General features: G+C 67.0%; 423 protein-coding genes, 8 tRNA genes, 1 other RNA gene, 4 pseudogenes and 2 riboswitches (2 of these 438 cut by a window edge). Of the genes and pseudogenes, 215 read left to right on the top strand and 221 right to left on the bottom strand.

The genetic code is table 11. The annotated features are described in order from the left end of the window. The 3 genes from KR541_RS04785 to KR541_RS04775 all read right to left on the bottom strand — a co-directional run. A protein-coding gene (locus tag KR541_RS04785) for a DUF4148 domain-containing protein (RefSeq protein ID WP_050011549.1) crosses the window boundary here: on the bottom strand, positions 1-144 show its 5' portion. It extends 210 nt beyond the left edge of the window; 144 of the gene's 354 nt are visible here — the first part of the coding sequence; the start codon lies at positions 142-144; its stop codon lies beyond the left edge, outside the window. Positions 145-497: 353 nt separating this feature from the next. Next, on the bottom strand, positions 498-767 hold the full coding sequence (locus KR541_RS04780) for a hypothetical protein (RefSeq protein ID WP_216089393.1): 270 nt from the start codon (positions 765-767) through the stop codon (positions 498-500). 101 nt (positions 768-868) lie between these two features. After that, a complete protein-coding gene (locus tag KR541_RS04775) occupies positions 869-1,975 on the bottom strand; it encodes a substrate-binding domain-containing protein (RefSeq protein ID WP_124629891.1) in 1,107 nt (368 codons plus the stop codon). A gap of 131 nt (positions 1,976-2,106) precedes the next feature. On the opposite strand from KR541_RS04775, the gene KR541_RS04770 reads away from it, so the two are divergent. Genes KR541_RS04770 through KR541_RS04755 form a run of 4 tightly spaced genes read left to right on the top strand, consistent with a single transcriptional unit; the run spans position 2,107 to position 7,409 of the window. Further along, a complete protein-coding gene (locus KR541_RS04770; RefSeq protein WP_050011552.1) occupies positions 2,107-2,607 on the top strand; it encodes an NAD(P)H-dependent oxidoreductase subunit E in 501 nt (166 codons plus the stop codon). After that, on the top strand, positions 2,604-4,181 hold the full coding sequence (locus tag KR541_RS04765) for a formate dehydrogenase beta subunit (RefSeq protein WP_050011553.1): 1,578 nt from the start codon (positions 2,604-2,606) through the stop codon (positions 4,179-4,181). Before KR541_RS04770 ends, KR541_RS04765 begins: the two co-directional genes overlap by 4 nt. A gap of 17 nt (positions 4,182-4,198) precedes the next feature. Further along, positions 4,199-7,150, top strand: coding sequence for a formate dehydrogenase subunit alpha (fdhF, locus tag KR541_RS04760; RefSeq protein WP_050011554.1), 2,952 nt, complete (start codon positions 4,199-4,201; stop codon positions 7,148-7,150). 7 nt (positions 7,151-7,157) lie between these two features. Next, the gene (locus tag KR541_RS04755) at positions 7,158-7,409 is read left to right on the top strand and encodes a formate dehydrogenase subunit delta (protein ID WP_050011555.1); all 252 of its coding nucleotides are present in this window, start codon (positions 7,158-7,160) and stop codon (positions 7,407-7,409) included. A gap of 8 nt (positions 7,410-7,417) precedes the next feature. On the opposite strand, the gene KR541_RS04750 is transcribed toward KR541_RS04755, so the two are convergent. After that, positions 7,418-9,061: an FAD-dependent monooxygenase gene (locus tag KR541_RS04750; RefSeq protein WP_050011556.1), complete on the bottom strand. Its 1,644-nt coding sequence runs from the start codon at positions 9,059-9,061 to the stop codon at positions 7,418-7,420. Positions 9,062-9,191: 130 nt separating this feature from the next. Between KR541_RS04750 and KR541_RS04745 the strand changes: the two genes are divergently transcribed. Continuing rightward, the gene (locus tag KR541_RS04745) at positions 9,192-11,027 is read left to right on the top strand and encodes a tetratricopeptide repeat protein (RefSeq protein ID WP_425542603.1); all 1,836 of its coding nucleotides are present in this window, start codon (positions 9,192-9,194) and stop codon (positions 11,025-11,027) included. An 81-nt stretch (positions 11,028-11,108) separates the two neighbouring features. Here KR541_RS04745 and tcuC read toward each other — a convergent pair whose 3' ends face one another. Then, on the bottom strand, positions 11,109-12,404 hold the full coding sequence (tcuC, locus tag KR541_RS04740) for an MFS transporter (RefSeq protein ID WP_050011558.1): 1,296 nt from the start codon (positions 12,402-12,404) through the stop codon (positions 11,109-11,111). A 353-nt stretch (positions 12,405-12,757) separates the two neighbouring features. On the opposite strand from tcuC, the gene KR541_RS04735 reads away from it, so the two are divergent. Beyond that, the gene (locus KR541_RS04735) at positions 12,758-13,726 is read left to right on the top strand and encodes a hypothetical protein (protein WP_216089391.1); all 969 of its coding nucleotides are present in this window, start codon (positions 12,758-12,760) and stop codon (positions 13,724-13,726) included. A gap of 78 nt (positions 13,727-13,804) precedes the next feature. Here KR541_RS04735 and KR541_RS04730 read toward each other — a convergent pair whose 3' ends face one another. Then, on the bottom strand, positions 13,805-14,509 hold the full coding sequence (locus KR541_RS04730) for a DUF2968 domain-containing protein (protein ID WP_050011560.1): 705 nt from the start codon (positions 14,507-14,509) through the stop codon (positions 13,805-13,807). A gap of 115 nt (positions 14,510-14,624) precedes the next feature. Next, positions 14,625-15,815, bottom strand: coding sequence for a gamma-glutamyl-gamma-aminobutyrate hydrolase family protein (locus KR541_RS04725; RefSeq protein WP_050011561.1), 1,191 nt, complete (start codon positions 15,813-15,815; stop codon positions 14,625-14,627). A 280-nt stretch (positions 15,816-16,095) separates the two neighbouring features. Here KR541_RS04725 and KR541_RS04720 point away from each other — a divergent pair, with 280 nt between their 5' ends. The 8 genes from KR541_RS04720 to KR541_RS04685 all read left to right on the top strand — a co-directional run bounded on the left by KR541_RS04720 (position 16,096) and on the right by KR541_RS04685 (position 24,124). Beyond that, positions 16,096-16,776, top strand: a complete 681-nt coding sequence (locus tag KR541_RS04720) for a GntR family transcriptional regulator (protein ID WP_050011563.1) — start codon at positions 16,096-16,098, stop codon at positions 16,774-16,776. Positions 16,777-16,782: 6 nt separating this feature from the next. Beyond that, complete coding sequence (locus KR541_RS04715; RefSeq protein ID WP_050011564.1) at positions 16,783-18,159, top strand: amidase; 1,377 nt, start codon at positions 16,783-16,785, stop codon at positions 18,157-18,159. Between the two features lie 158 nt (positions 18,160-18,317). After that, complete coding sequence (locus tag KR541_RS04710) at positions 18,318-18,830, top strand: disulfide bond formation protein B (protein ID WP_050011565.1); 513 nt, start codon at positions 18,318-18,320, stop codon at positions 18,828-18,830. A gap of 620 nt (positions 18,831-19,450) precedes the next feature. Then, a complete protein-coding gene (gene xdhC / locus KR541_RS04705; protein ID WP_050011566.1) occupies positions 19,451-20,455 on the top strand; it encodes a xanthine dehydrogenase accessory protein XdhC in 1,005 nt (334 codons plus the stop codon). Positions 20,456-20,473: 18 nt separating this feature from the next. Beyond that, entirely contained in the window at positions 20,474-21,499 is a 1,026-nt protein-coding gene (locus KR541_RS04700; protein ID WP_089488252.1) for an adenosine deaminase, read from the top strand. A 27-nt stretch (positions 21,500-21,526) separates the two neighbouring features. After that, positions 21,527-21,868: a hypothetical protein gene (locus KR541_RS04695; RefSeq protein ID WP_239468930.1), complete on the top strand. Its 342-nt coding sequence runs from the start codon at positions 21,527-21,529 to the stop codon at positions 21,866-21,868. Positions 21,869-21,884: 16 nt separating this feature from the next. Then, entirely contained in the window at positions 21,885-23,204 is a 1,320-nt protein-coding gene (gene guaD, locus KR541_RS04690) for a guanine deaminase (RefSeq protein WP_050011569.1), read from the top strand. A 131-nt stretch (positions 23,205-23,335) separates the two neighbouring features. Beyond that, positions 23,336-23,457: riboswitch (yybP-ykoY riboswitch) on the top strand. 94 nt (positions 23,458-23,551) lie between these two features. Further along, positions 23,552-24,124, top strand: a complete 573-nt coding sequence (locus tag KR541_RS04685; RefSeq protein ID WP_089488251.1) for a TMEM165/GDT1 family protein — start codon at positions 23,552-23,554, stop codon at positions 24,122-24,124. Positions 24,125-24,178: 54 nt separating this feature from the next. On the opposite strand, the gene KR541_RS04680 is transcribed toward KR541_RS04685, so the two are convergent. Further along, complete coding sequence (locus KR541_RS04680) at positions 24,179-24,889, bottom strand: DUF4136 domain-containing protein (protein ID WP_050011572.1); 711 nt, start codon at positions 24,887-24,889, stop codon at positions 24,179-24,181. A 188-nt stretch (positions 24,890-25,077) separates the two neighbouring features. Here KR541_RS04680 and pepN point away from each other — a divergent pair, with 188 nt between their 5' ends. The 4 genes from pepN to KR541_RS04660 all read left to right on the top strand — a co-directional run bounded on the left by pepN (position 25,078) and on the right by KR541_RS04660 (position 30,559). After that, on the top strand, positions 25,078-27,771 hold the full coding sequence (gene pepN / locus KR541_RS04675; protein WP_050011573.1) for an aminopeptidase N: 2,694 nt from the start codon (positions 25,078-25,080) through the stop codon (positions 27,769-27,771). 279 nt (positions 27,772-28,050) lie between these two features. Then, positions 28,051-29,064: a class 1 fructose-bisphosphatase gene (locus KR541_RS04670; RefSeq protein WP_050011574.1), complete on the top strand. Its 1,014-nt coding sequence runs from the start codon at positions 28,051-28,053 to the stop codon at positions 29,062-29,064. Positions 29,065-29,271: 207 nt separating this feature from the next. Beyond that, positions 29,272-29,347, top strand: a tRNA-Thr gene (locus KR541_RS04665). 957 nt (positions 29,348-30,304) lie between these two features. After that, on the top strand, positions 30,305-30,559 hold the full coding sequence (locus KR541_RS04660; protein WP_006476609.1) for a GlsB/YeaQ/YmgE family stress response membrane protein: 255 nt from the start codon (positions 30,305-30,307) through the stop codon (positions 30,557-30,559). A 79-nt stretch (positions 30,560-30,638) separates the two neighbouring features. On the opposite strand, the pseudogene KR541_RS36645 reads toward KR541_RS04660, so the two are convergent. From KR541_RS36645 to KR541_RS04650, 3 genes and pseudogenes are all read right to left on the bottom strand, one after another. Further along, positions 30,639-30,737: pseudogene (locus KR541_RS36645) on the bottom strand (TlpA family protein disulfide reductase); the annotation flags it as partial. Positions 30,738-30,821: 84 nt separating this feature from the next. Next, positions 30,822-33,203 (bottom strand): TonB-dependent receptor, encoded by a 2,382-nt coding sequence (locus KR541_RS04655; RefSeq protein ID WP_216089390.1) that lies wholly within the window; start codon positions 33,201-33,203, stop codon positions 30,822-30,824. A gap of 131 nt (positions 33,204-33,334) precedes the next feature. Beyond that, positions 33,335-33,724, bottom strand: a complete 390-nt coding sequence (locus KR541_RS04650; RefSeq protein WP_050011576.1) for a DUF2946 domain-containing protein — start codon at positions 33,722-33,724, stop codon at positions 33,335-33,337. 197 nt (positions 33,725-33,921) lie between these two features. Between KR541_RS04650 and KR541_RS04645 the strand changes: the two genes are divergently transcribed. Together KR541_RS04645 and KR541_RS04640 are read left to right on the top strand one after the other, a co-directional pair. Then, complete coding sequence (locus KR541_RS04645; protein WP_009690993.1) at positions 33,922-34,068, top strand: hypothetical protein; 147 nt, start codon at positions 33,922-33,924, stop codon at positions 34,066-34,068. A gap of 223 nt (positions 34,069-34,291) precedes the next feature. Next, positions 34,292-34,882, top strand: coding sequence for a chorismate mutase (locus KR541_RS04640; RefSeq protein WP_050011577.1), 591 nt, complete (start codon positions 34,292-34,294; stop codon positions 34,880-34,882). Positions 34,883-34,911: 29 nt separating this feature from the next. On the opposite strand, the gene KR541_RS04635 is transcribed toward KR541_RS04640, so the two are convergent. The 3 genes from KR541_RS04635 to KR541_RS04625 form a co-directional block, all read right to left on the bottom strand. Continuing rightward, complete coding sequence (locus KR541_RS04635) at positions 34,912-36,039, bottom strand: exonuclease domain-containing protein (RefSeq protein ID WP_050011578.1); 1,128 nt, start codon at positions 36,037-36,039, stop codon at positions 34,912-34,914. A 141-nt stretch (positions 36,040-36,180) separates the two neighbouring features. Further along, positions 36,181-36,384, bottom strand: a complete 204-nt coding sequence (locus tag KR541_RS04630; protein ID WP_027783827.1) for a cold-shock protein — start codon at positions 36,382-36,384, stop codon at positions 36,181-36,183. A gap of 230 nt (positions 36,385-36,614) precedes the next feature. Next, complete coding sequence (locus KR541_RS04625; protein ID WP_160300489.1) at positions 36,615-36,779, bottom strand: hypothetical protein; 165 nt, start codon at positions 36,777-36,779, stop codon at positions 36,615-36,617. Between KR541_RS04625 and KR541_RS04620 the strand changes: the two genes are divergently transcribed. Then, positions 36,778-37,050, top strand: coding sequence for a hypothetical protein (locus KR541_RS04620; RefSeq protein ID WP_050011579.1), 273 nt, complete (start codon positions 36,778-36,780; stop codon positions 37,048-37,050). The genes KR541_RS04625 and KR541_RS04620 overlap by 2 nt on opposite strands. Positions 37,051-37,585: 535 nt before the next feature. Then, positions 37,586-38,731, top strand: coding sequence for a porin (locus KR541_RS04615; RefSeq protein WP_050011580.1), 1,146 nt, complete (start codon positions 37,586-37,588; stop codon positions 38,729-38,731). 83 nt (positions 38,732-38,814) lie between these two features. Here the strand turns inward: KR541_RS04615 and greB are convergent, their stop codons facing one another. Continuing rightward, a complete protein-coding gene (gene greB, locus KR541_RS04610; protein ID WP_006476618.1) occupies positions 38,815-39,378 on the bottom strand; it encodes a transcription elongation factor GreB in 564 nt (187 codons plus the stop codon). A gap of 129 nt (positions 39,379-39,507) precedes the next feature. Between greB and KR541_RS04605 the strand changes: the two genes are divergently transcribed. The 3 genes from KR541_RS04605 (at position 39,508) to KR541_RS04595 (ending at position 39,865) form a co-directional block, all read left to right on the top strand. Continuing rightward, a tRNA-Arg gene (locus KR541_RS04605) sits at positions 39,508-39,584 on the top strand. A gap of 66 nt (positions 39,585-39,650) precedes the next feature. After that, positions 39,651-39,727, top strand: a tRNA-Arg gene (locus KR541_RS04600). A 61-nt stretch (positions 39,728-39,788) separates the two neighbouring features. Next, positions 39,789-39,865: transfer RNA gene (locus tag KR541_RS04595), tRNA-Arg, on the top strand. 197 nt (positions 39,866-40,062) lie between these two features. Here the strand turns inward: KR541_RS04595 and KR541_RS04590 are convergent. The 4 genes from KR541_RS04590 to KR541_RS04575 form a co-directional block, all read right to left on the bottom strand. Further along, on the bottom strand, positions 40,063-42,429 hold the full coding sequence (locus KR541_RS04590; protein WP_050011581.1) for a RelA/SpoT family protein: 2,367 nt from the start codon (positions 42,427-42,429) through the stop codon (positions 40,063-40,065). A 63-nt stretch (positions 42,430-42,492) separates the two neighbouring features. Further along, positions 42,493-42,696: a DNA-directed RNA polymerase subunit omega gene (gene rpoZ, locus KR541_RS04585; protein ID WP_006025620.1), complete on the bottom strand. Its 204-nt coding sequence runs from the start codon at positions 42,694-42,696 to the stop codon at positions 42,493-42,495. A 58-nt stretch (positions 42,697-42,754) separates the two neighbouring features. Next, complete coding sequence (gene gmk / locus KR541_RS04580) at positions 42,755-43,438, bottom strand: guanylate kinase (RefSeq protein ID WP_050011582.1); 684 nt, start codon at positions 43,436-43,438, stop codon at positions 42,755-42,757. A gap of 108 nt (positions 43,439-43,546) precedes the next feature. After that, on the bottom strand, positions 43,547-44,470 hold the full coding sequence (locus KR541_RS04575) for a YicC/YloC family endoribonuclease (protein ID WP_050011583.1): 924 nt from the start codon (positions 44,468-44,470) through the stop codon (positions 43,547-43,549). 172 nt (positions 44,471-44,642) lie between these two features. Here KR541_RS04575 and rph point away from each other — a divergent pair, with 172 nt between their 5' ends. The 9 genes from rph to KR541_RS04530 all read left to right on the top strand — a co-directional run bounded on the left by rph (position 44,643) and on the right by KR541_RS04530 (position 51,107). Then, the gene (rph, locus tag KR541_RS04570; protein WP_050011584.1) at positions 44,643-45,383 is read left to right on the top strand and encodes a ribonuclease PH; all 741 of its coding nucleotides are present in this window, start codon (positions 44,643-44,645) and stop codon (positions 45,381-45,383) included. Then, complete coding sequence (rdgB, locus tag KR541_RS04565; protein ID WP_050011585.1) at positions 45,376-46,002, top strand: RdgB/HAM1 family non-canonical purine NTP pyrophosphatase; 627 nt, start codon at positions 45,376-45,378, stop codon at positions 46,000-46,002. Before rph ends, rdgB begins: the two co-directional genes overlap by 8 nt. Further along, positions 45,999-47,213, top strand: coding sequence for a radical SAM family heme chaperone HemW (gene hemW, locus KR541_RS04560; RefSeq protein WP_050011586.1), 1,215 nt, complete (start codon positions 45,999-46,001; stop codon positions 47,211-47,213). Before rdgB ends, hemW begins: the two co-directional genes overlap by 4 nt. Positions 47,214-47,257: 44 nt before the next feature. Then, positions 47,258-47,345 (top strand) — tRNA-Ser (locus tag KR541_RS04555). A gap of 141 nt (positions 47,346-47,486) precedes the next feature. After that, entirely contained in the window at positions 47,487-47,882 is a 396-nt protein-coding gene (locus KR541_RS04550; RefSeq protein ID WP_050011587.1) for a hypothetical protein, read from the top strand. 234 nt (positions 47,883-48,116) lie between these two features. Further along, on the top strand, positions 48,117-48,410 hold the full coding sequence (locus tag KR541_RS04545; protein WP_050011588.1) for a hypothetical protein: 294 nt from the start codon (positions 48,117-48,119) through the stop codon (positions 48,408-48,410). 305 nt (positions 48,411-48,715) lie between these two features. Further along, entirely contained in the window at positions 48,716-49,207 is a 492-nt protein-coding gene (locus tag KR541_RS04540; RefSeq protein WP_050011589.1) for an energy transducer TonB family protein, read from the top strand. A 305-nt stretch (positions 49,208-49,512) separates the two neighbouring features. Next, positions 49,513-50,823: an MFS transporter gene (locus KR541_RS04535; protein WP_216089389.1), complete on the top strand. Its 1,311-nt coding sequence runs from the start codon at positions 49,513-49,515 to the stop codon at positions 50,821-50,823. A gap of 104 nt (positions 50,824-50,927) precedes the next feature. Further along, the gene (locus KR541_RS04530; RefSeq protein ID WP_006486620.1) at positions 50,928-51,107 is read left to right on the top strand and encodes a hypothetical protein; all 180 of its coding nucleotides are present in this window, start codon (positions 50,928-50,930) and stop codon (positions 51,105-51,107) included. Positions 51,108-51,126: 19 nt separating this feature from the next. Here KR541_RS04530 and waaC (KR541_RS04525) read toward each other — a convergent pair whose 3' ends face one another. Then, on the bottom strand, positions 51,127-52,125 hold the full coding sequence (gene waaC, locus KR541_RS04525) for a lipopolysaccharide heptosyltransferase I (RefSeq protein WP_050011591.1): 999 nt from the start codon (positions 52,123-52,125) through the stop codon (positions 51,127-51,129). A gap of 192 nt (positions 52,126-52,317) precedes the next feature. Between waaC (KR541_RS04525) and KR541_RS04520 the strand changes: the two genes are divergently transcribed. Next, positions 52,318-53,865 carry a chloride channel protein gene (locus KR541_RS04520; protein ID WP_216089388.1) on the top strand — a complete coding sequence of 516 codons (1,548 nt, stop codon included), beginning with the start codon at positions 52,318-52,320 and terminating at the stop codon, positions 53,863-53,865. A 114-nt stretch (positions 53,866-53,979) separates the two neighbouring features. On the opposite strand, the gene KR541_RS04515 is transcribed toward KR541_RS04520, so the two are convergent. The 5 genes from KR541_RS04515 to KR541_RS04495 form a co-directional block, all read right to left on the bottom strand. After that, positions 53,980-54,381, bottom strand: coding sequence for a YXWGXW repeat-containing protein (locus tag KR541_RS04515; RefSeq protein ID WP_124556061.1), 402 nt, complete (start codon positions 54,379-54,381; stop codon positions 53,980-53,982). Positions 54,382-54,542: 161 nt separating this feature from the next. Further along, positions 54,543-54,797 (bottom strand): cell division topological specificity factor MinE, encoded by a 255-nt coding sequence (gene minE / locus KR541_RS04510; RefSeq protein WP_006476634.1) that lies wholly within the window; start codon positions 54,795-54,797, stop codon positions 54,543-54,545. A 12-nt stretch (positions 54,798-54,809) separates the two neighbouring features. Next, positions 54,810-55,625 (bottom strand): septum site-determining protein MinD, encoded by an 816-nt coding sequence (minD, locus tag KR541_RS04505; protein WP_006476635.1) that lies wholly within the window; start codon positions 55,623-55,625, stop codon positions 54,810-54,812. 59 nt (positions 55,626-55,684) lie between these two features. Beyond that, positions 55,685-56,470, bottom strand: coding sequence for a septum site-determining protein MinC (minC, locus tag KR541_RS04500; protein WP_046545139.1), 786 nt, complete (start codon positions 56,468-56,470; stop codon positions 55,685-55,687). 170 nt (positions 56,471-56,640) lie between these two features. Next, positions 56,641-57,264: a GNAT family N-acetyltransferase gene (locus KR541_RS04495; RefSeq protein WP_235356145.1), complete on the bottom strand. Its 624-nt coding sequence runs from the start codon at positions 57,262-57,264 to the stop codon at positions 56,641-56,643. A gap of 386 nt (positions 57,265-57,650) precedes the next feature. Here KR541_RS04495 and KR541_RS04490 point away from each other — a divergent pair, with 386 nt between their 5' ends. Continuing rightward, positions 57,651-58,811, top strand: a complete 1,161-nt coding sequence (locus KR541_RS04490; RefSeq protein ID WP_050011595.1) for an alkane 1-monooxygenase — start codon at positions 57,651-57,653, stop codon at positions 58,809-58,811. Positions 58,812-59,186: 375 nt separating this feature from the next. Here the strand turns inward: KR541_RS04490 and KR541_RS04485 are convergent. Together KR541_RS04485 and serS are read right to left on the bottom strand one after the other, a co-directional pair. After that, positions 59,187-59,277, bottom strand: a tRNA-Ser gene (locus KR541_RS04485). Between the two features lie 115 nt (positions 59,278-59,392). Continuing rightward, on the bottom strand, positions 59,393-60,694 hold the full coding sequence (gene serS, locus KR541_RS04480) for a serine--tRNA ligase (protein ID WP_050011596.1): 1,302 nt from the start codon (positions 60,692-60,694) through the stop codon (positions 59,393-59,395). A 247-nt stretch (positions 60,695-60,941) separates the two neighbouring features. Here serS and KR541_RS04475 point away from each other — a divergent pair, with 247 nt between their 5' ends. Next, positions 60,942-61,211 carry a DUF2164 domain-containing protein gene (locus tag KR541_RS04475; RefSeq protein ID WP_050011597.1) on the top strand — a complete coding sequence of 90 codons (270 nt, stop codon included), beginning with the start codon at positions 60,942-60,944 and terminating at the stop codon, positions 61,209-61,211. Positions 61,212-61,254: 43 nt separating this feature from the next. On the opposite strand, the gene KR541_RS04470 is transcribed toward KR541_RS04475, so the two are convergent. The 3 genes from KR541_RS04470 to KR541_RS04460 all read right to left on the bottom strand — a co-directional run bounded on the left by KR541_RS04470 (position 61,255) and on the right by KR541_RS04460 (position 65,798). Further along, a complete protein-coding gene (locus KR541_RS04470; RefSeq protein ID WP_011544833.1) occupies positions 61,255-62,565 on the bottom strand; it encodes a replication-associated recombination protein A in 1,311 nt (436 codons plus the stop codon). 187 nt (positions 62,566-62,752) lie between these two features. Further along, complete coding sequence (lolA, locus tag KR541_RS04465; RefSeq protein ID WP_050011598.1) at positions 62,753-63,442, bottom strand: outer membrane lipoprotein chaperone LolA; 690 nt, start codon at positions 63,440-63,442, stop codon at positions 62,753-62,755. Positions 63,443-63,488: 46 nt separating this feature from the next. Next, positions 63,489-65,798, bottom strand: a complete 2,310-nt coding sequence (locus KR541_RS04460) for a DNA translocase FtsK (RefSeq protein WP_050011599.1) — start codon at positions 65,796-65,798, stop codon at positions 63,489-63,491. 384 nt (positions 65,799-66,182) lie between these two features. Between KR541_RS04460 and trxB the strand changes: the two genes are divergently transcribed. The 3 genes from trxB to KR541_RS04445 all read left to right on the top strand — a co-directional run bounded on the left by trxB (position 66,183) and on the right by KR541_RS04445 (position 68,670). Next, positions 66,183-67,145, top strand: a complete 963-nt coding sequence (trxB, locus tag KR541_RS04455) for a thioredoxin-disulfide reductase (protein WP_050011600.1) — start codon at positions 66,183-66,185, stop codon at positions 67,143-67,145. A gap of 135 nt (positions 67,146-67,280) precedes the next feature. Beyond that, entirely contained in the window at positions 67,281-68,060 is a 780-nt protein-coding gene (locus KR541_RS04450; protein WP_050011601.1) for a Smr/MutS family protein, read from the top strand. After that, a complete protein-coding gene (locus KR541_RS04445; protein WP_089488245.1) occupies positions 68,047-68,670 on the top strand; it encodes a trimeric intracellular cation channel family protein in 624 nt (207 codons plus the stop codon). The genes KR541_RS04450 and KR541_RS04445 overlap by 14 nt, the downstream gene beginning before the upstream one ends. 103 nt (positions 68,671-68,773) lie before the next feature. On the opposite strand, the gene KR541_RS04440 is transcribed toward KR541_RS04445, so the two are convergent. The 4 genes from KR541_RS04440 to KR541_RS04425 form a co-directional block, all read right to left on the bottom strand. Then, the gene (locus KR541_RS04440; protein ID WP_050011602.1) at positions 68,774-69,892 is read right to left on the bottom strand and encodes an ABC transporter ATP-binding protein; all 1,119 of its coding nucleotides are present in this window, start codon (positions 69,890-69,892) and stop codon (positions 68,774-68,776) included. Between the two features lie 112 nt (positions 69,893-70,004). Then, entirely contained in the window at positions 70,005-70,862 is an 858-nt protein-coding gene (locus tag KR541_RS04435; RefSeq protein ID WP_011544828.1) for a carbohydrate ABC transporter permease, read from the bottom strand. After that, positions 70,852-71,790, bottom strand: coding sequence for a carbohydrate ABC transporter permease (locus KR541_RS04430; RefSeq protein WP_011544827.1), 939 nt, complete (start codon positions 71,788-71,790; stop codon positions 70,852-70,854). The genes KR541_RS04435 and KR541_RS04430 overlap by 11 nt, the downstream gene beginning before the upstream one ends. Before the next feature lie 138 nt (positions 71,791-71,928). Beyond that, positions 71,929-73,176 carry an ABC transporter substrate-binding protein gene (locus KR541_RS04425; protein ID WP_124629861.1) on the bottom strand — a complete coding sequence of 416 codons (1,248 nt, stop codon included), beginning with the start codon at positions 73,174-73,176 and terminating at the stop codon, positions 71,929-71,931. A 431-nt stretch (positions 73,177-73,607) separates the two neighbouring features. Here KR541_RS04425 and zwf point away from each other — a divergent pair, with 431 nt between their 5' ends. The 7 genes from zwf to KR541_RS04390 all read left to right on the top strand — a co-directional run bounded on the left by zwf (position 73,608) and on the right by KR541_RS04390 (position 79,652). Then, positions 73,608-75,077 (top strand): glucose-6-phosphate dehydrogenase, encoded by a 1,470-nt coding sequence (zwf, locus tag KR541_RS04420; RefSeq protein WP_089488243.1) that lies wholly within the window; start codon positions 73,608-73,610, stop codon positions 75,075-75,077. 88 nt (positions 75,078-75,165) lie between these two features. Then, a complete protein-coding gene (gene pgl / locus KR541_RS04415) occupies positions 75,166-75,846 on the top strand; it encodes a 6-phosphogluconolactonase (RefSeq protein ID WP_050011604.1) in 681 nt (226 codons plus the stop codon). Then, the gene (locus tag KR541_RS04410; protein ID WP_089488242.1) at positions 75,824-77,752 is read left to right on the top strand and encodes a bifunctional transcriptional regulator/glucokinase; all 1,929 of its coding nucleotides are present in this window, start codon (positions 75,824-75,826) and stop codon (positions 77,750-77,752) included. Before pgl ends, KR541_RS04410 begins: the two co-directional genes overlap by 23 nt. A gap of 334 nt (positions 77,753-78,086) precedes the next feature. Then, positions 78,087-78,314, top strand: coding sequence for a hypothetical protein (locus KR541_RS04405; protein ID WP_124629860.1), 228 nt, complete (start codon positions 78,087-78,089; stop codon positions 78,312-78,314). Positions 78,315-78,329: 15 nt separating this feature from the next. After that, the gene (locus KR541_RS04400; RefSeq protein WP_060313020.1) at positions 78,330-78,761 is read left to right on the top strand and encodes an STM2901 family protein; all 432 of its coding nucleotides are present in this window, start codon (positions 78,330-78,332) and stop codon (positions 78,759-78,761) included. Beyond that, positions 78,761-79,117, top strand: a complete 357-nt coding sequence (locus KR541_RS04395; RefSeq protein ID WP_089488241.1) for a DUF1493 family protein — start codon at positions 78,761-78,763, stop codon at positions 79,115-79,117. Before KR541_RS04400 ends, KR541_RS04395 begins: the two co-directional genes overlap by 1 nt. 103 nt (positions 79,118-79,220) lie before the next feature. Beyond that, positions 79,221-79,652 (top strand): type VI secretion system amidase immunity protein Tai4, encoded by a 432-nt coding sequence (locus tag KR541_RS04390; protein WP_089488240.1) that lies wholly within the window; start codon positions 79,221-79,223, stop codon positions 79,650-79,652. 58 nt (positions 79,653-79,710) lie between these two features. Here the strand turns inward: KR541_RS04390 and KR541_RS04385 are convergent, their stop codons facing one another. Continuing rightward, positions 79,711-80,928, bottom strand: a complete 1,218-nt coding sequence (locus KR541_RS04385; protein ID WP_089488239.1) for a Bcr/CflA family multidrug efflux MFS transporter — start codon at positions 80,926-80,928, stop codon at positions 79,711-79,713. Between the two features lie 247 nt (positions 80,929-81,175). Between KR541_RS04385 and KR541_RS04380 the strand changes: the two genes are divergently transcribed. From KR541_RS04380 to KR541_RS04340, 9 genes are all read left to right on the top strand, one after another. Further along, positions 81,176-81,628: a hypothetical protein gene (locus KR541_RS04380; RefSeq protein ID WP_012328082.1), complete on the top strand. Its 453-nt coding sequence runs from the start codon at positions 81,176-81,178 to the stop codon at positions 81,626-81,628. Positions 81,629-81,809: 181 nt separating this feature from the next. Continuing rightward, positions 81,810-83,093, top strand: coding sequence for a glutamate-1-semialdehyde 2,1-aminomutase (gene hemL / locus KR541_RS04375; protein ID WP_050011610.1), 1,284 nt, complete (start codon positions 81,810-81,812; stop codon positions 83,091-83,093). Positions 83,094-83,108: 15 nt separating this feature from the next. After that, on the top strand, positions 83,109-84,230 hold the full coding sequence (gene ribD / locus KR541_RS04370; protein ID WP_050011611.1) for a bifunctional diaminohydroxyphosphoribosylaminopyrimidine deaminase/5-amino-6-(5-phosphoribosylamino)uracil reductase RibD: 1,122 nt from the start codon (positions 83,109-83,111) through the stop codon (positions 84,228-84,230). Between the two features lie 14 nt (positions 84,231-84,244). Continuing rightward, the gene (locus tag KR541_RS04365) at positions 84,245-84,874 is read left to right on the top strand and encodes a riboflavin synthase (RefSeq protein WP_050011612.1); all 630 of its coding nucleotides are present in this window, start codon (positions 84,245-84,247) and stop codon (positions 84,872-84,874) included. A gap of 315 nt (positions 84,875-85,189) precedes the next feature. Beyond that, a complete protein-coding gene (locus KR541_RS04360; protein ID WP_050011613.1) occupies positions 85,190-85,708 on the top strand; it encodes a DUF1993 domain-containing protein in 519 nt (172 codons plus the stop codon). A gap of 157 nt (positions 85,709-85,865) precedes the next feature. After that, positions 85,866-87,008, top strand: coding sequence for a bifunctional 3,4-dihydroxy-2-butanone-4-phosphate synthase/GTP cyclohydrolase II (gene ribBA, locus KR541_RS04355; RefSeq protein WP_050011614.1), 1,143 nt, complete (start codon positions 85,866-85,868; stop codon positions 87,006-87,008). A 53-nt stretch (positions 87,009-87,061) separates the two neighbouring features. Next, positions 87,062-87,577 (top strand): 6,7-dimethyl-8-ribityllumazine synthase, encoded by a 516-nt coding sequence (gene ribH / locus KR541_RS04350; protein ID WP_006476661.1) that lies wholly within the window; start codon positions 87,062-87,064, stop codon positions 87,575-87,577. Further along, entirely contained in the window at positions 87,574-88,011 is a 438-nt protein-coding gene (nusB, locus tag KR541_RS04345) for a transcription antitermination factor NusB (RefSeq protein WP_050011615.1), read from the top strand. The genes ribH and nusB overlap by 4 nt, the downstream gene beginning before the upstream one ends. 69 nt (positions 88,012-88,080) lie before the next feature. Continuing rightward, a complete protein-coding gene (locus tag KR541_RS04340) occupies positions 88,081-89,277 on the top strand; it encodes a pyridoxal phosphate-dependent aminotransferase (protein WP_216089387.1) in 1,197 nt (398 codons plus the stop codon). A 117-nt stretch (positions 89,278-89,394) separates the two neighbouring features. Here KR541_RS04340 and KR541_RS04335 read toward each other — a convergent pair whose 3' ends face one another. Further along, the gene (locus KR541_RS04335; protein ID WP_089488237.1) at positions 89,395-90,528 is read right to left on the bottom strand and encodes a lytic transglycosylase domain-containing protein; all 1,134 of its coding nucleotides are present in this window, start codon (positions 90,526-90,528) and stop codon (positions 89,395-89,397) included. Positions 90,529-91,125: 597 nt separating this feature from the next. On the opposite strand from KR541_RS04335, the gene KR541_RS04330 reads away from it, so the two are divergent. Next, positions 91,126-92,682 carry a UbiD family decarboxylase gene (locus KR541_RS04330; RefSeq protein ID WP_209939045.1) on the top strand — a complete coding sequence of 519 codons (1,557 nt, stop codon included), beginning with the start codon at positions 91,126-91,128 and terminating at the stop codon, positions 92,680-92,682. A gap of 58 nt (positions 92,683-92,740) precedes the next feature. Next, positions 92,741-93,409 carry a LysE family translocator gene (locus tag KR541_RS04325; RefSeq protein WP_089488235.1) on the top strand — a complete coding sequence of 223 codons (669 nt, stop codon included), beginning with the start codon at positions 92,741-92,743 and terminating at the stop codon, positions 93,407-93,409. Positions 93,410-93,530: 121 nt separating this feature from the next. On the opposite strand, the gene KR541_RS04320 is transcribed toward KR541_RS04325, so the two are convergent. Beyond that, the gene (locus KR541_RS04320) at positions 93,531-93,839 is read right to left on the bottom strand and encodes a hypothetical protein (RefSeq protein WP_050011620.1); all 309 of its coding nucleotides are present in this window, start codon (positions 93,837-93,839) and stop codon (positions 93,531-93,533) included. A gap of 512 nt (positions 93,840-94,351) precedes the next feature. Here KR541_RS04320 and KR541_RS04315 point away from each other — a divergent pair. Continuing rightward, positions 94,352-95,293, top strand: coding sequence for a Rossmann-like and DUF2520 domain-containing protein (locus KR541_RS04315; RefSeq protein ID WP_050011621.1), 942 nt, complete (start codon positions 94,352-94,354; stop codon positions 95,291-95,293). A 75-nt stretch (positions 95,294-95,368) separates the two neighbouring features. Then, positions 95,369-95,932 (top strand): YggT family protein, encoded by a 564-nt coding sequence (locus tag KR541_RS04310; protein WP_006488584.1) that lies wholly within the window; start codon positions 95,369-95,371, stop codon positions 95,930-95,932. A 13-nt stretch (positions 95,933-95,945) separates the two neighbouring features. Here the strand turns inward: KR541_RS04310 and KR541_RS04305 are convergent, their stop codons facing one another. Both KR541_RS04305 and crcB read right to left on the bottom strand, forming a co-directional pair. Continuing rightward, positions 95,946-96,296, bottom strand: a complete 351-nt coding sequence (locus KR541_RS04305; RefSeq protein ID WP_050011622.1) for a DUF190 domain-containing protein — start codon at positions 96,294-96,296, stop codon at positions 95,946-95,948. A gap of 23 nt (positions 96,297-96,319) precedes the next feature. After that, a complete protein-coding gene (crcB, locus tag KR541_RS04300; protein ID WP_050011623.1) occupies positions 96,320-96,706 on the bottom strand; it encodes a fluoride efflux transporter CrcB in 387 nt (128 codons plus the stop codon). Between the two features lie 416 nt (positions 96,707-97,122). Here crcB and KR541_RS04295 point away from each other — a divergent pair, with 416 nt between their 5' ends. Further along, the gene (locus KR541_RS04295; protein WP_050011624.1) at positions 97,123-98,334 is read left to right on the top strand and encodes a S53 family peptidase; all 1,212 of its coding nucleotides are present in this window, start codon (positions 97,123-97,125) and stop codon (positions 98,332-98,334) included. A 37-nt stretch (positions 98,335-98,371) separates the two neighbouring features. Here KR541_RS04295 and KR541_RS04290 read toward each other — a convergent pair whose 3' ends face one another. From KR541_RS04290 to KR541_RS04280, 3 genes are all read right to left on the bottom strand, one after another. Then, positions 98,372-99,241: an SIR2 family NAD-dependent protein deacylase gene (locus KR541_RS04290; RefSeq protein ID WP_216089386.1), complete on the bottom strand. Its 870-nt coding sequence runs from the start codon at positions 99,239-99,241 to the stop codon at positions 98,372-98,374. A gap of 183 nt (positions 99,242-99,424) precedes the next feature. Further along, on the bottom strand, positions 99,425-99,805 hold the full coding sequence (locus KR541_RS04285) for a DUF4406 domain-containing protein (RefSeq protein WP_089488231.1): 381 nt from the start codon (positions 99,803-99,805) through the stop codon (positions 99,425-99,427). Continuing rightward, positions 99,802-100,401 (bottom strand): NUDIX domain-containing protein, encoded by a 600-nt coding sequence (locus KR541_RS04280; RefSeq protein ID WP_089488230.1) that lies wholly within the window; start codon positions 100,399-100,401, stop codon positions 99,802-99,804. Before KR541_RS04280 ends, KR541_RS04285 begins: the two co-directional genes overlap by 4 nt. 81 nt (positions 100,402-100,482) lie before the next feature. On the opposite strand from KR541_RS04280, the gene KR541_RS04275 reads away from it, so the two are divergent. The 3 genes from KR541_RS04275 to KR541_RS04265 all read left to right on the top strand — a co-directional run bounded on the left by KR541_RS04275 (position 100,483) and on the right by KR541_RS04265 (position 102,528). Further along, positions 100,483-101,238, top strand: a complete 756-nt coding sequence (locus KR541_RS04275; protein ID WP_050011628.1) for a DeoR/GlpR family DNA-binding transcription regulator — start codon at positions 100,483-100,485, stop codon at positions 101,236-101,238. 139 nt (positions 101,239-101,377) lie between these two features. Then, positions 101,378-101,989, top strand: coding sequence for a chromate transporter (locus KR541_RS04270; protein WP_050011629.1), 612 nt, complete (start codon positions 101,378-101,380; stop codon positions 101,987-101,989). Continuing rightward, complete coding sequence (locus KR541_RS04265) at positions 101,986-102,528, top strand: chromate transporter (RefSeq protein WP_050011630.1); 543 nt, start codon at positions 101,986-101,988, stop codon at positions 102,526-102,528. Before KR541_RS04270 ends, KR541_RS04265 begins: the two co-directional genes overlap by 4 nt. A gap of 36 nt (positions 102,529-102,564) precedes the next feature. On the opposite strand, the gene KR541_RS04260 is transcribed toward KR541_RS04265, so the two are convergent. From KR541_RS04260 to KR541_RS04240, 5 genes are all read right to left on the bottom strand, one after another. Beyond that, positions 102,565-103,746 carry an enolase C-terminal domain-like protein gene (locus tag KR541_RS04260; protein WP_050011631.1) on the bottom strand — a complete coding sequence of 394 codons (1,182 nt, stop codon included), beginning with the start codon at positions 103,744-103,746 and terminating at the stop codon, positions 102,565-102,567. Positions 103,747-104,085: 339 nt separating this feature from the next. Beyond that, positions 104,086-104,430, bottom strand: a complete 345-nt coding sequence (locus KR541_RS04255; RefSeq protein ID WP_006496617.1) for a cupin domain-containing protein — start codon at positions 104,428-104,430, stop codon at positions 104,086-104,088. A 337-nt stretch (positions 104,431-104,767) separates the two neighbouring features. Continuing rightward, a complete protein-coding gene (locus tag KR541_RS04250; protein WP_050011632.1) occupies positions 104,768-105,844 on the bottom strand; it encodes an Imm71 family immunity protein in 1,077 nt (358 codons plus the stop codon). Further along, complete coding sequence (locus KR541_RS04245) at positions 105,841-107,313, bottom strand: hypothetical protein (protein WP_050011633.1); 1,473 nt, start codon at positions 107,311-107,313, stop codon at positions 105,841-105,843. Before KR541_RS04245 ends, KR541_RS04250 begins: the two co-directional genes overlap by 4 nt. Further along, positions 107,310-110,081, bottom strand: a complete 2,772-nt coding sequence (locus KR541_RS04240; RefSeq protein WP_050011634.1) for a type VI secretion system Vgr family protein — start codon at positions 110,079-110,081, stop codon at positions 107,310-107,312. The genes KR541_RS04245 and KR541_RS04240 overlap by 4 nt, the downstream gene beginning before the upstream one ends. A 398-nt stretch (positions 110,082-110,479) precedes the next feature. On the opposite strand from KR541_RS04240, the gene KR541_RS04235 reads away from it, so the two are divergent. Then, positions 110,480-110,554: transfer RNA gene (locus KR541_RS04235), tRNA-Gly, on the top strand. 131 nt (positions 110,555-110,685) lie between these two features. Continuing rightward, complete coding sequence (gene trmB, locus KR541_RS04230) at positions 110,686-111,462, top strand: tRNA (guanosine(46)-N7)-methyltransferase TrmB (protein ID WP_089488227.1); 777 nt, start codon at positions 110,686-110,688, stop codon at positions 111,460-111,462. A gap of 93 nt (positions 111,463-111,555) precedes the next feature. Here the strand turns inward: trmB and KR541_RS04225 are convergent, their stop codons facing one another. The 3 genes from KR541_RS04225 to KR541_RS04215 all read right to left on the bottom strand — a co-directional run bounded on the left by KR541_RS04225 (position 111,556) and on the right by KR541_RS04215 (position 113,361). Beyond that, complete coding sequence (locus KR541_RS04225) at positions 111,556-112,386, bottom strand: undecaprenyl-diphosphate phosphatase (protein ID WP_124556089.1); 831 nt, start codon at positions 112,384-112,386, stop codon at positions 111,556-111,558. A gap of 79 nt (positions 112,387-112,465) precedes the next feature. Further along, positions 112,466-113,047, bottom strand: a complete 582-nt coding sequence (locus tag KR541_RS04220) for a DUF1439 domain-containing protein (protein WP_089488226.1) — start codon at positions 113,045-113,047, stop codon at positions 112,466-112,468. Beyond that, a complete protein-coding gene (locus KR541_RS04215; RefSeq protein ID WP_050011805.1) occupies positions 113,044-113,361 on the bottom strand; it encodes a YkgJ family cysteine cluster protein in 318 nt (105 codons plus the stop codon). Before KR541_RS04215 ends, KR541_RS04220 begins: the two co-directional genes overlap by 4 nt. A 180-nt stretch (positions 113,362-113,541) precedes the next feature. Here KR541_RS04215 and hemN point away from each other — a divergent pair, with 180 nt between their 5' ends. From hemN to ureG, 16 genes are all read left to right on the top strand, one after another. Continuing rightward, positions 113,542-114,933: an oxygen-independent coproporphyrinogen III oxidase gene (gene hemN, locus KR541_RS04210; protein ID WP_216089385.1), complete on the top strand. Its 1,392-nt coding sequence runs from the start codon at positions 113,542-113,544 to the stop codon at positions 114,931-114,933. Positions 114,934-115,016: 83 nt separating this feature from the next. Continuing rightward, positions 115,017-115,274 carry a hypothetical protein gene (locus KR541_RS04205; protein ID WP_059557189.1) on the top strand — a complete coding sequence of 86 codons (258 nt, stop codon included), beginning with the start codon at positions 115,017-115,019 and terminating at the stop codon, positions 115,272-115,274. Between the two features lie 104 nt (positions 115,275-115,378). Further along, the gene (locus KR541_RS04200) at positions 115,379-116,035 is read left to right on the top strand and encodes a protein-L-isoaspartate O-methyltransferase family protein (RefSeq protein ID WP_050011639.1); all 657 of its coding nucleotides are present in this window, start codon (positions 115,379-115,381) and stop codon (positions 116,033-116,035) included. Between the two features lie 14 nt (positions 116,036-116,049). Continuing rightward, positions 116,050-116,373, top strand: coding sequence for a rhodanese-like domain-containing protein (locus tag KR541_RS04195; RefSeq protein WP_006476692.1), 324 nt, complete (start codon positions 116,050-116,052; stop codon positions 116,371-116,373). Between the two features lie 357 nt (positions 116,374-116,730). After that, positions 116,731-118,038, top strand: a complete 1,308-nt coding sequence (gene urtA / locus KR541_RS04190; protein ID WP_089488223.1) for an urea ABC transporter substrate-binding protein — start codon at positions 116,731-116,733, stop codon at positions 118,036-118,038. Positions 118,039-118,186: 148 nt separating this feature from the next. Continuing rightward, on the top strand, positions 118,187-119,806 hold the full coding sequence (gene urtB / locus KR541_RS04185) for an urea ABC transporter permease subunit UrtB (protein WP_050011641.1): 1,620 nt from the start codon (positions 118,187-118,189) through the stop codon (positions 119,804-119,806). Between the two features lies 1 nt (position 119,807). Continuing rightward, a complete protein-coding gene (urtC, locus tag KR541_RS04180; RefSeq protein ID WP_050011642.1) occupies positions 119,808-120,995 on the top strand; it encodes an urea ABC transporter permease subunit UrtC in 1,188 nt (395 codons plus the stop codon). Then, positions 120,992-121,849 (top strand): urea ABC transporter ATP-binding protein UrtD, encoded by an 858-nt coding sequence (urtD, locus tag KR541_RS04175; RefSeq protein WP_089488221.1) that lies wholly within the window; start codon positions 120,992-120,994, stop codon positions 121,847-121,849. The genes urtC and urtD overlap by 4 nt, the downstream gene beginning before the upstream one ends. 4 nt (positions 121,850-121,853) lie before the next feature. Beyond that, positions 121,854-122,546, top strand: coding sequence for an urea ABC transporter ATP-binding subunit UrtE (urtE, locus tag KR541_RS04170; protein WP_050011644.1), 693 nt, complete (start codon positions 121,854-121,856; stop codon positions 122,544-122,546). Positions 122,547-122,699: 153 nt separating this feature from the next. Beyond that, positions 122,700-123,575 (top strand): urease accessory protein UreD, encoded by an 876-nt coding sequence (locus KR541_RS04165; protein ID WP_204383711.1) that lies wholly within the window; start codon positions 122,700-122,702, stop codon positions 123,573-123,575. A 235-nt stretch (positions 123,576-123,810) separates the two neighbouring features. Then, positions 123,811-124,113, top strand: a complete 303-nt coding sequence (ureA, locus tag KR541_RS04160) for an urease subunit gamma (protein ID WP_006406310.1) — start codon at positions 123,811-123,813, stop codon at positions 124,111-124,113. Between the two features lie 8 nt (positions 124,114-124,121). Continuing rightward, positions 124,122-124,427 carry an urease subunit beta gene (locus KR541_RS04155; protein ID WP_050011646.1) on the top strand — a complete coding sequence of 102 codons (306 nt, stop codon included), beginning with the start codon at positions 124,122-124,124 and terminating at the stop codon, positions 124,425-124,427. Positions 124,428-124,454: 27 nt separating this feature from the next. Next, a complete protein-coding gene (ureC, locus tag KR541_RS04150) occupies positions 124,455-126,161 on the top strand; it encodes an urease subunit alpha (protein ID WP_050011647.1) in 1,707 nt (568 codons plus the stop codon). A gap of 18 nt (positions 126,162-126,179) precedes the next feature. Further along, positions 126,180-126,788: an urease accessory protein UreE gene (gene ureE / locus KR541_RS04145; protein ID WP_216089384.1), complete on the top strand. Its 609-nt coding sequence runs from the start codon at positions 126,180-126,182 to the stop codon at positions 126,786-126,788. Continuing rightward, positions 126,775-127,455 (top strand): urease accessory protein UreF, encoded by a 681-nt coding sequence (locus KR541_RS04140; protein WP_089488219.1) that lies wholly within the window; start codon positions 126,775-126,777, stop codon positions 127,453-127,455. The genes ureE and KR541_RS04140 overlap by 14 nt, the downstream gene beginning before the upstream one ends. Positions 127,456-127,471: 16 nt before the next feature. Continuing rightward, the gene (gene ureG, locus KR541_RS04135) at positions 127,472-128,119 is read left to right on the top strand and encodes an urease accessory protein UreG (protein WP_050011650.1); all 648 of its coding nucleotides are present in this window, start codon (positions 127,472-127,474) and stop codon (positions 128,117-128,119) included. A 63-nt stretch (positions 128,120-128,182) separates the two neighbouring features. Here ureG and waaA read toward each other — a convergent pair whose 3' ends face one another. The 4 genes from waaA to KR541_RS04115 all read right to left on the bottom strand — a co-directional run bounded on the left by waaA (position 128,183) and on the right by KR541_RS04115 (position 133,055). After that, positions 128,183-129,544 carry a lipid IV(A) 3-deoxy-D-manno-octulosonic acid transferase gene (waaA, locus tag KR541_RS04130; RefSeq protein ID WP_216089383.1) on the bottom strand — a complete coding sequence of 454 codons (1,362 nt, stop codon included), beginning with the start codon at positions 129,542-129,544 and terminating at the stop codon, positions 128,183-128,185. A gap of 37 nt (positions 129,545-129,581) precedes the next feature. After that, positions 129,582-130,466 carry a Kdo hydroxylase KdoO gene (gene kdoO / locus KR541_RS04125; protein WP_006485119.1) on the bottom strand — a complete coding sequence of 295 codons (885 nt, stop codon included), beginning with the start codon at positions 130,464-130,466 and terminating at the stop codon, positions 129,582-129,584. Between the two features lie 23 nt (positions 130,467-130,489). After that, positions 130,490-131,485: a lipopolysaccharide heptosyltransferase I gene (waaC, locus tag KR541_RS04120; RefSeq protein ID WP_050011652.1), complete on the bottom strand. Its 996-nt coding sequence runs from the start codon at positions 131,483-131,485 to the stop codon at positions 130,490-130,492. Positions 131,486-131,660: 175 nt separating this feature from the next. Next, positions 131,661-133,055: a phosphomannomutase/phosphoglucomutase gene (locus KR541_RS04115; RefSeq protein WP_050011653.1), complete on the bottom strand. Its 1,395-nt coding sequence runs from the start codon at positions 133,053-133,055 to the stop codon at positions 131,661-131,663. A gap of 246 nt (positions 133,056-133,301) precedes the next feature. Here KR541_RS04115 and KR541_RS04110 point away from each other — a divergent pair, with 246 nt between their 5' ends. The 5 genes from KR541_RS04110 to KR541_RS04090 are packed head-to-tail and all read left to right on the top strand — an operon-like array spanning position 133,302 to position 138,738. Next, positions 133,302-134,558 carry a lipopolysaccharide biosynthesis protein gene (locus tag KR541_RS04110; RefSeq protein ID WP_124638649.1) on the top strand — a complete coding sequence of 419 codons (1,257 nt, stop codon included), beginning with the start codon at positions 133,302-133,304 and terminating at the stop codon, positions 134,556-134,558. After that, complete coding sequence (locus tag KR541_RS04105) at positions 134,555-135,379, top strand: glycosyltransferase (protein ID WP_089488215.1); 825 nt, start codon at positions 134,555-134,557, stop codon at positions 135,377-135,379. The genes KR541_RS04110 and KR541_RS04105 overlap by 4 nt, the downstream gene beginning before the upstream one ends. A 51-nt stretch (positions 135,380-135,430) precedes the next feature. Further along, the gene (locus KR541_RS04100) at positions 135,431-136,567 is read left to right on the top strand and encodes a glycosyltransferase family 4 protein (protein ID WP_124638648.1); all 1,137 of its coding nucleotides are present in this window, start codon (positions 135,431-135,433) and stop codon (positions 136,565-136,567) included. Between the two features lie 14 nt (positions 136,568-136,581). Next, positions 136,582-137,604: a UDP-glucose 4-epimerase GalE gene (gene galE / locus KR541_RS04095; protein ID WP_124638647.1), complete on the top strand. Its 1,023-nt coding sequence runs from the start codon at positions 136,582-136,584 to the stop codon at positions 137,602-137,604. Between the two features lie 27 nt (positions 137,605-137,631). Then, positions 137,632-138,738, top strand: a complete 1,107-nt coding sequence (locus tag KR541_RS04090; protein ID WP_124593951.1) for an MraY family glycosyltransferase — start codon at positions 137,632-137,634, stop codon at positions 138,736-138,738. Positions 138,739-138,747: 9 nt separating this feature from the next. On the opposite strand, the gene KR541_RS04085 is transcribed toward KR541_RS04090, so the two are convergent. After that, the gene (locus KR541_RS04085) at positions 138,748-138,915 is read right to left on the bottom strand and encodes a hypothetical protein (protein ID WP_216089382.1); all 168 of its coding nucleotides are present in this window, start codon (positions 138,913-138,915) and stop codon (positions 138,748-138,750) included. 198 nt (positions 138,916-139,113) lie between these two features. After that, a complete protein-coding gene (locus tag KR541_RS04080; protein ID WP_204383702.1) occupies positions 139,114-141,348 on the bottom strand; it encodes a S8 family serine peptidase in 2,235 nt (744 codons plus the stop codon). Positions 141,349-141,751: 403 nt separating this feature from the next. Here KR541_RS04080 and KR541_RS37005 point away from each other — a divergent pair. Then, a pseudogene (locus tag KR541_RS37005) lies at positions 141,752-141,959 on the top strand (MraY family glycosyltransferase); the annotation flags it as partial. A gap of 291 nt (positions 141,960-142,250) precedes the next feature. Here KR541_RS37005 and KR541_RS04070 read toward each other — a convergent pair. From KR541_RS04070 to KR541_RS04050, 5 genes are all read right to left on the bottom strand, one after another. Next, a complete protein-coding gene (locus tag KR541_RS04070) occupies positions 142,251-144,614 on the bottom strand; it encodes a protease pro-enzyme activation domain-containing protein (RefSeq protein ID WP_216089381.1) in 2,364 nt (787 codons plus the stop codon). Between the two features lie 490 nt (positions 144,615-145,104). Next, on the bottom strand, positions 145,105-146,991 hold the full coding sequence (locus tag KR541_RS04065; RefSeq protein ID WP_216089380.1) for a polysaccharide biosynthesis protein: 1,887 nt from the start codon (positions 146,989-146,991) through the stop codon (positions 145,105-145,107). A gap of 12 nt (positions 146,992-147,003) precedes the next feature. Beyond that, the gene (locus KR541_RS04060; protein ID WP_216089379.1) at positions 147,004-148,023 is read right to left on the bottom strand and encodes an MraY family glycosyltransferase; all 1,020 of its coding nucleotides are present in this window, start codon (positions 148,021-148,023) and stop codon (positions 147,004-147,006) included. Between the two features lie 7 nt (positions 148,024-148,030). Continuing rightward, positions 148,031-148,996, bottom strand: a complete 966-nt coding sequence (locus tag KR541_RS04055) for a UDP-glucose 4-epimerase family protein (RefSeq protein ID WP_216089378.1) — start codon at positions 148,994-148,996, stop codon at positions 148,031-148,033. Next, positions 148,993-149,820, bottom strand: coding sequence for a glycosyltransferase family 2 protein (locus KR541_RS04050; protein WP_216089377.1), 828 nt, complete (start codon positions 149,818-149,820; stop codon positions 148,993-148,995). The genes KR541_RS04055 and KR541_RS04050 overlap by 4 nt, the downstream gene beginning before the upstream one ends. Before the next feature lie 275 nt (positions 149,821-150,095). Between KR541_RS04050 and KR541_RS04045 the strand changes: the two genes are divergently transcribed. Beyond that, positions 150,096-150,911 (top strand): sulfotransferase family protein, encoded by an 816-nt coding sequence (locus tag KR541_RS04045; RefSeq protein WP_216089376.1) that lies wholly within the window; start codon positions 150,096-150,098, stop codon positions 150,909-150,911. Positions 150,912-151,008: 97 nt separating this feature from the next. Here KR541_RS04045 and KR541_RS04040 read toward each other — a convergent pair whose 3' ends face one another. The 5 genes from KR541_RS04040 to KR541_RS04020 all read right to left on the bottom strand — a co-directional run bounded on the left by KR541_RS04040 (position 151,009) and on the right by KR541_RS04020 (position 158,781). Continuing rightward, positions 151,009-151,992 (bottom strand): glycosyltransferase family 2 protein, encoded by a 984-nt coding sequence (locus KR541_RS04040; RefSeq protein ID WP_216089375.1) that lies wholly within the window; start codon positions 151,990-151,992, stop codon positions 151,009-151,011. 48 nt (positions 151,993-152,040) lie between these two features. Then, entirely contained in the window at positions 152,041-152,619 is a 579-nt protein-coding gene (locus KR541_RS04035) for an acyltransferase (RefSeq protein WP_216089374.1), read from the bottom strand. Positions 152,620-152,633: 14 nt separating this feature from the next. Then, the gene (locus tag KR541_RS04030) at positions 152,634-153,872 is read right to left on the bottom strand and encodes a glycosyltransferase family 4 protein (protein ID WP_216089373.1); all 1,239 of its coding nucleotides are present in this window, start codon (positions 153,870-153,872) and stop codon (positions 152,634-152,636) included. Between the two features lie 26 nt (positions 153,873-153,898). Beyond that, positions 153,899-157,294, bottom strand: coding sequence for a methyltransferase domain-containing protein (locus KR541_RS04025; RefSeq protein ID WP_216089372.1), 3,396 nt, complete (start codon positions 157,292-157,294; stop codon positions 153,899-153,901). 116 nt (positions 157,295-157,410) lie between these two features. Then, complete coding sequence (locus tag KR541_RS04020) at positions 157,411-158,781, bottom strand: ABC transporter ATP-binding protein (RefSeq protein WP_216089371.1); 1,371 nt, start codon at positions 158,779-158,781, stop codon at positions 157,411-157,413. Between the two features lie 498 nt (positions 158,782-159,279). On the opposite strand from KR541_RS04020, the gene KR541_RS04015 reads away from it, so the two are divergent. From KR541_RS04015 to KR541_RS04005, 3 genes are all read left to right on the top strand, one after another. Next, the gene (locus KR541_RS04015) at positions 159,280-160,104 is read left to right on the top strand and encodes an ABC transporter permease (RefSeq protein WP_216089370.1); all 825 of its coding nucleotides are present in this window, start codon (positions 159,280-159,282) and stop codon (positions 160,102-160,104) included. Beyond that, on the top strand, positions 160,094-161,494 hold the full coding sequence (locus KR541_RS04010; RefSeq protein ID WP_216089369.1) for an ABC transporter ATP-binding protein: 1,401 nt from the start codon (positions 160,094-160,096) through the stop codon (positions 161,492-161,494). Before KR541_RS04015 ends, KR541_RS04010 begins: the two co-directional genes overlap by 11 nt. Before the next feature lie 322 nt (positions 161,495-161,816). After that, positions 161,817-163,715 (top strand): glycosyltransferase family 2 protein, encoded by a 1,899-nt coding sequence (locus KR541_RS04005; protein ID WP_252996659.1) that lies wholly within the window; start codon positions 161,817-161,819, stop codon positions 163,713-163,715. 175 nt (positions 163,716-163,890) lie between these two features. Here KR541_RS04005 and KR541_RS04000 read toward each other — a convergent pair whose 3' ends face one another. The 7 genes from KR541_RS04000 to rfbB all read right to left on the bottom strand — a co-directional run bounded on the left by KR541_RS04000 (position 163,891) and on the right by rfbB (position 170,959). After that, the gene (locus KR541_RS04000) at positions 163,891-164,706 is read right to left on the bottom strand and encodes a class I SAM-dependent methyltransferase (protein ID WP_216089367.1); all 816 of its coding nucleotides are present in this window, start codon (positions 164,704-164,706) and stop codon (positions 163,891-163,893) included. Between the two features lie 239 nt (positions 164,707-164,945). Further along, positions 164,946-165,860: a glycosyltransferase family 2 protein gene (locus KR541_RS03995; RefSeq protein ID WP_216089366.1), complete on the bottom strand. Its 915-nt coding sequence runs from the start codon at positions 165,858-165,860 to the stop codon at positions 164,946-164,948. 153 nt (positions 165,861-166,013) lie between these two features. Next, a complete protein-coding gene (locus tag KR541_RS03990; RefSeq protein ID WP_216089628.1) occupies positions 166,014-167,432 on the bottom strand; it encodes a mannose-1-phosphate guanylyltransferase/mannose-6-phosphate isomerase in 1,419 nt (472 codons plus the stop codon). Between the two features lie 117 nt (positions 167,433-167,549). Continuing rightward, positions 167,550-168,464 carry a dTDP-4-dehydrorhamnose reductase gene (gene rfbD, locus KR541_RS03985; protein WP_216089365.1) on the bottom strand — a complete coding sequence of 305 codons (915 nt, stop codon included), beginning with the start codon at positions 168,462-168,464 and terminating at the stop codon, positions 167,550-167,552. After that, positions 168,457-169,008, bottom strand: coding sequence for a dTDP-4-dehydrorhamnose 3,5-epimerase (rfbC, locus tag KR541_RS03980; RefSeq protein ID WP_216089364.1), 552 nt, complete (start codon positions 169,006-169,008; stop codon positions 168,457-168,459). Before rfbC ends, rfbD begins: the two co-directional genes overlap by 8 nt. Continuing rightward, on the bottom strand, positions 168,993-169,886 hold the full coding sequence (gene rfbA, locus KR541_RS03975; RefSeq protein ID WP_216089363.1) for a glucose-1-phosphate thymidylyltransferase RfbA: 894 nt from the start codon (positions 169,884-169,886) through the stop codon (positions 168,993-168,995). Before rfbA ends, rfbC begins: the two co-directional genes overlap by 16 nt. A gap of 11 nt (positions 169,887-169,897) precedes the next feature. Continuing rightward, a complete protein-coding gene (gene rfbB, locus KR541_RS03970) occupies positions 169,898-170,959 on the bottom strand; it encodes a dTDP-glucose 4,6-dehydratase (RefSeq protein ID WP_216089362.1) in 1,062 nt (353 codons plus the stop codon). A gap of 341 nt (positions 170,960-171,300) precedes the next feature. On the opposite strand from rfbB, the gene KR541_RS03965 reads away from it, so the two are divergent. Next, complete coding sequence (locus KR541_RS03965; RefSeq protein ID WP_216089361.1) at positions 171,301-172,140, top strand: symmetrical bis(5'-nucleosyl)-tetraphosphatase; 840 nt, start codon at positions 171,301-171,303, stop codon at positions 172,138-172,140. Between the two features lie 31 nt (positions 172,141-172,171). Here KR541_RS03965 and KR541_RS03960 read toward each other — a convergent pair whose 3' ends face one another. From KR541_RS03960 to KR541_RS03925, 8 genes are all read right to left on the bottom strand, one after another. Then, on the bottom strand, positions 172,172-173,029 hold the full coding sequence (locus KR541_RS03960) for a lysophospholipid acyltransferase family protein (RefSeq protein WP_050011685.1): 858 nt from the start codon (positions 173,027-173,029) through the stop codon (positions 172,172-172,174). A gap of 19 nt (positions 173,030-173,048) precedes the next feature. Beyond that, positions 173,049-174,326 carry a dihydroorotase gene (locus KR541_RS03955; RefSeq protein WP_050011686.1) on the bottom strand — a complete coding sequence of 426 codons (1,278 nt, stop codon included), beginning with the start codon at positions 174,324-174,326 and terminating at the stop codon, positions 173,049-173,051. Between the two features lie 61 nt (positions 174,327-174,387). Continuing rightward, positions 174,388-175,419 carry an aspartate carbamoyltransferase catalytic subunit gene (locus KR541_RS03950; RefSeq protein ID WP_006476735.1) on the bottom strand — a complete coding sequence of 344 codons (1,032 nt, stop codon included), beginning with the start codon at positions 175,417-175,419 and terminating at the stop codon, positions 174,388-174,390. Positions 175,420-175,492: 73 nt separating this feature from the next. Beyond that, positions 175,493-176,005: a bifunctional pyr operon transcriptional regulator/uracil phosphoribosyltransferase PyrR gene (gene pyrR / locus KR541_RS03945; protein ID WP_050011687.1), complete on the bottom strand. Its 513-nt coding sequence runs from the start codon at positions 176,003-176,005 to the stop codon at positions 175,493-175,495. Next, a complete protein-coding gene (gene ruvX / locus KR541_RS03940; RefSeq protein ID WP_006476737.1) occupies positions 175,992-176,441 on the bottom strand; it encodes a Holliday junction resolvase RuvX in 450 nt (149 codons plus the stop codon). Before ruvX ends, pyrR begins: the two co-directional genes overlap by 14 nt. Continuing rightward, positions 176,438-177,016, bottom strand: a complete 579-nt coding sequence (locus KR541_RS03935; protein ID WP_034206570.1) for a YqgE/AlgH family protein — start codon at positions 177,014-177,016, stop codon at positions 176,438-176,440. The genes ruvX and KR541_RS03935 overlap by 4 nt, the downstream gene beginning before the upstream one ends. A 182-nt stretch (positions 177,017-177,198) precedes the next feature. Further along, entirely contained in the window at positions 177,199-178,503 is a 1,305-nt protein-coding gene (locus KR541_RS03930; protein ID WP_216089360.1) for a hypothetical protein, read from the bottom strand. A gap of 104 nt (positions 178,504-178,607) precedes the next feature. Beyond that, positions 178,608-178,778 carry a rubredoxin gene (locus KR541_RS03925; RefSeq protein WP_004186709.1) on the bottom strand — a complete coding sequence of 57 codons (171 nt, stop codon included), beginning with the start codon at positions 178,776-178,778 and terminating at the stop codon, positions 178,608-178,610. Between the two features lie 255 nt (positions 178,779-179,033). Between KR541_RS03925 and KR541_RS03920 the strand changes: the two genes are divergently transcribed. Next, positions 179,034-179,900, top strand: a complete 867-nt coding sequence (locus KR541_RS03920; protein WP_050011689.1) for a hydroxymethylpyrimidine/phosphomethylpyrimidine kinase — start codon at positions 179,034-179,036, stop codon at positions 179,898-179,900. A gap of 19 nt (positions 179,901-179,919) precedes the next feature. Here the strand turns inward: KR541_RS03920 and KR541_RS03915 are convergent, their stop codons facing one another. Beyond that, positions 179,920-180,243: a hypothetical protein gene (locus KR541_RS03915; RefSeq protein WP_124593926.1), complete on the bottom strand. Its 324-nt coding sequence runs from the start codon at positions 180,241-180,243 to the stop codon at positions 179,920-179,922. A gap of 34 nt (positions 180,244-180,277) precedes the next feature. Here KR541_RS03915 and KR541_RS03910 point away from each other — a divergent pair, with 34 nt between their 5' ends. The 4 genes and pseudogenes from KR541_RS03910 (at position 180,278) to KR541_RS03900 (ending at position 181,842) form a co-directional block, all read left to right on the top strand. Next, positions 180,278-180,760 carry an Hcp family type VI secretion system effector gene (locus KR541_RS03910; RefSeq protein WP_216089359.1) on the top strand — a complete coding sequence of 161 codons (483 nt, stop codon included), beginning with the start codon at positions 180,278-180,280 and terminating at the stop codon, positions 180,758-180,760. A gap of 95 nt (positions 180,761-180,855) precedes the next feature. Then, positions 180,856-180,972, top strand: a pseudogene (locus KR541_RS36635) (peptidoglycan recognition protein family protein); the annotation flags it as partial. A 71-nt stretch (positions 180,973-181,043) separates the two neighbouring features. After that, a complete protein-coding gene (locus tag KR541_RS36630; protein WP_239468926.1) occupies positions 181,044-181,388 on the top strand; it encodes a peptidoglycan recognition protein family protein in 345 nt (114 codons plus the stop codon). A 1-nt stretch (position 181,389) separates the two neighbouring features. Beyond that, positions 181,390-181,842: a hypothetical protein gene (locus KR541_RS03900; protein ID WP_124630623.1), complete on the top strand. Its 453-nt coding sequence runs from the start codon at positions 181,390-181,392 to the stop codon at positions 181,840-181,842. Between the two features lie 110 nt (positions 181,843-181,952). Here KR541_RS03900 and groL read toward each other — a convergent pair whose 3' ends face one another. The 10 genes from groL to KR541_RS03850 form a co-directional block, all read right to left on the bottom strand. Then, positions 181,953-183,593, bottom strand: a complete 1,641-nt coding sequence (groL, locus tag KR541_RS03895; RefSeq protein ID WP_006476740.1) for a chaperonin GroEL — start codon at positions 183,591-183,593, stop codon at positions 181,953-181,955. A 46-nt stretch (positions 183,594-183,639) separates the two neighbouring features. Next, the gene (groES, locus tag KR541_RS03890) at positions 183,640-183,933 is read right to left on the bottom strand and encodes a co-chaperone GroES (RefSeq protein ID WP_004186661.1); all 294 of its coding nucleotides are present in this window, start codon (positions 183,931-183,933) and stop codon (positions 183,640-183,642) included. A gap of 392 nt (positions 183,934-184,325) precedes the next feature. Beyond that, positions 184,326-184,838, bottom strand: coding sequence for an SRPBCC family protein (locus KR541_RS03885; protein WP_050011692.1), 513 nt, complete (start codon positions 184,836-184,838; stop codon positions 184,326-184,328). Between the two features lie 44 nt (positions 184,839-184,882). After that, a complete protein-coding gene (locus tag KR541_RS03880) occupies positions 184,883-185,515 on the bottom strand; it encodes a LolA family protein (protein WP_050011693.1) in 633 nt (210 codons plus the stop codon). Then, positions 185,512-185,931 (bottom strand): cupredoxin domain-containing protein, encoded by a 420-nt coding sequence (locus tag KR541_RS03875; protein WP_124654045.1) that lies wholly within the window; start codon positions 185,929-185,931, stop codon positions 185,512-185,514. Before KR541_RS03875 ends, KR541_RS03880 begins: the two co-directional genes overlap by 4 nt. A gap of 26 nt (positions 185,932-185,957) precedes the next feature. Then, positions 185,958-186,740, bottom strand: a complete 783-nt coding sequence (locus KR541_RS03870) for an anti-sigma factor family protein (RefSeq protein ID WP_124654047.1) — start codon at positions 186,738-186,740, stop codon at positions 185,958-185,960. Beyond that, positions 186,737-187,252: a sigma-70 family RNA polymerase sigma factor gene (locus KR541_RS03865; RefSeq protein WP_216089358.1), complete on the bottom strand. Its 516-nt coding sequence runs from the start codon at positions 187,250-187,252 to the stop codon at positions 186,737-186,739. The genes KR541_RS03870 and KR541_RS03865 overlap by 4 nt, the downstream gene beginning before the upstream one ends. Before the next feature lie 33 nt (positions 187,253-187,285). Beyond that, positions 187,286-187,645, bottom strand: a complete 360-nt coding sequence (locus KR541_RS03860) for a COG4315 family predicted lipoprotein (protein WP_124630621.1) — start codon at positions 187,643-187,645, stop codon at positions 187,286-187,288. A gap of 333 nt (positions 187,646-187,978) precedes the next feature. Next, positions 187,979-189,223, bottom strand: coding sequence for an NAD(P)/FAD-dependent oxidoreductase (locus KR541_RS03855; RefSeq protein WP_124555699.1), 1,245 nt, complete (start codon positions 189,221-189,223; stop codon positions 187,979-187,981). A gap of 67 nt (positions 189,224-189,290) precedes the next feature. Then, positions 189,291-190,070 (bottom strand): ABC transporter substrate-binding protein, encoded by a 780-nt coding sequence (locus KR541_RS03850; protein ID WP_124630620.1) that lies wholly within the window; start codon positions 190,068-190,070, stop codon positions 189,291-189,293. Between the two features lie 379 nt (positions 190,071-190,449). Here KR541_RS03850 and KR541_RS03845 point away from each other — a divergent pair, with 379 nt between their 5' ends. From KR541_RS03845 to KR541_RS03825, 5 genes are all read left to right on the top strand, one after another. After that, on the top strand, positions 190,450-191,412 hold the full coding sequence (locus KR541_RS03845; protein WP_050011698.1) for an ornithine cyclodeaminase family protein: 963 nt from the start codon (positions 190,450-190,452) through the stop codon (positions 191,410-191,412). After that, complete coding sequence (locus KR541_RS03840; protein ID WP_216089357.1) at positions 191,409-192,200, top strand: helix-turn-helix transcriptional regulator; 792 nt, start codon at positions 191,409-191,411, stop codon at positions 192,198-192,200. The genes KR541_RS03845 and KR541_RS03840 overlap by 4 nt, the downstream gene beginning before the upstream one ends. A gap of 178 nt (positions 192,201-192,378) precedes the next feature. Then, positions 192,379-193,110: a DsbA family oxidoreductase gene (locus tag KR541_RS03835; protein WP_050011700.1), complete on the top strand. Its 732-nt coding sequence runs from the start codon at positions 192,379-192,381 to the stop codon at positions 193,108-193,110. Positions 193,111-193,244: 134 nt separating this feature from the next. Further along, complete coding sequence (locus KR541_RS03830; RefSeq protein WP_089488200.1) at positions 193,245-194,684, top strand: DHA2 family efflux MFS transporter permease subunit; 1,440 nt, start codon at positions 193,245-193,247, stop codon at positions 194,682-194,684. Positions 194,685-194,993: 309 nt separating this feature from the next. Beyond that, positions 194,994-195,782, top strand: coding sequence for a sulfite exporter TauE/SafE family protein (locus KR541_RS03825; protein WP_050011702.1), 789 nt, complete (start codon positions 194,994-194,996; stop codon positions 195,780-195,782). A gap of 277 nt (positions 195,783-196,059) precedes the next feature. Here the strand turns inward: KR541_RS03825 and KR541_RS03820 are convergent, their stop codons facing one another. From KR541_RS03820 to KR541_RS03810, 3 genes are all read right to left on the bottom strand, one after another. Further along, positions 196,060-197,895: a S10 family peptidase gene (locus KR541_RS03820; RefSeq protein ID WP_050011703.1), complete on the bottom strand. Its 1,836-nt coding sequence runs from the start codon at positions 197,893-197,895 to the stop codon at positions 196,060-196,062. Between the two features lie 611 nt (positions 197,896-198,506). After that, positions 198,507-200,597, bottom strand: a complete 2,091-nt coding sequence (locus KR541_RS03815; protein WP_050011704.1) for a D-(-)-3-hydroxybutyrate oligomer hydrolase — start codon at positions 200,595-200,597, stop codon at positions 198,507-198,509. A gap of 138 nt (positions 200,598-200,735) precedes the next feature. Beyond that, on the bottom strand, positions 200,736-201,101 hold the full coding sequence (locus KR541_RS03810) for a BON domain-containing protein (protein ID WP_050011705.1): 366 nt from the start codon (positions 201,099-201,101) through the stop codon (positions 200,736-200,738). 432 nt (positions 201,102-201,533) lie between these two features. Between KR541_RS03810 and KR541_RS03805 the strand changes: the two genes are divergently transcribed. The 3 genes from KR541_RS03805 to KR541_RS03795 all read left to right on the top strand — a co-directional run bounded on the left by KR541_RS03805 (position 201,534) and on the right by KR541_RS03795 (position 204,738). Further along, complete coding sequence (locus tag KR541_RS03805) at positions 201,534-202,976, top strand: TAXI family TRAP transporter solute-binding subunit (RefSeq protein ID WP_124555691.1); 1,443 nt, start codon at positions 201,534-201,536, stop codon at positions 202,974-202,976. Positions 202,977-203,070: 94 nt separating this feature from the next. Then, positions 203,071-203,709, top strand: coding sequence for a 2-hydroxychromene-2-carboxylate isomerase (locus tag KR541_RS03800; protein WP_050011707.1), 639 nt, complete (start codon positions 203,071-203,073; stop codon positions 203,707-203,709). Positions 203,710-203,790: 81 nt separating this feature from the next. Next, complete coding sequence (locus KR541_RS03795; RefSeq protein ID WP_050011708.1) at positions 203,791-204,738, top strand: LysR family transcriptional regulator; 948 nt, start codon at positions 203,791-203,793, stop codon at positions 204,736-204,738. Positions 204,739-204,783: 45 nt separating this feature from the next. Here the strand turns inward: KR541_RS03795 and KR541_RS03790 are convergent, their stop codons facing one another. From KR541_RS03790 to xdhA, 4 genes are all read right to left on the bottom strand, one after another. After that, positions 204,784-205,185 carry a nuclear transport factor 2 family protein gene (locus KR541_RS03790; RefSeq protein ID WP_050011709.1) on the bottom strand — a complete coding sequence of 134 codons (402 nt, stop codon included), beginning with the start codon at positions 205,183-205,185 and terminating at the stop codon, positions 204,784-204,786. A 113-nt stretch (positions 205,186-205,298) separates the two neighbouring features. Beyond that, the gene (gene xdhC / locus KR541_RS03785) at positions 205,299-205,967 is read right to left on the bottom strand and encodes a xanthine dehydrogenase accessory protein XdhC (protein WP_176015552.1); all 669 of its coding nucleotides are present in this window, start codon (positions 205,965-205,967) and stop codon (positions 205,299-205,301) included. A gap of 69 nt (positions 205,968-206,036) precedes the next feature. Further along, the gene (gene xdhB / locus KR541_RS03780; RefSeq protein WP_050011711.1) at positions 206,037-208,400 is read right to left on the bottom strand and encodes a xanthine dehydrogenase molybdopterin binding subunit; all 2,364 of its coding nucleotides are present in this window, start codon (positions 208,398-208,400) and stop codon (positions 206,037-206,039) included. An 18-nt stretch (positions 208,401-208,418) separates the two neighbouring features. After that, complete coding sequence (xdhA, locus tag KR541_RS03775) at positions 208,419-210,005, bottom strand: xanthine dehydrogenase small subunit (protein ID WP_216089356.1); 1,587 nt, start codon at positions 210,003-210,005, stop codon at positions 208,419-208,421. A 333-nt stretch (positions 210,006-210,338) separates the two neighbouring features. Between xdhA and KR541_RS03770 the strand changes: the two genes are divergently transcribed. Beyond that, positions 210,339-211,553, top strand: coding sequence for an MFS transporter (locus KR541_RS03770; RefSeq protein ID WP_216089355.1), 1,215 nt, complete (start codon positions 210,339-210,341; stop codon positions 211,551-211,553). Positions 211,554-211,595: 42 nt separating this feature from the next. Here KR541_RS03770 and KR541_RS03765 read toward each other — a convergent pair whose 3' ends face one another. From KR541_RS03765 to KR541_RS03755, 3 genes are all read right to left on the bottom strand, one after another. Next, a complete protein-coding gene (locus tag KR541_RS03765) occupies positions 211,596-212,147 on the bottom strand; it encodes an RES family NAD+ phosphorylase (protein WP_252996644.1) in 552 nt (183 codons plus the stop codon). A gap of 51 nt (positions 212,148-212,198) precedes the next feature. Continuing rightward, positions 212,199-212,852, bottom strand: coding sequence for a hypothetical protein (locus tag KR541_RS03760; protein ID WP_235356148.1), 654 nt, complete (start codon positions 212,850-212,852; stop codon positions 212,199-212,201). 122 nt (positions 212,853-212,974) lie between these two features. Then, entirely contained in the window at positions 212,975-213,865 is an 891-nt protein-coding gene (locus tag KR541_RS03755) for a DMT family transporter (protein WP_050011715.1), read from the bottom strand. A 134-nt stretch (positions 213,866-213,999) separates the two neighbouring features. On the opposite strand from KR541_RS03755, the gene KR541_RS03750 reads away from it, so the two are divergent. After that, on the top strand, positions 214,000-214,935 hold the full coding sequence (locus KR541_RS03750) for a helix-turn-helix domain-containing protein (RefSeq protein ID WP_050011716.1): 936 nt from the start codon (positions 214,000-214,002) through the stop codon (positions 214,933-214,935). 36 nt (positions 214,936-214,971) lie between these two features. Here the strand turns inward: KR541_RS03750 and KR541_RS03745 are convergent, their stop codons facing one another. Next, entirely contained in the window at positions 214,972-216,183 is a 1,212-nt protein-coding gene (locus tag KR541_RS03745; protein ID WP_050011717.1) for a pyridoxal-phosphate-dependent aminotransferase family protein, read from the bottom strand. 747 nt (positions 216,184-216,930) lie between these two features. On the opposite strand from KR541_RS03745, the gene KR541_RS03740 reads away from it, so the two are divergent. The 5 genes from KR541_RS03740 to KR541_RS03720 all read left to right on the top strand — a co-directional run bounded on the left by KR541_RS03740 (position 216,931) and on the right by KR541_RS03720 (position 222,499). After that, positions 216,931-217,914: a LysR family transcriptional regulator gene (locus tag KR541_RS03740; RefSeq protein ID WP_050011718.1), complete on the top strand. Its 984-nt coding sequence runs from the start codon at positions 216,931-216,933 to the stop codon at positions 217,912-217,914. Between the two features lie 30 nt (positions 217,915-217,944). Beyond that, positions 217,945-218,943 carry a 2-hydroxyacid dehydrogenase gene (locus KR541_RS03735; protein ID WP_050011719.1) on the top strand — a complete coding sequence of 333 codons (999 nt, stop codon included), beginning with the start codon at positions 217,945-217,947 and terminating at the stop codon, positions 218,941-218,943. A gap of 172 nt (positions 218,944-219,115) precedes the next feature. Then, entirely contained in the window at positions 219,116-219,853 is a 738-nt protein-coding gene (gene bluB / locus KR541_RS03730) for a 5,6-dimethylbenzimidazole synthase (protein WP_124555684.1), read from the top strand. A gap of 222 nt (positions 219,854-220,075) precedes the next feature. Beyond that, on the top strand, positions 220,076-221,245 hold the full coding sequence (locus tag KR541_RS03725) for an MFS transporter (protein ID WP_050011721.1): 1,170 nt from the start codon (positions 220,076-220,078) through the stop codon (positions 221,243-221,245). Between the two features lie 93 nt (positions 221,246-221,338). Continuing rightward, entirely contained in the window at positions 221,339-222,499 is a 1,161-nt protein-coding gene (locus KR541_RS03720) for an MFS transporter (protein WP_050011722.1), read from the top strand. A 167-nt stretch (positions 222,500-222,666) separates the two neighbouring features. Here the strand turns inward: KR541_RS03720 and fahA are convergent, their stop codons facing one another. From fahA to KR541_RS03695, 5 genes are read right to left on the bottom strand one after another with little or no spacing between them, the layout of a single operon-like run. Further along, positions 222,667-223,971, bottom strand: a complete 1,305-nt coding sequence (fahA, locus tag KR541_RS03715; RefSeq protein ID WP_050011723.1) for a fumarylacetoacetase — start codon at positions 223,969-223,971, stop codon at positions 222,667-222,669. Then, the gene (gene hmgA, locus KR541_RS03710) at positions 223,968-225,302 is read right to left on the bottom strand and encodes a homogentisate 1,2-dioxygenase (protein WP_050011724.1); all 1,335 of its coding nucleotides are present in this window, start codon (positions 225,300-225,302) and stop codon (positions 223,968-223,970) included. Before hmgA ends, fahA begins: the two co-directional genes overlap by 4 nt. 16 nt (positions 225,303-225,318) lie before the next feature. Continuing rightward, complete coding sequence (locus KR541_RS03705; RefSeq protein ID WP_050011725.1) at positions 225,319-226,677, bottom strand: MFS transporter; 1,359 nt, start codon at positions 226,675-226,677, stop codon at positions 225,319-225,321. Further along, positions 226,674-226,904, bottom strand: a complete 231-nt coding sequence (locus tag KR541_RS03700) for a DUF2783 domain-containing protein (protein WP_050011726.1) — start codon at positions 226,902-226,904, stop codon at positions 226,674-226,676. Before KR541_RS03700 ends, KR541_RS03705 begins: the two co-directional genes overlap by 4 nt. Before the next feature lie 28 nt (positions 226,905-226,932). Continuing rightward, complete coding sequence (locus KR541_RS03695; protein ID WP_050011727.1) at positions 226,933-228,594, bottom strand: FAD-dependent oxidoreductase; 1,662 nt, start codon at positions 228,592-228,594, stop codon at positions 226,933-226,935. Positions 228,595-228,946: 352 nt separating this feature from the next. On the opposite strand from KR541_RS03695, the gene KR541_RS03690 reads away from it, so the two are divergent. After that, a complete protein-coding gene (locus KR541_RS03690; protein ID WP_050011728.1) occupies positions 228,947-229,750 on the top strand; it encodes an EAL domain-containing protein in 804 nt (267 codons plus the stop codon). Positions 229,751-229,925: 175 nt separating this feature from the next. On the opposite strand, the gene KR541_RS03685 is transcribed toward KR541_RS03690, so the two are convergent. Continuing rightward, on the bottom strand, positions 229,926-230,336 hold the full coding sequence (locus KR541_RS03685; RefSeq protein ID WP_050011729.1) for a GFA family protein: 411 nt from the start codon (positions 230,334-230,336) through the stop codon (positions 229,926-229,928). A 145-nt stretch (positions 230,337-230,481) separates the two neighbouring features. After that, complete coding sequence (locus KR541_RS03680) at positions 230,482-231,273, bottom strand: IclR family transcriptional regulator (RefSeq protein ID WP_050011730.1); 792 nt, start codon at positions 231,271-231,273, stop codon at positions 230,482-230,484. A gap of 176 nt (positions 231,274-231,449) precedes the next feature. Here KR541_RS03680 and KR541_RS03675 point away from each other — a divergent pair, with 176 nt between their 5' ends. Next, positions 231,450-232,637: an acyl-CoA dehydrogenase gene (locus tag KR541_RS03675; protein WP_050011731.1), complete on the top strand. Its 1,188-nt coding sequence runs from the start codon at positions 231,450-231,452 to the stop codon at positions 232,635-232,637. A 122-nt stretch (positions 232,638-232,759) separates the two neighbouring features. Here KR541_RS03675 and KR541_RS03670 read toward each other — a convergent pair whose 3' ends face one another. Next, complete coding sequence (locus KR541_RS03670) at positions 232,760-233,398, bottom strand: peroxiredoxin (protein WP_006476788.1); 639 nt, start codon at positions 233,396-233,398, stop codon at positions 232,760-232,762. A gap of 317 nt (positions 233,399-233,715) precedes the next feature. On the opposite strand from KR541_RS03670, the gene KR541_RS03665 reads away from it, so the two are divergent. The 3 genes from KR541_RS03665 (at position 233,716) to KR541_RS03655 (ending at position 235,015) form a co-directional block, all read left to right on the top strand. Further along, positions 233,716-234,018 carry an ElaB/YgaM/YqjD family protein gene (locus tag KR541_RS03665; protein ID WP_006494044.1) on the top strand — a complete coding sequence of 101 codons (303 nt, stop codon included), beginning with the start codon at positions 233,716-233,718 and terminating at the stop codon, positions 234,016-234,018. 120 nt (positions 234,019-234,138) lie between these two features. Continuing rightward, complete coding sequence (locus KR541_RS03660; RefSeq protein WP_050011732.1) at positions 234,139-234,528, top strand: phage holin family protein; 390 nt, start codon at positions 234,139-234,141, stop codon at positions 234,526-234,528. Between the two features lie 43 nt (positions 234,529-234,571). Further along, on the top strand, positions 234,572-235,015 hold the full coding sequence (locus KR541_RS03655) for a DUF3318 domain-containing protein (RefSeq protein WP_050011733.1): 444 nt from the start codon (positions 234,572-234,574) through the stop codon (positions 235,013-235,015). Positions 235,016-235,067: 52 nt separating this feature from the next. On the opposite strand, the gene KR541_RS03650 is transcribed toward KR541_RS03655, so the two are convergent. The 7 genes from KR541_RS03650 to glyA all read right to left on the bottom strand — a co-directional run bounded on the left by KR541_RS03650 (position 235,068) and on the right by glyA (position 239,862). Then, positions 235,068-235,514: a type IV pilin protein gene (locus KR541_RS03650; RefSeq protein WP_050011734.1), complete on the bottom strand. Its 447-nt coding sequence runs from the start codon at positions 235,512-235,514 to the stop codon at positions 235,068-235,070. After that, positions 235,511-235,975, bottom strand: coding sequence for a pilus assembly protein (locus tag KR541_RS03645; RefSeq protein ID WP_050011810.1), 465 nt, complete (start codon positions 235,973-235,975; stop codon positions 235,511-235,513). The genes KR541_RS03650 and KR541_RS03645 overlap by 4 nt, the downstream gene beginning before the upstream one ends. Positions 235,976-236,181: 206 nt before the next feature. Continuing rightward, complete coding sequence (locus KR541_RS03640; protein WP_050011735.1) at positions 236,182-237,015, bottom strand: type IV pilus assembly protein; 834 nt, start codon at positions 237,013-237,015, stop codon at positions 236,182-236,184. Beyond that, positions 237,005-237,394, bottom strand: coding sequence for a type IV pilus modification PilV family protein (locus KR541_RS03635; RefSeq protein WP_249746027.1), 390 nt, complete (start codon positions 237,392-237,394; stop codon positions 237,005-237,007). Before KR541_RS03635 ends, KR541_RS03640 begins: the two co-directional genes overlap by 11 nt. A 17-nt stretch (positions 237,395-237,411) precedes the next feature. Next, positions 237,412-237,975, bottom strand: a complete 564-nt coding sequence (locus tag KR541_RS03630; protein WP_050011737.1) for a GspH/FimT family pseudopilin — start codon at positions 237,973-237,975, stop codon at positions 237,412-237,414. Positions 237,976-238,128: 153 nt separating this feature from the next. After that, positions 238,129-238,608: a transcriptional regulator NrdR gene (gene nrdR, locus KR541_RS03625; RefSeq protein ID WP_050011738.1), complete on the bottom strand. Its 480-nt coding sequence runs from the start codon at positions 238,606-238,608 to the stop codon at positions 238,129-238,131. 6 nt (positions 238,609-238,614) lie between these two features. Further along, positions 238,615-239,862, bottom strand: a complete 1,248-nt coding sequence (glyA, locus tag KR541_RS03620; protein ID WP_050011739.1) for a serine hydroxymethyltransferase — start codon at positions 239,860-239,862, stop codon at positions 238,615-238,617. A gap of 137 nt (positions 239,863-239,999) precedes the next feature. Continuing rightward, positions 240,000-240,100: riboswitch (ZMP/ZTP riboswitch) on the bottom strand. Between the two features lie 180 nt (positions 240,101-240,280). Here glyA and KR541_RS03615 point away from each other — a divergent pair. The 9 genes from KR541_RS03615 (at position 240,281) to KR541_RS03575 (ending at position 246,844) form a co-directional block, all read left to right on the top strand. Then, complete coding sequence (locus KR541_RS03615; protein ID WP_050011740.1) at positions 240,281-241,027, top strand: SDR family NAD(P)-dependent oxidoreductase; 747 nt, start codon at positions 240,281-240,283, stop codon at positions 241,025-241,027. A gap of 108 nt (positions 241,028-241,135) precedes the next feature. Beyond that, the gene (gene ybgC / locus KR541_RS03610; RefSeq protein ID WP_050011741.1) at positions 241,136-241,621 is read left to right on the top strand and encodes a tol-pal system-associated acyl-CoA thioesterase; all 486 of its coding nucleotides are present in this window, start codon (positions 241,136-241,138) and stop codon (positions 241,619-241,621) included. A 144-nt stretch (positions 241,622-241,765) separates the two neighbouring features. Next, complete coding sequence (gene tolQ, locus KR541_RS03605) at positions 241,766-242,443, top strand: protein TolQ (protein ID WP_006476795.1); 678 nt, start codon at positions 241,766-241,768, stop codon at positions 242,441-242,443. 10 nt (positions 242,444-242,453) lie between these two features. Then, the gene (tolR, locus tag KR541_RS03600; RefSeq protein WP_050011742.1) at positions 242,454-242,903 is read left to right on the top strand and encodes a protein TolR; all 450 of its coding nucleotides are present in this window, start codon (positions 242,454-242,456) and stop codon (positions 242,901-242,903) included. Further along, entirely contained in the window at positions 242,900-243,955 is a 1,056-nt protein-coding gene (tolA, locus tag KR541_RS03595) for a cell envelope integrity protein TolA (protein WP_050011743.1), read from the top strand. The genes tolR and tolA overlap by 4 nt, the downstream gene beginning before the upstream one ends. A 109-nt stretch (positions 243,956-244,064) precedes the next feature. After that, positions 244,065-245,360, top strand: coding sequence for a Tol-Pal system beta propeller repeat protein TolB (gene tolB / locus KR541_RS03590; protein ID WP_050011744.1), 1,296 nt, complete (start codon positions 244,065-244,067; stop codon positions 245,358-245,360). Between the two features lie 17 nt (positions 245,361-245,377). Continuing rightward, entirely contained in the window at positions 245,378-245,890 is a 513-nt protein-coding gene (gene pal, locus KR541_RS03585) for a peptidoglycan-associated lipoprotein Pal (protein WP_050011745.1), read from the top strand. 19 nt (positions 245,891-245,909) lie between these two features. Then, positions 245,910-246,659 (top strand): tol-pal system protein YbgF, encoded by a 750-nt coding sequence (gene ybgF, locus KR541_RS03580; RefSeq protein WP_006484965.1) that lies wholly within the window; start codon positions 245,910-245,912, stop codon positions 246,657-246,659. A gap of 108 nt (positions 246,660-246,767) precedes the next feature. Beyond that, positions 246,768-246,844, top strand: a tRNA-Lys gene (locus KR541_RS03575). A gap of 128 nt (positions 246,845-246,972) precedes the next feature. Here KR541_RS03575 and KR541_RS03570 read toward each other — a convergent pair. From KR541_RS03570 to yiaA, 7 genes are all read right to left on the bottom strand, one after another. Continuing rightward, positions 246,973-247,920, bottom strand: a complete 948-nt coding sequence (locus KR541_RS03570) for a fatty acid desaturase family protein (RefSeq protein ID WP_050011746.1) — start codon at positions 247,918-247,920, stop codon at positions 246,973-246,975. Further along, positions 247,917-248,522 (bottom strand): phosphatase PAP2 family protein, encoded by a 606-nt coding sequence (locus tag KR541_RS03565; RefSeq protein ID WP_245171856.1) that lies wholly within the window; start codon positions 248,520-248,522, stop codon positions 247,917-247,919. Before KR541_RS03565 ends, KR541_RS03570 begins: the two co-directional genes overlap by 4 nt. 8 nt (positions 248,523-248,530) lie before the next feature. After that, a complete protein-coding gene (locus KR541_RS03560) occupies positions 248,531-249,688 on the bottom strand; it encodes a glycosyltransferase family protein (RefSeq protein WP_050011748.1) in 1,158 nt (385 codons plus the stop codon). Next, complete coding sequence (locus tag KR541_RS03555) at positions 249,685-250,434, bottom strand: hypothetical protein (protein WP_050011749.1); 750 nt, start codon at positions 250,432-250,434, stop codon at positions 249,685-249,687. Before KR541_RS03555 ends, KR541_RS03560 begins: the two co-directional genes overlap by 4 nt. After that, entirely contained in the window at positions 250,431-251,438 is a 1,008-nt protein-coding gene (locus KR541_RS03550) for a hypothetical protein (RefSeq protein WP_176015557.1), read from the bottom strand. The genes KR541_RS03555 and KR541_RS03550 overlap by 4 nt, the downstream gene beginning before the upstream one ends. Before the next feature lie 61 nt (positions 251,439-251,499). Further along, a complete protein-coding gene (locus tag KR541_RS03545; protein WP_089488622.1) occupies positions 251,500-252,564 on the bottom strand; it encodes a glycosyltransferase family 2 protein in 1,065 nt (354 codons plus the stop codon). A gap of 138 nt (positions 252,565-252,702) precedes the next feature. Beyond that, positions 252,703-253,146 carry an inner membrane protein YiaA gene (gene yiaA / locus KR541_RS03540; RefSeq protein ID WP_050011812.1) on the bottom strand — a complete coding sequence of 148 codons (444 nt, stop codon included), beginning with the start codon at positions 253,144-253,146 and terminating at the stop codon, positions 252,703-252,705. Between the two features lie 271 nt (positions 253,147-253,417). Here yiaA and KR541_RS03535 point away from each other — a divergent pair, with 271 nt between their 5' ends. From KR541_RS03535 to KR541_RS03515, 5 genes and pseudogenes are all read left to right on the top strand, one after another. Then, positions 253,418-253,747, top strand: coding sequence for a carboxymuconolactone decarboxylase family protein (locus KR541_RS03535; RefSeq protein ID WP_027788276.1), 330 nt, complete (start codon positions 253,418-253,420; stop codon positions 253,745-253,747). A gap of 200 nt (positions 253,748-253,947) precedes the next feature. After that, the gene (locus KR541_RS03530; protein ID WP_050011751.1) at positions 253,948-254,781 is read left to right on the top strand and encodes a class II glutamine amidotransferase; all 834 of its coding nucleotides are present in this window, start codon (positions 253,948-253,950) and stop codon (positions 254,779-254,781) included. 572 nt (positions 254,782-255,353) lie between these two features. Then, complete coding sequence (gene cysC, locus KR541_RS03525) at positions 255,354-255,917, top strand: adenylyl-sulfate kinase (RefSeq protein ID WP_050011752.1); 564 nt, start codon at positions 255,354-255,356, stop codon at positions 255,915-255,917. An 85-nt stretch (positions 255,918-256,002) separates the two neighbouring features. Continuing rightward, positions 256,003-256,164, top strand: a pseudogene (locus tag KR541_RS03520) (mannose-1-phosphate guanylyltransferase/mannose-6-phosphate isomerase); the annotation flags it as partial. Positions 256,165-256,352: 188 nt separating this feature from the next. Continuing rightward, a complete protein-coding gene (locus tag KR541_RS03515) occupies positions 256,353-257,165 on the top strand; it encodes a mechanosensitive ion channel family protein (RefSeq protein ID WP_050011753.1) in 813 nt (270 codons plus the stop codon). An 89-nt stretch (positions 257,166-257,254) separates the two neighbouring features. Here the strand turns inward: KR541_RS03515 and KR541_RS03510 are convergent, their stop codons facing one another. Next, entirely contained in the window at positions 257,255-257,938 is a 684-nt protein-coding gene (locus KR541_RS03510) for a DedA family protein (protein WP_050011754.1), read from the bottom strand. 183 nt (positions 257,939-258,121) lie between these two features. Between KR541_RS03510 and mutL the strand changes: the two genes are divergently transcribed. Continuing rightward, positions 258,122-260,140, top strand: coding sequence for a DNA mismatch repair endonuclease MutL (gene mutL, locus KR541_RS03505; RefSeq protein WP_050011755.1), 2,019 nt, complete (start codon positions 258,122-258,124; stop codon positions 260,138-260,140). Further along, a complete protein-coding gene (miaA, locus tag KR541_RS03500) occupies positions 260,137-261,111 on the top strand; it encodes a tRNA (adenosine(37)-N6)-dimethylallyltransferase MiaA (protein ID WP_050011756.1) in 975 nt (324 codons plus the stop codon). The genes mutL and miaA overlap by 4 nt, the downstream gene beginning before the upstream one ends. 4 nt (positions 261,112-261,115) lie before the next feature. Here the strand turns inward: miaA and tetR are convergent, their stop codons facing one another. Then, positions 261,116-261,748, bottom strand: a complete 633-nt coding sequence (gene tetR, locus KR541_RS03495; RefSeq protein ID WP_050011757.1) for a tetracycline resistance transcriptional repressor TetR — start codon at positions 261,746-261,748, stop codon at positions 261,116-261,118. Positions 261,749-261,810: 62 nt separating this feature from the next. Between tetR and tet the strand changes: the two genes are divergently transcribed. Next, positions 261,811-263,004 (top strand): Tet(A)/Tet(B)/Tet(C) family tetracycline efflux MFS transporter, encoded by a 1,194-nt coding sequence (tet, locus tag KR541_RS03490; protein WP_089488185.1) that lies wholly within the window; start codon positions 261,811-261,813, stop codon positions 263,002-263,004. A 95-nt stretch (positions 263,005-263,099) separates the two neighbouring features. On the opposite strand, the gene purM is transcribed toward tet, so the two are convergent. Then, positions 263,100-264,155 carry a phosphoribosylformylglycinamidine cyclo-ligase gene (purM, locus tag KR541_RS03485; protein ID WP_050011759.1) on the bottom strand — a complete coding sequence of 352 codons (1,056 nt, stop codon included), beginning with the start codon at positions 264,153-264,155 and terminating at the stop codon, positions 263,100-263,102. Positions 264,156-264,408: 253 nt separating this feature from the next. On the opposite strand from purM, the gene hda reads away from it, so the two are divergent. The 7 genes from hda (at position 264,409) to KR541_RS37000 (ending at position 269,968) form a co-directional block, all read left to right on the top strand. Further along, complete coding sequence (hda, locus tag KR541_RS03480) at positions 264,409-265,143, top strand: DnaA regulatory inactivator Hda (protein ID WP_034200992.1); 735 nt, start codon at positions 264,409-264,411, stop codon at positions 265,141-265,143. Positions 265,144-265,154: 11 nt separating this feature from the next. After that, on the top strand, positions 265,155-265,832 hold the full coding sequence (locus tag KR541_RS03475; RefSeq protein ID WP_050011760.1) for a histidinol-phosphatase: 678 nt from the start codon (positions 265,155-265,157) through the stop codon (positions 265,830-265,832). 5 nt (positions 265,833-265,837) lie between these two features. Further along, a complete protein-coding gene (pcnB, locus tag KR541_RS03470) occupies positions 265,838-267,388 on the top strand; it encodes a polynucleotide adenylyltransferase PcnB (protein WP_050011761.1) in 1,551 nt (516 codons plus the stop codon). A gap of 35 nt (positions 267,389-267,423) precedes the next feature. After that, positions 267,424-267,966 carry a 2-amino-4-hydroxy-6-hydroxymethyldihydropteridine diphosphokinase gene (folK, locus tag KR541_RS03465; protein WP_034187173.1) on the top strand — a complete coding sequence of 181 codons (543 nt, stop codon included), beginning with the start codon at positions 267,424-267,426 and terminating at the stop codon, positions 267,964-267,966. Further along, positions 267,963-268,649, top strand: coding sequence for a deoxynucleoside kinase (locus KR541_RS03460; protein WP_050011762.1), 687 nt, complete (start codon positions 267,963-267,965; stop codon positions 268,647-268,649). The genes folK and KR541_RS03460 overlap by 4 nt, the downstream gene beginning before the upstream one ends. A 43-nt stretch (positions 268,650-268,692) precedes the next feature. Further along, positions 268,693-269,508, top strand: a complete 816-nt coding sequence (panB, locus tag KR541_RS03455) for a 3-methyl-2-oxobutanoate hydroxymethyltransferase (protein WP_089488184.1) — start codon at positions 268,693-268,695, stop codon at positions 269,506-269,508. A gap of 298 nt (positions 269,509-269,806) precedes the next feature. Further along, a complete protein-coding gene (locus KR541_RS37000) occupies positions 269,807-269,968 on the top strand; it encodes a BPSL0067 family protein (protein ID WP_216089627.1) in 162 nt (53 codons plus the stop codon). Here the strand turns inward: KR541_RS37000 and KR541_RS03445 are convergent. From KR541_RS03445 to grpE, 5 genes are all read right to left on the bottom strand, one after another. Continuing rightward, on the bottom strand, positions 269,947-271,872 hold the full coding sequence (locus KR541_RS03445) for a chorismate-binding protein (RefSeq protein ID WP_216089354.1): 1,926 nt from the start codon (positions 271,870-271,872) through the stop codon (positions 269,947-269,949). The two genes, KR541_RS37000 and KR541_RS03445, sit on opposite strands and share 22 nt — an antisense overlap. Before the next feature lie 4 nt (positions 271,873-271,876). Beyond that, positions 271,877-273,013 (bottom strand): molecular chaperone DnaJ, encoded by a 1,137-nt coding sequence (gene dnaJ / locus KR541_RS03440; RefSeq protein WP_050011765.1) that lies wholly within the window; start codon positions 273,011-273,013, stop codon positions 271,877-271,879. A gap of 253 nt (positions 273,014-273,266) precedes the next feature. Then, positions 273,267-275,219 (bottom strand): molecular chaperone DnaK, encoded by a 1,953-nt coding sequence (gene dnaK / locus KR541_RS03435; protein WP_089488182.1) that lies wholly within the window; start codon positions 275,217-275,219, stop codon positions 273,267-273,269. 161 nt (positions 275,220-275,380) lie between these two features. Then, a complete protein-coding gene (locus KR541_RS03430) occupies positions 275,381-275,788 on the bottom strand; it encodes a thioredoxin family protein (protein ID WP_216089353.1) in 408 nt (135 codons plus the stop codon). Positions 275,789-275,798: 10 nt separating this feature from the next. Continuing rightward, positions 275,799-276,344 (bottom strand): nucleotide exchange factor GrpE, encoded by a 546-nt coding sequence (gene grpE / locus KR541_RS03425; RefSeq protein ID WP_050011768.1) that lies wholly within the window; start codon positions 276,342-276,344, stop codon positions 275,799-275,801. A gap of 353 nt (positions 276,345-276,697) precedes the next feature. On the opposite strand from grpE, the gene KR541_RS03420 reads away from it, so the two are divergent. Next, complete coding sequence (locus KR541_RS03420) at positions 276,698-276,859, top strand: hypothetical protein (RefSeq protein WP_162838112.1); 162 nt, start codon at positions 276,698-276,700, stop codon at positions 276,857-276,859. Here the strand turns inward: KR541_RS03420 and KR541_RS03415 are convergent. From KR541_RS03415 to hrcA, 3 genes are all read right to left on the bottom strand, one after another. Further along, entirely contained in the window at positions 276,831-277,238 is a 408-nt protein-coding gene (locus tag KR541_RS03415) for an RNA-binding S4 domain-containing protein (protein ID WP_043189537.1), read from the bottom strand. The genes KR541_RS03420 and KR541_RS03415 overlap by 29 nt on opposite strands. A gap of 135 nt (positions 277,239-277,373) precedes the next feature. Continuing rightward, complete coding sequence (gene hemH, locus KR541_RS03410; protein ID WP_050011769.1) at positions 277,374-278,438, bottom strand: ferrochelatase; 1,065 nt, start codon at positions 278,436-278,438, stop codon at positions 277,374-277,376. A 141-nt stretch (positions 278,439-278,579) separates the two neighbouring features. Continuing rightward, the gene (gene hrcA, locus KR541_RS03405) at positions 278,580-279,602 is read right to left on the bottom strand and encodes a heat-inducible transcriptional repressor HrcA (RefSeq protein ID WP_011544637.1); all 1,023 of its coding nucleotides are present in this window, start codon (positions 279,600-279,602) and stop codon (positions 278,580-278,582) included. A gap of 131 nt (positions 279,603-279,733) precedes the next feature. On the opposite strand from hrcA, the gene KR541_RS03400 reads away from it, so the two are divergent. Both KR541_RS03400 and recN read left to right on the top strand, forming a co-directional pair. Beyond that, on the top strand, positions 279,734-280,636 hold the full coding sequence (locus KR541_RS03400; RefSeq protein WP_050011770.1) for an NAD kinase: 903 nt from the start codon (positions 279,734-279,736) through the stop codon (positions 280,634-280,636). 19 nt (positions 280,637-280,655) lie between these two features. Further along, positions 280,656-282,305: a DNA repair protein RecN gene (gene recN, locus KR541_RS03395; RefSeq protein WP_124637988.1), complete on the top strand. Its 1,650-nt coding sequence runs from the start codon at positions 280,656-280,658 to the stop codon at positions 282,303-282,305. Between the two features lie 157 nt (positions 282,306-282,462). On the opposite strand, the gene KR541_RS03390 is transcribed toward recN, so the two are convergent. Together KR541_RS03390 and glnE are read right to left on the bottom strand one after the other, a co-directional pair. Continuing rightward, a complete protein-coding gene (locus KR541_RS03390; protein ID WP_252996642.1) occupies positions 282,463-284,706 on the bottom strand; it encodes a PKD domain-containing protein in 2,244 nt (747 codons plus the stop codon). Between the two features lie 180 nt (positions 284,707-284,886). Then, positions 284,887-287,676 carry a bifunctional [glutamate--ammonia ligase]-adenylyl-L-tyrosine phosphorylase/[glutamate--ammonia-ligase] adenylyltransferase gene (gene glnE, locus KR541_RS03385; RefSeq protein ID WP_216089351.1) on the bottom strand — a complete coding sequence of 930 codons (2,790 nt, stop codon included), beginning with the start codon at positions 287,674-287,676 and terminating at the stop codon, positions 284,887-284,889. A gap of 230 nt (positions 287,677-287,906) precedes the next feature. Here glnE and KR541_RS03380 point away from each other — a divergent pair, with 230 nt between their 5' ends. From KR541_RS03380 to KR541_RS03360, 5 genes are all read left to right on the top strand, one after another. Continuing rightward, the gene (locus KR541_RS03380; RefSeq protein ID WP_216089350.1) at positions 287,907-292,106 is read left to right on the top strand and encodes a YhdP family phospholipid transporter; all 4,200 of its coding nucleotides are present in this window, start codon (positions 287,907-287,909) and stop codon (positions 292,104-292,106) included. A 60-nt stretch (positions 292,107-292,166) separates the two neighbouring features. After that, a complete protein-coding gene (locus KR541_RS03375) occupies positions 292,167-292,994 on the top strand; it encodes a carbon-nitrogen hydrolase family protein (protein WP_050011775.1) in 828 nt (275 codons plus the stop codon). Between the two features lie 83 nt (positions 292,995-293,077). Then, the gene (gene tldD, locus KR541_RS03370; protein ID WP_050011776.1) at positions 293,078-294,544 is read left to right on the top strand and encodes a metalloprotease TldD; all 1,467 of its coding nucleotides are present in this window, start codon (positions 293,078-293,080) and stop codon (positions 294,542-294,544) included. A gap of 398 nt (positions 294,545-294,942) precedes the next feature. Continuing rightward, positions 294,943-296,016, top strand: a complete 1,074-nt coding sequence (gene aroG, locus KR541_RS03365) for a 3-deoxy-7-phosphoheptulonate synthase AroG (RefSeq protein ID WP_050011777.1) — start codon at positions 294,943-294,945, stop codon at positions 296,014-296,016. Positions 296,017-296,139: 123 nt separating this feature from the next. Beyond that, positions 296,140-296,409 (top strand): type II toxin-antitoxin system Phd/YefM family antitoxin, encoded by a 270-nt coding sequence (locus tag KR541_RS03360; protein WP_050011778.1) that lies wholly within the window; start codon positions 296,140-296,142, stop codon positions 296,407-296,409. Positions 296,410-296,550: 141 nt separating this feature from the next. Here KR541_RS03360 and hmpA read toward each other — a convergent pair whose 3' ends face one another. Together hmpA and KR541_RS03350 are read right to left on the bottom strand one after the other, a co-directional pair. Then, on the bottom strand, positions 296,551-297,759 hold the full coding sequence (gene hmpA / locus KR541_RS03355; RefSeq protein ID WP_089488178.1) for an NO-inducible flavohemoprotein: 1,209 nt from the start codon (positions 297,757-297,759) through the stop codon (positions 296,551-296,553). 95 nt (positions 297,760-297,854) lie between these two features. Further along, positions 297,855-298,406 (bottom strand): cob(I)yrinic acid a,c-diamide adenosyltransferase, encoded by a 552-nt coding sequence (locus KR541_RS03350; protein WP_050011780.1) that lies wholly within the window; start codon positions 298,404-298,406, stop codon positions 297,855-297,857. A gap of 136 nt (positions 298,407-298,542) precedes the next feature. Between KR541_RS03350 and KR541_RS03345 the strand changes: the two genes are divergently transcribed. From KR541_RS03345 to proC, 6 genes are all read left to right on the top strand, one after another. Next, positions 298,543-299,952, top strand: coding sequence for an FAD-binding oxidoreductase (locus tag KR541_RS03345; RefSeq protein WP_050011781.1), 1,410 nt, complete (start codon positions 298,543-298,545; stop codon positions 299,950-299,952). Between the two features lie 38 nt (positions 299,953-299,990). Then, positions 299,991-301,484 (top strand): FAD-linked oxidase C-terminal domain-containing protein, encoded by a 1,494-nt coding sequence (locus tag KR541_RS03340; protein ID WP_050011782.1) that lies wholly within the window; start codon positions 299,991-299,993, stop codon positions 301,482-301,484. Positions 301,485-301,668: 184 nt separating this feature from the next. Continuing rightward, positions 301,669-302,757, top strand: a complete 1,089-nt coding sequence (glcE, locus tag KR541_RS03335) for a glycolate oxidase subunit GlcE (RefSeq protein WP_050011783.1) — start codon at positions 301,669-301,671, stop codon at positions 302,755-302,757. Positions 302,758-302,764: 7 nt separating this feature from the next. Next, a complete protein-coding gene (gene glcF / locus KR541_RS03330; protein ID WP_050011784.1) occupies positions 302,765-303,991 on the top strand; it encodes a glycolate oxidase subunit GlcF in 1,227 nt (408 codons plus the stop codon). 119 nt (positions 303,992-304,110) lie between these two features. Then, entirely contained in the window at positions 304,111-304,809 is a 699-nt protein-coding gene (locus KR541_RS03325) for a YggS family pyridoxal phosphate-dependent enzyme (protein WP_089488620.1), read from the top strand. Between the two features lie 53 nt (positions 304,810-304,862). Further along, complete coding sequence (proC, locus tag KR541_RS03320; RefSeq protein ID WP_050011785.1) at positions 304,863-305,675, top strand: pyrroline-5-carboxylate reductase; 813 nt, start codon at positions 304,863-304,865, stop codon at positions 305,673-305,675. A 101-nt stretch (positions 305,676-305,776) separates the two neighbouring features. Here the strand turns inward: proC and ubiA are convergent, their stop codons facing one another. The 7 genes from ubiA to recG all read right to left on the bottom strand — a co-directional run bounded on the left by ubiA (position 305,777) and on the right by recG (position 313,933). After that, on the bottom strand, positions 305,777-306,640 hold the full coding sequence (ubiA, locus tag KR541_RS03315; RefSeq protein WP_050011786.1) for a 4-hydroxybenzoate octaprenyltransferase: 864 nt from the start codon (positions 306,638-306,640) through the stop codon (positions 305,777-305,779). A 207-nt stretch (positions 306,641-306,847) separates the two neighbouring features. Continuing rightward, entirely contained in the window at positions 306,848-307,336 is a 489-nt protein-coding gene (dpsA, locus tag KR541_RS03310) for a non-specific DNA-binding protein DpsA (RefSeq protein WP_050011787.1), read from the bottom strand. Between the two features lie 119 nt (positions 307,337-307,455). Then, positions 307,456-307,602, bottom strand: a complete 147-nt coding sequence (locus tag KR541_RS03305) for a hypothetical protein (protein WP_162838113.1) — start codon at positions 307,600-307,602, stop codon at positions 307,456-307,458. A 110-nt stretch (positions 307,603-307,712) separates the two neighbouring features. Continuing rightward, positions 307,713-309,899, bottom strand: coding sequence for a catalase/peroxidase HPI (gene katG, locus KR541_RS03300; RefSeq protein ID WP_050011788.1), 2,187 nt, complete (start codon positions 309,897-309,899; stop codon positions 307,713-307,715). Between the two features lie 100 nt (positions 309,900-309,999). Beyond that, positions 310,000-310,128, bottom strand: coding sequence for a hypothetical protein (locus KR541_RS36905; protein ID WP_256975448.1), 129 nt, complete (start codon positions 310,126-310,128; stop codon positions 310,000-310,002). 393 nt (positions 310,129-310,521) lie between these two features. Further along, positions 310,522-311,481, bottom strand: coding sequence for a LysR substrate-binding domain-containing protein (locus KR541_RS03295; RefSeq protein ID WP_216089349.1), 960 nt, complete (start codon positions 311,479-311,481; stop codon positions 310,522-310,524). A 139-nt stretch (positions 311,482-311,620) separates the two neighbouring features. Next, positions 311,621-313,933, bottom strand: a complete 2,313-nt coding sequence (gene recG, locus KR541_RS03290) for an ATP-dependent DNA helicase RecG (protein WP_050011789.1) — start codon at positions 313,931-313,933, stop codon at positions 311,621-311,623. 167 nt (positions 313,934-314,100) lie between these two features. Here recG and queA point away from each other — a divergent pair, with 167 nt between their 5' ends. The 6 genes from queA (at position 314,101) to KR541_RS03260 (ending at position 322,013) form a co-directional block, all read left to right on the top strand. Continuing rightward, positions 314,101-315,168 (top strand): tRNA preQ1(34) S-adenosylmethionine ribosyltransferase-isomerase QueA, encoded by a 1,068-nt coding sequence (gene queA / locus KR541_RS03285; protein WP_089488177.1) that lies wholly within the window; start codon positions 314,101-314,103, stop codon positions 315,166-315,168. Positions 315,169-315,395: 227 nt separating this feature from the next. Continuing rightward, entirely contained in the window at positions 315,396-316,583 is a 1,188-nt protein-coding gene (tgt, locus tag KR541_RS03280) for a tRNA guanosine(34) transglycosylase Tgt (protein ID WP_124630595.1), read from the top strand. A 245-nt stretch (positions 316,584-316,828) separates the two neighbouring features. Next, entirely contained in the window at positions 316,829-317,152 is a 324-nt protein-coding gene (gene yajC / locus KR541_RS03275; RefSeq protein ID WP_006476868.1) for a preprotein translocase subunit YajC, read from the top strand. Positions 317,153-317,258: 106 nt separating this feature from the next. Further along, positions 317,259-319,280, top strand: coding sequence for a protein translocase subunit SecD (gene secD / locus KR541_RS03270; protein ID WP_124630594.1), 2,022 nt, complete (start codon positions 317,259-317,261; stop codon positions 319,278-319,280). Between the two features lie 18 nt (positions 319,281-319,298). Next, a complete protein-coding gene (gene secF / locus KR541_RS03265) occupies positions 319,299-320,249 on the top strand; it encodes a protein translocase subunit SecF (protein ID WP_050011793.1) in 951 nt (316 codons plus the stop codon). 219 nt (positions 320,250-320,468) lie between these two features. Beyond that, positions 320,469-322,013 (top strand): S41 family peptidase, encoded by a 1,545-nt coding sequence (locus KR541_RS03260; RefSeq protein WP_235356144.1) that lies wholly within the window; start codon positions 320,469-320,471, stop codon positions 322,011-322,013. An 18-nt stretch (positions 322,014-322,031) separates the two neighbouring features. Here the strand turns inward: KR541_RS03260 and KR541_RS03255 are convergent, their stop codons facing one another. The 4 genes from KR541_RS03255 to KR541_RS03240 all read right to left on the bottom strand — a co-directional run bounded on the left by KR541_RS03255 (position 322,032) and on the right by KR541_RS03240 (position 325,288). Then, positions 322,032-323,309: an MFS transporter gene (locus tag KR541_RS03255; protein WP_050011794.1), complete on the bottom strand. Its 1,278-nt coding sequence runs from the start codon at positions 323,307-323,309 to the stop codon at positions 322,032-322,034. A gap of 202 nt (positions 323,310-323,511) precedes the next feature. After that, positions 323,512-324,093: a YceI family protein gene (locus KR541_RS03250; protein ID WP_006476873.1), complete on the bottom strand. Its 582-nt coding sequence runs from the start codon at positions 324,091-324,093 to the stop codon at positions 323,512-323,514. Positions 324,094-324,158: 65 nt separating this feature from the next. Then, positions 324,159-324,719, bottom strand: a complete 561-nt coding sequence (locus KR541_RS03245; RefSeq protein ID WP_050011795.1) for a YceI family protein — start codon at positions 324,717-324,719, stop codon at positions 324,159-324,161. A gap of 8 nt (positions 324,720-324,727) precedes the next feature. Beyond that, positions 324,728-325,288 carry a cytochrome b gene (locus tag KR541_RS03240; RefSeq protein WP_050011796.1) on the bottom strand — a complete coding sequence of 187 codons (561 nt, stop codon included), beginning with the start codon at positions 325,286-325,288 and terminating at the stop codon, positions 324,728-324,730. Positions 325,289-325,547: 259 nt separating this feature from the next. Between KR541_RS03240 and KR541_RS03235 the strand changes: the two genes are divergently transcribed. The 8 genes from KR541_RS03235 to KR541_RS03200 all read left to right on the top strand — a co-directional run bounded on the left by KR541_RS03235 (position 325,548) and on the right by KR541_RS03200 (position 334,676). Further along, entirely contained in the window at positions 325,548-326,213 is a 666-nt protein-coding gene (locus tag KR541_RS03235) for a paraquat-inducible protein A (RefSeq protein ID WP_050011797.1), read from the top strand. Then, positions 326,210-326,845: a paraquat-inducible protein A gene (locus KR541_RS03230; RefSeq protein ID WP_050011798.1), complete on the top strand. Its 636-nt coding sequence runs from the start codon at positions 326,210-326,212 to the stop codon at positions 326,843-326,845. The genes KR541_RS03235 and KR541_RS03230 overlap by 4 nt, the downstream gene beginning before the upstream one ends. After that, complete coding sequence (locus KR541_RS03225) at positions 326,838-328,457, top strand: PqiB family protein (RefSeq protein WP_050011799.1); 1,620 nt, start codon at positions 326,838-326,840, stop codon at positions 328,455-328,457. The genes KR541_RS03230 and KR541_RS03225 overlap by 8 nt, the downstream gene beginning before the upstream one ends. After that, positions 328,454-329,167, top strand: a complete 714-nt coding sequence (locus KR541_RS03220) for a PqiC family protein (protein WP_050011800.1) — start codon at positions 328,454-328,456, stop codon at positions 329,165-329,167. Before KR541_RS03225 ends, KR541_RS03220 begins: the two co-directional genes overlap by 4 nt. Before the next feature lie 483 nt (positions 329,168-329,650). Then, a complete protein-coding gene (locus tag KR541_RS03215) occupies positions 329,651-331,780 on the top strand; it encodes a site-specific recombinase (protein ID WP_089488174.1) in 2,130 nt (709 codons plus the stop codon). Between the two features lie 163 nt (positions 331,781-331,943). After that, positions 331,944-333,245, top strand: coding sequence for a THUMP domain-containing class I SAM-dependent RNA methyltransferase (locus tag KR541_RS03210; protein ID WP_050013791.1), 1,302 nt, complete (start codon positions 331,944-331,946; stop codon positions 333,243-333,245). A gap of 266 nt (positions 333,246-333,511) precedes the next feature. After that, positions 333,512-333,916 carry a VOC family protein gene (locus tag KR541_RS03205; RefSeq protein WP_006476880.1) on the top strand — a complete coding sequence of 135 codons (405 nt, stop codon included), beginning with the start codon at positions 333,512-333,514 and terminating at the stop codon, positions 333,914-333,916. 73 nt (positions 333,917-333,989) lie between these two features. Further along, a complete protein-coding gene (locus tag KR541_RS03200; RefSeq protein WP_006497518.1) occupies positions 333,990-334,676 on the top strand; it encodes a helix-turn-helix transcriptional regulator in 687 nt (228 codons plus the stop codon). Positions 334,677-334,750: 74 nt separating this feature from the next. Here KR541_RS03200 and KR541_RS03195 read toward each other — a convergent pair whose 3' ends face one another. After that, positions 334,751-335,674: a carbon-nitrogen hydrolase family protein gene (locus KR541_RS03195; protein ID WP_050013792.1), complete on the bottom strand. Its 924-nt coding sequence runs from the start codon at positions 335,672-335,674 to the stop codon at positions 334,751-334,753. 80 nt (positions 335,675-335,754) lie between these two features. Between KR541_RS03195 and KR541_RS03190 the strand changes: the two genes are divergently transcribed. Continuing rightward, positions 335,755-336,675, top strand: a complete 921-nt coding sequence (locus KR541_RS03190; protein WP_050013793.1) for a LysR family transcriptional regulator — start codon at positions 335,755-335,757, stop codon at positions 336,673-336,675. Positions 336,676-336,762: 87 nt separating this feature from the next. Here KR541_RS03190 and KR541_RS03185 read toward each other — a convergent pair whose 3' ends face one another. The 3 genes from KR541_RS03185 to KR541_RS03175 are packed head-to-tail and all read right to left on the bottom strand — an operon-like array spanning position 336,763 to position 339,691. Further along, the gene (locus tag KR541_RS03185; RefSeq protein WP_050013794.1) at positions 336,763-338,217 is read right to left on the bottom strand and encodes an NAD(P)(+) transhydrogenase (Re/Si-specific) subunit beta; all 1,455 of its coding nucleotides are present in this window, start codon (positions 338,215-338,217) and stop codon (positions 336,763-336,765) included. Beyond that, positions 338,214-338,540, bottom strand: a complete 327-nt coding sequence (locus KR541_RS03180) for an NAD(P) transhydrogenase subunit alpha part 2 (RefSeq protein WP_006476884.1) — start codon at positions 338,538-338,540, stop codon at positions 338,214-338,216. Before KR541_RS03180 ends, KR541_RS03185 begins: the two co-directional genes overlap by 4 nt. 11 nt (positions 338,541-338,551) lie before the next feature. Next, positions 338,552-339,691 (bottom strand): Re/Si-specific NAD(P)(+) transhydrogenase subunit alpha, encoded by a 1,140-nt coding sequence (locus tag KR541_RS03175; RefSeq protein ID WP_124555638.1) that lies wholly within the window; start codon positions 339,689-339,691, stop codon positions 338,552-338,554. A gap of 306 nt (positions 339,692-339,997) precedes the next feature. Between KR541_RS03175 and KR541_RS03170 the strand changes: the two genes are divergently transcribed. From KR541_RS03170 to KR541_RS03160, 3 genes are all read left to right on the top strand, one after another. Beyond that, positions 339,998-340,507 carry an NUDIX hydrolase gene (locus KR541_RS03170; protein WP_050013796.1) on the top strand — a complete coding sequence of 170 codons (510 nt, stop codon included), beginning with the start codon at positions 339,998-340,000 and terminating at the stop codon, positions 340,505-340,507. After that, positions 340,504-341,664, top strand: a complete 1,161-nt coding sequence (mnmA, locus tag KR541_RS03165; protein WP_124630590.1) for a tRNA 2-thiouridine(34) synthase MnmA — start codon at positions 340,504-340,506, stop codon at positions 341,662-341,664. The genes KR541_RS03170 and mnmA overlap by 4 nt, the downstream gene beginning before the upstream one ends. A gap of 119 nt (positions 341,665-341,783) precedes the next feature. Next, a complete protein-coding gene (locus KR541_RS03160) occupies positions 341,784-343,403 on the top strand; it encodes an FMN-binding glutamate synthase family protein (protein WP_050013798.1) in 1,620 nt (539 codons plus the stop codon). 110 nt (positions 343,404-343,513) lie between these two features. Here KR541_RS03160 and KR541_RS03155 read toward each other — a convergent pair whose 3' ends face one another. Beyond that, positions 343,514-344,125 carry a glutathione S-transferase family protein gene (locus tag KR541_RS03155; protein ID WP_050013917.1) on the bottom strand — a complete coding sequence of 204 codons (612 nt, stop codon included), beginning with the start codon at positions 344,123-344,125 and terminating at the stop codon, positions 343,514-343,516. 187 nt (positions 344,126-344,312) lie between these two features. Here KR541_RS03155 and KR541_RS03150 point away from each other — a divergent pair, with 187 nt between their 5' ends. The 10 genes from KR541_RS03150 to KR541_RS03105 all read left to right on the top strand — a co-directional run bounded on the left by KR541_RS03150 (position 344,313) and on the right by KR541_RS03105 (position 354,877). Further along, entirely contained in the window at positions 344,313-345,698 is a 1,386-nt protein-coding gene (locus KR541_RS03150; RefSeq protein ID WP_089488171.1) for an aminopeptidase P N-terminal domain-containing protein, read from the top strand. 37 nt (positions 345,699-345,735) lie between these two features. Further along, positions 345,736-346,923 carry a UbiH/UbiF/VisC/COQ6 family ubiquinone biosynthesis hydroxylase gene (locus tag KR541_RS03145; protein ID WP_124555635.1) on the top strand — a complete coding sequence of 396 codons (1,188 nt, stop codon included), beginning with the start codon at positions 345,736-345,738 and terminating at the stop codon, positions 346,921-346,923. A 137-nt stretch (positions 346,924-347,060) separates the two neighbouring features. Then, positions 347,061-348,128, top strand: coding sequence for a tRNA dihydrouridine synthase DusB (gene dusB, locus KR541_RS03140; protein ID WP_069616741.1), 1,068 nt, complete (start codon positions 347,061-347,063; stop codon positions 348,126-348,128). Next, entirely contained in the window at positions 348,125-348,358 is a 234-nt protein-coding gene (locus KR541_RS03135) for a Fis family transcriptional regulator (protein WP_017333386.1), read from the top strand. The genes dusB and KR541_RS03135 overlap by 4 nt, the downstream gene beginning before the upstream one ends. Before the next feature lie 44 nt (positions 348,359-348,402). Next, positions 348,403-349,968 carry a bifunctional phosphoribosylaminoimidazolecarboxamide formyltransferase/IMP cyclohydrolase gene (gene purH, locus KR541_RS03130; protein WP_050013802.1) on the top strand — a complete coding sequence of 522 codons (1,566 nt, stop codon included), beginning with the start codon at positions 348,403-348,405 and terminating at the stop codon, positions 349,966-349,968. A gap of 154 nt (positions 349,969-350,122) precedes the next feature. Continuing rightward, positions 350,123-350,665, top strand: coding sequence for a crossover junction endodeoxyribonuclease RuvC (gene ruvC / locus KR541_RS03125; RefSeq protein WP_069616742.1), 543 nt, complete (start codon positions 350,123-350,125; stop codon positions 350,663-350,665). A gap of 192 nt (positions 350,666-350,857) precedes the next feature. Next, complete coding sequence (gene ruvA, locus KR541_RS03120; RefSeq protein WP_031402135.1) at positions 350,858-351,439, top strand: Holliday junction branch migration protein RuvA; 582 nt, start codon at positions 350,858-350,860, stop codon at positions 351,437-351,439. 108 nt (positions 351,440-351,547) lie between these two features. Next, positions 351,548-352,618, top strand: coding sequence for a Holliday junction branch migration DNA helicase RuvB (ruvB, locus tag KR541_RS03115; RefSeq protein WP_124594283.1), 1,071 nt, complete (start codon positions 351,548-351,550; stop codon positions 352,616-352,618). A 24-nt stretch (positions 352,619-352,642) separates the two neighbouring features. Further along, on the top strand, positions 352,643-353,593 hold the full coding sequence (locus KR541_RS03110) for an oxygenase MpaB family protein (RefSeq protein ID WP_216089348.1): 951 nt from the start codon (positions 352,643-352,645) through the stop codon (positions 353,591-353,593). Between the two features lie 156 nt (positions 353,594-353,749). Continuing rightward, positions 353,750-354,877, top strand: coding sequence for a ParB/Srx family N-terminal domain-containing protein (locus KR541_RS03105; protein ID WP_216089347.1), 1,128 nt, complete (start codon positions 353,750-353,752; stop codon positions 354,875-354,877). Between the two features lie 73 nt (positions 354,878-354,950). Here KR541_RS03105 and KR541_RS03100 read toward each other — a convergent pair whose 3' ends face one another. The 3 genes from KR541_RS03100 to tyrS are packed head-to-tail and all read right to left on the bottom strand — an operon-like array spanning position 354,951 to position 357,336. Next, positions 354,951-355,616 carry a histidine phosphatase family protein gene (locus tag KR541_RS03100; RefSeq protein ID WP_050013806.1) on the bottom strand — a complete coding sequence of 222 codons (666 nt, stop codon included), beginning with the start codon at positions 355,614-355,616 and terminating at the stop codon, positions 354,951-354,953. Positions 355,617-355,639: 23 nt separating this feature from the next. Then, on the bottom strand, positions 355,640-356,098 hold the full coding sequence (gene dtd, locus KR541_RS03095) for a D-aminoacyl-tRNA deacylase (RefSeq protein ID WP_006483442.1): 459 nt from the start codon (positions 356,096-356,098) through the stop codon (positions 355,640-355,642). After that, positions 356,095-357,336: a tyrosine--tRNA ligase gene (tyrS, locus tag KR541_RS03090; protein ID WP_216089346.1), complete on the bottom strand. Its 1,242-nt coding sequence runs from the start codon at positions 357,334-357,336 to the stop codon at positions 356,095-356,097. Before tyrS ends, dtd begins: the two co-directional genes overlap by 4 nt. 142 nt (positions 357,337-357,478) lie before the next feature. On the opposite strand from tyrS, the gene KR541_RS03085 reads away from it, so the two are divergent. After that, positions 357,479-358,627: an anhydro-N-acetylmuramic acid kinase gene (locus KR541_RS03085; protein ID WP_050013808.1), complete on the top strand. Its 1,149-nt coding sequence runs from the start codon at positions 357,479-357,481 to the stop codon at positions 358,625-358,627. A 108-nt stretch (positions 358,628-358,735) separates the two neighbouring features. Here KR541_RS03085 and erpA read toward each other — a convergent pair whose 3' ends face one another. From erpA to rplM, 3 genes are all read right to left on the bottom strand, one after another. Continuing rightward, positions 358,736-359,107 carry an iron-sulfur cluster insertion protein ErpA gene (gene erpA, locus KR541_RS03080; RefSeq protein ID WP_006759918.1) on the bottom strand — a complete coding sequence of 124 codons (372 nt, stop codon included), beginning with the start codon at positions 359,105-359,107 and terminating at the stop codon, positions 358,736-358,738. 216 nt (positions 359,108-359,323) lie between these two features. Beyond that, positions 359,324-359,716: a 30S ribosomal protein S9 gene (gene rpsI, locus KR541_RS03075; protein WP_006476904.1), complete on the bottom strand. Its 393-nt coding sequence runs from the start codon at positions 359,714-359,716 to the stop codon at positions 359,324-359,326. Between the two features lie 10 nt (positions 359,717-359,726). After that, positions 359,727-360,155 carry a 50S ribosomal protein L13 gene (rplM, locus tag KR541_RS03070; RefSeq protein WP_009687896.1) on the bottom strand — a complete coding sequence of 143 codons (429 nt, stop codon included), beginning with the start codon at positions 360,153-360,155 and terminating at the stop codon, positions 359,727-359,729. A 311-nt stretch (positions 360,156-360,466) separates the two neighbouring features. On the opposite strand from rplM, the gene KR541_RS03065 reads away from it, so the two are divergent. Then, on the top strand, positions 360,467-360,763 hold the full coding sequence (locus KR541_RS03065) for a DUF1090 family protein (protein WP_050013809.1): 297 nt from the start codon (positions 360,467-360,469) through the stop codon (positions 360,761-360,763). A 410-nt stretch (positions 360,764-361,173) separates the two neighbouring features. Then, entirely contained in the window at positions 361,174-361,638 is a 465-nt protein-coding gene (locus KR541_RS03060; protein WP_074801272.1) for an OsmC family protein, read from the top strand. Positions 361,639-361,705: 67 nt separating this feature from the next. Here the strand turns inward: KR541_RS03060 and rnpB are convergent. Then, positions 361,706-362,117: RNase P RNA component class A (rnpB, locus tag KR541_RS03055), an RNA gene on the bottom strand. Positions 362,118-362,224: 107 nt separating this feature from the next. After that, positions 362,225-363,289, bottom strand: coding sequence for a dihydroorotase (pyrC, locus tag KR541_RS03050; protein WP_050013810.1), 1,065 nt, complete (start codon positions 363,287-363,289; stop codon positions 362,225-362,227). A 204-nt stretch (positions 363,290-363,493) separates the two neighbouring features. Here pyrC and KR541_RS03045 point away from each other — a divergent pair, with 204 nt between their 5' ends. Together KR541_RS03045 and KR541_RS03040 are read left to right on the top strand one after the other, a co-directional pair. Further along, positions 363,494-364,408, top strand: a complete 915-nt coding sequence (locus KR541_RS03045) for a class II glutamine amidotransferase (RefSeq protein WP_176015573.1) — start codon at positions 363,494-363,496, stop codon at positions 364,406-364,408. A 606-nt stretch (positions 364,409-365,014) separates the two neighbouring features. After that, the gene (locus tag KR541_RS03040; protein WP_216089345.1) at positions 365,015-370,282 is read left to right on the top strand and encodes an autotransporter outer membrane beta-barrel domain-containing protein; all 5,268 of its coding nucleotides are present in this window, start codon (positions 365,015-365,017) and stop codon (positions 370,280-370,282) included. Positions 370,283-370,364: 82 nt separating this feature from the next. Here KR541_RS03040 and KR541_RS03035 read toward each other — a convergent pair whose 3' ends face one another. The 6 genes from KR541_RS03035 to KR541_RS03010 all read right to left on the bottom strand — a co-directional run bounded on the left by KR541_RS03035 (position 370,365) and on the right by KR541_RS03010 (position 376,258). Further along, positions 370,365-371,090 (bottom strand): amino acid ABC transporter ATP-binding protein, encoded by a 726-nt coding sequence (locus KR541_RS03035; RefSeq protein WP_124594277.1) that lies wholly within the window; start codon positions 371,088-371,090, stop codon positions 370,365-370,367. Then, the gene (gltK, locus tag KR541_RS03030; RefSeq protein ID WP_050013813.1) at positions 371,087-371,764 is read right to left on the bottom strand and encodes a glutamate/aspartate ABC transporter permease GltK; all 678 of its coding nucleotides are present in this window, start codon (positions 371,762-371,764) and stop codon (positions 371,087-371,089) included. The genes KR541_RS03035 and gltK overlap by 4 nt, the downstream gene beginning before the upstream one ends. Beyond that, positions 371,764-372,504, bottom strand: coding sequence for an amino acid ABC transporter permease (locus KR541_RS03025; protein ID WP_069616754.1), 741 nt, complete (start codon positions 372,502-372,504; stop codon positions 371,764-371,766). Before KR541_RS03025 ends, gltK begins: the two co-directional genes overlap by 1 nt. A gap of 84 nt (positions 372,505-372,588) precedes the next feature. Continuing rightward, positions 372,589-373,482: a glutamate/aspartate ABC transporter substrate-binding protein gene (locus KR541_RS03020; protein WP_050013815.1), complete on the bottom strand. Its 894-nt coding sequence runs from the start codon at positions 373,480-373,482 to the stop codon at positions 372,589-372,591. Between the two features lie 247 nt (positions 373,483-373,729). Next, complete coding sequence (locus tag KR541_RS03015; protein ID WP_050013816.1) at positions 373,730-375,016, bottom strand: Glu/Leu/Phe/Val family dehydrogenase; 1,287 nt, start codon at positions 375,014-375,016, stop codon at positions 373,730-373,732. 276 nt (positions 375,017-375,292) lie between these two features. Further along, positions 375,293-376,258 (bottom strand): LysR substrate-binding domain-containing protein, encoded by a 966-nt coding sequence (locus KR541_RS03010; RefSeq protein WP_050013817.1) that lies wholly within the window; start codon positions 376,256-376,258, stop codon positions 375,293-375,295. 255 nt (positions 376,259-376,513) lie between these two features. On the opposite strand from KR541_RS03010, the gene purB reads away from it, so the two are divergent. Further along, entirely contained in the window at positions 376,514-377,902 is a 1,389-nt protein-coding gene (gene purB, locus KR541_RS03005) for an adenylosuccinate lyase (protein ID WP_050013818.1), read from the top strand. A gap of 77 nt (positions 377,903-377,979) precedes the next feature. On the opposite strand, the gene KR541_RS03000 is transcribed toward purB, so the two are convergent. Continuing rightward, positions 377,980-379,401 carry an NAD(P)/FAD-dependent oxidoreductase gene (locus KR541_RS03000; protein ID WP_050013819.1) on the bottom strand — a complete coding sequence of 474 codons (1,422 nt, stop codon included), beginning with the start codon at positions 379,399-379,401 and terminating at the stop codon, positions 377,980-377,982. A gap of 283 nt (positions 379,402-379,684) precedes the next feature. On the opposite strand from KR541_RS03000, the gene KR541_RS02995 reads away from it, so the two are divergent. Next, on the top strand, positions 379,685-380,332 hold the full coding sequence (locus KR541_RS02995) for a TetR/AcrR family transcriptional regulator (protein ID WP_050013820.1): 648 nt from the start codon (positions 379,685-379,687) through the stop codon (positions 380,330-380,332). 71 nt (positions 380,333-380,403) lie between these two features. Here the strand turns inward: KR541_RS02995 and KR541_RS02990 are convergent, their stop codons facing one another. The 4 genes from KR541_RS02990 to edd form a co-directional block, all read right to left on the bottom strand. Then, positions 380,404-380,907 (bottom strand): gluconokinase, encoded by a 504-nt coding sequence (locus KR541_RS02990; RefSeq protein ID WP_216089343.1) that lies wholly within the window; start codon positions 380,905-380,907, stop codon positions 380,404-380,406. Positions 380,908-380,920: 13 nt separating this feature from the next. Beyond that, positions 380,921-382,282: a GntP family permease gene (locus KR541_RS02985; protein WP_050013822.1), complete on the bottom strand. Its 1,362-nt coding sequence runs from the start codon at positions 382,280-382,282 to the stop codon at positions 380,921-380,923. Between the two features lie 217 nt (positions 382,283-382,499). Then, complete coding sequence (gene eda / locus KR541_RS02980) at positions 382,500-383,126, bottom strand: bifunctional 4-hydroxy-2-oxoglutarate aldolase/2-dehydro-3-deoxy-phosphogluconate aldolase (protein WP_006483410.1); 627 nt, start codon at positions 383,124-383,126, stop codon at positions 382,500-382,502. Positions 383,127-383,145: 19 nt separating this feature from the next. Continuing rightward, positions 383,146-385,002, bottom strand: coding sequence for a phosphogluconate dehydratase (edd, locus tag KR541_RS02975; RefSeq protein ID WP_050013823.1), 1,857 nt, complete (start codon positions 385,000-385,002; stop codon positions 383,146-383,148). A gap of 294 nt (positions 385,003-385,296) precedes the next feature. Between edd and KR541_RS02970 the strand changes: the two genes are divergently transcribed. Next, on the top strand, positions 385,297-386,145 hold the full coding sequence (locus KR541_RS02970; RefSeq protein WP_050013824.1) for a MurR/RpiR family transcriptional regulator: 849 nt from the start codon (positions 385,297-385,299) through the stop codon (positions 386,143-386,145). Positions 386,146-386,238: 93 nt separating this feature from the next. Here the strand turns inward: KR541_RS02970 and KR541_RS02965 are convergent, their stop codons facing one another. The 9 genes from KR541_RS02965 to KR541_RS02925 all read right to left on the bottom strand — a co-directional run bounded on the left by KR541_RS02965 (position 386,239) and on the right by KR541_RS02925 (position 395,521). Continuing rightward, entirely contained in the window at positions 386,239-386,661 is a 423-nt protein-coding gene (locus KR541_RS02965) for a CopD family protein (protein ID WP_089488167.1), read from the bottom strand. A gap of 23 nt (positions 386,662-386,684) precedes the next feature. Next, positions 386,685-387,956, bottom strand: a complete 1,272-nt coding sequence (locus KR541_RS02960; RefSeq protein ID WP_050013826.1) for a glutamate-5-semialdehyde dehydrogenase — start codon at positions 387,954-387,956, stop codon at positions 386,685-386,687. Positions 387,957-388,139: 183 nt separating this feature from the next. Further along, positions 388,140-389,234: a DNA polymerase III subunit delta gene (holA, locus tag KR541_RS02955; RefSeq protein WP_050013827.1), complete on the bottom strand. Its 1,095-nt coding sequence runs from the start codon at positions 389,232-389,234 to the stop codon at positions 388,140-388,142. A gap of 18 nt (positions 389,235-389,252) precedes the next feature. Beyond that, positions 389,253-389,804, bottom strand: a complete 552-nt coding sequence (locus KR541_RS02950; RefSeq protein WP_050013828.1) for an LPS-assembly lipoprotein LptE — start codon at positions 389,802-389,804, stop codon at positions 389,253-389,255. A 38-nt stretch (positions 389,805-389,842) separates the two neighbouring features. Beyond that, entirely contained in the window at positions 389,843-392,437 is a 2,595-nt protein-coding gene (gene leuS / locus KR541_RS02945; protein WP_050013829.1) for a leucine--tRNA ligase, read from the bottom strand. Between the two features lie 254 nt (positions 392,438-392,691). After that, positions 392,692-393,150, bottom strand: a complete 459-nt coding sequence (locus KR541_RS02940; protein ID WP_050013830.1) for an ExbD/TolR family protein — start codon at positions 393,148-393,150, stop codon at positions 392,692-392,694. A gap of 24 nt (positions 393,151-393,174) precedes the next feature. Continuing rightward, positions 393,175-393,843 (bottom strand): MotA/TolQ/ExbB proton channel family protein, encoded by a 669-nt coding sequence (locus KR541_RS02935; protein WP_050013831.1) that lies wholly within the window; start codon positions 393,841-393,843, stop codon positions 393,175-393,177. A 17-nt stretch (positions 393,844-393,860) separates the two neighbouring features. Further along, entirely contained in the window at positions 393,861-394,658 is a 798-nt protein-coding gene (gene dapB, locus KR541_RS02930; RefSeq protein ID WP_050013832.1) for a 4-hydroxy-tetrahydrodipicolinate reductase, read from the bottom strand. A 65-nt stretch (positions 394,659-394,723) separates the two neighbouring features. After that, entirely contained in the window at positions 394,724-395,521 is a 798-nt protein-coding gene (locus KR541_RS02925) for an outer membrane protein assembly factor BamE (protein ID WP_050013833.1), read from the bottom strand. A 141-nt stretch (positions 395,522-395,662) separates the two neighbouring features. On the opposite strand from KR541_RS02925, the gene fur reads away from it, so the two are divergent. Then, positions 395,663-396,091: a ferric iron uptake transcriptional regulator gene (gene fur / locus KR541_RS02920; RefSeq protein ID WP_006400349.1), complete on the top strand. Its 429-nt coding sequence runs from the start codon at positions 395,663-395,665 to the stop codon at positions 396,089-396,091. A 91-nt stretch (positions 396,092-396,182) separates the two neighbouring features. Here fur and KR541_RS02915 read toward each other — a convergent pair whose 3' ends face one another. The 3 genes from KR541_RS02915 to KR541_RS02905 form a co-directional block, all read right to left on the bottom strand. Then, a complete protein-coding gene (locus KR541_RS02915) occupies positions 396,183-396,716 on the bottom strand; it encodes an ureidoglycolate lyase (protein ID WP_050013834.1) in 534 nt (177 codons plus the stop codon). Between the two features lie 14 nt (positions 396,717-396,730). Beyond that, the gene (alc, locus tag KR541_RS02910) at positions 396,731-397,738 is read right to left on the bottom strand and encodes an allantoicase (RefSeq protein WP_050013835.1); all 1,008 of its coding nucleotides are present in this window, start codon (positions 397,736-397,738) and stop codon (positions 396,731-396,733) included. A gap of 104 nt (positions 397,739-397,842) precedes the next feature. Beyond that, the gene (locus tag KR541_RS02905) at positions 397,843-399,162 is read right to left on the bottom strand and encodes a C4-dicarboxylate transporter DctA (protein ID WP_124556645.1); all 1,320 of its coding nucleotides are present in this window, start codon (positions 399,160-399,162) and stop codon (positions 397,843-397,845) included. Between the two features lie 211 nt (positions 399,163-399,373). Here KR541_RS02905 and KR541_RS02900 point away from each other — a divergent pair, with 211 nt between their 5' ends. Further along, on the top strand, positions 399,374-400,096 hold the full coding sequence (locus tag KR541_RS02900; protein ID WP_176015575.1) for a FadR/GntR family transcriptional regulator: 723 nt from the start codon (positions 399,374-399,376) through the stop codon (positions 400,094-400,096). Positions 400,097-400,253: 157 nt separating this feature from the next. Here KR541_RS02900 and KR541_RS02895 read toward each other — a convergent pair whose 3' ends face one another. Both KR541_RS02895 and KR541_RS02890 read right to left on the bottom strand, forming a co-directional pair. Then, positions 400,254-401,312, bottom strand: a complete 1,059-nt coding sequence (locus KR541_RS02895; RefSeq protein WP_050013837.1) for an L-idonate 5-dehydrogenase — start codon at positions 401,310-401,312, stop codon at positions 400,254-400,256. A gap of 13 nt (positions 401,313-401,325) precedes the next feature. Continuing rightward, positions 401,326-402,099 (bottom strand): SDR family NAD(P)-dependent oxidoreductase, encoded by a 774-nt coding sequence (locus tag KR541_RS02890; RefSeq protein ID WP_050013838.1) that lies wholly within the window; start codon positions 402,097-402,099, stop codon positions 401,326-401,328. Positions 402,100-402,250: 151 nt separating this feature from the next. On the opposite strand from KR541_RS02890, the gene KR541_RS02885 reads away from it, so the two are divergent. Then, positions 402,251-403,141 (top strand): LysR family transcriptional regulator, encoded by an 891-nt coding sequence (locus KR541_RS02885; RefSeq protein ID WP_050013839.1) that lies wholly within the window; start codon positions 402,251-402,253, stop codon positions 403,139-403,141. A 77-nt stretch (positions 403,142-403,218) separates the two neighbouring features. On the opposite strand, the gene gap is transcribed toward KR541_RS02885, so the two are convergent. Continuing rightward, positions 403,219-404,229 (bottom strand): type I glyceraldehyde-3-phosphate dehydrogenase, encoded by a 1,011-nt coding sequence (gap, locus tag KR541_RS02880; RefSeq protein ID WP_006476940.1) that lies wholly within the window; start codon positions 404,227-404,229, stop codon positions 403,219-403,221. Between the two features lie 86 nt (positions 404,230-404,315). Beyond that, positions 404,316-406,388: a transketolase gene (tkt, locus tag KR541_RS02875; RefSeq protein WP_216089342.1), complete on the bottom strand. Its 2,073-nt coding sequence runs from the start codon at positions 406,386-406,388 to the stop codon at positions 404,316-404,318. Positions 406,389-406,603: 215 nt separating this feature from the next. On the opposite strand from tkt, the gene speE reads away from it, so the two are divergent. The 3 genes from speE to KR541_RS02860 all read left to right on the top strand — a co-directional run bounded on the left by speE (position 406,604) and on the right by KR541_RS02860 (position 408,750). Further along, a complete protein-coding gene (gene speE, locus KR541_RS02870; RefSeq protein ID WP_216089341.1) occupies positions 406,604-407,461 on the top strand; it encodes a polyamine aminopropyltransferase in 858 nt (285 codons plus the stop codon). 87 nt (positions 407,462-407,548) lie between these two features. Further along, positions 407,549-407,965 carry a VOC family protein gene (locus KR541_RS02865; RefSeq protein ID WP_089488163.1) on the top strand — a complete coding sequence of 139 codons (417 nt, stop codon included), beginning with the start codon at positions 407,549-407,551 and terminating at the stop codon, positions 407,963-407,965. A 17-nt stretch (positions 407,966-407,982) separates the two neighbouring features. Further along, positions 407,983-408,750: a 16S rRNA (uracil(1498)-N(3))-methyltransferase gene (locus KR541_RS02860; protein ID WP_216089340.1), complete on the top strand. Its 768-nt coding sequence runs from the start codon at positions 407,983-407,985 to the stop codon at positions 408,748-408,750. A gap of 107 nt (positions 408,751-408,857) precedes the next feature. Here the strand turns inward: KR541_RS02860 and KR541_RS02855 are convergent, their stop codons facing one another. From KR541_RS02855 to KR541_RS02845, 3 genes are all read right to left on the bottom strand, one after another. After that, the gene (locus tag KR541_RS02855; RefSeq protein WP_006476945.1) at positions 408,858-409,421 is read right to left on the bottom strand and encodes a barstar family protein; all 564 of its coding nucleotides are present in this window, start codon (positions 409,419-409,421) and stop codon (positions 408,858-408,860) included. A 16-nt stretch (positions 409,422-409,437) separates the two neighbouring features. Next, the gene (locus KR541_RS02850; protein WP_050013843.1) at positions 409,438-409,869 is read right to left on the bottom strand and encodes a guanyl-specific ribonuclease; all 432 of its coding nucleotides are present in this window, start codon (positions 409,867-409,869) and stop codon (positions 409,438-409,440) included. Positions 409,870-410,246: 377 nt separating this feature from the next. Continuing rightward, on the bottom strand, positions 410,247-412,589 hold the full coding sequence (locus tag KR541_RS02845; RefSeq protein ID WP_353968254.1) for an NADP-dependent malic enzyme: 2,343 nt from the start codon (positions 412,587-412,589) through the stop codon (positions 410,247-410,249). Positions 412,590-412,723: 134 nt separating this feature from the next. On the opposite strand from KR541_RS02845, the gene thiL reads away from it, so the two are divergent. The 3 genes from thiL to KR541_RS02830 are packed head-to-tail and all read left to right on the top strand — an operon-like array spanning position 412,724 to position 414,789. Continuing rightward, on the top strand, positions 412,724-413,722 hold the full coding sequence (thiL, locus tag KR541_RS02840; protein ID WP_050013845.1) for a thiamine-phosphate kinase: 999 nt from the start codon (positions 412,724-412,726) through the stop codon (positions 413,720-413,722). After that, the gene (locus KR541_RS02835) at positions 413,712-414,257 is read left to right on the top strand and encodes a phosphatidylglycerophosphatase A family protein (protein WP_050013846.1); all 546 of its coding nucleotides are present in this window, start codon (positions 413,712-413,714) and stop codon (positions 414,255-414,257) included. The genes thiL and KR541_RS02835 overlap by 11 nt, the downstream gene beginning before the upstream one ends. Positions 414,258-414,288: 31 nt before the next feature. Further along, entirely contained in the window at positions 414,289-414,789 is a 501-nt protein-coding gene (locus KR541_RS02830) for a CinA family protein (RefSeq protein WP_050013847.1), read from the top strand. 37 nt (positions 414,790-414,826) lie between these two features. Here the strand turns inward: KR541_RS02830 and KR541_RS02825 are convergent, their stop codons facing one another. From KR541_RS02825 to mpl, 18 genes are all read right to left on the bottom strand, one after another. Beyond that, the gene (locus KR541_RS02825; protein WP_050013848.1) at positions 414,827-415,885 is read right to left on the bottom strand and encodes a hypothetical protein; all 1,059 of its coding nucleotides are present in this window, start codon (positions 415,883-415,885) and stop codon (positions 414,827-414,829) included. Positions 415,886-416,084: 199 nt separating this feature from the next. Next, positions 416,085-416,912: an orotidine-5'-phosphate decarboxylase gene (gene pyrF, locus KR541_RS02820; RefSeq protein WP_050013849.1), complete on the bottom strand. Its 828-nt coding sequence runs from the start codon at positions 416,910-416,912 to the stop codon at positions 416,085-416,087. A 39-nt stretch (positions 416,913-416,951) separates the two neighbouring features. After that, complete coding sequence (locus KR541_RS02815) at positions 416,952-418,013, bottom strand: aldose 1-epimerase (protein ID WP_050013850.1); 1,062 nt, start codon at positions 418,011-418,013, stop codon at positions 416,952-416,954. A gap of 49 nt (positions 418,014-418,062) precedes the next feature. Beyond that, positions 418,063-418,872 (bottom strand): SDR family NAD(P)-dependent oxidoreductase, encoded by an 810-nt coding sequence (locus KR541_RS02810; RefSeq protein WP_050013851.1) that lies wholly within the window; start codon positions 418,870-418,872, stop codon positions 418,063-418,065. A gap of 28 nt (positions 418,873-418,900) precedes the next feature. Next, positions 418,901-419,914 (bottom strand): L-arabinose ABC transporter permease AraH, encoded by a 1,014-nt coding sequence (gene araH / locus KR541_RS02805; RefSeq protein WP_213345920.1) that lies wholly within the window; start codon positions 419,912-419,914, stop codon positions 418,901-418,903. Between the two features lie 88 nt (positions 419,915-420,002). Then, a complete protein-coding gene (araG, locus tag KR541_RS02800) occupies positions 420,003-421,514 on the bottom strand; it encodes an L-arabinose ABC transporter ATP-binding protein AraG (RefSeq protein WP_124556636.1) in 1,512 nt (503 codons plus the stop codon). A gap of 67 nt (positions 421,515-421,581) precedes the next feature. Beyond that, positions 421,582-422,577: an arabinose ABC transporter substrate-binding protein gene (locus KR541_RS02795; RefSeq protein WP_050013854.1), complete on the bottom strand. Its 996-nt coding sequence runs from the start codon at positions 422,575-422,577 to the stop codon at positions 421,582-421,584. 111 nt (positions 422,578-422,688) lie between these two features. Continuing rightward, a complete protein-coding gene (locus KR541_RS02790) occupies positions 422,689-423,468 on the bottom strand; it encodes an SDR family oxidoreductase (protein ID WP_050013855.1) in 780 nt (259 codons plus the stop codon). Further along, positions 423,468-424,145, bottom strand: coding sequence for a 2-dehydro-3-deoxy-6-phosphogalactonate aldolase (locus KR541_RS02785; RefSeq protein WP_176015611.1), 678 nt, complete (start codon positions 424,143-424,145; stop codon positions 423,468-423,470). Before KR541_RS02785 ends, KR541_RS02790 begins: the two co-directional genes overlap by 1 nt. 22 nt (positions 424,146-424,167) lie before the next feature. Then, a complete protein-coding gene (locus KR541_RS02780; RefSeq protein ID WP_050013857.1) occupies positions 424,168-425,193 on the bottom strand; it encodes a 2-dehydro-3-deoxygalactonokinase in 1,026 nt (341 codons plus the stop codon). Beyond that, a complete protein-coding gene (locus KR541_RS02775; protein WP_050013858.1) occupies positions 425,190-426,089 on the bottom strand; it encodes an IclR family transcriptional regulator in 900 nt (299 codons plus the stop codon). Before KR541_RS02775 ends, KR541_RS02780 begins: the two co-directional genes overlap by 4 nt. Positions 426,090-426,439: 350 nt before the next feature. Next, on the bottom strand, positions 426,440-426,841 hold the full coding sequence (locus KR541_RS02770; RefSeq protein WP_050013859.1) for an EF-hand domain-containing protein: 402 nt from the start codon (positions 426,839-426,841) through the stop codon (positions 426,440-426,442). Between the two features lie 80 nt (positions 426,842-426,921). Continuing rightward, entirely contained in the window at positions 426,922-428,532 is a 1,611-nt protein-coding gene (locus KR541_RS02765) for a S10 family peptidase (protein ID WP_176015577.1), read from the bottom strand. Between the two features lie 423 nt (positions 428,533-428,955). Beyond that, positions 428,956-429,693 carry a monofunctional biosynthetic peptidoglycan transglycosylase gene (mtgA, locus tag KR541_RS02760; RefSeq protein ID WP_050013861.1) on the bottom strand — a complete coding sequence of 246 codons (738 nt, stop codon included), beginning with the start codon at positions 429,691-429,693 and terminating at the stop codon, positions 428,956-428,958. A 14-nt stretch (positions 429,694-429,707) separates the two neighbouring features. Continuing rightward, positions 429,708-430,574, bottom strand: coding sequence for a shikimate dehydrogenase (aroE, locus tag KR541_RS02755; protein ID WP_050013862.1), 867 nt, complete (start codon positions 430,572-430,574; stop codon positions 429,708-429,710). Continuing rightward, positions 430,571-432,661, bottom strand: a complete 2,091-nt coding sequence (locus KR541_RS02750; protein WP_050013863.1) for an RNB domain-containing ribonuclease — start codon at positions 432,659-432,661, stop codon at positions 430,571-430,573. The genes aroE and KR541_RS02750 overlap by 4 nt, the downstream gene beginning before the upstream one ends. A gap of 80 nt (positions 432,662-432,741) precedes the next feature. Continuing rightward, a complete protein-coding gene (locus tag KR541_RS02745; protein ID WP_050013864.1) occupies positions 432,742-433,311 on the bottom strand; it encodes a YqiA/YcfP family alpha/beta fold hydrolase in 570 nt (189 codons plus the stop codon). After that, a complete protein-coding gene (gene mpl / locus KR541_RS02740; RefSeq protein ID WP_050013865.1) occupies positions 433,308-434,693 on the bottom strand; it encodes a UDP-N-acetylmuramate:L-alanyl-gamma-D-glutamyl-meso-diaminopimelate ligase in 1,386 nt (461 codons plus the stop codon). Before mpl ends, KR541_RS02745 begins: the two co-directional genes overlap by 4 nt. A 246-nt stretch (positions 434,694-434,939) precedes the next feature. Here mpl and KR541_RS02735 point away from each other — a divergent pair, with 246 nt between their 5' ends. The 10 genes from KR541_RS02735 (at position 434,940) to KR541_RS02690 (ending at position 443,300) form a co-directional block, all read left to right on the top strand. Beyond that, positions 434,940-435,584, top strand: coding sequence for a hypothetical protein (locus KR541_RS02735; RefSeq protein WP_050013866.1), 645 nt, complete (start codon positions 434,940-434,942; stop codon positions 435,582-435,584). A gap of 7 nt (positions 435,585-435,591) precedes the next feature. Further along, positions 435,592-436,146: a TlpA family protein disulfide reductase gene (locus tag KR541_RS02730; RefSeq protein WP_050013867.1), complete on the top strand. Its 555-nt coding sequence runs from the start codon at positions 435,592-435,594 to the stop codon at positions 436,144-436,146. Between the two features lie 194 nt (positions 436,147-436,340). After that, on the top strand, positions 436,341-436,793 hold the full coding sequence (gene aroQ / locus KR541_RS02725; protein WP_027783493.1) for a type II 3-dehydroquinate dehydratase: 453 nt from the start codon (positions 436,341-436,343) through the stop codon (positions 436,791-436,793). Positions 436,794-436,859: 66 nt separating this feature from the next. Further along, complete coding sequence (accB, locus tag KR541_RS02720; RefSeq protein ID WP_050013868.1) at positions 436,860-437,330, top strand: acetyl-CoA carboxylase biotin carboxyl carrier protein; 471 nt, start codon at positions 436,860-436,862, stop codon at positions 437,328-437,330. 87 nt (positions 437,331-437,417) lie between these two features. Next, positions 437,418-438,785, top strand: a complete 1,368-nt coding sequence (gene accC / locus KR541_RS02715) for an acetyl-CoA carboxylase biotin carboxylase subunit (protein WP_050013869.1) — start codon at positions 437,418-437,420, stop codon at positions 438,783-438,785. A gap of 2 nt (positions 438,786-438,787) precedes the next feature. Continuing rightward, the gene (gene prmA, locus KR541_RS02710) at positions 438,788-439,690 is read left to right on the top strand and encodes a 50S ribosomal protein L11 methyltransferase (protein WP_006496752.1); all 903 of its coding nucleotides are present in this window, start codon (positions 438,788-438,790) and stop codon (positions 439,688-439,690) included. Between the two features lie 45 nt (positions 439,691-439,735). Continuing rightward, positions 439,736-441,208: a zinc-ribbon and DUF3426 domain-containing protein gene (locus KR541_RS02705; protein WP_216089339.1), complete on the top strand. Its 1,473-nt coding sequence runs from the start codon at positions 439,736-439,738 to the stop codon at positions 441,206-441,208. Positions 441,209-441,279: 71 nt separating this feature from the next. After that, complete coding sequence (gene tpx, locus KR541_RS02700) at positions 441,280-441,783, top strand: thiol peroxidase (RefSeq protein WP_216089338.1); 504 nt, start codon at positions 441,280-441,282, stop codon at positions 441,781-441,783. Between the two features lie 85 nt (positions 441,784-441,868). Next, positions 441,869-442,807 carry a carbohydrate kinase family protein gene (locus KR541_RS02695; RefSeq protein WP_050013873.1) on the top strand — a complete coding sequence of 313 codons (939 nt, stop codon included), beginning with the start codon at positions 441,869-441,871 and terminating at the stop codon, positions 442,805-442,807. Between the two features lie 19 nt (positions 442,808-442,826). Next, positions 442,827-443,300, top strand: coding sequence for an outer membrane lipoprotein (locus tag KR541_RS02690; protein ID WP_006476977.1), 474 nt, complete (start codon positions 442,827-442,829; stop codon positions 443,298-443,300). Between the two features lie 241 nt (positions 443,301-443,541). On the opposite strand, the gene KR541_RS02685 is transcribed toward KR541_RS02690, so the two are convergent. From KR541_RS02685 to KR541_RS02655, 7 genes are all read right to left on the bottom strand, one after another. Next, on the bottom strand, positions 443,542-444,192 hold the full coding sequence (locus KR541_RS02685; RefSeq protein WP_089488157.1) for a histone H1-like DNA-binding protein: 651 nt from the start codon (positions 444,190-444,192) through the stop codon (positions 443,542-443,544). Between the two features lie 28 nt (positions 444,193-444,220). Beyond that, the gene (locus tag KR541_RS02680; protein ID WP_080334256.1) at positions 444,221-444,547 is read right to left on the bottom strand and encodes a hypothetical protein; all 327 of its coding nucleotides are present in this window, start codon (positions 444,545-444,547) and stop codon (positions 444,221-444,223) included. A gap of 82 nt (positions 444,548-444,629) precedes the next feature. Then, positions 444,630-445,841, bottom strand: coding sequence for a ribonucleotide-diphosphate reductase subunit beta (locus KR541_RS02675; protein WP_014898151.1), 1,212 nt, complete (start codon positions 445,839-445,841; stop codon positions 444,630-444,632). Between the two features lie 365 nt (positions 445,842-446,206). Then, entirely contained in the window at positions 446,207-449,206 is a 3,000-nt protein-coding gene (locus tag KR541_RS02670; protein WP_089488155.1) for a ribonucleoside-diphosphate reductase subunit alpha, read from the bottom strand. Between the two features lie 452 nt (positions 449,207-449,658). Continuing rightward, complete coding sequence (ampD, locus tag KR541_RS02665) at positions 449,659-450,249, bottom strand: 1,6-anhydro-N-acetylmuramyl-L-alanine amidase AmpD (RefSeq protein WP_050013877.1); 591 nt, start codon at positions 450,247-450,249, stop codon at positions 449,659-449,661. Continuing rightward, on the bottom strand, positions 450,246-450,572 hold the full coding sequence (locus KR541_RS02660; protein WP_204383652.1) for a PP0621 family protein: 327 nt from the start codon (positions 450,570-450,572) through the stop codon (positions 450,246-450,248). Before KR541_RS02660 ends, ampD begins: the two co-directional genes overlap by 4 nt. A 13-nt stretch (positions 450,573-450,585) precedes the next feature. Then, complete coding sequence (locus KR541_RS02655) at positions 450,586-451,479, bottom strand: cytochrome C assembly family protein (protein ID WP_050013879.1); 894 nt, start codon at positions 451,477-451,479, stop codon at positions 450,586-450,588. Between the two features lie 89 nt (positions 451,480-451,568). Here KR541_RS02655 and ffh point away from each other — a divergent pair, with 89 nt between their 5' ends. Further along, positions 451,569-452,936, top strand: a complete 1,368-nt coding sequence (gene ffh / locus KR541_RS02650) for a signal recognition particle protein (protein ID WP_089488154.1) — start codon at positions 451,569-451,571, stop codon at positions 452,934-452,936. A 94-nt stretch (positions 452,937-453,030) separates the two neighbouring features. Continuing rightward, positions 453,031-453,582 (top strand): hypoxanthine-guanine phosphoribosyltransferase, encoded by a 552-nt coding sequence (locus tag KR541_RS02645; protein ID WP_023477519.1) that lies wholly within the window; start codon positions 453,031-453,033, stop codon positions 453,580-453,582. A gap of 89 nt (positions 453,583-453,671) precedes the next feature. Here the strand turns inward: KR541_RS02645 and KR541_RS02640 are convergent, their stop codons facing one another. Both KR541_RS02640 and KR541_RS02635 read right to left on the bottom strand, forming a co-directional pair. Next, entirely contained in the window at positions 453,672-454,280 is a 609-nt protein-coding gene (locus KR541_RS02640) for a MarC family protein (protein WP_050013881.1), read from the bottom strand. 21 nt (positions 454,281-454,301) lie between these two features. Further along, entirely contained in the window at positions 454,302-456,038 is a 1,737-nt protein-coding gene (locus tag KR541_RS02635) for a proline--tRNA ligase (RefSeq protein WP_050013882.1), read from the bottom strand. Positions 456,039-456,256: 218 nt separating this feature from the next. On the opposite strand from KR541_RS02635, the gene KR541_RS02630 reads away from it, so the two are divergent. Then, the gene (locus KR541_RS02630) at positions 456,257-456,901 is read left to right on the top strand and encodes an RNA pyrophosphohydrolase (protein WP_050013883.1); all 645 of its coding nucleotides are present in this window, start codon (positions 456,257-456,259) and stop codon (positions 456,899-456,901) included. A 13-nt stretch (positions 456,902-456,914) separates the two neighbouring features. Continuing rightward, positions 456,915-457,162, top strand: the start of a protein-coding gene (locus KR541_RS02625; RefSeq protein ID WP_050013884.1) for a CNP1-like family protein. 361 nt of this gene lie beyond the right edge of the window; 248 of the gene's 609 nt are visible here — the first part of the coding sequence; it begins with the start codon at positions 456,915-456,917; its stop codon lies off the right edge, out of view.

Here is a 457,162-nt window from a genome sequence, read left to right as displayed (position 1 = left end):
GGCGGTGTTGTAACCGGCCTGCTGGAGTTGAACCAGTTCGGCACGGACCTGCGCACGGGTGATCGTCGAACCCGACTGGGCGAACGACACGACCGGAGCAACGAGAGCAGCGGCAACGACAACGGCTTGAACGAGCGACTTCATGATGACCTACCTCCAGATTTGTCTGATTCGGCGGTGAACACCTTGATCAGCGCCGACAAACCGAAGTTTATGTAGGTGGATGCTTAAGAATAAGGCAGGTTTGAGGAAGACATCCTTCCTGATTTACGGGTTAACCCTTAATCACTGTCGGCGCGGCCCATGCGGGCGAACGGCCGCTTCGTCCATCCCGCATTACATGAACGCTCGCCAGAAAGCATGAGCCCCGCGAAGCGACGGGCTTCGCGGGGCTCGAATCAAGCGAGATCGGGGTGGAACGTACGCAGCTCCGTCAGTGGATCACGCTGCGGCGCAGAAGAGGCGCCCCGCTCGGGCAACGACACGCTGCCTGCCCGTTACCGGGTATCCATCGGGCACTTCAGGTTGCAGCCGTTCGGGTCGCCCAGGTCACCCTTGCGGCGCAATGCCGACTTCTTGCCGCTCTGATATTTCTCCGACGGCGCCGACGCCGCGAACGGCATCTGCGGGTGTTCGTTCAGGCGGAACTGTTCGCTCAGGATGCCGCCGGGCACACCCGGGGAATTCTGCGCGAACGCAAACGGCGAAGCGACGACCAGCAGCCCCGCGGTCAACGCTGCCGCGGCAAGGGGAACGAAAAATTTCATGTCGGGATGACGCCTGAACGGCGTGCTTGTTGGAACGTTGATCGAGCGGCAAGCGTAGCGCAAATCCCCCGCTGCTGCAGCGCGATTCGATCGCCGCCGCGTTACCGGGAATTGCCGTCCGGCGCGCGCGCGCCGTCGCCGCCGGCCAGCCCGGTCGCGATGTGTTCCAGCGCGCCGCACGCGGCCGGATCGTAGCCGTCGAGATGCGCGACGCGCTCGACGAAGCGTGCGTCGCGCAGCAGCGCCAGCACATCGGCCAGCGGCCGCACATCGAGCCGCGCGCGTTCGCAGGCGAAGTAATAATCCTCGTCGACGACCGGGATGAAGTCGAGCCCGAAATGACGGGCGGCCGGCTCGACGCCGAAACCGAGATCGGCCATGCCGCTCGCGACGAACGCCGCGATCGCCGAATGCGTGAGTTCGGCCGACGCATAGCCGTCGATGCGCTCCGGATCGATGCCGATCGCGCGCAACGCGAGATCGAGCAGCATGCGCGTGCCAGACCCCGGCTGCCGGTTGACGAAGCGGATGTCGTTGCGTGCCAGATCCGCGAGTCCGCGGACCTGCTTCGGGTTGCCGCGGGGAACGAACAATCCCTGCTGGCGGCGCGTCAGGTGAATCAGCACGTGGCGCGTGTCGTCGAGCCACGGCCGGTAGATTTGCGCGCACTGCGCGCGAAACGCGCCGCGCGGCAAATGGAAACCGGCGAGGTCGCATTCGCCGCGCGCGAGCGCCTGCACGGCCTCGACGCTCTCGCGGTACTTGATGTCGACGGCCGCCTGCGCATCGACGAGCGCGGAGACGAGCGTCGCCACCGCGTACCCGTGCGACGCATGAATGCGCACGGCCCCGTCGCGCTGCGCGAGCCGGCGGTTCAGTTCGCTGGCCACCTCGGCCGCCAGCGTGCGCAGGTTCCCGTCGAGGCGGCTGCGCGCGAGGCGCTGCGCATCGACGACCGCCTGCCCGAGCGCCGACAGCGTCGACCCCTTGCCGCGCGCGGTCTCGATCAGCGCGCCGCCGACGCACAACTCCAGCGCGCGCAGCATGCCCCACGCGTGCCGGTACGACAGCCCCTTGGCTTGCGCAGCCTGAGCGATGCTGCCCGTCCCGGCCACGAGTTCCAGCAGCGGCGCGACGTCGGACAGGCTGGCCGACCGGCCTTCGGTGTCGCGCACGGTCAGATACGCGTCGCATTCGATTCGAATCAATTATGCACTCCGATTTCCTATTGCGACCGCGAAATCTTCCGCTTATCGTTGGTGAAAATCAATCAGAACGAAGTCACGCTGCGCACTATATGAATTCCGAGCGCATATGAGACTTTGGAGGAGCATAACCGATGTCCCCGAATTCCCCTGCGCCCGACGCGCTCGTCGAGCGCCATGCGCGCGCCGGCCGGTCGCTCGTCGCGATCCTGCACGCGATCCAGGACGACGCGGGCTACGTGCCTTCGGGCTGCGTCGCACCGCTCGCCAAAGCGCTGAACCTGTCGCGCGCGGAAGTGCACGGCGTCCTGACCTACTACCACCATTTCCGCACCGCGCCGCCCGCGCGCGTGACGATCCAGATGTGCCGCGCCGAAGCGTGCCGCAGCATGGGCTGCGAAACGCTCGCTGCCCACGCGGAAGCCCGCACGGGCTGCCGGTTCGACGCCCCGCACGGCGACGGGGCCGCGGGCCACACGCCGGACGACGTCGCGCTCGAATCGGTCTACTGCCTCGGACTGTGCGCGCAATCGCCGTCGATGACGGTCAACGGCGTGCTCCACGCCAAGGTCACGCCGGAGAAGTTCGACGCGCTGCTGGCCGACGCGGTCGCCCACACGCCGGAGGCCGCATGACGACCCGCATCTATGTTCCGCGCGATTCGTCCGCGCTCGCGCTCGGTGCCGACGCACTGGCCGCCGCGATCGCGGCCGAAGCCGAACGGCGCGGCGTCGCGATCGAACTAGTCCGCAACGGCTCGCGCGGGCTGCTGTGGCTCGAGCCGCTCGTCGAGGTCGGGACGGCCGCGGGCCGCGTCGGCTATGCGAACCTGTCGGCCGCCGACGTGCCGACCCTGTTCGACGCCGACTGGCTCGATGGCGGCGCGCATCCGAGCGGTGTCGGCCTCGTCGACGCGCTGCCGTATCTCGCCCGCCAGCAACGACTCACGTTTGCGCGGATCGGCCTGACCGATCCGCTGTCGATCGACGACTACCTGAAACACGAAGGCCTCGCCGGCCTGAAGAACGCACTGGCGCTCGACGGCGACGCCGCATGCGAAACGCTGATCGAGTCGGGGCTGCGCGGCCGCGGCGGCGCGGCGTTCCCGGCCGGCATCAAGTGGCGTACCGTGCGGCAAGCCCGCGCCGCGCAAAAATACATCGTCTGCAACGCGGACGAAGGCGACTCGGGCACGTTCTCCGACCGCCTGCTGATGGAATGCGATCCGTACTGCCTGATCGAAGGGATGATCATCGCGGGCGTCGCCACCGGCGCGACGGTCGGCTACATCTACGTGCGCAGCGAATACCCGCACGCGATCGCGACGCTCGAAGCCGCGATCGTCCGCGCACGCGAAGCCGGCTGGCTCGGCGAGCACGTGCTGGGCTCCGCGCATGCGTTCGAGCTGCACGTCGCGAAAGGCGCGGGCTCGTACGTGTGCGGCGAGGAAACGGCGCTGCTCGAATCGCTCGAGGGCAAGCGCGGCGTCGTGCGCGCGAAGCCGCCGCTGCCCGCGCTCGCGGGCCTGTTCGGCCAGCCGACCGTGATCAACAACGTGATCACGCTCGCGACGGCGCCCGTGATCTTCGCGCGCGGCGCCGCGTTCTATCGCGACTACGGGATGGGCCGCTCGCGCGGCACGCTGCCGTTCCAGCTGGCGGGCAACATCCGTCACGGCGGCCTCGTCGAGCTCGCGTTCGGCGTCACGCTGCGCGAGCTGCTGTTCGACTTCGGCGGCGGCACGGCCAGCGGCCGGCCGGCCCGCGCCGCGCAGGTCGGCGGCCCGCTCGGCACCTACCTGCCCGATCACCAGTGGGACGTGCCGCTCGACTACGAGGCGTACACGGCGATCGGCGCGGTGGTCGGCCACGGCGGCATCGTGCTGCACGACGACACGTCGAATCTCGCCGAGCTGGCCGAATACGCGATGAAGTTCTGCGCGATCGAATCGTGCGGCAAGTGCACGCCGTGCCGGATCGGTTCGACGCGCGGCGTCGAGACGATCGCGCGGATCCGCGACGGCGACACGTCGGAGCGGCAAATCACGCTGTTGCGCGACCTGTGCGACACGATGCTCGCCGGTTCGCTGTGCGCGATGGGCGGCATGACGCCGTACCCGGTGCTGTCCGCGCTCGACCATTTCCCCGAAGATTTCGGGCTCGCTGCCGGCAAGGATGCCGCGTCGGGCCCGGTCAAGGCTGCGGCCTGACCCAGAAGGAGCCCTGCATGTCCCTCGACACGAACAACGTCCGCCAAGGCGGCTGCGGCTCGGGCCAATGCGCGTGCAAGAGCGCCGCCCAGGCGCACGCACGCGATCCGCACGACGAGACCGACTACGGCACGCCGCAACGGTACGCCGATACCGACGTCACGCTCGAAATCGACGGCCAGCCGGTCACGGTGCCGGCCGGCACATCGGTGATGCGCGCGGCGATCGAAGCCGGCGTCAACGTCCCGAAGCTGTGCGCGACCGATTCGCTCGAGCCGTTCGGCTCGTGCCGGCTGTGCCTCGTCGAGATCGAAGGCCGGCGCGGCTATCCGGCGTCGTGCACGACGCCGGCCGAAGCCGGCATGAAGGTGCGCACGCAGTCGGACCGGCTGCAGTCCCTGCGCCGCAACGTGATGGAGCTGTACATCTCCGATCACCCGCTCGACTGCCTCACCTGCCCGGCCAACGGCGACTGCGAGCTGCAGGACATGGCCGGCGTGGTCGGGCTGCGCGAAGTGCGCTACGGCTTCGATGGCGCCAATCACCTGAAGGACACGAAGGACGAATCGAATCCGTACTTCACGTACGATCCGTCGAAGTGCATCGTCTGCAACCGCTGCGTACGCGCGTGCGAGGAAACGCAGGGCACGTTCGCGCTGACGATCGCCGCGCGCGGCTTCGAATCGCGCGTCGCCGCCGGCGAAAGCGAATCGTTCATGGCGTCGGAATGCGTGTCGTGCGGCGCGTGCGTCGCCGCCTGCCCGACGGCCACGCTGCAGGAAAAATCCGTCGTGCAGCTCGGGCAGGCCGAGCACTCGGTCGTCACGACCTGCGCGTATTGCGGCGTCGGCTGCTCGTTCAAGGCCGAGATGAAGGGCACGCAGGTCGTGCGCATGACGCCGCACAAGAACGGTCTCGCGAACGAAGGCCACGCGTGCGTGAAGGGACGCTTCGCGTGGGGCTATGCGACGCACAAGGACCGCATCACGAAGCCGATGATCCGCGAGAAGATCACCGACCCGTGGCGCGAAGTGAGCTGGGACGAAGCCCTCACCTACGCGGCGACGCAATTCCGCAAGCTGCAGCAGAAGTACGGCCGCGATTCGATCGGCGGGATCACGTCGTCGCGCTGCACGAACGAGGAAACCTATCTCGTGCAGAAGCTCGTGCGTGCGGCGTTCGGCAACAACAACGTCGATACCTGCGCCCGCGTGTGCCACTCGCCGACCGGCTATGGCCTCAAGACGACGCTCGGAGAATCGGCCGGCACGCAGACGTTCGCATCGGTCGGCCAGGCCGACGTGATCGTCGTGATGGGCGCGAACCCGACCGACGGCCATCCGGTGTTCGGCTCGCGGCTGAAGCGGCGCGTGCGCGAAGGCGCGAAGCTGATCGTGATCGACCCGCGCCGCATCGACGTCGTCGACGGCCCGCACGTGAAGGCCACGCATCATCTGCAGCTGCGCCCCGGCACCAACGTCGCGATCGTCAACGCACTGGCGCACGTGATCGTCACCGAAGGGCTGGTGGCCGACGCCTTCGTCGCCGAGCGCTGCGACACGCGCGCGTTCGAGCAATGGCGCGACTTCGTCGCGCAGGCGGACAATTCGCCCGAGGCGACCGCGGACGTGACGGGCGTGCCGGCCGAGCTGGTGCGCGAGGCCGCACGCCTGTACGCGACGGGCGGCAACGCCGCGATCTATTACGGCCTGGGCGTGACCGAACACGCGCAGGGATCGACGACGGTGATGGGCATCGCGAACCTCGCGATGGCGACCGGCAACGTCGGCCGCGAAGGCGTCGGCGTCAATCCGCTGCGCGGCCAGAACAACGTGCAGGGTTCGTGCGACATGGGCTCGTTCCCGCACGAACTGCCCGGCTACCGGCACATCAGCGACGAGGTCGTGCGCACGCAGTTCGAACAGGCGTGGTCGGCCACGCTGCAGCCGGAGCCGGGGCTGCGCATCCCGAACATGTTCGACGCGGCACTCGACGGCAGCTTCAAGGGGCTTTACTGCCAGGGCGAGGACATCGTCCAGTCGGACCCGAACACGCAGCACGTCGCGGCCGCGCTGTCGGCGATGGAATGCATCGTCGTGCAGGACATCTTCCTGAACGAAACCGCGAAATACGCGCACGTGCTGCTGCCGGGCTCGACGTTCCTCGAAAAGGACGGCACGTTCACGAACGCGGAGCGCCGGATCTCGCGCGTGCGCAAGGTGATGCCGCCGCTCGCGGGCTACGCGGACTGGGAAGTCACGCTGCTGCTGTCGCAGGCGCTCGGCTACGACATGCACTACACGCATCCGTCGGAAATCATGGACGAGATCGCGCGGCTCACGCCGACCTTCTCGGGCGTGTCGTACGAGAAGCTCGACGCGCTCGGCAGCATCCAGTGGCCGTGCAACGAACACGCGCCGGAAGGCACGCCGACCATGCACATCGACACGTTCGTGCGCGGCAAGGGGCGGTTCGTGATCACCAAGTTCATTCCGACGCCGGAGAAGGTCACACAGCGCTATCCGCTGATCCTGACGACGGGCCGCATCCTGTCGCAATACAACGTCGGCGCGCAGACGCGCCGGACCGAAAACGTCCGGTGGCACGAAGAGGATCGCCTCGAGATCCATCCGCACGACGCGGAGGACCGCGGGATCCGCACCGGCGACTGGGTCGGCATCGAATCGCGCGCGGGGCAGACGGTGCTGCGCGCGCTGGTGTCCGAGCGCATGCAGCCGGGCGTCGTGTACACGACGTTCCACTTCCCCGAATCGGGGGCGAACGTGATCACGACGGACAGCTCCGACTGGGCGACGAACTGCCCGGAATACAAGGTGACGGCCGTGCAGGTGCTGCCGGTGGCGCAACCGTCCGACTGGCAACAAGCGTATGCGCGCTTCAACTCGGAGCAGCTCGATTTGCTCGAGCGCCGCGCCGCCGAGCCGGCCGCCGCGACGACGGGCAAGTGAGGCAACCATGGACCACGACCACCTGATCGACATGGCCAACCAGATCGGCGCGTTCTTCGAATCGATGCCCGATCGCGACGAAGCGCTGGCCGGCATCGCCGAGCATATCCGGCGCTTCTGGGAGCCGCGGATGCGTCGCGCGTTGCTCGCCGCGCTCGACGATCCGTCGAGTGAAGCCGGACAGCGCGCGGCGCCGATCGTGCGCGATGCGATCGCCGCGCATCGCGCGTCGCTCGTCCCTGCCGCGGCGCCCGCCTGAGCGCGCGGCTACGCGGATACCGACATGCCCGCGAACCAGCTTTCGCAGTGGCGCAGCAGCGCGTTCGCGTCGGTCGCCGTGCGCCCGCGCGCGGCGACATAGCCGTCCGGCCGCAGCAGATAGAACGACGGCCGCGAGCGGCCGTATTCCTGCGCGAGCCCCGCGGCGCCGTCGCCTTCGGCATCGGCGACGCGCCACACGCGCACCGCTTCCGGCATGATCCGTTCGAGCCCCTGCACGAGCGCCTGCGCATCGGCCGGGATCGGCGGCACCTCGCCGGTGTCGGTATTCGCCGGCTCTTCCAGCAGCAACAGCGTGAAACTCGCCGGATCGTGAAGATCGTATAGCCGCGCCGTGCCGGGCGCGCGACCGAGCGGCCCGTCGAGCACGTGCACGAGCGCGTCGGGTGCGCGCTCGCCCGCGCGCGGACCGCCGTCGAGCACGCGCTCGAGCGTGAGCGGACTCTTCCGGTACTGCACGCCGAGCTCGCTGACCGTGCGCCTGAGCGCGTCGCGCATCGGCCCGAACGATGCCAGCAGCGGCACGACGTGATCGCGCAGCAGCTTCATCGCGCCGCGCTCGGCTTCGACCACCTGCGTGACGAAACCGGTCTGCCGCAACACGTCGCGCTCGATCGGATGGCGCTCCGCGTGATACGTGTCGAGCAACCGCTCGGGCGCACCGGCGCGCAGCACGCGCGCGAGCTTCCAGCCGAGGTTGAACGCCTCCTGGATGCCGGTGTTCATGCCCTGCGCGCCGGCCGGGCTGTGAACGTGCGCGGCGTCGCCCGCGAAAAACACGCGGCCGTGACGCAGCCGGTCGACCATCCGGCTGTGGAGATGGAAATACGACGACCACGCGAGATCGCTTGGCGAGATCGATGCGCCGACGCGCGCGCGGATGATCGTGTCGCATTCGTCGAGCGACGGCGTCGAGTCGGGCGACGCGCCGCTGCCGGGCGGCCGGTCCGCGACGAGCCGGTAACGGCCGCCGCCCATCGGAAACAGGCCCGCGATGCCCGCGGGCGTCGTGAACAGGTGGATCTCCTCGTCGGACCAGTCGGGTATCGCCGCGAAATCGGCCAGCAGGAAAGTCTGTTCGAACGCATGTCCGGTAAAGCCCAGGCCGAGCAGGTGCCTGACCGTGCTGTGCGCGCCGTCGGCGGCGATCAGGTACGACGGCGCGAACGACTCGTCGCGGCCGTCGGCGCGGCGCAGCGTCACGTCGAGCGACGTAGCGCCCGTGTCGCACGCGGTCAGCGCCGTACCGCGTTCGACGGTCACCCCCATTCCGGCCAGGTGCTCGGCGAGCAGCCGCTCGGTGACGCTCTGGTCGAGAAACATCAGATACGGATAGCGCGTTTGCAGCGGATCGAAATCGAGTCGCGCGATCACGCGGCCGTCGGCATGCAGCTCGGCCGCATGCGCGCGATGGCCGAGCGCGAGAAACGGTTCGACCGCGCGATGCTGCTCCAGCAGTTCGAGCGTGCGCGCCTGGATGCCGATCGCACGCGAAAACGGCGCCGGTGCGGCGAGACGATCGATGATGCGCACCGGCACGCGAGTCCGCGCGAGGCTCATCGCCGCGGCAAGGCCGGTCGGCCCCGCGCCGACGATCAGCACGGGCGGGATATCGGATAGTGTGTCAGCCATGGAGACCTCGATGACACGCGACCCTGCCAGTCTACGCCGCTCCGCGTGACGGGGCCATATGCCGACCGGCCGATGCGCGGCCTCGCCGCGCGGTGTGGGAAAATACGCGCTTTCCGCCCCTTTTCGCGTCATGGATTCCGCATTCGACCGGGCGTACGCCGCACATCGCGCGGGCCGCCTCGCCGAGGCCGAGCACGGCTATCGCCACGCACTCGCCTCCAACCCTGCCAACGCCGACGCGCTGCACCTGTTCGGCGTGCTGCGGCACCAGCAGGGCCAGCATGCCGAGGCAGCCGACCTCGTCGGCCGCGCCGTCGCGCTGCGTCCGGACGATGCCGCGCTGCAGCTCAATCTCGGCAACGCGCTGAAAGCGCTGGGCCGGCTCGACGAAGCGATCGACCGCTTCCGCAACGCGCTGACGCTCGCGCCCGAATTCCCGCTCGCGCACTACAACCTCGGCAACGCGTATGCGGCGCTGCAGCGTCACGACGATGCGATCGACGCGTTCGGCCGTGCGCTGCGGCTCACGCCCGACGACGCATCGATCCACAACAATCTCGGCAACGCGCTGAACGCGCTCGGCCGCCACGACGACGCGCTCGCCGCGTTCGGTCGCGCGCTCGAGCTGCGGCCCGGCCATGCGGGCGCGCACAACAACCTCGCGATGGCGCTGAGCGCGATGGGTCGCGCCGACGATGCGATCGCGCACTTCCAGGCTGCGATCGCCGCGCAGCCGCGGTTCGTCGCCGCGCATTTCAATCTCGGCAACACGTTCGATGCGGTCGGCCGGCATGCCGAGGCGGCCGCGGCGTTCGAAGCCGCGCTCGCACTGCACCCGCCGTTTCCGCTCGCGCTGTTCGGGCTCGCGAACGCACTCTGCGCGCAGGCGCGCCACCGCGACGCGCTGCCCTACTACGAGCGCGCCGTCGGGCTCGATCCGTCGTTCGGGCTCGCGTGGCTGAATCTCGGCAACGCACATCACGCGCTCGGCGCGCACGAGATGGCGCTGCGCGCATTCGACCAGGCGCTGCGCGTCGCGCCCGATCTCAAGCTCGCGCGGCTGCATCGCGCGGTCACGCTGCTGACGCTGCGCGACTTCACGCGCGGCCTGCCCGCGTACGAAGCGCGTCACGAGACGCCCGGCGCGACGCCGCTCGGCGCGCTGCCGCGCTGGCAAGGCGAGCCGATTACGTCGCGCACGCTGCTGATCCGCGCGGAACAGGGGTTCGGCGACACGCTGCAGTTCGTCCGCTTCGTGCCGCAGGTGCGCGCACGCTGCGCGCGCGTCGTGCTCGAAGTCCAGCCGGAACTCGTCGCGCTGCTGACGCCGGCCGCCGCGCGCTGGCGCGTGACGCTCGTCCCGCAAGGCGCCGCGAAGCCGCCGGCCGCGGACGTCGCCTGCACGCTGATGAGCCTGCCGTTCCTGCTCGGGCTTCAGCCGGAAGACATCGTCGGCTCGCGCTACCTCGATGCACCCGACGGCGCCCGGCGGCGCTTTCGCGGCTCGCTCGGCGGGCAGTCGAAGCGCAAGTTCGGCCTCGCGTGGTCGGGGCGCCGACAGGCGCAGGAAAACCGCTCGATGCCGTTCGATGCGCTCGCGCCGCTGCTCGCGCTGCCGGACATCGACTGGATCGTGCTGCAGCCCGCGCTCGACGACGACGAACGCGCGCGCGTCGATGCGCATCCGCGCGTGCATCGTCTCGACGGCCGGCTGAACGACTTTGCCGATACGGCCGCGCTGGTCGAGCGCCTCGACGGCGTCGTCACGATCGACACGGCGGTCGCGCACCTCGCGGGCGCGCTCGGCAAGCCACTGTGGGTCATGCTGCCGTTCGCTCCCGACTGGCGCTGGTTCACCGGCGACGACTGCCCGTGGTATGCGCGCGCCAGCATCGCGCGCCAGCCTGCGCCGGGCGCGTGGCCCGACGTGGCGGCCACGGTGGCCGACATGCTGCGCGAAGCATGACCGCAAACGAACAAGGGAGCGCATTGCGCTCCCTTGTTCAAGGTGATCCGCGGCCGACGTCGCGCACTATGCCGGCCGCCGTCAGGCCGACTTGTACTGGTTGCGCGCGTCGGACGTGCGGTACAGCACGAGCGTCGCGATCAAGCCGCAGATCGCGGCCACACTCAGCCACAGCCCCGGCGCCGCCTTGTTGCCGGTCTGGTGGATCAGCAGCGTCGAGATCGCCGGCGTGAAGCCGCCGATCGTCGTGGCCAGGCTGTACGCGAGCGAGAAACCGGCCGTCCGCACGTCGGCCGGCATCACTTCGGTGAGCGCGACGACCATCGCCCCGTTGTACGACGCGTACAGGAACGACAGCCACAGCTCGACCGCGAGCAGCCGCAGGAACGACGGATCGCCGACGAGCCAGCGCACGGCCGGGTAAGCCGACAGCAGCGTCAGCACGGTGAACGCGATCAGCACCGGGCGGCGGCCGATACGGTCGGACAGCGCACCGGACAGCGGCAGCCACACGAGATTCGAGATCCCGACGCAGACGGTCACGACGAGTGCATCGAGCGACGACAGATGCAGCACTTCCTTGCCGAACGTCGGCGTGTACGCGGTAATCATGTAGAACGACACCGTCGTCATGATCACCATCCCCATGCCTGCCACCACGACACCCCAGTTGTCGAGCATCGAGCGCATGATCTCGCCCATCGTCGGGCGGTGGCGCTTCGCGAGGAATTCGTCGGTCTCCTTCAGCGAACGGCGGATCAGGAACAGGAACGGCACGATCAGGCAGCCGATCAGGAACGGAATGCGCCAGCCCCACGCGGTCATTTCCTCGACCGGCAGCGCGCGGTTCAGCACGACGCCGACGAACGCGGCGAACACGACGGCCACCTGCTGGCTGCCCGACTGCCACGACGTATAGAACCCCTTGTGGCCCTTCGTCGCGATCTCCGACAGGTAGACCGACACGCCGCCGAGTTCGACGCCCGCCGAGAAGCCCTGCAACAACCGGCCGAGCAGCACGAGCACCGGCGCGAGCACGCCGATCGTCGCATAGCCCGGTATCGCGGCCACCGCGAGCGTGCCGATCGCCATCAGCCCGAGCGTCAGGATCAGCCCCTTGCGGCGGCCGTGATGGTCGATATACGCGCCGAGCACGATCGCGCCGACCGGTCGCATCAGGAAGCCCGCGCCGAATACCGACAGCGACAGCATCAGCGACGCGAACGCGTTGCCGCTCGGAAAGTACGTTTTCGCGATGGCCGACGCGTAATACCCGTAGACCATGAAGTCGTACATTTCCAGGAAGTTGCCGCTGACGACCCGGAAGACGGTGCGGACTTTCGATTCCTGCGCGATGGCAGGCGACGCTGTGGACATGGTTTCTCGCTCAGCTCGGATGGCGCGAATACCGCGCCGCATGGATCCGGCGACGCGCGCCGCGCCGGGTCGGGCCGACGCGCACGGGCATCGCTGCCCGCCGGCGGCACGGCGCGTAACGGCGCGCCGCCGGCATGATCCGCGAATCATGCCACGGCAACCCGACATTTGCCTTGTAGCGCCCCTGTCACCGACGTCGCGATGTCCGCCTCGTACAAGTCGCCCCGAAGCGGACACAAGAATCAGATCGATCTGATCGACCGACCTTCGCCGGCTGACCACAATGTCACGATTTGCGACGACATTTTCACGCCGCGCCGGCACGGATGCCCGTGTCGCACGACGCCCCTGCCATGATCCCATCGCCCCTCGTCCCGGTCGAAGGCGCGCTCGCCCGCCCTCGCGCCACCCCGCTCGACCACGTCCCGCCGTTCGGCCGCGAATGGCGATTTCGCGGCGCACCCGGCACAGGGCCCGGCAGGAACTGCCTCGCGACGCTGACGACGTCCTGCATCGATGTCGACCGACCGCACCGCGAGTGCCGATGGCAGCCGCTATCCGTGGCGGCGTCGCTGCCGGCTTCGGCCGGGCTGCCTGTCCCGTCGGCAGTTGTCCCGGGCCGGCGCTTGCGCCATTCCGCGCGCCACGCTCGCGACCGGCGCGCGATGTACGTCGTCTGCTGGAGCATCGGCGCGCTCGGCATCATCGGCTGGCTGATCGGCACGTACGACCGGCCCGCGGGTTCCGGTCCCGCGTACGCGATCCAGGCGGCCGGCAGTACGCCCGATCACGCCGCGACATCGACCGGCACGATACGTATCGCGGCGGCGCAACCGGATACGTCGACGCATGCGATGCCGCAGCACAAGGTGGCGACGCCTGTCGCGAACACGGTCGAATCGCCGCCAGCCAAGCATCGCGTCGCGCTTCGACCCGCAACGCTTCGCCCGCAAGCGACGGCCGACGTGCGGCATGCCGCCCCTGCTTCGCCACGTCGGGCAACCGGCCAGCGCACGGCAAACGCCCCGACCCGCACGCCGGTCGTGCCGCGGCTCGCCGCACATCAGCCGCTCCAGCGTGCGCCGCTCCTGCGCGCAGCGACCCACACCGGCACACGCGACCGGCTCGCTCCGCCGCCGCAAATCGCAGGCACGCGCGATACGCGCGATTCGCTCGACGCTCCGGCCGCGCTAATCGCCATGGCGAACGCGCTGCGCGCCGCGCAGCCGGCCCGGCCGGCGCACCCGCCGGCCGGCGTCGACTGGACGTCGCACCTGTCGCACCGCCGCGTGACCGACGTGCCGGACGCGTTCGCGCATTGACGCCCGCGCAATAAAAAACCCGGCGAAGATCGCTTCGCCGGGTTTTCGCTCGTCTCGTTTCGTCCGCTCGACGACACGTTACTTGTGCACGGGCAGCCCCGTCTCGGTCTGCTTCTCGAGTTGCCGCACCTGCTCCTGCAGATCGCGCAACTGCAACTGCGCCGCCCGCTTCTCGACCTGCAGCGCCTGCGCCTGCTCCTGCGCCGATTTCTGCCGCTGCGCGACTTCGGCCTGCTGGCTGCGCGCGACGCTCAGATCGGCCTGCAACTGCTGCGCACGATTCGCCTGCAGCGCGATCACGCGTTCGAGAAATGCCTTCTGCGCCTGCAGCTCGGTCCGGCGGATCTCGATCTCGGCGAGCTGCGCCGTCTGCTGGACGAAATTCGCGTACACCATCTCCGCGCGCGTCTTTTCCTGCGAACGAATCACGCGCCACAGGTTCTTGTCCTGGAACAGCGCGACGTAATACGTCATCTCGCGCGGATCGAACATCAGGCTCGCACCGTAGCTGCCGTTGTACGTCGTGCGCATCTCGACGATCCGGCCGTCGTGCAGCATCTGCGTCAGCTCGGCGACGTTGCCTTGCACGGCGGCGTCCGTCGCGGCCGACGCCGCCGGCGCCGGCGCCGGCGCCGCGCTGCCGCTCAGGCTCGTGACCGCCGGACGCGTACCGGCGACGGGTGCGGTCGCGTCGGTAGACCAGGCCGTGCCCGCTTGCGCGCAGGCAGCCAGCGCAACGATCCACGTTGCGCATCGTGCAGGGGAGAAATTTCGGAAAGCCAACGTCAGACTCCGGCGAACGAATCGGGACTCGCGATTATCGTGCAAAACGAAACGGCCGCATCTCGAATTAATCGGGATGCGGCCGGCCTTCGTTCAGCACGGAAAATACGGCGTGCTACAGACGCGTTTCGCGCGCCGCGCGCAGAAACGCGTCGAGCAGCGGCGTGCAGTCGAGCAGTTCGGAACCGCCCGCGCGATGGAACTCCGGATGCCACTGCACGCCGACGACGAACGGCGAACGGCGATGGCGAATGCCTTCGATGATCCCGTCGCCGGCCGACACGGCCTCGATGTTCAGATCGCGGCCGAGATCGCGGATCGCCTGGTGGTGAATCGAGTTGACGATCGCTTCGCTGCGCCCCGGGAACATGCTCGCGAGCGTCGACGAATCGGGAAAGCGGATCGCGTGACGATGCTGGTCGTAATGCTCGCTCACGTGCGCGTGCGCGGTCGGCACGTCGGTCGCGATGTCCTGGTACAGCGAGCCGCCGAACGCGACGTTGATCAGCTGGCAGCCGCGACATACGCCGAGCACGGGTTTGCCGGACTCGACGAATTCGTGCAGCAGTTCGAGCTCGTACATGTCGCGCACGCGATCGCCCGGCCATTCGGGACGCGCATCCGACGCCGCATAGGTTTGCGGCGACACGTCGGCGCCGCCTTGCAGCAGCAGGCCGTCGAGATGCTTCGCGTAATCGCGCAGGCGGATGTTGCTCGGATGGATCATGCCTTGATGGCCGACGGTCGGAATCATGAACACGAGCACGTCGCGCGACATCACCCAGTGGGCGATCGATTCCTCGAGATACTGCAGCGTCTTGCCGCGCAGCCCCTTCGCGCCCGGCTCCGGATGGAAGATCCGCGCCGACACGCCGATGCGCAGCGTGCGCTGCGTGATGCGCTGGCCGGCGCGGTCGAACAGCCGCCGCGCACGCGCCGCGACGATCCGGCCGAACACCGACCACGGCGTGTCGCTCTGCTTCAGATAGGCGGGCGGCGCATTCTGCGCGCTCGCGGGCGGCGGCCGCGGCGTGTCGAAATCGGGCGGCGCGCCGAATCCGGGCGGCGGTGCGCCTGGCTTCAGCGGCGCGGGCGCGGCCGCGCCATCGCCGACGGCGCCTGCCGCACCGGGCGCACCGGGTTCGGATGCAGCCGTGACGGGCGACGCGCCGTCATCGGCGACATGCTCCGCGGCGGCCTGCGTGGCCGGCGCATCGGGCGTTTTCGCCGGATCGGGACGGGGGGAATCGGAAGAAGCGGAAGAGGTGCCGGGCAGACCGGCCGGGGAAGGCGTGTTTTCGCTCATGACGATAGTCTGATGCGTCGCTCGCGCGTAGGGATAGACGAGGATTCATTATGCTTCAGTGCACGATCGCGCGGCAAACCTGCAACATCCTGTCGATATTGTTGCAAGTCGGCGGCCACGCACGCCGCAGAACGACGCCGCTCGCGCGTCGGCACCGATTGCCCGGCCTCGCTGGCGCTGGACACTACTGATATATCACAATAATATCCAGCGATCGTCCACGCTTTCCGAGCCTCCGCGCCATGATCGCGCCCCTCCCGGCCGCCGCGCCGCCACCGGCATGAGTACCGTGACCGACCTCACCCGCGACCGGGCCGCCGCGTCGCCAGCCAGCCTCGCCGACCGCGCGTACGCGCTGATCCAGCGCGACATCATCACGATGCGCCTGAAGCCGGGCGCCGCGCTGAACGAAGCCGACCTCGTCGCACGCACGGGCATCGGCCGCACGCCGGTGCATCAGGCCGTGCATCGGCTCGTGCTCGAAGGGCTGCTGTCCGTGATGCCGCGCAAGGGCCTGATGGTGCAGCCGCTGTCGCTCGACGACATCGTCGCGGTGATCGACGTGCGGCGCGTCAACGAAGCGCACTGCGCCGAACTCGCCGCGCGCCATGCGACCCCCGACGATCTCGCGCGCCTGGCCACGCTGCTCGACGACGGGCAGGCCTGCGTCGACATGCACGACGTCGAGGGCATGATGGAGCTCGACCGCGCGTTTCATCAGACGATCGCCGCAGCCGCGCGCAATGCGGTCCTCGCCGACATCCTGCGCGCGCTGCACGAGCGCTCGCTGCGCTTCTGGTTCGTCACGCTGTCCGAACCGCACCATCTCGCCGACGTCCAGCACGAGCACCGCGCGCTGTTCGACCGGCTGTCCGCGCGCGACGCCGCCGGTGCGCGCGCGGCCGTCGAAAGCCATATCGATTCGTTCCGCTCCACGCTTCTTCAACATCTTCGCCCCTGAGCCGCCATGACCACTTTCACGCCCTTCCCCCCGCTCGCCCAGCTCGCCGCCGACCTCGCCGCCGGCCGGACCACGAGCCGCGTGCTCGTCGACACCGCGCTCGACCGGATCGCCGATCCGTCGGGCCAGGGCGCCGTCGTCTTCACCGAAGTCGATGCCGACAACGCCCGCGCGGCCGCCGACGCGCACGACCGGCTGCGCGCCGCGGGCACGGTGCTGTCGCCGCTCGCGGGCATTCCGGTGTCGGTCAAGGACCTGTTCGACGTCGCGGGCCAGGTCACGCGCGCGGGTTCGCGGGTGCTCGACGGCGCGCCGGCCGCGCACACCGATGCGGTCGCCGTCGCGCGGCTCAAGCGCGCGGGCGCGGTGCTGGTCGGCCGCACCAACATGAGCGAGTTCGCGTTTTCCGGGCTCGGGCTGAATCCACACTTCGGCCACCCGCGCTCGCCGTATCACCGCGACGTGCCGGGCGATGCGCGGATTTCGGGCGGCTCGTCGTCGGGGGCGGCCGCGTCGGTCGCCGACGGGATGGCCGCCGTCGCGCTCGGCACCGACACCGGCGGCTCGATCCGTATTCCGGCCGCACTATGCGGGCTGACGGGCTTCAAGCCCACCGCGAGCCGGATCCCGACGCAAGGCGGCGTGCCGCTGTCGACGACGCTCGACTCGTTCGGCCCGATCGGCCTGACGGTCGCGTGCTGCGCGCTGGTCGACCGGATGCTCGCGGGGCTCGAGCCACACGTACCGGCCGCGCGGCCGCTCGAAGGCGTGCGGCTCGGCGTGCTGACGAACTACGTGACGGACGGCGTCGATGCCGACGTCGCGGCCGCGCTCGACACCGCGCTCAAGCATCTCGAAGCGGCCGGAGCGATCGTCACCGACGTGCGCTTCCCCGCGCTCGACCGGCTGCCGGAGATCAACCGTTTCGGCTTCTCGCCGATCGAGGCGTACGCGTGGCACCGTCCGCTGCTCGCGAAGCATCGCGACCAGTACGACCCGCGCGTGCTGACGCGGATCCTGAAGGGCGAACCCGCGAGCGCGGCCGACTATCTCGACCTGCTGGCCGCGCGCGCCGCGATGCTCGACGAAGCCGCGCACACGGTCTGGTCGCGCTTCGATGCGCTCGTCGCGCCGACGGTGCCGGTCGTGCCGCCGCGCATCGCCGAACTCGAAACCGACGACGACGCGTTCACGCGCACCAACGCGCTGATCCTGCGCAACCCGAGCGCGTTCAACTTCCTCGACGCGTGCGGGCTGTCGCTGCCGTGCCATCCGCGCGACGCGGCGCCGGTCGGTCTGATGCTCGCGGCGGCGCCGCATCGCGACGACGCGCTGCTTGCGATCGGTCAATCGGTCGAGGCCGTACTGAACACGATCCGCTGACCGCGCCGGCCGATCGCAAGCCGATGGCAAGCCGATCGCCGGCGGCCCGCGCGCGGTGCGGCAGGTTGCCGCACGCGCGCTGTCAGTTTCGTGCCAGATCATTCGCGCTAAAATCGCGCGATTGTTTTCCGGACCGACCGACGAGGAATCCCGCCGACATGAACGACTACACGCTTGCCCTCCGCCGCGAACGCCGCCTGCTGATGCTGCTCGGATGGGTGTGCATCGCCCTGCTGGCCGGCGCGCTGTACCTGCAGTACGTGAAGAACGAAGACCCGTGCCCGCTGTGCATCATCCAGCGCTACTTCTTCTGCGCGATCGGGATCTTCGCGTTCCTGGCTGCCGGGATCCGCAACTGGCGCGGCGTCTGGGTGCTCGAACTGCTGATCGCGATCGCCGCGGCCGGCGGTGTCGGCACGGCCGCGCGGCACCTGTCGATCCAGATGAATCCGGGCTTCAGCTGCGGCTTCGACACGCTGCAGCCGATCGTCGACAGCCTGCCGCCCGCGCAGTGGTTCCCCGGCATGTTCAAGGTCGCCGGCCTGTGCGAGACCGTCTACCCGCCGATCCTGGGCATCCTGCTGCCCGGCTGGGCGCTGATCGGCTTCGCCGCGATCCTGATTGCGGTCGTCGCGAGCCTCTGGCGCCATCGCCGCAAGCTCGCGGGTTGACCCACCGGCCGCGGTGCCGGCCCATCGCATGCGCGGCCCGACCGAATGGGCCGCGCGCCGCCGGCGAGTCGTCACCCGGCTGCGGCCTGCGCCGGCCTTGCCCGGTCGCCGCGTATAAACACCTATCCCGCCGCCGCCCGGCGTTCCGGGCTGGCGCGCGTCGCGCGATCGCCGCGCCCCCGCCCCGCCCCACATGCGTTTCGGCCCGATGTACATGCATCGGTCCCCCGATTCCGCGCGGCGGGCCTATGATCGACATGATCGCCGCCTGATAGCCCGGATCACCGCCCGGCCATGTTCCCGCCGCGTGGCGGTGCTATCTTCGGGGCTGGATGGCGATCTACGTGCGCGAGGCCAGGCGGTCTCACCGCTGCCTGCGTAACGCGCGCCCGATCCGCAATGTCGACTGGATTCATCATGACAACGCAAACCATCCGCATCCGTCACCCTCATGGCGTCCGCGCGTCCGGCGGCGCCGGTCGCGCACGCCGTCGGTCCGCGGCCGCCGCACGGCATCGGCCGTGCAGCCGGCCAGCCCCGCTCCTGTCCGCCCTCGTTGCCGCCGCGCCCGCCAGAGCGCGCCGCGCGTCGTGCCGCGTCGTCCCGAACGGAGCGTGCTGATGGAAGCCTGGCTCGGCGATCTGCAGCAACTGCTCGCGCACGGCGAAGCGGCCGTGCTCGTGACGGTCGCGCATACCGACGGCTCCGCGCCGCGCGAGGCCGGCACCAAGATGCTCGTCACGCGCGACACGGCCCGCCATACGATCGGCGGCGGTCATCTGGAATGGAAGGCGATCGAGATCGCGCGGCACCTGCTGAAGGACGGCGCGCACGTGCCGCACGCGCGCCGGCTCGAGCGGCTCGCGCTCGGCCCGAGCCTCGGCCAGTGCTGCGGCGGCGCCGTGGTGCTCGCGTTCGAGCGGCTCGACGTCGGCGACCTCGGCTGGATCATGTCGCTCGCGAAGCGCGTCGCGGCCGGCGCCGCGACCGTGCGTAGCGTATCATTCGGCCCCTCGCCCGGCGCGCCGCTGTTGAGCGAGCCCGAATCGGAAGCCGCGCGCGCCGACTGCCTGCTGTGGGAAACCGGCGGCGTATCGCTGATGACCGAAACGATCGCGCCGTATGCGTTCCCCGTCATGCTGTTCGGCGCGGGGCACATCGGCACCGCGCTCGTGAAGGTGCTGGCGACGCTGCCATGCCACGTGCGCTGGATCGACCGGCCCGACGCGGCGTTCCCGCCGGCCGACGCGCTCGCCGGCATCGGCAATCTCGCGATCGACGCGGCCGCTTCCCCGGCGGACGCGGTCGACGCGGCGCCGCCGCAGTCCTACTTCGTCGTGATGACGCATGACCACGCACTCGATTTCGTGCTGGCCGAGCGCATCCTGCGACGCGGCGACTATGCGTACTTCGGGATGACCGGCTCGCATACGAAACGCACGCAGTTCGATCATCGCCTCGCCGCGATCGGCATCGACCCGGCCCAGGTCGCGCGGATGCGCTGCCCGATCGGCGTCGAAGGCATCATCGACAAGGCGCCCGAAGTGATCGCGATCTCGGTGGCCGCGCAGTTGCTGCAGGCCGTCGAGGCGAATGCGTCCGCACAGGCTTCCCCTACCTACTGACCGACCAAAAACGACGCCATGACCCCGACATTCAAGAACAAGATCGCCCGCGCGCCGAAAGCGGAGCTGCACATTCATATCGAAGGCTCGCTCGAGCCCGAACTGATTTTCGCGCTCGCGCAGCGCAACGGCGTGAAGCTCGCGTACGACTCGATCGACGCGCTGCGCGCCGCGTACGCGTTCACCGATCTGCAATCGTTCCTCGACATCTACTACGCCGGCGCGAGCGTGCTGCTCACCGAGCAGGATTTCTACGACATGACGGCCGCGTACTGCGAGCGCGCGCTCGCCGACAACGTCGTCCACACCGAACTGTTCTTCGACCCGCAGACGCACACCGAGCGCGGCGTGCCGATCGAGACGGTCGTCGCGGGCATCGAGCGCGCGCTCGCCGATGCCGAGCCCCGCGGGCTGTCGAGCAAATTGATCCTGTGCTTCCTGCGCCATCTGTCCGAAGAGGACGCGCTCGCGACGTTCGAATCCGCGTTGCCGCTGTTCGAGCGCTATCGCCACCGGCTGATCGGCGTGGGCCTCGATTCGTCCGAGCTCGGCCATCCGCCGACGAAGTTCGCCCGGGTGTTCGAGAAGGCACGCGCGCTCGGGCTGAAGCTCGTCGCGCACGCGGGCGAGGAAGGCCCGCCCGCCTACATCTACGAAGCGCTCGACGTGCTGAAGGTCGACCGGATCGACCACGGCGTGCGCAGCATCGAGGATGCGGCGCTCGTCGAGCGGCTCGCGAAAACGCGCACGGCGCTCACCGTGTGCCCGCTGTCGAACCTGAAGCTGTGCGTGTTCGACGACATGGCGAAGCACACGCTGAAGGCGCTGCTCGACCGCGGCGTGGCGGTGACGATCAACTCCGACGATCCGGCCTATTTCGGCGGCTACGTCAACGAAAACTACTTCGCGACGGCCGAAGGGCTGCAACTCACGGATGCCGAAGTCCATGCGGTGATCCGCAACGGCTTCGAGGCGTCGTTCATCGAACCGGCGCAGCGCGACGCACTGTACGCGCGCCTCGACGCGTACTGGCAGGCCGCGTGACGGCCCGCATCGAGGCACGCTAGACAGATGAAACACGGCAACGGCATCCGCTTCGCGATTCCCTGTTCGGCCTTGCGCCGGGCCGGTGGCGTGCGTGCAAGCCGGGCGACGGCGCGGTGCATCGCCGCCCGGCCGCACCGGCCGTCGCGGCTTGCCGTGCCGGTCGCCGTCGTACCGGATGCGGGCGTAACGGATGTGCGCGCAACGGCCGCGAGGTGCGCCCGCAACCACTCGCGGGCGGCTTCGGCCGCCACGTTCGCCCGCGCCATCGCGTGCGGCCGTGCCGCACATCACGGGCGGCCGCCGCTCGCGAAGCACCGTGCCGCCCCGTGCGGCGCCGATCGTTTTCTTCTGTTCGCCTTACCTTGATGCAGGACCCTTCGTCATGACGCAAACCGCTTTCCGTTCCCAACTGCTGACCTTCAACGGCGACCCCGCGCAATCGAGCCAGGCCGCGAACTACGAGACCGACGGACTCCTGATCGTCGACGACGGCAAGGTCGTCACGGCCGGCCCGTATGCGTCGCTCGCCGCGACGCTCGCGCGCGATGCAGTGGTCCACGATCTGCGCGACAAGCTGATCGTGCCCGGCTTCATCGACACGCACATCCACTATCCGCAGACGGACATGATCGCGTCGCCGGCGCCCGGCCTGCTGCCGTGGCTGGACAAGTACACGTTCCCGACCGAGCGCCAGTTCGGCGACCCCGAGCATGCGCGCGAAGTCGCCGACTTCTTCGTCGACGAACTGCTCGCGTGCGGCACGACGAGCGCGCTCGTCTACTGCACGGTGCACAAGCAATCGGCCGATGCGCTGTTCGCGGCGAGCGACGCGCGCGACCTGCGGATGATCGCGGGCAAGGTGCTGATGGACCGCAACTGCCCCGAATTCCTGCGCGACACCGCGCAGTCGGGCTATGACGACAGCGCCGAGCTGATCGGCCGCTGGCACGGCAACGGCCGCCAGATGTACGCGCTCACGCCGCGCTTCGCGCCGACGTCGACCGAGGCGCAGCTCGAGGCATGCGGCGAACTCGCGCGCCGCCATCCGGACGTGTTCGTGCAAAGCCACGTCGCGGAAAACGTCGACGAGGTGAAATGGGTGGCGGAGCTGTTCCCGGGCCACCGCAGCTATCTCGACATCTACGACCGCTACGGGCTGCTGCGGCCGCGCGCGGTGTACGGCCACTGCATTCATCTCGACGACGAGGATCGCCGCCGGATGGCCGAGACGCGCACCGTCGTCGCGCACTGCCCGACGTCGAACTTCTTCCTCGGCAGCGGGCTGTTCGATTTCGACAAGGCCGGCGAATACGACGTGCCGGTCACGCTCGCGACCGACGTCGGCGGCGGCACGTCGTTCTCGATGCTGCAGACGATGAATGAGGCGCACAAGGTCGCGCGGCTGTCGGGCCATCACCTGACCGCCACGCGGATGTTCTGGCTCGCGACGGCCGGCGCCGCGCAGGCGCTCGACCTCGCCGACACGGTCGGCACGCTCAAGCCGCGCACCGAGGCCGACTTCGTCGTGCTCGATCCGCGGGCGACGCCGCTGCTCGCGCGCCGCACGCAGCGCGCGGATTCGCTCGAGGAACTGCTGTTCGCGTTCGCGCTGCTCGGCGACGACCGCGCGGTGTACCGTACCTATGCGGCCGGCGCACTCGTGCACCAACGCGGCGCCGCGCGCCCCCCGGCCGCCGCGTAACGCGCCGCGAGGCCCCGTTCCGGCATGCGCGGCAGCTTCGCCGTCGCGCATGCGCCGGACATCGAAGCCGCTCCAGCGCGCCGCACGGCGGCCCCGGCCGCTTTCCCGCGCGCGATGCACCGTGCTAGAATTCGCCGCTCATTGGGGAGTAGCCGCTCCGCTCGATGTCCCGCGCTCCCGGCGCGCATCGTGACGAAGGCGTCCGTCAACAGACTTGGCCGTTCGGCCATGGCGGACGCAGCCACGTTGGCCTGGCGAGACCGATGGTTCATTGCGCGCCGCATCAGGGCCCGGCGCGCGGTGGATCGTCGCTCGCACGCACAACAACGGCCCGTGGAACCCCATTCGTGTCTCAAGCCTTCCTGATCTCCACCGGCGCCGTCGCCCTCGCTGAAATCGGCGACAAGACCCAACTGCTTTCCCTCGTTCTGGCCGCGCGCTATCGCAAGCCGGTGCCGATCATTCTCGGCGTGCTCGTCGCGACGCTCGTCAACCACGGTTTTGCCGGCGCGCTCGGCGAATGGCTGGGCGTGCTCGTCACGCCGTCGATCATGCGCTGGGCGCTCGCGTTCTCGTTCATCGCGATGGGGCTGTGGATTCTCGTGCCGGACAAGCTCGACGAGAACGAAGCCAATACGACGCGCTCGCGGCTCGGCGTGTTCGGCACGACGCTCGTCGCGTTCTTCCTCGCGGAGATGGGCGACAAGACGCAAATCGCGACCGTCGCGCTGGCCGCCCGCTTCCAGGATTACATCGGCGTCGTGGCCGGCACGACGTTCGGGATGATGCTCGCGAACGTGCCGGCGATCTTGCTCGGCGACCGCTTCGCACACCGTCTGCCGACGAAGCTCGTGCACGGGATCGCGGCCGTGCTGTTCGTCGTGCTCGGCGCGCTGGCGCTGCTGGGTGTCGGAGTCTGACGGAAAGGAAACTGACGGCGCGGCCGGGCGGCCGCGCCAGGGTGGAATGCCGCGTTACTTCGCGACGGCAGCGCCCGACGCGGGCGCCGCCGGCACCGCGCGCTCGTTGGCGGCCGGCGCCGCCGGCCCGCCGCGCTTGTCGACCGGCAGCCGGACCGTGCGGACCGCCCCGTTCGACAACGGGAAATCGGCGAGCGCGCTGCGCGCGAGGAACGGCATCGCGTACAGCAGCGTACCGTTGTCGCCGGTCGTGCGCGCGGACACGTTGTAGACCTCCTTGCCCGTCGCGCGCTCGGTGATGCGGATGCCGAGCATGTAGTCGAACACCTGGTACGTCTGCGCGACATAGCCGGCCGGCATCGGCCCCCAGGGACCCCACGGGCCCCAGGGACTCCACGGCCCGCCTCGCCAGTACGGCCCCGGCCCCATGAACCACGGATCATAGTAGACCGGTTGCGGCACCGTCACGAGATCGCTGCCGACCGAATAGGTCAGCCCGACCAGATAGCGGGCCTGCGACTGCGGCACCTGCCGGAACGCATACGCGGACAGCTCGTTCGCGACGATCGGCTCGTAGGTCGACTGCTCGATGCTGTTCTTCTGCGCGTCCGTGCGCGTGAACGCATAGGTGCGGGTCGCGTCGCTGCCGCTCCAGTCGGAGAAGGCCGTGACCCGGGTGGTCACGTAGCTGGTGCAGCCCGTCAGCAGCGCGACGCACAGCGCCGCCGCCCAGCCCGCACCGCGAAAAATCCATTCGCGTTTCATGTTGATCCTCGTCGATCCGTCACCCGTTCGTCGCACCGCGCGAAGCACAACGGGATGCCGATAATACGCGGACTCCCGGAAGCGGTAAAAAGTTCGCCCGGCACACCGCCGCAAGCCTTTGTACAATGGCCCGGTTCGCCTGGCCCGCGCGACGGGCCCGTCCCCCACTCCACCCGATCTCGACGACCATGTCCGACAACGCCTCCTCCACCGTGATCCGCCGCGCCGACTACACGCCGCCGGCCTTCCTCATCGACTCCGTCGCACTCGAATTCGATCTCGCGCCGGCCCGCACGATCGTCAGGAACACGATGCGCGTGCGCCGCAATCCGGATGCCGCGCCCACCCCGCACCTGGAGCTGATGGGCGAGGCGCTCGACTTCCTCGGCGCGCGGCTGGATGGCGCGCCGCACGGCGCGGTGCGCGCGCACGAACACGGCCTGACGGTCGAGAACGTGCCCGACGCGTTCGAGCTGACGCTCGAAAGCGCGTGCGCGCCCGACCAGAATACGACGCTGTCGGGCCTCTACGTGTCGAGCGGCAACTTCTTCACGCAGTGCGAGGCCGAGGGCTTTCGCCGCATCACCTACTTCCTCGACCGCCCCGACGTAATGGCGTCGTACACGGTCACGCTGCGCGCCGACAAGGCCGCGTACCCGGTGCTGCTGTCGAACGGCAACCTCGTCGATTCGGGCGACCTGCCCGACGGCCGCCACTTCGCGAAGTGGGAAGACCCGTTCCGCAAGCCGAGCTACCTGTTCGCGCTGGTCGCGGGCAAGCTCGTCGCGATCGAGGAAACGATCACGACCGGCTCCGGCAAGGAAAAGCTGCTGCAGGTATGGGTCGAACCGGCCGATCTCGACAAGACGCGTCACGCGATGGATTCGCTGATCCATTCGATCCGCTGGGACGAAAAACGCTTCGGCCTCGAGCTCGATCTCGACCGCTTCATGATCGTCGCGGTCGGCGACTTCAATATGGGCGCGATGGAGAACAAGGGACTCAACATCTTCAACACGAAGTACGTGCTGGCGAACCCCGAGACCGCGACCGACACCGATTTCGCGAACATCGAGTCGGTGGTCGGCCACGAGTACTTCCACAACTGGACCGGCAACCGCGTGACCTGCCGCGACTGGTTCCAGCTGAGCCTGAAGGAAGGGCTGACGGTATTCCGCGACCAGGAATTCTCGGCCGACATGGCCGCAGGCAACGACGTCGAATCGGCGGCCCGCGCGGTCAAGCGCATCGAGGACGTGCGCGTGCTGCGCCAGTTGCAGTTCGCCGAGGACGCCGGCCCGATGGCGCACCCGGTACGCCCGGAAAGCTACGTCGAGATCAACAACTTCTACACGATGACCGTCTACGAGAAAGGCTCGGAAGTCGTGCGGATGTACCAGACGCTGTTCGGCCGCGACGGCTTCCGCAAGGGGATGGACCTCTACTTCAAGCGCCACGACGGCCACGCGGTGACCTGCGACGACTTCCGTCACGCGATGGCCGACGCTAACGGGCGCGACCTCGCGCAGTTCGAGCGCTGGTACAGCCAGGCCGGTACGCCGCGCGTGTCGGTGCGCACCGCGTACGACGCAGCCGCGCGCCGCTATACGGTCACCCTCGCGCAAGGCTACGGCGACGCGTCGCCGGCCGCGCGCGAAACGCAGCAAGGGCCGCTGCTGATCCCGTTCGCGATCGGCCTGATCGGCCGCGACGGCCGCGACCTGCCGCTGCGTCTGGACGGCGAAGCCGCCGCATCGGGCACGACGCGCGTGCTCGTGTTCACCGACACCGAGCAGACCTTCACGTTCGTCGACGTGCCGGAAGCGCCGCTGCCGTCGCTGCTGCGCAACTTCTCGTCGCCGGTGATCGTCGAGTACGACTACAGCGACGACGATCTCGCGTTCCTGCTCGCGCACGACAGCGATCCGTTCAACCGCTGGGAAGCCGGCCAGCGCCTCGCGACGCGCGCGCTGCTGACGCTCGCCGCCCGTGCCGCCGCCGACGCGCCGCTCGCGCTCGGCGAGAACTTCGTCGCCGCGTTCCGCCGCGTGCTGACCGACGAAAACCTGTCGCCGGCGTTCCGCGAACTCGCGCTGACGCTGCCGTCGGAAACCTACCTCGCCGATCAGATGGCCGAGGCCGACCCGGCCGCCGTGCATCGCGCGCGCCAGTTCGTGCGCCGCCAGCTCGCGACCGCGCTGCGCGCCGAGTGGCTCGCCGCGTACGAGCAGCACCAGACGCCCGGCGCCTACGAGCCGACGCCGGAAGCGTCGGGCCGCCGCGCGCTGAAGAACCTCGCGCTCGCGTATCTCGCCGAACTCGACGATCCGGCCGATGCCGTACGCATCGCCACGGCCCAGTACGACGCGGCGAACAACATGACCGATCGCGCGGCGGCGCTCGGCGCGCTGCTGTCCGCGGCCGCCGCAGGCGCGAACGGGCCGGCCGAGCATGCGCTCGACGACTTCTACCGTCGCTTCGAGAAGGAAGCGCTCGTGATCGACAAGTGGTTCGCGATGCAGGCTGCGCAACGCGGTACGCCCGCGCAGCCGACGCTCGCGAAGGTGCGCAAGCTGCTCGCGCACCCCGCGTTCAACCTGAAGAACCCGAACCGCGCGCGCTCGCTGATCTTCAGCTTCTGCGCGGCGAACCCCGCGCAATTCCACGCGGCAGACGGTTCGGGCTACGCGTTCTGGGCCGAACAGGTGCTCGCGCTCGACACGATCAACCCGCAGGTCGCGGCGCGCCTCGCGCGCTCACTCGAACTGTGGCGCCGCTTCACGCCGGCGCTGCGCGACCGGATGCGCGAAGCGCTCGAACAGGTCGCCGCCGGCGCGAAATCGCGCGACGTGCGCGAGATCGTCGAGAAGGCGCTCGCGTAAGTCGCGCGATTGTCCCGTCGCGTCCGCGCGATCGAGCCGGCGCCGCCTCACGCGGCGCCGGCTTTTTTATTGCACGCGCGCGGCCGAAACCGCGCGCACGGGGTCGGACCGCTCGGCCTGTCTCCGCGGTGATGCATGCCCCGCCCCGTCATCGCCGCCCGATACCGGGCCGATTCGGCGCCCCGCCCATGTAACCGGACGAAAAAAGCCGGCGGCAGCGGAGGCGCGACGGGTAAAATTGCGGCCATTCAAGGATTCTTTGGCCTTTCGGAGTCTGTCATGTCCATTGCCCGCCGCACCACGCTGTCGAAGTTCCTGATCGAACAGCAACGTGAGACCAACAACCTCCCCGCCGACCTGCGCCTGTTGATCGAAGTCGTCGCTCGCGCGTGCAAGGCGATCAGCTACAACGTGTCGAAGGGCGCGCTCGGCGAAGCGCTCGGCACCGCCGGCAGCGAGAACGTCCAGGGCGAAGTGCAGAAGAAGCTCGACATCCTGTCGAACGAAATCCTGCTCGACGCGAACGAATGGGGCGGCAACCTCGCCGCGATGGCGTCGGAAGAAATGGAGACGTTCTTCCCGATCCCGGCGAACTACCCGCGCGGCGAATACCTGCTCGTATTCGATCCGCTCGACGGCTCGTCGAACATCGACGTGAACGTGTCGATCGGCACGATCTTCTCGGTGCTGCGCTGCCCGGACGGCAAGCAGGCGACCGAGGAATCGTTCCTGCAGCCCGGCACCGAGCAGGTCGCGGCCGGCTATGCGGTGTACGGCCCGCAGACGGTGTTCGTGCTGACGACCGGCAACGGCGTGAACTGCTTCACGCTCGACCGCGAAGTCGGCTCGTGGGTGCTCACGCAGAGCAACATGCAGATCCCGGCCGACACGCGCGAATACGCGATCAACGCATCGAACGCACGCCACTGGTACGACCCGGTCAAGCGCTACGTCGATGAGCTGAACGCCGGCAAGGACGGCCCGCGCGGCGACAACTTCAACATGCGCTGGATCGCGTCGATGGTCGCCGACGTGCACCGGATCCTGAACCGCGGCGGCATCTTCATGTACCCGGCCGACAAGCGCACGCCCGATCGTCCGGGCAAGCTGCGCCTGATGTACGAAGCGAACCCGATGTCGTTCATCGTCGAACAGGCAGGCGGCGCCGCGACGACCGGCACGCAGCGGATCATGGAAGTGCAGCCGACCGGCCTGCACCAGCGCGTGCCCGTGTTCCTCGGTTCGAAGAACGAAGTCGAGCGCGTGACCGGCTATCACGACGAAGCAAAATAATTGCACTGCAGCACTGGACGGAGGTGCGAGACCTCAGTACAATCGCGCCTTCGCGATGTGGCCCCGACGGGTCGCGTCGCGGTGAAGTGAAAGCGGAAAGTCCGCCGGATCGAGGGTTTCGCGAAGCAGCCGCAGCAAGCTGAAAAAAATTTCGCAAAACCTATTGCCAAGATCGCGGATTTCACCATATAATTTCATTTCTCTGCTGCCGGTGTAGCTCAGTTGGTAGAGCAGCGCATTCGTAATGCGAAGGTCGTAGGTTCGACTCCTATCTCCGGCACCAAGACATAAAGGTCTGACAAGCATCGCTTGTCAGACCTTTTCTCTTTTCCGGCGTCGAAATCCTGAAGTCGTTCGCCGGCGCGCACGACCGATCACGCCGTGTACGATCTTCGCGTACGGATTCGGCAATCGCCCGCGCAAGCTGTCCGGCGCCAATCATCGCGGCGGCGGTTATCTGCGCAACATCCGCTCGACATTTCCACGCACTCAACGGCCGCCGGCCGATCGTATCGACCATCCCTTGCCGTGCGTAGCCGCACGGCCTGCGGCGGCCATGACGACGACGACCGACTTGCCCGACCTCGACAGCCCACGCAACGGCACCGCCTTTGTCGTGCGTCCCGACCGGCACGTGCCCAGCCGCCGGCACGACGCGCGCGCCGACGACATGGATGCCACGCTCGATCTCCCGCTCCATCCACACGCATCGTCCGAAGCCAATCCATCAGGAGCATCGTCCGAAGCCAATCCATCAGGATACCGAATGAGGGTGGACGTCGGATACGTCACGCGCTACCCCAATCGGTGCCATACGATGCCCCGCATCAGCGACGCGATGCGCCGCGCTTCCCGCCGGTTCGTACGGCTGTCGATCGACGCGATTCGCGATGCCGTGACCATCTGGACGCCTGATCGCCGATGCAGTAGACGGCCTGCCCCGAGGCCACGTTGCCAGCGACAACGCTTGAGCGATGACGTGCCCGGCGGACGACTTCAGCGATAGCCAATCCTTACAGACTCATTTCGCCATGCGTCCAGCGCGCACGGAACATGCGCTGAGCAGACGAATCCCCTGGAAAATCTGCTTAAGGGTGCATAACATTACTTAACGATCCTGACCCGTCTATCGCGTTACATTGCGTGGGCGGCGCGACGGCCGCATGTCGCTACCCACCAGCTTGCGGCGTGCAACGGCCGGTGCCCGGTCATTTCGACTCAACCCAAGGAGAGGACCACCATGACTCATGGCTTGATTATGTGGCTCATCATCGGCGCGATCGCCGGCTGGCTCGCCGGCTTGCTCGTGAAGGGCGGCGGCTTCGGGCTGATCGTCGACATCATCGTCGGGATCGTCGGCGCGGTGATCGGCGGCTGGCTTGCCGGGCTGCTCGGCATCAGCATCGGCAGCGGCTTCATCGGCTCGGTGATCGTCGCGGTCATCGGCGCGGTGATCCTGTTGTTCGTGATCCGGCTGTTCAGACGCGCGGCCTGACGTTTCTCTCCACGCGCCTTCGGGCGCGTTTTAGCATCGGGCCGGCGCGCGGCCCGTTCGCCGCGCGCGGCCGACCCCGTCAACCCTTCGCGTGCCGCAACCCGCCGTCGAGCACGTCGGCCGTCAGCAATCCACTGCGCGCTTCACGCACTCCATCTCGCCCGATCCGCACGGCCCGTGCCGTTCGGCACGCCGGACGCCTCGTGCCCGCCGGCCGCCGACGGCGCCGCAAGCCACCGCGCGTAGCCTGCCGCGTGCGATTTCACAGCGACCATTTCAGTTCTCCATAGAAAGTACGCCCCGGATACGGGTGGAACACGTAATAGCGGCGGTCCGTCAGGTTGTCGATGCCGGCCGACGCGGTCCAGTGACGATCGAAGCGGTAGCGCGCCTTCAGATCGACGACCGTGAACGAACTCGTGCCGCCGTAGACGTCCGGATTCACGTCGCTGTTGTCGAGCGTGTTGAACTGGCGGCCCGAGTAGCGCACGCCGACGCTCGCGAGCCAGTGCTCGTCGAAGCGATATGACGCGAGCAGGTTCGCGCGCATGCGCGCAATGCGCGGGAAACGCGAACCGACATAGGCCGGATTCGCGGCGTCGGCGAGGATCTGCGCGTTGCTCGCCGATACGTTCGCGTCGACGTTGAGCCCGCGCAGCCCGACGTTTTCGCCGCTGAACGCCAGTTCGACGCCGCGCACCCGCACGCGATCGACGTTCGAGATGTTGGTGACGGTGGTCGCGCCCGACACCGTCGTCTGGCTGTAGATCGAATCGCGCAGGTCGCTCTGGAACACGCTCGCGCGCATGACACCGACGCCCACGTCGCGTTCGGCCGTGAAGTCCCAGTCGATCGCCTTTTCCGGGCGCAGGTTCGCGTTGTTGTTGACGATCGCGTTGTTCGAGATCGTGCCCTGGAACAGTTCGCCGACCGTCGGGAACCGCGTGCCGGTCGCGAACGACAGCCGGAAGCGCCAGACCTGCGTCGCATCCCACTGCAGCGCGACTTTCGGCGACAGCGCATTCGCGCCGCGGTCCGCGTAGCCGAGCGTGCCGTTCGCATTGCCGAGCGCGCCGCCGTACGCGTCCCAGCGCTCGTAGCGCAGCCCGAGCGTCGCAAGCCAGCCCGGCGCGAAGCGCCACGCATCCTGCCCGAACAGCGCCTGCGTGCGCGTGTCGCCGCGATAGACGCTCGCGAGCGAAGTGGTCGGCCCGGCCAGCCAGTCGGTCGTGTTGTACGTGACGTTGCGCAGGAAGTAGTTGTCGTAGTGATAGCCGAACGTGAACGTATGGCCCTTCACTGCCGGCGCCTCGGCCTTCAGGTCGAGCGTGCGCCAGCCGGTGCCGTCGCCCTGGAACAGCGTGCCCGCCCCGCCCTGCACGGTCGAGGCCGCGCGCAGCACGTCGCGCGACACGTCGTACGCGGACACCCCGCCCGACAGCCGCCAGCCGGATTCGAGCCGGCCGTTCAGTCCGAGCGCATACAGCCAGTTCTCCTGGTCGCCGCGCTGCGGCGCGAATGCGCTCGGCGCGACCGTCATGTTCTGGCCGCCGATCGACACGTTGCCGCCGTAGACCGGAGCGCCGGCCGCCGGATTGCCCGTCGCATCGCGCAGGAAGGTCTCGCCGTGCTGCCGGTAATGGTTCTCCCAATGCCCGAGCGTCAGCGTCGCATCGACACGATCCGTGAACGCATAGCCGATCCGGACCGTCTCGTTGAGCTGCTCGGTCCGCTCGATCGTCTGTGCGCCGACGATCGTCCGCGGCTTGCCGTTGGGTCCGATGTCGGTCGCTGCGCCCGTCACGGGAACGGCGGCGCCCAGTTTCGGGTTGTAGGCCGAATTGGGGCTCGCGTACTGCATCGGCTGGCCGTCGTTCTCCAGCCGGTCGAGCGACAGCGCGAGCCAGAACCGGCCGACGCGGTTCGCGATCCGCGCGGTCTGGTGATTGCCGCCGAAGCTGTCCGCGAACCCGTAGCCGTCGCGGTAGCGCTGCGTGAAGAACTGCGTCGACAGCGACGCCTCGAGCTGTTCGGGGCGCCGCGTGGTGAGCAGCACGGTCGAGCCGATCGAATTGCCCGGATACAGTGCGGAAAAGGGGCCATAGAGCACGTCGACGCGCGCGATGTCGTCGGGCGGAATCAGCGACCAGCGCGGCGGGTACGCATAACTCGACCCGAGCAGGTTCGACAGCAGCACGCCGTCGGCATAGACGAGCCCGCGCGCGCTCTGTAGTTCGTTGAAGTCGCGGCCCGCGAATACGCTGTTGCGGTCGCCGATGTAGCGCTTGCGGACCATCAGGTTCGGCGCGTACTTCAGCGCGTCCTCCGTGGTGACGTTGGTGTGCGCATCGATCTGCTCGCGCGTGATCGACGCGACGACGGCCGGCGTATCCGGGTCGACCGGTTGCCGCTGCGCAGTCACGCTGACGGCGGTCAACGTATCGCCGACCGCCACGGCCGCTGCAGCGACACCGACGGCCGCCGGCGCCGCGGCGGCGGCGGGACGATCGATGCCACCGCCATGGGCCGCGTCGGCGCGGGCATCGTCGGTCGAAGCCGCGTGGGCGGCCGGCCATGCGAAAGCGGCCGCGCATGCGAGCGCGAGCCGGCCGCGCGACGACCGCGCGGCAAGGGTAGACGACATGAGTGGTTTCCTGAAAACGTGATCGGACGCCGCCGGGTACGGGGCGCGAGCCGCGCACGCACGCACGGCGCGACGCGCGGGCCGAGGCCGCAGGCGGCTCACGCGCCACCGGGGCGCGCGAAGGACATCAATCAGACCGGAACGTTTTCAGGCGGGGCGCGCGGCTGCGCAAGACGGATGCCCCTGCGGGGCACATCGGGAACGATCGGGGCGACCATCCGATACGCGAACGTGCGTACGAAGCCCGGCATCGCAGGCAGGCTCGTGCCCAGCGCGACGTTCGCGGCGAAGCCGGGACAGTACACGCAATGCGGGACGCCGGCGTGGTCGAACGACGACCTGTCGCGGTCGTCGCCCGCTTGCGCGAGCACGACCCGACGCGCGCCCGCTGCACTGCACAACTCGAGCGTGAGCGCGCCGGAACCGCTCGACGCAACACGCGCGTAGCCGACGACGGGCGACAGTACGTTCAGTACCAGCGCCAGCCATACGAGGCCGATCCATCGCGTCGTTCGTCTCATCGCGGTCCAGGAAAAAGTGCGCGCAAGTATAGCAAGCGGCCCGATTGTCGCCGTCGCGCGGCGCGCGATAGCGGGCATCACACTTCGCGCCGGAGCGCATGTGCCGTTAATACAACAGAGACAAAATCTAACGATTCGCCGCTGGCACAAATCCGAGCGCGAGGTTGATAATCATTGAACCTGCTGGAGAAACGATCATGGACGAAAGACCGACTCGCATGCCACCGCCCGAGCAAGTGATGAGCCCGGATCCGGAACCCGTCGGCGTGGAATTCCTCGCCGAATTGCCCGAGCACGTTCGGGCATTCTTCGACGAGCAGCACAAGCTGTACTCGCCGAAGTGAACGCCGGTCCGGTTCTGTAACCGCCACGTGTCGACCCTCGCTATCGTGCGGTTCATCCTAGCGCTTCGCGCGCAATTCGCTTCGCACCCGGGCTGCAACAGCCTGACGGTGCCGGGTCAGCTCGCCTGCTGATTCTCCTGTCGCGACGCTACGCCGCGCGACTGTCTTCGTCTATCCTTCTGGTTTTCCACGTCCGGCCCGCCCGGCTCTCCTGATCGTTCCGATGAAGCAAGCCATTCGTGCCAGCGTCGCTGTCGCCGCACTCGGCGTCGCCCTCCTTTCGTCGCCTGCCGTCCGCGCAGACGGCGACGACACCGCCCTCACCAACGTCGTTGCGCTCGCGTCGCAGCGCCTCGCGCTCGCCGAACCGGTCGCGCGATGGAAATGGGCGAATCACAAGGCCATCGAAGACCAGCCGCGCGAAGCGGCCCTGCTCACTGCCGTCGAAAAGCGCGCGACCGAGGCCGGCGTCGATCCCGCCTTCGCCCGCACATTCTTCGAGGATCAGATCACCGCAAGCAAGGACGTGCAGAACGCACTGTTCGCGACCTGGCGCGCGACGCGGCCGCCGGAAGGCACGCCGCCCGATCTCGCGACCAGCACGCGGCCGGCACTCGATCGGCTGACGCAGAAAATGCTCGCCGGTCTCGCACAGGTCGCCCCGCTGCGCGACGCGCCCGATTGCCAGGCGCGGCTCGCGCGCAGCATCGCGAACTGGAAGACGCTCACGCGCTACGATTCCACGCAGACGCGGGCACTCGATACCGCGCTGTCGCATGTCTGCTCCGCCGGCGGGGCCAGCGCGATCGGCTGACGCGGCGGGCACGGATCGCCCGGCGGCGCTCAGTCCGCGGCGGTCAGCGCCGCGAGCGGAATCACCTGCAGGCCGCGCGCGAGATGCGTCTGCAGCAGGCGATGGGTGAAGGGTTCGAACACGCCGCCCGCCGCGTCGGCCGCGAGCCGCGCAGCCGCATCGAGCGAGTCCGCCGAACCGAGATAGCACCAGCCATCGATCACATGAAACAGGCGGCGCTCGCCGTCCGCCTCGAAGGCGACCGCGCCTTCGAACGGCCAGGGCGCACTGCCCGCGCGGACGGCGTCGGCCGTGGGGCGCCGATTGTACGACGGGCGCAACCGGGCGATCCATTGCGCTTCGGCCAACATCGCCCCCAGCTCGTTGCCGGTCTCGCGCCATTCGACGCGCCGCACCTGCTGCGCGAGCCGCATTTCCTTCGACGAGCGGCGCTCGCCGGTCAGCAGCGCGCGCAGCCGCTGCCGCACGCGCACGCTACGACCCACATACAGCGCTTCGTCACGCTCCCCGAACAGCGCATACGCGCCGCACCCTGCCGGCGCGGTATCCAGCCAGGCCTCGGTCAGATCGCCGCCCAGACGGAAGTGGCGCGTCGTGCGCGCGATCTGGTCGCGCAGCCGCTCGAGCGGCACGATGTCGTGCAACTGGCGCCAGAACTGCCAGATCAGGTCGGCATCGGCCAGCGCCCGGTGACGCGCGGCCGGAACGAGCCCATGCCGTTCGATCAACGCATCGAGCCCGTGCCGCGATTCGCGCGGAAACAACGCGCGCGACAGCCGCACCGTACAGAGCACGTCGGGATTGAACGCCAGGCCGGCGCGCTCGAATTCGGCGCGCAGGAAGCCGCGGTCGAAGCTCGCGTTGTGCGCGACGAACAGCTTCCCGTCGAGCCGCTCGAACAGCGCCGGCGCGAGCGATGCGAACGTCGGCGCATCGCGCACCATCGCGTCCGAGATGCCCGTCAGTTGCTGGATGAACGGCGGAATCGCCTGCCCCGGATTGACGAGGCTCGTCCACGTCGACACGCCGAGCGGTCCGATTTCGACCACGCCGATTTCGGTAATGCGGTGGTCGGCGGACGAGCCGCCGGTGGTTTCAAGGTCGACGAAGACGAGCGGCTGCTCGCTGGCGGGATCGGACGGAACGGAATCGGACATGAAAAGACAGGGAAACGATGCTTCCGTGAGTATGCACCGGCATGCGTACTCGGGCCAGCCCGGACCGGCTCGCTCCGTCCCCCCGAAAACAAAAAGCCCCCGCGATGCGGGGGCCGGACGTGATCGGCAATGCGTGGCGCGTCAGACCGCCTGGATATTCGCTGCCTGCTTGCCTTTCGGTCCGACTTTGACCTCGAACGAAACACGCTGGTTTTCTTTCAACGTCTTGAAGCCGTCCATCCGGATTTCGGAAAAGTGCGCAAACAAATCTTCACCGCCATTGTCCGACGTAATAAATCCAAAACCTTTAGCATCGTTAAACCATTTCACGATACCGGTATCCATGTCTTCTTTCCCCACTCGATAAGATCAAAAAAGCTATTTTTATAGCCGTTTCCCGAAATCCCGAAACATTGCGCCAGCACCCACACCAGCACGCCGCCCGAGGACGGAGTGCTCACTTTATAAATTGGACAATCCGGGTGCGTCAAGAAAATTTTTAGCCACTGCTTTCTTGAAAAGACGCGAATACCACTGGAATCGGTACACCGTCACCAATGATTAATTGATTCGCATCAAAAACCTGTCAACATTACCGGGATCGGATCGCTAATAATCGCCGGAAGCGAAATTTCTACCGGGGACAAATCGACCCGGTAAAATCCTCGGGTTTTTTCGGGTTGCAGAAATCGGGCGACGTTGCGATCCTGAATCAACGCTGAAAGGAAGGAGAGGGTCATGTGGCTGGACGGAATCAAGCGCTTCGCGAGCCGGCTCGGACGCGTACGTCGCAAGTCCCGCGCCCTGGCCGAGTCCGCGCGCGAAGCGCCGTGCGATACCGAGTTCGATATGACGTGGCACGGCGATCACTGGCAGAACCTGCTCGCATCGCCTCTGGATGCCCGTCACTACGTGATGGAAGACTGGACCAACACGCCGCCGCCGATCGAAGCAGAGGATGCCGCGCCTGCGGGCAAGCGCCAGCGCAAGCGCCGCTCGTACACGTCGTAGCGCGCTGAGCGGCCGGGCAAAAAAAAGCGCGACTGGGAAGTCGCGCCGACAAAGGTTTGGAGATCTTTTCCGTCAACGAAAAAGTCTGCTTCGGAAAGCAGAGATCGCAGTATAGCGAGAGAACCACCTTTCATTATCCATGCTCCACACAAACCTCTATTGCCGATGTGTCAATAATCGGGCTATAGCCGCTCCCGCCGGCCGCTGACCGTCCGTCGCAAACGCGCAACGCCCTCTAGCAGTCCTGATCGTTATTTCCATTTGCTGCGCCGCAGCGAACCCTTGCGTGGCAATCGGTTGCGCGACTTTCCCGATTTTTGCGGATTTCAAAACACACTGTTTCTTAAAGCGTGAACCGCCCTCGCTCCGCACACTTCGTACACTTCGTACACTTCGTACACTTCGTACACTTCGTACACTGCAAATGGATTTCTGATACGCGCACCGCCGTTCTGCGGCGCCGGCGACAGCATCAAACAAAGCACGGCCGTCCGCCCCAAGTTCGATCGACATCATCGTGTTTGGAGACAGATCCATGAACAAGACCCTGATCGTCGCCGCGTTGTCGGGTGTATTCGTTACCGCCGCCCATGCACAAAGCAGCGTGACGCTGTACGGCCTGATCGACGCAGGCATCACTTACACGAACAATCAGGGCGGCCACAGCGCCTGGCAGGAAACGAGCGGTTCGATCAACGGCAGCCGCTGGGGCTTGCGCGGCACCGAAGATCTCGGCGACGGCCTGAAAGCCATCTTCACGCTGGAAAACGGTTTCGGCATCAACAACGGCGCGCTGAAGCAGAACGGTCGCGAATTCGGCCGGCAAGCGTTCGTCGGGCTTGCGCACAACACCTACGGTTCGCTGACGCTGGGCCGGCAGTACGACAGCGTCGTCGACTATCTCGGGCCGCTGTCGCTGACCGGTACCCAGTATGGCGGCACCCAGTTTGCCCACCCGTTCGACAACGACAACCTCAACAACTCGTTCCGGATCAACAACTCGGTCAAGTATCAGAGCGCGAACTACGGCGGCCTCAAGTTCGGTGCGTTGTACGGATTCTCCAACTCGTCGGCGTTCGCGAACAACCGCGCGTACAGCGGCGGCGTGTCGTACAGCTACCTCGGCTTCAACCTTGCCGCGGCCTACTTGCAGTTGAACAGCGACGTGAACGCGCTCGCGCAGGCCGCGTCCGATCCGGGCGCGGTCACCGGCGACTGGACCTTCGCGTCGCGCGTGCAGCGCACCTGGGGCGCCGGCCTCAATTACGGGTTCGGCCCCGCCACGGTCGGCTTCGTGTTCACCCAGACGCGCCTGACCGGCCTTCGCGCGATCAGCGCCGGCCAATCGGGCGTGGCGGGCGGCATCACGGGCCTCGGCGATACCGGGCGCTTCAGCAACTATGAGGTCAACGGCCGCTACGCGCTGACGCCGGCCCTGTCGTTCGCCGGCTCCTACACGTACACCCAGGGCCGCCTGTCCGGCGACAAGCCGACCTGGCACCAGTTCAACCTGCAAGCCGACTACGCGCTGTCGAAGCGCACCGACGTGTACCTGCAGGGCGAGTTCCAGAAGGTCAACACCGACGGACTGGACCTCGGCGCCAACATCAACGGCTTGGGCGCCGCGTCGTCGACCAACAAGCAGATCGCGGTCACGGCCGGCCTGCGTCACCGCTTCTGAGCGACCGGCCCGTTCGCCATACGCCGAAAGACGAAGCGCCCCATCGGGGCGCTTTTTCCTGGTCGCGGCGCGCGGGCCGCCAGTCAGGCGTCGCCCCGCGCCGGATACCGGACGTCGAGTATGTCGATCGGCTGCGGGCCGGCCGGCGTCATCAGCGTGACGGTGTCGCCGATCTTCGCCTTGATCAGCGCACGCGCGACCGGCGAGATCCAGCTGACGCAGCCGCGGTCGAGATCGACCTCGTCGATCCCGACGATCGTCACCGTGTGATCCTCGCCGTCCGGCGTCTCGTAATCGACCGTCGCGCCGAAGAACACCTGGTCGACGTTCTCCTGCCGGCTCGCGTCGACGACTTCCGCAAGGTCGAGCCGCTTCGTCAGGAAGCGGATGCGGCGATCGATCTCGCGAAGCCGCCGCTTGCCGTAGATATAGTCGCCGTTTTCCGACCGGTCGCCGTTCGAGGCCGCCCACGACACGAGCCGCACGACCTCGGGACGTTCGACGTCGATCAGGTTCAGCAACTCGTCCCTCAGCCGCTTGTGGCCAGCCGGCGTGATGTAGTTCTTCGCGCCCGCCGGAATCGCGGGTTGAGCCTGGTCGAGATCGTCGTCGTCACCGTCCGACTCTTTGACAAACGCCTTGTTCATGATGCAGATTCAACGTGGATGACTGATCCCTCAAGGGTACACGATGGGCGGCCGGCCAAGGCCATGGCACCAAATTCGCGAATAAGGCTTCCCTTTTTATACGACTCTGCTATACTTCCGCTTCTGCGTGCGGCTGTAGCTCAGTTGGATAGAGTACTTGGCTACGAACCAAGGGGTCGTGGGTTCGAATCCTGCCAGCCGCGCCACTTTTTCGAGGGCCTTCCGAACCGAAGGCCCTTTCAGTTCGAAGCAGTAGAAGTTTGTTGTTGCGTGCGGCTGTAGCTCAGTTGGATAGAGTACTTGGCTACGAACCAAGGGGTCGTGGGTTCGAATCCTGCCAGCCGCGCCACTTTTTTGGGGGCCTTCCCATCGCAGAAGGTTCCGACAGTTGAAGCAGTACCGTTTTGCGTGCGGCTGTAGCTCAGTTGGATAGAGTACTTGGCTACGAACCAAGGGGTCGTGGGTTCGAATCCTGCCAGCCGCGCCACCTTAAAAGGGCTTTCCTCCGGGAAAGCCCTTTTTCTTTTTGCGCCCGCCTCCCTCGTTCGCACCCTCACCCCGCACGCGCTCGGCAAAGCGCCGGCATCATCGCACGCGCTTTCGACAGCCCCAATGAAAACGGCGGCCATAAGCCGCCGTCCGTCGATCATCGAATCCGCCCGCGCCCACCGCCGCGCGTCAACGTCAGTAATCCTGCCGCTCGCGCTCGATACGCATGCCGCCGTCATGGCGTGCATGCGCGCCGTCGTCGGTCGAACGCTCGCGCATGATCCGCATCACGTCCGGATTGGTTCTCACGCGCCGCATCACGTTCGCGAGATGCACGCGGTCGCTGACCTGGATCACGAAGCGCAGCACCGTCGACTCGTGCGTCAGATCCTCGTCCATCGCGATATGAACGATGTTCGCGTCGGCCGACGTGATGTCCGCCGCGACGCGCGCGAAGATGCCCTTCGTGTTCTTCACGAGCGCCTTCACCGCGACATCGAACAGGCGGCCCGGCTGCGGCGCCCATTCGACGTCGATCCAGCGGCCCGGATCGCGGCGATGGATGCGCTGCGCGACACGGCAATCCGTCGTATGAATCGCCATGCCCAGACCGATGCCGATGTAACCCATGATCGCATCGCCCGGGATCGGGCGGCAGCATGCTGACAACTGCACGGACATCCCTTCGGTGCCGGTAATCACGACCGGCGGCGCATGATGCGCGGGATGCCGCTCGGACTTCGGCAGATCGTCGTCCGCGTCGCGGCCGCTCATCAACACTTCGATGCGCTTGGCCATCACCGCGGCGACGCGACGACCGAGGCCGATATCCGCGAAAATTTCCTGACGACTCTTGTTGCCCGTCCACTGCACGAGCTTCTCCCACACCTCCGGCTCGACGTCGGCCAGCGCGAGACCGTAGCCCTTCAGGCTCTGGTCGACGAGCCGCTCGCCCAGTTGCACGGACTCGTTCAGGCGCATCGTCTTCAGGTAGTGGCGGATCGCCGAGCGCGCCTTGCCGGTACGCACGAAGCCGAGCCACGCGGGGTTCGGCTTCGAATACGGCGCGGTGATCACCTCGACGATGTCGCCGCTTTTCAGCTCGGTGCGCAGCGGCAGCAGCTCGTTGTTGATCTTCACGGCCACGCACTGGTTGCCGAGATCGCTGTGGATCGAATACGCGAAATCGAGCGCCGTCGCGCCGCGCGGCAGCGCCATGATCTTCGACTTCGGCGTGAACACGTAGACCGCATCCGGGAACAGGTCGATTTTCACGTGCTCGAGGAATTCGCTCGAATCGCCCGCTTCGCTCTGGATGTCGAGCAGCGACTTCAGCCACTGGTGCGCGCGCTTCTGCACGTCGCTGAGATCGGCGCTGCCGTTCTTGTACAGCCAGTGCGCGGCGACCCCTGCCTCGGCGATCTCGTGCATCTTGCGCGTGCGTACCTGGAACTCGATCGGCGCGCCGAACGGGCCGACGAGCGTCGTGTGCAGCGACTGATAGCCGTTGATCTTCGGGATCGCGATGTAATCCTTGAACTTGCCGGGTACGGGCTTGTACAGTGCGTGCAGCGCGCCGATGCACGTGTAGCAGTCGAGCGGGCCGTCGACGACGACCCGAAAGCCGTACACGTCGAGCACCTGCGAGAACGACAGTTGCTTGTCGCGCATCTTGCGGTAGACGCTGTAGATGGTCTTCTCGCGGCCGGTGATCTCGGCGTCGATCTTCGCGTCGGCCATCGCGCGCTGCGCGGCCTCGAGGATCTTGCTGATCACTTCGCGGCGGTTGCCGCGCGCGGCCTTCACGGCCTTCTCGAGCGTCGCGTAGCGATGCGGGTTGAAGTTCGCGAAGCTCATGTCCTGCAGCTCGCGATACGTGTTGTTCAACCCGAGCCGGTGCGCGATCGGCGCGTAGATGTCGAGCGTTTCGCGCGCGACGCGGCGGCGCTTTTCCATCGGCACCGCGCCGAGCGTGCGCATGTTGTGCAGGCGGTCGGCGAGCTTGACGAGAATCACGCGCACGTCGCGCGCCATCGCGAGCAGCATCTTGCGGAAGTTTTCCGCCTGCGCTTCCTCGCGGCTGCGGAATTCCATCTTGTCGAGCTTCGACAGGCCGTCGACCAGTTCGGCGACCTTCGGGCCGAACCGCTCGGCCAGCTCGTTCTTGGTCACGCCCTGGTCTTCCATCACGTCGTGCAGCAACGCGGCCATCACGGCCTGTGCGTCGAGCTTCCAGCCGGCGCAGATTTCCGCAACGGCGACGGGATGGGTGATGTAGGGTTCGCCGCTCTGGCGATATTGACCGAGGTGGGCTTCGTCGCTGAAGTGGAACGCCGCCTTGACCTCTTTGATTTCGTCCGGAGCGAGATACTCGGCAAGCGCGGCCGTCAGTTTCGCGATCGAAACGACGCCGTGCTTGCGCGGTTGCTCCGGCGTGGCGGTCGGCCCGAACAGATGCCGGAAGGACTGTTCGAGGACCGCGTCGATGTACTGGCGCGCAGGCGACTGGGCCGTGGCTTCGGTGGTCGAATCCGCGGAGGCGGACGATGGGGTGGTGCTCATATTCGCCTCCAGGTCGAGTCGTTGCGCGCGTGGACTACATGGCTGGAACGGGCCGGATGCGCGTTACACCGGCACCTTCTTCAGCATCTCGACGCCGACCTGGCCGGCGGCGATTTCGCGCAGCGCGACGACGGTCGGCTTGTCGCGGCTTTCGATCTTCGGCGTATGGCCTTGCGCGAGCTGCCGCGCGCGATAGGTGGCGGCGAGCGCCAGTTCGAAGCGATTCGGGATTTGCTTCAGGCAGTCTTCGACGGTAATGCGAGCCATGTTGGTAATTCCTTCTGAATATAGTCCTTATTCTACCTTATGTCCCTCGTGCCCCGCGTCATTCCGCGTGGGGCAGATGGATGCCGAGCTCGATGAACAGCTCCGCGTGTCGCGCGTACTGCGAAGCAAAACGCAGGCGCGTCGCCGCGACGATGCATTCGAGTTCCGCGAGCGCGCGTTCGAAATTCTCGTTGATCACCACGTATTCCGCTTCCGACGCGTGTGCGATCTCGCTGCCGGCGGCCAGCAGGCGTCGCGTGATCACGTTCGGCTCGTCCTGGCCGCGCTTCTTCAGGCGTTCCTCGAGCGCGTCGAGCGACGGCGGCAGGATGAAGATGCCGACCGCGTTGCGGAACTGCTTCTTCACCTGCAACGCACCCTGCCAGTCGATTTCGAGCAGCACGTCGTGGCCGTTCTTCATCTGCTCTTCGATCCAGACGCGCGACGTGCCGTAGTAGTTGCCGTGCACTTCCGCGCTCTCGAGAAATTCGTGCGCCGCGTGACGCGCGCGGAAATCGTCGACGGTCGTGAAGTGGTAGTGCTGGCCGTCCTGCTCGCCCGGGCGCGGCTTGCGCGTCGTGTACGAGATCGACAGGCAGATGTCGCTGTCCTTCGACAGCAGCGCATTCACGAGCGTCGACTTGCCGGCGCCCGACGGCGCGACGACCATGAACAGGTTACCGGGATAGACGCCGCCGTGCAGCGAATGCGACGCGTGGCCGTCGCGGGTGGATTCGGTCATGACAGCCTCCGCCGGGCCTGGCCACATCCGCATGAATCGGCTTTCGAAGGATGGGGGGGCTGCGCCCCCCCAAGCGAACGTAGTGAGCGTGGGGGTCGTTTCATCTCTTTACTCCAGGTTTTGCACTTGCTCGCGCATCTGCTCGATCAGCAGCTTCAGCGCCATCGACGCGTCGGCCAATTCCTTCGCCGCCGCCTTCGAGCCGAGCGTGTTCGCTTCGCGATTCAGTTCCTGCATCATGAAATCGAGACGCTTGCCGACGCGGCCGCCCTTCTCGATCACGTGACGCGTTTCGTTCAGGTGCGCGGTGAGCCGCGACAGTTCTTCCGCGATGTCGATCCGGATCCCGTACATCGTCACTTCCTGACGGATGCGCTCCGCGGCTTCCTCGCGCGTGACGACCGTCGAGCCGCCTTCGGGCGCCGCGAGGCCGAGCGCTTCCTGCAGCCGCTCGACGATCTTCTGCTGGTGCTTCGCGATCAGCTCCGGTACGAGCGGCGTGATGCGCGCGACGATCGCCTCCATCTCGGTGACGTTCGACAGCAGCATCGTCGCCAGTTGCGCGCCTTCGCGCGAACGCACGACGACGAGCTCGCCGATCGCTTCCTTGCCGCAGGCGAGCACGGCGTCGCGGATCGCGTCGGCCGACACGCCGGCCTCGGCGAGCACGCCGGGCCAGCGCAGGATTTCACCCGCGCGCAGACGGCCGACGCCCGGGAACGAATCGAGCACCGCGCGTTCGAGATCGGCAAGCTGGCCGAGCGCCGACTGGTTCAGCGCGCCCGCGCCGATGCTTTGCTCGCCGCGCTGCAGGTTGATGCGCACGTCGACCTTGCCGCGCGACAGTTTGTTCATCAGCATTTCGCGCAGCGCGGGTTCGCACGCGCGCACGTCGTCCGGCATCCGGAAATTGAGATCGAGGAAGCGCGAGTTCACGGTGCGCAGTTCGACCGACACGCTGGTGCCGCCGTTGCCGGCGGCCGTCGTGAGTTCGCGCGTCGCGCTCGCGTAGCCCGTCATGCTGTAGATCATGGTTCGTCTCGCCGTCTGGTGCCCTCGCGGGCGGGAATACATCGAGGCGCCCGGCGCATCGGAAAGCGCGGGGCGGGAAGCGCGCATTATCCCATTTTTGCGGACCACCCCGCCGGGGACGCCCGCCGTTCGGCGCTAGAATCGGGGTTTCCTCTCCTTCCGCGATTTCCCCATGACGTCTTCCGTTTCCCGCCCGAGCGGCCGCCGCGCCGACGAACTGCGCAAGGTCGCCCTCACGCGCCACTACACGAAACACGCCGAAGGCTCCGTGCTGGTCGAATTCGGCGACACCAAGGTGCTGTGCACCGCCAGCGTCGCCGAGCGCGTGCCCGAGTTCCTGCGCGAGCGCGGGCAAGGCTGGCTGACCGCCGAATACGGGATGCTGCCGCGCGCGACCCACACGCGCAGCGACCGTGAAGCGGCGCGCGGCAAGCAGACGGGCCGCACGCAGGAAATTCAGCGCCTGATCGGCCGCGCGCTGCGCGCGGTGTTCGATCTCGAGGCGCTCGGCCCGCGCACGATCCACATCGACTGCGACGTGATCCAGGCCGACGGCGGCACGCGCACGGCCAGCATCACCGGCGCGTTCGTCGCCGCGCACGACGCCGTGTCGAAGCTGATCGCGGCCGGCAAGCTCACGCGCTCGCCGATCACCGACCACGTCGCCGCGATCTCGGTCGGCGTGTACGAAGGCGCCCCCGTGCTCGACCTCGACTACGCGGAAGATTCGCGCTGCGACACCGACATGAACGTCGTGATGACCGGCGCGGGCGGCTTCGTCGAAGTCCAGGGCACGGCCGAAGGCGTGCCGTTCTCGCGCGCCGAGATGAACGCGCTGCTCGACCTCGCGCAGGGCGGGATCGCCGAGCTCGTGCGGTTGCAGAAAGAGGTCCTGGGTGCGAGCCATGCCTGACGACCGCACCGTCGCGCCGCTGTCGCGCATCGTTCTCGCGTCGAACAACGCGGGCAAGCTGCGCGAATTCACCGCGCTGTTCTCGACGGTCGGCATCGAGATCGTCCCGCAGGGCGACCTCGCGGTGCCGGAGGCGGAAGAGCCGTTCGGTACGTTCATCGAGAACGCGCTGACCAAGGCGCGCCATGCGTCGCGGCTCACCGGACTGCCGGCGATCGCCGACGATTCCGGCCTGTGCGTGCGCGTGTTGCGCGGCGCGCCGGGCGTCTATTCGGCGCGCTATGCGCAGCGCGCGGGCCGCGACAAGGGCGACGCGGCGAACAACGGGTATCTCGTCGAGCAGCTGCGCGGCGTCGCCGACCGGCGTGCGTACTACTGCTGCGTGCTCGCGCTCGTTCGCCATGCGGACGATCCGGAACCGCTATTCGCCGAAGGGCGCTGGGCCGGCGAGATCGTCGATACGCCGCGCGGCGAACACGGATTCGGCTACGACCCGTATTTCTACCTGCCGTCGCTCGGCGCGACGGCCGCCGAACTCGAGCCTGCAGTGAAGAACACGCACAGCCATCGCGCGCTGGCGCTGAAGGCGTTGCTCGCGCGGCTCGCGGAGGAAGCATGAGCCAGGCTTCGGACACCGGTGCGCGCGTCGTCGCGACCTTCACGTCGCCCGGCCAGGTGCGCCTCACGTCGCTGCCGCCGCTCGCGCTGTACGTGCATTTCCCGTGGTGCGTGCGCAAGTGCCCGTACTGCGATTTCAACTCGCATGAATGGAAAGGCGAACGGTTTCCGGAAGCCGACTATCTCGACGCGTTGCGCGCCGACCTCGAGCAGGCGCTGCCGCTCGTGTGGGGTCGGCAGGTGCATACCGTGTTCATCGGCGGCGGCACGCCGAGCCTGCTGTCGGCGGCCGGCCTCGACCGGATGCTGTCCGACGTGCGCGCGCTGCTGCCGCTCGACGCCGATGCCGAGATCACGCTCGAGGCGAACCCGGGGACCTTCGAAGCCGCGAAGTTCGCGCAGTTCCGCGCAAGCGGCGTGAACCGCCTGTCGGTCGGCATCCAGAGCTTCAACGAAGCGCACCTGAAGGCGCTCGGCCGGATTCACGACACCGCGCAGGCCCGCGCGGCCGTCGAGATCGCCGCGAAGAACTTCGACAACTTCAACCTCGACCTGATGTTCGCGCTGCCGAACCAGACGCTCGACGAATGCCGCACCGACATCGAGACCGCGCTGTCGTTCGCGCCGCCGCACCTGTCGCTGTATCACCTGACGCTCGAGCCGAATACGCTGTTCGCGAAGTTTCCGCCGGTCGTCCCCGACGACGACGCGTCGGCCGACATGCAGGAATGGATCCACGCGCGCACGGCCGACGCCGGCTACGGGCGCTACGAAGTATCCGCGTACGCGAAGCCGAATCATCAGTGCAAGCACAACCTGAACTACTGGCGCTTCGGCGACTATCTCGGGATCGGCGCGGGCGCGCACACGAAGCTGTCGTTCCCGAACCGGGTCCTGCGGCAAGCGCGCTACAAGCATCCGGCAACCTTCATCGAACAGGCGAAGGCCGGCACGGCCGTGCAGGAAGAGCGTGAAGTCGGCGCGCGCGACCTGCCGTTCGAATTCATGCTGAATACGCTGCGGCTCGTCGAGGGCTTTCCCGTGCACAGCTTCGTCGAACGGACGGGCCTGCCGATGAGCACGATCGAGCCGGCGTTGAAGGAAGCGGAACGGCGTGGGCTGATCACGCGCGATTTCACGCAAATCGCGCCGACGCCGCTCGGCCAGCGTTTTCTCAACGACCTGCAGGAATTGTTCCTGCGCGACGACTGAACGGATGAACGCGGCGGCATTTCGGTTACAATGCCGCCTCGTGTGGAAGCGTGGCCGAGCGGTTTAAGGCACTGGTCTTGAAAACCAGCGACGGGAAACTGTCCGTGAGTTCGAATCTCACCGCTTCCGCCAGGAAGTTCGCCGAACCCCGTCCATTCGCAGAATGACGGGGTTTTTGTTTGTCCGCACGCGTGCGCCCCGCACGTTCCGACGCATCGCGCCGGATGCCGTTACAATCCCGCGCTCCGATTCGCGAAACGGGAAATCCACGTCATGAAGCCCTTCCTCGTCTCGTCGCTCGTCGCCGTGCTGGCCGCCGTCAGCGCGCATGCGGCGGCCGACACCGCCTCCGGCAGCGACGCACAGGCGTCGTGCGCGATCGCGTACGTGACCGGCGTCGGCGGTTCGCCGCGCGGCCTGAGCGAGTATCTCGCGAGCCCGTCGCCATACAACTACCTGAAGGACAACGAGCTTCAGTGCAAGGTGGGCGACGACGGACGCACGTCGAACTGCACCGGCGTGACCTACCTGCGCAACGAACAGGTCAGCGTGTACGACGATTCCGACCCGGCGACGCTGACCGTCGTCGCGCGTGTGGAGCTCGATCATGGCCAGAAGTATCCGGTGATCGTCGTCGTGCAGCGCAAGGACGCGCGCTGCAAGCAATGATGCGAAAAATACGATGATCCCCGTTTCCGTCGCCCGCTGATGGAATCGGCGCCGGATCGTCGACGCGTCGAAGCGACAGGGTGCGAGCGTCCCGGACGCCTGCCGCCGCACACCGCCTGACGCCTCCCGGGCCGCCCCGTCATCGCCTAGAATTCGTTCAACACGGCGACACGAACGCCGCCGCGTATTCGATGCCGCACGCGCCACCCCTGCGCACGGCACACGGAGATCGCCATGACCGACCTGTCGACCGCGACGGACCACGTCGATTACGAAGGCTTCGAGATCCATGTCGTGCCGGCCGCGATGCCCGGCAGCGACACGCGCTATACCTACACCGGCTACGTGTGCCATCCGGGCGTGAATCCCGCGCTGCCCGGCCACGCGGTGCCGTTCCACGCGGATGGCGAAGAAAGCTTCGCGAGCGTCGACGAGGCGACCCACGAAGCCGTGCACATCGGCAAGAGCATCATCGACGGCACGCACCCCGACCTGTCGGTCCTGTCGCTCGTGACGCACGGCTTCTGACGCGGCCGGAACGCATCGCCGACGATTCCCCGGAAGGCTGCCGAGGTGGCCGCATCGGCTGACCGCGCCGCGCGGCCGGACGATTGCAGCGTGCCGCGACTTTCAACCTTCCAGCACGCGTCCGCTGCGGACGCCGCCACATGTCGCGTCACATCGCGGTGCACGACGCGCGTGGCTCGACGGGGCGTCCGGCCGGCATCATCTGCGAGCGCAACGACCGGTCCCGCGCGCTATGCGTTTCCCCCCATATCGCCTCGCGTCGGTACGCCTATCATTTTTTTATCGTCCCTCCCGGCCATCACGTCATGCGCCCCCTTCCCCGTCCGTGCGTCGCCCGGCTGCGTGTTGCCGCGCTGGCCGTCGTCGCCCTGCTCGCCGCGTGCACGATCACGCCGCCTTCGTCGTTACGCTCGGTCGTGACGATTCCGTCGGTCATACGCAGCGGCAATCTCGACCAGTATCGCGTCGAGGTCGCGCACCGCGTCGCCGAACGCAATCCGTCCGGCATGCTGCACGGCACACCGCAGGCCATGCTGCGTTCGCTCGTCGTCGTGGCCTTCACCGTCGATGGCAACGGCCGCGTGATCAACGCATCCGTCTATCGCAGCAACGGCGACAGCGAGGCGGAAGCGCTCGCGCTCGCGTCGCTGCGCCGCTCGGCGCCGCTGCCGGCGCCGCCGTCGCGGCTGCTCGACGGCAACGGTCGGCTCGAACTGATGGAAGGCTGGCTCTTCAACGACGACGGCCACTTCCAGCTGCAAAGCACCGCGTCCGCGCAGGCGCAATCGATCGACTGACGCGCCGCCGCGGCCCGATTGCCGGGGGGCGGCAGCGCTGGCTATAATTTTCCGCACTCGCGCGGCCATCACGCCGCGCGCGCGTTCGCGCGCCCCACCCGGCAAGCGAGCCGACCACGCCGGCACCGGGCGGCGGCGACGTATCCGTCTCCATCGTCGACCGGCGGGTGACGTCCGCGCCACGGCGCGCGTCCACGCCGCCACCGCGTCATCCGCATCAATCATTTGCCCGGCGCGCCCGGCAGGCAGTCGCCTGCCCCAGCGCACGCCCAGCCGGCTGCCCCAACGACAAAACGGAGACATCCATGTCCGCATCCCCCGCAACCGTTGCACACGCAACCGGTTCGGCCGGCGCCGTCAGCCACCGGCGCATCGTGTTCGCGAGCTTCATCGGCACCGCGATCGAGTTCTACGATTTCTACGTGTACGCGACGGCCGCCGCGCTCGTCATCGGCCCCGTATTCTTCCCGCACGGCTCCGCGACGGCGCAAGCGCTGTCCGCGTTCGTCACGTTCGGGATCGCGTTCATCGCGCGTCCGATCGGCTCGTTCCTGTTCGGCCACTTCGGCGACCGCATCGGCCGCAAGTCGACACTCGTCGCATCGCTGCTCGTGATGGGCGTGTCCACTACCGCGATCGGCTTCGTGCCCGGCTACGACGCGATCGGCGCGCTCGCGCCGGTGCTGCTGTGCGTGCTGCGCTTCGGCCAGGGAATCGGCCTCGGCGGCGAATGGGGCGGCGCTGCGCTGCTCGCGACCGAGCACGCGCCGCAAGGCAAGCGCGGCTGGTTCGGGATGTTCCCGCAACTGGGGCCGTCGGTCGGCTTCCTGATGTCGAACGGGCTGTTCTTCGCGCTCGCGCTGTCGCTGTCCGACGCGCAGTTCCGCAGCTGGGGCTGGCGCATCCCGTTCCTCGTCAGCGCGGTGCTCGTCGCGCTCGGCCTGTACGTGCGGCTCAAGATCACCGAAACGCCCGCGTTCCAGGCAGCGCTCGACCGCAACGAGCGCGTGCGCGTGCCGGTCGCGACGCTCGTCACGCAGCACTGGCAGCCGACGCTGCTCGGCGCGCTCGCGATGGTCGTCTGCTACACGCTGTTCTACATCTCGACGGTGTTCTCGCTGTCGTACGGCGTGTCGGCGCTGCATATTCCGCGCCAGAGCTTCCTCGGCCTGCTGTGTTTCGCGGTGGTCTTCATGGGCGTCGCGACGCCGCTGTCCGCATGGGCGTCGGACCGCTTCGGCCGCAAGCCGGTGCTGGTCGTTGGCGCGATCGCCGCGCTGCTGTCGGGGTTCGCGATGGAACCGCTGCTCGGCAGCGGCTCGATGCCGCTCGTCGCGCTGTTCCTGACGATCGAGCTGTTCCTGATGGGCGTGACGTTCGCACCGATGGGCGCGCTGCTGCCCGAATTGTTCCCGACCAACGTCCGCTACACGGGCGCGGGCGTCGCGTACAACCTCGGCGGAATCCTCGGCGCGTCGATCGCGCCGTATATCGCGCAACTGCTGGTTGCGCGCGGCGGGCTGTCGTGGGTCGGCGGCTATGTGTCGGTGGCGGCGGCGATCAGCCTGATCGGCGTGCTGCTGATGCGCGAGACGCGCGACGCGTCGCTCGTCTGACCCTTCGGGGCGACCCGGGTTGTACGACGGCGGGCGCTGCCTATACTCGATCCTGGGCGCGTCGTTGCGCGCCCGGAGATCCCGCCCCGACAGGAGCCGCCGCCATGAATATCCGCCTTGCCAATGCCGATCTCGTGCTGATCCTTGCGCTCGCGCTCGGTGGCGCGCTGCTGCTCGCGCTGCGGTTTCGGCCGAAAACCTGGCGCGGCCTCGTGTTCGAGGCGCTGCTGGCGAATCTGGCGGCCATCGCCGCCGTCGTCACGGTCGAAGCGCTGCTCGCCTGACCGCGGCCGCCGCGCCGCGTCAGGCGGACAGCCGCGCGCGCACCGTGCCGTAGGCGGGGCAGACCGTATCGATCGCCTCCAGCGCCTCGTCGACGGTCGGCATCGCGCCCGGCTCGCCAATCGACAGCGCATTCGGCACGCCGCCGATCCCGCAATGGTGGCGCGACGTCGCGACGAAAATCATCACGGTGGGCCGCTGCAGTGCGTGCGCCATGTGCACGAACCCGGTATCGACGCCCACCACGAGCGCGGCCCGACCCAGCGCCGCGCCGAGCTCACGCACCGTCATCGCCGGTAACACGATCGCGCCCGGCGCCCGCGCGGCGATATCCCGTGCATCGTCGTGCTCGGCCGCCGATCCCCACGGCACCAGCACGCGCAAGCCGCGCGCCATCATCTGCGTCGCAAGGGCGGCCCAGTGTCCGGGCGGCCACTTCTTGTCGGGATTGGACGTCGCATGGAACAGCAGCATGAACGGCCCGCCGTCGGTCACGGCGGCGGGCAGGCTCGCATCCTGCGGCGCGACGATGCCGTGCGTGGCAGGCCCTTCCGGCACGTAGCCCAGCGCTTCGCCGGCACTCACCCGCATCCCGTGCCATGCGTCGCAGTCCGGCCGCGGACCGAAACGGTGCGAATACGCGAAGCGCGCGCCCGTTTCGCCGAGATCCTGCGTCTGGTAGCCGAAGCGACGCGCGCCACGCGCCAGCGACGAAATGATCGCGCTCTTGTACACGCCGTGCAGATCGATGATCGCGTCGTAGCGGTGCGCACGCAGCGCGCCGATCGATGCCGAGATCGCCTTCAGGTCGCCTGCGTTGCGCATTTTTTTGAAGCGGCGCAGCGGCGCGCACAGAACGGCGCTCACGCCCGGATGCCAGCGTACGACCTCCGCGCACGATTCGTCGACGGCCCAGTCGACCGTCACGCCGGGGAACGCGCGATGCAGGTCGGCGACGACAGGCAGCGTCTGGACGACGTCGCCGAGCGACGTCACTTTCACGATAAGGATTCGTTTCACGATTTGCGGGAATTCTCGACTGGCCATCTTGGCATGCTAACGACGGTTGCTATGTCCAGACATTACGCGAACATTACATTTGCAACAAATTGCATCTCTTTTGTGAATTTTTGTCGTCCTGCGCGGCGCGTCGTCGTCCCCGCTGGCATCGGTTCCTTTTTATAATCCTCTCTTTGCCCTCCGGCCGAGCCCATGCCGCGCCCCGCCCTTCCCGCGCTGTTTCCCGCCCTTACCCGCCGCTCGCTGCGAATCTGGCGCCAGTATGGTGTTTTCTGGCTCGGCGCGATCGTCGTCGGCCTCGCGGCCGTCCTGTATGCCCGATTGATCGACTGGGGCTACGAGACTTTCCGCGCGATGCGCGATCACGCCGTCTGGCTGCCGCTGCTGCTGACGCCGGCGATCGCCGCGTTGTCGGCATGGATCACGCGCCGCTTTTTCCGCGGCGCCGAGGGCAGCGGCATCCCGCAGGTGATCGCGACGCTGCATGCGCGCCCGAGCGCATTCGGCGCCCGGCTGCTGACGCTGCGCATCCTGTTCGGCAAGGTGCTGATCTCGTTCCTCGGCATCCTCGGCGGCTTCACGATCGGCCGCGAAGGGCCGACCGTGCAAGTCGGTGCGGCGCTGATGTTCAACCTGCGGCGCTTCTACCCGCGCTCGAACGCGCAGATCGAACGCCAGCTCGTGCTGGCCGGCGCGGCGGCCGGGCTGTCGGCCGCATTCAATACGCCGCTCGCGGGCATCGTGTTCGCGATCGAGGAACTGACCCGCAGCTTCTCCGCGCGCGCCAGCGGCGTACTGATTACCGCGATCATCCTCGCCGGCGTCGTCGCGCTCGGGCTGAACGGCAACTACACGTATTTCGGCACGATCAACGCCGGGCTCCATTTCCCGAAGCTGCTGGCGGTCGCGGTGCTGGTCACCGCGATCGTGACGGGCATCGCGGGCGGCCTGTTCTGCTGGTTGCTGCTGAACACGGGGCGCTGGCTGCCCGCGCGACTGCTGGGCCTGTATCGCGAGCGGCCGGTCGCGTTCGCCGCGCTGTGCGGCTTCACGATCGCCGTCGTCGGGCTCGTGTCCGGCGGCACGACGTTCGGCAGCGGCTATGCGGAGGCGCGCGGCCTGCTCGATGGCAGTCAGCAGCTGTCGGTGTTCTATCCGCTCCTGAAGATGGTGTCGATGGTCGCGTCGTACCTGCCGGGCATCCCGGGCGGGATCTTCGCGCCGTCGCTGTCGATCGGCGCCGGCTTCGGCAACGTGCTGCATGCCGTGTTCAGCAACATGAGCCTGCCGATGCTGATCGCGCTCGCAATGGTCGGCTACCTGGCCGCCGTCACGCAGTCGCCGATCACGTCGTTCGTGATCGTGATGGAAATGATCAACGGTCATGCGCTCGTGATTTCGCTGATGGCGACTGCACTGGTATCGAGCCGGGTATCGCGCTTTTTTGCGCCGCCGCTGTACGAAACGCTCGCGCAGCGCTATCTCGCGCCGCCCGCCGCGCCGGCCGCGGCAACCACTGCGGCCGCGGCCGGCAACATGACCGACGTGACCGAACCGCGGGATGCAACCGCGGCCCCCGCCGATCCGCTCGACACGCTGCGCGACGAAGGCGGCGACGAGCCGGCCGCTGCGGCGCCGGGCGACAGCGCCGCGGACACGGCGGCGCCGCACGATGCCGGGCCGGCTGTAACCGATGCAAACGGCCCGACGCAACAGCACGGCCCGCGCGACGCTCAGTAGATCACGACGGGCGCCGGCCGGTAGTAGACCGGCCGCGCCGGCACGACGATGCACCCGGCCAGCGTGATCGCGACGAGCGCGATGGCGATTGCGGTTCTTTTCATCGCGCCTGCCTCAAGCCCAGTGGCCGCGCGTCCAGAACCAGTTCGGACCGCGCTGGTCCCAATGCCCGGGCACCCATTGCATGCCGACGCGCTCGGCCTCCCAGTGGCCGCCGATCCACACGTAGCGGCCATGGTCCCAGTGCCAGTGCCCGCGGTCCCACACGTAGCCGACGCGCGTGGCCGGTACGACCTCGTAGCGCACGGGCGGCGGCGCATTCGGCGCGACGACGACGATTTCCTCAGTGCGCACGGCGACCGGCTCCGCGATGACCATGCGCCCCTGCGGCGCGATCACGGGCGTGCCGACGAGAATCTCGTCCGCGTGCACGGCGAACGGTGCGACGACGGCTGACAGGCCCGCGGCGAACAGCGCGAGCGAAACGATACGACGTGAAACGGTAGAGACAGCCATCACAACCTCCTGGTTGAACAACACACGTGAGCGTATTCGTTCAATGCGGGAGGGGCGATGACGGCCGACAGGCGTCGTGTTACGGCGTGCCCGAAAGTGCAACAGGGCGTAAGACGCGCACGGCGGCGGGCGCCGCCGTGCGGAAGGACACACGCTGAGCGTCAGGCTTGCGGGATCTCGATCTTCACTTCGAGGACTTCGAGGTCGTCCTGGCGCTCGAGGCTCACGCGGATGTCATCGTCCGAAATATGGACGTACTTCGAGATGACCGCGACGAGCTCTTTCTGCAGCGCCGGCAGGTAATCGGCCGGCGGCCGGCCGCCGACCCGCTCGTGCGCGATGATGAGCTGCAGGCGCTCCTTCGCGACCGATGCGGACTTCTTCTTCTCGCCGAGGAGAAACGAAAGGATGGACATGGGCGGCCTCCGTTACTTGCTGCCGAAGAGGCGCTGCAGCAGGCCCGGCTTCTGGTAATCGGTGAAGCGCAGCGGCTTGTCCTCGCCGAGAAAGCGGGCGACGACGTCCTTGTACGCTTCCGCGACGTCGGTGCCGTCGATATGCACGGCCGGCAGACCCTGGTTCGACGCATGCAGCACGGCTTCCGATTCGGGCACCACTCCGATCAGCTTGATGCGCAGGATCTCGCTGATGTCCTCGAGCGACAGCATCTCGCCTTCGCTCACGCGCTTCGGGCTGTAACGCGTGATCAGCAGGTGTTCCTTGATCGGCTCCTTGCCTTCGGTCGCGCGCTTCGTCTTCGACGACAGAATGCCGAGAATGCGGTCCGAGTCGCGCACCGACGACACTTCCGGGTTCGTGACGATCAGCGCTTCATCCGCGAAGTACATCGCGTGCAGCGCACCGGCCTCGATACCGGCCGGCGAATCGCAGACGATGTATTCGAAGTCCATCGCGACGAGGTCGTTCAGCACCTTCTCGACGCCGTCGCGCGTCAGCGCATCCTTGTCGCGCGTCTGCGACGCCGGCAGGATGAACAGGTTCTCGCACTTCTTGTCCTTGATCAGCGCCTGGTTCAGGTTCGCTTCGCCCTGGATCACGTTCACGAGGTCATACACGACGCGACGCTCGCAGCCCATGATGAGATCGAGGTTGCGCAGGCCGACGTCGAAGTCGATCACGGCCGTCTTGTGGCCGCGCAGCGCGAGACCCGACGCGAAGCTCGCGCTCGTCGTCGTCTTGCCCACGCCGCCCTTGCCCGAGGTCACCACGATGATTTTTGCCATTTACCCAATACCCTGTGTTCGTCAATGAGAGCCGATCGATCCGGAGCGCACCGCGTGAATCACGTCAGGCGCAGCGGTTCGATCATCAGTTTTTCCTCTTCGAGCCGGATCTGTACCGATTTGCCCAGTACGTCGGCGGGCAGCGGGTTCTCGGTCGTTCGATAGATACCCGCGATCGAAATCAGTTCCGGTTCGAGACACGTGCAGAAAATGCGCGCGTCGTGATTGCCGTGCACGCCCGCGAGCGCGCGGCCGCGCAACGGCGCGTAGATGTGGATATTGCCTTCCGCGATGATTTCCGCGCCGTGACTGACCGGCGCGAGCACCACGAGGTCTCCTTTCGCGTAAATCTGCTGCCCCGAACGCAACGGCCGGTCGATCACCAGCGTCTGGCCGCCGGCCTGCACGAGTGTCGGCGCGGGTTCCGACGGCTGTTCGGGCGCCGCTGCGGCTGCCGCAGCGGCGGCGGGCTCGACGGCTGGCACGGCCGCCGGTTCCGCTTCGTCGGCCGGTTTCGCGGCCGGCGCGCGGCGATCGCGCGCCTCCAGCAACGGCAGGCCGGCTTCCCCCGCCCAGCCCTGCGTTGCCAGTGCGACGACGCCCACCGGACGCATCCGCACGTCGTTCAGCATCTGGCGGATGTCCGCGAGCGCGACGCGCTCGCCGTCAGCCAGGCGGCGGACGTCGATCGCGACGACATCGTCGGCGAAAAACTCGGGAGTCGCTTCGAAGCGCTTGACCAGTTCGGTACGCAACGCGTCGAGATCGGTCGTCTTCACGGTGAACAGCAACGTATCGACCGATCCGCTGCGCAGCTCGAAGAATGGCGATTTTTTAAGCGACATGGACACTCTGCAAAAATTTTTTGCGTATTTTACAGGCGTCCACGCGAGCGGCCATTATTTTTGGGACTCGGGATTGCGGCGGCCCGGGCGGACGCGCAATCGGCAGGCGGGCAGGCCAGCGGGCGATCGGGCTTTCGTCGCGCCGCGCGGCGGGCTATTTCGAGGTCGGGTCAGTGCTTCACCTGCGACACGAACAGCGATTTCATCGCGCCGGGCATCCGCGCGATCGGCGCATGTTCACCGGTGTTGCCGAAACCGGCACGCTCGTAGAAGCGGATCGCGTTGCGGTTCGCATCGGCGATCCACGCGTAGACGTCGGTGGCGCCGCGCTCGGCGAGCCATGCGGTGGCCGTCTCCAGCAGCAGCACGCCGCCGCGCAGATGACGCACCGCATGCGCGACCCACAGTTCGCTGACGAACGCGCGCCGATCGGGCGTGTTGTCGAAATACGCGCCGATCATGCCCGCCGGGTGGCCTTCGGTGTACAGCAGGAAAGTCGTCGACTCGTCGGACACGGCGCGCTGCGCGGCGATCGCCGACGCCGCGTCCGTTTCGACGGTCAGCAATTCGGCCTCCGGCGCTTCGCCGGGCGCATAGGGCTCACGCAGCGATGCGGCGCGGAGTTCGCGATACACGCCGCCCTGATCGGCAGCGATACGACGAACGGTCAAGATCGAACTCATGCAGGCACAGCCCCCTTCGGACAGCAAGCTAGTAGCTTCAACCGAAAGCGGGGCATGAGTCAAATCGTAATTTTCAAATGGCAGCGCGGATCGAAAGGCGGCAGATGTCATCAGCACGACTCGCGGCGCCCGGTGTGCAGGTGCAGCATCGGGGCATCGACGCGCGCGACGACGGGACGGTGGGCGCGATCGCGTGATCCGGCGCTTTGCGTCGTTCTCCTTGCGATGCGCGGCCGACCGGTTTGGCACTGCGTTGGAACGTGTCGCCGTGGTCGTAATGCTACGTAATATAAGCCAACGAAAAGCGCGCGGCGCCCCTGCTTCGGCACGTCGTTTGGAGCGCCACGCCTAGCGCGGGGGTTTGGCAAGTGCGCGCACCAGTCGTATAACAGGCAGAACCGGGCAACGATCCGGCGCTGCCGCGCGCGTCGCGGACCACGAGGATTCGAACAATCTTGCATGCGGTCGCCTGCGGGCCGGCCGACTGGAGGGAGACAATGACAATGACCGACGGATCGGCCTCGGGCTGGTCGGATGGCAAGCGTTACCTGTGGCTGCTCGGCGCGCTGACGATCACGCTGCCGATCCTCGCCGCGCAGCTCGCGCTGGCGACGGGCCTTCACGTGTTCTGGTGGTTCGGCCCGCTGTTCGCGTTCGGCGTGATCCCGATCCTCGACACGCTGATCGGCGACGATCGCGACAATCCGCCCGAAGCGGTCGTGCCGCACCTCGAACGCGAGCGCTATTACCGATACATCGTCTATCTCGCGACGTTCGTCGAATACGTTGCGTTCTTCATGTGCGTGTGGATCGTCGGCACGCACGCGCTCGCGTGGTACGACTACGTCGGCTTCGCGCTGTCGCTCGGCGCCGCAACGGGCATCTCGATCAACACCGCGCACGAGCTCGGGCACAAGACCGACCGCTTCGAACGCTGGCTCGCGAAGATCACGCTCGCGCCGGTCGCGTACGGCCACTTCTACGTCGAGCACAATCGCGGCCATCACGTGCGCGTCGCGACGGCCGAGGATCCGGCGAGCGCGCGCTACGGCGAGTCGTTCTGGGCGTTCCTGCCGCGTACGGTGACCGGCAGCATCCGCTCGGCGTGGCGGCTCGAACAGGCTCGCCTCGAACGGCTCGGGCATTCGCCGTGGACCTGGCGCAACGAAGTACTGCATGCATGGGCGATGACCGCCGTCGTGTGGGGCATCGCGATCGCGATGGCCGGCAAGGTCGTGATCCCGTTCCTCGTGATCCAGGCCGTCTACGGCGCGTCGCTGCTCGAAGTGGTGAACTACGTCGAGCACTACGGGCTCGGCCGCCGCAAGCTGCCGAACGGGCGCTACGAACGCTGCACGCCGCAGCATTCGTGGAACAGCAATCACGTCGTCACGAATCTGTTCCTGTACCAGTTGCAGCGGCACGCCGACCATCACGCGAATCCGACGCGCTCGTACCAGGCGCTGCGCCACTTCGACGATGCGCCGCAATTGCCGGCCGGCTACGCGACGATGATCCTGTTCGCGTACGTGCCGCCGCTCTGGTATCGCGTGATGAACCCGCGGGTCGTCGCGCACTATCGCGGCGACATGGCGCAATCGAATATCAAGCCGGCGATCCGCGACAGGGTGCTGGCGCAGTATCCGGCGGCGGGCTGATGGGTCGGCAGCACTGTGTAGAAGCCGGCGAGCGCTGCTTGAGACGGTCGGCGCGCCGGCATCCGGTTTCGCAGGCGCACGGTGCGGCAGCGACGCCGTCACCCGATTTCCGGCAACGCGAACATGGCCCGGTGACGACGGCAATCGGCCATGCACAACCTTCAGGACTTCCGACAGTCAGTGCGGCACGGGGCGGCCGTATTCGTCATGCAGCGAGCCCGCATTGAAGAGGCGGCACGATCGCGCCGCTATCGTCCGGCACGACGCGATGCGCCCGTAGCCGCCTGTCGTCACCGCATCCGCAATCGACGCACTGCACCGACGACCCAAAACGAAAAACCCCTTGATCCTTTCGGATCAAGGGGCTTCGTATTTTGGCGGAGAGGGTGGGATTCGAACCCACGGTACGGGGAAACCGTACGCCTGATTTCGAGTCAGGTACATTCGACCACTCTGCCACCTCTCCTTCCTTACTGCATTTCGCGGCTGGTCGTTTCCGCGAGAAAAAGATTATAAGACGATCGATTCGCGGCTGACAAGCCCTTTCTGCAAATTTTTTGCGAGGGCGCGAAAGACCGGCGTTACGACGCCTGCACCGGCGCGTCGATCCGCTCCATGCCGCCCATGTACGGACGCAGCACTTCCGGCACCGTGACCGAGCCGTCCGCGTTCTGGTAGTTCTCCAGCACCGCGACGAGCGTGCGGCCGACCGCCAGGCCCGAACCGTTCAGCGTATGCACGAGCTCCGGCTTGCCCTGCGCGTTGCGGAACCGCGCCTGCATCCGGCGCGCCTGGAACGCCTCGGTGTTCGAGCAGCTCGAGATCTCGCGATAGGTGTTCTGCGCGGGCAGCCATACCTCGAGGTCGAACGTCTTCGCGGCCGAGAAGCCCATGTCACCCGTGCACAGCGTGATCACGCGGTACGGCAGGCCGAGCTTCTGCAGGATCGCTTCCGCGTGGCCGACCATCTCGTCGAGCGCCGCGTACGACGTTTCCGGCGCGACGACCTGCACCATCTCGACCTTGTCGAACTGGTGCTGACGGATCATCCCGCGCGTGTCGCGGCCGTACGAACCGGCTTCCGAGCGGAAGCACGGCGAATGCGCGGTGAGCTTGATCGGCAGCGCCGACGCGTCGACGATCGACTCGCGCACGGTGTTCGTCAGCGAAATCTCGGACGTGGAGATCAGGTATTGCGTGACCGTGTTTTCCGCACCGCCCTTCTCGACGCGGAACATGTCGTCCGCGAATTTCGGCAACTGGCCCGTGCCGTACAGGATCTCCGGGTTCACGATGTACGGCGTGTATGTTTCGGTATAGCCGTGCTGCTGCGTGTGCGTGTCGATCATGAACTGCGCGAGCGCGCGGTGCAGGCGCGCGATCGGGCCGCGCAGCATCGTGAAGCGCGCCCCGGCGAGCTTCGCGCCCGTCTCGAAATCGAGGCCGAGCGGGGTGCCGACGTCGACGTGATCCTTCACCGCGAAGTCGAACTGCCGCGGCGTGCCCCAGCGGCGCGCCTCGACGTTGTCGGCTTCGTCCTTGCCGACCGGCACGCTGTCGTGCGCGACGTTCGGCATGCCCAGCATCAGGTCGGACAGGCGCGCCTGGATCTCGCCGAGCTTGGCTTCCGACGCCTTCATGTCGTCGCCGATCCCGCTGACCTCGGCCATCACGGCCGACGTGTCCTCGCCCTTGCCCTTCATCGCGCCGATCTGCTTCGACAGGCTGTTGCGGCGCGCCTGGAGCTCTTCGGTGTGGGTCTGGATCGCGCGGCGTTCCGCTTCGAGTGCGGAGAACGCGGCGACGTCGAGGGTGTAGCCGCGATCGGCGAGGCGCTTGGCGACGCCGTCGAGGTCTTTGCGCAGCAACTGGATGTCGAGCATGGGAGGACTTGGAAAATCGTTGTGTAAGACGGGAATTCTAACGCACCGCGCGGCCGCCACGGCGTCGGCCGGATGGACAATGCCGCAAATGGGCAGCCATGGCAGTATCGCATTCGCGGCCCGCCGCCTCGGCGGCCGGCGAATTGCCGCGCGCGTGGCCATGACGGATCGCACCACGCCCGCGCCGGCCGGCGGCAACCGAATCGGGCGGAGCGCCGGCTCCGCGTCACAGCTCCCAAGGAATCCGATGACCATCGAACTCGACAAGGATGTCCGCGACCGCGCGATCGCGTCGCTGCAACGTTATTTCACAGAAAACATGGACGAGCCGATCGGCAACATCCAGGCCGGCGCGCTGCTGCATTTCTTCATTCAGGAAGTCGCACCGGCGATCTACAACCTCGCGATCGCCGACGCGCAGGAACGCCTGCATGCGCGGGTCGCCGAACTCGACATCGAATGCCACGAAGAGCCGTTCGAATACTGGAAGAAACAGCAGCCGGCCCGCAAGCGCTGACGCCTGCGCGGCGGCGCGGATCGAACCGGCGCGCGCGGCGCCGTCAATCCTTCTTGCCGGCCTCGCGATCAAGCTCGCGCAGCCAGGCGAGCTTCTCGGCGATCTTCGACTCGAGCCCGCGCGGCACCGGCTGATACCAGCGCGGCTCGCGCATCCCGTCCGGCAGGTACGTCTCGCCGGCCGCGTACGCGTTCGGCTCGTCGTGCGCGTAACGATAAGCGTGGCCGTAGCCGAGCTCCTTCATCAGCCTGGTCGGCGCGTTGCGCAGGTGCACGGGCACCTCGCGCGACTTGTCCTGCTTCACGAACGCCATCGCCTGGTTGAACGCGTTGTAGCCGGCGTTGCTCTTCGCCGCGCACGCGAGATAGATCACCGCCTGCCCGAGCGCGAGTTCGCCTTCCGGCGAGCCGAGCCGCTCGTAGGTTTCGGCCGCGTCGTTCGCCACCTGCAACGCGCGCGGGTCGGCCAGGCCGATGTCTTCCCACGCCATCCGCACGATGCGCCGCGCGAGATACTTCGGATCCGCGCCGCCGTCGATCATCCGGCAGAACCAGTACAGCGCGCCGTCCGGGCTCGACCCGCGCACCGACTTGTGCAGCGCCGAAATCTGGTCGTAGAAATTGTCGCCGCCCTTGTCGAAGCGCCGCGCGTTCAGCGTCATCGCGTTGCTGACGAAATCGGCATCGATCGTCGCGACCCCGGCCGACGTCGCCGCCGTCTGCGCCTGTTCGAGCAGGTTCAGGAAGCGGCGCGCGTCGCCGTCCGCGTAGCCGACCAGCGTATCGATCGCCTTGTCGTCGAACGCGAGGCCGTCGAGCGCGATTTCCTGCGCACGCTTCAGCAACTGGCGCATCTCGTCATCGTTCAGCGACTTCAGCACGTACACCTGCGCCCGCGACAGCAATGCCGAATTGACCTCGAAACTCGGGTTTTCGGTCGTCGCGCCGATGAAGGTCACGAGGCCCGATTCGACGAACGGCAGCAGCGCATCCTGCTGCCCCTTGTTGAAACGGTGGATCTCGTCGACGAACAGGATCGTGTGGCGGCCGGTACGGTTCAGCGTGTCCTTCGCCTGCTCCATCGACTCGCGGATGTCCTTCACGCCGCCGAGCACGGCGGACAGCGCGATGAACTCGCAGTCGAACGCGAGCGCGGTGAGCCGCGCGAGCGTCGTCTTGCCAACGCCGGGCGGCCCCCACAGGATCATCGAATGCGGCTTGCCCGATTCGAACGCGAGCCGCAGCGGCTTGCCTTCGCCCAGCAAATGCGTCTGGCCGATCACCTCGGCGAGCGTCTTCGGCCTCAGCGCCTCGGCGAGCGGGCGGCGCGGCTCGACTTGAAACAGGTCGGACATGAACCCTCGCTCCACATCAAACGGTCGCGGCCGAACCGGCCGCCGGACCTGACATTATGACAGCCGCGCGAGCGCGCCGCCGGGCCTGGTACCCGCGTCCGTTACACGCGTCCGTTACACGCGTCCCCAAACAACACGGGCCTGCCGTCGCCGGCAGGCCCGTGTCGGGAAAACGGCGCAGCGAAGGTCAGCCGTTGATCACGTCCGCGCCCTTCGGCACGACGAACTTGAACGTATCGCCCTTCAGCGACGGGTTCGTCTGGATGTTCGTGAAGGTCAGCAGCGTCACGTTGCCGAACACGTCGTGCAGCTCCATCGCAGCAAGCGTGCCGTTGCGGAAACCGATGCCGATCCGCTGGAACTGCGTGTCCTGCGCCTTCGGCAGCATCTCGAGCCATTCGATGCCGCCCTTCTCGCCGGCATCGCGCAGCGTGTAGTTCTTGTCGAGATCGTTGCTGCCGAACAGGATCGCCGCGGGGCTCGCGCCCAGCGCGCCGTTCAGCTTGCGCTCGGTAACCTGGTTCAGGTCGCGGTCGTACACGTAGAGCTTGTCGCCGTCGGCTTGCAGCACCTGCTGGTACGGCTTCTGGTACGTCCAGATGAACTTGCCCGGCCGCGCGAACACGAACGTGCCGCTCGAATTGTCGGTGGGCTTCGGTGCGGCCTGCACGGCGCTCGCGCCCTTGGCCGGCGCCTTGACGATCTGCTGCGTGAAATCGCCCTTCGCCGAACGCACCTGGGACACGAAGGCCTTCAGTTGCTCGGTGCCACCCGCGAACGCGTGCGTCGCCGCGAGCATCAGCGATGCGCCGGCGAGCGCCGCGCCGAGCCAGCGCCGCGTCGAACGAAGGGACATTGCGAACGAATGTTGCTGCATATTGCGGTTTTCTCCGTGGGTGGCCGGCGCTGCGGGCGCCGCGGACTCATTCCGCGTCGCGCGCCGGCACAAGAATTTCGCGGTTGCCGCTCGACGACATCGCCGACACGAGCCCCGACTGCTCCATCTGCTCGAGCAGCCGCGCCGCGCGGTTGTAGCCGATTCGCAGATGGCGCTGCACGAGCGAGATCGACGCGCGGCGGTTCTTGATGACGATCTCGACCGCCTGGTCGTACAGCGGATCAGACTCGCCGCCGCCTTCGCCGGTTCCCGCGCCGGCCGAGCCCTCGTCGCCGTCGGCGGTGCCGCCTTCGAGCAGACCCTCGACGTAGTTCGGCTCGCCCTGCTCCTTGAGCTTCTCGACGACGCGGTGCACTTCGTCGTCGGCAACGAACGCGCCGTGCACGCGCACGGGCAGCCCCGAGCCGGGCGGCAGGTACAGCATGTCGCCCATCCCGAGCAGCGATTCGGCGCCCATCTGGTCGAGAATCGTGCGCGAGTCGATCTTCGACGAGACCTGGAACGCGATCCGCGTCGGCACGTTCGCCTTGATCAGGCCGGTGATCACGTCGACGGACGGCCGCTGCGTCGCGAGGATCAGGTGGATGCCGGCCGCCCGCGCCTTCTGCGCGATCCGCGCGATCAGTTCCTCGACCTTCTTGCCGACGACCATCATCAGGTCGGCCAGCTCGTCGATCACGACGACGATGTTCGGCAGGCGGCCGAGCGGCTCGGGATCTTCCGGCGTCAGGCTGAACGGGTTCGGGATCTTCTCCTCGCGCTTCGCCGCCTCGTCGATCTTGTTGTTGTAGCCGGCGAGGTTGCGCACGCCGAGCTTGCTCATCAGCTTGTAGCGGCGCTCCATCTCCGCGACCGTCCAGTTCAGCGCATGGCCGGCCTGGCGCATGTCGGTGACGACCGGGCACAGCAGGTGCGGAATGCCTTCGTAGACGCTCATTTCGAGCATCTTCGGATCGATCAGGATCAGGCGCACCTGGTCGGCGGTGGCCTTGTACAGCAGCGACAGGATCATCGCGTTGATCCCGACCGACTTGCCCGAACCGGTCGTACCGGCCACCAGCAGGTGCGGCATCTTCGCGAGATCCGCGCACACCGGCTTGCCGCCGATGTCCTTGCCGAGGCTCAGCGTCAGCGCCGACGACGCGGCCGCATACACCTCGGAGCCGATGATCTCGGACAGGTGCACCGTCTGCCGGCGCTGGTTCGGCAGTTCGAGCGCCATGTAGTTCTTGCCGGGAATCGTCTCGACCACGCGGATCGACACGAGCGACAGCGAACGCGCGAGATCCTTCGCGAGGTTGACGATCTGGCTGCCCTTCACGCCGGTGGCCGGCTCGATCTCGTAGCGCGTGACGACCGGGCCCGGATACGCGGCGACGACGCTCGCCTCGACGCCGAAGTCCTTGAGCTTCTTCTCGATCAGGCGCGACGTGAATTCGAGCGTATCGGCGGAAATCGCTTCCTGCGTCTTCGGCGCCGGGTCGAGCAGCGACACCGGCGGCAGCGTCGAATCGCCCGGCAGGTCGGTAAAGAGCGGCACCTGGCGCTCGCGCTCGACGCGCTCGGACTTCGCCGGCGTGACGACCGGCGGCACGATCGTCACCGGCTCGTGATCCTCGATGCGCACGCGCTCCTCTTCGACCTTGCCTTCGCGGCGCACCGCCGCGGCCTCGCCGAGCTTGCGGTCGCGCTCGGCCTCGCGGCGCAGCTTCGCGACGTTGACGGCGGACAGGATCGCGCCGCCGACGCGCTCGGCGACCGACAGCCACGAGAAGCGGAAATACAGCGACAGGCCGATCGCGAGCGCGATCAGCAGCAGCAGCGTGCCGCCCGTGAAGCCGAACGCATGCGACATCGCGCCCGCGACGGCCTCGCCGACGACGCCGCCCGGCGCGCGCGGCAACTGCACCTTCAGCGACCACATGCGCAGCGCCTCGATGCCGTCGCACGCGAGCACGACCAGCACGAACGCGAAGATCTCGGTGAGCCAGCCGATCGGCCGCTCCGGTTCGTCGGGAATCGCGTCGTGGCGCGTGATGCGGCGGTAGTTGACGGCGATGCGCCGCCCGAGCGGCACGATCAGCCAGTAGGCCGACAGGCCGAACAGCAGCAGGATGATGTCGGCCGTCCATGCGCCGACGCGGCCGGCCCAGTTCGAGATGTGATCGACCTGGGCGGCGTGCGTCCAGCTCGGATCGCGCCGGCTGTAGCTCAGCAGGGCCATCACCAGAAAGGCGCAGAGCGCGACCTGGAGAATCCAGCGGATCTCCGTGAGGAGCTTCGACATCCGGTGCGGCAACGCCTGTGCCTGGGCGGAATAAGGAGCTTTTGCCATGAATCCGTATAAAGAGGACGAGCCGTGCGCCCGCCTGTCGTTCGATCGCGCTTATTGTAAACGCTGCACTGGGCCGCCAAGTGTAAATGACGGTTACATAACGGGGACGGCATGCCGAACCGGCGCGGCCGGCCGTCACCGGGCCGGATGCCCGCCCTTGCGACAACGCGCCGCCGCATGGCAGGCTGCCGCCCGGCCCGTTGCCCCGGTACGGACGGCACGCCGCGAAACGCTATCGCCACGATTGAAACTCTCGTTCGGCAGCGCAGCAACGGGGCCTTTATAATGCGCGTCTGATACCCATCTATGACGGCATCCCGGTCAACCCGGACCGTCCGGCGAGCCTTATCCCGCCCGCCGCAGCCGCCTTTTACGGATTCGCACATGTCCACGCCCAAACACGCCAAAGTCCTGATTCTCGGTTCCGGCCCCGCCGGCTACACGGCTGCCGTCTACGCGGCACGCGCCAACCTGTCCCCGGTGCTGATCACCGGCATCGCGCAGGGCGGCCAGCTGATGACCACGACCGATGTCGAAAACTGGCCGGCGGACGCGAAGGGCGTGCAAGGCCCGGAACTGATGGCGCGCTTCCAGGAGCACGCGGAGCGCTTCAACACCGAAATCGTCTTCGACCACATCCACACCGCGAAGCTGCACGAAAAGCCGATCCGGCTGATCGGCGACTCGGGCGAATACACGTGCGATTCGCTGATCATCGCGACCGGCGCGTCCGCGCAGTATCTCGGCCTGGCCTCCGAGGAAGCGTTCATGGGCAAGGGCGTGTCGGCCTGCGCGACCTGCGACGGCTTCTTCTATCGCAACCAGGAAGTCGCGGTGATCGGCGGCGGCAACACGGCCGTCGAGGAAGCGCTCTACCTGACCGGCATCGCGAAGAAAGTCACGGTGATCCACCGCCGCGACAAGTTCCGCGCGGAGCCGATCCTGATCGACCGCCTGCTGGAGAAGCAAAAGGAAGGCGTCGTCGACATCAAGTGGGATCACGTGCTCGACGAAGTGACGGGCGAGGAATCGGGCGTCACGGGCCTGCGTATCAAGAACGTGAAGACCGGCGCGACGGAAGACCTGCACGTGCAGGGCGTGTTCGTCGCGATCGGCCACAAGCCGAACACCGACCTGTTCCAGGGCCAGCTGGAGATGAAGGACGGCTACATCCTGACGAAGAGCGGCCTGCAAGGCAACGCGACGTCGACGAGCGTGCCGGGCGTGTTCGCCGCGGGCGACGTGCAGGACAACGTGTACCGCCAGGCGATCACCAGTGCGGGCACGGGCTGCATGGCCGCGCTCGACGCGCAGCGCTACCTCGAAAGCCTGCACGACAAGAAGTAAGCCGGGAGCCTTGCCGCGGCGGGCGCTACAATGGCGTCCGCTGCCGCGAAGCGGGCTCGACCGGAAAGCCGCTGCCGCCGCGCAGCGGCTTTTTTCTGCCCGCGCGCCCGAACGCGCCTGCCCCGTTACCGAATCATGGCGAAGAACCAGCCCCATCCGAGCGATCCCGCGAAGCGGAAGATCGCTGCCCGTCCCGTGACCGCGGCGCCCGCCGCGCCGCCGCCCGCGCCCGATGCGGCCGCGTTGCGCGGCCAGGGCCTCGCGGGCCTCGGCGCATTGCGCAAGTCGCTGCAAGGCGAAGCCGATCGGCGCGAGCGCGCGCGCATCGAAACCGTGCAGGCCGAGCGCAAGGCGGAAGCCGACGCGAACCTGTTCCGCAACGAAATCGGCACGATCCGGCCGCTGAACGCGCCGCCGCGCGCGTCGTCGGGCCGCATGCCGCCCGACCCGGTGCCGAAACAGACGCAGCGCGACGAGGAAGCCGTGCTGAATGCGACGCTGTCCGACGAATTCGATCCCGAGACGCTGCTCGACAGCGACGACTCGCTGTATTACCACCGCCCCGGCATCAGCCGCGACGTCGTGCGCAAGCTGAGAAGCGGCGCATGGATCGTGCAGGCGCAGATCGATCTGCACGGGATGCGGCGCGACGAAGCGCGCGATGCGCTCGCCGAATTCATCCGCGAAGCCGGCAAGAAAGGGCTGCGCTGCCTGCGCGTGATCCACGGCAAGGGGCTCGGCTCGATCGGCAAGGAGCCGGTGCTGAAAGGCAAGGTGCGCGCGTGGCTCGTGCAGAAGGAAGAAGTGATCGCATTCTGCGAGGCGCGCGGCCACGACGGCGGCGCGGGCGCGGTGCTGGTGCTGCTGCAGCCGCACGCGGCGCCGGCCGACCGGGGGCCGCGTGCCGCATCCTAGGCTGACGCTCGCGATCGCGATACTGGAGGCGATCGCTACGCTGGCTTTCGCGATTTCGGGGTTCATCGAGGCGCGCAAGAACCGCCTCGACTCGGTCGGCACGTTCGTCGTCGCGCTCGCGACCGCCTTCGGCGGCGGCACGCTGCGCGACATCCTGCTCGAGCGCCGGCCGTTCTACTGGGTCGTGCACGACGACTACGTGATCGCGATCTTCGTGCTCGCGCTGTTCGCGCCGTTCGTGCTGCGCATGCTGTCGCGGCTGTCGGCCGAACGGCTGCTGCTGATCGCCGACGCGATCGGGCTCGGCATCTTCAGCATCTCGGGCACGTCGATCGCGCTCGACGCCGAGATGCCGCGCTTCATCGCGGTGATGATGGGCGTGATCACCGGCGTGGTCGGCGGGATCGTCCGCGACGTGCTGTGCAACGATATCCCGCTGATCCTGCGCGATTCGCGGCCGTACGCGACCTGCGCGTTCGTCGGCTGCTGGTTCTACCTGCTGCTCGTGTGGCTGCAGGTCGACTCGGTGTACAGCGTGCTGCTCGCGACCGGCTTCATCCTCGTCGCGCGGCTCGCGACGTTCAAGTTCGACGTGCGGTTGCCGCATTGACCTGACCGACGCATCCGCGGACGAATCATCCGCATCGCGGAAACGAAAAAGGGGCCGTTCATCGAAACGGCCCCTTTGCCTTTCGTTCAGCGCAAGCGTCGCGTCACGCGATCCGCTCTTCCGACGCCGGATCGAACAGCACGGCCTTCGACACGTCGAACAGCAGCGACTGCGTCTGCCCCGGCTGCGGGTTCGCGGCCGGATGCACGCGGCTCACGATCCGCTTGCCGTTCACCTGCGCGAACACGTGCGTGTCCGGGCCGGTCGGCTCCGTCACGTCGACGCGCACGTCGATCGGCTGCAGCTTCGACGTCTCGCCGTGATGTGCGTTGCGCGCGTCGGTGATGCGCTCCGGACGCAGGCCGAGGATCACCTCGCGGCCGACGTGCGACTTCAGTTTCGCCGCGTCGAACGGCAGGATCAGCGCGCTGCGCGCGAGGCCCGTGTCGATCTCGAGCGCGATCCCGCTGCCCTGCTCGACCAGCTTGCCGTTGATGAAGTTCATCGGCGGCGCGCCGATGAACCCCGCAACGAACAGGTTCGACGGCGAATCGTAGATCTCCTGCGGCGCACCGAACTGCTGGACCACGCCGTCCTTCATCACCGCGATCCGGTCGCCGAGCGTCATCGCCTCGATCTGGTCGTGCGTCACGTAGACGATCGTCGTGCCGAGACGCTGGTGCAGCAGCTTGATTTCCGCGCGCATCTCGATGCGCAGCTTCGCGTCGAGGTTCGACAGCGGTTCGTCGAACAGGAACAGCGACGGATCGCGCGCGAGCGCGCGGCCCATCGCGACGCGCTGGCGCTGGCCGCCCGACAGTTGGCCCGGCTTGCGGTCGAGCAGGTGCTGGATCTGCAGCATCGCCGACACGCGGTCGACGATCTGCTGCTGCTCGTTCTTCGGCACCTTGCGGATGTTCAGGCCGAACGAGATGTTCTCGCGCACCGTCATCGACGGATACAGCGCGTACGACTGGAACACCATCGCGATGTCGCGATCCTTCGGCGACAGGTCGTTGACGACCTTGCCGTCGATGCAGATCTCGCCGCTCGTGACGGTCTCGAGCCCGGCGATCATGTTGAGCAGCGTCGATTTCCCGCAGCCCGAGCCGCCGACCAGGATCAGGAACTGTCCGTCCTCGATCTCGATGTCGACACCCTTCAGGACCGGCACCCCGTTCGGGTAGGTCTTGTACACGTCACGGATGGAAAGGCTTGCCATGCTGTGAATCCTCTGTCTCGTCTCGCGCGGCGCACTCGGGCGCCGCGTCGGGTTCGTTTCGATGCGCCGCGCGTGGTGCGCGGCCGGTTCGTCGTATCGGATAACGCCGCGCCTACCCCTTCACCGCGCCCGCCGTCAGCCCGCGCACGAAGTAGCGGCCGGCGACGATGTAGACGAGCAGCGTCGGCAGCGCGGCGATGATCGCGCCGGCCATGTCGACGTTGTATTCCTTCACGCCCGTCGACGTGTTGACGAGGTTGTTCAGCGCGACCGTGATCGGCATCGAATCGACGCCGGAGAACACGATCCCGAACAGGAAGTCGTTCCAGATCTGCGTGAATTGCCAGATCAGGCACACCATGAAGATCGGCAGCGACACCGGCAGCAGGATCTTCGTGAAGATCGTGAAGAAGCCGGCGCCGTCGATGCGGGCAGCCTTCACGAGTTCGGCCGGCACGCTCACGTAGAAGTTGCGGAAGAACATCGTCGTGAACGCGATCCCGTACACGACGTGCACGAACACGAGGCCCGGAATCGTGTTCGCGAGGCCGAGCATCCCCTGCAGGCGCGCCATCGGCAGCAGGATCACCTGGAACGGGATGAAGCAGCCGACCAGCATCATCGTGAACAGCGCGTCGGCGCCGCGAAAGCGCCAGTGCGTGAGCACGTAGCCGTTGAACGCGCCGATCAGCGAAGAGATCAGCACGGCAGGAATCACCATCTGCAGCGAGTTCAGGAAGAATGGCTTCATGCCGTCGCAGCGCACGCCGGTACAGGCGCCGCTCCATGCCTTCACCCACGGGTCGACGGTCCACGTGGTGGGCGGCGTCAGCAGGTTGCCGGTGCGCAGCTGGTCGAGGTCCTTGAACGACGTCGACAGCATCACGTAGATCGGGAACAGGAAATACAGCGCGAACAGGATCAGTGCCGCATAGATCACTGCCCGGCTGATCGTCATCTTAGGCTGCATTGCGGGTGCTCCTCGATTCCATATACATCAGCGGCACCAGCACCGCGACGACGGTCGCGAGCATCATCACCGAGGACGCCGCGCCGAGCCCGAGCTGGCCGCGGTTGAACGAAAACGTGTACATGAACATGGCCGGCAGCGACGACGACGTGCCCGGGCCGCCCGCCGTCAGCGCGACGACGAGGTCGAAGGTCTTGATCGTGATGTGGCAGAGGATCAGCAGCACCGAGAAGAACACCGGGCGCATGCTCGGGATCACGATCTTGCGGTAGATGGTCGGCAGCGTCGCGCCGTCGACCTGCGCGGCCTTGAAGATCTCGCCGTCGACGCCGCGCAGCCCCGCGAGGAACAGCGCCATCACGAAGCCGGTCGACTGCCACACGGCCGCGATCACCACGCAGAAGATCGCCTTGTCCGGATCGTCGAGCCAGCCGAACGAGAAGCTGGTCCAGCCCCAGTCGTGCATCACCTTCTCGAGGCCGAGGCCCGGGTTCAGGATCCACTGCCATGCGGTGCCGGTCACGATGAACGACAGCGCCATCGGGTACAGGAAGATCGCGCGCAGCGCGCCTTCGTTGCGGATCCGCTGGTCGAGCAGGATCGCGAGGAACAGGCCGAGCCCGACGCAGATCGCGATGAACGGGATCCCGAACCAGCCGAGGTTCGCGGCGGAGGTCCACCACACGTCGTTCTGGAACAGGTCCGTGTAACGGCCGAAGCCGTCGAATTCGTAGTTGGGCAACAGCCGCGAGCGGGTCAGCGACAGATAGCCGGTAATCAGGATGAAGCCGTAGATGAACACCACGGCGATCGCGACGCTCGGCGCGAGCACGAGCTTCGGGATCCAGCGATCGGCGAAGGCCGACATCGGCGACGTACGCCGTGCGGCGGCAGCGCCGGATCCGTTTCCGCTAAGAGGGGCAGCCACTTGATTCGACTCCTGGAACGAGGGCGACGCAGGCCGGGCCGGCGCCGGGTACGGCACGGGCCCGCGGGCGAGCCCGTTTGCTGCACATGCAAAAACGCCCGGCCGATGAAGCGTGTCCGGCCGGGCGCCTGGCGCGCGTTACTTGACCTTCGCGGCCTTCGCGAGCGCGGCGACCGCGCTCTTCGAATCCTGCTGCGAGTTCATGAACTTCGTCACGACGTCCGTGATCGCGCCGGCGGTCGCGTCGCTTTGCGCCATGCCGTGCGCGAGCGACGGCACGAAGCCGCCCGACTTGATCGCGGTCTGCTCGTCGGCATACGACTTCTTCGCGCAATCGTCGAACTTGTCCATCTTCACGCCGAGACGCACGGGCACCGAGCCCTTCAGCAGGCTGAACTGCTCCTGGAAGTCCGGCGTCATGATCGTCTTCGCGAGCGCGAGCTGGCCCGGCGTCGCGTTCTTCTCGCCCTTCTGCTGGAAGAACACGAACGAGTCGACGTTGAACGTGTACGAATTCGCGGTGCCCGGCACCGGCGCGCAGACGTAGTCCTTGCCCGCCTTCTTGCCGGCGTTCTCGAACTCGCCCTTCGCCCAGTCGCCCATGAACTGCATGCCGGCCTTGCCGTTGATGACCATCGCGGTCGCCAGGTTCCAGTCGCGGCCGTTACGGCCGTTGTCGAAGTAGCCCTGGATCTTGCGCACCGTGTCGAACACCGACAGCATCTGCGGCGACGTCAGCGTCGCCTGGTCGAGGTCGACCAGCGCCTTCTTGTAGAACGCCGGGCCCTGCGACAGCACGACGTCTTCCCACAGCGTCAGGTCCTGCCACGGCTGGCCGCCCATCGCGACCGGCTGGATGCCTGCGGCCTTCAGCTTGTCGGCCACCGCGAAGAATTCAGGCCAGGTGGTCGGCACCTTCGCGCCGACCTTGTCGAGCGCGGCCTTGTTGATGTACAGCCAGTTGACGCGGTGCACCGAGAACGGCGCGGCGACGGTATGGCCCTTGTACTTGATGATCTTGTCGATTTCCGGCGGCAGGTTCTGTTTCCAGTCGCCGGCGGCCGAATCGATGTTGACGAGCACGCCCTGGTCGGCCCAGTCCTGGATCAGCGGGCCCTTGATCTGCGCGGCCGACGGAGAATCGCCGCTGATCACCTTGGTCTTCAGCGCGGTCATCGCCGCGGCGCCGGCGCCGCCCGCGACCGCGAAGTCCTTCCACACGTAGCCCTGCTTCTGCAGGTCGTCCTTCAGCACGCCGACGGCCTTCGACTCGCCGCCCGAGGTCCACCAGTGCAGCACGGTTACGTTCTCGGCTGCCTGCGCCGCCACGGCGCCAGCCATCAGGCCTGCGGCGCAGAGCGCGCCCATGATCGAGCGAACTTTCATTACTTATCTCCTCCAGACTGAATCAACTCGTGAGGTTCCCTGACCGGGAACCGGCTTCTTGATAACGACGGGGAAATCGAGCCGCGGGACGCATGCAGCGTACGGGGCCGATGACCGGCCGGGCTCTTACAGAAAGCGTGAATCGAGATTCAACGGCGTGTCTCCTCTTTGTGTTTCTGGCCCGCCGCGATGATGCGACGCGAGCCCGGGGCCGACGGCGCGCCAACGGTGCGCGCCGCCAATGTCCGATAACATTCGGCACAAGGCGCTCCCGAAGGCGAAGCTCGCGCAGTTCATCGACCGCACTTCTTTTTTTCTTCACCCAGGTGCTACCCCTTGCGGCGGATTGTAGTTAAACTACAATTCAGTGTCAAAAATATTTTTATCGCACTACGGATCGCTTCCGGGCACCCCCAACACGGCGGAGACACATGCATACCGATTCCAGCTTTACCTTCGTACTTTTCGGCGGCACCGGCGATTTGTCGATGCGCAAGATCCTGCCCGCGCTGTTCGAAGCGCATCGCGCGAACATGCTGGCGACGGGCGGCCGGATCGTCGCCGTGGCGCGACACGAATCGGATCGGGCGGCCTATCTCGAATGGGTCGACACGCACGTGAAGCCGCATGCGGCGAAAGCGGCCGGCGATGCATTCGACGACGCGGCATGGCAGTCGTTTCTCGACCGCATCGAGTACGTGAACCTCGATCTCGGCCGCGCGGAGGACTACGTCGTGCTGCGCGACGCGGTCGCCTCGCTGCCCGGCATCCGCGTGTTCTATCTCGCGACGGGCCCGTCGCTGTTCGTGCCGATCTGCAAGGCGCTCGCGGCGGTCGGCCTGAACGAAGGCGCGCGCATCGTGCTCGAGAAGCCGCTCGGCTACGACCTGAAATCGTCGAACGCGATCAACGACGCGGTCGGCGAGATCTTCGCGGAAGGCCAGATCTACCGGATCGACCACTACCTCGGCAAGGAGCCGGTACAGAACCTGCTCGCGCTGCGCTTCGGCAATGCGCTGTTCGAGCCGCTGTGGCGCCGCGAATGGGTCGAGAGCATCCAGATCACGATCGCGGAAGAGCTCGGCGTCGAGGCGCGTGGCGATTTCTACGACAATACGGGCGCGCTGCGCGACATGGTGCAGAACCACCTGCTGCAGCTGCTGTCGATCGTCGCGATGGAGCCGCCGCACTCGATGGATTCCGACTCGGTGCGCGACGAAAAGCTGCGCGTGCTGCGCGCGCTGAAGCCGGTCGACCCGCGCGACATCGGCAAGGTTGCCGTGCGCGGCCAGTATCATGCGGGCGTGATCAAGGGCGCGCAGGTGCCGGCCTATGCGACCGAGCCGGGCGTGAAGCCCGACAGCCAGACCGAAACCTTCGTCGCGCTGAAGGTCGAGATCGAGAACTGGCGCTGGGCCGGCGTGCCGTTCTTCCTGCGCACCGGCAAGCGTCTGGCCGACCGCGTCGCGGAGATCGTCGTCAACTTCCGCCCGGTACCGCATTCGGCGCTGGGGCCGACCGCGCTGCGCCCCGGTTCGAATCGTCTCGTGATCCGGCTGCAGCCGAACGAGACGATCCGCCTGTACTGCCTCGCGAAGCAGCCGGGCGAAGGGATGAACCTCGCGAGCGTGCACCTCGACCTCGCGTTCGACCAGTTCTTCAAGGAAGGGCAGATGGAGGCGTACCAGCGCCTGCTGCTCGACGTGATCAACGGCCGGCTCGCGCTGTTCGTGCGTCGCGACGAACAGGAAGCCGCATGGCAATGGGTCGAGCCGATCCTGAACGAATGGACGCGCACGCTGAAGCCGCCGAAGCCGTATGCGGCGGGCACGTGGGGGCCGGCCGCGTCGAGCGCGATGCTCGCGCAGCACGACACCTGCTGGCTCGAAGAAGAAAACTGAACCAAACCGTTGCCGCGTACGCCACCGTATGCGGCAACGTGCATCACGATTCGTACGATTTGAACAGACAAAGCAGTCCGGAGGAGATGTGATCGAGATCCACGCTTTCGACACCCAGGAAGCGCAAAGCGAAGCGCTCGCGCGCGCCGTCGGCGAAGCGCTGCGCGCGGCGCTCGCCCGCCCCGCGCGCCCGACGCTCGCGGTGTCCGGCGGCACCAGCCCGCGCCCGTTCCTGCATACGCTGTCGCACGCGACGCTCGACTGGGCCAGCGTCGACGTCACGCTGGTCGACGACCGCTGGGTGCCGGACGACGACGCGGCCAGCAACGCGCAACTCGTGCGCGACACGCTGCTGCAACACGCGGCGGCCCCTGCCCGCTTCCTGCCGCTCGTCGACACGCGCACCACGCTCGACGCGCACGTCGCCGCGCTCAACGCGAACGCCGACTACCGCGTGCCGACCGTCGCCGTGCTCGGCATGGGCGAGGACGGCCACACCGCGTCGATCTTCGCCGACGCGCCCGAATGGGACCACGCGATCACGACGCCCGAGCGGTTCGTCGCCGTGCATCCGGGCGCCGCGCCCCATGCGCGCGTGAGCTATTCGCTCGATGCGCTGAAGCGTGTCGACCGGCTGTTCCTGCTGATCGCGGGCGAGCGCAAACGCGACGTGCTCGACGCCGCGGCCGCGTCGCTGCAGAAGAACGCGATTTCCCAACTGGCCAACGACAAGGGGACCCAGCTCGATGTCTACTGGTGCGCAAAGTAAGGCGGTCGTCGCGGGTCAGCATGCCGACGGCCCGCGCCTGCTCGCGGACGTCGGCGGCACCAACGCGCGCTTCGCGCTGGAAACCGGCCCGGGCGAGATCACGCAGATTCGCGTCTATCCCGGCGCCGACTATCCGACGATCACCGACGCGATCCGCAAGTATCTGAAGGACGTGAAGATCAGCCGCGTGAACCACGCGGCGATCGCGATCGCGAACCCGGTCGACGGCGACCAGGTCACGATGACCAATCACGACTGGAGCTTCTCGATCGAGGCGACGCGCCGCGCGCTCGGCTTCGACACGCTGCTCGTCGTCAACGACTTCACCGCGCTCGCGATGGCGCTGCCGGGCCTGACCGATGCGCAGCGCGTGCAGGTCGGCGGCGGCGCGCGCCGCCAGAACAGCGTGATCGGGCTGCTCGGGCCCGGTACCGGGCTCGGCGTGTCGGGCCTGATTCCGGCCGACGACCGCTGGATCGCGCTCGGCAGCGAAGGCGGTCACGCCTCGTTCGCGCCGCAGGACGAGCGCGAGGATCTCGTGCTGCAATACGCGCGCAAGAAGTTTCCGCACGTGTCGTTCGAGCGCGTGTGCGCGGGCCCCGGCATGGAGATCATCTATCGTGCGCTCGCCGCGCGCGACAAGAAGCGGGTGGCCGCATCCGTCGACACGGTCGAGATCGTCGAGCGCGCACATGCGGGCGACGCACTCGCGCTCGAGACGGTCGAATGCTTCTGCGGGATTCTCGGCGCGTTCGCGGGCAGCGTCGCGCTGACGCTCGGCGCGCTCGGCGGCGTGTACATCGGCGGCGGCGTCGCGCTGAAGCTGGGCGAGCTGTTCACGCGCTCGTCGTTCCGCGCGCGCTTCGAGGCGAAGGGCCGCTTCACGCACTACCTCGAGAACATCCCGACCTACCTGATCACCGCCGAATACCCGGCGTTCCTCGGCGTATCGGCGATCCTCGCGGAACAGTTGTCGAACCGTTCGGGCGGTGCGTCGTCGGCCGTGTTCGAGCGGATCCGCCAGATGCGCGACGCGCTGACGCCGGCCGAGCGCCGCGTCGCCGATCTCGCGCTGAACCATCCGCGCTCGATCATCAACGATCCGATCGTCGACATCGCGCGCAAGGCCGACGTGAGCCAGCCGACCGTGATCCGCTTCTGCCGCTCGCTCGGCTGCCAGGGGCTGTCGGATTTCAAGCTGAAGCTCGCGACCGGCCTCACCGGCACGATTCCGATGAGCCACAGCCAGGTGCATCTCGGCGATACGGCCACCGACTTCGGCGCGAAGGTGCTCGACAACACGGTGTCCGCGATCCTGCAACTGCGCGAGCACCTGAATTTCGAGCACGTCGAGAACGCGATCGACATCCTGAACGGCGCGCGGCGCATCGAGTTCTACGGGCTCGGCAACTCGAACATCGTCGCGCAGGACGCGCACTACAAGTTCTTCCGCTTCGGAATCCCGACGATCGCGTACGGCGACCTGTACATGCAGGCCGCGTCGGCCGCGCTGCTCGGCAAGGGCGACGTGATCGTCGCGGTGTCGAAGTCGGGGCGCGCGCCCGAACTGCTGCGCGTGCTCGACGTCGCGATGCAGGCCGGCGCGAAGGTGATCGCGATCACGTCGAGCAACACGCCGCTCGCGAAGCGCGCGACCGTCGCGCTCGAGACCGATCACATCGAGATGCGTGAATCGCAGTTGTCGATGATCTCGCGGGTCCTGCATCTGCTGATGATCGACATCCTCGCGGTGGGCGTCGCGATCCGCCGCGCATCGACCAACGGCGAGCTGCCGGAGGCCGTCGCGCAGGCGCGGGCACGCGCCAGCGACGACGAAACGGCCGACGTGCTCGATTGGCTCAGCCATGGGGCTTCGCCGGCGGCGAAGGACGTCGCGCGGGATTGACGCAGCGGTAAAAAAAACGCCTCGGTGAACGACACCCCGAATGCTGGATTCAGGCCCGGCGTTCGGGGTGTTTTGCATGATCGGCATCGGCGCGAACAACAGCGGCTCGGCAGGTATCGACGACGCCTTCTACCTATGGCTGCGCGTGACGTCATACGTTCGTACACGCTCCTATTTTCGAACAAGTCCAATTGTCAGGAGTTGCCCAGGCTCGGTAACTTCCTTCACGCCGCGTGATGCAGCCATCCCGGTCCGACGCGAGAAATGACACGTTTCTCACAGAACCCCGATTGGCATCGACAGCATCACGTTCATCCAGTTTGCGGAGAGGGATATGCCTAGACCACGTTTTTCAGCCGCATGGGCAGCAGCAATGCGCATTTACGCGCCGATAAATTCCGCGGAGAAAGTTGCCTTGACGATTGGTGGCAACGTGGCCACCAATATCCAGCGATGTGACAAAGCAGAAGTGATCAAATTCCCGCCTTCGCTGGGAGGCAGCACCCTGGACAATAGGCACGGGATCGTTCTCTTCGAGGTTTCAGCCTCGTCGATAGCCTGAGAGAGGAATACTATAATGAACAATACCTATGCCTTTGGTACACATCGAGATCTCACGCCAATGGAACTGTTTTTCCTTATCTTTATCGATGAGACATGCAAGGAACTTGGTGTTGACGATGTAGCAGCAGTGGTTGCCATTGTGGCCGGTCAAAATTGGATGCCAACACGAGCAAAGCCCTTTGGTACCACGCCGGGGACTTCTGTTGCGTCGATATTGAGTCGCAAGTATCTGGACTACGATTTGAAGAAGAAAATCCTCCCAACGTTGACCAATGCCAGCGTCAAGCGCTTGAAGTTCATTCTGGTAAGAAACATTGGGGTTTTCGTTGGGCGCGCAGTTCCTGTCGTTGGGTGGGTCATTGCTGCCAAGGATGTCACGATGATCAGCATTCGTTCCGTGTCGCGCTATAACGCGCTTGTTAAGCCTGAGGACAAGGTGTTCTGATGAGCCAGTTTACGTGGGACGAGTTTGAGGATTTCGTGAGAAAGGAGGCCGGTGTCAGCCCCAAAAAAATTCTCACAAAAGATCATGCCGTCGAGGGTGATTTGGATATCACTGGCGACGATGCGGTCGAGTTTATGGAGCGCTTCTTCGATAAATTTCCAGTGCAAGTTGGAGATTTTGAGTTCAATCGCTACTTCTCAGGAGAGGGCTTTAGCTTGATTGAAGTGGCGCGGATGGCTTTCTCCAGAAAACGCCGAGAAAAATATGACAAAGTACCACTGACTCTAGGCATGCTCTATCAGGCTATTTTGGATGGAGAGTGGAGCAATCAGCGCTTGGAATGCCTACCGCGCTGATTGCTCCTAGCCACATAGACCGGTTCATCTTTTAGGCGATGTGTTGGATCTGTGCATACCTCTGGAGTCTGCCATCAGACAAAATCCACTGCTCCGGTGTGTGATGTTCTGGGCCCTGATGTTCGCGGCACAACCCAGCCACGCCACGGATACGTCGTCGTCGCCACAAGCCGGCGCCCGAACCTACGCGCAGAACTACAAGGACATGGTGCTCGCCGAATGCGTCGCGACCGCTTATCGGAATGAACCGTCCGCTGCGATGGACGCGGGAAGCAGCGCCAGTGCACTAATGGATTGGACCGACTTCGATCTGGAACGGAACCCCGACACGGGCAAATCGCTGGTCAATCGTTTTCTTGCACGCGACTATCGCAATCCGGTCGTCGAGTCCGAAATCAAGGGCGTGAGGTTTGATTTTTTGAAATGCCTGGATCTGTATCACAGCCAGGAACTCGAGACCGAAGTCAGGCGATTCGTGATCAACCCGAAGCGCAGCTATCGACTCGACAATCGCTCGTCAGGCCGTTCAAAGTGATGCAGAGGGGAAGTTCAAACCCGTCGACCGCCCTCCTCCGCCAGTTTCGCCGCGCTGCTCAAGCCCCGGCCCGCACAGGCCGTCCATGCCAGCGCAGCACCAGATAGCGCCCGACGAAGCACAGCACGCCGGTGACGCCGATCGTCACGCCCATCGCGAACGGCGTGCCGTCCGCGAGTGCGCCGATCGCGACGCTCGCGAGTGCGCCAAGCGCGAGCTGCATCGCGCCGAACACGGCCGCCGACGCGCCCGCGTTGTGCGGATAGCGGTGCATCAGATCGGTCGTGCAGTTCGCGGACAGGATCCCGACCACGCCGACGACGAAGAACAGGCACACGACGATCGACCACAGCCCGCCCAACCCCGTCAGCGCGACGAACGCGACCGCGAGCGACGCGATGCAGCTCACGAGCGATGCGGCCGAAATGATGCGCAGCGAGCCGATGCGGCCGACGAGCCGCGTGTTCGCGAAGTTGCCGATCATGATCCCGACGACGTTCAGGCCGAATAGCAGCCCGTAGTGCTGCGGCGACACGTGGAAATACTCGATGTACACGAACGGCGTCGCGGTGATGTACGAGAACATCGACGCGAACGCCATCCCGCCACACAGCATGTGCCCCCATGCGACGGGGTCGGACAGGATGCGCCCGTACGACGCGAACGACGCGAGCACGGCCGCGCTCTTGCGCCGCTCCTTCGGCCAGGTTTCGGGCACGCGCAAGTACGCGGTCGTCGCGCATAGCGCGCCGAACACGGCCAGCACGACGAACACGCCGCGCCAGCCGGAGAAACGCAGGATCTGGCCGCCGATCAGCGGCGCGAGCAGCGGCCCGACCGCGGTGACGATCGCGACCATCGACAGCACCTTCGCCGCGTCGCTCGGCTCGTGCGCGTCGCGCGCGATCGCCCGCGCGAGCACCGACGCGGCGCCGGCGCCGAGCGCCTGCAGGAAACGCACGACGATCAGCATGTCGATCGAGCCCGACACGAAGCAGCCGATGCTCGCGAGCGTGAACAGCGCGATTCCGCCGAGCAGCACGGGGCGGCGGCCCCACGTGTCGGACAGCGGGCCGTACAGCAGCATGCCGATCGAGAAGCCGGCCATGAAGCTCGTCAGCGTGCGTTGCGCGGCGCCGGGGCTCACGGAGAAGCCGGCGGCAATCGACGGCAGGCTTGGCAGGTACATGTCGGTGGCGATCGGCCCGCAGGCCGCGAGCGCACCGAGCAACAGGATCAGCCGGGCATCGGGCCGGCGCCGGACGACGTGAGACATGGGTATCCGGAATGGGAGCCCGCGCGCATCGGGGCGCGCGTGGCGGTGAAGACGGGAGGCCGCGCCGCAAGCGGCGCGCTCAGGACCATGATTGTACGCGCAACTTTTTTGCCTGCCCCGGGGCTGCATGCGGCGGCGGCCAGGAACACGCCCGCGCTCGTCGCCCGCCGAACGAGCGCGCGGGTGGATTCGATTAAGCTTGCTGCTTGCCTCTCTTGTCTGACCCATTCGACGTACGACCGAACCGATGACCGCTTTCCTGCTGATCTGGAGCCCCAAGAAATGGCCATGGCCCGAGCTGCCCGACGTCGCCGCGCGCGTGAAGGCCGGCGAGGCCGTGCATGACGTGTGGGGCTGCGGCTTCGCGCGCGGCATCCTGCCGGGCGACCGCGTGTTCCTGCACCGCGTCGCGAAGGAACCGAAAGGTGTGTTCGGCTCCGGCTACGTGACGCGCGCGCCGTACGAGGTGCCCGATCCGTCGACCAAGCGCGGCTACCGGCTGTGCATCGACTTCGTGTACGACTGGCTCGTCGACGCGCATCAGGACGTCGTGATTCCGCGTGACGCGCTGCGCGTGCATCCGTACTCGGTACAGACGTGGGACGCGCAGAGTTCCGGCACGTCGATCAAGCCGATGGTCGAAGGTCCGCTCGAAAAGCGCTGGGCCGAACTGACCGGCAAGCGCAAGCCGCCGCGATAGGCGGAAACCGGCTCGAATCGGGGCCGCCTTCCCGCTTAGGCGCCCCCCTTCGCGCGCCGAAAGGCCGCAGACCGCCCGGCGGGCCTGCCGCGCGTGTCTCCGGTACAATCAGACGATCGTTCCGCCCAGGCGCCGCGGCCCGTGCACAGGCCCCCGCGCCCTTCTCTCGCAGGTTTCGCTCATGTCCAACAATCAGATCCTCTTCGAACGCGCCCAGAAGACCATTCCCGGCGGCGTCAACTCGCCGGTGCGCGCGTTCCGTTCGGTCGGCGGCACGCCGCGTTTCGTCGCGCGCGCGCAAGGCCCGTATTTCTGGGATGCCGACGGCAAGCAGTACATCGACTACATCGGCTCGTGGGGCCCGATGATCGTCGGCCACGTCCATCCCGAAGTGCTGTCGGCCGTGCAAAACGTGCTCGCCGACGGCTTCTCGTTCGGCGCGCCGACCGAAGCCGAGATCGAGATCGCCGAGGAAATCTGCAAGCTCGTGCCGTCGATCGAACAGGTGCGGATGGTGTCGAGCGGCACCGAGGCCACGATGAGCGCGCTGCGTCTCGCGCGCGGCTTCACGGGCCGCAGCCGCATCGTGAAGTTCGAGGGCTGCTACCACGGCCACGCGGACAGCCTGCTGGTCAAAGCCGGCTCGGGCCTGCTGACGTTCGGCAACCCGACGTCGGCCGGCGTGCCCGCCGACATCGCGAAGCACACGACCGTCCTCGAATACAACAACGTCGCCGCGCTGGAAGAAGCATTCGGCGCGTTCGGCGACGAAATCGCCGCGGTGATCGTCGAGCCGGTCGCCGGCAACATGAACCTCGTACGCGGCACGCCCGAATTCCTGAACACGCTGCGCGCGCTGTGCACGAAGCACGGCGCCGTGCTGATCTTCGACGAGGTGATGTGCGGGTTCCGCGTCGCGCTCGGCGGCGCGCAGGCGCACTACGGCATCGCGGCCGACCTCACCTGCCTCGGCAAGGTGATCGGCGGCGGGATGCCGGCCGCCGCGTTCGGCGGCCGCCGCGACATCATGGCCCACCTCGCGCCGCTCGGCGGCGTCTACCAGGCCGGCACGCTGTCGGGCAACCCGATCGCGGTCGCCGCGGGCCTGAAGACGCTGCAGCTGATCCAGGCGCCCGGCTTCTACGACGCGCTCACCGCGCAGACGAAGCGGCTCGCCGACGGCCTCGCGGCCGAAGCGCGCGCGGCCGGCGTGCCGTTCGCGGCCGACTCGATCGGCGCGATGTTCGGCCTGTACTTCGCCGAGCGTGTGCCGACCAGCTTCGCGGAAGTCACGAAGAGCGACACCGAGCGCTTCAACCGCTTCTTCCACCTGATGCTCGACGAGGGCGTGTACTTCGCGCCGTCCGCGTACGAAGCGGGCTTCGTGTCGAGCACGCACGACGACGCGGTGATCGACGCGACGCTCGCGGCCGCGCGCCGCGCGTTCGCGGCACTCGCCGCCTGACCCGGGGGCGCGCGCATGTTCTCGGATACCGATTTCGCCCACATGCAGCGCGCGCTTGCGCTCGCCGCGCGCGGCATGTACACGACCGCGCCGAATCCGCGCGTCGGCTGCGTGATCGTCAAGGACGGCGACGTGATCGGCGAAGGCTTCACGCAGCCGGCCGGCCAGGACCACGCGGAAGTGCAGGCGCTGAAGGACGCGCGCGCGCGCGGCTACGACGTCGCGGGCTCGACCGTCTACGTGACGCTCGAACCGTGCAGCCATTTCGGCCGCACGCCGCCGTGCGCGAACGCGCTGATCGACGCGCGCGTCGCGAAGGTGGTCGCGGCGATGGAAGACCCGAATCCGCAGGTGTCGGGCCGCGGCCTCGGGATGCTGCGCGACGCGGGCATCGACGTGCGCTGCGGGCTGCTCGCGCATGAAGCGGGCGAACTGAACATCGGCTTCGTGTCGCGGATGACGCGCGGCCGGCCGTGGGTGCGGATGAAGACCGCCGCGTCGCTCGACGGCCGCACCGCGCTGCCGTCCGGCGAAAGCCAGTGGATCACCGGCGAGGCCGCGCGCCTCGACGGCCACGCATGGCGCGCACGCGCGTGCGCGATCCTCACCGGCATCGGCACAGTGCGCGAGGACAATCCGCTGCTGACCGTGCGCGGCATCGACACGCCGCGCCAGCCGCAACGCATCCTCGTGGACAGCCGCCTCGACCTGCCGCTCGACGCGCGGCTGCTGGAAGGCGCGCCGCTGCTGATCTTCTGCGGCCGGCTCGACGCCGCCGGCGAAGTCCGCGCGAACGTGCTGAAGTCGCGCGGCGCGGAAATCGTGCCGCTCGCGAATGCGCACGGCAAGGTCGACCTGCCCGCGATGCTGGCGGCGCTCGGCGCGCGCGGCGTCAACGAGTTGCACGTCGAGGCCGGCCACAAGCTGAACGGTTCGCTGCTGCGCGAGCACTGCGTCGACGAATTGCTGGTATATCTGGCGCCGAGCCTGCTGGGCGCCGACGCGGCCGGCATGTTCGATCTCGCCGCGCCGGCCAGCCTCGATGCGCGCACGCGGCTGTCGTTCCACGGTATCGAACGGATCGGCGACGACCTGCGGATCCTCGCGCGCGTCGCGCCGCCCGACGCCTCTCACTGAACGGAATCGTCACGATGTTTACCGGAATTGTCGCGGCCGTCGGCCGCATCGAAACGATCGCCCCGCTCGGCACGTCGGCCGATGCCGGCGTGCGCCTGACCGTGCAGGCCGGCGGGCTCGACCTGGCCGATGTCGCGCTCGGCGACAGCATCGCGATCCAGGGCGCGTGCATGACGGTGATCGAAAAGACCGACGCCACCTTCGACGTCGACGTGTCGCGCGAAAGCCTGAACCGGACGGTCGGCCTCGCGCAGCCCGGCGAAGTGAACCTCGAGAAGGCGCTGCGCGCGCACGATCGCCTCGGCGGGCATATCGTGTCGGGCCATGTGGACGGCCTCGGTACCGTCACGCGCTTCGCGCCGGTCGGCGAGTCGCATGAACTGCGGATCGTCGCGCCACGCGAACTCGGCCGCTATCTCGCGTACAAGGGCTCGATCACGGTGAACGGCGTGAGCCTGACCGTCAATACGGTCGACGACCGCGCGGACGGGTGCGAATTCTCGATCAATCTCATTCCGCATACGGTCGAGGTCACGACGCTGCGTCACGTGAAGGTTGGCGACAAGGTCAATCTTGAAGTCGACATGATCGCGCGGTATGTGGAGCGGATGCTGTCGGCGTCGCAGGGCGTGCATCAGGACTGATCGGGCAACGCCGTCCCATATATGAAATGACGGCTGACGGTTCGGCCTCGTTGCCTAGGCGTCGCCGCAGCCCCGTCGCTCCGCCGAGCGTTGCTCCCGCCCTGCTTCGTGCCGGGCCACCCCGTCGGCGGTCCGAAGCGACAGCATCGTGATCGCGTTCGCTCGATGCCCGTCCGGCCGGCCGACACCTGGCCGAACAGCCAACGACGCGCACGGGTCATGCCGCCGCGCTAAGATGCGTCGACAGCGGTTTCCATGCCGCCACGTACGACGCGCCGCGTCGCGGCCGCCACTCTTCCCATTGGAGTCGTCCCCATGTCCATCTCGATGTACCAGGCTTCGCTGCCCGTCCTGATCCGCGGCCTCACCAACCTGCAGCACATCCTCGGCAAGGCGCAGGCCCATGCGGCCGAAAAGCAGATCGATCCATCGGTATTCATCGGCGCACGCCTCTACCCGGACATGCTCCCGCTCGTCCGCCAGGTCTACATCGCGACCGACACGGCCAAGGGCTGCGCCGCGCGGCTCGCCGGCGCCGAGATCCCGAGCTACCCGGATGTCGAGCAGACCTTCGACGAACTGCATGCGCGCATCCAGAAGACGATCGACTACCTGAAGAGCTTCGACGCCGCGCAGATCGACGGCAGCGAGGCGCGCCAGATCGTGCTGAAGATGCGCGTCGGCCCGATCGAGTTCACCGGCCAGTCGTATTTGCTGAACTTCGTGCTGCCCAATTTCTTCTTCCACGTGACGACCGCGTACGACATCCTGCGCCACAGCGGCGTCGAACTCGGCAAGCTCGACTACCTCGGCGGGCGCAACGAGCACGCGTGACGTGCGGCCGGGCCATGCCCGGCCCGCAACCGTCCGCACCCGCGCGCAGGCCGTCCGCGGCGCTTTCCGGAGTGCTCGCCGGCCCCGCGCGGCCCGCGCCAGCCGAAACGCCGTCCGGCTGGCGTAAAATACGCACTTTCCTCTTTCTCGCCCCCTTATGACGCTCGCCTCCACGCTCGACATCATCGCCGAGCTGAAAGCCGGCCGGATGGTGATCCTGGTCGACGAAGAAGACCGCGAAAACGAGGGCGACCTCGTGATCGCCGCCGAATTCGTCACGCCGGAAGCGATCAACTTCATGGCCAAGTACGGCCGCGGCCTGATTTGTCTGACGTTGACGCAGGAACGCTGCAAGCAGCTTCACCTGCCGCTGATGACCTATCGCAACGGCACGCAGTACGGCACCGCGTTCACGGTCAGCATCGAAGCGGCCGAAGGCGTGACGACCGGCATCTCGGCCGCCGACCGTGCGCACACGATCGCCACGGCGGTCGCGCACGACGTGCGCCCCGAACACATCGTGCAGCCGGGCCACGTGTTCCCGATCATGGCGCAGCCGGGCGGCGTGCTCGTGCGCGCCGGCCATACCGAGGCCGGCTGCGACTTCACCGCGCTCGCCGGGCTGACGCCGGCCGCGGTCATCTGCGAGGTCATCAAGGACGACGGCACGATGGCGCGCCTGCCGGACCTGCTCGAGTTCGCGAAGGAACACGACCTGAAGATCGGCACGATCGCCGATCTGATCCAGTATCGCAGCCGCACCGAATCGATCATCGAGCGGATCGCCGAGCGCACGATGCAGACCGCGCACGGCACGTTCCGCGCGGTGCTGTACCGCGACCAGCCGAGCGGCTCGCCGCACATCGCGCTGGTGCGCGGCACGCCGTCGCCCGACGTCGATACGCCGGCGCGCGTGCACGAGCCGCTGTCGGTGCTCGACCTGCTCGAGACGGGCGTGTCGACCCACTCGTGGACGCTCGACGCGGCGATGCGCGAGATCGCGGCACGCGACCTCGGCGTGATCGTGCTGCTCAACTGCGGCGATACGAAGGAACACCTGATCGACGTCTTCAAGGCGTTCGACGAGGAAGAAAAGGCCGCTGCGCTCAAGCGCCGGCCGGTCGATTTCAAGACGTTCGGCATCGGCGCGCAGATCCTGCGCGATGTCGGCGTCGGCAAGATGCAGGTGCTGTCGAATCCGCGCAAGCTGGGCAGCATGTCCGGCTACGGCCTCGAAGTCACGGGCTTCATTCCGATGCCCGGCGGCGAAGCCACGTCCTGCCCGGCGTCCCACGCGTAACCCGCCACGGCGCTTTCGCCCTATAACCGTTCATCCACACCACGGACCAGATCATGGAAATCGGACAATACCAACCGAATCTCGAAGGCGACGGCCTGCGTATCGGCATCGTGCAATCGCGCTTCAACGAACCCGTGTGCAACGGCCTCGCCGACGCGTGCGTCGAGGAACTGGAACGCCTCGGCGTCACCGGTGAAGACGTGCTGCTCGTGTCGGTGCCCGGCGCGCTGGAAATCCCGCTCGCGCTGCAGAAGCTCGCCGAAAGCGGCCAGTTCGACGCACTGATCGCGCTCGGCGCGGTGATCCGCGGCGAGACCTACCATTTCGAACTCGTGTCGAACGAGAGCGGCGCGGGCATCACCCGCATCGGCCTCGACTTCAACCTGCCGATCGCGAACGCGGTCCTGACGACCGAAAACGACGAGCAGGCCGTCGCGCGCATGACCGAAAAGGGTCGTGACGCCGCGCGCGTCGCCGTCGAGATGGCGAACCTGACGATGGCGCTCGACCAGCTCGGCGACGACGAGGACGAAGAAGAAGACGAAGACGACGAAGAGGAGCGCGCATGAAGAAGAGCGCCCGCCGACAATCGCGCGAGCTGGCGACGCAGGGCCTGTATCAGTGGCTGCTGTCGAACGCGCCCTCCGGCGAGATCGACGCGCAACTGCGCGGCGCGCTCGGTTACGACAAGGCTGACAAGGAACTGCTCGAAGCGATCCTGCACGGCGTGATCCGCGAGCATGCGACGCTCGTCGAAGCGCTGACGCCGTCGCTGGACCGTCCGATCGATCAGCTGTCGCCGGTCGAACGCGCGGTGCTGCTGATCGCGACGTTCGAACTCACGCACCATGTCGAAACGCCGTACCGCGTGATCATCAACGAAGCCGTCGAACTCGCGAAGACGTTCGGCGGCTCCGACGGCTACAAGTACGTGAACGGCGTGCTCGACAAGCTGGCCGCGAAGCTGCGCCCCGCCGAAACGCAGGCGCGTCGCAACGGCTGATACCGTTTGCTTGTCCACGGGCGCGCAAGCGCCCGTTTTTCATTCTTTTCCCCTCCGCCCTGCCCGCCGATGAATACCACCGCCGATTCGCTCGTCACGCTCGCCGCACGTGTCGACGCGATCCAGCCCTTCTACGTGATGGAACTGATGAAGGAGGCACAGCGGCTCGAGTCCTTGGGGCGCGATGTTATCCACATGGGCATCGGCGAGCCGGATTTCACCGCGCCGGAGCCGGTCGTCGAGGCCGCCGCGGCCGCGCTGCGCCGTGGCGTTACGCAGTACACGAGCGCGCTCGGCATCGCGCCGCTGCGCGAGGCGATCGCCGCGCACTACGCGCGCGCGTACGGCCTCGCGATCGCCCCCGAGCGGATCGTCGTCACGGCCGGCGCATCGGCCGCGCTGCTGCTCGCGTGCCTCGCGCTGGTCGGCCGCGACGACGAAGTGCTGATGCCCGACCCGTCGTACCCGTGCAACCGGCACTTCGTCGCGGCGGCCGAAGGTCGCCCGGTGCTCGTGCCGAGCGGCCCGGACGCGCGCTTCCAGCTCACCGAAAACGACGTCCGCACGCACTGGAACGACCGCACGCGCGGCGTGCTGCTGGCGTCGCCGTCGAACCCGACCGGCACGTCGCTCGAACCGGACGAACTGAAGCGGATCGTCGAAGCGGTGCGCGCACGCGGCGGCTTCACGATCGTCGACGAAATCTACCAGGGGCTCAGCTATGACGCCGCGCCCGTGTCGGCGCTGTCGTTCGGCGACGACGTGATCACCGTGAACAGCTTCTCGAAGTATTTCAGCATGACGGGCTGGCGGCTCGGCTGGCTCGTCGTACCGCCCGCGCTCGTCGGCACGTTCGAGAAGCTGTCGCAGAACCTGTTCATCTGCCCGTCCGCGCTCGCGCAACATGCGGCACTTGCTTGTTTCGAACCCGCGACGCTCGACATCTACGAAACACGCCGGCACGAATTCAAGCGCCGCCGCGATTTCATCGCACCGGCGCTCGAGCGGCTCGGCTTCACGGTGCCGGTGATGCCGGACGGTGCGTTCTACGTGTATGCGCATTGCGGCGGCGTCGCCCACCCGGCGGCCGGCGACAGCGCCGCGCTCACGCAGGCGATGCTGCACGACGCGGGCGTGGTGCTGGTGCCGGGCATGGACTTCGGTGTCCATGCGCCGCGCGACTATATCCGCCTGTCCTATGCGACCGCCTACTCGCGGCTCGAAGAGGCCGTCGACCGGCTCGCGACGCTGTTCGGCCAGCGCTGATCTGACGCCACGGCAGGCGCACCGGCCGCTTCAGGCACCGCCCAATAGAAAAAGGCACCCGAATCGGGTGCCTTTTTCATGTCCTGCCGGCCGGAGCCGCACGGAGCGCGTGACGTGTTACGCGCCGAGCTCCGAACGATCGCCGTGCGACTGCTTCGCGGTATCGACGCTCGCATCGTCCTGCGACGCCGCTTCCTTCGGCGCCGCCTTGACCGACGTCGTCCCGTCGAGCGTCGCATGCACGCGCTTCGCGCCGCCTGCCGCGGCCGTCACGGCTGCGGTGACGATCGGCTTCGCGGGTTGCGCGGGCGCCTGCGGCGCGTTGATCGGCACGCTGCGGCCACGCGCGACGTCGCGCAGGCGGCCGCGTTCGGCCATCACCTTCGAGCCGTAGCCGTTGTCGTCGGGGTTCGTCGAGCCGTTGTACAGGCGCAGGCCGCTCGCGAGCGAGCCGCCGCGCGCGATGCAGTCCTTCAGCACCAGGGCGCCGACCTGCAGGTTCGCGAGCGGTTGCAGCGCGGTGTCGGTGCCGCCGAAATACTCGAACTTGTCGGAGTGAACCTTCGACATCACCTGCATCAGCCCCTTCGCGCCGACGCCGCTCTCGGCGTACGGGTTGAAGCCCGATTCGATCGCCATCACGGACAGCAGCAGCAGCGGATCGAGGCCGACGTCGCGACCGGTCTGGAACGCGGCCTTGACGAGCTGGCCGAGCGGCTCCTGCGCGACGCGGTAACGGCGCGACAGATAGGTCGCGACGAGCGCCTGTTCGCGGTTCGACGCGAGCGCGCGATCGTCGCGGGCATCGGCCGCCACGCGCTGAATCGGAATCAGCTTGGCCAGTGCGACCGGCGACGGGCCGTTGCGGGCCGGGTCGGACGCATCGCTCTGGGCGCCTTGAGCGCCCTGAGCGGCGGTTTCCGGCGCGACATCGAGGCCGACCGCAAGCGCATCCGTTTCGGGCGTGTCTTCCTGCTGCGGCTGCGCGCCAGCGGGCGCGAAGTTCGGCAGCGGATGGCCGGACAGCAGACGGGCCGGACCGGCCTGCACGGCCGCGGACACGACCGGCATCAGCTTCGCGGCGAGCGTGCCGCGGACGGTTGGCAGTAGCCACAGTGCAAGCGCAACCGCGACAGCGAAACAGCCGACAACGCTGAATAGATGGTGACTGACACGCGTCCCGCGACGCAGCAAGTTGCGCACGATTTGCGCATGCTGCTCAGTGGGACGCCACGATAACCAAGCGTTCATTCAGATCATCTCCCATGAACATGACTCGTGCGGCTCGCTCAGCTCGATGGCGAGACAGAAAACGCGCCGCGGAATCACGACGCCGCACGCCTTGGTTGGGACGCGCAAGCATCGGGGAAACGGTATAAGTACCGTTCGAGGCCACGGTGTAAGAAGGCCGGCGCCTTCGCACACTGGGCGAGGCGGGCATACGCGGTGGCACCCACGCAAAAAACCAGCGTCTGGTGGCGCTGGCTGGGACTACGACATAAGCCGTCGAAGACGCCGTGCAGGATTCGGCGGACGGTGACGCGCTGCGTCAAAGATCGGTGATTGGCGGCTCGAAGCCTTTTACCCTGCAGCCAATGTGAGCGGATTCTAGCAGGGTTTTATAGATCGTCAACACTATAAAAACTCAAAGCTATAACAAAAAGTAATTTAAAACCCCTCTTCAGAACGCAATCCCCGTGCCGTAGGGGGTTTGCGCGCGGTCGACTTTTTCTCCGCCGGGGCGGTCGCGCGGCTGCCCGGGGTAAAATCGTCGGTCGATTCGGGGTCGTAGCCAGCCGCTGCCCCGCCCATCGCTGCCCGTCCCTGCGGGTGGCTCGGACCTTCTTCATGAAATACAAAGACTTACGCGATTTCATTCAGCGCCTCGAGGCGCTCGGCGAGCTGCGGCGCGTCACGCAGCCCGTGTCGCCCGTGCTCGAAATGACCGAGCTGTGCGACCGCGTGCTGCGCGCCGGCGGCCCCGCGCTGCTGTTCAACGCGCCGCCCGGCCATGCGTTCCCGGTGCTCGGCAACCTGTTCGGCACGCCGCGCCGTGTCGCGCTCGGGATGGGCGTCGATGCGGGCGACGATGCCGCGCTCGGCTCGCTGCGCGACCTCGGGCGCCTGCTGTCCGCGCTGAAGGAACCCGATCCGCCGAAGAGCCTGAAGGACGCCGGCAAGCTGCTGTCGCTCGCGAAGGCGGTGTGGGACATGGCGCCGAAGTCGGTGTCGTCGCCGCCGTGCCAGGAGATCGTCTGGGAAGGCGGCGACGTCGATCTGAACAAGCTGCCGATCCAGACCTGCTGGCCCGGCGATGCGGGGCCGCTCGTCACGTGGGGCCTGACGGTCACGCGCGGGCCGAACAAGTCCCGCCAGAACCTCGGCATCTACCGTCAGCAGTTGATCGGCCGCAACAAGCTGATCATGCGCTGGCTCGCGCATCGCGGCGGCGCGCTCGACTTCCGCGAATTCGCGCTGCAGAACCCGGGCAAGCCGTATCCGGTCGCGGTCGTGCTCGGCGCCGATCCGGCCACGACGCTCGGCGCGGTGACGCCGGTGCCCGATTCGCTGTCCGAATATCAGTTCGCCGGCCTGCTGCGCGGCAGCCGCACGGAGCTCGCGAAGTGCCTGACGCCCGGCGTCGACACGCTGCAGGTGCCCGCGCGCGCGGAGATCGTGCTCGAAGGCTTCATTCATCCGCAGGAAGGCGCACCCGGCCCCGCTCCGGCCGGCGCGCCGCCGCGCCCGGCCGGCCATGCGGCGGCCGCATACGAGCACGCGCTCGAAGGGCCGTACGGCGACCATACCGGCTATTACAACGAGCAGGAGTGGTTTCCGGTGTTCACCGTCGAGCGCATCACGATGCGCCGCGACGCGATCTACCATTCGACCTACACGGGCAAGCCGCCCGACGAGCCCGCGGTGCTCGGCGTCGCGCTGAACGAGGTGTTCGTGCCGCTGCTGCAGAAGCAGTTCACGGAAATCACCGACTTCTACCTGCCGCCCGAAGGCTGCAGCTACCGGATGGCCATCGTCCAGATGAAGAAGAGCTACGCGGGCCATGCGAAGCGCGTGATGTTCGGCGTGTGGAGCTTCCTGCGGCAGTTCATGTATACGAAGTTCATCGTGGTCGTCGACGAGGACGTGAACATCCGCGACTGGAAGGAAGTGATCTGGGCGATCACGACGCGCGTCGACCCCGTGCGCGACACGGTGATGGTCGACAGCACGCCGATCGACTATCTCGACTTCGCGTCGCCGGTGGCCGGACTCGGCTCGAAGATGGGGCTCGACGCGACCAACAAGTGGCCGGGCGAAACGAGCCGCGAATGGGGTCGCCCGATCGAGATGGACGCGGCCGTGAAGGCGCGCGTCGACCGGCTATGGCAGGAGATCGGCCTCTGACGCCACGCGGCCGGCGCGCGCCGGCCCGCGCATCGCACTTGCCGCACGCACCCAGAAGATGAGCTTTCCGCCCGCCTCCATGCTGTCCGACGGATTCTTTCTGTCGCTGTCGTTGTGTCTCGACATCGGCCTCGTGAACGTCGCGATGCTGTCGCTCACGCTGTCGCACGGCTTCCGGCCGGGCTTCTGGCTCGGCATCGGGTCGTGCGTCGGCGATCTCGTCTACGCGGCGCTCGCGCTCGCGGGGATGGCCGTGCTGCTGCAGTTCGAACCGGTGCGCTGGATCGTGTGGATCGGCGGCGGCGCGGTGCTGCTGTTCCTCACGTGGAAGATGGCGCGCGAAGCGTTGACGCCCGCGAAGTCGGCCGACGACGACGCGGACGATGCACCTCCGCCGCGAGCGAGCGCACGACGCAGCTTTCTGCGCGGGATGCTGCTCGCGATGTCGTCGCCCAGCGCGATCCTGTGGTTCGCGGCGGTCGGCGGCGCGCTGATCGCGAAAGCCGGTGCGACCACGCCGGCCACCGCGTCGGTGTTCCTGTCGGGCTTTTTCCTCGGCGGCCTCGCGTGGACGCTGTTCATGTGCACGCTCGCGAGCCAGGGCCGCAAGCGCGCGGGCGCCGGGCTGATGCGTGCGTGCCACGTCGCATCGGCGCTGCTGTTCGCGTACTTCTCGTACAGCGTGATCGTCGGCGGCTACCGCGACCTGATCGTACACGCGGCGTAATCGCGGTCGCGCTGCCGCGCCGGCCACCGCGCCACATGTGAGCCCCAATGAAAAACGGCGCAGCGCCCCTCGCGGGACGTTGCGCCGTTTTGCCGCGCGCGGTCAGGCCGCGCGGGACGAATCAGCGACGCCAGTAGCCATGATGGCCCCAGCCGCCGTAACCATGGCGCCAGTACGGGCGACCGTAGTAGCCACCACCGTAGCCGCCGACGACCACCGCGGGCGGCGGCGCGTAGTAGGCCGGCGCCGGCGCGTAGTACACGGGCGGAGGCGGCGGCGCGTAGTACACGGGCGGCGGCGGTGCGTAGACGGGGTAAGCGGGTGCGACCGGGATGCCGATGCCGACCCCGATCGACACGTGAGCCTGCGCGGCGCTCGCGGCACCCAGGCCCAGCGCGGCGGCGGCGATGAACGGAATGAGCTTTTTCACTTCGATTCTCCTGCTGGAGCGGTATTTTAGGCGCTCCTGTCGGCAACGGCGGGCATGCACGTCGCATGGAAGCAATGTAGCGAAAACCCGCCCCGCGCGTATCGTCCATTTGTTGCAAATTGCAATTGCACGCGGCCGCAGCGGCCGTCCGGCGCGGCGCCCGACATGGGCCGCGTTCCTTGCCGGTCGCGCGATTCCGTCCGAGGGATCGGGTCGCGGCACGCCGACCGGTCAGTCTTACCGGATCCGGCGGGCGCAGCGGGCACGCGTACGTAATGAACGATTACAAATTCGAGACAACATGCCGACATTCCAGGCCGGATGCGGCGGCGCGGTGTTTAGGGGTCGGATTCCGCGCCCCTGATTCGCCGCGGTGGCGGACGCCGCCGCGCATCGGCCTCACTGCCTACCGGTAATTCATACACGCGGCAGCCCCGCAGCCGGCCTTCCGCGAAATGGCCGTCATTCCTGCGATACTGGCGGTTGCTTCGTTTTTGCTGACATCCGCCGCCATGCCGCTTCCCGACACACCCCGCCTCGGCTTCATCGGCGCCGGCCGCCTCGCGCGGTGTGTCGCGCAGCGTTTCGCGCAGGCCGGCTTCCCCGTCGTCGCGATCGCGAGCCGCACGCCCGCGTCGGCCGCCGGCCTCGCCGCGCGCATCGCCGGTTGCCGCGCGGTCGATAACCCGCAGCAGGTGGTCGACGCCGCCGAGCTGATCTTCCTGACCACCCCCGACGATCATCTCGCGTCGAGCGCCGCGGCGCTGCGCTTCGACGCATCGCGCGCGGCCGGCCAGGCGGTCGTCCATTGCAGCGGCGCATCGCCGGTCGCGCTGCTCGATCCGGCGAAGCAGCAAGGCGCGGCCACCGGCGGCTTCCATCCGCTCTATCTGTTCGGCGGCACCGACGCCGACCTCGCACGCATCGACGGCTGCTCGGTCACGATCGAAGCGGACGGTGCGCTGCACGCGACGCTGCTGCGACTTGCCGCCGCACTCGGCTGTCATCCGCTGTCGATTCCGGCCGGCGGCCGGATGCTGTATCACGCGGCCGCCCACTACGCGGCGAGCTTCGCGCTGTGTGGGCTGTCGGAAGCGGTCGAGCTGTGGCGCGGCCTCGGTTTCGACGAGGACGCCGCGCTGCGCGCGCTGTTGCCGATGCTCGCCGGCACGATCGAGACCGCGCGCGACAAGGGGCTCGCGAATGCGCTGGCCGGGCCGGTATCGCGCGGCGACACGGCCATCGTCGAGCGCCAGCTCGCGCTGCTCGAAGCGCGCGGCGGCGATCACGCGGCGCTGTATGCGCTGCTGACGCGCCGCGCGGTCGCGCTCGCGGCGAAGCGCGCGCCGCCGCCGGCATCGCTGCCGGCGCTGGCCGAAGCCGTCGAAACCTCGCTGGCGCGGATGGCCGCCCACCCCGCCGCGCCCCCCTCCCCGTCGCGCGACGAGGCGTGATAAGGTGTCGGCCGATGCGCCGCCAACCGGCGTTGGCGGCCGCACGCTACTGACTGTATAAAAAGGATGCCAACGATGTTCGGCGAGATCGCCCGTTTTCTGCTCAATACCGTCTTCACGCTATTCGGCGCCGCGCTGATTCTGCGCGTCTGGATGCAGGCCGTCCGCGTGCCGCCGTACAACCCCGTCACGCAAGCCGTGCTGCAGGCGACCAACTGGCTCGTGCTGCCGCTGCGCCGCGTGATCGCGGGCGTACGCGGCATCGACTGGGCCAGCGTCGTCGCCGCACTGCTCACCGCGCTCGTCTATGTCGTGCTGATGGTCGTGATGGCCGGCTTCGATCCGGCCGCCGTGATCGCGACGCTCGTCGTGGTCGCGCTGCTCACCGTCGTGAAGTGGGCGCTCAACCTCGTGATCTGGATGACGATCCTGATGGCGCTGCTGTCGTGGCTCAACCCGCGCTCGCCGGCAATGCCGATCCTCTACCAGCTCACCGCGCCGTTCCTGAACCCGCTGCGCCGCGTGATTCCGAACCTCGGCGGCATCGACCTGTCGCCGATCCTGCTGTTCGTGATCGTGCAGGTGCTGCTGATGATCGTCACGCGCGCCGCCGTGTCGCTGACGATGTTCGGCATCTGATCCGGCGCGACACCTACGCTGCCGGCCCCTGCGCCGGCGGTGCGCCGAGCGTGTCGATCACGCCGAACTGCGCGGGCATCATCGCGTAGCACACGCGCACTTTCTCGTGCGACAGCCGCTCGAGCAGCCGCTGCGCTTCGTCCTCGGTGACGACGAATTCGACCTCGATCGCGAGCGAACCCTGCAGTTCGAAGAAGCGATCCTCGTGCAGCACGCGATGCTGGCCGAAACCGGCCATCGCGCGAAACGCGGAACCGCCCGCGACGCCCATCCGGTTCGCCTCTTCCAGCAGCCATTCCCACAGCGGCTTCCAGTGCAGCCGGTGCTGCTCGTGCACGTAGAAGCGCAAAAAGACCCTGTCCATCGCTCCCTCCGATGGCGGCCCGCTCAGGCCGCCGCGAGCCACGCGCGCGCGGTCCACATGCCGAGCGCCGTCAGCGCGAACGATCCAGTCAAGTGTAGGACAGCCACCGCCAACGCCCATCCGAATTCGCCGTCGAGCGCGTGCGTCATCACTTCGACCGAATAGGTCGAGAACGTCGTGAGGCCGCCGAGAAAGCCCGTGATCACGAATAGCCGCCATTCGGGCGGCAACCCGACGCGAACGGTGAATACGACGGCGGCCATGCCGATCACGTAGCCGCCGAGCAGGTTCGACACGAGCGTGCCGAGCGGCACCGCGGGAAAGACCGCGTTGAGCGCGAGACTCAGGAACCAGCGCAGCAACGCGCCGAGGCCGGCGCCGACGAAGATCGCGACGATCGAATAGAACAAGGGCACCTCTCACGGACGACGCCACGCGGCGCACGCGGCTACGCTGAACTGTATGCGGAATCGCGCCGCGCCGGCAATGCCGACGGGCCGTGCAGGCAGACGGCGGAGCGTGTCGCGTTCGCATGACGCGTTTCACGATTTCCCTGCGCGCGCCGTCGTGGATATTTACCGGACAATTACATCCGACATTACAAACCGATTTTTAATTTGCCGATTATTTATCAGCTGTTTAAAAACCGATAAAGCAGTTCGATCGTGCGCACAGGTTAACCCTGCACAACGCTTGTCCCATCGAGGTTCCACGTACTTTCCCTTATCAGACATTCCCGTATCCAGTCGATATTCGATGTCGTTATCGTCGTCGATTTCGTAGAATTGTTTCGCCACCCTACTCCATCGACATGGAGACTCGAAAAATGAACAATATCCGCCTGTCATCCATGTTGATCCCGGCGCTGTGCGCGTCGCTGCTCGCGTCGGGCGTCGCGCTCGCCGACGGCAACGGGCCGCCGTCCTACGTCGAAGGCAACCGCGCACCGAAAGGATTCGCGCGCCCGCCGTTCCACACGAAGCCACGCGCAAGCACCGCCACGATCGCCGGCCTCACGCCGGCGCTCGCGCGGCATGCCTACGGGTTCGACGCGATCGCGAACCAGGGCGACGGGATGGTCGTCGCGATCGTCGACGCGTACGACGACCCGAAGATCGAAGCCGATCTCGGCGTGTTCAGCACTGCGTTCTCGCTGCCGGCCTGCACGTCGTCGAACGGCTGTTTCACCAAGGTGTATGCCCACGGTGCGCGGCCCAAGCCCAATGCAGGCTGGTCGCTCGAGATCTCGCTCGACGTCGAATGGGTGCATGCGATCGCGCCGAAGGCGAAGATCGTGCTCGTCGAGGCGGCATCGGCCAGCTTCAGCGACCTGATGGCCGCGGTCGACGTCGCGGTCAAGCGCGGCGCGTCGGTCGTGTCGATGAGTTTCGGCGGCAACGAATTCAGCAGCGAGACCGGCTTCGACAGCCACTTCAACGTACCGGGCGTGACGTTCGTCGCGTCGTCCGGCGACAGCGGCACCGGCACCGAATACCCGGCCGCGTCGCCTTACGTGGTGTCCGTCGGCGGCACGACGCTGTCGTCCGATACGGCCGGCAATTACATCGGCGAGACGGCGTGGAGCGGCAGCGGCGGCGGTGTGAGCAGCGTCGAGGCCGAGCCGGCCGGCCAGACCGCGTGGCCGATTCCGGTGGCCGGCAAGCGCGGCGTGCCGGATGTCAGTTACGACGCGAATCCGTCCAGCGGTTTCGCGGTGTACGACTCGGTCACCTATCAGGGGCAGGCCGGCTGGTTCCAGGTCGGCGGCACGAGCGCGGGCGCGCCGCAATGGGCGGCGCTCGTCGCGATCGCGAATTCGCTGCGCACGGCGGCCGGCAAGACATCGTTGAGCGGCGCCTACGACACGCTCTATGCGGTCGGCAAAACCGCGTACGGCAGCGACTTCCACGATGTGACGACCGGATCCAACGGCAATTGCGGCAGCGTCTGCAACGCGGCGGGCGGCTACGACTACGTGACGGGCCTCGGTTCGCCGATCGCGCCGGCGCTCGTGCAGGCGCTCGTCGCGCGGCCGTAATCGCGCGGCCCCGGTCGGTCGCCTCGTGGCGCGCGGTTCAGCCGCCGCGCCACGCGCGGTCGAGCGCGTTCAGCGTCGCCAGCGCACCGCCCTTCAGCCCGATCACGTCCGCCCGGCGCGCATGCGCGTCGCGCGCGTTGATGCGGATCACGTCGGCGCCGAGCCGTTCGCTCAGCAAGCGCACGGTCGGAATCGTGGTGCCCGCGCCGATCTCCACCACGGCGACGCGCCCGGCCTGCGCAATCCACTCTTCGAGCACGCGTTCCTGCGCGTCGTAGCGCGCACCGAGCCAGCCGGTGTCGCCGAACATCAGGATGTTGGGCCGCGCGAGACCGCCGCAGTGCGGGCAGCGCGGCATGTCGCCCACGAGGCGGCACGTCGCTTCGTCGACCTCCGGCACGAACGGCGCCGCGTCCCACGTGGCGTCTGTGCACGGGCGCAGGCACTGCATCGCATGAATCGAGCCGTGGATCTCGACGATGCGCGCCGGATCGAAACCGGCCTTCCGGAACTGGCCGTCGACGTTGCTCGTCAGCACGAAGCCGCCGTTCGGCATCACGTCGATCCAGCGGCGCAGGATCGCGAAGCCCGCATGCGGCGCCGTCGCGCGGTAGAGCGCGAGACGGTGCCCGTAGAAGCCCCACGCGAGCGCCGCACGCGCACGAAACGCGTGCGGCGACGCGATCTCGTGGAATTCGAAACGCTCGTAGCGCAGCGCCGGATACGCGCGCCAGAAACCGTCCGTGCCGCGAAAATCGGGCAGTCCGGAATCGACGCCGATGCCCGCGCCGGCCGTGACGAGCAATGCATCGGCACGCGCGAGTGCGGCGACGGCGGACGCGACGAGCTCGGCAGGAAGCGGCGCGGCGGCGGAGTCGGCGAGATCTGCGGGACCGGAAAGCGGCATGATGGGAAAGCGGTGGCGTCGAACGTTGCGCGAGTGGCGTGGCGATCATACGCCGGTTCGGGCGTCGCGCCGCATCGGCGACGCAACTGTGTAGCGCGGCGCACGTGCGGCGACCGGCAATGCAATGGCCCGCCGTCCGCAAGCGCCGCACCGGCGATACCGCGACGCGGCGCCCATGCTTGCTCAGTGAGCCGATTCGTCGTGTGCAACCGGGATCTCGTCGACCGCGAAATAGACCGGCTTGCCGAGTTGCCGCGCGAGCGCGACGTCCGCATCCGCCCCGCGCGACGCGCCATCGATGCGCAGTACCGCATCGCAGCGTCGCAGCAGCCGGTGCGCGGCCGGATACAGGAACGTTTCGCCGATCGCGTCGCCCAGTTGCGTCGACCCGGCCGCGGCCGCGAGCGGCAACGACACCCATTCGCCGATCATCGGCACGTGCCCGCGGCGATACACGGCGAGCGCCGCCGCTTCCAGCCGGTGCAGGTTCGCGGCGATGCGCGCGGGGTCGCCGTCCGTGCCGCTGCGATACGGGCCGGCGATCAGCACGAGCCGCGGCGTCATGCGGCGCGTGCGCCGGCGGTTTCCCGCAGCGCGACGTACTGCAGCAGCATGATCGTCTTCGCGTCGACGATCTCGCCGCGCTCGACCGCGTCCAGCGCCGCCCGCAGCGGCATCTCGACGACCTCCAGATCCTCGCCCTCTTCCGCGACGCCGCCGCCCGCGCCGGTGCGCAGCGACGCATCGTATTCGCCGACGAAGAAATGCAGCTTCTCCGTCACGGAACCCGGGCTCATGAACGCCTCGAACACCTTGCGCACGCCGCGCACGCGATAGCCGGTCTCCTCCTCGGCCTCTGCGCGGATGCGCGCCTCGGGCGTTTCGTCGTCGAGCAGGCCGGCGGCCGCTTCGAGCAGCATGCCGTCGTGTCCGCTCACGAACGCCGGCATCCGGAACTGGCGCGTCAGCAGCACGTCGCCCGTTTCGGCATGACGCAGCAGGATTGTCGCGCCGTTGCCGCGGTCGTAGGTCTCGCGGCTCAGGCGCTGCCACGTGCCGTCACGGCGCAGGAAATCGAACGTCACCTTGCGCAGCACATACCAGTCGTCGGACAGCACCGTCGTATCGACGATGCGCACCCGCTCCCGCGTTGCAGCCATTGCAGCCTCCGGTTCGACAAAGGACGGCGCCCATGGTAACGTGCACATTCGTGCAATTTCAAGAATTTTCGTGCAAACACGATGCTGACGACGCAACGCAAGAAGGCGATCCTCGACGCGCTCGCGCGCGACGGCCAGGTGCTGGCCGCCGAGCTGAGCGTGCAATTCGGCGTGTCCGAAGACACGGTGCGCCGCGACCTGCGCGAGCTCGCGGCCGAGGGGCTGTTGCAGCGCGTGCATGGCGGCGCGCTGCCGGCGTCGCCGGCCGTCGCGCCGTTCGCGCAGCGCGAGACGCTCGAAACCACGGAGAAGCGGCGCATCGCACGGCGGGCCGCGCAGATGATCGCGCCCGGGCAGGTGGCGATCGTCGATGGCGGCACGACCTCGGCGCTCCTCGTCAGCCAGTTGCCGGCCGACCTGCGCGCGACGATCGTCACGCACAGCCCGAGCGTCGCGGTGGCGCTCGCCGCGCATCCGTCGATCGACGTGATCCTGATCGGCGGGCGGCTCTACAAGCATTCGATCGTCGCGGTCGGTGCGGCAGCGATGGAAGGCATCGCGCGCATTCATGCGGACCTGTATTTCATGGGCGTCACGGGCGTGCATCCGGTCGCCGGCCTGAGCACCGGCGATTTCGAGGAAGCGGCGATCAAGCGCGCGCTGGCCGAACGCGCGGCCGAGACGGTCGTGCTCGCGTCGCAGTCGAAATTGCGCGCGGCATCGCAGTTCGTGATCGGCGACATCACGCTGGCGCAGACGATCGTCGTCGAAAAGGAAACCGACGCCGCGCTGACGAAGCCGATCGAGGCCGCGGGTGTGACGGTGGTGCGCGCGTAGCGCGCGGGGCGTTGGTATTCGCGCTTGCCGGCTCGGTTGCGAAGTGTCGTCGCGCAGGCACCCGAGTCGATGTCAGCGTGCTGACAGGCGCCGCTTGCTAACATGGGCGATCGCCCGATCGCCACGTGCCAACCGCCCGATGCCCTCGCCCTCCTCCACGACGCCCTCGGCACCGCCCGCCGGCGACGCACCGCCGCCGGGCATCCTCGCGCTGTTCATCGCGTTCGCGCAGATCGGCCTGACTAGCTTCGGCGGCGGGCTCAGCGGGCGGATGATGCGCGATTTCGTCCACGAGCGACGCTGGCTCGACGAAGAGGCGTTCCTCAACGGTCTCGCGCTGTCGCAGGCGTTACCGGGCGTCAACGTGAAGAACCTCGCGATCTGGATCGGCTACCGGCTCGCCGGATGGCGCGGCGCGGTGGCCGGCTTCATCGGCATCATCGCGCCGCCGGCCGTGCTGATCGTGCTGTTCGGCGTCGCATTCTCGACGCTCGCGCGCTTTCCGCTCACGCACGTCGCGCTCGCCGGCGCGGCGGCCGCGGCGATCGGGCTGTCGATCTCGATGGCGATTACCGCGGTGCGCCGGCTGCCGCGCCGCGTGCTGCCGTTCGCGGTGATGACGCTCACGTTCGTGTCGGTTGCGGTGCTGCACTGGCCGCTCGTGTGGACCGTGCTGATCGGCGGCACGCTGAGCGTCGCGCTCGAATACCGCCGTGCGGTCGCCGCGCCGGCCGGGAGCGACGCGCGATGAATGCGTCCGCACGTTACGCAGCACTGTTCGGCGTGTTCGCGCCGCTGTCGATTGCGACGATCGGCGGCGGGCAGGCGGTCATCGCGGATATCCAGCGGCAGGTCGTCGACGTGCATCACTGGATGAGCGCAACACAATTCGTGAACGACTTCGCGATCGCACGGATGGCGCCTGGCCCCGGCTCGCTGCTGGCGACGCTGATCGGCTGGCAGGTGGCCGGTTTCTGGGGCGCGGTGATCGCGACGCTCGCGCTGTTCGGCCCGACCGCGTTCCTGATCTACGGCGTCGCGCACCTGTGGCGACGGCACCGGGGCGCGCGCTGGCAGATCGCGCTCGAAGCCGGCCTGCGCCCGGTCGCGGCCGGCATGATCCTCGCATCGGTGTGGGTGCTGGTGCAGGCGCTCGACGGCGGCTGGGCCGCCCGCGCGATCGCGGTGGCGTCGACGCTGTGCGTGATCTACACGCGCGTTCATGCGCTACTGCTGATCGCGATCGGCGCGCTGCTGCTCGTCGGCTTGCGTGCGCTCGGGGGGACGTAGCACGGCGCCACCGCCTTCGCGTCGCTACCTGAGCGCCTAGACGCCGCGAAACACCGGCACCGATTCCGATATCGCGCGGAACGCGTCGTGCGCGTGGGCATGCAGCTCGAATCCGATGCCCGGCGCCTGCGGTACGCGTGCGTGTCCCGCGTCAACGTTTTCGCCATCGGCCAGTCCGCTGAACGGATGGAATGCGAACGGGCTGACTTCCGCCCCGCCGAGCCCGAGCGCCGCGACGACGTGCAGCGAGAACAGATGACCGGCGTGCGGCCAGAACGCGTCGCGCCGCCAGCCGCGCGACACGAAGTGATCGACGATCTGCAGATAGCCCGACAGCCCGTAGCTGTGCACGGGATCGAACACCAGCACGTCGCGGTCGGCACGCAGGCCGCCGTAACGGTCGAGCAGCTTCGCTTCCGCGAGCGAGAACAGCGCTTCGCCTGCCGCGATCGGCGATGCGTATCGCGTGGCGACGTCTGCCTGGAGCGGCAGGTCGAGCGGATCGCAGATGTCCTCGAACCACCAGAGATCGAACGGCGCAAGCATGTTCGCCGCCTCGTAGGCCGTCGTCGCGTCGTACGTGTTCATCGCGTCGACTGCGAGATGCGAAGGGCTGGCGAGCTGTGCGGCCGCGGCGTCGATGCGGCGCCGGTCCTGCTCGAAATCCGCGCCGCCGATCTTGATCTTCGCGTGCGTGTAGCCGAGATCGACGATCCGGCGCATCTCGTCCGACAGGCGCGTGAGATCGTCATGCGGATAGCGGTAGCCGCCGCCTGCGTACACGCGCACGCGCGGCGGCGCCGTGCGTCCGAGGCGGTCGGCGAGAAAGCGGTGCAGCGGCAGGTCTGCGATCTTCGCGGCGGCGTCCCAGATCGCCATGTCCAGCGTGCCGACCGCGACGCAGCGTTCGCCGTGCCCGCCCGGCTTCTCGCCGGCCATCATCGCGCGCCATGCGGGGAACGGGTCGAGGTTCGTGCCGGCTTCGTCGGCGAGTGAGTCGGCGGCAGCCAGCAGGCGCGGCGCGAACCGTTCGCGGATCAGGCCGCCCTGCGCGAAGCGGCCGATCGACGCGTAGCCGTAGCCCGTCACCGGGCGGCCGTCGCGCACGACGTCGGTCACGACCGCGACGACGCTCGTCGTCAGGCCGCCGGACGGAATCGCCGGATCGGCATAGCGGGATACGGGAATCGCGCGTTCGTGGATCGCGGTGATGCGCATGGTCGGGGCTCCGGAGGGGCGTCCGGCGCAGGCGGAAGGTTCATGCGCGGCAGCGGAAGCGGTGGGCGGATCGCTGCATCTTAGGGGTTTGCGTGACGATGTGCAGGACCGGTGGCGAGCGTCATCGTGTCGTCGCCGGACAACCGTGCGTTCAATTCGTCATGGATTGCGGCTGGATAACGAAGCGCGCCAAGCCTGTGGCTGCCCTCAGCGCGCTGTTTCCGAACCCGGGACGACTTTTATTGAACCGGAATCCTCGCTCGCCCCTCCCGGCTTCGTGAACCGCGAAGAGGTGGGGCGATGACGGTATGCAGGGGTTGGATAGAATCGACCGCCCGCTCAGGCGAAGACGAAGTACTTGCGCACGGTCTCCACCACTTCCCACGTCCCTTTCATGCCGGGTTCGATCACGAACACGTCGCCGGCTTTCAGATGCTGCGGCTCCTCACCTTCCGGCGTGATGATGCAGTAACCATCGAGGAAGTGGCAGTACTCCCATTTTTCGTAATTCACCTCGAACTTGCCCGGCGTGCAGATCCACGTGCCCATGATCTTGCTGCCGTCCTTCGAGACGTACGCGTTGAGGTTCACGGTGTGCGGATCGCCGCCAATGCGCTTCCACTTGGTCGCATCAAGGACAGGCGTCGGGCAGGTTTTGCGCAGAACGGTGATGAAATCGGACATGTCGGCTCCAGGCTAACGATCGTATGAGAGACCTGTCACGTTAGTTCGAAAGCTTTAGCTGGGCTTGTATGCTTCCGACGCCGACGCGTCTATTTTCGACATTGACTGGCGTGCCGCCGCACGTTGCAATCGACGTGCTCGCATAGTGTCATTCGTTCACGGCCGAGATGCTGGGCTCGTGCCCGCTACCGTACGAGCGGCAGCACGCCATACCGGTAACCGCACAAACCATCTGCCCTGTTGCGTGGCGCCTTGGCACTCCAGTTGAAGTTGCTTCTGCCAACGACGCACACCGATTCGCCGACGCCGAGCGACAGGCCCTTGTCCCAACCGCGACTCAATTGTCCGGCTGAGGATCTGAGTAATGCCAAATGACCATTCCCCATGCTGTGCGTTGAGGCCCTGGCATAGGCGTTCCGGCCTCGACATAAACCAAATCTTTGACGGCAGGGCTTTGCCAATAGCCGGCGCGCGGACAAGGCTCCCCGGGCAGAACACGTAGCCTGGGTTGCGCGACAGGCTTGGGGAAGTAGGTTTCCTCCTCTGTCGGAATGCTGCCGTCCCGATAACGCTTGTCTTCCCACAACAGCCGCCAGCGCACCACATGTTCGTCGTTGGTGCCTTCCAACAGGTACTTGTGGGCGATACTGCCCTTGAGGAAGTAACTCGGACATCCAACCTTGCCAGCCGGAAACCAGGGCTCCCAAATACCCTCGACAGGAATCTCCTGATCGCTGCAAACCTCGCCGCTTGCGGATTCGTTCTTGGGCGGACAGGGGGGAAGCGAGGCGGGATAGGTGCGACCGGGTGGCCAATATCGCCAAGCCGGAAGGGGTGCATCTTCGAACATGGATTCATAGGTCCAGTGCTCAAAAACGCGGGTCCCGCCGTCCGCACGTGTGCCGTATGCAAGCATCCCGGTAAAACCGAATCCGACCGTGCACTTGAGCGCGTAGCAAATCAATCTCTCGATCCACACTCCCTCCGCGAACCCAGTGGCATACACCGGGTCCGAAAAGTTGGTGTCCTTTAGTCCCAGTGAATGAAAAAACGGATCGTATTTACGACCGATTTCAAGCGCACTCCGTCCAAACAACAGGTCACCACCTTGCTGACTTCCTATAATCAGCGCGTCGTATGCTGCCCGTTTATCAAGACCTCGGCGCAATGCATCGATGCCCAGATCCATTTGCACCAGTGCCCCCAGGAAATCATGTATGTAGGCTTCCTCAAGCTCCACCTGATTGGGGCTCGGTGTATCCAGTTGTTGTGCGTACGCGCCGAGAAAGTCCCGATATAGTCCAACGGCGTATTCCAGGAACGTGAAGCTCGTCCATTTCTTGAGCAGATAAAACGCCTTTGCTCGCGCATCCTGTTCCTGCTCGGGGGTCATGGTCAAAATATTCAACATCATGGAGCCTGTTCGTCCGTCGATTGTTTGCCCGCATCGGCTACCGCTCTCCGCGCGTAACCTTCCTGTCTGATCTTGGCCGATCGCTCGCGCTCGGCCAGCATGAGCGCGCGCGCGGTTGCTTGATCGGGTAGCTTAACGTCGGTCCAATGCGTCCGAAGCGCGTTGAGTTGCCCGTTCGCAAGCTGCGCTTCTATCCATTTTTTCACGGGTGCATTGGAAGAGTGCTCAAAATCCACGAAGAATTGAAGGTCGCCCCCAACCAGCAAACGCATGGTGGCAACCTCTTTTTCGTTGTCCCATTGTTCAGCAATCCGCCCCTTCCATAGGCGCATCCCGTCCCATCCAGCTGGCACTTCGATGCCGAGCTTCTCCATCGCCTCGCGCGTCGGCACCTGCATCTTCACATAGCTGCCATTCATGCTCCAAGCGTGCTTGATCGCGCTTCGTATACGCCACCAAAGCCCGTTGGGAGCTAGGCTATCGGTCCAAAATTTGCCTGGAATTGTCCATGGCTTGTTCAGGTAACGAGTGTCGACCACACGAATCATCATCTGACCCGGTGCCTCAGTAATCGCTTCAAGCGGCACCTTGGCGCTGAACGTACCTATAGCCTCCCCTTCTTCCCAGTTGCGAAGGTCGGGCCACCCTTCTTTATGCACGTATTGCTTGACGGTCATCGGCTTGTGCCCGAGGCTTTTCGTGTCCTCGGCCAGATGAGCCAAGCGTGCCTCCTCGGTCATCGTCCGAGTCGTGCCGCCTCCCACCTTCACATCCGCCCAGGTGCCCTCGACCAGATGGCCCCGCACGCGCTCCAGCAAGCGCATCAGGTCCTTGAAGGCAAGCGCGATTTTCGTGTCTCCCAGCTTGCGCAGTTCCTCCAGCATCGGCAGCAGCTTCCGGATATAACTCGCCACCCGCGCCGGGATAACCGACCCGAGCCGGTTCAGAATAAAATTCAGCGCCTTGCCGATGCGATCCAGCAGCATGCCGAACGCGTTGCGAACGACAAACTGATACTTGCTGAAGTCCAGTTGCCTGAACCACTCCACTGCATTGCCAAACCCTGCCTTGCGGATCAGGGCCAGGATTTCCTGGCATAGCTTGACCAGATCTTCGGATTTGCTGACCGCTCGCATCAACAACTTGCCTATGCCCTTGAGCAAACCTCCGACCACCGGAACGACCGCGACAAGGCAAAGCACGAGCGCCACCCACTCCCACCCGTCGTCGCGAACCTTCGGGTCGTCGCACATGCGAAGCGCGATGGCGATCGCGTCGCGCGCCGCCGTAATTTCTCCGGCGACAGGGAACATGCTGATGACCGCATCGACGATGATGGCGCCCGTATTGCGCTTTTGCGAGAACTCCCCCGCGACCGCGCCGACGACGGTGTCGCCGACTGCAGTGGCGCCGCTCCACAGATAGTCGCCGACCTCGGATGCCGCCTGGCTGACCCAACTGCTGCTCATGCCCGACCTCCTTGCATCCGGTCCAGGGTGGCTTGCATGTCGAACTCGTCCCAATGAGCCTTGTAGCTGGGGTTTTTCTCGGTCGCCTTGATTTCGTAGGGTCGGCTGTCCTCACCCAACTCGATGCGCCCCGGTCCTTGCGGAGCACCCGTCAGATCAGCCATGCCGTTGTTGTCGACGACGCCGGAGAAGGTGGCTCCGCTGTCGTAGTGGATGGTGAACTTGGCGCCCTGCACGGGCGTGTCGTCGTGGTAATGGTATTGCAGCGCTGCAGCACCGCGGGACGTTGGCGCAGGCGACAGCGGATAGTCGATCCGCGTCGGCCCGCTGAATGCATGCTGCGCCCCCTTCACATCGATCTTCCCAGGCGCGTGAATCTCGATGTTGCCGCCCTTGAGCCGGATATAGGCGCCCCCCGAGGTAAGTAGAATCTCCTGCTGCGCCGCCACCTCGATATTCTCCGTAGCCGACAGGACCTTGACGGCTTTCTGGGCCGTCACTTCGATAGTGTCCGAATGCGCCTGAACCTCGACCTTTCCCTTGGCCGCGATCAGTTTCATCCCGGCGTTTTGCACAAACAGGCTGATCTTCTCCGCCACACTCGCCACCAACGACTTCCCGCTGGCGATGAACGTGCTCTGGCCGCTCACCAGATTCGTTTGCTGATCGCTCGACACATGCACGGATGCCTGCGTCGACAGCGCGATACCGGAAGGACTCGCCACCAGCATGACGGGTGTCTTGAACGCGTTCACACTCCCGGCACCGCCTCCCGCCGTCCGCCCTCCCGACTGCGAGCCTTGCACGCTGCTTTGCGTCGCATCGGTAAACGTCTTCAGCGCGTCATGCCCCTCTCCCAGGCTTTCCGCCTGATGCATCGTGCTTACCTGCGACATTGCCTCGATCATGCTCTCGGCATTGACGAGCTGCTGTTGCGCTTCGCGAACGTCGAGCGACTGACTGTTCGCCGACTTCGGATACGTCGAAACATACAGCCCCTGCGAAGCACGCACGGCGCCGTATGCATCCGTCCGCAGATCGAAGCCCGATCCGACATAAGCACCGCGCGTATTGCCGCTTTGTTCGATGAGATAGCCCAGATGCAGCAAACTATTTGCGCTGCTGCTCATTAACTGCACGCGGTTCTGGCCGGTCGCGTCGTCCATCACTATCTGGTTATAGCCGCTGCCGCCATACTCTTTCGAGCGATGGCCCGACAGGATCCCGTTGCTATGCCATTGCGGACTGACCGCACCGTTGTAGACGCGATGCAGCACGATCGGCCGATCACAATCGCCGCCGACATAGCCGACGATGACTTCCTCGCCGACTCGCGGAATATGCACGCCGCCGTAGCCGCCACCGGTATCCGATTGCGCTACTCTGACCCAACACGAAGCACCGGCATCTCCCGGGTTCTGCCGATCCCAGACGAACATCACTTTCACACGGTTCAATTCGTCGGTATGGACTTCTTCTCCCGGTGGCCCCACGACGATCGCTGTCTCGAGATGCATGTCGGGCTTCAAATGTTCGAACGGACTGCGATACGGAACCGTGGTGCGTTGGACTTCGACTTCGATCAAATAGAAGCCGGCCGAACCGTCATCGTGGTGGACGGACTCGCCCGCGTACCCCGTCTTCGCACGCTCCAGGTCGGCTTGCATGCTATGGGGAAAGCTGGTTTCCTGATTCGACAGCGGCAGGTTGTTCTCGATGTAGCGTCGAACCTTGATCGCAGCAAACTCGCGTTGCTCGGTCGAATCGCGATCGTGGTCCGGATGGCCCGTCAATCTGAAGCGCTGGCCGGCGTCGATGCCTCGCACGCCCCCCATCCCGACGAATCGCTTGGCGCGCGACTCCCATTCTTCCAGACGAATTCTCGAGAGCTGCTCACCTCGGTCATGACGTCCATAGGTGTAGGCGCCCGTGTATTCGTAGACTTCGGCCCGTTCCGGCAAATTTCCCTGACCGGCCTTCGTCGGCAACGTCGTACCGCTCGGGCTGTCGGCGGACGACGGCGCCTTGTAGTCAAACGTGCGGGTCGTATGGACGGTGCTTTGCAAAGTCCGCGAAGCCGCCCACTGCGTGAATGCATCCGTGTCGCTGCCGGTGCCCGATCTATTAAATCTGATCGGGTTGGGCGACACCTCGTCCAATGCATAAATATCATCGGTCACGACCAGCGTATGCGACTTGCCGTCCTCACCTTGGCGCCAAAAACCGTACAGGCCCTCCTCTTCCATCAGCCGATGGACGAAATTCCAGTCGGTTTCGCTCTGACGGCAGTACGAACGCGAAGGCAGAGGCTTCGACAACGCAAACTGATACTGTCCACGCGCCTGCGGATGCGTATCGAATACGTCGGCGATGATGCGGTCGGCGCTATTGTCCTGCCAGTACCGCATATCGCGCCGAAATTTGAGGAAGTACATCCATGACGCGACGACCAGTTGATAGCTGGAAAGGCTACCGTCGTCGCCCAGCCTGCGGGCCGTGTGGATATAACCGTTGACTGGTAGATAAGACCGGTTCGCCTGCTGAATCCAAAGCGTCATCGGTTGAGCGATCAACGCCTTGAGTTCGATGTCGCCTGCCGTGGATACCATGTCGAGCGTGACGCTGAAGTCGCGACCGAGCTCGGAACAGGTCACGACCCGGCGCGGTATGAGCGCGTTGTCCGGCAACGACGGGATGTCCGTCTTGAGCAAGCGGTCTTGCTGGATCAGGCCACCACGAATTGCCTGAGCGAATTCAGTCATGTTCATGCGTTATCCATCTTCTTATTTGTTGCAAGCCTAAGGATGGCTTGCGCTCTCACGAGGACGGCTCCCCGGTTTTGTCGGCGGAATTGTAGCGGAGCCGGCAAATCATGAGAACGCAGCCCGCTGAGGCCAGCAATTTATCGAACCCGGCGTTCAAGCACGAATCGCTTGAAGAGGCGTATTCGACTCATCCGTTGGGCCGTTGAGATTCGGCCCGATGCGACAGCGCGCCGAAGGAATGTGCGTTCCGCCTGATTGTGGATCGCGTGAATAGCGAGGCGCTCACCCGACACGGCCGGCGACGCCACCGCTCCAGCATCGAGCCATGCCAGTTTCGCTACGACCGCCCCGAACCACCCGCTTGCCATCCCCACCCAACCCCCTGTAGAATCGCCAGTTCTGCGGGCGTCGTATAATGGCCATTACCTCAGCTTCCCAAGCTGATGACGTGGGTTCGATTCCCATCGCCCGCTCCACTTTCCGGCTGCACGACAGCCTGCGCATGAGCCGCCTCGTCGAAGGCGGCTTTTTTGTACCATGCGCCGAATCGCCCGGCAGCATTGCTGCGCAACGGGCCCTCGCCCGAACCGAGCCATTCTCTGTACCGATGATGCACGACGATCCGAACGAAGCCGGCCTTCCGCCGCACGACGACGCCATTCCCGACGAAGCCGACCAGGCCACGGAAGGCGCCGACGAAGTCAACCCGCTGCACCGCCGCCGCATCCGCAGCTTCGTGACGCGCGCCGGCCGCGTGTCGACCGGCCAGCGCCGCGCGCTCGACGAATTCGGCCCGCGCTTCGTCGTCCCGTATGCGCCGGAACTGCCCGACTGGAACGCGATCTTCGGCCGCAGTGCACCGCGCATCCTCGAGATCGGTTTCGGGATGGGCGCGTCGACCGCGGAAATCGCCGCGCACCGCCCGGGCGATGACTTCCTCGGCGTCGAGGTGCACGAGCCGGGCGTCGGCGCGCTGCTGAAGCTGATCGGCGAGCAGGATCTATCGAACATCCGCATCATCCAGCACGACGCGGTCGAGGTGCTCGAGCACATGATCGCGCCGGAAAGCCTCGACGGCGTCCACATCTTCTTTCCCGATCCGTGGCACAAGGCGCGTCACCACAAGCGCCGGCTGATCCAGCCGCCGCTCGTCGCGCATCTCGCGTCGCGCCTGAAGCCCGGTGCGTACATTCACTGCGCGACCGACTGGCAGAACTACGCGGAGCAGATGCTGGAAGTGCTCGGCGCGGAACCGACGCTCGAAAACACGGCCGCCGATTACGCGCCGCGCCCCGACTACCGCCCGGTGACGAAGTTCGAACGGCGCGGGCTGCGGCTCGGCCACGGCGTGTGGGACCTGGTGTTCCGCAAGCGCGCAAGCTGAGCGTCCCACCCTGCGCAGCATAAAAAATCCCGACCGGCGTCTCGCGCCGGTCGGGATTTTTTCATCGAGCGGCGCATCGACCGCTCGCCAGCCTCACGCCCAGTTCAGCCAGCCGCTGTAACCCACCAGCAACACGAACAGTCCGAACGCGATCCGGTACCACGCGAACACCGTGAAATCGTGCGTCGCGACGTAGCGCAACAGCCAGCGCACGCACACGAACGCGCTGACGAACGCCGACACGAGCCCGAGCACGAACAGGCCGAGCGAATCGACGGTAAACGCCTGCCAGTCCTTCACGGTTTCGTAGAGCGTCGCGCCGAAGATGATCGGAATCGCGAGGAAGAACGAGAATTCGGTGGCCACGCGTCGGTCGAGACCGAACAGCATCCCGCCGATGATCGTCGAGCCCGAGCGCGACATGCCGGGCACCAGCGCGAAGCACTGCGCGAGTCCGACCTTGAGCGCGTCGAGCGGCGTCAGCGCGTCGACCGACATCACGCGCGGCGGCTCGCCGCGTTCGCGCTGCCGCGCCTCGGCCCACAGGATGATCGCGCCGCCCACGACGAGCGCGAACGCGACGGGCACCGGCGAGAACAGCACGGCCTTGATCTTCTTCTCGAACAGGAGGCCGAGCGCGATCGCGGGAATCGTCGCGATCACGACGTTCAGCGTGAAGCGCTGCGCATCGGGCCGGCTCGGCAGCCCGGACACGACGGACACGATCCGCTGCCGGTATTCCCAGCAGACCGCGAGGATCGCGCCGAACTGGATCACGACGTCGAACGTCTTCGCGTGCGAATCGTTGAAATTCAGGAAGCTGCCCGCGACGATCAGGTGACCGGTGCTCGACACCGGCAGGAATTCCGTCAGCCCCTCGACGACGCCGAGGATCAATGCCTTGCAGATCAGGATCCAGTCCATCCGTGGCCCAACTCCGAAATGGTCGAAAGAAAAGGCCACTCTTGCGCGCGCGGCCCACCCGGCCGTGCGCGCCCCGTCGTCACTTTTCGACGATCGCCACGCGTATGCCGTTTGTAAGGATCGTAATTGTACCGGGTTCGTAGTTCACTCCGGCAAATTGCAGTTGTTCCGGCTTGAACGTGTAGATCGGATAGTTGGTCAGCAGCTGCGTCGCGAGCAGGCCGGCGGCCGCGCCCACCTGCTGCGCGTACATCTGCGCGTCGCCGTCGAGCGCGAGGCTGTCGACGGCCGGCGCCTTCAGCACGACCGAGCGGCTCGGCGCGTCGTACGCGAGCTGGCCCGACACGGTGAACTTGCCGCTGACGGGCCCGCGCAGGAACGGGCTCACGAAGTTCGCGTCGAGCTGCACGGCGACGCGGTTCTGGTCCGGCAGCAGGTTGACGGCCGGATTCGCGAGCGACACGTCGACGACCTGGGCGACCGTCTTCTGGTAAGGAAACTTCCGCGCAACGGCCTTCTGCACGTCGCCGCGCGAGAACGTGTAGTGATCGGGGATGAACGGGAACGTCGACGCGCACGCGGCAAGCGATACGCACACGCCGACGGCGCCAATGGCGGCAGCGAGAAAACGGCGCCGGCCGGGCGCGCGAGGGACGGTCATGCTGATTTCTCTCCTGGATGCGCCGGCCGCGTCGCGGCCTCGAGGCGCGTGAGCCACGCGAGCGCGTCGTCGCGCGACGCGCCGCACATGTCGGCGGACGGCTGCAGCCCGGCACAGCACGCGGGGCGCTCGGGCCGGCCGAAGATCATGCAGCGCAGGTCGTCGCCGAGCTGCACGCAGCGCACGCCCGCCGGCTTGCCGTCGGGCATGCCCGGAATCGGGCTGGAAATCGACGGCGCGATGCAGCACGCGCCGCAGCCCTCGCGGCACGCATGCGGCGGCGGGACGTCGGCGGGCGCCGCGCGGACAGGCATTTCGACGGACACTCGGCTCTCTCGACGAACAACGAACAACCCAAAACGATGCGGCAACCGGACGCGGCGTCCGGCAGCCCCACCCCGCATTGTGCCATCGCCGGCTGCGACGTTATTACACAATGCAGCCCGACCGCGTGTTCCTATACTCGAAACCATCTAAAAAAGCGCGAGACCGCCATGCGTTCTGGATCTGCCGACCCGGTGTTCCGTCCCGATTTGCTCACGAAATACGGCGTGAACGGGCCGCGCTATACGTCGTACCCGACCGCGCTGCAGTTCCGCGAGGATTTCGATCCGGCCGACTACGTCCGCGCGGCCGGCGACCCCGGCGCCTCGTCGAGCGACCTGTCGCTGTACTTCCACATCCCGTTCTGCAACACCGCGTGCTTCTACTGCGGCTGCAACAAGATCGCGACCAACAACCGCCGCCGTGCGCGCCCGTATCTCGACCAGCTCAAGCGCGAAATGGCGCTGCAGGCCGCGCTGTTCGATCCGTCGCGCCTCGTCACGCAACTGCACTGGGGCGGCGGCACGCCGACCTTCCTGTCCGACGACGAAACGGCCGAGCTGATGGCGGCCACACGCGAGCATTTCGCGCTCGCGCCGGACGCCGACGCCGAGTTCTCGATCGAGATCGATCCGCGCACGGTCACGCCGGCGACGCTCGTCCATCTGCGCACGATCGGCTTCAATCGGCTGAGCCTCGGCGTGCAGGATTTCGACCCGGTCGTGCAGCAGGCGATCAACCGCATCCAGCCGCGCGCGATGACGGCCGACCTGCTCGCCGCCGCACGCGCGACAGGCTTCCATTCGGTGAGCGTCGACCTGATCTACGGGCTGCCGCACCAGACGGTCGCCGTGTTCGCACGCACACTGGAGACGATCATCGAGCTCGCGCCCGATCGCCTGTCGGTGTTCGGTTACGCGCACATGCCGCACCTGTTCAAGATGCAGCGGCAGATCGACGATGCGACGCTGCCGCCGCCGGAAGCGCGCGTCGCGCTGCTCGGCCTCGCGATCGACATGCTGACGTCGGCCGGCTACGTGTACATCGGGATGGACCACTTCGCGCGGCCGTCCGACGAACTCGTGCGTGCGCAGCGCAACGGCACGCTGCAGCGCAATTTCCAGGGCTACAGCACGCGCGCGGATACCGACCTGATCGGCTTCGGCGTGTCGTCGATCGGCAAGGTCGGCGACGTCTACGCGCAGAACGCGAAGGACCTGCCCGCGTACGGCGCCGCACTCGACGCGGGCCGGCTGCCGATCGCGCGCGGCGTCCGCCTCACGCCGGACGACCGGCTGCGCCGCGACGTGATCACGCAACTGATGTGCAACCTCGAACTGCCGTTCTCGCACGTCGAGGCCGCGCACGGCATCCGCTTCGCCGATCATTTCGCGCGCGAGCTCGACGCGCTGCGCCCGTTCGAGCGCGACGGGCTGCTGACGATCGCGCACGACCGGTTGACGATCCATCCGGCGGGCCGGATGGTCGTGCGCAACATCGCGATGGCGTTCGACGCGTACCTCGGCCAGACGTCGCGGCAGCGCTACTCGCGCACGGTTTAGGGCGGTTCACGCGGGCGCCGGCCGCACGCGGGCGACCGGTTTGATACAGTGTGAGGCTCACATCCGCTTCGCCAGCCCCCAAGATGCGCACCACCAAAGCGACCCACGCGGTCGAACGCCTGAAGACCCGCTCCGGCAACCCGCAATTCGCGGCCGTCGCGATGGCGGGCGGCCTGTTCTATCTCGTCGACCGCTCGAGCGGCACCGCCGAGAAGCGCTGCGAGCCGCTGCCGCTCGACGAATTCGTCAAGTTCGTCGACGAATTTGGCCCCAAAAAACCGCGCAAGGCGAGCAAGCTCGACCTCGCGTTCGAGGCGCAGATCAAGAAGAGCAAAGGGTAAAGGTCTGTTGCAGGCCGCCTGAAGGCTTCGCGGCCGTGCCGTTTGGTACAATCACGAAGTTTCTCTATCCCCGCTGATGGCCGACCTGGCTGCGTGACCACACCATGAATATCGAAAACGCGCGTTTCAACATGATCGAACAGCAGATCCGTCCGTGGGACGTGCTGGATCTGGATGTCCTGGGCCTGCTGTCGATCGTCAAGCGTGAAAACTACGTGCCGGCCCAATACCGCGATCTCGCGTTCGCCGATCTCGAACTGCCGCTGCCGGGCGGCGCGAGCAAGATGCTGTTCCCGCGCGTCGAAGCGCGCGTGCTGCAGGAGCTGGCGGTCAAGAAGCACGAGAACGTGCTCGTGATCGGCGCGGGCTCGGGCTACCTGGCCGCGCTGTTCGCGCATCGCGCGCAGCACGTGACGGCCGTCGAGATCGATCCGGCGATCGCGAAGTTCGCGGAAGACAACCTGCGCAACGACGGCGTGACCAACGCCGAAGTCGTGCTCGGCGACGGCTCGCGCGGCTGGGCGGCCAAGGCGCCGTACGACGTGATCTGCGTCGCGGGCGGCCTGCCGGTCGTGCCGCAGGACATGCTCGAACAGCTGAAGGTCGGCGGCCGCCTGGCGGCGTTCGTCGGCGGCCGTCCGGTGATGAAGGCGCAGATCATCACGCGCATCGACGACAAGCAGTACCGCGTCGCCGACGTGTTCGAAACGTACATCGACCACCTCGTCAACGCGATCGAGCCGTCGCGCTTCAAGTTCTGAGCGGCGGAGCCTCCATGCAGATCCTGACGCCCGCGATGCTCGCGGAATGGCTCGGCGACACGGCGCGCCCCGCGCCGGTCGTGCTCGACGTGCGCGAGCCGTGGGAAATCGCGACCGCGCAGATCGCCGGCAGCGTGGCGATTCCGATGCAGCAGATTCCCGCGCGCAGCGAAGAGCTCGACGACGAAGCGGAAATCGTCTGCGTGTGCCATCACGGGATGCGCAGCGCGCAGGTCGCGATGTTCCTCGAATCGCGCGGCTTCACGAAGCTGTACAACCTGCAAGGCGGGATCGACGCGTGGTCGCGCGACGTCGATCCGTCCGTGCCGCGCTACTGATCGATCCTTCCCGCGGCGCATGATGCGCCGCCGCGCCGCCCGGCACCCCGCCGCCGGCCGCACCGATCCGCCGAACGGGCGCGCACTGCGCGCCCGTTTCTCTTTTCCTCCCCCGGTTTCCCTGCGTTTCGACGCCGCCGCACCGTCGTGCACCATTTGTGCCCGTGCGTCTGCACCGCAACGGACCGCGCATGCTGCACGGCGCGTCATCCGCACCGCGCCGATGCCCGCTGGTGCCCGCCCGTGCCCCGCGCAGGCACGCCGGGCGTGCATCCGCGCGACTGGCACATGCCTTGCGTTACACGATGGCCGGCGCCGCCACGGCGCACGCGCATCCAACACGACAAGGGGATCCCGATGAAACGTCGCAGTCTGTTGAAGTTCGGTTCGATGGCCGGCGCGCTCGCGCTGGCGGGCAAGAGCCCGTTCGTGCACGCGGCCGATGCGGGCACCGGCCCGATCAAGGTCGGCATCCTGCATTCGCTGTCGGGCACGATGGCGATCTCGGAGACGTCGCTGAAGGACACCGCGCTGATGACGATCGCCGACATCAACAAGAGCGGCGGCGTGATGGGTCGCAAGCTCGAACCGGTGGTGGTCGACCCGGCGTCGAACTGGCCGCTGTTCGCCGAGAAGGCGCGCCAGCTGCTCACGCAGGACAAGGTCGCCTGCGTGTTCGGCTGCTGGACGTCGGTGTCGCGCAAGTCCGTGCTGCCGGTGTTCGAGGAGCTGAACGGGCTGCTCTACTACCCGGTGCAGTATGAAGGCGAGGAAATGTCGCGCAACGTGTTCTACACGGGCGCCGCGCCGAACCAGCAGGCGATTCCGGCCGTCGAGTACCTGATGGGTGCGGAAGGCGGCGGCGCGAAGCGCTTCTTCCTGCTCGGCACCGACTACGTGTATCCGCGCACGACCAACAAGATCCTGCGCGCGTTCCTGAAATCGAAGGGCGTGAAGGACGCCGACATTCAGGAGGTCTACACGCCGTTCGGCCACAGCGATTACCAGACCATCGTCGCGAACATCAAGACCTTCGCGCAGGGCGGCAAGACGACCGTGATCTCGACGATCAATGGCGATTCCAACGTGCCGTTCTACAAGGAACTCGGCAACCAGGGCATCAAGGCGACCGACGTGCCGGTCGTCGCGTTCTCGGTCGGCGAGGAAGAGCTGCGCGGGATCGATACGAAGCCGCTCGTCGGCCACCTCGCCGCGTGGAACTACTTCATGTCGGTGAAGAACCCGACCAACACGAAGTTCAAGGACCAGTTCGCCGCATGGGTGAAGGCGAACAACCTACCGGGCGGCGCGAAGCGCGTGACCAACGATCCGATGGAAGCGACCTACGTCGGCATCCACATGTGGAAGCAGGCCGTCGAGAAGGCGAAGAGCACCGACGTCGACAAGGTGCGCGTCGCGATGATCGGCCAGACGGTGGCCGCGCCGTCGGGCTTCACGCTCGCGATGGACGGCAACCATCACCTGCACAAGCCGGTGATGATCGGCGAGATCCGCGGCGACGGACAGTTCAACGTCGTGTGGAAAACGAAGACGGCCGTGCGCGCGCAGCCGTGGAGCCCGTTCATCGCGGGCAACCAGGGCAAGCCGGACGTCGTCAGCTCGATCCCGGCGTTCCTGCGCCGGCAGCGCGCGGCGCTGGCGTGATGCCGTGCGGCGCGTCGCGCTTCGTGTGCGACGTGCCGCACGCTTGCCCGCCCGCTGCCGATGCGCCGGCCGCGCTTGCCGTGACGAATCGCCCGCGCCGACGCAGCGTCGCACCGCTCCGCTCCCCCACGCCCGACAGGATTTCCCGATGCCTACACGCTTTCGCCGAGCCGCCCGCGCGATCGCGGCATGCGCCGCCCTCGCGGGCCTGCTGCCGCACGCCGCGTTCGCGCTGACGGCGGCCGACACCGCCGCGCTCGCCGGCGACGACTTCGACGCGAAGACGGCCGCGATCGAACGGCTCGCCGCCGACACCGATCCGCGCGCCGTTGCGGTGCTCAACGCGCTGTCGAGCGGCGATGCGCTCGCGACCGGCGACGGCCACCTGCTGATCCAGTCCGGCGACACCGCATACGACGCGCTCACGCAGGCCGCGACGCCGGCCGGCGATGCGCAGCCGGTGATGCTGAACAACCTGCTCCGCACGAAGATCGCCGGCGCGCTGTCGGGCCTCGCGCTCGCGTCGCCCGACGTGGCCACGCGCCGCGACGCGATCGACGCGCTGCTGAAATCGCCCGACCCGGCGCTCAAGCCGATGATCGATCGCGCGCGTGCAAAGGAAACCGATCCGGCGTTGAAGCGCCGTCTCGATGCCCTGTGGGCGATCGCCGCGCTGCACGATGCCGATCCGGCGAAACGCCTCGAAGCCGCGCAGGTGGTGGCCGCGCGCAGCGATCTCGACATGATCGAACAACTGCGCCCGCTCGTCGCGAAGAACGCCGACGGCAGCTTCGCCGAACCCGACGCGCGCGTGCGCGACGCCGCGCAACAAGGGCTCGATACGTTGCACGCGCTGCAGCGCCGCGGCGAGATCGTCGGCACGGTGTTCGCCGGCCTGTCGCTCGGCAGCGTGCTGCTGCTCGCCGCGCTCGGCCTCGCGATCACGTACGGGCTGATCGGCGTGATCAACATGGCGCACGGCGAATTCCTGATGATCGGTGCGTACGCAACCTATGTCGTGCAGACGCTGATCCAGCGCTACGCGCCCGGCGCATTCGACTGGTATCCGCTCGTCGCCGTGCCGGTGTCGTTCGCGGTGGCCGCGCTCGTCGGCATCGTGCTCGAGCGGCTCGTGCTGCGGCACCTGTACGGTCGCCCGCTCGAAACGCTGCTCGCGACCTTCGGCGTGAGCCTGATCCTGATCCAGGCCACCCGCATGCTGTTCGGCGCGCAGAACGTGCAGGTCGTGAACCCGTCGTGGATGAGCGGCGGCGTGACGGTGATGCAGAACCTGATCCTGCCGTACAACCGGCTCGCGATCCTCGCGTTCGCGCTCGCGGTGGTGTTCGTCGCGTGGGCCGTGCTGACGAAGACGCGGCTCGGCCTGTTCGTGCGCGCGGTCACGCAGAACCGCCGGATGGCCGCGTGCGTCGGCGTGAAGACCGCCCGCGTCGACGCGTATGCGTTCGCATTCGGCGCGGGCATCGCGGGCCTCGGCGGCTGCGCGCTGTCGCAGATCGGCAACGTGGGCCCCGATCTCGGCCAGAACTACATCATCGATTCGTTCATGGCCGTCGTGCTCGGCGGCGTCGGGCAGATCGCCGGCACCGTGCTCGGCGGTTTCGGGCTTGGCCTCGCGAGCAAGGCGATCGAACCGTTCTGGGGCGCCGTGCTCGCGAAGATCGCGGTGCTCGTGATGATCGTGCTGTTCATCCAGAAACGCCCGCAGGGCATGTTCGCGCCGAAGGGCCGCAGCGCGGAGGCTTGACGTGACTTCATACACCGATTCGATTTCGAACCCGGTCGCCGACACGTCGAAGCCCGCTGCCGGCGCGCGCGCGGCGGACGGCTTCGCGCTCGGCCTGCCGCCCCGCCCCGCGCTGCTCTCGCGTCGCGCGTGGCTCGCGCTCGTCGCGCTATGCGTGGCGATCGGCGTCGGCGTGCCGCTCGCCGCGCTCGTCGCGCCGGAAGCCAGCGCGTTCCATCTGTCCGCGTACACGATGACGCTCGCCGGCAAGCTGATGTGCTACGCGATCGCCGCGCTCGCGCTCGATCTCGTGTGGGGCTACTGCGGGATCCTGAGCCTGGGCCACGGCTTGTTCTTCGCGCTCGGCGGCTATGCGATCGGCATGTACCTGATGCGCGAGATCGGCCGCGAAGGCAAGTACGGCAGCGACCTGCCCGACTTCATGGTGTTCCTCGACTGGCACCAGTTGCCGTGGTACTGGAGCGGCACGCAGCATCTCGCGTGGGCGCTCGCGCTCGTCGTGCTCGTGCCGGCCGTGCTCGCGTGGGTATTCGGCTTCTTCACGTTCCGCTCGCGCGTGAAGGGCGTGTACCTGTCGATCATCACGCAGGCCATGACGTTCGCCGCGATGCTGCTGTTCTATCGCAACGAGACGGGCTTCGGCGGCAACAACGGCTTCACCGATTTCAAGCGCATCGCCGGCTTCTCGATCACGTCGCCGGGCACGCGCACGGTGCTGTTGCTGCTGACCTTCGCGACGCTCGTGCTCGCGTTCGTCGCCGCGCGCGCGATCGTCACGAGCAAGCTCGGACGCGTGGTGACCGCGGTGCGCGACGGCGAGACGCGGCTGATGTTCCTCGGCTACAGCCCGCTCGCGTACAAGCTGTTCGTGTGGACCGTGTCGGCCGTGCTGTGCGGCATCGCCGGCGCGCTGTACGTGCCGCAGGTCGGCATCATCAATCCCGGCGAGATGTCGCCCGGCAACTCGATCGAGATGGCGATCTGGGTCGCGGTGGGCGGGCGCGGCACGCTGATCGGGCCGATCGTCGGCGCGTTCGCGGTGAACGGCGCGAAAAGTTTCTTCACCGCGTACTTCGCCGAATACTGGCTGTTCTTCCTCGGCCTGATCTTCGTGCTCGTGCCGCTCTTGCTGCCGCGCGGGATCATGGGCCTCGTCGAAACCGTGCTCGCGAAGGGGAAACGCGCATGAACGGAACGGCTCTCTATCAGTTCACGCCGCCGCCCGAGGACGAGCTGCTCGCCGTCAGCGGCAGCGCGTCGATGGGGCGCGTCGTGCCGGCCGGCATCGACACGTCGCACGGCACGATCCTCTATCTCGAGGATATCGAAGTAAGCTTCGACGGCTTTCGCGCGCTGAAGAAATTGTCGCTCGCGATCGACGTGGGCGAGCTGCGCTGCGTGATCGGCCCGAACGGCGCGGGCAAGACGACGATGATGGACGTCATCACCGGCAAGACGCGGCCCGATGCGGGCAAGGTGTTTCTCGGCCAGACGATCGATCTCGCGCGGATGAACGAACCCGAGATCGCGCGGGCGGGCATCGGCCGCAAGTTCCAGAAGCCGACCGTGTTCGAACAGCATCCGGTGTGGGAAAACCTCGAACTCGCGATGCAGACCGACAAGGGGTGGCTCGCGTCGCTGCGCGCGCGGCTCGACCGTACCGCGCAGGCGAAGATCGAGGAGACGCTCGCGCTGATCGGCCTCGAAAGCCAAGCGTATCGCGCGGCCGGCGAGCTGTCGCACGGGCAGAAGCAGCGGCTCGAAATCGGCATGCTGCTGATGCAGCGTCCCGCGCTGCTGCTGCTCGACGAGCCGGCGGCCGGGATGACCGACCACGAGACGATGGAACTCGCCGAGCTGCTGAACACGCTGCGCGGCACCTGCTCGATGATGGTCGTCGAGCACGACATGGAGTTCGTCGCGGCGCTCGCGGGCGACACGGGGCGCGTGACGGTGATGGCCGAAGGCGCGGTGCTCGCGCACGGCACGCTCGACCAGGTCAAGCGCGACGACGCGGTGATCGAGTCTTACCTCGGACGATGATGCGATGCTGAAAATCGAAGCGCTGAACCAGTACTACGGCGGCAGCCATATCCTGCGCAACGTGAACCTCGCGGCCGACGACGGCAAGCTCACCGTGCTGCTCGGCCGCAACGGCGTCGGCAAGAGCACGCTGCTGCGCTGCCTGATGGGGGTCGTCGCCGCGAAAAGCGGCAGCGTGTCGTGGCGCGGCACCGCGCTCGGCGCACTGCCGCCGTATGCGCGCGTCGCGGCCGGGCTCGCGTACGTGCCGCAGGGCCGCGACATCTTTCCGCGGCTCACCGTCGAGGAGAACCTGCTCGTGGGTGCGGCGAGCCGCAAGGCGCCGTCGAAAGTGCCCGATCGCATCTACGACCTGTTCCCGGTGCTGAAGGACATGCGTGCGCGGCGCGGCGGCGACCTGTCGGGCGGTCAGCAGCAACAGCTCGCGATCGGCCGCGCGCTGATGAGCGAGCCGCAGCTGCTGATCCTCGACGAGCCGACCGAAGGCATCCAGCCGTCGATCATCCAGGACATCGGGCGCACGCTGCGCCAGCTCGTCGACGAATCGAAGATGACCGTGCTGCTGGTCGAACAGTATTACGATTTCGCGCGATCGATCGCGGATCGATATTGGGTGATGAGTCGCGGGGAGGTCATCGCGGGGGGTGACGCGCGGGACATGGAGACGAACGGCGTGCGCGAGTTGATCGCGGTGTGACGGTAGGCACGGCGGTAGGCACGGCGGGGAACACGTACGGCCGACTCGCGAGACGCCCGCACGCGGCACTTCCTGCGAACGCGGCATCTGCATTATTGTTCCGGTAGCATCCACGTTCTTCGCACCCGCTTCCTCGTTTCCCGTTCGCCGCCGATGTCCGCCCCCGATTCGCACGCCCCGCTGTCCCGCCCCGCCGTCGCCAAGTCGTGGCGCGGCCGCCTCGAACTCGGCTTCGAGCGGCACAGTGCGCGCACGACGCTCGCGCACCGGCTGCACGACGGCCCGTTGCGCGTGCAGCGGCCGCTGTACCCGGAAGGCGACGCGGTCTGCCACGCGGTGATCGTGCACCCACCGGGCGGCGTCGCGGGCGGCGACCGGCTCGACATCGACATCGCGCTCGGCGACGGCACGCATGCGGTGCTCACGACGCCCGGCGCGACCAAGTGGTACAAGTCGAACGGGCTCGACGCGACGCAGCGCATCGGCATCACGGTCGGCGCGCACGCGAAGCTCGACTGGCTGCCGCAGAACAACCTGTTCTTCGACGCGGCCCACGCCGCGCTCGACTTCACGGTGACGCTCGGCGCGGGCGCGAGCGCGATCGGCTGGGACGCGACGCAGCTCGGCCGGCAGGCGGCCGGCGAAACGTGGTCGGCGGGCCGCATCGCGTCGGGTTCGGCACTCGTCGATGCCGACGGCCGGCCGCTGTGGACCGAGCGCGCGCTGCTCGATGCGCACGACCCGCTGCGCGGCGCGCTGCAGGGTCTTGCCGGCTTTCCCGCATACGGCACGCTGTGGGCCGCCGGCGCCGCGTGCGACGCCGCGCTCGCCGAATCGCTCGCCGCGCGGATGCCGTTCGATGCGACGCTGCGCGCGGGCGCGACCTGCGTGACACCCGGCGTCGTGCTGGTCCGCGCGCTGTCGACGTCGATGGAAGCGCTGCAACGCCACTTCACCGACTGCTGGCTGCACCTGCGGCCGATCGTGCACGGCGTCGACGCACGGCCGCTGCGCCTCTGGCAAACCTGAGCGCGGTCGCGCCACGCACCGTTTCGGCGCAACGCCACCCCACACCGCGCACCCTGTACATGCATCGCGCACCATGAATGCGCACGACAGCACGCCGGATGCACATGGCACGGCCCTTGCTGCTTACATAAGCGATACACGACGCACGCCAAACAGCGCGGTGCTACGATGATCCGCCTCCTGCCCGGTTGCGTGCGCACCGATAAAAATTACGTTTTCCTGAACGCCTGCCTTCATGAAACTGACTCCCCGCGAAAAGGACAAGCTGCTGATCTTCACGGCGGCGTTGCTTGCCGAACGCCGCCGCGCGCGCGGCCTGAAGCTCAACTATCCGGAGGCGGTGGCCTTCATCACCGCGGCGCTGATGGAAGCCGCGCGCGACGGCAAGACCGTGGCCGAGGTAATGCATTACGGCACGACGCTGCTCACGCGCGACGACGTGATGGACGGCGTGCCGGAAATGATTCCCGACATCCAGGTCGAAGCGACCTTCCCCGACGGCACGAAGCTCGTGACCGTCCACCACCCGATTCCGTGAGGCCCCGCATGATCCCCGGCGAAATCCTCACCGACGACGGCGAACACGAATTGAACGCGGGCCGCGCGACGCTGTCGCTCGTCGTCGCGAACACCGGCGATCGCCCGGTGCAGGTCGGCTCGCACTACCACTTCTTCGAAGTCAACGACGCGCTGTCGTTCGATCGCGTGGCCGCGCGCGGCTTTCGCCTGAACATTGCGGCCGGCACCGCCGTGCGCTTCGAGCCGGGCCAGACGCGCACCGTCGAGCTGGTCGCACTCGCGGGCGATCGCGCCGTCTACGGTTTTCAGGGCAAGGTGATGGGGCCGCTGTAAGCCGCCCCGCTCTTCAGGAACAGCAACATGACACTACGCTTGAGCCGCCGCGCGTACGCGGAAATGTTCGGGCCGACGACGGGCGACCGCGTGCGGCTCGCGGATACCGAACTGCTGATCGAGATCGAACGCGACTTCACCACGTACGGCGAGGAAGTGAAATTCGGCGGCGGGAAAGTGATCCGCGACGGGATGGGCCAGTCGCAGCGCGTGGCCGCCGACGTGCCCGATACCGTCATCACGAACGCGGTGATCCTCGATCACTGGGGCATCGTGAAGGCCGACATCGCGATCAAGCACGGCCGCATCGCCGCGATCGGCAAGGCCGGCAACCCCGACATCCAGCCGGGCGTGACGATCGCGATCGGCGCCGCGACCGAAGTGATCGCCGGCGAAGGGCTGATCGTGACGGCGGGCGGCATCGACACGCACATCCACTTCATCAGCCCGCAGCAGATCGACGAGGCGCTGGCCTCGGGTGTCACGACGATGCTCGGCGGCGGCACGGGGCCAGCCACCGGCACCAACGCGACGACCTGCACGCCGGGCCCGTGGCACATGGAGCGGATGCTGCAGGCGGCCGACGGCTGGCCGATCAACCTCGGCTTCCTCGGCAAGGGCAATGCGAGCCTGCCGCAGCCGCTCGTCGAGCAGATCGCGGCCGGCGCGATCGGCCTGAAGCTGCACGAGGACTGGGGCACGACGCCCGCCGCGATCGACAACTGCCTGTCGGTGGCCGACGACACCGACACGCAGGTCGCGATCCACACCGACACGCTGAACGAGGCCGGCTTCGTCGAATCGACGGTCGCCGCGTTCAAGGGCCGTACGATCCACACGTACCACACCGAAGGCGCGGGCGGCGGCCATGCGCCCGACATCCTGAAGGTGTGCGGCGAGATGAACGTGCTGCCGTCGTCGACCAATCCGACGCGCCCGTACACGATCAACACGCTCGACGAGCATCTCGACATGCTGATGGTGTGCCATCACCTCGATCCGTCAATCGCCGAGGATCTCGCGTTCGCCGAATCGCGCATTCGCCGCGAGACGATCGCGGCCGAGGACATCCTGCACGATCTCGGCGCGCTGTCGATGCTGTCGTCCGATTCGCAGGCGATGGGCCGCGTCGGCGAAGTGATCATCCGCACGTGGCAGACCGCGCACAAGATGAAGGTGCAGCGCGGCGCACTGCCGGAGGACGGCGCGCGCAACGACAACTTCCGCGCGAAACGCTACGTCGCGAAGTACACGATCAACCCGGCGCTCACGCACGGCATCGCGCATGAAGTCGGCTCGATCGAGCCCGGCAAGTGGGCCGACCTCGTGCTGTGGGAGCCCGCGTTCTTCGGGATCAAGCCGTCGATGATCCTGAAGGGCGGGATGATCGCGCTCGCGCAGATGGGCGACCCGAACGCGTCGATCCCGACGCCGCAGCCGGTCCACTACCGCGAGATGTTCGCGACGCGCGGCGGCGCGCTCGCGCGCACGTCGCTGACCTTCGTGTCGCAGATGGCGGCCGATGCGGGCATCGCGGAGCGCTACGGCCTCGCGAAGCGGATCGTGCCGGTGCGCAACTGCCGCAACGTGACGAAGGCCGACATGATCCACAACGCATGGCGTCCGTCGATCAGCGTCGACCCGGAAACCTACGACGTGATCGCCGACGGCCAGTTGCTCACCTGCGAACCGGCAACGGTGCTGCCGATGGCGCAGCGCTATTTCCTGTTCTGATCCGGAATCCTCAGTGTCATGCGCACCCTCGACAAACGCATTGCCCCGAACGTGAAACTCGCCGCGTCGCTCGTCGCGCGCGCGCCGACGCTCACGCTCGCCTATGACGCCCGCTGCAAGAGCCGCCTCGCGGCGACGCTCGACACCGGCGAGGACGTCGCGGTCCTGCTGCCGCGCGGCACCGTGCTGCGCGACGGCGACGTGCTCGTCGCCGACGACGGCGCGCTCGTGCGTATCGCCGCGGCATCCGAAACGGTGCTGCTCGTGCGCGCCGCCGATCCGCTCACGCTGATGCGCGCCGCCTACCATCTCGGCAACCGCCATACGCCGGTCGAGATCGGCGACGGCTACCTGAAGCTCGAAGCCGATCCGGTGCTCGCGGACATGCTGCGCCGGCTCGGCACGCAGGTCGAAGAGGCGCGCGCGCCGTTCCAGCCGGAAGCCGGCGCGTACGGCGGCGGCCACAAGCACGGGCACGACGCGACGTTCGCCGAGGACTACGCGCTGGCGCAGCAGGTGTTCGGCGAACACCACGGGCATTCGCACGATCACGATCACGATCACGATCACGGCCATCAGCATGGTCCCGGCTGCACGCACGGCCACCACGGTCATGACCACCACTGAACTCGTCGCGCTGCTGCACCTCGCGTCGCCCGCACTACCGATCGGCGCGTACAGCTATTCGCAGGGCCTTGAAGCCGCGCTCGACGCGAACCTGATCCGCGACGCCGATTCCGCGCGCGACTGGATCGCGAGCGGCCTGACCGACGTGCTCGCGCACGGCGAATTGCCGTTCCTCGCGCACCAGCTCGCCCGCTGGCAGGCGCACGACACGCACGCGCTCGCCGCCGACAACGCGTGGTTCGTCGCGAGCCGCGAATCGGCCGAACTGCGCCGCGAAACCGAACAGATGGGCTGGTCGCTCGCGCAGTTGTGCGCGTCTCTCGAATGGGGCGACGCCGCACGCCGCGCGACGCTCGCGTCGCTGTCGCCGATCGCACTGCCGACCGCGTTCGCGTACGCGGCCGCCGCACACGACGCCAGTGCCGACGCGACGCTCGCCGCGTATGCATTCGGCTGGGTCGAGAACCAGACGTCCGCCGCGCTGAAAGCCGTGCCGCTCGGGCAGCTCGCCGGACAACGCATCATCGTCGCGCTGCGCGGCGCGATCGACGCCGCCGTGCGCCGCGCGCTCGCGACGCCGCCCGACGCCGTCAACACGTTCGCGCCGCAGCTCGGCATCCTGTCCGCGCGGCACGAAACCCAGTATTCGCGGTTGTTCCGCTCCTGAACCTCTTCGCCCGACCATGAACGCACCTGCTCCCTCCTCCGCCCGCCGCACGAAGAAACTGCCGCCGCTGCGCGTCGGCATCGGCGGCCCCGTCGGCTCCGGCAAGACCACGCTGCTCGAAATGCTGTGCAAGGCGATGCGCGACAAGTACGACCTCGTCGCGATCACGAACGACATCTATACGAAGGAAGACCAGCGGCTGCTGACGGTCGCGGGCGCGCTGCCCGAGGAACGCATCATGGGCGTCGAGACGGGCGGCTGCCCGCACACGGCGATCCGCGAGGATGCGTCGATCAACCTCGAAGCCGTCGACCGGATGCTGTCGCGCTTCCCAGATGCCGACATCGTGTTCATCGAGTCCGGCGGCGACAATCTCGCGGCGACCTTCAGCCCCGAGCTGTCGGACCTGACGATCTACGTGATCGACGTGGCCGGCGGCGAGAAGATTCCGCGCAAGGGCGGCCCCGGCATCACGAAGTCCGACCTGCTCGTGATCAACAAGACCGACCTCGCGCCGCTGGTCGGCGCGAATCTCGACGTGATGGCGTCCGACACGCGGAAGATGCGCGGCGAGCGGCCTTACGTGATGACGAACCTGAAGGCGCTCGACGGCGTCGCGGACGTGATCGCGTTCATCGAGAAGAAGGGTTTGCTGACGGTGTGAGCGGCATGGCGGCGGCTCACGTCGCCGCCATGCGTGCGCGGGCGGCCTTGCGCCGCCCTTCGTCTATTCGTCTTCGGAAGAGGCGTCCTGCCCACCCGGCAGCGCACGCGCACCGGCTTCGCCGGCCGGCAGCAACGCGGCGAGCACGTCGACCGTGCGCTCGGTCGCGCCACGGTGACGCGACGCGAATGCCGCGCCGGCCGCGCCCATCGCGATGCGCCGCGCCTTGTCGGCGAACAGCGCATCGAGCACGTGCGCGAGATCGAGCGGATCCGCGACCTGCATCGCCGCACCGGCCGCGACCGCATCGGCGGTCGCCTGCGTGAAGTTGAACACGTGGGGCCCGATCAGCACCGGCACGCCGACCGCACACGCCTCGATCAGGTTCTGCCCGCCGAGCGGCAACAGGCTGCCGCCGATGAACGCGATGTCGGCCGCCGCGTAGTACGCGCCGAGCTCGCCCATCGAATCGCCGAGCAGCACCGTCACGTCGCCGGCCAACGGTTCGGCGGCCGGCCGGCCGGCCGCGAGCGCGGCCGCATCGGCCGCCCAGGCGGAGCGCCGCACGCACTTGAGCCCGCTGCGCGCAACGAGCGCCTCGACTTCGGCGAAACGCTGCGGATGACGCGGCACGAGCACCAGCAACGCGCCGGGCGTGCGCATTTCCGCGAACGCCTGCAGCACCAGCGCTTCCTCGTTCTCGCGCGTGCTGGCCGCGACCCATACCGGCCGCGCGCCGATCGCGTCGCGCCACGCATGGCCGCGTGCCGCAAGCTCCGGCGGCGTCGTCATGTCGAATTTCAGGTTGCCGAGCACGGTCACGTTGCGGGCGCCGAGCGACGTCAGCCGCTCCGCATCGGCCGGGCTCTGCGCGAGCACGCGCGAGAAGCCGCCGAACACGTCGCGCGTCGCCGTGCCGAACTTCGCCGCGCGCCGGAACGAACGCGCGGACATCCGCGCATTGGTCAGCACGAGCGGCACGTCCGCGCGGCGGCACTCGTCGATCAGCGTCGGCCACACCTCGGTTTCCATCACGAGGCCGAGCGTCGGCCGCCATGCGCGCAGGAAGCGCCGCACCGCGCCCGGCATGTCGTACGGCAGATAACAGCGCAGCACGCGATCGCCGAAGATCTGTTCGCCCGTCGCCCGGCCGCTCGGCGTCATGTGCGTGAGCAGGATGCGCGCATCGGGGCGCGCGTGCATCAGCGCATCGATCAGCGGCTGCGCGGCGCGCGTCTCGCCGACCGACACCGCATGCACCCAGATCAGCGGCGCGCGATCGTCCGGCGAGCGGCCCGCGGCATGACCGAAGCGCTCGCCGATGTGCTCGCGATAGCCGCGCTCCTTGCGCGAACGCACGTAGAGCCGGATGACCGCGGCCGGCGCGACGAGCCACCACAGCGCGCGATAGATCGCCCTCAGCATGCGGCCGCCCTCGAGTGACGTCGAAGCAGGTGCGCGCTCAAACCAGCGCCCTGCCCGTCAGGCGTTCGAGAATGCCGAGCGGCGCGCACTCGCGGCGCACCATCGCATCGACCGGCAGGAAGAAGGTCTGCTCGAGCATGAACTGGCCGGACATCACAGCGTGCGAAGTCTGATCGGAGAAACATATCCACACGCTGCCCGGCGGAAACGGCATCGTTTGCTGTGGACACGTCTTCTGGTAATCGAGGTCGGCCTTCATCCCGTCGTGCAGGTTCAGCATCAGGTGGTCGTATGCGCTGCGCGGCGACTTCGTCACGTGCAGCAGGTTCAGCAACCACGCCGAGCCCGGGAACTGCGGCCGGATCTTCGGCAGGAAGCGCTTCGCGACGTCCTCGAACGGCTCGCCGACGCGCCACACGCGCGGCGCGCCGGCCGGGTTCACGTTCGTGAACACGCGCAGGATCCGCTCGCCGTAGTTCGGCCGCGACGGGAATGCGTCGACGTGCAGGCGGCTGTCGTCCTTGCGCCACGACGTCTGGCGCGTCTCGACCTGCATCAGCCGCAGGCTCGTCGGCGCGACGCGCAGCTTGCCGCGATATTCGGGAAAGAGGCCGTCGACGAGCGTGCCGGCCTGCTGCTGGAAGCGCGCGACGAGCGCGCGCACGGCCGACTGCGTGACGCTGTCGCCGAGCACGCCGGCGAGCGCGCCGCCGTTCGGCGCGAGGCTGATGTTCTTGCGTTTCGGATCGGCGAGCGCCGGATCAAGCAGCGCTTCCTCGCCGCCTTCGATCGCGAAGCGCAGGTGCGGGAAATACAGCACCTTGCCTTCCTCGACCGCGGCGAGCAACTGCTCGCGCGGCGCCGACAGGTTGTGTCCGCTCCAGTCGGCGGACGGGACTTCGATGATCTGGGATTCGCTCATGATCGGTTCGCGTGTGGACAGCGTTACAGGAGACCGAAGCCCGCGAGCGTCGACTTCACCTGCGCGATCGACGGGGGCTGCCCCGCCGTGCCGAGATTGACGACGTTCGGCGACCAGTAGCCGCCGGTCCGCCAGGCCGTCGCGAAATTGTACAGTTCGACCGTCGGACGCTTCAGCGCGGCCGCGATGTGAACCAGACCTGTATCAACCCCGACCGTCGCGGCCGCACCGTCGATCAGCCCGACCACGGCCGGCAGCGACAGCTTCGGCGGCACGATCGCCGCCGCGCCGAATTCCTTCGCGAGCCGCTCGCTGGTCGCGCGTTCCGCGTCGTTGCCCCACGGCAGCACGAGCGACGCGCCGCGCCGCACGAGCGCCTGGCCGAGCTCGATCCATGCGGCGTCCGGCCACTGCTTGTCGGCGCGCGACGTCGCGTGGACGAACACGACGTACGGCACCGGCAGGTTCAGGCCGAGCGCGGCCACCGCGAGCGCCGCCGCCCGCGTGTCGAGGCCGAACTCGACCGGATCGGCCGGGGTCGGCGCCGGGTCGTCCAGCGCGGCCGCGACGAGCTGACGCGAGCGCTCGACCACGTGCGTGCGCGGCGCGATCGGCACGCGCTTGCGGTAGAAGAAGCGCACCGGCCATTCGTAGCCGGCGCCGTCGGTCCGGTTGCCGAGCCCGACGAGCGGGCCGCGCGCCCAGCTCGCGACCCACGCCGTCTTGATGAGGCCCTGGCAGTCGATCACGAGGTCGTACTGCTCGGCGGCGAGGCGCCGGCGAAACGCGCGGATCTCGCGCCACGTCGCGCCCGAGAACGGCTTCTTGCGCCAGCGGCGCAGCGAGAACGGCAGCACGTTGCGCACGCCGTCGACGAGCCGCACGAGGTCGACGAAGCTTTCCTCGACGAGCCAGTCGATCTGCGCATCGGGGTGGCGGCGCCGGATATCGGCGATCACCGGCATGTTGTGCACGACGTCGCCCAGCGACGACACGCGCACGATCAGGATCTTTTGCACGCTGAAAAAACGCCGGCTGACAGCCGGCGACAGACATAAAGGGGGGATTTTATCCCGGCCGAAGGGCCGGACAGACAAAAAGCGGCCGCGCGCCTGGGGCGCGCGCCGCTTTTCGGGACCAGCACGGCCGAGGAACGGGCCGTCGCATGAGAGGCGGCCCGCCGGCCGCCAACGCTCAGAACGGCAGTTTGACGTCCGGCTTCGCGGCCGTCAGCACGCGGCGGAAGTCCTCCTGGATACGCTTGAGCCCTTCCTGCGTCTCGGCTTCGAAGCGCATCACGACGACCGGCGTCGTGTTCGACGAACGCGCGAGACCGAAGCCGTCCGGGTACTCGACGCGCAAGCCGTCGATCGTCACGACTTCGTCGGCGCCGTCGAACTTCGCCTCTTTCTGCAACTGATCGATCAGGCGGAAATTCTCGCCTTCGTCGAGCCAGAGCTGCAGTTCGGGCGTGCTCATCGCGTCCGGCAGGCTGTTGAGCAACGCGCTCGGATCGGCCGTCTTCGCGAGAATCTCGAGCAGGCGCGCGCCGGTGTACAGGCCGTCGTCGAAGCCGTACCAGCGATCCTTGAAGAACACGTGGCCGCTCATTTCGCCGGCGAGCGGCGCACCCGTCTCGCGCAGCTTCGCCTTCACGAGCGAGTGCCCCGTCTTCCACATCAGCGGCTCGCCGCCCTTCGACTTCACCCACTGCGCGAGGTGGCGCGTGCACTTCACGTCGTAGATGATCTGGGCGCCCGGGTTGCGCGACAGCACTTCTTCCGCGAACAGCATCAGCTGGCGGTCCGGATAGATGATCTGGCCGTCCTTCGTGACGACGCCCAGGCGGTCGCCGTCGCCGTCGAACGCGAAGCCGAGCTCCGCATCGGTGTCCTTCAGCGCCTGGATCACGTCCTGCAGGTTTTCCGGGTGGGCGGGATCGGGGTGGTGGTTCGGGAACGTGCCGTCGATGTCGGTGAAGCGCTCGACGAGCTCGCAGCCGAGCGCCTTGAACAGGCGCGTCGCGAGCGGGCCGGCGACGCCGTTGCCGGCGTCGACCACAAGCTTCAGCGGCCGCGCGAGCTTCACGTCGCCGACGATGCGCGCGATGTATTGATCGGCGACGTCGATTTCCTCATAGGTGCCGCTGCCCGTCTCGAACCGCTCGTCGACGATGCGGCGATACAGCGCCTGGATCTGCTCGCCGTAGATCGCGGCGCCGCGCAGCACCATCTTGAAGCCGTTGTAGTCGGGCGGGTTGTGGCTGCCCGTGACGACGATGCACGAATCGACGCGGCGCTCGCCGCCCTTCAGCGCGAGCGGCACGTTCGCCGCGAAATAGCCGACCGGCGTCGGCACCATGCCGACGTCGACGACGTCGACACCGGCCGCCCGCAGGCCGTCGGCCAGTGCGCCGACGAGTTCCGGCCCGGACAGGCGGCCGTCGCGCGCGACGACGACCGCATCGCCGCCCTGCGCACGCACCTCGCTGCCGAATGCGCGGCCGATCCCGCGCGCCGTGTCGACGTCGAGTGTCTTGCCGACCACGCCACGGATGTCATATGCCTTGAAGATGGATTGGGAGATCATCGATTCTCTTCTCTCTCAGTTGCGTGCATGGAAAATTGTCTGGCTTGGCTGGCCGCCTCTCGCCGGTGCCGCGCATGATACAGGCGGCCCCGCAAAACAAGGAACGGAACGGCTGGAGCGGTCGCGATCCCACTTATAATCGCGGGTTTTGATGACGCGCATACCGCCTATTTTAATGCCTAGCCGTCCCGCCGCCGCCCACCCGCCGCTTTCGGCCGCCCCCCGCGCGCGCCGTCGCTGCCGCGCATGCTGAAGCGCTTCGGCAACCCGGACGTCGCGAAAGCCGTCGCGAACCTCGTCTGGCTGGGCCTCGAACGGCTCACGCAGATCGGCGTCGCGATCGCGATCAGCGGCCTGCTGGCCCGTTATTTCGGGCCAGATGTGTTCGGCAAATGGCAGTACGCGAATACGCTTCTCCTGGTACTGGCGCCGCTCACCTGGGTGTGCGGCGCGGAAATCCTCGTCCCGACCATCGTCCAGCGCCCGCCCGCCCAGCTCGGCGCGGTGCTCGGCAGCGCGTTCGTGCTGCGCATCGCCGTGTCGGTCGCCGCGCTCGCCGCGACCTGGATCGCGATCGCCGCGGGCGCCTTCGACCCGCTGGTCGGCGCGATGCTCGCGGGCCTCGCGGTCACGATGGTGTTTCGCGAGCCGTTCGTCGGCGTGATCAACGCGTGGCTGCAGAGCATGACCTACAGCAAGCCGCAGCTCGTCGCCAGCATGGTCACGGCGCTCGCCAAGGCGCTGCTCGTGTGGCTGCTGGTGCGCGCGGCCGCCGGCCCCGCCCGCTTCGCGTGGCTGTGGGCGCTGGAAGCCGCCGCGATCGGCCTCGCGCTGCTGCTGTACTACCGCCATCGTAACGGCGGCGCGCTCGGCTGGACGTTCGACACATCGCTGTTCCGGCACTTTGCAACGGCCGGCACCGTGTTCTGGCTCGGCCTCATCTGCATGTACCTGTTCCTGAAACTCGACCGCCTGATGCTCGAGCGCCACGTGTCGTTCGCCGATCTCGGCCGCTATTCGGCCGCGCAGCAGCTCAACGAGAACTGGATCACGCTCGCGCTGATGCTCGCGCAGACCATCGCGCCCGCGTTCGTGTACCGCGTGCAGGACGTCGCGCGGCTGCGCCGCAACATCGTCCGGCTGATCGCGATGACGGCCGGCCTGATGACGGCTGGCGCGCTCGTGCTCGACACGGCCGCCCCGCTGATCGTCGGCAAGGTGTTCGGCCGCGGCTACGAGGCGTCGGTCGACATCTTCCGCTGGGCCGTCTGGCTGTCCGTGCCGGCCGGCATCGAGGCGATAGGCAATCTTATCGTTCTCAAATATCAAGCAAAATTCGTGTTGCTGTCGAAATGGCTGCTCGCGCTGGCGATCGCCGTGCTCGTCAACCTGTTCGCGATCCCGCGGCTCGGCCTGTACGGCGCGCTCGTCGGGCTGGCGGCCGGCTACCTGGCTGCTGCCGCCGTCAACTTTTATTACATCCGTTTCAAGCTGCGAACATGACGTCCCCTGATTGCCCGCCCCCGCTCGACGACGTGGCCGTGCTGATGCCGGCCTACAACGGGCACGACGACGTCGCCCGGACCCTCGCGTCGTTTCGCGAGGACGCACCCGTGCACGTGCTGATCGTCGACGACGGCAGCACGCCGCCGATCGTCGCACCCGACCTGCCAGGCCTGTCGATCGACGTGCTGCGCATGCCGCGCAACGGCGGCATCGAACGCGCGCTGGCGGCCGGCATCGACGCGCTCGCCGCGCGCGGCTTCCGCTATGCGGCCCGCATCGATGCGGGCGATCTCGCCACGCCGCAGCGCCTGGCGAAAGAACGCGCGTATCTCGACGCCCACCCGCGCGTGGCCTGCGTCGGCATGTGGACGCAGGTCGTGTCGCGCGCCGGCGAGCCGCGCTTCATGCTGACGCCGCCCGCCGACCCGCGCACGCTGCGCCGCACGCGCTTCCTGCGCTCGCCGCTCGTGCATCCGTCGGTCATGTTGCGCATCGACGCCGTGCGCGAAGTGGGCAACTATCGGGCGAAGTACCGCGCGGCCGAGGATCTCGATCTTTTTTTACGGTTAATGCAACGCTACGATTGCGCGAACCTGCCGGAACTCGGCCTGTATTACGAGCTTAACGAGGGCGGGATCAGTGCGACCAAACGCCGGCGCCAGCTGGTGTCGACGCTCACGCTGCTGCTGCGCCACTTCAACGTGCTGAACCCGTACGACTGGGCCGGCCTCGCCAAGAACCTGCTGCATTTCGTGACGCCGTACCGTACGCTGCAGCGCATCAAGCAGACGCTGTTCGCCGCGCGGCCGTCCGCCTGACGCGCATCCGGCCCGTCCGGCAATTACGACGCTTTATTTTTTCTTTTTTTCATGTCCACCACGTCCCCGCTGCGCATCGCGCTCGTCTGCAACACGGCCTGGGCGATCCATACGTATCGCCACGGGCTGATCCGTGCGCTCGTCGCGCGCGGCGCCGAGGTCGTCGTGATCGCGCCGCACGACCGCACGGTGCCGCTGCTCGAGCAGATGGGCTGCCGTTACGTCGCGCTTGCCGTCGCGTCGAAAGGCACGAGCCCGCGCGAGGATCTCGGCACGCTCGCCGCGCTCGCGCGCCACTACCGCGCGCTGCGGCCCGATCTCGTGTTCCACTACACGATCAAGCCGAACATCTACGGCTCGGTGGCCGCGTGGCTCGCGCGCGTGCCGTCGATCGCGGTGACGACGGGCCTCGGCTACGTGTTCATCCAGAAGAGCCGCGCGGCGAGCGTCGCGAAGCGCCTGTACCGGTTCGCGTTCCGCTTCCCGCGCGAGGTGTGGTTCCTCAATCGCGACGATCTCGCGACCTTCACCGACGAGCGCTTGCTCGCGCATCCCGAGCGCGCGCGGCTGCTGCACGGCGAAGGCGTCGATCTCGAACAGTTCTCGCCCGTGCCGCTGCCGGGCGGCGACGCGCCCGTCTTCATCCTGATCGGCCGGCTGCTGTGGGACAAGGGCGTACGCGAATACGTGGAAGCCGCGCGTCTCGTGCGCGAACGCTTTCCGAACGCGCGCTTCCAGCTGCTCGGGCCGCTCGGCGTCGACAATCCGAGCGCGATCGGTCGCGCGGACGTCGACGCATGGGTCGACGAAGGCATCGTCGAGTATCTCGGCGAAGCGCACGACGTGCGCCCGCACATCGCGGCGGCCGATTGCGTCGTGCTGCCATCGTACCGAGAGGGCGTGCCGCGCACGTTGATGGAAGCATCGGCGATGGGCCGCCCGATCGTCGCGACCGACGTGCCGGGTTGCCGCGACGTCGTCGCCGACGGCGAAACGGGCTTCCTGTGCCGCGCGCGGGACAGCGCGAGCCTCGCGGAGCAAATGAATCGCATGATCGCGCTCGGGCCGCAAGGCCGGGCGGCGATGGGCGCAAGCGGCCGGCACAAGGTCGCGGCGGAATTCGACGAACAGCAGGTCGTCGAACGCTACCGGGAGACCATCCATTCGTTGACGGGATTCACACTCTGAAGGAGCGCATCAGCATGACCGCTAAAGGCACCATCCTCGTTACCGGCGGCGCGGGCTATATCGGCTCGCACACGGCCGTCGAGCTGCTCGACAACGGCTACGACGTCGTGATCGTCGACAACCTCGTGAACAGCAAGGCCGAATCCGTGCGCCGCATCGAGCGGATCACGGGCAAGACGCCCGCGTTCCACCAGGTCGACGTGTGCGACGAAGCCGCGCTCGCGAAGGTATTCGACGCGCACCCGATCACCGGCACGATTCACTTCGCGGCGCTCAAGGCCGTCGGCGAATCGGTCGCGAAGCCGCTCGAGTACTACCAGAACAACATCGGCGGCCTGCTCGCCGTGCTCAAGGTCATGCGCGAGCGCAACGTCAGGCAGTTCGTGTTCAGCTCGTCCGCGACCGTGTACGGCGTGCCCGAGCGCTCGCCGATCGACGAATCGTTCCCGCTGTCCGCGACGAACCCGTACGGACAGTCGAAGCTGATCGCCGAGCAGATCCTGCGCGATCTCGAAGTCTCGGACCCGTCGTGGCGCATCGCGACGCTGCGCTACTTCAACCCGGTCGGCGCGCACGCGAGCGGGCTGATCGGCGAGGATCCGGCCGGCATCCCGAACAACCTGATGCCGTACGTCGCGCAGGTCGCGGTCGGCAAGCTGGACAAGCTCCGTGTATTCGGTTCGGATTACCCGACGCCGGACGGCACCGGCGTGCGCGACTACATCCACGTCGTCGATCTCGCGAAGGGGCACATCGCCGCGCTCGACGCACTGGCCAAGCGCGACGCGAGCTTCGTCGTGAACCTCGGCACCGGGCAAGGCTACAGCGTGCTGGAAGTGGTGCGCGCGTTCGAGAAGGCGTCGGGCCGTCCGGTGCCGTACGAACTCGTCGCGCGCCGCCCGGGCGACATCGCCGAGTGCTATGCGAACCCGCAGGCCGCTGCCGACATCATCGGCTGGCGCGCGACGCTCGGCATCGAGGAAATGTGTGCCGACCACTGGCGATGGCAGGAGGGGAACCCACGCGGTTTTGTATAATCCGCTGTCCATTTTTCGAGCGATCCCATGCTCAGCTTCGCGTCCGGCTTCATCGTCTCCTTGCTCGTCACGCTGTTCATCGTGCGCTACGCGCACCTTCACGAGAAATTCTCGATCGACAGCGACCTGGCCGGCGTGCAGAAATTCCACGTGCGGCCCGTGCCGCGCGTCGGGGGCATCGGGATCCTCGCCGGGGTCGTCGTGGCCGCGCTGCTCGTGTCGCGGCGCTATCCGACGATCGCCGGCAGCATTCTCGGGATCGTCGCCTGCGGGATGCCGGCGTTCCTGTCAGGCCTCGTCGAAGACCTGACCAAGCGCGTGTCGCCGCGCGCACGGCTGCTCTGCACGATGGGCGCGGCCGCGCTGGCGTTCTGGCTGCTGGGCATCGCGGTCAAGCGCATCAGCGTGCCGCCGCTCGATTTCCTGCTCGGCTACGTGGCCATCTCGGCGTTCATCACCGTGCTCGCGGTCGCGGCGCTCGCGAACGCGATCAACATCATCGACGGGTTCAACGGGCTCGCCTCGATGGTCAGCTTCATGATGTTCGCGTCGCTCGCGTATGTCGCGTTCCATGTGAACGACCCGGTCGTGATGTCCGCGTCGATCATCATGATGGGCGCGGTGCTCGGCTTCTTCCTGTGGAATTTCCCGGCGGGGCTGATCTTTCTTGGCGACGGCGGCGCGTATTTCATCGGCTTCATGCTTGCCGAGCTTGCGATCATGCTCGTGATGCGCAATCGCGAGGTGTCGGCGTGGTATCCGGTGCTGCTGTTCATGTATCCGATCTTCGAGACGTGCTTCTCGATCTACCGGAAGAAGTTCATCCGCGGGATGTCGCCGGGGATTCCGGACGGCGTGCATCTGCATATGCTCGTGTACAAGCGGCTGATGCGGTGGGCCGTCGGGACGAAGCACGCGCATGATCTGACGCGGCGGAATTCGCTCACGTCACCTTATCTGTGGTTGCTGTGCCTCGTCGCGGTGATACCGGCGACGCTGTTCTGGCGGCATACCGTGCATCTGTTCGTGTTTGTTGTGGTGTTCGCGCTGACGTATGTGTGGCTTTATCTCAGCATCGTCAGGTTCAGGGCGCCGCGGTGGATGGTGGTGAGGAAGCAACGGGACAGTCACTGAGCGACGCCGTCATGCCGGCGCGTCCAGCGGACGCGTGTCTTCGAGCGGAACGATCTGAAGTACGCCTATCGCACCGCTCAACCGTTCGGTCGAACCCATCGGTTTGCGTACCTCGCTGGCACGAACCAATGCGGGATTCACCCGAATCTCCGGATGATGATTCGCCAGTGCGGCCATCGTCTCCAGAACCGGCTGTTCGCCGGCTCATTGCCAACCTTCCGTTCCTATTGGGACAATTGCCCCCCCCAAACACCAACACGCGTTTGTGTCCAGGATTGCTAGAGCGGATCACAAGTGGCGTCACCTGTGCAAATGGCTACGTGCCCACGCGGACACGTAGCGTCAGGGTGCAGCGATCGCTAGGCAAGGACGCCGCTAACGGCTCGCATACGGGGAAATTGTCGATGAGTTGCACTGTCCAATATCATAGCAACGCGCAGGGCGAGGCAATGGTTGCGCGGCGGGCCCAGGTGACATGCTTCCGGTCATGCGACTCCATACTGGCGTATTGGAGTACATCACCAAATTGCCATCGGCCTGCAACGCAAGATATGCATTGGGATTTCCAGCCGTGTGTGTGGCCCAGAGCGCTACGCCGCTGCTGTTGTAGATCACCAGATTGCCATCCGGTTGCAGGATTGCGCGAACGGCCCCTCTTCCATATGTGCCTGAATTCCAAACAGCGTTTGCGCGATTCTTGTACAAGACAAGGTTGCCGTCCGCTTGGAAGACCAAGCAGAATGCGCCGACGGCATAGCATTGGCCCACGGTCAGTTGAGTTCCCGGACCAAAAATGACCGCGTTCTCGCCTGTGGCAGATGCAAGGTCCGAGGTCTGGCTATGCCAAATCGGTCGAGGCCAGTAGGCGACAACATTCCCATCATCTTGTACAGCAAGAAAAGTGCCGGGGTTGTTCGTCTGGGTGGACCAGACAGCTTTGTTCGCTGCGGTGTACAGCGCAAGATTTCCATCGGCTTGCATTACGGCGCGAGTGGCTCCCGTTCCTTGCGTCCCAGTCGCCCAAAGCGCCTGCCCCCCCGTCGATGGGTAGAGCACGAGATTGCCATCACCCTGCATAACCAAGCAGACCTTGCCAGATGGCGAGCATGCTGATTGGTTAATACTCAAAACCCCACTCTGAGACGCGCCTGCATCCCTTGCGACCAATACCGCCATTCTTGCGTCAAGAATTCCTGGGCCCTGGGGGTTATGAGGTTGCACAGCGAACGGTCTGGCTGTGCTTCTGAATATGTTCTTGACTTCGTTGACCGTGAGGCGCCTGGGAGCCGCTACCGACTGCATCAGTGCCACCACGCCTGCCACGTGAGGGGTTGCCATGGAGGTCCCATCCATCGTCGCGTAGCTATCGGTTGCGGAAGCATCTCTTCCACTTTTCCACGTTGAATAGACGTTCTGTCCGGGTGCAGAAATGTCGATCCGATTGCCCCAGTTAGAGAACGATGCAACAGCGCCATCTGATTTGTGCGCTGCAACAGTGATCACATCGTTGCAGTTTGCCGGCGTTTGGCTCATCGCGTCTGCTCCGGCATTCCCTGCGGCAACAACTGCAATGGTGCCGCGGCTGAGCGCGCTATCGATAGCATCCTGCATGGTACGGGAGCAAACGCCCACGCCCCCAAGACTCAAATTCAAGACTTGAGCGGGAAGCTGATTGGCTGGTGCGCCAGGAACGACGCCACCAGAAGCCCAAATAACACCGGTAGCGGTATCTGAAAGATATCCGTAGCCGCATGTAGGCAAAACTTTCACCGGTACAATTTTGGCGCCCCACGCTGTTCCGGCCACACCCGCCCCGTTATTCGTCGAGGCAGCCAGTGTTCCTGCGACATGGGTACCATGCCAATTTGGCTGGCAGCTTTCCGTCGTGACTCCGCGATCCCGCCCATCACCGCTGAAGCGCCCCCGGCTGATTTCGGTACCGGCCAGGATATTGCCATCAAGGTCTCCATGAAAGGCAATGCCAGTATCGAGCTCAGCTATTGTGATGCCAGCACCGTTGGCGATATCCCAGGCTTCTTCCGCATTGATTCCTCCTGCTGATCTTTGCGAGCCCCAGTAACCAAATTGCCTGGAGTACCCAGGGTCGTTGGGGGCCATTTGCGGGAAGATTCGTACATCCGGCTCGATATATTCCACCTCCGGGTCAGTATGAATCTGCTGCATATATGACTTTGCCTGCTCACGAGTCAGCTTGCGATCGGTGACGATCACATCAGCACCCGTTGCCAGGCGGAGGGAGTGGCGTGCATGCATTCGCATCGAACGCGTGCGTTCGTTCACGCGTGCATCGACGCTGGCTGCATCGCGACGCAGTCGCGAGCCTTCCTTGTATTTGACGATGAAGCGGTCAGTCTCGGCAGTTTCCGGCAGCGCCTGGAGATTGAATTGGTCGTATTGCCCTCCACTATTGACTGGCTGTTTGTTTGCAACGATAGCCGCCTGTCGTTCTGCCACTGCCGACGTGGTTTCATCATCCGAGCCACCGCAAGCGGCCAATGTCATCGACAGTAACAGGACAGCGGTCGCACCTGCTCTTGATCGCAATTTTTGTCGTTGATTTTCTATTACTGTAAAGATTCGACGTCTCAATTTCTTCCCTCGCTTTATTTATAAAACCAGACCAAGGATCGACTTGCTGCTGCCCGCACGATTTGATGGTTCGAACAGGCCGGGAACTGTATCCTCCGCCCGCGTCTCAAGGCAGGGTGGGACATCACAGAACACCGGTTCGGCAAGCGAAATGTCGAGTTGGTGACGCGACGACAAGCTGAATGAGCGCATGGAAGATGTTGCTATAACGGATCGAATATTCAAAGCACGAAAGCGCACAATTCTCCACGCTAAGCAGTGGTCCGTTAAATTAATAAAAATAATCGAGATTAAATCTCGAAATTTTTACAGCATGAATTCGAGAAATGGCCATAGATTAAGGTATGTCCATATCGAGAGAGTGAGCCCACTTCGTTATTCAGCAATTTCTTTTTTCTCGATCTTGACCAAGCACATGTCACCGCGCGGCGCTGCTTGCTGTGCACGACGGGCGCGGCTGCGCTGGCATTCTGGCTGCTGGGCATCGCGATCAAGCGCATCGGCGTGTCGCCGCTCGACTTCCCGCCCGGCTGCGTCGCCATTTCCATGTTCATCACGGTGCTCGCCATCGCGGTGCTCGCGAACGGACCAACCTCATCGACGGCTTCGATTGGTCCGAAAATTCCAGAGCCGGTCAATCCCACGCGGCGGATTTCGATCCCCCTCCCTCACCTTGTCTTTGGCTGTCGTGCCTCGACACGGTGATTCCAGCGACGCGGTTCTGGTGGTATACCGTGCATCTGCTCGTTTTTGTGGTGCTGTTCGCGCTGGCGTGTGTGGCGTTATCTCAGCATCGTCAGGTTCAGAGTGCCGCGGTGGATGATGGCGAGGAATGAGAGGCGGGAATCTTGAAGGTGGCGGCGGCCAGCGTGATGGTGCCGGCCTCCACCGACCGAAGAATGTTAGCTTCCTGCGGTATTGGTGCTCCAGTGCGGTACCTGCGCATAGATCACGACGTTACCATCGTCTTGAACGTAAGTCGCTGCCCCCGGATGTCCGCCCGTGCCGGAATTCCACAGCGCAACGCCAGCCGGACTGTAGACGACTAGATTGCCGTCGGTTTGCATCGTCGCATATGCCCCGGGATGATTGAACGTCCCTGAATTCCATTGCGGAACCCCCTGGCGAAGCAGCACCAGATTGCCATCACCCTGCATGACCAGCACATTCGCGCCATTGCCCGAAGTGAAATTCTGGCCGCTCACGAGGGTGGTGCCGCCATTCCAGACAGCAGGGCCGCTAGGGGAGTTTGGATAGCCCGTCGTAGCGGTCGCGGTGTAAAACAAAGGCACATGTGCCTCGTAGATCACCATGTTGCCGTCATCTTGTACGGCGAGATGTTGATCATAAGGCGTGCCGGTGGTCGACGAAAACCACAGCGCCTTGCCACCCGCCCCATAGACAACGAAGTTCCCGTCAAGCTGGAAAGCGGCATAAGCCCCCGGATTTCCCGACGTTCCGGAATTCCATATCGCAGCACCGTTACCCACGTTGTAAAGCACGAGGTTACCGTCATATTGCATGACGAGTTTATGGCTTCTGGAGGCCGAATACACGACTTGGCCCGGGCTCAGCGTCGCTCCTTCGTTGAGATTGCCGCCATAGATCGGCGTCGTTGGAACGCAGATCGCGGAATGCAATACGCTGACGTTCGGCGTGCCCCAACCGGTCACGAAATCCCATCCCGGACCCGCGCTGTATGCACCGTTCGAACCGCTGGAGATATCGCGGAAAATGGCGGGGGTCGTCGCTTGAAAGCCATACAAGGCGGGCGGTGCGAATCCTGGATTCGCCGAGCAACTGCCGGAGAGGATGCGTGCCCACGTCGCAGCAAACAAGGGCGCGGCCAGACTCGTCCCGCCCCATTGCTGGATTTGGCCTCCTACAATGATCAGCGCACCACTATTGGGATCCGCATCAAACGCAATGTCCGGCGTGCCGCGATTAGCCCGCCCGTTGAGCTGAGGTACGCTCGATTGCCACGACGGAATGGGTTCCACGACGCTGATGCCGCCACCACCCGAGTTCCACGCCGTCTCGCCGGCATAGCTTCCGTCCGCATTCGTGTACAGAGTCGTGCCGCCCAAAGCGGCGACATACGGCGAACTGGCGGGATATTCCACCGAGGTTCCCGAGCAACCGTACGCAACGCTGCCTGAATCGCCCGTGCTCACCGAGAATGTCTGCCCTTGCGCTACGGCGAGTTTGAGCATCTGGTCGATCGATGTAGTGGGTGCGAAACTCTCGCAGCCGCCAATCGACATGTTGATGACCCGAGCAGTATTGTCCGACACCGCCCGATTGATGGCGCTGGCCATGTCGCTCCATGCGAAGGATGATGCAACATAGAAATTGAGTTGCCGCACGCCACCGGACATACCGACAATGCTTTGGCTATCGAGCGACCATTCCGAGTTCGCGCTCGTATCTGGACTTGGCGTTCCTGCATTGATTACCGAAACGGCTACAGCGGGCAATCGGTTGTTATTTGTGAACGTAGTCAGATCAGCAAGAGGTTGCGATAGATTTCCTTCCGCGATGATGCCCACGGTGATGTTGCCGGCCGCCGGAGTGTTGCCCACGGAGTAGATGGCGGGAAAAGCCGTGGGATTATGCCCCGCCGTTACTGCCGCGGTTGTCGGCGAGTCGCTCGCATGAGGACCGCTTGCCGGGACAGAAGCCCGGATACCGTGTGTGCGCAAGCGGGTGGCCGTATCCAAACCTAAAACGGACCGAACGATGCCGCTGATGGCATCGGGCACCGTCTCGGCGGTAGTGTTGATATGCGTTTGACTTCCATCCGCCATTGCGACCGATACCAGTGTCGTCCGGAACGCGCCGGCGACCACATTGGCTGGCGCATCGGCTTCGACAAGCATGTTGTTGCCGGCCACCTTGATGTTCGTGAAACCACTATTTTGCAAATAGGCTTTCACGGTGGAGACCTGCCCGGTAGTAGGCGCGTATCTTGCAGCAACTTGCGCCGAGCTAAGGACCGCCCCGAAGCTGGCGTTACCCGGCGTCCTTGCTCTCCGCAAAAAATCATCGAGCTCGGCTTCGTTGTTCAGCTTCAGAACCAACGCGACATGGATGGACGCCGTAGCGCTCAAAGGCGCCGAGCTCACAATATTTCCGGAGGCCCGCAGTGTCGATAACTTGTAAGCCTGCGCGGTAGCCGCCGCTGAATTATCGCCATCCCCGCAACCACCTAGTGCTAACGCCGCAAGCACCCCGATCAACGATCGGGCAATGTGTCCGGTTTTCATTGAATTGGTCTCGATTTATTGATTATTTCTTGGTTTCTTACGATTTCCATTCAATCACAACAGCGCATCGACAATAGCGACTTTTCTTTGACGCCGATGTTCGCCGCATGAAGAAAGGAAGCAAGAGCGAACAAATACAAATGCAGTCGATCGAGTTCAGCCCCGTGGCTAAACATACGCACGAGCAAGCTGACAGTCAATCAAATCGACGAAATCTCTCTAACTTTTAAGAAACGTTAAATATCGAGATGTAGCGATGACAATACTTCTACACCGATCTCATTAACACAATGGAATCACGAAAAACCAACGATTATCCAATATTACAACAACATTAATGCGTCATTAAACTGTATGCCAAGCTGCAACACACGCCAACATACGTTACCCGACATCATTTGCCTGCCACTACCCGCCAACAAAAAAGCCGTTCAGCAATTTACTGAACGGCACTGATTCACGAGCGATCCGGTCTATTGGCGCAAGCGTATCAAGCCGATCCGCCTGACACCACGCGCCTCGGCACGCTTTGCAACACAGGCGCCACGGCGGTCTGATACTCGGGCACCCAGCGCCGCAGATCGCGCCGCACTTCGTCGTCAGACAGTACGCGATGCTGCATCAGCCACGGCAACAACTCGTCGAGTAAATGGTCCGGCACCTCACGCGCCCGGGCGATCCGCAGTTTCGGGTGCGGTGTGCGCGTCGTCGCTTCGTCGTCCGCGAGCAGCTCTTCGTAGAGCTTCTCGCCGGGCCGCAGCCCGGTGAACTCGATGCGGATCTGTTCTTCAGAGAACCCGTACAGGCGGATCAAATCACGCGCGAGATCGACGATCTTGACCGGCTCGCCCATGTCGAGAATGAAGATCTCGCCGCCATGCCCCATGCTCGACGCCTGCAGCACGAGCTGCGACGCTTCCGGGATCGTCATGAAGAAACGCGTGATCTCCGGGTGCGTGACCGTCACCGGGCCGCCTTTCGCGATCTGTTGCTGGAATTTCGGAATCACGCTGCCCGCACTGCCGAGCACGTTGCCGAAGCGCACCGTCTCGAACTGCGTGCGACCGCTCGTCTGCTGCAACGCCTGGCATGCCATTTCCGCAAGACGCTTGCTCGCACCCATCACGTTGGTCGGATTGACCGCCTTGTCGGTCGAGATCAGCACGAAGTGGCGCACGTCGTGGCGGATCGCCGCGCGCGCCACGCGATACGTGCCAAGCACGTTGTTGCGCAGCGCCTGCCATGCGTTGTGCTCCTCCATCAGCGGCACGTGCTTGTATGCGGCCGCATGGAACACGATGTGCGGCGCATGGCGCGACATCACCTGATCGAGCAGCAGCGAATCCTTCGCATCGCCGATGATCGGCAGAACCGACACATCGGGGAAGCGCTCGCGCAGTTCTTCGGTCAACCGGTACATTGCGTATTCTGACAGATCGAACGCAACGAGTTGCGCCGGCGCGAAGCGCAGGATCTGCCGACACAGCTCGGAGCCGATCGAGCCCCCCGCACCCGTCACCATCACGACGCGGCCGCGCAGCAGCGCCTCGACGTGCGGCGTGTCGATCGTCACGGCATCGCGCCCGAGCAGATCCTCAAGATCGATGTTCCGTACCTGCGACAGGAACCCCTGCCCCGGCATCAGTGCGGTCAGCGACGGCAGCACCATCGCCTTCACGCCGGCGCGCACGCACAGCGTCGCGACGCGACGCTGCGTTTCGACCGACGCCGACGGAATCGCGATGATCGCGTATTCGACCTTCATCGAATCGGTCCAGTGCTTCAGGTCGTTGAACGAGCCCAGCACCTTGTAGCCGTAGATTTCGCGGCCCTGCTTCGTGACGTCGTCGTCGAGCAGGCCGACCAGGCGCCATTCGCCGGAACGCGACAGTTCGCGTGCAAGGCTCGCGCCGGCCGTGCCCGCGCCGAGCACCAGTACCGGCTTGCCCTTGCCGACAAGGCCGCCGTACAGGTAGTACTCCTTCGTCGCGCGATAGAGCGCGCGCGCACCGCCCATCGCCAGAAACAGCATCAGCGGCGACACGAGCAGCACCGAGCGCGGAATGATCGGCTGCGGCTGGAACATCACGGCGCCGATCATTACGATCACGCCGCCGCCGACGACTGCCTTCGCAATGCGCATCAGATCGGGCAAGCTCGCAAACACCCAAAGCCCGCGATAGAGGCCGAAGCCGTGGAACATTAGCGCGTAGACGGGCAGCACCCATGTCAGCGCCATCAGAGCTCCGCCCATGAAATCGGACGGAACGCTGCCGTTGAATCGGACGAGATACGCGAACAACCATGCGGCCACAACCGCCGTCAGGTCGAACAGGAAAGCACTCAGGGACAGCCAAGATGCTCTGGATCGCAACATCGGCGGGAAACCTCAAGAATTGTTTTCGGCGGCCGCTCGAAACCGGCGCCAGCGCATGTCGATTAACCATCCGAACCATGCCAGAACGCCATACCAAGCAACGAACGCCAGCCATTGCTGTAGTTCGGGGCGGCCCTGTGCCCACACGGCCAGAATTATGCCTGCGAGCATGATGAGGTACCAATAAAGAGCGGTCCGGCCGTGGCTGATGCCCGACCGGACCATTCTTTGATAATAATGCTCGCGGTGCGCATGCCAAAACTTTTCTCCCCGCAATAGGCGTCTCAAAAGTGTTACAGATGCGTCAGCAATAAAGGGCGCGAACACCATTGCAGGAAACCAGATCGGCCAGACATCGGTAAACCAACCCCAGTAGCCCAGTGCACCGGCCAAGAATCCGAGCGGAATCGAACCGGCGTCGCCGAGGAACAGTCTCGCCGGGTGGAAATTGAGCAGAAGAAAGCCGAGCACGGCGCCGGAGACCGCCGCGCCGGCCACGACGAGATCGGAAGCCGGAGCATGCACTGCACCAAGCCCCGCGATCGCGTACCCGCCGAAACCGAACAGTGCCATGCCGCCCGCGAGGCCGTCGGCACCGTCCATGAAGTTGTACAGGTTCGTCAGCCATACCATTGCAACGCCTACGCCGGCGAGCAGCCACCACGGCACATCCGCCGGAAATACGACGATGAGTGCGACGACCGCCGCCAAGTGTGCAGAGAAACGGACACGGGCCGGCAGCCCGCGCCGATCATCGATTTGCGATATCGCAGCCAGCCCGGCAGTGGCGATCGCGATCAGCCACAGGCGCGGCGCCAGCGTAAGCAGCGCTACGACGCAGACCGGCACGATGCCCCACCCGCCGACGCGCGGTGTCGGCAGCGTATGGAGCGAACGATCGTTCGGAATGTCCGTCGCAAGCCGCCAAGCTAACCCGGTGGCAAGCAGTACGCGGAGGATCGCCGTTGAGGCGAATGCGGCGGCCAGGGCCACTGCGGCCATGGCGACCCAGGTGGGATTTGCGAGAAGCATGTGACTTTTATTTTCGTGTATCGCGCGAACGATACCATGTGGCGGTCGCTTCGAGGCCTTGGCGAGTCGTATAGGGCGGATGCCAGCCCAGCACGCGCCGGATCCGCGCAGTGTCGAGCTCCAGGCTACCAGTCAGTCGATCGACGGCCGCGCTGCGGCCGGTCAGCTTGCCCGCCACGCGCAAGAGGGCCGGCGGAACCCTCAGCAGCCGCGCCGGCTTGCCGAGCGCATCGCCGACGAGGCGCAGCAGGCCCGCCACCGTCGGCGCGTCGTCATCGGCGACATGAAAGCATTCACCGGCCGCGCGCGGGTCGACTGCGCAACGCAGCAGAGCGTCGGCGAGATTGTCGACGTAGATGATGCTGCGGCGCGCTGAAACTGCGCCGAGCGGCAACGGCATCCCGCGCGCGACCGCGTCCATCATCCGTAGGAAGTTGGCGCGGACGGCCGGGCCATAGACGAGCGGTGGGCGAACGACGACGACATCGAGCCCCGCCGACGCGCCGAACCGCGCGAGTTGCTGCTCCGCTCGCAGCTTCGAGCGGCCGTATGCATCCTGCGGCGCGGGTTCGAATGCTTCCGACAGCGGTACCCCACCGTCGAACTCCCCGACCGCCTTGATGCTGCTCGCGAACACGATGCGGCGCACACCATGATGGCGCGCGGCCTCGGCAAGACGCAGCGTGCCGTCCACGTTGGTAGCGTCGAACGCGGCGTCGGGATCGGGTGACTCGTCACGCATCACGTGTACGCGCGCGGCGAGATGGATGACGCAATCGGCAGCAAGGTCGGCTGGCCAGCCTGCGTCGAGGCCGCCGAAATCGGCGGTGTCGCATACCCATTCACGCACACCCCCGATGCAACCACCCGGACGCCGCACCAGCGCGGTAATCGTATGACCGGCCTCCAGTGCCAGGCGACAGACTGCGCGGCCGACGAAGCCGTTCGCGCCCGTAACGACGAGGTGGGTCACCAGAGCCTCCAGCCGAAACGGTTGTAGAACTTGAAGGCCGATACCGCGAACATGCGGATGTGCGCAAGGCCCTTGCGAGACGCGCCACCACCGTGATGGACCACGCGCACCGATGGGACATACGCGACGCGGGCGACGTCATGCGTGCGCAGGCTCAAGTCATAGTCCTCGAAGTACAGGAAATAGCGCGGATCGAAGCCGCCGAGTTTCTTCAGAACCTCAGTGCGGAACAGCATGAAGCAGCCGCTAACGATGGGGGGATCCTCGACGATATCGTGATCGTTGATCACATCACGCATCTCGTAGCGCGCGAGACGCTTCACGAACCGCGCCTTCCAGCTCGCCGGAAAAAAACCTCTGACCAGCAGATCGAATATTGCCGGAGGGCGTCTGCATAGATACTGGATGCCACCTTTCTCATCGGAAATATTCGGCGTCAACAGCCCGACGTCTGGACGACTACACATAAAGCTCAACGCTTGCACGAGCGAGTCCTCGTCAAGATCGATATCCGGATTCAGAATCAGGTGATGCTCGCTGTTTGCCGTCGCGATCGACAGGTTATGTCCGACGCCGTAACCGACGTTCCCGTGGCCACTCAACGACGAACACTCGAACCCCGCCACATTCAACTTGGCCATGTCCTCCCAGATATCGGCCGTGCCGCCGTTGTCCACCACGCAGATTGCGGCGTGAAAGTTCGGATCGCGTCGACGCATCGCACACACTGCGTCGCGCAAGCTATGGAGTGTCTTGAAAAAGCGCTCGACGTCTGGCCGATAGACGACGATCGATACGGTTAGCGGGGCTCTCGAAGTACTCATCTCAAGTCAAATATTATCGAAGTGAACATGACGCCCAGTGTTCGCATCGTAAGGCAAACATTGCGGGGGGGCCATTTACCATGTCACCGTCGATGTGGGCATATAATCTGGCCGACATCGTGGCACGACATGCGACATTGGCAAGAACGTTCTGACATCCACGATGTCGCCCGGGTCGGCTCATACCCAATTGGCGGTGGATGGATCATGCGGGTCCGCGCCACTCATTCGGTGTTGCAGCCAAGCCGCCATCCATTGCATCTCATACTCACAGCATGTTCATTCTTTTCGGCTCACCTCGATCGGGAACGACTCTGTTCAAGGAATCGCTCAATCTGCATAGCGAGATCTTCATCCCGAACCAAACCACGCTCATCAGTCCGATCGCGCACGTCATCGGTTGCATCAGCGACTGGTCCGTGGCACGTCCTCTAATCAGCAAGATCGTCAAGTCGACGGACGACTTCTCCGAGGTTCTCGAGCCCTATATTTCCCCTGCGGAGATCGATGACGCACTGCTTGAAGCCGAACCGACCCTGGCAGGCGTGCTCACAGCAATCTATGGCCGCATTGCGTCCAATGCGGGGAAACGGCTGGGTGGAGACAAAACCCCCGACGATCTTCTTTCGATCCGGAAGCTGGAACAGGTTGGACTCCTGGACTCTGACATCAGGTTTCTCCATATCGTCCGCGACGTGCGGGGCACGATGCTATCCCTCAAAAACGTCACGTGGGCTCCGTCAGGCATCGAGGAATATTTCCCTCGCTTGTGGAATTACACCAATCTGCACCTGCACCATGCGATGCGCGAGCGCGCGAATTACCTGCTCGTCCGCTACGAGGACCTTGTCTCGAACCCGCAGGATGTCTTGGCGCGCTCCACCGCATTTCTCGGCCTACCGTTCGAAGAGTCCATGCTGGACAACTCGAAGCGCGCGCCGGTACTGCGCCATGATCAGAGTCACCTCAACCTGTCGCGGCCGTTCCTGAACGACCGTGCAACGGCATGGCAGACGAGCCTGCCACCGGACATCATCGCCCACTGTTGCACTACCGCGGCAGAAGGGCTGAAAGCGTTCGGATACATCTGAGTACGCAAGCAGTCCGCGCCAACTCTGGCATGAGAACGGACGAGCACCCATGCGTGCGCAATTTCGATCGTCCTGCTCTCTTTGGCGTCGCGATAGTTCAGCCTGTCACAGCCGCGCGAAATGCATCGGCATTTCGTGCGTCGACAGCATATTCGTAGAATGCCGACCGAGTCGGAAATGCCGGTAGGACGGTCTGCAGAAAACACAGCATTTCCGTCATCCCCTTGTTCTGCAGGAAGCGCCTGAATGCATCAAGATCGCTCCCGTCCAATCGCGCGGAGAACATTCTCGGCCCCGACATCGCAAGTGCCTGCGCAATGACAGCCGCGATCTCGACCCGAACCTTGCTCAAGTCTTCCTTGATCGTGTTCCTTTCGTGCACGCGATACACGATATGCTTCATGTCCCGGTCGATATACACACTGTCGTAGGCGAACGCGTACATCAAGAAATCGAGATCATGGCAGTAGCGAAGCGGCTGGAATCCGCCTGCGGCTTGCCAAAGCGCTCGACTGAATACCATGTTCGACGTAGTCGCGACAAAATTCTCGTTCAACAATGCCAGTTGCGGCAATTCGGTATCGCTCAGAAATCCGTATGCACGCGCCAGCCAGTCGATCGCGACGCCGGTGTGCTGTTCGACGCCGTTGTCGTCCATAATGCCGGCACGCCCCGCGATCAACCCCAGGCCGGGACGCTCCTGAATCAGTTCGCGGCAACGCGCGAGCTTCCCCAACGCAAACACGTCATCCGAATTGAGCACTGCGACATAGTCGCCGCGAGCGAGACCAATCGCACGATTGATCGTATTATGAGCTCCCGCATTCTCCTGTCGATAGGCACTCGCATACGGAACATTGGCAAGAAGCCGCGACGCAACGTCAAATCCGTCGTCGGACGAACCATCATCGATCAATATGATTTCATCGGCAGGAGAGGACTGCGACAACACACTCTGCAACGTACCTTCGATATACCGTGCATGGTTATATAAAGGGATAACCACGGAAATGGTGGCGTTTGCCCGTGAAACGGACGCAGGCGCAGACGCAGACGACTTGCGGAATTTAAAGATTGACATATTCAAGACCGGGCAATGATTTCATCCAGAAAATACTCAAACACGAGTTCATTGGATGTCGGTATCAAAGAACGGGAAGTAGCGCGACCGATACCGCAGATCCCGCGTCCGCTCCTTGATGAACCGCGCCGGATTTCCGGCAACGATCGTGTATGGTTCGACATCACGTGTCACAACCGCCCCTGCTCCCACCACTGCGCCTTCACCGATACGAACGCCGGGGCTAATGATTGCGCGAGCACCGATCCAAACGTGATCCTCAATGACAACCGGCTTGCACAAGCATACGAAATCCGGATTCTGCGGATCGTGCGTCAACGTCTGGATCAACGTATAGTGCGAAATATTTACGTTGTTCCCGATCGTCAACGGAACGCGGCCATCCAGATAGGTATATCGGTTTACGACGGTATTATCCCCAATCGAGATGTGATATCCCGTAACAAAGCACCCCATCGCAATACTTGAATCGCGACCGATCTTCACCTGGCAAAATCGTCCAAGGAACCAATGCCTTATTCGATAAGGCATGTAATTCATGAACAGGTGATTGCCCAGGTAGAAGCAAACCGCTGGTTTGAAGCGCCACCTGACGAAGCGGTAAAACGACTTGAGTAAGCTGACCATATCCGCCTCTTCCGTTATCGGTTGTGCGCCCTGACCACATCTTCGATGATCGCTTCGTAGCGCGTCACGATATCGGCAAAGTTGTAGTTCGCGTAGATCTTGTCACGCCCCCGCGCCCCTCTTTCGCGCCACTGTGCAGCGTTCGATGCCATTTGGTCCATCGCATCCGCGAGGACAGACGCAATCTTGTATTCCCTCGGTGCGTAGGCAAGCTCGTCGAGCAACTTCGAGTTCAGATTCGGCGTATCGCCATATTCGTTCGGGATCAGGATCCCGATATCGTCACCATCGATGACTTCAGCGGATGCACCTGTGTCGGTGAGAATCATCGGCTTGCGATAGAACATGGCCTCGTTCATCGCGATGCTCCAACCCTCGATGAACGACGGAAGAAGGAACGCGTCCGTAACGCGATGTACGTCTTCGACATCCGGGAAATATCCCGGCATTAGGATATGTTGCTCCAGACCATGCTCGACCAGATAGTGGCGAAGCGCATCGACGTGAGGCGGATAGATCACGTTGCCAACGCAGAGAATCTTGACGTCGTGTCTGCGCGCCAGCAAATGACGCATCGCGTCCGCCATCACGTAGTGTCCCTTGTGCAGATTGTACGAAGCGACATTCGCGAACACGTAGTCGGAATCTGACAAGCCAAGCTGGGCGCGCGTCAGCTTCGGAGGCTGCTTTTCCCTCGCCTCGTGTTCGGACAGGATAAGACCGTTCGGCACCGTCACGACCTTGCTGTCGGACACGCCAAGATTCGTCACAGCAAAGCGGGTCGCGTTCTTGGAGACCGAAACGTAGCGATCGACATAGCGATCATTGTCGGCGAACGCTCGTGACTGTTCGTCCGAAAAGAACGCATAGACATTGTGGATGAACGTGATATTCGGAATCCCGAGGCGATGAAACAGCGGATAACCGGTATTCGAGAAGTGAGACATCGAAATATCGACGCTCAACTCAGTCAGCAGTTTTTCGTAAGCCGCGAGCGTGTTCGCTGCGGGCAATCCGACCACCCGCAGGCCGGCATTGCGTGCGACGGTACCAAGGTGTCCGACTTTGCCCGGGGTAACGATGGTGACATCGAAACGGGCCCGATCGAACGCGATCGCGGAATCGAGCACGACCTTCTCGAGACCGCCCTTGTCGAACGACGCCAATTCGATTACAACACCGAGCTTCCCGTCGGTACGGGGACGACTTTGCGGCGGTGCTTTACGAAACAACGAGAACAGAGAACGCAGCATGGCGAGGATCAATATGAGTGGAACGGTCAGTGAATATCGAATGCACCAGGGCGCAAATCTCTCTCGCCATCGAGCACGTTAATCGATGCGAGCAGAGCAGACATCCTGGCTGCAACGGTCTCCACCGAGTATTCTGCAACCGCAGCCGCGAACCCTGCATCGGCGACGCGCTGCCACAATTGAGGATCTTCGAGCAGTTTGACGATCGCCGCGGCGATGTCTTCGGCACTGTCACCTTCCAGCACCTGTTCGCCTGCAACGAGACCCATCCCTTCGCTCGCAATCTTGCTCAGCACGCTCGGCACGCCATGCAACAGACTTGAAACCACCTTGCCCTTGATACCGGCACCGAATCTAAGGGGCGCAACTGATACGCGAGCCACGTCGAGCACGTCGCCCAGATTCTCCACGAATCCGATAACCTTCACACCCGTCGCTGGATTGTCGAGCGAGCGTACGTAATCGGTCACGCCACTACCGACGATACGCAACTCCGCGCTAGGCTGGCTCCGCCTCACGATCGGCCAAATCTCCTCGACCAGGAATTGCACTGCATCGATATTCGGTCGATGCGCGAATCCGCCAACAAAGACCACGCCGGACCGTTCATCGAACGTACGTCCCGAGCGGGTCGGCATCCGCGGGATCGGAATGCGATGGACGTTTGCTTGCGGGGCCAGCTCTTTCAATACATCGTATTCGAGACGACTCACCACGATGGTCGCATCGGCTTCGCGCACGGTCTGAATTTCCGTGCGCCGCAGCATCAATGCCTCTTCCAGTGCTTCGGGAGAGCGGTCGTGGATCGCTGCGCGCTCTTCACGGAGGTAATGGAGATCCACCGTGCCAAACACCAGCTTGACATGCGGCGCGCCCCGACGAAGTGGTTCGACCAGATGACGAGCAACGATGATGCGTTGTGCGACGACTACGCGCGCGTCCGCAACCTCTTCCATGAACAACTGGTTCAGCGATGCGAGATCGCTCGCACACTGAACGCGCACGCCCCAACGCCGCAGCGCGTCCACATAGGCGACAGGAGGCGACTGTTCGAATGCAGCAATGAAGCTCACGTCATAGCCGAACTCGCGGAAAATCCGCATGTACCAGTAGACGTCAACCGATCCAGAATCCTGATCGGGCTTTGGCACGAATGCGTCGACGATCACGACCTTCGGTCGCTGCGGAGATGCAAGCACATCGCCAAATGGGCGTTCGACACGGAAGAGCGTGTCGTGATGCTGCCGCAGGCGCCAACGCTGATACGCATCATCCCAATTGTCATCATTCTTCGGCCGGCTCGCTTGCGCCGCATCCGAGATGACGAAACGGGCGAACGGCTGCAAGTAGGTTTTCTCTCCTCGTGCAAACAGGTCAAGCGCCAATGCAACGAAACCGGTTGTGAGGACCGGCATCTCTTCCTCAAAACGCGATGCACGCCGCCAGGCAACGTTTCGAATAGCGATGAATCCGGGGCTCGCCGCCTTGATCTCAGTCACATTCTGGATATCGACGTTATCGCTGTTGACGCCCGCATGCGCGGCAAGGAGATGCGCACCAGCATCGATTACGCCGCCAGCGGCGTGCACCGTTCCGTTCCTTTCCAAGATGATCGCTGAGACCGCCGACGCGTCAGCGAAGCGTTCGAACGCTTCATCGATCGCCGCCAGCCATCCCGGACGCGCCAGCAATACGTCCGACATCAGGACGACGAATTCACTCGCGGACAAATCACCGACATGCTTGACCAGCTCGGATATCGACTGGGCCGCATGACGATCGTCGATGATACGGACACCGCTCTCCGTCACCAGCTTCGCATCGATCTCGCCAACCACGAATATCTGGTACGCGACGGATGTCGTATGGTGGCTCAGGGCCGCAAGGCATTCGCGGATCGCCGCGCCGCCTTGCGATTGCAGCACGACGATCGTCGCTCGCGGCGCCGACGCCTGCTCGAATGGGCGAAGCGGCAACGACGACAACCCATCGACCTCGGCGATCGATGTGGGCAGCCCCGCCGTTACTGCGGGACGCGAAGCCGGCGTCGCGCTAGCACCCTGCTGATTTGCGCGGATACGGCGGGCGGCATAACGAAGCGGTTTCGTCACGCGCCAGGAAGTGGAATTCGTGATCTGCTTCAACTGCCGCCGAAGGCTCTCGTTCTCGGTCAACAATGCAACCATCGACGGATCGTTCTCGCGCCTGCCGTCGCTGTCCTGAGCCTGTGTGCCGAGCACGCCCTCCGCATGCTTCAACTGGTCGGTCAACTCGTCGACCCGAGCAGCAAGAACAGTCGACGTGTTGTTCTGCACGTCGAGAGATTCAAGGACCTTGCGCGAGGTCGTCATCGCTTCGTCGCGACGCTCGGCCGTCTCGGTAAGCGCAGAAACCGTCCGAGTCAACCGATCGACTTCGGCTTTCAGGCTGCCGATATCAGCATTGTTCGCGATGATGACGTCGTTCAAGCGCACGGTCTCGACCGTCAACTTGCCGATCTCTTCATCACGCCGGAGAACTTCGTCGGTCAGCCGCACTACCTCGGCCGTCAGACGGCCGATTTCATCGCCACGCGCCATGGTCTCCGTCGTCAGGCGGACAATTTCAGCCGCTTGGGCACCGATATGCGCGTTGCGCGCCTGGTCGTAACGTGTGAACGACACACCACCATCAAGTAGATTGTCGTCCATTTCCGGTATCGGACCGTCGGACGCAATCGCAATGAAGTACACGGGATCGAGAACGTCCGCCGTCTCGCGATACTCGCCCACGTCGCGTTCGGACCAGCAGTTGATGCGACGCTCACCGCTGCGCCCCTCCTTCTGGAGCAGCGATCCGGCAAGCGGCTTCTGTTCATAAAGGACGAAATTCTGAAACCCGCTCTTGAGCCACTGGACGAATTCCTCGCGATCGAGTTCGCGCACATGGTATTCATTGGGGGGCGATCCGGGCGGCGAATAGATCGGACGGTTCGGCGTCGAAATGATCATGATGCCGCCCGGCTTCAGTACCCGACGCGCCTCGCGCATGAACGCCTCATGCTCGCGAAAATGCTCGAGCGTCTCGTAGGAGTTGAGGATGTCGACCGATGCGTCGGCAAGAGGAATCTGCGTGGCGCTACCCCATTCGAACCGGAGGTTCGGTACGTCACCATAGCGGCCCTTCGCATTTTCGACTGCTTGCGGGTCGACATCGACACCGATCACCGAGCGCGCCGCCTGCGCGAGCAAGGCAGAGCCATAGCCCTCCCCCGAGGCGATATCGAGCACGTCCTTGCCTGCGCAGATCGCCGTCGAGAAAAGATACCGATGGTAGTGCTCGTACTGAATCGGCCCCGCAACGCCCGGAAGATATCGTTCACCCGTGAACGAGTGATCATCTTCCGACGCTTTGAATCGAAAAATTCGCTCTTGCTTGGTCATTTGAGAATCCTGCTCTGCAAACTTGCAAAAATCTTGTAAGTAATCTCGCCGAACACGTGACGACAACTTCATGCCGGGAGATTTTGCTCATGCCTGTGGATCAAATCCGTTCCGCGCTACATCTCTTCGGACAGTCCGGCATGCACCATCGGAACGCCCACGAGCGCGTGTCTCACGCGGGATGCGTGCACGCGAAGCGGTAACGCGTCGTGGATCCAGTGATGCTGAACGTGATCGTATTGCGTGCCCTCCGCAATCGCGACGTTGATCGAGAAAGCACCCACCGGCAGTACCGGCATGATGAAGGTGAACTCCGCGCATAGCGCGTCGCCCGCGTCGCATGATACGGGGCGCTCGGCGAAGGTTGCGAACGTGTTGTCTCCCGTCAGTTCCTGACCTCGCTCGTTCTTCAGGTAGAAACCGACGATGGGGGAAAGCAGCGGCTCGTCGATTTCAATTGTCACGCGCAGCGTAATCGTTTCGCCACCGACGATCCATTCGAGCCTGCGCCCCTGATCGTCGAAGAATGCAACGTCGACGATTCGCGCGCCCCCTTCGCCAAAAGCCTGCGACTGATGATTGAACGCCAGCACCTGGATGTCGTTGCGAAACGAGGAGGCGTTGAAGCGTTGACGACGGAAATCAACTGCGCTGTCGTGACGCTCGATCTCCATTGGCACCGCCATGGATGCTGCTCCGGTCGTGCTGTAGCGCGCCTCCAGATACGCCGCACAGACATCCGCCGGTTTTCCCTGCGCAACAATCCGCCCGCTGTCGATCCAGATGACGCGCGAGCAAAGCTTTCTGATTGTCGACGTATCGTGACTGACGAACAGGATGGTCCCGTGCTGCTTGAATTCGTGCAGGAAACGAAAGCACTTCTGATTGAAAAATGCGTCGCCAACCGCCAGCGCCTCGTCGATCACCAGGATGTCCGCATCGACATGCGCGATGACCGCGAACGCAAGACGGACGAACATGCCGCTCGAGTAGGTCTTGACGGGCTGATCGATAAACTCGCCAATGTCCGCGAAATCGACGATCGACTCGTAGCGATCGTCGATCTGCTGACGGGATAGCCCGTATAGTTGCGCATTCAGATAGATGTTTTCGCGACCGGTGTACTCGACGTCGAAGCCGGAGCCGAGTTCGAGCAACGCGGCAACCTTGCCGCGCACAGCGATATCCCCGCTGGTTGGGGCCAGCGTGCCACAGACGATCTGAAGCAAGGTGCTCTTGCCCGATCCGTTCCGTCCCACGATGCCGACGGTTTCTCCGGCCGCGACGGAGAAACTCACGTCATGAAGGGCCCAAAATACGTTCGACTGTGTTTCAGCTTGCCGGTGCTTCACTTGTCGCGTCGCCGGGCCTTGCGCAAGTCGCGCAATAGCACCCAGCACTCCTCTCTTCAACCGGTCGCCGGGTCGCTCGTAGGACTCAAAACCCTTGCTGATGCCGTGAGATTCGATCGCGATATTGTCAGACATATGAATTCATTCTTCGCATCCCCTCCGGACACGATGCCAACCTATGGATTGCGATCGATGGATCGATCCAGTGATGTGCCATCTGTCGCGGATGGTAAACGACGAATCGTACCACGACGCACCATTTCATAATATGGAAAACAGGTCTCAAAAGCCCCGGCGAGGCGTGCCCCGGGCCCAAAATTCCATTCGGATTCGGCTTGCGACCAGCAATGCCAACGATCGATGCCGATCCGCAGCCCCGCACACGCCTCCGGGATTGCTTGCGACATTTACACTTCGACACACGTCGCAACGGACGCGCCGTTGGTCCGCAGATGAACCACTATGCGATAATTCGCATGCACCATAATGGCCTCAGGGCCAAGCAAAGCACTGGATTGCAGGTGCTGTACCGGCCTGACGTCCGCCTGCAGTCATCGAATCGCGGCTGCACGGAACCGCTTTCCCGCCGGCTCCCTGTGTCGTACCACACCCGCTGACCTTGTCGTCGAACTTATGCAAAGCTTTAGTCTTTCGCCGCGATCTCTCGCCGCTTCACTGGTGAAAAATCGCCGCCTGATGCTCGATCTCGCGCGCCGCGACGCCGTGGGACGTTACAAGGGGTCCTTTCTAGGCATCTTCTGGTCGCTGCTCACTCCCCTCATGATGCTGAGCGTCTATACATTCGTCTTCAGCGAAGTGTTCAAGTCACGCTGGAACGACGCGTCGCACGCAGCATCAAAGGGCGAATTCGCCGTGGTGCTGTTCGCCGGAATGATCGTGTTCAACCTGTTTTCCGAATGCGTAAACAGGGCACCGGGGCAAATTCTCTCCCACTCCAACTTCGTCAAGAAGATCGTCTTTCCGCTTGAGATCCTGCCTTGCGTGACGTTGTTATCGGCGCTGTTTCACCTTAGCGTGAGCGTCTGCATCCTGCTGGTGGCCGAATGGGCCGTCGTCGGTAGCGTGCCGTTGACTGCGGTTTTGTTCCCCATCGTACTCGCACCGCTCTGCGTATTCATCATGGGCGTGAGCTGGATCCTGTCCGCCACCGGCGTCTATCTCCGCGACATCGGACAAACCGTGGGGATCGTCATCACCGCGATGATGTTCCTCTCGCCCGTGTTCTTTCCAGTGTCTTCGCTCCCGGAACAGTTCCGCGGCTTCGTCTATCTGAATCCGATGACCTATCCCATCGAACAGGGCCGTGACGTTCTCATCTGGGGACATATGATCGACTGGAATAGATGGTCCATCTATTCGATCATGGCCATCGCCGTTGCGTGGATCGGCTTCGCATGGTTCCAGAAGACGCGCCGGGGTTTTGCCGATGTCATCTGATGTTGTCATCCGCGCTGCGTCGCTCGCGAAAGGATTCGAGTCCTATCGTAAACCGTCCGACCGTCTGAAACGTAGCGTACTCAGCTTGCTGGGTGGACTTGCGCCGATCCCGACCTTGCGCGAATCGCTGCGCCAACGTGCACAGGGGTGCGCGCGGATGTTCTGGGCACTCAAAGATGTTGACTTCGAGATTACGCGCGGAGAAACGGTTGGCATCATTGGCCGAAACGGGTCCGGCAAGAGTACATTACTGCAAATCATCTGCGGCACACTTGCCCCTACGAACGGCGCGGTGGAAACCCGGGGGCGCATTGCAGCGCTGCTCGAACTGGGTTCCGGGTTCGATGCCGAATACTCCGGCCGGGAAAATATCTATATCAACGGCCAATTGCACGGCCTGACGCGCGAACAAATCGATTCTCGCGTCGACGAGATCATTGCATTCGCCGATATCGGTCATTTCATCGATCAACCCGTCAAGACTTACTCGAGCGGCATGTTCGTCCGGCTCGCGTTCGCGGTCATCGCACACGTCGATGCCGACATCCTGGTCATCGACGAGGCGCTAGCTGTGGGCGACGCATTCTTTACGCAAAAATGCATGCGCTTCCTGCGGCGCTTTCAACAGACCGGGACGGTTTTGTTCGTCAGCCATGATTCATCCGCCATCCGCAGCCTGTGCGACCGGGTCATCTGGCTGGATCGAGGTGTGATGCGGGAGTCGGGAAGTGCGAAAACCGTCTGCATGAACTACTTCGAGGCGTTTTATCGGAAACCCGGCGATGACGGCGTGTCTCGTGCTGAATCCGACACCAAGAAATTCGACGTGACTGCCTTCGGCAATGAGCCGCGCGCAGATCAGCGAAGCGAATTCCCGCGCACCACGATCGAGACGCTGCCGGCGCTGCCGAGCATCGATCTGGATCCGCATGATCTTCCAGCGCAACGTGACTCGATACTGATTGAATCCACGACCCTCACCAACACGAAAGGCACTCCCGTTACTTGGATCACGGGCGGCGAACGCGTTTCGCTTCGGATTCGCTTCCGTCGGACCGAATCCGGCGCGCCGTACATTGCATTCTTCGTCAAGGACCGACTCGGGCAGCCGCTATTTGGTGACGACAGCGTATTCGCGCTCCGAGAAGCCGGTTCGTCGTCTCCGGACGGAAACCACGTCGTTGCAGAGTTTCGCTTCGACATGCCGATTCTTCCGCCGGGAGACTATGCGTTCACCGTGCTGGCAGCGGCACCTTCCGACAACCGCATTCGCGTACTCGACTGCGTTCACGACGCCATCATCGTGAAATCGGAATCTGCTCGTGTCGCTTCCGGGCTCGTCGGCGTTCCTATGAATCGCATCGAACTCTTTGTTCGCGAAACCGCGTAACACGCATCAGTCTGTTTAAGAACTCGATCAACCCACACCGACTGGGCCCTGATTTACTACCTATATGACTTCCGGCCAACACCGCGCCTCACACGATTCGACACAGCACGATGCCCCGCCCCGTGACGACGTCGAGGGCAGCGCATTGGCGCGGCGCGTTATCGAACTGGAGCGTGAGCTCGCGGGCTTGCGCAAGGAAAATGTCCTGCGCGCGAATGCGGAAGCCGATCGAATCCGGCTCGAGGATGAACTGCGAAACATCCACGCGTCGCTCTCATGGCGTCTGACGTCGCCACTTCGACAAGTGACGTCTGCAATCCGAATGGCCAGCGTCGTTGCGGCAACGATCCGACGCCAAGCGGTCGTCCGCGGTAGCCTGCCGAGTGCGCTCGGGCACTACGCGGCCATGCTTAAGCGGGAAGGTCTCCAGGGAATCCTTGCTCGGTCCAGGCGCCTCCGTGATGGCGGAGGATTCGCCGACGCCCCCCCGCCCGACGAGGTCTATCACGATTGGATCAACAAATTCGATCGATTTGGCGACGCGGAACGTGCGGCCGCCGAAAGCGCGCTGCAGTCGTTCGAACGTCGGCCGCTGATTTCAATCGTCGTCCCGACGTACAACAGCAATCCGTTGCACCTCGAGGCAATGATCCATTCCGTGCAGGAGCAGATCTACCCATTCTGGGAACTCTGTATCGCCGACGATGCATCGTCGGACAGGACTACGCGGGAAATCCTGACACGCTATCAGTCTCAGGATTCCCGAATCCGGCTGGTATTCCGTCCCGAAAATGGCCATATCTCCGAAGCCAGCAATAGCGCCCTTGCGATGGCTACCGGTGAATTCGTCGCTCTGTTGGATCACGACGACATCCTCCCTCCTCACGCACTGTTTATCGTTGCGCGATACATCAATCGCTACCCTCGCGCGCGCATGCTTTACAGCGACGAGGACAAACTGAACGAGCATGGGCAGCGGACGGCCCCATACTTCAAATGCGATTGGAATCCTGCGTTGTTCCGTACGCAGAATCTGTTCTCGCACCTTGGCGTCATCGAAACCGCGCTGGTAAGGCAAGCGGGTGGCTTTCGGCTCGGGTTCGAAGGAAGCCAGGACTACGATCTCGCGCTTCGGTGCGTCGAAATTGCCGGGGACGACAGCGTCGTTCACATACCTCATGTGCTCTATCACTGGCGCATCACGGCCAGCAGCACAGCAGGCACGAGTCAGGCCAAGCCCTATGCGTCAACGGCGGCGCAGCGCGCCATTGAAGATCATCTCGTGCGCTCCGGCATCGCTGCAACCGTGGAACAGCCTTTCGGCGAGTTGCCGGTTTTCCGAGTGAGGTATACAGTACCTTCCCCTGCCCCCAAGGTGTCCATCATCATCCCGACGAGAGACGGCATCGCGTTGCTCCGACAATGCATCGAGAGCATCGTCAGGCGTACGGTATACCCGAACTACGAAATCATCGTCGTCGACAATGGCAGTACCGACGAGGCGACCCTCGCCTATTTCGAGGAGATATTGCTTCGCCCAAACGTCAGGATCATCCGGGACGACTCGCCGTTCAATTTTTCCGCGCTGAACAATACCGCCGTAGCAGCAGCGACCGGCAGTTTCGTATGCCTGCTGAACAACGATACCGAAGTCATCTCGCCTGACTGGCTCGATGAAATGATCGGCATCGCATTGCAACCAGGCATCGGCGCCGTCGGTGCTGCCCTGTGGTATCCGGACAATTCACTTCAGCATGGTGGTGTGCTGCTGGGACTGGGCGGTATCGCCGGCCATATGCACCACATGCTCAAGCGAGGCAATTTCGGCTACTTCAACCGTGCAGTATCCGTGCAAGACATGTCTGCAGTCACGGCAGCATGCCTGCTTGTCAGCAAACGGATATATGACGAAGTACGCGGCCTGGACGAATCATTTGCCGTCGCCTTCAATGACGTGGACTTCTGCTTGCGGGTGCGAGACGCAGGTTATCGAAACGTCTGGACGCCGTTCGCCGAGTTGTACCACTACGAATCGGCAACACGCGGTTCCGACATGGCGGCAGACAAATACGAGCGCTTCGTGGGTGAGGTGCGTCGAATGGAAGAGCGATGGGGTACCGCACTGAACCGCGACCCGGCATACAACCCGAATCTCTCCCTCGCCGTGGACGTATTGCCGTTCACGCTGGCCAATCCTCCGCGCATCGGAACGCTTGAGTAAGTCGAAGTCTGCTTACGTGAAGCGCATGCGACATGATGGAGCAGGCCGGCGCTGCCCCCTTCCCGCTCCGGATACAAAAAGCAACGGCTACCTCGGGAACGACAACATCGACAATGTTGTCGCCGAACACCGTCGATTCAGCCGTTTTAAATTCGATGTTCGATTTTGGTCAGTTTCATATCCATCGACTGACCAACCTTGTCCATGCAGATGCTGGTAGGGATGATACCCCGTGCCGCTGCGACAAGAAGACCCAGTTGTTATAGATTGCGTATGCGCGCTCCATACCAAGATCGCCATGGGCCGCCAACATCTCCGACTTGCCGATGATGCTGCAGTACCGTGCGACAATATCCTGCCCGTAGTCGGTAAAAGCCAATATTCCTTCCGCCCTGGTCGGATCGAGATGAAACTCGGGCTCCTGCAAATGAATAATTACCCCATTCTCGATTATGGCCCGAGGTTCACTTTTAGCAAGATGCCATTTAACTGGTATAGTCGAAACATGATACCCACCAGGCTTCAAAATGCGTCTAATCTCGGCAAATGCCATTTCAGGGGAGGGGACGTGTTCCAGGACATCCTCAGTGATGACGAGATCAAATGAGCCGTCGTCGAACGATGTCGCCTGGATATCCTCGCACAGCACTCCATTACGACACTCTCCCGAAGCAGCACCGTCGATGTATTCACTGGCAACGAGACGCTCTCCAAGGGGTGCCAGAGATTCGGCGACAGCACCTGAGGTACTTGCTATATAGATCGTTCCGCGGAATTTTCTCGCAAATTTCCTCAGCGACGCACGAGAATCACCACTTAACCACAAATCAAGAATCGACTTCGCAAGATGCCGATTTCTTGCGGATGATCCACAGTGTTCGCAGAGGAATGAATTACGCTTGCAGGGAAAATTGACCGGCTCGTACGATTTGAAAATGGCTTGCGATCCGCAGACGTGGCAATATCCGCGGACAATTTGCGTCGGCTCCATACTCATCTCTCTCAGGTAGACGGTTTGGGTAGACTTCTATCGTCATAGCCGTGGCAAATTTGATGTATCACTGACTGAAGGCCGGGTGCCACGATCTTACAATATATTACATATGATTATAATCATGAAAGGAAGTGGGGTTAATACCTATCTCCAGCCCCTACCTGATCCATCAATTTGTAATTATCTCGCCTCTAACTGCCCCGCTTTCAAACCAACCTGGCGCCCCTCCTAAATTTTCATCGAACGCTATCGGAATAAGGTCCGAGTCGCCCGCGCAAACCATCTCGGATTCCGCGCCATACCATCGCGAGATGCTCGCCACGTCGCTCCGGAAAAAAACAATAGATCAGGACCCGAAATGGCAACTTCACGAGTTCTGTCGATTTCCATTTCAATGGCATCGATGCACGCTTCATCAATGCGATTACATTTCTAAACTGATAATAGTGGCGGATAGGCCCGTGCATAGGATAACGACGTCCCAATACTTGAACAGGCTCGCCTCCGAGTTCGTGACTCATCCGCAACCACGGAATCCCCCAGACCTGATAGCCGCGCTGCTTGGCGCGAATGCACCATTCGAGATCGACGAAATCGATGAATAGCGACTCATCCATTGCGCCAACGTCCTTCCAGCATTCAAGGTTGATGCAGGATCCGGACGAAATAAGGAAGTCAACGTCGATGGGTACGTCGCCGACCGGTGGTATACGTTGAAGCCTCCCCCATCCAAACCGGACAAAGGGTGCCACACCGCGCAGACGGCGATCCTCGTAAGCCGGACCGACCAGCGCAACGCGGCTCCCCGACTCGCGGGCCCGGACGATCAGTTGCGGCAGATCTGTGAGCAAGGACTGGGGCGGCTCACTGTCCTGATCAAACAGCAACGCGACATCACAGCCTGTCTGAATCAGCGCACCGACACCCTGATTGAACGCCATCGCAATTCCGGCGTTCCACCCGTTGGAAATGTATTCAATCGAGTCGGTCAGCCCGAGTGCGCGGCGATCAAGCACTTCCGGCGTATTGTCGACCACCACGCAGTGCATCGACTCGGCCAACCGGTTGGCGCGCGCAACACACGCCGCGTCCGGATGAAAAAAAACGATAACCGCTCCGGTGTTCGGCGATCGATTTTGTGTATTGCTCATAAGATTGCTACGTCTACGGGACTAGCATCGTGCGAAATGGTCATGTTCGCCATCCTGCGATTCCAATGCACTTTGACACGACCATTTCGCAATCGGTGACACCGGACCGCTTCGGCAACGCGAAAATTCGCCATGCCCTGGCCAGCCATCGCGTCATGTTCGCCCGTAGTTATCCTCGAAGCGGACGATATCGTCTTCGCCCAAATATTCGCCACTCTGAACTTCGATCATGACCAAGTCGACCACCCCGGGATTCTCCAGCCGGTGCTTGTGGCCAGCTGGGATGTAAGTGGACTCGTTGGTCGACACGAAAAACGCGTCATCACCATTGACGACCTTCGCCATTCCGGACACGACGATCCAGTGCTCGCTACGATGATGATGCATTTGAAGGCTGAGGCTTGCGCCAGACTTCACGACAATGCGCTTGATCTTGAATCGAGGCCCCTCTTCAAGCACTGTGTACGTTCCCCATGGGCGATGCACCGTTCGATGTACCTTGTACGCCTCGTGACCAGTCGCTTTGAGTTCCGCATAGATCTGCTTTACGTCCTGCGCGCGACTGCGCGTTGCAATCAGCAACGCGTCGGGTGTATCGATCACGATCAGATTCTCAACGCCGACCGCACCAATCAAACGCTCGGAACTCTGCAGATAACTGTTCCTGACATCGACGAGCAGGGCTTCGCCTTCTACGCGATTGCCGTGCTCGTCCGGAGTCGCAAGATCACCCAGTGCCGTCCATGATCCGACGTCACTCCAGCCGATAGAACACGGCACCACCGACCCCTGCCGGCACTTCTCCATCACTGCATAATCCACGGAAACATCAGGAACAGCACCGAAACTATTCGGCTCGAGACGAATCTGCACCCCGCCGCCGGCACTCGACGACGACGGTGACGCATCGATACATGCTTTCACGGCATCAAGGATGTCGGGGCAATGCTCAGCAAGCTCTCGCAGCATCGTTCCCGCCGTAAAACAAAACATCCCGGAATTCCACAGAAACCGCCCGGACTCGAGATACTGCTGCGCATGGGCCAGATCGGGCTTCTCGACGAAACGCACGATGTCAGTTCCATCCGCCTCGATATATCCATATGCGGTTTCCGGGCTGTCGGGCTGTATCCCGAACGTGACGAGCCGGCCGCCCTTGGCCAGCACCGACGCCTTCTCGACTGCGTCCGCAAACGCGGTTGTGTCGTTGATCAGGTGATCCGCCGCGAGCACGAGCATCACGACCTGTTCACCCTGTGCCGCGGCAGCATAAACGGTTGCCGCGGCGATCGCGGCAGCCGTGTTTCGGCCAACAGGTTCGAGAACGAACGAGGTCGCCAATCCGGTCGCATTGACTTCCCGATACTCATCCTCGGTCTTGAAGAAAAGGTCGCGATTGGTGACTGTGAGCACTTCATCGACGCCTGGCAGCCCAGCCGCCCGCAAGAAGGCCTTTTGCAACAGGCTTTCGCCGTCGGCAAGCCGAATGAACGGTTTGGGATGCGATTCACGAGACACGGGCCAAAGTCTTGACCCGGCACCACCGCAAAGAATAATCGGCAACAAGCTCACATGTTCCTCGTATTGCATTGACGATCAACGCGCTTCGGTCGACGTACGATGCCGCGGACATCAGCCGCATCCGCCCCGCACTACACGCGCATGCGACCACTCACATTGCAGAAACGATCACGTCTTCTGCATACCAGCCAGGCAAAGCCCGAGAGATTCACGCCAGTGCGGCAGGGCCACACCAAAAACCTGCCCCAGCTTAGCGTTGGACAGCCTCGAATTCGATGGCCGCTTCGCCGGCGTCGGATAGTCGGCAGCGGGAATCGGCAATACGATCGGCCGCTTCGGAAGATTCGCCAACTCGAAAATCGCAGATGCGAATCCATACCACGACGTGTCGCCGCCAGCTGTCAGATGGTAAGTTCCGGAACGTGCGTCCCACCATTCGGCCGCATCCAAGGCACCGCGCGTCTGGGCAATCACATGCGACGTCGCCGTCGCGATGGCGTGACTCCAGGTCGGCGCGCCCATTTGATCCGCAACGACTTTCAATTCGGAGCGTTCTGCGCCCAAACGAAGCATCGTCAGCAAAAAATTATGTCCACGCGCACCATATACCCAACTGGTGCGCAAAATGAGATGCCGGCATCCAGACGAGGTGATCGCCGCTTCGCCTTCAAGCTTGGTCACACCGTAGACATTTTGCGGATCCGGGAGATCGATCTCGCAATACTCACCCGGCTTCACTCCGTCGAACACATAATCGGTCGAGTAGTGAATGAGTGCCGCGCCGCTACGCGCCGCCTCTTCGGCCAGTACGCGCGGCACGTCGGCATTCAGGCGACGCGCTGCGTCGATGTCCATTTCGGCCTTGTCGACGGCCGTATAGGCGGCCGGATTCACGATGATCGACGGCTTCAGCTCACGTACAACGCCGCGCACCCGATCGAGATCGGACAGATCGAGCATCGAGCGGTCGCATGCCACCACGCGGCCAAGGCCTTGCAGCGAGCGCAGCAGTTCGAACCCGACTTGGCCATTCACACCCGTCACGAGGATCGTCGGTTCAGGAGTCACACCCACCTCACGCATAAACTTCAGCTTCGCTCAAACGCTTGCCGGCCGCATCCTTCGCCGCCAGGAGCGGCTCGAAATCGATCGGCCACTCGATCCCGATCTCTGGGTCGTTCCACACGATGCTGCGCTCGTGCTCGGGGAACCAGTAGTCGGTCGTCTTGTAGAGGAACTGCGCGGCCTCCGACAGCACGACGAACCCGTGCGCAAAACCAGGCGGCACCCACAGTTGCCGGTGGTTGTCGTTCGACAGCACTACACCCACCCACTTGCCGAAGTTCGGCGAATCCTTGCGAATGTCGACGGCGACATCGAACACTTCGCCTTCGACTACGCGCACGAGCTTACCCTGCGCATGCTGGATCTGATAATGCAACCCGCGCAGCACGCCCTTCGACGACCGCGAATGGTTGTCCTGCACGAATTCGACGCTGGGTGCGACGTGCTCGGCGAATTCCTTCCCGTTGAAGCTCTCGTAGAAAAACCCGCGTGCGTCGCCGAACACCTTCGGCTCGATGATCTTGACTTCGGGCAGCGCCGTCGCCGTTACTTGGATGGCCATGCGACTTGATCCGTAAGAATGTTCTTCAGGTACTGACCGTATGCGTTCTTCGCGAGCGGCTGTGCCAGCTTCAGCACTTGCTCCGCGTCGATCCAGTTGCGGCGATAGGCGATCTCTTCCGGACATGCGACCACGAGACCCTGCCGCTTCTGCAGCGTCGCGATGAAGCTGGCCGCCTCGATCAGCGAATCGTGCGTGCCAGTATCGAGCCACGCATAGCCACGCCCCATGATCTCGACGTTGAGCGCGCCATCCTTCAGGTACCGCGAATTGACGTCGGTGATTTCCAGCTCGCCTCGCGGCGACGGCTTGATGTCGGCCGCGATGTCGCACACACGGTTATCGTAGAAGTACAGGCCCGTCACCGCGTAATTCGAACGCGGCTTCGCGGGCTTCTCCTCGATCGACAGCGCACGGAACGACTTGTCGAATTCGACGACGCCGTAACGTTCCGGATCATGCACGTGATACGCGAACACCGTCGCGCCCGTCTCCTGCGCATGCGCGCGCTCGAGCTGCTTCGCGAGGTCGTGCCCGTAGAAGATGTTGTCGCCGAGAATCAGCGCCGACGGATCGTTGCCGACGAATTCCTTGCCGATGATGAATGCTTGCGCGAGCCCGTCAGGCGATGGCTGCACCGCGTACTGGATGTTCATCCCCCACTGGCTGCCGTCGCCGAGCATCGACTCGAAGCGCGGTGTGTCCTGCGGCGTCGAGATGATCAGCACATCGCGAATGCCCGCGATCATCAGCGTCGACAGCGGGTAGTAGATCATCGGCTTGTCGTACACCGGCAGAAGCTGCTTCGATACGACGTGCGTGATGGGATACAGCCGGGTGCCGGAACCGCCGGCGAGAATGATGCCTTTACGTGCCATCGCTTCTCTCCTCAGGTGCGTTTCGCGTAGTTCGTTTCGACCCACTTGCGGTACTCGCCCGACGCGACTTCGTCGGCCCACACCTGGTTGCCGAGATACCAGTCGACGGTCTTCGCGAGGCCGGTCTCGAACGTTTCCGCTGGCTTCCAGCCAAGCTCGCGTTCGAGCTTGCGCGCATCGATCGCGTAGCGGCGATCGTGGCCGGGCCGGTCGGTGACATAGGTGATCTGGTCACGGTACGAACCTGCTGCCTTCGGGCGCGCCTTATCGAGCAGGTCGCACAGCGTATGCACGACTTCGAGATTCTTCTTCTCGTTCCAGCCGCCGACGTTGTACGTCTCGCCCGGCACGCCGCGCGCGAGCACTTCGCGGATCGCGCTGCAGTGGTCGCCGACATACAGCCAGTCGCGCACGTTCTGACCGTCGCCATACACCGGCAGCGGCTTGCCCGCGAGCGCATTCGCGATCATGAGCGGAATCAGCTTTTCGGGGAACTGGTACGGGCCGTAGTTGTTCGAACAGTTCGTCGTGAGTACCGGCAGACCGTACGTATGGTGATACGCGCGCACCAGATGGTCGGAGCCCGCCTTCGTCGCGGAATACGGGCTGTTCGGCGCGTAAGGCGTCGTCTCGGAGAATTGCGGGTCGGTGGCCGACAGTGAACCGAACACCTCGTCGGTCGACACGTGCAGGAAGCGGAACGCGGCCTTGTCGGCGTCGTTCAGGCCGTTCCAGTACTGGCGGGCGGCTTCCAGCAGCGTGAACGTGCCGACGACGTTAGTCTGTACGAAATCGGCCGGGCCGTGGATCGAGCGGTCGACGTGGCTTTCGGCGGCGAAGTGCAGCACCGCGCGCGGCTTGTGCTCGGCGAACAGCGCGTCGAGCGCGGTACGATCGCAGATGTCGACGCGGGCGAACACATGCTTCGGATTGCCGTCCAGCGATTGCAGCGTGCGGAGGTTGCCGGCATAGGTGAGCTTGTCGACATTGAGCACCGCTTCGTCGGAATCGCGCAGCCAGTCGAGTACGAAGTTGGCACCGATAAACCCTGCGCCGCCCGTAACCAGAATCATGACACTCCCTCTGTAGTAATGCGCGGCGAGCACCTTCAGGCGGTCGCCGCGTCAAAATTCGAAGCACTTGGCGATGGTCGCCACATCAAACCGGGAATTTTAACCGGTCAACATGGTCGCCAAAGTCATGAAATGCTAATTTTGTTCGGGAAAAGGACAATTATAGGGAGCCGCCCGCCGCAAAAGCCATGCCGCTAACAACTTGATACAGCGCTCCGCACCCTTGGCGGGAACAAAATTTCTTGCCAAATTCATGCCATTTCCAGAAATTCATTTTTTATGACGCCGGATAATACAAATTATTTTTCTTATTTATTGGAAAACCGCAGGACTCGCCCTACATGACCTCCCCCCCCATCGCCATCGGCGACATCCAAGGCTGCCATTCCGCTTTCCAGTCGCTGCTCGACAAGCTCGCGCCCCCCGCCGACACGCCCCTCTGGATCGCCGGCGACGTCGTCAACCGCGGCCCGGGCTCCCTCGCCGCGCTGCGCGCGGTCGTCGATCTCGGCCCACGCGCGACCGTCGTGCTCGGCAATCACGACCTTCACCTGCTCGCGGTTTCCGCCGGCCTGCGCACCGAACGCCCCGGCGACACGATCGGCGAGATCCTCGACGCCCCCGACGCCGAAGCCCTGCTCGACTGGGTGCGCCACCGCCCGTTCGTGCATGTCGAAGACGGAAAGCTGCTTGTCCACGCGGGCGTGCTACCGCAATGGGACGCCACGCTCGCGCTCGAACTCGCGGACGAGCTGCAGCTCGCACTCCGCGCCCCCGACTGGCGCGACACGCTGCAAGGCCTGTACGGCAACGAACCCAACCAATGGAACCCGAACCTGAAAAAGCGCGACCGGATGCGTGTCGCGTTCAACGCGTTCACGCGCCTGCGCTTCTGCACGCCCGACGGCGCGATGGAGTTCAAGGCGAACGGCGGCCCCGACAGTGCGCCGCCCGGCTACCTGCCGTGGTTCGACGTGCCGGGGCGCCGCACCGCGGACGTGACGGTCGTGTTCGGACACTGGGCCGCGCTCGGCCTGATGCTGCGCGACAACGTCGTCGCGCTCGATTCGGGATGCGTATGGGGAAACCAGTTGTCGGCCGTACGGCTGACGGCCGATCCGGCACAGCGCACGGTCACGCAGGTGCAGTGCGAAGCGTGCCGCTCGCCGGGCGGCGAGTGACGGCAGGCTGATTCACGCGCCCGCCGGTGCATCAGCCCTCGCGCCCCGGCACGGGTGCGTCGGCTGCAGCATCGCCCGCCGCGTCTGCGCCGAGTTCAGTCGCCGGATACGCATGCTTCTGCAACTCGGCGAGCGACTCGGCCGTCGGCTTGCCGACCTTCTCCTGCAGCGTCGCCAGCGCGGCGGCGATCGCGTCGCGCGCCGCCGCGGACGTCGCCCGCCGGTCGCCGCCCGGCGCGATCGGCTCGCACACGTACAGATGCGCGACGAGCGGCCCGCCGCGCAGCACCATGTCGAGCGACTTGCCGAGCGACAACTCGCCCGTATAGGCCGGCGCGACCGACTGCCGCCCGTGCGCGTCCTCGTACATCAGGCAGATCGGCTGCACCGCGCAGCCGGCCGATACCGCGGCCTGGAACAGGTTCGCATGAAATGGCAGCAGATCCTGGCCGTCGGACGTCGTCCCTTCCGGAAACACGCACATCACACCGCCGGTGCGCAGGCGCTCGGCCATCTCGTGCATGATCCGCATCGCCTCGGTGCGCTTCTCGCGCTGCAGGAACACGGTGTCGAGCTTCTCGGCGAGCCAGCCGACGACCGGCCACTGCCGCACCTCCGCCTTCGACACGAACGGCGTCGGCCGCCACGCGTTGACCGCATAGATGTCGAGCCACGACACGTGATTGCCCACGACGAGCGCGCTCGCGTCGAGCCGCGCGCCGTCGTTGTGGACGACGAGGCGCATCCCGCAGATGCGCAGCATCTTGACCGACCAGCGGCGTATCAGCTCCGCGCGGCGCGCGGGCGTGACGTGCGAAAAACGCAGCGCGACGATCGCCATGCCGCGCAGCAGATGAAAGACGAGACGCAGCTTGCGAAGAGCGGTCATGGCGAGGATCCGGCGTGGTTCAGTGGCGCTCGAACGCGACCTGCCCGGCCACGAGCGTCGCGCGCACGGTGGCCGGCAGTTCGTAGCCGAGGAACGGCGAGTTGTGGCCCTGGCTCTTCAGCGCTCGCGGCTCGACGCGCCAGTGCGCGCGCGGATCGAACACGCACAGGTCGGCCGCACCGCCTTCGGCGAGGCGCCCCGCCGGCAGTTGCAGCACGTCGGCCGGCGCGGACGTGATGCGGCGCAGCGCCTGCGCGAGCGGCGTGCGCGTCTCGTCCGCCCACTTCAGCGTCAGCGACAGCAGCAGCTCGAGCCCCGTCGCGCCCGGCGTCGCTTCGCCGAACGGCAGCAGCTTCTCGTCGTCGTCGACCGGCGTGTGGTCGGAGCAAATCGCGTCGATCGTGCCGTCGGCGAGCGCCACGCGGATCGCTTCGCGGTCGCGCTCGCTGCGCAGCGGCGGATCGAGCCGGAACTGCGAATCGAAGTAGCCGATGTCGACGTCGATCAGGTGGACGTGGTTCACGCCGACGTCGCAGGTCACGGGCAGCCCCTCGGCCTTCGCTTCACGTACGAGCGCAAGCCCGGCCGCCGACGACAGCCGCGCGAGGTGCACGCGCGCGCCCGTCACGCGCATCAGTTCGAAAATCGTGTGCAGCGCGATCGTCTCGGCCGCGACCGGCACGCCGGACAGCCCGAGCCGCGACGCGAGCGCGCCGCTCGCGGCCACGCCGCCGCGGCCGATGAACGCGTCGAGCGGACGCAGCCACGTCGTGTAGCCGTAAGTGCTTGCGTACTGCAGCGCGCGCAGCAGCACCTGCGTGTCGCGCACCGGCACGTTCGCATGCGTGAAGCCGACGCAGCCGGATTCGGTCAGCGCGACCATCTCGGTGATCACTTCACCCTTGAGGCCGACCGTCAGCGCGCCGAGCGGATGCACGTTCGCCTGGTGCAGGTTGCGCGCGCGGAACTTGAGCATCTCGACGAGGCCCGGCTCGTCGAGCACGGGATCGGTGTCCGGCGGGCACACGAGGGTCGTGACGCCGCCCGCGACGGCCGCGGCCATCTCGGACGCGAGCGTCGCCTTGTGCTCGTAGCCGGGCTCGCGCAGCCGCGCGCACAGGTCGACGAGGCCGGGCGCGACGATCAGGCCCGATGCGTCGATCGTCTTGTCCGCGTTGAAACCGGCCGGCGCGCTGCCCAGCGCGGCGATCTTGCCGTCCGCGACGAATACGTCGGCCTGCCGTTCGGTGCCGGCGACCGGGTCGATCAGCGTGCCGCCTTGGATATGAATCTTCATGCGCTGTCTGTGAATACGTTGATTGCGTTGAATGCCTGAATGAGGACGCGCGAAAGCGGGCTCAGTCGCTGTTGCCGGCGACGATGCCCATCACCGCCATGCGCACGGCGATGCCGAACGTGACCTGGTTGAGGATCACCGATTGCGGACCGTCGGCGACCTGCGAATCGATCTCGACGCCGCGGTTCATCGGGCCCGGGTGCATCACGATCGCGTCGGGCGCGGCGAGCGCGAGGCGCTCGGGCGTCAGGCCCCACGTCTTGAAGTACTCCTGCGCGGACGGCAGCAGCGCGCCGCTCATCCGTTCGTTCTGCAGGCGCAGCATGATGATCACGTCGACGCCCTTCAGCCCCTCGTCGAGGTTGTGGAACACCTTCACGCCCATCTGCTCGAGGCCGCCCGGCAGCAGCGTACGCGGGCCGATCGCGCGCACTTCCGGCACGCCAAGCGTGGTGAGCGCGTGGATGTCGGAGCGCGCGACGCGCGAATGCAGGATGTCGCCGACGATCGCCACGCGCAGCTTCGTGAAGTCGCGCTTGTAGTGACGGATCGTGTACATGTCGAGCAGGCCCTGCGTCGGATGCGCATGGCGGCCGTCGCCGGCGTTGATCACGTGCACGTGCGGCGCACAGTGCTCGGCGATCAGGTACGGCGCGCCGCTCGATGCGTGACGCACGACGAACAGGTCGGCATGCATCGCCGACAGGTTGTTGATCGTGTCGAGCAGCGATTCGCCCTTGCTCGTCGACGACGCATTGATGTTCAGGTTCAGCACGTCGGCCGACAGGCGCGTCGCGGCGATCTCGAAGGTCGTGCGCGTGCGCGTCGAATTCTCGAAGAACAGGTTGAACACGGACTTGCCGCGCAGCAGCGGCACCTTCTTCACTTCACGGTCCGTCACGCTGACGAACTGCTCGGCCGTATCGAGGATGTGATTGACGATCGAGCGCGGCAGGCCCTCGATCGACAGCAGGTGCTTCAGCTCGCCGTTTTTCGTGAGCTGCGGGTTGCCCTTCAGGAAACCGTAGCGGAACCGGTCGGGGCTCGCGGCCGCCGCGGGATTGCCGGTGCGGCCAGTGGTGTCGGTGGTCATGGTGTGCGTGATTCCAACTATGCAAACGGGCCGCAGTGCAAACCGGCGGCCCGGGATACGGTTCGCGTGTCGTTCAGGCGCCGTGCGATTCGACGCGCAGCGTGAAGCCCGCATCGTCGCGCGCGAGCACGAGCGTCGCGTCGGCCGGCACGTCGAGCGTGCCGCCCGCGAAGCGTGCGGCGACCGGCAGCTCGCGGCCGCCGCGATCGGCGAGCACCGCGAGCTCGACCGCGGCCGGACGGCCGTAGTCGAACAACTCGTTGAGCGCCGCGCGCACGGTGCGCCCGGTGTACAGCACGTCGTCGACGAGCACGATGCGCGCGCCGTCGATCTCGAACGGCAGCGACGTCGGGCTGGCCTGGCTGTGCAGCCCCTTCTTCGCGTAGTCGTCGCGGTGCAGCGCGACGTTGACGACGCCGAACGCCTGAGCGCCGAGATCGCGCGCGAGGCGCTCGGCGAGCCACGCGCCGCCGCTGTAAATGCCGGCGAGCCGCGGGCCGCCCGGTTCGGCGAACGCCGTGCCGTAGGCTGCGCGGATCTGGTCGAGCAGGACGCGGTAAAGCGCCTCGGCGTCAATGGTGCTCATGGTCGGACAATTGATCGAGATACTGTTGAAGGATGACGCGCGCGGCTTCGGCATCGAGCATGTCGGTGCGGGCGCGGCCGCGCACGTTGCGCTCGCGCAGCCCGGCCTCGGCCTCGACCGACGAATAGCGCTCGTCGACCCACGTGACGGGCAGCCCGAAGCGGCCGTTCAGCTGGTTGCCGAAACGCTTCGCCTGCTGCGTCATGTCGTGCGGCGTGCCGTCCGGATGCATCGGCAGCCCCACGACGAGCGCGTCCGGCCGCCATTCGGCCAGCAAGTCGCCGACCGCCTTGAAGCGGTGCTCGCGGTTCAGGTTCTGGATCACGACGAGCGCGCGGGCCGAGCGCGTCAGCGCGTTGCCGATCGCGACGCCGATCCGTTTTTCGCCGTAGTCGAACGCCAGGAGCGTCGCATCGCGCGCGCTCGCGCCACTCATGCGTGCCCTGCTTCGCCGGACAGCATCGACGAGCTGACGCCGAGCAGGCCCAGTGCGGCTTCGAAGCGCTCTTCGGCCGGCGTGTCGAACACGATGCGCGGATCGGCGGCGACCGTCAGCCAGCCGTTGCGGGAAATTTCTTCCTCGAGCTGGCCGGCGCCCCAGCCTGCATGGCCGAGCGTCAGCAGGAAGCGTTTCGGGCCGGTGCCCGTCGCGACCGCCTCGAGCACGTCCTTCGACGTCGTCATCTCGAGCCCGCCGTCGACGGACATCGACGAGTTGTAGCTCGCGCCCTCGACCGGCTCGTGCAGCACGAAGCCGCGCTCGGTCTGGACGGGGCCGCCGAAGTACACGGGAATGTGCAGCAGCGGCTCGATGTCGAGCTTCAGGTCGATGCGGTTGAACAGCGATTCGAGGTCGATGTCGGTAGGACGATTGATGACGAGGCCGAGCGCACCGCGCTCGCTGTGATCGCAAAGATAGATCACCGTTCCCGAGAACGTCGGATCGGCCATGTTCGGCATGGCGATCAGGAACTGGTTGGTGAGATTGATGCGATCGGAAGGCTTTGACATGGTTTGAATTTTAGCAAAGACGCCGCGACCTGACCGGGCCGCGATCAACAAGCAACGCCGCGCCGCGCTGGCAACGGCGCACGCGGATCACACGGCACTCTAACACGCGCGCGGGCGCTGTCGGCAGCGTGTTGCAGGCCCGTGCGACAAGGGCTGCCGTCGCGTGTCCGTCCCCTTGTTCGTCAGGTCCGGCCGAGGGCCGTGCCGAGCGCTTCGGACGCCGCCGTGAGATCCGGCGGCGCGACGCCGGCCGCGATCTTCAGGAGCGCCGCACGCAGCATGTCGGACGCGTGGCGGTGCGCATCGAGGCCGCCGTCGGCGAGCGGCACGCCGTGGGCTGCACGGCGCCACGCGAGGCCCAGCGTGTCGGCCAGCAGCGCCGCGTGGCCGAGCCCGAGCGCGCACGCGGCCGTGCCGACCCGGTAGGCGGCGGCGGACGCGTGCCATGCGGCGCCGGCGTCGGCGGTGGCCGGGTTGGCCGCCAGGTCGGCCATCGACGCATCGGCGGTCTGCAGGAAATCCTCATAGGCATGCGCGTTGACGGTCACGACGCCGAGCGCACGGGTGGGCGCGGCGGCGGCGACCGCATCGTGCTCGGCCCGCGCCGCATCGGCCTCCCACAATGCTTCGGAGGCGGGCGTGCCGGCGACGTGCCAGTCGACCGTCAATCCGTAGTCGTGCAGCACGTCGACGAGCGCGACGTCCTCGGCGGCGGCGCCGAACAGCGCGAAATCGCGCCACAGCAGCGCCACCGTCTCGCGCACCAGCTCGGGCGGCGCGCTGCGCCGGCCCTGCGCGTGTTCGCCGAGCAGCAGGTTGATCCGCGCGAGAAAGCGCTTCAGCTCGGGTGCGCCGCTTGCGCGCAGCGTCCGCACGCACGCGGCCGCGAGCCGCCAGAAATCGTACGGCCCGTCGTCGGTGAGCGCGGCCAGCATCGCGTCGACTTCGTCGAGCGCCGCGCCCGGCACGCCGTGCTCGGCACGCAGCACGTCGAGCAGCGCCTGCTCGTAGCGGGCGCGAATCCGGGGCGCGAAGGCATCGGGTAGCGCACGCAGCGTGGCAGGCGGCACCGCCCGGCCGACCAGCGCGAGCGCATCGAGCGGCGTGTTCGCGCGCAGGTCGGCGGCGCTTTGCGCACGTAACGCACGGAAATGCTCGAAGAGAACCGGCGAGCACGCGAGCTCGCGCAGGTTGTGGCGGCCGACGGCCGCACGAAAATCGTGCAGCGCCGCGCGCCAGCCGGCCGAAGTCGGCTCGGTGGCGACGAGCGGCACGGCGGCCGACAGTTGCCCGGCAAAACGCGCGGCCGGCAGCCAGCCGGCTTCCGCGAGCACGGCCGCGGCCGCCGCCAGCGGCGCCGCGGCGTCGTCGCGCCGCTCGAATGCGTCGGCGGCCGCCGCCAGCCACGCGTCGGCCGCGCGTACGGCGCCGCCGCGCGGGTTGGGCAATGCGTCAGGGTGGGGAACGTTCGCCGGATCGGACGTCATGGACACGCGCGCCTGTCATCGTCAAGTCGCTCGCGCGAACCGCGGCGCGCAAGCGCCGGGCCGGTGCGAGGCCTGAGCGGGGTGTCCGTGGGCCAGCGGTCCGATCAGATCTGGACCATCTCGAAGTCTTCCTTGCGGGCGCCGCATTCGGGACACGTCCAGTTGATCGGGACGTCTTCCCAGCGCGTGCCCGGGGCAATGCCCTCTTCCGGCAGCCCGGCTTCTTCGTCGTAAATCCAGCCACAAATCAGGCACATCCAGCTCTTGTATTCCATCTTAAGCCGCGTCGGGGAAAAGTCGGTAAATTCGGGAGCCATGATGGTACCGTGTCGGGGCCGGACTGCCTAGCAATCGCGCTGGAGGACGGCAACTACGTTGCGCTGCGCTAAAAAATCCGTCGTACCGGCCGGATTCCACCGCATAATGGTTGAAAAGTGCGGCCTGCCGGGCAACACAGGGCCAAACAAGCCCATTCGCCTCGCCGTCCGCATCTCCGTCGCTTGTCCGTTTTTCTCTTGCCCCATTTTTACATGTCCAGCAACGCCCCTCCGATCGTCCTCACCTTCGGCCTGTCCGATCCCACCGGCGGCTCCGGCCTCCAAGCCGATCTGATGACCCTGGCGAGCATGGGCTGTCACGGCGTGTCCGTCCTGACCGGCTATACCGTGCGCGACTCGGCCGCCTGCGATGAAGTCACGGGCCTCGATCCCGACGTCGTCGCCGCGCAGGCGCGCATGCTGCTCGAGGACATGCCGGTTGCCGCGTTCAAGATCGGCGCGGCGACGCGTGCGGAAGTCGTGAGCGCGATCGCCGAAGTCGTCGCCGACTACGACGGCGTGCCGCTCGTGCTCGCACCGGACTTCACGCTCGACGACGAACACGTCCTCGCCGCCGACGACCTGCGCGAGTCGATCGCCGACCTGCTGGCACCGCAAACCACGTTATTGGTGGCCGACCACGCGACACTGATCGCGCTCGCGCAGCCGGACGGCGATGCCGAGGCGCCGAATCTCGACGCGGCCGTGTCGCACCTGCTGTCGCAGGGCTGCGAATACATCCTGTCGTCGGAAACGGGCTCGCACCGGCTCGTCAATACGCTGTACGGCGAGGAAGGCCAGCTTCGCGAAGACATGTGGGATCGCTCGCCGCACCGGCTGATGGGCATCACCGATACGCTCGGCGCGGCCATCGCGGCGCTGCTCGCGAACGGCCAGGAGCCGCCGGAAGCCGTGCGCGAGGCGCAGGAATACCTGTACCAGGCCGTGCGCGACGCGTTCCGGCCCGGCATGGGCGCGTACCTGCCCGACCGGTTCTTCTGGGCGCGCAGCAACGACGAGTCGGACACGCCGCCGGCCGTGAAGGCCGACCTGGTGCCGAGGACATCGCATCGGCATTGAGTCGTCGGGGCGGCGGGGTTCACGCAATCAAACGCCGGCCGCCCTTCTCGTCGTCTCGGCAGCACACCTCCCGCATCGGCAAATCGACGCCGATGCATGCAAAACCATCGCCATCGGCTGCCGGCTCGGCGCGACACCCTCCGAATCTTCGTTTTCCCGACCAGCGCGTCGGCCCGCGCAATCGCAGCCGCTCAATCATCGCGGCCGAATCCGCGTTCGCGCCCGTCCTACTCTGGCGACTTTCGACCAACGATAAATTGGCGTCGTACTTTTCAACGTCCAATTGCGCCGAAAATCGAACCGGTCCAATAGATTGACCACCAAGCTCAATGCTACGGTCCATTTCACTCAATGTGACCGATACAAAGGAGCATGCGATGGCGCAAGACATTTTCCTGAAACTGGCCGGCATCAAAGGCGAATCTCGAGATGCGTCGCATCCTGACGAGATCGAGGTATTGGCGTGGGACTGGTCCGCCGATCAGCCATCGTCCACACGCTCAGGGGCCGGCAGCATTGAAGCCGAATGCACGGCCAACGATCTGACCATCGAGCATTATGTCGATCGCGCATCACCGATCCTCATGCTGCATTGCCTAAAAGGGAATCATATCGAGAACGCCGTTCTTGTCGCGCGCAAGGCCGGCTGCATGCCACTCGAGTACCTGAAGATCACGCTGGATGATGTCGTCATCACACGGATCAATTCAGTCGCCAATTTCAACATGGCGCGGCCCCGGGAGGAAGTCCAACTCTCATTCGCCCATATCCGGCAGGAGTATGTCGTTCAGAACGCGCAAGGCGGGAGCGGCGGAACGGTCGCGGCAGGATACGACGTCAAAACCGGCAAAGCGACTTGAGAATTGGAGGAGTCGTGCTTTTCATTTCAAAGCAGGGCCACGTCGACGCGGAACGCGTGATCGTCAAAATATACTCGTCCATCGAACGAGGGTCGATGGAGCACCTGAACGGAATCGTCGTCCATCAAACCGGGGGCGCCACCGTCTCCAGTACATTCAATAGCTATAGCAATACCGCGCACGTCCCGAACGGCGCCCATTTCCTGATCGACAAAGATGGCATGATCTATCAGACCGCCTCCCTGCACAGGATGACCAATCACATCGGTAAATTACAGTCACGTTGTATCACCACACTAACTGCTCGACCGCAGACCTCCGAGCGGCACGGCGCGCGTACCAAGCCGGTCCAACGGCATTCCATCGCCATGAATCCCGGAAGGCATTTCCGGACCGCTACCCGTCCAACTCGGACGCAATAGGAATCGAACTTGTCGGCATGTACTACCCCGACGAGAAAACCGCGGAACCCATCTATGAAAGCGTCACAACCGAACAGAATGCATCGCTCAAATGGCTGGTTCGCGAATTGTCTGAAACGCTGAACGTCGAGATGCGAGAGGTGTATCGGCACCCGGAAGTCGGACGCAAGAACGCCACCGAAGCAAGCACTGCACGGTGGGAATGACATGATGGTTCTAGCCAGATGTGTCGCCGCGGTTGCGTTGTGCGTCCCGATCACCGTCTGTCAGGCCAGAGGGGTGAAGGCCGTGACGGTCGAGCACTCCGGCCAGACTTCGACCCCGGACGATCCGCGTACAACGGATGCATGCAGAAACTTCACACCGACCGTCGACCAGCTGAAGCGCTTCTTTTCCAGAGCAGCGCCGATTGACGGCAGGTTCGTGGCACACGATTACTACTCGCCCTGCCATTCGAGCGGCACCGTATCGTTCCCGGACGGCAGTTCGGGAAGGTGGCGTGTTTACTCCAGCGGCACCGCGTCACTGACATGGGCATCGAACGGCAACACGGTCTATCTCTACAACGGTCGCCATAACGGCTGGCACGACCCGTTCGCATGCAGCTACGGCCTTCACGATGAAGACGACGACGCTTCGTGCTATCTGCCGGGCTTCTGATTCCAATCGCGCCGACACGCACATATAAAAAAAGACCCGCATCGCTGCGGGTCTTTTCTTTTGGCTGGAACGCGCATCGCTGCGCGCTCCGGACAATCGACCGAAGTCGATTACATGTCCATGCCCATGCCGCCCATGCCGCCCGGCATGCCGCCCGGCATCGGTGCATCTTCCTTCGGCAGTTCTGCGACAGCTGCGTCCGTCGTCAGCAGCAGGCCTGCAACCGAAGCTGCGTTCTGCAGTGCGGTGCGCGTGACCTTGGTCGGGTCGACGACGCCGGCTTCAACCATGTCGACGTACTCGCCCGTTGCTGCGTTGTAGCCGTAGTTGCCCTTGCCTGCAGCAACCGCCGCCACGACGACGCTGGCTTCTTCGCCGCCGTTCGTGACGATCTGGCGCAGCGGCTCTTCCATTGCGCGCAGCACGATCTTGATGCCGGCGTTCTGGTCGGCGTTCGCGCCGGTCAGGCCTGCGATCGCGGTGCGTGCGCGGATCAGCGCAACGCCGCCACCTGCAACGATGCCTTCTTCCACAGCTGCGCGCGTCGCGTGCAGTGCGTCTTCGACACGTGCCTTCTTTTCCTTCATTTCGACTTCGGTCGCAGCACCGACCTTGATCACCGCAACGCCGCCTGCCAGCTTGGCCACGCGCTCTTGCAGCTTTTCACGGTCGTAGTCCGACGTCGCTTCTTCGATTTGCGCGCGCACTTGCTTCACGCGTGCTTCGATGTTCACGGCTTCGCCTGCGCCGTCGATGATCGTCGTGTTTTCCTTGCCCACTTCGATGCGCTTCGCCTGGCCCAGTTCTGCCAGCGTTGCCTTCTCGAGCGTCAGGCCGGTTTCTTCCGCGACGACTTGACCGCCGGTCAGGATCGCGATGTCTTCCAGCATTGCCTTGCGACGATCGCCGAAGCCCGGCGCCTTGACCGCAACGGTCTTCAGGATGCCGCGGATGTTGTTGACGACCAGCGTGGCCAGTGCCTCGCCTTCGACGTCTTCAGCGATGATCAGCAGCGGACGGCCAGCCTTCGCGACTTGCTCGAGCACCGGCAGCAGATCACGGATGTTCGACACCTTCTTGTCGTGCAGCAGCACGAACGGGTTGTCGAGGACGGCGACTTGCTTGTCCGGGTTGTTGATGAAGTACGGCGACAGGTAGCCGCGGTCGAATTGCATGCCTTCGACGACGTCGAGCTCGTCGGCCAGCGACTTGCCGTCTTCGACGGTGATCACGCCTTCCTTGCCGACCTTGTCCATCGCTTCAGCGATGCGATCGCCGATCGACGAGTCGCTGTTCGCCGAGATCGAGCCGACCTGTGCGATTTCCTTGTTGGTCGTGCACGGCTTGCTGATCTTCTTCAGCTCTTCGACAGCCGCTGCGACTGCCTTGTCGATGCCGCGCTTCAGGTCCATCGGGTTCATGCCCGATGCGACGTACTTCATGCCTTCGCGAACGATCGATTGCGCGAGGACGGTTGCCGTCGTCGTGCCGTCGCCTGCGTTGTCGCTGGTCTTGGAAGCGACTTCCTTGACCATTTGCGCGCCCATGTTCTGGAGCTTGTCCTTCAGCTCGATTTCCTTCGCGACCGACACACCGTCCTTGGTGACCGTCGGGCCGCCGAAGCTGCGCTCGAGCACGACGTTGCGGCCCTTCGGACCCAGCGTGACCTTGACTGCGTTGGCGAGAATGTTCACGCCTTCGACCATCTTCGAACGGGCGGAATCGCCGAATACGACGTCTTTAGCTGCCATCTTCTAACTCCTTGAATTCTTGGGAATATGTACCGTCGGAGGACGCTTACTTGGCGTTGACCACGGCCATGATGTCTTCTTCGCGCATGACCAGCAGTTCCTGGCCGTCGACCTTCACGGTCTGACCTGCGTACTTGCCGAACAGGACACGATCGCCGACCTTCACGTCGAGCGCGATCGGGGCGCCCTTGTCGTCGCGCTTGCCCGGGCCGATGGCCAGGACTTCGCCCTGATCCGGCTTTTCAGCAGCGGCGTCGGGGATCACGATGCCCGAGGCGGTCTTGGTTTCCTGATCCAGGCGCTTGACGATCACGCGATCGTGCAAAGGACGAAGGTTCATATTCACTCCTCTCTTGACTGAGATTGAAGAACGCTTAGGGAAACTGCCCGGCGTGGCGCCCGGCAGAGAATTGTTAGCACTCTCGTGCAGCGAGTGCTAATTATATGGACGGGTTTTGACAAATTCAAGAAGGGAAACCGGAGGAATTTTCGGGGCGGCGACGCGGCGGGAAAAACCCACGAAAACAACAAAAACCCCTTTTAAAACAATGCCATATCGAATGCAACCGACCCGACAGGCGGGCCCATGCGGCCCGCTGATCCCATCCAGCCCCGTTTGGACACCGGGTAAGCCCGGAGTTCCCGGGACCGGTGACATCGCATCGAAAAAACCGCGCGACGCCGATTTCGTCTGCCGCGCCGTGCTCGCTCGCCGGCGTCGCCGGGCCGATTTCACGCGTCGGCGCAGTCCGCGCCGGACAACGGCCGGAAGGTCCGGCCGTCCGTCTCGACGGTCGCGCCCAGCCGCCGCGCGAGCCCCTTCGCGCCTTCGCGCATCACGACGTCGTGGTTCCACCGGAACAGCGGCCGCGCGAGCGGCTCCAGCCAGTTCATCCAGCCGCGCGTGCGGATGTGCCAGTCGTAGCGCACGACGGTGCGCGCGCCGTCGGCGGCGAACGACCAGCAGCCGTCGCCCTCGATCGCACCGCTCGCATGGCCTTCGAGCGCATGCGGCCGCTCGACGCGCCGCACGCGCATGTCGAAGGTCAGCCGGTACGGCAGCGCTCCCTTCCACGTATACCGGTGCAACGCGCCGACGCCGCGCGCGTCGCCAGGCTCGAGCTCGACGGTGCGCACGGCGCCCTTCCACCAGTCGGGCCAGCGATCGACCTGGTAGATCGCGTCCCAGACCGCCGCGAGCGGCGCATCCACCCGCCAGGTCGTCGAAAACCGGTACTCCGCCATGCAGCCTCCGGCATGCGCGTTCAGGAACGCGGATCGGCGCGCCGTCAGGGCGCGAAGAAACGCTCGGGAAACGCGACGTCGATCTCCACGTCGTCGAGCGTCACGGTTTCGAGCGGCACGTCGTCGTCGCCCGCATAGCTGACGACCTTCAGCGGAAAACCGTCCGCGGCGTCGAGCCACAACCGGTAGCGATGCACGCCGTCGATCGCGTGCGCGGGTGCGCCCGTGACCAGCACGCGCTGCGCGGTCCGGCCGCCGACGGCCTCCTTGCCTTCGGTCACCGTCGCACCGCCCTGCTGCAGCGCATGTACGTTGCGCAGCAGTTCGCCGACGTCCGAGCGGTCGACCCGGTGGCCGGTGCGGTCGCGCACGAGCGGATTGGACGGCGACAGCGTCAGCGCGGGCGGCGCATGCGTGCCGAACGGGCGCAGCCTGACCTTGCCGTCGCCGGGATCGTACGCGAGCACCGCGCCGCGATGCGGCGACACGAAATCCATCCGGACGAAGCCCGGTTTCAGGTACGCGTAGCGGATTTCGGTGCGCTCGCCGTCGCGCGCCGACGAGCGGATCGTCGCGCGGTACGAGCGGACGTGGTCGAAATGCGCCTGCGCGACGGTCACGGGATCGGCTGTCATGCTCGCTCCTATCAGGCTCGCGGCCAGCAACGCGGCGATCACGGCGCCGCCTCGACTTCGAGCACGCCTTCCATCCCGCGCTCGCGATGGCTACTGAAAAACAGCAGCCGGTGCGTGCAATAGTAGGCGAATCGCCCCGGCTGCACCGGCGTGAAACGAAACGTCTTCGGCGTCGTGCCGAGCTCGGTGCGTACCTCGATGCCGGCCTGCGGCGCGTCGATCTCGAAGCTGTGCGGCACCACGCCGGGCTCGGCCGACACGGTGAGTTCGACCGGCGCGTGCGCACGGACGATCACGTGATTCGGCCGGAAGAAATAGCTGCCGCCGACGATCGTCACGCGCTGCACGCCGTCCGCGTCGATCGGCACGCGCAGGGGCGTGTCGGCATCCGCGTGCGCAAGCACCGTGCCCGCGGCGAACACCGCCAGTACGAGCCCCTTCATCGTCGCCATCTTCATCGCCTGCTCCCTGCGGGCGCCGCGCGTCAGCCCTTCCACGCGTCGGTCGGCCCGCCCAGCGCACCGCATGCGTCGATCGCGAGCTCGCGCAGACGCCGTTCGTCGCCACGGCCGGACAGCGCATAACCCATGCCGCGATCCGACCAGAAATACGTGTAGCGGCCGTTCGCCGACAGCGCGCGCGGCGCGAGACGCCGCGCATCGTATGCGGTCATGTACAGCGTCACGCGCGCACCGTCCGCGCGCTGGTACATGAGCTGCGCGGCCGGCCCCGCGTCGCCGGGCAGCAACCGGCCGCCCAGCAGCGCGTAACCGTATTCGTCGAGCGACGGCGCGCGCACCGGCCGGCCGACGCGCGCCGACAACCACGCGGCGAGACGCTCGGGATCGTTCGCGCCGACTTCCACCGGATGCTCGCGGTCGGCCGCGTACACCGCGTAGGCGACATCGGCGCGCGCGGCGAACGCCGGTTCGCGGCCGAATGCCGCCCAGCCCGCATGCAGCGCGACACCGATCAGCAGCCCGGCCGCCAGCCCCGCGAACGCATGCGCGACCGCGCGCCAGCGCGGCGCGCGGCGCTGCACGAACAACGCGGGCGCCGCGCCCGGCAACGGGAACAGCGCCTTCAGCGCATCGCGCTGCGCGCGGTAATGCGCGAATCGTTCGGCTTCGTGCGGATCGGCCTGCAGGCGCGCGAGCACCTCGCGCCGCTCGTGCCCGGACAGTTCGCCGTCCAGCAGCGCGGACAGCAGTTGCGCCGACGCATCGTCTCCCTGCTCGTTCGAAGGCTTGCGCGGATCGTCCATCATGGCTTCCCGATCACCCGTAACGTGGCCGTGCCGTGCGTCGACGGCGCGTCCGACAGCAACGCGCGCATGTGCGCGCGCGCCCGCGCGAGCCGCGACATCACCGTGCCCACCGGCACGCCGAGCACCTGCGCGGCATCGCGATAGCTCAACTCCTCCAGCGCGACCAGCAGCAGCACCTCGCGCTGTTCGACCGGCAGCCGGTACAGCGCACGCTGCACGTCGCGCAACTCCAGCCCGCCGACCTCGCCGACCGGCGCGGCCATCGTCTGCCACGGCGCCGTCGCGTCGTCGACCGCGATCTCGTGCCGCGCGCGCAACTGGTCGATGAAGCGGTGCCGCAGCAGCGTCAGTAACCATGCGCGCAGGTTGCCGCCGTCGCGCGGCGGCCGGTTCAGCGCACGCTCGAGCGTGTCCTGCACGAGATCGTCGGCCCATGCGCGCTCGCCCGTCAGCGCACGCGCATAGCGCGTGAGATGCGGAAGCCATACCAGCAGGTCCGATTCATAGCTCATCGGGGCGCCTCGCGCGTCGCCGCGCGGTCACGGTCACGGCCGCGCGACGTGCCACATGCCGCCGATTCCATCGCCGCCCGCGTCGCCGGCCTTGCGGTCCATCTTCCAGCGATACAGCGGGCGGCCGCGGTATGCCCATTGCTTTTTGCCGTCGTCGCGGGCGACGAGGCTCAGCGCACCCGACGCCCTGTCGTACGCGTCGGCGAGCGCGGGCGGCCAGTTCGCTGCGCATGTGCCGTCGCACATGCTCTTGCCCGGCGCATCGCGATCGAACACGTACAGCGTCATGTGCGCTTCGTCGACCAGTTTCCCGTCGCCGACCTGGGGCGGTTCCGCGGCCGCCGGCCGCACGATCGCCACCGTCAGCGCGGCAGCGAAGAGCATCCGTTTCATTCCCGTTCTCCTTGGCGTCGTGTCGCGACACGGTGCCGCCGAACGGGACGATCGGCTGCGTCGCGATCATTATCCCGCCGGCCGGCTGTGCCGGAACTCGGTATGTAAACGGACGGCGGCGGCCGGTTATTCCATGCGGCGGCGCGACGAGTGGTGGCGATCATTCATGCGACGAAAGCACGCGGGAAGCCTGAATGTCCTTCTTGTCGATTGGCAGATCATTTTCGACGGCGCGGATTTCGACCACCCGGGCAGCAGAACGAAAAACCGTGAAATACGCGCATTGCCATCGGCGCGTGCCGGCGACCGACGCCGCAACTGCGCGCGGCCGGTTCAACTGAAGCGTGCGGGCCGATACGGATGCGGATCGATATAGGTCGGCGCGCCCGTCATCATTTCGGCGAGCAGGCGGCCGGTCGCGGGCCCAAGCGTGAGCCCGTGATGGCAGTGGCCGAACGCGAACCACAAATGGCGATGGCGCGGCGCGGGCCCGATCACCGGACGCATGTCGGGCGTGCACGGCCGCATCCCGAGCCACGGTTCCGGATCGAGCCGCTCGCCGATGCCGAACGCGTCGCGCGCCAGCGGTTCGGCACGCGCGAGTTGCACGCCGGTCGGCGGCGCATCACGCGGCGCGATCTCGACGCCCGTCGTCAGCCGCAGGCGGCCGCCTTCCATCGGCGCGACGACGAAACCGGCCTCGGTATCGCACACGGGCACGTTCAGCGGCGTGCGCGTCGGCCGGTAATGCATGTGATAGCCGCGCTTCGCGCGCAGCGGAATCCGGTAGCCGAGCGGCGCGAACACCTGATCGGACCACGGCCCGAGCGCGACCACGGCCGAGCGCGCCGAGATCGGCCCGTGTTCGGATCGGACCTGCCAGCCGTCATCGACCTGCACGAGCGTCGTCGCGTCGCCGTGCACGAACGTGCCGCCGTCGCGCTCGAACAGCCGCGCATAGGCCTTGGTCAGCCCGCCCGGGCTCGACACGGTCTTCGGATCCTGCCAGTGGAAGGCGCCGCAGAAGGCGTCGCCGATACCGGGCTCTCGCGCGCGCAGCGCATGCGCGTCGAGCACGGTCATCCGCAACCCGTGCGCGGCGGCGACCTGCTGCTGCGCGCGCGCTTCCGCGTCGAACAGCCCCGGTGAACGGAACGCCTCGATCCATCCGCCGTCGTGCACGAGCGGCTGCGCGTCGGTGCGTGCGAGCAGCGCATCGTGCTCGACGACGCTCGCCGCGACGAGCGGCAGCAGGTCGCGCGCGGCGGCCGCGAGCCGCTGCGGCGACGATTCGCGCCAGAAGCGCGCGAGCCAGCCCGCATACGCAGGTAGCGCGCGGTAATCCCAATAGAGATCGACCGAACGGTTGCGCGCGTAGCGCAGCAGCGTGCCGAGCCGGCGCGGAAACGCATACGGCACGACCGACGAGCGCTCGATCAGCCCCGCATTGCCGTGGCTGGTTTCCTCGCCGGGCGCGCGCCGGTCGACGAGCGCGACGCGCAGCCCGCGATCCTGCAGATGCAGCGCCGACGACACGCCGACGATGCCGGCCCCCAGAACGATGACGTCGAAATCCATGGTCCCCCGCACTGCGTCGAGATGGGATGCGCCGTGCGCCGGCCCGGCGGGCGGCACGCGGCGGCGCTTACTTCGCGATGATGTCGCGTTTGAAGTACTTCTGCGACAGCGCGCTCAGCGTGCCGTCCTTCTTCAGCGCATCGAGCGCACCGACGATCTTCGCCTGCAGCGCCTTGTCGTTCTTGCGCATCCCGAAGCCGGTGCCTTCGCCGAGCGTCGCCGGATCCTTCAGCGGCTCGCCGACGATCCGGTAGTCGCGGCCGGCCGGCTTGTCGAGGAAGCCGTCCTGCGCGGTCTGCGCTTCCTGCACGGCCGCGTCGAGACGCCCCGCGACGAGATCGGCGTAGATCTGGTCCTGATCCGGGTACGACACGACGTCCACGCCCGCATTGGCCCAGTGCGCCTTCAGGAAATCCTCCTGCGACGAGCCCTGCAGCACGCCGACGTGCTTGCCGCGCAGGCTCGCGACGTCGGGCTTCAGCGGCGAGCCGTGCTTCGCGACCATCACGATCGGCACCACGTAGATCGCCGGCGTGAAGTCGATGCTTTGCTTGCGCTTCGCGGTGATGTTCATCGCCGAGTTGATCGCGTCGAACTTGCGCGCCTGCAGCGCCGGGATCAGCCCGTCGAACGCGTTCTCGACCCACACGCACTTCATGTTCAGCTTCGCGCATACCGCATTGCCGACGTCGACGTCGAAACCCTGCAGCTGACCAGCCGGCGTCTTGCTCTCGAACGGCGGATAGGCGGCTTCGATCCCGAAGCGCAACGTGGTCTGTTCCGCATGGGCCGTGACGGCCGCGCACGCGACCGCCGCAGCGGCGCAGAGGGAAAGTTTCCAGTTCATGACGGTCCTTCTGTTCTGGAGTGAGGCGATGAAGATCGGTCGCACGACGCCTCGGTCGGACGCCGGGTCGGGATTCGGCGCAGGCCGCCGCCGCATGGCGACGTGTCGGGCTCTGCATGCGAAATATAGACTCAAAGTCTACTATAGACTATAGGGGATACGAGGAGATCGTCGTGTTGCTCGACGCCGAAATTTCGTCGCCCGAGCCAAAACATCGTTGATTCCGTGGCATTTTTCATGATCCCAGCACCGCCACGACGTCTCGAAAAGAAAAATTATCCCGATTTCGTTTGTCTATATTAGACTTTTAGTCCACAACGAACCCCGCCGGACACCGTCTTTCGAGACTTTCTGTCCAGCCCGCACCGGAGATGTCCCGATGACGCAACCCCGCCCCAGCCTGCCGCTGACCGTCGACGAAGCCGCGGTGCGCGCGGCGCTGCCGTCGCTCGACGTGCTCGGCACGCTGCGCCGCATGTTCGCGTCGCTCGCCGCGGCGCGCGCGGTGCAGCCGCCGCAGACGCTCACGCCGTTTCCCGACCAGGCCGGCGACTTCATCACGTATCTCGGCGCGCTCGCCGACCAGCAGGTATTCGGCGCGAAGCTGTCGCCGTATGTCGTGACAGACGGCAAACCCATCGTCACCGCATGGACCGCATTGATGTCGATGCAAACCGGCCAGCCGCTGATGTGGTGCGACGCCGGGCTGCTGACCGTCGAACGCACGGCCGGCACGACGGCGCTCGCGGTCGACTGCCTCGCGCCGCGCAACGCGCGTCATCTGGCGATCGTCGGCGCGGGCGCGGTCGGCCTCGCGCACCTGCGGCACACGGCGGCGCTGCGCGACTGGGACACGATCCGCGTGTACTCGCCCGCGCTGGCCGGCGATACGGCACTGCAGGCGAGCCTCGCCGCGCTCGACCCGCGCGCACGCGCGGCGGCAAGCGTCGAGGCGTGCGTACGCGACGCGGACGTGGTGATGCTGTGCACGTCGTCGGGCACGCCCGTGCTCGGCGACGGGATGCTCACGCGCGCCGCGCTCGTCACGTCGATCAGCACGAACGTCGCGCGCGCACACGAAATCCCGCCCGCGTGGCTGCCGGACATGGACGTCTACTGCGACTACCGGCACACGACGCCCGCGAGCGCCGGCGAGATGCAGATCGCGGCGGCCGAGCACGGCTGGGATGCCGGCCGGATCGCCGGCGACCTGCCCGCGCTCGTCGCCGGCACCTGCGCGGCGCCGTCGCGCACGCGTCACGCATTCTTCCGCTCGATCGGCCTCGGGCTCGAGGACATCGCGATCGCGCACGCGCTGTACACGCATCTGACGCGCGGATGAGCGCCCCGCGCGCGCGGGGCCGATACAATGGCGCAACCGCCGCGGCGGCCGCGCGCGGGCGCACGGGCATGCCGGCCGACGGTGCGCCGGCCCGCCGGCCCGACACGCTGCCCGGCTCCCGCCCACCCGAGATCGCGATACCGATGCGCAAGAAGAAATCTCCCGTCAAAGACCTGCTGCTCACCCGCTATGCGCCGATCGCCGACGGTATCGCCGCGCTGTTCTTCCCGTACGCGGAAGTCGTGATCCACGACCTGCACGACCAGACGGTGCTGTATCTGGCGAACAACCTGTCGAAGCGCGAGGTCGGCGACGATTCCGCGCTCGAGGAAATCGATCATTCGGCGCGCGAGCGCGTGATCGGCCCGTACGAGAAGCTGAACTGGGACGGCCGGCGGATGCGCTGCGTGAGCAACGTGCTGTTCGACGACGAAGGCCGCCCGGCCGGGATGATGTGCATCAACTTCAACATCGCGGTGTTCGACGAGATGCGCGCGACGCTCGACCTGTTCATCAAGGGCGCGGGCGTCGTCGCGCAGCCCGACGAGCTGTTCCGCGACGACTGGCAGGAGCGCATCAATACGTTCCTGCACGGCTGGCTGCGCGAGCGGCAGGTCGGGCTGAACGGGCTCACGCGCGAGCACCGGCGCGAACTCGTCGAGGCGCTGTACGCGGAAGGCGCGTTTCGCGGCAAGAGCGCGGCGAACTACGTCGCGAACGTGCTCGGGATGGGGCGCGCGACGGTCTACAAGCATCTGAAGCATCTGAAGGAAACGGGCGACGCCTGAGCGCGCAGCGGCGGCCGCAATGACGATCGGACCCGGCCATCGGCATCGGACGACCGTTTCCGCGTCGAAGCTTCGCGATACGCGGGCGCGGCTGCATGCCGCACGGGCCTACGGACCACGGAGCCCGGGAGCATAAAGTGATATAGTCACAGTTACATTTTTGACCGCTCCAACCGCCATGACGACCGCTCCCGCCCCGACCGCCCGCCCGACCCTGACCGTCGAAATCTGGTCCGACCTGATCTGCCCATGGTGCTGGATCGGCAAGCGCCGTTTCGACGAGGCGCTGGCCGCGTTCGCGCACGCCGACCGCGTCGACGTCGCGCTGCGCGCGTACCGGCTGATGCCGGGCCACCCCGTCGAGCCGGTCGAGGCGATGCTCGCAGGCAAATACCGGATGGCGCCCGCACAGGTCGACCAGATGCTGCGCCAGGTAACCGAGGCGGCCGCGAGCGTCGGGCTGCGCTACGACCTGCCCGGCACGCTCGTCGGCGACACGCTCGACGGCCACCGGCTCGTGAAGCTCGCGCACGCGTCGGGCCGCGCGCATGCGCTGACCGAGCGCCTGTATCGCGCGTATTTCTGCGAGCACGGCTCGCTGTTCGATCATGCCGCGCTGACCGAATTCGCGGTCGAAGCCGGGCTCGAGCGCTCGGCCGTCGAAGCGGTGCTGCACAGCGACGCGTACCGCGACGAAGTCGAGGCCGACATCGCGCGCGCCGCGCAGATCGGCGGGCGCGGCGTGCCGCTGTTCGTGTTCGGCGGCCGCTACGCCGTATCGGGCGCGCAGCCGGCCGACGCGTTCGCGCAAGCGCTCGACCACGCGTGGCGCGACGGCGTCGTCGAACTCGACGGCGACGACGCGGCCGCCTGCGGCCCGGACGGCTGCGAACTGCCGGCGCGCGCGTAACGCAACATCCCGCTTCACGCGCGCCGGGCCACACCCGCCGCTACGCGACGCTCCTGCCACAAACCGACAGGAAACCCGCGCCGGTGGCATCTACAATGCATCCTTCCATATAACGAATAGAAGGCTGCGAGCCCATGACCCACGGGATTCACGGCGAGAAGCGCTGGTACGCGCTGATCGTGCTCTGCCTCGGCGTGCTGATGATCGTGCTCGACAGCACGATCGTGAACGTTGCGCTGCCGTCGATCAGCACCGATCTCCACTTCACCGAAACGGCCCTCGTGTGGGTCGTCAATGCCTACCTCCTGACATTCGGCGGCTGCCTGCTGCTCGGCGGCCGGCTCGGCGACCTGTACGGCCAGCGGCGCATGTTTCTCGCGGGCCTCGTCGTGTTCACGCTCGCGTCGCTCGCCTGCGGGCTCGCGCAATCGCAGGCGATGCTGATCGCCGCGCGCGCGGTGCAGGGGCTCGGCGGCGCGGTCGTGTCGGCCGTCTCGCTGTCGCTGATCATGAACCTGTTCACCGAGCCCGGCGAACGCGCTCGCGCGATGGGCGTCTACGGCTTCGTGTGCGCGGGCGGCGGCAGCATCGGCGTGCTGCTCGGCGGGCTGCTGACGAGCTCGCTGTCGTGGCACTGGATCTTCCTCGTCAACCTGCCGATCGGCGTCGCGGTCTACGCGATGTGCGCCGCGCTGCTGCCGCGCACGCGTACGGCGGCCGGCACCGCGCGGCTCGACGTGGCGGGCGCGATCACGGTGACGGCATCGCTGATGCTGGCCGTCTACGGAATCGTCGGCGGCAACGAGGCCGGCTGGCTGTCGACGCAGACCGTCGCGTTGATCGGCGCGGCCGTCGTGCTGCTCGCGCTGTTCATCGCGATCGAGTCGCGCGCCGCGCACCCGCTGATGCCGCTTACGCTGTTCGCCGCGCGCAACGTCGCGCTCGCAAACGCGATCGCCGTGCTGTGGGCGGCCGCGATGTTCGCGTGGTTCTTCCTGTCCGCGCTGTACATGCAGCGCGTGCTCGGCTACGGGCCGCTGCAGGTCGGCCTCGCGTTCCTGCCGGCGAACCTGATCATGGCGGCGTTCTCGCTCGGGCTGTCGGCGCGGATCGTGATGCGCTTCGGGATCCGCGGCCCGATCGCCGCCGGCCTGCTGATCGCGGCGTGCGGCCTTGCGCTGTTCTCGCGCGCGCCGGTCGACGGCGGTTTCGTGTGGCATGTGCTGCCCGGCATGACGCTGCTGGGCATTGGTGCAGGCGTCGCGTTCAATCCGGTGCTGCTCGCCGCGATGAACGACGTCGATCCGGCCGATTCCGGGCTCGCGTCGGGGATCGTCAACACCGCGTTCATGATGGGCGGCGCGCTCGGGCTCGCGGTCCTCGCGAGTCTCGCCGGCGCACGCACCGATGCGCTCGCGGCAGCGCAAGCGGCGCCGCTCGACGCACTGAACGGCGGCTACCACGCGGCCTTCGCGTTCGGCGCGGCGTTTGCGGCCGTGGCCGCGCTGACCGGTTTCGCGCTGCGCATCCGGCCGCCACGCGCGGTCGAAGGTGCCGGGCCCGCGATGCACTGACCGTCGATGGGCGGCCCGGAACCGGCATCGAGTCGGGGCGCGCACTGTCGCGCCCTTTTTATGCGCGCCCGGATACACGGCGCCGGCCCCGGTTCGTCATCGCTTTCAGACCGGTCGTCATCGTCGGTCGCGCCCCATTCAAACGCCCGTTTTACGTCCCGCCGGCCGCCTGCGGTGCAGACCTTCCCGGCCGATTTTTAACGCAGTCGTACATTGACGCGCCACTTTTGCGACAATGGCGGACTTTGACGCGCGCGCAGCGCCGCGGCCGCGCGCCGCCGCCGAACGCCACCTAACCGCCTGCCTCCGATGTCGCTTCCCCATATCGATCTGCTGTACTCGCTGTCCGGCCTGTTCGTCGGCATTCTCGTCGGCCTGACGGGCGTCGGCGGCGGTTCGTTGATGACGCCGATCCTCGTGCTGCTGTTCGGCGTCCACCCGGCGACGGCCGTGGGCACGGACCTGCTGTACGCGGCCGCGACCAAGGCCACCGGCACGCTCGTCCACGGCCTGAAGGGCTCGGTCGACTGGCGCATCACGGGCCGGCTCGCGGTGGGCAGCGTACCGGCCGCGGCGCTCACGCTGTGGTGGCTGCACACGCACGGGATGAACACGCCGGGTACCGCGCGGATGATCCAGCTCGTGCTCGGGGTCGCGCTGCTGCTCACGTCGCTCGCGCTGATCTTCCGCCCGCAGCTCACGGCATTCGCCGCGCGCAACCCGCTCGCGCCGAGCCCCGCGCGCACGCTGTGGTCGACCGTGCTGACGGGCGCCGTGCTGGGCGTGCTCGTGTCGATGACGTCGGTCGGCGCCGGCGCGATCGGCGTGACCGTGCTCCTGCTGCTGTATCCGCTGCTGGCGACGACCCGCATCGTCGGTTCCGACATCGCGCATGCGGTGCCGCTCACGCTGGTCGCGGGCATGGGCCACTGGCTGCTCGGCTCCGTCGACTGGTCGATGCTGCTGTCGCTGCTGCTCGGTTCGCTGCCCGGCATCGTGATCGGCAGCCTGCTGTCGGCGCGCGCGCCCGAGCGGCTGCTGCGCAACCTGCTCGCGTCGACCCTGGTGGCGGTGGGCGTGCGGCTCGTGCTGGCGTAAGCAACGCCTCGCGTCTGGTGACAAACGCCACCGTCGGCGCATGCCGATCCTCAATAGAGGGCTTTTCATCCCTGTTTTGAGGATTAAGGAAGCCATCACCTTCGACTTCCGGGGCGATACCCCCTCCGACACAAAAAGATGCCCCCGGAGTCCACGACTCTCGGGGGCATCTTGTGGAACGACAGCCACACCATCAACGTACACGACCCGCCACATCGGGACGCACGCGCGCGTGCACTTTTCCGCCGCGGCGGGCGGCGCCCGCCGCCCGCAACACTTACTGCCCCTGCTGCTGCAGTTTCTGCTGCTTCATCTGCTGCGTGCGCGCCTGCAGCTTCAGCACGCGTTGCAGCGCAGTACGGTTCGCGAGGATGCCGTCGTAGAAGTTGGCGAGATCACCCTTCAGCGCGGTCCGCGACGCGTCGTTCAGATAGATCATGTGGCCCGACGGGTAGTTCTTGATCGTCAGGTTCTGCGCCTTGAGCGTCGGATCGAGCGGCATCTGCGCGAGCGTCAGCTCCGTCTGGTGGAACGGCGTGACGGCGTCGAAATAGCCGTTCGCCGACAGCACCTTCAGGTCCGGGTTCACGCTCATCGTCGACGCCAGGTCGCCGGCCGTGTACAGCGTGTTGCCGCCACCCTTGTTCGCGCCGGTCGGGTCCGTGTGGCTGAAGTCCCAGTTGTTGAAGACCTGGTCGTTCAGGTCCACGAACGACGACGTCGACGTGTACTTGAGATCGGTGTTGATGTAGCTGTTCCACAGCACCGTGTACGCGCCGCCGACGTTCGTGATCGACGGATCGTTGCTGCCCGAGTTCGGCAGGATGTACGGCGCGATGCCCTTGCCCGTGAAGTTCGCGCGACCGTCGTACTGGCCGATCTGCGTGCCCGGCACGAGCGTCAGGAAGAACGTGTACGGCGGGTTGTCGTCCGACGACGGCACGTTGCCGAGCGCGGCCGGGTTGCCGAAGGTCTGGATCAGCGACGTCGGGTCCGTGCCGATGTACGCGCCCATCTGCTGAGCGGTCTGCAGCTTCAGGTTCAGCCGCACGTTCACGAAGCCGCCGTCCTGCGGATTCGGCTTCTGCGCAAGCGGCGCGAGCGTGTTGTCCGCGTAGTGGCGGGCCTGCACCATGTACGCGTCGAGATCGGTCGGCGTCGGGTTGAGCGTCGTCTTCTTCCAGTAGAACGCATCGGCCGCGAGCGTCGGGAACGTGCCCGGCGCGGACAGCGCGTTCGCATAGTCGAGGATCGACGACTGCAGCGTGATCCCGTTCAGATCGATGCCGTCCTCGTGCAGCACCCACGACACGACCGCGCTGCGCGCGGTGCCGTACGACTCGCCGTACAGGAACTTCGGCGAATTCCAGCGCGAGTACTTGGTCAGGTAGCGCTGGATGAAGCGGTCGATCGAGCGCGCATCCTGGTCGGTGCCCCAGAAGTCCTTGTTCTTCGCCGGCGCGATCGCCGTCGAGTAGCCGGTGCCGACCGGGTTGATGAACACGAGGTCGGTGCGGTCGAGCAGGCTGTCCGGATTGTCGAGCAGCTTGTACGGCGCGGGCGGCGTGAAGTTCGGGAACGACGACTGCAGGCGCTTCGGCCCGTACGAGCCGAGCAGCAGGTAGACCGACGACGAGCCCGGGCCGCCGTTGTAGAAGAACGTGACCGGGCGCGGCTTCGACGGGTCGGGATTGTCCTGCGTGTACGCGACGTAGAACATCTTCGCGTTCGGCGCCGACGTGACCGGATCGATCGTCGTCAGGTGGCCGGTGGTGGCCGTGTACTGGATCGTCTTGCCGCCGATCGCGACCTGGCGGTGCACGACCGCCGCGCCTTCCGTCGAATCCGTGACCGCATCGTTCGGCCCGGTGCCGTACACGTCGGTGTCGACGTACGGCTGGTCGGCCGCGGTGGCGGCCGTTGCGTCGGTGGTGGCCGACGTGCCGCCGCTGGACGTCGCGGCCGCGGTGGCGGCCGACGCAGCCGGGCTCGGCCCATCGTCGCCGCCGCACCCCGTGACGAGCAGCGCCGCGGCCGCCGCGGCGGCGAGCGGTACGCTCAAGGTCGTTCCGAATAGCGCGAAACCGTCTTTCAAGGACTTGCGTGTCGTCATTATTGCCTCTCGAACAGAACGATAAATACCGCCGGTCGCAAGGGATCATTTGCGCCGGCGCTCCGCACCGGGAATGCATTCGTTATGCGACGCACTCCGAGTTTTTTACCGGATCGGCGAATACCGATCGGCACGATTTACCCCACCTTTTTTTGCAACCGCACAATGGCATAAACTCCATTGGCAACGATAATTCGATGATTCACCGCAATACGGATTCATTCCGCGGATTCGCACGCATAACGAAAGCGACGGACAAAAGGACGCCTCGCAAAGCCCGCTCAGCAAAGCGTCTTCACTTCGACCAGACAAACGATCCCCATCGGCGAGATACCGATTAATCGCGAAACCGCGACCAATCGCGACTCGATCCGATTGAATAAAATCGAAAGGAACGATTAACTAAATGGAAAGGAATATGCTCGCAATCCGATTTATTAAATTAAGTGAAAATACCGGCGCATAATAGGTTCCGGATTTATCGCCGTAAAGTAAGAATTTGTTACAGCGCTCGCCATTCCGATAAAAGGCAGTCCGGGACCGATTCCAGAAACGCCCATAAAAAAAGCCGGACGGCTGTCCGGCTTGCTGGAGGCGCGTGACGGGCGCCGTCAGAGCGGCACGTCGATCGTGCCGACGCCGACGGAAATCGCGTTCGCGCCCGGCGCGGCCGAGATCGGCGGCAGGTTCGCGCTCGTCAGCGCGGGCGCGGCGCCCGGCGTGCCGCCGCGCGGCACCGTGCGGATCACCTGCGACGGCGGCAGCGGCGCGCCGTTCTTCAGGCGCTTCCACATCAGGTTCAGCGCCTGCACGTTGTAGTAGTGAACCGGCACGAAGCGCGTGTCGAAGCCCGGCACCGACAGGAACGCGTCGAAGTGCTGGCCGTTCGTCACTTCGTAGAACACCAGCTGGCTGCGCCCGGCTTCGCTGATGCCGTTCTGCGCGACGTACGCGCGCGACGCGTGGTTCACGGGCACGAGCGCGTCGCTGCGGCCTTGCACGATGATCGCCGGCTTGCCGTGCAGGTTCGCGTTCACGCGCACCGCGTCGACGTTCGCGGGCATCCCGAGCATCCCGTTCGTCCACAGCTGGCGCAGGCACAGCGCGCCCGCGAAGCTCGCATCGGGCGTCGCGAGCCGGTGGTCGACGCCCGCGCCGTTGTTGAACACGAGATTGATGCCGGCCGTCGGCGGCACGCCGTTGCCGATGCCGAACACGGCCGGCATCGGCGACGCGGCGGGCGCCGCGACCGCGCCCGTCGCCGCGTTCGTCGTCGCGAAGCTGAAGTTGCACAGGTTGTCGGTGACGCGCGAGCGCGTGTACGCGTTCGCATAGGTGACCGCGATCGCGGGAATCGCCTGCGAATCCCACATCGCCGCCTGCAACAGGTCGGAATCGGCCAGATAGCCGGCCGCATGGAGCTGCGCGAGCGCGTCGGCCGCCTGGCTCTGCGTGTCGGCGCCCGCCACCAGCCCGGCCGCGGCGAGCGTTGCGCAGCGCTGCGTGCGGATCGACTGCGTGGTCGCGGACGGCAGCGCGCTCAGGTACGGCGCGCCGGCGAGCGACGCCGACGCGGCCGCGCACGGTTCCAGCAGGTTCGCGAGCGTCGCGTAATCGGCCAGCGGCCGGCCGAACGACGGCGCCGGCTGGCCGCCCGTCCGGACGACCGCATTCGGCGCCATCCGCACGTTGATTTGCGGCTCGCCGACCACGACCGCGGTAATCCAGCCGCGGCTGTCCTGCTCGGCCGCCGCGAGCGACGCGCCGCCGCCGTTGCTGACCGACGCGGCGATCGTCGTGATGTCGCCCGCGCGATAGCGCACGGCGTGATGCGTGCCGTCGATCAGCGGGCCGAACTGCTCGTTGAGCGCCCAGTATGCGAATTCGACCGCCTGCAGCGTCACGCGCCCCCAGTCCTGTTCCGGATTCTGTTGCGAATGCGCGTGCTTGAACGCATAGCGGTTCGGGAAGCGGCCGTTGAACGCGGCGAGATCGCCGCTCGTCACGTTCGCGGTGAACAGGCTCGCGGTGCCGGCCAGCACCGCGTCGGCGAGCGTGCCGTCGATCAGCGTGACGGCGTCGGAACCGAGTTCGTGCGCGCCGTTGCCGCCGCCCTTGTCGTTGTAGGCGACCGCGCAGCCGCGCTTGAGCGCCCATTCGCCGGCCGCGGAAATCGCGCCGTACACGCCGCGCGAGCCGGACGACGTCGCGGTGACGATGCAGGGCTGCGCGGGATTGAAGCTGGCAGGCACCTGCACGAGCAGCGTCACGTTCTTGGCGCCGCTGCCGTCGTCGGCATACGCGAGATATTCGGTGCCGGGGATCTTGCCTTCACCGAGCGTGTCGTTGCCGTCGAGGTCGACGTTCGGCCCCCAGAAGCGGCCGTAGCCGCCGTTCGCGCTCATGTCGACGAGCGCGCGGTAGTTCGACCAGATCGCGAGGCGGCGCAATTCGGCGCTCGTCGGCCGCGACGGGTTAGCGAAGCCCGGCGCGGTCGCCGCCGCGAGGCCCGTCTTGCCGAGGCCGGCCGTCAGCAGGTCGTCGCTCGCGCCGTCGTAGGCCGTCGTGCGCACGCTGCCGGACACGAAGCCGGGCAACCGGTTGCGCTCGGCCGACTCGTCGCCGTTGCAGGCGCCGAGCATCGCGACCGCGGCCAGCGCCGCCCCCCACACCACCCGCTTGCCCCACCCGAACTTCGTCATCGCCGCCCCCTCGATATCGTTATCGGTCCGTCGCCGCGCCGCGCGCGGCTGTCGGCCCCCTGAAGCGCAAACGGGCCCCGGCATGCCGGGGCCCGCCTGAAACGGGCGCGCGCGGCGCTCGCGCGCCGCCGCCCGGCGTTACTGCTGCTGAACCGTCAGCTTGTTCGTGACCGACGTCACACCGCTCACGCCCTTCGCCGCCTCTTCCGCCTTGTCGATCTGAGCCTGGTCGGGCACCGTGCCCTCCAGCGTGATCGCGCCGCCCTTCGAGCGCACGACGAGGTTCGCCACGTCGATGCCGCCTGCCTTCGTAATGGCCTTGCGCACCGCATAGCCGAGCTTGCGGTTCGCCTTCTTCGCGGTTTTCGCGGCGGCTTTCGGCGCGCTCGTCGCGGCCGCCGGCGCTTCCGTTGCCGCTGCGTCGCTCGACTGCGCATATACGCTGCCCGACAGACAGGCCGCCACGGCGGCGACGCCCAACGCTCTCAACACGATCGACTTCATGCTATCTCCTTATCACTCCGGAACGGCCGTGCACAGTACGGCCGGATACCCCCAAAAACAGCCGGCCCGCGCGCGAACGGGCGGGACAGCCGGTGTTTTCCACGGCGATACGAGAGAGGCGTCACGGGCCGGCGGCCGGCGCACGCAAAAGCGGGCCGGTCGGGCCGGGCAGCCGCCGGCCGGACGCGCCCGGCCTCATGACGTGCCGGGTCGCGCGCGAATCGGGCGCGGCTGCGTCGCACAATGTAATCCAGCGCCCGCCGAAGCGCAAAGCTTTTGACGCCGGGATGCCCGCCGCCGTCGCGGCGCCGCGGTGCAATACCGCCCCGACTCGCGCAGGCGCAGGGAAACCGGGTACCATCGCCGCGAGAATCCGCATCGTCCCGCGACGACCGTCACCGATGCGTCACGCCAGCGTCATCCGCCGATCCCATGAAGCCTGCCCGTCCCCGCCCGCCGCGCCGCATCCTCGCCCGCTTCGTCGCCGTGTCGTGGCGCGACCTCGCGCTGTCGATCGGCCCGACCGTGCTGCTCGCCGGCGCGGCCGTCTGGCTCGCGGTCAAGCTGATCCAGCCGGCGCCGCCGTCCACGCTCGTGATCTCGGCCGGGCCGCCCGGCAGCACGTACTGGAACGCCGCGCAGAAATACAAGACGATCCTCGCGAAAAACGGCGTCACGCTCGACGTTCAATCGTCCGAAGGTTCCGCGCAGAACCTCGCGCGGCTGTCGAACCCGAACGCGCCGGTCGACGTCGGCTTCGTGCAGAGCGGCATCGGCCCGAAGGAGCGCGACGAGCATCTGGTGTCGCTCGGCAGCATCGGCTACGTGCCGCTCGCGATCATGTACCGCGGCCCGGTCGTCGCGCGCCTGTCCGATTTCAAGGGCAAGCGGCTCGCGCTCGGCGCCGAAGGCAGCGGCGCGCGCGAACTGAGCCTCGCGCTGCTGAAGATGAACGGCATCGTGCCGGGCGGCCCGACCGAGTTGCTGCCGACCGCCGGCGAGGACGCCGCGACCGCGCTGCTCGACGGCAAGATCGACGCCGCGTTCCTGTCCGGCGACTCGACGCAGATCCCGGTGATGGCAAAGCTGTTCCGCGCGCCCGGCGTGCACGTATATTCGTTCACGCAGGCCGAGGCGTACGCGCGGCGCTTTCCGTATCTGACCGCGATCACGCTGCCGATGGGCGTCTACGATCTCGGCCGCAACCTGCCGCCGGCCGACATCCACACGGTCGCGCCGACGATCGAACTCGTCGCGCGCGACTCGCTGCACCCGGCGCTGTCCGACCTGCTGATCGAGGCCGCGCGCGAAGTGCACGGCCACGCGACGATCCTGCAGCACGCGGGCGAATTCCCGTCGTCCGTCACGCGCGGCTTTCCGCTGTCCGACGACGCCGCCCGCTACTACAAGTCGGGCAAGAGCTTCCTGTACCGGCGGCTGCCGTTCTGGGTCGCGAGCCTCGTCGACCGGCTGCTGGTCGTGGTCGTGCCGCTGATCGTCGTGCTGATCCCCGGGCTGCGGCTCGTGCCGTCGCTGTACGGCTGGCGCGTGCGCTCGCGCATCTACCGCTGGTACGGCGCGCTGATCGCGCTCGAGCGCCGCGCGCTCGGCGAACATACGGCCGAGGAGCGCGTGCAGTTGCTCGACGAGCTCGACGACATCGAGGAAGCCGTGAACCGGATGAAGATGCCGCTCGCGTACGCCGGGCAGTTCTACGTGCTGCGCGAGCACATCGGCTTCGTGCGCGAACGGCTCACCGCGCACGACCAGGATGCGCCGGCGGGCCCGCCCGGCGCCGGCAATTCGCCGGCGCGCGCGGAAACCGGCCCGCCGCCGGCCGGCGATGGCCCCCGGGCGACTCCCGGTTCCGCGTGAGCGAACGATCCGCGATCATTGCTGCATGCGCGCGCTGCCGCGTAACATGGAGGCCGCCGCCAGGCGCCGCACGCCCCCCCTTCTGGAGAACGACATGACAACCGGCCTCGATACCGCCCAACCCGCCTGGTTCTTCGACTTCGTGTCGCCGTTCTCGTATCTGCTGCTCGAGCAGCACGACAAATGGCCGGACGTGCCGTTCAACCCCGTCGCCGTATCGCTGCCCGACCTGCAGCGCCACTGGGGCCAGCGCCCGAGCGCCGACGTGCCGGCCAAGCGCGTGTTCACGTACCGTCACGCGCTGTTTCGCGCGGAACAGCTCGGCATCCGCTTCAAGATGCCGCCCGCGCATCCATTCGATTCCGACAAGGTGCTGCGCCTCGCGATCGCGCTGCGCGCCGATATCGTGACGGTGCTGGAAATGTTCCGCTTCGTCTGGCGAGAAGGCAACGATCCATCGACGCCGGACGGCTTCGCGGCGCTGTGCGAACGCGTCGGCGTGAGCCACGGCGACGAGCTGATCGAATTCGAGGAAACCGCCGCGCAGCTGGCCCGCAACACGGCCGATGCGATCGCGCTCGGCGTGTTCGGCGTGCCCACCTTCTGGATGAACAAGCAGCTGTTCTGGGGCGAGGACGCGCTGCCGATGGTGCTGTACTGCGCGCGCACGCCGAACTGGCTCGAATCGCGCGAGGTCAAGCGGATCAGCACGCTGCCGAAGGGCCGCGCGTGATGGGGTGCGTGATGGCCGGTATCACGCACGGCAACGCGCGGCTGCGGTAAGGTTACGCGTCCCCTGAATCACCCCCCACCAATGGACGACGACGACCGTACCGCCTCGCTCGACATCTGGCTCGTGCGCGTATTGCGCACGCTGTTGCTCGAGCGCAGCGTCACGCAGGCCGCGCTGCGGCTGAACCAGACCCAGCCCGCGATCAGCACCGCGCTGCGCAAGCTGCGCGAGACGCTGAACGACCCGATCCTCGTGCGCGGCAAATCCGGCATGGTGCCGACCGAATACGGCGCGTCGCTGCTCGAAGCCGCGTCGCGCGCGCTGCGCGAGGTCGACTTCATCGCGACGCCGCACGGCGACTTCGATCCGTCGTCCGCGCGGCGCACATTCCGCGTCGCCGCACCCGACTACCTGAACGATTTCTTCATGCCGACGCTGATCGAGCGCTTTCGCGACGCGGCGCCGCATGCGCATCTGGAAATCGATTCGCTGAATCCCGCGCTCGACCACGCGGGCGCGCTCCAATCGGGTGCGCTCGATCTCGTGATCGGCAACTGGCCGAAGCCCGACCCGCAGTTCGCGCGCCAGGACCTGTTCTCCGACACGATCGTGTGCCTGATGCGCGACGCGCATCCGCTCGCCCGCGAACCGCTCACGCGCGACGCGTATGCGTCGGCCGCGCACGTCGCGCCGACGCCGTACACCGGCGACAAGCGCAACGCGATCGAGATCGGCCTCGCGCGCGCACGCCTCACGCGGCGCATCGTGACGACGCTGCCGTATTTCGGGATCGTGCCGCAGGTGCTGCTGCAGTCGGACCTGATCTTCACGACGACGCGCCGCTTCGCGACGCACTATGCGCAACTGCTGCCGCTCGTCGTCGTCACGCCGCCCGTGCCGTTCCCGCGCATCAAGAGCTACCTGCTCACGCACCCGCAACCCGATCGGCCGACCGACATCGCGTGGCTGTGCGCGCTGATGCAGAGCGTGTCCGACGAACTGACGGTCGCCCGCACGCGCAAGCGCTGACGCGCGGCCAAAGCGCGGCGCGGAGTGGTCAGGCAGCGCGGCCGCTCAGGCCGTGCAGAAGGTTTCCTGCAGATGAGTCCAGCGCACGACGCCCGCCGCGTCGCGCGCGAACACGGCGGTCGCGCGGCGCGCCGGCAGTTCGCCCGCTGCCGCATGCTGCGTTTCGAGATAGGTGACCACCGCATGCGCTGCATCGGCCGCGAGCACGCGGATCTCCGACAGCGCGATGTGCAGCCCCGGCTTCGCGCCGGCCAGCTTCGCGAACAGCGCGCGCATGCCGTCATGGTCGACCACGCGGCCGTCGGTCAGGATCATCGTGAAGTCGACGGAAAACGCGGCGAGCAGCGCATCGAGCGCCGCCGGCGCGGTATCGACGCCGGACAGCCAGCGCTCGATGGCGACGAGGCTCGCATCGAGCGCGTCGAGATAGACGGAGTGATCGGACATGGGGCGTGCACGGTGACGTGAAGCGCGGCCCGCTGCCGCGCGTTGTCGTGCAGTGTAGGCAAAAACGCGCGGTCGTGCGCCAGCCGCGCGGCATGACCGTTTTACCGCGCGTTTTAGCGCGCGCAGGACAGGTCGTCGCGTGCGCGCCCGGCCGCGGCCGCCTTCGCATTGGCCACCGGCATGCCCGAGCGGGCCTGCAGCAGCTCCGCGCAGACGGCCACCGCGATCGCGCCCGGTGCCTTGTCGACGATGCCCGCGACGCCGATCGGGCACACCATCTCGACGAGCCGCGCCGGATCGACGCCGCGCGCGGCGAGCCGGCGCTCGAACTTCACGCGCTTGGTGCGCGAGCCGATCATTCCGAAGTACGCGTAGTCGCGCCGCCGCATGATCTGCGCGGCGAGCGCGAAGTCGAGCGCGTGGTTGTGCGTCATCACGAGGAAGTACGCGCCGGGCGGCGCCGCGTCGACGACGGCCTCCGGCGTGTCGGTCGGCTCCGGCTGCACGTTCGGCGGACATTCGTCCGGGAACAGCTCGTCGCGCGTGTCGACCCACTGCACGACGCACGGCAGCGCGCCGAGCAGCGTGACGAGCGCGTGGCCGACGTGCCCCGCGCCGAACAGCACGATGTGCATCGGCGGCGGTGCTGCGGTCACGCGGTTGCGCTGGCCGGAGCCGGGCGCGAACGGCTGTCGTTGCGACGACGCGCTGCCGCACGCGCCGTCGCATCCGGCGGCGGACGCCTGCGACGCGGCACGCGGCGAACGAGCGGGGCCGTTCATGCCGGCCTCCGTCGGGTCGTGCCGCCGTGAGCGAGCAACGAACGAAGCAAGCGCAAAGAGCGTTTCATCTCAACCTGCCCGGCTCGCGCTCGCCGCACGCACCGCGCCGATCGCGCGCAGGATCGACTCGCCCGTGGCCGGCGCGTCGAGCGGCGGATTCACCTGGTAGTCGCCGACCGCGGCCACCGCATCGCGCACCGCGAAGAACACCGAGAACGGCAGCAGCAGCGGCGGCTCGCCGACGGCCTTCGAGCGGTGGATGCTGTCCTCGACGTTGCGGTTCTGGAACAGCCGCACGTTGAACTCGGGCGGCGTGTCGTTCACCGTCGGGATCTTGTACGTGGACGGCGCATGCGTCATCAGCTTGCCGCCCGCGTTCCACCACAGCTCCTCGGTCGTCAACCAGCCCATCCCCTGGATGAACGCGCCTTCGACCTGGCCGATGTCGAGCGCCGGGTTCAGCGACGCGCCGACGTCGTGCAGCGCATCGACGCGCAGCGTGCGCATCTCGCCCGTCAGCGTGTCGACCACGACTTCCGACACGGCCGCGCCGTACGAGTAGTAGTAGAACGGCCGGCCCTGCAGCTTCGATTGATCCCAGTGCAGCTTCGGCGTCGCATAAAACCCGTCGGACCACAGCTGCACGCGCGCGAGATACGCCTTCGCGACCACCTCGCCGAACGGCACGCCATGGCCGCCGACCCACACGACGTCGTTGCCGAACTTCACGTCGGCCGCCTCGACGTTGCCGTCGCCGAACTGCTTCGCCGCGAACGCCGCGAGCCGCTCGCGCAACTGGCGCGCCGCGTCCTGCGCGGCCTTGCCGTTCAGGTCGGAGCCCGTCGACGCGGCGGTCGCGGACGTGTTCGCGACCTTGCTCGTGTCGGTCGCGGTCACGCGGATCCGGCCGAAGCGGATGCCGAGTTCGTGCGCGACGACCTGCGCGACCTTCGTGTTGAGCCCCTGCCCCATCTCCGTGCCGCCGTGGTTCACGAGCACCGAGCCGTCGGTGTAGATGTGCACGAGCGCGCCGGCCTGGTTGAAGTGCGTGACGTTGAACGCGATGCCGAATTTCACCGGCGTGAGCGCGATGCCTTTCTTCAGCACCGTGTTGCGGGCGTTGAAGGCGCGCACGCCCGCGCGCCGCGCGCGGTAGTCGCTCGTCGTCTCGAGTTCGCCGAGCAATTCGTGCAGCACGTTGTCCTCGACGGTCTGCCCGTACGGCGTCACGTTCCGTTCGGTCTTGCCGTACAGGTTCGCGTAGCGGACGTCGAGCGGATCGCGGCCAAGCGAACGCGCGATGTCGTCGAGGATGGTTTCGATCGCGAACGCGCCCTGCGGGCCGCCGAAGCCGCGGAACGCGGTGTTCGACTGCGTGTTGGTCTTGCCGCAGTAGCCGGCGATGTCGACGTCGCCGAGCCAGTACGCGTTGTCGAAGTGGCACACCGCGCGCGTCATCACCGGGCCCGACAGGTCGGCCGAGAAGCCGCAGCGCGACGTCATGTCGAGCGCGACGCCGTCGATGCGGCCGTCGTCGTCGTAGCCGACGTCGAAGCGGTAATGGAAGTCGTGCCGCTTGCCGGTGATCATCATGTCGTCGTCGCGGTCCGGACGCAGCTTCACCGGGCACAGCAGCTTCCATGCGGCGAGCGCCGCGCAGCATGCGAACAGGCCCGACTGCGATTCCTTGCCGCCGAAGCCGCCGCCCATCCGGCGGCATTCGACCAGCACGTTGTGCGACGCGACGCCGAGCACGTGCGCGACCAGGTGCTGCATCTCGCTCGGGTGCTGCGTCGAGCAGTACACGTGCATCCCGTCGTCGTCCTTCGGCACCGCGTACGCGATCTGCCCTTCCAGGTAGAACTGCTCCTGGCCGCCAAGCAGCATCTCGCCCGACTCGCGGTGCGGCGCGGCGGCGAGCCGCGCGGCCGCGTCGCCGCGCGCGAGCTTCAGCGGCGGAATCACGTAGGTTTCGGCCTTGCGCGCTTCCTGCGCGGTCAGGATCGCGGGCAGTTCCTCGTAGTCGACCTGCGCGCGCCGCGCGGCGAGCCGCGCGGTTTCATGCGACGTCGCGACGACGATGAACATCGGCTGGCCGACGAACTGCACGATGCCGTTCGCGAGCACCGGATCGTCGTGGATGATCGGGCCGCAATCGTTGACGCCCGGGATGTCGTCGGCCGTGAACACGGCGACCACGCCCGGCGTCGCGCGCACCGCGTCGAAGTTCATCGACACGATCTTCGCGTGCGGCTTCGCGGACAACCCGAGCGCCGCGTGCAGCGTGCCGGCGACGAGCGGGATGTCGTCGGTATAGGTCGCGCGGCCGCTCACGTGCAGGTGGGCGGATTCGTGCGCACGCGACACGTGCACCTGCGCGGCGTCGGCCTGCGGGTCGAGGGTGCTCAGGAACGGTTCTGCTTGCTGGTTCATGTTCGGTGTTCTCCGTCGTCAGACGCGTGCCGCGTCGTCGGCAACTTCAGCGCCTGCTTCGGCGGCCACTTCGCGCACGTTCAGCGCCTGCGGCGGCAGCGGGTCGTGCGGGCGCGTCTCCAGCCAGAATCGGAACATCAGGTTCTTCGCGGTATCGAGGCGATACGTGCTGGTTGCGCGCATGTCGGACAGCGGCTGGTAGTCGCGCTCGAGCGCCTGCATCGCGGCCTGCGCGGTGGCTTCGTGCCACTGCGCGCCGTCGAGCACGGCTTCCGTATGGGCCGCGCGCTTCGGCGTCGCGGCCATCCCGCCGAACGCGATGCGCGGCTCGCGGATCCTGTCGCCGTCCGCGATGAACGCGAACGCCGCGCACACGGCCGAGATGTCCGAATCGAACCGCTTCGACAGCTTGTACGTGCGGAACTGCAGCTTTGCACGGGCGCCGGTGCGGGTCGGCACCTTCACGCCGACGACGAATTCGTGCGGCGCCAGGTCCTTTTGTTGATAACCGGTGTACAGCGCCTCGAGCGGCAGCTCGCGCACCATGTCGCCGCCGCGCAGCACGACGCGTGCGCCGAGCGCGATCAGGCCCGGCATCGAATCGCCGATCGGCGAGCCGTTCGCGACGTTGCCGCCGAGCGTGCCCGCGTTGCGGATCGGCAGCGACGCGAAGCGCTTCCACATCTCGGTCAGTTCCGGATACGTGCCGGCCAGCGCCGCATAGGCCTTTTCGACCGTCACGCCCGCGCCGATCCCGATCCAGTCGTCGCCGTGCACGACCTGCTGCAGTTCGGCGATCTGGCCGACGTAGATCAGGTCGTCGAGGCGGCGCATCTGCTTGGTGACCCACAGGCCGATGTCGGTGCTGCCCGCGAGAATGCGCGCGTCGGGACGCTCGGCCTTCAGCGCGGCCAGCGCGTCGAGCGTGCGCGGCGCCGCGAAGCGCGCGCCGTTGACCGTCGCGTAGTCGAACGTGTCGTCGCGCTTGAGCGATGCGAGCGTGCGGGCGAGCGCGGCCGTGTCGACCGGCGCGGCCGGCTGCGGCGCGGCTTCGCCGGTCGCGCCTTCGCCGCTCGCATCGAACATCCGCACCGCCGCATCGACGATCGGGCGATAGCCGGTACAGCGGCACAGGTTGCCCGTCAGCGCATCGGCGATCTCGGTGCGCGTCGGCACGTCCTTCGCCTTCGCGCACGCGCTGCCGCAGCCTTCGTGGCCGTGCTTCTCGTACAGCGCCCACATCGACATCACGAAGCCGGGCGTGCAGAAGCCGCACTGCGACCCGTGGCAATCGACCATCGCCTGCTGCACCGGGTGCAGCGAACCGTCCGGCCGGCGCAGGTCCTCGACCGTGAGCAGCGCCTTGCCGTCGAGCGTCGGCAGGAACTGGATGCATGCGTTGACGGCCTTGAACTCGACCGCGCCGGCGTCGGTCAGCTCGCCGACGACGACCGTGCACGCGCCGCAGTCGCCTTCCGCGCAGCCTTCCTTGGTGCCGGTGCAATGCGCGTCCTCGCGCAGGTATTGCAGCACGGTGCGGGTCACGTCCGCGCCGCTGACTTCGCGGATCGCGTGACGATGGTAGAAGCGGATCGGCTCACTCATGTCTCGGTGTTTCTTCAAATGGGGGGCAAGGCGGCCTGCGCGGAGCGCTCGACCGACGTTTTTCCGACAGTTTGCACGCTATCACCGTCAAATTCCGCAACCCATAGCCCATCACGCATGCGGCTCATATAACTGCCGCGATATGCGCGCCCGGCCGGCTGACGCCCTTGCCGGACGGGGCGCTCCGTCCATCCCTGCCCCCGTGACCGGCGGTCCTCTCTACGAACGGGGCGCAGTTAACTAAGCGGTACCTGCGTGAAAACCGGTTCCATGGGAAAATCCCGATTCCCTTTTCCGCCGTTTTCCGTTGGCTCCGCCATTCGTTCCGACCCCATGTCATCCGATTCCGCCACACCGCCGCGCAGCGGGTTTGCGGTCACGCTGCAAATCGTGTCCGTCGTCTGCTTCACGTTCATCTGCTACCTGACCATCGGCCTGCCGCTCGCGGTGCTGCCCGGCTTCGTCCACGACGACCTCGGCTTTTCCGCGATCGTCGCGGGCGGGGCGATCAGCGTCCAGTATTTCGCGACGCTCGCGTCGCGGCCGCTCGCCGGGCGCCTCGCCGATACGCTCGGGCCGAAGCAGACGGTGCTGCGCGGGCTGGTCGGCTGCGGCGTGTCGGGCGTGCTGCTGCTGGTCGCGCTGCTGCTCGCGCACTGGCCGGTCGCGAGCCTCGTGCTGCTGGTCGCGAGCCGGCTCGTGCTCGGCGTCGGCGAAAGCCTGTGCGGCACCGGCGCGATCCTGTGGGGCATCGGCCGGGTCGGCGTCGCGCACAACGCGAAGGTGATCTCGTGGAACGGCATCGCGACCTACGGCGCGCTCGCGCTCGGCGCGCCGGTCGGCGTCGCGATCGCGCATACGCTGAATCCGGCGCTGATCGGCGTGATCGTGATCGCGCTCGCCGCGCTCGGCTTCACCCTCGCTCGCCCGATCGCGCCGGTGCCGCTCGTGCACGGCGAACGGATGTCGTATGCGAGCGTGTTCACGCGCGTGCTGCCGCACGGCCTCGGCCTCGCGCTCGGTTCGGCCGGCTTCGGCTCGATCGCGACGTTCGTCACGCTGTACTACGCGGCGCGCCACTGGCCGAACGCCGCGCTGTCGCTGACCGTGTTCGGCACGCTGTTCATCGGCGCGCGCCTGTTGTTCGCGAACACGATCAAGACCTACGGCGGCTTCCGCGTCGCGATCGTGTCGTTCGCGTTCGAATCCGCGGGCCTTTTGCTGCTGTGGCTCGCGCCGGTGCCGCACGTCGCGCTCGTCGGCGCGGCGCTGACGGGCTTCGGCTTCGCGCTGATCTTCCCGGCGCTCGGCGTCGAGGCCGTCGCGCTGGTGCCGCCCGCGAGCCGCGGCGCGGCGCTGTCCGCGTATTCGGTGTTCCTCGACCTGTCGCTCGGCATGACCGGCCCGCTCGCCGGCTATGTGGCCGGTGCGTTCGGCTATCCGCAGGTGTTCCTGTTCGCGGCGGTGGCCGCGGCCGCGGGCGTCGCGCTGTCGATGGTGCTGTACCAGCGGCAGGCGCGCGTGGCGGGGAGCGGCGCGGCGGCGTGAGAGGGATGCGCGCGTTGGCGCGTGGGTCACGCGCCACACGCGTCAACGCAGCAGTACGTTGAAGTCCCGCAATACGCGGGCCGCATCGGGATGACGCCTGAACGAAACGGCGCGACCGAGCGAGAGCTTCGGCTCCGCACGATCGAACAGCACGAGCGCTTCCGACGTGTTGAGATGGCGCGACATGTATAAAAACCCGTCGACGCGACGGGGATGCCGGTGGACGGCAAGCGACCACTGTTGCGGAACGTCGTACGGTGCGATGGTCGACAACGCGCCGTCACCCCCGAGATTCTTCAGTGGCAAGCCGTGCAGGACGGCGACGGTCAGCGGCGCGCCGCCAAACGAAAGGACGTAGCGATCGAGTTCGGTCGTCACGAGCGGGAAACCGCCCAGCGCCAGATCGGCGACTTCGTCGTGCAGCACCGTCTCGGCGAATGCGCAATGCAGATCGAAGCCGAAATAGCTGGTGCCGTACCGCCGTCGCTTGCGTGGATCGTCGAAGCGGTTGCCGCCCGACTTGCCGAAGTACGGCTCGCCCGTCGCGAATCGCGAGATGCGCAGCAGCGCCGTCGGCGCAACTTCGCGAGTCACCAGTGTCGCGCTCGCGAAATGTGCTCCTGGCGCCGTCAGCAAACGGGCCGCCTAGCGCTCGGCGAACGCCGTGGCGGCGCGCTCGACTTCACCCACCTTCCCGCGCGACAGCGCGACGAGCGGCGTGACGTTGCCCAGCGATGCCTTCGGCGTCGTGAAGAACTGCCATTTGCTCCATCCCGGCAAACCGCCCAGACATTGGGTCACCCGGCCCAACGTCTTCCGATCGATATCTCCCGCCAGGTAGAAGGCCGGGTAGTACTGTGCGGCGCCGACATCGACCGTGAAGATCCGGCCGGACGCCACGGCCTTGCTGAGCGCCTGCCGCGTCATGCCGAGGCCGGCCCATGTCTGCGCGGCGGGCAGCAGCTTGCCGTCGGCGACCAGCATGCGCCGTTCGGCCTGCACCTGCCGCTCCGGATCGGCGGCGGCGACTGCCGCCGCCCGCTTCTTCCCGCGGGCCGGCCTGTCGCGCGTCGCCGCAGCGGCGATGCCGAACGTGATCGTGCCGGCCAGATCGATGACCTGCGCGATGCCGACCTTGAACAGGTGCCCCAATTGCTCGTCGGACAGGCTGAGCAGCGCCCGCGCGCGATCGGGGCCGAGCATGGTCGCCGCGCCGACGGCGCTGCGCAGCGCTTCCTCCGTCTCGACATCAAGAACGACGGCCGTTCCTTCCAGCGTATGAGCCCGCGCAATCATCATCACCTCCCGTCACGACCGGAATGATCGAGCGTAGCCTTGAATCGAAACCAAGTCAACCGTGTCAACCAAATCAACCGTTCGCCGGTTTCCTCGATCGCGGGTTCGCGCAGCCGCGAACGCCGTCACGCCGTCCGCAGAAACAACCGCCGCGTGAGGTCGAACGCGACGAGATTGCCGGCCACCACGAGCAGCAGCCCGATCACCGCGAGGGGCGACCACTGGTAGCCCTCGAACACCGTCGACACGGCCAGCGCGACGATCGGGAACAGCACCGTGCAGTACGCGGCGCGCTCCGGCCCGATCCGGCCGACGAGCGTCAGGTACGCGGTGAAACCGATCACCGAGCCCGGCACGGCGAGGTACGCGAGCGCGCCGAGATAGCGCGGGCTCGTGTCGAGCGTGAACGGCATCCCGGCCACCGCGGCGCCGACGGTCAGGATCGCCGCGCCGATCAGCATCGCCCAGCCGTTGGTCGCGAGCGGGTGCAGCCCCATCGACTGCATCCGGCTCGACAGCAGGTTGCCTGCCGAGAAGCACATCGTGCCGGCGAACGCGATCGCGAGCCCCGTCCACGTCGCGTGGTCGTCGAGATGGCCAGCCATCTGCTGCCAGAACAGGCACGCGATGCCGGTCAGGCCGAGCAGCGCGCCGGCGATCGCCGACGGCCGCAGCGGGCGGCCCATGAACAGCCGGCCGTTGATCGAGTTCAGCAGCGGCGCGGTCGAGAAGATCACCGCGACGAGCCCGCTCGGCACGACCTGCTCCGCATAGTAGAAACACAGGAAATTCAGGCAGAACAGCGCGAAGCCCTGCGCGACGAGAAAGCGCCACGCTTCGCGCGGGGGGCGCACCGGGCGGCGCATCACGCGCAGCAGCGCGAACAGCACGGCGGCCGCGAGCCAGAAGCGCCACGCGATCGACACGGGCGGCGGCACCGAGCCGAGCTGCCACTTGATCGCGATCCAGGTGGTGCCCCAGATCAGCACGGTGACGAAATAAAGCGACAGGTTCATGGCGGCGTTCCTGACAATCGGGTGAATCGGGATCCCGACTATGCCGTCGCCCCGCGCGCGCCGATTGTCCGGAATTGCGGTCTTTTTCGGGACGCCGCACGCGGCGCCGCGCGCCCGCTTATACTCGGCCCATCATGAGTCTCTCCCTCTGCGCCCCGCCCGTCGACCGCACCACCGCCCTGGCTGGCGGCGATCTGCCGTTCGGCCTGCAGTCGGTGTGCCGCACGCTCGCCGACGCGAACGCGACGCTCGAGCGCTTCGCGTGGCTCGGCGACCACCTCGCGATCGCCGAATGGACGCGGATCACCGACGAAAGCGAGACGGTCTACGAGCAGCCCGGCCACCACACGCTGTCGTGCTACCTCGACGGCGGCTACCGGACCGAGCGCCAGCGCGTGCCGCGCTACGGCGCGCCGAGCCTGCTGTGCGCGTTGCCGGGTGACCACGAATCGCGCTGGTGGGTGCGCGGCGAAATGCATTTCATCCACCTGTATTTCCTGCCCGAGCACTTCACGCAGCGCGCGATCCGCGAGCTCGATCGCGAACCGCGCGAGCTGAAGCTCGCCGATCGCACCTATTTCGAGGATGCGCGCGTCGCGGCGCTGCTGCGCTCGCTCGCGCTCGACGGCTGGGACGATGCGGACGACCGGCTGCGCGTGAACGAGACCGCGCACGACGTGCTGAGCCTGCTGCTGCGCGGGCAGAGCACGACGCGCACCGACACGTCGTTCCGCGGCGGGCTCGCGCCGGCCGTGCGCCGCCGCGTGCGCGACTACATCGACACGTATCTCACGCAGCCGCTGACGCTCGGCGAACTCGCCGAGGTTGCCGCGCTGTCCGAATACCATTTCTCGCGGATGTTCCGGCTGTCGTTCGGCCGCGCGCCGCACGCATGGGTGGCCGAGCAACGGCTTGCCCGCGCCCGCGAGCTGCTGCGCACGACGGCGCTGCCGCTCGCGCAGATCGCGGCCGACTGCGGCTACGCGAACGCCGGCCACTTCAGCCATCGCTTTCGCGACGCGCACGGCACGACGCCGAATACGTACCGGCGCGCGATGCAGGGCCGCTGAGCGCGGCCCGCTTCCTCGTTTCCTCGCTGCTCCCGCTTACGCGCCGCGCCGCGACAGTTCCTGTTCGAGCGCCGCGACGCCGGCCGGCAGGTCGACCGGCACCTTCAGGTCGACCATCGTGCGGCCGAACGCATGCAGCGTGCGGAACAGGTTGTGTTCGCGGCACTGCTCGCCCATCTGCCCGATCCGCACGATCGGCAAGCCGAACGAGCCGGAGATCTCGACCTGGTACTGCTTCGAGATATGGCCGCAGACCATCCCGGGCGTGAGCCCCTCGGGCGTCTCGATCCCGACCACCGAATTGAGCCGGCAGTCCTTCGGCGCATAGAGCTTGAGCCCCATCGATTCGACGCCCGCCTGCAGCGCCAGCGAGCAGCGCAGGTGGCGCGCGAAGCGGCTTTCGAGCGTCTCCGCGCAGACGAGCCGCAGCGCCTCGTGCAGCGCGAGCACGCCCGACACGGGCGCCGTGTAGTGATAGCCGGCGTTGTGCCAGAAGTTCTCCGCGAGCGCCATGTCGAGGCACCAGTGCGCGTTCGGCTCGGGGCGATGCTTCATGCGGTCCCACGCGGCATCGGAGAACGCGATCAGCGACACGCCGGGGATCGACGACAGCCCCTTCTGGCCGCCGGTGATCACCGCGTCGATGCCCCACGCATCCATCTCGAGCGGCATCGTCGACAGCGTGCACACCGCGTCGACGACCACCAGCGCGCCGGCCGCCTTCGCGAGCGCGGCGATGTCGCGCAGGTCGCGGTTCCAGACGGTGTTCGACGTCTCGCCCTGCACGATCGTGACGATTTCGGGCTGCTCGCGGGCGATCGCGTCGGCGATCTCGTCGAGGCTCGCGACCGCGCGGTCGGCCACTTCGAGCGTCGCGACGTCGGCGCCGACGCGCGTGGCCATCTCGGCCATCCGCGCGCTGAAGAAGCCGTTGCGGATCGACAGCACGCGCGTGCCGCGCCAGGCGAGGTTCGAGATCGCCATTTCCATCGCGGCCGAGCCCGGGCCCGCGACGCCGAGCACCCACTTCGTGCGGGTCTGGAACACGTAGCGCGCCATCTCCTTCACCTGCTCGATGATCTTCGCCATCGTCGCGCCGAGGTGGTTGATCACGATCGTGTTCGCCTTGGCCACCGCGGCCGGGATCGGCACCGGGCCGGCTCCCATCATCAGCAGCGGTTCTTCGGGCAGGATCGCGTCGAGCGGCACGACGACGGGACAGGGAATCGGCGAATAATCGATGGACATGGCTGGAAAAGGATGAGGAAAGGAAGTGCCCGGACGCCCGTAGCACGGCGCGGCCAACTCATCGATCATTCCGTGTTCCGCCGCCTCGCGCAAGAGGCGCGCACGTCCGGACAGCGCGACGGTGGCCCGGTCGCCGGACCGGGCCAGCCGGCCGCACACCGCGCCCGCGATGGCTGGCCGGATTGAAAAGGGATTGCCTGCCGGCCGCGAAACGGTTCCACTCGGGGTTCCGAACGCACGATTTTCTCCGCCAATATCGAGATGATTCGTCGAAAACGGCAGTTCAGCCTCATTCGCGGATGGAACGAAATGTACCGACCACCTGATACAAATCGCGGAACGAATGCGATACACAAAATCCGAACGTGGAAAAAACATCCACTATTGCAGCATGTATTGGGGAACGACGCCGAAAGCGCTGCGCCACGGGCTGCCAAAATTTCTCCCAACATACTGATTAAAAAAGATATTTTTCAAGAAACCGCGCATACTCCAATACCATGCCGGTTTTGCCGCCCCGCGCTTGCTGCATTGCAGCGTTAAACGGGTACTCGCGATTTCGATTTTACGCAAGCCGCCCGTTTTCTCAGGTTGACGGATATCTGTTCTTTATTGAACAATCATCTGCGGAATCGAAAATTCTATTTTCGAGACGAGGGAGAGCTGGGGCCGCGCGATGCGCTTTCGACGTTGCGCGGCGATAAATCACAACCAAAATCAATCAACCGGGCCAGAAATACGCAAGCCATGAACCAGATTCAGACCATGCGTGTATTCGTCTGCGTCGCCGAGCAGCAAAGCTTCCGGCGCGCGGCGCACCATCTCGGCGTGTCCAATGCGCTCGTCACGCGTTCGATCGCGATGCTCGAGGGCCACCTGAACACACGGCTGATCCATCGCACCACGCGCAACCTGTCGCTTACCGAGGCCGGCGTACGCTACCTCGACGGTTGCCGTGCGTTGCTCGAGGAATTCGACCACCTCGAATCGTCCGTCGCGCATGCCGTGCGCGAACCGGCCGGCACGCTGCGCGTCGTCGCGTCGGGGCTGCTGTCGCCGCTCGCGCTGACGCCGCTCGTCAGCAGCTTCCGGCACCGCTACCCGGAGCTGCGCGTGCAGCTGACCGTCGCCGAAGGGCCGCTCGACGTGCTCGATTCGGGCTACGACGTCGGCATCGTCACGGGCACCCGGCTCGACGGCAACCCGTCGCTGATCGGCCATGCGCTCGCGCCGAACCCGTTCGTCGCGTGCGCGGCGCCCGCGTATCTCGACCGCCGCGGCGAGCCGCGCGTGCCCGACGACCTGCCGGGCCACGACTGGGTCACGCTCGCGGCGCACCAGCACGCGCCGACGTGGCAACTCGTCGGTCACGACGGCGTCGCCCATACGGTCACGGTGCGCCCGGCCTGCACGGTCAATCAGCTCGCGCTCGTGCAGGCGGCGGCCGTGGCCGGTGCCGGCATCGCGGTGCTGCCCGAGCCGTGCGTGGCCGACGCGCTCAACCACGGCACGCTCGTGCGGCTGATGGCCGGCTACCGGATCGACGATCCCGACGCGCAGTTGTCGCTCGTCTATCCGAACCGCCAGTACGTGCCGGCCCGGACGCGCAGCTTCGTCGAGCACGCGCTCGAGCACTTCGGCGCGCCGGCCGCCCGCGGGCAGACGGACTACGACTTCCTGCGGCCGGTGCGCGGCCCCGAACGCTCCGACATCGTCACGGGCCTGCAGTAAACTGCGCGCGTCAGCCATCGGAGGTGCAGCGTGCGCGTGATCCTGTTCAGCAGCCGGCAGTACGACGACGATTCGTTCACCGCCGCCAACCGGCAGTTCGGCTATCGGCTGCACTTCCAGCCGTCGCACCTCGACGCGGAAACGGCGATCCTCGCGCACGGCTATGACGTCGTCTGCCCGTTCGTCAACGACACCGTCGACGCGGCCGTGCTCGAACGGCTCGCCGACGGCGGCACGCGGCTGATCGCGCTGCGCTCGGCGGGCTTCAACCACGTCGACCTCGCCGCCGCCGAACGGCTCGGCATCACGGTCGTGCGCGTGCCCGCGTATTCGCCGCACGCGGTGGCCGAGCACGCGGTCGCGCTGATCCTCGCGCTCAACCGCCGCCTGCCGCGCGCGGTCGCGCGCACGCGCGAAGGCGATTTCTCGCTGAACGGCCTGCTCGGCTTCGACCTCCACGGCAAGACCGTCGGCGTGATCGGCACCGGCATCATCGGCAGCGTGTTCGCGAAGATCATGATGGGCTTCGGGATGCACGTGCTCGCGCACTCGGTGCCGCCGTACGACGACGAGCTGATCGCGTTCGGCGCGCGCTACGTCGAACTCGACGAGCTGCTGCATCACGCCGACATCGTCAGCCTGCATTGCCCGCTGCTGCCGTCGACGCACCACCTGATCAACGAACGCACGCTCGCGCGGATGAAGCACGGCGCGATGCTGATCAACACGGGGCGCGGCGGCCTCGTCGATGCGCAGGCGCTGATCGACGCGCTCAAGAGCGGCCAGCTCGGCCATCTCGGGCTGGACGTGTACGAGGAGGAAAGCGGGCTGTTCTTCGAGGATCACTCGGACCTGCCGCTGCAGGACGACGTGCTCGCGCGCCTGCTGACGTTCCCGAACGTGATCGTCACGTCGCACCAGGCGTTCTTCACGCGCGAGGCGCTGGCCGAGATCGCGCACACGACGCTGCTGAACATCGAGGCGTGGCATGCGCGGACGCCGCAGAACGTCGTAATTGCAAATCGCTGAAAAACCGCCCATTTGAGGGCTTGCGGCGCATTCGCAATCGTTTGCTTACGCCTCGCGCCGCGAAGCGCACTCACCTTCGTCCACAATTCAGCGCATTGTTTCGGTTGAAGTAACGTTTCGAGCGCGCGGTCTGCTATCGTTGCGCCGACGTCCTTCCCTGCCTTGTCCGCTCATGCGTTTCGACGACTCCGACCTCGCCGCTGTCTACCGCGCCATCTTCGAACGGCGCGACATGCGTCACTTCACGCCGGCGCCCGTCGATCCGGCCGTGCTCGCGCGGCTGCTGCGCGCGGCGCACCACGCGCCGAGCGTGGGCTTCATGCAGCCGTGGCGCTTCATCCGCATCACCGATCCCGCCTTGCGCACCGCCATTCATGCGCTGGTCGACGCCGAGCGCCGCGCGACCGCCGACGCACTCGGCGAGCGCCAGGACGAATTCATGCGGCTGAAGGTCGAAGGTGTGCGCGAATGCGGCGAGTTGCTGGTCGTCGCGCTCGCCGACGGCCGCGAACGCCACGTGTTCGGCCGCCGCACGCTGCCGGAGATGGATCTGGCCTCCGCCGCGTGCGCGATCCAGAACATGTGGCTCGCGGCGCGCGCCGAAGGGCTCGGGATGGGCTGGGTGTCGTTGTTCGACGTCGATGCGCTGCGCACGCTGCTGCGGATGCCCGACGGCGCGAAGCCGATCGCCGTGCTCTGCGTCGGGCACGTCGACGCGTTCTACGCGAAGCCGATGCTCGAAGAAGAACGCTGGGCCGCGCGGATGCCGATCGAAGCATGCCTGTTCGAGAACGGCTGGGACGAGCCGGCGGCGATCGACGGGGCCGGATCGGCGGCGGCGCCAGTCGAGACTGAAAAGAAAAAACCATCGGATGCGATGGCCGACGGGTCGCCCGAACGCATCGCCTGATCCACATTCGGCCGCAGCCGTCGCCTCGCTGCTGAATCGCCGTCGATCCCACACTGTGAGCACCCTGCGCGCCGCCCCGTCGCACGCCGGCAACACCCATTTTGGCCCCAAGCATCAGGGTTTTCACTGAAGTAGAATCGCGGCTGACTCTCGCCTCATCGACCGCCCGTCCCGCGCATCCCGCGCCCGGCTCGAGCGGCATCCTTTCCCGAGCCTACCGCGATGCCCCTGCCTCTTTTCGCCCTTGCCGTCGCCGCATTTGGAATCGGTACCACCGAATTCGTGATCATGGGGCTGCTGCCCAATGTCGCGCGCGACCTCGGCGTGTCGATCCCGGCCGCCGGGATGCTCGTGTCGGGCTACGCGCTCGGCGTGACGATCGGCGCGCCGATCCTCGCGATCGTCACCGCGAAGATGCCGCGCAAGCGTGCGCTGATGGGGCTGATCGGACTGTTCATCGCCGGCAACCTGTTCTGCGCGATCGCGCCCGGCTACGCGGTGCTGATGGCCGCGCGCGTCGTCACCGCGTTTTGCCACGGGGCGTTCTTCGGCATCGGTTCGGTGGTCGCGAGCAACCTCGTCGCGCCGAACCGCCGCGCGCAGGCGATCGCGCTGATGTTCACCGGCCTCACGCTCGCGAACGTGCTCGGCGTGCCGCTCGGCACCGCGCTCGGCCAGGCGTTCGGCTGGCGCGCGACGTTCTGGGCCGTCACCGGCATCGGCATCGCCGCGGCCGCCGTGCTCGCGGTGTGCCTGCCGAAAAACCTCGCGATGCCCGACACCAGCATCACGCGCGAATTCAGCGTGCTGAAGCACCCGCAGGTGCTGATGGTGCTCGGCATCAGCGTGCTCGCGTCCGCGAGCCTGTTCAGCGTGTTCACGTACATCGCGCCGATCCTCGAGGACGTGACCGGCTTCTCGCCGCATCAGGTCACCTACGTGCTGCTGCTGTTCGGACTCGGCCTGACGGTCGGCGGCACGCTCGGCGGCAAGCTCGCCGACTGGCGCCGGATGCCGTCGCTGATCGCGACGCTCGCGCTGATCGGCATCGTCCTCGCGCTGTTCGCCGGCACGATGCATCTGCCGTTCGCCGCGCTCGCGACGGTTTTCGTGTGGGGCATCCTCGCGTTCGCGATCGTGCCGCCGCTGCAGATCATGATCGTCGATCGCGCGAGCGACGCGCCGAACCTCGCGTCGACGCTGAACCAGGGCGCGTTCAACCTCGGCAACGCGACCGGCGCATGGCTCGGCGGGATGGCGATCGGCTCCGGCGTGTCGCTCGTGAGCCTGCCGTGGGTCGGCGTCGCGATGGCCGTCGCGGCGCTCGCGCTCACGCTGTGGTCGGCGTCGCTCGAACGCCGGCCGGTGGTCGTGCCGACCGAATACGTGTGACGCAACCCTGCTGAGATCGTTGCGGACACAACGCCATCCGAACCTGACGGCCTTCATGGACCTTTCACCGGTCGCGGTGTAGCATCGCGGCCGATGAAAGCCATTCTCAATCGCGATTTCCTCGCGCTGATCCTGAGCGTCGCGGTCGTCGGCCTCGGCACCGGCGCCACACTGCCGCTCACCGCACTTGCACTGACCGAAGCCGGGCACGGCACCCACGTCGTCGGCATGCTGACCGCCGCGCAGGCCCTCGGCGGCCTCGCGGTCGTCCCGTTCGTCACCGCGCTCGCGCGGCACATCGGTGCGCGCCGCGCGATCGTCGTGTCGGTCGTGCTGCTCGCGGCCGCCACCGCGCTGATGCAGTTCACGTCGAACCTGATCCTGTGGGGCGTGCTGCGCGTGCTGTGCGGCGCCGCGCTGATGCTGCTGTTCACGATCGGCGAAGCGTGGGTCAACCAGCTCGCCGAGGATTCGACGCGCGGCCGCGTGGTCGCGATCTACGCGACCAATTTCACGCTGTTCCAGATGGCCGGCCCCGTGCTCGTCAGCCAGATCGCCGGCGCGACGAGCCTCCGCTTCGCGCTGTGCGGCGCGCTGTTCCTGCTTGCGCTGCCGACGCTCGCGACGATCCGCCGTGCGCCGCTCGCCGGCGACGACGCGCATCACGAAGCGCACGGCCGCTGGCTCGACGTGCTGCCGCGCATGCCCGCGCTGATCATCGGCACCGGCTTCTTCGCGCTGTTCGACACGCTCGCGCTGTCGCTGCTGCCGCTCTATGCGATGGATCACGGCGTCGCGAGCGCGACCGCCGTGCTGCTCGCGTCGATCATGCTGTTCGGCGATACCGCGATGCAGTTCCCGATTGGCTGGCTCGCGGACAAGCTCGGCCGCGAACGCGTGCACCTCGGCGCGGGCTGGATCGTGCTGGCCGGCCTGCCGCTACTGCCGTTCGTGATCGCGAATCCGTGGCTGTGCTGGCCGCTGCTGTTCGTGCTCGGCGCGGCGGCCGGCAGCATCTACACGCTGTCGCTCGTCGCGTGCGGCGAGCGTTTCCGCGGGGCGGCGCTCGTCACCGCGAGCTCGCTCGTGTCGGCGTCGTGGAGCGCCGCGAGCTTCGGCGGCCCGCTGGTGGCCGGCGCGTTGATGGAGCAACTGGGCAGCAACGCGCTGGTCGGCGTGCTGGTCGCGTGCGTGGCCGCGTTCGTTGCGGCCGCGTTGTGGGAGGGACGCGCAGCGGTGCAGCGCGCGGTCTGATGCAAATTGGCGTTGGCGTTGGCGTTGGCGCGCAGCACCATGCACCGATACGCCTCGGCCCGCTCGTGCCCGTCCCGCGGTCAACGAAAAACGGCCCGCGCAACGCGGGCCGCCCTGTCCTTCCGGACGACGCGTAGCCTACACGTAACGTCCGGCGCTGCGATCCGTCACGCGCCGCGCGCCGGCAAAATCCTGCCTACACACGCGCCGAAGCCGACGCGATAGCCGTCGCCCTGGCACCAGCCGGCGAGCGTAAGCTCATCGCCGTCCTCGATGAACGTGCGGCTGCCGCCGCCGTTCAGCGCGACCGGCTCCTTGCCGTTCCACGTCAGTTCGAGCAGGCTGCCGAACGAATCCTTGGTCGGCCCGCTGATCGTGCCCGAACCCATCAGGTCACCCACGCGCGTGTTGCAGCCGGCGACCGTGTGATGCGCAAGCTGCTGCGCCATCGTCCAGTACATGTGCCTGAAGTTCGTGCGGCAGATCGACGTCGCGTCGGCCGCGCCCTCCGCCCGCAGCGTCACTTCCAGCGCGATATCGAACGCATGCTTGCCCGCATGCCGCAAATACGCGAGCGGCTGCGGCGACTGCTCCGGCTGCGCGACGCGGAACGGTTCGAGCGCGTCGAGCGTGACGATCCACGGCGAGATCGTCGTCGCGAACCCCTTCGAGTTGAACGGGCCGAGCGGCACGTATTCCCACTGCTGAATGTCGCGCGCGCTCCAGTCGTTCAGCAGCACCATCCCGAAGATATGCGCTTCCGCGTCCTCGCACGCGATCGGCTCGCCGAGCGCGTTGTTCTTGCCGACGATGAAGCCCGTTTCCAGTTCGATGTCGAGCTTGCGGCACGCGCCGAACACCGGACGCTCCTGGTCGGGCAGCTTCAGTTGCCCGTTCGGGCGCCGCACCGGCGTGCCGCTCACGACCACCGACGACGCGCGGCCGTTGTAGCCGATCGGCATCTCCGACCAGTTCGGCAGCAGCGCGTTCTTCGGATCGCGGAACATCGAGCCGACGTTGGTCGCATGCTCCTTCGACGAATAGAAATCGGTGTAGCCGGGGATGTCGACCGGCAGATGCAGCGTCGCGTCGCGCTGCGCGACGAGCACCTGCGCGCGCAGCGCCGCATCGTCACGCAGCGTCGCGTTGTCGCGCGAGAACAGCGCCGACAGCTGCACGCGCACGCTGCGCCACGCGTCGCGGCCGAGCGCGATGAACGCGTTGAGCGTCGGCGCGGCAAATACATCGGCGCCGGCCGGCAGCGTCACGAGGCCCGCACGCGCGAGCGCCGCGAGATCGACGATCTGGTCGCCGAGCGCGACGCCCGCACGGCGCGCGCCCTGCTTCGCATCGCTGAAGATCCCGAACGGCAGGTTCTGGATCGGGAAATCGCAGGCGGGATCGTTCGCGGTATCGATCCAGCTCTTGCGAGCCGGGTCGAGCGTCGCGCGCCAGTCTTGGGTATCGCTCACTTTTGCTCCGGATTGAAGTGTTTCTTGATGCCTTGCCAGCATTCGAAGTAGTCGGCCTGCAGCTGCGCGGTGTCGAGCGCGTAGCGCGTCGGCCGGATCAGCGTGCGGGTTTCGAACATGAACGCCATCGTCGCGTCGACCTTGTGCGGCTTCGTCGTGTCGCTCGCCGACGCCTTCTCGAACGTGTCCGCATCGGGCCCGTGGCCCGACATGCAGTTGTGCAGGCTCGCGCCGCCCGGCACGAAGCCCTCGGCCTTCGCGTCGTACGCGCCGTGCACGAGCCCCATGAACTCGCTCGCGACGTTGCGGTGGAACCAGGGCGGGCGGAACGTATCCTCGGCCGCGAGCCAGCGCGGCGGGAAGATCACGAAATCGATCGTGTCGACGCCCGGCGTGTCGCTCTGTGACTGCAGCACGAGGAAGATCGACGGATCGGGATGGTCGAAGCTGATCGAGCCGATCGTGTTGAACAGGCGCAGGTCGTATTTATACGGCGCGTAGTTGCCGTGCCACGCGACGACGTCGAGCGGCGAATGGCCGATGTCCGCGCGCCACAACCGGCCGTTCAGCTTCGCGATCAACTCGAACGCGCCTTCGCGATCCTCGTACGCGGCCTGCGGCGTCAGGAAGTCGCGCGGGTTCGCGAGCCCGTTCGAGCCGATCGGGCCGAGATCCGGGAGGCGCAGCAGCGCGCCGAAGTTTTCGCAGATGTAGCCGCGCGCGTCGCCATCCGGCAGCGCGACGGCAAAACGCACGCCGCGCGGAATCACCGCGATCTCGAACGGCTCGACGTCGAGCCGGCCGAACTCGGTCGCGATGAAGAGCCGCCCCTGCTGCGGCACGATCAGCAGCTCGCCGTCCGCGCTGTAGAAGAAGCGGTCCTGCATCGACCGGTTGGCCGCATACAGGTGGATCGCGCAGCCGTTCATCGCCGCGGCCGACCCGTTGCCGGCCATCGTCACGAGGCCATCGACGAAATCGGTCGGCTCGACCGGCATCGGCAGCGGATCCCAGCGCAGCTGGTTTGGCGGCGTCGGCGGCACGTCGGTCGAATCGCCGAATTCCGACACGAGCCGCTGCGTGCCCGCGTACGGCTCGAACGGTCGGTGCACGGCGGCCGGACGGACCCGGTACAGCCACGAACGGCGGTTGTGGCCGCGCGGCGCGGTGAACGCGGTGCCCGACAGTTGCTCCGCGTACAGCCCGTACGGCGCGCGCTGCGGCGAGTTGCGGCCGTGCGGCAGCGCGCCGGGCAGCGCCTCGGTCGCGAATTCGTTCGCGAAACCGCTCAGGTAGCCGGCGGTCGCCGGTTTCGACAGGTCAAGCGTCATCGTTTTCCTTTCTCCATCAATTCATCGCGGCGTTCGGCGCCAGCGCGCCGTTGCGCCGCGTCACACCGGCCAGGCCCAGCACGAACAGCGCCGAGCACAGCACCGGCACCGCGGCCGCGTGGAACAGCGCGCCGTTGGACCAGTTGAGCGCAATCAGTTGTCCGCCGACGAGCGGCCCGAGCACCGAGCCGATCCGGCCGATGCCGAGGCTCCAGCCGATGCCCGTCGAGCGCAGCGACGTCGGGTAATACTGGCCCGCGAGCGCGTTCACGGCCGGCTGTCCGCCGACCACGCAGAAGCCGCCCGCGAACACGACCACCAGCAGCCACGGCAACGCATGCGCGACCGAGCCGATCAGTCCCACCGACACGGCCGCGCACGCGAAGCAGGCGAACAGCACGCGCACGAAGCCGTAACGTTCGATGAACCAGCCGAGCGACAGCGTGCCGATCACGCCGCCCGTCTGCAGCACCGTGCCGACGATCACCGCCGTGCCCGGCGAATAGCCGGCTTCGCGCATCACGGTCGGCAGCCAGTTCGACAGGAAGTACAGGTCGATCAGGTTCATGAAGCTGATCGACCACAGCAGCAGCGTGACCGGCAGGCGGCCATGGCGGAACAGCTCGGCCACCGGCGCACCGCTCGCTGCACGTTCACGCACGACGAGCCGCGTATTCGCATCGATGCCGGCTTGCGGCGCGAACCGTGCGAGCCAGTCGCGCGCCTGCGCGACGCGCCCTTTCAGCACCAGGAACTGCAGCGATTCGGGCAGCCGCGCGACCATCGCGATCGTCAGCACGAGCGGCACCGCGCCGCCGACGAAAAACACCGAACGCCAGCCGAGCGCCGGAATCAGCGCCGCGCTGATGAAGCCGCCGATCGCCGCGCCGAGCGTGAAGCCGCACGACACGATCATCATCCGCTTCACGCGATGCGTGGCGGGGCTGAACTCGCCGACCAGCGCCATCGCGTTCGGCATGATGCAGCCGAGGCCGAGGCCCGTGACGAAGCGCAGCGCCATCAGCACGGGGATCGAGCTCGCGAACGGCGTCGCGAGCATCGTCACCGCGAAGAACAGCGTCGAGCCGATCAGCACCGGGCGCCGCCCGATCCGGTCGGCCAGCACCGACAGCCCGAGCGCGCCGAGCAGCATCCCGAACAGGCTCGCGCTGAACACGGGGCCGAGCGCCTGCTTCGGCACGCCCCATTCGGCGATCACGCTCGGCGCGACGTAGCCCATCGCCTGCGCATCGAAACCGTCGATCACGAGGCACAGCCCGCACAGCGCGAGCAGCATCGCGTGAAAGCCCGGGCGATGGGTCTCGTCGATCACGCGCTCGACTTCGAGCACGCGCGTATCGGCCGCCGCGCTCATTGCTCGACCTCGGCGGCCGGATGCACGGGCGGCGTCACGCCCTGGCGCGCGAGCGCCATCGCTTCGCGCAGCACGTCGGCGTCGCCGACCTGGTTCGCGAGCAGCAGGATCAGCTTCGCGTTGACGAGCTGGCTGTCGGCATCCGACAGGTCGCGATGCATGTCGATCAGCGCTTCGTAGAACGCGTCGGGGTCGGCCAGGCGCGGGCGGGTGTCGAGTGGGGGCATGACGGTGTCTCCGGTGTCTTTATCGTATTCAGCATGCGCAGGTCGCGCGCGCCAGTGCGTCGGCGATCGCCTGACGGTCGAGCGTGCGCGTGCGTGCGCACACGTGCTGGTCGGGACGCAGCAGGTAGAACGTGCCGGGCTGCGCGTCGTAGCGCCGCGCGGCGAGGCCGTCGACGTCCTCCACGACGTCGATGCCGGCCACCGGCTGCGCGTGCCCGGCCGGCACGACGAGGACCGGCCGCACCGGCAGCGCGAGGCCGTCGACGGCCTGCGCGAGCGCGGCCGCGTCGCCCGGCAAGCCGAACAGCACGCCGGTAAAGCCACCGCACAGATGCTGCAGCAGCCAGCCCGGCGCACCCTGCACGCGCACCGGCGCATCGGCCGCCGCCGCGCCCGGCCGCATCGCGCCTGCAAACGTGTCGCCGTTGCGGTCCGGCGTGTTGAGCGGCGAATCGGCCAGCACGGCCGGCACCGACAGGCGCCCGCTGTTCACCAGCTTGCGCGCGAACTCGCAGTCGCGCGCAAGCTTCAGCGTCGCATCGCGGAACACGCGCGACACCGTGCTCTTCGGCGTGATGAAGTCGGTCGAGCGCGTCGAGTTGCGGATGTTCTCGTCGGCCGCGAACTCGCGCTCGCTTGCATAGGTGTCGAGCAGGCGATCGTGTGCACGGCCGTCGAGCACCAGCTTCAGCTTCCACGCGAGGTTGTCCGCATCCTGCACGCCGCTGTTCGCGCCGCGCGCGCCGAACGGCGACACGCCGTGCGCGGAATCGCCCGCGAACAGCACGCGGCCGTGGCGGAACGTGTCCATCCGCTGGCAGCGGAACGTGTAGACGCTCACCCACTCGAGCTCGAACTCGACATCCGGGCCGAGCAGCGCCCGCACGCGCGGAATCACGCGCTCCGGCTGCTTCTCGGCGACCGGATCGGCATCCCAGCCGAGCTGGAAGTCGATGCGCCACACGTTGTCCGGCTGGCGATGCAGCAGCACCGACTGGTTGCGGTGAAACGGCGGATCGAACCAGAACCATCGCTCGGTCGGAAACTCCGCCTTCATCTTCACGTCGGCGATCAGGAAGCGGTCCTTGAACGTGCGGCCGCGGCTTTCCAGGCCCATCATCGTGCGCATCGGGCTGCGCGAGCCGTCGGCCGCGATCACGTACTGCGCGCGCAGCGTCGCGACGCCGTCCGGCGTCTCGATCGTCAGCACCGCGTGTTCGGCCGACTGGTCGACGCCCGTCACCTTGTGCTTCCAGCGGATGTCGATGTTCGGCAGTTCGAACGCGCGATCGGCCAGATAGCCTTCGACGTAGTACTGCTGCAGGTTGATGAACGCCGGGCGCGCATGCCCTTCCTCGGGCAGCAGGTCGAACGCGTAAAGCTGCTCGTCCTGCAGGAACACCTTGCCGACGTGCCAGCTCACGCCCTTGTCGACGAAGCGCTCGCCGCAGCCGAGCCGGTCGAAGATCTCGAGCGTGCGCTTCGCGAAGCAAATCGCGCGCGAGCCGGTCGACAGCGTGTCGTCGTCGTCGAGCAGCACGACCGGCACGCCGTGCTGAGCGAGATCGATCGCGGCCGCGAGGCCCACCGGGCCCGCGCCGACGACGATCACCGGGTGGACGGCCGCGTCGTGCACGCGGGCGCGGTACTCGAATTTCAGCGTCTGGTAATCGATGCTCATGGTCGCCATCCGCGCGTCAACCGCGCCGTGCGCGCACCGCCGCGCCCGTCGTCCCGTCCGTCTGCCGCCGGCGCGTGCGCCCGCCTGTCCTGTCAACCGCCACGTCTCGCTCCTTGCTCCTGTTGATTCTTGAACGGCGCCGTTTCTCGGCGCCTGCCTGCCGCGTTTCTTGATCGGCGACAAATCCTGGATTTACGAATAGTAAAACCAATTACGAATAGTGAAATCAACGTAAACCCTGATCGCGCGCTCGGGAACGGGATAACCATATGAGTGAAACGGCAAGCCGAGCGCGGCGCGCACTGCTAATATCAAGTCAACGAGGCGGCCCTTTCGGCCGCCATTTTTCCTTTTCACGCCGATGATTCCGCCTACCATCCCCGAGCTGGTCACCCGTGCCGGGCAACTGCCGTATCTGCGGGAGCACCTCGCGCTTGCAGAAGGCGGGACCGCGTGCGCGAACCTGCCCGAGCGCACGCTCGCCAGCGCGTACGAGCCGATCTACGACGTGACGATGCCCGGCTCGCCGCAATCGACGTCGTTCGCCGACGCGATCGAGCGCTACGGCGACGAGCTCGGCTTTCAGGCCGTCACGCTCGTCACCGGCGCGCAGCACGATCCGGTCGACGCGGCCGTCGACGACCAGACGCTGGTCGCGATCGACCGCCTGTCGCGCGCGCTGCACGCGATCAATTTCTTCGGCGCGCAGCGCCACGGGCTGCTGTTCCTGCGCGTGCACGAGCGGCTGCTCAAGAGCGTGAAGTACGACCACGGCAAGCATTTCTCGTCGGTGCTGCAGCGCTTCGGGCTGCCGACCGAGCGGATCGTGATCGAGCTGCCGGCGGTCGCGGTCGCCCACAAGACGTTCCTCGGCTACCTGACGCGCAGCTACCAGCATCACGGTTTCAAGGTCGCGGACAAGCTGCCCGACCCCGGCCGCATCCTCGCGGTCGAATCGGATATGGCGCGCCCCGACTACATCAAGATGGATGCGGGAATCGCATTGCGCGACGGGATGGTCAAGGCGCTCGTCGCCTATGCGCAGCGCGTGCGGATTCCGCTGATCTTCGACGGCGTCATCGACGAGACGCAGTGCGAGCTGCTGCGCCAGCACGACGTGCGGTTCATGCAGGGGCCGGTGTTCGCGAAGGTCGTGACGGTCTGAGGGATCGGCGGGGAAGGCGCCCGGGAGCGGCACGCCGGATGGCGGACTCCGGTGTCGTGTTGCTCAGGGAACCGGGTTTCAGCACGTAACGTGGCGCGGCGGCCAGTTCCTTGTTCGTTCGTTCACGCAGAAAGGTCGAAGGCGCTTGTGCGCGCGCTCGACACCGATGTGCGGCCTATTCTCTACCACCGTCGTCGTACTTCGGTAGATCGTCGTCGATCCCGATGCCCGGGAAACGGTCGCCGTACCAGACGTGCCACGCCGGACGCAGCCGCGACGGCTCGTCGAGCGTCGCGTAATTGATCTCGACCGTCCGCGGCGCGTCGGCGCGCCGGTATTCGAGCTGCGCGCCGCAACGGCCGCAGAAGCGCCGCTCGCCCCATGCGCTCGACGCGTAGACGGCCGGTTCGCCCTGCAGGTATTCGAATGCGTCGATCGGCACCGATGCCGATGCGACGACCGCCGCGCCGGTCGTGCGCTGGCAGAGCCGGCAGTGGCAAAAGCCGGCATCGGTCGGAACGTCGGCGATACGGTAGCGGATCGCGCCGCACGCGCATCCGCCTTCCATCGGTTCGGGGTGCGCCATGGCAGGCCTCGTCGTCGGGAAGCAGGCGAACGATGATGAGCGCGGTTCGCCCGTCACGCAATACGCGACGGCAACGCGTCCGCTCCCCGCACTCGCCGCGAACAAACCGGTTGGCGCGCGACGGCAACACCCGCGCGATGGTTGCTCAGACCGTCTGCCCGAGCCGCTGCGCGAGCGCCTTCAGTCGCGGCCCGACCTGCATGCGAAACACGTCCTCGTCCATCGACGATGCGGGGCCGCTGCAGCTCAGGATCAGCCAGCGCCCCTCGCGCGGCTCGCGAAATGGGACGGCCGCCGCGTTCACGTCCGTATGCCACGCGCGGAACGAATAGCAGCATCCGCCTTCGGAGAACTCGGCCACCGCGTGCTGCGCGGCCACGACGAGTGCATCGGCGTCGGCCGCGCCGCCGGCCGCGCGATGCAGTTCGGCATAGAGCGCGCGGCGCACGTCCTCCGGCTGCACGGCCAGGTATGCGCGCCCCATCGAGCTCGTCAGCATCGACAGCCGCGAGCCGGGCGCGAGCCCGAGCGTCAGCGCGGTCTCGCTGCGGATCGTCTCCAGATAGATCATGTCGAGCCCGTCGCGGCAGCCGAGCGACACGGCCGCGCCGATTTCGCGCGCGAGCGCCTGCATGTGCGGCCGCGCGAGATCGATCGTCCCCGAGCCCGACAGCAGCGCGTAGCCGAGCGACAACACGCCGGCGTCCAGCGCATACTTTCCGAGCGTCTCGTCGTAGCGCAGATAGCCGAGCACGGTCAGCGTATAGGCGAGCCGGTTCACCGTCGCCTTCGGCAGGCCCGTGCGTTCCGCGAAATCGCGGTTGCCCAGCATCGTCTCGCCGGGCCGGAAGGCGCGCAGCAGGTCGAGCCCGCGCGCGAGCGCGACGACGAACTTGCGCTCGTCGATGGGGGTGTCGTCGATGGTTGAAAGTGTCATCCGGTGCTACACTGAGGTCGATTTGCAAAACATTGTTCCGCATAGCGGAACGCAAGTCAAGCGAACTTCAGGTATCAGCCCGGAGCAAGCGCCGAAGCGCCAACTCGGGCCGACCGCAAAGCATGGGGCCCGAGTAAGCGCTGAAGCGCTAACTCGGGCCGACAGGAGATGAGACGATGAGTGCTGCAACTTTTCATTGGGACGATCCGCTGCTGCTCGACCAGCAACTGACCGAAGAAGAGCGGATGGTCCGCGATGCCGCGCAAGCGTACGCACAGGACAAGCTCGCGCCGCGCGTCACCGAAGCGTTCCGCCACGAACGCACCGACGCGGCCATCTTTCGCGAAATGGGCGAGGTCGGCCTGCTCGGCCCGACGATTCCCGAGGAATACGGCGGCCCCGGCCTCAACTACGTGAGCTACGGGCTGATCGCGCGCGAAGTCGAGCGCGTCGATTCGGGCTACCGGTCGATGATGTCGGTGCAGTCGTCGCTCGTGATGGTGCCGATCTTCGAATTCGGCTCCGACGCGCAGAAGCAGAAATACCTGCCGAAGCTCGCGACCGGCGAATGGATCGGCTGCTTCGGCCTGACCGAGCCGAACCATGGCTCCGATCCGGGCAGCATGGTCACGCGCGCGAAGAAGGTGCCGGGCGGCTACTCGCTGTCCGGCGCGAAGATGTGGATCACCAACTCGCCGATCGCCGACGTGTTCGTCGTGTGGGCGAAGCTGGAAGAGAACGGCAAGGACGCGATCCGCGGCTTCATCCTGGAGAAGGGCTGGAAGGGCCTGTCGGCGCCGGCGATCCACGGCAAGGTCGGGCTGCGCGCGTCGATCACCGGCGAGATCGTCCTCGACGAGGTGTTCGTGCCCGAAGAGAACCTGATGCCGAACGTGAGCGGCCTGCGCGGCCCGTTCACCTGCCTGAACTCGGCGCGCTACGGGATCGCATGGGGTGCGCTCGGCGCGGCCGAGTCCTGCTGGCACACCGCGCGCCAGTACGTGCTCGACCGCCAGCAGTTCGGCCGGCCGCTCGCCGCGAACCAGTTGATCCAGAAGAAGCTCGCCGACATGCAGACCGAAATCACGCTCGGCCTGCAAGGCGTGCTGCGCCTCGGCCGGATGAAGGACGAAGGCACGGCGGCCGTCGAGATCACGTCGATCATGAAGCGCAATTCATGCGGCAAGGCGCTCGACATCGCGCGGCTCGCGCGCGACATGCTCGGCGGCAACGGCATCTCCGACGAATTCGGCGTCGCCCGCCATCTCGTGAACCTCGAAGTGGTCAACACGTACGAAGGCACGCACGATATCCACGCGCTGATCCTCGGCCGCGCGCAGACGGGCATCCAGGCATTCTTCTGACGATCCGGCCATCACGCGGACGGCGGCGATGCCGCGCACGCGCCGCCAGGTAAAAGGCCCGCCCGGCATCGCTGCCGGGCGGGCCTTATGTCATCGGAGCCGCGGCTCCGGGCCGCCGATGCTTACTTGTTCGGCTGCGGCGTCAGGCGCAGATACGGACGCACCGCGTTGAAGCCCTTCGGGAAGCGTTTCTTCAGCTCTTCAGGATCCTGCAGCGACGGCACGATCACGACGTCATCGCCATCCTTCCAGTTGCCGGGCGTCGCGACCTTGTAATTGTCGGTCAGTTGCAGCGAATCGATCACGCGCAGCACTTCGTCGAAGTTGCGCCCCGTGCTGGCCGGATAGGTGATCGTGAGCCGCACCTTCTTGTTCGGGTCGATCACGAACAGCGAACGCACCGTCAGCGTTTCGTTCGCGTTCGGGTGAATCATGTCGTACAGCTGCGACACCTTGCGGTCCGCGTCGGCGATGATCGGGAAGCCCACGACCGTCGACTGCGTTTCGTTGATGTCGTTGATCCAGCCCTTGTGCGATTCGACGCCGTCGACCGACAGCGCGATCACCTTCACGTTGCGTTTCTCGAATTCGCCCTTCAGCTTCGAGGTCAGCCCGAGTTCGGTCGTGCACACCGGCGTGTAGTCGGCCGGATGGGAGAACAGCACGCCCCAGCTGTTGCCGAGCCACTCGTGAAACTTGATGGTGCCCAGGCTCGATTCCTGCTCGAAATCCGGTGCGATGTCACCAAGACGCAGACTCATGATGTTCCCTCCTCGAACGATGCTGGTTGAAACCGCGCGCCGGACAGCGCGGGGCAGTCCATCAGCTTACGGGAAGCCATGGGTCGTGCGAACGAATATTCCGTTTGATATTCATACTTTTTTGTCATTTTTACCCGGCGTCGTGGCAGGACGGTGGGCGGCAAGGGAAACTTTTCAATCCTTTGTCGCTCTGTTCATGATTACAAGTCGTTTACCATGCAGTCTTGCGCGGCCGCCGTGTGTCTTCCCGGCTCGCCAGCAGGCAGGGGTTTCGCTACGATGTGAACCTGCAGCATGACAGCACGAAGGGAGTTGCAATGTCGGAAATCAACAAGGAGAAACTGATGTCGGATATCAAAACCGTTCTCTCGGACGCCGAAGACCTGCTCAAGCAAGCAGCGAGCAGCACGGGCGACCGTGCGGCCGAGCTGCGCGAGAAGGCCATGTCTCGCCTGAAGCAGGCCAAGGAAAAGGCTGCCGACGTCCAGGTCGTGGTGGTCGAGAAAGGCAAGAAGGCCGCGCGCGCGACCGACGACTACGTGCACGAGCATCCGTGGACGTCGATCGGCGTGGCCGCCGGCGTCGGCGTGCTGATCGGCTTGCTGATCAACCGCAAGTAACGCGCTCTGCGCCGTTTCGTCCCGCGGGCCGCGTCGCGCGGCCCGCGGGCGTCGAAGCCAGCCGGCCTGCGCCGGCCGGCTTGGTCCTAGCTGCTTAGTGCACGCGCAAGCCTCTCATCCATGACGACAGACACCTCCTCGCAGCCGTCCGGTCAAGGACCGCTGCGCCGCCTCGTCGGCTCCGCGATCGGCCTTCTGCAGACGCGCCTCGAACTGGTGGGCATCGAGCTTGCCGAGGAGAAGGAACGCCTGATGGGCGTGCTGTTCCTCGGCCTCGCCGCGATGATGCTCGCGACGATGGCGCTCATCAGCCTGACCGTGTTGATCGCGATCGCGTTCTGGGATACCTACCGCTGGCAGGCGCTCGCCGCGATCACCGCGCTGTATGCCATTGGCGGCATCGCATGCGCGCTGAAGGCGCGCTCGGGCCTGCGCGACGCGCCGACCGTATTCGAGGCGACGCTCGCCGAGCTCGAGAAAGACCGCGACCTGTTCCGCGGCAAGCCGTGAGCGCCCTCGCGCTCGTCCCTTCCACCTACTTCGCCGACGCGCCATGAGCCAGAACATCACGGGCAATCCCTCCCGCTCCCATTCGTCGCGATCGAACTGGAGCGCGTCGCAGCACCGCGCGCTCCGCAAGGAATTGCTGATCCTGCGATCCGAAGTCGAGCGGCTCGAATTTGCGGAGGCCGCCGCCGAAATGCGCCACGCCGTCACGCGCTTCAGCTGGCTCAAGGTGTTCATCCCCGGGTTGTCGACCAGCAGGTTCGGCCAGTCGGCCAAGAACCTGAACGCAAGCCTCGGCCAACTCGTCAACCAGTATCCGATGCTGAGTTCGCTCGCATCGCTCGTGCTGGCGAAACCCGTTCGCTCGCTGCTGCGCGCGAGCACGGGCCCCGCGTTGAAGTGGGGCACGCTCGGCTTCGCCGCATGGGAGGTCTACCGGATCTGGAAGCAGTCCCGCGACGAGCGCGGGCTCGACCCACGCGACGACTGACCGTCGGCATCCCGCGCGCGGCCGTGCGCCGCTGCGCACCCTCCTGGCGAACTCAGCGCAGGCCCCAGCAGACAGCGCCCGATTCGTCGACACCTTCGCTTCCTGCATTGCCTTTCGTCCCGTCCGAGCGCAGCGTGAACGTGCCGCATGCATCGTCGCGCATCGGCCCGGTGTCGAGCGGCGTCGCCGCCAGTTCGTAGCTCACCGGCGAGTCGTCGCCATCCGGCCGCCCGAGCGTCAATCGATACACGGCATGCCCGTCCGGCGGCGCCTGCGCGAGCGCGTCCGGCAACGCCGCGGGCGGCGCGCCGTCCAGCGTTTCAAGATATTGGGCCGCACGGTACAGCGCGGACACCGCCGACGCGCGGTGAACCCGCACGACATGCTCGCGATACGACGGGATACCCCACCCGGCCAGCACCGCGACGATCGCGAGCACGATCATCAGCTCGATCAGCGTGAAGCCGGCCGCTCGGCACAGCGGCAGGCGGCCGTTCATCGAAGCACCGCCGCGACACGACGCCAGCGCAGCACGACGACGTGGCCGTCGCGTATCGCGACCTGGTGTTGCAGCCACACGGCGCTCGACGCGTGCGCGCCGACGCCACGCGCGGTGACAAGGTAAGCGCGGTCGCCGGCCTGCGCTGACGGACGCCGCCACGCCTCGATCAGGCATCGCGGCGGTCGTGCGGCCATCGGCCATTCGGCGAAAGGCGCGAACGCTTCGGCAGCCGCCAGCGGCGGCATGCGCCGCCAGGCATCGGGCTCCGCATGCGAGTCGCTTTCGTTCACGTACGGTGCCGAGCCGCGCAGCAATCGCGCGGTGCACGCGGCCAGCGCGGCATCGGCCGCGTGGAATGCGATCAGCCGATCCGACAACGCACGGGTGCGGCGCGACTCCGTCAATGCGGCGTCGAACCATGTGCCGGTCAGTGCCGCGACTGCTGCGCCGACCGCGATCACCGCGGGCAATGCAAGGCCTGCATCGCGACGCCACGCGCGGCGAGCGGGCCGGAAACGCATATGGGGCTCGCGCGGGGTCATCGCCTGAACGCCGACGCATGCGGCCTGCTGCGGGTCGCCTCCGCTCGCGACGGTGCGCTCGGGCGCGTGGCCTCTCTCGATGTATCGCGAGACGTCGTCCCGCACGCACTGTGCTGCGCCGCTCATCGCGCCACCTCGCTTGCTCGGGTTGCATCATGCAACGCAGCGTCGGGTGCGAGCGCGACGTTCCGCAACGCGACGATGCGATCGACCGTCAAACGTGCGCGGCCGTCCGATGCAACGGCGGCGCGGCCGTCGCAGTCGATATGCGGCGTCGGTTCGCGCATCGGCTCGCCGCGCGCCCGCACGCAGACATGCACGGCCACGACCTCGCGCCAGTCGTCCGCACGCATCGCATCGGCGTCGACGAACTGCGTGGCGCCGCGACGCAAATAGCGCAGGCGCAACTGATCGATTCCCGCCGCGACAGGCTGCGGCGTGCCCGGACGGCCGCTTCCTTCGCAATACAGTTCGGGCTCGCCCGTCGACGGGCTGACATGCGCATCGAAGCGATTCTCCACCGGCGCAGCTTCGCCCGGCTCGCCGACACCCTGCCCGAGGCAATCCGACGTCTGGTCGTTCACCGTCGTCCACGTCGATACCGCATCGCCGACATACCGGACCAGCAACGCGTCCGACGACAGGCGCACGGGCTCGCAGCGCACCTGTGCGCCGCTACCCCGCACGCGCGCCGCCGAACACCCGAACACCGGCGGCAACGACGATGGCGCTTGTGCATCGAGCGGCAGGAATCCTGCCATCTGGATCTGCTGACCGATCAGCATCAGCGCGGTCGCTGCCGCGTCGCGCATCCTGAACCCGTCTTCCGCGCGCCGCTGCGCAATGCGCTGCGCGTGGTACAGCGCACCGGCCGCCGCGAGCACGAGGAGCCCGACGGTCATCGCGATCAGCACTTCGAGCAGCGTATGGCCACGCGTACGGCGATCAGCGTTCATCGCCCGCCCGCTCGCGAAATGGAATGCGGACACACGACGGCGGCCGCGTCGACATTCCCGCGCCATCGCAGCGCGCCGACGCGCGTCCATCGCCGCCCAGCCAGCGGACAATCGCGTAGCGCACACCGCCCGGCCCGCCGTCGAGCATCATCGCACCGCCCGGCAACGAGGCGGCCGCGAGCGCCGCGAGACCGTCGCCGGCCGCCGCGGGAGCATGCAGACGCTCGATACGCGCATCGGCCAGCCACAGCGCGCGTTCGCGCCAGATCGTCGCGCGCTGCGCACGCGCCATCGCGAGCTGGCTGCCGGCCACTGCGAGCATCACGGTGGCGAGCAGCGCGATGGCCAGCGTCGCCTCGATCAACGACGTCCCTCGCATGGCATTGCGCATCGCGATCACGCCGCGTCGCAGCGGCCGGCGACCAGCCGCGCGCGACCGCCTGCCGCAATCCGCACGCAACGCGACGCGCGCGCGTCGTCGGCGCCGGACACGCTGCGCCGTGGACGCACCTCGAAACGCCGGATGCCGCCGATCGACTGACCGACCGGCGGCGCAAATGCGAGCTCATGCGCGGCGCCCGCGACGGCCACTTCGGCATCGCGCGGGTAGCGTCGCAGCACACGCGACTGCCCGTCGACTTGCCCGCTGACGATCCAGTCGCACGACCATTCGGCCGGATCGCATTGCTCACCGGCACGCAGACAGGCGCCGTTGCGCCCGGCGCGGCACAGCGTGACGCGCGCGCCGAGACGCGTTGCCTCGGCACGCGCAAACGACAGCGCACCGAGCAGCGCGCGCGAACGGGCATCCACGCGTTCGCGCATGCGCCACTGGTCGAACGTGGGCACCGCATAGAGCGCGAGCCCCGCTGCCAGCGACATGGCGACCATCAGCTCGACGAGCGTGAATCCGCCCGACCGTTGCACCACATTCTTAAAGGGTTGAGCGCCCGGTTCCATCGCAATCGTCCTCCGCCACGGTGATGCGACGACTGTAGCGGCGCGTGCGGATGTGCGCCATTGGCCGAACGGCCGACTGGCGACATGCGATCGCAACCGACACAATCGGCGCAAATCGAACCAATGGAGCAGACGATGAACGAACGCAGCGCGTCAGCGCTTACGTGGGGTCTTGGCGGGAGAGGCGCGACGGAACTCTTCGATCACGTCGGCAAATTCGGAAACGTCCTCGAACTGGCGATACACCGATGCGAAGCGCACATAGGCGATCGTATCGAGGCCGCGCAACTCGTTCATCACGAGTTCGCCCAGCTTCTCGCTACGCACTTCGCGCTCGCCAGTCGCGAGCAGTTGATACTCGATGCGGGCGACCGCCGCGTCGATCGCGTCGGCGGCAACCGGTCGCTTGCGCAGCGCGAGTTGCATGCTGGCGACGATCTTGCGACGGTCGAATTCCGTGCGGCTGCCGTCCTTCTTCACGACGAACGGCAGGGACAACTCGACCCGCTCGTACGTCGTGAAACGCTTGTCGCAAGCCGAGCAGCGCCGGCGCCGCCGAATCGCGGCGCCATCTTCGGACACGCGCGAGTCCACGACCTGCGTGTCGTCATGCCGGCAGAACGGGCAGCGCATCGGCGATCAGCGATAGACCGGGAAACGCTTGGTCAGCTCGGCGACCTGCGCGCGCACGCGTTCGATCGTCGCTGCGTCTTCCGGATTCTCGAGCACGTCGGCAATCAGGTTACCCACCTGCTCGGCTTCCGCCGGCCCGAAACCGCGCGTCGTCATCGCCGGCGAACCCAGGCGCACGCCGCTCGTCACGAACGGCTTTTCCGGGTCGTTCGGGATCGCGTTCTTGTTCACCGTGATGTGCGCCGCGCCGAGCGCCGCTTCCGCTGCCTTGCCCGTGATGTGCTTCGCGCGCAGGTCGACCAGCATCACGTGGCTTTCCGTGCGGCCCGACACGATCCGCAGCCCGCGCTTGACCAGCGTTTCGGCCAGCACGCGTGCATTCTCGACCACCTTCTGCTGATATTCCTTGAACTCAGGCGACAGCGCTTCCTTGAACGCCACGGCCTTCGCCGCGATCACGTGCATCAGCGGGCCGCCCTGGATCCCCGGGAAGATCGCCGAGTTGATCGGCTTCTCGTACTCGGCCTTCATCAGGATCACGCCGCCGCGCGGGCCGCGCAGGCTCTTGTGCGTCGTCGTCGTCACGAAATCCGCGTGCGGCACCGGGTTCGGATACACGCCCGCCGCGATCAGGCCAGCGTAGTGTGCCATGTCGACCATCAGGTACGCGCCCACCGACTTCGCGATCTTCGCCAGACGCTCGAAGTCGATCTTCAGCGCAAACGCCGACGCACCCGCGACGATCAGCTTCGGCTTGTGTTCCTGCGCGAGTTGCTCGGCCGCTTCGTAGTCGATGTCTTCGTTTTCGTTCAGGCCGTAGCTCACCACGTTGAACCACTTGCCCGACATGTTCACCGGCGAGCCGTGCGTCAGGTGGCCGCCATGCGCGAGGCTCATGCCCATGATCGTGTCGCCCGGCTTGAGCATCGCGAAGAACACGCCCTGGTTCGCCTGCGAACCCGAGTTCGGCTGCACGTTCGCGGCTTCCGCGCCGAACAGTTGCTTCACACGGTCGATCGCCAGCTGCTCGACCACGTCGACGTACTCGCAGCCGCCGTAGTAGCGCTTGCCCGGATACCCTTCCGCGTACTTGTTCGTGAGCTGCGAGCCTTGTGCGGCCATCACGGCCGGGCTCGTGTAGTTTTCCGACGCGATCAGTTCGATGTGATCTTCCTGGCGGCGGTTTTCCTGCTCGATCGCTGCAAAGATTTCGGGATCGACGTTCGCAATGGTGCTTTGGGCTCTGTCAAACATACGGTTTCCGTTAAGTGTGTACAGGTTGACCGGAGCGGCCGAGTACGGTGCGCTGCTGGCGAGACCAGCTCGACGTGGCGGAAGAATCCGTATGACGCGAGGCAGGACAGCCACCGGCGATGCACGCGACGGCGCACAACGGCTGCCCAGGCGAACGGCAAAAACGGCGCCCCGCGCTTCACGGTGGGATGCTCCACCTTGAACCCGAAGGGTTCTATCGCCAGTCACGCAGGGGTGATGAGCGCATTAGTGTATTGGATGCGTCATGAATAGGCAACCGCACGGCAGTGGCCTCCAAACAATGAGGGCCGGACTCTACGCGCCCGTGCCGGAACGCTTCGCCGTCTTGCCGCGGTGCGGCATTCTCAGTAGGCTTGCGGGATTCCACCCGCTATTCCGTTACCGACCAGGAGCAGCAATGATCGTGTTCGTCACAGGGGCGTCCGCCGGCTTCGGCGCCGCCATCTCCCGCGCCTTCGTCAAGGGCGGCCATCGCGTCGTCGCCACCGCACGCCGCAAGGATCGTCTCGACGCGCTCGCGGCCGAACTCGGCGACGCGCTGCTGCCGTTCGAGCTCGACGTGCGCGACCGCGCGGCCGTCGAAGCCGTGCCGGCCGCCCTCCCCGCCGAATTCGCCGCGCTCGACGTGCTCGTCAACAACGCCGGCCTCGCGCTCGGCGTCGAGCCGGCCCAGAAGGCGAGCCTCGACGAGTGGCAGACCATGATCGACACGAACTGCTCGGGCCTCGTGACCGTCACGCACGCGTTGCTGCCCGGCATGATCGCGCGCGGTCGCGGCCATATCTTCAATCTGGGCTCGGTGGCCGGCACCTATCCGTATCCGGGCGGGAATGTATACGGCGCGACCAAGGCTTTCGTCAGACAATTCAGCCTGAACCTGCGCACCGACCTGATCGGCACGCCGTTGCGCGTAACCGACATCGAGCCGGGGCTGTGCGGCGGCACGGAATTCTCGAACGTCCGCTTCCGCGGCGACGATGCAAAAGCGGCGAACGTCTATCAGAACGTCCAGCCGCTCACGGCCGAAGACATCGCCGACACGATCTACTGGATCGCCACGCGCCCCGCGCACGTCAACATCAATACGATCGAGATGATGCCGGTCGCGCAAGCCCCGGCCGGCCTCACGGTCCATCGCGGCTGACACGTCGCCCGCAGCCGCGGGCCCGGCTCCGGCCGGCCCGCGGTGTGCCACGACGCACTACATTCCGTTACGAATCGGTTACGAATCCCATCTTTGCCTTCCGGTAGAATGCGCGCCATGACTCAGCCTACCCGCTCCCCGGAAGCGCCGTCCGGCTTTACCTGGCCGGTGCGCGTGTACTACGAGGATACCGATGCAGGCGGCATCGTCTTCTATGCCAACTACCTGAAGTTCTTCGAGCGCGCCCGCACCGAGTGGCTTCGCGCATGCGGCGTCGACCAGCGTCGGCTCTCCGACGAGACCGATGCGATCTTCATCGTGCGCAGCACGTCGCTCGACTACCGCGCGCCGGCGCGACTCGACGACACGCTGACGATCACGAGCCGCCCCGGACGCATCGGTCGCGCATCGGTGGAATTCACGCAGGAAGCCTGGTGCGGCGACACGCTGCTCGTGGCCGGGCAGATCCGCCTCGGCTGCGTCGACCGTCACGGCATCCGGCCCGCGGCCATCCCGCCGGCCGTGCTCGACGCGCTGCAACGCGGGCCCGTCATCGACGCGGGGCAGACTGGTTTGTCAACGAAGCTCGCATGAGCGCCGTTTAGACACAGCCTATGAACTTGCCGTTCTGATTCGATACTAAGCAAGGTTCGGCGTCAGGCCTCGCCGGCGCGCCGCGCCGCACGCACACCGGACGCCCTTGCCGGGCACTCCCGAAGGGACGTTACTCAAACCTCTATGAATACTGTTCAAGACCTGTCGATCATTTCCCTCGTCCTCAACGCGAGCGTGCTGGCCCAGGCCGTGATGGGGCTGCTGCTGCTGCTGTCGCTGATGTCGTGGACCTTCATCTTCCGCAAGTGGTTCGCGATCCGCCGCGCGCGCGCGCAGACCGAACGCTTCGAGAAGGATTTCTGGTCGGGCGGCGACCTGCAGGCGCTGTATCAAAGCGCGGCCAACAACCGCCACACGATCGGTGCGCTCGAGCGGATCTTCGAATCCGGGATGCGCGAATTCCTGAAGGCGAAGGAAAAGCGCCTCAGCGATCCGGGCCTCGTGCTCGACGGTGCGCGCCGCGCGATGCGCGCGTCGTTCCAGCGTGAAATGGACGTGCTCGAAGCCAATCTCGCGTTCCTCGCGTCGGTCGGCTCGGTCAGCCCGTACATCGGTCTGTTCGGCACGGTCTGGGGGATCATGAATTCGTTCCGCGGCCTCGCGAACGTGCAGCAGGCCACGCTCGCGAATGTCGCGCCGGGCATCGCCGAGGCGCTCGTCGCCACCGCGATCGGCCTGTTCGCCGCGATTCCGGCGGTGGTCGCGTACAACCGCTACGCGCACGACATCGACCGCCTCGCGATCCGCTTCGAGACCTTCATCGAAGAGTTCTCGAACATCCTGCAGCGTCAGGCCCAGTAAGGAGCGCGCCATGGCAGGAAGTCCCATTCGATCCAGCATGCGCGGCGGCCGCTCGCGCCGCGCGATGGCCGACATCAACGTCGTGCCGTACATCGACGTGATGCTGGTGCTGCTCGTGATCTTCATGGTCACCGCACCGCTCGTCGCGCCGTCGATCATCAACCTGCCGACCGTCGGCAATGCCGCGCCGCAGGAGCAGACGCCGCCCGTCGTCGTCAACATCAAGGCCGACCGCACGATGAGCGTCAAGTACAAGGGCGACTCGGGCGCGACCCAGGAAGACACGATGACGAAGGCCGAGCTCGACAGCTTCATCACGGCCCGGCAGGCCGATCACCCTGACCAGCCGGTCGTGATCGCAGCCGACAAGACCGTGCAGTACGATGCCGTCATGACCGTGATGTCCGATCTGAAGGCGCGCGGCGTCAAGCGCGTCGGCCTCCTCGTCAAATCGCAATGAACCGGCAGCAATCCACGCGCAGGTCCGCCTACCCGCTCCAGCCTCCCCGGGAGCGCGGGACGTGGCGCGCGTTCGCGCTCGCCGCGCTGATGCACGTGCTGCTCGCGCTGTTCCTCTATCACGGCGTGCAGTGGCAGAACAGTACGCCGGCCGGCGCCGAGGCCGAGCTGTGGACCGAAGTGCCCGACGTCCCCGCGCCGCGGCCCGTCGTCACGCCCACGCCGCCCGCGAAGGTCGCTCCGCCCCCTCCGCCGGTGCGCGACGAGCAGGCCGACATCGCGCTGCAGCAGAAGAAGCGTCAGCAGGAAGCGGCCGCGCGCGCGGCGCAGCTCGAGCAGCAGCGCCGCGCGCAGCAACTGAAGGCCCAGCAGGAAGAGGAAGCCCGGCGCGCGCAGCTCGCCGCGCAACAGGCCGCCGCGCTCGCCGCCCAGAAAGCCGCGGAACGCGACAAACAGAAGCAGGCCGACAAGCTCAAGCAACAGCAGCTCGCCGAGCAGCAGAAGCTCGAACAGCAGAAACTCCAGCAGCAAAAGCAGGCGCAGCTCGAAGCGCAGCAGGCGGCGAAGGCGAAAGCCGACGCAGCCGCGAAGGCCAAGGCGGAAGCCCAGGCCAAGGCGAAGGCCGAAGCCGCGGCGCGCGCGAAGGCCAATGCGGCGGCGAACGCGAAGCTGGACCGCGAGCGCAGCGCGCGCCTCGCGCAGATGCAGGGGCTGTCGGGCGCCGGCGAAGGCGGTGGCGACGGCCTCGCGAAAAGCGGCACCGGCACGGGCTCCGGCGGCAATGCCGCGACGCCCGGCTATGCCGACAAGGTGCGCCGCCGCGTCAAGCCGAACATCGTTTGGGGCGGCGAACGGGCAGGCCTGACCACCGTCGTCAAGATTCGGTGCACGCCGTCCGGTGACGTATTGAGCGCATCGGTCTCCCGCTCGAGCGGGAATTCGGGGTGGGATCAAGCCGTGGTCAATGCGATCCACGCATCGGTCCCGTTGCCGCCCGATTCTAACGGTCGGACCCCGTCCGACATTACGATTACCTTCAAGGCAGCGGAGTGAAACGAAATGCGCTTACACTCCGGGCGTCGCTGTCGGACGGGAACGAATCGGGTATTTTTACTGTCTCTGCGGTTGCGCAGCGATCCAAGCCATACGGGAAGCAAGAAGCATGAGTTTGATGACAAAGCTAGGTTTCAGGGCACTCGTGGCCTCGTGTCTGATCACGGCGGGCAGCGCCGCTAACGCCCAGGTCAACGTGCTGATCACCGGCGTCGGGTCGACCCAGTTCCCCATTGCCACCGCGAATTTCACGAACGAGGCGAACCTGCCGCAGCAGGTCACGTCGATCGTGCGCGCCGACCTCGCCCGCAGCGGCAAATTCACCAACATCGACGCCGGCAGCACGCCCGTGCCCGAGACCGCATCGGTCGATCTCGGCGCATGGAAGGCCAAGGGCGCGAATGCGTTCGTCGCCGGCAGCGTGAACCGCGACGCGAACGGCCAGTACAAGGTCAACTTCATCCTGTACGACACCGTGAAGCAGCAAAGCCTCGGCGGCCTGTCGCTGACGGCCACCGACACCACGCTGCGCACGGCCGGCCACAAGATCGCCGACTACATCTACCAGAAGCTGCTCGGCGTGCGCGGCGTGTTCGCCACGCGCCTATCGTACGTGATCAAGACCGGCAACCGCTACCAGTTGCAGATTTCGGATTCGGACGGCCAGAACGCGCGCATCGCGCTGTCGAGCACCGAACCGATCATCTCGCCGGCGTGGTCGCCGAGCGGCACGAAGGTCGCGTACGTGTCGTTCGAGCGCAAGAAGCCGATCGTCTACATCCACGACCTGCCGACCGGCCGCCGCTACATGGTCTCCGACCAGAAGGGCAACAACAGCGCACCGGCGTGGTCGCCGGACAGCAACACGCTCGCCGTCGCGCTGTCGCTGACGGGCAATACGCAAATCTATACGGTCAACGCGAACGGCGGCGGCCTGCGCCGTCTCACGCAGAGCAGCTCGATCGACACCGAGCCGTTCTACTCGCCGGACGGCCGCTGGATCTACTTCACGAGCGACCGCGGCGGTGCGCCGCAAATCTACCGGATGCCTGCACAGGGTGAGAGCGCCGGCGCCGCGCAGCGCGTGACCTTCACCGGCAGCTACAACACGAGCCCGCGCGTGAGCCCGGACGGCAAGCTGCTCGCTTACATCTCCCGCACGGGTGGGGGCTTCAAGCTGTACGTTCAGGATCTGCAGAGTGGCGCGGCGAACGCCATCACGAATACCAATCGCGACGAATCGCCGAGCTTCGCGGCAAACGGCCAGTACCTTCTGTACGCCACCCAGTCGGGTGGCCGCAACGTGCTGGCTGCAGTGCCCTCCGACGGCAGCGCGCCGCCGCAGATCCTGTCCGTCCAGGGCGGCTCCGTTCGCGAGCCGTCGTGGGGGCCCTTCATGCAATGACCACAAGGAGAGTAACCATGATGTCGAATAAAGCTCGTCTGGCCCTGGCCGTGATGATGATCAGCGCGCTTGCAGCGTGCAAGTCGGGCGTGAAGCTCGACGACAAGGCGAACAACGCGGGCGCAATCGGCACGCAGCCGAGCGCCGACAACGTCGCGCAAGTGAACGTCGATCCGCTGAACGACCCGAACAGCCCGCTCGCGAAGCGCAGCATCTACTTCGACTTCGACAGCTATTCGGTGAAGGACGAGTACCAGCCGCTGATGCAGCAGCACGCGCAGTACCTGAAGAGCCACCCGCAGCGCCACGTGCTGATCCAGGGCAACACCGACGAACGCGGCACGAGCGAGTACAACCTCGCGCTGGGCCAGAAGCGTGCGGAAGCCGTCCGCCGTGCGATGGCCCTGCTCGGCGTGAACGACTCGCAAATGGAAGCCGTGAGCCTCGGCAAGGAAAAGCCGCAGGCAACGGGTCACGACGAAGCATCGTGGGCGCAGAACCGTCGCGCCGACCTCGTCTACCAACAGTAAGTAACGGAAGAATCGCCGTATGACGCACCGTTCAACCTGGCTGCGCGTTGCCGCAGCATTCTGCGTCGCGGGCGCGGCGTGGTCGGCCGCGCCGGCGCACGCCGGCATGTTCGACGACAACGAAGCGCGCCGTGCCGTGCTCGATCTGCGCAGCAAGAGCGACAACCTGTCGAGCCAGTTGTCGGCCGCCCAGCGTACGATCCTCGATCAATCCGGCCGTATCGACCAGCTGAACCAGCAGGTCGCGACGCTGCGCGGCGAGAACGAGGATCTGACGAACCGGCTGACGACGCTCGAGCGGCAGCAGAAGGAGTACTACCAGGATCTCGACACGCGGCTCAAGAAGTTCGAGCCGCAGCAGGCGACGATCGACGGTGTCGAAGGCACCGTGCAGCCGGGTGAAACGGATGCGCTCAGCGCGGCGCAGCAGCAGTTCCGCAACGGCAACTTCAAGGCGGCGGCGGCTTCGTTCCGCGCGTTCATCGCGAAGTATCCGCAGAGCCCCTATCAGCCGACCGCGCAGTACTGGTACGGCAACGCGCAATACGCGCTGCGCGACTACCGTGGTTCGACCGCGACGTGGCAAGGGATCGTCAGCAAGTTCCCGCAACACCCGCGCGCGGCCGACGCCCTCGTGGCGATCGGCACGAACCAGCTCGAACAAGGCCAGAAGGCGGCCGCGAAGAAGACGTTCGAGCAGGTCGTGTCGCAGTACGCCGGCTCGAACGCGGCGCAGACGGCGCAGGGCAAGCTCGAAACCATCAAATAATTATCGTGACGGGTTGTTGACAGCCCTGTAACCCGTCGCTATAATCTTTTGCTCTTTAGGTCGTTGCCCAGGTTGTTGAAGCAACGAACCGACAGGTTTCAAGAACGTGGGGTGGTAACTCAGTTGGTTAGAGTATCTGACTTTTAATCAGAGAGTCGAGGGTTCGAGTCCCTCCCACCCTACCAACTATCTTTGATAGTGTAAAAAAGCCTCCCTCGCGGAGGCTTTTTTGCGTCTGTCGCCGCACCGTTCGAGCAGAATTCCCGACGATGCTCGTCACACACTCGGCCGCGCGCAACCTGAGCCCGACCGATCACCGCGCACTCACGTCCCGCAGTACCGCACCATATCCGGCATACAGATTGCCGTCGGGCAGCAACCGCAATTGCGCGAGTTGCCGATGCACGACCGGCAAGTTATGGAACGGCATCCGCGTGAACAGATGATGTTCGATATGGAAATGAATCGCATGCGGGCCGAACAGGAACGTCTGCCATGAACGCCGGACGATCGTGCGTGCGTTGCGGCTTTGATCGGCGCCGGCCGGCAACCCCGCGTGCTCGAAGATCGCGCGCACCTGCCCGGCGAACGGCAACAAGGTGACGGACGGCACGATCCACAACGCGACGTACAGCAGCGGATGTCCGGCCAGCGCGAGCGCGCCGAACAGCGCGCCGTTGCCGGCCAGCATCGACGCGATCTCCCACGCCGCATACGCACGCGATTTTTCGACCTTCGGCAACGCATGCGCGAACGCGCCGCGCGCGAGCTTCACGACGCTCGTCACGTAGCCGACGCCGCACGCATACGCGAGCAGGCGGACGATCAATCGCCCGCGCGTCGCCGGATAGTCGTGCACGCCGAACAGCAGCGCGACGGGGTCGTCCGCTTGCATCGGCGCGCGATGGTGCTTCAGATGGCCCGCCCGATACGTGCGCAGCGACAGCCATAGCGGGCCGGCCGCGAGCAGTTGCCCGAGCACGTCGTTGACGCGCCGGTTCCGTGCAAGCAACCCGTGCGCCCCTTCGTGCATCATGACCGCGAGCGCGAGCTGGCTGCGCGCGATCACGATCGCCGCGCACGCGTAGGCCAGCGGATGCGCAAACGCGATCGCAGCGGCAAACGCGGCGGCAATCATCAGCCAGTCACCCGCCAGCGCCATGCCGACACGCGCCGCGCTCACGCGAAACAGCCCCGGATCGGGCACGAACCGGGCGAGCCCGACGTTCGGTCCGGCGCGGTGAACGTGCGCCTCCGTCATGCGAGCCTCCTGCGCGGCAAACGCCGCTCGACCCACAGCGCACTGACCGCCGCGAGCACGAACCCGCCCAGCACGTCCGCGACCGTATGCTGCTTGAGCGTCAGCGTCGACGCGCAGATCAGCAGCCCGATCGCCGCCGCGACGATCCGGCGCCGGTCCACCAGCATCCGGCACGCGAGACACGTCACCGCGACATGCAGGCTCGGGAAGCCGTTGGCCGCAAGATCGAGCGCCCACATGCGCGCCAGACGCCGACGCACGAATGCATTGCCGATCTCGGCGATGTCGGGCCGCGGCACGGCTTCCGGAAACATCAGGAAGCAGGCCACGCCGAGCACGAACGCGATCAGCACGGCGTCCCTGAACGCGGCGAACGCGGACGGTCGCGCGTACGCGGCGAGCGCAATCACGAACGGAAAGAACGCGACATAGACGAACCACGACCATGCGATGAACGGAATCCGCGCATCGATCGCCGTGGCCAGCACGTAGCGCGGCGTGACGCCGCGCTCCAGCAGAAAGAAGATCGCGAGGCCCGCGACCAGGCCGAATGTCGCGGCCAGCATCTGCCGGACATCGGGCCGGCGATCGTCCTGAAACATGCGCGTATTCATCGCGGCGCTGGTGCCTCGCATCGGGTTGCCGCGTCGGCCGCTCGCGCATGCGGACCCAGCGCGAGGAGGTGCGATGTCCACGCGTCGACACGCGCACGCGCATGCTCGCGGCCCGCTCGCGTCCCCGCCGGCGTACCGGGATCGCGCATCAGTTCGATCGACGCCTGCCCGACCTCGCGCCGGAATGCCGCCGCATCGCCCCGCCATGTGACCACGCGGTGCACGAGTTGCAGCCGTGCCGCGCGCGCGGCGTTGCTCGCCTGTTCGGGCTGATCGGTCTGCACGAGCAGGATCGGACGGCGATACACGCGCGCAATCGACAACGCGGCCATGCCGGGCGCCGATACGATCAACGGCGCATGCGCGGCGCGCGTCGGCCAGTCGGCGTCGACGCCGGTCCAGCCGTCGTGTCCGGCGTAGCCCTCGCCCACGCGGTGGGCGGCGAGCCCCGCGTCGCGCATGCCGGCCGACAACGCATCGGCGAGCGCGACGTCGCGAAAGTGCGGATTCAGATAAACGGCCGCCGCAACGCGTTCGTGCGCCGGCCGTTCGGCGACGATCGGCACCGGCGTCGGCAGCCGGCGATGCCGGTGCGAGCGCGGCGCATCGTCGGCGAAGCCGTACGCGAAATCGTGCTCGATACGGCCCAGCGCCGCATCGATCTGCCAGTCGACGATCCGCGCGAAAGCGCGCGCCAGCACGCGCGGCAGTCGTGCATCGAAATTCGCGGTCAACGCGCGGCGCAGGCTGCCGCCATACACGTGGACGACGCGACGCCGCCAGCCCGGCACCGCCCCCATGAACAGCAGCGCCGGATGAAACGAGTCGTTGACCACGAGATCCGCATCGCGAACGATCGCACGCAGCCGCACGATGTCGCGCAGCATGCGGGTCGGCCTGAACACGTAGTGCGCGACATTGCGATCGGTCGCGTCGCGCAGCATGTTCTGCCGCTCGTCGAACTGCACCGCGTAGTGCCGCGACAACACGTCCGCGTCGATGCCGAACGCGGCGAGAAATGCCTGCCCGGCGTCGGACGTCGTCAGCACGTCGACCTGCGCGCCGGCCGCGCGCAACGCATGCACGAGCAGTTGCGCGCGCATCAGATGGCCGCGCGCGTCGGCGGTCGCGAGATAGACGATGCGCGGCATCATGCGCGCGGACGAAGCGACTGGAGCCAGCCGGCCGCGACCATCGCCAGCGCGCCCGTCACGCCGAAACCGGCTTCGATCGCGCGGATCTCGTCCAGCAACGCGGCGAGCGACGCGGCCTCGGACGGCTCGACGAGGCGGCGCAGCGTATCGGCGCAAAGCCGGACGTGGCGCGTCTCGTCGGCGAGCACGCGCGACAGCAACGGATACAGCGGATGCGTGTCGCCGATCGTCGCGCAGTGGCGCGCGAGCACGCGCATTGCCATCTGTTCCGCGCACAGGCCGGTCGCATACGCGGGCACGAGTACGCCTTGCGCGAAATGCGGCGCGTAGCGCTGCGCCAGACGCCGCCATCGCACGATCTTGCGCCGGCTCAGCCAGTCGGGTTCGTGCGGGCCGGTCGACACGTCGACGCCGCGCCGGCGCAACGCATCGGCAAATGCGGCCGCGTGGCGGCGCTCGTCCGCGAGATGCTGGTCGATGCGCGGCGCGAGCCAGTCCGGCGGCTGTCCGGTCCAGTCCTCATGCAGCGCGCACTCGGTCGCTTCTTCGCCGATCAGGTACATGCGCAGCATCCAGCGCTCGCCATGCATGCTGCGATGCAGTTGCCGGATCGCCGCCCGCTTGATGCGATCGACGAGATACGCGCGCATCCGCGCCGTACCGCGTGGCACGGGCGCATCGAGACAATCGAAGCGCTCGCCGTGCCCGGCCTGCGACGACACCGGCAATTCGCTTGCCGCGGTCATGCCGGCTCGCCCCGCGCGGATGAAGATGGCGTCGCGGCAGCCGCCGGATCGCGACGCCAGCCGAGGATCAGGCCGACGAAGCTTTCCTGCATGAACGCATGCGCAGAGGCTGCCGCGCCCGCGAACGCTTCCTCGCGGCCATTCACGCGCAGATAGCCGCTGCCGTCGCGCGCGCCGAACTCGATCCGGTCGTTCTTCCGAAAGCCGCGCTCGCGCACGTCCTTCACGAGTGCGCTGCCATCGAGGCCGAACAGGAACAGCTCGCGCTGTGCGACCCACACCGGAATGCGATTGCTCAGCGCGTCGAAGCGGATCGACCACGTGCCGGACGCGAGCGCGCGATCGACGTCGGCATCGTGCGGCGCGTTCGACGTGAAGCTCGCGCGCGCGACCGCCTTCGTCAGGCCGCCGACACCGAGCGCGATCGTGATGTCGTCCGCCAGCGGCTGCTTCGGATCGGTCGCACTCACCTTCACAAGATGGCGCGCCAGCCGCGAAGCGAGCGACGGATGCGCGAACAGCGCAAGCGTTTCGTCCGGCGTGAGCACGTCGCGCTCACGATCGCCGTCCTTCACGCGCACACGATACGGATCGATCCGCACATCGGTGAACGAGCCGTGCACGGGCGCATGGACGTACACGTCGCGGTCCCATTTCCGGCCGTCGCGACGCAGCAGAACGTGCACGCTCAACGGCACGCGCCGCCCGTCGGCATCGACGCCCGTGCCTTGCAGCAGCACGTCGCCGAACACGTCCTTCGTGCGGCGGTTCGCATCGCTCGAGAAGACGATCGCATGCGCATCGGTGTCAATGCTCGCGTGACCGTCGGGCGCATCGAGCGCGATGCGATTGCAGTCCGACGCGGCCGCATTCGCGAACGGGCAGCCGCTTCGCGACATGAAGTGATAAATCCCGCGCCCCGCACGATCGACCGGTGCGGCATTGGCGCCGACGCTGGCGGCAAGCAGGGCGAGACAGGCAATGCGAGTGGCGAGTGAGGGCATGGTCGTCGTCGGAACAGAATCAGGATGTCGAAGTGTCGTGGCCGCGAGGCGCGGCGCCGTTTCAATGACGGTGATAGGACAGCGCATCGAGATCGCGCCGGGTCGATGCGCGTCCCGTGAGCCCGAAACCGCGCGCGAGCGCGCCGAGCGTATCGACGGCGGACGCGGCGATCGTGACGCCGGCAGCCGCGAGATAGCGCGCGGCGCCCAGTCGCGGCAACTGCTGGCGATCGAGCGCGCGCAGGCTGTAGCCGAGCCGCATCGCCATCACGCAGAACGGGCCGAGCGGGCCGCTGCGGCCGAGCCACTGCCATCGACGCGGCAGGTACGCGTGCACGAGATACGGCGTCAACCCGACGCTGTCCTCGCCGCGCATCCAGCGCAGCTTCAGCGACTCGCGATGCGTGTCCGGCAGCCGATGCTCGGTATGCGCGGCCGGCGCGAATTCGACGGCCACGCCGGCCGCCTGCATCCGCAGCCCCATCACCTGGCAATGCGCGCGATAGACGCCGTCGAGCGGCTCGTAGCGGAACTGCGCGAACACGTCACGCCGGAACGCGACGTTGTTCGCGTAGAAGTTGCGCGTCGCGCCATCACGCAGCGGGCTCGGGAAATACATGAAATCGATCGACGTCAGCGCGATGCCGAGCACGTTGGGCGCGTAGCTGGTCCGCCCCGCCACCGCGACGGGCGCGTCGCCCGCGTCGCGCGCGAACGGCGCGAGCAGGTGCTCGAGCCAGTCGTCGGCCGGCCGGCAATCGGCATCGCCGAATACGACGATGTCGCAGCGATCGGCATCGACGCGATCGAAGCCGTCGTTCTTCGCATCGTAGTAGCCGGTGCTCGCGCCGATCTCGACGAAGTCGATCGGGCGGTCGGCCAGCGCGGCGATTTCCGCGCACGCGTCGGCGGGCAGGCCGTCGTGCGTGATGATCCATTGCGCAAGGGCGGCCGGCGGCACGGTCTGTTTCGACAGCGCCGCCACCAGGCGTTTCAGGCTGCCGACGGCCTGCGCAAGGCCCGCGCCGCCGCGCAGGTTGTTGGTCTCCAGCACAAGCGCGGCCCGCGCGGCTACGGAACGGGCGGTCGCGTGCGTCCGCGCTGCGGTGTCGGTCAGGTTCGGCATCCGGAATATCTCCATCGTCATGCGCGACGGCATGGACAAAACGAAAGGACGGCGGGTCTGCGGCACGCCGGCGAATGCGGGCGGCGCGGACATCGTCGCGCAGCGGGCGGCCTCGGCGGGCGCCCGCTGCGCGTGCCGTCACTCCTGGATCGACGGCGCGGAATCGGCGTCGGTATAGCGCGGCTTCGCGTTCTGCAAGTCGCGCGTGTTCTTCTGCACGGCCACCGAGCCGAACAGCGCGAGCACGAACGACATCGCGTAAAAGCCCTTTTCGCTCAATTGCAGCGTCGCGTTGAAGAGACCGACGATCAGGAGCGCGATCGACAGCAGCAGCGCGATCCAGCTGAGACCGTAGTAGATGCCGGTGACGGGAATGCCTTCGGCGCGGTCGCGCACGCTCTTCTGCAGCGAGATCGCCGCATAGAGGCCGAACACCAGCACGGTGAAGTAGTAACCCTTCTCGTTGAGCTGCATGCCGGCGTTCCAGAGCCCGATCAGGAAGGCCGCGAAACCGGCGATCAGCGCGGCCCACGATGCGGCCACGAACGCGAACGACGGCTGCTGGATGGTGGTCTGGTTCATTGCGTTGCCCTCTCTTTCTTGTTGTTCGAAATCGTTGTCATTGACCTGCGTTTTGCGCATGGTAGCAGCTTTGGCGCGCGTCACGACGGCCCCGCCGCGCATTCGCCGCAAGCGCGAGCCGCGGTTGATGCAATGCATCCGTGAGACGATTGCGCTGAAAATTGACACCCTGACGTATCCACACTCTCCTCGACAGCGATCAGAATAGCGTTGCATCGCCCGAGATCGCGGCGCCCGCCGCCCTCCTCACTCTTCTCGACAAGGACGCATCATGCTGAACTGGAACGAATACCGGAAGGAACTCTCGACGCGTATCGGCGACATCGCCAAGCTGTCGCCCGATACGCTGGCCGGCTACCAGGCGCTGGCCGGCGCCGGCGCCAAGACGGGCCATCTCGACGCGAAAACGCGCGAGCTGATCGCGCTCGCGGTGGCCGTCACGACGCGCTGCGACGGCTGTATCGCCGTGCATACGGCCGAAGCGGCCAAGCATGGCGCGACCAAGGAGGAAGTGGCGGAAGCGCTCGGCGTCGCGATCGCGTTGAATGCGGGCGCGGCGCTCGTCTATTCGGCGCGCGTGATGGACGCGCTCGGCGACTGAGCCAGCGCGGTGCGGCACGATCGTCGTGCCGCACCCCATTCATTGTTGCGTGCGCTGCGTGGCGCCCGGCCGCCGGCTGGGCGATTGCGCATCGCGCGTATGGGCCTGCCATGTGTGACGAATGTGGCGACTCGCGTGGACGCGTAAGCGTCGCGGAGTCGGCTACCATGCGCGAACGATACATCGTGAAGGAGCGCTCCATGTGCCGCTGGCTCGCTTATACGGGTAATCCGATCCATCTGGAAACCGTGCTGTTCCGCGCGAAGCATTCGCTGATCGACCAGAGCCTGCATTCGGAGCTGGGCGCGACGACCACCAACGGCGACGGCTTCGGCATCGGCTGGTACGGGCATCCCGACGAACTTCCGTTCCGCTATCGCTCCGTGCATCCCGCCTGGAACGACCGCAACCTGCGCGAGGCCGCGCGTGCGATCCGCTCGCCGATGTTCATCGCGCACATTCGCGCGGCGACCGACACGCCCGTGCAGGAAACCAACTGCCATCCGTTCCGCCACGGCCGCTGGCTGTTCGCGCACAACGGGCTGATCCGCGACTTCCACAAGCTGCGCCGCGACCTGACGATGAAGGTCGATCCCGCGCTGTTCCCGACGCTCGAAGGCTCGACCGACTCCGAACTGATGTTCCGCCTCGCGCTGACGTACGGTCTCGAGCAGGCGCCGCTGCCGGCGCTCGAACGGATGGTCGGCGTGGTGGAGGAAACCGCCGCGCGGCATCGCGTCGCCGATCCGCTCAACATGACGATCTGCGCGACCGACGGCGAACGGATCGTCGCGGCGCGCTATTCGAGCGAACGGCAATCGCGCTCGCTGTTCCACAGCACGTCGTTCAAGCACCTGCACGCGCTGTATCCGCATAACCCGCGCATCGCGGAAGCCGGCGACGATGCGTTCATGGTCGTGTCGGAGCCGCTCGTCGACCTGCGCGGCGCGTGGGAGGAAGTGCCGGAGGGCATGGCGATCGTCGCGCACGGCGCCGATGTGCAGCAGCGGCCGTTCGGGCCGCGGCACAAATGACGTGCCGCAGTCCTGACGAAATCCAGCGTATTCAGGTAGCCGATACTTCAGCGCGACAGGGCAATCGCGGCGATCCGGCTTTCAACGGGGCCGGCGCTCGGTGCTGCCGACGCAATCGGAAGGGACGCCAATCGTCGCCCGGCAAATAAGGTCGGAAAACATGCCCTCGGATAATTCCCCAATTCGATAATAAGTGACAGAGACGCATCACAAAGCAGCCCGTGCTGGCTATTGCGATATTTCGCCGAATAAAAAATTAATGCCCTTGTGACTTCATGTCGACCCCCGAATCCAGGTCGATAAATCGACATGCGGTCGAGAACCCTGTCGACCACGCACATTATTTCGAATCATTACAACGGGCCGGCAATCATTACCGGACGGACGCGGTGCGCACACCATCGCGCCGCTTGAAGGCAAGCGCTTATTCCCGATCAAAATATTCAACTTACCAATTTTTAAAGGCGCCGTTACAATTCGGCGACGAATGAATTCGCATCAATAATGTACGACGCCGTTACCGGCACATCGAATCCGAGATGACGCAAGATCGCTCCAATTCCCGCCCTGTCATGTCGACGGGCAATCAATCCGTGCTTTCCAGCATGAAGCAGGACCATGCGTTCGTGGTATGGCTCACCGGGGTGTCCGGTGCCGGTAAATCGACGCTGTCGAATCTTCTGAAGGAACAGCTCGATGCACACGGCCTTCGGACTTTTCTGCTGGACGGCGACCAGCTTCGCGAAGGATTGAACCAGGATCTCGGATTCAGCGACGCAGACCGCCACGAGAACATTCGTCGGACGGCCGAGGTCGCGCGCCTGATGGTGGCTGCCGGGCTCGTCGTCATCGTTGCGCTGATCTCGCCGTTTCGGGACGCACGCGCCAAAGCGCGCGCCCGCTTCCCGCAGGGCATGTTTTTCGAAGTCTTCGTCGACGTTGCGCTGGATGTGGCGGAAGCGCGCGACCCCAAAGGGCTCTATGCGCGGGCAAGGCAAGGGACGCTTCGGCAGTTCACCGGCATCGAATCGACCTATGAAAAACCGGTATCGCCCGACGTGCACGTCCGCACGGGCGAAGCAGGTCCGCGGGAATGCGTGCACGCGATCATGCAGAAATTGCCGTTGAACGGCTGATGCACGTCGTCGACCGTCGTCCGCTGCCCGTCGTGAACCTCCATCGCCGCGAACATCGCGCCATCGTCGGCCACCGCGGCGCGACCTGACCGAAAACCAGTCGACCTACATCCCGCTCGGCGCGACCCACCGGCTGACGAACCCCAGCACGATTCCGCTCGAACCGATCGAAGTCCAGTCGGGCGCATATCTCGGCGAAGACGACATCGTCCGCTTCGAGGACACCTACGGGCGCGCAGCGCGGTGAGCGACGCTACACCGGCGCGCGCCACGACAGGCCGGACCTCGAACGGGCGGCACGCACCCACGTCCTGCCCGCTTTTCATTACGTCAACCAATGTCAGCCCGGTTGCCCGCGCTTCACAGGTCAGGTTATAAAAGCGCCTCCCATTCCGGCGCATGCGCCGCCCTTTTACCCTCGACTTCGGAGAACGCGTGATCGATCTCGCCACCGCCCAGCAATTCCTGATGACCCGCGGCCTCGACTTCGGCCTCAACCTCCTCGCCGCGATCGTGTTGTGGTTCGTCGGCCGCTGGGCGATCCGCATCGGTACCCGCCTGCTCGGCAAGGTCGTTCGCCGCAGCGGCAAGGTCGACCCGACGCTCACCGACTACCTGACCTCCGTCGTCGGCGTGCTGCTGACGATCCTGCTGATCCTCGCGATCCTGCAGATCTTCGGCGTACAGACGACCTCGTTCGCCGCGCTGCTCGCCGGCCTCGGTCTCGCGATCGGCACCGCCTGGGGCGGCCTGCTCGCGCATTTCGCCGCCGGCGTGTTCATGCAGGTGCTGCGCCCGTTCAAGATCGGCGACGTAATCAGCGCGGGCGGCGTCACGGGCACCGTGAAGGAGCTCGGCCTGTTCGGCACGACGATCATCACCGCCGACAACATCGTGACGATCGTCGGCAACAACAAGATCTTCTCGGACAACATCGCGAACTACAGCGCGACGCCGCACCGCCGCGTCGACCTGACCGCGAAGATCGCGCACAGCGTCGACGCGGCCGATGCGATCAACCGCCTGAAGACGCAGATCCAGCTGGTTCCGAACGTGCTGAAGGTACCGGCGCCGGACGTCGGCGTGCTGCAGTTCACGCCGGAAGGCCCGCTGCTGTTCGTGCGCCCGTCGACTCAGCCGGAGAACTACTGGCAGGTGTACTGCGACACCCACCGCGTGATTCTCGACACGTTCCGCGAAGCCGGCTATCCGACGCCCGAAACGCCGGTCTCGCAACGCAACGCGTGACGAAAGCAGCGGCCGAACCGCACGGACGAAAAAAAAAGCGTGGCAGCCGTAAACTGCCACGCTTTTTCATTGCGCCGAAGCGCGCCGCGTCAGCGCCCGCCCGCCTTCGGCGTCCCGTCCGAGCGTCGCCCGCGCACGAGCTTCCATACCGCGCCGAGCGCGACCGGCACGATTGCCGCGCCGATCCCGACCAGCACGATCACGTTCAGGTACTGGCGGACGAACGGGATGTTGCCGAAGAAATAACCGAGCAGCACGAGCAGCAGCACCCACACCAGCGCGCCGATCACGTTGAACAACTGGAAGCGCCCGACGCTCATCGACGACGCCCCCGCGACGAACGGCGCGAACGTGCGCACGACCGGAATGAAGCGCGCGAGCACGATCGTCTTGCCGCCGTGCTTGTCGTAGAACGAGTGGGTCTTCTGTAGCGCGGCGCGATCGAGGAAGCGCTCGAGCACCGGGATATGCGTATTGAACACCTTCGGGCCGACCCAGCGGCCGATCAGGTAGTTCACGGTGTTGCCGGTAATCGCCGCGACGAGCAGCAGCACGATCAGCGCGCCGACGTTCATTTCGCCCGTCGCCGCGAACGCGCCGCCGATGAACAGCAGCGAATCGCCGGGCAGGAACGGGAACACGACGAGGCCCGTCTCGCAGAACACGATCAGAAACAGCACGAGATAGACCCACGCACCGTACTGCCGGATGAAATCGCCGAGGAAAGCGTCGATATGCAGGACAAGGTTGACGAAATGAAGCAGCGTATCCAAATGCGATTCCTCGAAGGCGATGGGGCCGGAACGGCCGGAACAGGCCAGACATGGCCGAGGCGGCCGCCAGCCAAGGCGGCGCGTGCAACGGGGTGATGATACCGAAACTACCTTAAGGCTCCGTGAAAAAACGTAACGGTCGGCCGCCCCGGCATGCGTTCGCGGCCTCGCTATAATTCGGCCATGTCCGATATCACCGAAACGGCCGCGGGCGCCGCGCCCGCCCCCGCCGCGCGCCCGCTGCGCGCGATCCAGCCCCTGCCCGACCAGCTGATCAGCCAGATCGCCGCCGGCGAAGTCGTCGAACGCCCGGCGTCGGTCGTCAAGGAACTGCTCGAGAACGCAATGGATGCCGGCGCAACGACGCTGCGCATCGTGCTGGAAGAAGGCGGCGTCAAGCGCATCTCGATCACCGACGACGGCTGCGGGATTCCGCCGGACGAACTGGCGCTCGCGCTGATGCGCCACGCGACCAGCAAGATCCGCTCGCTCGAGGAGCTCGAGGCGGTCGCGACGCTCGGTTTTCGCGGCGAAGCGCTCGCGTCGATCGCGTCGGTCGCCGAGATGTCGATCACGAGCCGGACGGCCGATGCCGCGCACGCGATGAAGATCGACGCGCAGACGGGCGTGCTGTCGCCCGCCGCCGGCTCGATCGGCACGACGATCGAGGTGCGCGAGCTGTACTTCAACACGCCCGCGCGACGCAAGTTCCTGAAGAGCGAGCAGACCGAATTCGGCCACTGCCTGGAAATGATCCGCCGCGCGGCGCTCGCGCGGCCGGACGTCGCGATCTCGGTGCTGCACAACGGCAAGGCCGTCGAGCACTGGAATGCGACCGAGCCCGCGCAGCGCGTCGCGAAGATTCTCGGCGACAGCTTCGCGACCGCGCACCTGCCGCTCGACGAGCAGGCCGGCCCGCTCGCCGTGTACGGCTGCGCCGGCTTGCCGACCGCGAGCCGCGGGCGCGCCGACCAGCAGTATTTCTTCGTGAACGGCCGCTTCGTGCGCGACAAGCTGCTGACGCACGCGGTGCGTGCGGCCTACGAGGACGTGCTGCACGGCGACCGCTATCCGTCGTACGTGCTGTTCCTCGACCTGCCGCCCGAAGCCGTCGACGTGAACGTGCATCCGTCGAAGATCGAAGTGCGGTTCCGCGATTCGCGCTCGATCCACCAGTACGTGTTCCATGCGGTCCAGCGGGCGCTCGCGCGCCATGCGGGCGCGTCGCCGGAAACCACGGCGGGCGGCCATGCCGCGCATCTCGAACCCGCGCCGCGCGGGCCGTCGTCGTTCCTCGACACGCCGCTCGGCCAAAGCCCGGGCCACGCGACAGGCGGCAGCGGCGGAATCGGCGGCAGCGGCTTCTCGTCGTCGTCATCGTCATCGTCATCGTCGTCCGGCAACACGTGGATGCGTCAGGCGCGGATGACGCAAGGCACGCTGCCCGTCGCGCAGCCGCTCGCGCTCTACGACGCGCTGTTCGGCCGCAAGGACAGCGGCGCGGGCACGCCGGACGGCACGACGCTCATCGCCCGCGATGCGGCCGATCCGGCCGACACACCGGTCGCGCCGCTGCCGGGCTTCGCCGCGTCGCCGCTCGCGGCCGGCGCGCACGACGACCAGCCGCTCGGCTTCGCGCTCGGCCAGATCCACGGGATCTACGTGCTGGCACAGAACGCATACGGCCTCGTGATCGTCGACATGCACGCGGCGCACGAGCGGATCCTGTACGAGCAGTTCAAGAACGCGCTCGCCGACCGCACGGTCGCCGTGCAGTCGCTGCTGCTGCCGATCTCGATGACGGCCACGCCGGTCGAGATCGGCACGGTCGAGGAAGAACGCGACACGCTCGAATCGCTCGGCTTCGACCTTGCGGTGCTGTCGCCGACGACGCTCGCGATCCGCGCGGTGCCGGCGCTGCTGAAGGACGCCGACCTGCAATCGCTGGCGCGCGCGGTGCTCGCCGACCTGCACGCGTTCGGCGGCTCGCGCGTGCTCACCGAGCGCCAGCACGAACTGCTCGGCACGCTCGCGTGCCATCACGCGGTGCGCGCGAACCGGCGCCTGACGCTCGACGAAATGAACGCGCTGCTGCGCCAGATGGAGGCGACCGAGCGCGCGGACCAGTGCAATCACGGCCGGCCGACCTGGTATCAGCTCACGCTGAACGATCTCGACCGTCTCTTCATGCGCGGGCAATGAGCGCTGCTTCGCCCTCCCGTCCGACGACGATCGCCTGCCTGCTCGGCCCCACCGCTTCGGGGAAGACCGCCGCGGCGCTGGCGCTCGCCGCGCGCCGCCCGATCGAGATCGTCAGCGTCGATTCGGCGCTCGTCTACCGCGACATGGATATCGGTACCGCGAAACCGTCGCGCGACGAGCGCGCGCGCGTGCCGCATCACCTGATCGACATCATCGACCCGGCCGACGCGTATTCGGCTGCGGAATTCCGCGCGGACACGCTGCGCCTGATCGGCGAGATCGTCGCGCGCGGCCGCACGCCGTTGCTCGCGGGCGGCACGATGCTGTACTACAAGGCGCTGACGCAAGGGCTCAACGACCTGCCGGGCGCCGATCCGGAGGTCCGCGCGGCACTCGACGCCGACGCCGCGCGCGATGGCTGGCCCGCGCTGCACGCGCGGCTCGCGCAGGTCGACCCCGACACGGCCGCGCGGCTTGCGCCGAACGATTCGCAGCGGATCCAGCGTGCGCTCGAAATCTTCATGTTGAGCGGGCAGCCGATGTCGGCGCTGCTCGCCGCGCCACGCCGCACGGACGATGCGGCCGCCGCATACCGCTTCGTGCCGGTCGCGCTCGAGCCGTCGGACCGCGCGGTACTGCACGCGCGGATCGCGCAGCGCTTCGACGCGATGCTCGACGCGGGCTTCATCGACGAAGTCGAACGGCTGCGCCGCCGCGACGATCTCCATCCCGACCTGCCGTCGATGCGTTGCGTCGGCTACCGGCAAGCATGGGAATTCCTCGACGGCGACACCGACTACCGGACGATGCGCGACAAGGGCATCTTCGCGACACGTCAGCTTTGCAAGCGCCAGATCACGTGGCTGCGCGCGATGCCGGAGCGGATCGTCGTCGATTGCATCGCGCCGGATTCGACGGCCCGCGCGCTCGACGCGCTTGAACGCGTCCTGGACGGTCGCACGCCGGGCTGACCACTCAGCCGGCCTGACGCGCCGCCAGGCGCGCGCGGGCGCCGTCGACGATCCACGCGATACCGCGCTCGAACGCTTCGTCGTCGCTGCGCTCGCGCAGCGCGGCCCAGCCTTTCGCGAACAACGGATACTCGGCCGCATCCGGCAGCGGCGCATCGGCACCTGCCCCCGGCCCCGCCTGCTCTTCCAGCACCCATCCGACCACGAAGCGGCCGATCGCGACCATCACGTCGACCGCCTCGTCCGGCGCGAACCCCGCGTCGCCCAGCAGCGCGACCTTGCGTTCGATCGAGCTGAAATGCAGCGCGCGCGGCCGCGTGCCGGCGTGCAGGCGCGCGCCGTCGCGGTAGGCCAGCAGCGCGCGGCGGAAACTGCGCGCATTCTCCGCGAGCCACGCATCCCACACGTCGCCCGGCCGCGGCAGCGACGCGCCGTGACGCTCGAGCATGATCGCCTCGGCCATCGCGTCGAGCAGCTCGGCCTTGTTCCTGAAATGCCAGTACAGCGTCGGCGACTGCACGCCGAGCCGTTCGGCGAGCCGCCGCGTCGACAGCCCGTCGATCCCCACCTCATTCAGCAAATCGAGCGCCGCGCGCAATACCGTGTCGCGCGTCAGCCGCGCGCCTGTGTCCTTCATCTCTATCACCGATAGGGAAACTGTGGAATACTTCGCACTCTATCATCGATAGAGTGATACCCTTGAATCCGTCCCTTATTGCCATCCTGGCCACGGTCCTGCTCGACGCGATCGGCGTCGGGATCGTGATGCCGATCCTGCCCGGGCTGCTGCGTTCGCTCGCCGCCGCGGGCAGCACCGACACCCACTACGGCATCCTGCTCGCGCTGTACGCGTTCGCGCAGTTCCTGTGTGCGCCGCTGCTCGGCACGCTGAGCGACCGTTTCGGCCGCCGCCCGGTGCTGCTCGCATCGCTCGCGGGCGCCGCGCTCGACTATCTGCTGATGGCGCTCGCGCCGACACTCGCGTGGCTGTACGTCGGCCGGCTGATCGCGGGCATCAGCGGCGCGAACGTCGCGGTCGCGACCGCGTACGTGACCGACGTGACGGCCGAGCCCGACCGCGCACGGCGCTTCGGCCAGCTCGGCGCGATGATGGGCATCGGCTTCATCGCCGGCCCGCTGATCGGCGGGCTGCTCGGCGCGCTGCACCTGCGTGCGCCGTTCGTCGCGGCCGCGTTGCTCAATGCGCTGAATCTCGTGCTCGTATGGCGCGTACTGCCGGAATCGCGGCCGCGTTCGGCCCGCGAAGGCCGGACGGCCAGCGCGCTCAATCCGTTCGCGAGCCTGCGACGGCTGAGCGGTGCGCCCGCGCTCGCGCCGCTGGTCGGCATCTACGTGATCGTCGCGCTGGTGTCGCAGGCGCCCGCGACGCTGTGGATCCTGTACGGCCAGGAACATTTCGGCTGGTCGACGCCGGTCGCGGGGCTGTCGCTCGCCGGTTACGGCGCGTGCCACGCGCTCGCTCAGGCATTCGCGATCGGGCCGCTGATCGCGCGGCTCGGCGAGCGGCGCGCGCTCGCGTTGGGTCTTGCAGGCGATGCGCTCGGGCTGGCCGTCATCGCGTTCGCGACCGCCACATGGGTGCCGTTCGCGCTGCTGCCGCTGTTCGCGGCCGGCGGCATGACGCTGCCGGCGTTGCAGGCGATGCTCGCGCGGCAGGTCGACGATGCACGCCAGGGCGAACTGCAGGGCACGCTGGCGAGCGTGGCGAGCCTGATCGGCGTCGCGGGGCCGCTGGTCGTCACCGCGACCTACGCGGCGACGCGTGCGACGTGGCCGGGCCTCGTGTGGGCCGCGGCCGCGCTGCTGTACCTGTTCGTGCCGCCGTTGCTGGCCGGCGCGCGGCCGGCGAGCGCGCCGCGAGCGTCCGCGTAAGCGTCGACGCGCGTCCGACCGCCACGCGGCGCCCGAAAAAAAACCGCCCGGATCGACTCCGGGCGGCTTTTCCTACTGCATCTGCCTGCGGTACGTCAGACCACGACCGTCTGCGCCTCGCCTTCGCGGGTCGCCCGCACGGTGCCGATCTTCCACACCTGTTCGCCGGCGGCGGTCAGGTCGGCGATCGCTGCGTCGGCATCGGCCGCCGAGACGATCACGGCCATCCCGATCCCGCAGTTGAATACGCGGTGCATTTCCGCGTCGGCGACGCCGCCGTGCTCCTGCAGCCACTTGAACAGCGGCGGCAACGGCCATGCGTTCTGGTCGAGCTCGGCGGTGAGGCCTTCGCGCAGCACGCGCGGGATGTTCTCGACGAGGCCGCCACCGGTGATGTGCGCCATGCCCTTCACCGACAGCTTCTGCATCAGCGCGAGCAGCGGCTTCACGTAGATGCGCGTCGGCGCCATCAGCGTATCGGCCAGCGAGCGGCCGTGGAAATCGGCCGACAGGTCCGGATTCGCGCGCTCGATGATCTTGCGCACGAGCGAGAAGCCGTTCGAGTGGATGCCGCTCGATGCGAGGCCCAGCACCACGTCGCCTTCGGCGATCGTGCTGCCGTCGATGATCTTGCTCTTCTCGACCGCGCCGACCGCGAAGCCGGCCAGGTCGTATTCGCCGTCCGGGTACATGCCCGGCATTTCGGCCGTTTCACCGCCGATCAGCGCGCAGCCCGACAGTTCACAGCCGTGCGCGATGCCCTTGACGACAGTGGCGGCCGTATCGACGTCGAGCTTGCCGCATGCGAAGTAGTCGAGGAAGAACAGCGGCTCGGCGCCCTGCACGAGGATGTCGTTCACGCTCATCGCGACGAGATCCTGGCCGACGGTGTCGTGTTTGTTCAGATGAAAGGCCAGCTTGAGCTTGGTGCCGACGCCGTCGGTGCCCGACACGAGCACGGGCTCCTGGTACTTCTTCGGCACTTCGAACAGCGCGCCGAACCCGCCGATGCCGCCGAGCACGCCGTCGCGCAGGGTTTTCTTCGCAAAAGGCTTGATCTTGTCGATGAGCGCGTCGCCTGCGTCGATGTCGACACCTGCGTCGCGATAGGACAGACCTTGAGCGTCGGGAGCGGATTTCGGAGGATTCATGGGGGAATGCGAGAAGGTCGGTAAAATGCGATTTTACCCGAAGCCGGCCCATTGGCCGGAATTCCCAGCACCGAATCGTCAGGGATTGCATCTTGGTCGACACGTCCCCGTTTTCATCGCCGGGCGAAGCGCGCCGAAACCCGCGCCGCGCCGCCGTGCGTACGGTCGCGCGTGAAGCCAGCCGAGGCGCCTTCCCCCGCGCGTGCCCGGCGTACGGCACGCGTTTTTTCAACCGATCCGCATTGTGACTGCTGTGTCCCGTCAACTGACGCTCGATCTCGGCACGCCGCCGCCCGCCACGTTCGACAACTTCATCATGAACGAGGAGAACGACGAGCTCGTCTCGCGCCTGCAGAAGCTCGATCTCGCGCTCGCGGCCGGCCCTGTGCCGGACCGGTCGTTCTATATCTGGGGCGAGCCCGGCAGCGGCCGCACCCATCTGCTGCAGGCGCTCGTGAGCGACGCGTCGTACGGCTATGCGCGCTACCTGACGCCGCAGAGCCCGCTCGGCGCCTTCACGTTCGACCCGCGCATCGGCATCTACGCGATCGACGACTGCGACCGGATGAGCGACACGCAGCAGGTCGCGCTGTTCAACCTGTTCAACGAAGTGCGCGCGCATCCGTCGAGCGCGTTCGTCGCGGCGGGCCCGGCGGCGCCGCTCGCGCTCGACGTGCGCGAGGATCTGCGCACGCGCCTCGGGTGGGGGCTCGTGTTCCATCTGTCGCCGCCGTCCGACGCAGGCAAGATCGCAGTGCTCAAGCTCGCCGCGAAGGAACGCGGGATCGCGCTCACCGACGACATCGCCGCGTACCTGCTGACCCATTTCCGCCGCGACATGCCGAGCCTGATGGCGTTGCTCGACGCGCTCGACCGCTTCTCGCTCGAGCAGAAACGCGCGGTCACGCTGCCGCTGCTGCGCCGGATGCTCGCGCGTCCCGGCGACGACATCACACCACCGGGCACGGGCCCGAACCGCTTCGAGTAAAATGCGCTTCCATGACTAATCTGGCACTCTTTGACCTCGATCACACGCTGATCCCGACCGATAGCGACCACGAATGGGGTCGCTTCATGGTGAAGCTCGGCATCGTCGACGCGGAAAGCTTCTCGCGTCAGAACGACCAGTTCTTCGCCGACTACAAGGCCGGCCAGCTCGACATCCATGCGTACCTGTGCGCGATGCTCACGCCGCTCGCGAAGTATTCGCGCGCGCAACTCGCCGAGTGGCACGAGCAGTACATGCACGAGGTGATCCGCCCCGCGATGACGCCCGCCGCGCTCGAACTGGTACGCAAGCACCTCGATGCGGGCGACCTGTGCTGCGTCGTGACCGCGACCAACGCATTCATCACGCGCCCGATCGCGACCGCGTTCGGCGTCGACACGCTGATCGCGTGCGAGGTCGAAACGACCGACGGGCATCCCGATTCGCCGTACACGGGCCGACCGACCGGCACGCCGAGCTATCGCGAAGGCAAGATCGTGCGCACCGAAGCATGGCTCGCGTCGCTCGGCAAGCACTGGGACGACTTCGAACACAGCTACTTCTACAGCGACTCGCACAACGACATCCCGCTGCTCGAGAAAGTCACCGACCCGATCGCGACCAACCCTGACGACACGCTGCGTGCGCATGCAAGCACCCGCGGCTGGCGTATCCTCGATCTCTTCTGAACGTCGTGATCAAAAAATTCATTCGAAAGCTGCTCGGCCAGGACGAAACCGAGCAAACGTCCCCCGCGGCGGCCCCGGCCGACGAAGCGGCCCCTGCTGCCCCGCGCGCGCCGAAGGGCGCCCGCGGCGGCGGCGCGAAGAAACCGCGCAGCAACCATGAGCCGACCGTCGTGCCGGCCAGCGTGCACGGTATCAACCCGGCGCTGATCTCGAAGAACGCGGTGCGCGTGACCGACACGCTGCAGCAGGCGGGTTTCCGCGCGTTCATCGTCGGCGGCGCGGTGCGCGACCTGCTGCTCGGCATCGCGCCGAAAGACTTCGACGTCGCGACCGACGCGACGCCGACCGAGGTGCAGCGCCTGTTCCGCCGCGCGCGCCTGATCGGCCGCCGCTTCCAGATCGTCCACGTGCAGTTCGGCCAGGAACTGATCGAGGTCTCGACGTTCCGCGCGCTGGTCGACGCACCGCCCGAGGCGGCCGCGGCGGCGGCCACGGCCGAGCCGCCGAGGCGCCTGAAGCGCGACGAACTCGATCGCCGCACGCACGCGGTCGATGCGAGCGGCCGCGTGCTGCGCGACAACGTGTGGGGCGAGCAGCACGAGGACGCCGCGCGCCGCGACTTCACGATCAACGCGATGTACTACGACCCGTCGACGCAGACGGTGCTCGACTATCACGACGGGATGGCCGACGTACGCGCCCGCCTGCTGCGGATGATCGGCGATCCGGCCACGCGCTTTCGCGAGGATCCGGTGCGGATGCTGCGCGTCGTGCGCTTCGCGGCGAAGCTCGATTTCGAGATCGAGCCGCATACGCGCGAGCCGATCCACGCGCTCGCCGACCTGATCAACAACGTGCCCGCCGCGCGCCTGTTCGACGAAATGCTGAAGCTGCTGCTGTCGGGCCACGCGCTCGCGTGCCTGCAGCGGCTGCGCAAGGAAGGGCTGCACCACGGACTGCTGCCGCTGCTCGACGTCGTGCTCGAACAGCCGCAGGGCGAGAAGTTCATCACGCTCGCGCTGAACAACACCGACGCGCGCGTGCGCGCCGGCAAACCGGTGTCGCCGGGCTTCCTGTTCGCGACGCTGCTGTGGCACGACATGCGCCAGCGCTTCGAGCAATACACGGCGGCGGGCGAAATCCCGGTGCCGGCGCTCCATCGCGCGATGGACGACGTGCTCGACATGCAGACCGAGAAACTTGCGATCCACAAGCGCTACTCGGCCGACATGCGCGAGATCTGGGGCCTGCAGCTGCGCCTGGAGAAACGCTCGGGCCGCAGCGCGATGCGGCTGCTGGAACACCAAAGGTTTAGAGCGGGGTATGATTTCCTCCTGTTACGCTGCGAATCCGGCGAGCTCGAGACGGAAGTCGGACAGTGGTGGACGGATTTCATCGAAGGCGACGCGGCCGCTCGCGAGGCATTGCTCACGCAGGGCGGCTCGAAGGAAAAATCGCCCCGCAAGCGGCGCCGCCGCGGCGGTGCGCGAAACCGCCAGCAGGGCGAAGGTGCCGCCGAGCAGGCGCCAGATACCGCGAGCGGTTCCGACGACTGACGCGCGCGCCGGCGAACGACGTAGGAAGTGATGCCATGACGGTTGCATATATCGGACTGGGGGCGAATCTCGGCGATGCGCGCCAGACCCTGAAGGACGCGGTGGTGTGCCTCGCGCAGCAGCGCACCATCTCGATCCTCGGCAAATCGAGCCTGTATCGCACGGCGCCGTTCGAAGCGGGCGGCGACGACTACTACAACTGCGTCGTCAAGCTCGACACGACGCTGTCGGCCCGCGAGCTGCTCGCGCTCTGCCAGAAGATCGAACATCACTTCGGCCGCGAGCGCCCGTATCGCAATGCGCCGCGCACGCTCGACCTCGACATCCTGCTGTTCGGCGCCGATTCGATCGACGAACCCGACCTGATCGTCCCGCACCCGCGCCTCACCGACCGCGCGTTCGCGCTCGTGCCGCTCGTCGAGATCGAGCCGGCGCTCGACATCCCCGCGCGCGGCCGTGCCGACGCCTTTCTCGCCGCCGTCGCGGATCAGCGCGTCGAAAAGGTGCAAACCTGCCAGTGCCCGATGCAAAAGGCGCTCGCTGCCGGCGAAGACGCCGACAAGACCCGCTGCCGATGAACTCGACTCCGCTGACCGTCACCGCGCCCGACCTGCGCGCCCCGCACCGCTATCTCGTGATCGAAGGCCCGATCGGCGTCGGCAAGACGACGCTCGCGCGGCTGCTCGGCGAGCGCTGGTCGATGCAGACGCTGCTCGAGCGCCCGCAGGACAACCCGTTCCTCGAACGCTTCTATCGCGACACCGCGCGCTACGCGTTGCCCGTCCAGCTGTCGTTCGCGCTGCAGCGCGCGCAGCAGGCGCGCGAGCTGATCGGTGCGCTCGACACGGGCCGCCCCGTCATCGCCGATTTCATGCCGCAGAAGAACGACATCTTCGCGCGGCTGAACCTGCCGGAAGACGAGTGGCAGCTGTATCGCTCGGTCGCCACGCACGTCGACGTGCCGCAGGCGCCGTCGCCCGATCTCGTCGTCTATCTGCAGGCCAGCCCCGAAGTGCTGTTCTCGCGCATCCAGAAGCGCGGAACGCCGATGGAGCTGCAGATCAGCGACGCGTACCTGCGCTCGCTCGTCGACGCGTACAACGAATTCTTCTACCACTACGACCGCACGCCGGTGCTGACGGTCGCAGCCGAACACCTGAACCCGCTGGATTCCCCCGAAGATCTCGCCCTGCTGGTCGAGCGCATCGAGACGATGCGCGGCCGCAAGGAATTCTTCGTCAAGGGCGAGACGACGCGCTGACGCGTCCTCGCCTGTCGTTTCTCACCACCGACCCGGATTTCCCATGACCTATCTCCAGGAATCGAGCCGGCCTGCCGTGACGGTCCCCAAGCTGCAGGCAATGCGCGACGCCGGCGAGAAGATCGCGATGCTCACGTGCTACGACGCGAGCTTTTCCGCGCTGCTCGATCGCGCCGGCACCGACGTGCTGCTGATCGGCGATTCGCTCGGCAACGTGCTGCAGGGCCACTCGACCACGCTGCCCGTGTCGATCGACGACATCGCGTACCACACCGCCTGTGTCGCCCGGGCGCAGCCGCGCGCGCTCGTCGTCGCCGATCTGCCGTTCGGCACGTACGGGACGCCGGCCGACGCGTTCGCGAACGCGGTCAAGCTGATGCGCGCGGGCGCGCAGATGGTCAAGCTCGAAGGCGGCGAATGGCTCGCCGATACGATCCGCTTCCTCGTCGAACGCTCGGTGCCCGTGTGCGCGCACCTCGGCCTCACGCCGCAGTCGGTGCATGCGTTCGGCGGCTTCAAGGTGCAGGGCAAGACCGAAGCCGGCGCCGCGCAATTGCTGCGCGACGCGCGCGCGATCGAGGATGCCGGTGCGCAGCTCGTCGTGCTCGAAGCGGTACCGACGCTCGTCGCGGCCGAAGTCACGCACATGCTGAAGATCCCGACGATCGGCATCGGCGCCGGCGCCGACTGCTCGGGGCAGGTGCTCGTGCTGCACGACATGCTCGGCGTGTTTCCCGGCAAGCGGCCGCGCTTCGTGAAGGATTTCATGCACGGGCAGCCGACCATTCAGGCGGCCGTCGAAGCCTATGTGAGCGCGGTGAAGGATCGGTCGTTTCCGGGCCCGGAACACTCGTTCTGAGTGGGCCGGCAGCGCCATGGCGCACTGCCGGCGTTCGCTGCAGCACACTCGCTGAGCTGACCGGCAATGCAGTACGCCGTTTCTCGTACTGCATGACCGGACAACGCGTATTTTATAACTCGTCCTATTTCTACACGCCTTCGTCGCGGCGACCATCGAACCTTCGTCAATCGAAGGAGCGGCAAAAGATGGCTCATGTGTATGAAAAGGCGGCTGAACTCGTCGGGCCAAAGCTGGCAGGCGATGGTGAGGGCGTCGCGCTGGTCACGATCTATACTTCCGTCGGCCCTACCGCCATCTGGCGACCGAAAAAAAAGCAGGCGGCGACCGGAGTATCCGCGTCGGAACCGTCATTGCAACTTTCGAGAACGACCGCTACCCGAGCCGATCACGCCGTCGTGCAAAGCTGGCAATGTACGCCGCAGAAGTAATTCGCGTTCAGGCCGGTGCGCAGCCGTGAATCAGCCGCGCTGCCATCGGCCCGCGCAACGCATTGCAGATCATCAGCTCGTCGGCGTTCAGCACATCGTCGAGCGTCAGCACACGCTCTTTGGCGCCTACTGCCGGATCGTCGAGTAGCACACCGCGCATCACGCCCGGCAGCACGCCGCACGACAACGGTGGCGTCACCCACACACCATTTAGTTTCACGAACACGTTCGAGCGCCCGCCTTCCGTCACCTCGCCACGCTCGTTGACGAACAGCATGTCGAACCCGCCGAGCGCCTCCGCCGCCTGCCACGCGCGGTCGTATTCGGCGCGGCGCGTGGTCTTGTGCAGCAGCAGCGCGTCGTCGGTGCGCGTCGGCGCGAAGCCATGCTCGGCTGCCAGCAGCACGCCGACCGGCCCCGCCGGCAGCGGCTTGAGCGGCGCCGCGATGATCTCGATCGTGCCGTCCTTCGCCAGCGCGAGCTTCATCCGGTACGCGCCGTCGCCGTCGAGCGCCGCGCAGCGTGCGTCGATCTCCCGGCGTAGCGCGTCAGCGTCGAAACGGAAGCCGAATGCGTCCGCGCTGCGTTGCAGCCGCGCGAGATGGCGATCGAGATGGCGGATGCCGTCCGTTCGCGTGGCGGCCGTCGTTTCGAACAACTGGAGGCCGGGGTCGGCGTCCGTCAGGAATCGTGCTTTCAATTGGCACTCCGCATATTCGTCGGCCGCGACGCTGTCGAGCACGATGCCCGCGCCGACGCCCATCGTGCCGCGTCGCCGGCCGGCTGCCGCGGTGGCGGTACCCGTGCCGTCCGTGTCATTGCTAGCGCCGTCCGCATCCAGCGTCAGCGTCCGAATCGCGACCGACAGGCAGAAATCGCCGCAACCGGCCGCGCCGTCGGGCGTTGCATCGCCCGCGTCTTCCTTCGGCGCATCGAGCCAGCCGATCGCGCCGGTATAGAGCCCGCGCGGCGTCGACTCGATCGCGTCGATCAACTGCATCGTCTTGTACTTCGGCGCGCCCGTGATCGATCCGCAAGGGAACAGCGCGCGCAGCATCTGCGCGAACGTCGTGCCGTCGCGCCAGCCGGCCTCGACCGTCGACGTCATCTGCCACACCGACGCATACGGCTCGACCGAGAACAGCGCCGGCACCTTGACGCTGCCCGTGCGCGCGATCCGCGACACGTCGTTGCGCAGCAGGTCGACGATCATCACGTTTTCCGCGCGGTTCTTCGGATCGTTCGCGAGGAACGCGGCGGCGGCCGCATCTTCGCGCGGATCGGCCGAACGCGGTGCGGTGCCCTTCATCGGCCGCGCACGCAGTACATCGCCGTGCTTCTCGACGAACAGCTCCGGCGAGCACGATACGACCCATGCGCCGTCGGGCAGCGCGATCAGCGCGCCGTACCGCACCGGCTGGCGCGCGCGCAGCCGCCGGTACAGCGCGAGCGGCGTGCCGAACACATCGAAATTCAGCCGGTACGTGTAATTGACCTGATACGAATCGCCCGCACGCAGCGCGTCGTGCACCGCGGCGATCGCCGCGTCGAACGCATCGCGCGACACGCTCTTCGCGACATGCGCGACGCCCGCGATCGACGGCGTACCGCCGCCGTCCTGCTGCACGAGCCACGCGTCGACTTCGTCGCGCGACAGGCGCTCGCAGCGCGCATACAGCAAAAAGCGCAGCGGGGCATCGCCCGGCTGCGCTCGTTGCAGGTTGCGTCCGAATTCGTAATCGCCGACGACGACCGCATGCAGCCCGTCGCGCAGATCCTGCGCCACCGCCGCATCGATCGCGTCGAGCTGCGCCGGGTCCGTGCACACGCGTTCGTGCACGAAGCCCGAATACAAACGACTCGACCGCGCGGACGCGGTCGAGTCGCAATCGTCCAAGAGCGCGAACGACGCGCTCTCGTTGCCTTCAGTCATGCCATTACTCGAAGAAGCTCTTCACACGGTCGAACCAGCTCTTGCTCTGCGGGCTGTGACGCGCGCCGCCCTCGGCCAGCGACTTCTCGAACTGCTTGAGCAGGTCGCGCTGGGTGTCGGTCAGCTTCACGGGCGTCTCGACCTGCACGTGCACGTACAGATCGCCCGCGATGCTCGAGCGCAGCCCCTTGATGCCCTTGCCGCGCAGGCGGAACGTCTTGCCCGACTGCGTGCCTTCCGGCACCGGGAACGACGCACGGCCGGCCAGCGTCGGCACCTCGATCTCGCCGCCGAGTGCGGCGGTCGTGAACGGGATCGGCATCTGGCAGTGGAGATCGTCGCCGTCGCGCTCGAACACCGAGTGCGGTTTGATGTGGATCTCGACGTACAGGTCGCCCGGCGGCCCGCCGTTGATGCCCGGCTCGCCGTTGCCGGCCGAGCGGATCCGCATCCCGTCGTCGATCCCGGCCGGGATCTTCACTTCGAGCGTCTTGGTTTCCTTCACCTTGCCCGACCCGTGGCAATGCGCGCACGGCTCGGGGATGTAGGTACCCGTGCCATGGCACTTCGGGCAGGTCTGCTGGATGCTGAAAAAACCCTGCGACATGCGCACCGTGCCTTGGCCGTGACAGGTCGGGCAGGTTTCCGGCTTCGTGCCGGGCTTCGCGCCCGACCCGTGGCAGACTTCGCACGACACCCAGCTCGGCACGCGAATCTGCGTGTCGTAGCCGTGCGCGGCCTGCTCGAGCGTGATTTCCATGCTGTAGCGCAGGTCGGCACCGCGATACACCTGCGGGCCGCCGCGGCCGCCGCGCGCGGCGCCGCCCGCGGCTTGGCCAAAGATGTCGCCGAAGATGTCGCCGAACGCATCCGCGAAGCCGCCGAAGCCCTGTGCACCCGCACCGCCCATGTTCGGATCGACGCCCGCGTGGCCGTACTGGTCGTACGCGGCCCGCTTCTGACCATCCGACAGCATTTCATAGGCTTCCTTCGCCTCCTTGAAATGCTCTTCCGCATCCTTGCTGTCCGGATTGCGGTCAGGGTGGTACTTCATCGCAAGCTTGCGATATGCCTTCTTGATTTCGTCGTCGCTCGCATTCTTCGCGACGCCCAGAACCTCGTAGTAATCCCGTTTCGCCATATCGATTCACTGTGCCGCCGCGCATCGCGCACGCGGCGGCTCCTTTCGCCCGCAGTAAAGTCTCTCGACTCGTCTGGCGCTGCACCGTCCGCGGACGGCTCGCGCAGCACCCGCCAAAAAACAAATGTGCCCGGAGGGCCGCGAAGCCCGCCAGGCGTGGAGTCGATCCGGCCATCCGGAAGGAAAGACAGACCGCTGTTCAGCCGCGCCGCGCGCGTGTCGCGCGCGGCGTGCGGTGCCATGGCAACCCGGCTTAGTCTTTCTTCACTTCCTTGAACTCGGCGTCGACGACGTCGTCGGCAGCCTGTTGCGCACCACCCGCATGAGCCGCGCCTTCCGTCGCACCGGCCGCGCCGGCCGCACCCGCCTGCTGGGCCTGCATGTCGGCGTACATCTTCTCGCCGAGCTTCTGCGAGACCTTGCCGAGCTCCTCGACCTTCGCGTCGAGCGCCGCCTTGTCGGCCGACGTGTCCTTCAGCGCGTCCTCGAGCGACTTCAGCGCCGCTTCGATCGCTTCCTTCTCGCCCGCGTCCAGCTTGTCGCCGTACTCGGTCAGCGCCTTCTTCGTGCTGTGGACCAGCGCGTCGCCCTGGTTGCGCGAATCGGCCAGCTCGCGCAGCTTGTGGTCTTCCGCTGCGTTCGCTTCCGCGTCCTTGATCATCTGGTCGATTTCAGCCTCGGACAGGCCCGAGTTCGCCTTGATCGTGATCTTGTTTTCCTTGCCGGTCGCCTTGTCCTTCGCGCCGACGTGCAGGATGCCGTTCGCGTCGATGTCGAAGGTCACTTCGATCTGCGGCACGCCGCGCGGTGCCGGCGGGATGCCTTCGAGGTTGAACTCGCCGAGCAGCTTGTTGCCCGCCGCCATTTCGCGTTCGCCCTGGAACACCTTGATCGTCACGGCGCCCTGGTTGTCGTCCGCCGTCGAATACACTTGCGCGTGCTTCGTCGGGATCGTGGTGTTCTTGTTGATCATCTTCGTCATCACGCCGCCGAGCGTCTCGATACCGAGCGACAGCGGGGTCACGTCGAGCAGCAGCACGTCCTTGCGGTCGCCCGACAGCACCTGGCCCTGGATCGCCGCGCCGACCGCGACGGCTTCGTCCGGGTTCACGTCACGGCGCGGATCCTTGCCGAAGAACTCCTTCACCTTCTCCATGACCTTCGGCATGCGCGTCTGGCCGCCGACCAGGATCACGTCGTCGATGTCCGACACCTTGACGCCTGCGTCCTTGATCGCGATGCGGCACGGTTCGATCGTGCGCTCGACGAGGTCTTCCACCAGCGCTTCCAGCTTCGCGCGGGTGATCTTCAGGTTCAAGTGCTTCGGACCCGACGCGTCCGCCGTGATGTACGGCAGGTTGATTTCGGTCTGCTGTCCCGACGACAGCTCGATCTTCGCCTTTTCGGCGGCTTCCTTCAGGCGCTGCAGCGCGAGCACGTCCTTCGACAGGTCGACGCCCTGCTCCTTCTTGAACTCGCCGATGATGTAATCGATGATGCGCTGGTCGAAGTCTTCGCCGCCGAGGAACGTGTCGCCGTTGGTCGACAGCACTTCGAACTGCATTTCGCCGTCGACGTCCGCGATCTCGATGATCGACACGTCGAACGTGCCGCCGCCGAGGTCATACACGGCGATCTTGCGGTCGCCCTTCTCGACCTTGTCGAGACCGAACGCGAGTGCGGCCGCCGTCGGCTCGTTGATGATCCGCTTGACTTCGAGGCCCGCGATGCGTCCGGCGTCCTTGGTCGCCTGGCGCTGGCTGTCGTTGAAGTACGCCGGCACCGTGATCACGGCTTCCGTGACCGGCTCGCCGAGGTAGTCTTCGGCCGTCTTCTTCATCTTGCGCAGCACTTCGGCCGACACCTGCGGCGGCGCGAGCTTTTCGCCGTGCGCTTCGACCCATGCATCGCCGTTGTCGGCCTTGATGATCGAGTACGGCATCAGGCCGATGTCCTTCTGGACTTCCTTCTCTTCGAAGCGGCGGCCGATCAGGCGCTTCACCGCGAACAGCGTGTTCTTCGGGTTGGTCACCGACTGACGCTTGGCCGGCGCGCCGACCAGCACTTCGTTGTCGTCCATGTACGCGATGATCGACGGCGTGGTGCGCGTGCCTTCCGAGTTCTCGATGACCTTGACCTGGTTGCCTTCCATGATCGCGACGCACGAGTTCGTGGTGCCGAGGTCAATACCGATGATCTTTCCCATTTTTTCCTAATCTCCAGAAATGCTTGTTTGCTGCACGAAACCCCGCGTTTTGGGCGGTTTCGCACGCCAGAATTCAACTCTGTTCCCGAAATGCGTCCGTCCGATCCGTTTTCAAGACCCGACGAGCGATGCGGATATTAAATTTTTTCAATCGCCGCCGGCTAGCGGATCGCACCCGACGAATCGCCGCCCGACACGATCTTCGCGCGTGCCGCCGCGACGGCCGCCTGGAACTGGGCGAGGCCATGCCAGCCCGTCGCGCGGCCCAGCCGCTTGCCGCGATGGAAGAAGAACCACGTCGGCACGCCGTGCAATCCGAAGCGGCGCCCCAGCTGATGATGTTCGTACACGTTGCAATGGAACCACTTCAGGTCCAGCGCGAGGATCGCGTCGGGCTGCGCGAGCATCGCCTTCTTCGCGATCTCGCAGTTGAAGCAGTCGACGCCCCAGAAGAACACCACGGCCAGCGCATCGCCCGCGCCGTCGATGGCCGCGTCAAACGTGCCGGCGTCGAGCGCCTGCATGTCGAACGCGTCGAACGCGGCCGGATCGACGCCGGCGGGCACCATCTCCGCTGCCTTACTTCGGCTGCGCGACGGTGACGAGCGCCGGGCGCAGCACGCGGTCGGCGATCATGTAGCCCTTTTGCAGCACCGTGACGACGGTGTTCGGCTCCTGCTCGGCCGGCACCATCGAAATGGCCTGGTGCTGATGCGGATCGAACTTCTCGCCGACCGGGTTGATCGCGACGACGCGGCCCTTCTCGAGCGCGCTCGTCAGCTGGCGCAGCGTCAGCTCGACGCCTTCGCGCACCTTCGCGATGTCGCCGGAGGTGTCGCCGACGGCCGCTTCCAGGCTGTCCAGCACGGGCAGCAGGTGTTCCGCGAAGCTTTCGATCGCGAACTTGTGCGCCTTCGACACGTCGTCCTGCGCGCGGCGGCGCACGTTCTCGGTCTCGGCCTTCGCCCGCAGGAAGCTTTCCTGAAGCTCGGCGACCTTGGCTTGAGCCTCCGCGAGCGCCGCGTCGGCAGCTTCGGCGGCGGGTGCGGCGCCTTGCGCCGCCTGCTTCTCGCTGCCGATGTCTTCGGCCGATTGGGTAGCCGGATTCTCTTGCGTGTTTTCCATGTCGCTGAAAGTCGATTAGAGGTTGAAGCCAAATCGGCGACCGCCGGACGTATACCCGGCGGCACCGCACATTACTGGTGCAAATAAGGGCGAAAACTACGGTTTCAAGAGGGTCATTCGCCAGCATTCGCCAATGCCGCGAAACAACCGGGCGTTTTCCGGGTGCAGGCGTCGCATAGTCCGCCGGATCGGGCGAAACGGCCTGTAACAACGCTTACCCGGCAAGTACTAGCTCCGCACAGGCCGGCTGCACTACACTCCATTCAAGCGTCGGAAAGCGTGTTTACCCCTAGCTGACCGTCGCGTGACATCCACCTGGCGCCGTTTTCACCCTTGTTCTCGAGGGGAGTACCGTGAAACTGACCTTTGCGATATCGGTGGTCGCGCTGGTACTCATCGCCGGCACCACCACCATCTGCCTGTCGGGAGCCGTCACCGATCGCACGACCGAATACGGAAGCGCGCGGGCGACGTTCGACCAGATGTTCAGCTCCCACCAGAGAATCTGTCGATGATGCGCCGGTCGCGTTTCGTCGGCCGGCCGTGCAGTTCGGCCGCCGGCTCGCGATACGTGCGGCGCCGCTCCAGTTCGGCAAGCCGCGCGGCCCGTCCCGCTTCCGTCTCCGCGTAGAGCGTCTGCGCGACGCTCGCGGGCCCGCGCACGTCGCACACGCCCAGCACGGCAATGTGCCAGACGATGCCGTCGATCGCAATCTCGACCTCGTCGCCCACCCGCACGTCCTTCGCCGGCTTCACCGCCGCGCCGCCGATCTTCACGTGTCCCTTGTCGACCGCATCGGTCGCGAGCGAGCGCGTCTTGAAGAACCGGGCCGCCCACAGCCATTTGTCGATGCGCAGCTTCGCGCCCGGCTCCGTGGAAATCTTGTAGTTCATGTCGGCCTCCGCCGGGTCGCCCCAAGGAGGGCGTAGCAGGGAATTCGCCGGGCATCGGTCTGCGCCTGCGTAGCCGGCCGGCTTATCGCCCCGTCGGAAAGCAGCGAACGTAGCGAGCGTGGGGATCGTTCCATCTCAGCCTACCGTTTCGGGCTGCGCGGCCTTGACCGGCCAGCCCTGCAGATTCTCCGCGACGATTTCGCCGAGCGCGCCGATCCACGCCGACGCGCCGTTCAGGCACGGAATCCGGTGGAAGGTCTTGCCGCCGCCGGCGAGGAATTCGTCGCGCACTTCCATGCCGATTTCCTCGATCGTCTCCAGGCAATCGGCCGTGAAGCCGGGACAGAACACGTCGGCCCGCCGCACGCCGGCCTCGCCGAACTCGCGCAGCGTCGGCGCGGTGTACGGCTGCAGCCATTCGGCCTTGCCGAAGCGCGACTGGAACGTGATGCGGCATTCGGTGCCCGACAGCCCGAGCGCGGCCATCAGCAACGCGCCCGTCTGCTGGCACTGCTCGTGATACGGGTCGCCGAGATCGAGCGTGCGCTTCGGCACGCCGTGGAAACTCAGCACGAGTTTGTCGCCGGCCGCGAAATCGGGCCGGCCGTGTTGCGTCCAGTACTGCCGAACCTGCTCGGCCAGCGCATGGATATAGGCCGGATGGTCGGCGTAGTGCCGCACCGTGCGCACTTCCGGCTGATTGCGCATGCGCGCGAGCGCGGCGAACGCGGCATCGAACGCGGTGGCCGTGGTCGACGCCGAGTATTGCGGATACATCGGCATCAGCAGCACGCGCTCGACGCCCGCGCGCTTGAACTGCGCGAGCGCGTGCGCAAGGTTCGGGCTGCCGTAGCGCATCGCGTAGTCGACCATCACGTGATAGCCGTTCGACACGAGCAGGTGCCGCACGCTGTCGGTCTGGCGCTCGGTATACACGCGCAGCGGCGAACCCTCGGGCATCCAGACGGCCGCGTATTTCTTCGCGGACGCACGGCCGCGCAGCGGCAGGATCACCGTGCGCAGCAGCACCTGCCAGACGGCCTGCGGGATTTCGACGACCCGCGGATCCGACAGGAATTCGGCCAGGTAGCGCCGCACCGCGCGCGGCGTGGGCGCGTCGGGCGTGCCGAGATTGATCAGCAGCACACCGACGCGATGGGCGGCCGCGACGCTCGAAGGCGGCTCAAGATCGAAACGCATGGGCAAGAACGTGCTCGGGGCACGGGACCGGACGGCCCTCAATTATAGCGGGCCGTCCCGCTCGGGTCGGCTGGCCGTTCGGCCGACTGGCGGCGCGCACGGCGCCTCGGCACGATGGCGGGACGGCGTCGGCTGCCGCAGCTACTGCTGGCTCAGCGTGAGCGACAGCAGCCGCGCGGTGATGTCGACGATCGGAATCACGCGGTTGTACGCCATCCGGGTCGGGCCGATCACGCCGAGCGTGCCGACGATCTGCCCGTTCACCTCGTACGGCGCGGTGACGACGCTCATTTCCTCGATCGGCACGAGCGTCGATTCGCCGCCGATGAAGATCTGCACGCCCTGGGCGTGGCTCGACACGTCGAGCAACTGCAGGAGGCCCGTCTTTTGGTCGAATACGTCGAACAACTTGCGCAGCCGCGCCATGTCGGACGAAAGATCCGCCACTTCGAGCAGGTTGCGCTCGCCGGAAATCAGCACGGTGTCCTCGGTGTCGGGCACCTCGGTGCTGGCCGTCACGGCCGCGTGCATCAGCGTCGTCATGTCGCCGCGCAGCTGGTCGATCTCGTCGCGCAGGCGGCGGCGCACCTCGTCGAACGACAGGCCGGCGAAATGCGCGTTGATGTAGTTGGACGCCTCGGTCAGCTGCGACGGCGAATAGTCGCGCGGCGTCGCGAGCATGCGGTTCTGCACGTCGCCCTCGGGCGTGACGATGATCAGCAGGATGCGCTTGTCGGACAGGCGCATGAACTCGATCTGCTTGAACACGTGACTGCGGCGCGGCGTCAGCACGACGCCCGCGAACTGCGACAGGTTCGACAGCACGCTCGCGGCGGCGGCGACCACCCGCTGCTGCGGTTCGCCCGCCTGCAGCGTGTTCTGCACCTGGCGCGCGACGGCCTCGGCGTCGATCGGCGCCTCGACCGTCAGCATCGTATCGACGAACAGCCGGTAGCCGCGCGGCGTCGGCACGCGGCCGGCCGACGTGTGCGGGCTCGACACGAGGCCGAGCTCCTCCAGGTCGGACATCACGTTGCGGATCGTCGCCGGGCTCAGCTCGAGCCCGGAGTAACGGGACAACGTGCGCGAGCCGACCGGCTGACCGTCGGCGATATACCGTTCGATCAGGGTTTTCAGGAGGGTTCGTGCGCGAGGATCTAGCATGGTGGAAAATTTTAGCGCAACCGCGCCACCGCGGCGAGTGGCGTCAACTACCGTTGCGCGGGCCGGCCCGATCCGGCCCCGTCGGCGTACAGCCGGTTCTTTTCGTCCACGAGCTATGGTGTAATGCCGGCATGAAAACCGGTAATCAGTTCAGTACTGTCGCGCTCGTCGGCCGGAGCAACACGCCCGGCATCGCCGAACCGCTCGCCACGCTGGCGGACAGCATCGCCAGGCTCGGCTTCGAGGTCGTCTTCGAAGGCGATACCGCGCGCGAAATCGGCATCGCCGGCTACCCGGCGCTCACCCCGGCCGAAATTGGGGCGCGAGCGGACGTGGCGATCGTGCTCGGCGGCGACGGCACGATGCTCGGCATCGGCCGCCAGCTCGCGCCATACCGGACCCCGCTGATCGGGATCAACCACGGCCGGCTCGGCTTCATCACCGACATCGCGGCATCCGACATGCACGCGCTCGTCCCCGTGCTGCTGGCCGGCAAGTTCGAGCGCGAGGAGCGCTCGCTGCTCGAGGCGCGGATCATGCGCGACGGCGAACCGATCTACCACGCGCTCGCGTTCAACGACGTCGTCGTGAACCGCAGCGGCTTCTCCGGGATGGTCGAGCTGCGCGCGTCGGTCGATGGCCGCTACATGTACAACCAGCGTTCGGACGGCCTGATCGTCGCGACGCCCACCGGCTCGACCGCGTATGCGCTGTCGTCGGCCGGCCCGATCCTCCATCCGCAGCTGGCGGGCATCGTGCTCGTGCCGATCGCGCCGCACGCGCTGTCGAACCGGCCGATCGTGCTGCCCGACGATTCGAAGATCGCGATCCAGATCGTCGGCGGCCGCGACGTCAACGTGAACTTCGACATGCAGTCGTTCACGTCGCTCGAACTGAACGACACGATCGAGGTGCGCCGCTCGAAGCACACGGTGCCGTTCCTGCACCCGATCGGCTATAGCTACTTCACGACGCTGCGCAAGAAGCTGCACTGGAACGAACACGCATCGAACGAAGACGACAAGGCGTCCTGACGCCGCTGCCCCCGACACCATGCTCCGCCACCTCTCGATCCGCGACTTCGTCATCGTCGCCGCGCTCGATCTCGAATTCGACAGCGGCTTTTCCGTCTTTTCCGGCGAAACCGGCGCCGGCAAATCGATCCTGATCGACGCGCTGGCCCTCGCGCTCGGCGAACGCGCCGACGCGAGCGTCGTGCGCACCGGGTGCGGCCGCGCCGACATCACCGCCGAATTCACGCCGCACGACCGCGTCGCGCGCTGGCTGGACGAACACGCGTTCGACGCCGAGGACACCGTGATGCTGCGCCGCGTGATCGACGCGAACGGCCGTTCGCGTGCCTTCATCAACGGCACCAGCGCGACGCTCGCGCAACTGCGCGAACTCGGCGAGATGCTCGTCGACATCCACGGCCAGCACGCGCACCAGCTGCTGATGCGGCCCGACGCGCAGCGCGAGCTGTTCGACACGCACGCGGGGCTCGTCGCCGATGCCGCGAACGTCGCGCGCGCGTGGCGCGTGTGGCGCGACGCGACGCAGGCGATCGACGCCGCGAAGGCGCACGAGCGCGAACTGCAGCTCGAACGCGAAAAGCTCGCGTGGCAGCTCGCCGAACTCGACAAGCTCGCGCCGCAAGCCGGCGAATGGGACGAAGTCAGCAACGAACACAAGCGCCTGTCGCATTCGGCGAACCTGATCGAAGGCGTGCGCGGCGCGCTCAACGCGCTGTCCGAATCCGACGACGCGATGCTCGCGCAGCTCGGCGCGATCGTGTCGAAGCTGCGCAGCCTGGCCGACTACGACACCGCGCTCGGCGATGCGCTCGCGTCGCTGGAGCCGGCCGAGATCCAGTTGCAGGAAGCCGTCTATTCGCTGTCGCACTATGCGCAGCGCGTCGATCTCGACCCGGAGCGGCTCGCGCAGGTCGAAACCCGGCTCGACGCGCTGCACTCGACCGCCCGCAAGTTCCGGCTGCCGCCCGACACGCTTCATGAGGAGCATGCGGCCCGCCGCGCGCAGCTCGCCGCGCTCGACGCGGCCGCCGATCTCGGCGCGCTCGAAGCCGCGCAGGCGAAGGCGCGGGAAGCCTATCTCGCCGACGCCAAACGCCTGTCGAAGGCGCGCGTGCAGGCTGCCAAGGCGCTCGGCACGGCCGTCACGGCCGGCATGCAGGAACTGTCGATGGCGGGCGGCAGCTTCGAAGTCGCGCTCGTACCGCTCGCCGACGGCGGCCCGCACGGGCTCGAACAGGTCGAATTCCGCGTGGCCGGGCACCCGGGCGTGCCGCTGCGGCCGCTCGCGAAAGTCGCGTCGGGCGGCGAGCTCGCGCGGATCAGCCTCGCGCTCGCGGTGATCGCCAGCGCGGCGAGCCCGACGCCGACGCTGATCTTCGACGAAGTCGATACGGGGATCGGCGGCGGCGTCGCCGAAGTGGTCGGGCGCCTGCTGCACCAGCTCGGGCGCGACCGCCAGGTGCTGTGCGTGACGCACCTGCCGCAGGTCGCCGCGCGCGGCGACCATCATTTCCAGGTGGCGAAAGGCGCCGACGAGCGCGGCGGCACGGTGTCGTCGGTCGTCGCGCTCGACAAGGCGAGCCGCGTCGAGGAAGTCGCGCGGATGCTCGGCGGGCTCGAAATCACGGCCACCACGCGCAAGCACGCGAAGGAAATGCTGGCGGCCTGACCGGCTCGCAAGCGTGCGGCCCGCCGAAGCGTCGCGCGGCGTCCGCGCGACGCCGCGCTGCTGCCGGTTGCCGCGGGAGGCGGCGCATGGCAGCGTATGACAGCAAACCCCGCGGCGTCCACCGTCACGGCTGCCCGCACCGCGGCCGCGGCCGCGCTTACGTGCTCTTGCACATCGCATGCATGTTCGCGACACCCTTCTCGCGCCATGCCGCCCACTCGCCGCCCGTCCCCGGCACGTCGCCGAGCACCCACCAGCCGTTGAGCCAGGTCTTGCCCGCATGGCTGACCTCGTGGCACGGCGTCGCGTAAGTCTTCTTCGGATCCCACGCGGCTGCGCCCTCGCCCGCCGACGCGCGCACGGTCACGTCGTGCGCCGCGTTCGCGTGGCGGCCCTGTACATCGGTCACCACCAGCCTGAACGCGTAGCGACGCTCGTCGGCCGCCTTCGGCGCGGTAAACGTCGCGCTCGCGCCGTTCTGGACGATCGACACCCCAGCCGGCCCCGTCCACGCATACGTCAGCCCCTTGCCCGTCGACGACGCGCCGGACAGCGTGACGGTCGCGCCGCCGTCGACCGACGCCGGCCCGCTGATCGCCGCGCGCGGCGGCGCGACGATCTCCTGCGCCTTCACCTTGACGACGTGGGTGGCCCGCGCCGTATAGCCGTCTTTATTGCTCACGGTCAGCTCGAACGCGAACTCGCGGTCCTGTTCGAGCGTCGGCGCGACGAAGCGCAGTTCCGCGCCGTCCGGCCGTGCGTCGATGCCGGCCGGCACCGTCCACGCATGGCGCAACGACTCGCCGGCCGACGCGGCGCCCGACAGCACGACCGCCGCGCCCGCGGCCGCGTGCTGCGGGCCGGTCACCACGGCCCGCGGCAACAGCAGGCCGTCGTTCGTCACGTCGACCACGGCGCCGTCGGGCCCGACCGATTTGACGGTGATGATCTTGCCCGACAGCGTGTCGTGCAACGCGTGGCCCGGCATCAGCGGCGCGTCCTTCATCCCCGACGGGCTGCCGGGCATCGCATCGACCAGCGTGTTCGTCACGACGTTGCCGCCATGCGCGACGGTCCGCACGATCACGCCGTTGACGAACGGATCGTCCGACTTCCAGTCGTCGAAGCCGCGCTGCGGCTGACGAAACTCGAGCCACAGCGTCGAACCGTCGGCGCGCGCGATGCGGTACGCCTTCGCACCCGGCACATCGCCCCACAGCGGCGCGAGCCGGTAGGTGCCGTCCGCGTGGATCTCCGGCACGTCGGCCGCGCCGAGCCAGCCGGCGAACAGCTGATAGCTCGCCGGATACAGGCGCCGGCCGCCGCCGCCCATCGTGTCGGCCGGGTCGTCGATCTTGCCGGCGCGGCATGCGCCGCCGACCTCGACCGTGCCGCCCGGCGTCGGGCAATCGACGAGCGAGCCCGGATGCTTGGCGCCGAGGTTGTGCCCGAATTCGTGCGACCACATCCAGTAGCCGTGGCCGCTCGCGTTCGACAGGATCCAGTTGCCCGGCGTCGCGGCGAGGCCGCCCCAGTTGCAACTGCTCATTCTCGGCAGGTCGACGAACAGGTAGTTGAACTTGTCCGGATTCACGCCGCGCGCGAGCGCTGCATTGCGCGCGGCCGTGCGGATCGCGCCCGAATCGCAGATGGCGGGCCGCTCGCCGAGATTCACGCTGTCGAGCGTCTGCCCATGCAGCGTCAGCTTGCCGCGCGACGCAACCTCGAGATAGCGCCGCAGCGACGAATGATCGTCGCCGTCGCCGAACACCGCCTTGCGCACGACCTCGCTATCGGCCGGCTTCGAGTCGTTGAAGTGCGTCACCATCAGCAGCACGGACTTGTCGCCGAGCAGCGGGCGCTGCGACGGCGCGATCGACACGGCCGACTTCCAGATCGACGACGGCTGGCCGCGCAGGTTCTGCGTCGCGACGCCGGCGCCGCCGTCGCGCGGGGCCAGCACCTCGGCCGTCCGGCCGGTATTGACCCGGTACCGGTTGCCGAACACCACTTGCCCGTCCAGGCCGCGGTCCGGCCGCCAGTCGCGCATCGTCTGGTCGCCCTCGCTGCAGACGCCAACCGCCACGCGCCCCATGCCGGTATCGCCGGCGGCCGCGTGCAGGCACATCTTCGTGCCGCGCGCGGCGCTCGCGCCGGTGTTGACGATGCGCTGGAAACCGTCGCGCGGCTCGAAGGTCCAGTCCTGCGCGGCGCCGCCGTCGCACGCGGCGAACACTGCCGCGTTGTCGGCCGGCCGCCACGCGAGGCACTGGCCGTCGCCGCGCGACAGGTTCGTGAGGGTCGTGGAAGCCGGCTCGGCGGCATGGGCGGAAGCGGAGAACAGTCCGGCGGCAGCCGCGGACAGCGCCGTCGTGGCGAAGGCAAGGCGAAACGGTTTCAAGATGGTACGGGATCGTTGAGGGCGCGCGGCGCCGGTTGAACGGAAAGCCCGCATTCTTTCGATCCGGGCGCTGCCGCTCAAACAATCTCAAACGATTCTCAACACGGCCGGACCGGCCGCCCCGCACGGCAGCCGGCGCCGTGCCGGCCGCCCGTCTACACGACCGTCGCTACACAACCGTCAAGCGCCGCCGAACACGCGCGCCCACAGCGCCGTCACGGCCGCCCGCTCGTCCGCCACCACGGCCGGATCGACGCGCGCCTTCTCCATCCCGTCGAGCCGCAGCTTGTGCTGCAGCTTCCGGTACGTGCGGTACGCCGCGCCGACGCGCTCGGCCTCGTCCTCGCCCATCAGCCCGAAGCGCGCGACCTCGCGCAGCAGCGCGATGTTGCCGGTATTGCGGATCAGCTCGGCGTCGCTCGACGCATGCAGCAGCACCCAGTACTGGACGATGAACTCGATGTCGACCATCCCGCCGCGGTCGTGCTTCAGGTCGAACAGCTCGGTGTGGTTCGGATGGCCGGCGAACACCTTGCCGCGCATGTCGACGATCTCCTTCGCGAGTACGGCCCCGTCGCGCGGCGTCGTCAGCACCTGCTGGCGGATCGCCTCGAAATCCGCGCCGATCTGCGCGTCGCCCGCGCTGTAGCGGGCGCGCGTCAGCGCCTGGTGCTCCCACACCCACGCGGTGTTCGCCGCATCGCCCTCGCGCAGCTGATAGCGGCGGAACGCATCGAGATCGGTGACGAGCAGCCCGGCCTCGCCGTTCGGCCGCAGCCGCAGGTCGATGTCGAACAGCGCGCCCGCGCCGGTCGCGGTCGTGAGCCACGTGATCAGGCGCCGTGTAAACGTGGTGTAGACGTCCGCCGAACGCTCGTCCGGGTCGTCGTACAGGAAGATCAGGTCGAGATCCGACGCATAGCCGAGCTCCTTGCCGCCCAGCTTGCCGTATGCGATCACCGCGAACTTCGGCACGTCGCGGTGGCGCTTCGCGAGCTGCGACCACACGACCTCGATCGTCACGTCGAGCACCGCGTCGGCCAGTTCGGACAGCCGGTCGCTCACGTGCTCGACCGACAGTTGCCCGGCCAGGTCGATCAGCAGGATCCGGAACACCTCCGCGTGCTGCGCGTGGCGCAGCAGGTCCATCTGCTGCTCGGGGCCGTCGGCGGCCGCGAGCCGCGCGCGCAGCGCATCCTTGAACGCGGGCCAGTCGAACGGGCTCGCGATCGCCTCGTCGTCGAGCAGTTCGTCGAGCAGCTGCGGGTGGCGGATCAGGTAGCCGCCGCCCCAGCGCGTCGCGCCGAGCACCGACAGCACGCGGTCGAGCGCGGCCGGATATTCGGTCAGCAGCGCGAGATAGACGCCGCGCCGGCTGACCGTCTCGAGCAGGTCGAACAGGCGCACGATCGTGTCGTCGCGGCGCGCGGCGTCGATCTTCGGCGCGGCGTCGAGCGCCCGCTGCGCGACGCTGTCGAAGCGCTGCCGGCTCTTTTCCGGCAACCCGGTGTAGCGCGACGATTGCCAGATCGCGCGCAGCCGCGCGAGCACCGCGGCCGGATCGGCGAAGCCCAGGCCGTCGAGGCGCGCGACCAGCGCGTCGTCCTCGCCGTCGTCGGCCAGCGCGCCGCTCCAGATCCACGCGGCCGCCGTGTCGTCGCCGGCCGCGCAGGGCCCGCCATTCGCCTTGTCGGCAAAAATCTGGTCGAACTGGGCTTCGACGAACGTGCGGTGGCCGTCCAGCACCGTCATCAGCGCCGCGTAGTCGGCGAAACCGAGCGACGCGGCCAGCGCCGCGCGCTCGTCGGGCTCGACCGGCATCGCGTGCGTCTGCGCGTCGTTGCGGTACTGCAGCCGATGTTCGAGCGTGCGCAGGAAGTTATAAGCATCGGCCAGGCGCGCGCGCACGTCGTCGCCGATCAGCCCGCGCGCCTGCGCATGCCGCAGCACCGCGAGCGTCGGCCGCACGCGGAAGCCCGCATCCTGGCCGCCGCGGATCAACTGGAACACCTGCGCGCTGAACTCGATCTCGCGGATCCCGCCGCGCCCGAGCTTGATGTCGTCGGCCTTGTCGGGCCGCATCGACGCGCGGCGCGCGGCTTCGTGCCGGATCTGCTGATGCAGCGAACGGATCGCGCCGATCACGCCGAAATCGAGATAGCGACGGTAGACGAACGGCTTGACGATCGATTCGAGCTGCGCCGCGAGCCGCTGCGCCGCGTCGCTGTCGCCTTCCGACACGAGCCGCCCCTTGATCCACGCATAGCGCTCCCACTCGCGCCCCTGCACGTAGAAATATTCCTCGAGCATGCCGACGCTGCAGACGAGCGGCCCCGAATCGCCGTTCGGACGCAGCCGCATGTCGACGCGAAACACGTAGCCGTCGGCCGTGACCTCGGACAGCACGCCGATCAGGCGCCGGCCGAGCCGCGTGAAGTACTCCTGGGTGGATAGCGGCGAGCGCGCGCCGCCGGTGGTCTCGCCGTCGTCCTCGTACACGAAGATCAGGTCGATGTCCGACGACACGTTCAGCTCGCGGCCGCCGAGCTTGCCCATCCCGACCACGCCGAGCACGACGCGCTGGCCGTCGGCGCCGCGCGGCTCGCCGTACTGCGCCTCGAGTTCGGCCGACAGCAGCGCGAGCGAGCGCTGCACGGCCACTTCGGCGAGATCGGTCATCGCGCCCGTGACCTCGGCGACGTCCGCCAGCCCGCGCAGGTCGCGCTCCGCGACCGCGCCGAACGCCTCGGCGCGCAACTGCCGCAGCGCGCGCTTCAGTTGCTCGTCGCCCGCCGCGGCGGTGCCGGCGGGCGTCGCGAGCAGCGCGGTGAGGCGCGCGTCGAGCTGCGCGCGGCCGAGCGGCGCGGCCGCCCACGCGGCGATCTGCTCGGCCAGCGCGGGCCGCGCGGCCGCCGCGCGGGCAAGGTAGCGGGAATAGGACGTGCTGATCAGGGCGGAAGCGTCGGTCATCGAGAAGCGGGCCTGGCGAAAAGGCCGGCGGCAGCGGGCCGGCGCATGCGCGCCCCGCTGCCGCCGGCCCCATGGACTCGGCGCGGCGCCGCCGGACGCGCGTGCGCCCGTCGCGACACCGCGCGCCGGAAAGCCCGTGCCGTGCTGCCTCCAACGGCCGCCGGCACGAACCCGTGTGATACATTTCAACGTCAGTCTGCAAAACTACCATATCGCCGCCCGTCCGCCGCATGTCCGACCGTCAGGAATCCGCCGTAGCTGCGCCCGAAGCGGGACCTCCGAAGCACGATCATCCGGTCCTGCGTCGCGTGTTCAGGGTGACGCTGGCAGTCGGGATCGGCACCTACTTCGTCGCGTCCGGCGCGTTCCTCGGGCTGCGCTACGTGCTGCTGCCCCGCATCGACGAATTCCGCCCGCGCATCGAGCGCGCGGTGTCCGACAAGCTCCACGCGCAGCTTTCGATCGGCAAGCTTTCTCCGAACTGGTCCGGCATGCAGCCGGGCGTCGAACTCACGAACCTGACGATCCGCGGCCGCGACGGCAAGGTTGCGCTGTCGGTGCCGCACGCGACGGCCGCGCTGTCGTGGATGTCGCTGCTGCGGCTGTCGCCCGCGCTGTCGAGCCTGATCGTCGACCAGCCCGACCTCGTCGTCGCGCGGGCGGCCGACGGCTCGCTGAGCGTCGCGGGGGTCGGCGTGGCCACCACCCACGGCGGCAACGACACGTTCGGCACCTGGCTGCTGAAGCAGGAGGCGATCGTGCTGCGCGGCGGCACGCTGCGCTGGCGCGACGCGCGGCACGACGCGCCGGAGCTCGTGCTGGCGGGCATTCGGCTCGCGGTGCTGAACGACGGCCGCGTGCACAAGGCCGCGCTGCAGGCGCCCGCGAACGGTACGCTGCTGCTCGGCCCGCTCGATTTCCGCGCACGCTTCAAGCACAAGCCGCTCGCGCCGATCGGCAAGCCGGCGAACTGGACCGGCGACGCGTACCTGTCGACCGGCCCCGTCGACCTGCAGACGCTCACGCGCTATCTCGACGTGCCGCTCACGATCCACGCGGGCCGGATCGACAACGCGATCTGGGCGACCTTCGGCGACGGCCATCTGCGCTCGGCGGGCGGCGACCTGCAAGGCGCCGACGTCGCGCTGCGCGTGCGCCCGACGCAGCCGCGGCTCGACGTGCCGACGGTCGGCTTCGGCTGGGACGTGGTGCTCGATGCGGGCCACGACTACACGCTGCACCTGACGCGCTTCAATGCAGAGCTCGGCCAGCCGCCGCTGCCGGACGGCACGCCGCTCGCCCGCTCGCTCGCGCTGTCGACGCTGACGGCGCGCTACCGCGTGCCGACCGCGAACCAGGGGCAACTGCTCAGCGTGGTCGGCGACCGCGTCGATCTCGGCATCCTCAGCGAATTCATCCGCGGGCTGCCGCTGCCGGCGCGCCTGCGCAACGAGCTGATCAAGATCGACCCGCGCGGGATGGTGTCGAACTATCACATCGAGGTGGAGCGCGCGAAACCCGCGCGCGCCGATCTCGCCGACGAGGAGCGGCGCATGGGTGCCGCGCCGATCGTCCGCTACCGCTTCCTCGGCGATCTGCAAGGCATCAGCTTCGCCGCGCAGGAGCCGCCGCCCGGGCTCTCGCCGCGCGGTCACCCGCGCGCCGGCTGGCCGGGCGTCGAGAACCTGTGGGGCCGCGTCGATGCGAACGAGACGGGCGGCGCCGCGCATTTCGACACGGTCCACGCGGCCGTCACCGTGCCCGGCGAGTTCGACGAGCCGCGCCTGACGTTCGACCGGCTGCGCGGCAACGCCAAATGGACGATCACGCCCGCGCCGGGCGACAAGCACGCGCGCGTCGACGTGTCGCTGCCCGACCTGTTCGTGTCGAACCCCGACGCCGAAATCGCGGTGTCGGGCTCGTACACGAATCCCGGCCACGGCCGCGGCTCGCTCGACCTGCGCGCCGATTTCGCGCGCGCATCGGTCGCGCGCATTCCGCGCTACCTGCCGACCGGGATGTCCGAGCACCTGCGCGACTATCTCGGCCACGCACTGCAGGACGGCAACGTGACCAAGGGCGCGTCGATCGTCGCGCGCGGCCCGCTCGAGAAATTCCCGTTCGAACACGAGCCGGACGCCGGCGTGTTCCACATCGTCGCGCCGTTCACCGGCGGCCGCTTCGAGCCGACGCCGTACCCGCCGCGCAAGCTCGCGAACGGCACGCCGAGCGTCTGGCCGGCGCTCGACGGGATCGACGGCGTGTTCGAGCTCGCGCAGAACAAGCTGCGCTTCGACATCGCGCGCGCGCGTTACAAGCGCGTCACGCTGACGAAGGTCGCGGGCCGCATCGACGATCTCGGCAATCCGTCGCACTCGCCGCTGATCATCGACGGCCATGCGCAAGGCCCGCTCGCCGACCTGATCGACTATGCGGACAACAGCTCGCTCGGCACGATGAGCAACCATATCGGCCAGCGGATCGACGCGCAGGGCCCCGCGTCGCTCGCGCTCAAGATCACGATTCCGCAGCACGTCCCCCATCCGCACACGCACGTCGAAGGCGCGCTCGCGTTCGGCGGCAACACGCTGTCGACCCGCGGCGTGCCGCCGCTGTCGGCCCTGCGCGGCAGCGTCCGCTTCACCGAGGCCGGCGCATCGCTGCACGACCTGTCGGGGCGCTTCCTCGGCGGCCCGGTGCGCGCGAACGGCACCTTCCGGTCGCACGGCCCGTACGCGGTGGACGTCGACGGCCGGCTCGCGCTCGACGCCGCGCGCGGCCTGAACCTGCACGGCGCGGCCGCCGCGCTGCTCGAACACGTGGTCGGCGACGCGCCGTACAAGGTCGCGGTGCGCGGCGCGCCGGGCCGCCTGCCCGACGTCAGCGCGCAATCCGACCTGACGGGCGTGGCGCTGAACTTCCCGGCGCCGTTCGCGAAACCGGCCGGCACGCCGATGCCGTTCCGCTTCACGCTGCAGCCGGCGCCGCAGGCGGACGGCAAACGCCTCGAACACGCCGACCTGACGCTCGGCCCCGTGACCGCGACCTACCTGCTCGACGCGACGCGCGGCCAGCCGCTGCGCGCGGTACGCGGCGCGATGGGCATCCACCGGATGCCCGACATGCCGCAGGACGGCGTGAGCGCGGCCGTCGACGTCAACGAGCTGGACGCCGACGCGTGGCTCGCCCTCGCCCACACGCTGAAGCCCGACACGCCGCGCGCGCCGGAACCGCAGGCGGCACCGCGCGTCGATTTCGCGAGCTTCGCGCCGAAGCGCTTCGCGTTCCATTTCGGCACGCTGAAGCTGCTCAAGCGCAACTGGGAAAACGTGATCGTCGGCGCGTCGCACGTCGACGACCTGTGGCAGGCGAACATCGCGTCGAACCAGGTGTCGGGCTACCTGTCGTGGGCGCCGGGCGGCGGTCACAACGGCGCGGGCGTGCTCAACGCGCGGCTCGCGAAGCTCGTCGTGCCGCAGCGTGCGGAGCACGACCTCGTCGGCCGTGCGATGAACCTGCCGACGCCGACCGACCGCCCGATGCCGTCGATCGACCTGATCGTCGACCAGGTCGTCGCGCGCGATCACGACATCGGCCGGCTCGTCGTCAACGCGCGCAACATCGACGAGGACGGCACGCCCGTGTGGCAGCTCGACAAGCTGGAGCTGTCGAACCCGGCCGCGAAGCTGACGGCCACCGGCAACTGGCGCACGTCGCGCCGCGCGCTCGCCCGCGGCGCCGACGAAATCGATGCGCCGCGCCGCACCGTGTTCGACTTCAAGCTCGACATCGACAACGCGGGCGCGCTGCTCGACCGCGTCGGCCTGCCGCGCACGCTCGCGGACGGTCACGGCTCGGTCACGGGCAAGGTCGGCTGGCGCGGCGGCCCGACCGCGCTCGACTTTCCGTCGCTCGGCGGCCAGGTCGCGGTCGACCTGGAGCACGGGAAGATCCTGAAGGTCGACCCGGGCGCGGCCAAACTGCTCGGCGTGCTGAGCCTGCAGAGCCTCGCGCGCTTCCTGACGCTGAACTTCCGCGACGTGGTCGGCAAGGGGCTGCCGTTCGACAAGATCGCCGGTACCGGCCGGATTTCGAACGGGATCGCGCGCACCGACGACTTCTCGATGATGACGGGCCCCGCGAACGTCACCGTGCGCGGCGCGGTCGATCTCGGCGCCGAGACGCAGGATCTGCATGCGCACGTCGCGCCGAAGATCAGCGCGGGCGCGGCCGCGATCGGGGCCGCCGTCATCAATCCGCTGCTCGGCATCGGCGTGCTGGCCGCGAACTACGCGCTGTCCGAGACGCTGTCGCACGCGTTCGCGCTCGACTACGCGATCACCGGCTCGTGGGCGCACCCGCACATCGAGCGGGTGCGGAGCGATCGGGGTAAGATGAATCACGGTCCGGCCGATGCATCGAGCCATTGAGCGCACATCGAACCGCAGGGGCCCGGGCCGCACCCCATTTATGACGCAACCGATTCCGCGATGACCGACCACGCCCGTTCCGCCACGCCCTTCCAGGTCGCCGCGCTGCAGATGGTGAGCGCGCCGGACGTCACCCGCAATCTCGCCGAAGCGCGCCGCCTGATCGCGGAAGCCGCCGGCGAAGGCGCGCAGCTCGTGCTGCTGCCCGAATATTTCTGCTTCATGGGCCACCGCGACACCGACAAGCTCACGCTCGCCGAACCGTACCGGGACGGCCCGATCCAGCAATTCCTCGCCGACGCCGCGCGCCGCCACGGCATCTGGGTGATCGGCGGCACGCTGCCGCTGAAGGCGCCGGAACCCGACCGCGTGCTGAACACGACGCTCGTGTTCGATCCGTCCGGCAACGAGGCCGCGCGCTACGACAAGATCCACCTGTTCAACTTCGAGAAAGGCGACGAATCGTTCGACGAGGCGCGCACGATCCGCGCGGGCGACACGGTCGTCGCGTTCGACGCCCCGTTCGGGCAGGTCGGCCTGTCGGTCTGTTACGATCTCCGCTTTCCGGAGCTGTATCGCCGCATGGGCGACTGCGCGCTGATGGTCGTGCCGTCGGCTTTTACGTATACGACGGGCCGCGCGCACTGGGAAACGCTGCTGCGCGCGCGGGCCGTCGAGAACCAGTGCTACGTGCTCGCGGCCGCGCAGGGCGGCAAGCACGAGAACGGCCGGCGCACGTGGGGCCACAGCATGCTGATCGACCCGTGGGGCGAGATCGTCGCGGTGCGCGACGAGGGCGCGAGCGTCGTGCTCGGCGCGATCGATCCGCAACGCATCGCCGACGTACGCCAGAGCCTGCCCGCGTGGCGGCACCGCGTGCTGAGCTGAATCCGCCGCACCGCTTGAAACGCCGCGCGGCCCATCATCTGCCCGGCAGCACCCGACAACTTTTTGAGAACCCCGATATCCGCATGAACATCATCGAACCCGGCATCCGCAACCTCGCGCTGGCGAAGGACATCCTGCTCACGCCGTACGGCCTCGACGAAAGCCTGCTCACGCGCACGATCGCCGACATCTTCACGCATCGCGTCGACTACGCGGACCTGTACTTCCAGGCGACCCGCAGCGAAGCGTGGAGCCTCGAGGAAGGCATCGTCAAATCGGGCAGCTTCAGCATCGACCAGGGCGTCGGCGTGCGCGCGGTCGCGGGCGACCGCACCGCGTTCGCGTACTCGGACGACCTGTCGCCCGAAGCGATCGCGCAAGCCGCCGCCGCGACCAAGGCGATCGCGGCGGCCGGCGGCGGCCGCCAGAAAATCAAGGCCGCGTCGTCGCTGACCGGCATCTCGGGCCGCGACCTGTACCTGCCGTCCGATCCGCTCGCGTCGCTCGACGCGACGGCCAAGGTCAAGCTGCTCGAGCGCATCGAGCAGATGGCGCGCGGCCGCGACCCGCGCGTCACGCAGGTGATGGCGGGCCTCGCCGGCGAATACGACGTCGTGCTGGTCGCGCGCAGCGACGGCGCGCTCGCGGCCGACATCCGGCCGCTCGTGCGCGTATCGGTCACGGTGATCGCCGAACAGAACGGCCGCCGCGAGATCGGCTCCGGCGGCGGCGGCGGCCGCTTCGACTACGGCTACTTCACCGATGAGATCCTGTCGCGCTACGTCGACGACGCCGTGCACGCGGCGCTCGTGAACCTCGACGCACGCCCCGCGCCGGCCGGCGCGATGACGGTCGTGCTCGGGCCGGGCTGGCCGGGCGTGCTGCTGCACGAGGCGATCGGCCACGGGCTCGAGGGCGACTTCAACCGCAAGGGCTCGTCCGCGTTCGCGGGCCGGATCGGCGAGCAGGTCGCCGCGAAGGGCGTGACCGTCGTCGACGACGGCACGCTGCCGAACCGCCGCGGCTCGCTGAACATCGACGACGAAGGCAATCCGACGCAGTGCACGACGCTGATCGAAGACGGCATCCTGAAGGGCTACATCCAGGACACGCTGAACGCGCGCCTGATGAAGATGCCGGTCACCGGCAACGCGCGGCGCGAGTCGTACGCGGCGCTGCCGATGCCGCGCATGACGAACACGTACATGCTGAACGGCGACAAGGATCCGCAGGAAATCATCGCGTCGGTGAAGAACGGCCTGTACGCGGTGAACTTCGGCGGCGGCCAGGTCGACATCACGAACGGCAAGTTCGTGTTCTCGGCGTCCGAGGCGTACATGATCGAGAACGGCAAGGTCACCTACCCGGTGAAGGGCGCGACGCTGATCGGCAGCGGCCCGGAATCGCTGAAGTACGTGAGCATGATCGGCAACGACATGTCGCTCGACACGGGCGTCGGCGTATGCGGCAAGGAAGGCCAGAGCGTGCCGGTCGGCGTCGGCCAGCCGACCCTGCGGATCGACAAGATGACGGTCGGCGGTACGGCATAACCGCATCGCGGCGCAGACAATCCGCGCATTTTGACGAAAACGCGCGGATTGTCCGCATTTTTGAACGACCCCGGTTGCCAACCACGCAGGGACCGGGTATAAATTCCGAATCAACTTTTTTGACGAGCCGAATTTCCGTCATGTCCGCCAAGTTTTACTTTTACTTTTTTTGGTATCTCAGACCGCTGGCGGATCGAGAGGGTTGATGGCGCGTAAAGCGCAACCGAAATTCCCGAAAAAACCGCCGGCGAACCCGGCGGTTTTTTTTCGCCCTTCGTCAGCCGGTCGCCGCCGCAGCGGTCCCGCGGCCCCGACCGAAACCACTGAATTGCCCGAATTGATGAATCTGCCGCACGCGCACTGACCGAACGGCGCCCCGGAAAATGAGGAGAAACAGCATGCCCCCGCACAACACCGACGACGTCCGCATTCGCGAACTCAAGGAACTGACGCCGCCCGCCCACCTGATCCGCGAATTCGCGTGCTCCGAAGCCGCGTCCGAGCTGATCTACCACTCGCGCCAGTCGATGCACCGCATCCTGCACGGGATGGACGACCGGCTGATCGTCGTGATCGGGCCGTGCTCGATCCACGACACGAAGGCGGCGATCGAATACGCGGGCCGGCTCGTGAAGGAACGCGAACGCTTCAACGGCGAGCTGGAAATCGTGATGCGCGTGTACTTCGAGAAGCCGCGCACGACGGTCGGCTGGAAGGGGCTCATCAACGATCCGCACCTCGACAACAGCTTCAAGATCAACGAAGGGCTGCGCACCGCGCGCGAGCTGCTGCTGCAGATCAACGAAATGGGGCTGCCGGCCGCGACCGAATACCTGGACATGATCAGCCCGCAGTACATCGCCGACCTGATCTCGTGGGGCGCGATCGGCGCGCGCACGACCGAGTCGCAGGTGCACCGCGAGCTGGCATCGGGGCTGTCGTGCCCGGTCGGCTTCAAGAACGGCACCGACGGCAACGTGAAGATCGCCGTCGACGCGATCAAGGCCGCGTCGCAGCCGCACCATTTCCTGTCCGTGACGAAGGGCGGCCATTCGGCGATCGTGTCGACGGCCGGCAACGAAGACTGCCACGTGATCCTGCGCGGCGGCAAGACGCCGAACTACGACGCGGACAGCGTGAACGCGGCCTGCGCGGACATCGGCAAGGCCGGCCTCGCCGCGCGCCTGATGATCGACGCGAGCCACGCGAACAGCTCGAAGAAGCACGAGAACCAGATCCCGGTGTGCGCGGACATCGGCCGCCAGATCGCGGCCGGCGACGAGCGCATCGTCGGCGTGATGATCGAGTCGCACCTCGTCGAGGGTCGCCAGGACCTGAAGGAAGGTTGCGCGCTGACCTACGGCCAGAGCATCACCGATGCGTGCATCGCGTGGGACGACAGCGTGAAGGTGCTCGAAGGCCTCGCGGAATCGGTGAAGGCGCGGCGCGTCGCGCGCGGCAGCGGCAACTGAAGGACGCCGACAGGCTGACCGTATGGCCCCGCCTGACGGCGAGTTGGCCATACGGCCAGCGTGCGGTCGGCGGGTTGCTCTGCCAGACTAGCTAACATTACCTAGCCAGCCAGAGGATCGACCATGTCGACCGTCAACCTGCGCGATGCGAAGTCGCGGCTTTCCAGCCTCGTGGAGGCGCTTGAATCGGGGCGCGAAGCCGAAGTCGTGATCGCCCGCAATCGTCATCCGGTCGCCCGGATCGTTCCGTACACCGCGCCGAAGCGGATCGGTGCAGCCCGTCAGTTGCTTGCCGGATTGAACATCCCGACAAGCGTCGACGCATTCAATACCGGCGATGAATCGATCGCCGCGGACTTCGATGCCAGCCCGGACCAAGGGCTCGCGCCGTGAACGTGCCGCTCGATACGCACGTCGCGCGCTGGGCGGCTGAAGGCGCGCCGCAATTTCGTACGGCGCCGCAAGTAAAAAGCCCGGCTCGCGCCGGGCTTTGTCATTTCGTCGTTGCCTCGGCCGCAACCGGCCGTCAGATCCTCATTCGAGCGCGCCCGACCCGAAGATCTCGGTGTTCACGCGTTCCGGCGCGACGCCGAGCGCGACGAGCGCATCGCGCTGCGCCTTCATGAACGCGATCGGCCCGCAGATGTAGTAGTCCGCGTCCGGCACCAGCGCGTACTGCTGCACACGCTCCGGCGTGAGGCGCCCTTCGAGGTCGTGATCGATGCCGGCGCGATCGTTCGGGCCGACCAGCTCATACAGCACCGTGCGCTTCACGTTCGCGTGCTCGCGCGCCGTGTCGTTCAGCCAGTCGCGGAACGCGTGCACCGCGCCCGAACGGCATGCATGGACGAACCGCACGTCGCGCGGGCTGCCTTCGGCGATCAGTGTCGACGCCATCGACATCATCGGCGTGATGCCGACGCCGCCCGAGATCAGCACGACCGGCGTATCCACGTCGCGCTTCAGCGAGAAGTCGCCCATCGGCGCGGTCACCTCGACGATCGCGCCCTCCTCCACGCCATCATGCATCAGCGTCGACACCTTGCCGGCCGGGATCGCGTCGGCCTTGCCGGCCTCGCGCTTCACCGAGATGCGCAGCCATTTGCCGTGCGGCGCGTCGGACAGGCTGTACTGGCGCGGCTGGTCGACGCCGAGATCGCCGACGAAGCGCTTCACCGTGATGTACTGGCCGGGCTCGAAGGTCGGCGCGCCGCCGCCATCGGCGGGCGTCAGGTAGAACGACGTGATTTCGTCGCTTTCACGCACCTTGCGCGCGACCTGGAACGGGCGGAAGCCGCTCCATGCGGCGCCTGCGTAAAGATCGGCCTCGGCGCCGATCAGGATCTGCGCGAGCTGGCCGTACGCGACGCGCCACGCTTCGAGCGTATCCGCATCGACTGCATCGCCGAGCACCTCGACGATGGACGCGAGCAGGTTCTCGCCGACGATCGGGTAATGCTCGGGGCGGATGTTCAGGCTCGCGTGCTTGTGCGAGATGCGCGACACCGCGCCGCCCAGCGCGCCGAGGTTGTCGATGTTCGCCGCATACGCATAGACGGCCTTCGCGAGCGTCTCCGGCTGGCTGCCGGTCTTCTGGTGCGTCTGGTTGAACAGGTTCTTCAGTTCCGGATGACGCGCGAACATGCGCTGATAGAAATGCTTCGTGATCGTCGCGCCGTGCTCGGCGAGGACGGGGGCGGTGGCCTTCACACGGGCCATCTGGTCAGCGGTGATGTGGGTCATGTTCGTTCTCCGTTAAACATGCACATACGATACATGTTTAAAAACAGGCGCCCCTCGGGCAAATTGTCGCAGTGCGCAAAAAGCGGGATGGCGCGTTAGCGGACGCGCTCGCGCTCCCACAGCACGTCGGCGCCGCCGCCGGCGCGGTTCAGCACGCGCGCCAGTACGAACAGCAGGTCGGACAGCCGGTTCACGTAACGCCGCGGCGCATCATTCAGCGTATCGGTGCGGCCGAGCGCGACGATCGAGCGCTCCGCGCGTCGGCACACGGTTCGGCACACGTGTGCGAGCGACGCCGCGCGCGAGCCGGCCGGCAGGATGAATTCCTTCAGCGGCGGCAGCGTCGCGTTGTAATCGGCGAGCCACTGGTCGAGGCGCGCGAGATGCGTGTCGTCGAGCACCGCGTGGCCGGGGATGCACAGCTCGCCGCCGAGATCGAACAGGTCGTGCTGGATCGTGACGAGCGCGGTGCGCACGTCGTCCGGCAGCGGCTCGGCCAGCAGCACGCCGAGATTCGAGTTCAGTTCGTCGACGTCGCCGATCGCGGCGATCCGCGCGTCGTCCTTGCCGATGCGCCGTCCGTCGCCGAGGCCGGTGGTGCCGTCGTCGCCCGTGCGCGTCGCGATCTTGCTCAAGCGGTTGCCCATGCGAATGTCCTCTCGTGCGCGGCCGCGACGCGGCCCGGTTGGCTGGAACGCGATTATCGCAGCCCGCGGCGGGAGGCGCAGCAGGCGTTACAGCGTAGAATGGGCCGACAGTATGACAAGCAGTCAGGAGACATTCGTGAACCACCCTGCCCCGCCGGCCGCCACGCGCCGCCCGCTGCCCCCCGCCATGCTCGATGCGCTGCGCGCCGCCTTCGGCGAGCGCGTGTCGACCGCCGACGCAGTCCGCGCCCATCACGGCTGCGACGAATCCCCGTTCGATCCGCAACTGCCCGACGCCGTCGTGTTCGCGCGCAGCACCGACGACGTGCGCGAAGTCGTGTCGCTGTGCTCGCTCTACAGCGTGCCGCTGATCCCGTACGGCGCCGGCTCGTCGCTCGAAGGCCACCTGCTCGCGGTGCGCGGCGGCGTGTCGCTCGACCTGTCGGAAATGAACCGCGTGCTGTCGATCAACGCCGAAGACCTGACCGTGACGGTCGAGCCGGGCATCACGCGCAAGGCGCTCAACGAAGCGCTGCGCGACACCGGCCTGTTCTTCCCGATCGACCCGGGCGCCGACGCCAGCATCGGCGGGATGACCGCGACCCGCGCATCCGGCACCAATGCCGTGCGCTACGGCACGATGCGCGAGAACGTGCTCGGCCTCACCGCGGTGCTCGCGGACGGCCGCATGGTCAAAACCGGTTCGCGCGCACGCAAGTCGTCGGCCGGCTACGACCTCACGCGCCTGTTCGTCGGGTCCGAAGGCACGCTCGGCGTGATCACCGAGATCACGCTGCGCCTGCACCCGCTGCCCGAAGCCGTATCGGCCGCGATCTGCACGTTCCCGACGATGGGCGACGCGGTGCGCACCGTGATCGAGACGATCCAGATCGGCGTGCCGATCGCGCGCGTCGAATTCGTCGACGCGCTGGCCGTGCGCTCGATCAACCGTCACTCGAACCTGACGCTGGCCGAAGCGCCGACGCTGTTCTTCGAATTCCACGGCACCGACGCCGGCGTGAAGGAACAGGCCGAACTCGTGCAGGCGCTCGCCGGCCAGAACGCCGGCCAGGGCTTCGAATGGGCGACGCGCCCCGAGGATCGCACGCGGCTCTGGTCCGCGCGCCACAACGCGTACTTCGCGATGCTGCAGTTGAAACCCGGCTGCCGTGCGGTAACGACCGACGTGTGCGTGCCGATCTCGCAGCTCGCCGCGTGCGTCGAGGAAACCGAGGTCGACCTGCGCGCGTCGTCGCTGCCCTGCCCGATCGTCGGCCACGTCGGCGACGGCAATTTCCACGTCGCGATCCTGATCGATCCCGACAAGCCCGAGGAGCTCGCCGAAGCCGAACGCATCAACGACCGGATCGTCGAGCGCGCGCTGCGGCTGGGAGGCACCTGCACGGGCGAGCACGGCGTCGGGCTGCACAAGATGCGCTTCCTGCCGCAGGAGCACGGCGACAACGCGATCGACACGATGCGCGCGATCAAGCTCGCGCTCGATCCGCGCAACCTGATGAATCCGGGCAAGATTTTCACGTGCTGACCCGGCGGCGCGACATCGCGCCCCACGCTGGAGACCTCATGAACGCTCCCGTCGAACTGTCGAGCGCCGCACGCGCGCAGCGCCAGCGCGAAGTCGTGCAGGCGCTGATGGCCGTGCTGCCGACGCACTGCCTGCTGTACCGCGACGAGGACACGGCGCCGTACGAATGCGACGGCCTGTCCGCCTACCGCCGGCTGCCGCTCGCGGTCGCGTTGCCCGAGACGGAATCGCAGGTGCAGCGGATCGTGCAGATCTGCCGCCGCATGGAAGTGCCGATCGTGCCGCGCGGCGCCGGTACGAGCCTGTCGGGCGGCGCGCTGCCGATCGCGCTCGGCGTCGTGCTGTCGCTCGCGCGCTTCACGCGCATCGTCGAAGTCGACCCGTACGCCCGCACCGCGACCGTGCAGCCCGGCGTGCGCAACCTCGCGATCTCGGAAGCGGCCGCGCCGTACGGCCTGTATTACGCGCCCGATCCGTCGTCGCAGATCGCGTGCACGATCGGCGGCAACGTCGCGGAAAACTCGGGCGGCGTCCACTGCCTGAAATACGGGCTGACCGTGCACAACGTGATGCGCGTGCGCGCGGTGACGATCGACGGCGAGGTCGTCGAATTCGGCTCGCTCGCGCTCGACATGCCAGGCCTCGACCTGCTCGCGGTGATGATCGGCAGCGAAGGGATGTTCGCGATCGTCACCGAGGTCACGGTGCGGCTGATCCCGAAGCCGCAGACCGCGCAGCTCGTGATGGCGAGCTTCGACGACGTCGTCAAGGGCGGCGAGGCGGTAGCGGCGATCATCGCGTCGGGCATCATCCCGGCCGGGCTCGAGATGATGGACAAGCCGGCCACGCAAGCCGTCGAGGCGTTCACGCACGCGGGCTACGACCTCGACGCGAAGGCGATCCTGCTGTGCGAATCGGACGGCACGCCGGAAGAAGTCGCCGAGGAGATCGTGCGGATGACCGCCGTGCTGCGCGAACACGGCGCGACGCGCATCCAGGTGTCGCGCAACGAACACGAGCGGCTGCGCTACTGGTCGGGCCGCAAGAACGCGTTCCCGGCCGCCGGCCGCATTTCCGCCGACTATTACTGCATGGACGGCACCGTGCCGCGCCGCGCGATCGGCCCGCTGCTCGCGCGCATCGAGCAACTCGAAACGCGCTACGGGCTGCGTTGCATCAACGTGTTCCATGCGGGCGACGGCAACATGCATCCGCTGATCCTGTACAACGCGAACGATCCGGACGAGCTGCACCGCGCCGAGCAGTTCGGCGCGGAAATCCTCGAATGCTGCGTGGAATTCGGCGGCAGCGTGACGGGCGAGCACGGCGTCGGCATCGAAAAACTCAATTCGATGTGCGTGCAGTTCTCGCCGCAGGAGCGCGATGCGTTCTTCGCGGTCAAGCGCGCATTCGATCCGGCCGGGCTGCTGAACCCGGACAAGGGCATCCCGACCCGCGCGCGCTGCGCCGAATACGGTCGCCAGCACGTGCGCGGCGGGCTGCTGCCGCACCCCGACCTGCCGCGTTTCTGAACGGCGCACGCGTCGCGGCTCCGCACCGGCGGCCGCGGTGCGGGGCTCTGCCGCGCCCGCGCGGCGCGGTCGCGCGCCGGCGCCGGCATGCCGCACGCGAGACGGGGCTTAGGGATAGTCGCGATGTGGAATCGCGCCACCCCGGTACAATCGACCGAACAACAAGTCGAGGCAGCAACAGAACATGGAAGAGGACGACATCGTCGCCGGATGGGCCGAGCGCGTTCGCGCGGCCAGTGCCGACGGCCGGCCGCTGCGGATTCGCGGCGGCGGCACCAAGGACTGGTACGGCCAGGCGCTCGACGGCGAAATACTCGACACGCGCGCGTTTCAGGGCATCGTGTCGTACGACCCGGCCGAGCTCGTCGTCACGGTCCGCGCGGGCACGCCGCTCGCGCAGCTTGAAACCGTCCTCGCCGAGTGCGGCCAGATGCTGCCGTTCGAGCCGCCGCATTTCGGCCGCGCGGCCACCGTCGGCGGCTGCGTCGCGGCCGGCCTCGCGGGCCCGCGCCGCGCCACCTGCGGCGCACCGCGCGATTTCGTGCTCGGCGTCACGCTGATGAACGGCCGCGGCGACATGCTGCGCTTCGGCGGGCAGGTCGTGAAGAACGTCGCCGGCTACGACGTGTCGCGGCTGATGGCCGGCGCGCTCGGCACGCTCGGGCTGATGCTCGACCTGTCGATCAAGGTACTGCCGATGCCTGTCGCCGAGGTCACGCTGAAGTTCGAGATGACCGCGACCGACGCGGTGCGCAAGCTCAACGAATGGGGCGGTCATCCGTTGCCGGTCAGCGCGAGCGCGTGGCGCAACGGCACGCTCGTGCTGCGCCTGTCGGGCGCGGAAGCCGCCGTCAAATCCGCGAAAACGCTGCTCGGCGGCGAAGTCGTCGACGCGGTCGAGGCCGAGCGCTTCTGGGCCGGCCTGCGCGAGCACACCGACCCGTTCTTCAACGGCATCCCGCCCGGCTACGCGCTGTGGCGCCTGTCGCTGCCGTCGATCACCGAACCGATGCACCTGCCCGGCACCCAGTTGATGGAATGGGGCGGCGCGCAGCGCTGGTGGATCACCGACGCCGACGCGCAGACCGTGCGCATGAGCGCGAAGCAGGCCGGCGGCCATGCGACGCTGTTCCGCGCGGGCGATACCTACGACCGCAGCGCGGGCGTGTTCACGCCGCTGCCCGCGCCGATGATGAAGATCCACCGCGGGCTGAAAAGCGCATTCGATCCCGCGCGCATCTTCAATCGCGGCCGGCTGTACCCTGATCTCTGAGGGATCGATGCAAACGAATCTCGCCGATTTCATCCGCAACACGCCCGACGGCGACGAGGCCGACGCGATCCTGCGCAAGTGCGTGCACTGCGGGTTCTGCACCGCGACCTGCCCGACCTATCAACTGCTCGGCGACGAACTCGACGGCCCGCGCGGCCGCATCTACCTGATCAAGCAGATGGTCGAAGGCGCGGCCGTCACGCGCAGCACGCAACAGCACCTCGACCGCTGCCTCACGTGCCGCAGCTGCGAGACGACCTGCCCGTCCGGCGTCCAGTACGGCCGGCTCGTCGAGATCGGCCGCAAGCACGTCGAGGCGCAGGTGGAGCGCCCGGCGCAGCAGCGGCTGATGCGCCGCGTACTCGCGAGCGTCGTGCCGAACGCCGCGCTGTTCTCGCCGGTGATGCGGCTCGGCCAGCACGTGCGGCCGCTGCTGCCGAAGCGGCTGCGCGACAAGGTGCCGCCGCGCACGCGGCTGCTCGAATGGCCGCATCGCACGCATACGCGCAAGATGCTGATGCTCGGCGGCTGCGTGCAGCCGTCGATGCTGCCGAACATCAACATCGCGACCGCGCGCGTGCTCGACGCGCTCGGCATCGAGACGGTCGTCGCGCCCGACGCGGGCTGCTGCGGCGCGATCCGCCTGCACCTGAACTATCACGACGAAGCGCTCGACGACGCACGCCGCAACATCGACGCGTGGTGGCCGCACGTCGAACAGGGCGTCGAGACGATCGTGATGAACGCGTCGGGCTGCGGCGCGACGGTGCTCGAATACGCGCACCTGCTGCGCGACGATCCGGCCTACGCGGAAAAGGCGCAGCGCATCGTGTCGCTGACGCGCGACATCTCCGACGTGCTGCTCGCGTTCGAGGCCGAACTCGCGACGATCGCGCGGCGCCGCGCGATCCATACGGTCGCGTACCACCCGCCGTGCACGCTGCAGCACGGCCAGCAGTCGCGCGGCAAGGTCGAGCGCCTGCTGGAGACGCTCGGCATCGACGTGCGGCTGCCGGCCGACAGCCACCTGTGCTGCGGCTCGGCCGGCACCTACTCGCTGACGCAGCCGTCGCTGTCGTACCGGTTGCGCAAGCAGAAGCTGCTGAAGCTGCAGGCGCTCGAACCGCAGATGATCGTGTCCGGCAACATCGGCTGCATCGCGCATCTGCAGAGCGGCACGCAGGTGCCGGTCGCTCATTGGGTCCAGCTCGTCGAGCATTTGCTGTACGGCTAGAGGCTGTTCACGCCGATAACGGGCGGGCGCGCGGCGTCCGTATAATGAGCGGATCGATGCGCCGCGTGTCGCCGCGCATCGGCTTCATGTCCGCTTCCGTGCCTGCTTTCGTGCTCGCCATGTCCGATCTCGCCGCCCGCCTCGACTCCGTTCACCGCCGCATCGCCGACGCCGCCCGCGCGGCCGGCCGCGATCCCGCCACCGTCTCGCTGCTCGCCGTGTCGAAGACGTTTCCGGCCGACGACGTGCGCGCCGCGCATGCGGCCGGGCAGCGTGCGTTCGGCGAAAACTACGTGCAGGAATCGATCGACAAGATCGACGCGCTCGCCGACTTGCGCGCGAGCCTCGAATGGCATTTCATCGGGCCGCTGCAATCGAACAAGACGCGCGCCGTCGCCGAGCGCTTCGACTGGGTCCATTCGGTCGACCGGCTGAAGATCGCGCAGCGCCTGTCGGAACAGCGCCCCGCGCATCTGCCGCCGCTGAACGTGTGCGTGCAGGTGAACATCAGCGGCGAGGCGTCGAAGAGCGGCGTCGCGCCGGCCGACGTGGCCGAGGTCGCACGTGCGGTCGCCGCGCTGCCGTCGCTGCGGCTGCGCGGCCTGATGGCGATTCCCGAACCGGCCGGCGACACCGACGCGCAACGCGCGCCGCATCGCGCGCTGCGCGCGTTGTTCGACGCGTTGCGCGCCGACGGCCTGCCGCTCGACACGCTGTCGATGGGCATGTCCGCCGATCTCGACGCTGCGGTGCTCGAAGGCGCGACGATCGTGCGCGTCGGCACCGCGATCTTCGGCGCGCGCGATTACGCGCACTGAGCGCCGCGCTCTTTTCCGCCTTTCCGTCCACTCACTCGCTCATTCCCGACATCATGAAAATCGCATTCATCGGCGGCGGCAACATGGCCGCGGCCCTGATCGGCGGCCTGATCAAGCGCGGCGTCGCCGCGGACGGCCTGTACGCCATCGACGTCAACGAGGACGTCCGCGCGCGCGCCGCGCAGCAGTTCGGCATCCGTACCGGCGCGGCCGTCGACGCGACGCTCGCCGACTACGACGCGATCGTGCTCGCGGTGAAGCCGCAGGTGCTGCACGACGTCGCGCAGGCGCTCGCACCGCACCTGAAGTCGCAGCTCGTGATCAGCATCGCGGCCGGCATCCGCGGCACGGATCTCGCCCGCTGGCTCGGCGGCTACGCGCGCGTCGTGCGCACGATGCCGAACACGCCCGCGCTGGTCGGCATGGGCGTGACGGGCCTCGCCGCGCTGCCGGGCGTCGACGCGGCCGGCCGCGAACTCGCGTCGGACGTGCTCGGCGCGGTCGGCGAGATCGTGTGGTTCGACGACGAAGCGCGGCTCGACGCGGTCACCGCGATTTCGGGCAGCGGCCCCGCGTACGTGTTCTATTTCATCGAAGCGCTGCAGGAAGCCGCGCGCCGTCTCGGCATGAACGACGAGCAGGGCCGCGCGCTCGCGGTCGCGACGTTCACGGGCGCCGCGCAGCTCGCCGCGCAATCGGGCGAACCGGCGAGCGTGCTGCGCGAACGCGTGACGTCGAAGGGCGGCACGACCGCCGCCGCGCTCGCGGCGTTCGACGCGCAGGCCGTGAAGGAAGCGATCGTGCGCGGCGCGCTCGCGGCCGAAGCGCGGGCGAAGGAAATGGGCGACGAGCTCGGCCGCGCGTAAGCGCGACAGCGGCGCCGGTTTGGCCGGCGCCGGACGTAAAAAAAGCGACCGTCGGGTCGCTTTTTCGTTGGCACCGCGCGAAAAGACGCGCGCAGTGTCGGTCAGTTGCCGGCCAGCAGGTAATGCACGGCGATGCCGGCGAACAGCACACCGCCGAGCCAGTTGTTGTGGCGGAACGCCGCGAAGCACGGCATCCGTTCGCGATCCTTGATCAGCGTGTAGTGATACAGCGCGCAACCGACCGCCGCCGCCCAGCCCGCCCAGTACGCGAGGCCGAAGCCGAGCGTCACGCCGATCCACACGTAGATGCCGAGCGTCGCCGCGTAGCACGCCATCACGGCCGCGACGTCGAAACGGCCGAACGTCAGCGCGGACGTGCGGATGCCGATCTTGATGTCGTCGTCGCGATCGACCATCGCATATTCAGTGTCGTACGCGACCGACCAGAAGATGTTCGCGACCAGCATCACCCACGCCAGCATCGGCACCGTGTCCTGCACGGCCGCGAACGCCATCGGGATGCCGAAGCCGAACGCGATGCCGAGATACGCCTGCGGAATCGCGAAGAAGCGCTTCATGAACGGATAGGAGCCGGCGACGAACAGCGCGACGACCGACAATTCCTTCGTCAGCGTATTGAGCGGCAGGATCAGCAGGAACGCGATGAACGACAGCCCGACCGCGATCGCGACGGCTTCCCATGCGCGGATCTTCCCCGACGTCAGCGGCCGGTCGGCCGTGCGCTTCACGTGGCGGTCGAAATCGCGGTCGGCGTAGTCGTTCATCGCGCAGCCGGCCGAGCGCATCAGCAGCGTGCCGAGCGTGAAGATCACGAGCAGCGGCCAGCGCGGGTGGCCGTCCGACGCGATCCACAGCGCGTTGAGCGTCGGCCACAGCAGCAGCAGGCTGCCGATCGGCTTGTCCATCCGGACGAGCCGCAGATACAGGGGAAAGCGGGCAAGCATGGCGAAGCACCGGGAAGAGAATCCCGGCATTTTAGAGCCGACCGGTGCTCCGCGTCATGTCGGCGCGGCCCGCGGCCGGCGGTCGTGGCGGGCCGGCTGGCCGCCGCGGCCCGCTGCGCGCGGCCGTGCCGCTGTGCGCATCATTCAGGGGCCAGATTCCAGGCCGCCCCGGATTGGGCCAGCCTGCCGCCCCCGGCCGCGCCGGGCTTATGCAAGCAGCGACCGCAGCATCCATGCGGTCTTTTCATGCGTCTGCAGGCGCTGGGTCAGCAGATCGGCGGTCGGCTCGTCGCTCGCCGCGTCGGCGATCGGGAAGATGTCGCGCGCGGTGCGCACGACCGCCTCGTGCCCTTCGACGAGCTGGCGAATCATGTCCTCGGCGGCCGGCACGCCCTTCGCTTCCGGCACCGACGACAGTTTCGCGAATTCGCCGAACGTGCCGGGCGCGACGACGCCCAGCGTGCGAATGCGCTCGGCGACGGAATCGACCGCGAGCCACAGTTCGTTGTACTGCTCCTCGAACATCAGGTGCAGCGTGTTGAACATCGGTCCGGTCACGTTCCAGTGGAAATTGTGGGTCTTCAGGTACAGCGAAAACGTATCGGCGAGCAGGCGCGACAGGCCGTCCGCGATGTTCTTGCGGTCCTTGTCGCTGATACCGATGTTGATCTGCGTGGCGTTGCCTTTCTTGGCCATCTTCGGGACTCCTCATTCGACATGTTGAACCGGCGAAAATGCGTCGAGCAATCCGCATGCCGTGTCGCGCGGCATGCGTTCGCGACTCGCCATTCTAGCGTCGCGAATCGGGCGTCGCACTACGCGAGCGCATGCAGCGCCTGCGCGGCCAGCTCCGCCGCCCCGCCGACGACGATCGCGAAGCCGACCCCGTAGCGCGCCAGCTCCGCCGGCGAGCGCAGAATGGGCGACGCGGCCGCGCGCACGTTGAGCATCATTTGCGTCATGGTCGTCACTCCTTTGACAAGACATCGTTCAGAGAAGAAACGGCCGGTCGCTGGACCGGCCGTTTCACGTTGCTGCATGACTGCGTGACTGCATCAGCACGCGGCCGGGTTCATGCGAGGTCGAAGCGGTCGAGGTTCATCACCTTGTTCCAGGCCGCCACGAAATCCCGCGCGAACTTCTCCTTCGCATCCGCGCTGCCGTACACCTCGGCCAGCGCGCGCAACTGCGAGTGCGAGCCGAAGATCAGGTCGACGCGCGTGCCCGTCCACTTGACCGCACCCGTCGCGCGGTCGCGCCCTTCGAACACGTCGTTCGCTGCCGATACCGGCTTCCATTCCGTGCCCATGTCGAGCAGGTTCACGAAGAAGTCGTTCGTCAGCGTTTCCGGACGATCGGTGAACACGCCATGCTTCGCGCCGCCGGCATTCGCGCCGAGCACGCGCAGGCCGCCGACGAGCACCGTCATCTCCGGCGCGCTCAGCGTCAGCAACTGGGCCTTGTCGACCAGCAGCGCCTCGGCCGGCGTCTTGTACGCATGCTTCAGGTAGTTGCGGAACCCGTCCGCCACCGGCTCGAGCACGGCCATCGCTTCGACGTCGGTTTCTTCCTGCGACGCATCCGTGCGGCCCGGTGCGAACGGCACCGTAATCGCGACACCGGCGTGCTTCGCCGCCTGCTCGACGCCGGCCGCACCGGCCAGCACGATCAGGTCGGCCAGCGACACCTTCTTGCCGCCCGTCTGCGCATCGTTGAACGCCTTCTGCACGCCTTCGAGCGTTTCGAGCACCGCCGCGAGCGCCGCCGGCTGGTTCACTTCCCAGTCCTTCTGCGGCGCGAGGCGGATGCGCGCACCGTTCGCGCCGCCGCGCTTGTCCGAGCCGCGGAACGTCGCCGCCGACGCCCATGCGGTCGACACGAGCTGCGACACGGACAGGCCCGTGGCCAGCACCTTCGCCTTCAGCGCGGCGACGTCGGCGGCGTCGATCAGCGGGTGATCGACGGCCGGGACCGGGTCCTGCCACAGCAGGTGTTCCGCCGGCACGTCCGGGCCGAGGTAACGGGAACGCGGGCCCATGTCGCGGTGCGTGAGCTTGAACCACGCGCGTGCGAACGCGTCGGCGAATTCGGCCGGATTCTCGTAGAAGCGGCGCGAGATCTTTTCGTAGGCCGGGTCGAAACGCAGCGACAGGTCGGTCGTCAGCATCGTCGGACGATGCTTCTTCGACGCGTCGTACGCATCGGGAATCACTTCGCCGGCATCCTTCGCGACCCACTGGTGCGCGCCGGCCGGGCTCTTCGTGAGCTCCCACTCGTAGCTGAACAGGTGCTTGAAGAAGTCGTTGCTCCACTGCGTCGGCGTCGACGTCCACGTGACTTCGAGGCCGCTCGTGATCGTGTCCTTGCCCTTGCCCGTGCCGAACGTGCTCTTCCAGCCAAGGCCCTGCTGCTCGATGCCCGCGGCTTCCGGCTCGGGGCCGACGTTCGACGCCGGGCCGGCGCCGTGCGTCTTGCCGAACGTGTGGCCGCCCGCGATCAGCGCGACCGTTTCCTCGTCGTTCATCGCCATCCGCGCGAACGTCTCGCGGATGTCGTGCGCGGCGGCGACCGGGTCCGGGTTGCCGTCCGGGCCTTCCGGGTTCACGTAGATCAGGCCCATCTGCACCGCGGCGAGCGGGTTTTCGAGCTCGCGCTTGCCCGTGTAGCGGCTGTTCGGGCCGCCGCTCAGTTCCAGCCAGATCTTTTCCGAACCCCAGTAGACGTCGTCCGGTTCCCACGTGTCGGCGCGGCCGCCCGCATAGCCGAACGTCTTGAAGCCCATCGATTCGAGCGCGACGTTGCCGGTCAGGATCAGCAGGTCGGCCCACGAGATGTTGCGGCCGTACTTCTGCTTGATCGGCCACAGCAGGCGGCGCGCCTTGTCGAGGCTCACGTTGTCCGGCCAGCTGTTGAGCGGCGCGAAGCGCTGCTGCCCGCCGCCCGCGCCGCCGCGGCCGTCGGCCGTGCGGTACGTGCCGGCGCTATGCCATGCCATGCGCACGAACAGGCCGCCGTAGTGGCCGAAGTCGGCCGGCCACCAGTCCTGCGACGTCGTCATCAGCGCGTGCAGGTCCTGCTTCACCGCGGCGAGATCGAGCTTCTTGAACGCTTCCGCGTAGTCGAAATCGGGGTCCATCGGATCGGATAGCGCCGAATGCCGATGCAGGACGTTGAGGTTCAGCTGATTCGGCCACCAGTCCTTGTTCGTCGTGCCGCTGCCTGCGGTGTGGTTGAACGGGCACTTCGTTTCGTTCGACATGCTTTTTCTCCTTGTCTTGCTCGTAGGCCCCCACGTGCCGGGCGCGGTTCGTGGAGCATTGCGGGGGGATGAAACGGAACAGGCGGTTCCTCCTGTCGTACTACGGGATGTCGCGCGCGGCCTGCGACACGCATTCCCGTTGCCACGCGCCGCAGGCGGGGCGCTCGCGGAAGGGGCTGCCGGCACGCGTCGTGCCGGCGAGGCGGCCGGCTTGTCGGGTATCGGACATGCAATGCTTCCTCATGGCTCGACGGCGGGTGAATCGGGGGAACACAGGACCGGCGTGCGGCGGCACTCATCCGCCATACACACGGTCCGCCAGGTATGCGAACGCAATCGGGCGCAGGCTGCGAACCGCCGCCCTGGCGCGATGTACGACCGTGTCGCGCGACGGGGTGTTCCGCTGCGCGTGCTGCAATACCGACCGCATCATGACATCCTCCTTTGACGCTTGCATTCAACCTGCATCCCGAACGTCGGCGCGACGCCGATCCATGGAGAGGATTCTATCTATATCTATCAATTATTTGAATTTGATAAATTTCATCTATGCGATAGGGAAAAATAAACGGGGTCGCACGACCCCGTTCATCACGCTGCCACACACGCCTGCGCCAACGCGTCAGTTCATCGTGGCCGGCATGTCGAGCTTCGCGACACCCGGCAACTCGCACGCGGCGATCGCGTCGCTGATCGCGTCGATCGCGGGCATCCGTGTGAAGCTCTTGCGCCACACGAGCACCACGCGGCGGTCGGGCACCGGTTCGTTGAACGGCACGTACGACAACAGCTCGGCGTCGGGCCCGTTCGCGCGCGGGCCGACCTCGGCGACCGACATCCGCGGCAGCACGGTGATGCCGACGCCGCTCGCGACCATGTGGCGAATGGTTTCGAGCGACGAGCCCTCGAAGGTCTTCTGGATGCCGTCGGCCGTCTGCGAGAAGCGCATCAGTTCCGGGCACACGCCGAGCACGTGATCGCGGAAGCAGTGGCCGTTGCCGAGCAGCAGCATGGTTTCCTGCTTCAGGTCCTCGGCGTCGATTTCGTCGCGCTTCTCCCACGGATGGCCGGCCGGCAGCGCGACGACGAACGGCTCGTCGTACAACGGCCGCACCATCAGGCCGGTTTCGGGGAACGGCAGCGCCATGATCGCGGCGTCGATCTCGCCCTGCTTCAGCAGTTCGAGCAGCTTCAGCGTGTAGTTCTCCTGCAGCATCAGCGGCATCTGCGGAACACGGTGGATCATCTGCTTGACGAGCGTCGGCAGCAGGTACGGCCCGATCGTGTAGATCACGCCGAGGCGGAACGGGCCGACGAGCGGGTCCTTGCCCTGCTTCGCGATCTCCTTGATCGCGAAGGTCTGCTCGAGCACGCGCTGCGCCTGGGTGACGATCTGGTCGCCGATCGGCGTCACGCTCACTTCGCTCGCGCCGCGCTCGAAAATCTGCACGTTGAGCTCGTCTTCGAGCTTCTTGATCGCCACCGACAGCGTCGGCTGGCTCACGAAGCACGCTTCGGCCGCGCGGCCGAAATGCCGCTCGCGCGCGACCGCGACGATGTACTTCAATTCAGTCAGGGTCATTGTGGGTCAATCAGGGATATACAGGCGATAGGTTTAATTTATACACCGGTTGGCACCGGTTCGCCAAGTTTCTCTGCATCGCGATGCGTCGAGTGGCGGCTTTCGTGGCGGCTTTCGATCCGGCCCCAGGGCCGGTCGATCAGGCTTTCAGGTACTGCTCGCGCGCGCCGAGCCAGCGCGCGAGATGCTGGGTGACGACCTCCGGATACGCGGCAATCAGCCGCGCGGCGGCCTCGCGGGCCGGATCGATCAGCCAGCCGTCGGTCTCGAGGTTCGCGAAGCGCAGCATCGCCGCGCCCGACTGGCGCGCGCCGAGGAATTCGCCGGGGCCGCGGATTTCGAGGTCGCGCCGCGCGATCTCGAAGCCGTCGGTCGTCTCGCGCATCGTCTTCAACCGCTCGCGGCCCGCGATCGACAGCGGCCCGGTGTACAGCAGCACGCACACCGACGCCGCGGTGCCGCGCCCGACGCGGCCGCGCAACTGGTGCAGCTGCGCGAGGCCGAAACGCTCGGCGTGCTCGATGACCATCAGCGACGCGTTCGGCACGTCGACGCCGACCTCGATCACGGTCGTCGCGACCAGCAGCTGCACTTCGTTGCGCGTGAACGCGTCCATCACGGCCGCCTTGTCGGCCGGCGACAGCCGGCCATGCACGAGGCCGACCTTCAACTCGGGCAGCGCCGCGGCCAGCGTCTCGTAGGTTTCGACGGCCGTCTGCAGTTGCAGCGTCTCGCTCTCCTCGATCAGCGGGCACACCCAGTACACCTGGCGCCCGGTCAGCGCGGCCTCGCGCACGCGGGCGATCACCTCGTCGCGCCGCGCGTCGCCCACCAGCCGCGTCAGCACCGGCGTGCGACCCGGCGGCAGCTCGTCGATCGTCGACACCTCGAGATCCGCGTAGTACGTCATCGCGAGCGTGCGCGGAATCGGCGTGGCCGACATCATCAGCTGGTGCGGCTGGAAGTCGCGCGCGCCGTTGGCCGCATTCGCGGCCTTCGCGCGCAGCGCGAGACGCTGCTCGACGCCGAAGCGGTGCTGCTCGTCGACGATCACGAGGCCGAGCCGCGCGAATTCGACCGTGTCCTGGATGATCGCGTGCGTGCCGATCACGAGCTGCGCGGTGCCGAGCGCGGCCGCCTCGATCGCCGCGCGTTTCTCCTTCGCTTTCAGGCTGCCCGCGAGCCACGCCACCGTGACGCCGAGCGGCTCGAGCCATGCGCGCAGCTTGCGCGCGTGCTGTTCCGCGAGGATTTCGGTCGGGGCCATCAGCGCGGCCTGGTAGCCGGCGTCGATCGCCTGCGTGGCGGCCAGCGCCGCGACGACCGTCTTGCCGCTGCCGACGTCGCCCTGCAGCAGCCGCTGCATCGGGTGCGCGAGCGTGAGGTCGTGCGCGATCTCGTCGACGACGCGCGCCTGCGCGCCCGTCAGCGTGAACGGCAGCGCCGCGTAAAAGCGCGTGGTCAGTGCGTCGGCATCGGTCGCGGTGCGGCGCGGCATCGCGGGCGCGGCGCGCGTGCGGCGCTCCTCGTGCGCCCGCTTCAGCGACAGCTGCTGCGCGAGCAGCTCCTCGAACTTGATGCGCGTCCACGCAGGATGCGAGCCGTCCATCAGCGCGGCTTCGTCCGAATCGACGCGCGGGTGGTGCAGGATGCGCACGGCCTGCTCGAGCGACGGCACGTCGAGCGGCTTCAGGTAATCGCGCTGGATCTCGGGCGGCAGCAGTTCGGGCAGCGGCGTGCGTTCGACCGCGTTCTCGATCGCCTTGCGCAGATACGCCTGCGACACGCCGGCCGTACTCGGATAGACGGGCGTGAGCACCTGCGGCAGCGGTGCGTCGGCTTCGACGACGCGCACGGCCGGATGCACCATTTCCATCCCGAAGAAGCCGCCGCGCACGTCGCCGCGCACGCGCAGCCGCTGGCCGACGGCCATCTGCTTGACCTGCGACCCGTAGAAATTCAGGAAGCGCAGCACGAGCTGCTCGCCGTCGTCGTCCTGGATCTTCACGACGAGCTGGCGGCGCGGCCGATACGCGACCTCGTTGTCGAACACGACACCTTCGGTCTGCGCGATGCCGCCCGGCAGCAACTCGCCGATCGGCGTGAGCGTGGTCTCGTCCTCGTAGCGCATCGGCAGGTGCAGCACGAGATCGATCGAACGCGTGAGGCCGAGCTTCGCGAGCTTGTCGGCGGTTTTCACGGGCTTGTCGGCGACTGCCTTTTTCTTGCGCTTCGCACCGGCCGCGCCGGCTTCGTCGCTCGCGGCGGCGCCGTCGGCGTCGGGCGCGGCGGCCGCGGGCTGCGCGAGCCGGCCGTCGGCGCCGCGCTTCGGGCCGGTGCGGCGCGCGCCGGGGCCCGATGCGGCCGGCGCGGGCGTGGCGGCATCGTCCGCGTCGAACGGATCGGCGGAATCGGCAACGGCAGCGGGGGAACGGCGTGGTGACACAGGCATCGGATCGTCTGGGTGCTTCGCAAGGCAAGTACAATAGCGGCTTTCACGTCGTCCGAACGAACGACGCCGGCCAGGCCGCGCATCCCGTCATCATAGCGGCTCGCGCGCCCCAATTACGCGTTTCCGCCCTGCCGGCGACGCCCGCCGGCCGCTTCGAACCAGCCCGCATGTTCACGCTTTCCGATTTCGATTTCAATCTGCCGCCCGAGCTGATTGCACAAACCGCGCTGCCCGATCGCACCGCGAGCCGCCTGCTCGAGGTGGATCGCACCGTCGAGCCCGCACGCCTCGTCGACCGCCATTTCGCCGAGCTGCCGGCGTGCATCGCGCCCGGCGACCTGCTCGTGTTCAACGATACCAAGGTGCTGAAGGCGCGTTTCTTCGGCCAGAAGGCCAGCGGCGGCAAGATCGAGGTACTGATCGAGCGCGTGACCGGCACGCACACGGCGCTCGCGCAGATCCGCGCGAGCAAGTCGCCGGGCGCCGGCACGACGCTGCGTCTGGCCGACGCGTTCGACGTGACGGTCGGCGAGCGCGTCGAGCCGTTCTTCACGCTGCACTTCCCCGCGCCGTGCCTGGACCTGATCGAACAGTACGGCCGCCTGCCGCTGCCGCCGTATATCGAGCACGATCCCGACGCGACCGACGAAACGCGCTACCAGACTGTCTACGCGAGCAATCCGGGCGCGGTCGCAGCGCCTACGGCCGGGCTGCATTTCGATCAGCCGCTGCTGGAGAAGCTCGACGCGATGGGCGTCGAGCGCGCGACGCTGACGCTGCACGTCGGCGCCGGCACGTTCCAGCCGGTGCGCGTCGACAACATCGCCGAGCACAAGATGCACAGCGAGTGGTACGACCTGCCGCAGTCGCTCGTCGACAGGATCGCCGCGACCCGCGCACGCGGCGGCAACGTGATCGCGGTCGGCACGACGTCGATGCGCGCGCTCGAAGCCGCGGCGCGCAGTGCCGACGAAGCGGGCCGCGCGCTCGCGGCGACGCAGGCCGAAACCGACATCTTCATCACGCCCGGCTACCGTTTCCGCGTGGTCGACCGGCTCGTCACGAATTTCCACCTGCCGAAATCGACGCTGCTGATGCTGGTGTCCGCGTTCGCGGGCGTCGAGACGATCCGCGCCGCGTACCGGCACGCGATCGCCGAACGCTACCGGTTCTTCAGCTACGGCGACGCGATGCTGCTCACGCGGCGCGACACGCCGGAGACGTCGGGCGCGTAAGCGCAGTCCGCAGCATGGGCTTGATGCGCACGACGGCCAGCGCGTCGCACGGCCACCGCGCCCTTTTTTGCGTTGCGTGCGCTACTCTGGCGCGCACCCGCTTTTTCCCGCCACCGGATTCCCGGCGGCGTTTCCAACATGCGCCGGGCTTGCGATCCGGAGTCAGCGCTTCAGCGCATACTCCGGTCCCATGCAGAGCTTTTTCCGGTAGCGAGGAGAACAACACGATGACCGAAGGTTCATCCCACGATACGCACGCCCCCGTGCAGGACCGCCCGGCCAACGGGCTCGAATTCGAATTGCTGACGACCGACGGCCACGCGCGCCGCGGCCGCGTGAAGCTCAATCACGGCACGGTCGAGACGCCCATCTTCATGCCGGTCGGCACGTACGGCACCGTGAAGGCGATCCAGCCGCGCGAGCTGCACGAGATCAAGGCCCAGATCATCCTCGGCAACACGTTCCACCTGTGGCTGCGCCCGGGCCTCGACACGATCGACGCGCACGGCGGCCTGCACGGCTTCATGGGCTGGAACAAGCCGATCCTGACCGACTCGGGCGGCTTCCAGGTGTTCTCGCTCGGCGACCTGCGCAAGATCACCGAGGACGGCGTCACGTTCGCGTCGCCGATCAACGGCGACAAGCTGTTCCTGTCGCCGGAAGTGTCGATGCAGATCCAGAAGGTGCTGAACTCGGACATCGTGATGCAGTTCGACGAATGCACGCCGTACGCGACCAACGGCGTGCCGACCACGCACAAGGAAGCGGCCGACTCGATGCGCATGTCGCTGCGCTGGGCGAAGCGCTCGCTCGACGAATTCGACCGGCTCGGCAACCCGAACGCGCTGTTCGGGATCGTCCAGGGCGGGATGTTCGAGGACCTGCGCGACGAATCGCTCGCGGGCCTCGCCGAACTCGGTTTCCACGGCCTCGCGATCGGCGGGCTGTCGGTGGGCGAGCCGAAGGAAGACATGATGCGCGTGCTGCGCCACGTGGGCCCGAAGCTGCCGGCCAACAAGCCGCACTACCTGATGGGCGTCGGCACGCCGGAGGACCTGGTCGAGGGCGTCGCGAACGGCATCGACATGTTCGACTGCGTGATGCCGACCCGCAACGCGCGCAACGGCTGGCTCTTCACGCGCTTCGGCGACGTGAAGATCCGCAACGCAACGCACAAGAATTCGCTGAAGCCGCTCGATTCGACCTGCTCGTGCTACACCTGCCAGAATTTCTCGCGCGGCTACCTGCATCACCTGCACCGGGTCGGCGAGATCCTCGGCGCACAGCTGAACACGATCCACAACCTGCACTACTACCTGCAGCTGATGAGCGAGATCCGCGACGCGATCGAGACGCATACGTTCGACGCATTCCGGCAGCGTTTCGCGGAGGATCGGGCCAGAGGGGTCGACTGACGGGCCGCCCCATAGGACACGACCTAAAAGAAAGCCATATCCAATGGGACACGCACCAAAAAACCCGATCCAACCGCCGGACGGGGCCGCCAAACATTACAATTGCCTTTCCAGACAAGTCGCAACGGTATCGGATCATGCTTTAACAGCTTGATCCGCAAGCGCATTTGCTGCGCCGTTTGCGCATGGGGCCGGTGGTAGAATAACCGGCTTATTTTTCGATCTTCCCCTACGGAGAGACCAACGTGCCGTTCATTTCCAATGCCTTCGCGCAAGGTGCCGGTGGCGCCGAATCGAGCCTGATGAGCTTCCTGCCGCTCATCCTGATGTTCGCGGTGCTGTACTTCATCATGATTCGTCCGCAGATGAAGCGCCAGAAGGAACACCGCAACATGCTCGCGGCCATGGCGAAGGGCGACGAAGTCGTCACGAGCGGCGGCCTCGTCGGCAAGGTGACGAAGGTCACCGAAGGCTACATCGGCGTCGAAATCGCCGAAGGCACCGAAATCACCGTGCAGAAGGCTGCCGTCACGACCATTCTGCCGAAGGGCACGATCAAGTCGCTGTAAGGCTTACACCGAGCGTCCGGCTCCCCGCGACGTGCCCGCCTGAGAGAGCGGGCCGCCGCGGCGCCGGACGCGACGCTTTCACGCCAACCACCCGTTCGGCCCCCTCATGAATCGTTACCCACTCTGGAAATATGTCGTGATGGTCGTGGCGCTCGCCATCGGCCTTCTGTACACATTGCCCAACTTCTTCGGCGAAGCGCCGGCGGTGCAGGTGTCGAGCGGCAAGGCCACGGTCAAGCTCGACTCGACCACGCTGACCCAGGTCGAATCGGCGCTCGCGTCCGCGCAGATCAAGCCGGACGACATCACCTTCGAGAACACGGCGACCGGCGCGAACATCCGCGTGCGCCTGAAGGACACCGATACGCAGCTGCGCGTCAAGGACCTGCTGCAGAAATCGCTGAACACCGACCCGAACGATCCGCAGTACGTCGTCGCACTGAACCTGCAGAGCGCGTCGCCGCGCTGGCTGACCGCGCTGCACGCGCTGCCGATGTATCTCGGCCTCGACCTGCGCGGCGGTGTGCACTTCCTGCTCCAGGTCGACATGACGGGCGCGCTCACGAAGAAGCTCGACTCCGACGCGTCCGACGCGCGCACGCTGCTGCGCGACAAGAACATCCGCGACGGCGGCGTGAGCCGCGTCGAGCAGTCCGTGGTCGTCAACTTCAGCGACGCGCAGACGGCGGAAGACGCCCGCAAGGCGCTCGCCGCGTCGATCACCGAGCTGCAATGGGCGACCCAGCCCGGCGGCGGCGGCACGCAAGTCGTCGGCACGTTCACGCCGGCCGTGCAGAAGGCCGTCGAGGACGCCGCGCTCAAGCAGAACCTGACGACGCTCCACAACCGCGTGAACGAGCTCGGCGTGTCCGAGCCGATCCTGCAGCAGCAAGGCAGCGACCGCATCGTCGTCGAACTGCCGGGCGTGCAGGACACCGCGAAGGCGAAGGACATCATCGGCCGCACCGCGACGCTCGAGGCGCGCCTCGCCGACCCGATCAACACGCACCCGAACCCGAACGACCCCGTGCCGCCGGGCGAGGAGCTGTTCACGCAAGGCAACCAGGCGCCCGTGCTGCTGAAGAAGGACGTGATCTTCACCGGCGACCGCATCATCGACGCATCGGCCGGCTTCGACGAACACCAGCGTCCGTCGGTCAACATCCGCCTCGATTCCGCGGGTGGCCGCGCGGTGCGCACGGTGTCGCGCGAGAACATCGGCAAGCCGATGGCGATGGTGCTGTTCGAGAAGGGCAAGGGCGAAGTGTTGACGGTCGCGACGATCCAGTCCGAACTCGGCGACCGCTTCCAGATCACGGGCCAACCGACGCCGCAGGCCGCGGCCGACCTCGCGCTGCTACTGCGCGCCGGTTCGCTCGCCGCGCCGATGGACATCATCGAGGAACGCACGATCGGCCCGAGCCTCGGCGCGGACAACATCAAGATGGGCATCCACTCGGTGATCTGGGGCTTCTGCGCGATCGCCGTGTTCATGATCGCGTACTACATGCTGTTCGGCGTGGTGTCGGTGATCGGCCTGTCGGTGAACCTGCTGCTGCTCGTCGCCGTGCTGTCGCTGATGCAGGCGACGCTGACGCTGCCCGGTATCGCGGCCATCGCGCTCGCGCTCGGTATGGCGATCGACTCGAACGTGCTGATCAACGAGCGCGTGCGTGAAGAACTGCGCGCCGGCCAGCCGCCGCAGCTCGCGATCCAGGCCGGCTACGCGCATGCATGGGCGACGATTCTCGACTCGAACGTCACGACGCTGATCGCCGGCCTCGCGCTGCTCGCGTTCGGCTCGGGCCCGGTTCGCGCGTTCGCGATCGTGCACTGCCTCGGCATCCTGACGTCGATGTTCTCCGCGGTGTTCTTCTCGCGCGGGATCGTCAACCTCTGGTACGGCGGCCGCAAGAAACTGAAGTCGCTCGCGATCGGCCAGGTGTGGAAGCCGGAAGGCGCGGCGGCCGCCGCGTCGTTCACCGACGCGGACGAATCGACCGACACCGCGCGCGCCGCGAAGCTCGCCGCCCCGGCGAAGGGCAACGTGCCGCGCGCCGGCAAGCCGCAGTTGCGCAACCGCGCGCAGCAACGCGTGTCGCCGAAGAAACCGGGCTCGACCCAATAAGGCCCCGGAGACGAAGCCATGGAATTTTTCCGCATCCGTAAAGACATTCCGTTCATGCGGCACGCGCTGGTGTTCAACGTGATCTCGCTGGTCACGTTCCTCGCCGCCGTGTTCTTCCTGTTCCACCGCGGGCTGCACCTGTCCGTCGAATTCACTGGCGGGACGGTGATCGAGGTGCAGTACCAGCAGGCCGCGGAGCTCGAGCCCGTGCGCGCGACGCTCGGCAAGCTCGGCTACGCCGACGCGCAGGTGCAGAACTTCGGCACGTCGCGCAACGTGCTGATCCGCCTGCAGCTGAAGGAAGGCCTCACGTCCGCGCAGCAGAGCGACCAGGTGATGGGCGCGCTGAAGGCGCAGAGCCCGGACGTCACGCTGCAGCGCGTCGAGTTCGTCGGCCCGCAGGTCGGCCGCGAGCTCGCGACCGACGGGCTGCTCGCGCTCGCGTGCGTCGTGATCGGCATCGTGATCTACCTGTCGTTCCGCTTCGAATGGAAGTACGCGGTGGCGGGCATCATCGCCAACCTGCACGACGTCGTGATCATTCTCGGCTTCTTCGCGTTCTTCCAGTGGGAGTTCTCGCTGGCGGTGCTCGCGGCGATCCTCGCGGTGCTCGGCTACTCGGTCAACGAGTCGGTCGTCATCTTCGACCGGATCCGGGAAACGTTCCGCCGCGAACGCAAGATGAGCGTGCAGGAAGTGATCAACCACGCGATCACGACCACGATGTCGCGCACGATCATCACGCACACGTCGACGGAAATGATGGTGCTGTCGATGTTCTTCTTCGGCGGCCCGACGCTGCACTACTTCGCGCTCGCGCTGACGGTCGGCATCATGTTCGGCATCTACTCGTCGGTGTTCGTCGCGGGCTCGCTCGCGATGTGGCTCGGCATCAAGCGCGAAGACCTGATCAAGGACAAGAAGACCGCGCACGATCCGGACGATCCGAACGCGGGCGCGCAGGTTTGAGCGCCACGCCGTTTCGGCATCGAAGCAAAACCGGCCCGTTTGGGCCGGTTTTTTTATGGGCGGGCCGCCGCCATGCGGCACGCAAACGGCTCGATCGGCGCCGTCGCGAGCGTCGGCTACAATCGTCACCGCCCTGCCCCGCCGCATGCCGGCCGCGCGCGTGAACCGGGCAAGCCCCCTCGTCACCCGTCCGAACGTGCGGTTCCGATGATGCTTCCCATGCCTGTCGTTCGTCGCCTCATCGTCTGCGCAGCCGCCGCGGCCACGTTCCCGTATGCGCCGCTCGTCGGTGCGCAACCGGCATCCGCGCCGCCCGCCGCTTCGCTGCCTGCCGCTTCACCCGCCGCCGCTTCGGTGCCCGCCACCCAACCGCCGTCGCCCTGCCCGCCCGACTGGGAGCGGCAACTCTGCGAACTGAAGGCGGCCGTCGAAGTGCTGAAGCGGCAACACCTGACCGACGTCGACATCGGCGCGCTACTCGACGCCGCCACCCACGAAGGCATCAAGACGCTGCCGTACGCGCGCTTCTTCAACGCGAAGGAAGAGCAGGAACGGCGCGACGACGAGCGGCGCGCGCGCGACGGCACGCCGGGCATCGGGATCGTGTTCGAGACGCGGCCCGACGGGCTGCACATCATCGACGTGATTCCCGATGCGCCGGCCGAAAAGGCCGGCGTGCGGCCCGACGATCTCGTCGTCGCGATGAACGACAAGAGCGTCGTCGGCCTCGACGGCAGCGCGCTGCCGAAGCTCACGAAGGGCGACGCGGGCGTGCCGCTGAAGCTCACGGTGCAGCGCGGCCCGACGCATGCGGTGCTGAGCTTCGCGCCCGTGCGCGCGATCGTCAAACCGCATCCGGCGACCGCGAAGCGGCTCGACGGCGACGTCCTGTACACGCGGCTGTCGAGCTTCCCGGAGCCGGCGGTCGGCGACTATATCGACGCGGTGCAGGCCGCGCGCCGCGCGGGCCCGCCGGTGAAACAGCTGATCCTCGACCTGCGCATCAACGGCGGCGGCGCGCTCAATGCGGCGATCGGCATCACCGCGCTGTTCGCGGGACGCGACCGCACCGCGATGGTGACGGTCGAGCGCGACGGCACGCACCGCCGCCGCTACACGACCAACTGGCCCGACTACGAACTGCCCGTCATGCGCGGGCAGGATCCGCTCGCGCCGCTGCAGGCCGACGACTGGTGGCGCACCGTGCCGCTCGTCGTGCTCGTCGACGGGCAGAGCGCGTCGGCCGCCGAAGCAACCGCGGCGGCGCTGAAGGATCTCGGCCGCGCGCAACTGCTCGGCATGCCGACCTACGGGAAAGGGCTCGCGCAGACGGGCGTCGACCTGATCGACGGCACGCGCCTGAATTTCACGTTCGCGCGCAACCTGCGGCCGAACGGCTGCCCGATGGATGGTTACGGCGTCGTACCGAACTGGCTCGTGCCGCCGCGCCAAGATGCGGACGTCGACGGCGTGTTGCTGTGGTATCGCGAAGTCGATCTCTCGCGCGCGCCGTACGCGGACCGGCAAGCGCCCGATCCGTTCGCGCAGGTGCGCAAGGCGCGGCAGAGGCGGCGCGACGAGCGCGTGCGCGCGAAGGTCGATACGGCAAGGAGCGCGGCGCTGCCGCAGCGCGCCTTCGGCACGGCCGCCGACTGGCAGCTCCGGCAGGCGCTCAATGCGCTCGCCGGCCGCCCGGTGCGGACCATCGCCGCGCCCGCGCAATTGATGCCGGCGCAGCCGGTATGCGAGCGCGGCGACAACTGACGCGCCGCCCGCCCCGTTTCACCGAAACCCGAACCGCCGCCGCAGCACGACCAGCGCCGCGAGGCTCAGCACGGCCGCGAACATCAGGTAGAAGCTCGGCGCGGTCTTCATCCCCGTCTCGCGGATCAGCCACGCGATGATGAACGGCCCGAAGCCGCCGAAGATCGTCACCGCGACGTTGTACGCGAGCGACATCCCGGTCGTGCGCGTCTGCACCGGGAACACTTCGGACAACAGCCCCGGCAGCGCCGCGAAGTAGCCGGTCATCAGGAACGCGAGCAGCACCTGCAGCGCGATCAGCGTGCCGAAGCCCGGATGCGCGACGAGATACGCGAACGCCGGGTAGATCAGCATGAGAATGCCGACGGCCGGCGCGATCATCACGCGCACGCGGCCGTAACGATCCGACCAGTGGCCGACGAGCGGCGCGAACGCCATCTGGATCACGCCGACGACGAGAATCGCCGCAAATGCGGCGGACGGCGCGAGGCCGAGCTGCTTCACGCCGTAGGTCGGCATGAACAGCACGAGATAGGTCGCGACGGTGCCGAGCACGACCACGCCCATCGCGGCCACGAGACGCGCCTTGTGCGTCGCGAACGTATCGCGCAGCGGGTTCGCGGTGCCTTCGGCCGCGAGGAATTCGGGCGTCTCGTCGACCTTGGTGCGGATGTAGTACGCGACCGGCCCGAGCAACAGACCGAAGAAGAACGGCACGCGCCAGCCCCACGACGCCATCTGGTCGGCCGTGAGTTGCGCGTTCAGCACGGTGCCAAAGCCCGCGGCGAGCAGCGTCGTGAGCCCCTGGCTCGCGACCTGCCAGCTCGCGAAGAAACCGCGCCGGCCCGGCACATGCTCGGCGAGGAACGCGGTCGCGCTGCCGAACTCGCCGCCCGCCGAGAAGCCCTGCATCAGCCGCGCGGCGACGAGGATCAGCGGCGCCGCGACGCCGATCGTCTGGTAAGTCGGCAGCACCGCGATCACGAGCGTACCGGCCATCATCAGCAGGATCGACAGCGTGAGCGCGGCCTTGCGACCCGCGCGATCGGCGTATGCGCCCAGCACGATCGCGCCGAGCGGCCGCATGAAGAACGACACGCCGAACGTGCCGAGCGTGAGCAGCAGCGACACGGTGTCGCTGCCGGCCGGGAAGAACAGCTTCGAGATCGTCACCGCGAAAAAGCCGTAGACGACGAGATCGAACCACTCGAGCGCGTTGCCGATCGATGCGGCGACCACCGCGCGCCACACGCGCGGCGACGAGGCAATGGAGCTGGACTGCGTGACGGCATGCATCGGCGATCTCCTTGTCGTTGTACGTTCTGTTCGGGGCGGCCGCCGTCGCGCCGTCGGCCTGCCCGGCGCTGCGCGATCCGCTTGGCCACATGCGGCGCTCGGGCGATTATAGGCGCGCAAAAAAAACCGCCGCGCCCCGGTAACGGGAGCGCGGCGGTTGGCCCGCGGCGGCCGGCGCGACGGCCGGCCTCGCCGGCAAATCTTACTGCTGCTTGACCGCTTCGGCCGTGATCAGCAGCTTCGTCTTCATCTTGAAGCCGTACTGCTTGCCGTAGTCGAGGCCGAAATCGTCGCGGCTGAATTCGCCGACCGCGTCGACGCCGCACACTTCACGCTTGAGCATCGGGTGCGGCATGCACTTGAACGAATCGATCTTCAGCGTCAGCGGCTTCGTGACGCCATGCAGCGTCAGGTTGCCGACCACCGACACCGGCTTGTCGCCGTCGAACTTGATCGTGCCCTTGTAGTTCGCCTGCGGGAACTTCGCCGCATCGAAGAATTCGGCCGTCTGCAGGTGCTCGTCGAGCTTCGCGCTGCCCGTGTGGATCGACGCGATGTCGGTCGTCACGTCGACCGTGCCGGTCTTCGCCGCGCGATCGAGCGTCACGGTGCCGCTCGACTTGTCGAACTTGCCGCGCCAGACCGACAGGCCGCCGAAGTGGTCAGCCTCGAAGCTCGGGTACGTGTGGCTCGGGTCGAACTGGTAGGTCGCGCTTTCGGCGAAGGCCGAGAACGACAGCGAAGCGGCCAGCGCGCCGGCGGCGATGATCAGATGCTTTTTCAAACTTTTTCTCCTGGGAACGGCGCCGCGCCCTCGCGCGGCATTCAGTTGACGCGGCAACCCGCCGCTTACTTCGTGGCAACGAGATGGAACTTGATCTGCACTTCGTCCGCGACGATCGACGTGTCCTTCCACTCGCCGGTGCCGACGTTGAAGGCCGAACGCTTGATCGGCAGTACGCCGTCGAACGTCTGCGTCGCGCCGTTCTGCGCGACCGTGACGGGCACCGTGACGGTCTCGGCCTTGCCCTTGATCGTCAGCTTGCCGGTCACGTTGTACTTGTTGCCGCCGGCCGGCGCGATCGCCGACGACACGAAGGTCGCCTGCGGATAGGTCTTCGCGTCGAACCAGTCCTTGCCGGCGACCTGGTCGTTGTACATCTTGTCGCCGAGGTCGAAGCTCGCGACGTCGATCGTCATTTGCGCGCTGCCCTGCGCCGCTTTCGCCGGGTCGAACTTCACCTGCGCGGAAAACTTCTTGAACGCGCCTTCGGTCGGCACGTTCATCTGCTTCGACACGGCGGACACCTTGCTCTTCGCGAGATCGACGTCGGCATGCGCCGCGCCCGACGCGACAAACGCCGCCGCGGCGAACGCGGTCAGCATGGAGCGGGAGAAAGACACTTTCATGGGATCCTTCATTTGGCAAAGGGAAGCATGCGCGACAACAGGCCGTCGCGGTCCAACAGCTGGTGCTTGAGCGCCGCGAGCACGTGCATCGCGACGAGCGCAAGCAGAATGTAATTCAAAGAGACGTGCAGCGTCTTGAAGGTTTCCTTGAGCACCGGATCGGGGTCGATCAGGCGCGGCAGCGGCACGATGCCGAGATAGACGACCGGGATGTTCGACGCCGAGCTATACAGGTAGCCCGTCGCCGGGATCGCGATCATCAGCACGTACAACAGCATGTGCACGCCGTGCGACGCCGCGCGCTGCCACGCCGGCGTGTTGCCCGGCAGCGGCGGCGGCACGTGGGTCGCCCGCCACAGCATGCGCACGACGGCCAGCGCGAACACCGTCACGCCGATCCACTTGTGCCACGAGAAATACTTCAGCTTGGTCGGCGTGAAGCCGGGGATGTCCGTCATCACCCAGCCGAGCGCGAAGCCGCAGACGATCAGCAGCGCGATCAGCCAGTGCAGTGCGATCGCGGTGTGCGCGTAGCGTGCCGGCACGGCCGGCGGCGATTTCGATGCCATCTTGGGTTCCTCAGTTCAGCGAACGGCTGCGCCGGTCAATTCGTCCGACGCACGTCAAGGGCGCCATGCTACCGCAACCTTTTGACGCGCGCGGACTCTGAGGACAGGCGCGCCAGCCGGCTGACGGCTTCCCGCCATGTTACCGACCGGTCACGCAACTCACGATCCTTGACCCACCGAAAAAGCCCTTTTGGTAAGATTGGCGCGGGTTCCGGCCCCGTCGACGCGTTCCCCCGGCCGTCGCGACACCGCCTTTTCCATGCAACGATACGACCTGATTGCCTGCCACGAATGCGACGCACTGTTGCATAAACCGCGCCTCGCCGGCCGCGAGATCGCGCGCTGTCCGCGCTGCGACGCGCTGCTCTATCGCAACAGCACCACGCAGATCGAGCGCATCACCGCGCTGGCGGTCGCGGCGCTCGTCACGTTCATCATCGCGCAGACGTTCCCGATCCTCGAAATGGACCTGAACGGCACGCGCGTACAGACGACGCTGATCGGCGCGATCGACACGCTGTGGCATCAGGACATGGCGATCGTCGGCGTGATGGTGTTCTGCTCAACCGTGCTGTTCCCGCTCGTCGAGATGGCCGCGCTGCTTTACGTGCTGCTGCCGCTCCGCCGCGGCGTCGTGCCGCCCGGCCTCAACCTCGTGCTGCGCACGATCCAGTTCGTGCGGCCGTGGGGGATGATCGAGGTGTTCATGCTCGGCATCGTGGTCACGATCGTGAAGATGGTGAGCCTCGCGCGCGTCGTGCCCGACGCGGCGCTGTTCGCGTTCGGCGCGCTCACGCTGATGACCGCCGTCGTGCTGATGTTCGACCCGCGCACGGTGTGGGACATCGCCGACGACCTGCGCGCCGGCCGCACGCCCGGGCGGCCCGACCCCGCCGCGCCGCTGCCGGACGCGCCCCGCCGATGACGCGCCCCACGCCGACCGCCGCCCGCGAGGGCTATGCCAGCTGCCACGCGTGCGGGCTCGTGCAGACGATCGACCAGCCGCACGCGCATTGCGCGCGCTGCGGCAGCGCGCTGCACGTGCGCACACCGAACAGCATCATGCGCACGTGGGCGCTGCTGCTCGCAGCCGCGATCCTCTACATTCCGGCGAACCTGCTGCCGATCATGCGCACGTCGTCGATCGTCGGGTCGCAGCAGGACACGATCATGAGCGGCGTCATCTATTTCTGGACGTCCGGGGACTGGCCGCTCGCCGTCGTCGTGTTCGTCGCCAGCATCCTCGTGCCGATGCTCAAGCTCGGTGTGCTGACGATCCTCGTCACCAGCGCGCAGCGCCGCGCCGCGTGGCGGCCGCTGCAGCGCACGCGCCTCTACCGGATCGTCGAGCGCATCGGCCGCTGGTCGATGCTCGACATCTTCGTCGTGACGCTGACCGTCGCGCTCGTCCATTTCCGTTCGCTCGCCGTCATCACGGCCGGCCCCGGCGCGCTCGCGTTCGGCTCGGTCGTGATCCTGACGATGCTGGCGTCGATGCAGTTCGATCCCCGCCTGATCTGGGATCCAGTCGAAACCTCAGGGAATCACCATGAATAGTCCACAAGGCCCGCAGCACGACGCGCCCCGGCCGCCCGATCCGACGATCTCGACGAAAAGCGGCTGGCTGCCGTCGCTCGTCTGGCTCGTGCCGCTGATCGCCGCGCTGATCGGCATCGGCCTCGTGATCAAGTCCGTGCGCGAGCGCGGCCCGGAAATCACGATCAGCTTCCATAGCGCCGAAGGGCTCGAGCCGGGCAAGACCCAGGTCAAGTACAAGGACGTCGAGATCGGCACGGTCAAGACGATCAAGCTGTCGAAAGACCTGTCGCGCGTGCTGGTCCAGGTGCAGCTCAAGAAGGAGGCCGAGGATTTCGCGGTCAAGGGCTCGCGCTTCTGGATCGTGCGGCCGCGCGTCGGTGCGACCGGCGTGTCGGGGCTCGGCACGCTGCTGTCCGGCGCGTACATCGGCGTCGACGCGGGTCACGGCCAGGACACGCTGACCGACTTCACCGGCCTCGAGACGCCCCCCGCCGTCACGGGCGACCAGAAAGGCACGCAGTACGTGCTGCGCGGCGATTCGCTCGGCTCGGTCGACATCGGCTCGCCGGTCTACTACCGCCGCGTGCAGGTCGGCCAGGTGGTCGGCTTCTCGCTCGACAAGGACGGCACCGGCGTGACGTTCAACGTGTTCGTCAATGCGCCGTACGACCAGTACGTCGGGCTGAACACGCGCTGGTGGCAGGCGAGCGGCGTCGATCTGCGGCTCGATTCGAGCGGCCTGAAGCTGAACACGCAGTCGCTCGCGACCGTGATCCTCGGCGGCATCGCGTTCCAGACGCCGCCGAACCAGGGCACCGGCACGACCGCGCCGAACAACACGACGTTCCGTCTCGGCTCCGACGAGGGCGACGCGATGCGCGACCCGGACGGCCAGCCGCTGCAGGTCGTGATGAACTTCAACCAGTCGCTGCGCGGGCTCGCCGTCGGCGCGCCGGTCGATTTCCGCGGCATCGTGCTCGGCGAAGTGACGAACATCGGCATCGACTTCGATCCGAAGACGAAGAACTTCCTGATGCCGGTGACGATCAACGTGTATCCGGAACGCCTCGGCCGTCGCTTCCGCGAGACGATCGAGAGCAAGGGCGAACCGGCGCGGCGCGAGATCGTCGAGCGGCTCGTCCAGCACGGGCTGCGCGGCCAGCTGCGCACCGGCAACCTGCTGACGAGCCAGCTGTACGTCGCACTCGACTTCTTCCCGAAGGCGCCGGCCGTGAAGATCGACACGGCCCGCCAGCCGCTCGAGCTGCCGACCGTGCCGAACACGCTCGACGAGTTGCAGCTGCAGGTCGCCGACATCGCGAAGAAGCTCGACAAGGTGCCGTTCGACCAGATCGGCGCGAACCTGAACAGCGCGCTGTCGAACGCCGACAAGCTGTTCAAGCAGCTCGACACGCAGGTCGCGCCGGAAGCGCGCGACACGCTGTCGGCCGCGAAGCAGACCTTCTCGACCGCCGAAGCGACGCTGCAGCAGGATTCGCCGCTGCAGTCCGACGTGCGCGGCGCGCTGAAGGAGCTCACGCGCACGCTGCAATCGCTGAACGCGCTCGCCGATTATCTGGAGCGCCACCCCGAATCGCTGCTCAAGGGCAAGCCAGGAGATAAACAATGACGACACGCGTGAACGGTTTCGCGAGCGGCGCGGCGGCAGTCTTCGCCGCACTCGCGCTCGCCGCGTGCAGCTCGCCGCCCGCGCGGTTCTACACGCTCAGCCCGGCCGACGCCGCGGCGCCGCTGCGCACCGCACCGGCCAACCCGGCGTTCCTGATCGAGGTGCCGTCGGTCGGCGTGCCCGAGCAGGTCGCGAAGAGCCAGCTGGTCGTGCAGAAGAACGCCGCGCAGGTCGACGTGCTCGAGCAGGAACGCTGGGCGTCGCCGCCCGCCGACGAGATCCGCCGCGCGCTGTCGGACGATCTGGCCGCGCAGCTGGGCACGATCGACGTCGCGAATTCCGCGTATCCGGCCGGCGTGCCCGTGTACCGCATCAGCGTGAACGTGCAGCGCTTCGAGTCGTGGCCGGGCAAGCGCGCGGCGATCGACGCCGTCTGGAGCGTGCGCTCGCTGGCCTCGCAGGCCGTGATGACCTGCCGCACGAGCGTCGCGGAACCGGTCGCGGACGGCTACGACGCGCTCGTCGCCGGCCACCGGCGCGCGCTCGACGTGATTGCCGCGCAGGCCGCGGACGCCGTGCGCGCGATGGCCGCCCGCCGCGGCGCGGCGGCCGCGCCCGGCGGCAAGACGGCCGCCGCGCCGGTCGTGCCGTGCCCGGCCAACCCGACGGCCGGCGGCGACGCCGGCGCGACGGGCAAGTCCGGCGCATAAGCGAACGCGACGGCGCGCAGGTGGACGTTCGACACGGCGTTCGCGTGCGCGGTGTCGAATCGCGCGGCGCATCCAGTCGCACACGCGGAAAGCCGAACGCGGGCAGCACGCCGCCGCAGCCGGCCTCGCGCACCGCGCGCATCGGCCGGACGGCCATGACATTCTTTGTCAAAAGCCGCCGGAACCCGCGCCATGCAATGCGGTCGGCTTGCGTTTTCCGGCCCGATTGACGATCCTACGCACTTTCAGGCTCGCGCCGTTCGTCGTGCGCGCCAGTCAGCGGCGCCGGGCCGCGTTCGACCCGACCGCCGTGCCTCCCGGCGCCCGCACGCGAACCGCGTGCACCGCGGCGGGGCAGCCGCATCGCGGGTTGCCGCGCATCGTCCGGCCACCGGCCCCGTCTTACCCGTTCTCACCGGCGCCGCGCCGTTTCCCCGGCCGGCATCCCGAACCCGCCCGTCCCGGGCTTTCGCTATTCCGTTTATGTTTCGTTCCCTGACGACCCTGATCAAGAAGTGGCGCGCGTCGCGCAATGCCGGTCACCAGCTCGATGCGCTGCTCGCCAATGCCGATGCCGACGCGTCGTACGCCGAGCGCAGCGAATGGCTGATCGAGCTCGCGCACTGGCTGCGCCGCAACGGCACCGTGCAGGACGCGCCGGCCGAGCGCGACGCCGACACCCGCGCGTATCCGGCCCATGCGCGGCTGCGCTACCTGTTCCACGTACTCGATCGCAACCCCGCGTGGAAAGCGCACGCGGCGCGCATCCTGCGCGGCATCCTGCGCGAGTGCGACGGCATCTCGCTGCTGTGCGATGCCGGCATGCCCGTGCATTCGGGCTTCTTCGGCGCGCTGTTCGAGCGGATCGACTCGTCGCTGATCCCGCCCGCGCCGAACCGCCGCGAGCTGTCGGCGCTGTTCACGCTGATGTTCCCGACGCCCGAGGACGCGAAATGGATCGACGCGCTGCCCGACGACCTGCTCGCGCGCATCGCCGAGCTGATCTCGTTCGACGTCACCGACGAAGAGCGCCACGAGCCCGGCTCGTTCTCGCGCGACCTGCTGGCCGCGCTGCACAACCTGACCTGCCAGATCAGCTCGACCGGCCTGTCGCAGACGGTGCGCAGCCGGCTGTCCGACGACGACGCGCGCAAGCCGCTGGAACGCCAGCCGCTCGAATCGCAGCCGTTCTACCGCCTCACGCGGGCGATGCTCGCGGTCGAGACCGCGCACGCGGCCGTCGAGGACGGCGGCGACCCGAGCAAGCTGCTGCACGAGGTGAACTACCTGCGCGTGCTGCTCGACGAATGCCGGATCGCCGTCGACGACGTGTTCGCGCACCTGTACCGCAACGGCGTGTCGGTCGACATCGTGTTCCAGGTCGAGCGGATGCGCATGCGCATCCTGCGCGCGGAAATGCTGCTGAACGCGTGGATGGCGCGCGACGACCTGCGCGGGATGGCGCACCTGACCGCCGAACTCGTCGACGCGAACCAGAGCAGCCAGAGCGTCGCGCATCTGGTGCGCAGCAACTTCTCGCTGTTCGCGCGCAAGCTCGTCGAGACCAACGCGGACACCGGCGAGCACTACATTTCGCGCGGCCGCGCCGAGTACCTGAAGATGCTGCGGATGGCCGCGGGCGGCGGCCTCGTCACCGTCGCGACCGTGTGCGTGAAGTTCGCGATCACGGGCGCGCACCTGCAGTCGATGCTCGAAGGGCTGCTCGCGGGCGTCAACTACGCGGCCAGCTTCATGCTGATGCACTTCCTGCACTTCACGCTCGCGACCAAGCAGCCCGCGATGACCGCGCCGACGCTCGCGCGCGAGCTCGACGACACCGGCCACGACGAAGGCGTGAAGGCGTTCGTCGGGTCGGTGATCGCGCTGATCCGCACGCAGGCGGCCGCGATTTCCGGCAACGTGCTCGTCGTGCTGCCGGTGTGCCTGCTCGTGCAGTTGTTCGCAAGCAACGTGCTGCACGCGAACCTGATCTCGCCGGAGAAGGCGCACGCGACGCTGCACTCGTTCTCGCTGCTGGGCCCGACGCCGTTCTATGCGGCGCTCACCGGCGTGCTGCTGTGGGCGTCGAGCCTGCTCGCGGGCTGGGCCGACAACTGGTTCGTGCTGCATCGGGTCGGCGACGCGCTCACGTACAACCGCCGGCTGCGCCTGACACTCGGCGCGGCCGGCGCCGCGAAGCTCGCGCACTTCTGCCGGTCGAACGTCGCGGGCGTGGTCGCGAACGTCGGCCTCGGCCTGATGCTCGGCCTCGTCCCGGCGATCGTCACCGTGTTCATGTTCCCGTTCGAGGTGCGGCACGTGACGCTGTCGGCCGGCTCGATCGGGGTCGCGCTCGGCGTGCTGGGCAAGGGTGCGCTCGGCACGCCCGAGCTGTGGTGGGCCGGCGCGGGCGTGCTGAGCATGGCGATCCTCAACGTGCTCGTGAGCTTCGCGCTCGCGTTCACGATGGCCGTGCGCTCGCGCAGCCTGCGCCCGACCAAGGTGCGCGCGCTCGTCGCCGCGATCGTCCGCACGGTGCTGTCGAATCCGCTCGCGCTGCTCTGGCCGGCGGCCCACCCCGCCGCGCGCGCCGGCCAGCCGGGCGCGCACTGAGCTGCGGCGGCGCGGCGGCGCGTGCCCGGCCGCCCCTCGCCGCCTTCCCGGCCCGCCCGGCACGCGCGAGCGGCGGCCGCGCCGGCGCCGCCGCGCCGAAACGCCGGCCCCGGTCGCCCGCGCCGCGTACAATAGTGGACTTTTGCACGTCCTCACCCGCCTTATGTCCTCGCCCACCCTGTTCGAATTCTTCGCCCCCTGCCCGCGCGGCCTCGAAGCGGCGCTTGCCGCCGAGCTGGCCGAAATCGCCGGCCGCCACCTGAACGGCGCGCCGTTCACCGCGGGCGCGCAGGTGCCGGGCGGCGTCCATTTCAGCGGCGGCTGGGCCGCCGGCATGGCCGCGAACCTCCATTCGCGGATCGCGAGCCGGATCCTGCTGAAGATCGCGCACGGCCCGTACCGCAACGAGCAGGACGTCTACGCGCTCGCGCTCGAGCAGCCGTGGGAACGCTGGTTCGCGTCGACGCAGACGCTGCGCATCGACATCACCGCGATCAAGTCGCCGCTGAAAAGCCTCGAATTCACGACGCTGCGCGTGAAGGATGCGATCTGCGACCGGATGCGCGAGAAAACCGGTTCGCGCCCGAGCATCGACACCGGGGCGCCGGACGTGCGCGTGTTCGCGTTCCTGACCGTCAACGAATGCACGCTGTACCTCGACACGTCGGGCGAGCCGCTGTTCAAGCGCGGCTGGCGTCTCGACAAGGGTGCGGCGCCGCTGCGCGAGAACCTCGCGGCCGGCATCCTGCGCCTGACGGGCTGGACGCCCGGCACCGCGCTGTACGACCCGATGTGCGGCAGCGGCACGTTCCTCGCGGAAGCCGCGCAGATCGCGCTCGGCGTGGCGCCCGGCGTCGAACGCCGGTTCGGCTTCGAAAAGCTCAAGCAGTACGACATCACCGCGTGGCAGGGGCTGAAGGTTCCGGCGCTCGACGCGAAGCGCGCGGCACGGGCCAAGCGCGGCGACGCGCTCGGCGTGTACGGCAGCGACATTTCCGGCGACATGCTCGAGAAGGCGCGCGCGAACCTCGAGCGCGCCGGCGTGCCGTCGGTGTGGCTCAAGCAGGTCGACGCGCGCGGGATGACGCCGCCGTGCGACGGGCCGGGCATCCTCCTCGCGAACCCGCCGTACGGCGAGCGGATCGAAGTGCGCGGCCGCAGTGCGCGCGGCGAGGTGCGCGAAACCGGCCGCAACCGCGGCAACGACGACGCATTCCGGCGCACGCACACCGACGCGCCGGACAGCGAGTTCTTCAACGCGCTCGGCGATGCGCTGAAGCAGCGCTTCACCGGCTGGCAGGCGTTCCTGCTGACGTCCGACCGTTCGCTGCCGGGCCAGTTGCGGCTGCGCGAATCGGCGAAGACGCCGCTGTTCAACGGCGCGCTCGAATGCCGACTGTTCCGCTTCGACCTGATCGCCGGCAGCGTGAAGGCACGCCCGGCCGCGCCGGAAGGCGACGCCTGACACGCGAACCGGCCGCTGCGGCCGCCTGCTGACACCCAGACGACGCCCGGCACCCGCCGGGCGTTTTTCTTTACGCCGCCGTCCTGCACGTCCCTGCCGCCTCCCATCCGCGCGGGCGCTCCCGCACGACCGGACGCCACCGCCGCCTTTTGTCAGCACCGCCATGACTACTGACAGCACGCTGTCAGCAGCCCCCCGCCACACTGCAATCCCGGCGCAATGCAAGGCTGGTTTCCATCAAGAACCCGAACAACAAGGAGCTCGTCATGACGTCTGCAACTGCCACTGCCACCCCGGAACGCGCGATCGCGTGGTTCGACATTCCGTCCCTCGATTTCGATCGCGCGATCCGCTTCTACGAAACCGTGCTGCAAACCACGTTGCAGCGCGCGGTCATCGGCGGCGTGCCGATGGCGACGTTCGATCGCGACGCGTCGAGCACCGGCGGCAGCATCGTGTTCGATCCGCAGCAGATCAAGCCGAGCGCGAACGGCGTGCTCGTCTACCTGAACGCCGGCGAATCGGTCGTCGCGGCGCTCGAACGCGCGAAGCGCGCGGGCGGCGTCGTGCAGGGCTCGGTCGTCGAGCTGCCGAACAACTACGGCTACGTCGGCTATCTGATCGACACGGAAGGCAACCGCGTCGGCCTGCACGCGCCGAAATGCCACTGAGCGCAGCGGTCAGCGGGCCGGCGCGGCGCTATCATCGCGAAGTCCCCGTCGCCCGAGGAATCGAGGTGCTGTCATGACCCGCCGTGCCGACCGCCTGTTCCAGATCGCCGAGCTGTTGCGCGGGCGTCGTCTCACGACCGCGCAGCAACTGGCCGACTGGCTGTCGGTGTCGCCGCGCACGGTCTATCGCGACGTGCGCGACCTGCAACTGTCAGGGGTGCCGATCGAAGGGGAAGCCGGCATTGGCTACCGGCTGAACCGCAACGCGAGCCTGCCGCCGCTCACGTTCACGGCCGAGGAGCTGGCGGCGCTCGCCACCGGCGCGCGCATGCTCGAGACCTGGGGCGGTGCACGCTTCGCGAGCGGCGCGCGCTCGGCGCTCGCGAAGATCGCGTCGGCGATGCCGGCCGACAAGCGCACCGCGCTCGACCGGCTGCCCGTATTCGCGCCGTCGTTCCACATCGACGAGACGTTTTGCGCGAAGGTCGACGCGATCCACCAGGCGATCGACACGCGCCACATCGTCAGCTTCGACTATCGCGACCGGCTCGGCGCGCATTCGCAGCGCCGCGTGTGGCCGCTCGGGCTCGTCTACTGGGGCGGGCGCTGGACGATCGGCGCGTGGTGCGAGCTGCGCGACGATTTCCGCACCTTCGACATCGCGCGGATGGGCGACATCACCGTGCACGAGCAGTTTCCGGACATGGAAGGCCGGCGCATCGCCGACTACATGCGGATCGCGGAAGCACCGATGCGCTGACGCGGCAAGGCGGCGGGCGCACGCCGCCGCCCCTTCGTTTGCCGGGCGCCAGGTGGCGCCCGGCCCCGCTTGCGTTACCCGCCGAACACCACCGGCCGCTTCGGCCGCTCGTCGACGTGCAGCGAAAACACGTCCGCACGCGCGTAGTGGCCGACGACGTCGAAGTCGTAGCGCGCCTTCACGAGCTCGTCGGTGTCGACGTGCGCGGTCACGAGCCCGGCCTCGCCGATCAGCGGCTCGGTCAGCAGGTCTCCAAGCGGCCCGACGATCACGCTGCCGCCGCGGATCAGCGGCCGCTCCGGGTCCCAGCCCGGCACGTCGATGCCGAGCGCGCGCGGCGACGGCTGTACCTGGCACGCGCTCACGACGAAGCAGCGCCCCTCGTGCGCGATGTGCCGCATCGAGCTCTGCCATACGTCGCGCTCGTCGACGGTCGGCGCGCACCAGATCTGCACGCCTTTCGCGTACATCGCGCAGCGCAGCAGCGGCATGTGGTTCTCCCAGCAGATCGCGGCGCCCGCGCGGCCGGCGGCGGTGTCGACGACCGGCAGCGTCGAGCCGTCGCCCTGCCCCCAGATCAGCCGCTCGGTGCCGGTCGGCATCAGCTTGCGGTGCTTCGCGACGAGCCCGTCGCGCGGATCGAAGAACAGCGCCGTGCAGTACAGCGTGCTCCCGCCGCGCTCGATCACGCCGACCACGAGGCTCGCGCCCGTGCGCTGCGACAGCGCGGCCAGCTCGTCGGTTTCCGGTCCCGGCACGTCGATCGCCTGCGCGGCGTAGCGCGCATACGCGTCGCGCCCTTCGGGCAGCCGGTAGCCGAGCCGCGTGCCGAAGATCTCGCCTTTCGGATAGCCGCCGAGCACGGCCTCGGGCAGCACGACCAGCGACGCGCCGCTGTCGCGGATCGCGCTTTCGTAGCCGAGAATCGTGTCGAGCGTGGCGCGCGTGCCGGCGGGCGATGCGCCGATCTGCAGCGCGGCGATGACTGAGGTGGACATATAGGCGTCTCCGATGAGTGGGATGGCGCCATCTTTATCGATAAGATGTCATCGATCAAATCGATAGAACGATATGTGTCATGAATGCAGATGATATCGCCGACCTCGACCTGAACCTGCTGAAGGTGTTCGAGGCGCTGTACGAGGAAGGCGGCGCGAGCCGCGCGGCGCTGCGGCTCGATCTCACGCAGTCGGCGGTCAGCGCGGCGCTTGGCCGGCTGCGCGTGATCTATGCCGATCCGCTGTTCGTGCGCACCGGCCGCGGGCTCGCGCCGACGCCGCGCGCGGATGAACTGAAGCCGATCCTGTCCGATGCGCTCGACCGCTGCCGCGAAAGCCTCGCGATCGCGGCCGACGGCGGCGACCGCGTCGGCCGCACGATCTCGGTCGGTCTGTCCGACGATTTCGAGATCGCGCTCGGGCGCGCGCTGATCGATGCGGTCGCGCGCGAAGCGGCCGGCATCCGGCTGATCTTCCGGCAGACACACAGCGGCATCGCCGGCGACGCGTTGCTGCGGCACGGCGTCGACGTCGCGATCGCGTCGGGCGGATTCTCGGCGAACGGGCTCAGCCGGCGCGCGGTCGCCACCGGCGGCTATGCGTGCCTGATCGATCCGGCCGGCCGCGCGCGGGCGCCGCGCACACTGACGCTCGCCGAGTTCCTGCGACGCGACCACCTGCTCGTGTCGTCGGGCGGCGTGATCGGGATCGTCGACGAGGTGCTGGCCGCGCTCGGTCACAAGCGGCGCGTCGCGGCGTCGACCACGCATTTCGCCGCGCTGCCGTACCTGCTCGCCGGCTCCGACGCGGTCGCGACGATCCCCGCGCATGCGGCGCATGCGATCGCGCAAGCGACGTCGCTGCGTGCGCTCGCGTGCCCGGTCGACCTGCCGCGCTATCCGGTCGAGATCGGCTGGCGCACGAGCACGCAGCGCGACCCGGCGATCGTGCGCGTGCGCGACGCGATCGCCGCCTGCGTCGCACGTCTGGTCGCACCATGAAAAAAACCCGGCTGGCGTGCGCCGGCCGGGCCTGTCCGGGGCGCGGCGCCCGCGCATCGAAGCAGGCGACGCGTGTCGGGGCGAGCGTTACTCGACGGCCTTCACCATGTCCTCGATGACCTTCTTCGCATCGCCGAACACCATCATCGTCTTGTCCATGTAGAACAGGTCGTTGTCGAGGCCCGCGTAGCCGGCCGCCATCGAGCGCTTGTTGACGATCACCGTGCGCGCCTTGTACGCCTCGATGATCGGCATCCCCGCGATCGGCGATTTCGGATCGGTCTTCGCGGCCGGGTTCACGACGTCGTTCGCGCCGAGCACGAGCACCACGTCCACCTGGCCGAATTCGCCGTTGATGTCCTCCATCTCGTGCACGATCTCGTACGGCACCTCCGCTTCCGCGAGCAGCACGTTCATGTGGCCCGGCATCCGCCCGGCGACCGGGTGGATCGCGTACTTCACGTCGATCCCCTTCTCGATCAGCTTGTCGGTCAGCTCCTTCAGCGCGTGCTGCGCGCGGGCGACGGCGAGCCCGTAGCCCGGCACGATCACGACCGTTTCCGCGTTGCCGAGCATGAACGACGCATCGTCGGCCGAACCCGACTTCACCGGCCGCTGCTCCTGCGCGCCCGCCGCGCCGCCGGCCGCCGCTTCGCCGCCGAACCCGCCGAGGATCACGTTGAAGAACGAGCGGTTCATCGCGTGGCACATGATGTACGACAGGATCGCGCCCGACGAGCCGACCAGCGAACCGGCGATGATCAGCATCGCGTTGTTCAGCGAGAAGCCGATGCCGGCCGCGGCCCAGCCCGAGTACGAGTTCAGCATCGACACGACCACCGGCATGTCCGCGCCGCCGATCGGGATGATGATCAGCACGCCGAGCACGAACGCGATCGCCGTCATGATGATGAACGGCAGCCACGCCTGCGTGATGAAGAACAGGATGCCGAAGCCGAGCATCGCGATCGCGAGCATCAGGTTGATCAGGTGCTGGCCCGCGTACACGACCGGCGCGCCCTGGAACAGCCGGAACTTGTACTTGCCCGACAGCTTGCCGAACGCGATCACCGAACCGGAGAACGTGATCGCGCCGACGAACGTGCCGATGAACAGCTCGACGCGGTTGCCGTACGGGATGAAGCTCGACGACACCGCGTCCTGCGGCACGAGCCCGAACGCTTCCGGCTCCGACACCACCGCATACGCGATGCACACGGCCGCGAGACCGATCAGCGAGTGCATCGCCGCGACGAGTTCCGGCATCTTCGTCATCTCGACGCGCGCGGCGACGAATGCGCCGACGCCCCCGCCGACGATCAGCGCGCCGAGCACGAGCGCGAGGCCGAGCGGCAGGTTCGCGCCGAGCCACGCGGCCTGCTTGACGATCAGCGCGATCGTCGTGAGGATCGCGATGGCCATCCCGACCATCCCGAACAGGTTGCCGCGCCGCGCGCTCTTCGGGTTCGACAGCCCCTTCAGCGCCTGGATGAAGCACACCGACGCGACGAGGTACAGCAGCGTAACGACGTTCATGCTCATCGCGCGCCCTCCTTGCCGCCCTCGACACGCTTGGGCTCCTTCTTGCGGAACATCTCGAGCATGCGCCTCGTCACGAGGAAGCCGCCGAACACGTTGACGGCCGCGAGCGCGACCGCGAGCGTGCCGAAGAACTTGCCGGTCGCGCCGACGGTGAGCGCCGCCGCGAGCATCGCGCCGACGATCACGATCGCCGAGATCGCATTGGTCACGGCCATCAGCGGCGTATGCAGCGCCGGCGTGACGTTCCAGACGACGTGGTAGCCGACGTACACCGCCAGCACGAAGATGATCACGTTGATCACCGTGTGATTGATGACTTCCATGGTCTCCTCCGTTATTTGCGGGTGACTTCGCCGTCGCGGCACAGCAGCGTCGCGGCGACGATGTCGTCGGTCAGGTCGATGTTCAGCGTGCCTTCCTTCGTGACGATCAGCTTCATGAAGTCGAGCAGGTTGCGCGCGTACAGCGCCGATGCGTCCGACGCGACCATCGACGCGAGGTTCGTGTAGCCGGCGATCGTCACGCCGTGGTGCACGATCACCTGGTCGGCGACGGTCAGCGGGCAGTTGCCGCCCTTACGGCCGTCGATGTCCGGACCGCGGCCGGCCGCGAGATCGACGAGCACCGAGCCGGGCTTCATCGATTGCGCGGTGTCGACCGAGATCAGCGTCGGCGCCGGGCGGCCGGGAATCAGCGCGGTCGTGATCACGATGTCGGCCTGCTTCGCGCGCTCGTGCACGAGCGCGGCCTGGCGGGCGAGCCACGACGGCGGCATCGGGCGCGCGTAGCCGCCGACACCCTGCGCGGCTTCGCGCTCTTCGTCGGTTTCGAACGGGACGTCGAGGAATTTCGCGCCGAGCGACTCGATCTGCTCCTTCACGGCCGGCCGCACGTCGGACGCCTCGATCACCGCGCCCAGCCGCTTCGCGGTCGCGATCGCCTGCAGGCCCGCGACGCCCGCGCCGAGAATCAGCACGCGCGCCGCTTTCACGGTGCCCGCGGCCGTCATCAGCATCGGCATGAAGCGCGGATACAGCGACGCGGCCACCAGCACGGCCTTGTAGCCGGCGATGTTCGCCTGCGACGACAGCACGTCGAGACTCTGCGCGCGCGTCGTGCGCGGTGCGGCCTCGAGCGCGAAGCCGGTCACGCCGGCCGCGGCGAGCTGCGCCGCCTGCTCGCCGTTGAACGGATCGAGCATCCCGACCAGCACGGCGCCGCGCTTGAGCAACGGCAGCTCGGTGTCGGTCGGCGCCTGGACCTTCAGCACGAGATCGGCGGCAAAAGCGGCCGACTGGTCGGTCAATTCGGCGCCGGCGGCCACATAGGCTTCGTCGGGATAGCTGGCGGCGCTGCCGGCCCCTTTCGCGATACTGACCCGATGGCCGGCCGCCGCGTATTTCTTCACGGTTTCCGGCGTCGCGGCCACGCGCGCCTCGTTGGCCCGCGTTTCAGCAGGCACTCCAATATGCATCGTCAGTTCCTCCAGTCATTGTCAGTATTTCTTTTCTTGCGATCTTTACTGCACAACGAGCCGGACAGGCTGACTTACCGGCTCACGAGCAACGGCGTTCACGCTGCACTTTAACCGAAAGCGATGGCCCCGCCAGCACTTTGCGCACGACCGTGCTCGAATGCGACATGAGTCTGGTCGCTGCCGTCATGCATCGCCGGGACGGACGATCTGCGAGGGTCGGATCGACTAACGCGCGACCGGCCGCGGGCGGCCCGGCCGGAAACGGCCGGCAGCGTTCGGGCGCAACCGGTAAAATGCCGAACCATGAAACCCGAAATCTGGACCCCGCATGTGACGGTCGCCGCGCTGGTCGAGCGCGCCGGCCGCTTTCTCGTGATCGAGGAAGAAACCTCGACGGGCCTGCGCATCAACCAGCCGGCCGGTCACCTCGAAGCCGGCGAGACGCTGGCCGACGCCGTGATCCGCGAAACGCTCGAGGAAACCGCGCACCCGTTCACGCCCGACGCGCTCGTCGGCGTCTATCTCGCGCACTACGATCGCCCCGGCAGCGCCGGCGCGACCTACCTGCGCTTCACGTTCTGCGGCACGGCCGGCGAACCGGTCGCGGGCCATGCGCTCGACGACGGCATCGTCCGCACGCTGTGGATGACGTCCGATGAACTGCGCGCCTGCAGCGAGCGCCATCGTTCGCCCGCGGTGATGCGCTGCGTCGACGACTACCTCGCCGGGCGGCGCATTCCGCTCGATTTCGTGCACACGCATTCGGTCGCGCCGCGCCCCGAGGCATTCGAACGTCAGGCGGTCAGCAAATGAGCAAGCGTCGTGTAGTGGTGGGCATGTCGGGCGGCGTCGACTCGTCGGTGACCGCGTGGCTGCTGAAGGAACAGGGCTACGACGTGGTCGGCCTGTTCATGAAGAACTGGGAAGACGACGACGACGGCGAATACTGCTCGACGCGCCAGGACTGGATCGACGTCGTGTCGGTGGCCGACCTGATCGGCATCGACGTGGAAGCCGTCAACTTCGCCGCGGAATACAAGGACCGCGTGTTCGCGGAGTTCCTGCGCGAATACTCGGCCGGCCGCACGCCGAACCCCGACGTGCTGTGTAACGCCGAGATCAAGTTCAAGGCGTTCCTCGACCACGCGATGTCGCTCGATGCGGAAATGATCGCGACCGGTCACTACGCGCGCGTGCGCGAGCGCGACGGGCGTTTCGAACTGCTGAAGGCATTCGATCATACGAAGGACCAGTCGTACTTCCTGCACCGGCTGAACCAGGCGCAACTGTCGAAGACGATGTTCCCGCTCGGCGAGATCCCGAAGACGAAGGTGCGCGAGATCGCCGCGCAGATCGGGCTGCCAAACGCGAAGAAGAAGGATTCGACCGGCATCTGCTTCATCGGCGAGCGGCCGTTCCGCGATTTCCTGAACCGCTATCTGCCGACGAAACCCGGCCCGATGAAGACGCCCGACGGCAAGGTGGTCGGCGAGCACATCGGCCTCGCGTTCTACACGTTCGGCCAGCGCAAGGGCATCGGCCTCGGCGGCAGCAAGAGCGGCAACGGCGAGCCGTGGTTCGTCGCCGCGAAGGACATCGCGTCGAACGCGCTGTACGTCGTGCAGGGCCACGACCATCCGTGGCTGCTGTCGCGCGAACTGGTCGCAGGCAACGTGAGCTGGGTCGCCGGCGAGCCGCCGGCCGACGGCTTTTCGTGCGGCGCGAAGACGCGCTACCGGCAGGCCGATGCGGCGTGCGCATTCGGCACTGCGGCCGCCGGCCCGGCAGGCGAAGCGCGCTTCTCGCTCGCGTTCGACGACGCGCAGTGGGCGGTCACGCCCGGCCAGTCGGCCGTGCTGTATGACGGCGAGATCTGCCTCGGCGGCGGCATCATCGAATCCGCGGGCACCGGCCAGCCCGGTCAGGCTGCGGCGGGCGGCCAGGCCCCGGCGCTCGCCGATGCACGCTGACACCCATTCGGTTTAGACTTGCGGCACGCCGCGCCCGGCGGAACACGATTCCGCCGCGGCCGGCGCGCCGCCTTCGCAGCGTACGCATGGCGGCATTCCAGAATTCTTACGGAGTCCCCATGCTTTCAAGACGCTACCTCGCGATGTGGTGTGCCGTGCTGCTGCTCGTCGCGGCGGCCGTCCTCGCGTCGGTCCACGCACTCTCCTGGCTGTGGATCGCCATCCCCATCGCCCTCGTCGCGCTCGGCCTGTACGACCTGAACCAGGACCGCCACGCGATCCTGCGGAACTACCCGCTCTGGGGCCACTTCCGCTTCCTGTTCGAGTTCATCCGACCTGAAATCCGCCAGTACTTCGTCGAGGACGACACCGACGAAAAACCGTTCTCGCGCGCGCAGCGCAGCCTCGTCTACCAGCGCGCGAAGAACGTCGCCGACAACCGTCCGTACGGCACCGAGCTGAACGTGAAGGCCGTCGCGCACGAATGGATCAGCCATTCGCTCGCGCCGACGAAGCTGCCGAACCACGATTTCCGCATCCGCGTCGGCGCGAATCGCGCGCAACCGTACGACATTTCGATCTTCAACATCTCGGCGATGAGCTTCGGCTCGCTGTCCGCGAACGCGATCCGCTCGCTGAACCTCGGCGCGAAGAAAGGCGGCTTCGCGCACGACACCGGCGAAGGCTCGCTGTCGAAGTACCACCGCGAGCACGGCGGCGACATCATCTGGGAAATCGCGTCCGGCTACTTCGGCTGCCGCAACGACGACGGCACGTTCAACCCCGACAAGTTCGCGAAGCAGGCCGCCGATCCGCAGGTCAGGATGATCGAGGTGAAGCTGTCGCAGGGCGCGAAGCCGGGCCACGGCGGCGTGCTGCCGGCCGCGAAGATCACGCCGGAAATCGCCGAGACGCGCGGCGTGCCGATGGGCAAGGACTGCATCTCGCCCGCGACGCACTCGGAATTCTCGACGCCGCGCGGGCTGCTCGAATTCGTCGAGCGGCTGCGCACGCTGTCCGGCGGCAAGCCGACCGGCTTCAAGCTGTGCATCGGCCATCCGTGGGAATTCTTCGGGATCGCGAAAGCGATGCTCGAGACCGGCATCGTGCCCGACTTCATCGTCGTCGACGGCGCGGAAGGCGGCACGGGCGCGGCGCCGCTCGAATTCACCGACCACGTCGGCGTGCCGCTGCAGGAAGGGCTGCTGCTCGTGCACAACACGCTCGTCGGAATCGGCGTGCGCGACCGCGTGAAGCTCGGCGCGAGCGGCAAGATCATCACCGCGTTCGACATCGCGCGCACGCTCGCGATCGGCGCGGACTGGGTGAACTCGGCCCGCGGCTTCATGTTCGCGGTCGGCTGCATCCAGGCGCAGCACTGCCACACCGACCGCTGCCCGACCGGCGTCGCGACGCAGGACCCGGTGCGCCAGCGCGCGCTCGTCGTGCCCGACAAGGCCGAGCGCGTGTACAACTTCCACCGCAATACGCTGCATGCGCTGCAGGAACTCGTGCAGGCGGCCGGCCTCGCGCATCCGTCCGAACTGCGCGCGCACCACATCGTGCAGCGGGTCGCGCCGCACGAGGTGCGGCTGATGTCGCAACTGCTGAAGTACCTGAAACCCGGTGCGCTGCTCGACGGCCACACCTGCGGCTTCTCGCTGTACGACAAGTGGTGGCCGATCGCGCGCAGCGATTCGTTCACGCTCGGCGAAGCCGTGTACGCGTCGATCGAGTGACGCAAGCGGCCAGCCCGCTCCGGCGGCGGGCGGCCTGCGCCGCAAAAAGAAAAGCGCCCCGCGGGGCGCTTTTCTTTCGTCTGCCGAATGCGTGAAGACCGGGCCGCGGCTCAGCTCTGCGGCAGCGTATCGGCGAACGACTGTCGCTGCTGCAGCTTCACGAAGTGCTTGTCGAGGTTCGGGTGGCGATCGCGCCAGTTGAGCTCGGGCATCCGGAAGTCGAGATAGCCGAGCGCGCAGCCGAGCGCGATGTCGGCGAGCGTGTAATGATTGCCGACGCACCACGTCTTGCCGCCGAGACCCTGCGACATCGCGACGAGCGCGTCGTCGATCTTGCGTTGCTGGCGCGCGATCCAGCTCGCGCTGCGCTGCGCTTCGTCGCGCATCGTGTGTTCGAGACGGATCGCGACGGCTGCGTCGAGCACGCCGTCGCCCAGCGCTTCCCAGCAGCGCACTTCGACGCGCTCGCGGCCCGACGGCGGAATCAGCTTGCCGACCGGCGACAGCGTATCGACGTATTCGCAGATCACACGGGAATCGAACACCGCGGCGCCATCCTCCATCACCAGGCACGGGACCTTGCCGAGCGGGTTCGATGCATGGATGTTCGTGTCCGGCGCCCACACGTTCTCGAGCTCCAGCTTGTAGTCGATCTTCTTTTCAGCAAGCACGATCCGCGCCTTTCGGACGTACGGGCTGCTGAGCGAACCGATTAATTTCATCATCTGCCTTTTTAAGGGAACCGCCGAGAGTATACGTTGTCGTCGATCATAACCGGCTCGCGCGGCCGGGCAGAAAATCGCCGGTCCGGCCTGTGGAAGGTTTGCAACAGCCGCCGCCGAGCCCCGCCGGGCGGGCCTTGCAGCCGCGGCCCTGACGCGCGGCGCCCGGCGGCGCTACAATCCAACGATGAATGCGCCCCTCGATACCGCCATCGCCGTCGACGTCTACCGCCAGCGCCGTGAACGCGTGCTTGCCGCACTGCGTGCCGCGGGCGGCGGCGTCGCCATCGTCCCCACCGCGCCGGAAATGCTGCGCAACCGCGATACGGCCTACCCGTACCGGTTCGACAGCTACTTCCATTACCTGACGGGCTTCACCGAGCCGGATGCCGTGCTCGTGCTGAACGCGGCCGCGCCGCACGGTGCGCCGGAATCGATCCTGTTCTGCCGCGCCAAGAACGTCGACCGCGAGACCTGGGAAGGCTTTCACTACGGTCCCGACGCCGCGCGCGACGCGTTCGGCTTCGATGCGGCGTTCGCGACCGACGTGATCGACACCGAAATGCCGCGCCTGCTCGCCGACGCGGGCACCGTGCACTACCGGTTCGGCGCGTCGGCCGAGTTCGAGCGCCAGCTCGCCGGCTGGATCGACGCGGTGCGTGCGCAGGCGCGCACGGGCGTCGCCGCGCCGGACGCGCTGCTCGACCTCACGCCGCTGCTCGACGACATGCGGCTCGTGAAGGACGAACACGAACTCGCGATCATGACGCGCGCCGCGCACATCTCCGCGCTCGCGCACCGCCGCGCGATGCAGGTGTGCCGCCCGGGCATCCGCGAATACGAGCTCGAAGCCGAGCTGCTGTACCTGTTCCGCAAGCACGGCGCGCAGGCGCCCGCGTACGGGTCGATCGTCGCGGCCGGCGCGAATGCGTGCGTGCTGCACTACCCGGCCGGCAACACGGCATCGCGGGACGGCGACCTGATCCTGATCGACGCCGCGTGCGAACTCGACGGCTATGCATCGGACATCACGCGCACGTTCCCGGCCAACGGCCGCTTCTCGCCCGCGCAGCGCACGCTGTACGACATCGTGCTCGCCGCGCAGCAGGCGGCGATCGACGCGACGCGCGCGGGCGTGCCGTTCGAGGCGCCGCACGACGCGGCCGTACGCGTGCTTGCGCAAGGGCTGCTCGACACCGGCATCATCCCGAAAACGCGCTTCTCGAGCGTCGACGACGTGATCGCCGAGCGCGCCTACACGCGCTTCTACATGCATCGCACCGGCCACTGGCTCGGCATGGACGTGCACGACTGCGGCGACTACCGCGAGCGGCTCGCCGAACGCGACGCGAACGGCGCGCTGCCGTGGCGCACGCTGAGGCCGGGCATGACGCTGACCGTCGAGCCCGGCCTGTACGTGCGCGCGGCCGACGACGTGCCGCCCGAGTACTGGAACATCGGCATCCGCATCGAGGACGACGCGATCGTGCGCGAGCACGGCTGCGAACTGATCACGCGCGGCGTGCCGGTCGCGGCGGACGAGATCGAGGCGCTGATGCGCGCGGGCGCATGACCGGCCGCCGACCGTTCCCTCCGTTTCACGAATCAAGATGACGACCGCTTCCTCGCCGGCCACGCCGGATTACGACCTCGCCATCGTCGGCGCGGGCCCCGTCGGGCTCGCGCTCGCCGGCTGGCTCGCGCGCCGCAGCGCGACGCAGCATGCATCGATCGCGCTGATCGATGCGCGCAAACCGGCCGCGAGCGCAAACGACCCGCGCGCGATCGCCGTGTCGCACGGCAGCCGCGTGCTGCTCGACACGCTCGCGTGGCCGGCCGACGCCACGCCGATCGAACATATCCACGTATCGCAGCGCGGCCATTTCGGCCGCACGCTGATCGACCGCGACGAACACGCGCTCGCCGCGCTCGGCTACGTCGTGCGCTACGGCTCGATCGTGCAGGCGCTCGCGGGCGCCGTGCGCGGCACGCGCGTCGACTGGCTCACGTCGACCACCGCACGCGCGCCGCAGCAGGACGCCGACGGCGTCACGCTGACGCTCGACGGCCCGCAAGGCCAGCGCTCGCTGCGCGCGCGCCTCGTCATCAATGCCGAAGGCGGGCTGTTCCACGAACAGCAGGCCGACGCAGGCAAGCATCGCCGCGACTACGGACAGACCGCGCTCGTCGGCACGGTCACGGTCTCGGCGCCGCGCCCGAACGTCGCGTGGGAACGCTTCACGCACGAAGGCCCGCTCGCGCTGCTGCCGCTCGGCGGGCCGCGCCAGGCCGAGTATTCGCTCGTGTGGTGCTGCACGCCCGACGAAGCCGCGCGACGTGCCGCGCTGCCCGACGACGCGTTCCTGCACGAGCTCGGCAGCGTGTTCGGCGAACGCATGGGCGAATTCGTCGCGATCGCCGGGCGCGCGTCGTTCCCGCTCGGCCTGAACGCCGCGCAGACGCTCGTCAGCGGCCGCGTCGCGGTCGTCGGCAATGCCGCGCAGACGCTGCACCCGGTGGCGGGCCAGGGGCTCAACCTCGGGCTGCGCGATGCGCACACGCTCGTCGACACGCTGTCCGCGCAAGGCTTCGAAGCGACCGCGCTCGCGGCCTTCAACGCGCGCCGCGCGCTCGACCGGCGCTTCACGATCGGCGCGACCGACACGCTGGCGCGGCTGTTTACGATCGACTCGGGCCCGCTTCCGCTGCTGCGCGGCGCGGCGCTCACCGCGCTCGAATTCGTGCCGCCGCTCAAGAAGGCGATCGCGCGCCAGATGATGTTCGGCCAGCGCAACTGACGCGCGGCGCGCCGCGCAGCCTCTCCGGGCAATCCAGGCAAACCGGGTCAAATCGGCGGGGCATGGGAATACGGTAAAATGCCCGTTTTCCGTCTTCCCTTCCCCTGCCCGCGCGTGTCGCGGGCGGCGCCATTGCGATGCCCGTTATCGGCCCTCACGTATTGCGTAACAACCTGTTCGTCGCCCCGATGGCCGGGGTGACGGATCGTCCGTTCCGCCAGCTGTGCAAACGGCTGGGGGCCGGTTACGCCGTGTCCGAGATGGTCGCGTCCAACGCGCAGCTGTGGAAAAGCGCGAAGACGATGCGGCGCGCGAACCACGAAGGCGAAGTCGAGCCGATCGCGGTGCAGATCGCCGGCGCCGATCCGGCGATGATGGCCGAAGCGGCCCGCTACAACGTCGACAACGGCGCACAGATCATCGACATCAACATGGGCTGCCCGGCGAAGAAGGTCTGCAACGTCGCGGCCGGCTCCGCGCTGCTGCAGAACGAGCCGCTCGTGCAGCGGATCGTCGAGGCCGTCGTCGCGGCGGTCGGCACCGGGCCCGACGCGGTGCCCGTGACGCTGAAGATCCGCACCGGCTGGGACCGCGAGCACAAGAACGCGATCACGGTCGCGCGCCTGGCCGAGGCGGCCGGCATCTCGATGCTCACCGTGCACGGCCGCACGCGCGCCGACCTGTACCGCGGCGACGCCGAATACGACACCATCGCGGCCGTGAAGGCGGCCGTACGCATTCCGGTCGTCGCGAACGGCGACATCACGTCGCCCGCCAAGGCGAAGGCCGTGCTCGATGCAACCGGCGCCGACGCGCTGATGATCGGTCGCGCCGCGCAAGGCCGGCCGTGGCTGTTCCGCGAAATCGATCATTTCCTGCAAACCGGCGAGCTGCTGCCCCCGCCGCGGATCGACGAGATCCAGCATGTGATGAACGAACACCTGGAAGACCACTACGCTTTCTATGGCGAATTCACCGGGGTCCGTACTGCGCGCAAGCACATCGGCTGGTACACTCGCGGCCTTTCCGGTGCCAACGGGTTCCGGCACCGAATGAACACGCTCGATTCCACCCGCGAGCAGCTCGCCGCCGTCAATGCATTCTTCGAGGCGCAAAAGGCGCTGTCGGACCACCTCGTCTACGTCGATGACGATGCGGAAAACAGCCAGGGCGAGTCGGACGACCATAACCAGTTAGCAGCATGAGCAAGCACAACATCGAACAATGTGTCCGCGAGAGCCTGGACGTGTATTTCCGGGATCTAGACGGCTCCAATCCGCACGACGTCTATGAAATGGTGATGTCCTGCGTCGAAAAGCCGATGCTCGAGGTCGTGCTCGACCAGGCCGGCGGCAACCAGTCGCTCGCCGCCGAGTACCTCGGCATCAATCGCAATACGCTGCGCAAGAAGCTGCAGCAGCACGGCCTGCTGTAGGCGGCCGTCCCGTCCCCGTTTCCCTGGCTATTGGTGGTTCCATCATGATCAAGCAAGCGCTCATTTCCGTTTCCGACAAGACCGGCATCGTCGACTTCGCGAAGTCGCTGTCCGACCTCGGCGTCAAGCTGCTGTCGACGGGCGGCACCGCGAAACTCCTCGCCGACGCCGGCCTGCCCGTGACCGAAGTGGCCGATTACACCGGCTTCCCGGAAATGCTCGATGGGCGCGTGAAGACGCTGCACCCGAAGGTGCACGGCGGCATCCTCGCCCGCCGCGACCTGCCCGAGCACATGCAGGCGCTGGAACAGCACGGCATCCCGACGATCGACCTGCTGGTCGTGAACCTGTATCCGTTCGTCGCGACGATCGCGAAGGACGACTGCACGCTCGCCGACGCGATCGAGAACATCGACATCGGCGGCCCGACGATGCTGCGCTCGGCCGCGAAGAACCACCGCGACGTCACGGTCGTCGTCGACCCGGCCGACTACGCGGTCGTGCTCGATGAAATGAAGGCGAACGGCAACACCATCGGCTACCCGACCAACTTCCGTCTCGCGACGAAGGTGTTCGCGCACACCGCGCAATACGACGGCGCGATCACGAACTACCTGACGAGCCTGACCGACGAGCTGCAGCACGCATCGCGCAGCGCGTATCCGGCCACGCTCAACATGGCGTTCGACAAGGTGCAGGACCTGCGCTACGGCGAGAATCCGCACCAGAGCGCGGCGTTCTACCGCGACCTCGCGACGCCGGCCGGTGCGCTGGCGAACTACCGCCAGCTGCAGGGCAAGGAACTGTCGTACAACAACATCGCGGATTCGGACGCGGCGTGGGAATGCGTGAAGACGTTCGACGCGCCGGCCTGCGTGATCATCAAGCATGCGAACCCGTGCGGCGTCGCGGTCGGCAACGACTCGGCCGACGCGTATGCGAAGGCGTTCCAGACCGATCCGACCTCCGCGTTCGGCGGCATCATCGCGTTCAACCGCGAAGTCGACGAAGCGGCCGCGCAAGCGGTGGCGAAGCAGTTCGTCGAAGTGCTGATCGCGCCGTCGTTCACGGACGCCGCGAAGCAGGTGTTCGCCGCGAAGCAGAACGTGCGCCTGCTCGAGATCGCACTGGGCGACGGCCATAACGCATTCGACCTGAAGCGCGTGGGCGGCGGCCTGCTCGTGCAGTCGCTCGATTCGCGCAACGTGCAGCCGAGCGAGTTGCGCGTCGTCACGAAGCGCCAGCCGACCGCGAAGGAAATGGACGACCTGCTGTTCGCCTGGCGCGTCGCGAAGTACGTGAAGTCGAACGCGATCGTGTTCTGCGGCAACGGCATGACGCTCGGCGTCGGCGCCGGTCAGATGAGCCGCGTCGATTCCGCGCGCATCGCGAGCATCAAGGCGCAGAACGCGGGCCTCACGCTCGCCGGTTCGGCCGTCGCGTCGGATGCGTTCTTCCCGTTCCGTGACGGCCTCGACGTCGTCGTGGCGGCCGGCGCGACCTGCGTGATCCAGCCGGGCGGCTCGATGCGCGACGACGAAGTGATCGCGGCGGCCGACGAGCACGGCATCGCGATGGTCCTGACGGGCGTGCGCCACTTCCGTCACTGATCGCCGCATGCGGCCCGCGCGGCCGCTGCACGGGAACCCGGCGGCATCACTCCCGCCGGGTTTTTTATTGCGCGGCGCCGTCGCGCACGACCGGGCGATCGGCTTGCCGCACCATTCGTTGTAGTATCGCTGCATCACGCCACTCTCCTCACTCATGCGAATTCTCGGCATCGACCCCGGCCTGCGCGTCACCGGCTTCGGCGTCATCGACGTCAGCGGCCACCGGCTCGCCTATGTCACGAGCGGCGTGATCCGCACGCCGACGGCCGACCTGGCCACCCGGCTCGGCACGATCTTCCAGGGCGTCTCGACGATCGTGCGCGAACACGCGCCCGACCAGGCCGCGATCGAAAAGGTGTTCGTCAACGTGAACCCGCAGTCGACGCTGCTGCTCGGCCAGGCGCGCGGCGCCGCGATCTGCGGGCTCGTCGCGGGCGGGCTGCCTGTCGCCGAATACACGGCGCTGCAGCTCAAGCAGGCGGTGGTCGGCTACGGCCGCGCGACCAAGACGCAGATGCAGGAAATGGTCACGCGGCTGCTCAACCTGTCCGGCCAGCCGGGCTCCGACGCCGCCGACGCGCTCGGCATGGCGATCTGCCACGCGCACGGCGGCGACACGCTCAGCACGCTGGGCGGCCTCGCGCCGGCGCTCGCGCAGAAAGGGCTGCGCGTGCGGCGCGGCCGGCTGGTCGGCTGACGCCGGTCGTGCGCCGCGGCACGTACGTCGGCTCGACTGCGTTGGCTGCGTTGGCTGCGTTGACCACCTTCACCGTTCTACCCACGCCCGACACACCCGCGACACGCGCCGCTTCGGCCTGACGGCCGCGCCCATCGGCATTGCGCCGCGCGTGCGCTACACTCGCGCTTTCTTCCTCGCATCCCGTCCTCCATGATCGGTCGCATCGCCGGCATCCTGCTCGAAAAGAACCCGCCTCATCTGCTCGTCGACTGCAACGGCGTCGGCTACGAAATCGACGTGCCGATGAGCACCTTCTACAACCTGCCGCAAACGGGCGAACGCATCGTGCTGCTCACGCAGCAGATCGTCCGCGAGGACGCGCACCTGCTGTACGGCTTCCTGACGCCGCAGGAGCGCACGACCTTCCGCGAGCTGCTGAAGATCACCGGCATCGGCGCGCGCATGGCGCTCGCCGTGCTGTCCGGCATGAGCGTGCAGGAGCTCGCGCAGGCCGTGACGATGCAGGACGCCGCCCGCCTCACGCGGCTGCCCGGCATCGGCAAGAAGACGGCCGAGCGCCTGCTGCTCGAACTGAAGGGCAAGCTCGGCGCCGACCTCGGCGCGCTCGCCGGCGCCGCGTCGCCGTCCGACCATGCGACCGACATCCTCAACGCGCTGCTCGCGCTCGGCTACTCCGAAAAGGAAGGCCTGGCCGCGATCAAGAACGTGCCGGCCGGCACCGGCGTGTCCGAAGGCATCAAGCTCGCGCTGAAGGCATTGTCGAAGGCATAACGCGCGTTCGATCCGGCCGTCGAAGCCAGTGTCGCGCCGCCGCGCGACGCTCGCCAGTCGGCCGTTCGGCCAGGTGGCCCGTGCTTCGTCGCGCGGTACAATGGCCGCATGATTGAAACCGACAAACTCGCCACCGAGCAGCGGATCATCGCCGCCACGCCCACCTCGTCGCACGAGGAGGTGTTCGAACGTGCGTTGCGGCCGCGCCAGCTCGACGACTACGTCGGCCAGGAAAAGGTGCGCGGCCAGCTCGAGATCTTCATCGAAGCCGCGAAGCGCCGCGCCGAGCCGCTCGACCACGTGCTGCTGTTCGGGCCGCCGGGTCTCGGCAAGACAACGCTCGCCCACATCATCGCGCGCGAGATGGGCGTGAACCTGCGCCAGACGTCGGGCCCCGTGCTCGAGCGCGCGGGTGATCTCGCCGCGCTGCTGACGAACCTCGAAGCGAACGACGTGCTGTTCATCGACGAAATCCACCGGCTGTCGCCGGTCGTCGAGGAAATCCTGTATCCGGCGCTCGAGGATTACCAGATCGACATCATGATCGGCGAAGGCCCGGCCGCGCGCAGCGTGAAGCTCGACCTGCAGCCGTTCACGCTGGTCGGCGCGACCACCCGTGCCGGGATGCTCACCAACCCGCTGCGCGACCGTTTCGGGATCGTCGCGCGCCTCGAGTTCTACGACGCCGATCAACTGTCGCGCATCGTGCGGCGCTCGGCGTCGCTGCTGAATGCGCAGATCGATCCGAACGGCGCGCTGGAAATCGCGAAGCGCGCGCGCGGCACGCCGCGGATCGCGAACCGGCTGCTGCGCCGCGTGCGCGACTTCGCGGAAGTGAAGGCCGACGGCCAGATCACCGCGGCCGTTGCCGATGCCGCGCTCGCGATGCTCGACGTCGATCCGGTCGGCTTCGACCTGATGGACCGCAAGCTGCTCGAAGCGATCCTGTACAAGTTCGACGGCGGCCCGGTCGGCATCGACAACCTCGCGGCGGCGATCGGCGAGGAGCGCGACACGATCGAGGACGTGCTCGAACCGTACCTGATCCAGCAGGGCTTCCTGCAGCGCACGCCACGCGGGCGCGTCGCGACGCTGCTCACGTATCGCCACTTCGGGCTGTCGGTGCCCGATGCCCGCCGCACCGAACGCGACGAGTGGGATACCCCGGACGGGAAGTAATCCGTCGCCCGAGCCGCACCCGCCATGACGACGCCGCCCAGCCGCCACCCCACCACCGTGCCGGGCCCGCGCTGGGCGGAGCCGATCCGCAAGCGGCTCGTGGCCGGCATCACGCACCTGACGGCCGGCGGCGGCGGTCCGTCGATCGATCTCTCTTCGCCGCCGGGCGACCCCGGGCTGTTCGGCCCCGACGCCGTGTGCTGGCGCGTGCATGCCGATTTCACGTCGATGATGACGGGCGGCATCGCCGCGCTGCTGCTGCAGGCGCTCCACCCGCTCGCACTCGCGGGCGTCTGGGATCATTCGTCGTTCCGCACCGACATCTTCGGCCGCTTGCGGCGCACCGCCACGTTCATCACGGGGACGACGTTCGGCAGCCGCGCGGACGCGCTCGCGCTGATCGAGCGTGTGAAAACGATCCATGCGCGCGTCTCGGGCAGCGCACCGGACGGCCGGCCGTACCGCGCCGACGATCCCGCGTTGCTGACCTGGGTGCATGTCGCGGAAGTGTCGAGCTTCCTCGCCGCGCATCTGCGTTACGTGAATCCGGCGCTGTCGGGCGAACTGCAGGACCGCTATTACGCGGAGACGGCGCTGATCGCCGAGTTGCTCGGCGCACACGAGGTGCCCCGTTCACGCGCCGAGGTGACCGCGTATCTCGCGCGCATGCAGCCCGAGCTCGAGGCCGGGCCGCGCACCTTCGAAGTAATGTCCATCCTGCTGAACGTGCCGGTCGCGAAGCCCGCGCTGCGGCCGGCCGCGTCGCTCATGATGCATGCCGGGATCGACCTGCTGCCGCCGTGGGCGCAGCGCATGCTCGGCGTGTCGACGTTCGCGCCGTTGCGGCGTGCGCTGGTCCGGCCCGGCATACGCGCGGTTGCGCCCGTGCTGCGCTGGGCGCTCGTGAACGGCGCGTCGAAGCGTGCGCGCCGCCGCGCGACGGCCTCCCCGTCCGACGGCACCCCGTCTGTCTGACGGTCCGCTTGTTCCGATCATTTCAATTGACTGTCAAATAGCTGTGGCAAGCTGACGGGCTTGCACCCGCGCACGGTCGCACGTCTGCTCGTCGCCGACGCCCACTGACCCGCGCGAAGTCCCGCCCGCCCACCCGACCGACGCCCGATGCCCGCGATGCCACGCCTGCCGATCCGTTTCGCCGTTGCCGCCAGCCTGTCCACCGTCTTCGCCCTCGCCGCGTGCGGAGGCGACGATGTCGCCGCCGTCGCGCGCATGGACGCACAACCGCCGTCCGGCGGCACGACGACCGCACCGGCCCCCACGCCGCCCGCGACCACCCGGCCGCAACCGGGCAGGTGGAAAGCCGCCCGCGCCGGCGACCTGATCGACGTGACGCTCGGCGATCTCCATCCGACGCAGGGAGCGATCGGCTACGACCAGATCTACTACAAGCTCGGCCGCTACGAACGGCAGCCCGACAAGAAGTTCAACGACTTCTGCGCGGACGAAGGCCTCGGCGGCGTCGCATCGAGCGGCTACACGGCCCGATCGTCGCTGCGCGAGCCGGCCAGCTACAGGTGCGCGACGACCGACGCGAACGCTCGAGACCGCTCGGTGCTGAACCCCGTCGTGATCGGCCCGAACGGCGATGCGCTGTACCTGACGGACGGCCACCACGGCCTGTCGACTTACTACGAGACGCCCGACGGCGGCCCGGCGCTGCACGTGCACGTCGTCGTCAAGGACAACCTCGGCGACTACTCGGGCGACGTGTTCTGGCAGCAGATGCAAAGCCGCGGCTATCTGCGCCTGAAGAACGGCGAAGGCAAGCCGATCACGACCGCGCAACTGCCGACCGGCCTCGGCCTGACACTCGGGATGACGAACGACCGCTATCGATCACTCGTCTATTTCACGCGCGACATCGGTTACGGCAAACCCGCACAAGCGACCGACTACCTCGAGTTCTACTGGGCCGACTGGCTGCGCGCGCAGCCGGACACGTTCGCGCTGGCCGGCTACGACCTGACGCGGCCCGGCGCAACCGATCCCGATCCGGCAAAGGCCGACACGGGCTATCTGAATGCGGTCTGGAATGCGTCGACGCGGATGGTCGCGGCCACGGACCCCGTGATCGACGGCAAGACGGGCGCCGACCTCGGGCGCGCCGATGCGATCAACGGCGGGAAGAAATACAGCAAGGGGGAATTCGACAAGCTGCGCCAGCCGATCACGGCCGACAAGCCCGGCAAGATCGCGTACGCGCTCGACTACAAGACGCGCCACGGGCTGCCGCAGTAAGCGTCACGCCGGAAGGAAGGGAGCCCCGGCCCGGCCCGGCCATGCCATGCCATGCCGGACGGGCCCCGCGTGCTCAAAGCACCTTGCGGTACCCGTCGTCATCGTCGCTCGCGGCTTCGAGATGCGACACGTCGGCCCACTGCACGACCTGCGCGCGGCCATCCACGTAATCGACGACGTTGATGCTGGTATTGAGCAACTGATAGTTGCGCGGCGCCGACAGCTCGATCCCGTTCGCGAAGCGATACACGCAATCGAGCACGCCGCCGTGCGCGACGCACGCGATCCGGCCGCCCGGATGCGCGGCGACGATCGGTTCGAGCGCATGCAGCACGCGGTGATAAAACTCGCGCTGCGACTCGCCGCCCTCCGGCGCGAAGCCGGGATCGCGCGTCTGCCACGCCGCATATGCATCCGGAAACAGCGCCTCGATCTCGGTGCTGTCGTGCCCCTGGAATGCGCCGTACGAGCGTTCGCGCAACCCTTCGCGCAGCAGCAGCGGCAGCCCGAGCACATCGGCAAACGGTTGGGCGGTCTGTTGCGCGCGCATCAGGTCGCTCGAATACACCGCGTCGATCCGCGCGCCGTCGCGCGCGTCGCGCCCGAGCCGCGCCGCCAGCCGCTGCGCCTGCGCGAGCCCCGTATCGGCCAACGGGATGTCGATGTGCCCCTGGATGCGCTTGATGCGGTTCCAGGCCGTCTCGCCATGGCGGATGAAAAGAATCTGCGTGGTGGCCATCGCGGCGCGCCTCCGGGGAAGAATCAGGGCCGCACTTGCAGCCAGAACGTCACGGGGCCGTCGTTGACCAGCGACACCTGCATGTCGGCGCCGAACTCGCCCGTCTCGACGACGGGATGGCGCGCCCGCGCGGCCGCGACGAAATAGTCGAACAGCCGCGCGCCTTCGTCGGGCGGCGCGGCGGGCGTGAAGCTCGGACGCAGCCCGCTGTTCGTATCGGCCGCGAGCGTGAACTGCGACACGAGCAGCAGGCCGCCCGCGCGGCCTTCGCCGTCGATGTTCGATACCGGCAGGTTCATCTTGCCGGCTGCGTCGCTGAACACGCGGTAGCCGAGCAGCTTCGCGAGCAGCTTGTCGGCCGCGGCCTCGGTATCGCCGCGCTCCGCGCAGACCAGCGCGAGCAGCCCCGCGCCGATCTCGCCGGTCGTGCGGCCGCCGACGCGCACGTCGGCGCGCGTCACGCGCTGGATCAGCGCGATCATGCGGTCAGCGTGACGCGTGCGAAGCGGCGCTTGCCGACCTGCACGACGAATTCGCCGGCCTCGACCTTCAGGCCCTTGTCGGACACGGTCGCGCGGTCGATCTTCACGCCGCCCTGATCGATGTTGCGCAGCGCTTCGCTCGTCGACGGCACGAGGCCGGCCTGTTTCAGCAACTGACCGATCGCGAGCGGCGCGCCGGCCAGCGTGACGGACGGAATGTCGTCCGGCACGCCGCCCTTCGCGCGGTGGTTGAAGTCCTCGAGCGCGCGCTCTGCGTCGGCCTGCGAATGGAATCGCGCGACGATTTCCTGCGCGAGCAGCACCTTGAAGTCGCGCGGGTTGCGGCCGCCTTCGGCGTCGCGCTTGAAGCCGGCGATTTCATCGAGGCTGCGGAACGACAGCAGCTCGAAGTAACGCCACATCAGCGTGTCCGAGATGCTCATCAGCTTGCCGAACATGTCGGTCGGCTTCTCGCTGATGCCGACGTAGTTGCCCTTCGACTTCGACATCTTCTCGACGCCGTCGAGGCCTTCGAGCAGCGGCATCGTCAGGATGCACTGCTGTTCCTGGCCGTACTGCTTCTGCAGTTCGCGGCCGACCAGCAGGTTGAACTTCTGGTCGGTGCCGCCGAGTTCGAGATCGGCGTTCAGCGCGACCGAATCGTAGCCCTGCATCAGCGGGTACAGGAATTCGTGGATCGAGATCGGCACGCCGCCCTGGAAGCGCTTCGTGAAATCCTCGCGCTCGAGGATCCGCGCGACCGTGTAGCGCGACGCGAGCTTGATCATCCCGTCCGCGCCGAGCGGCATCGACCATTCGCTGTTGTAGCGGATCTCGGTCTTGTCGCGATCGAGCACGAGCGCGGCCTGCTCGAAGTAGGTCTTCGCGTTCGATTCGATCTGCTCGCGCGTGAGCGGCGGACGCGTCGCGTTGCGGCCCGACGGGTCGCCGATCAGCGACGTGAAATCGCCGATCAGGAAGATCACCGTATGGCCGAGGTCCTGCAGCTGGCGCATCTTGTTCAGCACGACCGTATGGCCGATGTGGATGTCCGGTGCGGTCGGATCGAGCCCGAGCTTGATGCGAAGCGGCGTGCCGGTGGCTGCGCTGCGCGCGAGCTTCTGCGCGAACTCTTCCTCGATCAGCAGCTCGTCGACGCCGCGCTTCGTGACGGCGAGCGCATGCCGGACTTCGTCGGTGATCGGGAAAACGGGCTTGGAACTGGGTTCGGTGCTCATCGGTGCCAGGAAGAATGTCGCAAAAACAGGGATTTTCCCATAACTTGCGCGCGCATCGCTTAACGACGCGTCACGTTGCGCGGATAATCGGGCGCAAGGCGCGCGGGACCGGCCCGCGCCGCACGATCCAGGAGAACCCAACGTGCCGCAACGACCGCCGCAGCATGCCGATCCGGCAGACGGCATCTACTTCGGGCTGATGTCTGGAACCAGCATGGACGGCGTCGACGGCGTCGCCGTGCGTTTCGAGGCCGGCCGCGCGCCGGTCGTGCTCGCGGAAGCGTTCGTCGGCTTCGCGCAATCGCTGCGCGACGCGCTGTTCGCGCTGCAGCAGCCCGGCGACAACGAGATCGACCGCGAATCGCTCGCGGCGAATGCGCTCGTCACGCGCTATGCGGTGTGCTGCCACGAATTGCAGCGCACGGCCGGGCTGTCGCGCGACGAGATCCGCGCGATCGGCGTGCACGGCCAGACGGTGCGCCATCGCCCCGAGCGCGGCTATACGCGCCAGCTCAACAATCCGGCGCTGCTCGCCGAGCTGACCCAGGTCGACGTGATCGCCGATTTCCGCAGCCGCGACGTGGCCGCCGGCGGCCACGGCGCGCCGCTCGCGCCGGCGTTCCATGCGACGGTGTTCGGCGCGCCGGGCGAAACGCGGGTCGTCTGCAATCTCGGCGGAATCAGCAACATCACGATCCTGCCCAACGCGGGCGGCGACGTGCGCGGCTTCGACTGCGGCCCGGCGAATGCGCTGATCGATGCGTGGGCGACCCGCCATCTGGGCAAGCCGTACGACGACGGCGGCAAGTTCGCCGCACGCGGCACCGTCCACGCGCCGCTGCTCGACACGTTGCTCGACGAACCGTATTTCACCGCGCCGCCGCCGAAAAGCACCGGACGCGACCTGTTCAATCCCGCGTGGCTCGATACGAAGCTCGCCGCATTCGCGCAGGTTGCGCCGGAGGACGTGCAAGCCACGCTCACCGCGCTCACCGCCGTGTCGGTAGCGCGCGACATCGCGCAGCACGCACCGGGCTGCAAGGCCGTGTTCGTATGCGGCGGCGGCGCACGCAACCCGGTGTTGCTCGATGGGCTCCGGCACGCGCTGCGGGAGGCCGGCGTGCCGGCCACCGTCGACACGACGGCCGCGCTCGGCGTGCCGCCGCAGCAGGTCGAAGCGCTCGCGTTCGCGTGGCTCGCGTACCGCTTCACCGCGCGCCAGCCCGGCAATCTCGCGACGGTCACCGGCGCAGCCGGCAACCGCGTGCTCGGCGCGCTCTATCCGCGCTGATGCGACACTCGCCGCGCGGCGAGCGCGACAAGGCGGGCGTGTATAAAAAAACGGGGCATGAAGCCCCGTTTTTCATTCCGGCAGAACCGGCGCGGATCTGCCGTGCGCTCAGACCGAGAACGACGAACCGCACCCGCAGGTGGTGGTCGCGTTCGGGTTCTTGATCACGAACTGGGCGCCGTTGAGGTCGTCCTTGTAGTCGATCTCGGCGCCGACCAGGTACTGGTAGCTCATCGAGTCGATCAGGAGCTGGACGCCGTTCTTGTTCATCACGGTGTCGTCCTCGTTGACTTCCTCGTCGAACGTGAAGCCATACTGGAAGCCGGAGCAGCCGCCACCCTGCACGAACACGCGCAGCTTGAGGTCGGGATTGCCCTCTTCGTCGATCAGTTGCTTGACCTTGTCGGCCGCGGCGTCGGTGAAGACGAACGGCAGCGGCATATCGGTCGTCGTTGCTGCGGATTCGGTAACAGCGTTCATTCGAACTCTCCAAAAAGCTTTAGCCGCTATTGTAGGGCCGATCAGAAGATCGTGCTGAAGTCCATGAAATCAATAGGTTCTTGTCGATTTCATCAAACGCGCCCGCGCGGGGGCCGCCGCAGCGGCCCGGAAGCGGACATAAAAAAACCGCCAGCGTGAAAGCTGGCGGTTTTTCCGGCGGACGCCGCCCGAAGGCGGCGAGGCCATGAAGCGGAATTAACGCTTCGAGAACTGCTTTGCGCGGCGTGCCTTGCGCAGACCGACCTTCTTACGCTCGACTTCACGCGCATCGCGCGTGACGAAGCCTGCGCTCGACAGCGACGGCTTGAGCGTCGCATCGTAGTCGATCAGTGCACGGGTGATGCCGTGGCGCACTGCGCCTGCCTGACCCGTTTCGCCGCCGCCGTTGACGTTCACCTTGATGTCGAACGTCTGGCCGTGGTTCGTGAGTTCCAGCGGTTGACGCACGATCATCAGCGACGTTTCGCGCGAGAAGTAGTCAGCGATGGGCTTGCCGTTGACGATGATGTCGCCCTTGCCAGCCTTGATGAAGACACGTGCGACTGCGCTCTTGCGGCGGCCCGTACCGTAGTTCCAGTTACCGATCATGTGGGTCCCCTTAGATCTCGAGCGCCTTCGGCTGTTGAGCCGAGTGCGGATGCGTCGCTTCTGCGTAGACCTTCAGCTTCTTGATCATCGCGTAGCCGAGCGGGCCCTTCGGCAGCATGCCCTTGACCGCCTTCTCGAGCGCGCGGCCCGGGAAGCGCTCTTGCATCTTGCCGAACGTCGTTTCATAGATACCGCCCGGGTAGCCCGAGTGACGGTAGTACTTCTTGTCCAGCGTCTTGTTGCCCGTGACCTTCAACTTGCTCGCGTTGATGATGATGATGAAATCACCAGTGTCGACGTGCGGGGTGAACTCAGGCTTGTGCTTGCCGCGCAGACGGCGTGCCACTTCGCTGGCAACACGGCCGAGAACCTTATCCGTCGCGTCAATCACGTACCATTCGCGCGTCACCTCATGGGCTTTTGCGGAAAACGTCTTCATGATCGATCCAAAAAAAATGCTTTGCCCGATGTGTTCTTCCTGCTTGTCTGTGTGCGCTTCGAGGCGCGGTGCAGGCTCTCCCTGTTCTTTTTCCGTGGGCATGAATGCGGAAAAGCCCTGAATTATAAAGGAAATACGGCTGCGTGGTCAAAGAGAATCCACGCCCCGTGTTCGCGGCGGCCGAAATGGGCCAAAATCCGGTCGTGCCCCGACAAGCCAGGCGAACCGAGCGCCTGCGGCGGCACCCATCGACGTGCGGCACATGACCTTGCCGCGCCAGACCGGCCAAACCCGAAAAACAACAAACCAGCATGATGAAACAACGACTTACGCCCTTCCTCGCGGCCGCGCTGCTGGCCGCCGCGGCGCCCGCCGTCGCCGCGTCCGGCTGCGAAGCCAAGCTCGACGCGCTCGATGCACGCATCGCCGAAGCCCGAACCGCCCATGCCGAAGACCGCATCGTGCGCCTGCGCGCGGTGCGCGAACGCGTCCGCCACTTCTGCGCACGCGGCCACGCGTCGGCCGCCCCTGCACCGGCGCCGGAGGCCGACTCGCGCGGCACGCCGCCGGACGCGACGTCGCAGCCGGCCGCGCGGCAGCCCGCGTGACGGTGCCGACGCGCGCAAGCCGCGCGCCGATGTTTGCATGGGACGAAAAAAAGCCCGAACGGCTGGTTCGGGCTTAATCCACCTCAGGAGGAGGGTGGAGGAGACATTCGGAGGTTGCCGCAGCGCGACAACCAATGAGAGTCATTATACGAATGCCCGACCGAGTCCACAAGAAAATTTGCATTGCGAAATCAACTCCCACGATATGGGATGCCAGTCGAAAAGCTTACGCAAATGAATTTCCATTCAAAATCAAGCATATAAGCGCGTCACGCACGACTTCAAACCGCCCGCATCTAGAGCAAAACCCCTAAATTCAGCAGGGAAATCACCGCTCGCCGCGCCGCTCGCTCGGCGCCGGCATTGCTCGTCTTGCAGCGCATCAGCCGACCGTTGCGCCGCGGGCTACAATGCCGGATCGAATCCGAATCAGGCAACGCTGGAGCGCAAGCATGGAATGCAAAGTAAGCTGGATGGGCCAGGACGGCATGGCGTTTTCCGCCGAGACCGGCAGCGGGCATCTCGTCACGATGGACGGCGCGCCCGAAGGCGGCGGCCACAACCTCGCGCCGCGTCCGATGGAGATGGTGCTGCTCGGCACCGGCGGCTGCACGGCTTATGACGTCGTGCTGATCCTGAAGAAGAGCCGCCAGGAAGTGAGCGGCTGCTCGGTCACGCTGAAGGCCGAGCGCGCGAGCGAAGATCCGAAGGTGTTCACGAAGGTGCACTTCCACTTCACGGTCACCGGCCGCAACCTGAACCCGGCCACGGTCGAACGCGCGATCAACCTGTCGCACGACAAGTATTGCTCCGCGTCGATCATGATCGCGAAAACGGCCGAACTCACGCATTCGTTCGACATCGTCGCCGCCTGATCGCGCGGCGCGCGCATGAAAAAAGGGCCGGCGCTCCGCAGGGAGCGCCGGCCCTTTCGCATTCGAGCGGCAAAGCAGGCCGATAAGCCGGATTCTGTGCACGCCGCGCGCCGAAGCGCGCAACGCGTGGCAGCCATTCCTCTAGGCGCGCCATTGCTGACGCGCTCAAGCTTCCTACCCGCAGACGAGACGGGGGCCCCGTCCTGCATCCGAAAATGCGCGCCTGCCTACTTGGAATTGCTCCGGGTGGAGGTTACCGTGCCGGCGAACGTCGCCGTCGCCGCGGTGCGCTCTTACCGCACCGTTTCACCCTTACCTGATCCCGGCTTGCGCCGGGCCATCGGCGGTTTGCTTTCTGTTGCCCTGTTCCGCGTGTCGCCACGGATGGCCGTTAGCCATCACCCTGCCCTGTGGAGTCCGGACTTTCCTCGCCCCCGCGCGCCCGAAGGCGGCGAGGCCGCGACTGCCTGGCCTGCTTTGCAACGCGCATTCTAGCACTGCGCGCCGCGGTCGGCAGCGCGCGAGCCACCGCCACGGCGAAACACGGCCGGATCGACGCGACCGGGTTCGCGCGGCGGCACGCCGCTCACGCGAGTTTCCAGCCGATCGCCTCGCCACCGCGCAGCGGCACGACCGGCGTATCGCCCGCGAAGATCTCGCGCGGCAGCTCCCACGCCTCGCGGCGCAGCGTGACCGTCTCGGCGCTGCGCGGCAGCCCGTAGAAATCGGCGCCGAAGAAGCTCGCGAACCCTTCCAGCTTGTCGAGCGCGCCGGCGGTGTCGAATGCTTCCGCGTACAGTTCGAGCGCGTGCAGCGCCGTGTAGCAGCCCGCGCAGCCGCACGCGGTTTCCTTCGCGCCGCGCGCATGCGGCGCGCTGTCGGTGCCGAGGAAGAAGCGCGGGTTGCCCGACGTCGCGGCCTCGACCAGCGCCACGCGATGCGTCTCGCGCTTGAGCACCGGCAGGCAGTAGTAATGCGGGCGAATCCCGCCGACGAACAGCGCGTTGCGGTTGTACAGCAGGTGATGCGCGGTGATCGTCGCGCCGAGCAGACCGGGCGCCGCGTCCGCATCGCGCACGTAGTCGGCCGCGTCCTTCGTCGTGATGTGCTCGAACACGACCTTCAGCCCCGGGAAATCGCGGCGCAGCGGCGTCATCACGCGGTCGATGAACACCTTTTCGCGGTCGAACAGGTCGATCGACGCATCGGTCACCTCGCCGTGCACGAGCAGCGGCATGCCGGTTTCCTGCATCGCCTCGAGCGTCTTCGCGCATTTCGCGAGATCGGTGACGCCATGGTCGGAATTCGTCGTCGCGCCTGCCGGATACAGCTTCACGCCGTGCACGAAGCCGCTTTCGCGGGCGCGGCGGATTTCGTCGGGCGGCGTGTTGTCGGTCAGGTACAGCGTCATCAGCGGTTCGAACGTCATCCCGGCCGGCAGTGCGCCGAGGATGCGCGCGCGATAGGCCTGCGCCTGCGCGGTGGTCGTGACCGGCGGCTTCAGGTTCGGCATGACGATGGCGCGGCCGAACTGGCGGGCGGTGTGCGGCAGCACGGCGGCGAGCATGTCGCCGTCGCGAAGGTGCAGGTGCCAGTCGTCGGGACGGGCGAGCGAAAGCGTCGCCGGGGAGGAAGCGTTCGAGGCAGTCATAGGAGGCGTCGTGAGGAACGGGCTTGCGAGCGGCGGGGCCGGAACGCGCGTGCACGGGCCGATTGACGGCAAACCGCAACACGGGGCCTTTGGCCAGCGGAATCCGCTTTTTACCGCTCAGGGCTCGGTGATATGCTAGAAGCCGCATTGTACCGGGGTTCGCCCGGTTCGTTACCCCCGCTTCAGCCTGCCGCCCCACGTAAAATGTGCCAACTCCTTGGAATGAACTGCGCCGCGCCGACGGACGTCACATTCTCCTTCACAGGTTTCGCGGCCCGGGGTGGGCTCACCGATCACCATGCCGACGGCTGGGGCATCGCGTTCTTCGAAGACAAGGCCTGCCGCCTCTTCATCGATCACCAGGCCTCGGCCACGTCGCCGATCGCCGAAATGGTGAAGCGCTACCCGATCAAGTCCAAGAACACGATCGCGCACATCCGCAAGGCGACGCAAGGGCACATCCTGCTCGAGAACAGCCATCCGTTCATGCGCGAGCTGTGGGGCCGGCACTGGATCTTCGCGCATAACGGCGACCTGCAGGACTACGCACCGGACATGGACGGCAGCGTCTACCATCCGGTCGGCACGACCGACAGCGAACAGGCGTTCTGCGTGCTGATGCAGGGGCTGCGCGAAGCCTTTCCCGGCGCGCAGCCGCCGCTGCCCGAGCTGTTCGAGCGGGTCGGCGAACTGACGCGCGGCATCACCGATCACGGCGTGTTCAATTTCCTGATGTCGAACGGCCAGGCGCTCTTCGCGCACTGCTCGACGCGGCTGCACTACCTCGTGCGGCGCTGGCCGTTCTCGACCGCGCATCTCGTCGACGAAGACCTGTCGATCGACTTCGCGAAATACACGACGCCCGAGGATCGCGTCGCGGTGATCGCGACGCAGCCGCTCACCGACAACGAAGTCTGGACCGCATTCGAGCCGGGCGAGTTGATCATGTTCCAGTGCGGCGACGTCGCCGCGCGGATGCAGATTCCGGTGCCCGCGCGCGTGCTCGAGAAGCTGCGCAACCCGTCGCTCGACGCGTCGGCGTCCGCACCGCGCACGGTGGTGCGCGAAGCGCTCGCCACCGCGGCCGACGGCGATGCCGACGACGCGATCGATTTCTGAAGTGCGGCATCGGCCGCGTCCGCTTTCTGCTCGCTTCCTGCTTGCCGCGTGCGTCGTACGATGCGTCCGACGACGCCCGTCATCGACGCAAATCGCCCGGCTCCGGCCAATACGGTTTCATTTCGGCCACCACCCGGCGCAACGAATCGACGTCACGCAACATTCGCTTGATTTTATTAATTTACAAGTGAAAATAAGTAAAAGATGAAGCGGATAAAATAACCGCCAATTAAAACAAAAATTCCGGGCCCGCATTTTATCGCGCGTCATCCGCCGAAACCGTGCGCTATCCCACCGACTCCAGCAGTCCTGCCAGCCTTTAACAAAACCCCTCAAGCCCGCCACCACCACGGCTTTCGGTTCGATCAACCACACAAATCAAAAATACCACGCATTACGGTTCGAATCATTACAGTTTCCCCTTTCTCGATAATCGGCGACTGCCCGAATCAGTAGACTCGCCCCATCCTCGGTGTAACGAAACACGATTGGCGCGACACGCAGCCACAGCCGCCGCACGCCCCTTCGGATCATTTCCCCACCGCGGAATGCGAATTCGCCGAATCGCGGCGAATGCCACGTCAAAAGAAGAAAGAGGGGTATGTCGTGAATCACTCATTTCGATCGATATGGAGCGACGCCGCCGGCTGCTGGGTCGCGGTGGCGGAAACGGCTCGGGCGCGCGGCAAGCGTTCGGGCAGCGAATCGGGTTCGAGCCGCCGCACCGCGCACAAGGTGGCGCACCACCCGGCAGGCCGCTCGCCGCGGCGCGTCGCGGCGCTCGGGGCCGCGCTGGCCGCGCTGTCGGCCGGCGTGGCGCACGCGTCGACGTGCGGCGACGGCGCGACCGTCGCGAGCGGCGGCACCTGCGCACTCGGCAGTTTCAGCCCGACCGTCAACGACAACCTGGCCGGCGCCACGATCGTGTCGGGCGGCGAAACGATCGGCGTGGCAGGCGCATGGACGGGCGTCCCCGGCGACCCCGGCTATACGCTGACGCCGCTCGGCAGCGCGACCCTCGTGTCGGGCAACCCGAACCAGCCGCTGGTCTCGCTCGGCGGCAAGACGCAAAGCGTCAGCACGCCCGACTCGATCACGGCCACCCACACGTCGGTCGCCACCTACAACTCCGCCGAATTCACCGCATCCACGGCCGGCTCGACCACCGTGCCCGTTTACCACGACGTGAACGGCGGCCAGTACGTGAATACGCGGATCGGCACCGTCGACAGCACCGGCGGCACGCTGAACGTGTCGATCGGCAATGCCGCGGATGCGCCAGACGCGACCGGCAATGGAATCTCGATCGCACCGAAGCAGACCGACCTGACCTTTGCGGACGGCACCGGTGCGGCAAAGAGCGTCGTCAACTGGAATTCCCGCAACCAGATCTGGCTCGGCACCGGCGACTATCTCGCCAGCGGCGGCCCGGTCGGCCAGCTCCAGCTCGACGTGCCGGCCTACGCGGGCACCTTCACCGCGTTCGACGGCAGTCGCTGGACCGTCACCGACGCCGCATCGCTCGCTGCGTACAACGACTTTCTGGTGCGCTCGGTCCAGAGCGGCGCGCTCGGCTCGCAGGCCGCCTACGACACCGCGTTCGGCCAGGCCGTCACGTTCTCGCAGCAAACCTTCCAGTACGCGAACAACGTGTCCGCCGGCGACAAGAACACGCTGCCGATCGATCACCTGTCGGTGATGCACGGCACGGGCGCGAACGCGACGCTGCACATCGGCAAGGACGGCCAGATCGACTTCCGCGGCACCAACACGATCGAATCGAGCTCGGCCGTGCTCGCGGAAAACGGCGCGCACTTCGTCAACGACGGGCGCTTGTCGGGCGACTTCACGCTGGTGCGCCTCCTGAGCGGCGCGAGCGGCGTCAACAACGGCGCGATCTCGTCCGGCTACGCGTCCGGCAACAACGTCGACACGAGCGGCAGCACGCCACCCGACAATTTCGGCTTCCACGCGTACACCGAGGGCAACGGCGTGTACGCGAGCGGCGCGGGCACCACGTTCGCGAACAACGGCGTGATGAACGTCGGCGCATGGACGCTCGACGGCAACCGCCCCGACCTGCAGAACTACGCGGTGGCCGCGACGGACGGCGCACGCGCGACGAACGCCGGCACGATCAACGTCGGCGTCAACGCGACGACGCTCGACAGCCAGGTGATCGGCGGCCTCGTCGCCGGCGGCAGCTTCACGAACGAAGCAGGCGGCACGATCTATCTGGGCCGCGCCGCGCAGTACGCGCCCGGTCAGGCGGCAAACGACGTCGCGCTGTCCGCGCACGCGTACGGCATCCTGCTCGGCGCGTCGGGCAGCGCGAGCAACCTCGGCACGATCGTGATCGGCTCGCAGACGCAGAACGGCGCCGCGCTGGCGAGCATCGGCTCGAGCGCCGGCACGCTAACGAACGCGGGCGCGATCGTCGTCAACGGCGCCGCGCCCGGCACGCCGCTCGCGAACGTCGGCATGCTCGCGGCCGACACCGCCGCGACCGTGACCAATACGGGCACGATCACGCTGAATGGCGTGAACGGCATCGGCATCATGGTCGTCGGCACCGGCACGCACGCGACGACTGCGACGTCGACCGGCACGATCGACGTGGCCGGCGGCCTCGACCCCGCGTCGGACACGCGCAACTACGGCGTCTGGGCCGAAGGGCCGCTCGCGATGGCCACGCTCGACGGTGCGCTGAACCTGACCGGCACCGGCGCGATCGGCGTGCACGCACGCTCGGGCGCGACGATCGACGTCGGCGCGAACGCGGTGCCGGCCTTCATGTCCGGCACGAACCAGATCGGCTTCTACGCATACGGCGCGGGCTCGAAAATCAACGTCGCCGCGCAGCACCTGAGCGTCGACACCGACGACTCGACGCTGTTCCGCGTCGCGGGCGGCGCGGCCTACACGGGCGCGTCGGCGGCCGGCACGCTGACGACCGACGTCAACGGCCAGCGCTCGCGCGGCGTACTCGCGACCGACGCCGGCACCACGCTGTCGACCGGCAACGCGGTCTACCACGTCAACGGCGCGAACGGCGTCGCGATCGCCGTGGAAGGCGGCGCGAAGGGCACGATCGACGCGGGTGCGACGATCGACCTGAACGCGGCCGGCGCGACCGCGGGCATCGTCGACGGCCAGGCGCACGACCTCGCCGGCGCGAACGCCGGCGCGCCGGTCGCGACGACGCTGACCAACGACGCCGCCGTCACGTCGTCGACCGCCGGCGTGACCGGTTTCATCGCGCAGAACCTCGGCACGCTCGAGAACCGCAGCACGGTGCTGCTGACCGGCGCGGGCTCGACAGGCGTCGTGGCCGGCACGCTGGGCACGGTGAACAACGCGTCGACGATCCGCGTCGCCAACGGCACCGGCGCGCTCGTGCAGGGTGCGTCGGCCACGCTCGCGAACGCGGGTTCCATCGAAGCCGACGACGGCGTCGCGGGCATACGCCTGACGGGCGCCGGCGCATCGGTCGCGCTGTCGGGCGCCGGCACCGTCATCGCGAACGGCAGCGCCGACGGCGTGCTGATCGACGCGACGGTCACCGGCGGCGGCATCGCGGCCAGCGCGACGTCGATCGCGGTCGGCGGCTCGGGCAGCGGGATCCGCAACCTCGGTGCGAATGCAACGATCGCGCTGTCCGGCACGCAGATCGCGACGACCGGCAACGGCGCCGCCGGCGTCACGTCGACCGGCGCCGGCGCGCACATCGCGGCCGATGCGGCCGCGGTCGTCCGCACGAGCGGCGCCGACGCGCGCGGCCTGTTCGTGTCGGGGGCCGATTCCACGCTCGCGGCCAACGGAACGACCGTCGCGACGACCGGCACGAACGCCCATGCAATCGTCATGGACGGCGGCGCGACGGCCCTGCTGTCGGGCGCGAAGATTTCCGCATCGGGTGCTGCGGCCGACGGCGTCGTCGCGCAAAACGGCGGCCGCATCGCCGATACGGGGTCGGCGCTCGCCAGCGCCGCCGGCAACGGCGCAACCGCGAACAGCGGCGGCGTGCTCGCATTGACGGGCACGGCGCTCACGGGCGCGACGGCCGGCGTACTGACGTCGGACACGCTCGCGAACGGCGCGACCAGCTCGGTGCTCGTCGACGGCGGCAGCGTGACGTCCGCCACCGGGCCGGCCTTCGCCGCGCGCGGCGGCATGGCCGACATCGCGGTGCGCAACGGTACGGTCGTGACGGCCGGCAACGGCACGCTGCTGAACCTCGCGAACGGCAGCAACGTGACGTTCAATGCATCGGCGGTGAACCTCGCGGGCGACATCGTTTCCGACGCGTCGAGCACCGGCAACGTGTTCCTCGCGAACGGCACGACGCTGACCGGGAAGATCGACCCGGTCGCGCTGACGGTCGACGGCACGAGCACGTGGCGCATGACGGGCAGCTCGGTGCTGAGCAGCCTGAACAACGCGGGCCTCGTCGCATTCGCCGCGCCGACCGGCTCGCCGACGCTGACCGGCAGCTACAAGACGCTGACAACGGGCGGCTACGTCGGCAACGGCGGCATGATCGCGCTGAATACGTATCTCGGCGCCGACGCGTCGCCGACCGACCGGCTGATCGTGAACGGCGGCGCGGCGAGCGGCACGACCGGCCTGAAGATCGCCAACACGGCCGGCACCGGCGCGCAGACGACCGGCGACGGGATTCCGGTGGTCGTCACGGCCAACGGCGGTACGACCGCCGCGTCGGCGTTCCATCTCGCGGGCCCGGTGCAAGCGGGCGCGTACGAGTACCGGCTCTATCGCGGCGGGCAAGGCGATGCGAACGGCTGGTACCTGCGTTCGCAGCTCGACCCGACCGACCCCGGCGACCCGATCCACCCGTCCGGCGGCGGCGACGGCGGCATCAACGGCAACGGCGGTACGCTCGCGTATCGTCCGGGCGTTTCCGGCTACGCGATGACGCCGCTGCTGAACGCCGACTACGGCTTCTCGACGCTCGGCAAGCTGCACGAACGCGTGGGCGACATCTACAACGTCGAGCAGCAGCAGCCCGGCAATCGCGACGGCGTGTGGGGGCGCATCGGCGGCCAGAGCCTCGATGCGAACGCGGGCCGTTTCTCGGCCGACGAACGCACGTTCTTCGCGCAGTTCGGCAAGGACTGGACTGTCGACCAGGCGCCGAACGGCGCCGGCAGCACGCATGCGGGCGTGACGGCCAGCATCGGCGTGTCGAACGCGAGCTTCAGCGACATGGCGCGCGCGGGCTCGCCCAACCTGTCGACGTCGACCGGCTCGGTCGAGATGCACGCGCAGAGCGTCGGCGGCTACTGGACGCGCTACCTGCCGGACGGCACCTACTTCGACAGCATCGGGCAGGTCACGCACTACGGCAACCGCTATCGCGACAGCTACGGCAACGAAGCGTCGCAGAACGGCTTCGGCGTCGCGCTGTCGCAGGAAGTCGGCAAGCCGTTCGCGATCGGCGCGTTGCCGGTCGCGGTCGAGCCGCAGGCGCAACTGATGTACCAGTACCTGAAGCTGAACGGGTTCAACGACAACGTGTCGGCCGTGTCGGGTACGACGACGAATGCGCTGCGCGGTCGCGTCGGCGTGCGCATCTTCCGGCCGAACCTCCAGTCGAGCGCGGGCGGCAGCGCCGCGACGCCGTACTTCACGGCCGACGTGCTGCACGACTTCCTGTCGCCGGGGCAGACCGTCGTCGGCGGCACGCCGTTCGCGACGCATCTCGGACGCACCTGGTACGAGCTCGGCGTCGGCGTGACCGCCGGCTTCGGCAAGTCGGGCGAGCTGTACGCGAACGCGAAGATCGCGCGCAACATCGGCGGCGATTACCGGCGCGGGATCGTCGGGCAGGTCGGCTACCGGTACAGCTGGTAACGCCCGGCGGCGGACGAAAAAAAACCGCCCGGCGGCCTGCCGGGCGGTTTTCGCATGGGTGCGCGCGAAAACGCGCGAACGCTCAGTGCAGGATCTTCGCGAGGAAGTCCTTCGCGCGTTCCGATTTCGGATTCGAGAAGAAATCGTCCTTGCGGTCGTCCTCGACGATCGCGCCCTTGTCCATGAAGATCACGCGGTGCGCGACCTTCTTCGCGAAGCCCATCTCGTGCGTGACGACCATCATCGTCATCCCTTCCTGCGCGAGTTCGACCATCACGTCGAGCACTTCGTTGATCATCTCCGGATCGAGCGCGGACGTCGGCTCGTCGAACAGCATCGCGATCGGGTCCATCGACAGCGCGCGCGCGATCGCGACACGCTGTTGCTGGCCGCCCGACAGCTGGCCGGGAAACTTGTGCGCATGCGCCTTCAGGCCGACGCGATCGAGCAGCTTCATGCCCTTCTCGTTCGCTTCGTCCTTGCCGCGGCCGAGCACCTTGATCTGCGCGAGCGTCAGGTTCTCGGTGATCGACAGGTGCGGGAACAGTTCGAAATGCTGGAACACCATCCCGACCTTCGAGCGCAGCTTCGACAGGTTCGTCTTCTTGTCGCCGACCGACTGGCCGTTCACGAGGATCTCGCCCTGCTGGAACGGCTCGAGGCCGTTCACGGTCTTGATCAGCGTCGACTTGCCGGAGCCCGACGGGCCGCACACGACGACCACTTCGCCTTTCTTGACCTCGGTCGTGCATTCGGAGAGGACCTGAAACTGGCCGTACCACTTCGAAACGTTCTTGATGGAAATCATCTTGTGACCTTTTTCTGGAGACCCTTGACGAGAGCAGACGCCAACGAGCAAATCACGAAATAGCATGCGCCGGCGAACAGGACCATCTCGACGGTCGTGCCGTCGCGATCGCCGATGTTGGCGGCCGTGCGGAAGAAGTCCGCGAGACTGATCACGTACACGAGCGACGTATCCTGGAACAGGACGATCGCCTGCGTGAGCAGCAGCGGCACCATTGCGCGGAACGCCTGCGGCAGGATCACGAGGCGCATCGCCTGCGCGTAGTTCATGCCGAGCGCGAACGCGGCGTTCACCTGCCCGCGCGGCACCGCCTGGATGCCGGCGCGGATGATCTCGGAATAATACGCGGCTTCGAACAGCGAGAACGCGACCATCGCCGACGCAAGGCGGATGTCGATCGTCGGCGACAGCCCGAGCACGCCCTGCAGCAACTGCGGCACGATCAGGAAGAACCACAGCAGCACCATCACGAGCGGGATCGAGCGGAACACCGTCACGTACGCTTTCGCGAACCACGCGAGCGGCTTCACGCCGGACAGCCGCAGCAGCGCCAGCAGCGTGCCCCAGACGATGCCGACCACGATCGCGATCAGCGTGATCTTGAACGTGACGATCGCACCGGACCACAGCGTCGGCAGCGCGCCGGGAATACTACTCCAGTCGAACTGATGCATCACTTGCCTCCGATGTAGCCGGGCAGCCGCGTACGGCCTTCGATCCAGCGCATGAACGCCATCACGACGAGGTTGATGACCACGTACGCGAGCGTCACGGCGATGAACGACTCGTAGGTCTGCGCGGTGTAGTCGACGAGCTGGCGCGCCTGCGCGGACAGGTCGAGCAGGCCGATCGTCGACGCGACGGCGGAGTTCTTGAAGATGTTCAGGAATTCCGACGTGAGCGGCGGCACGATGATCCGGTATGCCACGGGCAGCAGCACGTAGCGGTACGTCTGCCATTGCGTGAAACCCATCGCGAGACCGGCCGCGCGCTGGCCCTTCGGCAGCGCGTTGATCCCCGAGCGCACCTGTTCGCACACGCGCGCGCCGGTGAACAGGCCGAGACAGACGATCGACGCGGTAAAGAACTGCGTGCCGGGCGGCAACTGCTTGATCCAGGTGCCGATCGAGGCGGGCAGCAACTCGGGTATCACGAGATACCAGACGAAGAACTGCACGATCAGCGGAATGTTCCGGAAAATCGACACGTACACGGTGCCGATCGCGGCGAGCCACTTGTTCGGCACGGTGCGCAGCACACCGAACAGCGACCCGACGATCAGCGCGATGACCCAGGCGACGAGCGACACTTCGATCGTCACCCAGAAGCCGGACATCAGCCATCCGAAATAAGTCGTCGGCTCGCCGGTCGACACGGGGCTCAGAAAGATGCCCCAGTTCCAGTGGTAAGACATGGGCAAGACTCCAGCAAAAAGAAACGGAAGAAGCGTGGCCTCTTCCGTCTCATTAGCGTCATTTCTGCATCAACGGCCGTGCGGTCAGTCGAGCGCCTTGTCGTTCGGGTTCGCGTACAGCTTCTTCATCGACTCGGACAGCGGGAAGTTCAGGTTCAGCCCCTTCGGCGGGATCGGGTTCTCGAACCACTTCGCGTAGATCTTCGCGGCTTCGCCCGACTTCTCGACTTGCGAGATCGCGTCGTCGACGACCTTCTTGAAGTCGGCGTCGCCCTTGCGCATCATGCAGCCGTAAGCCTCTTCCGATTGCGGCGTGCCGACGATCACCCATTCGCCCGGCTGCTTCGCCTTCGCGCGCTCGCCCGCGAGCAGCGCGTCATCCATCATGAATGCGACCGCGCGGCCCGATTCCAGCGTGTTGAACGAATCGCCGTGATCCTTCGCGCTGATGATGTTCATGCCGAGCTGCTTGTCGTTGTTCATCTTGCGCAGCAGGCGCTCCGACGTCGTGCCGGCGGTCGTCACGACCGTCTTGCCCTTCAGGTCGGCGAAATCCTTGACGCCCGAATCCTTCTTCGTCATCAGGCGCGTGCCGATCACGAAAATCGTGTCGGAGAACGCGGCTTGCTGCTGACGCTCGAGGTTGTTGGTCGTCGAGCCGCACTCGATGTCGACCGTGCCGTTCTGCACGAGCGGGATGCGGTTCTGCGACGTGACGGGGATGTTCTTCACCTGCAGGTTCGGCAGGCTCAGCTTCTTCTTCACCGCGTCCACGATCTTCAGCTGGAACTCGCGCGAATAGCCGACCACCTGCTGGTTCTGGTCGTAGTAGGAGAACGGAATCGACGATTCGCGGTGGCCCAGCGCGATCACGCCCGTGTCCTTGATCTTCTTCAGCGTGCCAGTCTCCTGAGCATGCGCGCCGCTTGCGAACGCGCACAGCGCCGCGGCCATCAGGACTGCCTTGTGGTATTTCATTTTGGTCATCTCCTTGGCTAAAACCCGCGCCAGTGTATCAAAGTAATATTTTTGAAAGTACTGGTTGTTTACCGCACTACGAATCGCCCTGTGCGAAGCCGTCCTCCCGGCTCCGGGCGCGCCAGATGCGCGCGCGGGCGGTGCCGGATTCGGCACCGCCCGCGAGGGTTCACATCCGCAATCGGGTGGATTGCGTCATGAATCTTTCATGGTCGATGATCAGGGACGCCCGGTTAGGGACGCCCGGTCAGGGGTAGAGGCCGCGCATTTCGCGCGCCATCAGGATGCGCTTGCACGCGACGATGAACGCCGCCGTACGCACCGTCACCTTGTGCTCTTCCGCGACCGCCCACACGCCGGCGAACGCTTCGCGCATCACGCGCTCGAGACGATGGTTGATCTCGTCTTCCGTCCAGAAGAAGCTCGAGAAATCCTGCACCCACTCGAAGTACGATACGGTCACGCCACCGGCGTTCGCGATCACGTCGGGGATCACGAGCACGCCGTTCGCGCTCAGGATGTCGTCCGCCGCGGTCGTCGTCGGGCCGTTCGCGCCTTCGACGATGATCTTCGTGCGGATCTTCGCCGCGTTCTTCTCGGTGATCTGGTTTTCCAGCGCCGCCGGGATCAGGATGTCGGTCTCGACCGTCCAGAACTCGTCGTTCGGCATCGGCTCGGCGCCTTCGAAGCCCGCGACGCCGCCCGTGCGTGCGACGTGGTCGAGCAGCTTGTTCGAATCGAGGCCGGCCGGCTGGTAGATCGTGCCCGTGTGATCCTGCACCGCGATCACCTTCGAGCCCGCTTCCTGGAACAGCTTCGCCGCGATGCCGCCGACGTTGCCGAAGCCCTGCACCGCGATGCGCGCGCCTTCGATCTCGAGGCCCTTCTTCTTCGCCGCTTCGCAGCCGACGACGAACACGCCGCGGCCCGTCGCTTCCTTGCGGCCGAGCGAACCGCCGAGCGCGATCGGCTTGCCGGTCACGACGCCGGTCGACGTCTGGCCCTGGTTCATCGAGTACGTGTCCATCATCCACGCCATCACCTGTTCGTTGGTGTTGACGTCCGGCGCCGGAATGTCGGTGTTCGGCCCGATGATGATGCCGATTTCGCTGGTGTAGCGGCGCGTCACGCGCTCGAGCTCGCCACGCGACAGCTTGCGCGGGTCGACGCGGATGCCGCCCTTCGCACCGCCGTACGGCACGTTCACGGCCGCGTTCTTCACCGACATCCATGCGGACAGCGCCATCACTTCCGACAGCGTCACGTCCTGGTGGTAGCGCACGCCGCCCTTGCCCGGGCCGCGCGACACGTTGTGCTGCACGCGATAGCCTTCGAAGTGCGCGACGGTGCCGTTGTCGAGCTCGATCGGGCAGTCGACGATCAGGATGCGCTTCGGACGCTTCAGCGTTTCGAGCCAGCGCGACAGCGAACCGAGGTACGGCGCGACGCGATCGACCTGCTGAAGGTAGTTGCCCCACGGGCCGAGATCGTCGGCGTGCAGGTAGGACGGGATGGACTGCTGTTGCGAAGACATGGAAGCTCCAACGTTCAACGGATTGCGCACATTGTCGAAAAAGCCGTTTTTTTTATCCAATGCCGTTTGTTTATTCGATTATGCGTTTCTTGCATGATCGCGATTTTTTGCAAATCCGCGGTCGATTCGCGCAAGAACGCCCGCGATCGGCCGTGCATCGCGTTCGTGGAAAAACGGATTGGACAGGCGCGAGCCGGCCGCGGGACAGCCGTCCGACAGGCGGTGCAAGGCCGCCGTCAGCCGACCGGGCCAATCGGCCGGATTAACCGCCGGCGGTTAACCGGCAGTATCGCCGGTGGTCTCGCGCAGTTCGTCGCGCACGACGTCCCACAGCGCGCGCACGAGCTTCTGCCGCGGATCGTCGCCCTGCAGCGCGAGCTTGTCGCAGTACAGCCGGATCTCCATCGTCAGCGTGAACGGATGCGCGCCGCCGCGCGCCGACCGGTCGAGGCGGATCAGCCGGCCGCCCGCGACCGCATCGTCGACCGCGCTGTGCGGCAGGAACGCGACGCCGTGGCCCGCGAGCGCCATCGCCTTCAGCCCTTCGGCCATGTCGGTTTCGTACACGCGATCGAGGAACAGCCGCGTCGGCGCGTTCGCGATGATGACTTCGGTCATCCGGCCGAGATACGCGTTCGGCGTATACGACAGGTACGGCACGCGCGCGTCGGCCGTGCCCGGCAGCGTATGGCGCGGCCGGCCCGCGCGGCCGGGCGCGGAGAACGGGCTGATCGGCTCGCTGCCGAGGACGAGCATGTCGTAGCGCGCCGGGTCGAGCGCGACCGGGTGGCTCGGGTGGTGGTAGCCCATCACGAGGTCGCAGCCGCCTTCGACGAGCGACAGCACCGCGTCGTGCACGTTCAGCGCGCGCAGCCGCGTGTGGACCTGGCCCATCTTCGCCTCGATCCGCTCGAGCCAGCGCGGGAAATACGTGAGCGACAGCGTGTGCGGCACCGCGAATTCGATCGTCGGCACCGGCGCGCCGACGTGGCCGCGCAGCAGCGTGCGCGCCTCGTGCGCCTGCGACAGCATCGTCAGCGCCTGCTCGTAGAAGATCTGCCCGGCCTGCGTGAGCCGCGTCGGATAGACCGAACGATCGATCAGCTCGGTCGCGAGCCATGCCTCGAGCGCCTGGATGCGCCGCGAGAACGCCGGCTGCGACACGTGCCGCAGCTCGGCGGACCGGCTAAAGCTGCGCGTCTCCGCGAGCGAGACGAAGTCTTCGAGCCATTTCAGTTCCATGCAGGCGGGCGCGGCGGGCGGCGGTCGGGAAGAAGCCTGCATTCTACCGGCGGGCGGGCCCGGCCGGCGGCTTGGCGGACAGCCCGGCGAGCCCGCGGGGGCGCCTGCCGACACGCCATTCGCGTGCCGCCCGGGCATCGCTCGCCGGCGGCGCGCGCGGCCGGACCGGTTCGGCCGGAATCGACGCGCGCCGATGGTAAAATGCCGGATTCTCCTCCCCTCGTTCGCCCCGGCCCCAAAAGGCCCTGCCCGATCATGTCCGACACTCGTCCCGATACGCTTTTCGCCCTCACCGCGCTCTCGCCCATCGACGGCCGCTACGCCAGCAAGACCGAAGCGCTGCGCGACTGGCTCTCCGAAGCCGCCTTCATGCGCCACCGCGTCACCGTCGAGGTGCACTGGCTGATCGCGCTGTCGCGCGCCGGCTTCGCGGAAGTCCCGCGCTTCTCGGAAGCCTCCGAGCAGTTCCTGCTGCAGCTCGCCGAGCGCTTCACCGCGCACGACGCCGCACGCATCAAGGAAATCGAGCGCGTGACGAACCACGACGTGAAGGCCGTCGAATACTGGCTGAAGGAATCGGTGAAGGGCCAGGCCGAACTCGAGAAGGCGAGCGAATTCATTCACTTCGCGTGCACCTCCGAGGACATCAACAACACGTCGCACGGGATGATGCTCGCCGGCGCGCGCGAACACGTGATCCTGCCGGCGCTGCGCACGGTCTACCAGCGCCTCGTCGCGCTCGCGCACGCGCACGCGGAACAGCCGATGCTGTCGCGCACGCACGGCCAGCCGGCCAGCCCGACGACGCTCGGCAAGGAACTCGCGAACGTCGCCGCGCGCCTCGCCCGCGCGATCGCGCGCATCGAGAAGGTCGAGATCCTCGGCAAGATGAACGGCGCGGTCGGCAACTTCAACGCGCACCTGTCCGCGTATCCGGAATTCGACTGGGAAGCGTTCTCGCGCGACGTGATCGAAAACCGCCTGAAGCTCACGTTCAACCCGTACACGATCCAGATCGAGCCGCACGACTACATGGCCGAACTGTTCGACGCCGTGGCGCGCGCGAACACGATCCTGCTCGACCTCGACCGCGACGTGTGGGGCTACATCTCGGTCGGCTACTTCAAGCAGAAGACGAAGGCCGGCGAGATTGGCTCGTCGACGATGCCGCACAAGGTCAACCCGATCGACTTCGAGAACTCGGAAGGCAACCTCGGCCTCGCGAACGCGACGCTGCGCCACCTCGCCGACAAGCTGCCGGTGTCGCGCTGGCAGCGCGACCTGACCGACTCGACGGTGCTGCGCAACATGGGCGTCGCGCTCGGCTACTCGCTGCTCGCGTACGATTCGCTGATCCGCGGCCTCGACAAGCTCGAAGTGAACCCGCAGCGCCTGAACGAAGATCTCGACAACTGCTGGGAAGTGCTCGCGGAGCCGGTGCAGACGGTGATGCGCCGCTACGGCATCGAGAACCCGTACGAGCAGTTGAAGGAACTGACGCGCGGCAAGGGCATCACGCGCGAAGCGCTGCAGGAATTCGTCGGCACGCTGGCGATCCCGCAGGACGCGAAGGATCGCCTGCTCGCGATGACGCCCGCGTCGTACATCGGCAAGGCCGTCGAACTCGCGAAGCGGATCGCGTAAGCGCCGCCGTCGCCTGACGCAAAAAAGCCCGATGCGAAGCGATTCGCATCGGGCTTTTTATTGCCTGCAGCAGCCGGTCAGAACGAGATCATCCGCCCCGGGTTCAGCGCGCTCATCACGCTCATCGCGGCCTTCGCGGCGGGAATCGCGATCGGCGACAGCTGCCGGCCGAGCGGAATCGCACGATGGTCGATGCCCGTGAGCATCGAGAAGTCGTCGTTGCGGCCGACGAAATCGTCGCAGATCGCCTTGCCGATCCGCACCGTCTGGGCGACGCCGTGCCCGCTCCAGCCCTGCACCATGTACATCGGCACGCGGCCGTCGGTCTTGCGGCTGTCGGTCGCGCCGTTCAGCGTGAAGTCGCTGACGCCGCTCCAGCAGTAGTCGAGCGCGAAGCGGCCGTCGTGCTGCGGAAACACCGTGTTCAGCCGTGTCAGCAGATACGCGTTGACGTCGGGCTGCGCCCAGCAGCTGCCGGTGCCTTGCCCGCCGAACAGCAGGCGGTTGCCGCGCACCGGCCGGTAGTAGTCGATCTGGAACTGCGTGTCGTACACCGGCATGCCGGCCGGCATCAGCGTCGCGACGTCGACGTCGAGCGGCGCCGTCACGCTCACGTACGTGAAGAACGGCACGGTGGTCGCCGCGCCGTCGTCGAGCAAACGGAACGTCGTGTTGTGCAGCGCGAGCACGACGCCGCGGCGCGCGGTAATCGTGCCGCCCGGCGTCGTCGCGACGACGCCCGCGGGCGTCTCGTCGAGTTCGAGCACCTCGGTGCCCTCGTACAGCGCACCGCCGTTCAGCCGGAAGCCGTGCACGAGGCCGCGCACCAGCGCGAGCGGATGAATCTGCCCGCCGATCGCGTCGATCGCCGCGCCGTGATACAGCCCCGAGCGCACGTATTCGTCGTGCAGCTGATGGCGGCCGACGAGCGTCACGCCCGCGTCGCCGAGATGGCGTCGCGCATCCGCGCCGTCGAGCAGCGCGCTCATGTGGCCGGGGTGAACCGCCGCCGTGACGTGGCCGCGCTTGCGATCGAGATCGAGCGCGTAACGCGCGCCGATTTCGTCGATCAGGTCCATCGACTCGGCCGACGCGAAGCGCCACAGCCGTTTCGCATCGTCGTGCGATAGGTAGTCGATCATGTCGGCGGCTTCCCAGCGCGCAAGGCCGGGCGTCAGTTGCCCGCCGTTGCGGCCCGACGCGGCCGAGCCGACGTGATGCTTGTCGACGAGGATCGTGTCGACGCCCGCTTCCGCGAGATGCAGGGCGGCCGATGCGCCGAGCAAGCCGGCGCCGATCACGAGCACGTCGCAGACGGCGTCGCGCGCCAGCGGCGCGCTGTTTTCATGGCGCGACAACGACGCCTCGTACCAGTTGGCCGGCCGTTCGCCGTCGTGGCGGGCCGGATCGCACCAGTTCCAGTTGTCTTTTTCGATATTCAGTTGCGTTTGCTCGAAACGCGATTCGCCCTGGATCAAGGGCCTGTTGTTGGACGTCATGATTGCACTTGCATGGTCTTGGGCCGCCTGTCGAAGGGCCTCGTTGCTTCGAGGCTTCGCGGGTGGGGCAGCCGGTTCCACATGGGTGTCAACGAGAAAAGGGGCGCGATGGCCCGTGTTGACGGCGGCACGCTCGTGCCGCCTGGATCCCGGACTGTGCGAAAGCACGTATTGAAAGGTGCCGGGACACCCAATTTCTACACCGCAGAAATAATTCTACAGTGTAGAATAAGCTTTCGTCAAGTTTACAGCCGGTGCCGTGCCGGCGTGCCAGCCTGCGTCGATGAAAGACAAACCCGCCCAGGGGCCGCGCGGCCTCGACAAGGACGCGCTCGTCGCGGCCGCGCTCGCGCTGCTCGAAGACGTCGGCGAAGCCGCGTTCAGCGTGCGCAAGCTCGCGCAATCGGTCGGCTGCGACCCGATGAGCGTGCTGTATCACTTCAAGTCGAAGGACGGCCTGAGCCGCGCGATCGCGAATGCGCTGTCGCGCTCGCTCGTGCCGGTCGATCCGTCACTGCCGTGGCGCGAACGGCTGCGCGACCTCGCGCGCCAGTACCGCGCGCTCGCGCTGCGCTACCCGGCCGCATTCGCGCTGCTGCAGCGGCACATGAGCACCGGCCCGGCCGACCTCGCGCACATCGAGGCCGTGCATCGCGCGCTGACCGACGCCGGCATCCCGCGCGCGGCGCTGCCGTCGGTATGCGTCGGCTGGTACGCGAGCGTGATCGGGCTGGCCGCTGCCGAAGCGGGCGGCCTCACACGGCCCGCGAACGACGTCGAGCTCGCGGAAATGCACGCGCTGTCCGACGCCGCGCATCCGCTCGTCAAGTCGGCCGCGCCGCTCTATGCGCAGCTCGATCCGGCGGCCGTCCATGACACGATGCTCGACGTGCTGCTTGACGGCATAGCCCAACGCTCGCGCACGGCCTGACCGGCGTCCGCCCCGCCAACGAAAAAAGCGCCCGAAGGCGCCTTTTCGATGACGATGGCCGCGAACCGCGCTCAGCGCTGATGCGCGAGGCCGATCTTCAGCATGACCTGATCGACGATCTGCTCGGGCGTCAGCTCGATGCTGACCTCGATCGCCTCGTCCGGGCCCGGCTCCTCGAGCGTGTCGAGCTGGCTCTTCAGCAGCGACGGATCGAAGAAATGGCCGGTGCGGCTCTTCAGGCGTTCCTGCAGCACCTCGAACGACCCCTTCAGATACACGAACCGCACGTCGGTGTCGGTGCCGCGCAGCACGTCGCGGTACGACCGCTTCAGCGACGAGCACGTGAACACGGCGGTTTCGCCCGCGTGCTGCTTTTCCTCGATGGCCGCGCGGATCGTGCGCAGCCACGGCCAGCGGTCTTCATCGGTCAGCGGAATGCCGTGGTGCATCTTTTCCTTGTTGGCCGCGCTGTGAAACGCGTCGCCATCGGTATAGCTGCACGACAGGCGTTCCGCCAGCATTTCGCCGATTCGCGACTTGCCCGCGCCCGACACGCCCATTGCGATCAGAATCATTGACTACCCCTTGTTACAGAACCACGCTCAGCAACAGCGTAAAGCTCAGACCGAGCACCGAGATGATGGTTTCAAGCAGCGACCAGGTCTTGAACGTCTGGCCGACCGTCATCCCGAAATATTCCTTGATCAGCCAGAAGCCGCCGTCGTTCACGTGCGAGAAGATCAGCGAGCCCGAGCCCGTCGCGAGCACCAGCAGCTCAGGCCGGACCGCCGCGCCCGACGCCGCCGCGATCGGTGCGACGATGCCGCAGGCCGTCGTCATCGCGACCGTCGCCGAACCCGTCGCGAGACGCATCAGCGCCGCGACGAACCACCCGAGCAGCAGCGGCGACAGATGCGCGTGCTTCGCGGTCTCGACGATCTGTTGCGAGATCCCGCTGTCGCGCAGGACGCCGCCGAAGCCGCCGCCCGCGCCGACGATCAGCGTGATGCCGGCGATCGGCGCCAGGCACTCGCCGCAGAATTTCTGGATCTGGTCGCGGTTGAAGCCCTGCTTCGCGCCGAAGGTCCAGAAGCTCACGAGCACGGCGATCAGCAGCGCGACGTCCGAGTTGCCGGCAAAACGCAGCAGGTTGTTCGGCAGCGACTTCGGCGTGAACACGAGGTCGGCCCAGCTGCCGACGAGCATCAGCACGACGGGCAGCAGGATCGTGAACAGCGTGATGCCGAAGCTCGGCAGTTCGCGCTTGCCGCCATCCGTGCGCGAATCGACGAATTGCGATGCGAGCGGGTTGTTTTCCGGCAGCTTCACGAACTTCGAGATCATCAGCGCGAACAGCGGGCCCGCGATGATCGCGGTCGGCACGCCGACGACGAGGCCGAACGCGATCGTCTTGCCGATATCGGCGCCGTATTGCTGGACGGCCAGCAGCGCGGCCGGATGCGGCGGGATCAGCCCGTGCACCACCGACAGGCCGGCCACCATCGGCAGGCCGACGACGAGCAGCGACTTGCCGGTGCGCTTCGCGACGTTGAACGCGATCGGGATCAGCAGCACGAAGCCGACTTCGAAGAACACCGGCAGGCCGACGATGATCGCGACGAACATCATCGCCCAGTGGATGTTCTTTTCACCGAACCAGTCGATCAGCGTGGTCGCGATCCGCTCGGCGCCGCCCGATTCGGCCATCATCTTGCCGAGCATCGTGCCGAGGCCGACGACGATCGCGATGTGGCCGAGCGTGCCGCCGGTACCGGTTTCGAACGACTTGACGATCTTGTCCATCGGCATGCCGACGACGAGGCCGAGGCCGAGCGAAACGATGATCAGCACCAGGAACGGGTAGATCTTGTAGCGCGCGATCATCAGGATCAGCGCGGCAATCGCGATCAGCGTGAATACGAGCAGCATGCTGCCTTGGACGGCCCCCATGTGGCACTCCTCCTAGAATTGTTCGAACCGGGCGAGTCGTTGCGAGTATGCCCGGCTATGCAGGTCTCCGAAACACGGGGGTACCCCCCCGTCAGGACGCTGAATTTTACTTATCTTTGCGATCCGCGGATAGAACCGGTTCCATCAGCAAAAACCCTCGGTAAAACAAGCACTAACGCTTGCTTTCCGAGGGCCAAACCGTCATTTGGCACAAGTCTTAACGGGGAAGCTGGCTCGCCGCTTGCGCGAGGCGCGTGACTTCGGCCCAATCCTGCGCGGCGAGCGCGGCCTTCGGCGTGAGCCACGAGCCGCCGACGCACACGACGTTCGGCAGTTTCAGGAAGTTCGGCGCGGTATCGACCGTGATGCCGCCCGTCGGGCAGAACTTCAGCGCCGGGAACGGGCCGTGGAACGCCTGCAGCATCGGCACGCCGCCCGCCTGCTGCGCGGGGAAGAACTTCACGATGTCGTAGCCGAATTCGAGTGCCTGGATGATGTCGCTCGGCGTCATCACGCCCGGCAGCAGCGGCAGGCCCGCGTCGAGCGACGCGAGGTGCAGCTCCTTCGTCAGGCCCGGCGACACGCCGAACGTCGCGCCCGCGCGCTTCGCCTGCGCGCAGTGCTCGGGCTTCGTGATCGTGCCCACGCCGACGACGATGTCGTCCGCGAGCTGGCTCGCGCGCTGGATCGCCTCGAGGCCCGCCGGCGTGCGCAGCGTGATCTCGAGCACCTTCACGCCGCCCGCGTGCAATGCGCGCGACACGTTTTCGCCCTGCTCGACCGAGTCGAATGCGAGCACCGGAATGACCGGGCCCAGCTTCACGATTTCAGCAATCGTCTTCATTGAATTGGCTCCTAGAAATTCATGCGGCGACGCTGGCGGCCGTTTCGCCGACCAGCGTCCCGAAAACCGATGCGCCCTGCTCGGCCGGCGCGGCCGCCGCGCGAAACACGCCGAACAGTTCGCGGCCGAAGCCGACTTCGTTCTCGGCCTGGTGCTGCGGCTGCGCGACCGGGCGCGCGTGCCATTCGGCGTCGTCGACCTCGATGTCGAGCACGCCGGCTTCCGCGTCGATCACGAGCATGTCGCCCGTCTTCACCTTGCCGATCGGGCCGGCCAGCAGCGCCTCCGGCGACACGTGGATCACGGCCGGCACCTTGCCCGACGCGCCCGACATGCGGCCGTCGGTGACCAGCGCGACGTGGAAGCCCTGATCCTGCAGCACGCCGAGCAGCGGCGTCAAACGGTGCAGTTCGGGCATGCCGTTCGCGCGCGCGCCCTGGAAGCGCACCACCGCGACGAAGTCGCGCTTCAGCTCGCCGCGATCGAACGCGGCCTGCACGGCTTCCTGCGAGTCGAACACGATCGCCGGCGCCTTCACCTTGCGGTGCTCGGGCGCGACCGCCGAGATCTTGATCACGCCGCGGCCGAGCCGGCCCTGCATCAGGCGCAGGCCGCCGTCCGGCTGGAACGGGTCGCGAATGCCGCGCAGCACCTTCGTGTCGTGGCTCTCGGCCGCGCCGTCGACCCACGTCAGCTTGCCGTCGATCAGCTTCGGCTCCTTCGTGTAGTGCGCAAGCCCCTTGCCGGCGACCGTCGTCACGTCCTCGTGCAGCAGCCCGCCTTCGAGCAGGTTGCGCACCAGGAACGCGACACCGCCCGCCGCGTGGAAATGGTTCACGTCGGCCTTGCCGTTCGGGTAGATCTTCGCGAGCAGCGGCACGACTGCCGACAGCTCGTCGAAATCGTTCCAGTCGATCAGGATGCCGGCCGCGCGCGCGATCGCGACGAGGTGCAGCGTGTGGTTGGTCGAGCCGCCCGTCGCGAGCAGCGCGACGATCCCGTTGACGATCGCCTTTTCGTCGATCACATGGCCGATCGGCGTGTACTGGCCGCGCTCGACGGTCAGGTCGAGCACGCGGCGCGCGGCCTCGGCCGTCAGCGCGGTGCGCAGCGGCGTGTGCGGATGAACGAATGCCGAGCCCGGCAGGTGCAGCCCCATCAGCTCCATCAGCATCTGGTTGCTGTTCGCGGTGCCGTAGAACGTGCAGGTGCCGTGGCCGTGATACGCGGCCGATTCGGCTTCGAGCAGCGCGTCGCGGCCGACCTGGCCGGTCGCGAACTGCTGGCGGATCTTCGCCTTGTCGTCGTTCGACAGGCCGCTCGTCATCGGGCCGGCCGGCACGAAGATCGTCGGCAGATGGCCGAACTGCAGCGCGCCGATCAAGAGGCCCGGCACGATCTTGTCGCAGATGCCGAGGCAGAGCGCGGCATCGAACATGTTGTGCGTGAGCGCGATCGCCGTGCCCATCGCGATCGCCTCGCGCGAGAACAGCGACAGCTCCATCCCCGGGTTGCCCTGCGTGACGCCGTCGCACATCGCCGGCACGCCGCCCGCGAACTGCGCGACCCCGCCGTTCTCGCGCGCGGCCGCCTTGATGATCTCGGGGAAATCCTTGTACGGCGCGTGCGCGGACAGCATCTCGTTGTACGAGGACACGATGCCGATGTTCGGCTCGCGAATCGCCTTGATCGAGAACTTGTCGTTACCCTCGAGGCCCGCGAAGCCGTGCGCGAGGTTCGCGCACGACAGCGCGCCGCGTGCCGGGAACTTGCCTTGCGCGCCGTCGATGCGCTGCAGATAGGCGGAACGGGTCGATTGGCTGCGGGCGATCACGCGTTCGGTGACCTTCGCCAGAGTGGGGTGCAGCGACGTCATGCTGGGCGCTCCTGTATGCCGGCCGACACCGGCGGTTGGAATCGTGGGGACGGTCGAGCTTCGTCGATCGAACGAAGCAAGTCTAGTAGAAAAACTACAAGCACGCAATGCGGATCGGTTGGCTCGCAACCCTTATTCCCGCCACCAGCAAGGCTTTAATCAGTGAAAACCCTAATTCCCCCTGCTGAACTCGCATCCGAACCGCTGCAATTGCGCTAGTATTTTCATGTAGATTTTCTACAATTGGAGTGCGATACACTCGCTCATCCGAACCCGATTTCCACGTGCCGTCCCATGCTGCCTCGCATTGAAGCGATCCGCGCCGAGTTGCGCCCGTCCGAGCGCAAGCTCGCCGACTACATCCTCGCCGCGCCGCGCGAGGTGCTCGACCTCGCGATGACCGAGCTGTCGACCCGCGCGGGCGTCAGCCAGCCGACCATCGCGCGCTTCTGCCAGGCGCTCGGCTGCAGCGGCTTCCGCGAATTCAAGATCCGGCTCGCGCAGAGCGTCGCGCCGGGCGTGTCGTCGGTGTACCGCGACGTCGAGCCCGACGAGCCGGCGCCCGGCATCATCGGCAAGGTGTTCGACCGCACGATCGGCGCGCTGATCGAGGTGCGCAACAGCCTGTCGGCGGGCAGCGTCGCCGACGCGATCGCGCTGCTGTCGAACGCGTCGCGCATCGAGTTCTACGGCGCCGGCGGCTCGGGCATCGCCGCGCAGGACATCCAGCACAAGTTCTTCCGGCTCGGCGTGCCGAGCGTCGCGTATTCGGACCCGCACACGTTCTCGATGTCGTCGGCGCTGCTCGGCCCGCACGACGTCGTCGTCGCGATCTCGAACACCGGCCGCACGCGCGACATCGTCGACGCCGCGCGCTCCGCGCTCGCATGCGGCGCGAAAGTCGTCGCGATCACGCAGAGCCATTCGCCGCTCGCGAAGCTCGCGACGGTCAGCCTCGCGTCGAACGTCGCCGAGGAAACGGACGTGTTCTCGCCGATGACGTCGCGGATGTCGCATCTCGCGATCGGCGACATCCTCGCGGTCGGCGTCGCGCTGTCGCGCGGGCCGGCGCTGATGGAGCGCGTCGGCCGCGCGAAGGAAGCGATCACGCGACGCCGGATCGACGACCCGACGAAGGACTAGTCGTCGCGGAACGCCGAGCGTAAACGAACGACGGCGCCCCGAGGGGCGCCGTTGCGCATGATTCGGCGGCGACGGACTCGCCGGCCGCGCCGCTCAGAACGGTTTGATCACGACCAGCGCGACCGCCGCGAGCATGCCGAGCACCGGCAGCTCGTTGAATACGCGATACCACCTGTCGGTGCGGCGGTTCTCGCCTCGCTCGAACACTTTCAGCAGATGCCCGCAATACGCGTGATAGACGATCAGCAGCAACACGACCGTCACCTTCGCATGGATCCAGCCCTGCCCCTGGCCGATGCCGATCACGAGCCACAGCCACAGCCCGCACGCGAGCGCCGGCACCGCGATCATCGTCATGAAACGGAACAGCTTGCGCGCCATCAGCAGCAGGCGCCGCACCGCGGCCGGATCGGTCTCCATGGCCAGGTTCACGTAGATGCGCGGCAGGTAGAACAGCCCCGCGAACCACGCGGCGATCAGAACGATATGGAACGTCTTGACCCAGAGCATTGCCATCGATTGTGCGCCTCGCGGTTGACTTACTGACGACCTTCGCCGTGCCCGAGCACGACGTACTTCAGCGACGTCAGCCCTTCCAGGCCGACGGGGCCGCGTGCGTGCAGCTTGTCGTTCGAGATGCCGATTTCCGCGCCGAGGCCGAATTCGAAACCGTCCGCGAAGCGTGTCGACGCGTTGACCATCACGCTCGCCGAATCGACTTCGCGCAGGAAGCGCATCGCGCGGTCGTGATCCTCGGTGACGATCGCATCCGTGTGATGCGAGCCGTAATGGTTGATGTGCTCGATCGCGGCGTCGAGCCCGTCGACGACCTTGATCGCAAGCACCGGCGCCAGATATTCGGTGTGCCAGTCTTCTTCGGTCGCGTCGACGAGCGGGCCGACGCCCGCATCGGCGAGCACCGCGCGCGCGGCCGCGTCGACGCGCAGTTCGACCTGCTTGTCGCGATACAGCTTGCCGAGCGGCGGCAGCAGCTTCGCGGCGATGCCGCTCGACACGAGCAGCGTCTCCATCGTGTTGCAGGTGCCGTAGCGGTGCGTCTTCGCGTTGTCGCAGACGGTCAGCGCCTTGTCGAGATCGGCGCGATCGTCGACGTACACGTGGCAGATGCCGTCGAGGTGCTTGATCATCGGCACGCGTGCCTCGTTGATCAGCCGTTCGATCAGGCTCTTGCCGCCGCGCGGCACAATCACGTCGACGAATTCGGTCATCGTGATCAGCTTGCCGACCGCCGCGCGATCGGCCGTCGCGACGACCTGCACCGCGTCCTGAGGGAGGCCTGCCGCCTCGAGCCCTTCGCCGATCAGCTTCGCGAGCGCCGCGTTCGACTCGAGCGCTTCGGAGCCGCCGCGCAGGATCGTCGCGTTGCCCGACTTCAGGCACAGCGCGGCCGCGTCGATCGTCACGTTCGGGCGCGATTCGTAGATGATGCCGATCACGCCGAGCGGCACGCGCATCTGGCCGACCTGGATCCCGCTCGGGCGGAACTTCAGGTTGCCGATCTCGCCGATCGGATCGGCCAGCGACGCAACCTGACGCAGCCCTTCGATCATCGTGTTCAACGCCTTGTCCGACAGCGTCAGGCGGTCGACGAACGCCGCATCGAGCCCCTTTTCACGGGCGCGGGCGACGTCGCGTGCATTCGCGTCCTTCAGCGCCTGCGCGTCGCGTTCGATCGCGCGGGCCACGGCGTCGAGCGCCGCGTTCTTCGCGGCCGTGCTGGCGCGCGCCATCGCGCGGGAGGCGTGCCGGGCGCGACGGCCCAGGTCGGTCATGTACTGATCGATATCCATCGTGTGACTCGAGAAGCGAGCCGCGCGGAGCGGCATGAATTCGTGGGGGAAGCGGGGACGGCTATCCGGGACGACCATCCGGGCGGGGTAACGGCCGCAAGACCGCGCCGCGCAGGGCGGCGCCCCGGTCATCGAAGCATTGTAAGCGGGTTGCGCAGCGCGCGCTGAAGGCCCGAACGGGACTTAGCGTCGCACGCGACCCGCGGTCGGCGGTCGCTCGCCGCGGGCGCCCGCGACCGTCATCGCGAGCTGGAACAGCCCGTCCCACGGGTCGGGCGGCGGTTCGTCCTGCGTGCGGCGGCCCGGCGTGACAGCCGTGAGCCCCTTGACCTGCCGGTCGAGCTTCGCGGCGAACGCGAGCGCCTTTTCGAGCACCGCTTCCGACACGCGGTTCAGCGCGGGCGCGATCAGCCGCTCGCGCGGCCCCCACACGCGGTTCTCGCGCAGCAGCGTCGCGAGCGGCTTGCCGGCCGTCGTGCCGCGCTTGATCCGCAGCAGCGTGCGCAGTTCCTCAACGACGGCCCACATCACGAGCACGATCGCCTCGCCCTCGCCCTTCAGCCCGTCGATCATCCGCGCGAGCCGCGCGGCGTCGCCGGCGAGCATCGCTTCGTTGAGCTTGAACACATCGTAGCGCGCGACGTTCAACACCGCGTCGTGCACCTGCTCGAACGACAGCGCGCCTTGCGGATACAGCAGCCCGAGCTTCTGGATTTCCTGGTGCGCGGCGAGCAGGTTGCCCTCGACGCGCTCCGCGATGAACTGCAGCGCGCGGCGCCCGTCGTCGCCGGACGCGACGCGCTGGCCCTGCATCGACAGGCGCTGGCCGATCCAGTTCGGCAGTTGCGCGCGGTCGACCGGATCGATCTTCAGCGCGACGCCGCCGTTCTGCAGCGCGGTAAACCACGCGGATTTCTGCGTGGCCGCGTCGAGGCGCGGCAACGTGACGAGCATCAGCGCATCGGGATTGGGCGTGGCCGCGAGCATCTTCAGCGCATCGGCGCCTTCCTTGCCGGGCTTGCCCGACGGAATGCGCAGCTCGATCAGCTGGCGCTCGCCGAACAGCGACATTGCCTGGGTCGCGCCGAGCAGCACGCTCCAGTCGAAGCCGCGCTCGACCGTATGCACCGAACGCTCGGTGAAGCCGGCCGCGCGCGCGGCCGCACGAATGCGGTCGCACGCTTCCTGCGCGAGCAGCGGCTCGTCGCCGTAGACGGTATAGAGCCCGGCCAACCCCTTCGCGAGGTGCGGCTCCAGCGCATCAAGTCGCAATTGCATCGCTGCGTGCGCCCGCGATCAGAGCGGCGGCGGCGGCAGCGGCGCGCGCGGCGCCACGCCCGGCACCACGTCCTCCGGCGCCGGCGTCAGCGAATGGACGATCGCGAGACGCCGCATCAACTGGTCGACCGCGTCGTTCTGCATGTCGCCGTACAGGATGTCGGCTTCCTGCGCCTTCGCGTTCGTGTACTGGTCGCTGTACGTCATCGCGCGGTTCAGCGCGATCGCGCTCGGCGGGATCAGCACGGTGCCGTCCTTGCTCGTCAGCGTGTAGTTCAGCGTGTAGAACAGCGCGTATTCCTGCGCGGAGCCGTACTTGTTGAGCGTCAGCGTGTTCTGGCCACGCGACTCCCACATGCGCAGCACGGCGTCGGCGTCGTCCGGCGACTTGACGATCTTCGTGTCGCTGCCGGCCTCGACGAGGCGCGTGAGCCGCGCCCCGACGGACGCCGGCGCACCGGCCACGAACAGGTGCTTGAACGCGTAGTCCTGCTGGCCGCGCAACTGGAAACCGCATGCCGACAGCACGACCGCGCTGCCGACGAGCATCAAAAACGATCTGCGGATCACCTTCGCTCCTTCTGGGTACGTCCGACGGCCGGCGGCCGTCAGACGACGATGTTCACGAGGCGGCCCGGCACGACGACGATCTTCTTCGCCGGCTTGCCGTCGCTGAATTTCGCGAATGCCTCGTCGGCCACCGCCGCTGCTTCGATCGCGTCGCGGCTCGCGTCCTTCGCGACCTTCAGCGCGCCGCGCACCTTGCCGTTCACCTGCAGCACGAGTTCGATCTCGGCCTGCTCGAGTGCGGCCTCGTCGACCTTCGGCCACGGTGCATCGAGCAGCGGGCCGAATTCGTCCGCGTAGCCGAGCGCCTTCCACAGCTCGAACGTGACGTGCGGCACGACCGGGTACAACACGCGCAGCAGCACGCCGTACGTCTCGCGCAGCACGGCGGGCGTCGCGCCCTTCGCGCCGTCGATCGCGTTCAGCATCTTCATCGCGGCCGACACGACCGTGTTGTACTGCAGGCGCTGGTAGTCGAAGTCGGCCTGCTTCAGCACGCTGTAGATCTCGCGGCGCAGCGCCTTGTCGGCGTCGCCGAGCGTCGCCGCGTCGAAACCGGCGCGGGCGGCAAGCGCTTCACGATTGCCGGCGCCGAAGCTCCATACGCGGCGCAGGAAGCGGCTCGCGCCTTCAACGCCCGCGCCCGACCACTCGAGCTGCTGCTCCGGCGGCGCGGCGAACATCGTGAACAGGCGCGCGGTATCGGCGCCGTACTGGTCGATCAGCAGCTGCGGATCGACGCCGTTGTTCTTCGACTTCGACATCTTCTCGATGCCGCCGAGCACGACCGGCTGACCGTCCGCATTCAGCGTCGCGCCGACCGGGCGACCCTTGTCGTCGTGCGTGACCGTCACGTCGAGCGGGTTGTACCAGGTCTTCTTGCCCGCCGCGTCCTCGCGGTAGTACGTCTCGTTCAGCACCATCCCCTGCGTGAGCAGGTTCTTCGCCGGCTCGCCGAACTTCACGAGGCCGAGATCGCGCATCACCTTGGTCCAGAAGCGCGAATACAGCAGGTGCAGGATCGCGTGCTCGATGCCGCCGATGTATTGATCCATCGGCATCCAGTAATCGGTGCGCGCGTCGACCATCGTCTCGGCGTCCGGCGCCGTGTAGCGCGAGAAGTACCACGACGAATCGACGAAGGTATCCATCGTGTCGGTTTCGCGCTTCGCGGCCGCGCCGCACTTCGGGCACGTGCAGTTCAGGAACGCTTCGGACTTCGCGAGCGGGTTGCCCGAGCCGTCCGGCACGAGGTCTTCCGGCAGCACGACGGGCAGGTCCTGCTCCGGCACCGGCACGTCGCCGCACGACGGGCAGTGGATGATCGGGATCGGCGTGCCCCAGTAGCGCTGGCGCGACACGCCCCAGTCGCGCAGGCGCCACGTGACCTGCTTGTCGCCGAAGCCGCCGGCGTTCAGGTCGGCCGCGACCGCGTCGACCGCGTCCGCGTAGCGCAGGCCGTCGTACTTGCCGCTGTTCACGCAGACCGCGGTGTCCTTGTCGCCGTACCACTCCTGCCATGCGTCGAGCGAGTACGTCTGCCCTTCGCTCGCGATCACCTGCTTGATCGGCAAATCGTATTTCTTCGCGAACGCGAAATCGCGCTCGTCGTGGCCCGGCACGCCCATCACCGCGCCTTCGCCATAGCTCATCAGCACGTAGTTGCCGATCCACACCTCGACCGGCTCGCCGGTCAGCGGGTGCTTGACCGAGAAGCCGGTCGCAACGCCCTTCTTCTCCATCGTCGCGACGTCGGCTTCGGCCACGCCGCCGCGCTTGCATTCCTCGATGAACGCGAGCAGTTCCGGCTTGTCCTGCGCGAGGCGCGTGGCGAGCGGGTGCTCGGCCGCGATCGCGCAGAACGTGACGCCCATGATCGTGTCGGCGCGCGTCGTGAACACGCGCAGCAGCTTCTGCTCGCCGTCGAGTTCGTACGGGAAACCGAAGTTCACGCCGAAGCTCTTGCCGATCCAGTTCTGCTGCATGATCTTCACGCGCTCGGGCCAGCCGAGGCCGTCGAGATCGTTCAGCAGCTCATCCGCGTACTGCGTGATGCGCAGGTAGTACATCGGGATCTCGCGCTTCTCGACGAGCGCGCCCGAGCGCCAGCCGCGGCCGTCGATCACCTGCTCGTTCGCGAGCACGGTCTGGTCGACCGGGTCCCAGTTCACGGTGCCCGTCTTCTTGTACGCGATGCCCTTCTCGAGCATCTTCAGGAACAGCCACTGGTTCCACTTGTAGTACTCGGGCTTGCACGTCGCGATTTCGCGCGACCAGTCGATCGCGAGGCCCATCGACTGCATCTGGCCCTTCATGTAGTCGATGTTGTCGTAGGTCCACTTCGCGGGCGGCACGCCGTTCGCCATCGCGGCGTTCTCGGCCGGCATCCCGAACGCATCCCAGCCCATCGGCATCAGCGTGTTGTAGCCGTTCATCCGCAGATAGCGGTACATCACGTCGTTGATCGTGTAGTTGCGCACGTGACCCATGTGCAGCTTGCCGGACGGGTACGGCAGCATCGACACGCAGTAGAACTTCGGCTTCTGCGAATCTTCCTTCGTCTTGTAGGCATCGGCTGCGCGCCAGTCGCCCTGGGCGGCGGCTTCGACGTCGGCGGGTACGTATCTCTCGTGCATGGTGTGGTTCGGGCTAGGCTTTAAGCGGCGCGACGGCTCGCGCGCAGGATTGGATCGAAAATCGTGCGTGCCCGGCGCGGGAACGGGCTGACCGGTTCCGGGCCGGGAAAAACGTCGATTATACCGCCCGGGCGGGCCCGCACGGCCGGTCTCGCGGGCTAGGGCCTGTTCACGCTAATAACGGGCTTGCGCTGGCCCCGCGAATGAATTTTTCCAAACAGCGGAACGTGCCTTTGCGCCCGCAGGGCGGCGTATCAGGGTTTCGCGCCCGCGGCGGCCGGCGCGGCGGCGCTCCCGGCCGGCGGCACGTCGGTCACGAAGCCGATCCGCGTGAGGCCCGCGGCCTGCGCGGCGCCCATCACCTGCGCGATCACGTCGTAGCGCGTCGCGCGCGACGCGCGCAGCCGCAACTCGGGCGGCGCGGCGCCCGCGGCGGCGGCCCGGAACCGCGCGGGCAGCGCGTCGAGCGCCACGGGCGCGTCGTCCCAGTAGAGCTTGCCCGCGTCGTCGATCGACAGCGTGACGGATTGCGGCGTGTCGCGCGCGACGCTCGCCGCGACCTTCGGCAGGTCGAGCCGGATCGCGTGCGTCATCAGCGGCGCGGTGATGATGAAGATGACGAGCAGCACGAGCATCACGTCGATCAGCGGCGTCATGTTGATCTCCGCCATCGGCGCGGACGTCTTGTGGTGCTCGAGCCCGCCGAATGCCATGGTCGTTCCTCCGGAGCCGGCGCGTCAGGCGCCCTGCGCGCACACGAATACGTGCAGATCGCGTGCGAAGCCGTCGAGTTCCTCGGCGAGCTGCCGGACGAGCCGGCCGAGGATGTTGTACGCGAGCACCGCGGGAATCGCGACGACCAGCCCGAACGCGGTCATGATCAGCGCCTCGCCGACCGGCCCCGCGACGTTCTCGATCTGCGCCTGCCCGCTCGCGGCGATGCTGCCGAGCGCGTGATAGATGCCCCACACGGTGCCGAGCAGCCCGACGAACGGCGCGGTGCTGCCGATCGACGCGAGCAGCACCTGGCCGAATTCGAGGCGCCGCTGCGAGCGCAGCATCGCATGACGCAACGCGCGCAGCACGCGTTCGCCGCGCTCGACGCGCGCGGCCAGCGCGGCCGGGTCGTGGTCGTCGGCCGCGTCGCGCGCGGCTTCGGCGAGCGGCACGAACACGCGCTCGCGATCGGCGCCGGCCAGCGCGGCGATGCCGGCATCGAGCGATGGCGCGCGCCAGAACGCGGCGAGCGCGCGCGACCCCTGCCGCTTCGCGCGGACCAGGAGCCAGGCTTTCATCAAGAGGAAGCACCAGCTGGCGACGGACATCGCCAGCAGCACATAGGAGACGGCGTGCGTGATCGCATCGCCGCTTTCGAGGTAGTGGACAACGCCGGTGGGAATCGCCATCGGAGTTTCCTCGCGGGTCAGCGCAGGCCGAGCACGTCCTGCATGTCGAACAGGCCGGCGTCGCGCGCCGACAGGAAGCGGACCGCACGCAACGCGCCCTGCGCGTACGACACGCGGCTCGACGACTTGTGCGTGATCTCGATGCGCTCGCCGATCCCGGCGAACAGCACGGTGTGGTCGCCGACGATGTCGCCGCCGCGCACCGCGGCAAAGCCGATCGACGACGGATCGCGTTCGCCGGTCACGCCGTGGCGGCCGTACACCGCGCAGTCGTCGAGCGAGCGGCCGAGCGCGCCGGCGACGGCCTCGCCCATCATCAGCGCGGTGCCCGACGGCGCATCGACCTTGTGGCGGTGATGCGCTTCGATGATCTCGATGTCGTAGCCGTGCGAGAAATGCTGCGCCGCGAATTCGAGCAGCTTCAGCGTGACGTTCACGCCGACGCTCATGTTCGCCGCGAACACGATGCCGATCTTGCCCGCCGCGGCCTGCAACTCGGCCTTCTGCTCGGCGGTGAAACCGGTCGTGCCGATCACGAGCTTCACGTCGTGGCGCAGCGCGGCCTCGATGTGGGCCATCGTGCCTTCCGGACGCGTGAAATCGATCAGATAGTCGGCCTGTGCGAACACGGCGTCGAGGTCGTCGGTCAGCTTGACGCCGGTGTCCTTGCCGAGGAACGCACCGGCGTCCTGGCCGAGGAACGGCGAACCGGCGCGGTCGAGCGCGCCGACGAGCTGCGCGTCGGCATCGTTGAGAACGGCTTCGATCAGCATCCGGCCCATTCGGCCCGATGCGCCGGCAATCGCAATCTTCATGGCTTTCTACACGACAGGTCTAAAGGCGGGCGGCGCATGCCGCCCCGTTTCCGCAGGCCGGCCGCTTACTGCGCCGGGGCGGTGAGCGGCTGGTTCTGCAGGTTGTCCGAGCCTTGCGGGCCGACCGGCGGCGCCGCTTCGTTCGTCGCGTTCGGCTGCGGCGGACGATGGAACTGGAACTGCGGCTGGATCGCCGGCGCGGCGCCCGGCGGCTGGCCGCCCGGCACCGGCGCGCCGCCCGAGGCCTGCGCGGCCGGCGTGAACCGGCGCGACCCCGAACCCTGCCCCGACACCTGGTTGGTCGCACGGTTCGCCGCGCGCGCCGCCTGGGCGTTCGCATCCTGGTCGACCACCGCGCCCGGCGCCGGCTCGGTAGCCGGGCTCGCGGCAGCGGCAGCCTGCGCGGCGCTCGCGGCCGCAGCGGCTTCGGACGCCTTCTTCGCCGCGGCAGCGGCCTTCGCCTTCTTGCCGCCGCGGTCGCCGTCGATGTCGGCCAGCAGGTCGAGCTCGGACGGCAGGTTGTCGGCGCCGGTCCAGCTGGCGACGCGATCGCCCGCGAAGGTCACCACGAGGTCGCGCTGCTGGACGATCGACGTCGAGCCGCGCTTGAAGTAAAAGAGGTAATCCCAGCGATCCGCGTGGAACATGTCCGCGAGCAGCGGCGTGCCGAGCAGCGCGCGGACTTGCTCGCGCGTCATGCCGACCTGCAACTGGGCGGCCTTCTCCTGCGACACGAAGTTGCCCTGCACGACGGTGATCCGATACGGCGTGATGCTCTGCGCGATGCGCTGCGTCACGCTGTCGTACGACGAACAACCCGCCAGCGCGACGACGGCGGCGGCAGCGATGATGGCACTCCGCATGCGACTCCTCTGAAAGTGCGAAAGCGATTCTGGGATCATTTCCTTCACCGTGCTGGCCCGCGTGCAGGCCGCGCGTATATCTGGAACGGCGAAAAGCCGGTAACATTGAAGCCCTGCATTGTACTCTAGGGATGCCTAGCCATGACCAATCCGACGGATCTCAAGAATATCGGGCTAAAGGCCACCCTACCGCGCCTCAAGATTCTCGAGATCTTCCAGCAGAGCCCCGTGCGCCACCTGACGGCCGAAGACGTCTACCGCAACCTGCTCAACGAGCAGCTCGACATCGGGCTCGCCACCGTCTATCGCGTGCTCACGCAGTTCGAGCAGGCCGGCCTGCTGTCGCGCAGCAACTTCGAGTCCGGCAAGGCGGTGTTCGAGCTGAACGAAGGTTCGCACCACGACCACCTCGTGTGCCTCGATTGCGGCCGCGTCGAGGAATTCTTCGACGCCGAGATCGAGAGCCGCCAGCAGGCAATCGCGAAGGAGCGCGGCTTCCGGCTCCAGGAGCACTCGCTCGCGATGTACGGTTCGTGCACGACCGAGAACTGCCCGCACCGCAAGCACTGAATCGCGCCACCCGCACACGGCACGGCCCGGCCGGCATCTCGCCGCCCGGGCCGTGTGCTTTTTCGGCGCGCGTGCCGCGCGCCCGGCATGCTTACGAAAGCCCTTCGGCGCGCGCGCAGGCCGGCTCGAAATCGAGCGCCCACGCGCGTTCCAGCGGGATCTCGTCGCAGTTCGGCTGCGGGCCGCCACGATCGACGATCACGAAATCGCTGACCGCATCGAGCGCGAGCAGCGGATGGTGCCAGACGCCCTTCGCATAATTGACGCCCTGCCAGCCCTCGGCCAGGAACGCGCGCATCGCGTCGGGCCGGAATTCGCCGGCCGGCGCGACGACGATCGCGTAGCGCGACACCGCCGCGAGCGGGATGAATGCCTGGCTGCCGTGCGGGTGGCGCTCCATCAGCGTGACCGCGACCGGCAGCGCGCGCGGCTGCGCACGAAACACGCTGACGAGCGGCCGGCCGCCGTCCGCGCACACGTCGATCGTCGCGAGATCGTGAAAGCGCTCGGTCGTGCCGCCGTTGATCGGGAAATGCCGCGCGCCTTCGAGCGCGATCACGTCGCCGAACGGCGCGAACGCTTCGCGGGTCAGGCGCTCGACGCGCAGGATCGGAGTTCCGCTCATGCCGCTGCCCTCCTTCAAGCCGGCTCGCCCCACAGACGCAGGCGCGACACGCCGCCGTCCGGGAAGATGTTGAACCGCACGTGCGTGACGGGGCCGAGCGCCGCGAGCTGATCGAACGTGTGCACGTGGTCCATCTGCAGCTTCTGCTCGCCGAGCAGTTCGGCCCAGAACATCGCCTGCGTGACGAGCGAATCGTCGGTGCCGCCCGTCACGTGCGCGGCCTGCAGCGAGCAGCGGTCGGGGAAATTGCCCTTGAAGAACGCCGTGTCGACCTCGACGCGCCGGATGATGCCCGGCCGCGCGAGCGCGACGATCGCCCAGTCGTTGCCCGGCTCGCGGCGGCGCCGCGTTTCCCAGCCGTCGCCCATGTTCGCGCCGCGCCCCGGCATCAGCATCTGCGAGGCCGGGCCGAAGTGCTGGTTGTTCGCGGCCACCAGATAGCCGCCGTTCTCGATCGCCGCGAGATCGACGAGCTCGCCCGCCGGCACGTGGCGCCAGTCGCGCTGCGGCTGGCCGTACACGCGCAGCCGCGCGAGCCCGCCGTCCGGATACAGGTTCACACGCAGGTGCGTGACCGGCCGCGCATCGTCGACGCTCACGTAGTGATGCGAATTGCCCTGCAGCGTCGTCGCGGGGACGATCGTGCGCCACTCGGCGTCGTCCGGCGGCGTGTCGCCGTCCACCGCGCACGCGTCGATCGACGCGGCCGGCGGGAAGTTGCCGGTGAAGTGGCTCGTATCGAGATCGACGCCATAAATCACGCCCGGCCGCGCGAGACGCACCACGCAGAAGTCGTGGCCGGTCGTACGCTTGCGGCGCGTTTCCCAGCCGTCCATCCACTTGCCGTGGTCGTCGTACTTGCCGGGAATGAACACGGCCGGCTCGGGATTGAGCATCCGCTCCTTCGGCGCGAAGAATTCGTCGCTGGCGAAGAGCGCCTGCGCGCCCAGGCGCGGGTCGGCGAGGTTCATGTAGCGCCGCGTGAAAGCCGGCGCGTTCGGATCGAGGATGGGGGCTGCCATGTCGTCTCCATTATTTTGAGAGGCGCCGGCGCGTCAGCGCGCCGGTCGCATGAAGGTCGGTCGCGCGGTGCGGCCGGGGAAGCCGCGCCGCGCGAGAGCGGTGTTCAGAGCGCGTGGGCCTGATCGCCGGCGACCGGTGCGGCGGCGCCCGGCGCGTCGGCCACGTAGCGCAGCTCGCGGTTCAGCACGCGCGTCGCCCGAGCGCGGTCGATGTCGTTCTCCCACACCGCGACGACCACCGTCGCGACGCAGTTGCCGATCAGGTTGGTCAGCGCGCGGGCGATGCCGACGAACCAGTCGACCGGCAGGATCAGCACGAGGCCGAGCACCGGAATCGCGGGAATCGCCGACAGCGTCGCCGCGAGAATCACGATCGCCGAGCCGGGGATGCCGTGCGCGCCCTTCGACGTGACGAGCGACACGAGCAGCACGACGATCAGGTCGTGCGTGGACAGCGGCGTGTTGGTGGCCTGCGCGATGAACAGCACCGCGAGCGTCAGGTAGATCGAGAAGCCGTCGAGGTTGAACGAATAGCCGGTCGGGATCACGAGGCCGACCGTCGAATCCTTGATGCCCATGTATTCGAGCTTGCTCATCACCTGCGGCAGCACCGCATCCGACGACGCCGTGCCGAGCACGATCGACAGTTCCTCGCGCAGGTAGCGGATCAGCTTGAACACCGAGAAGCCCGCGAGCCGCATCACCACGCCGAGCACGACCGTGACGAACACGAAGCAGCTCAGGTAGAACACCGCGACGAGGTAGCCGAGCTGCTTGAGCGACGCGACGCCGTACTTGCCGGTCGTGAACGCGATCGCGCCGAGCACGCCGAGCGGCGCGAGCTTGATGATGAAGCCGATGATCTTGAAGAACACGTGCGACAGTTCCTCGATCAGCGAATTGACGCGCTGCGCCTTGTCGCCGAGCAGCGACAGCGCGGAGCCGAACAGCACCGCGAACACGAGGATCTGCAGGATGTCGCCCTTCGCGAACGCGTCGATCGCGGTGTCGGGGATGATCTTCATCAGATAGCCGGCCGTGTCCTTCAGGCTTTCGGCGTTCTTCGCGTACGTCGACAGCGACGCCGCGTCGAGCGAGCGCAGGTCGATGTTCATCCCGACGCCCGGGCGCGTGACCCAGGCGAGGACGAGCCCGATGCCGAGCGCGAGCGTCGTCATCACCTCGAAGTAGACGACGGCCTTCAGGCCGACCCGGCCGACCTTCTTCAGGTCGCCCGCATTGGCCATCCCGCTGACCACGACGCAGAACACGATCGGGCCGATGACCATCTTGATCAGCTTCAGGAAGCCGTCGCCGAGCGGACGCAGCGACTCGGCGAAATGCGGGAAGAACGCGCCGAGCGCGACCCCTAGTATCAATGCGACGACTACCCGGCCAAACAGCGAATTGAGGAATTTCGACACGGCGCTCTCCCGATCCAACGGTTGCAGTTTCGTCTGTTCATACTGGTAAGACCAGTGATGTTATGGTGGATAGTAGGAAGCCGATATAGTCGCGTCAAGGACGAACAAAATAGGGATTTCCCGCCCCTCCAGCGGGGCCGGAACGCGCCGGAGTCGGCTTGATCGTGGCTTACCCGTAGGCCGCCCATGCGCCGAGCGCGTGCGGATTACAATGCTGGTCAGACCGGCCATCACTCATATCATGAAGAACGTTCCGCACACCGTGACCGACGCCGCCATCGCGACGATCCGCGACCGGATCGAGGCAGGCGTGTATCCGGTCGGCAGCCTGCTGCCGGCCCAGCGCCAGCTCTCCGAGGAGCTGGAGATCAGCCGCGCGTCGCTGCGCGAGGCGCTGTCGACGCTCGAGGCGCTCGGGATGCTGCGCATCCGCGCGGGCAAGGGCGTGTACGTCGAAAGCGCGCAGGCGTCGGCCGCGCATCCGTGGCAATTCGCCGAGCAGTCGTCGCCGCCCGATACGTACCAGATGCGCTATGCGCTCGAAGGCTTCGCCGCACGGATGGCCGCGCACGTCGTCAGCGACGATGACATCGCGTGGTTCGAGGACAACCTCGCCGACCTGCACGTCGCGCTGACCGAAAGCGCGCTCGACGAGGCATCGCGGCTCGACTTCGACTTCCACATGCGGATCATCCATCTGGCCGGGAATGCGGCGATCGAGTCGATCCTGCGCAGCAGCGCGGACATCATGAAGGAAAGCCAGCGCATGCCGTTCTACCGGCGCGAGTTGCTGCTGTCGACGTGGCACGAGCACCGCGCGATCGTCGACGCGCTGATCGCGCGCGATGCGGCCGCCGCCGGCACCGCGATCGAAACGCACATCGCGAACGCCGCGCAGCGCGCAGGCGTGTTCTTCCCGACGCCCGGCGCGTAATCCTCCCGCGCCGCGTTGGCACGCGGCCGGTCACGCAGTCATGCGGCGGGCCGGCGATCCGTTTCCGCCGCACGACGAAAAAGGCACGCGCCGCGCATCGCGGGCGTGCCTTTTTTGCAAAGGGCGCCGCTGCCGTCGCGACGCTAACGCCGCACCGTCACGCGGCCTCGTTCGCGAAATCGATCAGCACCTTCATCGCACGTTGGCGATCGCCTGCCAGTTCGAACGCGAGGTTCGCGTCGCGCATCGGGAACACGCGCGTGACGGCCGGCCGCAGGTCGACGCGCCCCGCGTTGATCAGTTGCACCGCGAGCGCGAATTCCGTGTGAAAGCGGAACGAGCCGCAGATCGACAGCTCCTTCGCGACCACCACATTCTGCGGCAGGCTCACGTCGCCGCCGAGCCCGAGCTGCACGACGACACCGCGCGGACGCATCACGTCGAGCCCATCACGCAGCGCGCGCGCATTGCCCGAACACTCGATCATCACGTCGAACGTGCCCTTGTCGGCGCTGTAGCGCTCGACCCAGCCGGTATCGGCCGCCGCATTGATCGTGCGGTCCGCGCCGAGCGCGCTCGCCACCGCCAGCGGCGCTTCGACGACATCCGTCGCGACGATCTCCGCCGCGCCGTGCACGCGCGCCGCCGCGACCGCCAGCACGCCGATCGGCCCGCAACCCGACACGAGCACGCGCTTGCCGATCAGCGGGCCCGCGCGCGACACCGCGTGCAGCCCGACCGCGAACGGCTCGGCCAGCGCCGCGAGCGACAGCGGCACGTGATCGGCGACCTTCACGCATTGCACCGCGTCGCACACGAGCGCATTGCGGAACGCGCCCTGCACGTGCGGCATCCGCATCGCACTGCCGTAGAAGCGCATGTCGAGACACTGGTTCGGCAGCCCTTCGAGACAGTAGCGGCATGCGCCGCACGGCCGGCTCGGATTGACCGCGACGCGATCGCCGACCTTCACCGACGTCACGTCCGGCGCCACTTCCGCGACCGTGCCGGCGACCTCGTGGCCGAGCACCATCGGCTGCCGCAGCCGGATCGCGCCGAAGCCGCCATGCCGAAAGTAATGGAGGTCGGAGCCGCAGATGCCGCCCATCGCGACGTCGACGCGCACCTGGCCCGGGCCGATCTCGCCCGCGTCCTGCTCCTCGACCCGCAGGTCGTTCGGCCCGTGGATCACCACACACATGCAACGCATACGCACGACATTCTCCTTGTCAGACCGCACTCGTCAGCCCGCCGTCGACGAACAGCGTCTGCCCGTTCACGAAATCGGATGCGGCCGACGCGAGGAAGATCGCCGCGCCGCACAGCTCGTCGACCTGCCCCCAGCGGCCGGCCGGCGTGCGCTTGCACAGCCAGTCCGAAAACGCCGCGTCGTCGACCAGCGCGCGATTCAGTTCGGTTTCGAAATAGCCGGGTGCAAGGCCGTTCGCCTGGATCCCGTGGCGCGCCCAGTCCGCGCACATCCCTTTGGTCAGCATCCGCACCGCGCCCTTGGTCGCCGCATACGGCGCGATCGTCGGCCGCGCGAGCTCGCTCTGCACCGAGCAGATGTTGATGATCTTGCCGCGGCCGCGCGCGATCATGTGCCGCGCGACCGCCTGCGCGACGTTGAACACGCCGTCGAGATTCACGCGCATCAGCGCATGCCAGTCGGCCGGGTCGAAGGCGTCGAGCGGCGCGCGACGCTGGATGCCCGCGTTGTTCACGAGAATGTCGATCGCGCCGACGCGCGCCTCGAAATCGTCGACCGCCGCGCGTACCTGCGCGTGCTCAGCCACGTCGAACACCGCATGGTCGGCCGCGAAGCCTTCATCGCGAAACTGGCGCGCGAGCGTCGCGGCCTTCTCTTCATTGCGATCGTTGATGACGATTGCCGCGCCGGCTTCCGCGAGCCCACGGGCGAGCGTCAGCCCGATCCCGCGGCCGGAGCCGGTAATCAGCGCGCGGCGGCCGTCGAGGCGGAACCGGTCAAGCGCGTGAGTCATGGATGTCTCCTCGTGCCAGTCGAGCCGGCTGCCCGTCGCGGCCGGTCTCGCGTTGACGGTATCTTCGACCGCCGGCCGGGTCCGCGCCAATGGTCTTTTTTGATCCGGTTATCATGAAAATTGATTACCACTCTCTCGTGCCCGCCGCCCCATGGAACTCAAGCAATTGCGCGCGTTCGTCACGCTCGCGGAAGACCTGCATTTCGGGCGCGCCGCGCAGCGCCTGTGCATCGTGCAGCCCGCGCTGAGCATGCAGATCAAGGCGCTCGAGGCGGAACTCGGCGCGCGCCTGTTCGAGCGCGACCGGCACAAGGTCGAGCTGAGCGACACCGGGCGCGTGTTCCTGCCCGAAGCGCGGGCAACGCTACAGCAGGCCGCGCGCGCGGAACAGATGGCGCGGCTGTCGAGCCGCGGCGAAATCGGCACGCTGCGGATCGCGTTCGTGTCGTCGGTGTTGCCGGCGCTGCTGCCGGCCGTGCTGCGCACGATGCGCGAACGCTATCCGTCGATCGCGCTCGAACTGAAGGACATGCCGACGCCCGACCAGATCGCCGCGCTACGCGACCGGCGGATCGACTTCGGGATGATCCGGCTGCCGGCCGCGTATGCGGGCATCGACACGCGCGTGGTGCTCGAGGAAGGGTTCGTCGTCGCGCTGCCGCTCGACCATCCGCTGGCCGCGCGCGATGCGATCGCGCCGGCCGACCTGCGCGGCCACCCCGCGTTCGTGCTCGCACGCCGCTATGCGCCTGGCTTTCACGACGACATGCTGCTCGCGCTGAGCCGTGCAGGCACGACGCTCGAGATTGCGCAGGACTTCGGCGAATTCACGACGATGCTCGCGCTCGTCGCGGCGGGAATGGGGATCGGGCTGATCCCGGCGCAGGCGGCGAGCGCGCTGCCGCCGAACGTGCTCGCGCGGCCACTCGATCTGGCCGGTCACCGCAGCGGCATCGGCCTCGCGTGGGCCGATCTCGACAGCCCGCTCAAACGGGCTTTCGTCGATGCGATCGAGCACGTGACGGCGAACGCCGGGCAATAAAAAACCCGGCCGGAAAACTCCGGGCCGGGTTCGTTCGCCACGCCGGCCGCCTTCCAGCGGCCGAGCGACGTACGCGATTACTTCGCGTTCGCGAATGCGATTGCCGTATCGAGCATGCGGTTCGAGAAACCCCACTCGTTGTCGTACCAGCTCGACACCTTCACGAGGCGGCCCGACACCTTGGTCAGCGTCGCGTCGAACGTCGACGAAGCCGGGTTGTGGTTGAAGTCGATCGACACCAGCGGTGCGTCGTTGTAGCCGAGGATGCCCTTCAGCGCGCCTTCCGATGCTTCCTTCATGATCGCGTTGACTTCCTCGACCGTCGTGTCGCGCTTCGCGATGAACGACAGGTCGACGATCGACACGTTGATCGTCGGGACGCGGATTGCGTAACCGTCGAGCTTGCCGTTCAGTTCCGGCAGCACGAGGCCGACGGCCGATGCCGCCCCCGTCTTCGTCGGGATCTGGCTGTGCGTCGCCGAACGCGCGCGGCGCAGGTCTTCGTGATAGACGTCCGTCAGCACCTGGTCGTTCGTGTACGCGTGGATCGTCGTCATCAGGCCGGTTTCGAGGCCGATCTTGTCGTTCAGCGGCTTGACGAGCGGCGCGAGGCAGTTCGTCGTGCACGATGCGTTCGAGATGACCGTGTGCTCGGCCTTCAGCACGTCGTGGTTCACGCCGTAGACGATCGTCGCGTCGACGTCCTTGCCGCCCGGCGCCGAGATGATCACCTTCTTCGCACCGCCCTTCAGGTGCGCGCTCGCCTTTTCCTTCGTCGTGAAGAAGCCCGTGCATTCCATCACGACGTCGACGCCCAGCTCGCCCCACGGCAGTTCGGCCGGGTTGCGGTTCGCCAGCACGCGGATCTTGTCGCCGTTCACGACGAGGTAGTCGCCGTCGACCGACACTTCGCCCGGAAACTTGCCGTGCGCGGTGTCGTACTGGGTCAGGTGCGCGTTGGTCTTCGCATCGCCCAGGTCGTTGATCGCGACGATCTCGAGATCGTGCTTCTTGCCGTTTTCATAGAACGCGCGCAGCGTGTTGCGGCCGATACGGCCGTAGCCGTTGATTGCGACGCGAATCGTCATGGTTATCTCCTGATGGCTGAAAAAATTCGTTTCGTGCAGCTTCACGGTGCGACGCGCGCAACGGGTGGCGCGCGCCGCGTAGGCTTTTAGGCCAGCACGGCCTTGGCCGTCTCGACGACGTGCTCGACGGTGAAGCCGAAGTACTTGAACAGCACGCCGGCCGGCGCCGATTCGCCGAACGTGTCGATCCCGACGACGCCGCCTTCGAGGCCGACGTACTTGTGCCAGAAGCTCGTCACGCCCGCTTCGATCGCGACGCGGCGCACGCCGTGCGGCAGCACGCGTTCGCGGTATTCGGCGTCCTGGCGATCGAACACGTTGGTCGACGGCATCGACACGACGCGCGCCGCGATGCCCTGCTGCGCGAGCGGTTCGACGGCCTTCATCGCGAGTTCGACTTCCGAGCCCGTCGCGATCAGGATGATCTTGCGCGCGACGATCTCTTCATCCCAGTCCTTCAGCACGTAGCCGCCCTTCTCGATGTTGGCGATCTGCGCATCGGTACGCGGGTTGAACGCGAGGTTCTGGCGGCTGAAGATCAGGCTCGACGGACGGTCGGCGGCGACCGCGTGGGTCCATGCGACGGCCGTCTCGACCGTATCGGCCGGACGCCAGACGTCGTGGTTCGGGATCAGGCGCAGGCTCGACACGTGCTCGATCGACTGGTGCGTCGGGCCGTCCTCGCCGAGGCCGATCGAATCGTGCGTGAACACGAAGATCGACGGCACCTTCATCAGCGCGGCCACGCGCAGCGCGTTGCGGCTATAGTCGGAGAACGTCAGGAACGTGCCGCCGAACGGCTTGTGGCCGCCGTGCAGCGCGAGGCCGTTGATCGCGGCGCTCATGCCGAATTCGCGCACGCCGTAGTTGATGTGGTTGCCGAGCAGCACGCCCGCGCCTTCCGGATTCGCGCGCACCGCCTTCGACGCCTTCCAGTTGGTCAGGTTCGAGCCGGTCAGGTCGGCCGAGCCGCCGAGCAGCTCGGGCAGCGCGGCAGCGAGGCCTTCGATCGCCTGCTGCGACGCCTTGCGGGTCGCGACCGTCTCGGCGCGCTCGTTCGCGCCGGCGATGATCGCGGCAGCCTTCTCGGCCCAGTCGGCCGGCAGCTTGTTCGCCATCCGGCGCTCGAATTCGGCGGCTTCTGCCGGGAACTTCGCGCGATAGGCCGCGAACGTCGCGTCCCATTCGGACTCGGCGCGCTTGCCGGCTTCCTTCGCGTCCCATGCCGCGTAGACTTCCTGCGGAATCACGAACGGCTCCCACTTCCAGCCAAGTGCTTCGCGCGTCTTCGCGATTTCTTCCGCGCCGAGCGCAGCGCCATGCACGTCGTGGCCGCCGGCCTTGGTCGCCGCGCCCTTGCCGATCACCGTCTTGCAGCAGATCAGCGTCGGCTTGTCCGACAGCTTCGCCTTCGCGATGGCTGCGTCGACCACATCGACGTCGTGGCCGTTCACGTTCGGGATCACGTTCCAGCCGTACGCTTCGAAGCGCTTCGGCGTGTCGTCGTGGAACCAGTTCACGACGTCGCCGTCGATCGAGATGCCGTTGTCGTCGTACAGCGCGATCAGCTTGTTCAGCTTCAGCGTGCCCGCGAGCGAGCAGGCTTCGTGCGAGATGCCCTCCATCAGGCAGCCGTCGCCGAGGAACACGTACGTGTGGTGATCGACGATCTTCGCGCCGTCACGGTTGAACTCGTCGGCCATCAGCGCTTCGCCGAGCGCCATGCCGACCGCGTTCGCGAGACCCTGGCCGAGCGGGCCGGTGGTCGTCTCGACGCCCGGCGTGATCCCGTATTCCGGGTGGCCCGGCGTCTTCGAGTGCAGCTGGCGGAAGTTCTTCAGCTCTTCGATCGGCAGGTCGTAGCCGGTCAGGTGCAGCAGCGAGTACAGCAGCATCGAGCCATGGCCGTTCGACAGCACGAAACGGTCGCGGTCGGCCCAGTGCGGGTTCGTCGGGTTGTGCTTCAGATGGCGCGACCACAGCGCGACGCCGATTTCGGCCATGCCCATCGGCATGCCGGGGTGGCCGGAGTTCGCTTGCTGGACGGCGTCCATCGCGAGCGCACGGATCGCGTTGGCCATCAGGGTGGTGGAGGCGGGAGACGAAGTCGTCATGTCGAGTCCGGAGAACGAGTCGAGGAAACGGGGGCACGGCGGCATCCGGAAGCTCGAGCGTCAATCGTTCCCGGCGCGCGGTGCGGCGCCTGACGGACGCGAAGCGGACGGAGCCAACGGACGGGGCTGCAAAGCTCGTCATTTTAACAGATGGGCCGACATTTCCCTTGTCGGCGCGTAGTGTTCCGGCACGGTTTTCCGTCGAACCGCCCGCCTCCTATAATTCAGGCGTCGGAACTGCCTGCCCCAGCGGCCCGCCCGTGAGCACCACCCTTCTCTTTCACCCGACGCCCGACGCCACCTACGGCTTCCCGAATGCGCGGCGGCTCGCGCACGTCGCGTCCGCGCACCAGCAGATCGAAGTCTGGGAAACGCCGCAGCTCGGCCGGCTGTTCACGCTGGACGGCCGGCCGATGACGTCGGTCGGCGACGAGTTCGTCTATCACGAGTGCATGACGCACCCGGCCGCGCTCGCGCATCCGTGCCCGAGGAAGGCGCTCGTGCTCGGCGGCGGCGACGGCGGCGCCGCGCGCCAGTTGCTCAAGCACGCGTGCATCGAGCGGATCGTGATCGCCGAACTCGACGACGAGGTGGTCGGGATGGCGCGCCGCTATCTCGACGACGTGCACCAGGGCGCGCTCGACGACCCGCGCGTCGAGGTCGTGATCGGCGACGCCGCGCATTTCGTCGAGTCGACGGTCGAACATTTCGATCTCGTCGTGTTCGACCTCACGCCGCCCGATTCGCCGGCGGCCGGCCTCTACACGCGCGACTTCTACGCACGGCTCAAGCGGATCCTGACGCCGCGCGGCGTGATCTCGATGCATCTCGGCTCGCCGGTGTTCCATGCCACGCGCATCGCCGCGCTGCTCGACGACCTGCGCGCGCGCTTCGCGGTCGTCGATCTGCTGTCCGCGCACGTGCCGCTGTACGGCTCGCAGTGGCTGATGGCGATCGCGAGCGACACGCTCGACGCGGCGGCACTGTTCGCGCACGACGTCGACGAACGGCTCGCGGCCCGCCGCGTCGGCGGCTTGCGCTATTACGATGCGCGGCTGCATGCGTCCCTCTTTACCCTGCCGCGCGCACTGCGCGATACACTGGGCGTTCGCCGCTGAACATCAGGACGGCCGCACCGTTCCGCTGCTCCAGCATGAGACCGGCGCAGGCGCCGACGCGCCGACACCGAGCAACAGGAGATTTTCATGACCGATCCACGTCCGGCCAACGTGCCTTGGTTGACGCCCTACCTGGCCGTACGCAACGCGCGCGCGGCCATCGAGTTCTTCAAGGCCGCATTCGGCTTCACCGTACGCGACGTGCACGACGAGGACGGCGCGATCATGCACGTCGAGATGGCCTATCGCGGCCAGCTGATCGTGATGTTCGCGCCCGAAGGCGCGTTCGGTTCGCCCGCGCTCACGCCGAAGCACGCGAACGCCACCGCGCCGCAATCGTTCTATCTGTATGTCGACGACGTCGACGCCACCTGGCAGCGCGCGCTCGATGCGGGCGCGAAATCGCTGAGCGCGCCGCAGGACCAGTTCTGGGGCGACCGGTTCGCGCAGATCGAGGATCTCGACGGCTACCGCTGGGCGCTCGGGTGCCGTCTCGACGCATGACCGAAACCGCCACACGCATGAACGAAGCCACCACCACCGCGGCCGTGCCGCGCTTTTTCGTCGATGTCGCGCTGCGCGCCGACGCCACGCTCGCATTGCCGGCCGACGTCGCGCGCCACGTGCAGGTGCTGCGCCTGCAGCCGGGCGACGTGCTGGCGTTGTTCGACGGCACGGGCGGCCAGTACCACGCACGGCTCGTCGAGGTCGACAAGCGCAGCGCGCTCGTGCAGGTCGATAGGTTCGAACCCGTCGAGGCCGAGCCGCCCTATCGCGTGACGCTCGCGCAGGGGATCGCCGGCGGCGACAAGATGGACTGGGTGATCGAGAAGGCCGTCGAGCTCGGCGTCGCGGCGGTCGTGCCGCTGTCGACCGCGCGCGGCGTCGTGAAGCTGTCCGGCGAACGGGCGGACAAGCGCGTCGCGCACTGGCGCGGCGTCGTACGCGCGTCGTGCGAGCAATGCGGACGCAACCGCGTGCCCGACGTCGCACCGGTGGCCGGCTTCCACGCATGGCTCGATGCGCTGCAGGCCGCGCCGGCCGACGGCGAGCTGCGGCTGCTGCTGTCCCCGCGCGCGAGCATCCCGTTCGCGTCGCTGCCCGACGCGCCGCCCGCGGCGGCCGTCACGCTGCTGATCGGGCCCGAAGGCGGGCTGTCGCCCGACGAGGAAAATGCAGCCCGCGCACGGGGGTTCACCGCGCTGTCGCTCGGGCCGCGCGTGCTGCGTACCGAGACGGCCGGCGCGGCCGTGCTCGCGGCGTTGGCGGCGCGCTGGGGCGGGTGGTAAAGCGCGTCAGCGCGCCGCGCCATGCAGCCGAGCGCGAATCGCACACGCAAAAAAGCCCGCTCGAAGCGGGCTTGTTACCGAATCGGCCGCGCGGGCCGACCGTGCGCTTACGCGAACGAGTAGAACACGCGGAACGCGACCTTGCGCTCGGCCCAGAATTCGGCCGCCTCGCGGAACACGTCGAGCAGCGTTTCGCGCCCTTCCTTGTCGAATTTCTGCGCGATCGGCAGCCCTTCGAGGACGATCACGAAACCGGGCTGCGCGCCGGCCTTCGCGACGAGGTCGGTGAGGCAGTCGTACAGCGCGTCGTAGTTCTTCCCGAAATGCTTCGGAAACAGGAACGAGGTCGCGATCGTTTCCATCACTTCCTGCTTCGACTGCGCGGCGCCGCAATACGCATACAGGAAATGCTGGCCGAGCCGACCGGCTTCGTCGGCGAGATCCTGCACGCGGAACGCGCGGATCGACTGCACGAGATTGGGTCGCACGGTCGTGAAAAGGCTCATAGGCTCCTCGTTCGATGAAAGCCCGGGCTCGGCTTCCTGTTGCTCCGGCGTGCCGCCGGCCTGCGCCGCCGCGTGCAACTGAATCACACGCTGAAACAGATTGCCGTCGCCGGCCGCGAACAGTTCCGCCGCCGCCGTATCGTGCGCGTAGATGGAGTCGCTCATGCCATTCGTCCCGAAGTCATTCAACAATACGTTTAAAACTGGTGTAGTGGTCGCCCGTGTAATAACAGTTGTCGATCCGGCGCAACGGCCCGCCACAGACGATCCGGCGCGCGCCGCGATTGCGCGCACGCGGTGTCGGCACCGTGTACTCATGGTAGTAGCCGCGCTTCGCCTTCGGCAGGATCCGCTCGCGGTTGCCGAACACGACGCCGTCCTTCTCGTACGGATAGGGGCCGCCGGCGCCGATCAGGCCCAGCGTGGTCACGGCCTCGCGCGGAAGACGGGCGGTCGGGATCGTATCGAGCCCGCTCGCGGCCACGTCGGCCGGAACGGCCTCCCGTGCGTAAGCGGCGGAAACCAGACTGCCCGTCGGCGTGCCGACGATACCCATCGCGAACATCGCGAAGACGGACGCGAGCGCGCCGTTGCGGAGCCACTTGCGTGCCATGAACCAGGGTTCCCGCTGTTAAATCAAGTAGTTGACGACCAACAAAGGCGTTAGCGTAGCGTTATTGGCCGCGCGAATCAATGTCCGTTTGGGAATCGAAAGCCTCTCGGCACTCGAGATTCCGTATTTCTTACCGAAATTACACTACATTTATCTTACATGAGATAAAATGCGGGCGGCATCGCTCGTATGGCAAGACCCTGCCTCCTTGCCACACTCGCTACCCGGAGTGGAGAGATGCTGCTGTTGCTTTATGGGAAGCGCGGTTGCGCCCTACCCGCGGCGTGCCCCTTGCGGGCACGCCTCTTTTTGCCTTTGTTTACAATTTCGCCCGACCCGGGACGCCGGTTCGACCGACGCCGCGGGTTCGTTCCGGCTCAGCGTGCGGCGTTGACGTCGGCGACCAGCAGCGCCGCCATGTTGACGATGCGACGAACGGTCGCCGATTCGGTCAGCACGTGCACGGGCTCCGCGGCGCCCAGCAGAATCGGCCCGATCGCGATGTTGTTGCCCGCGGCCGTCTTCAGCAGGTTGTACGCGATATTCGCGGCGTCGATGTTCGGCAGGATCAGCAGGTTCGCGTCGCCTTCCAGCGTCGATTCCGGCAGGATTTCCTTGCGCAGCGCCGCGTCGAGCGCGACGTCGCCGTGCATTTCGCCGTCCACCTTCAGCTCCGGCGCGGTTTCCTGCAGGATCGCGAGCGTATCGCGCATCTTCTTCGCCGAAGGGGCGTTGCTCGTGCCGAAATTCGAATGCGACAGCAGCGCGACCTTCGGCTCGATGCCGAAGCGGCGCACTTCTTCCGCGGCCATGATCGTGATTTCGGCCAGTTCCTCAGGGGTCGGATCGACGTTCACGTGCGTATCCACGAGGAAAATCTGGCGGCCGGGCAGCACGAGGCCGTTCATCGCCGCGTACACGCTGCAGCCCGGGCGCTTGCCGATCACCTGGTCGATGAAGTGCAGATGGCGGTGCGTGGTGCTGATCGTGCCGCAAATCATCCCGTCCGCTTCGCCCTTCTTCACCAGCATCGAGCCGATCAGCGTCGTGCGGCGGCGCATCTCGACGCGCGCGAGCTGCTCGCTGATGCCCTTGCGCGCCATCAGCTTGTGATACGTCTGCCAGAAGTCGCGATAGCGCTCGTCGTGCTCGGTGTTGACGACCGTGAAGTCGACGCCCGGATTCAGGCGCAGGCCGTAGCGCTGGATACGGTGCTCGATCACCGACGGACGGCCGATCAGGATCGGCTTCGCGAGTTTTTCGTCGACGATGATCTGAACGGCGCGCAACACGCGCTCTTCTTCGCCTTCCGCGAACACGACGCGCTTCTTCTCTTCCGGCGCGGCGCGCGCGATCTGGAAGATCGGCTTCATCGTCGTGCCGCTGTGATACACGAACTGCTGCAGATGCTGCTTGTACGCGTCCATGTCCTCGATCGGGCGCGTCGCGACGCCGCCGTCCATCGCGGCCTGCGCGACGGCCGGCGCGATCTTCACGATCAGGCGCGGATCGAACGGCTTCGGAATCAGGTATTCGGGCCCGAACGACAGATCCTGGATACCGTACGCGGTCGCGACGATGTCGCTCTGCTCGTGCTGCGCGAGTTCGGCGATCGCATTGACGGCCGCGATCTCCATTTCACGCGTGATCGTCGTCGCGCCGACGTCGAGCGCGCCGCGGAAGATGAACGGGAAGCACAGGACGTTGTTGACCTGGTTCGGGTAGTCGGTGCGGCCGGTCGCGAGAATCGCGTCGGGGCGCACTTCGAGCGCCGCTTCCGGCAGGATTTCCGGCGTCGGGTTCGCGAGCGCGAGGATCAGCGGGCGCTCGGCCATGCCCTTCACCATCTCCTGCTTCAGCACGCCCGCGGCCGACAGGCCGAGGAAGATGTCCGCGCCGTCGATCACTTCGGCCAGCGTGCGGGCGTCGGTTTCGCGCGCGAAACGCTCCTTGTCCGGATCCATCAGCTCGGTGCGGCCCTTGTAGACCACGCCGGCCAGGTCCGTCACCGTGATGTTCTCGAGCGGCAGCCCGATGTCGACCAGCAGGTCCAGACACGCGAGCGCGGCCGCGCCCGCGCCGGATGCGACGAGCTTGACCTTCTTGATGTCCTTGTTGACGACCTTCAGCCCGTTCGTGACGGCCGCGGCCACGACGATCGCGGTGCCGTGCTGGTCGTCGTGGAACACCGGGATCTTCATCCGCTTGCGCGCTTCGCGCTCGACGATGAAGCAGTCCGGCGCCTTGATGTCTTCGAGGTTGATCCCGCCGAAGGTCGGCTCCAGCGCGGCGATCACGTCGACGAGCTTGTGCGGGTCCGACTCGTTCAGCTCGATGTCGAACACGTCGATGCCCGCGAACTTCTTGAACAGCACGGCCTTGCCTTCCATCACCGGCTTCGACGCGAGCGGGCCGATGTTGCCGAGACCGAGCACCGCCGTGCCGTTCGTCACGACGCCGACCAGGTTGCTGCGCGCGGTGAAGCGCGCCGCGTTCAGCGGATTCTCGACGATCTCCTCGCACGCGTACGCCACGCCCGGCGAATACGCGAGCGCGAGGTCGCGCTGGTTGATCATCTGCTTGGTCGGGGCGATCGCGATTTTGCCGGGGGTCGGAAATTCGTGATAGTCGAGCGCGGCTTCGCGGAGCTTGGCTTTGGAGGAGGCTTGGGTGGACATGTGTCTCGTGACGGGCGGATTAGAATAACTGTTCGACGGCATTGTAGCGCCAATCATCGGCCGCCAGACCGGCGATTCGGGTGCGACAGCCGCGACAAAAATGAACTGGACAGTACAGGCGCGCCGCCGCCCGCCTCGTACAATGCCGTTCCTTCAACCGTTTCGGATCGCCCGCCGTGCCAGCCGCCCTCTCCGAGTTCTCGCTGATCGAACGCTTCTTCACGCGCCGCGCCGCGCAGGGCGCCCGCGCGTCGACGCTCGGCATCGGCGACGATTGCGCGCTGATCGCGCCCCGATCCGGGAAATTGCTGGCCATTTCGACGGACATGCTGGTGGAAGGCCGCCACTTCTTCCCCGATGTCGCGCCGGACGCGCTCGGCCACAAGACGCTCGCGGTCAACCTGTCGGACCTCGCGGCGATGGGCGCCGCGCCGCGGGCGTTCACGCTCGCGTGCGCGCTGCCGCGCGCCGACGCGGCGTGGCTCGAGGCGTTCAGCGACGGCCTGTTCGCGCTGGCCGAGCGCTACGGTTGCGAGCTGATCGGCGGCGACACGACGAGCGGGCCGCTGAACCTGTGCGTGACCGTGTTCGGCGAAGTCGCGCCCGACGCGGCGCTGCGGCGCGATGCCGCGCGCGACGGCGACGACGTATGGGTGTCCGGCACGCTCGGCGATGCACGCGCGGGCCTCGGCGTCGCCCGCGGCGAATGGACGGCCGGCGCGGAAGAAGCCGCCGCATTCCGGCGCGCGCTCGAGCGTCCGGAGCCGCGCGTCGCGCTGGGGCTCGCGCTCGCGGGCGTCGCGCATGCGGCGCTCGACCTGTCGGACGGCCTCGCCGGCGACCTCCAGCACATCCTGACGCGCTCGAACGTGCGCGCCGAGATCGACGCCGACGCGGTGCCGCGCTCGGCCGCGCTCGCGACGCTGCCGGCCGACGTGCAGCGCCGCTGCACGCTGGCCGGCGGCGACGACTACGAACTGTGCTTCACGGCGCCGGTCGCGGCCCGCGCAGCGGTCGAAGCGGCGGGCGCCACGGCCGGCGTGCCGGTCACGCGAATCGGTACAATACGCGCGTTGTCCGCGCCATCGGCGCAACCCGCCATCGCGTGGCGCGACGCCGCCGGCGCGCCCCTCGCTCTCACGTTGCACGGTTTCGACCACTTCCATGCAGACTGATCCGACGCCCGCGCACGCCGCGGCCGAGCCCGGCGCCGCGCCGCCCGCGCCGACCCGCACGACGGCCCGCTTCATGCTGTCGCACCCGGCGCATATCGTGTCGCTCGGCTTCGGCAGCGGGCTCGCGCCGATCATGCCCGGCACGTTCGGCTCGCTGTTCGGCTGGCTCACGTTCGTCGTGCTCAACCGCTACCTGACGGTGCCCGAATGGTGGGCGCTGATCGCCGTCGGCTTCGTGGCCGGCACCTGGGTCACCGGTTTCACCGCGAAGAAGGCCGGCGTGTCCGATCCGGGCGCCGTCGTCTGGGACGAGATCGTCGCGATCTGGCTCGTGATGCTGTTCGTCACGCCCGCGACCTTCGTCGGCCAGCTGTGGGCGTTCGTCGCGTTCCGCTTCTTCGACATGCTCAAGCCGCCGCCGATCCGCTACTTCGACCGCCGCCTGAAAGGCGGGCTCGGCATCATGGTCGACGACCTCGTCGCCGCGTTCATGACGCTGCTGGTGATCGCGCTGTGGCGCTCCGTCGCCGGCTGACCGATTTCCCGACTCCCGTTTCCCGACGCGCATGCCAACCGATTCCGTCGTCCATCAGCTTGCGATCCGCGCAGGCAACAAGCTGCGTGACGAGCACCTGACGCTCGCCACCGCCGAATCCTGCACCGGCGGCATGATCGCCGCGGCGATCACCGATATTTCCGGGAGCAGCCAGTGGTTCGAGCGCGGCTTCGTCACGTATTCGAACCAGGCCAAGATCGAGATGATCGGCGTGCCGGCCGACCTGATCGACAAGCACGGCGCGGTCAGCGAGCCCGTCGCGCGCGCGATGGCCGAAGGCGCGCTGCGCAACAGCCGCGCGCAGGTCGCGCTGTCCGTCACCGGCATCGCGGGCCCGGGCGGCGGCAGCGAGAACAAGCCGGTCGGCACCGTGTCGTTCGGCTGGAGCAACCGGCTGCATACCGACGTCGAGACGCTCGTGTTCAAGGGCGATCGCGAACAGATCCGCACGCAGGCGGCCGCGCATGCGCTGCGCGGGCTGCTGAAGCTGCTCGACGAGCGCGAACGCTGACCGGGCGGGGCGCGCGTGCCGCGCCCGCTCTACTCGCTTACTGGATCGCGTCGGGCTTCACGACGATCCAGTTCTTGTCCGCCGTCACCGGCAGCCCGAGCGCCTTCTGCTTCGCGGCCGATTCGTCCGACCACGCGCGGATCTGCGTCATCTGCTTGTCCTTCTTGTTGACCCACACGCGCACGCCGCCGCGCGCGACGTCGGTCGCGTTCAGCAGCATGTAGCCGTCGGACGTCGGCGTGTCGCCCGCGACGAGCACCGGCTTCTTCCACTGGTCGATCCAGCCGACGATCGAACCGAGCTTGCCTTCGTACCACGTCATCGGGTTCATCAGGAACGGCGTGATCACGAGATTGCGGTTCGCAGCCTCGTCGTACTTGCCGGCCTTGATCTGCAGCCGCGACGTCGTCAGCGCGCCGGTCGCCGGGTTGCGCAGCAGCGTCGTCACGCCGATCACGTTCTGCGGCTTCACGTTGTAGCCGTACTTCGGGTCGGCCAGCACGAGCCGCGCGAGCTCCTCGTGCGCGGCCGTCATCACGTAGACGTCGATCCCGTTCTCGCGCAGCGCGTTGTACAGCTCCTGCATCCCGCGGAAGAAGCGCGGCGGGTTCACCGTGCCGTCGACCACCTTGTCGCCCTGCCAGTAGCGGATCGGAATCGGCTTGCCGTCGGCGAGCATCGCGTCGATGTGGCGCTTCAGGTCGGCGAGCGACTGCCCGGCAAACGCCTGCGCGATCCACGGATAGCAGACCAGATCGTCGATCTCGCAGAGCCGGTAGTAGTAGCTCGTCAGCGATTCCCGGTAGTCGGCGGAATCCTTGAACGGGATCAGCTTCAGCGACGGATCGAGCGAATCGCGCGTCAGCACCCCATGGTTCTCGAGATACGGCAGCAGCGCTTCCTCGAGGTCATAGCGGTAGGTCGTGTTGTCGGCGTCGAACACCGCGTAGTCGCCGCGGTTCGCGTGCGCGGCGATCATCGCGTTCAGCGCCTTCGCGCTGTCGGCTGGCCAGTGCGACAGATCCGCCGCATGGGCGAACGTCATGCATAGCGACGCGGCGAACGCGCTCAGAAGACGGCGGAACAGCTTGGGCATGGCGTCGCTCCTTTTCTTGACATTTTTGTGACGGATTGGTGACAACCGGCAGCATCGCGCGACTAAATTGCGCGCATGCGATACGGAAGCGACGGGAAGTTGTTCGCGTGCGCCAGGACGGCGAACACGCGATGAACGCGCGCGGCCCGCGGACGCGGGCGCGGCGGTCGAAGGCCGCCCGGGGCGGGCGGCCGGTATTTCAGCGATGCGCGTTGATCGTGTCGCGCGTCTTCTGCGCGGCAAGCGCCGCGGCTTCAGCGAAATCCTCGCCCTTGCTCGCGTACAGGATCGCGCGCGACGAGTTGATCATCATCCCGGTGCCGTCGGCCGTGCGGCCCGCGTTGACGGTCGCCTGCACGTCGCCGCCCTGCGCGCCGATGCCGGGGATCAACAGCGGCATGTCGCCGACGATCCCGCGCACGATCTCGATTTCCTTCGGGAACGTCGCGCCGACCACGAGGCCGAGCTGGCCGTTCCTCGCGTTCCACTTGTTCGCCGCGAGATCGGCCACGACCTGGTACAGCGGCCGCCCGTTCGTATCGAGGAACTGCAGGTCGGACCCGCCCGGGTTCGACGTGCGGCACAGCACGATCACGCCCTTGCCTTCATGCTCGAAGTACGGCTCGACCGAGTCGTAGCCCATGTACGGGTTCACCGTGACGGCGTCCGCGCGATAGCGCTCGAACGCTTCGCGCGCGTACTGCTCGGCCGTGCTGCCGATGTCGCCGCGCTTCGCGTCGAGGATCACGGGCAGGCCCGGATGCTGGAGATGGATATGCGCGATCAGCCGCTCGAGCTGGTCTTCCGCGCGATGCGCGGCGAAGTACGCGATCTGCGGCTTGAACGCGCTCGCGTACTGCGCGGTCGCGTCGACGATCTGCCGGCAGAACTCGAAGATCGCGTCGGGCTGGCCGTCGAACTGCACGGGAAAGCGCGACGGCTCGGGATCGAGGCCGACGCACAGCAGCGAATTCGTGCGCTGCCACGCGGCGCGCAGCGATTCAATGAAAGTAAGCGGGGAAGACATGGCGGATACTCGCGGCAAACCGTTGGTAGACCGCGTATTTTACCCGCGTCGCCGGTGTCCCTCGCGTGTCGCGGCATGGCTGCGCACATCGGTGCGTCCGACGGTGAACGCGAAACGCCGCGTGAGCCCCTCGCCGGGCGCGAGCAGCGTCATCCCGTGCGCGGTCGCGCCGCCCGGCAGGTTCACCGCATTGATCGGATGATCGACCGGCTCGAAGCAGAAGAAATCCGCGCCCGGCGGCGTATAGAGCACGTACGCGTCGGCGTCGGCCGCGACGGTCAGCGACAGGCGGCGGCGCGGCCAGCTCACCGTCGCGTGGCCGCCCCAGCCGGTGAACGCGTGATTGACGAGCGTGGCCGGCAGCGGATACGCGACGCCGAACTGCCAGGCCGGCGGCACGCTGACGTGCCGCACCGGCAGGAAATCGGCGCCCGACAACCACAGCCCGCCCGCCGCCGCGGCGAGTTCGGTCGCCGCATCGCGCACGAGGAACGGATGCACGCCGAGCCCGAACGGCAGCCGCGCGCGGCCCGCGTTCTCGATCGTCAGCGCGATCGACAGCGTCGCGTCGTCGAGTTCGAACGACTGGATCGCGCGGAACGCGTACGGCGCGCCGGCGGCGCGGTCGAGCGACAGTTGCAGCGACGTGTCGGTCGCATCGTCCACCTGCCACGGCGCGAGCCAGCCGTCGCCATGGATCGGCAGCGGCTCGTCGCGGCGGTTGCGCGGCACCGCGACCTTGCGCCCGTCGCATTCGAAGCGCCCGTCGCCGATCCGGTTCGAGTACGGCAGCAGCGGATAGCACGCGAGCTCGTTCGGGTCCGTCGCCGTCTCCGGGTGCTCGCACCGGCGGAACACCGGCATCAGCACGCCGTTGTCGCCGCGCCAGTCGAAGCGCGCGATGCCGCCGCCGAGGTGCGGCAGCACGTCGAGCCGCAGCGATGCGTTCGACAGCGTGACGACCGCCGCATGCGCGGCGCCGACGCCCTGCGCGAACACGGCCGTCTGCGGGCCGGGGCTGACCGGCTGGGCGGCCGCCGCCAGGCGCGCGCGGCGCGACTGGCTGGTGGACGACGATGCGCGCGAGGACGTGGCGGTCATGGTGAGCTCCTTTCCTTCGTCGAAGAAACGATGCAGGTCGTGCGAGCGGTCAGGCCCAGCCGCCGTCGACGATCACGTCCTGCGCGGTGATCATCCGGCTGTCGTCGGCCGCGAGAAACAGCGCCATCCGCGCGAGATCGGCCGGCAGCAGTTCGGCGTCGATGCACTGGCCGGCCTTGATCGCCGCCCGGCCCGCGTCGTCGAGCCACAGCCGGCGCTGCTTGTCGGTCATCACCCAGCCGGGCACCAGCGAATTCACGCGGATGCCGAACGGGCCGAGATCGCGCGCGAGGCCGCGCGTCAGGCCCTGCACGGCCGCCTTCGCCATCACGTAGACGGGATAGCCGCCGTTCTTCAGCATCCAGCTGATCGAGCCGAGATTGATGATCGCGCCGCCGCCCTGCCGCTTCATGTCGTCGATCACCGCCTGTGCGGCGAAGAACTGGTGACGCAGGTTCACCGCGATGCCCGCGTCGAACGACGCGGGCGTCACGTCGCCGATCGTGTGGCGCGTGTCGTTCGCCGCGTTGTTCACGAGCACCGCGATCGCGCCGATGCGTGCGCGGATCGCGTCGATCGCGCGGCGCAGCGCGTCGATGTCGGTCAGGTCGCAGGACAGGAACAGCGGCGCATGGCGTACGTGCGCGAGGCGTTCGGCCAGCGCGGCGCCGGCCGCCGCGTCGAGGTCGACGAACGCGACGCGCGCGCCCTGTTCGGCGAAGTGCTCGACGAACGACGCGCCGATGCCGGTCGCGCCGCCCGTGATCAGCACCGCGCGATCCTCGAGGCTCGGGTAGCGCGCGAAGCGCGCGTCGCTCGCCGCCGTGTTCGCGCCGTGCACTGATGTATCGATGGTCATGCGGATCGTCTCCGTGGAAACAGGTCGGTCAGTCGCGTACGCCGCGGTTCTTCAGCTGGTCGAGCAGCACGGCCGCGAGCAGGATCGCGCCGCGCACCAGGTACTGGTAGAACGCGTCGATGTTCAGCAGGTTCATCACGTTCTCCACGGTGCCCATGATCAGCACGCCGATCACGACGCCCGAGATCGTCGCGCGGCCGCCCATCAGCGACACGCCGCCGAGCACGCACGCGGAGATCACGTTCAGCTCGAAGCCTTGCGCGGCGTTCGGCTGGCCCGACGTGATGCGCGACGCGAGAATCACGCCCGCGAGCGCGGTCACCGCGCCCTGGATCAGGAAGATGTACACGCGCGTGCGTTCGACGTTGATCCCCGCGAGCCGCGACGCTTCCGGGTTGCCGCCGATCGCGAGCGTGTTGCGGCCATAGACGGTCTGGTTCAGCAGCACGCCGAAGCCGATGAAGCACAGCAGCGTGACCCAGATCGGCAGCGACACGCCGAACATCGACAGCCCGCCGAGCGCGATGAACGTATCCGACGACACGCCGACCGCCTGCCCCTTCGACACGATGAAGCCGAGCCCGCGCACGATCTCCATCGTCGCGAGCGTCGTGATCAGCGCGTTGATGCGCAGATACGCGATCACCGCGCCGTTCACGAAGCCGATCGCGGCGCCGGCCGCGACCGCCGCGATGATCGCGACGAACGTGTTGTCGGTTGCGTTCAGCACCATCGCGCACAGCACGCCCGAGAACGCGACGGTCGAGCCGATCGACAGGTCGAAGTCGCGCGACGCGAGACAGAACATCATCGTGCACGCGACCATGCCGATCTGCGAGATCGACAGCGCGAGGCCGAGCATGTTGTCGATCGAGAAGAAGTGATCGACGGTCAGCGACATCGTGATGAACATCACCGCGAAGATCGCGATCAGGCTGTATTCGGTCAGATGCTGCCACCACTTCTGGCGGTCGCTCTGCTGCGGCACCAGCACGTCGGCCGACTTCACTGCGGCGCTGGCAAGGTTTTCGTTGGCTTGCATGGTGTGTCTCCTGCTCCTGCATCGCGCGACCCGCGCCGCGCGTGTTCGATTCGAATGTCCCGGGGTTGTCCGGACGTAGCCGGCCGCGTCAGGCTGCCTCGACCGCGCTCGTCTGCGGCAGCGCGAGGTTCAGTACCGCGTGCTCGTTCGCGTCGGCGCGCGGCAGCTCGCCGGCGATCCGGCCTTCGCGCATCACGACGATGCGGTCGGACACGCCGAGCACTTCCGGCAGTTCCGACGACACCATCACGATCGCGCAGCCGCGCTCCGCGAGCCGGTAGATCACGTCGTAGATCTCGTGCTTCGCGCCGACGTCGATCCCGCGCGTCGGCTCGTCGAGGATCACGACCTTCAGGTCGGGCTCCGCGAGCCAGCGCGACAGGATCGCCTTCTGCTGGTTGCCGCCCGACAGGAAGCGGATCTTCTGCCGCCGGTTCGGCGTCTTGATCTTCAGCCGCTGGATGAAGCGGTCGGCCGTCGCGCTTTCGGTCTTGCCGTTGATAAACAGCCCCGCGCGCAACGAATGGCGGCGGCAGCTGATGTTGATGTTCTCGGCGACCGACGCGATCGCGATGATCCCTTCTTCCTTGCGGTCCTCGGGGCACAGCACGATGCCGTGGCGGATCGCGTCGCCGGTGCGCTTCACGTCGATGCGCTTGCCGTCGAGCGTCAGCACGCCCGCGCGCCGGCGGTCCGCGCCGTACACGAGCCGCATCAGTTCGCTGCGGCCCGCGCCGACGAGCCCGAAGAAGCCGACGATCTCGCCCGCGCGCACCGAGAAGCTCGCGGGTTCGCGCAATGCCGGGCCGTCGACGCCTTCGGCGGAGAACCGCACGTCGCCGAGCGCGCGCGGCGCGTAATGGTAGATGTCCGCGATCTCGCGCCCGACCATCTCGGCGACCAGCCGCTCGCGCGGCACGTCGGCCAGCGCTTCGTGCGACGCGATCTTGCGCCCGTCGCGAAAGATCGTGCACGCGTCGCACAGCCGGTAGATCTCGTCCATCCGGTGCGAGATGTAGATCAGCGCACGGCCCTGCGCGCGCAGGTCGTCGACCAGCTTGAACAGCACTTCCGTCTCGCGATGCGACAGCGAGCTCGTCGGTTCGTCGAGCGCGATCACGCGCGCATTGCGCATCAGCGCCTTGCAAATCTCGACCATCTGTCGCTGCGCGATCGACAGCCGCCCGAGCCGCGCGTCGGGATCGAGGTCCACGCCCATCTCGGCGAGCCGCTCGCGCACGTAACGCTTCGCCTCGCGCTTCCTGACCCAGCCGAACGCATTCGGCAGGCGGCCGAGCAACAGGTTCTCCGCGACCGTCAGGTCGGGCACGTACTGCAATTCCTGGTGAATCACCGCGATGCCGGCCGCGATCGACGCGGCCGCATTCGCGAACTGCACGGGCTGGCCGTCGACCAGCACGCTGCCCGCATCGGGCTGATATTCGCCGCCGAGAATCTTCAACAGCGTCGACTTGCCGGCGCCGTTCTCGCCCATCAGGCCATGCACCTCGCCCGCATGCACGTCGAACGAAATGCCGTCGAGTGCGCGCACGCCGGGAAATACCTTGCCGATATTGTCAAAACGCAGTGCCGCTGACACGTCGTCTCCCCACTTCCAGATCCATCGACCGCCGGCCGCCGCGTCGCCGCGGCAGCCGGCGGGCCGCTTACTTCGACGCGAGCCCCATCTCCTCGCGCACCTTCGACACGTTGTCGCGCGTCGCGAGCATGCCCGTCGTCAGCGTCAACGGCGGCGGCGCCTTGCCCTGCGTGATCCACGTGTACATCAGGTCCGAGGTTTCCTCGCCGTGGCGCTTCGGGCTGATGATCACGGTGCCGTAGAAGCCCGTCGGCTGCGGCTTCTTGAACTCGTTCAACGCCGAATCGGAACCGCCGATACCGATGCCGATCATGTTGTCGGCCTTGAAGCCGCGCCCTTCGGCCGCGCGCACCGCGCCGAGCACGGCCTCGTCGTTCAGGCCGTACGCGACCCAGTGCTTGAACTGCGGGTTCTTGGTCAGCGCGATGTTCGCCGCGTTGAACGCGTTCTCGGTGTCGGTCTTCGCCTGCGGCGCCGCGATCACGTTCGCCTTCGGGAAGCCGGCGGCGACCAGCGCGTCGGTCGCGCCGCTCGTGCGGTCGTGCGCGGTCGGCAGCTGCTCGTAGGTGATGTCGATCGCGCCGACGTCCTTCATGTCCCAGCCGCGCTTCTTGATCTCGGCCGCGATGCCGTCGCCGACCTGCTTGCCGATGTTGTACGCGGAAATTCCCATGTGCGGCACCGCGTCGATCGGCTTGCCCGCGCCGTCGACGAGGCGGTCGTCGACCGTCATCATCTTCAGGTTGTGCGACTTCGCCTTCGCGACGATGCCCGGCCCGAGCTTCACGTCGGGCGTGCAGATGATGAAGCCCTGCGCCTTCTGCGCGGACAGGTTGTCGATCGCGCTCATCACCTTCTCGCCGGACGGCGCGCCGATCTTCACGAGCGTGAAGCCCTTCTGCTTCGCGGCGATCTCGGCGAATTTCCACTCGTCCTGGAACCACGGCTCTTCCGGCTGCTTCACCAGGAAGCCGATCTTGACCGGGTCGGCCGCGTGCGCGACCGGGCTGCCCATCACCACCGCGGCCGCGGCGGCCAGCGTTACGAACGTTCTGCGTTTCATCTCCAGTGTCTCCTTGTTTTCATCGAACAGGATGCAGCCGCTTGTTGGTTTCGACGCAGCGTGCGCGCGGCCGTCGCACGTGCGGTCTTTCGAATCGTTGCGTCAATCGTGTCAGTCGTGATACAGCGCCGCGCGCCCGCCATCGACGGTGATGCACGCGGCATTGATGAACGGCGCCTCGTCGGACGCGAGGAACACGGCCGTCATCGCGACCTCCTCCGGTTTTCCGATGCGCTTCATCGGCTGCAGCGCGAGCGTCTCGGCGCGCGCGGCGGCCGGATCGGGTTGCGCGTCCCACCAGTCGCGCGTCAGTTGCGTCTCGATGTAGCCCGGCGCGATCGCGTTCACGCGTACGTTGCGCGCCGCGTATTCGATGCCGAGCGCACGCGTCAAGCCGAGCACGCCGTGCTTCGCGACCGGGTACGGAAAGCAGCCCGGGATGATCCTGAATGCATGCGTCGACGCGATGTTCACGATGCTGCCGCGACCGCGCTCGACCATGCCCTCCAGCGCCGCGCGGCAGCCGTGCCACACGCCGTCGAGATCGACCGCGAAGCAGCGGCGCCAATCGTCGTCGGTCATCGTCAGCGGATCGGCGAAGACGTTGATGCCCGCGTTGTTCACGAGCACGTCGAGCGGGCCGAACGCCGCTTCCGTCTGCGCGAGCGCGTCGCGCACCGCCTGCTGCCGCGCGACGTCCGCCTGCAGCGGCAGCACGCGCGCGCCGTCGCATTCGCGTGCGATCGCGGCGGCCGTGTGCTGCGCCTGCGGGAAGTCGAGATCGACGAGCGCGACGGCCGCGCCTTCGCGCACGAACGCACGCGCGATCGCGGCGCCGATGCCACGGCCCGCACCCGTCACCATCGCGACCTTGCCCGCGAGGCGGCCCATCATGCGTCTCCGCCGCGCGCGACGCGCAAGCCGGCCTGGAACGCGCGCGCATTCGCCGCGGTCGTGTCCGCCGACTGGCCGGGGCGGTACAGCGCCGAGCCGAGCCCGAAGCCGTTCGCGCCGGCGTCGAGGAACGGCTGCATGTTGTCCGGCGCGATCCCGCCGACCGGAATCAGCGGCACCGCGCGGTCGATCACCGCGCGCCAGGCCTTCACGACCGTCACGCCGAGCTGCTCGGCCGGGAACATCTTCAGCACGTCGGCGCCGTTCGTCAGCGCCGCGAACGCTTCGGTCGGCGTCGCGACGCCCGGCGCGCTCGCGAGCCCGCGCTCGCGCGCGCGGCGGATCACGGCCGCGTCGCTGTGCGGCATCACGATCAGCGCGCCGCCCGCGTCCTGCACGCGGTCGACGTACTCGGCGCGCAGCACGGTGCCCGCGCCGACGATCATGTCGTCGGGCAGCGCACGCCGCAGCGCCGCGATGCTGTCGAACGGCTCCGGCGAGTTGAGCGGCACCTCGACGATCCGGAAGCCGGCTTCGTACAGCGCACGGCCATGGTCGGCCGCTTCGGCAGGCGTGATGCCGCGCATGATCGCGATCAGCGGACACGCGTCGAACGCACGCATCAATGCGGCGTGGGGCATGTACGGTGCGGGCAAGGTCAGGTCGGACGGCATCGGCAATTCCTCTTCAAGCAGTTCACTGGTCGGCACAGACGGGCTCGCCGTCCGCGCGCACGAGCCCGGCGCGCGACGCGATCCGCCACAGGCCGCGCTCGGTCGCATGCGGGGCGACACGCGCATGCATATGGCCGAATACCCGGAGCGCATCGACGTAGCGCGAACACAAAGCGTCGTCGCCGATCAGCAGCAGCGGCTGGTCCGCGAGCGCGATGCCGCGCTCCGCGAGCATCGCGTCGAGCGCGTTCAGCTCATGGCCGATCAGCAAGCCGGACAGATAGTCGCCCTGCGCATCGGGGGCGAGCCGGTCGGTCAGCCCCAGCGTGCGCGTGCTGAAAATCGTCGCGAGCAGGCCCGTGCGCTGCGCGCCGCGGGCGACTGCCACGCCGCGCAAGAACGCCGCGCGATCGGGTGATTCGCCCGCGCGCATCGTGCGGCCGAGGATCGTGTGGTCGCGCAATACCGCGAACAGCTCGCCGGTCATGAAGGTCTGGAAGCGTTCGATCAGGCCGTCCTTCACCCACGCCCATTTCGCATGCGTGCCCGGCAGGCCGATCAGTACCCCTGAACGATCAGCGCCAAGCGTGGGATCGCTCGCAAGCGCGCCGACGATCTGCGTTTCTTCGCCGCGCATCACGTCGGGCAATTCGCCCGTCGCGATCACGCCCGGCACGATCGAAACCGTCGTGCCGCGCGCCGTCGTCACGGTGATGAGACCTGCGACGAGCGCGTCGGCGCCGGCCGGCACCGCGACGTACGGCGCTTCGCGCCAGCCCTGCGCGCTGCCGACCATCCCGGCGGCGAGCACCGGCAGGCCGGGCGTGCGGTCGAGCCAGTCGCCGCACGCTTCCTCGAACACCGCGTCGAACGCACGCGCGCCGCCGCCCGGCACGTGCATCACGCCGGCCGCCCGGCTGCGCGTGTCGATCGGCACGCCGTGCGCGTCGTACAGATACGCGCGCAGCGACGTGGTGCCCCAGTCGAGCGCGATCAGCGACGGGGAGGCGGAACTGGCATCCGGAACGGGCCGGGTCGAAGTCGTCATCGTTTGATCCTGCGGGTACCCTGCGGCGGGCTCCAGCCCAGCTCCGCGGAAATGGCTCGCGCTTCGCGCTGCACGAGCGGAATCAGTTCGTCCATGCGGTCGTGCGGCATGTACGGAATCGTGCTCGCGACCGACACCGCCGCGACGATCGCACCCGATGCGTCGCGGATCGGCGCGGCCACGCAGCGGATCGACGCCTCGTTTTCCTCGAGATCGAACGTATAGCCGCCGGCCGCGTAATGGGCCATGCGCTGCAGGAACGCGCTCGTCTCGGGCCGGTTGTCGGGCTTGAAGTTGACGCCGGCCAGCGCGCGCCGCGCGGCTTCGAACAGCGAGCGCCACAGATCCGGATCGAGGTCGAGCATCATCGCCTTGCCGATGCCGGTCGACGCGAGCGGCATCCGGTGGCCGACGCGCGAGCGCATCTCAAGGCCGCGCGTGCCGGGAATCTTGTCGATGTACAGCACGTCGTCGCCGTCGCGCACGCCGAGATGGATCGTGTCGAGCGTCGCTTCCGCGAGTGCTTCCAGATGCGGGCGCGCCACCGCGGTCAGCGGCATCTGCTCGAGCGCGATCGTGCCGAGCTCGATCAGCTTCGGGCCGAGCAGGTAGCCGCCCTGCACCTGGCGCAGATAGCGCGCCTGCACGAGGCTGCTGACGAGACGGTGCGTCGTGCTGCGCGTCGTGCCGAGCGCGGCGCCGATCGCGCGCATGTCGCGCGCACCGTTCGCGATCGCCTCGAGGATCGCGAGGCCGCGCAGCAGCGTCTGCGTGCCGGCCTGCTGCGCGGCGAGGTCGAGCGGCGTGCTGGTCGCGCCGATGCTGTCGGTCAGCGACGGTTCGGCCGGCATCGCACGCCGGGCGTCGAGGGCAAGAGAGTCTGGCATCTTGGTCATGGAACGGGGCGTCTTCAACGGAATCGGTGAAGCCGCTCGCGCGGCGCCGGAACTGCGTCCGGTGCGGCGGCGTGGCGGCGGTCGATGCACCGAGTAAAGCGCCCGGCGAACTTCATGGAAGGTGTCTCCGTGTGCGACGGGCGCCGCGCGATGCGTGGGTCCGAAGCTGTCGATGTGCTTCGGATTGTAGGAGCGCACGCACTCGTCTCCAATATTTGAGTGCGTTGTCCAGATAATGAGAATTCAGGCGGGATAGGCAGCGGGCTCGCTGCGCCGGCCGCGCCATGCATACGGGGGCGGGACCTGCCGTGTCGCAGGTTCCGCCCCCGTTTGTTCATGCCGTACCGCGCTTACTGCTGGCTCGTGCTGCGCGCCTGCATGTAGCGCTGGACGTCGGCGAACGACACACGGCCGCTGCCGCCCGCGTCGATCTGCCGGAAGTGGTTCGCGACATAGCCGAGGCCGGCCGCGCGCGCCTGCGACTCGGTGATCGAACCCGTGTTCTGCGTGTCGGCCGCGCTGAACTGCCGCGCGAGCTTGCGCACCACCTGCGCATGCAGCGCGGCGCCGGTGGTCTGCGTGCCGGCGGTCGCGTGGCGCGCGGCCGGCGGCACGTACGGATCGCCGAGCTGCGCCTGGCGCGCACGCGCCGGTGCGGCAGCGGCGTCGCTCGCCTGCGCGAACGCGGAAACGGATGCGGCGGCGCCGACGCATGCGAGCGCCGCGGCAACGACGATGAAACGATTCTTCATGTCAGGCTCCAGTCTGGAATGAGGTCGTCGACTGCCGGCGAGCGGCGCCGCCGAGGGCGCCCGTCGCCGGCGTGGCGCAATCAGTGCGCGGCCACGTTGTAGAAGGTCACGAGGTCGGCTTTCTCCTGCGGACGCGACGTATCGTCGAGATAGACCATGTGCCCGCCCTGATAGTCCTTGATCGTCAGGTTCGGTTGCGTGCCGAGCCGCGCGAGGTCGAGCTCGGTCTGGTAGAACGGCGTCGCGATGTCGTGATAGCCGTTCAGCGACAGCACCTTCAGCGCCGGGTTCAGCGTCAGCGCCGCGGCCAGATCGGGGATCGTGTCGGGCATCGCGAGGCCGTCGTGCGTCCAGTCCCACGTGTTGATCGCATTGCTGCTCACCGAGTAGGCCGACTGCGCGGTGTACTTCAGCTCGTTCGGCAGGTAGCTGCCGATCGTGTCGGTGAACGGCTTCGTGATGAACGAGCTGGACGGATCGCCGTCGGCCGCGAGCGGGCTCGACACGGGCACGTTCACGCGTGCGTCGTAGCGGCCGATCAGCGTGCCCGGCACCAGCGACAGCTGGAAGCTGTTGTCGAAGAAGGTCGGGACCACGTTGAAGTCCGCATTCCACAACGCCTGCTTCACGCCGGTCGAATTCGCCATCGTCGTGACGAGATTCGGCGGCGGCGGCGTATGGCTCGCGAGGTACGCGTTCACGGCGGGCGCGTAGCTGCCGGCCGTCAGCAGCCGCATCTGGTCCGCATACTGCGGCAGGTTCGACGGGTTCGGGTTGTCGAGCTGGTAATACGCGCCGACCGTGCCATACGACGGCACGAAGCCCGCGCAACTCACCGGGCTCGCGCCGTTGTTCGAGTTGCCGACATAGTCGCTCGCCATGTCGCAGTTCGTGTTGTAGTTCAGGATCGACGACTGCAGCACGATGCCGTCGAGCTTCACGCCGGCCGTCTCGAGCAGGTTCGCGAGCACGTCGGTGCGCGGCGTCCCGTACGATTCGCCGAACAGGTATTTCGGCGAATCGTTGCGCTGGTTCACGCTCAGGTAGCGCGTCACGAAATCGCGGAACGCGCCGGCGTCCTGGTCGACGCCCCAGAACGTCTGGTTCGTGTTCGGCGCGACCGCTTCCGAGAAGCCGGTGCCGATCGCATCGACGAACACGAGGTCGGTCGTGTCGAGCAGGGTTTCCTGGTTGTCGACGAACGGGAACGTCGACGCGTTCGCGTTCGGGTCGCCGGTCTGGATCCGGCGCGGGCCGAACGAGCCGAGGTGCAGCCACACCGACGCCGAGCCGGGGCCGCCGTTGTACAGGAACGTGACGGGCCGCTTCGCCGCGGGCTGGTTGTCGGCCGTGTACGCGACGTAGAAGAACGAGGCCTCGGGCGCGCCCGTCTGCGGATTGCGTGCGACGAGGTGGCCGGCCGTGGCCGTGTACCGGATCGTCTTGCCGTTCAGCGTGATCTGATGGTGCGTGACGGCGGCCTTTTCGACCGCGGTGGAGGCATCGAGCGACGCGTTCGCGCTCGACGAATAACTGTTTGGATCGTTGTACGCGCGGTCGACCTGACCGGCAGGGTCGGCTGAATTGGCGGCGCTCGCTGCAGACGACGACGTCACGTCGTCATTGCAGGCCGTCAGTATCAGCGAAGAACACACCACTCCCAACAACAGCTTCGCTTTGCTCGCTGGCATCGTTGCGTCCCTTCTCGCATGTTTTTTTGTCGAGCAGCCGGATAAGCCGCCCCCCGCCTCGATTGCGGCCGATGAGCCGAGGCGCCGGCCAATATACGCGAGCCCGCCGGCTTTGAAAAATTTGGAAATATTCGGCGCGCAAGCAGTGCAGCGCACACCTTTCAGGAATGCTTCGATTCGCGAAACGTTGCATTTCACGTCGCTTTCATCGACTTTCGCGTTTACTGGTAACGACTAAAAAAGCACCCGTTTCGTGCGATGACGCTCAACAAAAACATGCACTCGCCGATATTGCTCGCCAAAGCGAAATAGACGAATTCGTCTAAAGGATGCGGCCCGAAAGGGTGATGACACGAATGCGCTGCAACGCAGCAATCCTGCGCGAACGGCAGAACGGACAACGCAGCGACGCGGGCGCGCCGCTTACTCGGATTGCGGCAGCTCGGCCGCGCCCATCCGGCGTGCGATGATCGCCGCACGCTGCGCCTGGTAGGCCGAGCCGCGATGCGCATCGAACCAGCGCGGCTTCGGCAGCATCACCGCGAGACGCGCCGACTGCCACGCGCCGAGCCGGCTCGCGGGAATCTTGTAGTAATAATGGGCGGCCGCTTCCGCGCCGTACACGCCGCGCCCCCATTCGACCGAATTCAGGTAGATCTCGAAAATGCGCTCCTTGTCGAGCACCGTTTCGAGCATCCACGTGATGATCAGCTCCTGCCCCTTGCGGATGTAGCTTTTCTCGCGCGACAGGAACAGGTTGCGTGCGAGCTGCTGCGTGATCGTCGAGCCGCCCGCGACGATCCTGCCGCGCGCCTTGTTCTTCTCCCACGCCTGCAGGATCGCGTCGACGTCGTAGCCGTTGTTGGTCGCGAAGGTCGAATCTTCGGACGCGATCAGCGCGCGCTTCAGGTTGCGCGAGATCTGGTCGTACGGCACCCACTGGTGCCGGATCTGCGCGGGCGGCGTGTCGCGCGACAGCCACCACGCGTCGGTGCGCATGAACGCGGTCGAGCCGGGATTCACGAACGACCACAGCGCGATCTGCGCGAGATAGAACAGCTGCGTCGCGAGCCACGCGAGCGCGAACACCGATCCCGCATAGACGATCCAGCGCGCGATGCTCACCGTCCGCGTGCGCTGCGTGCCGCTCACCGCCGCCACGTGCCGCGCTCCGTTCAGCTCGCCGCGAGCGCCTGGCGCAGCGCGGCCAGCACCGGTGCGCCGTCCGGCCGCACGCCGCGCCAGATGAAGAACGATTCGGCCGCCTGCTCGACCAGCATCCCGAGCCCGTCGGCCGTGCGCGCGCCGAGCGACGCCGCGTGCTGCATGAACACGGTCGGCTGCGCGCCGTACATCATGTCGTACGCGAGCGTGCCGGCGCCGAACGCGGCCGCGTCGCATTCCGGCAGCGCGGCATCGAGGCTGCCGGCCGTCGCATTGATCACCACGTCGTACGGCTCGGCCCGCACGACGCCGGGCCCGCCGCCCGCGAGCATGCAGCCCGCATCGTGCGCGGCCTGCATGAACTGGCCGACGAGCGCCTCGGCCTTGCTCGCGGTGCGATTGACGATTCCGATCGACAGCGGCGCGCGGTCGAGCAGCGGCAGCACGACACCGCGCGCGGCGCCGCCCGCGCCGAGCAGCAGGATGCGCGCACCCGCGAGCGACACGCCGAGATTCGCTTCGATGTCGCGCACGAGGCCCACGCCGTCGGTGTTGTCGCCGTAAAGGCGGCCGTCGGCGTCGATGCGTAGCGTGTTCACCGCGCCTGCCGCCGCCGCGCGCGGCGACAGCGTGTCGGCGAGCGCATGCGCGTCGAGCTTGAACGGCACCGTCACGTTCGCGCCGCGACCGCCTTCGGCGACGAACGCGCGCACGGCGGCCTCGAATCCGTCGACCGGCGCGAGCCGGTGCGCGTACTCGATCGGCTCGCCGGTCTGGGCGGCGAACTGCGCGTGGATGAACGGCGACTTGCTGTGCGCCACCGGGTTGCCGAACACGACATAGCGGTCCGTGCCGCTCGTCGACGCAACTGCGTTCATGATGCGCGTCCCTCTTCGCCGTCGTTGCCGCTCGCGGCTTCGCCGCCCTGTGCCGCCGCGTCGCCCGATTCGGCCAGCGCTTCGGCCTCGGTTTGCGCCGACGCGTCTTCCGCGTCGACCAGCGTGTCGTCGCCGCCTTCGGCATCATCCTCTTCGTCGGCCTCGGCCGTATCGCCGCTCGTCACGGTCGGCGCGTCGAGCACGTTCAGCAGACGCACCGACGCCTCGATCGTCAGTTCGTCGAGCGACATCACGTCGAGCAGCACGCGCGTGCCGCGCGCATGCACGCCGAGTCCCGGCACGTGCAGCAGCAGCGGGATTTCCTCGAGGCGCACGAGATCGCCCTTGACGACGCTCGCGACGACCTGCTTCTTCTGCTCCTGCTTGAGCCAGCGCAGGCACCAGAAGTACTCCATCCGGCGCTGGTAGTCGGCGTAGGCCGTGTACGTATCGTCGAAGCCCTGCACGACCGCGTAGAGATCGGCGTCCTTCGGCTTGAACGGCGCGGCGAGCTTCGCGGTGACGCCGTGCTGCACGCACGCGAGCAGTTGCCACTGGTTCACGAGGTCGACGTAGCGGCGCAGCGGCGACGTGCTCCACGCGTACTGCGCGACGCCGAGGCCTTCGTGCGGCGCGGCCGTCGTCTGCATCCGCGTGCGCTTCGGGCCCGGCGCGCCGAAGCCGCGCTGGGACCGGTAGATGCCGGGCACCGTGTGATCGTGCAGGAACGCGCCCCAGGTCGAGTTCGCGAGGATCGCGAGCTCCGACACGATCAGGTCGAGCGGCGAGCCGCGGCGGCGCGGCGTGATCGTCACGTGCTCGCCTTCGACGTAGAAGTTGTAGTCGGTGTTGCGCTGCACTTCGCGCTTCAGGCCGTAGCCCGCGCGCGCGACCTGGCGCTTCTCGAACAGCGCCTGCGCGAGCGGCCACAGCACGGCGATGTCGTCCTTGTGCGGGTAGTCGCCGGTGCCGGCCGCGAGCGTCTCTTCGTTGACGAGCTCGTCGAGCGTGTTGTGGCGCAGGTTGTTCTTCACGAACACGAGCTCGGCGCGGGTCTCGTTCGCGACGATGTCCTGCGTGTCGCGGTTCACGATGATGTACAGCGACAGCGCCGGCCGGTAATCGCCCTCTTTCAGCGTGAACACGTCGACGACGTCGTCCGGCAGCATCGTGATCTTGTCGCCCGGCATGTAGACGGTCGACAGGCGCGCGCGCGCGATCGCGTCGACCGGATCGCCGCGCACGATGCCGAGCGCCGGCGCCGCGATGTGCACGCCGATCCGCACCCGGCCGTCGGCCAGGTGCTCGACCGAGAAAGCGTCGTCGATTTCGGTCGTCGTGATGTCGTCGATCGAGAACGCCTCGACGTTCGCGCGCGGCAGGTCGTCCGGCAGCGGGCCGACCGTGACGGGCGGAAAGCCGGTGCCGTGCGGGAAAAATTCCGCGAGGAAGCGCGCTTCGTGCAGCGCACGCGGCGACTCGATGCCGCCGCAGTCGAGCATCAGCCGCGCCGGCGACACGCCGCGCGCGCCGGCCGCCGCTTCCATCGCCTTGTATTCGATCGAATTCTTGTCCGGCCGCGTCAGCAGCCCGAGCACCTTGCCCGCGAACGCTTCCGGCAGCTTGCCCGCCTTCAGCTCTTCTTCATACTGCGCCTGCACGAGCGCCTGCTGGCGCTTGCGCTCGAGCGACGCGAGCGCCATCTTGAGCTGCTCTTCCGGCGCGCGCTGGTACTGGCCGCGCCCCTTGCGGCGGAAATAGACGGGCGAGCCGTGCAGCCGCAGCACCAGCGCCGCGCGCTCGACCGGGCCGTACGTCGCGCCGAAGTATTCGGCGGCGAGCGCCGTATACGCGAACTCGTCGGCCGGCGCGCATTCCCACAGGAAGTCCAGATCGATCTGCTGCGCGGCCGTGTCGGCCTCCTGCATCAGTTCGCCTGCAGCCGGCTTGTCGAATTCGATCAGCACGTCTTTCGCGCGCACCTTCGCGCGCCGCCCGCCGGGCAACTCGACCTGAAATGCGTCGCCCTGGCGCGACAGCACGCTGCCCGCCTTGAAACTGCCCGATTCCTCGAAGAAAACGTTCACTCAGTACTCTCGTTCAGACTGCCGGGCGCCGCGTCGGCGGCGCCGCATGATGATGGGAATTCGATTGGCACATGGCCGGTTTATGACGTCTTTCCGTCGCAAAACGCGAGAACGTCGTCGACATAGTCGGCAAATTCGCTGATTCCGTGGTCGCTGCCGTCGATCACGCGGGTTTTCGCGCCCGGGTAATGGGCGAGCATCTCGCGGTAATCGAGCACTTCGTCGCCGGTCGCCGCGAACAGATAGTAGCGGTCGGCGCGCGTGATCGCCGGCACGCGCAGCGCGTCGAGTTCGTGCAGGTGGCGGCGCTCGACGACGATCGTGCCGCCGCCGTGCCACAGCGGCTGCTCGCCCAGATGTTGTTCCAGATCCCGCTGCGGCACGATCGCCGGATTCAGCAGCACGGCTTTCCAGCCATGCTTTTCGGCGAGCCACGTCGCGTAATACCCGCCGAGCGAGCTGCCGATCACGGTCACGTCGCGCGCGCCCGCGACCTCGGCTTCCGCCACCGCGATCGCCTCCAGCGGCGACACCGACAGCGACGGGCACCGCCACTCGTCGGCGCGGCCGAGTTCGGCCATCCGCGCGGCGAGCAGCCGCGACTTCTGCGATTCCGGCGACGACCGGAAGCCGTGCAGGTACAGGATCACGGGCGGCTCCCGAGCGCGTCGAGCAGCTTCTGGTGCACGCCGCCGAAGCCGCCGTTGCTCATCACGAGCACGTGGTCGCCCGGACGCGCGGCCTCGACCACCGCCTTCACCAGCAGATGCAGATCGTCGAATGCGCGCGCGCGCTCGCCGAGCGGCGCGAGCGCCTCGGCGAGATTCCAGCCGAGCGCATCGCGCCCGGTCGGCGCGCCGTAGCCGAACACGAGATCGGCATCGGCCAGGCTCGCCGGCAGTTGCGACTTCATCACGCCGAGCTTCATCGTGTTCGAGCGCGGCTCGAGCACGGCGAGGATGCGGGCATTCTGGCGGCCGATGCGCGCACGAAGACCGGCGATCGTGGTGTCGATCGCGGTCGGATGGTGCGCGAAATCGTCGTAGACGGTCACGCCGTCCACGCTGCCGCGCACTTCCATGCGGCGCTTCACGTTGCGGAACGACGCGAGGGAAACCGCAGCCTGCGCCGGCGGCACGCCGACGTGGCGCGCGGCGGCGATCGCCGCGAGCGCGTTCATCCGGTTGTGGTCGCCCTGCACCTGCCACGCGACTTCGCCGACGCGCTCGGCTTGGCGATACACCGCGAAGCGTTCGTCGACCGGCACGCCGTCCTCGGCCGGCAGCGCCTGCCAGCCGCCGTCGACGCCGAAACGCTCGACCTCGCTCCAGCAGCCGCGCGCGAGCACGCGCTCGAGCGCATCCGAGCGGCCGTTCGTGACGATCCGCCCGACGCCCGGCACGGTGCGCACGAGATGGTGGAATTGCGTCTCGATCGCGGCGAGATCGGGGAAGATGTCGGCGTGATCGAATTCGAGGTTGTTCAGTACCGCGGTGCGCGGCCGGTAGTGCACGAACTTCGAGCGCTTGTCGAAGAATGCCGTGTCGTACTCGTCGGCTTCGATCACGAAGAAGCTCGAATCGGTGAGCCGCGCGGACACGCCGAAGTTCAGCGGCACGCCGCCGATCAGGAAGCCCGGGTTCAGGCCGGCATCTTCCAGCAGCCATGCGAGCATCGACGACGTGGTCGTCTTGCCGTGCGTGCCCGCGACCGCGAGCACCCACTTGCCGGCGAGCACGTGCTCGCCGAGCCACTGCGGACCCGACACGTAAGGCAGGCCGCGATCGAGGATTGCCTCCATCAGCGGATTGCCGCGCGTGACGACGTTGCCGATCACGAACAGGTCCGGTTTCAGGTCGATCTGCTCGGCGCCGTAGCCCTCGATCAGCGTGATGCCCTGCGCCTCGAGCTGCGTGCTCATCGGCGGATAGACGCCCGCGTCGCAACCCGTCACCGTGTGGCCCGCCTCGCGTGCGAGTACGGCGAGACCGCCCATGAAGGTGCCGCAGATGCCAAGAATGTGGATGTGCATAGAGGAATGCTTTCGCGCCGCCGGGCGCCGTCGATTCGGAAAGGATGCGTGTGCGGCGCGCCGGCGAGGCCGTGCGGCCGGCGCCCGGCCAACGACCTGGCCGCGACACAAAGAGCAGTATTGTAACTGACGGCCTGCGATGCCCGGCGGCCCGAACGATGCGCGCGAGCGGCGCCGGCGCCCTCGGACGGCGGGCCGCCGCACCCGCGCTCGGGCGCCGTGGCGATCGAGTATGATTGCCGGATCATGTCTCGCAAACCTCTTGTCGACCCGCGGCGCGTCCGCGAGGAAATCGCCCAGTCCGCCGCCCGCCTGATCGCGGAGGACGGCCAGGACTATGCCGGCGCGAAGCGCAAGGCCGCGCGCCAGTTACTGGGCGATTCGCGCGTTGCCGGAGAATGGCTGCCGGATAACGACCAGATCGAGGAAGAACTGCGCGAGTACCTCGCGCTGTTCCAGAGCGACACGCAGCCGGACGAACTGCGCCGCCTGCGCGAAATCGCGCTCGACTGGATGGGCCGGCTCGCCGAGTTCCATCCTTATGTGACGGGCGCCGTGCTGAACGGCACCGCGAACGCGCATTCGGATATCCATTTGCAGGCCTTCACCGACAACCCGAAGGACGTCGCGATCTACCTGCTGAACCAGAACGTCCAGTACGACGTGTCCGAGACGCGGCATTTCGCGGGCCGCGGCGACGTCGAGACGCTCAGTTTCCTGTGGCGCCCGCGGCGCGACGTGGATGCGATCGGCATCCATCTTGCGCTGTATGCGAGCGACGACCTGCGCGGCGCGGTGAAGGCCGACGCGCGCGGCCGCGTCGCCCGCGCGGACGCCGCGGCGCTGCGCGCGCTCGTCGACGCAGGCCAGGCTCCTTCCGAACCGGATTGACTCAACGATGATGATGAAACGCATGTTGGCGCTCGCGGTGGTCGCGGCCGCCGCCATCGCCGGCGGGCTCGCCGCCGGCCACTGGTTCCGCGGCGGCAGCGCCGACGACGGTGTCGCCGTCGCCGCGCCGGTCGCCCACGGCAATCCGGTCGACCAGCTGTGGGCGTCGTCGCTGACCGGCGTCGATGGCAATCCGGCGTCGCTCGCTTCCTTCAAGGGCCAGAAGGTTGTGGTCAATTTCTGGGCGTCGTGGTGCGGCCCGTGCGTCGAGGAGATGCCCGAGCTCGTCGCGCTGTCACATCAGTACAAGCAGAAAGGCATCCGTTTCGTCGGAATCGGCGTCGATTCCGGGCAGAACGTGAAGAACTTCCTGCAGAAGGTGAAGGTCGACTATCCAGTCTTCGTCAGCGGCTACGCAGGCGCCGATCTGGCCCGAAATTTCGGAAATACCGCCGGCGCGCTGCCGTTTACCGTCGTCATCGACGAAACCGGCAAGATTCGCGAGACAAAATTGGGACAAATCCAACCGGCCGAGCTGAAAAAGACGCTCGACGCACTGTAATCGGTCCGAACGGCAGCCCGCACGTTGGCGGCGATTTGCAGGTCGATCGCGGCAATTTCGCGTGAATTCGCGGATACTTTGCGCCCGCGCCGGTAATTCTTGCAGGTCCGGCGCGCCTGGCCGTTCGGCAAAACTAGACAAATTTCTCTAAATAGCGCTAAAGTTCGCGCAATTCCGCAGAAATAGAAGCGACCATGACACGATTGCTGGTGTTGCACGGCCCCAACCTGAACCTTCTCGGCACCCGGGAACCGGAGGTGTACGGCCGCGTCACGCTCGCGCAGATCGATCAGGCGCTTGCCGCGCGCGCCCGGGAAGCCGGCGCCGAACTGTCGTCGTTCCAGAGCAACCATGAAGGCGCGCTGGTCGACCGCATCCAGGCCGCGCGGGAGGAACAGACCGATTTCATCCTGATCAATCCGGCCGCGTATACGCACACGAGCGTTGCGATCCGGGACGCGATCGCCGGTGTCGGCATCCCGTTCGTCGAGGTTCACTTGTCGAACGTGCATCGCCGCGAAGCGTTCAGGCACCACTCCTACTTTTCCGACCAGGCCGAAGGCGTGATCTGCGGGCTCGGCTGGAAAGGTTATCTGTACGCGCTCGAGTACGCGCTGGACAAGCTGCAAGGCGCGTCGCGCGGCTGATTTCGCGATCTAGATTCAGCGCCGGCCCCTCACCGGCGCTTTCACGTATTGAAAGGGGAATTCCCGATGGATCTTCGTAAGCTGAAAACTCTGATCGACCTCGTTTCCGAATCCGGCATCTCCGAGCTGGAAGTGACGGAAGGCGAAGGCAAGGTGCGCATCGTCAAGAACGCGCCGCCGGTCTACGTGCAGCCGACGGCTGGGTATGCCCCGCAAGTCAGCGCGCCGGCTCCGTCGGCCGCGCTGCCGACCGACGGCGCGGCGCCGGCCGCCGGCGCAGCCGCCGCACCGGCCGTCCCGCAGGGACACGTCGTGACGTCGCCGATGGTCGGCACGTTCTATCGCGCGCCGTCGCCGGGCGCCGACCCGTTCGTGCAGGCCGGCGACACGGTCAAGGAAGGCCAGACGATCTGCATCATCGAAGCGATGAAGCTGCTCAACGAGATCGAGTCGGACAAGGCCGGCGTGATCAAGGAAATCCTCGTCGAGAACGGCCAGGCCGTCGAATACGGCCAGCCGCTTTTCGTGATCGGCTAAGCCCGCCGCGCGGCCCTGCCGGCCGCGCGCCGCCGAGATGCTCGCCAGGCGCCGTTCGCGCGCCCCTCGAAGAGACGAATACTCGCTATGTTTGAAAAAATCCTCATTGCCAACCGCGGTGAAATCGCGCTGCGCATCCAGCGCGCGTGCCGCGAACTCGGCGTCAAGACGGTGGTCGTGTACTCGGAAGCCGACAAGGAAGCCAAGTACGTGCGCCTCGCCGACGAAGCCGTCTGTATCGGCCCGGCCCCGTCGAACCTGAGCTACCTGAACATGCCGGCGCTGATCAGCGCCGCGGAAGTCACCGACGCCGAGGCGATCCACCCCGGCTACGGCTTCCTGTCCGAGAACGCCGATTTCGCGGAGCGCGTCGAGCAGTCGGGCTTCACGTTCATCGGCCCGCGCCCGGAAACGATCCGCATGATGGGCGACAAGGTCACCGCGAAGCAGACGATGATCAAGACCGGCGTGCCGTGCGTGCCGGGCTCGGAAGGCGCGTTGCCGGACGATCCGAAGGAGATCGTCAAGATTGCGCGCGCGATCGGCTATCCGGTCATCATCAAGGCGGCGGGTGGCGGCGGCGGGCGCGGGATGCGGGTCGTGCACACCGAAGCCGCGCTCGTCAACGCGGTCAACATGACCCGCGAGGAAGCCGGCCGTGCGTTCGGCAACCCGCAGGTGTACATGGAGAAGTTTCTCGAGAACCCGCGCCATATCGAGATCCAGGTGCTGTCGGACGCGCACAAGAACGCGATCTGGCTCGGCGAGCGCGACTGCTCGATGCAGCGCCGCCACCAGAAGGTGATCGAGGAAGCGCCGGCGCCCGGCATTCCGCGCCGCCTGATCGACCGCATCGGCGATCGCTGCGCGGACGCATGCAAGAAGATGGGCTACCTCGGCGCGGGCACGTTCGAATTCCTGTACGAAAACGGCGAGTTCTACTTCATCGAGATGAACACGCGCGTGCAGGTCGAGCACCCGGTATCGGAACTGATCACCGGCGTCGACATCGTGCAGGAACAGATCCGCATCGCGGCCGGCGAGAAGCTCACGCTGCGCCAGCGCGACATCCAGTTCCGCGGACATGCGATCGAATGCCGGATCAACGCCGAAGATCCGTTCAAGTTCACGCCTTCGCCGGGCCGGATCACGTCGTGGCATACGCCGGGCGGCCCCGGCGTGCGCGTCGATTCGCACGCCTACAATGGCTATTTCGTGCCGCCGAACTATGATTCGATGATCGGCAAGCTGATCACCTACGGCGCGACACGCGAGCAGGCGATCCGCCGGATGCGCATCGCGCTGTCGGAAATGGTCGTCGAAGGCATCCAGACCAACATCCCGCTGCACCGCGAGCTGATGATCGACGCGAAGTTCGTCGAAGGCGGCACCAGCATCCATTACCTCGAAAACCGGCTCGCGCAGAAGCAGCAGGTCGCACCGGAAGAAGCGTAAGCATGAGTTATCGCGAACTCGTCGTCGAACTGGCCCGCGAGCATGCGGAGGCCCTGTCCGACGCACTGCTCGATCTCGGCGCGCTGTCGGTGTCCGTCGAGGACGCCGACGCCGACACGCCCGACGAACAGCCGCTCTTCGGCGAGCCGGGCCTCGTGCCCGATCGCACCGCGTGGCAGCACTCGCGCGTGGTCGCGCTGCTGTCGGCCGATCACGAGCCGGCCGTGCTGCTCGCGGCGGCCGCGAACGAGATCGGCCTCGCCGAGACGCCCCAGTTCGTCGTGCGCGAAGTCGAGGAGCAGGACTGGGTGCGGCTCACGCAGTCGCAGTTCGAGCCGATTCCGATCGGCGAGCGGATCTGGGTCGTGCCGTCGTGGCACGACGCGCCCGATCCCGATGCGCTCGTCCTCGAGCTCGACCCCGGCCTCGCATTCGGCACCGGCAGCCATCCGACGACCCGTCTGTGCATGGAGTGGCTCGAGCAGTCGGTGAAGCCCGGTCAGTCGGTGCTCGACTACGGCTGCGGCTCGGGCATTCTCGCGATCCTCGCGAAGAAATGCGGGGCGAACCCCGTGATCGGCATCGACATCGATCCGCAGGCAGTCGAATCGGCGCGCCAGAACAGCGAACGCAACCGGGCGGAAGTTACGTACGGGCTGCCCGATGCGTGCCCGGACGGCGAATTCGACATCGTCGTCGCGAACATCCTGTCGAATCCGCTGAAGCTGATGGCGTCGATGCTCGCATCGAAGGTCAAGCCGGGCGGGCGCATCGCGCTGTCGGGCGTGCTCGCGCGCCAGGCGGACGAAGTCGCGGCCGTTTATGCGCGCTACGTCGACATTTCGGTCTGGCGCGAACACGAAGGCTGGGTATGCCTTGCCGGAACGCGCCGCGAAAGCCATTAGAATAGCGCTGTCCTTCACTCTGGCCAGCAGGCCGCCCGGCTCGACATGCTTCTTGCGACGCGCTGCCCTCATTGCGAAACCGTCTTCCGGCTGCAGCAGGAACAGCTCTCGCTGCATCAGGGGCTCGTGCGCTGCGGCCATTGCCACGAAGTCTTCAACGCCGCCGAATCGCTCGTTCCCGAGTACGCGCCGCAGCCCGAGCCGGCATTAACCGAGCCGGCTGCCGCGCCGCACGGCGGCGACGCGCATCCGCAGCAGGCCGCCCCGGCCCAGCTGTTCACCGCCGACGCGCCGCCCGAATTGCCGACCGGCGCCGATTACAAGCCGGAAGGCTGGGACATGTGGGCGCCGTGGCTCGACGCCGGCGTCGATCCGTCGCTGCAGCACAGCGTCGAGACCGTGCGAACCGAGCCGTTGATACCGCTCGCGCTGCCGTCCACGGAAGCGGGCGTCGTCCACCTGTCGGGTACGCCCGAGCCGTTCGCGTCGTCGCCGGCCGAGCTCGATGCTTCGGCTGCCGTCGAGCAACCGGCCGAACCGCATTCGCCGCAGACGCGGCACGAACCGCACGAAACCGAAGAAGCCGCGCCGTCGCCCGTACCCATCGCGCCCGTCGAGCGCGATCCGCGCGAGCCCCGCTTCGTCGCTCACGTTCCGTCCGACACGGAAACCGCCGCCGGACCGGTCGAACCCGCGCCGATCGAACCCGTCGTCCCCGCGCACTTCGTGGCGCCGGACGACGAACGCGCGCCGCGCGAACCCCGTTTCGCGTTCACGCCCGCACCGGCCTTCACCGAAGCCGAGACCGCATCGGAACCCGGCACCTTCACCCGGCACGACAACGCGTCGACCGCGGCGGCAACCGATGAACCGGTCGCCCGGACGGTCACCCAACCGCCGGCCCAGCCCGACGTCCAACCGGTCGCCCAGCCGGTCGCCCAGCCGGTCGCCCCCTTCCCCGCCGCCCTGACCGACGACGATCGCCCGCACTTCGCCGTCACGCGCGAGACGCGCGAGACGCGCGCGCCGCAGCGACGCGGGATGCTCGGCGGCTTTTTCGGCGGCCTCGTCGCGGCCGCGCTGGTCGGGCTGCTCGTCGCGCAACTGGCGTGGTGGCAGCGCGAGACGCTGATGATCTACTGGCCCGTCACGCAGGGCTGGTTCCGGCAGGCGTGCGCGCCGCTCGGCTGCACGGTCACGCCGCCGCGCGCGATCGACGGGCTGCGGCTCGAGCCGACCGACCTGCGCCAGCTCGACGGCCCGCGCGAGCTCGAACTGAAGGTGCCGCTGACGAACCGCTACCGCGTCGCGCTCGCATACCCGTCGCTCGAACTCACGCTGCTCGACGACACCAATCACGTCACCGTGCGCCGCGTGCTCGCGCCGCGCGACTACGTGCGCCCGGGCACGCCGATCGACGCCGGGCTGCCGCCCGGCACGACGCAGACGATGGTCGTCCGCCTCGAAACGAACGGCACGCCCGCCTCGAATTTCCGCGTCCAGATCTTCTATCCGTGACGCGCCGCGGCGCGCTTGCGCGCCCGTCTCAACCCGCGCGCCCGAGCGGCGCGCTATTTCGGAGCACGAACATGAGCAAAGTTACGCTGGGTGGCAACCCGATCGATCTCGCCGGCACATTCCCGGCCGTCGGCGCGCAAGCCGCCGATTTCAAGCTGGTCGGCAAGGATCTCGCCGATATGACGCTCGCCAGCTTCGCCGGCAAGCGCAAGGTGCTGAACATCGTGCCGAGCCTCGACACGCCGACCTGCGCGACGTCGACCCGCAAGTTCAACGAAGCCGCGTCGTCGCTCGACAACACGGTCGTGATCGTCGTGTCCGCCGACCTGCCGTTCGCCGCCACGCGCTTCTGCACGACCGAAGGCCTCGCGAACGTCGTGACGGCATCGACGTTCCGCACCGGCCGCGCGTTCGCGAACGCCTACGGCGTCGACGTGACGAGCGGCCCGCTGAACGGCCTGACCGCACGCGCGGTGGTCGTGCTCGACGCGCAGGACAAGGTGATCCATGCGGAACTCGTCGGCGAAATCAAGGACGAGCCGAACTACGATGCAGCGCTCGCCGCACTGAAGTAAGCTTTCTTCCGCTTTCCCCTGCCGCGCCGCGCCCTTCGCGCGGCGTTGTCGCGCAGGGCCCCTCATTTCTACAGGAACGCACACCTTGGCTACGCTGATTTGCGGCTCGATCGCCTACGACTCCATCATGACCTTCGAAGGGCGGTTCCGCGAGCACATCCTGCCCGACCAGGTGCACCTCATCAACCTGAGCTTCCTCGTGCCGACGATGCGCCGCGAATTCGGCGGCTGCGCGGGCAACATCGCCTACGCGCTGCACCTGCTCGGCGGCGATGCGCGCATCATGGCCACGATGGGCGCGTTCGACGCGCAGCCGTATCTCGATCGGTTCGACCAGCTCGGCCTGCGCCGCGATCACGTTCGCGTGCTACCCGATACGTACACCGCGCAAGCGATGATCACGACCGATCTCGACAACAACCAGATCACCGCGTTCCACCCGGGCGCGATGATGCAGTCGCACCTGAACCACGCGGGCGACGCGCCGGACATCAAGCTGGCGATCGTCGGTCCGGACGGCTTCGACGGGATGGTGCAGCACGTGGAAGAGCTCGCCAAGGCCGGTGTGCCGTTCGTGTTCGATCCGGGCCAGGGCCTGCCGCTGTTCGACGGTGCGACGCTGCGCCGCAGCATTGAACTTGCGACCTATGTCGCGGTCAACGACTACGAGGCCAAGCTGGTGAGCGACAAGACGGGATGGTCCGAAGATGAAATCGCCAGCCGGGTCGACGCGCTCGTCATCACGCGTGGCGAGCACGGCGCGACCATCCGCCACAAGCAGGGTGCGGAGCAGATTCCGGTCGTGCCGGCCGAGCGCGTCGCCGACCCGACCGGCTGCGGCGACGCCTTCCGGGGCGGCCTGCTGTACGGCATCGAGCACGGCCTCGACTGGGCAACCACCGGCCGCCTCGCGAGCCTGATGGGCTCCCTCAAGATCGCCCATCAAGGGCCCCAGACTTACGACCTGACGCGCGCCGAAATCGACGCACGCTTCGAGACTGCGTTCGGTTACAGTCTCAAATGAATATTGTGGGAGAGCAAAGATGTTGACGAAAAAAACCCTCACGCTCGCGGCCATGCTGACGGCCACGCTGACTCTCGCCGGCTGCTTCACGGCACCCGGTTCGGCGGATGTCTATAGCGTCGGCCAGGCGCAGCGCGAACAGACGGTCCGCATGGGCACGGTCGAAAGCGTCCGTGCGGTGCGCATCCAGTCCGACGGCGGCGGCAGCGCGATCGGCACGCTCGGCGGCGGCGCGCTCGGCGCGGTCGCGGGCAGCGCGATCGGCGGCGGCAAAGGCTCGATCCTGACGGCGATCGCCGGCGGCCTCGTCGGCGCGGTCGCGGGTAACGCGGTCGGCGAAAACCTCAGCACGGCGAACGGTGTCGAAATTACCGTGCGCCTCGACAACGGCGATCTGCGCTCGATCACGCAGGCAGCCAGCGGCGAAGCATTCCGCGCCGGCGAGCGCGTACGCCTGCTGTCGAGCGGCGGCGTCACGCGCGTCACGCACTAACCGGTATCCTCAGCGCGCGGCGCAAGCCGCGGTCGAACGCATGTGCGAAGCCGCACATGCGTTTTTTTTCGTCCGCCCGTTTTCATCCGCGCCCGCGTCGGCCAGCTCATCGGCGGCCCATCGGCGACTCGTGCGAACGAAAAAAATCCCGCCATCTGAGCCAGATGGCGGGATTGATTGAGTAGCGCTACTCAACCCACGGACACCACGTGCGTGTCCGGGTGATGCTGCTCAGCCGCGATTACGGACGGCTGCCGGTCGGGAACGGCCATGCGGCTGCCGGGTTGAGCGCGGTCTTCACGCCCGATGCCGGCGCAACCGATGCGGTCGACGCGGTCGTTGCCGGCGCAGCCTTCTTCACGACGGCCTTCTTCGGCGCAGCAGCCTTCTTCGCCGGTGCGGCAGCCGTCTTCGCAGGGGCAGCCTTCTTGGCGGGCGCAGCCTTCTTCGCGGCAGCCTTCTTCGCAGGCGCGGCCTTCTTGGCAGCAGCCTTCTTCGCCGGCGCAGCCTTCTTCGCAGCAGCCTTCTTCGCCGGTGCGGCCTTCTTGGCGGCAGCCTTCTTCGCCGGTGCCGCCTTCTTCGCAGCAACCTTCTTCACTGCGACTTTCTTGGCTGCAACCTTCTTCGCAGCGGCCTTCTTGGCCGGTGCCGCCTTCTTCGCTGCGACCTTCTTGGCTGCAACCTTCTTCGTTGCGACCTTCTTTGCAGCGACCTTCTTTGCAGCGGCCTTCTTCGCCGGTGCTGCCTTCTTCGCGGCAACCTTCTTCACCGCGACCTTCTTCGCAGCAACCTTCTTCACTGCGGCCTTCTTCGCCGGCGCAGCAGCCTTCTTCGCAACGGTCTTCTTGGCGGCAACCTTCTTAGCAGCCGGTTTCTTCTTGGCAGTAGCCATGTTGTTCTCCTTCAGGTTCAGATGAGAGTCAGTTCAAACTACACCCTTCGTCAAAACCCGCTTCCCGCGGACGCTGTTCAGGACGTGCGCTTCGAAGCGGGCTATTCATCGGCGTACGCAGATACCGCGCGCTTACGCTAATGAATACGGTATGGCGCGCGTGACCCCATGGCCTCGCACGCCAAATCAAGTCGGTAGCCGGCGCACCTCGCGCCGCTACCCCTAATCGCTTGATCAAGCGGACCGCCACACGGCCGTCCGCTTTTTCCGGAGGGAAGTTTGCCCATCCCACTGAAGGGTTCGCAAAGTGCCTGTCGTATCGTTGGGCCGTTAAGGCACCGGGCATGCTTTGCATCAGGCGTTCTTGCTCCTAAACCTTGGGCCAGGGCCGAGAGGCCACCGGCTGCTCCATCATGTAACGGGTTCGCTGCTGCGGGTTATTCCCAGGACAGCGCGCCCCCCGTCTGATACTCGATCACACGCGTCTCGAAGAAGTTGCGTTCCTTCTTCAGGTCGATCATCTCGCTCATCCACGGGAACGGGTTTTCCTCGTTCGGATACAGCGGGTCGAGGCCGATCTGCTGGCAACGGCGGTTGCTGATGAAGCGCAGATAGCTCTTGAACATCGACGCGTTCAAACCCAGCACGCCGCGTGGCATCGTGTCCTCGGCGTAGCGGTATTCGAGTTCGACAGCCTGCTTGAACAGCTCGCGGATCTCGGCGCGGAATTCCGCGGTCCACAGATGCGGGTTCTCGAGCTTGATCTGGTTGATCAGGTCGATGCCGAAGTTGCAGTGCATCGACTCGTCACGCAGGATGTACTGGTATTGCTCTGCAGCACCCGTCATCTTGTTCTGGCGGCCGAGTGCGAGGATCTGCGTAAACCCGACATAGAAGAACAGGCCTTCCATGATGCAGGCGAACACAATCAGCGACTTCAGCAGCTTCTGATCCGCTTCGAGCGTGCCGGTCTTGAAGGCCGGGTCCGTCAGCGTATGAATGAACGGGATCAGGAATTCGTCCTTCGCGCGGATCGACGTGACCTCGTGATACGCGTTGAAGATCTCGCCTTCGTCGAGGCCGAGCGATTCGACGATGTATTGGTACGCGTGCGTGTGGATCGCTTCCTCGAACGCCTGGCGCAGCAGGAACTGCCGGCACTCCGGCGCCGTGATGTGGCGGTACGTGCCGAGCACGATGTTGTTCGCCGCGAGCGAATCGGCCGTCACGAAGAAGCCGAGGTTGCGCTTCACGATGCGGCGCTCGTCCTCGGTCAGACCGTTCGGGTCCTTCCACAGTGCGATGTCGCGGGACATGTTGATTTCCTGCGGCATCCAGTGGTTCGCGCAACCGGCCAGATACTTTTCCCACGCCCACTTGTACTTGAACGGCACCAGCTGATTGACGTCAGTCTGGCCGTTGATGATGCGCTTGTCGGCGACATTGACCCGCGCTTCCGACCCGCCGGCGGGAACAGCCGATGCTTGCGGCGGCACCGCAAGATCGCCTTCGAAAATGTCGCGGACCTGATGGGCGGCAGGCGTTGCAGCCTGCATTCCGACAGCCATCCCGGCGGAGGTGCGCATCGCGTTTTGCTGCGCTCCGCTCGCGGGGGTTACGGCAGTCTTCTCGTCATCCCAGTTGAGCATAAATTCTCACCATCAATTTAGAACGGTTTGTACCATCTTTTCCTGAGCGATAAAAGGGTTCGCTCACGAAAAATCCTTTTTTCGATTCGCGTTGCGACCTCGATACAACACTTTGAGCAACGCATCGTCGTTCATGCAGCGCGCGATGTGAGTCGCGCGTGTATCGCGAGGTGCGCTCGACGCATCGAACGCCGATCGAAACGCGACGCCGTCGGAGATGTTTCGATCGCTTGTCATTGCCTGCAACGCAGGTGTCGCGTTACAGATTCCTTATCATTTTTTTAGTTGAGCGCGGCGCACACTTCAACCTCGATCGGTCGTCGTGTGCGCCGCGCAGGCCTGCTTCTCAGGTCAGGCGCACTGCGTTACTGGCACGCTTCGCACTCGTCGAAGCCGGGGTCGCCCGGACGCATCGTGCACACCGGACCATCCGCTTCGACCGGCGCGAGTGCCGGCGCCGCGTTGACCGCGCCCGACGACGCACCGCCCGCCGCACCGAAGCCGCCCGCCGCGCCTTGCGCGCCGCCGCTGCTCGAGCCGCCACCCGCACCGCCCGTCGGCACTGCGTTCAGCGCGCCGTGTGCGACCGTCGACTTCTCGACGTGCGTCGCCGCCATCGTGCGGAGGTAGTAGGTCGTCTTCAGGCCGCGCAGCCATGCGAGCTTGTAGGTCTCGTCGAGCTTCTTGCCCGACGCGCCGCCCATGTAGATGTTCAGCGACTGCGCCTGGTCGATCCACTTCTGGCGACGCGATGCCGCTTCGACCAGCCACGTCGGGTCGACCTCGAACGCGGTCGCGTAGATCGCGCGCAGGTCGGCCGGGATGCGGTCGATGCGCGACAGCATGCCGTCGAAATACTTCAGGTCGGCGACCATCACTTCGTCCCACAGGCCGCGTTCCTTCAGATCGCGGACGAGGTACTCGTTCACCACCGTGAATTCGCCCGACAGGTTCGACTTCACGTACAGGTTCTGGAAGGTCGGCTCGATACAGGCCGACACGCCGATGATGTTCGAGATCGTCGCCGTCGGCGCGATCGCGACGCAGTTCGAGTTGCGCATGCCGTGCGCGGCGATCCGCGAACGCAGCGTCGTCCAGTCGAGCGATTCCGACGTGTCGACCTCGACGTAGCCGCCGCGCGCCTCCGTCAGCAGCTTCAGCGTGTCCTGCGGGAGGATGCCGCGATCCCACAGCGAGCCGCGGTAGCTCGAGTAGCGGCCGCGCTCTTCGGCCAGCTCGGTCGACGCGTAGTACGCGTAGTAGCAGACGGCTTCCATCGAACGGTCGGCGAACTCGACCGCCTCTTGCGACGCGTACGGCGTGCGCAGCAGGTGCAGGCAGTCCTGGAAGCCCATGATGCCCATGCCGACCGGGCGGTGCTTCAGGTTCGAGTTACGCGCCTTCGGCACCGCGTAGTAGTTGATGTCGATCACGTTGTCGAGCATGCGCATCGCGACGCTGATCGTGCGCTTGAGCTTGTCGTGGTCGAGCGCGTAGCTGCCGTCGGCCTGCTTCACCAGGTGGGCGACGAGGTTCACCGAGCCCAGGTTGCACACCGCGATTTCGGTGTCGCTCGTATTCAGCGTGATTTCCGTGCACAGGTTCGACGAATGGACGACGCCGACGTGCTGCTGCGGCGAGCGCACGTTGCACGGATCCTTGAACGTGATCCACGGGTGGCCCGTCTCGAACAGCATGCCGAGCATCTTGCGCCACAGCTGCTGCGCCGGGATCTTCTTGAACAGCTTGATCTCGCCGCGCGCGACCTTGTCTTCGTAAGCCGTGTAAGCCTTCTCGAATTCGGCGCCGAACTTGTCGTGCAGGTCCGGGCAGGTCGACGGCGAGAACAGCGTCCAGTCGGCGCCTTCCATCACGCGCTTCATGAACAGGTCGGGAATCCAGTTCGCCGTGTTCATGTCGTGCGTACGGCGACGGTCGTCACCGGTGTTCTTGCGCAACTCCAGGAACTCCTCGATGTCGAGGTGCCACGATTCGAGGTACGCGCAGACCGCGCCCTTGCGCTTGCCGCCCTGGTTCACCGCGACGGCCGTGTCGTTCACGACCTTCAGGAACGGCACCACGCCTTGCGACTTGCCGTTCGTGCCCTTGATATGCGAGCCGAGGGCGCGCACGCGCGTCCAGTCGTTGCCGAGGCCGCCGGCGAACTTCGACAGCAGCGCGTTTTCCTTCAGCGCTTCGTAGATGCCGTCGAGATCGTCCGCGACCGTCGTCAGGTAGCACGACGACAGCTGCGAGCGGTGCGTGCCCGAGTTGAACAGCGTCGGCGTCGAGCTCATGAAGTCGAAGCTCGACAGCACGTTGTAGAACTCGATCGCGCGCGTTTCGCGGTCGATCTCGTTCAGCGACAGGCCCATCGCGACGCGCATGAAGAATGCCTGCGGCATTTCGATGCGGGTGCCTTCGACGTGCAGGAAGTAGCGGTCGTACAGCGTCTGCAGGCCGAGGTAGCCGAACTGCAGGTCGCGGTTCGCGTCGAGCGCTTCGCCGAGGCGCTTCAGGTCGAACTGCAGCAGCTTGTCGTCGAGCAGGCCGGCGTCGACGCCGCGCTTCAGGAACTGCGGGAAGTATTCGGCGTAGCGGGTCGACATCTCGGCCTGCACGACTTCCTCGCCGAGAATCTCGCGACGGATCGTGTGCAGCAGGATGCGGGCCGTGACCTGGCTGTACGCCGGGTCCTTTTCGATCATCGTGCGCGCCGCGAGGATCGCCGAGTCGTAGACCTGGCTCATCGGCACGCCGTCGTACAGGTTCTTCACCGTCTCCGCGACGATCGGGTCAGGGTTAACCGCAGCGCCGAGGCCGTCGCACGCCGACACGATCAGCGCGCGCAGCGCGTTCAGGTCGAGCGGGCGCGTGACGCCGTTGTCGACGACGTTGATGCCGGTGGTCGACTCGCCGCCCGCTGCCGCCGCTTCCTCGCCCGCATGCTGGCGCTCGAGGTGACGCTTCTCGCGATACAGCACGTACGCACGCGCGACGTTGTGCTCGCCGCCGCGCATCAGCGCGAGTTCGACCTGGTCCTGGATGTCTTCGATATGGAACGTACCGCCGTTCGGGCGGCTGCGCACGAGCGCGCGAACGACGTTGTGCGTCAGTTGTTCGACCTGCTCGCGCACGCGCGCCGATGCCGCGCCCTGCCCGCCATTGACGGCCAGGAAAGCCTTGGTCACCGCGATCGCGATCTTCGAAGGTTCGAACGACACCACGCTGCCGTTGCGGCGGATCACCTTGTAGTCGGCGAACGTGGCCTGCGGCGCGAGCGCCTTCGCGCCCTGTTCGGTCCCGCCGAGCGGACGGCTCGAGGCGCTCTCGTACTGGGACGTCGCGTTGTCGGTGGTTTGCATGTGCAAAGCTCCTGGTGTTGGATGGTGCGGAGAGAACCGCGGATTAAAACGAACGCTGCGCAATGCGGTGCGCGAGCGGTAAGAGGCGAGCGATGCGCCGGGGAAGCCGGTTCGGTCGATGCGCGACAACCCAGCCGGTCGTGTGCTTCGTCATGTGTACCCTGCCCCGTCGATGTTCGCTGCGCTGGTCGCGACGCCCGGACCGCCCGGCCTGACGCGCCGCCGTGAGAACCCTGTCCGCCGACGTTGCCCGCCGGCCGGTGCCGCTCGGGTTTTCCCCTGCGACACACACTATATCTAGTACAGAACTGCTCAGCTGGCACCAAGTATAGTGGACATTCGGAGGACGTCCAAACGGATAATTTGCGGCGAAGGTCTTGACATCGCTCGCGCGCAGACACGGCAAGGCATTGGTCGGAGAAAAAACTTTCTCCGCTCAAAAAACCCCGCGATCAGTGCTGACGGAAAGGAAAGTATTCGGCGGAAAAACCGGCATCGCTCGCGAAGCGTTGCCAATCGAAGTGCGGGCCCGGGTCGGTCTTGCGGCCCGGCGCGACGTCCGAGTGACCCGCGAACGCGTCGACCGGATAGTGCGCGGCGAGCGCGCGGGAGAGCGCGGCGAGCACCGCGTATTGCGCATCGTCGAACGGGACGTCGTCCGCGCCTTCGAGCTCGATGCCGATCGAGAAATCGTTGCAGCGGGTGCGGCCGAAGAACTCGGACGAGCCCGCGTGCCACGCGCGCTCGTCGCACGACACGAACTGCACGAGTTCGCCGCCGCGGCGGATCAGGAAATGGGCGGACACGCGCACGCCGCGCAGGTGGCGCTGGTAATAGGGGTGGGCATCGCAGTCGAGGCGATTCAGGAACAGCGCCTCGATCGCGTCGCCGCCGAATTCGCCGGGCGGCAGACTGATGTTGTGGACGACCACGAGCGTCGGCGCCGCACCCGCGGGCCGCGCCTCGAAGTTCGGCGACGGCGCATGGCGCGCTTCGCGCACCCAGCCGTTCGCGTCGACCGACAACACCGGCGCGTCGCTCATCGCGCGTCGCGGCCGTTCACGCGCGTGGCGTGGCGCTGCGCATGCTCGGCGCTGCAGAAGTATTCGCCGCTCGCGGCGACGGCGTCGCCCTTCGGCGCGTGCACGCCGCATTCGGCGCAACGCACCATCGGCTCGGGCAGCGACCGCGCGTCGCCGTTCGGGCGCGCGGCGCCACCACCGGCACCGGCACCGGCACCAGGCGCGCCGTCGTAACCGGCGCCGCGGCCGGTGCGCGCCTGCGCCTGTTCCTGCGCGTGGCGCAGCTTGCGCGCGAGCCAAGAACCGGCGAAGAAGAGAAGGATCAGGAGAAGAATCTGTCGCATCGGAAACCTGCGGTCAAACCACGGAGCGGTGCAGCAGCACCTCGAACACGAATCGGCTGCCGACATACGCGAGCAGCAGCGCGGCGAACGACACGAGCACCCAGCGCGCGGCGCCGCGGCCGCGCCAGCCCGACGTCTTGCGGGCGACCAGCAGGCCGCCGAACATCAGCCACGACAGGATCGCGAACACCGTCTTGTGGTCGAGCCGCAACGCGCGCGCGTCGACCTGTTCGCTGAACAGGATGCCCGACGCGAGCGTCAGCGTCAGCAGCACGAAGCCGGCGCCGATCAGGCGGAACAGCAGCTTCTCGAGCGTGAGCAGCGGCGGCAGCGTTTCGAGCCAGCTCGCGATCCAGCCGGTCGAGCCGTCGCGCCCGCCGTGCCGCAGCGACTGCAGGCGCCGCTCGACCATCAGCATCAGGATCGCGTGCAGCGCGGCGATCGCGAAAAGGCCGTACGCGATGTTCGCGATCAGGAAATGCAGCTTGAACAGCGGCGCTGCGGCATAAGGCAGCACCCGCACGCCGCCGAACACGAGCGGCAGCAGCGACGCGCCGCACGCGAGCGGCAGCACCAGCAGGCGCAGGCTGTCGAGCGGGAAGAAGAAGCTCTCGATCCAGTAGATGCCGGCGCCGAGCCAGAACATCGCGGACAGCGCGAACGCGAAGCCGAACACCATCGCGTCGTTCGGAAAGATCGTCATGTGGAGCAGCACGCCGTGCGCGAGCAGCGCGGCGAACAGCAGCGCGCGACCGGCCCCGCTCATCCCGGACGCGGCCGATGCAGGGACCGGCACGGCCGGCACGCTCGCGACGAGCGGCGTCGCGCCCTGGCGATGCGTGCGCCAGCCTGCGACGGCGAGGCCGCCGTACAGGAATGCGGTGAGGGCATACAGTACAATATCCATGTTCGAAGTTTACACTAGGCCCCCTTCCCGCGACGGCTCCCTTTGTTCGGTTCCGCCGCGCCTTCGGGCCCCACTGTCCATCGCTCCCCATGCTCGACAATCTCACTCAACGGATGGCGCGCGTCGTCAAGACGCTGCGCGGCGAGGCCCGGCTCACCGAGGCGAACACGCAGGAGATGCTCCGCGAGGTGCGTCTCGCGCTGCTGGAAGCCGACGTGTCGCTGCCGGTCGTCCGCGAATTCATCGCCAAGGTCAAGGAAAAGGCGCTCGGCGAAGAAGTGATCAGCAGCCTGTCGCCGGGCCAGGCGCTCGTCGGCGTGGTCCAGAAGGAACTGACCGCCGTGATCGGCGGCGACTACGAAGGCAAGGCCGCCGAGCTGAACCTCGCGGTCACACCGCCCGCCGTGGTCCTGATGGCCGGCCTGCAGGGCGCGGGCAAGACCACGACCGTCGGCAAGCTCGCGAAGCTGCTGCGCGAGAAGTACAAGAAGAAGGTGCTCACGGTGTCGTGCGACGTGTATCGGCCGGCCGCGATCATGCAGCTGAAAACGGTGACCGAGCAGGTCGGCGCCGACTTCTTCCCGTCCACGCCGGACCAGAAGCCCGTCGACATCGCGCTCGCGGCCGTCGACTGGGCGAAGCGCCACTACCATGACGTGCTGCTCGTCGACACGGCCGGCCGCCTCGGCATCGACGAAGCGATGATGCAGGAAATCGCCGCGCTGCACGGCGCGCTGAAGCCGGCCGAAACGCTGTTCGTCGTCGACGCGATGCTCGGCCAGGATGCCGTCAACACCGCGAAGGCGTTCAACGACACGCTGCCGCTCACCGGCGTCGTGCTGACCAAGCTCGACGGCGATTCGCGCGGCGGCGCCGCGCTGTCGGTGCGTCACGTCACGGGCAAGCCGATCAAGTTCGTCGGCGTCGCCGAGAAGCTCGACGGCCTCGAGGTGTTCCACCCCGACCGGATGGCGAACCGGATCCTCGGCATGGGCGACATCCTCGCGCTCGTCGAGGAAGCGCAGCGCGGCGTCGATGTCCAGGCCGCGCAGAAGCTCGCCGACAAGGTCAAGAAAGGCGGCGATTTCGACTTGAACGATTTCCGCGCGCAGATCTCGCAGATGAAGAACATGGGCGGTTTGTCGTCGCTGATGGACAAACTCCCCGCGCAATTCCAGCAGGCGGCTGCCGGCGCCGACATGGGCCAGGCCGAGAAGTCGATCCGCCGGATGGAAGGCATCATCAGCTCGATGACGCCCGCCGAGCGCGCGAAACCCGAAATCATCAAGGCGACGCGCAAGCGCCGCATTGCGGCCGGCGCGGGCGTGCCGGTGCAGGAAGTCAACCGGATGCTGAACCAGTACGACCAGATGCGTACGATGATGAAGAAGCTGAAGGGCGGCAACATGCAGAAGATGATGCGCGGCCTGAAAGGCATGATGCCCGGCATGCGCTGATTACGTCCGTCGGCCGGCGCGCGGGTTTTTGCCGTAGCGCGCGCCTGCCGTTCTGCTTCATCCTTATTTGTATACCGACTGCCCGCCAGAACACATGAACCGCGAAGAAGCCCTCCACATTTTCGACCACTCCGAAGAGATCGTCTCGGCCGACGCCGTCAATGCGTCGATCTCGAAGATGGCCGACGCGATCCGCGCCGAGATCGGCGACGCGTTCCCGCTCGTTCTCTCGGTGATGGGCGGCGCGGCGGTGTTTACCGGGATGCTGCTGCCGCATCTCGATTTCCCGCTCGAATTCGACTACATCCACCTGACCCGCTACCGCAACACGACGCAGGGCAGCCCGGAGATGCACTGGCGCGTCGCGCCGCGCGAATCGGTGAAGGACCGCATCGTGCTCGTACTCGACGACATCCTCGACGAAGGTGAGACGATGGCCGCGATCCGCGACCGCATCCTCGACATGGGCGCGAAGCGCTTCATGTCGGCCGTGCTGTGCGAGAAGACGCTCGCGAAGGCGAAACCGCTGCACCCCGACTTCTGCGGCTTCTCGGTGCCGGACCGCTACGTGTTCGGCTGCGGGATGGACGCGAAGGGCTACTGGCGCAACCTGCCGACGATCCGCGCGCTGACCGCGAACGTCTGATCGCCGCGCTGTCCGCTATATAAATAGAAAGCGGCGCTCCGGTTGCCCGGAGCGCCGCTTTTTTTCGTCGGCCCGCCGCGCCGCCCGCGCTACGGCTGCAACTGGTGCACGAACGCGCGAATGCCCGCGAGCAGCATCTCGACCGAGATCGCGACGAGCACGAGCCCCATCAGCCGCTCGAACGCGGCGACGGTCCGCTCGCCGAGCCACGCCTGAATCCGTTCGGCCAGCACCAGCGTGATCGCGCAGACGATCATCGTGACCGTCAGCGCGCCGACCCACTCGAGCATTTTGCCGGGCGCCTGCGACGTCAGCAGCATCACCGTCGCGAGCGCGGACGGCCCGGCCAGCGCCGGAATCGCGAGCGGCACGATGAACGGCTCGCCGCCCGCGCGCGGATCGCTGCCGAGCGCGCCGTCCGGATGCGGGAAGATCATCCGCAGCGCGATCAGGAACAGCACGATCCCGCCGCCGAGCCGCAGCGACAGGTCGGTGAGGCTCATCATCCGCAGGAAGCGGTCGCCGACCAGCATGAAGAACAGCAGGATCACGAACGCGATCCCCACTTCGCGCAGGATCAGCTTCACGCGCCGCTCGCGCGGCACATCCCGCATCGCCGTGATGAACAGCGGGATGTTGCCGAGCGGATCCGTGATCAGCACGAGGAGCACGGTGGCCGACAGGAACGTGTATTCCATCGTGTCCCCCGGTCGCCGCGCTTAGTGCGCGAGCGCGGCGCGGATCTTTTCGGCGACCGTCGCCGCGGCCGTGTCGGCCGGCAGCAGCGTCGCTTCGGCGTCGCGGCGGCCCTGGTACTCGATCTTGCCTTCCTTCAGGCCGCGCTCGCCGATCACGAGACGATGCGGCACGCCGATCAGCTCCCAGTCGGCAAACATCACGCCCGGGCGCTCGCCGCGATCGTCGAGGATCACGTCGATGCCGGCCGCGACGAGTTCCGCGTACAGCTTGTCGGCCGTCTCGCGCACCATGTCGCTGCGGTCATAGCCCATCGGGCACAGCACGACCTCGAACGGCGCGATCGACTCGGGCCAGATGATCCCGCGGTCGTCGAAGTTCTGTTCGATCGCCGCGCCGAGAATGCGCGTGATGCCCACGCCGTAGCAGCCCATCAGCATCGGCTGCGGCTTGCCCGACTCGTCGAGGAACGTCGCGCCCATCGCTTCCGAGTACTTGGTGCCGAGCTGGAACACGTGGCCGACTTCGATGCCGCGGCAGATGTCGATCGCGCCCTTGCCGTCCGGCGACGGATCGCCCTTCTTCACGTTGCGCACGTCGGCGACGTCCGGCTCCGGCAGGTCGCGGCCCCAGTTCACGCCCGCGATGTGATAGTCGACCTCGTTCGCACCGACGACGAAATCGCTCATGTTCGCGACCGTACGGTCGGCGATCACCTTCACCGGCTTCTTCGTGCCGACCGGGCCGAGATAGCCCGGCGGCGTGCCGAACCACTCGACGATTTCCTGCTCGGTCGCGAAGCGGTGGTTCTTCAGGCCCGGCAGCTTCGACACCTTGATCTCGTTCAGGTCGTGATCGCCGCGCAGCATCACGAGCCAGATGGTCGGCTCGGCGCCTTCGTTGTCGGTCGCGAGCACGATCGACTTGATCGTGCGCTCGAGCGGGATCGCCAGCAGTTCGGCGACGGCCTCGCACTTCGCCTTGCCGGGCGTCGCGACCTTTTCCATCGCTTCGGCCGGCGCCGCGCGCTCAGGCGTCAGCGGCAGCGCTTCGGCCGCCTCGACGTTCGCCGCGAATTCGGACGTCGGGCAGTACGCGATCGCGTCCTCGCCGGTATCGGCGATCACGTGGAACTCGTGCGAGAAGTTGCCGCCGATCGAGCCGCTGTCGGCCGCGACCGCGCGGAACTCGAGGCCCAGGCGCGTGAAGATGCGCACGTACGCGTCGTACATCTTGCGGTACGACTCGTTCAGGCCGGCCGCATCCTTGTCGAACGAATACGCGTCCTTCATGATGAATTCGCGGCCGCGCATCACGCCGAAGCGCGGGCGGATCTCGTCGCGGAACTTCGTCTGGATCTGGTAGAAGTTCACCGGCATCTGCCGGTAGCTCTTGATCTGGTTGCGCGCGATGTCGGTGACGACTTCCTCGTGCGTCGGCCCGATCACGAAATCGTTGTCCTTGCGGTCCTTGAAGCGCAGCAGCTCGGGGCCGTACTGCTCCCAGCGGCCCGACTCCTGCCACAGCTCGGCCGGCTGCACGGCCGGCATCAGCAGCTCGATGGCGCCCGCCCGGTTCATTTCCTCGCGCACGATCGCCTCGACCTTGCGAATCGAACGCAGGCCGACCGGCAGGTAGTTGTAGATGCCGCCGGCGACGCGACGGATCATGCCGGCGCGGACCATCAGCTTGTGGCTGACGATCTCTGCGTCGGCGGGTGCCTCTTTCAGGGTGCCGATAAAGAAACGGGAAGCTTTCATGCGGACGGTTCCAAAAACGGCGCCCCCAGGCGGGGCGCCCGAAAAAGTTTCAAGGTGAAAAAGCGGCGCGCCGCGAACGACGATGGCGCAGATGACGTAGCAGACTAATCAGGGACAATTCAGCCGGTGTGCCCCGCGCGGATTCGCTCCGTCACGGTGCGCAGCGCCCGTTATCTGTTTATAATCAAAGCAATTTTAAAGGATTCGAAGGTGGTTGTATGCTGGATCGTGAAGGCTTTCGCCCGAACGTCGGCATCATCCTCTTGAACGCGCGCAACGAGGTGTTTTGGGGCAAGCGGCTCCGCGAGCATTCCTGGCAGTTTCCTCAAGGTGGGATCAAGTACGGCGAGACCCCCATGCAGGCGATGTACCGGGAACTGCACGAGGAAACGGGCCTGCATCCGGAACACGTCAAGATAATCGGCCGCACCCGCGACTGGTTGCGTTACGAGGTGCCTGACAAGTTCATCAAACGCGAAGTACGCGGTCATTACCGCGGCCAGAAGCAGATCTGGTTCCTGCTGCGGATGGTTGGACGCGATTGCGACATTTGCTTGCGCGCGACCGACCACCCGGAGTTCGATGCGTGGCGCTGGAACGAGTATTGGGTACCGCTCGATGCGGTGATCGAGTTCAAGCGGGATGTCTATCAGTTGGCGCTGACGGAACTGTCGCGCTTCCTGCGCCGCCCGGCGCAGCGAGCCGAGAAGCCGCGCGGGCCGCGTGTGTCGCGCTATCCGCGCGTCATTGGCGCACAGGCTCAAACGCTGACGATTGTCGACGCATCGGTGGTTTGTTCGGAGATCGAAGTGGAAGCGAGCACGCTCGACGAGATGCCGCCCCACGTGATCGTCGGCAAGTGACGAGTCGGACTGCATGACCGGGCGCGACCTTGGTGTCGCGCCCTTTTTTTACGAGGAATGCATATTGAAAGCGATTGCTCTCGCGCTCGCATCGATCGCCGCGATGGCCGCCCTGGCCGGCTGCGCGAACTCGAAAGCGCCGTCCAACAAGGATGACAGCGAGTTCGTGTACCTGCTCGACCGTCAGGGAACCTGGAAGGAAAACGCCGTCGACACGCTGCCGCCGCTGCCGCAAACGGGCGATCTGCTGCCGTTCAACGT

The organism is Burkholderia sola (genome assembly GCF_905400185.1).
GTDB classification, from domain to species: Bacteria; Pseudomonadota; Gammaproteobacteria; order Burkholderiales; family Burkholderiaceae; genus Burkholderia; species Burkholderia sola.
Note: the sequence above shows the minus strand (reverse complement) of the source record. Positions and strands in the feature narration are given on the sequence as shown.

Bases quoted from the DNA above. Each gene is read 5' to 3' on its own strand.
- KR541_RS04780 (WP_216089393.1), bottom strand. From the start codon at position 767: ATGAAATTTTTCGTTCCCCTTGCCGCGGCAGCGTTGACCGCGGGGCTG.
- KR541_RS04770 (WP_050011552.1), top strand. From the start codon at position 2,107: ATGTCCCCGAATTCCCCTGCGCCCGACGCGCTCGTCGAGCGCCATGCG.
- KR541_RS04765 (WP_050011553.1), top strand. From the start codon at position 2,604: ATGACGACCCGCATCTATGTTCCGCGCGATTCGTCCGCGCTCGCGCTC.
- fdhF (WP_050011554.1), top strand. From the start codon at position 4,199: ATGTCCCTCGACACGAACAACGTCCGCCAAGGCGGCTGCGGCTCGGGC.
- KR541_RS04755 (WP_050011555.1), top strand. From the start codon at position 7,158: ATGGACCACGACCACCTGATCGACATGGCCAACCAGATCGGCGCGTTC.
- KR541_RS04750 (WP_050011556.1), bottom strand. From the start codon at position 9,061: ATGGCTGACACACTATCCGATATCCCGCCCGTGCTGATCGTCGGCGCG.
- KR541_RS04745 (WP_425542603.1), top strand. From the start codon at position 9,192: ATGGATTCCGCATTCGACCGGGCGTACGCCGCACATCGCGCGGGCCGC.
- tcuC (WP_050011558.1), bottom strand. From the start codon at position 12,404: ATGTCCACAGCGTCGCCTGCCATCGCGCAGGAATCGAAAGTCCGCACC.
- KR541_RS04735 (WP_216089391.1), top strand. From the start codon at position 12,758: ATGATCCCATCGCCCCTCGTCCCGGTCGAAGGCGCGCTCGCCCGCCCT.
- KR541_RS04725 (WP_050011561.1), bottom strand. From the start codon at position 15,815: ATGAGCGAAAACACGCCTTCCCCGGCCGGTCTGCCCGGCACCTCTTCC.
- KR541_RS04720 (WP_050011563.1), top strand. From the start codon at position 16,096: ATGAGTACCGTGACCGACCTCACCCGCGACCGGGCCGCCGCGTCGCCA.
- KR541_RS04715 (WP_050011564.1), top strand. From the start codon at position 16,783: ATGACCACTTTCACGCCCTTCCCCCCGCTCGCCCAGCTCGCCGCCGAC.
- KR541_RS04710 (WP_050011565.1), top strand. From the start codon at position 18,318: ATGAACGACTACACGCTTGCCCTCCGCCGCGAACGCCGCCTGCTGATG.
- xdhC (WP_050011566.1), top strand. From the start codon at position 19,451: ATGGAAGCCTGGCTCGGCGATCTGCAGCAACTGCTCGCGCACGGCGAA.
- KR541_RS04700 (WP_089488252.1), top strand. From the start codon at position 20,474: ATGACCCCGACATTCAAGAACAAGATCGCCCGCGCGCCGAAAGCGGAG.
- KR541_RS04695 (WP_239468930.1), top strand. From the start codon at position 21,527: ATGAAACACGGCAACGGCATCCGCTTCGCGATTCCCTGTTCGGCCTTG.
- guaD (WP_050011569.1), top strand. From the start codon at position 21,885: ATGACGCAAACCGCTTTCCGTTCCCAACTGCTGACCTTCAACGGCGAC.
- KR541_RS04680 (WP_050011572.1), bottom strand. From the start codon at position 24,889: ATGAAACGCGAATGGATTTTTCGCGGTGCGGGCTGGGCGGCGGCGCTG.
- pepN (WP_050011573.1), top strand. From the start codon at position 25,078: ATGTCCGACAACGCCTCCTCCACCGTGATCCGCCGCGCCGACTACACG.
- KR541_RS04670 (WP_050011574.1), top strand. From the start codon at position 28,051: ATGTCCATTGCCCGCCGCACCACGCTGTCGAAGTTCCTGATCGAACAG.
- KR541_RS04660 (WP_006476609.1), top strand. From the start codon at position 30,305: ATGACTCATGGCTTGATTATGTGGCTCATCATCGGCGCGATCGCCGGC.
- KR541_RS04655 (WP_216089390.1), bottom strand. From the start codon at position 33,203: ATGTCGTCTACCCTTGCCGCGCGGTCGTCGCGCGGCCGGCTCGCGCTC.
- KR541_RS04650 (WP_050011576.1), bottom strand. From the start codon at position 33,724: ATGAGACGAACGACGCGATGGATCGGCCTCGTATGGCTGGCGCTGGTA.
- KR541_RS04645 (WP_009690993.1), top strand. From the start codon at position 33,922: ATGGACGAAAGACCGACTCGCATGCCACCGCCCGAGCAAGTGATGAGC.
- KR541_RS04640 (WP_050011577.1), top strand. From the start codon at position 34,292: ATGAAGCAAGCCATTCGTGCCAGCGTCGCTGTCGCCGCACTCGGCGTC.
- KR541_RS04635 (WP_050011578.1), bottom strand. From the start codon at position 36,039: ATGTCCGATTCCGTTCCGTCCGATCCCGCCAGCGAGCAGCCGCTCGTC.
- KR541_RS04630 (WP_027783827.1), bottom strand. From the start codon at position 36,384: ATGGATACCGGTATCGTGAAATGGTTTAACGATGCTAAAGGTTTTGGA.
- KR541_RS04620 (WP_050011579.1), top strand. From the start codon at position 36,778: ATGTGGCTGGACGGAATCAAGCGCTTCGCGAGCCGGCTCGGACGCGTA.
- KR541_RS04625 (WP_160300489.1), bottom strand. From the start codon at position 36,779: ATGACCCTCTCCTTCCTTTCAGCGTTGATTCAGGATCGCAACGTCGCC.
- KR541_RS04615 (WP_050011580.1), top strand. From the start codon at position 37,586: ATGAACAAGACCCTGATCGTCGCCGCGTTGTCGGGTGTATTCGTTACC.
- greB (WP_006476618.1), bottom strand. From the start codon at position 39,378: ATGAACAAGGCGTTTGTCAAAGAGTCGGACGGTGACGACGACGATCTC.
- KR541_RS04590 (WP_050011581.1), bottom strand. From the start codon at position 42,429: ATGAGCACCACCCCATCGTCCGCCTCCGCGGATTCGACCACCGAAGCC.
- rpoZ (WP_006025620.1), bottom strand. From the start codon at position 42,696: ATGGCTCGCATTACCGTCGAAGACTGCCTGAAGCAAATCCCGAATCGC.
- gmk (WP_050011582.1), bottom strand. From the start codon at position 43,438: ATGACCGAATCCACCCGCGACGGCCACGCGTCGCATTCGCTGCACGGC.
- KR541_RS04575 (WP_050011583.1), bottom strand. From the start codon at position 44,470: ATGATCTACAGCATGACGGGCTACGCGAGCGCGACGCGCGAACTCACG.
- rph (WP_050011584.1), top strand. From the start codon at position 44,643: ATGACGTCTTCCGTTTCCCGCCCGAGCGGCCGCCGCGCCGACGAACTG.
- rdgB (WP_050011585.1), top strand. From the start codon at position 45,376: ATGCCTGACGACCGCACCGTCGCGCCGCTGTCGCGCATCGTTCTCGCG.
- hemW (WP_050011586.1), top strand. From the start codon at position 45,999: ATGAGCCAGGCTTCGGACACCGGTGCGCGCGTCGTCGCGACCTTCACG.
- KR541_RS04550 (WP_050011587.1), top strand. From the start codon at position 47,487: ATGAAGCCCTTCCTCGTCTCGTCGCTCGTCGCCGTGCTGGCCGCCGTC.
- KR541_RS04545 (WP_050011588.1), top strand. From the start codon at position 48,117: ATGACCGACCTGTCGACCGCGACGGACCACGTCGATTACGAAGGCTTC.
- KR541_RS04540 (WP_050011589.1), top strand. From the start codon at position 48,716: ATGCGCCCCCTTCCCCGTCCGTGCGTCGCCCGGCTGCGTGTTGCCGCG.
- KR541_RS04535 (WP_216089389.1), top strand. From the start codon at position 49,513: ATGTCCGCATCCCCCGCAACCGTTGCACACGCAACCGGTTCGGCCGGC.
- KR541_RS04530 (WP_006486620.1), top strand. From the start codon at position 50,928: ATGAATATCCGCCTTGCCAATGCCGATCTCGTGCTGATCCTTGCGCTC.
- KR541_RS04520 (WP_216089388.1), top strand. From the start codon at position 52,318: ATGCCGCGCCCCGCCCTTCCCGCGCTGTTTCCCGCCCTTACCCGCCGC.
- KR541_RS04515 (WP_124556061.1), bottom strand. From the start codon at position 54,381: ATGGCTGTCTCTACCGTTTCACGTCGTATCGTTTCGCTCGCGCTGTTC.
- minE (WP_006476634.1), bottom strand. From the start codon at position 54,797: ATGTCCATCCTTTCGTTTCTCCTCGGCGAGAAGAAGAAGTCCGCATCG.
- minD (WP_006476635.1), bottom strand. From the start codon at position 55,625: ATGGCAAAAATCATCGTGGTGACCTCGGGCAAGGGCGGCGTGGGCAAG.
- minC (WP_046545139.1), bottom strand. From the start codon at position 56,470: ATGTCGCTTAAAAAATCGCCATTCTTCGAGCTGCGCAGCGGATCGGTC.
- KR541_RS04495 (WP_235356145.1), bottom strand. From the start codon at position 57,264: ATGACATCTGCCGCCTTTCGATCCGCGCTGCCATTTGAAAATTACGAT.
- KR541_RS04490 (WP_050011595.1), top strand. From the start codon at position 57,651: ATGACAATGACCGACGGATCGGCCTCGGGCTGGTCGGATGGCAAGCGT.
- serS (WP_050011596.1), bottom strand. From the start codon at position 60,694: ATGCTCGACATCCAGTTGCTGCGCAAAGACCTCGACGGCGTCGCCAAG.
- KR541_RS04475 (WP_050011597.1), top strand. From the start codon at position 60,942: ATGACCATCGAACTCGACAAGGATGTCCGCGACCGCGCGATCGCGTCG.
- KR541_RS04470 (WP_011544833.1), bottom strand. From the start codon at position 62,565: ATGTCCGACCTGTTTCAAGTCGAGCCGCGCCGCCCGCTCGCCGAGGCG.
- lolA (WP_050011598.1), bottom strand. From the start codon at position 63,442: ATGCAGCAACATTCGTTCGCAATGTCCCTTCGTTCGACGCGGCGCTGG.
- KR541_RS04460 (WP_050011599.1), bottom strand. From the start codon at position 65,798: ATGGCAAAAGCTCCTTATTCCGCCCAGGCACAGGCGTTGCCGCACCGG.
- trxB (WP_050011600.1), top strand. From the start codon at position 66,183: ATGTCCACGCCCAAACACGCCAAAGTCCTGATTCTCGGTTCCGGCCCC.
- KR541_RS04450 (WP_050011601.1), top strand. From the start codon at position 67,281: ATGGCGAAGAACCAGCCCCATCCGAGCGATCCCGCGAAGCGGAAGATC.
- KR541_RS04440 (WP_050011602.1), bottom strand. From the start codon at position 69,892: ATGGCAAGCCTTTCCATCCGTGACGTGTACAAGACCTACCCGAACGGG.
- KR541_RS04435 (WP_011544828.1), bottom strand. From the start codon at position 70,862: ATGCAGCCTAAGATGACGATCAGCCGGGCAGTGATCTATGCGGCACTG.
- KR541_RS04425 (WP_124629861.1), bottom strand. From the start codon at position 73,176: ATGAAAGTTCGCTCGATCATGGGCGCGCTCTGCGCCGCAGGCCTGATG.
- zwf (WP_089488243.1), top strand. From the start codon at position 73,608: ATGCATACCGATTCCAGCTTTACCTTCGTACTTTTCGGCGGCACCGGC.
- KR541_RS04410 (WP_089488242.1), top strand. From the start codon at position 75,824: ATGTCTACTGGTGCGCAAAGTAAGGCGGTCGTCGCGGGTCAGCATGCC.
- KR541_RS04405 (WP_124629860.1), top strand. From the start codon at position 78,087: ATGCCTAGACCACGTTTTTCAGCCGCATGGGCAGCAGCAATGCGCATT.
- KR541_RS04400 (WP_060313020.1), top strand. From the start codon at position 78,330: ATGAACAATACCTATGCCTTTGGTACACATCGAGATCTCACGCCAATG.
- KR541_RS04395 (WP_089488241.1), top strand. From the start codon at position 78,761: ATGAGCCAGTTTACGTGGGACGAGTTTGAGGATTTCGTGAGAAAGGAG.
- KR541_RS04390 (WP_089488240.1), top strand. From the start codon at position 79,221: ATGTTCTGGGCCCTGATGTTCGCGGCACAACCCAGCCACGCCACGGAT.
- KR541_RS04385 (WP_089488239.1), bottom strand. From the start codon at position 80,928: ATGTCTCACGTCGTCCGGCGCCGGCCCGATGCCCGGCTGATCCTGTTG.
- KR541_RS04380 (WP_012328082.1), top strand. From the start codon at position 81,176: ATGACCGCTTTCCTGCTGATCTGGAGCCCCAAGAAATGGCCATGGCCC.
- hemL (WP_050011610.1), top strand. From the start codon at position 81,810: ATGTCCAACAATCAGATCCTCTTCGAACGCGCCCAGAAGACCATTCCC.
- ribD (WP_050011611.1), top strand. From the start codon at position 83,109: ATGTTCTCGGATACCGATTTCGCCCACATGCAGCGCGCGCTTGCGCTC.
- KR541_RS04365 (WP_050011612.1), top strand. From the start codon at position 84,245: ATGTTTACCGGAATTGTCGCGGCCGTCGGCCGCATCGAAACGATCGCC.
- KR541_RS04360 (WP_050011613.1), top strand. From the start codon at position 85,190: ATGTCCATCTCGATGTACCAGGCTTCGCTGCCCGTCCTGATCCGCGGC.
- ribBA (WP_050011614.1), top strand. From the start codon at position 85,866: ATGACGCTCGCCTCCACGCTCGACATCATCGCCGAGCTGAAAGCCGGC.
- ribH (WP_006476661.1), top strand. From the start codon at position 87,062: ATGGAAATCGGACAATACCAACCGAATCTCGAAGGCGACGGCCTGCGT.
- nusB (WP_050011615.1), top strand. From the start codon at position 87,574: ATGAAGAAGAGCGCCCGCCGACAATCGCGCGAGCTGGCGACGCAGGGC.
- KR541_RS04340 (WP_216089387.1), top strand. From the start codon at position 88,081: ATGAATACCACCGCCGATTCGCTCGTCACGCTCGCCGCACGTGTCGAC.
- KR541_RS04335 (WP_089488237.1), bottom strand. From the start codon at position 90,528: ATGAACGCTTGGTTATCGTGGCGTCCCACTGAGCAGCATGCGCAAATC.
- KR541_RS04330 (WP_209939045.1), top strand. From the start codon at position 91,126: ATGAAATACAAAGACTTACGCGATTTCATTCAGCGCCTCGAGGCGCTC.
- KR541_RS04325 (WP_089488235.1), top strand. From the start codon at position 92,741: ATGAGCTTTCCGCCCGCCTCCATGCTGTCCGACGGATTCTTTCTGTCG.
- KR541_RS04315 (WP_050011621.1), top strand. From the start codon at position 94,352: ATGCCGCTTCCCGACACACCCCGCCTCGGCTTCATCGGCGCCGGCCGC.
- KR541_RS04310 (WP_006488584.1), top strand. From the start codon at position 95,369: ATGTTCGGCGAGATCGCCCGTTTTCTGCTCAATACCGTCTTCACGCTA.
- KR541_RS04305 (WP_050011622.1), bottom strand. From the start codon at position 96,296: ATGGACAGGGTCTTTTTGCGCTTCTACGTGCACGAGCAGCACCGGCTG.
- KR541_RS04295 (WP_050011624.1), top strand. From the start codon at position 97,123: ATGAACAATATCCGCCTGTCATCCATGTTGATCCCGGCGCTGTGCGCG.
- KR541_RS04290 (WP_216089386.1), bottom strand. From the start codon at position 99,241: ATGCCGCTTTCCGGTCCCGCAGATCTCGCCGACTCCGCCGCCGCGCCG.
- KR541_RS04285 (WP_089488231.1), bottom strand. From the start codon at position 99,805: ATGACGCCGCGGCTCGTGCTGATCGCCGGCCCGTATCGCAGCGGCACG.
- KR541_RS04280 (WP_089488230.1), bottom strand. From the start codon at position 100,401: ATGGCTGCAACGCGGGAGCGGGTGCGCATCGTCGATACGACGGTGCTG.
- KR541_RS04275 (WP_050011628.1), top strand. From the start codon at position 100,483: ATGCTGACGACGCAACGCAAGAAGGCGATCCTCGACGCGCTCGCGCGC.
- KR541_RS04270 (WP_050011629.1), top strand. From the start codon at position 101,378: ATGCCCTCGCCCTCCTCCACGACGCCCTCGGCACCGCCCGCCGGCGAC.
- KR541_RS04265 (WP_050011630.1), top strand. From the start codon at position 101,986: ATGAATGCGTCCGCACGTTACGCAGCACTGTTCGGCGTGTTCGCGCCG.
- KR541_RS04260 (WP_050011631.1), bottom strand. From the start codon at position 103,746: ATGCGCATCACCGCGATCCACGAACGCGCGATTCCCGTATCCCGCTAT.
- KR541_RS04255 (WP_006496617.1), bottom strand. From the start codon at position 104,430: ATGTCCGATTTCATCACCGTTCTGCGCAAAACCTGCCCGACGCCTGTC.
- KR541_RS04250 (WP_050011632.1), bottom strand. From the start codon at position 105,844: ATGATGTTGAATATTTTGACCATGACCCCCGAGCAGGAACAGGATGCG.
- KR541_RS04245 (WP_050011633.1), bottom strand. From the start codon at position 107,313: ATGAGCAGCAGTTGGGTCAGCCAGGCGGCATCCGAGGTCGGCGACTAT.
- KR541_RS04240 (WP_050011634.1), bottom strand. From the start codon at position 110,081: ATGAACATGACTGAATTCGCTCAGGCAATTCGTGGTGGCCTGATCCAG.
- trmB (WP_089488227.1), top strand. From the start codon at position 110,686: ATGATGCACGACGATCCGAACGAAGCCGGCCTTCCGCCGCACGACGAC.
- KR541_RS04225 (WP_124556089.1), bottom strand. From the start codon at position 112,386: ATGGACTGGATCCTGATCTGCAAGGCATTGATCCTCGGCGTCGTCGAG.
- KR541_RS04220 (WP_089488226.1), bottom strand. From the start codon at position 113,047: ATGACCGTCCCTCGCGCGCCCGGCCGGCGCCGTTTTCTCGCTGCCGCC.
- KR541_RS04215 (WP_050011805.1), bottom strand. From the start codon at position 113,361: ATGCCTGTCCGCGCGGCGCCCGCCGACGTCCCGCCGCCGCATGCGTGC.
- hemN (WP_216089385.1), top strand. From the start codon at position 113,542: ATGCGTTCTGGATCTGCCGACCCGGTGTTCCGTCCCGATTTGCTCACG.
- KR541_RS04205 (WP_059557189.1), top strand. From the start codon at position 115,017: ATGCGCACCACCAAAGCGACCCACGCGGTCGAACGCCTGAAGACCCGC.
- KR541_RS04200 (WP_050011639.1), top strand. From the start codon at position 115,379: ATGAATATCGAAAACGCGCGTTTCAACATGATCGAACAGCAGATCCGT.
- KR541_RS04195 (WP_006476692.1), top strand. From the start codon at position 116,050: ATGCAGATCCTGACGCCCGCGATGCTCGCGGAATGGCTCGGCGACACG.
- urtA (WP_089488223.1), top strand. From the start codon at position 116,731: ATGAAACGTCGCAGTCTGTTGAAGTTCGGTTCGATGGCCGGCGCGCTC.
- urtB (WP_050011641.1), top strand. From the start codon at position 118,187: ATGCCTACACGCTTTCGCCGAGCCGCCCGCGCGATCGCGGCATGCGCC.
- urtD (WP_089488221.1), top strand. From the start codon at position 120,992: ATGAACGGAACGGCTCTCTATCAGTTCACGCCGCCGCCCGAGGACGAG.
- urtE (WP_050011644.1), top strand. From the start codon at position 121,854: ATGCTGAAAATCGAAGCGCTGAACCAGTACTACGGCGGCAGCCATATC.
- KR541_RS04165 (WP_204383711.1), top strand. From the start codon at position 122,700: ATGTCCGCCCCCGATTCGCACGCCCCGCTGTCCCGCCCCGCCGTCGCC.
- ureA (WP_006406310.1), top strand. From the start codon at position 123,811: ATGAAACTGACTCCCCGCGAAAAGGACAAGCTGCTGATCTTCACGGCG.
- KR541_RS04155 (WP_050011646.1), top strand. From the start codon at position 124,122: ATGATCCCCGGCGAAATCCTCACCGACGACGGCGAACACGAATTGAAC.
- ureC (WP_050011647.1), top strand. From the start codon at position 124,455: ATGACACTACGCTTGAGCCGCCGCGCGTACGCGGAAATGTTCGGGCCG.
- ureE (WP_216089384.1), top strand. From the start codon at position 126,180: ATGCGCACCCTCGACAAACGCATTGCCCCGAACGTGAAACTCGCCGCG.
- KR541_RS04140 (WP_089488219.1), top strand. From the start codon at position 126,775: ATGACCACCACTGAACTCGTCGCGCTGCTGCACCTCGCGTCGCCCGCA.
- ureG (WP_050011650.1), top strand. From the start codon at position 127,472: ATGAACGCACCTGCTCCCTCCTCCGCCCGCCGCACGAAGAAACTGCCG.
- waaA (WP_216089383.1), bottom strand. From the start codon at position 129,544: ATGCTGAGGGCGATCTATCGCGCGCTGTGGTGGCTCGTCGCGCCGGCC.
- kdoO (WP_006485119.1), bottom strand. From the start codon at position 130,466: ATGAGCGAATCCCAGATCATCGAAGTCCCGTCCGCCGACTGGAGCGGA.
- KR541_RS04115 (WP_050011653.1), bottom strand. From the start codon at position 133,055: ATGATCTCCCAATCCATCTTCAAGGCATATGACATCCGTGGCGTGGTC.
- KR541_RS04110 (WP_124638649.1), top strand. From the start codon at position 133,302: ATGCTGAAGCGCTTCGGCAACCCGGACGTCGCGAAAGCCGTCGCGAAC.
- KR541_RS04105 (WP_089488215.1), top strand. From the start codon at position 134,555: ATGACGTCCCCTGATTGCCCGCCCCCGCTCGACGACGTGGCCGTGCTG.
- KR541_RS04100 (WP_124638648.1), top strand. From the start codon at position 135,431: ATGTCCACCACGTCCCCGCTGCGCATCGCGCTCGTCTGCAACACGGCC.
- galE (WP_124638647.1), top strand. From the start codon at position 136,582: ATGACCGCTAAAGGCACCATCCTCGTTACCGGCGGCGCGGGCTATATC.
- KR541_RS04090 (WP_124593951.1), top strand. From the start codon at position 137,632: ATGCTCAGCTTCGCGTCCGGCTTCATCGTCTCCTTGCTCGTCACGCTG.
- KR541_RS04085 (WP_216089382.1), bottom strand. From the start codon at position 138,915: ATGGCCGCACTGGCGAATCATCATCCGGAGATTCGGGTGAATCCCGCA.
- KR541_RS04070 (WP_216089381.1), bottom strand. From the start codon at position 144,614: ATGAAAACCGGACACATTGCCCGATCGTTGATCGGGGTGCTTGCGGCG.
- KR541_RS04065 (WP_216089380.1), bottom strand. From the start codon at position 146,991: ATGTTGCGATCCAGAGCATCTTGGCTGTCCCTGAGTGCTTTCCTGTTC.
- KR541_RS04060 (WP_216089379.1), bottom strand. From the start codon at position 148,023: ATGCTTCTCGCAAATCCCACCTGGGTCGCCATGGCCGCAGTGGCCCTG.
- KR541_RS04050 (WP_216089377.1), bottom strand. From the start codon at position 149,820: ATGAGTACTTCGAGAGCCCCGCTAACCGTATCGATCGTCGTCTATCGG.
- KR541_RS04045 (WP_216089376.1), top strand. From the start codon at position 150,096: ATGTTCATTCTTTTCGGCTCACCTCGATCGGGAACGACTCTGTTCAAG.
- KR541_RS04040 (WP_216089375.1), bottom strand. From the start codon at position 151,992: ATGTCAATCTTTAAATTCCGCAAGTCGTCTGCGTCTGCGCCTGCGTCC.
- KR541_RS04035 (WP_216089374.1), bottom strand. From the start codon at position 152,619: ATGGTCAGCTTACTCAAGTCGTTTTACCGCTTCGTCAGGTGGCGCTTC.
- KR541_RS04030 (WP_216089373.1), bottom strand. From the start codon at position 153,872: ATGCTGCGTTCTCTGTTCTCGTTGTTTCGTAAAGCACCGCCGCAAAGT.
- KR541_RS04025 (WP_216089372.1), bottom strand. From the start codon at position 157,294: ATGACCAAGCAAGAGCGAATTTTTCGATTCAAAGCGTCGGAAGATGAT.
- KR541_RS04020 (WP_216089371.1), bottom strand. From the start codon at position 158,781: ATGTCTGACAATATCGCGATCGAATCTCACGGCATCAGCAAGGGTTTT.
- KR541_RS04015 (WP_216089370.1), top strand. From the start codon at position 159,280: ATGCAAAGCTTTAGTCTTTCGCCGCGATCTCTCGCCGCTTCACTGGTG.
- KR541_RS04010 (WP_216089369.1), top strand. From the start codon at position 160,094: ATGTCATCTGATGTTGTCATCCGCGCTGCGTCGCTCGCGAAAGGATTC.
- KR541_RS04005 (WP_252996659.1), top strand. From the start codon at position 161,817: ATGGCCAGCGTCGTTGCGGCAACGATCCGACGCCAAGCGGTCGTCCGC.
- KR541_RS04000 (WP_216089367.1), bottom strand. From the start codon at position 164,706: ATGGAGCCGACGCAAATTGTCCGCGGATATTGCCACGTCTGCGGATCG.
- KR541_RS03995 (WP_216089366.1), bottom strand. From the start codon at position 165,860: ATGAGCAATACACAAAATCGATCGCCGAACACCGGAGCGGTTATCGTT.
- rfbD (WP_216089365.1), bottom strand. From the start codon at position 168,464: ATGCGTGAGGTGGGTGTGACTCCTGAACCGACGATCCTCGTGACGGGT.
- rfbC (WP_216089364.1), bottom strand. From the start codon at position 169,008: ATGGCCATCCAAGTAACGGCGACGGCGCTGCCCGAAGTCAAGATCATC.
- rfbA (WP_216089363.1), bottom strand. From the start codon at position 169,886: ATGGCACGTAAAGGCATCATTCTCGCCGGCGGTTCCGGCACCCGGCTG.
- rfbB (WP_216089362.1), bottom strand. From the start codon at position 170,959: ATGATTCTGGTTACGGGCGGCGCAGGGTTTATCGGTGCCAACTTCGTA.
- KR541_RS03965 (WP_216089361.1), top strand. From the start codon at position 171,301: ATGACCTCCCCCCCCATCGCCATCGGCGACATCCAAGGCTGCCATTCC.
- KR541_RS03960 (WP_050011685.1), bottom strand. From the start codon at position 173,029: ATGACCGCTCTTCGCAAGCTGCGTCTCGTCTTTCATCTGCTGCGCGGC.
- KR541_RS03955 (WP_050011686.1), bottom strand. From the start codon at position 174,326: ATGAAGATTCATATCCAAGGCGGCACGCTGATCGACCCGGTCGCCGGC.
- KR541_RS03950 (WP_006476735.1), bottom strand. From the start codon at position 175,419: ATGACCACCGACACCACTGGCCGCACCGGCAATCCCGCGGCGGCCGCG.
- pyrR (WP_050011687.1), bottom strand. From the start codon at position 176,005: ATGAGCACCATTGACGCCGAGGCGCTTTACCGCGTCCTGCTCGACCAG.
- ruvX (WP_006476737.1), bottom strand. From the start codon at position 176,441: ATGAGTGGCGCGAGCGCGCGCGATGCGACGCTCCTGGCGTTCGACTAC.
- KR541_RS03935 (WP_034206570.1), bottom strand. From the start codon at position 177,016: ATGTCAAAGCCTTCCGATCGCATCAATCTCACCAACCAGTTCCTGATC.
- KR541_RS03930 (WP_216089360.1), bottom strand. From the start codon at position 178,503: ATGACGTCCGATCCGGCGAACGTTCCCCACCCTGACGCATTGCCCAAC.
- KR541_RS03925 (WP_004186709.1), bottom strand. From the start codon at position 178,778: ATGGAATACAAGAGCTGGATGTGCCTGATTTGTGGCTGGATTTACGAC.
- KR541_RS03920 (WP_050011689.1), top strand. From the start codon at position 179,034: ATGTCCAGCAACGCCCCTCCGATCGTCCTCACCTTCGGCCTGTCCGAT.
- KR541_RS03915 (WP_124593926.1), bottom strand. From the start codon at position 180,243: ATGGACCGTAGCATTGAGCTTGGTGGTCAATCTATTGGACCGGTTCGA.
- KR541_RS03910 (WP_216089359.1), top strand. From the start codon at position 180,278: ATGGCGCAAGACATTTTCCTGAAACTGGCCGGCATCAAAGGCGAATCT.
- KR541_RS03900 (WP_124630623.1), top strand. From the start codon at position 181,390: ATGATGGTTCTAGCCAGATGTGTCGCCGCGGTTGCGTTGTGCGTCCCG.
- groL (WP_006476740.1), bottom strand. From the start codon at position 183,593: ATGGCAGCTAAAGACGTCGTATTCGGCGATTCCGCCCGTTCGAAGATG.
- groES (WP_004186661.1), bottom strand. From the start codon at position 183,933: ATGAACCTTCGTCCTTTGCACGATCGCGTGATCGTCAAGCGCCTGGAT.
- KR541_RS03885 (WP_050011692.1), bottom strand. From the start codon at position 184,838: ATGGCGGAGTACCGGTTTTCGACGACCTGGCGGGTGGATGCGCCGCTC.
- KR541_RS03875 (WP_124654045.1), bottom strand. From the start codon at position 185,931: ATGAAGATGGCGACGATGAAGGGGCTCGTACTGGCGGTGTTCGCCGCG.
- KR541_RS03870 (WP_124654047.1), bottom strand. From the start codon at position 186,740: ATGATGGACGATCCGCGCAAGCCTTCGAACGAGCAGGGAGACGATGCG.
- KR541_RS03865 (WP_216089358.1), bottom strand. From the start codon at position 187,252: ATGAGCTATGAATCGGACCTGCTGGTATGGCTTCCGCATCTCACGCGC.
- KR541_RS03860 (WP_124630621.1), bottom strand. From the start codon at position 187,645: ATGAAACGGATGCTCTTCGCTGCCGCGCTGACGGTGGCGATCGTGCGG.
- KR541_RS03855 (WP_124555699.1), bottom strand. From the start codon at position 189,223: ATGGATTTCGACGTCATCGTTCTGGGGGCCGGCATCGTCGGCGTGTCG.
- KR541_RS03850 (WP_124630620.1), bottom strand. From the start codon at position 190,070: ATGAACTGGAAACTTTCCCTCTGCGCCGCTGCGGCGGTCGCGTGCGCG.
- KR541_RS03845 (WP_050011698.1), top strand. From the start codon at position 190,450: ATGACGCAACCCCGCCCCAGCCTGCCGCTGACCGTCGACGAAGCCGCG.
- KR541_RS03840 (WP_216089357.1), top strand. From the start codon at position 191,409: ATGAGCGCCCCGCGCGCGCGGGGCCGATACAATGGCGCAACCGCCGCG.
- KR541_RS03835 (WP_050011700.1), top strand. From the start codon at position 192,379: ATGACGACCGCTCCCGCCCCGACCGCCCGCCCGACCCTGACCGTCGAA.
- KR541_RS03830 (WP_089488200.1), top strand. From the start codon at position 193,245: ATGACCCACGGGATTCACGGCGAGAAGCGCTGGTACGCGCTGATCGTG.
- KR541_RS03825 (WP_050011702.1), top strand. From the start codon at position 194,994: ATGTCGCTTCCCCATATCGATCTGCTGTACTCGCTGTCCGGCCTGTTC.
- KR541_RS03820 (WP_050011703.1), bottom strand. From the start codon at position 197,895: ATGACGACACGCAAGTCCTTGAAAGACGGTTTCGCGCTATTCGGAACG.
- KR541_RS03815 (WP_050011704.1), bottom strand. From the start codon at position 200,597: ATGACGAAGTTCGGGTGGGGCAAGCGGGTGGTGTGGGGGGCGGCGCTG.
- KR541_RS03810 (WP_050011705.1), bottom strand. From the start codon at position 201,101: ATGAAGTCGATCGTGTTGAGAGCGTTGGGCGTCGCCGCCGTGGCGGCC.
- KR541_RS03805 (WP_124555691.1), top strand. From the start codon at position 201,534: ATGAAGCCTGCCCGTCCCCGCCCGCCGCGCCGCATCCTCGCCCGCTTC.
- KR541_RS03800 (WP_050011707.1), top strand. From the start codon at position 203,071: ATGACAACCGGCCTCGATACCGCCCAACCCGCCTGGTTCTTCGACTTC.
- KR541_RS03795 (WP_050011708.1), top strand. From the start codon at position 203,791: ATGGACGACGACGACCGTACCGCCTCGCTCGACATCTGGCTCGTGCGC.
- KR541_RS03790 (WP_050011709.1), bottom strand. From the start codon at position 205,185: ATGTCCGATCACTCCGTCTATCTCGACGCGCTCGATGCGAGCCTCGTC.
- xdhC (WP_176015552.1), bottom strand. From the start codon at position 205,967: ATGAACGGCCCCGCTCGTTCGCCGCGTGCCGCGTCGCAGGCGTCCGCC.
- xdhB (WP_050011711.1), bottom strand. From the start codon at position 208,400: ATGAACCAGCAAGCAGAACCGTTCCTGAGCACCCTCGACCCGCAGGCC.
- xdhA (WP_216089356.1), bottom strand. From the start codon at position 210,005: ATGAGTGAGCCGATCCGCTTCTACCATCGTCACGCGATCCGCGAAGTC.
- KR541_RS03770 (WP_216089355.1), top strand. From the start codon at position 210,339: ATGTCATCCGATTCCGCCACACCGCCGCGCAGCGGGTTTGCGGTCACG.
- KR541_RS03760 (WP_235356148.1), bottom strand. From the start codon at position 212,852: ATGATGATTGCGCGGGCTCATACGCTGGAAGGAACGGCCGTCGTTCTT.
- KR541_RS03755 (WP_050011715.1), bottom strand. From the start codon at position 213,865: ATGAACCTGTCGCTTTATTTCGTCACCGTGCTGATCTGGGGCACCACC.
- KR541_RS03750 (WP_050011716.1), top strand. From the start codon at position 214,000: ATGAGTCTCTCCCTCTGCGCCCCGCCCGTCGACCGCACCACCGCCCTG.
- KR541_RS03745 (WP_050011717.1), bottom strand. From the start codon at position 216,183: ATGTCCATCGATTATTCGCCGATTCCCTGTCCCGTCGTCGTGCCGCTC.
- KR541_RS03740 (WP_050011718.1), top strand. From the start codon at position 216,931: ATGAACCAGATTCAGACCATGCGTGTATTCGTCTGCGTCGCCGAGCAG.
- bluB (WP_124555684.1), top strand. From the start codon at position 219,116: ATGCGTTTCGACGACTCCGACCTCGCCGCTGTCTACCGCGCCATCTTC.
- KR541_RS03725 (WP_050011721.1), top strand. From the start codon at position 220,076: ATGCCCCTGCCTCTTTTCGCCCTTGCCGTCGCCGCATTTGGAATCGGT.
- KR541_RS03720 (WP_050011722.1), top strand. From the start codon at position 221,339: ATGAAAGCCATTCTCAATCGCGATTTCCTCGCGCTGATCCTGAGCGTC.
- hmgA (WP_050011724.1), bottom strand. From the start codon at position 225,302: ATGACGCTTGACCTGTCGAAACCGGCGACCGCCGGCTACCTGAGCGGT.
- KR541_RS03705 (WP_050011725.1), bottom strand. From the start codon at position 226,677: ATGAGCGCGGCGGCCGATACGCGCGTGCTCGAAGTCGAGCGCGTGATC.
- KR541_RS03700 (WP_050011726.1), bottom strand. From the start codon at position 226,904: ATGCCCCCACTCGACACCCGCCCGCGCCTGGCCGACCCCGACGCGTTC.
- KR541_RS03695 (WP_050011727.1), bottom strand. From the start codon at position 228,594: ATGGCGACCATGAGCATCGATTACCAGACGCTGAAATTCGAGTACCGC.
- KR541_RS03690 (WP_050011728.1), top strand. From the start codon at position 228,947: ATGATTCCGCCTACCATCCCCGAGCTGGTCACCCGTGCCGGGCAACTG.
- KR541_RS03685 (WP_050011729.1), bottom strand. From the start codon at position 230,336: ATGGCGCACCCCGAACCGATGGAAGGCGGATGCGCGTGCGGCGCGATC.
- KR541_RS03680 (WP_050011730.1), bottom strand. From the start codon at position 231,273: ATGACACTTTCAACCATCGACGACACCCCCATCGACGAGCGCAAGTTC.
- KR541_RS03675 (WP_050011731.1), top strand. From the start codon at position 231,450: ATGAGTGCTGCAACTTTTCATTGGGACGATCCGCTGCTGCTCGACCAG.
- KR541_RS03670 (WP_006476788.1), bottom strand. From the start codon at position 233,398: ATGAGTCTGCGTCTTGGTGACATCGCACCGGATTTCGAGCAGGAATCG.
- KR541_RS03665 (WP_006494044.1), top strand. From the start codon at position 233,716: ATGTCGGAAATCAACAAGGAGAAACTGATGTCGGATATCAAAACCGTT.
- KR541_RS03660 (WP_050011732.1), top strand. From the start codon at position 234,139: ATGACGACAGACACCTCCTCGCAGCCGTCCGGTCAAGGACCGCTGCGC.
- KR541_RS03655 (WP_050011733.1), top strand. From the start codon at position 234,572: ATGAGCCAGAACATCACGGGCAATCCCTCCCGCTCCCATTCGTCGCGA.
- KR541_RS03650 (WP_050011734.1), bottom strand. From the start codon at position 235,514: ATGAACGGCCGCCTGCCGCTGTGCCGAGCGGCCGGCTTCACGCTGATC.
- KR541_RS03640 (WP_050011735.1), bottom strand. From the start codon at position 237,015: ATGAACGCTGATCGCCGTACGCGTGGCCATACGCTGCTCGAAGTGCTG.
- KR541_RS03635 (WP_249746027.1), bottom strand. From the start codon at position 237,394: ATGCGAGGGACGTCGTTGATCGAGGCGACGCTGGCCATCGCGCTGCTC.
- KR541_RS03630 (WP_050011737.1), bottom strand. From the start codon at position 237,975: ATGGAACCGGGCGCTCAACCCTTTAAGAATGTGGTGCAACGGTCGGGC.
- nrdR (WP_050011738.1), bottom strand. From the start codon at position 238,608: ATGCGCTGCCCGTTCTGCCGGCATGACGACACGCAGGTCGTGGACTCG.
- glyA (WP_050011739.1), bottom strand. From the start codon at position 239,862: ATGTTTGACAGAGCCCAAAGCACCATTGCGAACGTCGATCCCGAAATC.
- KR541_RS03615 (WP_050011740.1), top strand. From the start codon at position 240,281: ATGATCGTGTTCGTCACAGGGGCGTCCGCCGGCTTCGGCGCCGCCATC.
- ybgC (WP_050011741.1), top strand. From the start codon at position 241,136: ATGCGCGCCATGACTCAGCCTACCCGCTCCCCGGAAGCGCCGTCCGGC.
- tolQ (WP_006476795.1), top strand. From the start codon at position 241,766: ATGAATACTGTTCAAGACCTGTCGATCATTTCCCTCGTCCTCAACGCG.
- tolR (WP_050011742.1), top strand. From the start codon at position 242,454: ATGGCAGGAAGTCCCATTCGATCCAGCATGCGCGGCGGCCGCTCGCGC.
- tolA (WP_050011743.1), top strand. From the start codon at position 242,900: ATGAACCGGCAGCAATCCACGCGCAGGTCCGCCTACCCGCTCCAGCCT.
- tolB (WP_050011744.1), top strand. From the start codon at position 244,065: ATGAGTTTGATGACAAAGCTAGGTTTCAGGGCACTCGTGGCCTCGTGT.
- pal (WP_050011745.1), top strand. From the start codon at position 245,378: ATGATGTCGAATAAAGCTCGTCTGGCCCTGGCCGTGATGATGATCAGC.
- ybgF (WP_006484965.1), top strand. From the start codon at position 245,910: ATGACGCACCGTTCAACCTGGCTGCGCGTTGCCGCAGCATTCTGCGTC.
- KR541_RS03570 (WP_050011746.1), bottom strand. From the start codon at position 247,920: ATGACGGAGGCGCACGTTCACCGCGCCGGACCGAACGTCGGGCTCGCC.
- KR541_RS03565 (WP_245171856.1), bottom strand. From the start codon at position 248,522: ATGTTTCAGGACGATCGCCGGCCCGATGTCCGGCAGATGCTGGCCGCG.
- KR541_RS03560 (WP_050011748.1), bottom strand. From the start codon at position 249,688: ATGATGCCGCGCATCGTCTATCTCGCGACCGCCGACGCGCGCGGCCAT.
- KR541_RS03555 (WP_050011749.1), bottom strand. From the start codon at position 250,434: ATGACCGCGGCAAGCGAATTGCCGGTGTCGTCGCAGGCCGGGCACGGC.
- KR541_RS03550 (WP_176015557.1), bottom strand. From the start codon at position 251,438: ATGCCCTCACTCGCCACTCGCATTGCCTGTCTCGCCCTGCTTGCCGCC.
- KR541_RS03545 (WP_089488622.1), bottom strand. From the start codon at position 252,564: ATGCCGAACCTGACCGACACCGCAGCGCGGACGCACGCGACCGCCCGT.
- yiaA (WP_050011812.1), bottom strand. From the start codon at position 253,146: ATGAACCAGACCACCATCCAGCAGCCGTCGTTCGCGTTCGTGGCCGCA.
- KR541_RS03535 (WP_027788276.1), top strand. From the start codon at position 253,418: ATGCTGAACTGGAACGAATACCGGAAGGAACTCTCGACGCGTATCGGC.
- KR541_RS03530 (WP_050011751.1), top strand. From the start codon at position 253,948: ATGTGCCGCTGGCTCGCTTATACGGGTAATCCGATCCATCTGGAAACC.
- cysC (WP_050011752.1), top strand. From the start codon at position 255,354: ATGTCGACGGGCAATCAATCCGTGCTTTCCAGCATGAAGCAGGACCAT.
- mutL (WP_050011755.1), top strand. From the start codon at position 258,122: ATGTCCGATATCACCGAAACGGCCGCGGGCGCCGCGCCCGCCCCCGCC.
- miaA (WP_050011756.1), top strand. From the start codon at position 260,137: ATGAGCGCTGCTTCGCCCTCCCGTCCGACGACGATCGCCTGCCTGCTC.
- tetR (WP_050011757.1), bottom strand. From the start codon at position 261,748: ATGAAGGACACAGGCGCGCGGCTGACGCGCGACACGGTATTGCGCGCG.
- purM (WP_050011759.1), bottom strand. From the start codon at position 264,155: ATGAATCCTCCGAAATCCGCTCCCGACGCTCAAGGTCTGTCCTATCGC.
- KR541_RS03475 (WP_050011760.1), top strand. From the start codon at position 265,155: ATGACTAATCTGGCACTCTTTGACCTCGATCACACGCTGATCCCGACC.
- folK (WP_034187173.1), top strand. From the start codon at position 267,424: ATGACGGTTGCATATATCGGACTGGGGGCGAATCTCGGCGATGCGCGC.
- KR541_RS03460 (WP_050011762.1), top strand. From the start codon at position 267,963: ATGAACTCGACTCCGCTGACCGTCACCGCGCCCGACCTGCGCGCCCCG.
- panB (WP_089488184.1), top strand. From the start codon at position 268,693: ATGACCTATCTCCAGGAATCGAGCCGGCCTGCCGTGACGGTCCCCAAG.
- KR541_RS03445 (WP_216089354.1), bottom strand. From the start codon at position 271,872: ATGACTGAAGGCAACGAGAGCGCGTCGTTCGCGCTCTTGGACGATTGC.
- dnaJ (WP_050011765.1), bottom strand. From the start codon at position 273,013: ATGGCGAAACGGGATTACTACGAGGTTCTGGGCGTCGCGAAGAATGCG.
- dnaK (WP_089488182.1), bottom strand. From the start codon at position 275,219: ATGGGAAAGATCATCGGTATTGACCTCGGCACCACGAACTCGTGCGTC.
- KR541_RS03430 (WP_216089353.1), bottom strand. From the start codon at position 275,788: ATGGTGCCCGCCGGCGTCGATCCGGCCGCGTTCGACGCGTTCGACATG.
- grpE (WP_050011768.1), bottom strand. From the start codon at position 276,344: ATGGAAAACACGCAAGAGAATCCGGCTACCCAATCGGCCGAAGACATC.
- KR541_RS03415 (WP_043189537.1), bottom strand. From the start codon at position 277,238: ATGAACTACAAGATTTCCACGGAGCCGGGCGCGAAGCTGCGCATCGAC.
- hemH (WP_050011769.1), bottom strand. From the start codon at position 278,438: ATGCGTTTCGATCTTGAGCCGCCTTCGAGCGTCGCGGCCGCCCATCGC.
- hrcA (WP_011544637.1), bottom strand. From the start codon at position 279,602: ATGCTAGATCCTCGCGCACGAACCCTCCTGAAAACCCTGATCGAACGG.
- KR541_RS03400 (WP_050011770.1), top strand. From the start codon at position 279,734: ATGAAAACCGGTAATCAGTTCAGTACTGTCGCGCTCGTCGGCCGGAGC.
- recN (WP_124637988.1), top strand. From the start codon at position 280,656: ATGCTCCGCCACCTCTCGATCCGCGACTTCGTCATCGTCGCCGCGCTC.
- glnE (WP_216089351.1), bottom strand. From the start codon at position 287,676: ATGACCGACGCTTCCGCCCTGATCAGCACGTCCTATTCCCGCTACCTT.
- KR541_RS03380 (WP_216089350.1), top strand. From the start codon at position 287,907: ATGTCCGACCGTCAGGAATCCGCCGTAGCTGCGCCCGAAGCGGGACCT.
- KR541_RS03375 (WP_050011775.1), top strand. From the start codon at position 292,167: ATGACCGACCACGCCCGTTCCGCCACGCCCTTCCAGGTCGCCGCGCTG.
- tldD (WP_050011776.1), top strand. From the start codon at position 293,078: ATGAACATCATCGAACCCGGCATCCGCAACCTCGCGCTGGCGAAGGAC.
- aroG (WP_050011777.1), top strand. From the start codon at position 294,943: ATGCCCCCGCACAACACCGACGACGTCCGCATTCGCGAACTCAAGGAA.
- KR541_RS03360 (WP_050011778.1), top strand. From the start codon at position 296,140: ATGTCGACCGTCAACCTGCGCGATGCGAAGTCGCGGCTTTCCAGCCTC.
- hmpA (WP_089488178.1), bottom strand. From the start codon at position 297,759: ATGACCCACATCACCGCTGACCAGATGGCCCGTGTGAAGGCCACCGCC.
- KR541_RS03350 (WP_050011780.1), bottom strand. From the start codon at position 298,406: ATGGGCAACCGCTTGAGCAAGATCGCGACGCGCACGGGCGACGACGGC.
- KR541_RS03340 (WP_050011782.1), top strand. From the start codon at position 299,991: ATGAACGCTCCCGTCGAACTGTCGAGCGCCGCACGCGCGCAGCGCCAG.
- glcE (WP_050011783.1), top strand. From the start codon at position 301,669: ATGGAAGAGGACGACATCGTCGCCGGATGGGCCGAGCGCGTTCGCGCG.
- glcF (WP_050011784.1), top strand. From the start codon at position 302,765: ATGCAAACGAATCTCGCCGATTTCATCCGCAACACGCCCGACGGCGAC.
- KR541_RS03325 (WP_089488620.1), top strand. From the start codon at position 304,111: ATGTCCGATCTCGCCGCCCGCCTCGACTCCGTTCACCGCCGCATCGCC.
- proC (WP_050011785.1), top strand. From the start codon at position 304,863: ATGAAAATCGCATTCATCGGCGGCGGCAACATGGCCGCGGCCCTGATC.
- ubiA (WP_050011786.1), bottom strand. From the start codon at position 306,640: ATGCTTGCCCGCTTTCCCCTGTATCTGCGGCTCGTCCGGATGGACAAG.
- dpsA (WP_050011787.1), bottom strand. From the start codon at position 307,336: ATGGCCAAGAAAGGCAACGCCACGCAGATCAACATCGGTATCAGCGAC.
- KR541_RS03305 (WP_162838113.1), bottom strand. From the start codon at position 307,602: ATGACGCAAATGATGCTCAACGTGCGCGCGGCCGCGTCGCCCATTCTG.
- katG (WP_050011788.1), bottom strand. From the start codon at position 309,899: ATGTCGAACGAAACGAAGTGCCCGTTCAACCACACCGCAGGCAGCGGC.
- KR541_RS36905 (WP_256975448.1), bottom strand. From the start codon at position 310,128: ATGTCCGATACCCGACAAGCCGGCCGCCTCGCCGGCACGACGCGTGCC.
- KR541_RS03295 (WP_216089349.1), bottom strand. From the start codon at position 311,481: ATGACCCTGACTGAATTGAAGTACATCGTCGCGGTCGCGCGCGAGCGG.
- recG (WP_050011789.1), bottom strand. From the start codon at position 313,933: ATGCCTGTGTCACCACGCCGTTCCCCCGCTGCCGTTGCCGATTCCGCC.
- queA (WP_089488177.1), top strand. From the start codon at position 314,101: ATGTTCACGCTTTCCGATTTCGATTTCAATCTGCCGCCCGAGCTGATT.
- tgt (WP_124630595.1), top strand. From the start codon at position 315,396: ATGACCGAAGGTTCATCCCACGATACGCACGCCCCCGTGCAGGACCGC.
- secD (WP_124630594.1), top strand. From the start codon at position 317,259: ATGAATCGTTACCCACTCTGGAAATATGTCGTGATGGTCGTGGCGCTC.
- secF (WP_050011793.1), top strand. From the start codon at position 319,299: ATGGAATTTTTCCGCATCCGTAAAGACATTCCGTTCATGCGGCACGCG.
- KR541_RS03260 (WP_235356144.1), top strand. From the start codon at position 320,469: ATGCCTGTCGTTCGTCGCCTCATCGTCTGCGCAGCCGCCGCGGCCACG.
- KR541_RS03255 (WP_050011794.1), bottom strand. From the start codon at position 323,309: ATGCATGCCGTCACGCAGTCCAGCTCCATTGCCTCGTCGCCGCGCGTG.
- KR541_RS03245 (WP_050011795.1), bottom strand. From the start codon at position 324,719: ATGAAAGTGTCTTTCTCCCGCTCCATGCTGACCGCGTTCGCCGCGGCG.
- KR541_RS03240 (WP_050011796.1), bottom strand. From the start codon at position 325,288: ATGGCATCGAAATCGCCGCCGGCCGTGCCGGCACGCTACGCGCACACC.
- KR541_RS03235 (WP_050011797.1), top strand. From the start codon at position 325,548: ATGCAACGATACGACCTGATTGCCTGCCACGAATGCGACGCACTGTTG.
- KR541_RS03230 (WP_050011798.1), top strand. From the start codon at position 326,210: ATGACGCGCCCCACGCCGACCGCCGCCCGCGAGGGCTATGCCAGCTGC.
- KR541_RS03225 (WP_050011799.1), top strand. From the start codon at position 326,838: ATGAATAGTCCACAAGGCCCGCAGCACGACGCGCCCCGGCCGCCCGAT.
- KR541_RS03220 (WP_050011800.1), top strand. From the start codon at position 328,454: ATGACGACACGCGTGAACGGTTTCGCGAGCGGCGCGGCGGCAGTCTTC.
- KR541_RS03215 (WP_089488174.1), top strand. From the start codon at position 329,651: ATGTTTCGTTCCCTGACGACCCTGATCAAGAAGTGGCGCGCGTCGCGC.
- KR541_RS03210 (WP_050013791.1), top strand. From the start codon at position 331,944: ATGTCCTCGCCCACCCTGTTCGAATTCTTCGCCCCCTGCCCGCGCGGC.
- KR541_RS03205 (WP_006476880.1), top strand. From the start codon at position 333,512: ATGACGTCTGCAACTGCCACTGCCACCCCGGAACGCGCGATCGCGTGG.
- KR541_RS03200 (WP_006497518.1), top strand. From the start codon at position 333,990: ATGACCCGCCGTGCCGACCGCCTGTTCCAGATCGCCGAGCTGTTGCGC.
- KR541_RS03195 (WP_050013792.1), bottom strand. From the start codon at position 335,674: ATGTCCACCTCAGTCATCGCCGCGCTGCAGATCGGCGCATCGCCCGCC.
- KR541_RS03190 (WP_050013793.1), top strand. From the start codon at position 335,755: ATGAATGCAGATGATATCGCCGACCTCGACCTGAACCTGCTGAAGGTG.
- KR541_RS03185 (WP_050013794.1), bottom strand. From the start codon at position 338,217: ATGAGCATGAACGTCGTTACGCTGCTGTACCTCGTCGCGTCGGTGTGC.
- KR541_RS03180 (WP_006476884.1), bottom strand. From the start codon at position 338,540: ATGGAAGTCATCAATCACACGGTGATCAACGTGATCATCTTCGTGCTG.
- KR541_RS03175 (WP_124555638.1), bottom strand. From the start codon at position 339,691: ATGCATATTGGAGTGCCTGCTGAAACGCGGGCCAACGAGGCGCGCGTG.
- KR541_RS03170 (WP_050013796.1), top strand. From the start codon at position 339,998: ATGAAACCCGAAATCTGGACCCCGCATGTGACGGTCGCCGCGCTGGTC.
- mnmA (WP_124630590.1), top strand. From the start codon at position 340,504: ATGAGCAAGCGTCGTGTAGTGGTGGGCATGTCGGGCGGCGTCGACTCG.
- KR541_RS03160 (WP_050013798.1), top strand. From the start codon at position 341,784: ATGCTTTCAAGACGCTACCTCGCGATGTGGTGTGCCGTGCTGCTGCTC.
- KR541_RS03155 (WP_050013917.1), bottom strand. From the start codon at position 344,125: ATGAAATTAATCGGTTCGCTCAGCAGCCCGTACGTCCGAAAGGCGCGG.
- KR541_RS03150 (WP_089488171.1), top strand. From the start codon at position 344,313: ATGAATGCGCCCCTCGATACCGCCATCGCCGTCGACGTCTACCGCCAG.
- KR541_RS03145 (WP_124555635.1), top strand. From the start codon at position 345,736: ATGACGACCGCTTCCTCGCCGGCCACGCCGGATTACGACCTCGCCATC.
- dusB (WP_069616741.1), top strand. From the start codon at position 347,061: ATGCCCGTTATCGGCCCTCACGTATTGCGTAACAACCTGTTCGTCGCC.
- KR541_RS03135 (WP_017333386.1), top strand. From the start codon at position 348,125: ATGAGCAAGCACAACATCGAACAATGTGTCCGCGAGAGCCTGGACGTG.
- purH (WP_050013802.1), top strand. From the start codon at position 348,403: ATGATCAAGCAAGCGCTCATTTCCGTTTCCGACAAGACCGGCATCGTC.
- ruvC (WP_069616742.1), top strand. From the start codon at position 350,123: ATGCGAATTCTCGGCATCGACCCCGGCCTGCGCGTCACCGGCTTCGGC.
- ruvA (WP_031402135.1), top strand. From the start codon at position 350,858: ATGATCGGTCGCATCGCCGGCATCCTGCTCGAAAAGAACCCGCCTCAT.
- ruvB (WP_124594283.1), top strand. From the start codon at position 351,548: ATGATTGAAACCGACAAACTCGCCACCGAGCAGCGGATCATCGCCGCC.
- KR541_RS03110 (WP_216089348.1), top strand. From the start codon at position 352,643: ATGACGACGCCGCCCAGCCGCCACCCCACCACCGTGCCGGGCCCGCGC.
- KR541_RS03105 (WP_216089347.1), top strand. From the start codon at position 353,750: ATGCCACGCCTGCCGATCCGTTTCGCCGTTGCCGCCAGCCTGTCCACC.
- KR541_RS03100 (WP_050013806.1), bottom strand. From the start codon at position 355,616: ATGGCCACCACGCAGATTCTTTTCATCCGCCATGGCGAGACGGCCTGG.
- dtd (WP_006483442.1), bottom strand. From the start codon at position 356,098: ATGATCGCGCTGATCCAGCGCGTGACGCGCGCCGACGTGCGCGTCGGC.
- tyrS (WP_216089346.1), bottom strand. From the start codon at position 357,336: ATGAGCACCGAACCCAGTTCCAAGCCCGTTTTCCCGATCACCGACGAA.
- erpA (WP_006759918.1), bottom strand. From the start codon at position 359,107: ATGAACGCTGTTACCGAATCCGCAGCAACGACGACCGATATGCCGCTG.
- rpsI (WP_006476904.1), bottom strand. From the start codon at position 359,716: ATGATCGGTAACTGGAACTACGGTACGGGCCGCCGCAAGAGCGCAGTC.
- rplM (WP_009687896.1), bottom strand. From the start codon at position 360,155: ATGAAGACGTTTTCCGCAAAAGCCCATGAGGTGACGCGCGAATGGTAC.
- KR541_RS03065 (WP_050013809.1), top strand. From the start codon at position 360,467: ATGATGAAACAACGACTTACGCCCTTCCTCGCGGCCGCGCTGCTGGCC.
- KR541_RS03060 (WP_074801272.1), top strand. From the start codon at position 361,174: ATGCCGGATCGAATCCGAATCAGGCAACGCTGGAGCGCAAGCATGGAA.
- pyrC (WP_050013810.1), bottom strand. From the start codon at position 363,289: ATGACTGCCTCGAACGCTTCCTCCCCGGCGACGCTTTCGCTCGCCCGT.
- KR541_RS03045 (WP_176015573.1), top strand. From the start codon at position 363,494: ATGTGCCAACTCCTTGGAATGAACTGCGCCGCGCCGACGGACGTCACA.
- KR541_RS03035 (WP_124594277.1), bottom strand. From the start codon at position 371,090: ATGATTTCCATCAAGAACGTTTCGAAGTGGTACGGCCAGTTTCAGGTC.
- gltK (WP_050013813.1), bottom strand. From the start codon at position 371,764: ATGCATCAGTTCGACTGGAGTAGTATTCCCGGCGCGCTGCCGACGCTG.
- KR541_RS03025 (WP_069616754.1), bottom strand. From the start codon at position 372,504: ATGTCTTACCACTGGAACTGGGGCATCTTTCTGAGCCCCGTGTCGACC.
- KR541_RS03020 (WP_050013815.1), bottom strand. From the start codon at position 373,482: ATGAAATACCACAAGGCAGTCCTGATGGCCGCGGCGCTGTGCGCGTTC.
- KR541_RS03015 (WP_050013816.1), bottom strand. From the start codon at position 375,016: ATGTCTTCGCAACAGCAGTCCATCCCGTCCTACCTGCACGCCGACGAT.
- KR541_RS03010 (WP_050013817.1), bottom strand. From the start codon at position 376,258: ATGGAACTGAAATGGCTCGAAGACTTCGTCTCGCTCGCGGAGACGCGC.
- purB (WP_050013818.1), top strand. From the start codon at position 376,514: ATGTCCGACACTCGTCCCGATACGCTTTTCGCCCTCACCGCGCTCTCG.
- KR541_RS03000 (WP_050013819.1), bottom strand. From the start codon at position 379,401: ATGACGTCCAACAACAGGCCCTTGATCCAGGGCGAATCGCGTTTCGAG.
- KR541_RS02995 (WP_050013820.1), top strand. From the start codon at position 379,685: ATGAAAGACAAACCCGCCCAGGGGCCGCGCGGCCTCGACAAGGACGCG.
- KR541_RS02990 (WP_216089343.1), bottom strand. From the start codon at position 380,907: ATGATTCTGATCGCAATGGGCGTGTCGGGCGCGGGCAAGTCGCGAATC.
- KR541_RS02985 (WP_050013822.1), bottom strand. From the start codon at position 382,282: ATGGGGGCCGTCCAAGGCAGCATGCTGCTCGTATTCACGCTGATCGCG.
- eda (WP_006483410.1), bottom strand. From the start codon at position 383,126: ATGAAGACGATTGCTGAAATCGTGAAGCTGGGCCCGGTCATTCCGGTG.
- edd (WP_050013823.1), bottom strand. From the start codon at position 385,002: ATGACGTCGCTGCACCCCACTCTGGCGAAGGTCACCGAACGCGTGATC.
- KR541_RS02970 (WP_050013824.1), top strand. From the start codon at position 385,297: ATGCTGCCTCGCATTGAAGCGATCCGCGCCGAGTTGCGCCCGTCCGAG.
- KR541_RS02965 (WP_089488167.1), bottom strand. From the start codon at position 386,661: ATGGCAATGCTCTGGGTCAAGACGTTCCATATCGTTCTGATCGCCGCG.
- KR541_RS02960 (WP_050013826.1), bottom strand. From the start codon at position 387,956: ATGGATATCGATCAGTACATGACCGACCTGGGCCGTCGCGCCCGGCAC.
- holA (WP_050013827.1), bottom strand. From the start codon at position 389,234: ATGCAATTGCGACTTGATGCGCTGGAGCCGCACCTCGCGAAGGGGTTG.
- leuS (WP_050013829.1), bottom strand. From the start codon at position 392,437: ATGCACGAGAGATACGTACCCGCCGACGTCGAAGCCGCCGCCCAGGGC.
- KR541_RS02940 (WP_050013830.1), bottom strand. From the start codon at position 393,150: ATGGCATTCGGCGGGCTCGAGCACCACAAGACGTCCGCGCCGATGGCG.
- KR541_RS02935 (WP_050013831.1), bottom strand. From the start codon at position 393,843: ATGGCGATTCCCACCGGCGTTGTCCACTACCTCGAAAGCGGCGATGCG.
- dapB (WP_050013832.1), bottom strand. From the start codon at position 394,658: ATGAAGATTGCGATTGCCGGCGCATCGGGCCGAATGGGCCGGATGCTG.
- KR541_RS02925 (WP_050013833.1), bottom strand. From the start codon at position 395,521: ATGCGGAGTGCCATCATCGCTGCCGCCGCCGTCGTCGCGCTGGCGGGT.
- fur (WP_006400349.1), top strand. From the start codon at position 395,663: ATGACCAATCCGACGGATCTCAAGAATATCGGGCTAAAGGCCACCCTA.
- KR541_RS02915 (WP_050013834.1), bottom strand. From the start codon at position 396,716: ATGAGCGGAACTCCGATCCTGCGCGTCGAGCGCCTGACCCGCGAAGCG.
- alc (WP_050013835.1), bottom strand. From the start codon at position 397,738: ATGGCAGCCCCCATCCTCGATCCGAACGCGCCGGCTTTCACGCGGCGC.
- KR541_RS02900 (WP_176015575.1), top strand. From the start codon at position 399,374: ATGCTGGTCAGACCGGCCATCACTCATATCATGAAGAACGTTCCGCAC.
- KR541_RS02890 (WP_050013838.1), bottom strand. From the start codon at position 402,099: ATGACTCACGCGCTTGACCGGTTCCGCCTCGACGGCCGCCGCGCGCTG.
- KR541_RS02885 (WP_050013839.1), top strand. From the start codon at position 402,251: ATGGAACTCAAGCAATTGCGCGCGTTCGTCACGCTCGCGGAAGACCTG.
- gap (WP_006476940.1), bottom strand. From the start codon at position 404,229: ATGACGATTCGCGTCGCAATCAACGGCTACGGCCGTATCGGCCGCAAC.
- tkt (WP_216089342.1), bottom strand. From the start codon at position 406,388: ATGCCGCCGTGCCCCCGTTTCCTCGACTCGTTCTCCGGACTCGACATG.
- KR541_RS02865 (WP_089488163.1), top strand. From the start codon at position 407,549: ATGACCGATCCACGTCCGGCCAACGTGCCTTGGTTGACGCCCTACCTG.
- KR541_RS02860 (WP_216089340.1), top strand. From the start codon at position 407,983: ATGAACGAAGCCACCACCACCGCGGCCGTGCCGCGCTTTTTCGTCGAT.
- KR541_RS02855 (WP_006476945.1), bottom strand. From the start codon at position 409,421: ATGAGCGACTCCATCTACGCGCACGATACGGCGGCGGCGGAACTGTTC.
- KR541_RS02850 (WP_050013843.1), bottom strand. From the start codon at position 409,869: ATGGCACGCAAGTGGCTCCGCAACGGCGCGCTCGCGTCCGTCTTCGCG.
- KR541_RS02845 (WP_353968254.1), bottom strand. From the start codon at position 412,589: ATGCCGTCGAACAGTTATTCTAATCCGCCCGTCACGAGACACATGTCC.
- KR541_RS02835 (WP_050013846.1), top strand. From the start codon at position 413,712: ATGCAGACTGATCCGACGCCCGCGCACGCCGCGGCCGAGCCCGGCGCC.
- KR541_RS02830 (WP_050013847.1), top strand. From the start codon at position 414,289: ATGCCAACCGATTCCGTCGTCCATCAGCTTGCGATCCGCGCAGGCAAC.
- KR541_RS02825 (WP_050013848.1), bottom strand. From the start codon at position 415,885: ATGCCCAAGCTGTTCCGCCGTCTTCTGAGCGCGTTCGCCGCGTCGCTA.
- pyrF (WP_050013849.1), bottom strand. From the start codon at position 416,912: ATGTCTTCCCCGCTTACTTTCATTGAATCGCTGCGCGCCGCGTGGCAG.
- KR541_RS02815 (WP_050013850.1), bottom strand. From the start codon at position 418,013: ATGACCGCCACGTCCTCGCGCGCATCGTCGTCCACCAGCCAGTCGCGC.
- KR541_RS02810 (WP_050013851.1), bottom strand. From the start codon at position 418,872: ATGACCATCGATACATCAGTGCACGGCGCGAACACGGCGGCGAGCGAC.
- araH (WP_213345920.1), bottom strand. From the start codon at position 419,914: ATGCAAGCCAACGAAAACCTTGCCAGCGCCGCAGTGAAGTCGGCCGAC.
- KR541_RS02795 (WP_050013854.1), bottom strand. From the start codon at position 422,577: ATGAAACGCAGAACGTTCGTAACGCTGGCCGCCGCGGCCGCGGTGGTG.
- KR541_RS02790 (WP_050013855.1), bottom strand. From the start codon at position 423,468: ATGGGCCGCCTCGCGGGCAAGGTCGCGATGGTGACGGGTGCGGGCCGT.
- KR541_RS02785 (WP_176015611.1), bottom strand. From the start codon at position 424,145: ATGCCGTCCGACCTGACCTTGCCCGCACCGTACATGCCCCACGCCGCA.
- KR541_RS02780 (WP_050013857.1), bottom strand. From the start codon at position 425,193: ATGACGACTTCGACCCGGCCCGTTCCGGATGCCAGTTCCGCCTCCCCG.
- KR541_RS02775 (WP_050013858.1), bottom strand. From the start codon at position 426,089: ATGACCAAGATGCCAGACTCTCTTGCCCTCGACGCCCGGCGTGCGATG.
- KR541_RS02770 (WP_050013859.1), bottom strand. From the start codon at position 426,841: ATGAAGAATCGTTTCATCGTCGTTGCCGCGGCGCTCGCATGCGTCGGC.
- KR541_RS02765 (WP_176015577.1), bottom strand. From the start codon at position 428,532: ATGCCAGCGAGCAAAGCGAAGCTGTTGTTGGGAGTGGTGTGTTCTTCG.
- aroE (WP_050013862.1), bottom strand. From the start codon at position 430,574: ATGAACGCAGTTGCGTCGACGAGCGGCACGGACCGCTATGTCGTGTTC.
- mpl (WP_050013865.1), bottom strand. From the start codon at position 434,693: ATGCACATCCACATTCTTGGCATCTGCGGCACCTTCATGGGCGGTCTC.
- KR541_RS02735 (WP_050013866.1), top strand. From the start codon at position 434,940: ATGTCTCGCAAACCTCTTGTCGACCCGCGGCGCGTCCGCGAGGAAATC.
- KR541_RS02730 (WP_050013867.1), top strand. From the start codon at position 435,592: ATGATGATGAAACGCATGTTGGCGCTCGCGGTGGTCGCGGCCGCCGCC.
- aroQ (WP_027783493.1), top strand. From the start codon at position 436,341: ATGACACGATTGCTGGTGTTGCACGGCCCCAACCTGAACCTTCTCGGC.
- accB (WP_050013868.1), top strand. From the start codon at position 436,860: ATGGATCTTCGTAAGCTGAAAACTCTGATCGACCTCGTTTCCGAATCC.
- accC (WP_050013869.1), top strand. From the start codon at position 437,418: ATGTTTGAAAAAATCCTCATTGCCAACCGCGGTGAAATCGCGCTGCGC.
- prmA (WP_006496752.1), top strand. From the start codon at position 438,788: ATGAGTTATCGCGAACTCGTCGTCGAACTGGCCCGCGAGCATGCGGAG.
- KR541_RS02705 (WP_216089339.1), top strand. From the start codon at position 439,736: ATGCTTCTTGCGACGCGCTGCCCTCATTGCGAAACCGTCTTCCGGCTG.
- tpx (WP_216089338.1), top strand. From the start codon at position 441,280: ATGAGCAAAGTTACGCTGGGTGGCAACCCGATCGATCTCGCCGGCACA.
- KR541_RS02690 (WP_006476977.1), top strand. From the start codon at position 442,827: ATGTTGACGAAAAAAACCCTCACGCTCGCGGCCATGCTGACGGCCACG.
- KR541_RS02685 (WP_089488157.1), bottom strand. From the start codon at position 444,192: ATGGCTACTGCCAAGAAGAAACCGGCTGCTAAGAAGGTTGCCGCCAAG.
- KR541_RS02680 (WP_080334256.1), bottom strand. From the start codon at position 444,547: ATGCAAAGCATGCCCGGTGCCTTAACGGCCCAACGATACGACAGGCAC.
- KR541_RS02675 (WP_014898151.1), bottom strand. From the start codon at position 445,841: ATGCTCAACTGGGATGACGAGAAGACTGCCGTAACCCCCGCGAGCGGA.
- KR541_RS02670 (WP_089488155.1), bottom strand. From the start codon at position 449,206: ATGCAAACCACCGACAACGCGACGTCCCAGTACGAGAGCGCCTCGAGC.
- ampD (WP_050013877.1), bottom strand. From the start codon at position 450,249: ATGAGCGACGCGCCGGTGTTGTCGGTCGACGCGAACGGCTGGGTGCGC.
- KR541_RS02660 (WP_204383652.1), bottom strand. From the start codon at position 450,572: ATGCGACAGATTCTTCTCCTGATCCTTCTCTTCTTCGCCGGTTCTTGG.
- KR541_RS02655 (WP_050013879.1), bottom strand. From the start codon at position 451,479: ATGGATATTGTACTGTATGCCCTCACCGCATTCCTGTACGGCGGCCTC.
- ffh (WP_089488154.1), top strand. From the start codon at position 451,569: ATGCTCGACAATCTCACTCAACGGATGGCGCGCGTCGTCAAGACGCTG.
- KR541_RS02645 (WP_023477519.1), top strand. From the start codon at position 453,031: ATGAACCGCGAAGAAGCCCTCCACATTTTCGACCACTCCGAAGAGATC.
- KR541_RS02640 (WP_050013881.1), bottom strand. From the start codon at position 454,280: ATGGAATACACGTTCCTGTCGGCCACCGTGCTCCTCGTGCTGATCACG.
- KR541_RS02635 (WP_050013882.1), bottom strand. From the start codon at position 456,038: ATGAAAGCTTCCCGTTTCTTTATCGGCACCCTGAAAGAGGCACCCGCC.
- KR541_RS02630 (WP_050013883.1), top strand. From the start codon at position 456,257: ATGCTGGATCGTGAAGGCTTTCGCCCGAACGTCGGCATCATCCTCTTG.